At 70.5% G+C, this 461,373-nt stretch carries 388 protein-coding genes, 6 tRNA genes, 1 other RNA gene and 19 pseudogenes (2 of these 414 running past the window's edge); 251 read left to right on the top strand and 163 right to left on the bottom strand.

Annotated elements, in window-relative coordinates; genetic code table 11:
* A protein-coding gene (locus O7610_RS23530; protein WP_289211869.1) for a DUF4910 domain-containing protein crosses the window boundary here: on the top strand, positions 1–573 show its end. It extends 1,395 nt beyond the left edge of the window; only the last 573 of its 1,968 coding nucleotides appear in the window; the start codon falls outside the window, past its left edge; it ends in the stop codon at positions 571–573.
* Positions 551–1,786 carry an MFS transporter gene (locus O7610_RS23535; RefSeq protein WP_281552631.1) on the top strand — a complete coding sequence of 412 codons (1,236 nt, stop codon included), beginning with the start codon at positions 551–553 and terminating at the stop codon, positions 1,784–1,786. Before O7610_RS23530 ends, O7610_RS23535 begins: the two co-directional genes overlap by 23 nt.
* Before the next feature lie 45 nt (positions 1,787–1,831).
* On the opposite strand, the gene O7610_RS23540 is transcribed toward O7610_RS23535, so the two are convergent.
* The 6 genes from O7610_RS23540 to O7610_RS23565 all read right to left on the bottom strand — a co-directional run bounded on the left by O7610_RS23540 (position 1,832) and on the right by O7610_RS23565 (position 5,690).
* A complete protein-coding gene (locus O7610_RS23540) occupies positions 1,832–2,920 on the bottom strand; it encodes an alkaline phosphatase family protein (protein ID WP_289211870.1) in 1,089 nt (362 codons plus the stop codon).
* 139 nt (positions 2,921–3,059) lie between these two features.
* Positions 3,060–4,220: an IS30 family transposase gene (locus O7610_RS23545; protein WP_281552633.1), complete on the bottom strand. Its 1,161-nt coding sequence runs from the start codon at positions 4,218–4,220 to the stop codon at positions 3,060–3,062.
* A 123-nt stretch (positions 4,221–4,343) separates the two neighbouring features.
* Positions 4,344–4,607 (bottom strand): hypothetical protein, encoded by a 264-nt coding sequence (locus O7610_RS23550; protein WP_281552634.1) that lies wholly within the window; start codon positions 4,605–4,607, stop codon positions 4,344–4,346.
* A 13-nt stretch (positions 4,608–4,620) separates the two neighbouring features.
* A complete protein-coding gene (locus O7610_RS23555) occupies positions 4,621–4,893 on the bottom strand; it encodes a hypothetical protein (protein ID WP_289211871.1) in 273 nt (90 codons plus the stop codon).
* 123 nt (positions 4,894–5,016) lie between these two features.
* A complete protein-coding gene (locus O7610_RS23560; protein ID WP_281552636.1) occupies positions 5,017–5,367 on the bottom strand; it encodes a serine integrase family protein in 351 nt (116 codons plus the stop codon).
* Positions 5,364–5,690, bottom strand: a complete 327-nt coding sequence (locus O7610_RS23565) for a recombinase family protein (RefSeq protein WP_281552637.1) — start codon at positions 5,688–5,690, stop codon at positions 5,364–5,366. The genes O7610_RS23560 and O7610_RS23565 overlap by 4 nt, the downstream gene beginning before the upstream one ends.
* A gap of 213 nt (positions 5,691–5,903) precedes the next feature.
* Between O7610_RS23565 and tnpC the strand changes: the two genes are divergently transcribed.
* The 4 genes from tnpC to O7610_RS23585 all read left to right on the top strand — a co-directional run bounded on the left by tnpC (position 5,904) and on the right by O7610_RS23585 (position 9,345).
* Positions 5,904–7,391 carry an IS66 family transposase gene (tnpC, locus tag O7610_RS23570; RefSeq protein WP_281551243.1) on the top strand — a complete coding sequence of 496 codons (1,488 nt, stop codon included), beginning with the start codon at positions 5,904–5,906 and terminating at the stop codon, positions 7,389–7,391.
* A gap of 216 nt (positions 7,392–7,607) precedes the next feature.
* The gene (locus tag O7610_RS23575) at positions 7,608–8,465 is read left to right on the top strand and encodes a helix-turn-helix domain-containing protein (RefSeq protein ID WP_281552638.1); all 858 of its coding nucleotides are present in this window, start codon (positions 7,608–7,610) and stop codon (positions 8,463–8,465) included.
* Positions 8,462–8,659: a DUF397 domain-containing protein gene (locus tag O7610_RS23580; protein ID WP_281552639.1), complete on the top strand. Its 198-nt coding sequence runs from the start codon at positions 8,462–8,464 to the stop codon at positions 8,657–8,659. Before O7610_RS23575 ends, O7610_RS23580 begins: the two co-directional genes overlap by 4 nt.
* 503 nt (positions 8,660–9,162) lie before the next feature.
* Positions 9,163–9,345 carry a DUF397 domain-containing protein gene (locus tag O7610_RS23585; RefSeq protein ID WP_281552640.1) on the top strand — a complete coding sequence of 61 codons (183 nt, stop codon included), beginning with the start codon at positions 9,163–9,165 and terminating at the stop codon, positions 9,343–9,345.
* A gap of 70 nt (positions 9,346–9,415) precedes the next feature.
* Here the strand turns inward: O7610_RS23585 and O7610_RS23590 are convergent, their stop codons facing one another.
* The 4 genes and pseudogenes from O7610_RS23590 to O7610_RS23600 all read right to left on the bottom strand — a co-directional run bounded on the left by O7610_RS23590 (position 9,416) and on the right by O7610_RS23600 (position 12,307).
* Positions 9,416–9,988, bottom strand: a complete 573-nt coding sequence (locus tag O7610_RS23590) for a hypothetical protein (RefSeq protein ID WP_281552641.1) — start codon at positions 9,986–9,988, stop codon at positions 9,416–9,418.
* 348 nt (positions 9,989–10,336) lie between these two features.
* A pseudogene (locus O7610_RS30765) lies at positions 10,337–10,438 on the bottom strand (helix-turn-helix domain-containing protein); the annotation flags it as partial.
* Between the two features lie 325 nt (positions 10,439–10,763).
* Positions 10,764–11,387 carry a hypothetical protein gene (locus O7610_RS23595; RefSeq protein ID WP_289211872.1) on the bottom strand — a complete coding sequence of 208 codons (624 nt, stop codon included), beginning with the start codon at positions 11,385–11,387 and terminating at the stop codon, positions 10,764–10,766.
* Positions 11,384–12,307 carry a type 1 glutamine amidotransferase gene (locus tag O7610_RS23600; protein ID WP_289211873.1) on the bottom strand — a complete coding sequence of 308 codons (924 nt, stop codon included), beginning with the start codon at positions 12,305–12,307 and terminating at the stop codon, positions 11,384–11,386. Before O7610_RS23600 ends, O7610_RS23595 begins: the two co-directional genes overlap by 4 nt.
* A 104-nt stretch (positions 12,308–12,411) precedes the next feature.
* On the opposite strand from O7610_RS23600, the gene O7610_RS23605 reads away from it, so the two are divergent.
* From O7610_RS23605 to O7610_RS23625, 5 genes are all read left to right on the top strand, one after another.
* Positions 12,412–13,806, top strand: a complete 1,395-nt coding sequence (locus O7610_RS23605; protein WP_281552644.1) for a condensation domain-containing protein — start codon at positions 12,412–12,414, stop codon at positions 13,804–13,806.
* Positions 13,807–13,881: 75 nt separating this feature from the next.
* Positions 13,882–15,009, top strand: a complete 1,128-nt coding sequence (locus O7610_RS23610; RefSeq protein ID WP_289211874.1) for an LLM class flavin-dependent oxidoreductase — start codon at positions 13,882–13,884, stop codon at positions 15,007–15,009.
* A 5-nt stretch (positions 15,010–15,014) separates the two neighbouring features.
* Positions 15,015–15,680, top strand: coding sequence for an FMN reductase (locus tag O7610_RS23615; RefSeq protein WP_289211875.1), 666 nt, complete (start codon positions 15,015–15,017; stop codon positions 15,678–15,680).
* Between the two features lie 97 nt (positions 15,681–15,777).
* Positions 15,778–17,424, top strand: a complete 1,647-nt coding sequence (locus O7610_RS23620; RefSeq protein WP_289211876.1) for a peptidase — start codon at positions 15,778–15,780, stop codon at positions 17,422–17,424.
* A gap of 40 nt (positions 17,425–17,464) precedes the next feature.
* Positions 17,465–18,760: a serine hydrolase domain-containing protein gene (locus tag O7610_RS23625; RefSeq protein WP_502959045.1), complete on the top strand. Its 1,296-nt coding sequence runs from the start codon at positions 17,465–17,467 to the stop codon at positions 18,758–18,760.
* Between the two features lie 101 nt (positions 18,761–18,861).
* Here the strand turns inward: O7610_RS23625 and O7610_RS23630 are convergent, their stop codons facing one another.
* From O7610_RS23630 to O7610_RS23660, 7 genes are all read right to left on the bottom strand, one after another.
* Entirely contained in the window at positions 18,862–19,551 is a 690-nt protein-coding gene (locus tag O7610_RS23630) for a class I SAM-dependent methyltransferase (RefSeq protein ID WP_353850393.1), read from the bottom strand.
* A 53-nt stretch (positions 19,552–19,604) separates the two neighbouring features.
* On the bottom strand, positions 19,605–19,808 hold the full coding sequence (locus tag O7610_RS23635) for a cold-shock protein (RefSeq protein ID WP_123604240.1): 204 nt from the start codon (positions 19,806–19,808) through the stop codon (positions 19,605–19,607).
* A 242-nt stretch (positions 19,809–20,050) separates the two neighbouring features.
* Positions 20,051–23,059 carry a DUF5682 family protein gene (locus O7610_RS23640; protein WP_289211878.1) on the bottom strand — a complete coding sequence of 1,003 codons (3,009 nt, stop codon included), beginning with the start codon at positions 23,057–23,059 and terminating at the stop codon, positions 20,051–20,053.
* An 11-nt stretch (positions 23,060–23,070) separates the two neighbouring features.
* Positions 23,071–24,186 (bottom strand): ATP-binding protein, encoded by a 1,116-nt coding sequence (locus tag O7610_RS23645; protein WP_281552650.1) that lies wholly within the window; start codon positions 24,184–24,186, stop codon positions 23,071–23,073.
* A 75-nt stretch (positions 24,187–24,261) separates the two neighbouring features.
* Complete coding sequence (locus tag O7610_RS23650; RefSeq protein ID WP_289211879.1) at positions 24,262–25,617, bottom strand: vWA domain-containing protein; 1,356 nt, start codon at positions 25,615–25,617, stop codon at positions 24,262–24,264.
* Positions 25,614–27,038, bottom strand: coding sequence for a hypothetical protein (locus O7610_RS23655; protein WP_289211880.1), 1,425 nt, complete (start codon positions 27,036–27,038; stop codon positions 25,614–25,616). Before O7610_RS23655 ends, O7610_RS23650 begins: the two co-directional genes overlap by 4 nt.
* Complete coding sequence (locus O7610_RS23660; protein WP_289213673.1) at positions 27,038–27,517, bottom strand: hypothetical protein; 480 nt, start codon at positions 27,515–27,517, stop codon at positions 27,038–27,040. The genes O7610_RS23655 and O7610_RS23660 overlap by 1 nt, the downstream gene beginning before the upstream one ends.
* Before the next feature lie 267 nt (positions 27,518–27,784).
* On the opposite strand from O7610_RS23660, the gene O7610_RS23665 reads away from it, so the two are divergent.
* From O7610_RS23665 to O7610_RS23675, 3 genes are all read left to right on the top strand, one after another.
* Positions 27,785–28,249: a helix-turn-helix domain-containing protein gene (locus O7610_RS23665; protein ID WP_289211881.1), complete on the top strand. Its 465-nt coding sequence runs from the start codon at positions 27,785–27,787 to the stop codon at positions 28,247–28,249.
* On the top strand, positions 28,242–28,601 hold the full coding sequence (locus O7610_RS23670; RefSeq protein ID WP_289211882.1) for a DUF4180 domain-containing protein: 360 nt from the start codon (positions 28,242–28,244) through the stop codon (positions 28,599–28,601). The genes O7610_RS23665 and O7610_RS23670 overlap by 8 nt, the downstream gene beginning before the upstream one ends.
* 737 nt (positions 28,602–29,338) lie before the next feature.
* Positions 29,339–29,704, top strand: coding sequence for a hypothetical protein (locus tag O7610_RS23675; RefSeq protein ID WP_281552655.1), 366 nt, complete (start codon positions 29,339–29,341; stop codon positions 29,702–29,704).
* Between the two features lie 659 nt (positions 29,705–30,363).
* Here O7610_RS23675 and O7610_RS23680 read toward each other — a convergent pair.
* Positions 30,364–31,620 (bottom strand): NsdA family TPR-like regulatory protein, encoded by a 1,257-nt coding sequence (locus O7610_RS23680; RefSeq protein ID WP_289211883.1) that lies wholly within the window; start codon positions 31,618–31,620, stop codon positions 30,364–30,366.
* A 347-nt stretch (positions 31,621–31,967) separates the two neighbouring features.
* On the opposite strand from O7610_RS23680, the gene O7610_RS23685 reads away from it, so the two are divergent.
* The 3 genes from O7610_RS23685 to O7610_RS23695 all read left to right on the top strand — a co-directional run bounded on the left by O7610_RS23685 (position 31,968) and on the right by O7610_RS23695 (position 34,534).
* Entirely contained in the window at positions 31,968–32,225 is a 258-nt protein-coding gene (locus O7610_RS23685) for a hypothetical protein (protein WP_281552657.1), read from the top strand.
* Between the two features lie 90 nt (positions 32,226–32,315).
* Positions 32,316–32,729, top strand: coding sequence for a DivIVA domain-containing protein (locus O7610_RS23690; protein ID WP_475048932.1), 414 nt, complete (start codon positions 32,316–32,318; stop codon positions 32,727–32,729).
* Positions 32,726–34,534: a hypothetical protein gene (locus O7610_RS23695; RefSeq protein ID WP_289211884.1), complete on the top strand. Its 1,809-nt coding sequence runs from the start codon at positions 32,726–32,728 to the stop codon at positions 34,532–34,534. Before O7610_RS23690 ends, O7610_RS23695 begins: the two co-directional genes overlap by 4 nt.
* Positions 34,535–34,574: 40 nt before the next feature.
* On the opposite strand, the gene O7610_RS23700 is transcribed toward O7610_RS23695, so the two are convergent.
* The gene (locus O7610_RS23700; protein WP_289211885.1) at positions 34,575–35,270 is read right to left on the bottom strand and encodes a VIT1/CCC1 transporter family protein; all 696 of its coding nucleotides are present in this window, start codon (positions 35,268–35,270) and stop codon (positions 34,575–34,577) included.
* 228 nt (positions 35,271–35,498) lie between these two features.
* On the opposite strand from O7610_RS23700, the gene O7610_RS23705 reads away from it, so the two are divergent.
* A complete protein-coding gene (locus tag O7610_RS23705; RefSeq protein ID WP_281552660.1) occupies positions 35,499–35,954 on the top strand; it encodes a hypothetical protein in 456 nt (151 codons plus the stop codon).
* Between the two features lie 46 nt (positions 35,955–36,000).
* On the opposite strand, the gene O7610_RS23710 is transcribed toward O7610_RS23705, so the two are convergent.
* Positions 36,001–37,767, bottom strand: coding sequence for a glycoside hydrolase family 3 protein (locus O7610_RS23710; protein ID WP_289211886.1), 1,767 nt, complete (start codon positions 37,765–37,767; stop codon positions 36,001–36,003).
* A gap of 93 nt (positions 37,768–37,860) precedes the next feature.
* Here O7610_RS23710 and O7610_RS23715 point away from each other — a divergent pair, with 93 nt between their 5' ends.
* Positions 37,861–39,168 (top strand): glycosyltransferase, encoded by a 1,308-nt coding sequence (locus O7610_RS23715; RefSeq protein ID WP_281552662.1) that lies wholly within the window; start codon positions 37,861–37,863, stop codon positions 39,166–39,168.
* On the opposite strand, the gene O7610_RS23720 is transcribed toward O7610_RS23715, so the two are convergent.
* The 3 genes from O7610_RS23720 to O7610_RS23730 form a co-directional block, all read right to left on the bottom strand.
* Complete coding sequence (locus O7610_RS23720) at positions 39,101–40,915, bottom strand: glycoside hydrolase family 15 protein (protein ID WP_281552663.1); 1,815 nt, start codon at positions 40,913–40,915, stop codon at positions 39,101–39,103. The genes O7610_RS23715 and O7610_RS23720 overlap by 68 nt on opposite strands.
* A gap of 65 nt (positions 40,916–40,980) precedes the next feature.
* Positions 40,981–42,102, bottom strand: coding sequence for a hypothetical protein (locus O7610_RS23725; RefSeq protein ID WP_289211887.1), 1,122 nt, complete (start codon positions 42,100–42,102; stop codon positions 40,981–40,983).
* 2 nt (positions 42,103–42,104) lie between these two features.
* The gene (locus O7610_RS23730; RefSeq protein WP_289211888.1) at positions 42,105–42,656 is read right to left on the bottom strand and encodes an RNA polymerase sigma factor; all 552 of its coding nucleotides are present in this window, start codon (positions 42,654–42,656) and stop codon (positions 42,105–42,107) included.
* A gap of 384 nt (positions 42,657–43,040) precedes the next feature.
* On the opposite strand from O7610_RS23730, the gene O7610_RS23735 reads away from it, so the two are divergent.
* Entirely contained in the window at positions 43,041–43,586 is a 546-nt protein-coding gene (locus O7610_RS23735) for a peptidase inhibitor family I36 protein (protein WP_289211889.1), read from the top strand.
* A gap of 197 nt (positions 43,587–43,783) precedes the next feature.
* Entirely contained in the window at positions 43,784–44,563 is a 780-nt protein-coding gene (locus O7610_RS23740) for a S1 family peptidase (RefSeq protein WP_289211890.1), read from the top strand.
* A 57-nt stretch (positions 44,564–44,620) separates the two neighbouring features.
* On the opposite strand, the gene O7610_RS23745 is transcribed toward O7610_RS23740, so the two are convergent.
* From O7610_RS23745 to O7610_RS23760, 4 genes and pseudogenes are all read right to left on the bottom strand, one after another.
* Entirely contained in the window at positions 44,621–47,173 is a 2,553-nt protein-coding gene (locus O7610_RS23745) for a SpoIIE family protein phosphatase (protein WP_289211891.1), read from the bottom strand.
* Positions 47,174–47,257: 84 nt separating this feature from the next.
* Positions 47,258–48,568, bottom strand: a complete 1,311-nt coding sequence (locus tag O7610_RS23750) for a low temperature requirement protein A (protein ID WP_289211892.1) — start codon at positions 48,566–48,568, stop codon at positions 47,258–47,260.
* Positions 48,569–48,627: 59 nt separating this feature from the next.
* Positions 48,628–48,819 (bottom strand): phosphatidylethanolamine-binding protein, encoded by a 192-nt coding sequence (locus O7610_RS23755; protein ID WP_289211893.1) that lies wholly within the window; start codon positions 48,817–48,819, stop codon positions 48,628–48,630.
* Positions 48,820–48,940: 121 nt separating this feature from the next.
* Positions 48,941–49,540 (bottom strand): annotated as a pseudogene (locus O7610_RS23760) (pectate lyase-like domain-containing protein); the annotation flags it as partial.
* A gap of 208 nt (positions 49,541–49,748) precedes the next feature.
* On the opposite strand from O7610_RS23760, the gene O7610_RS23765 reads away from it, so the two are divergent.
* Positions 49,749–49,958, top strand: coding sequence for a heavy-metal-associated domain-containing protein (locus tag O7610_RS23765; RefSeq protein ID WP_281552671.1), 210 nt, complete (start codon positions 49,749–49,751; stop codon positions 49,956–49,958).
* On the opposite strand, the gene O7610_RS23770 is transcribed toward O7610_RS23765, so the two are convergent.
* Positions 49,948–52,248 (bottom strand): heavy metal translocating P-type ATPase, encoded by a 2,301-nt coding sequence (locus O7610_RS23770; RefSeq protein WP_289211894.1) that lies wholly within the window; start codon positions 52,246–52,248, stop codon positions 49,948–49,950. The genes O7610_RS23765 and O7610_RS23770 overlap by 11 nt on opposite strands.
* 87 nt (positions 52,249–52,335) lie before the next feature.
* A complete protein-coding gene (locus O7610_RS23775) occupies positions 52,336–52,629 on the bottom strand; it encodes a metal-sensitive transcriptional regulator (RefSeq protein WP_278172303.1) in 294 nt (97 codons plus the stop codon).
* A 122-nt stretch (positions 52,630–52,751) separates the two neighbouring features.
* On the opposite strand from O7610_RS23775, the gene O7610_RS23780 reads away from it, so the two are divergent.
* Entirely contained in the window at positions 52,752–53,342 is a 591-nt protein-coding gene (locus tag O7610_RS23780) for a redoxin domain-containing protein (RefSeq protein WP_281552673.1), read from the top strand.
* 22 nt (positions 53,343–53,364) lie between these two features.
* Positions 53,365–54,225 carry a cytochrome c biogenesis protein CcdA gene (locus O7610_RS23785; RefSeq protein ID WP_281552674.1) on the top strand — a complete coding sequence of 287 codons (861 nt, stop codon included), beginning with the start codon at positions 53,365–53,367 and terminating at the stop codon, positions 54,223–54,225.
* 35 nt (positions 54,226–54,260) lie between these two features.
* On the opposite strand, the gene O7610_RS23790 is transcribed toward O7610_RS23785, so the two are convergent.
* Together O7610_RS23790 and O7610_RS23795 are read right to left on the bottom strand one after the other, a co-directional pair.
* Positions 54,261–54,602 carry an AfsR/SARP family transcriptional regulator gene (locus O7610_RS23790; protein WP_289211895.1) on the bottom strand — a complete coding sequence of 114 codons (342 nt, stop codon included), beginning with the start codon at positions 54,600–54,602 and terminating at the stop codon, positions 54,261–54,263.
* Positions 54,578–55,009: an AfsR/SARP family transcriptional regulator gene (locus tag O7610_RS23795; protein WP_289211896.1), complete on the bottom strand. Its 432-nt coding sequence runs from the start codon at positions 55,007–55,009 to the stop codon at positions 54,578–54,580. Before O7610_RS23795 ends, O7610_RS23790 begins: the two co-directional genes overlap by 25 nt.
* Before the next feature lie 43 nt (positions 55,010–55,052).
* On the opposite strand from O7610_RS23795, the gene O7610_RS23800 reads away from it, so the two are divergent.
* The 3 genes and pseudogenes from O7610_RS23800 to O7610_RS30770 form a co-directional block, all read left to right on the top strand.
* Positions 55,053–55,190, top strand: coding sequence for a hypothetical protein (locus tag O7610_RS23800; protein ID WP_289211897.1), 138 nt, complete (start codon positions 55,053–55,055; stop codon positions 55,188–55,190).
* A 50-nt stretch (positions 55,191–55,240) separates the two neighbouring features.
* Positions 55,241–56,002: pseudogene (locus tag O7610_RS23805) on the top strand (beta-ketoacyl [acyl carrier protein] synthase domain-containing protein); the annotation flags it as partial.
* Positions 56,003–56,049: 47 nt separating this feature from the next.
* Positions 56,050–56,799: pseudogene (locus O7610_RS30770) on the top strand (ketoacyl-synthetase C-terminal extension domain-containing protein); the annotation flags it as partial.
* Here the strand turns inward: O7610_RS30770 and O7610_RS23810 are convergent.
* Complete coding sequence (locus O7610_RS23810) at positions 56,788–57,510, bottom strand: chorismate-binding protein (RefSeq protein ID WP_289211899.1); 723 nt, start codon at positions 57,508–57,510, stop codon at positions 56,788–56,790. The pseudogene O7610_RS30770 and the gene O7610_RS23810 sit on opposite strands and share 12 nt — an antisense overlap.
* Positions 57,511–57,531: 21 nt before the next feature.
* The gene (locus O7610_RS23815; protein WP_289211900.1) at positions 57,532–58,305 is read right to left on the bottom strand and encodes a 2,3-dihydro-2,3-dihydroxybenzoate dehydrogenase; all 774 of its coding nucleotides are present in this window, start codon (positions 58,303–58,305) and stop codon (positions 57,532–57,534) included.
* Positions 58,306–58,747: 442 nt separating this feature from the next.
* Between O7610_RS23815 and O7610_RS23820 the strand changes: the two genes are divergently transcribed.
* From O7610_RS23820 to O7610_RS23835, 4 genes are read left to right on the top strand one after another with little or no spacing between them, the layout of a single operon-like run.
* Positions 58,748–59,569 carry a class I SAM-dependent methyltransferase gene (locus tag O7610_RS23820; RefSeq protein ID WP_289211901.1) on the top strand — a complete coding sequence of 274 codons (822 nt, stop codon included), beginning with the start codon at positions 58,748–58,750 and terminating at the stop codon, positions 59,567–59,569.
* Position 59,570: 1 nt separating this feature from the next.
* On the top strand, positions 59,571–60,782 hold the full coding sequence (locus O7610_RS23825) for a glycosyltransferase (RefSeq protein ID WP_289211902.1): 1,212 nt from the start codon (positions 59,571–59,573) through the stop codon (positions 60,780–60,782).
* 47 nt (positions 60,783–60,829) lie between these two features.
* Positions 60,830–61,777 carry an NAD-dependent epimerase/dehydratase family protein gene (locus O7610_RS23830; protein ID WP_289211903.1) on the top strand — a complete coding sequence of 316 codons (948 nt, stop codon included), beginning with the start codon at positions 60,830–60,832 and terminating at the stop codon, positions 61,775–61,777.
* 36 nt (positions 61,778–61,813) lie between these two features.
* Complete coding sequence (locus O7610_RS23835) at positions 61,814–62,650, top strand: TylF/MycF/NovP-related O-methyltransferase (protein WP_289211904.1); 837 nt, start codon at positions 61,814–61,816, stop codon at positions 62,648–62,650.
* A gap of 85 nt (positions 62,651–62,735) precedes the next feature.
* On the opposite strand, the gene O7610_RS23840 is transcribed toward O7610_RS23835, so the two are convergent.
* Positions 62,736–63,803, bottom strand: coding sequence for a cytochrome P450 (locus tag O7610_RS23840; RefSeq protein WP_289211905.1), 1,068 nt, complete (start codon positions 63,801–63,803; stop codon positions 62,736–62,738).
* Positions 63,804–64,433: 630 nt separating this feature from the next.
* Between O7610_RS23840 and O7610_RS23845 the strand changes: the two genes are divergently transcribed.
* Complete coding sequence (locus O7610_RS23845) at positions 64,434–64,892, top strand: hypothetical protein (RefSeq protein WP_289211906.1); 459 nt, start codon at positions 64,434–64,436, stop codon at positions 64,890–64,892.
* Positions 64,893–64,926: 34 nt separating this feature from the next.
* On the opposite strand, the gene O7610_RS23850 is transcribed toward O7610_RS23845, so the two are convergent.
* From O7610_RS23850 to O7610_RS23860, 3 genes are all read right to left on the bottom strand, one after another.
* Positions 64,927–66,078, bottom strand: a complete 1,152-nt coding sequence (locus O7610_RS23850) for a hypothetical protein (protein ID WP_289211907.1) — start codon at positions 66,076–66,078, stop codon at positions 64,927–64,929.
* A complete protein-coding gene (locus O7610_RS23855) occupies positions 66,075–67,313 on the bottom strand; it encodes a coproporphyrinogen-III oxidase family protein (RefSeq protein ID WP_289211908.1) in 1,239 nt (412 codons plus the stop codon). Before O7610_RS23855 ends, O7610_RS23850 begins: the two co-directional genes overlap by 4 nt.
* A gap of 152 nt (positions 67,314–67,465) precedes the next feature.
* A complete protein-coding gene (locus O7610_RS23860; protein ID WP_089009173.1) occupies positions 67,466–67,615 on the bottom strand; it encodes a thiocillin/thiostrepton family thiazolyl peptide in 150 nt (49 codons plus the stop codon).
* Between the two features lie 450 nt (positions 67,616–68,065).
* Between O7610_RS23860 and nocL the strand changes: the two genes are divergently transcribed.
* From nocL to O7610_RS23920, 12 genes are read left to right on the top strand one after another with little or no spacing between them, the layout of a single operon-like run.
* On the top strand, positions 68,066–69,199 hold the full coding sequence (gene nocL / locus O7610_RS23865; RefSeq protein ID WP_289211909.1) for a 3-methyl-2-indolic acid synthase: 1,134 nt from the start codon (positions 68,066–68,068) through the stop codon (positions 69,197–69,199).
* A 23-nt stretch (positions 69,200–69,222) separates the two neighbouring features.
* Positions 69,223–69,915, top strand: coding sequence for an alpha/beta fold hydrolase (locus tag O7610_RS23870; protein ID WP_289211910.1), 693 nt, complete (start codon positions 69,223–69,225; stop codon positions 69,913–69,915).
* A complete protein-coding gene (locus tag O7610_RS23875) occupies positions 69,905–70,099 on the top strand; it encodes a hypothetical protein (RefSeq protein ID WP_289211911.1) in 195 nt (64 codons plus the stop codon). Before O7610_RS23870 ends, O7610_RS23875 begins: the two co-directional genes overlap by 11 nt.
* Positions 70,069–71,352: an AMP-binding protein gene (locus O7610_RS23880; protein WP_289211912.1), complete on the top strand. Its 1,284-nt coding sequence runs from the start codon at positions 70,069–70,071 to the stop codon at positions 71,350–71,352. The genes O7610_RS23875 and O7610_RS23880 overlap by 31 nt, the downstream gene beginning before the upstream one ends.
* The gene (locus tag O7610_RS23885) at positions 71,349–73,244 is read left to right on the top strand and encodes a hypothetical protein (RefSeq protein WP_289211913.1); all 1,896 of its coding nucleotides are present in this window, start codon (positions 71,349–71,351) and stop codon (positions 73,242–73,244) included. The genes O7610_RS23880 and O7610_RS23885 overlap by 4 nt, the downstream gene beginning before the upstream one ends.
* Positions 73,241–75,139: a TOMM precursor leader peptide-binding protein gene (locus O7610_RS23890; RefSeq protein WP_289211914.1), complete on the top strand. Its 1,899-nt coding sequence runs from the start codon at positions 73,241–73,243 to the stop codon at positions 75,137–75,139. The genes O7610_RS23885 and O7610_RS23890 overlap by 4 nt, the downstream gene beginning before the upstream one ends.
* Positions 75,117–76,613, top strand: a complete 1,497-nt coding sequence (locus O7610_RS23895; protein WP_289211915.1) for a nitroreductase family protein — start codon at positions 75,117–75,119, stop codon at positions 76,611–76,613. The genes O7610_RS23890 and O7610_RS23895 overlap by 23 nt, the downstream gene beginning before the upstream one ends.
* The gene (locus O7610_RS23900; protein ID WP_289211916.1) at positions 76,610–79,222 is read left to right on the top strand and encodes a lantibiotic dehydratase; all 2,613 of its coding nucleotides are present in this window, start codon (positions 76,610–76,612) and stop codon (positions 79,220–79,222) included. The genes O7610_RS23895 and O7610_RS23900 overlap by 4 nt, the downstream gene beginning before the upstream one ends.
* Positions 79,212–80,222 (top strand): lantibiotic dehydratase C-terminal domain-containing protein, encoded by a 1,011-nt coding sequence (locus O7610_RS23905; RefSeq protein ID WP_289211917.1) that lies wholly within the window; start codon positions 79,212–79,214, stop codon positions 80,220–80,222. Before O7610_RS23900 ends, O7610_RS23905 begins: the two co-directional genes overlap by 11 nt.
* Positions 80,223–80,248: 26 nt before the next feature.
* Positions 80,249–81,481 carry a cytochrome P450 family protein gene (locus O7610_RS23910; RefSeq protein WP_289211918.1) on the top strand — a complete coding sequence of 411 codons (1,233 nt, stop codon included), beginning with the start codon at positions 80,249–80,251 and terminating at the stop codon, positions 81,479–81,481.
* Positions 81,478–82,647, top strand: a complete 1,170-nt coding sequence (locus tag O7610_RS23915) for a cytochrome P450 (RefSeq protein WP_289211919.1) — start codon at positions 81,478–81,480, stop codon at positions 82,645–82,647. Before O7610_RS23910 ends, O7610_RS23915 begins: the two co-directional genes overlap by 4 nt.
* Entirely contained in the window at positions 82,637–83,884 is a 1,248-nt protein-coding gene (locus O7610_RS23920) for a cytochrome P450 (protein WP_289211920.1), read from the top strand. Before O7610_RS23915 ends, O7610_RS23920 begins: the two co-directional genes overlap by 11 nt.
* Before the next feature lie 28 nt (positions 83,885–83,912).
* On the opposite strand, the gene O7610_RS23925 is transcribed toward O7610_RS23920, so the two are convergent.
* The 5 genes from O7610_RS23925 to O7610_RS23945 all read right to left on the bottom strand — a co-directional run bounded on the left by O7610_RS23925 (position 83,913) and on the right by O7610_RS23945 (position 90,031).
* On the bottom strand, positions 83,913–84,620 hold the full coding sequence (locus O7610_RS23925) for an AfsR/SARP family transcriptional regulator (protein ID WP_289211921.1): 708 nt from the start codon (positions 84,618–84,620) through the stop codon (positions 83,913–83,915).
* A gap of 734 nt (positions 84,621–85,354) precedes the next feature.
* Positions 85,355–86,608 (bottom strand): cytochrome P450, encoded by a 1,254-nt coding sequence (locus tag O7610_RS23930; protein ID WP_289211922.1) that lies wholly within the window; start codon positions 86,606–86,608, stop codon positions 85,355–85,357.
* A 13-nt stretch (positions 86,609–86,621) separates the two neighbouring features.
* Entirely contained in the window at positions 86,622–87,170 is a 549-nt protein-coding gene (locus O7610_RS23935) for a DUF5825 family protein (protein WP_289211923.1), read from the bottom strand.
* Position 87,171: 1 nt separating this feature from the next.
* Positions 87,172–89,058: a RiPP maturation radical SAM C-methyltransferase gene (locus O7610_RS23940; RefSeq protein ID WP_289211924.1), complete on the bottom strand. Its 1,887-nt coding sequence runs from the start codon at positions 89,056–89,058 to the stop codon at positions 87,172–87,174.
* Between the two features lie 214 nt (positions 89,059–89,272).
* Positions 89,273–90,031 carry a ferritin-like domain-containing protein gene (locus O7610_RS23945; protein WP_281552680.1) on the bottom strand — a complete coding sequence of 253 codons (759 nt, stop codon included), beginning with the start codon at positions 90,029–90,031 and terminating at the stop codon, positions 89,273–89,275.
* A 320-nt stretch (positions 90,032–90,351) separates the two neighbouring features.
* Between O7610_RS23945 and O7610_RS23950 the strand changes: the two genes are divergently transcribed.
* The 9 genes from O7610_RS23950 to O7610_RS23990 all read left to right on the top strand — a co-directional run bounded on the left by O7610_RS23950 (position 90,352) and on the right by O7610_RS23990 (position 104,045).
* Complete coding sequence (locus O7610_RS23950; RefSeq protein ID WP_281552681.1) at positions 90,352–91,587, top strand: MFS transporter; 1,236 nt, start codon at positions 90,352–90,354, stop codon at positions 91,585–91,587.
* Between the two features lie 142 nt (positions 91,588–91,729).
* Positions 91,730–92,776 carry a thiamine pyrophosphate-dependent dehydrogenase E1 component subunit alpha gene (locus O7610_RS23955; RefSeq protein ID WP_289211925.1) on the top strand — a complete coding sequence of 349 codons (1,047 nt, stop codon included), beginning with the start codon at positions 91,730–91,732 and terminating at the stop codon, positions 92,774–92,776.
* Positions 92,773–93,729 carry a transketolase C-terminal domain-containing protein gene (locus O7610_RS23960; protein ID WP_281552683.1) on the top strand — a complete coding sequence of 319 codons (957 nt, stop codon included), beginning with the start codon at positions 92,773–92,775 and terminating at the stop codon, positions 93,727–93,729. The genes O7610_RS23955 and O7610_RS23960 overlap by 4 nt, the downstream gene beginning before the upstream one ends.
* The gene (locus tag O7610_RS23965; RefSeq protein WP_281552684.1) at positions 93,726–95,030 is read left to right on the top strand and encodes an aminotransferase class III-fold pyridoxal phosphate-dependent enzyme; all 1,305 of its coding nucleotides are present in this window, start codon (positions 93,726–93,728) and stop codon (positions 95,028–95,030) included. Before O7610_RS23960 ends, O7610_RS23965 begins: the two co-directional genes overlap by 4 nt.
* Positions 95,031–95,500: 470 nt before the next feature.
* Entirely contained in the window at positions 95,501–96,733 is a 1,233-nt protein-coding gene (locus O7610_RS23970) for an RCC1 domain-containing protein (RefSeq protein WP_289211926.1), read from the top strand.
* A gap of 699 nt (positions 96,734–97,432) precedes the next feature.
* Positions 97,433–99,175 (top strand): RICIN domain-containing protein, encoded by a 1,743-nt coding sequence (locus O7610_RS23975; protein WP_281552686.1) that lies wholly within the window; start codon positions 97,433–97,435, stop codon positions 99,173–99,175.
* Positions 99,172–100,818 (top strand): S8 family serine peptidase, encoded by a 1,647-nt coding sequence (locus O7610_RS23980; protein ID WP_281552687.1) that lies wholly within the window; start codon positions 99,172–99,174, stop codon positions 100,816–100,818. Before O7610_RS23975 ends, O7610_RS23980 begins: the two co-directional genes overlap by 4 nt.
* 34 nt (positions 100,819–100,852) lie before the next feature.
* Complete coding sequence (locus tag O7610_RS23985; RefSeq protein WP_281552688.1) at positions 100,853–103,453, top strand: right-handed parallel beta-helix repeat-containing protein; 2,601 nt, start codon at positions 100,853–100,855, stop codon at positions 103,451–103,453.
* A 31-nt stretch (positions 103,454–103,484) separates the two neighbouring features.
* Complete coding sequence (locus tag O7610_RS23990; protein WP_281552689.1) at positions 103,485–104,045, top strand: sigma-70 family RNA polymerase sigma factor; 561 nt, start codon at positions 103,485–103,487, stop codon at positions 104,043–104,045.
* A gap of 87 nt (positions 104,046–104,132) precedes the next feature.
* On the opposite strand, the gene O7610_RS23995 is transcribed toward O7610_RS23990, so the two are convergent.
* A complete protein-coding gene (locus tag O7610_RS23995; protein ID WP_289211927.1) occupies positions 104,133–120,332 on the bottom strand; it encodes a hypothetical protein in 16,200 nt (5,399 codons plus the stop codon).
* Positions 120,333–120,476: 144 nt separating this feature from the next.
* Between O7610_RS23995 and O7610_RS24000 the strand changes: the two genes are divergently transcribed.
* Genes O7610_RS24000 through O7610_RS24010 form a run of 3 tightly spaced genes read left to right on the top strand, consistent with a single transcriptional unit; the run spans position 120,477 to position 122,150 of the window.
* On the top strand, positions 120,477–121,493 hold the full coding sequence (locus O7610_RS24000) for a hypothetical protein (protein ID WP_289211928.1): 1,017 nt from the start codon (positions 120,477–120,479) through the stop codon (positions 121,491–121,493).
* Positions 121,494–121,517: 24 nt separating this feature from the next.
* Positions 121,518–121,823 carry a hypothetical protein gene (locus O7610_RS24005; protein ID WP_281552692.1) on the top strand — a complete coding sequence of 102 codons (306 nt, stop codon included), beginning with the start codon at positions 121,518–121,520 and terminating at the stop codon, positions 121,821–121,823.
* 21 nt (positions 121,824–121,844) lie between these two features.
* Entirely contained in the window at positions 121,845–122,150 is a 306-nt protein-coding gene (locus O7610_RS24010) for a WXG100 family type VII secretion target (protein ID WP_289211929.1), read from the top strand.
* Positions 122,151–122,277: 127 nt separating this feature from the next.
* On the opposite strand, the gene O7610_RS24015 is transcribed toward O7610_RS24010, so the two are convergent.
* Together O7610_RS24015 and O7610_RS24020 are read right to left on the bottom strand one after the other, a co-directional pair.
* Positions 122,278–126,804 (bottom strand): FtsK/SpoIIIE domain-containing protein, encoded by a 4,527-nt coding sequence (locus tag O7610_RS24015; protein ID WP_289211930.1) that lies wholly within the window; start codon positions 126,802–126,804, stop codon positions 122,278–122,280.
* The gene (locus O7610_RS24020; protein ID WP_281552695.1) at positions 126,805–128,070 is read right to left on the bottom strand and encodes a hypothetical protein; all 1,266 of its coding nucleotides are present in this window, start codon (positions 128,068–128,070) and stop codon (positions 126,805–126,807) included.
* Between the two features lie 552 nt (positions 128,071–128,622).
* Here O7610_RS24020 and O7610_RS24025 point away from each other — a divergent pair.
* The 4 genes and pseudogenes from O7610_RS24025 to O7610_RS24040 form a co-directional block, all read left to right on the top strand.
* Positions 128,623–129,519: pseudogene (locus O7610_RS24025) on the top strand (IS630 family transposase); the annotation flags it as partial.
* A 676-nt stretch (positions 129,520–130,195) separates the two neighbouring features.
* Positions 130,196–131,983: a group II intron reverse transcriptase/maturase gene (gene ltrA, locus O7610_RS24030; RefSeq protein ID WP_289211931.1), complete on the top strand. Its 1,788-nt coding sequence runs from the start codon at positions 130,196–130,198 to the stop codon at positions 131,981–131,983.
* Between the two features lie 74 nt (positions 131,984–132,057).
* Positions 132,058–132,258: pseudogene (locus tag O7610_RS24035) on the top strand (IS630 family transposase); the annotation flags it as partial.
* Between the two features lie 226 nt (positions 132,259–132,484).
* Entirely contained in the window at positions 132,485–133,678 is a 1,194-nt protein-coding gene (locus tag O7610_RS24040; RefSeq protein ID WP_289211932.1) for an ISAs1 family transposase, read from the top strand.
* A gap of 316 nt (positions 133,679–133,994) precedes the next feature.
* Here O7610_RS24040 and O7610_RS24045 read toward each other — a convergent pair whose 3' ends face one another.
* The 5 genes and pseudogenes from O7610_RS24045 to O7610_RS24065 form a co-directional block, all read right to left on the bottom strand.
* Positions 133,995–134,279: an IS66 family transposase gene (locus O7610_RS24045; RefSeq protein ID WP_353850395.1), complete on the bottom strand. Its 285-nt coding sequence runs from the start codon at positions 134,277–134,279 to the stop codon at positions 133,995–133,997.
* A pseudogene (locus O7610_RS24050) lies at positions 134,219–134,689 on the bottom strand (IS66 family transposase); the annotation flags it as partial. The gene O7610_RS24045 and the pseudogene O7610_RS24050, both read right to left, overlap by 61 nt.
* Before the next feature lie 476 nt (positions 134,690–135,165).
* Positions 135,166–136,410 carry an MFS transporter gene (locus O7610_RS24055; RefSeq protein ID WP_289211934.1) on the bottom strand — a complete coding sequence of 415 codons (1,245 nt, stop codon included), beginning with the start codon at positions 136,408–136,410 and terminating at the stop codon, positions 135,166–135,168.
* Entirely contained in the window at positions 136,407–136,997 is a 591-nt protein-coding gene (locus tag O7610_RS24060) for an ArsR/SmtB family transcription factor (protein ID WP_289211935.1), read from the bottom strand. Before O7610_RS24060 ends, O7610_RS24055 begins: the two co-directional genes overlap by 4 nt.
* A 113-nt stretch (positions 136,998–137,110) precedes the next feature.
* Positions 137,111–137,776 carry a transposase gene (locus O7610_RS24065; RefSeq protein ID WP_289211936.1) on the bottom strand — a complete coding sequence of 222 codons (666 nt, stop codon included), beginning with the start codon at positions 137,774–137,776 and terminating at the stop codon, positions 137,111–137,113.
* A gap of 286 nt (positions 137,777–138,062) precedes the next feature.
* Between O7610_RS24065 and O7610_RS24070 the strand changes: the two genes are divergently transcribed.
* The 3 genes and pseudogenes from O7610_RS24070 (at position 138,063) to O7610_RS24080 (ending at position 141,054) form a co-directional block, all read left to right on the top strand.
* Positions 138,063–138,314 carry a hypothetical protein gene (locus tag O7610_RS24070; RefSeq protein ID WP_289211937.1) on the top strand — a complete coding sequence of 84 codons (252 nt, stop codon included), beginning with the start codon at positions 138,063–138,065 and terminating at the stop codon, positions 138,312–138,314.
* 389 nt (positions 138,315–138,703) lie between these two features.
* A pseudogene (locus O7610_RS24075) lies at positions 138,704–139,522 on the top strand (IS256 family transposase); the annotation flags it as partial.
* A gap of 107 nt (positions 139,523–139,629) precedes the next feature.
* Positions 139,630–141,054: a transposase gene (locus O7610_RS24080; RefSeq protein WP_289211938.1), complete on the top strand. Its 1,425-nt coding sequence runs from the start codon at positions 139,630–139,632 to the stop codon at positions 141,052–141,054.
* Positions 141,055–141,209: 155 nt separating this feature from the next.
* On the opposite strand, the gene O7610_RS24085 is transcribed toward O7610_RS24080, so the two are convergent.
* Positions 141,210–142,043, bottom strand: coding sequence for a transposase family protein (locus tag O7610_RS24085; protein WP_281551645.1), 834 nt, complete (start codon positions 142,041–142,043; stop codon positions 141,210–141,212).
* A gap of 304 nt (positions 142,044–142,347) precedes the next feature.
* Between O7610_RS24085 and O7610_RS24090 the strand changes: the two genes are divergently transcribed.
* Together O7610_RS24090 and O7610_RS24095 are read left to right on the top strand one after the other, a co-directional pair.
* Positions 142,348–142,749 carry a hypothetical protein gene (locus O7610_RS24090; RefSeq protein ID WP_281555825.1) on the top strand — a complete coding sequence of 134 codons (402 nt, stop codon included), beginning with the start codon at positions 142,348–142,350 and terminating at the stop codon, positions 142,747–142,749.
* Positions 142,750–142,918: 169 nt separating this feature from the next.
* Complete coding sequence (locus O7610_RS24095; protein ID WP_289211939.1) at positions 142,919–144,082, top strand: histidine phosphatase family protein; 1,164 nt, start codon at positions 142,919–142,921, stop codon at positions 144,080–144,082.
* Between the two features lie 93 nt (positions 144,083–144,175).
* On the opposite strand, the gene O7610_RS24100 is transcribed toward O7610_RS24095, so the two are convergent.
* The 3 genes from O7610_RS24100 to O7610_RS24110 form a co-directional block, all read right to left on the bottom strand.
* Positions 144,176–144,643: a hypothetical protein gene (locus O7610_RS24100; RefSeq protein WP_281552698.1), complete on the bottom strand. Its 468-nt coding sequence runs from the start codon at positions 144,641–144,643 to the stop codon at positions 144,176–144,178.
* Positions 144,644–144,720: 77 nt separating this feature from the next.
* On the bottom strand, positions 144,721–145,002 hold the full coding sequence (locus O7610_RS24105) for a hypothetical protein (RefSeq protein WP_281552699.1): 282 nt from the start codon (positions 145,000–145,002) through the stop codon (positions 144,721–144,723).
* Positions 144,983–145,213, bottom strand: a complete 231-nt coding sequence (locus O7610_RS24110; protein WP_289211940.1) for a hypothetical protein — start codon at positions 145,211–145,213, stop codon at positions 144,983–144,985. Before O7610_RS24110 ends, O7610_RS24105 begins: the two co-directional genes overlap by 20 nt.
* A 282-nt stretch (positions 145,214–145,495) precedes the next feature.
* Here O7610_RS24110 and O7610_RS24115 point away from each other — a divergent pair, with 282 nt between their 5' ends.
* The 6 genes and pseudogenes from O7610_RS24115 (at position 145,496) to O7610_RS24140 (ending at position 151,496) form a co-directional block, all read left to right on the top strand.
* Positions 145,496–146,362 (top strand): IS256 family transposase, encoded by an 867-nt coding sequence (locus tag O7610_RS24115; RefSeq protein WP_502959119.1) that lies wholly within the window; start codon positions 145,496–145,498, stop codon positions 146,360–146,362.
* A gap of 50 nt (positions 146,363–146,412) precedes the next feature.
* A complete protein-coding gene (locus tag O7610_RS24120) occupies positions 146,413–147,618 on the top strand; it encodes a tyrosine-type recombinase/integrase (RefSeq protein ID WP_289211941.1) in 1,206 nt (401 codons plus the stop codon).
* Entirely contained in the window at positions 147,615–148,544 is a 930-nt protein-coding gene (locus O7610_RS24125) for a tyrosine-type recombinase/integrase (protein ID WP_289211942.1), read from the top strand. The genes O7610_RS24120 and O7610_RS24125 overlap by 4 nt, the downstream gene beginning before the upstream one ends.
* Entirely contained in the window at positions 148,541–149,518 is a 978-nt protein-coding gene (locus O7610_RS24130; RefSeq protein ID WP_289211943.1) for a tyrosine-type recombinase/integrase, read from the top strand. Before O7610_RS24125 ends, O7610_RS24130 begins: the two co-directional genes overlap by 4 nt.
* A 110-nt stretch (positions 149,519–149,628) precedes the next feature.
* Positions 149,629–150,150: pseudogene (locus tag O7610_RS24135) on the top strand (transposase); the annotation flags it as partial.
* Between the two features lie 167 nt (positions 150,151–150,317).
* Positions 150,318–151,496, top strand: a complete 1,179-nt coding sequence (locus tag O7610_RS24140; protein ID WP_281552701.1) for a tyrosine-type recombinase/integrase — start codon at positions 150,318–150,320, stop codon at positions 151,494–151,496.
* A gap of 118 nt (positions 151,497–151,614) precedes the next feature.
* Here O7610_RS24140 and O7610_RS24145 read toward each other — a convergent pair.
* The 3 genes from O7610_RS24145 to O7610_RS24155 all read right to left on the bottom strand — a co-directional run bounded on the left by O7610_RS24145 (position 151,615) and on the right by O7610_RS24155 (position 153,198).
* Positions 151,615–151,687, bottom strand: a tRNA-Arg gene (locus O7610_RS24145).
* Between the two features lie 35 nt (positions 151,688–151,722).
* Positions 151,723–151,813, bottom strand: a tRNA-Ser gene (locus tag O7610_RS24150).
* Positions 151,814–151,899: 86 nt separating this feature from the next.
* Positions 151,900–153,198 carry a multidrug effflux MFS transporter gene (locus O7610_RS24155; RefSeq protein WP_281552702.1) on the bottom strand — a complete coding sequence of 433 codons (1,299 nt, stop codon included), beginning with the start codon at positions 153,196–153,198 and terminating at the stop codon, positions 151,900–151,902.
* A gap of 634 nt (positions 153,199–153,832) precedes the next feature.
* Here O7610_RS24155 and O7610_RS24160 point away from each other — a divergent pair.
* Positions 153,833–154,504 carry a S1 family peptidase gene (locus O7610_RS24160; RefSeq protein ID WP_281552703.1) on the top strand — a complete coding sequence of 224 codons (672 nt, stop codon included), beginning with the start codon at positions 153,833–153,835 and terminating at the stop codon, positions 154,502–154,504.
* Positions 154,505–154,657: 153 nt separating this feature from the next.
* On the opposite strand, the pseudogene O7610_RS30780 reads toward O7610_RS24160, so the two are convergent.
* Positions 154,658–155,332 (bottom strand): annotated as a pseudogene (locus tag O7610_RS30780) (adenylate/guanylate cyclase domain-containing protein); the annotation flags it as partial.
* A 167-nt stretch (positions 155,333–155,499) separates the two neighbouring features.
* Here O7610_RS30780 and O7610_RS24165 point away from each other — a divergent pair.
* From O7610_RS24165 to O7610_RS24175, 3 genes are all read left to right on the top strand, one after another.
* Positions 155,500–158,595: a helix-turn-helix transcriptional regulator gene (locus tag O7610_RS24165; RefSeq protein ID WP_281552704.1), complete on the top strand. Its 3,096-nt coding sequence runs from the start codon at positions 155,500–155,502 to the stop codon at positions 158,593–158,595.
* A gap of 236 nt (positions 158,596–158,831) precedes the next feature.
* On the top strand, positions 158,832–159,596 hold the full coding sequence (locus O7610_RS24170) for a DUF5995 family protein (RefSeq protein WP_281552705.1): 765 nt from the start codon (positions 158,832–158,834) through the stop codon (positions 159,594–159,596).
* A 274-nt stretch (positions 159,597–159,870) separates the two neighbouring features.
* On the top strand, positions 159,871–160,767 hold the full coding sequence (locus O7610_RS24175) for an NAD(P)H-binding protein (RefSeq protein ID WP_289211944.1): 897 nt from the start codon (positions 159,871–159,873) through the stop codon (positions 160,765–160,767).
* Here the strand turns inward: O7610_RS24175 and O7610_RS24180 are convergent.
* The 3 genes from O7610_RS24180 to O7610_RS24190 are packed head-to-tail and all read right to left on the bottom strand — an operon-like array spanning position 160,756 to position 163,274.
* Entirely contained in the window at positions 160,756–161,622 is an 867-nt protein-coding gene (locus tag O7610_RS24180) for a DNA adenine methylase (RefSeq protein WP_289211945.1), read from the bottom strand. The genes O7610_RS24175 and O7610_RS24180 overlap by 12 nt on opposite strands.
* Positions 161,570–162,052: an NUDIX domain-containing protein gene (locus O7610_RS24185; RefSeq protein WP_281552708.1), complete on the bottom strand. Its 483-nt coding sequence runs from the start codon at positions 162,050–162,052 to the stop codon at positions 161,570–161,572. The genes O7610_RS24180 and O7610_RS24185 overlap by 53 nt, the downstream gene beginning before the upstream one ends.
* Positions 162,045–163,274, bottom strand: a complete 1,230-nt coding sequence (locus tag O7610_RS24190; protein ID WP_289211946.1) for a nucleotide disphospho-sugar-binding domain-containing protein — start codon at positions 163,272–163,274, stop codon at positions 162,045–162,047. The genes O7610_RS24185 and O7610_RS24190 overlap by 8 nt, the downstream gene beginning before the upstream one ends.
* Positions 163,275–163,356: 82 nt before the next feature.
* Between O7610_RS24190 and O7610_RS24195 the strand changes: the two genes are divergently transcribed.
* The gene (locus tag O7610_RS24195; protein ID WP_289211947.1) at positions 163,357–164,313 is read left to right on the top strand and encodes a 50S ribosomal protein L11 methyltransferase; all 957 of its coding nucleotides are present in this window, start codon (positions 163,357–163,359) and stop codon (positions 164,311–164,313) included.
* Here O7610_RS24195 and O7610_RS24200 read toward each other — a convergent pair.
* The 3 genes from O7610_RS24200 to O7610_RS24210 form a co-directional block, all read right to left on the bottom strand.
* Positions 164,295–165,467 carry a 4-hydroxybenzoate 3-monooxygenase gene (locus tag O7610_RS24200; protein WP_289211948.1) on the bottom strand — a complete coding sequence of 391 codons (1,173 nt, stop codon included), beginning with the start codon at positions 165,465–165,467 and terminating at the stop codon, positions 164,295–164,297. The genes O7610_RS24195 and O7610_RS24200 overlap by 19 nt on opposite strands.
* On the bottom strand, positions 165,467–166,627 hold the full coding sequence (locus O7610_RS24205) for a 3-methyl-L-tyrosine peroxygenase-related protein (RefSeq protein WP_502959046.1): 1,161 nt from the start codon (positions 166,625–166,627) through the stop codon (positions 165,467–165,469). Before O7610_RS24205 ends, O7610_RS24200 begins: the two co-directional genes overlap by 1 nt.
* Before the next feature lie 217 nt (positions 166,628–166,844).
* Positions 166,845–167,105, bottom strand: coding sequence for a hypothetical protein (locus O7610_RS24210; protein ID WP_281552713.1), 261 nt, complete (start codon positions 167,103–167,105; stop codon positions 166,845–166,847).
* Positions 167,106–167,437: 332 nt separating this feature from the next.
* On the opposite strand from O7610_RS24210, the gene O7610_RS24215 reads away from it, so the two are divergent.
* Together O7610_RS24215 and O7610_RS24220 are read left to right on the top strand one after the other, a co-directional pair.
* The gene (locus tag O7610_RS24215; RefSeq protein ID WP_278172180.1) at positions 167,438–167,677 is read left to right on the top strand and encodes a DUF397 domain-containing protein; all 240 of its coding nucleotides are present in this window, start codon (positions 167,438–167,440) and stop codon (positions 167,675–167,677) included.
* 197 nt (positions 167,678–167,874) lie between these two features.
* A complete protein-coding gene (locus O7610_RS24220) occupies positions 167,875–168,753 on the top strand; it encodes a Sco1979 family transcriptional regulator (protein ID WP_502959047.1) in 879 nt (292 codons plus the stop codon).
* 67 nt (positions 168,754–168,820) lie between these two features.
* Here O7610_RS24220 and O7610_RS24225 read toward each other — a convergent pair whose 3' ends face one another.
* Both O7610_RS24225 and O7610_RS24230 read right to left on the bottom strand, forming a co-directional pair.
* Positions 168,821–171,181 carry an esterase-like activity of phytase family protein gene (locus tag O7610_RS24225; RefSeq protein ID WP_289211950.1) on the bottom strand — a complete coding sequence of 787 codons (2,361 nt, stop codon included), beginning with the start codon at positions 171,179–171,181 and terminating at the stop codon, positions 168,821–168,823.
* Positions 171,182–171,318: 137 nt separating this feature from the next.
* Positions 171,319–173,280, bottom strand: a complete 1,962-nt coding sequence (locus O7610_RS24230; protein WP_289211951.1) for a PhoX family protein — start codon at positions 173,278–173,280, stop codon at positions 171,319–171,321.
* A 337-nt stretch (positions 173,281–173,617) separates the two neighbouring features.
* Here O7610_RS24230 and O7610_RS24235 point away from each other — a divergent pair, with 337 nt between their 5' ends.
* Positions 173,618–178,003, top strand: coding sequence for an ExeM/NucH family extracellular endonuclease (locus O7610_RS24235; RefSeq protein WP_289211952.1), 4,386 nt, complete (start codon positions 173,618–173,620; stop codon positions 178,001–178,003).
* A 111-nt stretch (positions 178,004–178,114) separates the two neighbouring features.
* Here the strand turns inward: O7610_RS24235 and O7610_RS24240 are convergent, their stop codons facing one another.
* A complete protein-coding gene (locus tag O7610_RS24240; protein WP_281552717.1) occupies positions 178,115–178,555 on the bottom strand; it encodes a DoxX family protein in 441 nt (146 codons plus the stop codon).
* Positions 178,556–178,816: 261 nt separating this feature from the next.
* On the opposite strand from O7610_RS24240, the gene O7610_RS24245 reads away from it, so the two are divergent.
* The 3 genes from O7610_RS24245 to O7610_RS24255 all read left to right on the top strand — a co-directional run bounded on the left by O7610_RS24245 (position 178,817) and on the right by O7610_RS24255 (position 180,418).
* The gene (locus tag O7610_RS24245) at positions 178,817–179,182 is read left to right on the top strand and encodes an STAS domain-containing protein (RefSeq protein ID WP_281552718.1); all 366 of its coding nucleotides are present in this window, start codon (positions 178,817–178,819) and stop codon (positions 179,180–179,182) included.
* Positions 179,179–179,925: an ATP-binding protein gene (locus O7610_RS24250; protein WP_281552719.1), complete on the top strand. Its 747-nt coding sequence runs from the start codon at positions 179,179–179,181 to the stop codon at positions 179,923–179,925. Before O7610_RS24245 ends, O7610_RS24250 begins: the two co-directional genes overlap by 4 nt.
* An 85-nt stretch (positions 179,926–180,010) precedes the next feature.
* Positions 180,011–180,418 carry a four-helix bundle copper-binding protein gene (locus O7610_RS24255; RefSeq protein ID WP_281552720.1) on the top strand — a complete coding sequence of 136 codons (408 nt, stop codon included), beginning with the start codon at positions 180,011–180,013 and terminating at the stop codon, positions 180,416–180,418.
* 39 nt (positions 180,419–180,457) lie between these two features.
* On the opposite strand, the gene O7610_RS24260 is transcribed toward O7610_RS24255, so the two are convergent.
* Positions 180,458–182,125, bottom strand: a complete 1,668-nt coding sequence (locus O7610_RS24260) for a DUF885 domain-containing protein (RefSeq protein WP_281552721.1) — start codon at positions 182,123–182,125, stop codon at positions 180,458–180,460.
* 59 nt (positions 182,126–182,184) lie between these two features.
* Between O7610_RS24260 and O7610_RS24265 the strand changes: the two are divergent.
* Positions 182,185–183,024, top strand: a pseudogene (locus O7610_RS24265) (DMT family transporter); the annotation flags it as partial.
* Between the two features lie 168 nt (positions 183,025–183,192).
* On the opposite strand, the gene O7610_RS24270 reads toward O7610_RS24265, so the two are convergent.
* Positions 183,193–184,266 (bottom strand): PHP domain-containing protein, encoded by a 1,074-nt coding sequence (locus tag O7610_RS24270; protein ID WP_502959048.1) that lies wholly within the window; start codon positions 184,264–184,266, stop codon positions 183,193–183,195.
* Positions 184,267–184,329: 63 nt separating this feature from the next.
* Here O7610_RS24270 and mtnA point away from each other — a divergent pair, with 63 nt between their 5' ends.
* Positions 184,330–185,319 carry an S-methyl-5-thioribose-1-phosphate isomerase gene (gene mtnA, locus O7610_RS24275; protein ID WP_289211953.1) on the top strand — a complete coding sequence of 330 codons (990 nt, stop codon included), beginning with the start codon at positions 184,330–184,332 and terminating at the stop codon, positions 185,317–185,319.
* 89 nt (positions 185,320–185,408) lie between these two features.
* Here the strand turns inward: mtnA and O7610_RS24280 are convergent, their stop codons facing one another.
* Positions 185,409–186,674: a prephenate dehydrogenase gene (locus O7610_RS24280; protein WP_502959049.1), complete on the bottom strand. Its 1,266-nt coding sequence runs from the start codon at positions 186,672–186,674 to the stop codon at positions 185,409–185,411.
* Between O7610_RS24280 and O7610_RS24285 the strand changes: the two genes are divergently transcribed.
* From O7610_RS24285 to O7610_RS24300, 4 genes are all read left to right on the top strand, one after another.
* Positions 186,661–186,993: a hypothetical protein gene (locus O7610_RS24285; RefSeq protein ID WP_475051962.1), complete on the top strand. Its 333-nt coding sequence runs from the start codon at positions 186,661–186,663 to the stop codon at positions 186,991–186,993. The two genes, O7610_RS24280 and O7610_RS24285, sit on opposite strands and share 14 nt — an antisense overlap.
* Positions 186,994–187,016: 23 nt before the next feature.
* Positions 187,017–187,217 (top strand): hypothetical protein, encoded by a 201-nt coding sequence (locus O7610_RS24290; RefSeq protein WP_281552726.1) that lies wholly within the window; start codon positions 187,017–187,019, stop codon positions 187,215–187,217.
* Between the two features lie 210 nt (positions 187,218–187,427).
* Positions 187,428–188,060, top strand: a complete 633-nt coding sequence (locus O7610_RS24295; protein ID WP_289211955.1) for a tRNA adenosine deaminase-associated protein — start codon at positions 187,428–187,430, stop codon at positions 188,058–188,060.
* Between the two features lie 85 nt (positions 188,061–188,145).
* Entirely contained in the window at positions 188,146–188,640 is a 495-nt protein-coding gene (locus tag O7610_RS24300) for a nucleoside deaminase (RefSeq protein WP_475051976.1), read from the top strand.
* A gap of 41 nt (positions 188,641–188,681) precedes the next feature.
* Here the strand turns inward: O7610_RS24300 and deoD are convergent, their stop codons facing one another.
* Positions 188,682–189,389, bottom strand: a complete 708-nt coding sequence (gene deoD / locus O7610_RS24305; protein WP_289211956.1) for a purine-nucleoside phosphorylase — start codon at positions 189,387–189,389, stop codon at positions 188,682–188,684.
* A gap of 90 nt (positions 189,390–189,479) precedes the next feature.
* Here deoD and O7610_RS24310 point away from each other — a divergent pair.
* A tRNA-Ser gene (locus O7610_RS24310) sits at positions 189,480–189,569 on the top strand.
* Between the two features lie 78 nt (positions 189,570–189,647).
* Here the strand turns inward: O7610_RS24310 and O7610_RS24315 are convergent.
* From O7610_RS24315 to O7610_RS24340, 6 genes are all read right to left on the bottom strand, one after another.
* On the bottom strand, positions 189,648–190,691 hold the full coding sequence (locus tag O7610_RS24315) for a hypothetical protein (RefSeq protein WP_289211957.1): 1,044 nt from the start codon (positions 190,689–190,691) through the stop codon (positions 189,648–189,650).
* A 370-nt stretch (positions 190,692–191,061) separates the two neighbouring features.
* The gene (locus O7610_RS24320) at positions 191,062–191,601 is read right to left on the bottom strand and encodes a helix-turn-helix transcriptional regulator (protein WP_289211958.1); all 540 of its coding nucleotides are present in this window, start codon (positions 191,599–191,601) and stop codon (positions 191,062–191,064) included.
* Entirely contained in the window at positions 191,532–192,386 is an 855-nt protein-coding gene (locus tag O7610_RS24325; RefSeq protein ID WP_289211959.1) for an ATP-binding protein, read from the bottom strand. The genes O7610_RS24320 and O7610_RS24325 overlap by 70 nt, the downstream gene beginning before the upstream one ends.
* 149 nt (positions 192,387–192,535) lie before the next feature.
* Positions 192,536–192,754, bottom strand: a complete 219-nt coding sequence (locus O7610_RS24330) for a hypothetical protein (protein WP_289211960.1) — start codon at positions 192,752–192,754, stop codon at positions 192,536–192,538.
* 210 nt (positions 192,755–192,964) lie between these two features.
* The gene (locus O7610_RS24335; RefSeq protein ID WP_289211961.1) at positions 192,965–193,675 is read right to left on the bottom strand and encodes a vWA domain-containing protein; all 711 of its coding nucleotides are present in this window, start codon (positions 193,673–193,675) and stop codon (positions 192,965–192,967) included.
* A gap of 68 nt (positions 193,676–193,743) precedes the next feature.
* Positions 193,744–194,319, bottom strand: coding sequence for a MarR family winged helix-turn-helix transcriptional regulator (locus O7610_RS24340; RefSeq protein WP_289211962.1), 576 nt, complete (start codon positions 194,317–194,319; stop codon positions 193,744–193,746).
* Positions 194,320–194,452: 133 nt separating this feature from the next.
* On the opposite strand from O7610_RS24340, the gene O7610_RS24345 reads away from it, so the two are divergent.
* From O7610_RS24345 to O7610_RS24355, 3 genes are all read left to right on the top strand, one after another.
* A complete protein-coding gene (locus tag O7610_RS24345) occupies positions 194,453–195,436 on the top strand; it encodes an LLM class flavin-dependent oxidoreductase (RefSeq protein ID WP_289211963.1) in 984 nt (327 codons plus the stop codon).
* Positions 195,437–195,520: 84 nt separating this feature from the next.
* Positions 195,521–195,973, top strand: a complete 453-nt coding sequence (locus tag O7610_RS24350; protein WP_289213678.1) for a hemerythrin domain-containing protein — start codon at positions 195,521–195,523, stop codon at positions 195,971–195,973.
* A gap of 28 nt (positions 195,974–196,001) precedes the next feature.
* On the top strand, positions 196,002–196,466 hold the full coding sequence (locus O7610_RS24355) for a GNAT family N-acetyltransferase (RefSeq protein ID WP_289211964.1): 465 nt from the start codon (positions 196,002–196,004) through the stop codon (positions 196,464–196,466).
* Between the two features lie 529 nt (positions 196,467–196,995).
* Here O7610_RS24355 and O7610_RS24360 read toward each other — a convergent pair.
* Positions 196,996–197,343 carry a hypothetical protein gene (locus O7610_RS24360; protein WP_289211965.1) on the bottom strand — a complete coding sequence of 116 codons (348 nt, stop codon included), beginning with the start codon at positions 197,341–197,343 and terminating at the stop codon, positions 196,996–196,998.
* A 1,034-nt stretch (positions 197,344–198,377) separates the two neighbouring features.
* Here O7610_RS24360 and O7610_RS24365 point away from each other — a divergent pair.
* Positions 198,378–199,430 carry a phosphotransferase gene (locus O7610_RS24365; RefSeq protein ID WP_289211966.1) on the top strand — a complete coding sequence of 351 codons (1,053 nt, stop codon included), beginning with the start codon at positions 198,378–198,380 and terminating at the stop codon, positions 199,428–199,430.
* 80 nt (positions 199,431–199,510) lie between these two features.
* On the opposite strand, the gene O7610_RS24370 is transcribed toward O7610_RS24365, so the two are convergent.
* The gene (locus O7610_RS24370) at positions 199,511–199,684 is read right to left on the bottom strand and encodes a hypothetical protein (RefSeq protein ID WP_289211967.1); all 174 of its coding nucleotides are present in this window, start codon (positions 199,682–199,684) and stop codon (positions 199,511–199,513) included.
* Between the two features lie 528 nt (positions 199,685–200,212).
* On the opposite strand from O7610_RS24370, the gene O7610_RS24375 reads away from it, so the two are divergent.
* Complete coding sequence (locus O7610_RS24375; protein WP_289211968.1) at positions 200,213–200,695, top strand: hypothetical protein; 483 nt, start codon at positions 200,213–200,215, stop codon at positions 200,693–200,695.
* 278 nt (positions 200,696–200,973) lie between these two features.
* Here the strand turns inward: O7610_RS24375 and O7610_RS24380 are convergent, their stop codons facing one another.
* On the bottom strand, positions 200,974–201,165 hold the full coding sequence (locus O7610_RS24380; RefSeq protein WP_278172106.1) for a hypothetical protein: 192 nt from the start codon (positions 201,163–201,165) through the stop codon (positions 200,974–200,976).
* 95 nt (positions 201,166–201,260) lie between these two features.
* Between O7610_RS24380 and O7610_RS24385 the strand changes: the two genes are divergently transcribed.
* The 3 genes from O7610_RS24385 to O7610_RS24395 all read left to right on the top strand — a co-directional run bounded on the left by O7610_RS24385 (position 201,261) and on the right by O7610_RS24395 (position 202,199).
* On the top strand, positions 201,261–201,491 hold the full coding sequence (locus O7610_RS24385; RefSeq protein ID WP_289211969.1) for a hypothetical protein: 231 nt from the start codon (positions 201,261–201,263) through the stop codon (positions 201,489–201,491).
* 143 nt (positions 201,492–201,634) lie between these two features.
* Positions 201,635–201,931, top strand: coding sequence for a hypothetical protein (locus O7610_RS24390; protein WP_289211970.1), 297 nt, complete (start codon positions 201,635–201,637; stop codon positions 201,929–201,931).
* Positions 201,932–201,959: 28 nt separating this feature from the next.
* A complete protein-coding gene (locus tag O7610_RS24395; RefSeq protein ID WP_289211971.1) occupies positions 201,960–202,199 on the top strand; it encodes a hypothetical protein in 240 nt (79 codons plus the stop codon).
* A gap of 111 nt (positions 202,200–202,310) precedes the next feature.
* Here the strand turns inward: O7610_RS24395 and O7610_RS24400 are convergent.
* Positions 202,311–202,395: transfer RNA gene (locus O7610_RS24400), tRNA-Ser, on the bottom strand.
* An 87-nt stretch (positions 202,396–202,482) separates the two neighbouring features.
* Here O7610_RS24400 and ffs point away from each other — a divergent pair.
* From ffs to O7610_RS24445, 9 genes are all read left to right on the top strand, one after another.
* Positions 202,483–202,573, top strand: an RNA gene (gene ffs / locus O7610_RS24405) — signal recognition particle sRNA small type.
* Between the two features lie 110 nt (positions 202,574–202,683).
* Positions 202,684–205,068 (top strand): DNA polymerase III subunit gamma and tau, encoded by a 2,385-nt coding sequence (locus tag O7610_RS24410; protein WP_281555791.1) that lies wholly within the window; start codon positions 202,684–202,686, stop codon positions 205,066–205,068.
* 138 nt (positions 205,069–205,206) lie between these two features.
* Positions 205,207–205,515, top strand: coding sequence for a YbaB/EbfC family nucleoid-associated protein (locus tag O7610_RS24415; protein WP_281555792.1), 309 nt, complete (start codon positions 205,207–205,209; stop codon positions 205,513–205,515).
* Positions 205,516–205,525: 10 nt separating this feature from the next.
* Complete coding sequence (gene recR / locus O7610_RS24420) at positions 205,526–206,119, top strand: recombination mediator RecR (RefSeq protein ID WP_123603876.1); 594 nt, start codon at positions 205,526–205,528, stop codon at positions 206,117–206,119.
* Between the two features lie 238 nt (positions 206,120–206,357).
* Positions 206,358–208,019, top strand: coding sequence for an ABC transporter substrate-binding protein (locus O7610_RS24425; protein ID WP_281567162.1), 1,662 nt, complete (start codon positions 206,358–206,360; stop codon positions 208,017–208,019).
* A gap of 138 nt (positions 208,020–208,157) precedes the next feature.
* Entirely contained in the window at positions 208,158–209,162 is a 1,005-nt protein-coding gene (locus O7610_RS24430; protein ID WP_278172097.1) for an ABC transporter permease, read from the top strand.
* A 73-nt stretch (positions 209,163–209,235) separates the two neighbouring features.
* The gene (locus O7610_RS24435; RefSeq protein WP_475049363.1) at positions 209,236–210,207 is read left to right on the top strand and encodes an ABC transporter permease; all 972 of its coding nucleotides are present in this window, start codon (positions 209,236–209,238) and stop codon (positions 210,205–210,207) included.
* Between the two features lie 3 nt (positions 210,208–210,210).
* Positions 210,211–211,212 (top strand): ABC transporter ATP-binding protein, encoded by a 1,002-nt coding sequence (locus tag O7610_RS24440; RefSeq protein ID WP_281552756.1) that lies wholly within the window; start codon positions 210,211–210,213, stop codon positions 211,210–211,212.
* Positions 211,205–212,296, top strand: coding sequence for an ABC transporter ATP-binding protein (locus tag O7610_RS24445; RefSeq protein ID WP_281567161.1), 1,092 nt, complete (start codon positions 211,205–211,207; stop codon positions 212,294–212,296). The genes O7610_RS24440 and O7610_RS24445 overlap by 8 nt, the downstream gene beginning before the upstream one ends.
* Positions 212,297–212,344: 48 nt before the next feature.
* Here the strand turns inward: O7610_RS24445 and O7610_RS24450 are convergent.
* The 4 genes and pseudogenes from O7610_RS24450 to O7610_RS24465 form a co-directional block, all read right to left on the bottom strand.
* A pseudogene (locus O7610_RS24450) lies at positions 212,345–212,587 on the bottom strand (hypothetical protein); the annotation flags it as partial.
* Between the two features lie 98 nt (positions 212,588–212,685).
* On the bottom strand, positions 212,686–213,396 hold the full coding sequence (locus O7610_RS24455) for an HNH endonuclease family protein (RefSeq protein WP_475049359.1): 711 nt from the start codon (positions 213,394–213,396) through the stop codon (positions 212,686–212,688).
* Positions 213,397–213,509: 113 nt separating this feature from the next.
* Positions 213,510–215,207, bottom strand: coding sequence for a 2-isopropylmalate synthase (gene leuA, locus O7610_RS24460; RefSeq protein ID WP_289213680.1), 1,698 nt, complete (start codon positions 215,205–215,207; stop codon positions 213,510–213,512).
* A gap of 488 nt (positions 215,208–215,695) precedes the next feature.
* On the bottom strand, positions 215,696–216,484 hold the full coding sequence (locus O7610_RS24465) for a hypothetical protein (protein ID WP_281552758.1): 789 nt from the start codon (positions 216,482–216,484) through the stop codon (positions 215,696–215,698).
* Between the two features lie 329 nt (positions 216,485–216,813).
* On the opposite strand from O7610_RS24465, the gene O7610_RS24470 reads away from it, so the two are divergent.
* The 3 genes from O7610_RS24470 (at position 216,814) to O7610_RS24480 (ending at position 220,248) form a co-directional block, all read left to right on the top strand.
* Positions 216,814–218,079 (top strand): aspartate kinase, encoded by a 1,266-nt coding sequence (locus tag O7610_RS24470; RefSeq protein ID WP_281552759.1) that lies wholly within the window; start codon positions 216,814–216,816, stop codon positions 218,077–218,079.
* Between the two features lie 6 nt (positions 218,080–218,085).
* A complete protein-coding gene (locus tag O7610_RS24475; RefSeq protein WP_281552760.1) occupies positions 218,086–219,165 on the top strand; it encodes an aspartate-semialdehyde dehydrogenase in 1,080 nt (359 codons plus the stop codon).
* 189 nt (positions 219,166–219,354) lie between these two features.
* Positions 219,355–220,248, top strand: a complete 894-nt coding sequence (locus O7610_RS24480) for a DUF3800 domain-containing protein (protein WP_281552761.1) — start codon at positions 219,355–219,357, stop codon at positions 220,246–220,248.
* Positions 220,249–220,313: 65 nt separating this feature from the next.
* Here O7610_RS24480 and O7610_RS24485 read toward each other — a convergent pair whose 3' ends face one another.
* From O7610_RS24485 to O7610_RS24495, 3 genes are all read right to left on the bottom strand, one after another.
* Positions 220,314–221,318 carry an NsdA family TPR-like regulatory protein gene (locus O7610_RS24485; protein WP_502959050.1) on the bottom strand — a complete coding sequence of 335 codons (1,005 nt, stop codon included), beginning with the start codon at positions 221,316–221,318 and terminating at the stop codon, positions 220,314–220,316.
* A gap of 16 nt (positions 221,319–221,334) precedes the next feature.
* Complete coding sequence (locus tag O7610_RS24490; RefSeq protein WP_281551456.1) at positions 221,335–222,567, bottom strand: IS110 family RNA-guided transposase; 1,233 nt, start codon at positions 222,565–222,567, stop codon at positions 221,335–221,337.
* Between the two features lie 229 nt (positions 222,568–222,796).
* Positions 222,797–223,222 carry an NsdA family TPR-like regulatory protein gene (locus O7610_RS24495; protein WP_289211973.1) on the bottom strand — a complete coding sequence of 142 codons (426 nt, stop codon included), beginning with the start codon at positions 223,220–223,222 and terminating at the stop codon, positions 222,797–222,799.
* A gap of 266 nt (positions 223,223–223,488) precedes the next feature.
* On the opposite strand from O7610_RS24495, the gene O7610_RS24500 reads away from it, so the two are divergent.
* From O7610_RS24500 to O7610_RS24520, 5 genes are read left to right on the top strand one after another with little or no spacing between them, the layout of a single operon-like run.
* Positions 223,489–223,809 (top strand): DivIVA domain-containing protein, encoded by a 321-nt coding sequence (locus O7610_RS24500; protein WP_281552763.1) that lies wholly within the window; start codon positions 223,489–223,491, stop codon positions 223,807–223,809.
* Positions 223,806–224,048 (top strand): hypothetical protein, encoded by a 243-nt coding sequence (locus tag O7610_RS24505; RefSeq protein WP_281552764.1) that lies wholly within the window; start codon positions 223,806–223,808, stop codon positions 224,046–224,048. The genes O7610_RS24500 and O7610_RS24505 overlap by 4 nt, the downstream gene beginning before the upstream one ends.
* Positions 224,041–224,244 (top strand): hypothetical protein, encoded by a 204-nt coding sequence (locus O7610_RS24510; RefSeq protein ID WP_281552765.1) that lies wholly within the window; start codon positions 224,041–224,043, stop codon positions 224,242–224,244. Before O7610_RS24505 ends, O7610_RS24510 begins: the two co-directional genes overlap by 8 nt.
* Entirely contained in the window at positions 224,241–224,456 is a 216-nt protein-coding gene (locus O7610_RS24515) for a flavin reductase (RefSeq protein WP_281552766.1), read from the top strand. The genes O7610_RS24510 and O7610_RS24515 overlap by 4 nt, the downstream gene beginning before the upstream one ends.
* The gene (locus tag O7610_RS24520; protein ID WP_475049348.1) at positions 224,456–224,653 is read left to right on the top strand and encodes a hypothetical protein; all 198 of its coding nucleotides are present in this window, start codon (positions 224,456–224,458) and stop codon (positions 224,651–224,653) included. Before O7610_RS24515 ends, O7610_RS24520 begins: the two co-directional genes overlap by 1 nt.
* An 87-nt stretch (positions 224,654–224,740) precedes the next feature.
* Here the strand turns inward: O7610_RS24520 and O7610_RS24525 are convergent.
* A tRNA-Pro gene (locus O7610_RS24525) sits at positions 224,741–224,817 on the bottom strand.
* A gap of 143 nt (positions 224,818–224,960) precedes the next feature.
* Positions 224,961–225,854 (bottom strand): metallophosphoesterase, encoded by an 894-nt coding sequence (locus O7610_RS24530; RefSeq protein WP_281552767.1) that lies wholly within the window; start codon positions 225,852–225,854, stop codon positions 224,961–224,963.
* A gap of 25 nt (positions 225,855–225,879) precedes the next feature.
* On the opposite strand from O7610_RS24530, the gene O7610_RS24535 reads away from it, so the two are divergent.
* The 6 genes and pseudogenes from O7610_RS24535 (at position 225,880) to O7610_RS24560 (ending at position 233,349) form a co-directional block, all read left to right on the top strand.
* Positions 225,880–226,335 carry a GatB/YqeY domain-containing protein gene (locus tag O7610_RS24535; protein WP_281552768.1) on the top strand — a complete coding sequence of 152 codons (456 nt, stop codon included), beginning with the start codon at positions 225,880–225,882 and terminating at the stop codon, positions 226,333–226,335.
* 247 nt (positions 226,336–226,582) lie between these two features.
* Positions 226,583–226,856 (top strand): annotated as a pseudogene (locus O7610_RS24540) (transposase family protein); the annotation flags it as partial.
* A gap of 98 nt (positions 226,857–226,954) precedes the next feature.
* Positions 226,955–227,712, top strand: a pseudogene (locus O7610_RS24545) (IS5 family transposase).
* Between the two features lie 555 nt (positions 227,713–228,267).
* Positions 228,268–232,248, top strand: a complete 3,981-nt coding sequence (locus tag O7610_RS24550) for a glycoside hydrolase family 9 protein (RefSeq protein WP_281552770.1) — start codon at positions 228,268–228,270, stop codon at positions 232,246–232,248.
* Positions 232,249–232,679: 431 nt separating this feature from the next.
* On the top strand, positions 232,680–233,159 hold the full coding sequence (locus O7610_RS24555; protein WP_281552771.1) for a zinc ribbon domain-containing protein: 480 nt from the start codon (positions 232,680–232,682) through the stop codon (positions 233,157–233,159).
* Between the two features lie 10 nt (positions 233,160–233,169).
* Positions 233,170–233,349, top strand: a complete 180-nt coding sequence (locus O7610_RS24560) for a hypothetical protein (protein WP_281552772.1) — start codon at positions 233,170–233,172, stop codon at positions 233,347–233,349.
* Between the two features lie 266 nt (positions 233,350–233,615).
* Here O7610_RS24560 and O7610_RS24565 read toward each other — a convergent pair whose 3' ends face one another.
* Together O7610_RS24565 and O7610_RS24570 are read right to left on the bottom strand one after the other, a co-directional pair.
* Positions 233,616–233,951: a hypothetical protein gene (locus O7610_RS24565; RefSeq protein WP_281552773.1), complete on the bottom strand. Its 336-nt coding sequence runs from the start codon at positions 233,949–233,951 to the stop codon at positions 233,616–233,618.
* A gap of 40 nt (positions 233,952–233,991) precedes the next feature.
* Positions 233,992–236,433, bottom strand: a complete 2,442-nt coding sequence (locus tag O7610_RS24570) for a penicillin-binding protein (protein WP_289211974.1) — start codon at positions 236,431–236,433, stop codon at positions 233,992–233,994.
* Positions 236,434–236,828: 395 nt separating this feature from the next.
* Here O7610_RS24570 and O7610_RS24575 point away from each other — a divergent pair, with 395 nt between their 5' ends.
* Complete coding sequence (locus O7610_RS24575; protein WP_281552775.1) at positions 236,829–237,125, top strand: WhiB family transcriptional regulator; 297 nt, start codon at positions 236,829–236,831, stop codon at positions 237,123–237,125.
* A gap of 52 nt (positions 237,126–237,177) precedes the next feature.
* On the opposite strand, the gene bagB is transcribed toward O7610_RS24575, so the two are convergent.
* The 3 genes from bagB to O7610_RS24590 are packed head-to-tail and all read right to left on the bottom strand — an operon-like array spanning position 237,178 to position 239,918.
* Positions 237,178–238,326 carry an ArsA family ATPase gene (bagB, locus tag O7610_RS24580; protein ID WP_281555797.1) on the bottom strand — a complete coding sequence of 383 codons (1,149 nt, stop codon included), beginning with the start codon at positions 238,324–238,326 and terminating at the stop codon, positions 237,178–237,180.
* Positions 238,327–238,360: 34 nt separating this feature from the next.
* Positions 238,361–239,371 carry an ATPase BagA gene (bagA, locus tag O7610_RS24585; RefSeq protein ID WP_281552776.1) on the bottom strand — a complete coding sequence of 337 codons (1,011 nt, stop codon included), beginning with the start codon at positions 239,369–239,371 and terminating at the stop codon, positions 238,361–238,363.
* A 28-nt stretch (positions 239,372–239,399) separates the two neighbouring features.
* On the bottom strand, positions 239,400–239,918 hold the full coding sequence (locus O7610_RS24590; protein ID WP_281552777.1) for an Rv0361 family membrane protein: 519 nt from the start codon (positions 239,916–239,918) through the stop codon (positions 239,400–239,402).
* Positions 239,919–240,376: 458 nt separating this feature from the next.
* On the opposite strand from O7610_RS24590, the gene sp36 reads away from it, so the two are divergent.
* From sp36 to O7610_RS24630, 8 genes and pseudogenes are all read left to right on the top strand, one after another.
* On the top strand, positions 240,377–240,532 hold the full coding sequence (sp36, locus tag O7610_RS24595; protein WP_123603862.1) for a Sp36 family protein: 156 nt from the start codon (positions 240,377–240,379) through the stop codon (positions 240,530–240,532).
* Positions 240,529–240,990 (top strand): RidA family protein, encoded by a 462-nt coding sequence (locus O7610_RS24600; protein ID WP_281552778.1) that lies wholly within the window; start codon positions 240,529–240,531, stop codon positions 240,988–240,990. The genes sp36 and O7610_RS24600 overlap by 4 nt, the downstream gene beginning before the upstream one ends.
* 89 nt (positions 240,991–241,079) lie before the next feature.
* Positions 241,080–241,934, top strand: coding sequence for an MBL fold metallo-hydrolase (locus tag O7610_RS24605; RefSeq protein WP_281552779.1), 855 nt, complete (start codon positions 241,080–241,082; stop codon positions 241,932–241,934).
* Positions 241,931–245,518: pseudogene (locus O7610_RS24610) on the top strand (adenylate/guanylate cyclase domain-containing protein); the annotation flags it as partial. The gene O7610_RS24605 and the pseudogene O7610_RS24610, both read left to right, overlap by 4 nt.
* A gap of 142 nt (positions 245,519–245,660) precedes the next feature.
* Complete coding sequence (locus O7610_RS24615; protein WP_289211975.1) at positions 245,661–246,113, top strand: hypothetical protein; 453 nt, start codon at positions 245,661–245,663, stop codon at positions 246,111–246,113.
* A 54-nt stretch (positions 246,114–246,167) separates the two neighbouring features.
* Positions 246,168–247,862 carry a serine/threonine-protein kinase gene (locus O7610_RS24620; RefSeq protein WP_289211976.1) on the top strand — a complete coding sequence of 565 codons (1,695 nt, stop codon included), beginning with the start codon at positions 246,168–246,170 and terminating at the stop codon, positions 247,860–247,862.
* A gap of 396 nt (positions 247,863–248,258) precedes the next feature.
* Positions 248,259–249,209: a transporter substrate-binding domain-containing protein gene (locus O7610_RS24625; protein ID WP_281552782.1), complete on the top strand. Its 951-nt coding sequence runs from the start codon at positions 248,259–248,261 to the stop codon at positions 249,207–249,209.
* Positions 249,206–250,252 (top strand): hypothetical protein, encoded by a 1,047-nt coding sequence (locus tag O7610_RS24630; protein ID WP_281552783.1) that lies wholly within the window; start codon positions 249,206–249,208, stop codon positions 250,250–250,252. The genes O7610_RS24625 and O7610_RS24630 overlap by 4 nt, the downstream gene beginning before the upstream one ends.
* 62 nt (positions 250,253–250,314) lie before the next feature.
* Here O7610_RS24630 and O7610_RS24635 read toward each other — a convergent pair whose 3' ends face one another.
* The gene (locus O7610_RS24635) at positions 250,315–250,992 is read right to left on the bottom strand and encodes a Crp/Fnr family transcriptional regulator (RefSeq protein ID WP_281552784.1); all 678 of its coding nucleotides are present in this window, start codon (positions 250,990–250,992) and stop codon (positions 250,315–250,317) included.
* A gap of 218 nt (positions 250,993–251,210) precedes the next feature.
* Between O7610_RS24635 and O7610_RS24640 the strand changes: the two genes are divergently transcribed.
* From O7610_RS24640 to O7610_RS24665, 6 genes are all read left to right on the top strand, one after another.
* A complete protein-coding gene (locus tag O7610_RS24640; protein WP_289211977.1) occupies positions 251,211–251,978 on the top strand; it encodes an adenosylcobinamide amidohydrolase in 768 nt (255 codons plus the stop codon).
* A gap of 76 nt (positions 251,979–252,054) precedes the next feature.
* Positions 252,055–253,164: a CapA family protein gene (locus tag O7610_RS24645; RefSeq protein ID WP_475049370.1), complete on the top strand. Its 1,110-nt coding sequence runs from the start codon at positions 252,055–252,057 to the stop codon at positions 253,162–253,164.
* A gap of 107 nt (positions 253,165–253,271) precedes the next feature.
* Positions 253,272–254,042 carry an endonuclease III gene (gene nth, locus O7610_RS24650; protein WP_289213682.1) on the top strand — a complete coding sequence of 257 codons (771 nt, stop codon included), beginning with the start codon at positions 253,272–253,274 and terminating at the stop codon, positions 254,040–254,042.
* A gap of 83 nt (positions 254,043–254,125) precedes the next feature.
* Positions 254,126–254,740 carry a TlpA family protein disulfide reductase gene (locus O7610_RS24655; RefSeq protein WP_475049329.1) on the top strand — a complete coding sequence of 205 codons (615 nt, stop codon included), beginning with the start codon at positions 254,126–254,128 and terminating at the stop codon, positions 254,738–254,740.
* Positions 254,737–255,492, top strand: coding sequence for an NUDIX hydrolase (locus O7610_RS24660; protein WP_475049327.1), 756 nt, complete (start codon positions 254,737–254,739; stop codon positions 255,490–255,492). The genes O7610_RS24655 and O7610_RS24660 overlap by 4 nt, the downstream gene beginning before the upstream one ends.
* A gap of 61 nt (positions 255,493–255,553) precedes the next feature.
* The gene (locus tag O7610_RS24665; protein WP_281552786.1) at positions 255,554–256,732 is read left to right on the top strand and encodes a MarP family serine protease; all 1,179 of its coding nucleotides are present in this window, start codon (positions 255,554–255,556) and stop codon (positions 256,730–256,732) included.
* Here the strand turns inward: O7610_RS24665 and mycP are convergent.
* Positions 256,653–258,047 carry a type VII secretion-associated serine protease mycosin gene (gene mycP, locus O7610_RS24670; protein ID WP_289211978.1) on the bottom strand — a complete coding sequence of 465 codons (1,395 nt, stop codon included), beginning with the start codon at positions 258,045–258,047 and terminating at the stop codon, positions 256,653–256,655. The two genes, O7610_RS24665 and mycP, sit on opposite strands and share 80 nt — an antisense overlap.
* A gap of 42 nt (positions 258,048–258,089) precedes the next feature.
* Positions 258,090–262,100 carry a type VII secretion protein EccCb gene (eccCb, locus tag O7610_RS24675; protein ID WP_281555802.1) on the bottom strand — a complete coding sequence of 1,337 codons (4,011 nt, stop codon included), beginning with the start codon at positions 262,098–262,100 and terminating at the stop codon, positions 258,090–258,092.
* Between the two features lie 103 nt (positions 262,101–262,203).
* On the opposite strand from eccCb, the gene eccD reads away from it, so the two are divergent.
* On the top strand, positions 262,204–263,553 hold the full coding sequence (eccD, locus tag O7610_RS24680; protein ID WP_281552788.1) for a type VII secretion integral membrane protein EccD: 1,350 nt from the start codon (positions 262,204–262,206) through the stop codon (positions 263,551–263,553).
* A gap of 21 nt (positions 263,554–263,574) precedes the next feature.
* On the opposite strand, the gene O7610_RS24685 is transcribed toward eccD, so the two are convergent.
* On the bottom strand, positions 263,575–264,081 hold the full coding sequence (locus O7610_RS24685) for an inorganic diphosphatase (RefSeq protein WP_123603846.1): 507 nt from the start codon (positions 264,079–264,081) through the stop codon (positions 263,575–263,577).
* A 700-nt stretch (positions 264,082–264,781) separates the two neighbouring features.
* On the opposite strand from O7610_RS24685, the gene dacB reads away from it, so the two are divergent.
* The 3 genes and pseudogenes from dacB to tilS all read left to right on the top strand — a co-directional run.
* On the top strand, positions 264,782–266,302 hold the full coding sequence (dacB, locus tag O7610_RS24690) for a D-alanyl-D-alanine carboxypeptidase/D-alanyl-D-alanine endopeptidase (protein ID WP_289213683.1): 1,521 nt from the start codon (positions 264,782–264,784) through the stop codon (positions 266,300–266,302).
* A gap of 51 nt (positions 266,303–266,353) precedes the next feature.
* The gene (locus tag O7610_RS24695) at positions 266,354–267,427 is read left to right on the top strand and encodes an Rv3626c family coenzyme F420 biosynthesis-associated protein (RefSeq protein WP_289211979.1); all 1,074 of its coding nucleotides are present in this window, start codon (positions 266,354–266,356) and stop codon (positions 267,425–267,427) included.
* Between the two features lie 7 nt (positions 267,428–267,434).
* Positions 267,435–268,406: pseudogene (gene tilS / locus O7610_RS24700) on the top strand (tRNA lysidine(34) synthetase TilS); the annotation flags it as partial.
* Between the two features lie 3 nt (positions 268,407–268,409).
* Here tilS and O7610_RS24705 read toward each other — a convergent pair.
* A complete protein-coding gene (locus tag O7610_RS24705) occupies positions 268,410–269,372 on the bottom strand; it encodes a GlxA family transcriptional regulator (protein WP_289211980.1) in 963 nt (320 codons plus the stop codon).
* 198 nt (positions 269,373–269,570) lie between these two features.
* Between O7610_RS24705 and O7610_RS24710 the strand changes: the two genes are divergently transcribed.
* The 4 genes from O7610_RS24710 (at position 269,571) to folE (ending at position 273,361) form a co-directional block, all read left to right on the top strand.
* Positions 269,571–269,699: a hypothetical protein gene (locus O7610_RS24710; RefSeq protein ID WP_278172054.1), complete on the top strand. Its 129-nt coding sequence runs from the start codon at positions 269,571–269,573 to the stop codon at positions 269,697–269,699.
* A 92-nt stretch (positions 269,700–269,791) separates the two neighbouring features.
* Positions 269,792–270,367: a hypoxanthine phosphoribosyltransferase gene (hpt, locus tag O7610_RS24715; RefSeq protein WP_289211981.1), complete on the top strand. Its 576-nt coding sequence runs from the start codon at positions 269,792–269,794 to the stop codon at positions 270,365–270,367.
* A gap of 274 nt (positions 270,368–270,641) precedes the next feature.
* Entirely contained in the window at positions 270,642–272,681 is a 2,040-nt protein-coding gene (gene ftsH / locus O7610_RS24720; protein ID WP_289211982.1) for an ATP-dependent zinc metalloprotease FtsH, read from the top strand.
* Positions 272,682–272,734: 53 nt separating this feature from the next.
* Positions 272,735–273,361, top strand: a complete 627-nt coding sequence (gene folE, locus O7610_RS24725) for a GTP cyclohydrolase I FolE (protein WP_475054416.1) — start codon at positions 272,735–272,737, stop codon at positions 273,359–273,361.
* Between the two features lie 15 nt (positions 273,362–273,376).
* On the opposite strand, the gene O7610_RS24730 is transcribed toward folE, so the two are convergent.
* Both O7610_RS24730 and O7610_RS24735 read right to left on the bottom strand, forming a co-directional pair.
* Positions 273,377–274,069, bottom strand: coding sequence for a hypothetical protein (locus O7610_RS24730; protein ID WP_289211983.1), 693 nt, complete (start codon positions 274,067–274,069; stop codon positions 273,377–273,379).
* Positions 274,066–276,864, bottom strand: coding sequence for an FtsK/SpoIIIE domain-containing protein (locus O7610_RS24735; RefSeq protein ID WP_289211984.1), 2,799 nt, complete (start codon positions 276,862–276,864; stop codon positions 274,066–274,068). Before O7610_RS24735 ends, O7610_RS24730 begins: the two co-directional genes overlap by 4 nt.
* A 214-nt stretch (positions 276,865–277,078) precedes the next feature.
* On the opposite strand from O7610_RS24735, the gene O7610_RS24740 reads away from it, so the two are divergent.
* Positions 277,079–277,633 carry a hypothetical protein gene (locus tag O7610_RS24740; RefSeq protein WP_289211985.1) on the top strand — a complete coding sequence of 185 codons (555 nt, stop codon included), beginning with the start codon at positions 277,079–277,081 and terminating at the stop codon, positions 277,631–277,633.
* Positions 277,634–277,643: 10 nt separating this feature from the next.
* Here the strand turns inward: O7610_RS24740 and O7610_RS24745 are convergent, their stop codons facing one another.
* The 7 genes from O7610_RS24745 to O7610_RS24775 all read right to left on the bottom strand — a co-directional run bounded on the left by O7610_RS24745 (position 277,644) and on the right by O7610_RS24775 (position 286,198).
* The gene (locus tag O7610_RS24745) at positions 277,644–278,231 is read right to left on the bottom strand and encodes a hypothetical protein (protein ID WP_289213684.1); all 588 of its coding nucleotides are present in this window, start codon (positions 278,229–278,231) and stop codon (positions 277,644–277,646) included.
* A gap of 34 nt (positions 278,232–278,265) precedes the next feature.
* Positions 278,266–279,393, bottom strand: a complete 1,128-nt coding sequence (locus tag O7610_RS24750) for a M23 family metallopeptidase (protein ID WP_281552795.1) — start codon at positions 279,391–279,393, stop codon at positions 278,266–278,268.
* Positions 279,390–279,938 (bottom strand): hypothetical protein, encoded by a 549-nt coding sequence (locus tag O7610_RS24755; RefSeq protein ID WP_281552796.1) that lies wholly within the window; start codon positions 279,936–279,938, stop codon positions 279,390–279,392. The genes O7610_RS24750 and O7610_RS24755 overlap by 4 nt, the downstream gene beginning before the upstream one ends.
* A 6-nt stretch (positions 279,939–279,944) precedes the next feature.
* Positions 279,945–281,873, bottom strand: a complete 1,929-nt coding sequence (locus tag O7610_RS24760; protein WP_289211986.1) for an MFS transporter — start codon at positions 281,871–281,873, stop codon at positions 279,945–279,947.
* A gap of 1 nt (position 281,874) precedes the next feature.
* Positions 281,875–285,468, bottom strand: coding sequence for an ATP-binding protein (locus O7610_RS24765; RefSeq protein ID WP_289211987.1), 3,594 nt, complete (start codon positions 285,466–285,468; stop codon positions 281,875–281,877).
* Between the two features lie 64 nt (positions 285,469–285,532).
* Positions 285,533–285,895 (bottom strand): hypothetical protein, encoded by a 363-nt coding sequence (locus tag O7610_RS24770; protein WP_123603834.1) that lies wholly within the window; start codon positions 285,893–285,895, stop codon positions 285,533–285,535.
* 15 nt (positions 285,896–285,910) lie between these two features.
* Positions 285,911–286,198: a hypothetical protein gene (locus O7610_RS24775; protein WP_233606437.1), complete on the bottom strand. Its 288-nt coding sequence runs from the start codon at positions 286,196–286,198 to the stop codon at positions 285,911–285,913.
* 370 nt (positions 286,199–286,568) lie between these two features.
* Here O7610_RS24775 and folP point away from each other — a divergent pair, with 370 nt between their 5' ends.
* The 6 genes from folP to O7610_RS24805 all read left to right on the top strand — a co-directional run bounded on the left by folP (position 286,569) and on the right by O7610_RS24805 (position 291,153).
* On the top strand, positions 286,569–287,441 hold the full coding sequence (gene folP, locus O7610_RS24780; protein WP_281552799.1) for a dihydropteroate synthase: 873 nt from the start codon (positions 286,569–286,571) through the stop codon (positions 287,439–287,441).
* Entirely contained in the window at positions 287,438–287,860 is a 423-nt protein-coding gene (gene folB / locus O7610_RS24785) for a dihydroneopterin aldolase (protein WP_281552800.1), read from the top strand. Before folP ends, folB begins: the two co-directional genes overlap by 4 nt.
* Before the next feature lie 13 nt (positions 287,861–287,873).
* Entirely contained in the window at positions 287,874–288,401 is a 528-nt protein-coding gene (gene folK / locus O7610_RS24790) for a 2-amino-4-hydroxy-6-hydroxymethyldihydropteridine diphosphokinase (protein ID WP_289211988.1), read from the top strand.
* 91 nt (positions 288,402–288,492) lie between these two features.
* Positions 288,493–288,960 carry a DUF3180 domain-containing protein gene (locus O7610_RS24795; RefSeq protein WP_281552802.1) on the top strand — a complete coding sequence of 156 codons (468 nt, stop codon included), beginning with the start codon at positions 288,493–288,495 and terminating at the stop codon, positions 288,958–288,960.
* A 224-nt stretch (positions 288,961–289,184) separates the two neighbouring features.
* Positions 289,185–290,759 carry an ABC transporter permease gene (locus O7610_RS24800; RefSeq protein WP_281552803.1) on the top strand — a complete coding sequence of 525 codons (1,575 nt, stop codon included), beginning with the start codon at positions 289,185–289,187 and terminating at the stop codon, positions 290,757–290,759.
* Between the two features lie 73 nt (positions 290,760–290,832).
* Positions 290,833–291,153: a hypothetical protein gene (locus tag O7610_RS24805; RefSeq protein ID WP_281552804.1), complete on the top strand. Its 321-nt coding sequence runs from the start codon at positions 290,833–290,835 to the stop codon at positions 291,151–291,153.
* A gap of 6 nt (positions 291,154–291,159) precedes the next feature.
* On the opposite strand, the gene O7610_RS24810 is transcribed toward O7610_RS24805, so the two are convergent.
* On the bottom strand, positions 291,160–292,149 hold the full coding sequence (locus O7610_RS24810) for an ABC transporter ATP-binding protein (protein ID WP_281552805.1): 990 nt from the start codon (positions 292,147–292,149) through the stop codon (positions 291,160–291,162).
* 2 nt (positions 292,150–292,151) lie between these two features.
* Here O7610_RS24810 and O7610_RS24815 point away from each other — a divergent pair, with 2 nt between their 5' ends.
* From O7610_RS24815 to O7610_RS24830, 4 genes are all read left to right on the top strand, one after another.
* Positions 292,152–292,844, top strand: coding sequence for an ABC transporter permease (locus tag O7610_RS24815; RefSeq protein WP_281552806.1), 693 nt, complete (start codon positions 292,152–292,154; stop codon positions 292,842–292,844).
* Positions 292,841–293,581 carry an ABC transporter permease gene (locus O7610_RS24820; RefSeq protein WP_281552807.1) on the top strand — a complete coding sequence of 247 codons (741 nt, stop codon included), beginning with the start codon at positions 292,841–292,843 and terminating at the stop codon, positions 293,579–293,581. Before O7610_RS24815 ends, O7610_RS24820 begins: the two co-directional genes overlap by 4 nt.
* Before the next feature lie 238 nt (positions 293,582–293,819).
* Positions 293,820–294,824 (top strand): glycine betaine ABC transporter substrate-binding protein, encoded by a 1,005-nt coding sequence (locus tag O7610_RS24825; RefSeq protein WP_281552808.1) that lies wholly within the window; start codon positions 293,820–293,822, stop codon positions 294,822–294,824.
* Positions 294,825–294,936: 112 nt separating this feature from the next.
* Positions 294,937–296,646, top strand: a complete 1,710-nt coding sequence (locus O7610_RS24830; RefSeq protein WP_289211989.1) for a hypothetical protein — start codon at positions 294,937–294,939, stop codon at positions 296,644–296,646.
* A 7-nt stretch (positions 296,647–296,653) separates the two neighbouring features.
* Here the strand turns inward: O7610_RS24830 and O7610_RS24835 are convergent, their stop codons facing one another.
* Positions 296,654–297,844, bottom strand: coding sequence for an NADH-quinone oxidoreductase subunit D (locus O7610_RS24835; protein ID WP_475052550.1), 1,191 nt, complete (start codon positions 297,842–297,844; stop codon positions 296,654–296,656).
* Positions 297,845–297,938: 94 nt separating this feature from the next.
* A complete protein-coding gene (locus O7610_RS24840; RefSeq protein ID WP_289213685.1) occupies positions 297,939–298,949 on the bottom strand; it encodes an SAM-dependent methyltransferase in 1,011 nt (336 codons plus the stop codon).
* 115 nt (positions 298,950–299,064) lie between these two features.
* Between O7610_RS24840 and O7610_RS24845 the strand changes: the two genes are divergently transcribed.
* From O7610_RS24845 to O7610_RS24890, 10 genes are all read left to right on the top strand, one after another.
* Positions 299,065–300,021, top strand: a complete 957-nt coding sequence (locus tag O7610_RS24845; RefSeq protein WP_289211990.1) for a Rossmann-like and DUF2520 domain-containing protein — start codon at positions 299,065–299,067, stop codon at positions 300,019–300,021.
* Positions 300,022–300,044: 23 nt separating this feature from the next.
* Positions 300,045–300,959 (top strand): pantoate--beta-alanine ligase, encoded by a 915-nt coding sequence (gene panC / locus O7610_RS24850; protein WP_281555807.1) that lies wholly within the window; start codon positions 300,045–300,047, stop codon positions 300,957–300,959.
* A complete protein-coding gene (gene panD, locus O7610_RS24855; protein WP_281552812.1) occupies positions 300,959–301,405 on the top strand; it encodes an aspartate 1-decarboxylase in 447 nt (148 codons plus the stop codon). Before panC ends, panD begins: the two co-directional genes overlap by 1 nt.
* A gap of 106 nt (positions 301,406–301,511) precedes the next feature.
* Complete coding sequence (locus O7610_RS24860; protein WP_281552813.1) at positions 301,512–302,417, top strand: septum formation family protein; 906 nt, start codon at positions 301,512–301,514, stop codon at positions 302,415–302,417.
* A gap of 106 nt (positions 302,418–302,523) precedes the next feature.
* Positions 302,524–304,218, top strand: coding sequence for an L-aspartate oxidase (locus O7610_RS24865; RefSeq protein ID WP_281552814.1), 1,695 nt, complete (start codon positions 302,524–302,526; stop codon positions 304,216–304,218).
* On the top strand, positions 304,203–305,189 hold the full coding sequence (gene nadC, locus O7610_RS24870) for a carboxylating nicotinate-nucleotide diphosphorylase (RefSeq protein WP_281552815.1): 987 nt from the start codon (positions 304,203–304,205) through the stop codon (positions 305,187–305,189). Before O7610_RS24865 ends, nadC begins: the two co-directional genes overlap by 16 nt.
* A 16-nt stretch (positions 305,190–305,205) precedes the next feature.
* Positions 305,206–305,964, top strand: coding sequence for a type III pantothenate kinase (locus O7610_RS24875; RefSeq protein ID WP_281552816.1), 759 nt, complete (start codon positions 305,206–305,208; stop codon positions 305,962–305,964).
* A 107-nt stretch (positions 305,965–306,071) separates the two neighbouring features.
* Positions 306,072–307,589 (top strand): lysine--tRNA ligase, encoded by a 1,518-nt coding sequence (gene lysS, locus O7610_RS24880; protein ID WP_502959051.1) that lies wholly within the window; start codon positions 306,072–306,074, stop codon positions 307,587–307,589.
* Between the two features lie 109 nt (positions 307,590–307,698).
* Entirely contained in the window at positions 307,699–308,049 is a 351-nt protein-coding gene (locus tag O7610_RS24885) for a histone-like nucleoid-structuring protein Lsr2 (protein ID WP_123603817.1), read from the top strand.
* 497 nt (positions 308,050–308,546) lie between these two features.
* Positions 308,547–311,078: an ATP-dependent Clp protease ATP-binding subunit gene (locus tag O7610_RS24890; RefSeq protein WP_281552818.1), complete on the top strand. Its 2,532-nt coding sequence runs from the start codon at positions 308,547–308,549 to the stop codon at positions 311,076–311,078.
* 125 nt (positions 311,079–311,203) lie between these two features.
* Here O7610_RS24890 and O7610_RS24895 read toward each other — a convergent pair whose 3' ends face one another.
* Entirely contained in the window at positions 311,204–312,100 is an 897-nt protein-coding gene (locus O7610_RS24895) for an iron-sulfur binding domain-containing protein (protein WP_281552819.1), read from the bottom strand.
* A gap of 174 nt (positions 312,101–312,274) precedes the next feature.
* Here O7610_RS24895 and O7610_RS24900 point away from each other — a divergent pair, with 174 nt between their 5' ends.
* The 3 genes from O7610_RS24900 (at position 312,275) to O7610_RS24910 (ending at position 314,166) form a co-directional block, all read left to right on the top strand.
* The gene (locus O7610_RS24900; RefSeq protein ID WP_281552820.1) at positions 312,275–312,787 is read left to right on the top strand and encodes a glycine cleavage system transcriptional repressor; all 513 of its coding nucleotides are present in this window, start codon (positions 312,275–312,277) and stop codon (positions 312,785–312,787) included.
* Positions 312,784–313,344, top strand: coding sequence for a peptide deformylase (locus O7610_RS24905; RefSeq protein ID WP_281552821.1), 561 nt, complete (start codon positions 312,784–312,786; stop codon positions 313,342–313,344). The genes O7610_RS24900 and O7610_RS24905 overlap by 4 nt, the downstream gene beginning before the upstream one ends.
* A 66-nt stretch (positions 313,345–313,410) precedes the next feature.
* Positions 313,411–314,166 (top strand): hypothetical protein, encoded by a 756-nt coding sequence (locus tag O7610_RS24910; protein WP_281552822.1) that lies wholly within the window; start codon positions 313,411–313,413, stop codon positions 314,164–314,166.
* Positions 314,167–314,243: 77 nt separating this feature from the next.
* Here O7610_RS24910 and disA read toward each other — a convergent pair whose 3' ends face one another.
* The 4 genes from disA to O7610_RS24930 form a co-directional block, all read right to left on the bottom strand.
* Entirely contained in the window at positions 314,244–315,470 is a 1,227-nt protein-coding gene (disA, locus tag O7610_RS24915; protein WP_502959052.1) for a DNA integrity scanning diadenylate cyclase DisA, read from the bottom strand.
* A 59-nt stretch (positions 315,471–315,529) separates the two neighbouring features.
* Positions 315,530–316,984, bottom strand: coding sequence for a DNA repair protein RadA (gene radA / locus O7610_RS24920; protein WP_281555809.1), 1,455 nt, complete (start codon positions 316,982–316,984; stop codon positions 315,530–315,532).
* An 11-nt stretch (positions 316,985–316,995) separates the two neighbouring features.
* The gene (locus O7610_RS24925; protein WP_289211992.1) at positions 316,996–317,652 is read right to left on the bottom strand and encodes a hypothetical protein; all 657 of its coding nucleotides are present in this window, start codon (positions 317,650–317,652) and stop codon (positions 316,996–316,998) included.
* A 139-nt stretch (positions 317,653–317,791) separates the two neighbouring features.
* A complete protein-coding gene (locus O7610_RS24930; RefSeq protein ID WP_281552824.1) occupies positions 317,792–318,631 on the bottom strand; it encodes a UbiA family prenyltransferase in 840 nt (279 codons plus the stop codon).
* A gap of 47 nt (positions 318,632–318,678) precedes the next feature.
* Here O7610_RS24930 and O7610_RS24935 point away from each other — a divergent pair, with 47 nt between their 5' ends.
* Genes O7610_RS24935 through O7610_RS24945 form a run of 3 tightly spaced genes read left to right on the top strand, consistent with a single transcriptional unit; the run spans position 318,679 to position 321,722 of the window.
* Positions 318,679–319,416 (top strand): class I SAM-dependent methyltransferase, encoded by a 738-nt coding sequence (locus tag O7610_RS24935; protein WP_281552825.1) that lies wholly within the window; start codon positions 318,679–318,681, stop codon positions 319,414–319,416.
* Positions 319,417–319,458: 42 nt separating this feature from the next.
* The gene (locus tag O7610_RS24940; protein ID WP_281552826.1) at positions 319,459–320,628 is read left to right on the top strand and encodes an acyl-CoA dehydrogenase family protein; all 1,170 of its coding nucleotides are present in this window, start codon (positions 319,459–319,461) and stop codon (positions 320,626–320,628) included.
* Positions 320,622–321,722, top strand: a complete 1,101-nt coding sequence (locus O7610_RS24945; RefSeq protein ID WP_281552827.1) for a type III polyketide synthase — start codon at positions 320,622–320,624, stop codon at positions 321,720–321,722. Before O7610_RS24940 ends, O7610_RS24945 begins: the two co-directional genes overlap by 7 nt.
* 26 nt (positions 321,723–321,748) lie before the next feature.
* On the opposite strand, the gene O7610_RS24950 is transcribed toward O7610_RS24945, so the two are convergent.
* Positions 321,749–322,534, bottom strand: a complete 786-nt coding sequence (locus O7610_RS24950; protein WP_281552828.1) for a hypothetical protein — start codon at positions 322,532–322,534, stop codon at positions 321,749–321,751.
* A 328-nt stretch (positions 322,535–322,862) separates the two neighbouring features.
* On the opposite strand from O7610_RS24950, the gene O7610_RS24955 reads away from it, so the two are divergent.
* Genes O7610_RS24955 through O7610_RS24970 form a run of 4 tightly spaced genes read left to right on the top strand, consistent with a single transcriptional unit; the run spans position 322,863 to position 325,873 of the window.
* The gene (locus O7610_RS24955; protein ID WP_123603804.1) at positions 322,863–323,348 is read left to right on the top strand and encodes a CarD family transcriptional regulator; all 486 of its coding nucleotides are present in this window, start codon (positions 322,863–322,865) and stop codon (positions 323,346–323,348) included.
* A gap of 52 nt (positions 323,349–323,400) precedes the next feature.
* Entirely contained in the window at positions 323,401–324,126 is a 726-nt protein-coding gene (gene ispD, locus O7610_RS24960; protein WP_281552829.1) for a 2-C-methyl-D-erythritol 4-phosphate cytidylyltransferase, read from the top strand.
* Between the two features lie 40 nt (positions 324,127–324,166).
* Entirely contained in the window at positions 324,167–324,652 is a 486-nt protein-coding gene (gene ispF, locus O7610_RS24965; protein ID WP_281555810.1) for a 2-C-methyl-D-erythritol 2,4-cyclodiphosphate synthase, read from the top strand.
* Positions 324,653–324,661: 9 nt separating this feature from the next.
* Entirely contained in the window at positions 324,662–325,873 is a 1,212-nt protein-coding gene (locus O7610_RS24970; RefSeq protein ID WP_289211993.1) for a tetratricopeptide repeat protein, read from the top strand.
* Positions 325,874–325,923: 50 nt separating this feature from the next.
* Here O7610_RS24970 and O7610_RS24975 read toward each other — a convergent pair whose 3' ends face one another.
* The gene (locus O7610_RS24975) at positions 325,924–327,093 is read right to left on the bottom strand and encodes a homogentisate 1,2-dioxygenase (protein WP_289211994.1); all 1,170 of its coding nucleotides are present in this window, start codon (positions 327,091–327,093) and stop codon (positions 325,924–325,926) included.
* 94 nt (positions 327,094–327,187) lie between these two features.
* On the opposite strand from O7610_RS24975, the gene O7610_RS24980 reads away from it, so the two are divergent.
* Complete coding sequence (locus tag O7610_RS24980; protein ID WP_289211995.1) at positions 327,188–328,045, top strand: hypothetical protein; 858 nt, start codon at positions 327,188–327,190, stop codon at positions 328,043–328,045.
* Positions 328,042–329,235: pseudogene (gene fahA, locus O7610_RS24985) on the top strand (fumarylacetoacetase); the annotation flags it as partial. The gene O7610_RS24980 and the pseudogene fahA, both read left to right, overlap by 4 nt.
* A 145-nt stretch (positions 329,236–329,380) precedes the next feature.
* Here fahA and O7610_RS24990 read toward each other — a convergent pair.
* Entirely contained in the window at positions 329,381–329,839 is a 459-nt protein-coding gene (locus tag O7610_RS24990; RefSeq protein WP_289211996.1) for a hypothetical protein, read from the bottom strand.
* Between the two features lie 294 nt (positions 329,840–330,133).
* Positions 330,134–330,631, bottom strand: a complete 498-nt coding sequence (locus O7610_RS24995; RefSeq protein ID WP_289211997.1) for a hypothetical protein — start codon at positions 330,629–330,631, stop codon at positions 330,134–330,136.
* A gap of 217 nt (positions 330,632–330,848) precedes the next feature.
* On the opposite strand from O7610_RS24995, the gene O7610_RS25000 reads away from it, so the two are divergent.
* The 4 genes and pseudogenes from O7610_RS25000 (at position 330,849) to O7610_RS25015 (ending at position 332,452) form a co-directional block, all read left to right on the top strand.
* A complete protein-coding gene (locus O7610_RS25000; protein ID WP_289211998.1) occupies positions 330,849–331,007 on the top strand; it encodes a hypothetical protein in 159 nt (52 codons plus the stop codon).
* 255 nt (positions 331,008–331,262) lie between these two features.
* Positions 331,263–332,135: a helix-turn-helix domain-containing protein gene (locus O7610_RS25005; RefSeq protein WP_289211999.1), complete on the top strand. Its 873-nt coding sequence runs from the start codon at positions 331,263–331,265 to the stop codon at positions 332,133–332,135.
* Positions 332,132–332,206, top strand: a pseudogene (locus tag O7610_RS25010) (DUF397 domain-containing protein); the annotation flags it as partial. The gene O7610_RS25005 and the pseudogene O7610_RS25010, both read left to right, overlap by 4 nt.
* Complete coding sequence (locus O7610_RS25015; protein WP_289213686.1) at positions 332,201–332,452, top strand: DUF397 domain-containing protein; 252 nt, start codon at positions 332,201–332,203, stop codon at positions 332,450–332,452. The pseudogene O7610_RS25010 and the gene O7610_RS25015, both read left to right, overlap by 6 nt.
* 178 nt (positions 332,453–332,630) lie before the next feature.
* Here the strand turns inward: O7610_RS25015 and O7610_RS25020 are convergent, their stop codons facing one another.
* The 5 genes from O7610_RS25020 to O7610_RS25040 all read right to left on the bottom strand — a co-directional run bounded on the left by O7610_RS25020 (position 332,631) and on the right by O7610_RS25040 (position 336,054).
* On the bottom strand, positions 332,631–332,918 hold the full coding sequence (locus tag O7610_RS25020; protein ID WP_353850297.1) for a type II toxin-antitoxin system Phd/YefM family antitoxin: 288 nt from the start codon (positions 332,916–332,918) through the stop codon (positions 332,631–332,633).
* A 63-nt stretch (positions 332,919–332,981) separates the two neighbouring features.
* Positions 332,982–333,677, bottom strand: a complete 696-nt coding sequence (locus tag O7610_RS25025) for a hypothetical protein (protein ID WP_289212001.1) — start codon at positions 333,675–333,677, stop codon at positions 332,982–332,984.
* On the bottom strand, positions 333,674–334,894 hold the full coding sequence (locus O7610_RS25030) for a hypothetical protein (RefSeq protein WP_289212002.1): 1,221 nt from the start codon (positions 334,892–334,894) through the stop codon (positions 333,674–333,676). The genes O7610_RS25025 and O7610_RS25030 overlap by 4 nt, the downstream gene beginning before the upstream one ends.
* Positions 334,895–335,069: 175 nt before the next feature.
* Positions 335,070–335,603, bottom strand: a complete 534-nt coding sequence (locus O7610_RS25035; protein ID WP_289212003.1) for a DUF6244 family protein — start codon at positions 335,601–335,603, stop codon at positions 335,070–335,072.
* A 70-nt stretch (positions 335,604–335,673) separates the two neighbouring features.
* Complete coding sequence (locus O7610_RS25040; RefSeq protein ID WP_289212004.1) at positions 335,674–336,054, bottom strand: MerR family transcriptional regulator; 381 nt, start codon at positions 336,052–336,054, stop codon at positions 335,674–335,676.
* 54 nt (positions 336,055–336,108) lie between these two features.
* Between O7610_RS25040 and O7610_RS25045 the strand changes: the two genes are divergently transcribed.
* The gene (locus O7610_RS25045) at positions 336,109–337,071 is read left to right on the top strand and encodes an aldo/keto reductase (protein ID WP_281552844.1); all 963 of its coding nucleotides are present in this window, start codon (positions 336,109–336,111) and stop codon (positions 337,069–337,071) included.
* A 44-nt stretch (positions 337,072–337,115) separates the two neighbouring features.
* Positions 337,116–337,691: a hypothetical protein gene (locus tag O7610_RS25050; protein ID WP_289212005.1), complete on the top strand. Its 576-nt coding sequence runs from the start codon at positions 337,116–337,118 to the stop codon at positions 337,689–337,691.
* Here the strand turns inward: O7610_RS25050 and O7610_RS25055 are convergent.
* Entirely contained in the window at positions 337,678–339,558 is a 1,881-nt protein-coding gene (locus O7610_RS25055; RefSeq protein WP_289212006.1) for a sensor histidine kinase, read from the bottom strand. The genes O7610_RS25050 and O7610_RS25055 overlap by 14 nt on opposite strands.
* The gene (locus O7610_RS25060) at positions 339,551–340,246 is read right to left on the bottom strand and encodes a response regulator transcription factor (protein WP_282232551.1); all 696 of its coding nucleotides are present in this window, start codon (positions 340,244–340,246) and stop codon (positions 339,551–339,553) included. Before O7610_RS25060 ends, O7610_RS25055 begins: the two co-directional genes overlap by 8 nt.
* 99 nt (positions 340,247–340,345) lie before the next feature.
* Here O7610_RS25060 and O7610_RS25065 point away from each other — a divergent pair, with 99 nt between their 5' ends.
* The 5 genes from O7610_RS25065 to O7610_RS25085 all read left to right on the top strand — a co-directional run bounded on the left by O7610_RS25065 (position 340,346) and on the right by O7610_RS25085 (position 346,453).
* The gene (locus tag O7610_RS25065) at positions 340,346–341,626 is read left to right on the top strand and encodes an efflux RND transporter periplasmic adaptor subunit (RefSeq protein WP_289212007.1); all 1,281 of its coding nucleotides are present in this window, start codon (positions 340,346–340,348) and stop codon (positions 341,624–341,626) included.
* Positions 341,627–341,658: 32 nt separating this feature from the next.
* Positions 341,659–342,318, top strand: a complete 660-nt coding sequence (locus O7610_RS25070; protein WP_281555812.1) for an ABC transporter ATP-binding protein — start codon at positions 341,659–341,661, stop codon at positions 342,316–342,318.
* A 38-nt stretch (positions 342,319–342,356) separates the two neighbouring features.
* Positions 342,357–343,559, top strand: a complete 1,203-nt coding sequence (locus O7610_RS25075) for an ABC transporter permease (protein ID WP_289212008.1) — start codon at positions 342,357–342,359, stop codon at positions 343,557–343,559.
* 108 nt (positions 343,560–343,667) lie between these two features.
* Positions 343,668–344,942, top strand: a complete 1,275-nt coding sequence (locus O7610_RS25080) for an ATP-binding protein (protein WP_281552850.1) — start codon at positions 343,668–343,670, stop codon at positions 344,940–344,942.
* A 71-nt stretch (positions 344,943–345,013) separates the two neighbouring features.
* The gene (locus tag O7610_RS25085; protein ID WP_289212009.1) at positions 345,014–346,453 is read left to right on the top strand and encodes an outer membrane protein assembly factor BamB family protein; all 1,440 of its coding nucleotides are present in this window, start codon (positions 345,014–345,016) and stop codon (positions 346,451–346,453) included.
* Between the two features lie 19 nt (positions 346,454–346,472).
* On the opposite strand, the gene hisC is transcribed toward O7610_RS25085, so the two are convergent.
* The 3 genes from hisC to hppD form a co-directional block, all read right to left on the bottom strand.
* On the bottom strand, positions 346,473–347,558 hold the full coding sequence (gene hisC, locus O7610_RS25090; protein WP_289212010.1) for a histidinol-phosphate transaminase: 1,086 nt from the start codon (positions 347,556–347,558) through the stop codon (positions 346,473–346,475).
* 14 nt (positions 347,559–347,572) lie between these two features.
* A complete protein-coding gene (locus tag O7610_RS25095; protein WP_289212011.1) occupies positions 347,573–348,553 on the bottom strand; it encodes an RDD family protein in 981 nt (326 codons plus the stop codon).
* A gap of 123 nt (positions 348,554–348,676) precedes the next feature.
* Positions 348,677–349,843, bottom strand: a complete 1,167-nt coding sequence (gene hppD / locus O7610_RS25100; RefSeq protein ID WP_281552854.1) for a 4-hydroxyphenylpyruvate dioxygenase — start codon at positions 349,841–349,843, stop codon at positions 348,677–348,679.
* A gap of 131 nt (positions 349,844–349,974) precedes the next feature.
* Here hppD and O7610_RS25105 point away from each other — a divergent pair, with 131 nt between their 5' ends.
* A complete protein-coding gene (locus O7610_RS25105) occupies positions 349,975–350,493 on the top strand; it encodes an Lrp/AsnC family transcriptional regulator (RefSeq protein WP_281552855.1) in 519 nt (172 codons plus the stop codon).
* Here O7610_RS25105 and O7610_RS25110 read toward each other — a convergent pair.
* A complete protein-coding gene (locus tag O7610_RS25110) occupies positions 350,477–350,665 on the bottom strand; it encodes a hypothetical protein (RefSeq protein ID WP_289213719.1) in 189 nt (62 codons plus the stop codon). The two genes, O7610_RS25105 and O7610_RS25110, sit on opposite strands and share 17 nt — an antisense overlap.
* An 83-nt stretch (positions 350,666–350,748) precedes the next feature.
* On the opposite strand from O7610_RS25110, the gene O7610_RS25115 reads away from it, so the two are divergent.
* The 3 genes from O7610_RS25115 to O7610_RS25125 are packed head-to-tail and all read left to right on the top strand — an operon-like array spanning position 350,749 to position 355,200.
* Positions 350,749–351,990: an MFS transporter gene (locus O7610_RS25115; protein WP_289212012.1), complete on the top strand. Its 1,242-nt coding sequence runs from the start codon at positions 350,749–350,751 to the stop codon at positions 351,988–351,990.
* 57 nt (positions 351,991–352,047) lie between these two features.
* Complete coding sequence (locus tag O7610_RS25120; protein ID WP_289212013.1) at positions 352,048–353,466, top strand: PQQ-binding-like beta-propeller repeat protein; 1,419 nt, start codon at positions 352,048–352,050, stop codon at positions 353,464–353,466.
* Between the two features lie 51 nt (positions 353,467–353,517).
* On the top strand, positions 353,518–355,200 hold the full coding sequence (locus tag O7610_RS25125) for a fumarate hydratase (RefSeq protein ID WP_289212014.1): 1,683 nt from the start codon (positions 353,518–353,520) through the stop codon (positions 355,198–355,200).
* A gap of 211 nt (positions 355,201–355,411) precedes the next feature.
* Here the strand turns inward: O7610_RS25125 and O7610_RS25130 are convergent, their stop codons facing one another.
* Entirely contained in the window at positions 355,412–356,872 is a 1,461-nt protein-coding gene (locus O7610_RS25130) for an alkaline phosphatase PhoX (RefSeq protein ID WP_289212015.1), read from the bottom strand.
* 441 nt (positions 356,873–357,313) lie between these two features.
* Between O7610_RS25130 and O7610_RS25135 the strand changes: the two genes are divergently transcribed.
* Complete coding sequence (locus O7610_RS25135) at positions 357,314–357,988, top strand: hypothetical protein (RefSeq protein ID WP_281567157.1); 675 nt, start codon at positions 357,314–357,316, stop codon at positions 357,986–357,988.
* A gap of 469 nt (positions 357,989–358,457) precedes the next feature.
* Here the strand turns inward: O7610_RS25135 and O7610_RS25140 are convergent, their stop codons facing one another.
* Complete coding sequence (locus O7610_RS25140) at positions 358,458–358,733, bottom strand: helix-turn-helix domain-containing protein (protein WP_281552861.1); 276 nt, start codon at positions 358,731–358,733, stop codon at positions 358,458–358,460.
* The gene (locus O7610_RS25145; protein WP_289212016.1) at positions 358,733–359,194 is read right to left on the bottom strand and encodes a hypothetical protein; all 462 of its coding nucleotides are present in this window, start codon (positions 359,192–359,194) and stop codon (positions 358,733–358,735) included. The genes O7610_RS25140 and O7610_RS25145 overlap by 1 nt, the downstream gene beginning before the upstream one ends.
* Before the next feature lie 134 nt (positions 359,195–359,328).
* Here O7610_RS25145 and O7610_RS25150 point away from each other — a divergent pair, with 134 nt between their 5' ends.
* Positions 359,329–360,015, top strand: coding sequence for a CPBP family intramembrane glutamic endopeptidase (locus O7610_RS25150; protein ID WP_281552863.1), 687 nt, complete (start codon positions 359,329–359,331; stop codon positions 360,013–360,015).
* Here the strand turns inward: O7610_RS25150 and O7610_RS25155 are convergent, their stop codons facing one another.
* Positions 360,016–360,855: a LysR family transcriptional regulator gene (locus O7610_RS25155; RefSeq protein WP_289213687.1), complete on the bottom strand. Its 840-nt coding sequence runs from the start codon at positions 360,853–360,855 to the stop codon at positions 360,016–360,018.
* A gap of 103 nt (positions 360,856–360,958) precedes the next feature.
* Here O7610_RS25155 and O7610_RS25160 point away from each other — a divergent pair, with 103 nt between their 5' ends.
* From O7610_RS25160 to O7610_RS25190, 7 genes are all read left to right on the top strand, one after another.
* Complete coding sequence (locus tag O7610_RS25160; RefSeq protein ID WP_281552864.1) at positions 360,959–361,711, top strand: SDR family oxidoreductase; 753 nt, start codon at positions 360,959–360,961, stop codon at positions 361,709–361,711.
* Between the two features lie 910 nt (positions 361,712–362,621).
* On the top strand, positions 362,622–364,232 hold the full coding sequence (locus O7610_RS25165; RefSeq protein ID WP_289212017.1) for a TIGR02677 family protein: 1,611 nt from the start codon (positions 362,622–362,624) through the stop codon (positions 364,230–364,232).
* Positions 364,229–365,461: a TIGR02678 family protein gene (locus O7610_RS25170; RefSeq protein WP_289212018.1), complete on the top strand. Its 1,233-nt coding sequence runs from the start codon at positions 364,229–364,231 to the stop codon at positions 365,459–365,461. The genes O7610_RS25165 and O7610_RS25170 overlap by 4 nt, the downstream gene beginning before the upstream one ends.
* An 8-nt stretch (positions 365,462–365,469) precedes the next feature.
* A complete protein-coding gene (locus O7610_RS25175) occupies positions 365,470–369,678 on the top strand; it encodes a TIGR02680 family protein (RefSeq protein ID WP_289212019.1) in 4,209 nt (1,402 codons plus the stop codon).
* Positions 369,675–370,985, top strand: coding sequence for a TIGR02679 family protein (locus O7610_RS25180; protein WP_289212020.1), 1,311 nt, complete (start codon positions 369,675–369,677; stop codon positions 370,983–370,985). The genes O7610_RS25175 and O7610_RS25180 overlap by 4 nt, the downstream gene beginning before the upstream one ends.
* A gap of 97 nt (positions 370,986–371,082) precedes the next feature.
* A complete protein-coding gene (locus tag O7610_RS25185; protein ID WP_281552869.1) occupies positions 371,083–373,410 on the top strand; it encodes a 2OG-Fe(II) oxygenase in 2,328 nt (775 codons plus the stop codon).
* A 53-nt stretch (positions 373,411–373,463) separates the two neighbouring features.
* Positions 373,464–375,767 carry an IS1096 element passenger TnpR family protein gene (locus O7610_RS25190; protein ID WP_289212021.1) on the top strand — a complete coding sequence of 768 codons (2,304 nt, stop codon included), beginning with the start codon at positions 373,464–373,466 and terminating at the stop codon, positions 375,765–375,767.
* A gap of 21 nt (positions 375,768–375,788) precedes the next feature.
* Here the strand turns inward: O7610_RS25190 and O7610_RS25195 are convergent, their stop codons facing one another.
* Positions 375,789–376,697 carry an SDR family oxidoreductase gene (locus O7610_RS25195; protein ID WP_289212022.1) on the bottom strand — a complete coding sequence of 303 codons (909 nt, stop codon included), beginning with the start codon at positions 376,695–376,697 and terminating at the stop codon, positions 375,789–375,791.
* A gap of 120 nt (positions 376,698–376,817) precedes the next feature.
* Here O7610_RS25195 and O7610_RS25200 point away from each other — a divergent pair, with 120 nt between their 5' ends.
* From O7610_RS25200 to O7610_RS25220, 5 genes are all read left to right on the top strand, one after another.
* On the top strand, positions 376,818–377,387 hold the full coding sequence (locus tag O7610_RS25200) for a TetR family transcriptional regulator (protein WP_289212023.1): 570 nt from the start codon (positions 376,818–376,820) through the stop codon (positions 377,385–377,387).
* 158 nt (positions 377,388–377,545) lie between these two features.
* The gene (locus O7610_RS25205; RefSeq protein WP_281552873.1) at positions 377,546–378,367 is read left to right on the top strand and encodes an SAM-dependent methyltransferase; all 822 of its coding nucleotides are present in this window, start codon (positions 377,546–377,548) and stop codon (positions 378,365–378,367) included.
* An 84-nt stretch (positions 378,368–378,451) separates the two neighbouring features.
* Positions 378,452–379,396, top strand: a complete 945-nt coding sequence (locus O7610_RS25210) for an acyltransferase domain-containing protein (protein WP_281552874.1) — start codon at positions 378,452–378,454, stop codon at positions 379,394–379,396.
* Between the two features lie 138 nt (positions 379,397–379,534).
* Positions 379,535–379,813 carry a type II toxin-antitoxin system Phd/YefM family antitoxin gene (locus O7610_RS25215; protein ID WP_281552875.1) on the top strand — a complete coding sequence of 93 codons (279 nt, stop codon included), beginning with the start codon at positions 379,535–379,537 and terminating at the stop codon, positions 379,811–379,813.
* On the top strand, positions 379,810–380,220 hold the full coding sequence (locus tag O7610_RS25220; protein ID WP_281552877.1) for a type II toxin-antitoxin system VapC family toxin: 411 nt from the start codon (positions 379,810–379,812) through the stop codon (positions 380,218–380,220). Before O7610_RS25215 ends, O7610_RS25220 begins: the two co-directional genes overlap by 4 nt.
* 140 nt (positions 380,221–380,360) lie before the next feature.
* On the opposite strand, the gene O7610_RS25225 is transcribed toward O7610_RS25220, so the two are convergent.
* Positions 380,361–381,584, bottom strand: coding sequence for a retropepsin-like aspartic protease (locus O7610_RS25225; protein WP_289208230.1), 1,224 nt, complete (start codon positions 381,582–381,584; stop codon positions 380,361–380,363).
* Positions 381,581–382,159, bottom strand: a complete 579-nt coding sequence (locus O7610_RS25230) for a helix-turn-helix domain-containing protein (RefSeq protein ID WP_281552879.1) — start codon at positions 382,157–382,159, stop codon at positions 381,581–381,583. The genes O7610_RS25225 and O7610_RS25230 overlap by 4 nt, the downstream gene beginning before the upstream one ends.
* Positions 382,160–382,280: 121 nt before the next feature.
* On the opposite strand from O7610_RS25230, the gene O7610_RS25235 reads away from it, so the two are divergent.
* Both O7610_RS25235 and O7610_RS25240 read left to right on the top strand, forming a co-directional pair.
* A complete protein-coding gene (locus tag O7610_RS25235) occupies positions 382,281–382,826 on the top strand; it encodes an RNA polymerase sigma factor (RefSeq protein WP_289212024.1) in 546 nt (181 codons plus the stop codon).
* A gap of 50 nt (positions 382,827–382,876) precedes the next feature.
* Positions 382,877–383,527, top strand: coding sequence for a hypothetical protein (locus tag O7610_RS25240; protein ID WP_289212025.1), 651 nt, complete (start codon positions 382,877–382,879; stop codon positions 383,525–383,527).
* A 103-nt stretch (positions 383,528–383,630) separates the two neighbouring features.
* On the opposite strand, the gene O7610_RS25245 is transcribed toward O7610_RS25240, so the two are convergent.
* Positions 383,631–383,846 carry a DUF4143 domain-containing protein gene (locus tag O7610_RS25245; RefSeq protein ID WP_289212026.1) on the bottom strand — a complete coding sequence of 72 codons (216 nt, stop codon included), beginning with the start codon at positions 383,844–383,846 and terminating at the stop codon, positions 383,631–383,633.
* Between the two features lie 293 nt (positions 383,847–384,139).
* Here O7610_RS25245 and O7610_RS25250 point away from each other — a divergent pair, with 293 nt between their 5' ends.
* On the top strand, positions 384,140–384,598 hold the full coding sequence (locus O7610_RS25250) for a hypothetical protein (RefSeq protein WP_289212027.1): 459 nt from the start codon (positions 384,140–384,142) through the stop codon (positions 384,596–384,598).
* Here the strand turns inward: O7610_RS25250 and O7610_RS25255 are convergent.
* The 4 genes and pseudogenes from O7610_RS25255 to O7610_RS25270 all read right to left on the bottom strand — a co-directional run bounded on the left by O7610_RS25255 (position 384,586) and on the right by O7610_RS25270 (position 387,318).
* Positions 384,586–385,068 (bottom strand): hypothetical protein, encoded by a 483-nt coding sequence (locus tag O7610_RS25255; RefSeq protein WP_289212028.1) that lies wholly within the window; start codon positions 385,066–385,068, stop codon positions 384,586–384,588. The genes O7610_RS25250 and O7610_RS25255 overlap by 13 nt on opposite strands.
* A 54-nt stretch (positions 385,069–385,122) precedes the next feature.
* Positions 385,123–385,308, bottom strand: a pseudogene (locus tag O7610_RS25260) (hypothetical protein); the annotation flags it as partial.
* Between the two features lie 66 nt (positions 385,309–385,374).
* Positions 385,375–386,208 carry a transposase family protein gene (locus tag O7610_RS25265; protein ID WP_289212029.1) on the bottom strand — a complete coding sequence of 278 codons (834 nt, stop codon included), beginning with the start codon at positions 386,206–386,208 and terminating at the stop codon, positions 385,375–385,377.
* Between the two features lie 195 nt (positions 386,209–386,403).
* Positions 386,404–387,318 carry a barstar family protein gene (locus tag O7610_RS25270; RefSeq protein ID WP_289212030.1) on the bottom strand — a complete coding sequence of 305 codons (915 nt, stop codon included), beginning with the start codon at positions 387,316–387,318 and terminating at the stop codon, positions 386,404–386,406.
* A 70-nt stretch (positions 387,319–387,388) separates the two neighbouring features.
* Here O7610_RS25270 and O7610_RS25275 point away from each other — a divergent pair, with 70 nt between their 5' ends.
* Positions 387,389–387,526 (top strand): hypothetical protein, encoded by a 138-nt coding sequence (locus O7610_RS25275; protein WP_289212031.1) that lies wholly within the window; start codon positions 387,389–387,391, stop codon positions 387,524–387,526.
* 18 nt (positions 387,527–387,544) lie between these two features.
* On the opposite strand, the gene O7610_RS25280 is transcribed toward O7610_RS25275, so the two are convergent.
* Complete coding sequence (locus O7610_RS25280) at positions 387,545–388,621, bottom strand: DUF6183 family protein (RefSeq protein WP_289212032.1); 1,077 nt, start codon at positions 388,619–388,621, stop codon at positions 387,545–387,547.
* 80 nt (positions 388,622–388,701) lie between these two features.
* Here O7610_RS25280 and pglW point away from each other — a divergent pair, with 80 nt between their 5' ends.
* From pglW to O7610_RS25315, 7 genes are all read left to right on the top strand, one after another.
* Positions 388,702–392,934 (top strand): BREX system serine/threonine kinase PglW, encoded by a 4,233-nt coding sequence (gene pglW / locus O7610_RS25285; protein ID WP_289212033.1) that lies wholly within the window; start codon positions 388,702–388,704, stop codon positions 392,932–392,934.
* The gene (locus O7610_RS25290; RefSeq protein ID WP_289212034.1) at positions 392,888–394,219 is read left to right on the top strand and encodes an AAA family ATPase; all 1,332 of its coding nucleotides are present in this window, start codon (positions 392,888–392,890) and stop codon (positions 394,217–394,219) included. The genes pglW and O7610_RS25290 overlap by 47 nt, the downstream gene beginning before the upstream one ends.
* Positions 394,209–395,069, top strand: coding sequence for a hypothetical protein (locus tag O7610_RS25295; RefSeq protein WP_289212035.1), 861 nt, complete (start codon positions 394,209–394,211; stop codon positions 395,067–395,069). Before O7610_RS25290 ends, O7610_RS25295 begins: the two co-directional genes overlap by 11 nt.
* Positions 395,070–395,081: 12 nt before the next feature.
* Positions 395,082–396,773, top strand: coding sequence for a DUF262 domain-containing protein (locus O7610_RS25300; protein WP_289212036.1), 1,692 nt, complete (start codon positions 395,082–395,084; stop codon positions 396,771–396,773).
* Between the two features lie 111 nt (positions 396,774–396,884).
* Positions 396,885–397,778: a radical SAM/SPASM domain-containing protein gene (locus O7610_RS25305; protein WP_289212037.1), complete on the top strand. Its 894-nt coding sequence runs from the start codon at positions 396,885–396,887 to the stop codon at positions 397,776–397,778.
* A 109-nt stretch (positions 397,779–397,887) separates the two neighbouring features.
* On the top strand, positions 397,888–398,343 hold the full coding sequence (locus tag O7610_RS25310) for a hypothetical protein (RefSeq protein ID WP_289212038.1): 456 nt from the start codon (positions 397,888–397,890) through the stop codon (positions 398,341–398,343).
* Positions 398,344–398,441: 98 nt separating this feature from the next.
* Complete coding sequence (locus tag O7610_RS25315; protein ID WP_289212039.1) at positions 398,442–398,846, top strand: hypothetical protein; 405 nt, start codon at positions 398,442–398,444, stop codon at positions 398,844–398,846.
* On the opposite strand, the gene O7610_RS25320 is transcribed toward O7610_RS25315, so the two are convergent.
* Positions 398,785–399,540: an AAA family ATPase gene (locus tag O7610_RS25320; protein ID WP_289212040.1), complete on the bottom strand. Its 756-nt coding sequence runs from the start codon at positions 399,538–399,540 to the stop codon at positions 398,785–398,787. The genes O7610_RS25315 and O7610_RS25320 overlap by 62 nt on opposite strands.
* Positions 399,541–399,573: 33 nt before the next feature.
* Between O7610_RS25320 and pglX the strand changes: the two genes are divergently transcribed.
* From pglX to O7610_RS25340, 4 genes are all read left to right on the top strand, one after another.
* Positions 399,574–403,101, top strand: coding sequence for a BREX-2 system adenine-specific DNA-methyltransferase PglX (pglX, locus tag O7610_RS25325; protein WP_289212041.1), 3,528 nt, complete (start codon positions 399,574–399,576; stop codon positions 403,099–403,101).
* 84 nt (positions 403,102–403,185) lie between these two features.
* Positions 403,186–403,443, top strand: a complete 258-nt coding sequence (locus tag O7610_RS25330) for a hypothetical protein (RefSeq protein ID WP_289212042.1) — start codon at positions 403,186–403,188, stop codon at positions 403,441–403,443.
* Positions 403,443–404,069 carry a hypothetical protein gene (locus tag O7610_RS25335; RefSeq protein WP_289212043.1) on the top strand — a complete coding sequence of 209 codons (627 nt, stop codon included), beginning with the start codon at positions 403,443–403,445 and terminating at the stop codon, positions 404,067–404,069. The genes O7610_RS25330 and O7610_RS25335 overlap by 1 nt, the downstream gene beginning before the upstream one ends.
* Positions 404,070–404,072: 3 nt before the next feature.
* A complete protein-coding gene (locus O7610_RS25340; protein WP_289212044.1) occupies positions 404,073–404,501 on the top strand; it encodes a hypothetical protein in 429 nt (142 codons plus the stop codon).
* Between the two features lie 95 nt (positions 404,502–404,596).
* On the opposite strand, the gene O7610_RS25345 is transcribed toward O7610_RS25340, so the two are convergent.
* The 3 genes from O7610_RS25345 to O7610_RS25355 all read right to left on the bottom strand — a co-directional run bounded on the left by O7610_RS25345 (position 404,597) and on the right by O7610_RS25355 (position 406,913).
* A complete protein-coding gene (locus O7610_RS25345) occupies positions 404,597–405,601 on the bottom strand; it encodes an EcsC family protein (RefSeq protein WP_289212045.1) in 1,005 nt (334 codons plus the stop codon).
* Positions 405,602–405,837: 236 nt separating this feature from the next.
* Positions 405,838–406,044: a DUF397 domain-containing protein gene (locus O7610_RS25350; RefSeq protein WP_289212046.1), complete on the bottom strand. Its 207-nt coding sequence runs from the start codon at positions 406,042–406,044 to the stop codon at positions 405,838–405,840.
* Complete coding sequence (locus O7610_RS25355) at positions 406,041–406,913, bottom strand: helix-turn-helix domain-containing protein (protein ID WP_289212047.1); 873 nt, start codon at positions 406,911–406,913, stop codon at positions 406,041–406,043. The genes O7610_RS25350 and O7610_RS25355 overlap by 4 nt, the downstream gene beginning before the upstream one ends.
* A 400-nt stretch (positions 406,914–407,313) precedes the next feature.
* Here O7610_RS25355 and O7610_RS25360 point away from each other — a divergent pair, with 400 nt between their 5' ends.
* The 4 genes from O7610_RS25360 to O7610_RS25375 all read left to right on the top strand — a co-directional run bounded on the left by O7610_RS25360 (position 407,314) and on the right by O7610_RS25375 (position 410,336).
* The gene (locus O7610_RS25360) at positions 407,314–407,574 is read left to right on the top strand and encodes a hypothetical protein (RefSeq protein WP_289212048.1); all 261 of its coding nucleotides are present in this window, start codon (positions 407,314–407,316) and stop codon (positions 407,572–407,574) included.
* 88 nt (positions 407,575–407,662) lie between these two features.
* On the top strand, positions 407,663–408,076 hold the full coding sequence (locus O7610_RS25365; RefSeq protein WP_502959053.1) for a DivIVA domain-containing protein: 414 nt from the start codon (positions 407,663–407,665) through the stop codon (positions 408,074–408,076).
* Positions 408,073–409,875, top strand: a complete 1,803-nt coding sequence (locus tag O7610_RS25370) for a hypothetical protein (RefSeq protein WP_289212049.1) — start codon at positions 408,073–408,075, stop codon at positions 409,873–409,875. The genes O7610_RS25365 and O7610_RS25370 overlap by 4 nt, the downstream gene beginning before the upstream one ends.
* A gap of 53 nt (positions 409,876–409,928) precedes the next feature.
* Positions 409,929–410,336, top strand: a complete 408-nt coding sequence (locus tag O7610_RS25375) for a nucleotide triphosphate diphosphatase NUDT15 (RefSeq protein ID WP_281552899.1) — start codon at positions 409,929–409,931, stop codon at positions 410,334–410,336.
* 3 nt (positions 410,337–410,339) lie between these two features.
* Here O7610_RS25375 and O7610_RS25380 read toward each other — a convergent pair whose 3' ends face one another.
* Both O7610_RS25380 and O7610_RS25385 read right to left on the bottom strand, forming a co-directional pair.
* On the bottom strand, positions 410,340–410,948 hold the full coding sequence (locus O7610_RS25380; protein ID WP_289212050.1) for a hypothetical protein: 609 nt from the start codon (positions 410,946–410,948) through the stop codon (positions 410,340–410,342).
* Positions 410,938–411,423 (bottom strand): hypothetical protein, encoded by a 486-nt coding sequence (locus O7610_RS25385; protein WP_281552901.1) that lies wholly within the window; start codon positions 411,421–411,423, stop codon positions 410,938–410,940. Before O7610_RS25385 ends, O7610_RS25380 begins: the two co-directional genes overlap by 11 nt.
* A gap of 485 nt (positions 411,424–411,908) precedes the next feature.
* On the opposite strand from O7610_RS25385, the gene O7610_RS25390 reads away from it, so the two are divergent.
* The 9 genes from O7610_RS25390 (at position 411,909) to O7610_RS25430 (ending at position 426,402) form a co-directional block, all read left to right on the top strand.
* Positions 411,909–415,745: a DUF6079 family protein gene (locus O7610_RS25390; RefSeq protein WP_281552902.1), complete on the top strand. Its 3,837-nt coding sequence runs from the start codon at positions 411,909–411,911 to the stop codon at positions 415,743–415,745.
* Positions 415,742–418,609, top strand: a complete 2,868-nt coding sequence (gene pglZ, locus O7610_RS25395; RefSeq protein WP_289212051.1) for a BREX-2 system phosphatase PglZ — start codon at positions 415,742–415,744, stop codon at positions 418,607–418,609. The genes O7610_RS25390 and pglZ overlap by 4 nt, the downstream gene beginning before the upstream one ends.
* A complete protein-coding gene (gene brxD, locus O7610_RS25400) occupies positions 418,606–419,934 on the top strand; it encodes a BREX system ATP-binding protein BrxD (RefSeq protein WP_289212052.1) in 1,329 nt (442 codons plus the stop codon). Before pglZ ends, brxD begins: the two co-directional genes overlap by 4 nt.
* A complete protein-coding gene (locus tag O7610_RS25405; protein ID WP_289212053.1) occupies positions 419,931–422,075 on the top strand; it encodes a DEAD/DEAH box helicase in 2,145 nt (714 codons plus the stop codon). The genes brxD and O7610_RS25405 overlap by 4 nt, the downstream gene beginning before the upstream one ends.
* A 10-nt stretch (positions 422,076–422,085) precedes the next feature.
* Positions 422,086–422,799: a hypothetical protein gene (locus O7610_RS25410; protein ID WP_289212054.1), complete on the top strand. Its 714-nt coding sequence runs from the start codon at positions 422,086–422,088 to the stop codon at positions 422,797–422,799.
* Between the two features lie 74 nt (positions 422,800–422,873).
* Entirely contained in the window at positions 422,874–423,491 is a 618-nt protein-coding gene (tmk, locus tag O7610_RS25415) for a dTMP kinase (RefSeq protein ID WP_281552907.1), read from the top strand.
* Entirely contained in the window at positions 423,491–424,801 is a 1,311-nt protein-coding gene (locus O7610_RS25420) for a B12-binding domain-containing radical SAM protein (RefSeq protein ID WP_281552908.1), read from the top strand. The genes tmk and O7610_RS25420 overlap by 1 nt, the downstream gene beginning before the upstream one ends.
* Before the next feature lie 36 nt (positions 424,802–424,837).
* Positions 424,838–426,085, top strand: a complete 1,248-nt coding sequence (locus tag O7610_RS25425) for a DNA glycosylase AlkZ-like family protein (protein WP_289212055.1) — start codon at positions 424,838–424,840, stop codon at positions 426,083–426,085.
* Positions 426,085–426,402, top strand: a complete 318-nt coding sequence (locus O7610_RS25430; RefSeq protein ID WP_281552910.1) for a MazG nucleotide pyrophosphohydrolase domain-containing protein — start codon at positions 426,085–426,087, stop codon at positions 426,400–426,402. The genes O7610_RS25425 and O7610_RS25430 overlap by 1 nt, the downstream gene beginning before the upstream one ends.
* A gap of 68 nt (positions 426,403–426,470) precedes the next feature.
* On the opposite strand, the gene O7610_RS25435 is transcribed toward O7610_RS25430, so the two are convergent.
* Both O7610_RS25435 and O7610_RS25440 read right to left on the bottom strand, forming a co-directional pair.
* Positions 426,471–427,208: a hypothetical protein gene (locus O7610_RS25435; RefSeq protein ID WP_289212056.1), complete on the bottom strand. Its 738-nt coding sequence runs from the start codon at positions 427,206–427,208 to the stop codon at positions 426,471–426,473.
* Between the two features lie 86 nt (positions 427,209–427,294).
* Positions 427,295–428,341, bottom strand: a complete 1,047-nt coding sequence (locus O7610_RS25440) for a helix-turn-helix transcriptional regulator (RefSeq protein ID WP_281552912.1) — start codon at positions 428,339–428,341, stop codon at positions 427,295–427,297.
* A gap of 110 nt (positions 428,342–428,451) precedes the next feature.
* On the opposite strand from O7610_RS25440, the gene O7610_RS25445 reads away from it, so the two are divergent.
* From O7610_RS25445 to O7610_RS25465, 5 genes are all read left to right on the top strand, one after another.
* Complete coding sequence (locus O7610_RS25445) at positions 428,452–428,577, top strand: hypothetical protein (protein WP_281552913.1); 126 nt, start codon at positions 428,452–428,454, stop codon at positions 428,575–428,577.
* Positions 428,578–428,592: 15 nt separating this feature from the next.
* Complete coding sequence (locus O7610_RS25450; RefSeq protein WP_289212057.1) at positions 428,593–429,732, top strand: winged helix DNA-binding domain-containing protein; 1,140 nt, start codon at positions 428,593–428,595, stop codon at positions 429,730–429,732.
* 76 nt (positions 429,733–429,808) lie between these two features.
* Entirely contained in the window at positions 429,809–430,255 is a 447-nt protein-coding gene (locus tag O7610_RS25455) for a hypothetical protein (RefSeq protein ID WP_289212058.1), read from the top strand.
* A gap of 157 nt (positions 430,256–430,412) precedes the next feature.
* Entirely contained in the window at positions 430,413–431,771 is a 1,359-nt protein-coding gene (locus tag O7610_RS25460; RefSeq protein WP_475049559.1) for a class II fumarate hydratase, read from the top strand.
* Between the two features lie 19 nt (positions 431,772–431,790).
* Entirely contained in the window at positions 431,791–432,471 is a 681-nt protein-coding gene (locus tag O7610_RS25465) for an HAD family hydrolase (RefSeq protein ID WP_281552917.1), read from the top strand.
* A 29-nt stretch (positions 432,472–432,500) separates the two neighbouring features.
* Here O7610_RS25465 and O7610_RS25470 read toward each other — a convergent pair whose 3' ends face one another.
* Positions 432,501–433,151 (bottom strand): helix-turn-helix domain-containing protein, encoded by a 651-nt coding sequence (locus O7610_RS25470; protein ID WP_289212059.1) that lies wholly within the window; start codon positions 433,149–433,151, stop codon positions 432,501–432,503.
* A 42-nt stretch (positions 433,152–433,193) separates the two neighbouring features.
* On the opposite strand from O7610_RS25470, the gene cysS reads away from it, so the two are divergent.
* The 3 genes from cysS to O7610_RS25485 all read left to right on the top strand — a co-directional run bounded on the left by cysS (position 433,194) and on the right by O7610_RS25485 (position 438,414).
* The gene (cysS, locus tag O7610_RS25475) at positions 433,194–434,609 is read left to right on the top strand and encodes a cysteine--tRNA ligase (protein WP_289212060.1); all 1,416 of its coding nucleotides are present in this window, start codon (positions 433,194–433,196) and stop codon (positions 434,607–434,609) included.
* Positions 434,609–435,724 (top strand): 23S rRNA (guanosine(2251)-2'-O)-methyltransferase RlmB, encoded by a 1,116-nt coding sequence (gene rlmB / locus O7610_RS25480; protein ID WP_289212061.1) that lies wholly within the window; start codon positions 434,609–434,611, stop codon positions 435,722–435,724. The genes cysS and rlmB overlap by 1 nt, the downstream gene beginning before the upstream one ends.
* Before the next feature lie 89 nt (positions 435,725–435,813).
* Entirely contained in the window at positions 435,814–438,414 is a 2,601-nt protein-coding gene (locus O7610_RS25485) for an Hsp70 family protein (RefSeq protein WP_289212062.1), read from the top strand.
* Here O7610_RS25485 and O7610_RS25490 read toward each other — a convergent pair.
* The 5 genes from O7610_RS25490 to O7610_RS25510 all read right to left on the bottom strand — a co-directional run bounded on the left by O7610_RS25490 (position 438,401) and on the right by O7610_RS25510 (position 443,422).
* Positions 438,401–439,012, bottom strand: a complete 612-nt coding sequence (locus tag O7610_RS25490) for a hypothetical protein (protein ID WP_289212063.1) — start codon at positions 439,010–439,012, stop codon at positions 438,401–438,403. The two genes, O7610_RS25485 and O7610_RS25490, sit on opposite strands and share 14 nt — an antisense overlap.
* A gap of 5 nt (positions 439,013–439,017) precedes the next feature.
* Positions 439,018–439,917 (bottom strand): carbohydrate ABC transporter permease, encoded by a 900-nt coding sequence (locus O7610_RS25495; RefSeq protein WP_281552923.1) that lies wholly within the window; start codon positions 439,915–439,917, stop codon positions 439,018–439,020.
* The gene (locus O7610_RS25500) at positions 439,917–440,909 is read right to left on the bottom strand and encodes a carbohydrate ABC transporter permease (protein ID WP_475055065.1); all 993 of its coding nucleotides are present in this window, start codon (positions 440,907–440,909) and stop codon (positions 439,917–439,919) included. The genes O7610_RS25495 and O7610_RS25500 overlap by 1 nt, the downstream gene beginning before the upstream one ends.
* Positions 440,910–441,019: 110 nt before the next feature.
* Complete coding sequence (locus tag O7610_RS25505; protein ID WP_281552924.1) at positions 441,020–442,369, bottom strand: ABC transporter substrate-binding protein; 1,350 nt, start codon at positions 442,367–442,369, stop codon at positions 441,020–441,022.
* A gap of 18 nt (positions 442,370–442,387) precedes the next feature.
* Entirely contained in the window at positions 442,388–443,422 is a 1,035-nt protein-coding gene (locus O7610_RS25510) for a LacI family DNA-binding transcriptional regulator (RefSeq protein ID WP_281552925.1), read from the bottom strand.
* Positions 443,423–443,691: 269 nt separating this feature from the next.
* On the opposite strand from O7610_RS25510, the gene O7610_RS25515 reads away from it, so the two are divergent.
* From O7610_RS25515 to O7610_RS25545, 7 genes are all read left to right on the top strand, one after another.
* Positions 443,692–445,020: a Gfo/Idh/MocA family protein gene (locus O7610_RS25515; RefSeq protein ID WP_281552926.1), complete on the top strand. Its 1,329-nt coding sequence runs from the start codon at positions 443,692–443,694 to the stop codon at positions 445,018–445,020.
* An 84-nt stretch (positions 445,021–445,104) separates the two neighbouring features.
* Positions 445,105–446,574, top strand: coding sequence for a glucuronate isomerase (gene uxaC, locus O7610_RS25520; protein WP_289212064.1), 1,470 nt, complete (start codon positions 445,105–445,107; stop codon positions 446,572–446,574).
* The gene (locus O7610_RS25525) at positions 446,571–447,881 is read left to right on the top strand and encodes an enolase C-terminal domain-like protein (RefSeq protein ID WP_281552928.1); all 1,311 of its coding nucleotides are present in this window, start codon (positions 446,571–446,573) and stop codon (positions 447,879–447,881) included. The genes uxaC and O7610_RS25525 overlap by 4 nt, the downstream gene beginning before the upstream one ends.
* Entirely contained in the window at positions 447,872–449,368 is a 1,497-nt protein-coding gene (locus tag O7610_RS25530) for a mannitol dehydrogenase family protein (protein ID WP_502959054.1), read from the top strand. Before O7610_RS25525 ends, O7610_RS25530 begins: the two co-directional genes overlap by 10 nt.
* Before the next feature lie 31 nt (positions 449,369–449,399).
* A complete protein-coding gene (locus O7610_RS25535; protein ID WP_289212065.1) occupies positions 449,400–450,584 on the top strand; it encodes a Gfo/Idh/MocA family protein in 1,185 nt (394 codons plus the stop codon).
* 267 nt (positions 450,585–450,851) lie between these two features.
* Positions 450,852–452,204 carry a pectate lyase family protein gene (locus O7610_RS25540; protein ID WP_281555816.1) on the top strand — a complete coding sequence of 451 codons (1,353 nt, stop codon included), beginning with the start codon at positions 450,852–450,854 and terminating at the stop codon, positions 452,202–452,204.
* A 131-nt stretch (positions 452,205–452,335) separates the two neighbouring features.
* Positions 452,336–454,171, top strand: a complete 1,836-nt coding sequence (locus tag O7610_RS25545) for a right-handed parallel beta-helix repeat-containing protein (RefSeq protein WP_289212066.1) — start codon at positions 452,336–452,338, stop codon at positions 454,169–454,171.
* A gap of 123 nt (positions 454,172–454,294) precedes the next feature.
* Here the strand turns inward: O7610_RS25545 and O7610_RS25550 are convergent, their stop codons facing one another.
* Positions 454,295–455,386, bottom strand: coding sequence for an ABC transporter ATP-binding protein (locus O7610_RS25550; protein WP_278171834.1), 1,092 nt, complete (start codon positions 455,384–455,386; stop codon positions 454,295–454,297).
* Positions 455,387–455,750: 364 nt separating this feature from the next.
* Between O7610_RS25550 and O7610_RS25555 the strand changes: the two genes are divergently transcribed.
* Positions 455,751–455,827: transfer RNA gene (locus O7610_RS25555), tRNA-Thr, on the top strand.
* A gap of 321 nt (positions 455,828–456,148) precedes the next feature.
* Here the strand turns inward: O7610_RS25555 and O7610_RS25560 are convergent.
* Positions 456,149–456,622 (bottom strand): hypothetical protein, encoded by a 474-nt coding sequence (locus O7610_RS25560; protein WP_289212067.1) that lies wholly within the window; start codon positions 456,620–456,622, stop codon positions 456,149–456,151.
* Between the two features lie 468 nt (positions 456,623–457,090).
* Between O7610_RS25560 and O7610_RS25565 the strand changes: the two genes are divergently transcribed.
* Positions 457,091–457,795 carry a flagellar basal body-associated FliL family protein gene (locus O7610_RS25565; protein ID WP_289212068.1) on the top strand — a complete coding sequence of 235 codons (705 nt, stop codon included), beginning with the start codon at positions 457,091–457,093 and terminating at the stop codon, positions 457,793–457,795.
* A 36-nt stretch (positions 457,796–457,831) separates the two neighbouring features.
* On the opposite strand, the gene O7610_RS25570 is transcribed toward O7610_RS25565, so the two are convergent.
* Entirely contained in the window at positions 457,832–459,400 is a 1,569-nt protein-coding gene (locus tag O7610_RS25570; RefSeq protein WP_289212069.1) for an FAD-dependent oxidoreductase, read from the bottom strand.
* Between the two features lie 121 nt (positions 459,401–459,521).
* Here O7610_RS25570 and O7610_RS25575 point away from each other — a divergent pair, with 121 nt between their 5' ends.
* Positions 459,522–461,273: a potassium channel protein gene (locus tag O7610_RS25575; protein WP_281552935.1), complete on the top strand. Its 1,752-nt coding sequence runs from the start codon at positions 459,522–459,524 to the stop codon at positions 461,271–461,273.
* A 47-nt stretch (positions 461,274–461,320) separates the two neighbouring features.
* Here the strand turns inward: O7610_RS25575 and O7610_RS25580 are convergent, their stop codons facing one another.
* Positions 461,321–461,373, bottom strand: the final stretch of a protein-coding gene (locus O7610_RS25580; RefSeq protein WP_281552936.1) for a DUF4032 domain-containing protein. 1,168 nt of this gene lie beyond the right edge of the window; 53 of the gene's 1,221 nt are visible here — the last part of the coding sequence; the start codon falls outside the window, past its right edge; the stop codon is at positions 461,321–461,323.

The raw sequence follows: 461,373 nt of genomic DNA on the forward strand, positions 1-461,373 counted from the left end.
CCGGCACCGTACCCGTACCGTGACGACGGCAGCCCGGTGCTGGACCCGGCCGGCGACGCCGCGTCGGTCCGGCGGGTGGCCCACCGCAGCGAGATCGCCGGCAGGTGTGTCAGCACGCTGACGTACGCCGGGGTGCCGGCCGGGGAGATCGTCCGTACGGCGCGCTGGCTGGCCGACGTGTCCGCCACCGCTGCCGACCGCGCGCTGTGCGTCGAGCCGTCGGCCGACGACGAGGCGTCGGGTACGGTGCTGGCCCGCGCCGCGCTCGGCCCGGTCAATCCCCGGACGCTGGCCGCCACCGACGCTGACCGCGCCTGGCTCGCCGAACGCCTGGCTGAGGATCGGGGCGGCAGCCACGCCCGCGTACTCACGCTGTTGCGAGCAGTCGACGGCCGGCGTGGCCGCCGCAGCGCGGCGTGGTGGGCGGCGCTGGCCGGCGAACTCCCTGTCTCGGTGGCGTTCGCCGACCGGGTCTTCGACATGCTGCACCGGGCCGGCTGGGTCGTCCCGGTGCCCGATCCTGAGGATCTCGACGCGGCTGAGGAGATCGATGCGACCCGTCATCCTGCGTGACCGCAACATGCGGCTGCTCCTTGCCGGTCAGGCGTTCAACATGTTCGGCAGCACGATGATGGTCATCGTGTTGGCGATCTGGATGAAGGACCTCACCGGATCCACCAGCGCCGCCGGCCTGGTCTTCCTGCTCATGGCGATCGCCGTGCTGCTGTCGCCGTTGACCGGCCTGCTGGTGGACCGCCTGCCGCGCCGGTGGCTGATGACGGTCAACGACGGGGCGATGGCGGTCCTGATCCTGGCACTGCTGACAGTGGACAGCGCGGCCGACGTCTGGCTGGTGTACGTCGTCACCTTCCTGTACGGCTGCTCCGGGCAGATCTACCGGGCCTCCCGTGGCGGACTGCTGCACTCGATGCTGCCCGACGACAGCCTCGGCAACGCCAACGGCGTACTCAGCAGCCTCAGTCAGGGGATGCGGGTGATCGGGCCGGTCGTCGGCGCCGCGCTCTACACCACCAGCGGTATAGAGGCGGTCATCCTGGTGGACGTCGCGACGTTCGCCCTGTCCGTCGCGTCGCTGGTGCTGCTGCGCCGGCCCCGGGATCTGGTCCGGTCGGCCGCCGCCACGCAGCGGGGCTCGCTGGCGACCGAGGTCGTCGCCGGGGCCCGGCACGTGGCCCGCCATCCGGTCATCCGGCGGATCGTCGTCGCCAGCGCGGTCGCGTTCGGCGGTGCCGGCATGATCAACGTGGCTCTGTTCTCGCTCGTCAGCGATGGGCTGCAGCGTCCGACCGCCATCATCGGGATCCTCGGGGGCGTCCAGGGTGCCGGCAGCGTCGTCGCCGGTCTCCTGGTCGGTCCCGCGATGCGCCGCTACGGCGAGTACACCGTGGCCTGCGCCGGCTTCCTGCTCAACGGGGTCGGCCTGGCGGCGGCCAGCACCGCCACCCTGACCGGAGTCGCAGCCGGGGCGGTCCTGGTCGGGTTGGGGTTGCCGCTGATTCTCGTCGCCGAGGTGACCCTGGTGCAGCGGCGCACCTCCGCCGAGCTGCAGGGCCGCGCGATCGTCGCGTCTGAGGCGATCATCAATACGCCGTACGCCGTATGCATCGGTGTCGGCACCCTGGTCGTCGGCACAGTCGGCTACCGGCCGATCTACTTCGCGGTCGCTGCAGTCTTCATCCTGGTGGGGGCCGCGCTGTTGCCGTTCCGGGCCCAGACGAGCCCGCAGCGGCCGGCTGACGTCTCGCCCGTCGGCATCGCCTCATAGCAGCCCCGTGTCCTAGCCGCCGCGTGTCCTGGCGGCACGGCAGTCTCAGCGGCCCCGCCAGATCGCCAGCGGCACCACCGTCTCGTCAGGAGAGTCGGCGCCGTGCTCCCAGCTCAGGCTGGTGTCCGGCACGGGGAAGCGTTCGTCTGCGGCGATCGCGATCACCGGGCCTACCCGGTCCCGCAGTGCTTCGTCGGTGGCCACGATCCGAGCCGAGGAGCCGAGTGCCGCAGCGAGTCGGCCGCCGACCTCTTCGTCTTCGTCGCCGGGGGCCGGGTACAGCCACCGGACCCGGCCCGCGCCGCCGGCCGGGAGCAGCCGCCGTGCCGGGTCGTCCAGAACGGACCAGGCCCGCACCAGGTCCGGGTCCGGGGTGCACCGGACCTGGCCGTGGTCCGAGTAGCCGATGACCGTCCAGCCGGCCTGCGCCCACCGGGCTGCCCGGCTGCCCAGCTCGGCCATGGCCGCCACGGCTCGTTCGTCGTAGCCGTGCCGGTGCAGATAATCGTCCAGGTTGACGTAGGTCCACAGGAGCATCGGCTGCCGCCGCCGCACACCGCCGGCCTGCCCGCCGATCTGCTCGTCGACTTCTTTCATCGCGGCGTCGACCAGCAACGCCGGGTCGCGGGCCTGCCGGGCGAGCGTCTCCGACGGTGCAGCCGGGACGACGGTCGCGCCCCGGAGCAGCGCCTGCGCCCATGGGCCGGGTAGGTGGGCGATCTCCCGGGCCACCGCGCGGCACTGCACGCCGTCGCCTGCAGCCCGGTCGAAGATGGTCGGGTGCTCGATCACGAGTCTGGGGTCGCCGCCCGGGTCGGCCGGCCCCTGCGCCAACACCCGGCCGGTGACGGCGTACACCAGAGTGCCACGGCCGGGCACGCGATAGACCATCCCCGGTACGCCGTGCTGCGCCGGCCCGACTCCGGTTATGGCGGTCAGCCACGCAGTCGTCGACGTGCTCGGAAACGTGCTGGCCAACTTGGTCAACTCGGCGGTCCGCCAGCCTGCCGCCAGCGCCGCGTCATATGACAACCCGTCAACGGCAAGCATGATCACCCCACGGCGCGCCCGCGACAGTTCGTCGCAGACGACGTCGGGAATGTCCGCCAAGGAGGTGTACGTGGCCGACGGCACAGATCTTCTCCTCCTCCCCGGCATTGTGGATCATCGGCGCCACCGCCGCCGCCAGGCTGGCCGGCACCGACGCCACCATGTGAGGCTGAGATACCTTTCGACCGGGGCGGATTCAACCGGTCGTCGCAACAGTGGGTGTTCATGCTGCTGACGGGGCTGATAGTAGCTCGGCGAGGGCCTCGGCCGGGGTGCGGACACCGAGTGTCTTACGGGGGCGCCCGTTCAACTCGGCGGCGACAGCGGCGAGATGCTCGGCACTGTGGACAGAAAGGTCGGTGCCCTTCGGGAAGTACTGCCGCAGCAACCCGTTGGTGTTCTCGTTGCTACCCCGCTGCCACGGCGAGTGCGGATCGCAGAAGTAGATGTCGATCCCGGCAGCGATCGACACCTCGACGTGGCGGGCCAACTCCCGGCCCTGGTCCCACGTCACCGACCGCCGCAACTGCTCGGGCATTGTCCGGATCGCCGCGATCAACGCATCCCGCACCTGCACCGCGTCGCGCCCGTCGGGCAGGTGCAGCAGCATGCAGAACCGGGTCGACCGCTCCACCAACGTCCCGATCGCCGACGCCTGATTCCGGCCGATGATCAGGTCGCCCTCCCAGTGGCCGGGCACCGCCCGGTCGGCGACCTCCGCCGGCCGGTCCCGGATGTTGACCATGTCCGACAACCGGCCCCGCCGCTCACGCTCACGCCGACGCGGCCGCCGCAACGCCCGCCCCGTGCGCAGACACGCCGCCAGTTCCCGCCGCAACGCGCCCCGGCCCTGCACGTACAACGACTGGTAGATCGTCTCCGGTGAGATCCGCATGCTCTCATCGTCGGGGAACGCGGCCACCAGCCGCAGACTGATCTGCTCCGGTGACCACCGCAACGTCAACCAGTGCTGCACCACCATGTGTAGCCGCTCGTCGGCGGCCAGCTTCGCGACCTTCGGCCGTCTTGCCCGTTGCCTGGTCATCTTCTCGGCAGGTCCGGCCCGGTAGGGGCCCCGCCAACCCTTGTTGCGGGTGACCTCCCGACAGATCGTCGACGGCGAGCGACCCAACCGGGTCGCGATCGACCGCTGCGACTCGCCCCGCGCCAAGGCCAGGGCGATCTCCTCCCGCTCATCGAACGACAGGTAGCGGCCCGACGCCGCTCGAGGTCCGTTGCTCTTCACCCCACCAGCCTGGGCGAACCACCGCAGCTCAGTGGGATGGGTGACCCCGGCGTGTCGTCCCGCCTCCTCGTTCGACATCCCCAGCCGGACGGCGTCCCAGAACGCGACCCGCCGGAACCGGGGCAGTGATCTAGACATCGCAACTCCCTTGATCAACTCAGGTGTTGCGACGACCCCTTGAACCCGAGCCGGTCGAAAGGTATCTCAGCCTCACATGATCTTGATGATCCCGGCTCGGCGGGTGTAGGGGGAGGGGGCCGGTCAGGGTGAGCCGTGCGGGAGGACCCGGTAGCCGAGTTGCTGGCCGTAGGTCATCAACGGGCGCAGGGTGGGGACCAGTTCGGTCGCCTCGGTGGACCAGTGGTGTCCCCGGTTGCCGTCGAGTCGGCGGTGACGGGCCGATGTCGTCTGCCGTTGTTGGTGCAGCTCGCGTCGCAGGTGGTGCAGCCGGTGGGAGGCTGTGGACCGGCCGGAGCGCCAGTCGAGCCAGCGTAGCCACCAGTCACGTAGCATTTCGGTGATCATTTCTCTCCCTTGATCAATTGGTCGATGGTCGGGTTTCTGCGCGCCGGGGCAGTCGGTAGAGTCCGTGGCGCTGGACGAGTATCTCCCGCCGTTCGGCGGCGTTGCCGTACCGGTCGATGACGTATCCGGCCAGCCAGATCCACCCGTCGTAGGTCCATTTGCGGTCGACGGCGATGACCCGGAGTCGGATGGCGCGGTCGTCGGCGAACTGGACGCTGGCTTGCCGGCCGATGATCAGCACGTCGCCGGGTTTCGGCTCCGGCGTGGCGAGCAGCCGGCTACTCACCGGGCCGATCCGCTATCGGGTAGGTCGTACGCCCGCAGTCCGGGCACCACCTGGACTTGACCTTGAATGACCACAGCCCGGCGCAGAAGCCCAGCAGCGCCGCGCCGACGACTGCCCCGATTCCTAGCATGGCCGCATCCTCCTGTCGCAGGTGTCGATGGCTTCGAGATCGAAGATGAGCGCGTCTGCCGCGTGTAGTTCCTCGATCAGGTCGTCGAAGAGGTCGCTGTGGTGTGCAGAGAGGGTTTCGTGGGCGGGGACGATGACGTGGTGGGCGTCCTCGACGAGGAGGTCATGCATCAGGCGGTCGAACGCTGCTCGACTGGTCGCGCGTTCGATGAAGACAGCGGTCAGGTCGTAGCCGTGGCTGTCGGCGAACTGCTGCATGCGTCGCTCGGCTTGGTCCACGATGGCGTTGCTCGTGTTGGCGTGCGGCGGCAGTAGGCGGATGTAGCCGTACAGCGGCAGTCTCATGGGTCTAGTTCCTCCTGCAGGGTATGGACCTGGACGCCGGTGTCTTCCAGCGCGTCGAGAAGGTGGCGCTGGACCACCGGGTGCGTGGAGAGGTGCGCAAGGCTGGGCGTGATCACGCGCCGGGCGTCGGAGCGGCCGATCTCTTCGATCAGTGCGGTGAGGGCGGGGCGGTTCAGCGCGGTGTCGTACTCATGGAAGAGCCCCGCTAAGCAGTAGCCCTCCTGCTCGGCCCAGAACTTGAGGGCGAGTTCCATCTGCCGGATGTCGCCGTCGAGGGCGTCGAGGTCCACCCGCAGGTAGCCGTACATCAGCGGCTTCACCATGGAATGCCCCCTTCGATTCGAGCGGGACCGACGACATGTGCCTGCTCGGGCGACCCCTCGCCGGCTGCTGGGCGGTGCGGCACGCCCAGGTACCGAAGACGAGTAGAGGTAAACATTCACGTCTTGCTGGCGGGTTTGCTGTTGGGTAGCGTGACTCGCCGGGCCGAGCTGGGGGTGGTTGCCGTCTCGGACCGATCGTGATCTTGTGCCCGGGTGGTTGATCCGGAGGCGCTGTCGCGGGACGAGCTGATCGCGGTGGTCCGTGATCAGGCCGCTCAGTTGGCGGATCAGACGGCCGAGGTGGAACGGCTACGTGCGGAGTTGGAGCAGATCAAGCGGTTGATCTCGCGGAACAGCCGAAACTCCTCGATGCCGCCCTCGACCGATGATCTGCCTGGCCGGTCGGGTAGGAGCAAGCCCGCCGGCGGTGGGCGCTCGGGCGGGAAGAAGCCGGGGCGAGGTAGACAGCCCGGTGCGCCGGGATCGTATCTGCCCTGGTTGGACGAGGCCGACGTCCGGGTGGTTGACCAGCGTCCGTGCGGGCCGTGCGAGTGCGGGACGGACCTGGCGGGGGCTGTCGACGAGGGGGTGGTGTCGGCCAGTCAGGTCACCGACGTGCCGCTGGTCACCGCGTCGACGGTGGAGTACCGGCAGTACCGGGTCCGGTGCGGCTGCGGCCGGAAGCACGTCGCCGCCCCGCCGAAGCAGGCGGGGGTGGGTAACACCCGGGTGTACGGGGCGAACCTGCGCGCTCTCGCCGTGTACCTGCTGATCGTGCAGCACGTGCCGGTCGAGCGGTGCGTGCGGCTGATCGCCGATCTGGCCGGCACCCGCGTGTCGGCCGGGTTCGTCCACAAGGTCCTCGCCGCCGTCGCGGCGGCGGTGACCGACATCGTCACGATGATCAAGGCGTTGATCACCCTGGCCGAGGTGGTCCATTTCGACGAGACCACGATCCGGGCGGGTGCCGCGGGCCGCAACGGGTACGTATGGTCCGCGTCGACCGGCCGGTACACCCTGTACGCGCTGGCTGAGCGTCGCAGCGGCGAACAGTTCCGCACCATCGGGATCGGGCCGGCGTTCACCGGGGTCGCCGTGCACGACCGGTACACCGTCTACGACCAGGCCGGCAACTTCGCCGACGGGGTGCGGCACCAACTGTGCTGCGCACATCTGCTCCGCGATCTCGAAGACGCGGCCGAGACCTACCCCGACCACGTCTGGCCGGTCCAGTGCCAGCGGGCGCTACGCGGCCTGATCCACGCCGCGAACCTCGCCCGCGCCGCCGGACAGGCCGAGATCGACCCCGCCGTGCGTGACCCGCTGGTCCGCGAGTTCCGCGACGGCGTGATCGTCGGCCGTAAGGACGTCCCCCGCGTCGGCGGCCCCCGCGACAGGCAGCCGCCCGGCCGCAACCTACTCGAGGATCTCCACCACCGCCACGACGACGTCCTGCGGTTCTGCTACGACACCACCATTCCGCCGACGAACAACCTCGCCGAGCGTGACCTACGGCCGAACAAGACCCAGCAGAAGATCTCCGGCCGGCTCACCAGCGAGAAAGCCACCCGCGACCGGCTGACCATCCGCAGCTACCTATCCACTGCGGTCAAACACGGCGTCAACGCCATGACCGCACTCCGCGACGCCGTCACAGGGAACCCCTGGATGCCGCAGACCGCCCACATCCTCCAGGGCTGACCCCGCGCCCTCACAAGAGGTGAATGTTTACGAGTAGAGCACTGCGTGTATCGATCTACAAGACTTCATTTAGGGCACCCAGAAGTACGTCATAGAGAGCGAAGCATGCATTGCAAAACAGGCGTACGGGTGCTTTCATCTTGAGTGACAGGGTCGCCTCACCGTGAGGCGAGGAGCGGAGGATGAGACGTGGCGGAAGGAGCGACAGGGTCAACGGTGCCGAGACGGCAACTGGGTCGCTGCCTGCGTGATCTCCGGATGCAGGCCCGGTTCACGGTCAGAGCCGCCGCCTCCGCTCTGGAGTGGAGCGAAGCGAAGATCTGGCGGATCGAGACCGGGCAGACGTCCATGCGGTCACTCGACGTCGAGCAGATGTGCCGCGTCTACGGCGCGTTGGCCGAGACGACGACATCGCTCATGGCTCTCGCCAAGGAGACCAAGAGCAAGGGCTGGTGGCTGTCTTACGCAGACATAATCAACGAGGGCTTCGACGTTTACATCGGCCTGGAGGAGTCCTGCAGTCAGTTGCGGTGGTACGAAGCTGAGCTCGTGCCAGGACTACTGCAAACTGCGGACTACGCCCGCACGCTGATCGAGGCCGACAACCCCGGCACGGAGCCGCGCGAGATCGGCCGACGGGTTCAACTCCGAATCGCTCGGCAAACGCTGCTCACCAGACCGGTCGCGGCACCGGAGCTGAGGGTGGTGCTCAACGAGTCGATCCTCCGGCGGCCGGTGGGCGGGCGGGAGGTCATGAGCGCCCAGCTGGAACGGCTGATCGCCGTGAGCGAGATGCCGAACGTGGCACTCAGGGTGCTGCCGTTCGCGGTCGGGATGCACGCCGGCATCATGTCGGGTCCGTTCGTCGTGCTGGAGTTTCCCACCAACGGCAACGGCCAGGCGACGGAACCGCCCACGGTCTACGTCGACGGGTTCACCGGTGCTCTGTTCCTGGACAAGCCGCATGAGATCGACCGGTACGAGGGAGCATTCAGCAACATCTGGGACGCCTCGCTGGATGAGCGGGCGTCGAGGCAGGCAATCAGGGACGCGATGAAGGAGATGGGCAAGTGATCACTGGCGACGTTTCAGCGGCTCGTTGGTTCACGTCGAGCCGGAGCAACGGACAGAACAACTGCGTCGAAGTGGCCGACAACCTTCCGGGACGGGTCCTGGTCCGGGACACCAAGAACCGCGACGGCGGCACCCTGGCCTTCGGCCCGTCCGCGTGGCGCTCGTTCATCGAGGTGGCGAAGCGCCACCACTGACGGCCTGACGGCGATCTCGGCGAGACAGCCGGAGAGCGCCGACCCTGCCTCGGTAGGGTCGGCGCTCCTGCATCGCGCGCCGGACGCGGTGAGTCAGGGCGCCTGATCGCCGGCCGGGTTGGTCGGTTCGCTCTGCGCTGCGAAGGCTCCGTCATGCCGTCCGTGAGCGCGGACCCTTCGCGGAGCTGTTTACGCAGCTCAAGTACTGTTCGAGAGTGGACGTCGGTGGCGTTTGGGCTGTCGTCGTGCTCTCTCCAGGCGGACCCTTCGCGGACCGCTCGCTCCGCCGCAGGTCAGGAGGGGTAAAATCGGTACCCTGTCGCAGCTCTCTCGGGAGCTGCCCTTCATTGAGGCCCGGTCAGCTTGCGGATGTCGACCTGGCGGCGGCGGCCGGGTCGCAGCTCTCTCGGGAGCTGCCCTTCATTGAGACGGTGTGCATCGAGACTCCGTCTCTCTGGCACCTCACTGCCCAGGAGTGGACGTCGATCGGTGGAGATGATCCAGTGAGCAGCGCACCCAGTTGGCGTACCAGCACCTACTCCGAAGCCGGCTCGTGCGTCGAGGTGGCCGACAACCTGCCCGGTCGGGTCCTGGTTCGGGACACCAAGGACCGTAGCGGCCCGATGCTGATCTTCGGCCCGTCCGCCTGGCGCTCCTTCGTCGAGCTCGCCAAGCAGCACCACTGATCCAACATCCCAGCAGCGGGCCGAGCTCCAGAGGCTCGGCTCCCCAAGTTGGCCGGTGCCTCCGCTGGTGTCAGTCCAGTTGGGTCACGACGCGGCCGTCGGCGTCGCGGCCGACGACGGCGGTGATGTCGGAGAGGTTCATCCCGTCGCGCTCATGCTCGCTACGGGGAAGCCAGGCCGCGTACGCGCCGATCTGGCGACTTCGGGTGGCGGGGAGCCGGTGTACGGCGGCCGTGGCGGTCTGGCCGAACATGGTCACGGACACGCTGGTCACGGCACCGCGTACGGACCCGACCAGGATGATCTTCCGCTGCTGCGGGTCAAGCGGGGCGACGTACGGCATCGGCTTGGTGGGCAGCAGCGGCGGACCGACCGTGTCCAAAGCCTCCGGCGCCGGATCGCAGAAGACGAACTCGTTCTCCTTGCCCTCCCTGCGCTTCTCGTCGACGCGGGCAACGCGCACGCAGAACGAGTCTTCAGCGAGCCAGGCGGCGGTCTGCCAACCCGGTACGCGGGCATCCAACACCACGGGCTGTCCGACGGTTGGGGTCGGCGGGGGCGCCTCGGGGGCGAGAGCAGTGACAGCGCAGCCTTGCACGGCGAGTAGCCCGCCTACGACGGCCATGGTGATGGAGGGACGCATGCCGACAGTGTCGCCTGCATGCCACGGCGATGGGCGTCGCCGGGGTGGGTTCCCGGCCAGCCTGTTGTAGCCGGGAGCCGTCGAGGTGAGGCTTACGCACGTTAAAACGCGAACTTAAGGTATCTCAGCCTCACCTCGGCGCGGTGCTGAGTTGCCGGCGACCCCGCCCGAGCTGTGGCCAGGGTCAATCAGGTCGTGAATCTCCCCGCCGCCGTCGCGTAGCTCTTCGACCGCTTCGGCCAACCGCCGAGCATTGGCGAGGCTGGCCATCAGATATACCGTCTCTTCCAGCGACCCGTGCCCATGCCCCGAGTCGGCCACAGCGGCCTCGCGGCCAGGCAGGCCCGCCGTGGCAGGCAGTTCCTGCTTACCGGACTCGACGGCCTGCTCGCCACCGGATCGCTCGATGTGGGCCGCGCGAATGTCGCGCCAGCGTCCGCAACTAGTCATTGCTGCCCTTGGTTGGCTTCAGATCTCCGCCGCCTCGGCGGCCATCCTTACTATGTCTCGGTAGTCCTCTTCGGTGTCAGTGTGAGGGCTGCTGAGAATGCGACCAACCTTTTGCCTACCGACACGCTGCCTCCAGTTGGGCGGGGTGATGCAGAAAATGTGTCGTGAGTTGACTCTAAGTCATCTTGGGGCGTGTTGTTGAGTTCATAGTGAATCAACATTCATGCTCACGATCGTCCTGATCGTTTTCGAGAGAAGAGACCGGCCGCCGACCAGCAGAGCCCGGTGGTTGAGCCGAGCTGCGCCAGCCTTCCACTACTCAGGATCAGCGTCGTTTGACCTGCAGAGGGGCGGTGTAGGTGTCGCGGAGGGCGGTGAGGCGGTCGCGGCGGAACCGGCCCGGTTCGCGTCGTCGCATCCGTCGTCCCGTGTCGCTGGTGATGGTGTCGGCCGGCACCTCGTCGGCGTCGGCCGGGATGAACTTCATCGCCTCGTCGAGCGCGGCGACGGCCCGGGACAGGGCAGCCGCGGCCCGCCGCCGCTGTGCTGGATCGAGCGTGACCGGGTCGGCAGCAGCAGGCCCGGCAGCAGCAGGCCCGGGAGCGGCAGGCCCGGCGGTGGCGAAGTCGGCGGGGACCAGGGCGGCGTACCGGTCGGCGACGGCAATCCACTCGCCGGGGTCGATGAGCTGCGACGGCTCCGGGCCACCGTACGAAAAAGCAGCGCCTGCCGGCGGGTGCACCGGCTCGGCGGGCAGCCGGAACAGGAACTCCCGTGCGGTGCCGCAGCCGGCACAGCTGCCCTGGTAGCGGGTGGCCAGGTCACCGTCGGTGAGCGCGACCACCTCGACCTGCGGCTCGAACCGTGCTTCACCGCAGCCGCACGGATGCAGCTCGACGTAGAGGCGTGCTTCGGCGCTGCTGCGCGCCGCTGGCAGGGCGACGCTCACAACACGCCGCCGACCGCCGCCGGCACCCCGCCATGAGCACCAACACCAGCACCGGCGGCGACACCGACGCCAGCACCAGCGGACGGCGTGCCGGTCGGAGCGGTGTCGGGCCGGACACCCGGGCGGACGTGGTACCGCAGCCAGTTGGCCATCAGCCGCCGAGAGGTCGCGACGATCTGCGCCTCACGGGCGTACAGGGTGGCGGTGAAGGCGTCGAGGTCGGCGTCGTCCGGGCCGATCCAGCCTTCGCGGACCAGCGCGCCGCGTCGGCTGCGGGCCAGCGCCGAAATGATGCTCGCGGTGATCTCGGGGTGGGCCTGGATCGTCCGTACGGTCGGGCCGATGGCCAGCGCCTCGTTGCGGTAGACCCGGCTGTACGCCAATTCGACGACCGCCCCCTCGACGGCCCGTGCCGGCAGTTCCTCGACCACATCGACGTGCGAGGTGAACAGGTCGAACTCGTCGGGCAGGCCGGTGAACAGCGGGTCGACCCGGCCGGCCGGGGTCAGCCGTACCGTGTCGACGCCGAACCGGCGGCCGTGCCCGCCGATCGCCGCCCGGCCGCCGATCGACTCCGCGCGGGCCTGGTGTGACCAGCAGATGTGCAGCTCCGGTACGCCGGCGGCAGCGGCGGCGCGGAAGAACTCCTTGGTCCGGGTGATCCACGGCAGGTGTTCGTACGCGGAGTGCCCGGAGCCGCCGCCGATGACCGCGTCGGCTTCGATGGTGTCGGGCAGCGGCTGCCCGTCGGCGACGTCGACGGTGACGATCTGCGTCGGGTCCAGCCCGGTCGCCTCGGCGATCCACTGCGGATAGCTGGGGAGGCCGAGGGCGGTCAGTGCGGCGCGTTCCTGGGTATTGACGAAGAGCAGTCGGATCCGGTCCCGGATTTGGTGGGGCGCGCGCGTGTGGTGGGGCACCTGCCGGAGACTACCGCCCAGGTGGAGATCATCGGCCGATCGGTCGAGGGAAAGCGCTTACTCGACCCTGTCGGGTGACAGCACATTCACTGATACTGGTCGACGTGGTGACCGAACTGTCGACCCTGGGCCGCCGTACGGTGTCGTTCGTCGCGCCGGATCCGGCGCGCACCGCCCCGATCACCTGGGGCCAGCGGGCATTGTGGATGGCGCTCCGGCGGCACGGCACCAGCCAGACCATGTTCGCCCTCAAACGGCACGTCGCCGTGCCCCGCCGGGCACGCTCCGACCCGGAGCGGGTGTACGCGGCGATCGCCGCCCTGATGGTGCGGCACACCGCGCTGCGCACCCGGCTGGAGCTGGCCGGCGACGAGCCCCGTCAACTGGTCGCCGACCGGGGTGACCTACCGGTGCTGGTGGTGCCGGCCGAATCCGGCGGCAACTCCGGCGACGCGGCGGGCGGCGGGTCGGCGGATCCGGCGGCGGTCGCCCAGCGGGTCGCCGACGAGCTGGCGGCGGAGCCGTTCGCGCACGCCGACGACTGGCCGCAGCGCGTCGCGGTGGTGACCCGCGACGGCGTACCGCATCAGGTGGTGGTGGTGTTCAGCCACACCACGGTCGACTTCCGGGCGGCCGAGCTGGTGCTGCGCGACCTGCGGCTGCTGCTGGCCCGGAGCCGGATCGACGACGCACCCGGTCTGCAGTCGGCGGACGTCGCCGACCTGGAGCAGCGGGAGAGCCACCGGCGGCGGTCGGCGCGGGCGGCGGCGTACTGGGTGGAGGTGACCCGCCGGCTGTCGCGCGACACCCGGATGCCGCAGCGGGAGCCGGCCACCCCGCGTTTCCGGCGGGGTGTCCTGACCTCGGCGGCGGCGGACACCGCGACCAGGATGCTCGCCGTACGGCATCGGACGACCACCTCGACGGTGCTGCTCGCGGCGGCGGCGCTGGTGGTCGGCGAATGCTCCGGCAACGACCTGGTCGGCATGCACACGATGGTCAACAACCGGATGCTGGACGGCTACCCGGAGGCGATCGCCAAGCTGAACCAGTTGGCCCTGGTGCCGGTCGACCTGACCGGCGACCGCCGGATGGCGTCCCTGCTGCCCCGGGTGTGGCGGGCGGCGCTCGACGGGTACCGGCACGCCTACTACGACCCGCAGGCGCTCAGCGACGCGTTCGGCGCGGCCGGCCTGCCGTACGCAACCGGGGTGAACCCGCACTGCTACCTCAACGACATCCGGCTGTCGGCGGACAGCGACCTGTTCGGCCGCGACATCGACGAGGCGGCGGTACGTGGCGCGTCGGCCGGCACCACGTTCCGGCTCGCCCAGCGGATCGAGCGGTTTACCTGGCGTACCCGGATCGAGATCGTCGACCGGCCGGACGGGTTGGGGCTGGCGCTCACCGCCGACACCACCTACTTCTCGACCGACGACATCGAGCGGTTCCTACGGGCGCTGGAGGCCCACCTCATCGACGGCGCGTTCGCGGAATAGTTGACGCAGCAACTATGTTTGGCCGGGTAGTCCGAGGGAATTCCAACCGGCCCTCGCCGCGAGGAGGAGCAGACCATGCAGTTCGGCGTCTTCAGCGTCGGTGACGTCACCGTCGACCCGACCAACGGTCGGGAGCCGACCGAGCGCGAGCGGATCAAGGCCATGGTCGCCATCGCGCTCAAGGCCGAAGAGGTCGGCCTGGACGTCTTCGCCACCGGCGAGCACCACAACCCGCCGTTCGTGCCGTCGTCGCCGACCACCATGCTCGGCTACGTCGCGGCGAAGACCGAGCGGCTGCTGCTGTCCACCGCGACCACGCTGATCACCACCAACGACCCGGTGAAGATCGCCGAGGACTACGCGATGCTGCAGCACCTCGCCGACGGCCGGGTCGACCTGATGATGGGGCGCGGCAACACCGGCCCCGTCTACCCGTGGTTCGGCCAGGACATCCGCAACGGTATCCCGCTGACCATCGAGAACTACGACCTGCTGCGCCGGCTGTGGCGCGAGGACGTCGTCAACTGGCAGGGCAGGTTCCGTACCCCGCTGCAGGATTTCACCTCGACGCCGCGCCCGCTCGACGGCGTACCGCCGTTCGTCTGGCACGGCTCGATCCGCAGCCCGGAGGTCGCCGAGCAGGCCGCCTACTACGGCGACGGCTTCTTCGCCAACCACATCTTCTGGCCGAAGGAGCACACCCAGCGGATGGTCGGGCTCTACCGGGAGCGCTTCGCCCACTACGGCCACGGCTCCGCCGACCAGGCGATCGTCGGCCTCGGCGGGCAGGTGTTCATGCGCCGCAACTCGCAGGACGCGGTGCGCGAGTTCCGGCCGTACTTCGACAACGCCCCGGTCTACGGGCACGGTCCGTCGTTGGAGGACTTCAGCTCGCAGACGCCGCTGACCGTCGGCAGCCCGCAGCAGGTCATCGACCGTACGCTGACCTTCCGCGAGTACGTCGGCGACTACCAGCGGCAGCTGTTCCTGGTCGACCACGCCGGACTGCCGTTGAAGACGGTGCTGGAGCAGTTGGACATGCTCGGCGAGGAGGTCGTGCCGGTGCTGCGGCGCGAGTTCGCGGTGGGCCGGCCGGCACACGTGCCGGACGCACCCACCCACGCCTCCCTGGTCGCCGCCGCGGACGGCAGCACAGCAGACAGTACGGCTGACGCGGACTCGGCCGCGCCGGCTGCGGTGTGACGGCGATGACCACGGGCACCGGCCGCCGTCGGCTGGCGGTCGTCACCGCCGGAGTACGCCAGCCGTCGACCAGCCGGCTGCTCGCCGACCAGCTCGCCGCGGCGGTCCGCGACGAGCTGGCCGGCCTCGGCGGGCAGCTGGAGACGACGGTGATCGAGGTACGCGACCATGCCCACGAGGTGGTCGACAACACGCTGACCGGTTTCCCGGCACCGACGTTGAAGCAGGCGTTGGACGCGGTGGCGGCCGCCGACGGACTGGTCGCGGTCAGTCCGGTGTTCAACGCCGCGTACAGCGGGCTGTTCAAGGCCTTCTTCGACGTACTGCCGGAGGGTGCGCTGCTCGACAAGCCGGTCCTGATCGGTGCCACCGGCGGCACCGCCCGGCATTCGCTCACGTTGGAGCATGCCCTGCGGCCGATGTTCGCCTACCTGCGTGCGGTGGTGCTGCCGACCGCCGTCTTCGCCGGCCCCGAGGACTGGGCCGGGGAGAAGGTCGGCGACCAGGCCGCAGACGGCGGTGGCCAGGTCGGGGCGCTGCGCGGGCGGATCTCCCGGGCCGGTCGGGAGCTGGCCGCCGAGATGCACCGCCGGGAGCCGGTACGGGTGGCCGACCCGTTCGCGTTGACCACCGACTTCGAGCAGCTGCGGAGTAGTTCGAAGCGCGGGTGAAATCTCGGACGCAATCTGGTCCCGGTGGCGGAATCGGGGTGGCAGACCTCGTGGACTGTCGATAGAGTCCGGCTCCTGTCCCGTCCACAGGAGAATCATGATGCTGAACGCAGCCGGCTGGCGCCGGTTCGGAGCCGGCACCCTGCTCGCCGGTGCCCTCGTCGTTGCCGCGGCCGCTCCGGCCGCCGCCCAGAACCCGGGGCCGGACCTGTTCGTCTCGTTCGACCGGGAGCCGGTCGCCGAGGTGGACAACTCCGGCGTCACCCTCGGCATGTACGTCTACAACTACGGCGATGCGCCGGCGAGCGACGTGACCATCGTCGTCGACGCCACCGGCGTCGACGACGCGGTGCAGCTGGCCGCGGGCTACCACCCCGGCTGCGAGATCGCCGACCGGGTCGTCAGCTGCGCGTACGGTGCTCTCGCCGCCGGATTGACCGACCACATCTACCCGGTGCGGCTGGTCAGCCGGGCCGGTGCCACGCCGGGTGACGCCGGCACCATGACCGTCACCATCAGCTCGGCCGAGCAGGACGCCAACCCGGCCAACAACACCGAGACCATCCCGGTGACCGTACTGGCCTCCGGCCCCGACCTGGTCGCCATGGTCGACGACATCAACACCACGGCGGAACCGGTCGGGCCGGGCGACACCGCCCCGCTGTACGCCGCAGTGCTCAACGAGGGTGACAGCACCGCCGACAGCTACACGATCGGGCTGGACCTGCCGACCGGAGTCGGCTTCGTCGACCAGTACACCGACTGTGACTACACCTCCTACTGGCCGGACGACCAGCAGGTGGAGGGGTACGCGTACGGCCCGAGTCGGGTCAGCTGCGCACTGACCATCCCGCTGGCGCCGGGGGAGACCCTGTTCCTCGTCGACGAGCAGGGCGAGTCGCTGTTCGACCTGTACTTCGGCAACAACCTGGCCGGTCCGGGCGAGACGAGCGGGTCGTTCGAGGCGCGGCTGGTCGCTGAGGACCCGGCGCAGGCGCAGGCACGGGCGTCGACGGCCGGCGGGAAGTCGATCAACGAGGCGCTGGCGAAGGCCCAGGCGTCGGCCGGCCGCTCGGCGGCGTCGCTCCTCGAAAAGATCGACACCGAGGACAACGTCGACTACTTCGCCGTACACACCAAGCCGAACACGTTCGACATCGCGGTGACGGCCGAGCCGGTGACCGGCGAGCCGGGCGAGACCGTCGACCTGACCTTCACCGTCGTCAACAACGGGCCGTCCGACGGCGGCGGTCCGGGCGTGACCGTCACCGCGCCGTCGGGCACCGTCCTGCTGCCGTCCGACTGGTGCTACACCGAGGGTGAGCCGGGCACCCGGCTGCCCGAGTCACCGGCGCTGCGGTGCAACTTCGAGAGCCTCTTCCCGGCCACCGCGTCCGGCGGCGGGCAGATCACCCACACCCTCCAACTGAAGATCAAATCAGCGCCGGGTACGGACGGAACGATCGTCGCCGACAGTGGCGGGCCGTCGACCGAATCCGACCCGTCGAACAACACCGTCGCCATCGTCTTCACCGGTGCGGGCGACGACCCCGACGACGAGCCGGGTGGCGGCGGGGCCGGCGACGGCGACTACCTGCCGATCACCGGCGCGCCGGTCGGCACGGCCGCCGGTGTCGGCACGGTCGCGGTGGCGCTCGGCGTCGCACTGCTGCTGCTGACCGTACGGCGGCAGACGGGCTCGAGGCCGGGTCGTCCGCCAGCGGGAGCCGGCTCTCGCACCTGAGCACGATGCGTCACACCGGCTAGGCCGTCAACATGTAAATATGTCTAGCCTTTTTGGGACACTCCGGGTCGCCGCCACCAGCGTGACGTTGGTGGCGGCGATCGCCGTCGTGCCAGCGTCCGCCGCCGCGCGACCCAGCCCGTCAACCGGCCCGTCCGCCGGTGGACACGCGTCGGGCGGCTCGTCCGGCGGCGCTATCGACCGCGCCGAGCTGCAGTCCGTACTCGACGACGTGCCGGAAGCCGGCGTACCCGGCGTCCTGGCCGCCGTCCGCGACGGCCGACACGAGTGGCAGGCCGCCGCCGGCCACGCGTACGCCACCAAACCCCGCCCGATGCAGCCGTGGATGCGGCATCGGATCGGCAGCATCACCAAGACGTTCGTCGCCACCACGGTGCTCCAACTGGTCGACGAAGGCCGGCTCGGGCTCGACGACCCGATCGGGCAGTGGCTGCCCGAGACGGTGCCCGGCGAGGTCGGCGAGCAGGTCACGGTACGGATGCTGCTCAACCACACCAGCGGCATCGGCAACTACACGAATGCGATGCTCACCTCGTACGCCGCGATCGACCAGATGCAGGTCACCACGTACCCGCCGGCGGACCTGGTCGCGACGGGCCTGGCGATGCCGCGCACCAATCCGCCCGGCGCGATGTTCAGCTACTCCAACACCAACTACATCCTCGCCGGCCTGCTGATCGAGGCGGTCACCGGCAACGACCCCACCACCGAGGTGCAGCGGCGGATCCTGCGGCCGCTGCGGCTGACCGGCACCTACTTCCCCGGCGTCGACCCGACGATCCGCGGCCCGCACGGTGGCGCCTACTTCGCGTCGTACGGTGTGCGTGACCTCGGCGAGTTCAACATGAGCTGGGCGTGGACCGCCGGCGAGATGATCGCCACCACCGCCGACCTGAACACGTTCTACCGGGCGCTGCTCGGCGGTGAACTGCTCGACGCGGACACCCTCGACGAGATGCTCACCACGGTCCCGTTCGACCCGTCCGCACCGCAGTTCGGCGGCTACGGGCTCGGCATCTACTCGGCGCCGCTGCCGTGCGGCGAGTTCTGGGGACACGACGGTGCGGTGCTCGGTCACCTGACGATCTCGCTGCACAGCCGGGACGGTGCGCGCCAGCTCTCCACCGGCATCAACCTCAGTCACTACGACATCGGGTTCCCGGACGCGCACCCGGTCGACATCGCCTGGCAGACGCTGCTGCTGACCGCGCTCTGCCCGACCGACGCGTCGGCGAGCCGGTCCACCGGTGCGGCCCAGCTGCCGCCCAGCGTCACCCGGCTGCCCGGCAACGCGGGGCCGGTACCGGTCGGATAGCCGTACGGCGACCGCTGGCCGTGGTCCCGGTTGCGCCGTCCGGCGCGCCGGGACCACGCGGCGGCCCTGCGCCGCTTCCGCGCTCACTTGCTGACTTCAAGTCAGCGATGCGGCAGGAGGGTCAGTACCTGGGTGCGGTCGAGCAACGAGTCCTCGGCGGCGCCCGCGTTGAGCTGGTGGTAGCTGACGACCGGTTCGAGCCGGTCGAAGGCGCAGTGGCCCCTGCCCGGGTCACCCACCAGCACCTGCACGCCCCGGTCGGCGAGCCGGCCGAGGAACGGCAGCACCCGGGTGGCGAGTTCGGCGTTGTACAACGCGTCGCCGGCCAGCACCAGGTCCACCTCGGTCACGGTGCCGTCGAGCAGGTCGTCGACGGTGGTGGTGAGCCGGGCGTCGTTGACGACGGCGTTGAGCGCTATCGCGGTCGCGGCGTACGGATCGATGTCGTTGGCGGTGACCGTCGCCGCACCCGCCATTGCAGCCGCGATGGCGACCAGCCCGGAGCCGGAGGCGACATCGAGCACCCGCCGCCCGGCGACCAGGCCGGGGTTGTCCAGCAGGTAGCGGGCCAGTGCCTGACCGCCGGCCCACGCCGAGGCCCAGTACGGCGGCGGTAGCCGCCGGCCGGCGGCAGCCTCCAACCGGGCCCAGAGCAGCGTCGGATCGTCGGCGAGGAACAGCTGGATCTCCGCCGCGAGCGGCACCCTGGTCAGTCGGAGCTGGTCAGCTCCGCCGCTGTCGGTGCCGGCGGCGTCGTCGAAGAGTTGCCGTTGGAGGGGATCCGGTGCCAGCCCGCCCTGGGACGACGCCGTCAACGGTCGCGTCCCAAGGGACGGGGACAACCTCAGATCACCCGGATGTTGGCCGCCTGCAGGCCCTTCTGGCCCTGCTCGACGTCGAACTCCACCCGCTGGTTTTCTTCGAGGGTACGGAAACCGCTGGACGCGATCGCGGTGAAGTGGGCGAAGACGTCAGCTTCCCCGCTGTCCTGGGTGATGAAGCCGAAACCCTTGTCAGCGTTGAACCACTTCACGGTGCCGATTGCCATGTCTGCTCCTAGCCGGTGACGGGTCCGCGACATGCGGACCTCTGCTGCCGCACTCATCAATCTCCGTCCGGAGAGACCGGCAGAATCTGCCAATGCCCGGCTGCTGCCGGCTGCGATCAGGCAGGCGGCATGAAGAAATCAACTGCAACGCGGCAAACCTAGCATGTCGAGGGGTACGAGTGCCCCGCCCTCGCCGGTGCCGGCGGCGTACCGCCGGCACCGGCGCCCCCCCCGGGTCACTGTCAACCGGCGGCCGGAACCAGTCCGACGTGGGCGGCGACCCCGGCCGCGCTCGCCGGGAACCGCTCCAGCAGGTCGGCCACCGCCAGATCCCCGGCGGCCGGTGGCGCGGCGACTGCGCCGCCGACCGGGTCGGCGGCGCAGTCCAGCAGGTCCGCCACCGCCACGGCGGCCAACGGAAACTCGGCCAGCAGCTCCGGTGCCGGCCCGGACATCGCGTACCGGGCAGCCTCCGCCGCAGGCGCCGTCCCGCCGCCGGGCATCCCGGTCTGCGTGGCGGTTGGGGCGGCCGCGGCCCAGGGCGGGGTCCAGGAATCCAGCGCCGGCAGCGAGGCCGGGAAGGTTCGGCCGGCCTCTCGGACCAGGATCGGCACCAACTCGCCGGCCTGCTCGCGCAGCGTGGTGATCAGCATCGGCAGCCAGGGCAGCAGCACCGGGTCGGGCAGATGACCGAACGCCGCCGACAGCACCTCCACCACGAACGGTGTCAACGTCGGCACCGGCTCCAACGCCTGCACGAACCCGCTCAGGTAGTGCGGGAACGTCCCGACGGTGAGCGGGCTGGCCAGCAGATCGGCGCACCGCTCGCGCAGCTCGGCCAGTGGCAGCTGGCCGAGCTGGGACTGCGCCGCCCAGTGCAACGCGATCTTCGCCGGTACTTCCGGATGCGACTGGCGTACCGCCAGCTCCAGCTGGGTCCGGTCGCAGCCCAACGCCATGGCGACGCTCTCCATGGTCATCAGGAAGCCCAGCATTGCCGCCACCTGCCGCAGCCCGGTCTCGTCGTCGACGAACGCGGTCGGCAGCAGGGTGCAGTAATGGGCGTACCCGGTGCTGACGAAGTCCTGGCACCAGGCCGGCAGCTCCGGCTCACCGCTGGTGCGGTAGTACGCCAGCAGCTGCCGGATCCGCTGCAACACCTCCGGTGCCCCGTCGGCGGTGCGTTCGGCGGCGAGTAACTGCACGGCCCGGGCACCGAGCTCGTCGGTGAGCCGCCGGTTGCTCAGGAACAGCAGTGAGTCCTCGACCGCCGCGAGGGCGTGTGCCGCCGTGGCCTGCGGATCCCAGGCCGCGCGGCGCAGCCGCTGTTCGAGCACCTGCTCGATGGTCACGCCCTCGTAGCCGAGCTCGATGATCGACCGCTGGTGGCGACCGATCGCGACGTCCCAGCTCTCCTGGACCGACTTTTCGCCGAGCCGCCGCTCGCCCATGATCGGCCGGACCACCTCCGGTGGCAGCAGCCGTCGCAGCATCCACAGCAGATCGGAGCAGGGTCGCAGCTCCGGCTGCCCGTGCAGGTCCAGCAGTGCCCGCTGGACGGTACGCCGCTTCGGGTCCAACCCGATGGGTGCCAGCCGGTCGTAGACGTCCCGGGCCAGCGGCGGCATCGCGTCGTAGCCGACCCGACCGATCCGGTCACCGCCGAACATGATCTCGCAGAGCCGGCGGACGTCGCGCCGGCCCGGCACCACGTCCTTCTCGATGCAGGTGACCGCGGCGTCGGCGAAGTCGTACGGGGTGGGCCGGCGCCGGTTGCGCATCCCGGCCAGCAGCACCGCCGTCTCGAAGATGGCGATCGCGTCGGCGGTGCTGGCCAGGTAGCCGTTGCGCCGGGCCAGCCGGACGATGTCGACCGACCAGCCGCGCAACTCGGCCTCGTCGAGCTCGCCGGGCCGGCTCGGGGCGGCCAGGAAGCCGCTGAGCCGGTCGTCACCAGGGACCGCGGCCCCCGCCGTACCGCCGCCGTTGCCGGTCGCTGGCCGCGCCGCCTTCTTCGGCTTACGGGCCGAACTCTTGCGCCCGCCCTGCTGCCCGGCCAGCCGGTACGGGGTGACCCTGCTGCCGGTCAGCGCCTTCTGCCAGGTGCTGGCGGCGATCGACACCGTGCCGCCGGCCAGCCCGAACTGTGCCTCGATCGCCGAGTGGCTGGACGGGATCAGCCCGTACCGCCACTTGGTGCCGGTCGGCGCGGTGATCTCGAACGGCGCGGTCGACCGGACGCCGAACTGCTCGACCCGGCTGGCGGCGTGGAACGCGCCGCAGACGTACAGGCAGTCGGCCGGGTCGGCACCGTAGGCGGCAAGGTGGTCGCGTATCCGGGTCCACATGTAGCGTTCCCGGTCCTCGTCGCGGTCGAGTCGCGCCGCGTCGCTCGGCCGCAGCCGCCGGAACAGGCTGCCGATCATGACCATGACCTGCCGGTACGTGTCGTGGTCGGCGCCGATCAGCGGCTGCTCGACGTACTGGTCCCACCATTCCGACCAGTGCCGCACCTTGCCGTGGTGCAGCAGGTACGCCTCCAACTCGGCGAACCCGGGGCGCAGGTCGCCGATGCCGACACCGACGGCGTCGCCGTGCAGCGCCTTCTCGTCGTCCTCGCCGGTTGCCTGGCCCTGCTGCTGGCCCTGCCCGCTCTGCTGCGCCGGTTCGTCGTCGCCGTCCGCAGCGGCGGCCGGGTCCGTCCGGTCGTCGGACTGCCACTGGAAGACGTGGTCGGTGGAGCGGTCCACCAGCAGCAGCTCCACCCCCGGCGTCTCCAGCGCGTACGCGATCGCCTGGTACTCGGCGGACGCCTCGGTGATCGGCGCGATCACGCTCAACGGACCGGCCCCGGCGGGGAAGCCGTCCAGGTCGCTGGCGAAGGCCTGCAACGCCACCGGCAGCTCGCAGTTGCGCAGCTCGATCAGCAGCGGCTGCAGGTCCTCGCACAGCTCCACATAGATCACCTTGGGCTGTTTGTCGCGCAGCCGGCGGACCATCGCCAGCGCCGACGACGGGGAGTGATGGCAGACCGGAAAGATCTCCAGCTCCTCGCCGAGCGCGTGGTCGACGTCGTCGACCAGGCCGGCGAGGATGTCGGTCAGCGCGTCGGGCGAGTCGGCGAACGCCGTCGCGGCGTCCGCCAACTGCTCCCGCAGTGCCCCGAACCGGCTGTCCGACGGCGCACCCGTGATCGGCGCACCCGTGATCGGCGCACCCGTGATCGGCGCACCCGTGACGGGCTCGCTCATGACGGGCTCGCTCATGACAGGGTCGCGATGCTCTGCCGGCCGCCTTCGAGGAAGGCCGGCCACTCGCCACCGTCGGCCTTGCTGCGCGGCTCGATCACCCCGTGCCAGAACTTGTTCAGGATCGCCAGGTCCTCCGGGCTGCGCCGGGCCAGCGAACCGACCATCGAGCTGGCCAGGGTCTCGGCGCGCAGCGTCCGGTCACCGAAGAACTGACTGTGCAGGATCGCGTCCTCCAGCACACCGATCTGCTCGGCGGTGGACAGCGCAGACTCCAGCTTCTCGTCGTCGCTGGTCGCCGAAGCGGCGGCCTTGCGCAGGTCGGCGAAGCTCTGCAACAGCACGTCCAGCAGGGTGGGTGGCACCTCCAGCTCGATCTGGTGGCGACGCAGCAGCTCGGTGGTGCGGAACCGGACGATCTCCGCTTCGCTGCGCCGGTTGGTGATCACCGGGATCCGGACGAAGTTGAACCGCCGCTTGAGCGCCGACGACAGGTCGTTGACGCCCCGGTCGCGGCTGTTCGCGGTGGCGATGATGGAGAACCCGGGCTGGGCGAAGACGATGTTGTCCGAGTCCAGCTCCGGGATGGAGACGTACTTCTCGGACAGGATCGAGATCAGTGCGTCCTGCACGTCGCTGGTGGAGCGGGTCAGCTCCTCGAACCGGCCGATGACGCCCTGCTCCATCGCGGTCATGATCGGCGACGGGATCATCGACTGCCGGGACTGGCCCTTGGCGATGACCATCGACACGTTCCACGAGTACTTGATGTGGTCCTCGGTGGTGCCGGCGGTGCCCTGCACCACCAGGGTCGAGTTGCGGCAGATCGCGGCCGCGAGCAGTTCGGCCAGCCAGCTCTTGCCCGTGCCCGGGTCGCCGATCAGCAGCAGCCCCCGGTCGGAGGCGAGGGTGACGATGCTGCGTTCGACGAAGCTGCGGTCACCGAACCACTTCTGCGGGACCTCGCGGTCGAGGCCGTCGGCGCGTTCCGAGCCGAGGATGAACAGACGCACCATCTTGGGGCTCAGCCGCCACGAGTACGGCTTCGGGCTGTCGTCGATCGATTCGAGCCAGTCGAGCTCCTCGGCGTACTTGATTTCGGCGGGGGCGCGCAGCATCTCTGCGGTCATGGTGCGGTTTCTCCTAGATTGAGGCTCGGGGGATCGGTACGGCGAGTCGAAAGGGTGAGCGGGCGAAGAGTCAGGTCAGGTGAGGAAGTTCTTGAGCTCGACGACGAGCTTGCGGACGTGCCCGGACAGCACCGGGGTGCCCTGGTCCTTGAGCCGCTTCCGGAACCACGGGTTGACGCTCTGCTGGCCGCCGCTGGAGACCGAGCCGACCGGGATCAGCCTGGCTCCGCTGCGGTGCACCGCCTGCAGCCCGTCGAAGACCTCCTGCGACTTCCACTCGTAGAAGTCGGAGATCCACACCAGCACGGTGTTGCGCGGGTCGGCGATCTTCGGCCGGGCCAGCTCCAACGCGGCCATGCCGTTGGTGCCGCCGCCCAGCTGGGTGCGCAGCAGCACCTCGAACGGGTCGTGCACCCACGGCGTCAGGTCCAGCGCCCGGGTGTCGTACGCGACCAGGTGCACGTCGACCTTGGGCAGTCCGGCGAAGATCGAGGCCAGGATGGTGCAGTTGACCATCGCGTCGACCATCGAGCCGGACTGGTCGACGACGACGATCATGCGGGCCGGGGTGGTCCGCTTCGCGGTCTGCTTGTAGTAGAGCCGGTCGACGTAGAGCCGCTCGTCGGCCGGACTCCAGTTCGGCAGGTTCTTCCAGATGGTGCGGTTCAGGTCGAGGTTGCGGAACACCCGCTTCGGCGGGACCGACCGGTCGATGGTGCCGACGCTGGTCTGCTGCACCTGGGTCTTGAGCACCTCGGCGACCTCGTCGACGAACCGCCGGATCAGCGCCTTGGCGTTGGCCAGCGCCACCCCGGACAGGTTCGACTTGTCCCGTAGCAGCTGCTCGATCAGCGACATGCTCGGGGTGAGCTGGCTGGCCAGCGCCGGATCGGCCAGCACTTCGCGCAGCCGCATCCGCCGTACCAGGTCGGCTTCGATGGTGCCGAGCACCCCGTCGCGGCGCCCCGGTGTGGCCCCGCAGGCCTGCTGGTACCAGCCGGCGTCGGCCTGCCAGCCGGCCAGCTGACCGGCCGACACGTCACCGCTGCCGGTGGCGAAGACGTTGAGTAGCAGCTTCGACGCCAGCGCGGCGCGGCGTACCTCGTCGGCCCCGACCTGCACCGACGACTCGCCGGCGGCCTGGTCGTCCTCCGAGCCGCACGCAGCCGGCTGCTCGCCGATGCTCTCGTCCTCAGCCTGCGGCACGAGCAGGCCGGGCAGCTCGTCGGCCAGCTCGGGGAAACGCTGCACGACGGTGTCGATGGAGACCGACGGGTCGAGCAGCGCGGCCGGCAGCCCCAGCTCGTCGACCACCGCCATGCTGGTGCGTTCCAGCGCGGCCTGCTCCTGCCCGTCGAACAGCCGGGCCAGCAGCCGCCAGTAGAGCACCTGGCGCCGGTTCTCGTGATAGTTGATCATCGAATCGGTCATTTCCGCAGCAACCGTCCCGCCCGCTCCCGGAGCATCGCGATACTGTCGCCGGAGCGGGCCACCGCCTTGGCGATCTTGGCGTCGGTCGGCCCCTGCGCCCAGTCGCCGGTGTGCAGGTCGACCTGCTTGCGCTTCACCGTCGTCTGCATGCCGATCGGCTGCACCGACCAGCCGGGGCCGGCCGCCGCGTCACCGTCCCAGCGCAGCAGCCCGATGCAGGCCGACGACTTGGCCAGCAGCTCGGCGGTGATCGGCCCGCAGCCGGGCAGCCGGTCGACGTCGACAGCGACCCGGGTGCCGTCGACCTCGAAGCCGAGCCCGGCGTCGTCGGTGACCACCGTGTAGCCCTCCAGCAGCACCGGCTCGGCGATGGCGACCGGGTGCCGGTCCAGCGGCGGTACGGCCGGGGCGACCGCCTCGCCGAGCTGCACCCGGGCGACGGCGAACGGGTCGGTCGGCTCGCCGGGGCGGGCCTGGTCGTCGCGCCAGAGCAGGTCGCCGCCGGGCAGCAGCGGCAGGTCGGTGACGTCGAGGCTGAGCCGGCCGGCCAGGGCGGCCAGCAGCACCGGATGCTCCGCGAGCAGCTGCCACACCACCGGACCGACGATCGTGTCGACCTTCGCGGCGGACACGCTGACCCGGACCAGCCGGGACCGGTCGGCGTCGCCACCCCCGCCGCCGGCTTCCAGCACCGCGTGCACCTGCAGCTGTACGGCGGTCGCGTGCTCCTGCACGTCGGCACCGACGATCAGCAGCCGGCCGGAGACCGTCTCCGGGGTCACCGGCCCGCCCTGCGGGCTGGTCAACAGCATCGCGCGGGTCCACAGGTCGGCCCAGCGACGGGCCGGGATCCGCTCCATGGTGGCCACCGGGCTGGAGTAGCGCAGCTCGTCGGCGAGCCCGTCGAGCAGCACCGCGATCCGGCGTCGGGCCGGGTCGGCGAGCAGCGCGGTCAGCGCCTGCTGGCTGGCCGACACCAGATCGTGGTCGACGTTGCGCCAGCCGGCCAGCGCCAGCTCGGCCAGCCAGGAACGGGCCGCCAGCAACCGTCCGTCGGCCGGGGCGGCGGCCGTGTTCGGTGCGGTCCACTGCGCCCGGTCGCGGCCGAGCGTGCCGTCGAGCCGGTCCCGCAGCGCGTCGTGCACCGCGCCCACCACGGCCGTACGGGCGGCGGCCAGCAGCAGCAACTGTTCCTCGCCGACCGAGCCGGCGGTCACCTTGTCGACGGCTTCGACCGCCGCCGCGCCGAGCGGGGTGGCCGAGACCGCGCCGGCCAGGTCGGCCAGGGCCGCCGTACCGTGCGGGTCGAGTCGGCCGAAGCCGCCGGTCATCGCCTGGTCGAACCGGTCGACCACGTCGAGCGCTTCAGCGACCCCGGCCGGTACGCCGTCGCGCAGGTCGTCGAGCTGTGCCCCGCGCATCAGCGGGCCCCCGCCCCGGCCGGGAACCAGCTCAGCTCGGGCAGCGGCTCGACCGCCCCCGGCAGATCCAGGTAGGACAGGTGGTGCAGGAACCGGCTGAACACGGCCGCCGCCGGCGACGCGCCGGCGAGGGTGGTCCGGCCGATCGCCCAGAAGATCTCGTTGCCGCTGGTCACCTCGTCCTGGGTCTCCAGCCGCAGGAAGCGGGCGACCCGGTCGCCGCCGTACTGCACGATGGCCTCGTCGGCGAGCGCGGTCAGGTGGTTGCACGCGTAGTCGCCGCCGCGCAGCCCGCCGCACGGCCGGTTGTTGTTGGTGCTGCAGCTGACCTCGTAGCTGCCGGCGGCGACCGACGACACGTACACCCGCCCGATGTCGGAGCCGCTGGAGACGACGCCCTGCAGGCGTCCGTCCGCCATCTCGACGAAGGGGACCTTCGCCAGCTTGCGGGGTCGTGCGGTGGGCACCACCCGTACCATGCTTCGCCGCTGCCAGGCGGCGTCGTCCGCGTCCACTGGGTTGCCCTCCAGGAGTGTCGACCGCAGCCGTCGTCAGCCGTCATCTCAGACGGCGGGCTGCGGACCGGTGATCCGTACCCGAGAAGTTGTATCGCCCCGGTGCGACAAACCGGGGTGGCGGGCGGTGACCGGCCCGGATCGTGGTCGGCGACCAGCTGATACGCTAAACTTCCCTGCCGTACATCGAATAGATGCTGATGGGGAAGAATGGCGAAGTCGTGGCTCTCGGTGGAAGAAGTCGCAGAGCAGCTTGACCTGCACGTGCGTACGGTGCGTAGTTACATCCGGGACGGACGGCTGCCGGCCGTACGGATCGGCAAGCAGTACCGGATCGCACCGGCCGACCTTGACGCGTTCACCGGCCGTCCGGCCGGGTCCGCAGGCTCCGCCGAGCCGGCCGACCCGGTGGTCGAGGTCTCCGCGGTGGTCGACGTCGACGGGTTGACGTCCACCGACGCCGACCGGTTGAGCACCCTGCTGGTCGCCGGGGCGCAGGGCGGCAGCCGGGCATCGGCCGCGCCTCCGCTGCGGCTGCAGACCGGGTACGACCCGGCGCGAGACCGGCTGAAGATCGTCGTCTTCGGTGGCCCGGACGCGGTCGCGGAGATCCTGTCCACGATCGACGCGGTGACGCGGGCGGGCAGTGGAATGTTCCGAACGGACAGCGGGGAGAGGGCGGGAGACGATGGCTGACGAGATCGTCGAACTGGCCGGCGTGCCGGTGCTGGTCTGCGCCGCCGACGGGCCGACAATCGCCAGCGAGCAGGATGCGCTGGACGTGATCGGCCAGACGTTCGCCGGTGCCGAGATCGTGGCGGTCCCGGTCGCGCGGCTGGACGAACGCTTCTTCGCGCTGCGCAGCGGGCTGGCCGGCGGCATCATGCAGAAGTTCGTCAACTACCGGCTGCGGCTGGTCGTGGTCGGCGACATCACCGGCCACACCGCCGGCAGTACGGCGCTGCGTGACCTGGCCGTCGAGTCGAACCGGGGCAACCAGGTCTGGTTCGTCGACGACCTTGACACCCTCGCCGCCCGCCTCAGCTGAGCCGGGTGCCTCAGCTGAGCCGGGCGATCGGATGCGCCTGGTCTGACACATCCCCAGCGTGTCAGGTCGACCAGCCGCTGTGGATCATCAGCAAGCGAGTGCGGCGACTACATGTACTGAGCGGCGGTCTGCTCGCCTTCCTGGTAGCGCTTCCTCGTATCAGTTACGAAGGAGGCAACCGCCCGGATGAGGTCCCTCAACTCTTGGTCTCGCCGCAACTTCGCTATCTGCCTACTGGCTATCTGGCCTGTTCTGTGGATCGCGATACGCGCTACGAGGCCCGACAAAGACCAGGTTGCCGGTTGTCGATAGACCGGTTCGCCGAGGTGGGTACGGGCAAGCGCACCAGCCGGGTTCGGGCCAGGTCCGGAGTCTGGCCGCCCACCTGCCGGAGGTGCAGGTCGGTGGCGTTGCGTGACGGGTGTTGCCGAGCCAACTGTTGCCTCGGCTTCCCCTCATGCCGATGTGCGGAACCTCTGTCCGTCAAGTCTCGGTATGCCATCGAGTGGAGGGCTCAGGAACGTTATTCGCGCGAATTACGTGCCTGAGCCCTCCACTCGACGCAACGGCAGCAGCGGCCCGGCGTCCGCACGTGCCGATCAACACACCGATCACCCAGAGTCACCAGCCCGCAGTCAGGTTCCGATAGAGCCGTATGCCCATGTCGCGCATGACCTTCTCGCGTACGCCGGCAACTCGCCGCCCGGCCCGACTCCGCGTACCTCCCGTTCGACCTGGTGGTACGCGACGACGCGTCTCCCCGCGATGTGCTGCGAACAGTCACCGGCGCAGGACGATTGTTGTGCGCCATGCTGGCCGCATCCGACCCGTCGGTACGGGGCTGGCACTGGGGACCGACCGACGCAAGCGGCTTCGCGGCACTGGGCGTGAACGAGACGCTGGTGCACACCTACGACATCGCCGAAGGGCTCGGCATCCACTGGCATCCGCCGAGATCACTTTGCAGCGCCGTGCTGACCCGGATCTTTCCTCACGCCCCAGCCGGCGATCCGGTCCAGGTGCTCCTGTGGTCCACCGGGCGCACTGACCTCCCCGGCCGTCCTCGACCCACCTCCTGGGTCTTGGAAGCAGCGATCGAGTAGTCCACTTGTCGCACATCGTCACTCATACCGCATCCTGGAGCCGGGTCACCTACACCGTTACTCATCGTGCGTAGCGGATGTCGCGGGCTTCGACGTGTACCGTCCAGTCACAGGCGGCCTGGCGTGCCCATGTGTCCGCGTCGTTCTTGCAGCGACCGCCCCTGGTCGTCGCCTCCATCAGGGTCCTCGATGAACAGATCAGGCCAGGCTGACGAGACCTCGGACGCCGACCGGCCAGGATGCGATGGGGACCGGTGAGTGGGGTCTGAGAGTATGTTCGCCTCGTGGAAGTCTCTGGGGACTTTGCGAGGCTCGTCGAGGACCAAGCTTCGTCCGCCCGTCCCGCTGCCGCGATGGCGCGGGAGCTCGGACTGCTCGGTGTCTACGGCACTCTGGGGATCTCCTTCCTCATGTCGGAGTCGGGCGAGGTGCTCATCGATGAAGACGACGGTAGCTTGCGCCCCGCCGATGCCAACGAGCACGAGTTCGCCCATGTCCAGGCAGCGCGCCGCTATCCGGAGTTGAGACATCTCATGCCGGACCGGCCGCCCTCCGCTTCGACCTGCCAGCTGTGTGCAGGATCCGGCGAGGCTGTCTTCGGAGATGGGCGAAACCGGATCTGTTGCCCTGACTGCAACACCCGTGGATGGATTTCTGGGCTACCGGGGGCCTGCTGGGCTGCTGAGGACTCGTAGCTCGTCCAGGAAGGCTAGCGCCTCAGGGTGCTTCGGGTACTGCTCCTGCAACAGTTGCCCTAGCTCTCGGGAGCACATGAGGAGTGACGGTAGGGACCTGCGGTCGCCCGACAGCGCTTGTCGGCCGTAGGCCACTGCCTCCTGAATTTCCCCTCTCCGCGCCGCTACCACGCCTAGCGTCAAACGAGCCTCGGCGTTCCTCATGGGCTTCCGTTCGGTGCCGTCTGGGTCGGTGGAAGACCGTATGACTTCATGAGCGTAAATCTCGGCGAGCTGATCTTCTCTGGCCAACCGGTAGCAGTCCATCGCGTAAAAGTCGAACTTCGACGGGTCAACCACAAAATGGTGGTCGGTATCCTCTGGGTAGGGCAGTGACTCTAGGAGTGACCGGCCCCGATCAAGTGCCGTCTCTACTTTTCTGCGGTCTCCGATACGTGCCCATGCCTTGGCCTGCTGCGCTGCTAGTTGCACAGCAACGCTTTGACCGGGGACCTTTGTCACCCCTATATCAGCGGCGGCTATCGTTCCCCGGTAGTCACCCTGTGTTAGCGCGTACCATGCGCGCATCTCGTGCGCCCACCCGACAACTGCAGCGTCGCCCGCCTCCTCGCCGAGGGCCAGCGCCGCCTTACGGGTGCTTTCCGCTTCCCGCCGTAGCCCTAGGTCGTATTCGACACACCCGACGAGCAAGGCAACCAGACCAGCAAGCGATAGAACCTCTTTGTGCTGCGCGAGCGTTAAACGGCGATCCATGAGACTCATGAGGCGTCGAAGCCACGCCTTTCCCTCGACATAGAGCTGATACGGGGGAGCGTAGGGGTACTCACAGCAGAGTCGATCGGCCGCAATGCGAAGTGCGTCAAGCATAGCTGCCGAGACATCCGAGGCGCGAATGCGAGAGAGAATCTCCAGGGTTTCCAGGCCACTGTCTGCCAGCAGGTCCGCTTCGATATTTGCCCCACCCTGGCGAGGGAAGAACGCTGCCGTGACGGTACCGTAGGTCTTGGCAATCAGCGTCTTGTAAAAGACGTCGGGCTCGGAGCTACCAGCTTCCCACCGCTTCCAGTTGCGCAACAGGGCGATGTCGGAGGGCAGTGGTTCGGATGCGTGCGCCCTGAGCGCCCGTACCGCGTCACTCTGGGACCACCCCCGGGCAGTTCGCTCCGAGCGAAGCCGTTGCGCCCACGCCGGCCGGGAGTCTTCCTCAAGCTCATCCCTCATGGCTTCGAGTATCCACCACCCAGGGGTGATATGGCAGGGGACTCTGCCCTGTCACCGCCGTGACACCTGCCGCCTATCAAGATCGAGTGGGATCGTTGCTCTATGGACATCTGATGGTCAACCAGAAGGCGCGGAAGATCTGGCTTGGTGCCAGGTGAGTTGGTGCTAAACACGGCGGCGGCCAATTGGCCGCCCCAGCCAATGGGAAGGGTTGATCATGGTGGCGCTTGGTGCCCTGGTTTCCGGAATCCTGCTCGGGTTCTTCGTGGGGTTGTTCAGTTTCAAGGTCAAGTCGCGGTGGTGTCCCGACTGCGGTCGGACGACGGTGCCGGCGGCTGATCGGTAGCGTGCCGGACGACCGGTCCCCGGCCGATCCCCGCCCCGGTGACGAGTTGATCATCGATGGTCGGGCGAGTGTGCAGTTCGCGGCCGGGCGGGGTTTCCGGTTCCGGGTGACGACAGTAGACAAAAAGCTGACGTACGACGGCTGGGTCTGGCTCACCGGCTACGTGTTGGCAGCCGACGGCGAGGCCCGTGAACGGCGGGAAATCTTCGTCCAGCGTGACGGTCTCCGCTGGGCGCCCCGCCCGCGCCGGCACCGCTGACCAGCGCGGCGGCACCACTGCGACGCGAACCGTGTGCTCTCCATCCGTACCCCTTGAAGGTTTTCGACTGTGTGAAAGGTGGTTCCTGCTGTGCGTAGGTTCTTTGACCTGTTCCGCCGGGTTCCGGTGCGGAGTCGGCGTAACCGGCGGTTGCTCGCCGAGATCGCCCGCCACAATCGGCGGCCGACCGACGTCGCGGCCGGGCCGCGTCCGTCGGTGCGGTCCGCCCCGAACGCTGCCGGTCACTTGTACGGGCGGGCGGTGCGGCCGTCGATCAGCCCCGGCCTGGTCCGCGACCGCGCGTTCGGCGACCGTGTCCGGCGTGGTTGCGACCCGGTCGAGGTGCGGGCGTTTCTGCACCTGGTCGCCGACGAGTTGACCGCGCTGCGCGCCGAACTTGGCTCCACCCGGGAGGAGAACGCCCGGCTCAAGCAGGCGTTGCGGGACTGGCAGTCGGAGCAGTTCGAGCGGTCGCACCGGTTCGGGGCGGGGGTGGCGGCGTGAACGGCGTCAACAAGGTGCCGCCCGGCTCGCTGCACATCGTCGGCGTCGGCGCGGACCGGCGGCGGGCGCAACGCGTGTTCACCGTCGCGAACCTCGACACCGGGCAGGTGGCCTCGACCAGTCTCGTCCCGGGCTCGTTTACCCCGTTGCCGACTCCGGGTGGGACGTGGTGGTTGCCGTACGCGCCGATCGTCGCCGACCTCGCCGCCCGTGCCGGGGTGGCCGCCGCGACGTTGCGTGACCCGGACTTCCCCGACGAACCGGGCCGGCTGCCGTCGTCCGGGTTGACGCTGCCCCGGCAGTGGCAGCCCACCGTTCCGCAGTCCGACCGGCTGCGGTGGGAGGCTGCGGCGCTCACCAACCGGCTGGTGTCGCCGTGGCTGGTGCTGATCGGCCGCAGCGTCGAGCCGCCGCCACCGGGCGACCCGGCCCGGCTGCTCGGCCGGTTGTGTGCGCTCGCCGACCAGTTGCACGTCGACCTGGTCCTCGAAGTCCGGCCCAGCTCCATCGGGCGTGGGCTGAGCTGGGACGTCCGGTTCGAGCATGCCGGCGGTGCGGTGCCCGACTACCAGCACCGGTGGATCGCGGACCTGCCGACCGCGCTCGCCACCATCCCCGCCGAACGGGCGGTGACCGGCTTGACCGTCGCGAACCCGCTGCTGCCCGCCCACTACCTCACCGAGGCTGCCCTCACCGGGCGTGCGGTGCCGGTCGGGTTGGACGGTCACCCCGGCGGCCACGACCTCGACCAGGTCGAACGCCGCATGATCAGTGATGCCGAGCAGCACGGCGGGGCGCAGGCCATCTGGCGTAACCGGCACTGGTGGCACACCAGCCTGCGACCCGCCGACACCGCCGGCAGATTCGTGCGCGGCTGGGAACCGCCGGCACCGAAACACTGGGGCGAGGCGATCCCCGCCCACCCCTGCGGCCGGTGCGCCGACCGGCCCGACCCGCCGTACTGCCTGGACTGCTACGGCACCCGCCAGGTGCGGCGCGGCGCGGTGCTCACCGTCACCGACCTGCGTGGCCGGACCGTGCACCGCAACTGGCGACCCGACAGCGAACCGACCGGCGACCCGGAAGCCGCCGTCGGCCCGCAACCGCCCACGCTGGTGCCCGCCGACCGGCTGTCCGGCTCCACCGTGTGGCAGCTCGACGAGCACTACCAGATCGGGGCGCTCGCCGCCGGCTTCGGCGTTCAGCCGACCGACCTGACCGACATCGACGGCGAACACGTCATCGACCAGCACCTGCGCAACGGTGTCAGCCAGGTCCCCCACGGCGGCGGCGACCCGCTCGGCGCGTACCTCGGTGAAGTCGGCGCCACCTACGACGGCGCCCGGATCATGGTCCTGGCCACCGGTTGGCCCGGCCCCACCCTCGACGAACTCGCCGCCCTGGTTCGCGGCCTCGGCCTCGCCCTGGACATCACCACCGTCGACCACCGCAACACCATCGGCCGACCCGAACTGTCCCAGGGCCACAGCTGGTCGGTCCGGGTCGTCGACCCGGCCACACGCTTGGCCGTCGACCCCGTGCCCACCAGCGCCGCCCTGCCCGAAGCCGTCGCGCTGTGCTACCGCTACCTGCACGGCGCACTGCGCGCCACCATCCCCACCGACCCGGAAACGCCGATCCCCGTGCCGCAACAGACCGCAGCGGCCGGCACCCCCACCGACACCACAACCTGCATCACGCAGATACGCCGCCACGCCGCCACCCGGCCCGGCCAGCCCGTCGCCGTCCGACTCCACCCCGACGGCACCCACACCCGCACCACAGACCACCCGAGGAAAAGTTGATCGCAGCAATAGTTCGTCGGCGGCGTGGTCGAAGGTCGGCTCAGAGCACCGTCGCGCCGACGAACTGCCCGATGGCGAAGGTGACGGCCATGGCCAGGGCACCACCGGCAACGAGTCTGACCACCGCCCGCCCCGCGTTGGCAGAGCCCAGTCTCGCGCTCACCGCACCCGTCACCGCGAGTGTGAGCAGCACGACGGCGAACGTCACGGCCACCCGCGCGTCGGGTGGTGGCAGCAGGATCGCGATCAGCGGCAGCAGTGACCCGAGGGTGAAAGCGACCGCCGAGGCGGCGGCTGCGTGCCAGGGGTTGGCCAGCGAATCCGGGTCGATCCGCAACTCGACGTCAGCGTGCGCGGCGAAGGCGTCCTTCGCCGTCAGTTCCTCCGCTACCATCCGGGCGGTTCCGACGGTCAGACCCTTCGCGACGTAGAGCGCGGTCAGCTCGTCCAACTCCTGCTCGGGGAACCGTTCGAGCTCGGTGCGCTCCTTCGCCAGCAGCGCCCGTTCGCTGTCACGCTGGCTGCTCACCGACACGTACTCACCCAGGGCCATGGAGACGGCGCCCGCCGCCACCCCCGCGACGCCCGCTGTCAGGACGGGGCCGGTGGCGATGGTCGCGCCGGCCACCCCCACGACGAGACCGGCCGTCGACACGATGCCGTCGTTGGCACCGAGCACCCCGGCCCGTAACCAGTTCAACCGGGTGGAGATCCCGTTGCCGTGCGGTTCACCCACGTGAATCGCGCTGGGCCGGCCGGCTCCCGTACCTTCGGCTTTCATTCAGATCACCTGCCTCCGCCACCGTACGGCGGGCGTCCTGGCACGGCAACGAAGCTTAGCCTGTCCTGTCGCAGGTGGACGCGTGGTGCACAGGGTTCCTGTTGTTACCACAGTGGCACGGGCGACCGCCTGCGGACATGGGCACCGAGTTAGCTCGTCCGAGCACCGGGTACGCGGCAGACCATGCGGCGAATCTGGAGTGGGCTGCTGGCCGGTGCCGCCGGCACCAGCGCCCTCAACATGGTCACCTACCTCGACATGGCCGGCCGGGCCCGGCCGGCGAGCAGCACCCCGCAGCGCAGCGTCGGTCGGCTCGCCGAGACACTGCACGTCGACCTCGGCGACGACGAGACCGCCAGCAACCGCCGGGACGGGCTCGGGCCGCTGCTCGGCTACGCGACCGGCCTCGGCGCCGGCGCGCTGTACGCCGTGGCCGGCCCCCGCCGGGCACCGGTCTGGGCGGCAACCGGGCTGCTCGCCATGCTGGCGATGGCCGGCTCGGACGCGCCGATGACCCTGCTCAAGGTCACCGACCCGCGGCAGTGGAGCGCTGCCGACTGGGCGTCGGACATCGTGCCGCACCTGGCGTACGGCCTGGTCGCCGCCGCCGTGCTGCACCGCCTCCGGGCCCGCGACTGACCTGCCCGGCCACCCGGATCCGCCCGGCCACCCCTGAACTTCCCGGTCAGAACGTCAGCCCGTGGCCGTACCGGAACAACGGGTCCGGGTCGTCGAACGGGGCGTCCGGCTGCCCGGCGAGCACGGCCCGTTGACTGGCCGGCAGATCGACGGGTAGCCGGCCGGTCGGTGCCGGCTCCCCGGCGAGTACGTCGACCAGCGCGGTGTCCTCGACGCCGAAGCTGACCAGCAGCGTGCCGACCCGGTCGGCGAGCGGGGTGAGCACCGCCGGCCGGTCCAGGTAGACGTCCACGACGGTCGGCACCGCTGCCGCGACCGCCAGCACCCGGTCCAGCGCACCCGCCGGGAACTCCAACGGTCCGGCGTGGAAGTACGCCTCCACCGGTCCGGGCCGCCGCTCGTACGGTGCGGCCAGCCGCAGCACCGCCACGTCCGCCTGACCCGGCTCCGACACCACCGTCCACCTGCCCCGCAGCGCGGCACGCAGCGGGCCCTCGGCGTACACCCGCAGGCCGGGGGCGAGTGGCAGCCGGGCCGGGCTGTCCGGCGGAGCCTGACGCAGCAGCGTCACGCAGGCCCGTTGGGCGGCCAGCCCGGCGGCACGGGCCGGCGGGCCACCGACCACCTGCGCGGCGTGCTCCGGGTCGACGTAGCGGTGCTCGAACAGGCCGAGCCGCAGCTTGTCGTGCAGGACGCGACGGGCCGACTCGTCGATCCGGTCCTCGGTGACCTGGCCGCTGCGGACCAGGTCGACCACCAGGTCCGGGCGGGCCTCGCCGCCGAACTGGTCCACCCCGGCGTGCAGCGCGGCACGCAGCCGCTGCGCCGGTTCGAGGTGTTCGACGCCCCAGGCCCGGGCCGGCCGGTCCTCGCCCCGGAAGCAGGCGTCGGTCAGCACCCCCCAGTCGGCGCAGATCACCCCGGTGAAACCCAACTGCTGGCGGAGCAGCCCGGTCACCACCTCGTGGTTGAAGGCGAACGCCACCGGCGGCAGCTCGGTGCCGACCGGCAGCCCGTAGCCGAGCATCACCTGCGCGGCGCCGGCCCGGACGGCCGCCACGAACGGCGCCAGGTGGGCGGCGAGGCGGCCACCCGGGTAGGCCTGCTCGGCGCCGTACCGGAAATGGGGGTCCTCGCCGGTGCGCACCGGGCCGCCGCCGGGGAAGTGCTTGACCAGCGCGGCGACGCTGTCCGGTCCGAACGTCGGACCCTGCAACCCGGACAGGTACGCCACCGTCAGCCGGCTGACCAGCTCCGGGTCCTCGCCGAAGGTGCCCAGCACCCGTGGCCAGCGCGGGTCCGTGGCGACGTCCGCCTGCGGGTGCAGCGCGGCCCGGATGCCGACCGCCAGGTACTCCCGCCGTACGGTGTCGGCGTGCCTTCGCACCAGCTCCGGGTCGCCGGTGGCGGCCAGCCCCAGCGGTTCCGGCCAGGTGGAGAAGGCTCCGGCCAGCGCCGCCGTGTTGGGGTTGGCGGACCGGGCGTGCCGGGGATCGGTGGAGACCGTCACCGGTACGCCGAGCCGGGTCGACGCGGCCAGGTCCTGCAGCTGGTTGTGCCAGCGGGCAAGGTCGGCCGGTGCCGCAGTGCCGACCAGGTTGACGTGGCTGATCCGGTGGTGCAGCACGAGGTCCTCGGCGGCGAGCAGGCCGGCGTCCGGGTCGGCCGGCGCGAGGGTGCCGCCCGGACCGATGCCGATCATCGGGTGGAACAGCAGGCCGGCTTTTTCCGCCAGGGTCATCCGGCCCAACAGGTCGTCCGCCTGCTGCTGCGATGGCCGTGATCGGGTGACGGTCGGCTGCTGGGTGGTCACCGGCCGACGGTAACGGGGTGCGCGCCGTCTGGTAGGCGGTTCGGCCCGGTATCCGGGGTGGTTTATCGGGCCGGCCGGCGGGAAAGGTGCGGGATGCCGCGACGACGGGTGCTCGTATTCAGCATCCCCAACGAGGGACACCTCAACATTCTCAAACGGCTGATCCGCCGGCACCGGGCCGAGGACAGCTTCCGCCTGGTGCTCGTCGACCGGCAGACCACCGTGCCCCGGCTGGGTGACCTGGCCGGGTCGACCGTCGCTCTGCCGGGTTGCCGCGAGTTCCGCAACACCCCGGCGGACCGGGTGTTCGACCGGGCGTACCGGTTGTTCGGCGAATGCCTGGCGGTGGCCCGCGCCTACCGTCCCGACCTGGTGCTGTACGACTTCTGCGCGATCGAGGGCGCACTGGTCGCCCGTTGGCTGGGCGTGCCGGCGTGGTGCTCGGTGCCGGGACTGGTCGGGCCGATGACGGACGCCGGATACCTCCGGCACTGTCTGACGGCACCGCCGAACACGGCGGCACTGGACGCTCTGGACCGGCGGTACGGCGTCACGCTCGACCCGGCCACGGTGGAACTCGTCTCGAACTGTCTGCATCTGCCGGCCGAGCAGAACATCCTCTGGTCGTACCGTGCGGTCACGCCGCCCGACTTCCGGGACAACCGCGCGGCGGTCGGCTACCGCTTCGCCGGCTACCTCTCCGACGGCTGGCCGTCCCGGAACCGGCCGGACAGCCAGGACGGCCGGGGCACAGGCCGGCAGCGCCGGGGCACCGGACCGGCCCGGTCGGTCGTCTACCTGTCCTTCGGCACCGAGGTGCTGGACAACCTCTGGTACGCCGAGCCGGAACTGGTCGGCGCGCTGCGTCGGTGCGTCGCGGGTCTGGCCCGGCACTGGTCCTCGCCGGAGGTGACGGTGGTGTTCCCGACCCGGGGCCGCCGTATTCTGGACCGCTACCCGGCGAACTGGGTGATCCGGCACGCCGTCGACCAGCAGCGGGTGCTCAGCCGGGCCGACGTGTTCGTCACCCACGGGGGCAGCAACAGCTTCCACGAGGCGATCCTCACCAGGGTGCCGATGGTCGTCGTGCCGTTCTTCGGCGATCAGCCGCTGGTCGCCCGGCAGGCGGCCCGGCTCGGCATCGGGATCAGCCTCGACGCGGGTGCCTGCACCGGGCGGGACGCCGCGTACCGGTTGTTGGATGTCGGCTGCGCCGACCGAATCGCCGCTGCGGTGTGGCGGATTCTCGACGATCGACGGTACCGGGCGAACCTCGCCGGCCTGAACCTGACGGCGGTGGCCGCACTGGCACCGACGGACGCCAGACGCCCGGTCACCCGACGGGTGGGCCCGGGGGTTGCGACGCCTCCCCGGTCCGGGACAGCGTCCACGCCGCGTTGATCAGGCCGATGTGTGACAGCCCCTGCGGAAAGTTGCCGATCAGGGTGCCGTCGCGGCGGTCCACCTCCTCGGCGAGCAGACCGAGATCGTTCGCGCATCCGGTGGCCGCGTCGAAGACCTGGCGGGCCCGGTCGCGCCGGCCGGCCAACGCGAGGGCCTCGGCCAGCCAGTAGGAGCAGATCAGGAAGGCTCCTTCGTCCTCTCCGCCGGTCCACCGCTGGACCAGGCCGTCGTGGGTCAGGTCCGCCTCGATGGCGTCGATCGTGGCGACCACCCTGTGGTCGGTGCCAGGCAGGAACCCCATGATCGGCATGATCAGGACCCCGGCGTCGAGATGGTCGGAGCCGAACGCGCCGGTGAACGCCTGGCGCCGGTCGCTCCAACCTTCGTCGAGGATCGCCGTGCGGATCTGTTCCCGGGTCCGGTGCCAACGGTCGACGTCGCGCTCGGCGTGCAGCGTCGGTGCCAGCCCGATGGCCCGGTCCAGCGCAACCCAGCACATCAGCTTCGAGGTGAGGTAGTGGCGTTCGCCCTCCCGACCCTCCCAGATCCCGGAGTCCGGCTGGGACCAGGTGCGGCAGGCCCGGTCGGCAAGGCCCCGGAGCAGATGTACGGTGCCCGTCGCCAGGTCGCCGAGCCGGTCGCGCAGGATCCAGGCACCGTGCATCACCTCGCCGAGTACGTCGAGCTGCCGCTGTCGCCAGGCGTCGTTGCCGACCCGTACCGGCGTCGAACCCCGGTAGCCGCGCAGGTGCTCCAGATCGTGCTCGGTCAGATCCCGCTCGCCGCCGACCCCGAACATGATCGGCACCGGCTGGTCGGTGGGCAGCTCACCGACCGAGTCGGCGATCCAGTCGAAGAACCGGTGCGCTTCGTCGGGGCAGGCGGCCACCCACAGCGCCTGCATGGTGAACGCCCCGTCGCGCAGCCAGGCGTACCGGTAGTCCCAGTTCGCGCCGCCGCCGACCTCCTCGGGCAGCGAGCTGGTCGGCGCGGCCACCACCGCACCGGTCGGCTGGTAGGTCAGCGCCTGTAGCACCAGCGCGCTGCGCCGTACCTGTTCCTGGTAGAGCCCCTGGTAGCTGTGGTGCTCGTCGGCCCAGGACCGCCAGCCGGCGACGGTGTCGTCCACGGTGTACCGCTGGTCGTCGGCCGGCGGCGCGGTGTCGTCGGCGCGCAGGTGCCGCAGCGCGAACCGTACGGTCTGTCCGGCGGTGAGGGTGAGCCGGCCGGTGATCCGGTCCACCCCGACGGACAGTTCGGCCGGCAGCGGGTCGCCGGTCAGGATCAGCCGGTCACTGCCGCCGACCAGCTCGATCCGCCCGTCGTCGCCGGTCACCACCGGAACGACCCGGCCGTACTCGGGCCGCACCACCAGGTCGACGTCGACCTGCACGGTGCCGGTCAGGACCTCGACCCGGCGCAGCAGTACGTGCGGCGAGGCGTCGCCGATGCGGTGACCGCGTTCGCCGGGGCCGAGCGCGAGCGCGTCGGTGAGCCGCAGCTCGCCGTCGGCGGTCCGGAAGTCGGTCTGCAGCACCATGGTGTCCGCCAGGTAGCGGCGGGCGGTGCGGTGCCCGTCGACCGGGGAGATGGACCAGTGTCCGGCGTCGGGGTCGAGCAGCCGGGCGAAGACGCTCGGCGCGTCGAACCGGGCCGGGCACCACCAGTCGACGGAGCCGTCCGCGGACAGTAACGCCGCTCCCTGGCAGTCACTCAGGAGCCCGTAGCTGGCAATGTCGGGCATCGTCACCGGGTACCCGCCCGCCGGAGGCTCATGCCGGCCGTTCGGGTCGGATATCCGGTGACGGGTCAGTCGGTCGGTTCGGCGCCGAGTCGACCGACCCGGCCGGAGCGCAGGAACACCAGGTAGTAGGTGACGGTGCCGGCCGCCGCGCGGTCGTCGGCGGGTAGGGCCACCCGCTCGTAGCTGAGTAGCCGGCCGGTGGCGGTGTCGATCACGGCGGTGTCCCGCACCGGGCGGCCGTCCATGTCACCGGTCGCGCTGACCGCGACGCCGGACCGGCCGGCCCGGTCCAGCACCGGACCGTGGGTGACCAGCTCCGCGTCGGCGAGGACGGCCAGGGCGGCGGCCCGCTGGTCCGGGGACAGGTCGTGAAACCGGTAGAGGCCGACGACTGCCCGCAGCGCGGCCTGCGGGCCTTCGTGCATCGGCTGTTCCTCGGCGAGCTGGCCGGCCAGCACCGTCCGGTCGGCGGCGGGATCGGGTACGGCGACACCGAGCGCGCCGGGCGGGTACTCGACCACTTCGGCGGGCCGGTCCGGGTTCGCCGGGTCGATCCGGGTCTCCTGCCCGGACCGGTCGGCGGCCCACCACAGTCGCCGGTCGTACGCTCCGCCGTCCTGCCCGGTGGCGGGATCGTCGCGCCACCAGGCCCGCAGGTGGACGTAGGTGTAGCGGTCGGCGGTGGCCGGCTGGTCCGGCACCGGTTGATCCAGTGCTGGTTGGTCGACTGCTGGTTGGTCGAGTGAGTGGACGTGCCGGGCGATCGCCGCCAACTGGTGGCGGGCCGGGGCGGTGCCCGCGCCTGCGGTCAGCGGCAGGGGCTGTTGCGGGTCGGCGAGGACCGGGTCGGTGGCGTCCGGTCCGGCCGGCCCGGGCTCGCTGTGCGAGCGGACCACTTCGACCCCGACGATTGGCAGCACGACCAGAACGACCGCAGGGACCGCGACCCGCCACAGCCTGGGCCGCCACCGCCTGGACCGCCACAGCTGCGGCCACCACCGCCTGGACCGCCACCGCCAGCGGGTCGATTCCTGCGACGACTGGCGCTGGTGCGCAACGGCTATCAGGTCCGTGACGTCGATCTCGGGTGGCGGCGGAATCCGTCCCTGCCTGGGCAGCAGGGCCCGGACAGCCAGCTGCACCAGCTCGTCGCGGCGGAACTCGTCCTCGACCGGCTCCTGATCCATGGTCAGTCCTTCCCATGTCTGGCCGGGATGCGCCGGGTACGCCGGCCCTGCACCTTGTCCCGTAGCTTGTGCAACGCGCGGCGGGTCCGGTGTAGCGACCGCCGTACCGCTGCCGGGGTCATCCGCAACATGGCGGCGATGTCGGCCGTGCTGACGCCGTAGCTGGTCAGCAGCAGGCACTCCCGGTCCTTGACGCTGAGCCGTCGGCCGAACCGGGCCACGTCCTGACGCAGGACGCTGGCGCCGGGTTCGCCGTCGTTGCTGACCACCAGGGTCAGTGCGGTGGTACGCCGGGCCTGCTGGCTGCGAGGGTCCTTGTCGAGACGTTCCTCGGCCAGTCGTCGGGCCAGCCGGTAGAGCCACGCCCGCGGATGCCGGATCCGGTGACCGTCCCGACGGTGCAGCCAGGCCCGGACGAATGTCTCCTGCAGAAGTGCTTCGGCGACTCTGGTGTCATCGAGGCGCTGAAACAGTACCGTCCACAGCAGCGCATGATGCTGACTCACCTGTTCCCCGAGCCATGCATCGAGTTCTGCCGCATCCTCTGCATCCACAATGCTCCTCGGTGCTCGTTCCGGTGGCGCAGTGGCAATAGGGGGTGCCGGTGCCGGCATCCGCCCTATAAGAGGCGTCAGCGTGCCAGATCGTGCCCGAAGATTTTTGTCGATCATGGTCGATTATTCCAGGATGTGGAACATGAGAAAGCCGCGCTTTGCGTGGTGGTGGTTGCTGGCCGAAAGTTGCAGCTCACTCTGGGCCCAAAAATGTGATTGCTGTTCGTTTATTCACTGACGCGGATATGGCGATCTCGTTGGTTGATTGGCTATCGTCGGCGGTGTCGTGTCGCAAAGTTTCTGACTGAGTACTGCGGGTGACACCGGCACTGCCGGTACACCCAACCCACTACTGGACGCCACCTGGAGCAACTGGAGCCCGCCATGACGCCACCCACCCGGATCCGTCGCCGGACCCCGCGCCTGAGTCGGCGGTTGGCGCCCGCCGTACTGGCCGTCGCCGCACTGGCCACCGGCCTGCAGCCCGGCGTCGCCGCGGCCGGCCCCACCGCCGTCCAGTCCCGGGTGGACGCCTATCTTGCTACCCACCCCGGCGGCAGCCAGATCAGCCAGACCGACATCGCCTACTCCGGCGGGGTGTTCATCGTCAGCGTTGCCCGCCCCGCCGGAATCGCGCCGCTCGCCGGGCCGGACTGCCCGGGTGGCTGGTTCTGCTTCTACGACGGCACCAACTACACCTATCCACGGGGCCGGCTCAGTGACTGCGGATGGCAGGACCTCGGCCACTGGGGGTGGCGCAACCGGACCGAGTCCGTGCACTACAACCTCAACTACGGCAGCACCACGTTCCTCGACGAGACCGGCCCGACCGACACTAAACTCTTCGTGGTCGACACGGCCCGCCGGACCATGCCCGACGTCTCACCGCACCGCAACCGGGCCGACTACGTCTACCGCGCGTGCAGCTGATGCTCCGTGCGGTGACGGGCTGCCGGTGAGCCGGTACCGCCACCCGGGCCGGGCGGGTAGATGTAGGGAAATGTCCATGTCCGATGGCCAGCGGGCCGACCTAGCGTCGAGACGTCCAACGTCCGCTGCCCGCCGGCACCGGTACCGCCCAGCCTTCGACCCGGTCGTCCGGTGCGGCCATCCGACAAGGAACCGCTGTGTCCCGTACCCTCGCCTCCCGCCTGGCCACGGCGGCGCTCACGCTGGCCGTGACGGCCGGCCTCGGCCTGGCCGCCGCCGGGCCGGCCGGCGCCGTCGCCAACGGCAAGGTCGTCCCCGACGGCAGGTACCAGTTCTCGGTGAAGCTGACGATGACCGGGATCCCGACGGCCGACGGCGGCCGCCGCAACAGCGCCTGCTCCGGAGCCCTCATCGATCCGCAGTGGGTGGTCACCGCCGGGCACTGCTTCCGGACCTTCGACGGCGTACGGGTCGACCGCCCGGTCGCCGACCTGACCACCGCGACGGTCGGCCGGGCGGACCTCACCGGCGACGGCGGCCAGGTCGCCACCGTGATCGCGGTACGCCAGTCGCCCACCAACGACCTGGCGCTGGCAAAGCTGGACCAGCCGGTACGCGGCATAAAGCCGATCGCCCTGGCCCACCGGCCGCCGCGGGTCGGTGCTCTCGTCCGGCTAACCGGATACGGCGCCGACACGTCGGTCGACCCGGTGCCGTCGACCGTGCTGCGAACCGGGCTGTTCGCCGTCACCGAGGTCGCCGACTCGACCATCGGCGTGACCGGTCGGTACCCGCACCCGGACACCAGCGCCTGCGCGTACGACTCCGGTGCCCCGTACTTCGTCGAGCGGGGTCGCCGCGGTCCGGCGCTGGTGTCGGTGGAGAGCTTCGGCCCGGACTGCCCGCACTCCGACGTCGAGACGACGTCGCGGGTCGACAACATCACCGACTGGATCCGCCAGGCGATCCGGGGCTGATCCCCGTCCCGGTGGTCGACCACCCGCCCCGGTGGTAGACCACCGGGACGGCACCGGCTACCGGCCGGGCAGGGTGATGGTCACCCGGGTGCCGGCACCGGAGAGGTCGAGCACCAGCCGGCGGGCCATCCTGTTGATCAGATCGAGCCCGCGTCCCCGGTCGGACCCGTCGTGCGAGTGACCCCGCCAATGTCCCCGGTCGGTGACCTCGATCCGGACCTGCTGCCGGTCGAGCAGCATCACCTGCAGTGCGACCGGGCCGCCCGGACGCCCGTGGTAGGCGTGCTCCAACGAGTTGATCAAGGCTTCGTTGCAGGTGGCCAGCAGTGCGTCGGCCTGATCCGGAGTGAGGTCGTTGCCCGCGGACCAGTCCCGCAGTGCCCGGCGCGCGGCGGACAGGTCGGCGGGGGAGGTCAGGGTCAGCCGCAGCACCGGGGAGCCGTCCGTGCCGGTGGGCAGCCCGTCCAGATGTACGCAGGCCACCACCGTGTCGTCGGTGATCACCTGGCCGTCGGTCATCGCGTCCAACAGCCGGTCGCACCAGACCTGTGGCTCGGTGCCGGACAACCCGGCGGCGGCCCGGCCGAGTCGGTCCAACCCGGCGTCGATCACCTGACCACGCCGCTCCACCAGCCCGTCGGAGTACCAGACCAGCATCGCCGAGTCGGGCACCGCGATCTGGGCCTGGGTCCGGGGCTGCGCGGTCAGCCGCAGCGGCAGCGACCGGGCGTCGGTCAGGTAGCGGCTGTCCCCGCCGGCCACCAGCAGCGGCGGCAGATGACCGGCGCAGGCGTAGGTGAGCAGCCGGTCGGTGGGGCTGTACTCGGCGTACCCGACGGTGGCGAAGTCGGCCCCGTCGATCGTCTGGCAGGCGGTGTCCAGCGCCTCCAGCACCTCGACCGGCGACGCACCGGTCTGCGCCACCGAGCGCAGCGACTGCTGCAGCCGGCCCATGGTGATCGCCGACGACAACCCGTGGCCGACGACGTCTCCGACCGCGATACCCACCCGGTTGCCGGGCAGCTCGAACACGTCGTACCAGTCGCCGCCCACGTCGCGGCCGTGCTCCGCCGGCCGGTAGCCCACGGCGGCCGTGACGCCCGGCAGGTCCGGCGAGATCTGCGGCAGCAACGCCCGTTGCAACTGGTGCGCGGCGGCGTGCTCGGACTCGTACATGGCTGCCCGGTCGACGGCCTGGCCAGCGAGTTCGGCGAGGGTACGGGCGATCGAAACCACCTCCGGGGTGATCGCGTCGTCCCGACGAAACGCGAACGCCAGCGCACCGAGGCACCGGTCGCCGACCTTGACCGGCACCGCCAGCAGACTGCGGGTGCCGGTGCGAGCGTGGGCGTCGGCGAGCGCGGGGTAACGAGCGTCCAGCGCCGCCCGGGTCGGCAGTTGGACCGGCCGGCCGGTCCGGACCACGTCGACGACCGGCAACCGGTCCGACCCGTCGAGCGGGAACGTGGCGAAGCCTCCGGCGACCTGGTCCGCGAGGGCCGCCGTCGGCCAGCTTCGGACCGAGCCGCCGGCCAGATCGGTGAGCGCGACCGCGCCGTGGTCGGCGACCAGGCCGACGCCCCGGTCGACCAGCACCCGGATCACCTGGTCGGACGTCGCGGAGGTGGCCAGCCCGGCGGTGACGTCCTGCAGCGCCTGCAACCGGCGGCGGGCAGCCACCTCACGACGCGACTCGGCCTGCGCCCGGTCCCGTTGCGCCACCGCGATCGCCAGCGCCCAGGCGCCGAGCACCACCACCGCCAGGTAGATCTGCAGCGACGCCGCCTCCAGCCGGGGCTGCCCGGCCAGCACCGACCACGGCCCGTGCCCGGCGGCGCTGAGCAGATTCGCGGCGAACGCCATCACGAATCCGGCGGCCCCGACGGTCGCCACCCGGCCCAGGAAGCCGACCGCGAGCAGCACCGGCACCGGCAGGTAGGACAGCGGCACCTCCCGGGGCCAGAAACCGATGACGGTCAACGCCCCGGTGCCGGCCAACGCCGTACCGCCCCGGACCAGCTGCCAGGGTCGGACCCGGCCGCGGATCGCGTCTAGGCCGACCAGGGCGGCGCCGAGGGTGAGCACCGCGAGCCCGTCGCCGGCCCAGAACCGGCCCAACGCCGGCCACCAGGCGCCACCGGTGCCGACCGCGCTGGTCGTGGCCCCGATCACCGCGCCGACCAACGGGCCGATGCCCACCGGGTAGAGCAGGAACGCCGCCGCGTCGCGGTACCGGGTCAGGTCGATCCGGCCCGGCCGCAGCCATCGCAGCCCGGCGGCACCGACCAGCGGTTCGGCGACGTTGGTGAGGGCGAAGCCGAGTGCGACCGGCGGGCCGATCCCCTGCCACAGGTCGATGCCGAACTCGGTGAGACCGACGGCACCGAGGATCCACGGCCAGTGTCGGCGGCGGGCCAGCACCAGCGCGCCGAGGGTCACCCCGGCCGGCGGAAAGAACACCGCGCCGACGGCCGAGGCGTGGAACAGCAGCCAGGCGCAGCCGGAGCCGAGTGCGTACGCGGCAGCGACGCAGAGCGCGATCAGCGCCGACCGGCCCAGCCGCCCGGTCCGGTGTCGCCAGCGTGCCGGCTCGCCGGCGACCTGTGTCAAAGCTGTCATCCTCCCCGGCCACGCACCAGGAGGACTACCTGGTTGCGCATCAGACGATAATGACAGCGTCGGGTGCCGTACGGCTCACAGGTGCCGTCGGCGCCAGTTGGTCTCCTCGCTCTCCAACGCCTGCTGTTGAGCGAGCTGGCTGCCGCGTAGCGACCGGCGATGGCTGCCGCCGCGTAGGTTGTCCACCGCGGCCGCGGCGACGGCGATCAGGCTGAGCAGGGCGAGCGCGGCGAGCGGCGGCATGAACGGGGCCATCGGCAGCAGCGCGGTGATGACCAGGACGGGCAACGCGCCGAGCGGATCCACGGATCGGACCGTCCGCGCCTGGAATGCGAGCAGGGCCAGCAGGTAGAGCACGACGCCGCCGTACAGCACCCACAGGTGGACCGGATCGAGCACCGCCCTTTCCTGGTCGCCGGTGTCACTGGCCAGGTAGGCGAGGACCTGTTTGGCGCCCAGGGACAGCAGAATGATCCCGAGGACCATCGGGAAGTGCAGCAGGGTGTACGCGTCGCGGGCCAGTCGGAGCCGGGCGGTGCCCTGGGTGCGGTGCAGCACATGTTCGGCCGCGATCGAGCGGGAGTCGAAGTACCACCACCAGAGGGCGCAGATCAGCGCGATGCCGAGCACCACGCCTGCGACCAGGGGCAACGTCAACGGTGTTCCTGCCAGAAGTTCGGCGCCGATGCCGATCGAGATGACCGACTCGCCGAGAGCGATCAGCACGATTTGGGCGTGTCGTTCCGCCCAATGCCCGGCCGAGACGACGGCGAGGGCCTTGGTCCGGATCACCACCGCGTAGGCGATGGCGACGGCAAGTCCCCACAACGCGACAAAGGCAGCTATCCGGGCATTGCCGGTGAACTGTCGCGGCAGGAGCGCGGCCACCACCAGCAACCCGCAACTGAGGAGCAGCGCCGGTGCGCTTCGCCACCACATCTCACGCAACGAAGGGTGGTTTCGCGCGGCATGCCGCAGCGCCACCATCTCCAACGCCCAGATGATGAAATAGCAGGCCGGGAACACGAGTTGCCCGGGGATCGAGAGCGGCGCGGACGACGACGGCACCGCGACGTCGTCCTCGGTGCCGGGCAAGGTCGCGACGGAGACGAAGACCGCCGCCATGATCGCGAAACCGATGATCGGCATGATGCCCTGGTCGGCCCGCAGGTTGTTGCCGAGTACGGCGAACCGCGACCAGGCCAGCCAGAGCGCGGCGAGCAGCAGGATGACGCCCAACAGGATCAGGGCGTCGAGGTCCTCGACGGCCAGCGTGTTCAGGTGGATGAAGGCGAAGACGAAGACCAGGTCGAAGAAGAGCTCCAACCGGGTCACCTTGGCACCGGGCGCCGCCGGCTGGACCCGGGACCGCCCTGCGTCACTCACCCCACCATGATGCGGAGCTGACCGAATCTCATGGCATCTTTCGACCTATTTCATGACGATCATCGTTCACCTTTCGGGCCGAGACCCCGTTCGGTGCGCAGCACGCCCTGGCGGTCGGCCTGCTCCTGCAGGATCTCGTTGGCGAGCTCGTCGGCACCCGCGTCGTTGGCCGTACCCGAGTTCTCGAGATCCTTACGCAGCCGGGCGCGCTGGTTGTCGTATCCCTTGCTGCCTGGTCGTTTCCCGGACATCGTGCCTCCTCGTGGTGACCTGTCCGATTCGTGTGACCGGTCGACTCGTGTGACGGTCCGACCGGGCGGGTACCCGGGATCGCCACGGCTATCCGTCGGCCGGCCCCGGGTACCCGACCCGTCACGGCTCCGGGAACTCGACCAGGTAGACCGGCGCGCCGGCCCGGGTCGTGTCGGCCGCCTCACCGACCCCGTTGACCACGTGGTCGATGGCGCCCGCGCTCAGGTTTACGGTCATGATGTGCCGCAGCCGTACGCCCGGACGGTGCGGCACCTCGAAGCCGTTGCGGGTGCGGATCGACGGGTCGTTCTGGTTGAACACGTACACCCCGCCGCCGTACAGCTGGTGGTGCCGCACGTGGTCGGCGACCTTGTAGCCGGCCCAGCCGGGGGTGTCGCCGTTCATCCAGTCGGCCTGGGTGGGCGGGTCGTACGGCAGCTCGTTCTGGTACAGGACCGTGGTGCCGTGGTCGCCGTTCCAGACCGTGTTGTACCGCTGGAAGTGCTCGACGAACAGTCCGGTCGCGGTCACGTGGTCGCCGTTGACCACGACGCCGTACCGTCCGGTGTTGGTGTGCCAGCGGTCGGTGTCGCCGTTGACGCCCTCGGTGAACCCTTCGACTCCGTGATCGGCCCGCCACACCCAGGTGTGGTCGATCAGCACGTGGTCGCTGTTGATCTGCAACGCGGTGTCGGTCCGGCCGATGTGCGGGCCGCCGAGCGTGAGAGCGCTCTCTCGGTGTCGCCCGCCGGCACCTACCGGTGCCGTCGGGGAATCATCTGTTTCTACCCGCTGGATCGGTCTTTGGCTATGGGGTGCTGGCCGGTCGCCGGCCGACGACGGTGCCGGATCCGGCGAAATACGCATTCCCGGTAGGGGTAGGCTCAGCGGTCGAGTCGGATCGCAACGAGTCGCGAGGGAGAGACAGATGGCGGTCAGCACCTACACCGTGCAGGGGATGACCTGCAGCCACTGCGTCGGTTCGGTGTCCACCGAGATCGGCGGGATCGCCGGGGTCACCGAGGTGGACGTCGACCTGGCCACCGGCAGGGTCACCGTCACCAGCGAACAGCCGGTCAGCGACCAGGCGGTGGCCGCCGCCGTCGAGGAGGCCGGCTACGAGCTGGTCACCGGCTGAGCACCACCGGCCGGAACCGGCGCAGCCGCAGACTGTTGGCGACCACGAACGCCGAGGACATCGCCATCGCCGCACCCGCGATCATCGGGTTGAGCAGGCCCGCCGCCGCCAACGGCAGCGCCGCGACGTTGTAGGCGAACGCCCAGAACAGGTTGCCCTGGATCGTCCGCAGGGTGCGGCGGGACAGCCGGACGGCGTCCACGGCGGCGGTCAGGTCGCCCCTTACCAGGGTGAGATCGGCGGCCTCAATGGCGGCGTCGGTGCCGGTCCCCATCGCCAGGCCGAGATCGGCCTGGGCCAGGGCGGCGGCGTCGTTCACCCCGTCACCGACCATCGCGACCACCCGACCATCGGCCTGCAACCGCTTGACCGCGTCCACCTTGTCGGCGGGCAACACCCCGGCGATCACCTCGTCGACCCCGACCTCGGCGGCGACCGCCCGGGCGACGGTGGCGTTGTCCCCGGTGAGCAGGACCGGGGTCAGACCGAGCCGCCGCAGCGCGTCGATCGCCGGCCGGCTGGTCGGCTTGACCCGGTCAGCGACGGCCAGCACGCCCCGGGCCCGACCGTCCCAGCCGACCATGACCGCGGTCCGGCCGGCGGCCTCGGCGGCGGTCAATCTGCCGGCCAGCGCCGCGTCCACGGTCAGGCCCTCGTCAGTCAGCAGCGCCGGCCGACCGACCAGCACGGTACGCCCGCCGACGGTGCCGCGTACACCCAGTCCGTGCCGGCCGGCGAAGTCGGTCACCGCCGGCAGCGGCCCGACCCGCTCGGTGGCGGCCCCGGCGATCGCCCGGCCGATCGGGTGCTCCGACCCGGCCTCGACCGCGCCGGCAAGCCGGAGCAGTTCGTCGGGATCCGGGTCGGCGCCGTCGACCAGCACGTCGACCAGCGTCATGGTGCCGGTGGTGACCGTGCCGGTCTTGTCCAGTAGCACGGTGTCCACCCGACGGGTGGACTCCAGCACCTCCGGGCCTCTGATCAGCACGCCGAGCTGGGCGCCGCGTCCGGTGCCGACCAGCAGCGCCGTCGGGGTGGCCAGGCCGAGCGCGCACGGGCAGGCGATGATCAGTACGGCGACCGCTGCGGTGAACGCCACCGCGACGCCCGTCCCGGTGGCGAGCCAGTAGCCGAGGGTGCCGACGGCGAGCGCGATGACGATCGGCACGAAGACACCGGAGATCCGGTCGGCCAGCCGCTGCGCCGCTGCCTTTCCGGTCTGCGCCTGCTCCACCAGCCGGACCATCTGGGCGAGCTGAGTTTCGGCACCGACCCGGGTGGCCGTCACCATCAGCCGGCCACCGGCATTGACGGTGGCGCCGACCACCGGGTCGCCGGGAGCGACCTCGATCGGCACGGACTCACCGGTGACCATGCTGGCGTCGACCGCCGAGGACCCCTCGGTCACCACGCCGTCGGTGGCGATCTTCTCGCCGGGCCGGACGACGAACCGGTCACCCACCGCGAGCTGATCGACCGGAATCCGGGTCTCCGCGCCGTCGCGCAGCACGGCGACATCCCGCGCGCCCAGCTCGAGCAGGGCCCGCAGCGCCGCACCGGCGCGGCGCTTGGCGCGGCTTTCGAAGTATCGGCCGAGCAGGATGAACACGGTCACCCCGGCGGCGACCTCCAGGTAGATGTTGGCGGCGGCTGTGCCGTGACCGATGGACAGGCTGAACGGGTGGGTCACGCCGAGGGTGCCGGCGGTGCCGAAGAACAGCGCCCACAGCGACCAGCCGAGGGCGGCGAGGGTCCCCATCGAGACCAGGGTGTCCATGGTCGCCGCGCCGTGCCGCAGATTCGTCCACGCGGCGCGGTGCAACGGCAAGCCGCCGTAGAGCACCACCGGGACGGCCAGCACCAGACTGACCCACTGCCAGTAGGTGAACTGCCAGGCGGGCACCATCGCCAGGACGACCACCGGCACGCTGAGCACCAGCGCGACCCGGAGCCGGGTACGCAGCGAGCGGAGGTCGTCGGAGACGGCCGGCCGCTCGTCGCCCGCCGAACCGTCGGAAAGCGCTGCGCCGCGGGCATCCTGCGGCGGAGCGGGCAGCTGGGCGGTGTAGCCGGTACGGCGTACGACGTCGATCAGCTCGTCGGCGGTCACGGCCGGATCCTCGACGGTGACGCTGGCCTTCTCGGTGGCGAAGTTCACCGTCGCGGTCACCCCGTCGATCCGGTTGAGCTTCTTCTCGATCCGAGCCGCGCAGGACGAGCAGGTCATCCCACCGATGCTCAACTCGATCCGGGTCGCCGTCTTGGGCCGGCCCGGTGCGGTGCTGCTCATGCCGTCCTCCTCGCCTGCGGTGATGGCGGGACCCACCATACCCCTAGGGGGTAGATCGTCACGGGTCGGGCAGTGGGTGTGACAAGGTCAGCCGCGCTTCATCAGCCGACCGACCGCCGCCATCATCTCGGCGGCCATCTCGTCCGCGCGGCCCTCGGCGGAACCCTCCTGCATGCAGTGCCGGGCGTGTCCGTCCAACAGGCCGAGAGCGACCTTGTCCAGAGCCGCCTGGATGGCGGAGATCTGGGTCAGCACGTCGATGCAGTACCGGTCGTCGTCGACCATCCGCTCGATCCCGCGGACCTGCCCCTCGATGCGGCGCAGCCGGGCCTGGAGCTGGTCCTTGGACGCGGTGTAGCCGCGGGTGGTCTGGCTGGTCATCCTCGTAGGCTAGCAACCCCCAGGGGGTATATGCGAGGAAACCGCCGTCGGGCAGGTACGGTTGCCGGACATCGTCGGACGTCGGATACCGGGACGGAGCAGACATCATGCGGGTGCGGTCGATGATCATCAGCCTTGTCGTCGCCGGCTCGGTGGCGTTGGCCGGCTGCGGCACTTCGGCTGACGGTGACGGCACGCCACCCCCGTCCGGCGGGGACACAACCGGTGCCGGCACGCCAGCCGGGGACACCGACCCCGAAACCGGTGCAGACACCGACAATGGTGCCGGCACCGACGGTGGCGGTGTCAGCGCCAGCTATGCCTTCACCGCAGACACCCTGGCCGGCGACACTTTCGACGGGCGCAGCCTGGCCGGCAAACCGGCGGTGCTGTGGTTCTGGGCACCGTGGTGTCCCACCTGCCTCGGCCAGGCCGCCCGGGTCAACTCACTGGCCGCCGACTACGCCGACACCGCCGGTGTGGTCGGCGTGGCCGGGCTCGACGGGGTGCCGGCCATGCACGAGTTCGTCGAGCTGGCCGAGCTGTCCGGCTTTCCGCAACTGGCCGACGAGCAGGGCGCGGTGTGGCGGCACTTCGAGATCACCGCGCAGAGCACCTTCGTCGTCCTCGACGTCGATGGCGAAGTCGTCGACAAGGGACATGTCGACGTCGACTCGCTGCCCGGCATGCTCGACCGGCTGATCGCCGGCTAGCCGACCTCCGCCACCCGATCCGATGACCGACGCACCGCTCGCGCTCGCCCTGGCGGCAGGCACCCTCGCCGCCGTCAACCCGTGTGGGTTCGCGCTGCTGCCCGCGTACCTGTCCTTCCTGGTGAGTGGCGACGCCGCGGCCGGCACCGGTCGGAGTGCCGCCGTCGGTCGGGCACTGACCACGACGGCCGCGATGACCGCCGGATTCGTCGTCGTCTTCGGGGTGTTCGGCCTGGTCGTGGCCCCGGCAGCCGGGGCAGTGCAGCGCCACCTGCCGTGGCTGACCATCGGCATCGGGCTGCTGCTCATCGGGCTCGGCGGGGTGCTGCTCGCCGGCCGGCAGCTGCCCGGCATCGGCATGGTGCCGTCCCGCGCCCCGGCCACCAGTCGGTCCGTACTGTCCATGGTGGTTTTCGGGATGGCCTACGCCGCCGCGTCGCTGTCCTGCACGATCGCTCCGTTCCTGGCGATCGTGGCGGCCAGCTTCCGCGCCGGCTCGGTCGCGTCCGGGGTGGCCCTGTTCGTGGCGTACGCCGCCGGGATGGGGCTGACCGTCGCGGTCGCAGCCGTCACCGTCGCGCTGGCCCGCGACGGGCTGCTGCGCCGGGTCCGCCGCGCGGCCCCGCTGCTGTCCCGCGTCGGCGGCGCGTTGCTGGTGGCTGCCGGCGGCTACGTCGCCTGGTACGGCTGGTACGAGATCCGGCTGCTGCGCGGCGGGTCGGGCGGGGACCCGCTGATCGACGGCGCCGGCATGGTCCAGCGGTGGCTGGCCGCCACGCTCGATCAGGCCGGGGCGGCCGTCCTGGCCACGGTCCTGGTCGTGCTACTGGCCGGTGCCGGCCTGCTCAGGCTGGCCCGGTCCCGTCATCGGGGCCGCAGGTAGCCCTCCGTCGGAGTTTCGACACATACGGGTCGGAGTCAGGACGCGTGCAGGTACGACGGGTCGTCGAGCCATTCCCGACGGTCCAGGATCGCCCGGTGCAGCCGCTGCACCAGCAGGTTCGGTTCCAGGCCAAGACCGTCGACGAGGTTGGTCCGCAGCAGGTTGTAGACCATCAGCGACTCGGCGGTCCGGCCACCTCGGTACAGGGCGAGCATGAGCAGGTAATGCAGCCGTTCGGACATCGGGTACTCACCAACTGACCGGTAGAGATCAGCGACGACGTGTCCGTGCCGGCGCAGGACGAGCGCGGTCTCGAAGTAGCGTTCCTGGATGGCGACCCGCCGCTCAGTGATCACGTGCGCGGTCGCGGCAAGCACCGGCAGGTCCCGCAGGTCGGCGATCTGAGGGGTGGGCCCTGCCACAGGGCGAGCGCCTCGCCGAGCAGGGCGGCGCTGCCGGGCAGGTCGCCGATCGACTCCGCCTGCTGGGCGCGGATGGTCAGCTCGTCGAACGTCCGCAGGTCGAAGGCGTACCGGTTCAGGTTGAGCAGGTAGCCGGGTGGGCGGGTGGCGAGATCGTCGGACGCCGACCCGGCCGCCTTGAGACGCTGACGCAACCGGCAGACATAGACGTGCAGCGCGGTGAGCGCGGTGCGTGGTGGGTCGCCGGCCCAGATGGCATCGATCAGATGGTCGGTGGAGACGGTCCGGCCTGAGCGTACCGCCAGGTACGCGCGGCAGCTCAAGTTGCGGACCGAGCGGCTCTTCGCGCCGCTGACCGACATCTGGCAACTGTTCTCGCCAGTGCACCGGCCAGAGGAGGTCGACGTGCCGCTGCTGGTGATGCACGACTCCGCCGACCGGGAGATCGCCGTGCGGCGCGCGCACCGGCTGGCCGCCGCCTACCCAGCGGCCCGGATGGTGATCAATCACCGAAGGGCTCGGCCACCGGCGCATCCTGCGTGACCAGACGGTGATCTCGACCGTGTTGGACTTTCTCACCAGTCGAGCAAACCGTGACACCCCACAATGACCCGCCCGCCGGGCCGCCTGCGCCGATCGCCGTCGTCGGAATGTCCTGCCGGCTGCCCGGCGCCGACGGCATCGCCGAGTTCTGGGCCCTGCTGCGGCGCGGCGGCACCGCGTTCAGCGGGGTACCCGAGGTACGCCGCCGCGACTGGCCGCCGGACGCGCTGCCGCCGGCCGACGTCGGCACCGATCCGCAGGGCGGCTTCCTGAGCTGGGTCGACCAGTTCGACGCGGCCTTCTTTGGCATGTCGCCCCGGGAGGCCGCCGCCCTGGACCCGCAACACCGGCTGACGCTGGAGCTGGCCTGGGAGGCGCTGGAGGACAGCGGCCAGCCACGGCAGCGGTGGGCCGGCAGGCGGGCCGGGGTGTTCGTCGGGGCGATCGCCGACGACTATGCGGCCCTGGTGCACCGGGCCGGGCCGGCGGCGGTCGACCGGCACACCTTCACGGGCCTGCAACGAGGGCTGATCGCCAACCGGGTGTCCCGCCTGCTCGGCCTGACCGGCCCGAGCCTGACCGTCGACGCCGGCCAGTGTTCGTCCCTGCTCGCGGTGCACCTTGCCTGCGAACAGCTGTGGGCCGGCGATGTCGATCTCGCGCTCGCCGGCGGGGTGCATCTCAACCTGGCCCCCGACGGCTGGCTGGCGGCCGCCCGGTTCGGCGTGCTGGCCCGCAGCGGCGCCAGCGTCCCGTTCGACACCGCCGCCGACGGGTTCCGCCGCGGCGAGGGCGGCGGGCTCGTCGTGCTCAAGCCGCTGCGGCTGGCCGAGGCGGACGGCGACGACATCTACTGCTCCTGCTCGGCGGAGCGACCAACAACGACGGCGACGACGCGGATCCGGCGGTACCCGCCGTCTCCGGTCAGGAGGCGGTGCTGCGTCGGGCGTACCGGCGGGCCGGGGTGTCGCCGGCCGACGTGCAGTACGTCGAGCTGCACGGCACCGGCACCCGGCGGGGCGACCGGGTGGAGGCGACCGCCCTCGGCGCGGTGGTCGGCCGGGGCCGGCTCGCTGACCAGCCCGCGCGGGTCGGCTCGGTGAAGGCCAACATCGGGCATCTCGAAGGTGCGGCCGGCCTCGCCGGGCTGGTCAAGACCGCGCTCTGCATCCGCTACCGTGGCCTGCCCGCCCATCCAGGCTTCACCGGCTCCGGCTCCGGGTCGGCGACGGGCACGAGCGCGGGCCGGGCCGATGACGGCGACGACTCGGGGGCCGGCCGGCTGCCGCTGGCCGACCTCGGTCTGCGGGTGCAGCCGGAGTACGGGCCGTGGCCGGTGCCGGAGCGACTGCCGGTGGCCGGCGTCAGCTCCTTCGGTATCGGCGGCACCAACTGCCACCTGGTCCTGGCCGGGGTGTCGCTGCCGGCCGCGCCGCTGCCCCGGCCGACCGTCGGGCCGCCGGTGGTCTGCCCGCTCAGCGCCCGGTCCGACGCGGCACTGCGGGCGCAGGCCGACCGGCTGCACCGCTACCTGCTCGGCCACCCGGAGGTGGATCCACGCGACGTCGCGTACTCGCTGGAGACCACCCGTACGGTGCTACCGGTCCGGGCCGCGGTGGTCGCCGCCGACCGTGGTGAGCTGCTCGCCGGGTTGGTCGCGGTCGCGGCCCGCAGTCCGGCAGCCGGCACCGTGGTTCCCGGCACCGCACCCACCGGCGGGTACGCCGAACCGGTCCGGCTCGCCCATCGCCACGTCTCCGGTGACCCGATCGACTCGCCCGAGGCTCCGGCCGTTGGTCAGGGCCGGCGGATCCGGCTGCCGAGCTACCCGTACCAGCGGGACCGCCACTGGCTGCCGGCAACGAAGCCGCCAGCGGGCAACCGTACGGAACCTGGCCGTGGACTCGGCCAGCTCGGCTGCGGGATCGCTGCCGGCGACGATGCCGGCACCCGCGTACAGGCGGGCTGTGTGGTCCCGGGTGACGGCGCAGCGCAGGGCGACGACCCACTCGCCGTCGCCGGCGGCGTTCTCCCAACCCATCACACCAGTGTAGAAGCCACGGTCGAAGGTCTCGTACTCCGCGATGGCGGCGCGGGCGTCCCTGGTCGGGGTGCCACACATCGCCGGTGTCGGGTGCAACGCCGCGCCGAGCGTCAGCGAACTGATCGCCTGGTCGGGAACCCGGCCAGTGACCAGAGTGGACAAATGCCACATGCCGGATCCGGGCTGCGAGGCGGAGTAGAACGGCATGTCCGGGCGGTACCCGGCGAGCAGAGCGAGGGCGTCGGCGCACGCCGCGTCGGACCGTGCGGTGGTCATCGGCGAGTAGCCTCCCGGATCTCAGGCGCGCAGGGTTGCGCCGCCGTCGACGTACAGGTCGTGCATCGTGATGTGCCGAGCCTGATCGGAGGCGAGGAAGACGACCGCGTTGGCGATGTCGGCGGGTTCGACGAGACGGCCCAGCGGAATGCCGGTCCGGTAGGTCGCCAGGGAGCCCGCGATCACCCCGGTGGCGTCGTCCGGGCCTGTCCACAGCGCACGTTGCATCGCCGTGTCGGTGGAGCCCGGCGCGACCACGTTGCACCGCAAACCACGGTCGGCGAGTTCGAGGCCGAGGCACTTGGTCAGCAACGTCGTGGCGGCCTTGGCCGCAGCGTAGGCGGCCATCCCGAGGCGGGGTATCCCGGCCGCGTTCGAACTGACGGTGACGATGCTGCCCCGGCCGCGGTCGGCCATCCGCCGCCCGGCGCAGCGCAGCACGTGGAAGACCCCGGTGGTGTTGACGTCGAATGTGGCCCGCCAGTCGGTGTCGGTGGTCTCCAGGAGGTAGGCGGGCCGCAGGATCCCGGCGACCGGGACACAGATGTCCACCGGACCGAGGTCCGCCTCGGCGGCCGTGAAGACACGTTCTACGGCGGCGCAGTCGGTGACGTCGAGCCGGTACGCGCGTGAGCCGTCCAGCGTCACAGCAAGTCGGTGCGCCGCTTCACCGTCCGAATCGGTCAGCGCAACGATCGCGCCCCGCGAGGCCAGGGCAGTGGCCACGGCTGCGCCGATGCCCTGCGCCGCTCCGGTGACCAGAGCGGTCCGGCCGGCGATGCCGTCGGGTGTCATGCGTACGGTGCTCCTCACCTGATGACGGGAACCTCGTCGAGCCGTGTCGATCTTATTCGTCCGTCAACAAGATCCACCTACCTGGTGGTCTCGACGCGCCACCAGTCCTGCACATCGGTCGACCTGTCGGGCCGGAACTCCAGGGAGGTCCCGGTGCGAGTCCCGGGGCCCGTCCGATCTCGCCAGGGCGAGGTCGCAGAGAGCCGGACGGCGACCGGGTCGGATCCGCCGCGTGACGCAGTCTCGCTCAAGGAACGCTGGAACTGTGCTTGAATACGAGCAAGGAAATAGATGCTTGTTGACATAGAACTGAGAGTAAATCTAGGCTCGCTCACACACCAGACTGTTCCACTGCCTTTCCGTCGACCGCATCGGGGGGGTGAACGACGTCCGGTGGACTGCCGGAATCCGTCGTGAGAGGAGCCGAGTGGCTGAGATGAGGATGGCCGACTATCTCGACTTTGTTGGCGACCCCGGTCGGGATGACGTGGAGGGATGGCTGTATCCCACGGATGCCCATCTGATGAGCGTCGTCAACGACCTGCAAGTCGACCGCGGGTTCCGTGGCGACGTTCTGGAAATCGGTGCCTACAAAGGAAAGAGCGCGATCCTCCTGGGGTTCTTCCCCGAGGCTGGCGAATCGCTTACAGTCTGCGACATCTTCGACTCCGGAGCCCCGGTGAGTGACGGGAACGCGCGGGAAAACACGGCGTTCTATCCCGGTCTGCTCCAGACAGACTTCGAGAAGAACTACCTGCGGTTCCACGATCGTCTGCCGCGCGTGCACGTTGGGCCGTCCGAAGAGCTCGGCGAGATCGTAGCGCCGGGTTCGTGCCGGCTCGTGCACATCGACGGCGGGCACACCTACGAGGTCGCCCGCGCCGACATGGAGACTGCCCGCCGGGCCCTCGGTCCCGCCGGAATCGTCGTGGTCGACGACTGGTCGAGCGCCCACATCCCAGGCGTGGCAATGGCCTTGTGGGAGCGGTATCTGACCGGTGAGTTGATTCCGTTGGCCTTCACCAAGGGCAAGTTCTACGCCACCTGGGATCCGGCTGGTCTGACCGCCGGGGAGGTGGCGGATGCGGTGGCCACCCGCCCGGGCATCGAGGCCAGCGGCACCGTCCGACTCGGCCGGTACGCCGCTGCCGGCGTCACCATGACACCGGGCGACTGGCAGCGGTACAACGCCGGTCTACGGGCGGTCTACTCCAAGCTCTACGCCGACGGCGGAGCGTCCGCACCCCAGAGGGTGGGGTTCTGAAATGCGCGTGGCCGTCACCACCCACCCGAATCCCAGCCACCTGGTCGGTGCCCTGTCGGTGGCCCGCGTCGCCCGGCGCGCCGGTTACGAGGTGGCCGTCGTGTCGGGCCCCGGGGTCAGCGATCTGATCGAGGCGGCGGGGTTCCACACGCTGACCGTGCCGAGCATGCGGACGATAGACGAACTGCTCAGCGCCCGGGCCGCCGTCGTTGCCGGTGTACAGGCCCCGACACCGGCGGTCCCGCGTCCGGCCGGGGCCGGGATGCCGCTGGCACCCGCCCATCCCTTCGTCACCCCGTACACCGGTCGGCAGGCGACCGAGATCATCGAACTGCTCGGGCAGTGGCGACCCACCTGCGTCCTACGGGAGTGCACCGAACTGGGCGGCTACCTGGCGGCCGAATCCCTGGCATTGCCATATGCCACAGTGGATATAGCGCCGCTTTCGCCGTGCGCCCGGCCCGGCGCCCTCGATGAGCTCAATCGGCTGCGCGCCGAGGTCGATCTGCCGGCGACCGAGGATCCCTGGCACCCGGTACGACCGTTCCGGGTGGGACTGGTCCCGGCCGCCTTCTACCCGGCCGAGTTGCGCTGGCCCGGCGCCTCCTACTACCGCCCGTCCGTGGCGGACGAGCAGGAGGAACAGGTTGCCGCCGTCGACGTCTGCCTGCCCGACGGCGAGGGGCCCGTCGTATTGATGAGCCTGGGGATGAACGCGCCACGCTTCGACCCGCGGGCCGTCGACCTCATCAACGCCGCCGTCGAGGCGCTGGGGCAGCTCCCGGTGCGAGCCGTGGTGGCGATCGGATCGGATCAGGATCCAGCCGGGTGGGACGGAGCACGGGCTGCCAACGTACGGCTGGAGTCGTTCGTCCCGCAGCGCCAACTCCTGCCTCTGTGTGATCTCTTCATCACCCATGGAGGGTTCAATGGTGTCCGGGAGGCCATCGACTCCGGCGTACCGATGGTGACCCTGCCGTTGTTCGGCGACCACCCGGCCAGTGCAGCGCGCCTGGCTCAGCTCGGGCTGGCCCTGGAGGTGGACGCCGACACCGTCACCACGGCGGCGCTACGCGCGGCCGTGGCCACCGTCCTGAGCGACCCCGGCTACCGGACCCGCACCACAGACCTGCGTCGGTGGATGCGGGCCCTGCCGCCGCTGGACCGTCTGGCCGGCGACCTGCTTTCGCATGTCGCGGCTGCGGCCCGGTGACCGGACCCGATCGGCCGTGAGCATCAGTCGGACTCGAAAGGACCGCCATGAAGGTCGGAGTGACCGGAGCCTGTGGGTTCATCGGCACCTACGTCTGCGAGGAGCTGGCACAGCGGGGCCATGAACCCGTGGCCTTCGACCGCCACCGCCGAGTGACGGCTCCGCCCTGGGAGGTGATGCTCGGCGACGTCCGGGACGCAACCGCGATGCTCGAACTGGCGGCCCACTGCGACGCCGTCATCCACCTGGCCGCCGTTCTCGGCACACAGGAGACGATCGGCAACCCGCGCCCCGCGGCTGAGATCAACATATTCGGGGGACTGAACTTTCTCGAGGCGATCACCCAGTACGACCTGCCCGGCATCTACATCTGTGTGGGCAACCACACCATGAACAACTCGTATTCGATCACCAAGACGACCATTGAACGGTTCGTCCGGATGTACGGCGTGGAACGCGCTACCCGGGTCAGCAGCGTACGGGTAGTCAACGCATACGGGCCGCGTCAGCTCACGGCCGCGCCGTTCGGGTCGAGCAAGGTCCGGAAGATCACCCCGGCCGTCGTGTGCCGGGCACTGTCCGGCATGCCTGTCGAGTTGTACGGCGGTGGGCACCAGGTGTCGGACATGGTGTGGGTCGGCGACGTCGCCCGTGCCCTGGTCTCCGCTCTGGAGACGGTGGCGGCCGGACATGTCGTCGACGTGGTCGAAGTGGGTCCGGTCCGGTCGGCCACCATCCGCCAGTTGGCCGAGATCGCGATCGGCCTGGCCGCCGACCGCGGCTTCAGCCGGGTTCCCATCGTCGACCTGCCGATGCGACCGGGCGAGGACCCGCAGGTGCCGGTCAGAGCGGACGCACAGACGCTGCGCAGCATCGGCATCGATCCCGGCTCCCTGCGGGAGTTGTCCGACGGCCTGGCCGAGACGGTCGACTGGTTCATCAAGACCGAGGGCGAGCACTGGACCGCACCGAACGGTCTCCGCCGCGCCGGCTGACCCGGCACACCCACGTCGCCGAGGAAGGAACCATCCGTGACAGACCTCCCGCCAACGGGGGCGCACCACGACGGCCCGGTCCAGCTCTACCTGGATCTACTCAAGCGTTGCGTGACGAACGTGATCTACCAGGACCCGCCGATCTCTCCACCGTGGGTGCCGCAGACACCGTTCGATCTCGAGGCCCGTGTCGACGGGCTCGACTGCCCGAGCCAGGCGCACACGATGGTCGGCTTCGCCCGGCTCGACAATCTGCGCGAGCTCACCGAGCGGGTGCTGCGCGATGGCGTACCCGGGGATTTCCTCGAAGCCGGAGTCGGCCGCGGCGGTGCCATGATCTTCCTGCGCGGTGTGCTCAAGGCGTACGGCGTCGCGGACCGCCGGGTGTGGCTGGCCGACTCCTTCCAGGGCTTCCCGGAACCTCCCGCCGAAGCCCGGTACCAGCTGCGCGACGTGTACCCCGAGCTGGCCGGCGAGGCCGACGAGGGACGCCGGCAGGCCGCCGAGGCGATGAAGGCGCTGTTCCTCCGAGGCGGTTCAGCCGACGACGTACGGGAGAACTTCCGCCGGTACGACCTGCTCGACGAGCAGGTCCGACTGCTACCTGGATGGCTCGCCGACACGCTGCCGACCGCAGCGGTGCAACGACTGGCGATCCTGCGGGTCGACAACGACCTGTACGACTCCACGTACCTGACCCTGGAACACCTGTATCCCCGGGTCTCGCCCGGCGGGTACGTCGTCGTGGACGACTACCACTTCCTGGACGAGTGCCGGCAGGCCGTGCACGACTATCTCAAGGCCACCGGCGAGCCGGAGCCGGAACTGATCACCATCGACCGGTGCGGCGTGTACTGGCGTAGGGAGTCCTGAGCGGCTCTCCGACGCCGTGGGCCCCGGCCCCGGCGTCGCCCCAGGGGGGCGGGGCCGGAGCCGGGGCCCACGGCATCCGTCCAGTTCAGTCGTGAGGCCGTAGCCGCACCTCGAGTCGGGCGGGCCTGCGGTTGAACCGATTGCTGGCGATGGCCACGTCCGCCACCGGAGTGACCAGCGCGAGTGCGGGAAACCGGCCGAATAGCCGGCCGATGGACTCCTGCAGCTCGACCCGGGCCAGCGGCGCGCCCAGGCAGAAGTGGGCACCGGCGCCGAACACGAGGTGGCTGCCGACCGACCCACGGCAGAGGTCGAACGACTCGGGGGCCGTCAGCCGCAGCTCGTCGCGGCCTGCCGAGTCGATCGACACCAGCACCGCCGCGCCCGCCGGGACCACGACGCCGGCGACGGTGACGTCGCAGGTGGCGTACATCATGCCGGCAAAGCCGGTACTGGCTTGGGCGTACCGGAGAATCTCCTCGACGGCATCGTCGAGCGCCACCTCACCCGACCGCAACCGGGCCAGCTCGGCGGGGTGCTGGAACAGCGCCAGCAGCCCGTTGCCGAGCTGGGTCGCCACGGTCTCGTAACCGGCGACCGCCAGCAGAAGCACCGTGGAGACCAGCTCGTCGTCGGTGAGTTCACCCGGCTGTCGGATCAACTGGGACAGTGGACCGTCGCCGGGCCGGGCCCGGCGGACGCCGAGCAGCTCGACGGCGGCGCGGTGCAGGCGGGACATCACAGCACCGAAGGCCGCCATCGACGCACCGCTGTCCAGCAGAGACGCCGCCCACTCCTCGAAGGCGGGACGGATGTCGTCGGGCACCTCGAACAGCGCGTACAACACCCGCAGCGGCAGGCGGAAGGCGAAGCGCTCCATCAGGTCCACCGGCGGCGGGGTCCTGGCCAGCTCGTCGAGCAGTTCCTCGACGAGCTGTGCGACCTGGGGTCGCATGGCTTCGGCCTGCCGGACGTTGAACACCTGGTTGACGTGCCGGCGCCAGCGGGCGTGGTCCGCCGGATCGGCGATCGACAGCCCGAAGTCGAAGGCGGGTGCGGCGGGCCGGGCACGGCCTTCGGGGGACCCACCAGCCTGGCCGTCGACGGCCCGGGCACGCACCGGCCGCCGGCTGAACCGTTCGTCGGTCAGCACCTGCCGAACATGCTGGTAGCTGCTGACCAGGTATGCGGGTGTGCCGGTGGGAAGTCGGACCTGAGCGACTGGGGCTTCGCGGCGCAGCCGACCCAGAGCCGGCGGGAGGCGGAACGGGCATTCGGGTGGGAACGGATACGTCGGCGCAGGCTCGGCCGATGAACCTGAACCGGCGTGTCCCGGAGCGCCGCCGTCCGCTGAGGTGCCTTCCGTTTCGGTGCTCATTTCAAACTCCGCTGACAGGAGGATTGGTCCGCTGGTCATGAATCCCTGTAACGGACGAGAGTACGGGCCGCCCGCCAGTGAATCACAACATAACCCGGCCATCCCTGATCCGCAAGACATCACGGCGATGGTCGATGGCTAAGGTGCCTGCTCGTGTACCCGATAGTTCCCCCCTCACCTGCGGATTCTTGACATTGGCAGGGTGGTGTGGGCCGCCTGGACGGTCTCCTGGTCGGGTCCAAATGAACGCGACTATAGCGAAATATGACCGAGATCTTAGGTGATTTCCAGGGCGATCCGACGTGTGGTCGTGACGGGGGGATTTCCGATCGCCTCACGGCATTGTCTGTTCGCCCTCCTGTCTTCTAGGATCATTGGTGACTGTATTTTGTCGAGGAGGACGCCGTGGCGGCGAAGGGTCTTTACTGCTCCATCATCCTGTGGGATCTCTCCCAATCGGAACAGACGGTCACGTCACTGCGGAAACACCTTCGCGACTACGCTGTCGATGCCTATTCACGGATCCCCGGGCTACGCCAGAAGGTCTGGATCTCCTCGACCGGCCCGGAGGGTGAGCTCTGGGGCGCGGTCTACCTGTGGGACAACGAGGAGTCCGCGTACGGCAGACCGCCGGCCGTGTCCCGGGTAGGGGAGCTGATCGGCTACCGGCCGACCAGGAGGGAGTACTTCTCGGTCGAAGCAGCGGTCGAGGGCGTCAGCGCGGTCGGCGAGCTGATGGCCGGCCTCGGACTGGCGTACCAAGGTCCTGCGGCAGTGCCGCTCGGCCGGCCCAGGGAGTACGCCCCCGGTGCCGACGCGCCGGTCATTCCGATGGCGGAGATTGAGCCGGACACCCGCTCCTGACGGTCGAGTCCGTCCCGCTGCCCGAGCCGCGGCCTCACCGGCCGGTGGACGTCGGATAGGTCGCCGGGGACGCTGACGACAGACTTTCCAGGACCGACAGTGCATCGGTGCCACTCAGCGTCTCGCAGCTGCGGCTGACCAGGTAACACAGGAGGTACCGCTCCGCCATGGTCAGGCCGGCCGTGTGCAGTCCGAGATAGAGCAGGCTGGTACACAGGCGAACCGCTAGGAACGCCGGGTCGCTCTGGACGTACCGTTGGAGTGCCTCGGAGGCTGCCGCCCTGCGGTGAAACCCGCTCCGTGCCAGGTCGTTGTCGTGCGTACGGGGATCGACCGGTGCGGCCACCCGCACCACGCCCGACCGGAAGGCCGCCTCGAACTCCTGCCTCGCCGCCCGGGCGGTCCGGTACCACAACCCCGCCGGACCATCGGTCAGCAGCCCGGCGTCAGCAGCCCGGAGGACGCCCTTGACCGTCGTGTCCACGACGGATCGCGCACGCTGGTAGCGCTCGTCCATCGACGCCCGTGCGGCGGTCGGATCACGGCAGGTGCTGAGGAACGCCTCGGCGTGGGACCGGAAGCTGACGAAGCCTACCGGCACACCGTTGAGTGGCAGCTCCGAGGCGCCGGGCGCGGCCGATGGTCCCTGCGCCGCCAGCTGCGCGGCCATGACGGACAGGGCTTCCTTGACGAGAGCTTGCCGCTGCCGACGGCCGGCTGCGGCCAGCTGGATCAGGACCGGTCCGACCTGTCGCAGGAAGGTGCGGGTGAGGGCGGGCAGGGCCGGTCCGTCGAAGACCGGGCCGGCAAGCGGGACCAGGCTGGCGGGGCGTACCACCGCGGTGTCGGGGGTCGCGACGAGCCGGTGGTCCGTGCGATCGCGCGCCGTCGGGTACGCCGGGTCGACGGTCGCGTCGGCGGCGGCCGGCGACACGTGCTGGAAGCTGCCGCGCACCGCCCGGTAGACCTCCGCCAGGTCATCGCCGGAAGCCGCCCGTGCCTGCAGATACAGCGCGGGCGACCCGTGTGCGGTGACGTCACGGATGAGTACGGGGTCGGCGATCGGTACCGCGCCGTCCGAGGCCGCACGCAGTAGCGGCTCACCCATCTCGACGACGGTCGCGCACCAGTGGTCCGCCGCGACGACGAGCTCCAGCTCCCACCATCGGCAATCGGCGTCGGTCACGCCAACTCCGGCTGGGACATCGCCATCTCGAAGGCGAGCTCGATGAGCGTCACTCCCACGTTGCGTACCGGCAACCGGATGCCACGTTCGTCGCAGATGAGACCCCGTCCCCGCAGGAAGTCGGTCAGCGGCGCGATGGCTGGACGAGTGAGTACCTCGTCGAGGTCCGTGCCGGTGGAGACGAGCCATTCGTCGCGCAGGATGCCGTCGAACATCGCCAGGCCGGCCTGAAGGAACGAGATCAGGACCCGGTCCTGGCTGGCCGGGACCGCGATGTCGAAGCTGGTGGGGGCGTCGACGTAGCTGTGCAGCAGGCCCTTGCGATGCGCCAGGAACCGCTGATCCACCAGGGATATCGCCCCGGAGCCGAAGCCGACCGTATCGGCCCGCAGCTGGAAGTACATCGCCGCGAACGGCGACACCTTCCCGAAGTAGCCGGACGCGTATTCGCTCAGCCCGGCGGCGGTGATGAGCCGGCGGGCCTGGGTGAACAGGTGCTTCTGGTCGCGGAGGTAGCCGCGCTTCTCCTCGGGGTCCATCCGACGTCGCATGAACGTGCCAGGTGTGGGGCGGAACGAGTAGAGGGACAGATGGTTGATCGGCAGTTGCAGCGCCTTGTCGACCGTGTACCGCAGCTCGTCGAGTCGCTGATCCGGAAACCCGGACATGATGTCGATCGACACGTCGTCGAACCCCACCTCGCGGGCGGCGTGGGTGAGCCGGATGGCCTGGTCGGCGCTGTGCCGGCGGCCCAGCCGCCGCAGTCGATCGTCGTCGAACGACTGCACACCGCTGGACACCCGGTTGAAGCCGAGTTTCCGGAAGAAGGCCAGCCTCTCCGCGTCGACGGTGTCGGGACTGCACTCGATCGTGGCCTCGGCGACGGTGCTGAGATCGAACGCGTTCCGTAGGGCTGTCATGACGCGGGTGGCCTCGTCGTTGTCGAGGCTGCTGGCGGTGCCGCCACCCCAGTAGATCACGTACGACAGGGCGTCGGTCTCGGCCAGCTCGGCACCGCGCTCGCCGATCTCCCGGCAGAGCGCGTCGATGTACCTCTCACGGACGGAGTCGCCGGGCTTGCGGAGGAGGTCCTTGTTGGGGATCGCCTGCACCCAGTCGCAGAACGTGCAGCGTGAGTGACAGAACGGTACGTGCACATACAGCAGCAGGACGCGCCTGTCCGCAGTGCTGCTGGGAAGGCCGAGCTGGTTGTCGGCGGCGGTGGCGGTCCTCATCAGCCGGTCCTTTCAAGCGTCTGCGGGTTGGCCGCCGTCCGAGCGTGTCCCGTGGCGGTGGGGCCGTCGACCACGGGACACGCTCAGCCGTGCGAGCGTTCTCTACGCCGAATCTCCGGCCGCTGCCGGCCGACCCAGGCGGTCGAGGGTGATCAGGAGGAGCAGCTGCAGCTGCACTCGCAGGTGGTGCAGGACGCCGACATGACCTTCGCGACGACCTCGCTGTCCTCGAGCCGGCTCTCGTCCAGGAACTCCGAGATCTCCAGGTCGTCGATGTCGAGCGTCGAGAGTTCGTTCTCCATTTCGCCACCTCTTTCTCTGAAAGTGGTTCCGGATGTGGCCCCGAGGCTGAAGTTATGGATCGACGGGCGGCCCTGTCAAGGTTTGCCAAACAATTCTTGGCAAAGTAGATCCTGCCTACAAAGATGCTAAAACCCCGTTATGATCCGGCTCTACAGGCACCATCGGCGACGTCAAGTACGGCCATGGTCCTGGTCTGTCCTCGCAGCTGGAGCCCTTCGGGTCTGGGTAATCGACGAGCTTTTACCGGCGTTTATGCGCATTGTCAAGCGTGGTTGCGTCTCATGGCTCTGCGGAGGTAGCCTCGCTGAGGCCACCCAGTGGGATGCGTAAATTCTCGTACGTCGTTTGTCAACGGGAAATTGCGCCGCCACCGACTGTCGGAAGGGGAAGTCGTGAGGGATCAGAGCGGCACAGCCACATCGGACTACGTAAAACCGGACTTCGGTGCTGTGCAGAAGGAGGCCGAGACGATCGACGCGAGGGCCGCGCTGGCGCTGCCCGTCGGTCAGGTGCCCACCGCCGGCCGGCCCGCCGTCGCACTGGCCCTGTGGCAGGACCGGACGATCTCCACAGAAGAACTCCTCGCCGCAGCCGAGGCCCGGTGCGCGGCCCGCGAGCCGCGGCTGCACACGTTCGTACCGCTCTACACCACCAACCACTGCGACTCCGAATGCAAGATGTGCTCGATGCGTAAGGGCAACACCCGGATGGAACGCAAGTTCTCTGGCCGTAACGAGATCCTCGAACAGCTCGACATCCTCTACACCCATGAAGGCGTTCGTGGCGTGGGCCTGCTGACCGGCGAGTACCAGGACAAGTACACGCGGCTCAGCACGGCGTTCCGCATTGGCTGGGCCATGCGGGCGGCACTGGACATGGGCTTCGAGCGTATCTACTTCAACATCGGCAGCATGGAGCCGGACGAGATCGACGTCCTCGGCGAATGGATCCGTCCCTCCGAACCCGTCACCATGTGCGTCTTCCAGGAATCCTACGACCGGGAGACGTACAAGCGGTTCATGGGCCGGACGCCGCAGGAGGTGCCGAAGGCCGACTTCGATCGCCGAGTCGTCTCCTTCGACCGCTGGCTCGACGCCGGTTTCCGGTACGTCAACCCAGGCGTACTGGTGGGCCTGCACGACGATCTGGCCGCCGAACTCGTCGACCTCGTCGCGCACGGTGCCCACCTGCACGACCGCGGCGCGGTGGTCGATCTGTCGCTACCGCGGATGCGCCCCGCCAACGCCTCCCGCGACACCACCCGGGTAAACGACGACGACTACCTGCGGATGCTCGCGGTCGTCGCGTTCACGTGCCCGGAGCAGCGGCTCGTACTCACCACCCGGGAGCCGCAGGAGTTCCAGGACAAGGCCGTCGGCCTGGCCGGCGTCTTCAGCCCCGGTAGCCCGGACGTGGCACCGTACCGTGCGGGCACCCAGGCGCAGAACGACGCAAACACCTCGCAGTTCCTCGTCGCCGACCTTCGCCGCCCTCGGCACATCCTCAGCCGGTTGCAGGCCAATGGCATGCAGGTCGAGCACTTCGTCGACCCAGCTGGCGTGCCGACCGTCGCGATCGGTTGAACCGGCGGGCCGACCAGCCGCCCGTGTACCTGCTGCATGGGCTGCTGGGCACCGGGTACGGACACTTCAGCGGGCAGATCCGGGCATGGGAGGGGCGGTACCGGGTGGTACCTGTCGACCTTCCCGGGCATGGCCGGTGCCGCCTTGACGCTGGCCCCGACTACCTCGACACCGCGTTGAACTACGTCACGACGATCATCGAGCGGTTCGGTGGCCCCGGACGGCTGGTCGCCGCGTCGTACCTCGGCGGACCGCTGGCCGTGCGGTGCGCTGCCGGTCGTCCGGACCTGGTCGACTCGCTGGTGCTCACCGGCTTCGCGCCCGGCCTGCGGCGGGACGTCTTCGTCACCCTGCTCGCGGGATTCGGCACGTTGGTGGAGGCGGACCTCGCCCTGATCGCCGAGTACGACCGCCTGCACGGCACCCGGTGGCGGGCGACGCTGGCCGCCTTCACCGAACACATCGAGCGGGCGTACGAGGACACCGCGCTGGTCCGTCCGGAGGCCTTGGCCGCGCTGGACACCGACACGCTGCTGATCAACGGGACGCTCAAGTCGGTGGAGCTGGCGGCCGCTCGCGACGCGGATCGGTACGGACCACGGGTGCACGGACATGTCGTCGACGGCGCGGGACACATCGCCAGCCACGACGCGCCGGACGAGTTCAACAGCGCCGTCGAGGCGTTCTGGCGGAAGGAGCACGGCAGTGAGCGATGACGTGCGAGCCCAGCTCTGCGATCTGGTGCAGGAGGAGGACCCCCGACGCACCCTCGATTCGCTGGAGTCGGTGGTCATCCGGACGTACCTGACGAATCAGGGCTACGGTACGCCCTCCGAGGACGGGCCGCTGACCATCGAGGGGTGGGTGGCATGGGTCAAGCAGCATTCCACCGTTTCCTGACCGCACCGTCCGCCACCACCGGGGTGTACTGGGGCGGCGAACACGCAAGCTGGCGGGATCTCGCGGCCCACCGGGTCGCCGGGATCCGGCCGGGCGGGGCCTACCTGGTCGATCCGTCCGTGGGCCTGGCATCCATGGCGGCGCTGCTCGCGGTGGCGTCGATCCCGGACACCACCCTGCTGTGGGCGACCCCCGGCACCGTCGGCGGTACGCGCCGGCAGCTCGCGCCCGGTCTGCACGAGATCGATCCGCCCGTGCCCGGTCCCACCGGCCGCCCGCACTGGGGCGTGGCCACCTCCGGTAGCTCCGGGGCCGCGAGGATCGCGATCGGTCACGCCGACGCCTGGGAACTCGTCGCACTGCACTACGAGCGGGCGATGCTCCAGCCAGCGTTCGACGGGCGCACCCCGGCGGTTCTCGCCACCTGCCTGCCGCTGCAGTTCTCGGCGGCGTTCTTCATGGTCGTCCTGCCCGGCCTGTTCCTGCAGCGGGACATGGTCGTCTTCCCGACACACCACTGGGCGCCGGTGTCGGAGTCGTCGCGCGAAACCTTCGTGCTGAGCGTGCCGGCGGTGACCGCTGCGGCCTGTGTCGGCACGGCAGCACCCGTCGACATGCGGCATGTCCGCCTCTTTCTCGGCGGTGGCCATGTCACCAAGACCCGGGTCGACCTGATCCGGGACCGGTTCCGGGGGGTCTCGCTGGCCAACCTGTACGGGACGGCCGAGACCGGGGCCGTCACCGTGGACCACGATCCCGGCCACAACCAGCACGTCGGTCAGCCCATTCTCGGTAAGACCGTGTGGATCGACGAGCCGGACGAGCGGGGGGTGGGCAGGGTCGCGGTGGCCGGACCGGACTGCTGCCGCTATCTCTGGCGCCCCGGGACACCGCCGCACGCCATGGGCGACCATGTCGAGGGCATGGACTACGGCCGGTTCGACGCCGCCGGGAACCTGTGCCTGGAGGGCCGGGTCGACGCTGGCGAGAAGCTGCACGGGGTGCTCATCTACCCCCGGGCGATCGAACGGCACCTGTTGCGACTGGCCGGTGTGTCGGACGTGCGGGTACTGGTCGAGCGACGCGATTCCGGCCTGGAGCGGCTCGTCGCCCGGATCGTCGGCGACGTCGACCCGGCCGCTGTCCGGGCGCACTGCCTGGAACTCGACGAGCTGGAACGGCCGGTCGGCATCGAGGTCTTCGCCGAGCAGGCGGCCGGTACCGCCTACAACGCTCACGGGAAGTTGCGATGACGGCATCCGACTCGCGGCGGTTCCGCGTCCGGCCGGACGCGTTCTTCGTGCGACGCCCTGACGGAGTACGGCTCAGTAACAACTCCGGTTCGTTCACCATCCGCGGATCTGGCGCGTACCGGCTCGTCGCCGCCGTCTTCGGCAACCTCGACGGCGAACGCACGCTGGACGATTTGGTGTGTGGGCTGCCCGACGCGGCCCGCCGTTCTGTGCTGGAGCTGGTCGCGACCCTGGATGCGAACGGCTTCCTCGCCGACGTCCGGCATCCGGCGGAGCCGGTGGCGGACCAGCTCCGCCGGCTCTACCCGGCCCAGCTGGACTTCCTCGACCTGCACGCGGAGGACCGGCCGGTGGCGCGGTTCCACCGCGCCCGGTCGGCACCACTGCTCGTGGCCGGTAGCGGCGTTGCGCTCACCGCGCTGCTCGGCGCGCTGACCGACTTCGGGCTGGCCCGACTGCACGTCGTGGCGGGCAAGTCGGACGACGAGCGGGTCGCGCAGGTCCTCACTGCGGCCGAACGACGGGACGACCAGGTGCGGTACGACGTCCACCAGGTCGACCAGGTCCAGCCGTTGGAGCTGGTCGACCGGGCGGAGCAGTTGAACGCGCCGATGGTGCTGCTGGCCGACGAGGCGGACGACGATCCGGTGGCGGTCGCCCACCTCGCCGACGTCCAGGCCCGGCTGCGAGACCAGGGCCGGCTCCTGTCGGTTCTCGGCCGATGCGGCGACTTCACGGTGGCCCTGCCCGGCGGCTCCCGCAGTTGCTGGGCTTGCGTGCACCGCTGGACGGCGGCTCGGGCGGTGGCGACCACCGGTCAGCCACTGCCGATGGCAGCGGCGCCCGCCGCGATCGCCGCACTGCACCTGGCGCAGCACGCCTTCACCGTCCTCGCCGGAGTGCCGCAGCCCGTGTTCGAGCGGATCACGACCGTCGAACCGATCGCCCCGGTGGTGCGGTCCCACCAGCCGCGCCGACACCCGCGCTGCGCGTCGCACGGGCCGGACCCGGCGGCACGGCGCACCGCGTACGGCATCCGACCGGAGCCCACCGCAGACGAGCAGGATCTGGTCCGTCCCGATGTTCCGACCCCTGAGGACACTGCCGACGTCCTCGCCGTCGCGGACCGGATCGTCGCTGCCTGCGCCGGGTGGACCGACCCCGTCGTCGGGCCGGTGCTGGCCCTCGGTGAGGAGAACATCGACCAGGTTCCGCTGGCGGGCAGCGTGTGCCGGGTCGTCCGGTTCGACAGCAGTGTCTTGGTGCCCCGCGTCGTCCGGATCGTCTGCCGCGCGGTGTCCCCCAGGGAGGCCCGCAACCAGGTCGTCCTGGCAGCGTGGGAACAGCTGGCCCGAGAGTTGGTCGGCCCCGCCGGGCTGCCCGCCGAGGGCTGGTACGTCGGTGCGGGCTGGTCCCGGGCGGAGGCCCTCTACCGGGCCCGGCTCGCCGTCGCGGAAGCCGCCCCGGCGGAGGTGGTGCCGGCCCGCGCCTTCCCCACCGTGGACGAGGTCACAGGACCGGTGGGTACGTTCCTCGCCGGCGAAGTCGCCACCCGTGGCTCCTGGCGGACGACCGCCGTGACCGACGACGTGACGGGTTTCGTCCGGGTCGTGCTCGATACCGGGACGGGGACCGTCACCGGCCAGGGTCTCAGTGCCGGTCATGCCCGGGACAACGCGCTGCTGCGGGCGGTGGCGGACGGCCTGGTGTCCCCTGCTGACGAGGGGGTGGTCCGGGCCGCCCATCTCGCCCCGCCGGTGCGTACCTGGCCGGAGGCCCTGGCCTGGCTCGACCGGCGGACCCGGTGGGCGGACGGCCTCGACCTCGGTCATCTGCTGGGCTTTCTCGACGGACAGGCTTTCGTGGTGGCCGTTGCGGGGGTGCCGGCATGACGACGACGGTGGTGGCACCGGTGGAGGTGGTCGGCGTCGGTTTCCTGGCCCGCCACCTCGCGGCGCGGCTGACCTGGCCAGCCGGCCAGGGCACAGGGATCCGGCTCCTGGTCGCCGAGCTCAGCGATGTGGACAGCCATCACGACACGATGGTGGAATGCGTCGGGCTCGGCCAGTCTCTGCTGTTCGTAGGCACGTGGCGCGCCCTGGTGTACGTGGGGCCGATGTGGATTCCCAGCCGATCCGGCTGCCCCCGCTGCCTGGTGATCCGGGTGGCGAACTCTCCGTTCGGCCCGGACCTGGACGGCGAGAAGATGCCGGAGTCGTCGGGCCGGGACACCCGGACCTGGTCGTTGCGTCCGGCCGCGCTGGGAATGGTCGAACGCTACGCCCAGGCTGCCCTGGGCGGCGCACTGCTGGCCCCGGGGCGGGTGCTCGTGCTGGACACCGAAGCCGGGACGGCCGAGCCTCAGGTCCTGCTGCCCGATTCGACCTGCGCCGGCTGCGGCCGGCCGGCGTCGTCGACGCTGCCGTCGTTCACCCCGACCGGCACCGCACTGCCGAAGTTGGCGCCGGAGACCCTGCGTACCCGGCAACTGGACGTCGCCACCCTCGGCACGGACTACCTGTTTCAGGGCCTGGGGTTGTTCAAGGAGCTCCGGCAGGACCTGCAGAGCCCGTACGGGGCCTGCTCCGTCGAGTTGACCACCCGCTGGGGACGGCGGGAGCCGGCCATCGGCCGGGCCCGCAGCTACGCGGACAGCCGCACGATCGCCGTGCTGGAGGGTCTGGAGCGTTACGCCGGCCTGCATCGGGGCGGTCGGCGGGCACCGGTGCGCGCGGCCTACGCCGATGTCGCGGACCGGGCCCTCCACCCACCCCGGCTCGGCGTGCACCCCGCGAGTTCGTACGCCCGGGAGGGCTTCCGGTACCGGGCCTTCGATCCGGACATCGTCGTCGACTGGGTGTGGGCGTACTCGTTCCGGACGGGAGGCCCGGTCCTGGTGCCCGAACGGTCCGCCTTCTGGGGGCCGCGGCACGACCAGGAGGTGTCGTTCTGTTACGACACCTCCAACGGATGCGCTCTTGGCAACTCTGTCGAGGAAGCAGTCCTGCACGGCCTGCGAGAGGTAGCCGAACGCGACTCGTTCCTGCTCACCTGGTACCGACGCCTGGCCCTGCCGGAAGTGGAGCTGCCCACCGACGGTGAACTGGGCGCGCTGCTGCGCAAGGCGAAACTGTTCACCGGCTTCGACGTACGCTGCTTCCAGTCTACGATGGAGTACCGACTGCCGACGTTCTGGCTGGTGGCGTGCCGATCGCAGCCAGGCGACGGGCCGGCTCTTCTTGCCGGCTCCGGGGCCCACCCGGATCCACGGCAGGCTGTCGCCGGCGGACTCCACGAACTCATCGGCAGCATCCTGGCCACCCGGCACAGCTATCCGCGTCGGCGGCCGGAGGCGTTACGGATGTTGGCCGATCCGACGCTGGTCCGGCGGATGGAGGACCACTCCCTGGTGGGAGCCCTGCCCGAGGCACGCGACCGTTACTCGTTCCTGCTCGACACCGCCCAGCCGACCGTTGCGCTGGACGAGGTCGCGGCCACCGTCGCGGTGCACGACCCGGACATTCGGGGCGATCTGCATCAGGCTGTCGGTGACCTGCTGGCCGTCGGACTGGACGTGCTGGTCGTCAACCAGACGATGCCCGAGCTGGCCCGCAACGGGCTGCACTGCACCCGGGTGATCGTGCCCGGCCTGGTGCCGATGACCTTCGGCCATCTGAACCGGCGTACCGAAGGGCTGCCGCGCCTCACCGACGGCTCGGACCTGCCCTACCGCAGTCAACTGGCCGGCGGAGAGGAGGTGGGGGATGTACCGCACCCCTTCCCCTGACCGGATCACCGAGCACCTGCGGCGGCTACGTGAGGATCCGCAGTCGGTCAACGCACCCGAGTGGCGGGTGGACTACCCGGACGGGCCGTGGCCGGTGAAAGTGTACCAGGGCGGAAGCCGGGTGCCGCCGGACGGGCCACTGGCCCGGGTGTTAAGTGGATCGGTCGCGGTCACCGCGGTACGGGGTCCGCGGGCCACTCTGCGTCGCGCCGTGCCGTCCGGCGGTGCGATGCACCCCACCGAGGTGTACGTCCTGTGCACCCGCACCGATCGGCTCTGGTACGTCGACCCGTACCGCATGGAACTGCTCGCGCTGCCGGCGGACCGACCGAGCCGTCTGCTGCGTGCGGGTCTGCGGCTCCCGCCCGAGGCCGCCCTGCCGCCCGTCATGCTGATCCTGACCAGCCGCTTCTGGAAGAACTTCTACAAGTACGGAAACTTCTCCTTCAGACTCGGCTCCGTCGACGTCGGCGTCGTGCTCGGTCGGCTGCTCCGGCTGGCCGAGACCGAGTTCGGGGCGGCCCTCGTCCGTACCGACTTCGTCGATGCCATGGTCAACGCCGCCGTCGGCCTGGACGGCCGGACCGAGAGCACGTACGCCGTCGTCGGTTGCGGCCCTGCGGAGGCGGCCGGCGGGGCAGGACGGGCCGGTCCGGCTCCGGGCGAGGCACCCCGCCTGTGGGAACGGTCCCGGCGCGTCAAACGGTCCCCGCTGTTCGACCTCGTCCAGGTGAGCGCCCAAGCGCTGCCGCCGGACCCGGTGCCGGTCCGTGTCTGGTCGGAGGTGCCGGTCCGCGCCGGGTCGGAGGTGCCGGTCCGCGCCGGGTCGGAGGTGCCGGTCCGCGCCGGGTCGGTGGCGCTGCCTGCGGCAACGCCGGTGGACCTCGACGACCCCCGGGTCCTCGTGCGTCGCCGCTCCGGCGGCCGCGCGTTCACCGGCCGGCCCGCCGATCCGGCGCAGCTGTCCACCGTGCTGCGCTGCGCCGAGGCCGCCGGCGTGCTGCTGCGCGGCCGCGCGGACCCGGCTGTGCCGGACGTCCGACTGTTCGTGGCGGCACACCGGGTGCGGGGCGTGCCGACCGGCTGGTACGCATACCGTCCGGATGTGCTCACCCCGGCCGGTCGGTGCCCCGACCCCGAAATCGGTCCCCGCCTGCAGTCCGCCCTGTTCGGCAGCAGCGTGAACGCCGAACTGGCGGCCTTCACCGTGCATGTCGTCGCCTCCCCCCGCCAGGGGTGCCGGTCGGCCCGGCACTACCGCACCCAGCAGCTGGCGGTGGGCGTGGCGTTGGAAGCCACCGTCCTGGCCGCGACGGCCGTGAACCTGGGCAACCATCCGTTTCTCGGGTTCGACGCCGGTGCGGTGGACGCGGCGTACGGCCTGGACGGGCAGGACGGCGGCACGCAAGCACAGATCTGTGTCGGAGCCGTACATGCCGGTGACGAGTGGGAGGTGGCGGTGAGGCCCCGATGACCGGTGATTTCAGCCCGTACATGCTGTTCCGGCGGGGCACGTTGGGACTGCCCGCGCTGCGCGGTCTGGTGCCCGAGCGGTTCTGGGCGCTGCTGGACGAAGCGGAGGAGGCGGCCCGACGGCGGGTGCCGCTGCGCGAGAAGCTCGCCGACGCGTTGTACGCCGCAGTCCCGCTCGGTGCGGCCGAGCACCGGCGGGAACTGCTCGCGATCCGGCGGGCGGTGCACAACGACCGAATGCCACCCCCGCCGTCCCGCCCGGACCTGCTCGCCGACCCGGTCGGGGGCCTGCTCGACGAGTGGCGCGTCGAACGCGGCATCGCCGACGGGCTGGCGGTCCGGGCCGAGGAGGCGCTGGCAGCGGAGCTGACCGCAGGACGGCAGGCGTTGGCCGAGGTCGCCCGGGGTGAGGACTTCCAGCGCGGGGTGCAACTGTCCGGCGAGGACGTCCACCGAGAGGTGATGGCCTACGCCGCGAACCCGTTGGAAGCCAGGCGCAAGGCCAGCCGGACGCGCCGAGCCGAGAGCACGGTGACCAGCTTCGCCTACCGGGTGGCACTGAAACCCTCGCCGTTCGGCGCGTTCACCGAAATCGGCGCCGGTTCGTGGGAGCCGATGCCCGCGGCGGCGGTTCGGCGTACCCAGGTCCGGCTCAGTGTCGGGCTGGTCATGTGGATGCTGCACCAGTTGCACCGGATCGACGGGGCGGACGATCTGCTGCGGGTCCGGTTGAACAACTCGCTGCGGGTCCAGGACGGCCGTGCTGTCTTCGTCCGCCGACCCATCGAGGGCTCTGAGGACGGGTTCGAGCCGGACAAGGTGGTCGTCGCCCGACACACCGACCTGGTGCGGGCACTGACGACGATCCTCGGAACGGGCGATCTGAGCGTCACCGAGCTGTGCGGCCGATTGGTCGCCGTGGGACTGCCGGCAGCGTCCGCCCGGGACACCGTGGAGAAGCTGATCCGGTTGGGGCTGTGCCACCGCGGGCTCGGGCTGCCGGACCAGACCACCGACCTGGCGGGGGAGGCCGCCGTCCGGCTGCGCCGCCTCGGCACCCCGCAGGCGGTGACGTGCGCCGAGATCTTCGAACGTCTGCGAGGGATCGAACGGACGTACGGCGCGACGGGGGCCCGACATCGGACTGAGCTGCTCGCCCAGCTCAGGGCGCTGGTGCGGCGGTTCGCCGAGGTGTGCGGCGGCCCACCTCCGGCACCGGAGGCGATGCGGGCGGCGCTATACGAGGACGTCGGCACCACCAATCGGCCCAGGTCCTGGCGGCCGCAGGTGCTCGCCGCCAACCGGGCCAACCTGGACCTGCTGCAGCGGCTGGTCCCCGTTCTGGACGACGCCACGATCGAGAAGCTGGGCCTGTACGGGTTCTTCGTCCAGCGGTTCGGTGCCACCGCGCAGGTGCCTCTCGTCGAGGTGTACCGGCAGTTCTCCGAGCTGCCGCCGGCAGCGGCCAGCGCGGTGATGTGCGGTGTGGACGATCCCACCAGTGCCACGGTGCTCGGGCTGCGGGAGGACTTCTTCCGCCTGCTGCGGTCCCGGCTGGCCGCCGACCCGACGGCCGAGCGGTTGATCCTGGACCCGGCTGACCTCGCGGCGTTCGTGGACCGGCTGCCGCCCTGGGTGGCACCGTGGCGTTCGGCGGCGTACCGGGTGCAGTTCGACGCCGGGAGCGGCACCGCCGTTGTCAATGGCATGACCACCGGGCGAGGGGTGTTCTTCTCCCGTTTCTGTGAGCTGATGGAGCCCGAGGACCCCGACGGCTGGAGCCTGGCGGCGGTGTTGCGCCGGCACGTCGCCCGCAGCGCTCCCCGGCAGACCGACCTCACGGTGGTGCTGGGCCTGAACTTCAACCTGCATCCCCGGCTGAGTCCGGTGGAGCTGGTGTACCCGGGTTCGGTGGCGGTACCCGGCGGTGCCGCGACGCTGACCCTGGCTGACCTCAGCGTGCGTGCTGACCGGCAGGGGCACCGACTGGTGCTGGTGTCCGACCGTGACGGGCAGCCGATCGACCTGGTGCCGTTGAACTTCCTCTACCCGGCGGCGGCACCCATGCTGTACCGGTTCCTTTGCGTCTTCGCGCCGACGCGGACGTACCGGGGCGGGCTGTGGGACCAGCTGGAGCGTGCCGACGGGCCGTACGTGGGCCCGCGGCCCCGGCTGCTCCTCGGTGATCTCGTGCTGGACCGCCGGTCGTGGCGGTTCGACGTTGACGACCTGCCGGCCCTGGCGCAGCTCGAACGGTACGAGGTCGGCGGGTTGGCGGATTTCGACTCCTGGCGTCGATCCGTTGGCCTGCCGCGACAGATGTTCTTCCGGCTGGTGCCACCGCGGGTGGTGCCGCACGGTGAGCGGGACCTGCTCGCCGAGACGCGGCAGTGGGCGCTGGCGGCCCGCAGCGCCCGCCTCCACAAACCGCACTACCTCGATACGCGCAATCCCTTCCTGGTCCACGTCTTCGCGAAGCAGGCGAGGGCGCTTCGCGGGGGATCCGTGGTGCTCCACGAGTGCCTGCCCCAGACAGCGGACCAGGACGGGGCGACCGGGGCCGAGGAGTTCTTCGTGGAGTTCAACCGGAGGGTGACCGATGTCGGGTGACGTCTGGCGCAGTCTGCACGTGCACCGGCTCGGCGGGCAGGACGCGCTCCTGACCGACGGGCTGGGTCCGGCGCTGACCGCCCTGCGGGCGCAGGGCCGCGTCCGCAGGGCGTTCTTCCTGCGGTACTGGGAGGGCGGGCACCACGTCCGGGTACGCGTCCGGTGCGCCCCGGCGGTCGCCGACTCCGTCGTGGCGGACCTGGCCGGGGCGCTGACCCGGTACCTGCGCACCCACCCGGAGGACCGTTCGTTCGACCTCGACGAGTTCGCGCGGATCGCACAGCCCACGATGGCCGCGCTGGAGGGGGTTCCAACGGGAAGCACGTATCCGCCGGGCACCGTCCGCGAGGCACCGTACGTCCCCGAGTACGACAAGTACGGTGGACCTGCGGGGGTGGCCGTCGCCGAGGAGTTCTTCGACCGCAGCGCCAGCCTGGCGCTGAGCGTACTGCCGCAGGTGGTCGAACGGCCCGGACGTCGGCTTGGTCTGGGCTTCACGATGATGCTGCGGGGTCTCGATGCGGCGGGGTTGTCGCCGGCGGAAGCCGCGACGTTCCTGCGCCACTACTGCCTCATATGGTCGCCCTACGTCTTCGACGAGTTCCTCGATACCTGGCCGCAGCTCCTGGCGCAACGGCGGGACCCGGTGGCCGCCCTGACCGGGCGGCTGCTCGCCGCACGACCGCTGACCGACGGCTACAGCACTGCGGTACGGGCCGCCGTCGCCGCGGTGGCGGTTGATGCGACGGTGCTGCCGGCGGTGACGTTGGCCGGCCCGGACGCCGACCCGGCACGCCGCCGCCGGGTGCTGGTGGTCAGTTTCCTGCATACCCACAACAACCGGCTCGGTCTGACCCCGGAACAGGAGGCGTTCCTGGGCTACCTGGGGCACCACGTGCTCGCCGAGTGGGCCGGCACCGCCCCGGACCAGGAGCTGCTGCAGCAGACCCGCGCCGAACGGGCACAGCGGCTCAGTGCCCTGAGTCATCCCGTTTCCTGACCCCACGCCGGAGGACGATCATGGACGTGACCGCCACCCCCTACCCGTTCGCGCGCACCAGGCCCTTCGTGGAGCCACCACAGTGGGCCTGGATCCGCGAACACGCCCCGGTGACCCGGGTGAAGTTGGCCAGCGGCGACCCGGCCTGGGTGGTCACCCGGTACGAGGATGTCCGGACCGCCCTGGTCGATCCCCGCTTCAGCCGTTCGATCAACCGGGCGGACGCCGCCCGGGTCGACACGGGATACCAGGCCGACCGGTCGAGCCCCGCGTTCACCTTCGGGTCCTCGATCTCCGAACCGCCGGGACACACCCGATGGCGACGGATCGTGGCGAAGGCGTTCACCCAGCGGCAGGCGGATGCGATGCGGCCGCGCATCGCCGAACATGTCGAAGAGATTCTGGATGGGATCGCCGCACGGGGTGACCAGTTCGACCTGATGGCGGACTTCGCCTACGAGCTGCCCATCCGGGTGATGGGCGACCTGCTCGGCGTCGAGGTCGAGAACCGGCCCGAGTTCGTGGAGCTCGCGACCAAGCTCACCCGGCGGGACATGCGGTCGTCGTTCGCCGAGTACGGCGAGGCGATCAGCGGCATCGGCCGGTATGCTGCCCGGCTCATCTCGCGCAAGCGTCGCGATCTCGGCGAGGACCTGCTGAGTCGGCTCATCACGCTTCGGGACGAGGACGAGTCACAGCTGTCCACCGAGGAGCTGATCTCCACGGTGATCCTGCTTCTCATGGCCGGATACGAGAGCACCGCCGTGCAGTTGGGCAACGCGTTCTTCGCACTGTTCCTCAACCCCACCCAGCTGGCCCTGCTCCGGGAACGGCCCGACCTGATTGGCACCGGGGTGGAGGAACTGCTGCGGTGGGCACAGATGGGCACCGGGTTCGCGGTGGCGAAGTACGCCACCGCCGACATCGAGGTGGGTGGAACCACGATCCCGGCCGGCGCAACCGTCTTCGTCTCGCTCGGGTCGGGCAACCGTGACACCTCCGTCTTCGGCGTGAACGCCGACGTGCTGGACCTCGCCAGGCCGTCGGCGACCAACCAGCTCGCCTTCAGCCACGGGCCGCACTTCTGCCTCGGCGCAGCCCTCGCCCGGTGCGAGATGCAGGAGTGCATATCCCGGGTGCTGGCGCGGTTTCCGCACCTCCGCCCCGCCGGCGAACTCTCCGACGTGGTGTTGGCGAGCAACCTGTTCACCTACTACCCGGGGGAACTGCGGCTGACGATTTCCGGGGACGAACGATGAGCGCTACGCCGTTGGCCGCCGGCACGCTCCCGGCCGGTCTGCTCTGGGACGCGGACCGGGGACGGCTGAAGGTCCGTGACCCTCGGCTGGCCGAGATCGTGCTCCGGGATCAGCACATCATCACGGGCGTCGACCACGGCAAGTCGGGCCGGGTGGGTGAGCTTCCCCCGCCCGGAGTCGCGCCGACGATCACGCAGTTCTTCGAGATGTGGTACACGGTCGGCGAGCACTATGCCGTGTTCAACAGTGAGTTGCGCAAGGTGTTCATTCCCCGTGCGGTGCAGGCGTTCGGTGCGGCGTTCCGGGCCGAGGCGGACCGTCTGGTGGCCGGCATGCCGGCCCGGGGCGACCTGGCTCGTGACTATCTGTCGCCGTACCTGACGCACAGCACCTTCCTGATGCTCGGCGTACCGGGGCAGGAATGGGGTCGCCTGGCCAAGGTCTCCCGGCTGGTGATCCACCTGTTCAAACAGCAACTGCTGGGCGTCACCGAGTACGGCGAGCGGGAGCAGACCGCCTTTGCCACCACCATGCTCTATCTCAAGCGGCTGACCGACGAGCTACTCGCCGGACCCGGCACCCAGCCGTTCCTGACGGCGGCCCGCCAGCTCGCCACGGTCGACTCCAGCAACTGGCCCATCGCCGCCCTGATCGGGCAGCTCCTCATGGCCGGGATCGAGCCGATGATCGTTGGGTCGAGTATCGCGTGCCGCGAGATCTGGTCGTCTCCTCACCTGCGGGAGTCGATCCAGCGCGAGCTGGTGGACACCGGCGAGATCGCCGAGGAGATGCTGCGACAGAATCCTCCGTTCGGCAACATCTTCCGGTTCGTCAGCCAGCCGTGTGACTGCCTGGGTGTCCAACTGCCGCCCGGCACGATCGTCGCGGTGGACACGGCTGCGGTCAACCTCAGCCACCACCCTGCGGCCGATCCGGCCCGGGGCTGCCCGGTCCGGCCCAGTGAGCTGCTCACCTTCGGTAAGGGCACGCACTACTGCCTGGGCGCGCACAGCGCACGGCTGCAGATCGCCACCGGGCTGCGCCAGTTGGTCCACGGGGCTCCCGGCCTGGAAGTGGACGTCGCTGCGGTTCGCATCGACACGAGCAACAACCTCAAGGAGGTACGGACGATCCCCTACCGGATCGGGAGCGACGATGTCGGCTGAACCGGACCGGTGCCCGGCGGACACCACCTATCCGGTCGCCGCACCCGGCGATCCCACCGACGGTGCCCCGACCCTGCCTGCCGGGCTGACCCGGCGCGTCGACACGAAGCAGTGGCTGGTCCGAAGCCACGACCTCGCCGACGTCGTGCTGCGGGACCCGCATATCGGCATGGAGCTGGCACCGGACCGGGATTCGGTACCGCTACCCACACCCGGCGAGATTCCGTCCGTGGCCCAGTTCTTCGAGCTGTGGTACCGGCGGGGAGCGAACCATCCGGCCTTCGGCCGGCGCCTGCGTCGCGCGTACGCCCCCGCCGCGGTCGCCGACTTCGCCCCAACCTTCGTGGACCTGGCCATGGCCCGGGCCGGGGCGCTGCCGCCCGCAGGCGACCTGGTCGCAGACTTCGTCGAACCGTTCTGCCTGGACAGCACGTTCCAGCTGATGGGTTTCCCTCCTGCCCGGTGGCCGATGCTGGCCAAGGTCTACCGGATCATCATGCTGGTGATCCAGGCCCGCTCGCGCGGAGTCCTGGACCTGCCGGCCCGGCAGGCGGCGGCGTTCAGCACCGCGTTGCGCTACCTGCGGGCGGCAATGGACGAGCTGACCGCCGGCACGGCGGTGACGCCGGTGGTGGCGGCTTTCCAGGCACACGCCGAGGCGGAGGGACCGGACCCGTGGGCCGACGTGGCGGCGGTGGCGCAGCTGCTGGCAGCCGGCGTGCCCCAGGTGACGACGGGTACCGCCGTGGCCTGCCGTTGCGTGTACGGGGACGCTTCGCTGCTGGCCGCGTTGCGAGAGGGCACCGTCGACGCTGCGGACGTGGCCGAGGAGGCGATGCGGCTGTCGCCGCCCTTCCTCGGTGTCTTCGGCTGGGTGCTGGCGAACTGCGACTGTCTCGGCGTCCGGCTGCGCCCCGGTGAGGCGGTGGTCGTCGACCTGGTGGCCGTCAACCGCGATCCGGGCCGAATGACCGATCCCCTCGCTTTCTGCCCGGGCCGCAGCCGCAACCTCAACGTCACCTTCGGCAAGGGTGCCCACTACTGTCTCGGTGCCGCCAGTGCCCGGTTGCAGGTGGTGGCTGGACTGGTGGGGTTGGTGGGCAACTCACGCGTCCACCCGGACGTGTCGGGTTTCCGGCTGACCGACGACGGGTTCGCCCAGACGGCGCGGGCGTTCCCGTACCGCGTCGCGGACCGGGTGCCGGGCGGCGGGGACGATCGTGGTGGTCGGGCCTGATGCCTGAGTCAGGGCGTGCGGACGTGGCCTAGCCCGGGCCGCCGACCGACCATGGCGCGGTCGCGACGTCGGTCGGGATCCGCTGCTGTGGAACGGGCCGCTGTGGCGTGCCCTGCGGGCCCTGGATCCCCAGCGTGCCGGGTGTCCCCAACGTGCCCTGCCAGGGCTCGATCAGGTTCGTCGTCGCCTGGTCGGCGCTCAGCATCGAGCGGTGCAGGCGCCGCAGGGCCGGCGAGGGCTCCAGCCCGCGCTTGTCGACGAGGTTGGTGCGGAGTCGCTGGTAGGCCTCCAGGGCCTCGCACCGGCGGCCTGACCGGTAGAGGGCGAGCATGAGGTGCGCTACCAGCCCTTCATGGGTTGGATGTTGCGAGGTGACCACGGACAGTTCGCCGATGAGTTCGTGGTGTCGCCCGAGACGTACGTCGGCCTCGATTCGACAGGAGAGGGCGTTGAGCCGGCCCTCGCTCAGGTTCTGCGCGTACAGCCGTAGCCGTCGGCCGGCCTGAACGTCCGCGAGGGCCGGTCCCCGCCACCAGCTGAGTGCCTCGGCGAAGGCCCGAGCGGCGGCTGCGTGCTCCTGCCGCTCCCGCGCCCGGTAACCGATGTTGGCCAGCCGCTCGAAGTGGCCGGCGTCCACCGAGTCGCGGCGTACGCGGAGCAGGTAGCCGGCCGGGGTCGTTACGAGAACCTGCTTGGCGTCGTCGGTCTCTCCTGCGACCGCGGTAGCGTTCTGCATCAGTTTGCGAAGGCCCAGAATGTACGTTTGAATGGTGGTACGGGCATGTCTGGGCGGCGAATCGGGCCAAAGCTCGGAGATCAGAACATCCACCGGGACCACATCATTGGCATGTACCGCCAACACGGCAAGAACTGTTCGTGGTTTGATGGCTGTGGGAACGACGGGCTGGCCGTGGTGAGTCGCAGCGAGTGGGCCAAGGATTGCAATACGCACGTTCACTCCCCAGGTGCAACGAATGCGAACCGGTTCTCAAGCTGCGAGAATTCGTGTCGACGGTATGACTCGGGCCGGAAGGCGCAAAGCGCGCACTCTCTGGGCGAAAGGTGACCTTTCGCTGGGCAGCCAAAATTCCGCGACCAATGCGGTGCCTCATTCAAGGCAAGTGGTGTCAAGTTCCCTGTCCTCGCTTGGCTCTGCGCCTCCAAGCCGGCGGGCTCGAGGTGAGCGTTCACCCGTGTCTCCATATCGGTCGACACAAGATCGGCTTCGATGCGATTCGACGAGCACGAGACAGTCGTTCATCAATGCGCCAAGCTGAACACTCCCGTCGGCATTCTCCAGGCGCCGCCCGTCGGCAACGTTCTTCGACCATAGCACCCGGTCAGCAGGTAAGTAACCCTCTGCGGTGTCCTGACGACGCTTCGATGCAAGCTTTGCGTAGATTTGTAAGATTGCCGACAATCTATTGAGTCGAGGTTATCCGTACCGGTCCCCGGCGGCCACGCGGCTTGTCACCGGGGTGAGCTCGTCGGCCAGTCGACCGGCAGCGCGATCGGGCCGCGCACGATGGTGCCGGCGCGCCACCGTACCCCGTCCGGGTCGGCCAGCCGCAGACCCGGCGCCGCCGCGACCAGCGCGCCGACCACCTCCTGGATCTCCATCGTCGCCAGCCAGGCCCCGAGGCAGCGGTGCGGACCGTAGCCGAAGGTGACATGCCGGGCCGTCGGGCGCCGGTCCGGGTCGAAGGTGTCCGCGTCCGGGAACACCTCGTCGTCACGGTTGGCGGAGATGGTCGAGGCGAACACCGCCTCCCCGGCCCGGACCGTCACCCCACCCAGCTCGACGTCCTCGGTCGCCACCCGGGGCAGCCCGCTGCCGCCGTTGAGCGGCACGAACCGGAGCAGCTCGTCGACCACCGCCGGCACCCGGTCCGGCTCCCGGCCCAGAAACTCCCAGAGGTGCCGGTGGCGCAGCAGCAGGTACGCCGAACTGGCCAGCTGGCTGGCCGTGGTCTCGAACCCGGCGGCGAGCAGGGTCACGCCGAACGACACCAGCTCCTGCTTGGTCATCCGGTCGCCGTCGTCGGTGGCCCGGACCAGCATGCTCAGCAGGTCGTCGGTGGCGGACTCGCGGCGGTGCGCGATCAGCTCCCGCAGGTAGTCCTCCAGCGCGGCGGCGACCGACCGGAACTCGTCGGCCGGCATCGGCCCGGGCATCAACAGCGCGTGCGTCCAGGCGCGGAACCGATCACGGTCGGCCAGCGGTACACCGAGGACGTGGCACAGCACGGTCAGCGGCACCGGCAGGGCGACCGTCGCGTACAAGTCGCCCGGCACCGGGCCGGCCAGCAACGCGTCGATCCGTTCGTCGGCGACCTGCCGGACGTACGGGCGCAGTCGCTCGATGCGCCACTGGGCGAACGCGCTGGCGGCGATGCGTCTGAGTCGGCCGTGCTCCGGCCGGTCCAGGTCGAGGATGGTGGTGGCCACCGGCGGCGACTCGGTCTGCCGGGGCACGTCCGGAGTGCAGGCGGCGGCCCGGCTGAACCTGGGGTCGGCGAGCACCGTCGTCACGTCGGCGTAGCGGGTGGCGAGCCAGGCGTCACCACCGTACGGCAGCCGGATCCGGGACACCGGGCACTCGGCGCGCAGCCGGGCCAACCTCGGGTCCAGCCCCAGCTCGTCGTACTCGCGGAACGGGTACAGCGGCGGGTCGTGCGGCTGCGGCTCGTACGGCGGCGGCTCGTGCGGCGCGGACGCGGTCATGGCCGGGGCTGCCTCAGACCGCCACATGCGGCACCGGCCAGTGCCGCATCCGGTAGGGCAGGATCAGCACCGCGTCGCCGGCGGCGCAGGCCAGCCCGGCTTCGACGGCGGCGGCCGCCGCGTCGACGTCGCCCGGCGCCGGCACGCCGGACGGGTCTTCGGCCAGCCGCAGAAACGCGTCGGCACCGTCGGTGATCACCATCCGGCTGGCCTCGACCCCGGGTCGGACGTCCTTGACCGTCACCATTCCCGGCCCGCGACGGTAGTAGCAGCTGCCGTACCGGTAGGCCAGGCCCCATTCGCCGGCATAGGCCCGGCTGGCCCGGTCGGTGCCGGCCGACGGCGCGACCAGGTGCACGTGGGTGTCCAGCGGGAACGACGGCCGCCCGCGTAAGGTCCAGCGCAGCCGTACCGCGTGGCTGGTCACCGCGCGCAGGAACCGCAACTGGGCCAGGTCCTGCTCGGGGGAGTCGCCGAAGTCCAGCGGCTCCGGCAGAGTCACCGTCCGCAGCGACCAGGCGGCCAGACCGGTACGGTCGGTGAGCAGCATCGCCGTACCCATCTCAAGCCACCTTGACCGGTTCGACGGTGGTCGCCAGGCTGATCCAGCGGCCGTTCTCCTCGAAGACCAACCCGGCGTCGTCGAGTTCGGCCAGCCACCGCGCCAGCCGGTCGGTCTCCACCGGCAGTCCGGCGGCGGCGAGCCGTGCGGCCAGGGCCGTGACGGTACGGCCGTGCTCCAGCTCGGCGTACGCACGGCGCAGCCGGGGATCGGCGATACGGTGTTCACGCTCCGGCCAGCCGACCCGTCGGTCGGCGATCACGATCTCGTCCGCGTTTAGGTCGGTGAGCAGCTGCAGCGCGCTGGCCGGATAGCCGTCGGTCCAGCGTTTGAGCAGCTCGTTCAGCGGCTCGGCGTCCTGCTCGGACAGGCCGGCCGGCTCGGTGTCGAACAGGTAGACCAGGTCGGCCAGCTCGTTCTCGGGCAGGTCGTAGACATGCTGATAGAGCCGGGCGGCCCGGCGGGTCGGGAAGCCGAGCACCGGGTTCTCGAAGTACGGGCTGAACCGTTCGAGCAGGATCCGCGACGAGCCGGCCGGTGGCTGCAGGTGCACCAGCCGGGGAAGCTGACGCAGCACCGGGTCGTAGTCGACCCGGCGTTCGCCGGGGAACCCGTACAGCCAGTTCCACGACACGGTGAGCCCGGCGGACTCGCAGTCGCGCAGCGTCCGTACGTTGTGGACGCCAGAGACGCCCTTGTCCATCAGCTTGAGCACTGGGCTGACCAGCGATTCGATGCCGGGCTGTACGTGGGCCACGCCGGCGGCGCGCAGCGCGTCGATCTCGGTCGGCCGCAGGTTGGACTTGACCTCGTAGTGCAGCCGCAGGTCCCAGCCGAGCGCGGTGACGCGGGGCAGGAAGTCTGCGTAGTAGTGGTTGTCGATGATGTTGTCGACCATGATCACGTCGAGGGTCTGGTGCCGGCCGACCAGCTCGGTCATCTCGGCGATCATGCGTTCGGCGGGCTTGGCCCGGAACGTCATCGCGGTGCCGTTGAGCCCGCAGAAGGTGCAGTGGTGCTTCTCGCCCCACCAGCAGCCCCGGGCGCCCTCCAGGACCAGCTTGGGTTCGATGTACTCGCCGACCGGCGAGGCGGCGAGTTGGCCGAACCAGTCGTCGAAGTCCGGGGTGGGGATGCGTGCCGGCGGCAGCAGCGCGCCCTGCGGGTTGTGCCGCGCGGTGCCGTCGGCCCGGCGCCAGGACAGCCCGGGTATCCGCGCGAGCCGGGCGTCACGCTCGTCGCCAGCGCCGAGGTTGCCGCCAGCGTCGAGGTCGCGAGCGTCGAGGGCGTCCAGCAGCATCGGGAACGCGACCTCGCCCTCGCCGCGTACCACGAAGTCGACGAACGGGAAGTTGCGGTGCAGGGCGATCCCCATCGCGCCGTCGCAGTTGCCGCCCCCGAACGCGATCCGTACGCCCGGGTCGAGCTGGCGGATCCGTCGGGCGACCGCGAGGCTCGGCACGTTCTGCATGAACGTGGTGGTGAAGCCGACCAGCGACGGACGGGTGGCGAGGATCTCGGCGGCGGCCAGCTCGACGAAGTCGGCGGCGTACTGGCGCATCGCGGTCGGGCCGGCGATGCCGGTGCCGTACTCGGCCGCGTAGCGGCGCAGCGTCTCCACGCCGAACTCGGGGTCGTCGTGCAGCACCCCGGCGAAGACCCAGTCGCCGAGGCCGTCGAAGAGGCCCACCTCGGCGACCTCGGTGTAGTCAGCTGGGCTCAGCTCGCCATCGCTGCGTTCCATCAGGAACTCGGCCCAGCGCAGGCTGCCGTGGTAGGCGGTCGGGGCGGGCCGCCCGGTGGCGACGGTCACCGCCTTGAGCAACCCGATCGGCAGTGATGGTGATTCGATGGCCTGCCAGGGCATGGCGACCAGACATACGGACATCGGCCGGGCCTTTCAGCTGGTGAGCGCGTCATACCGAGGTGCGCCGGATGGGGCGGGACCGCCCCATCCGGCCGATCACGTCTTCGGCCCTCCACGCGGACTTACCCGCGCCTCGCCGGCCGCGATCACTTCTCGGCCTTCCGAGTCGGGACCAGGTACTTGCAGGTGCCGTGGGCCGGCGTCTTGATGGTGACCTTCTTGATGGTCAAGATGTTCACCTCCCTCCGTCCATGTCGACTCCACCGGCACTCAGGCGGGCCCGGTGCCGGCGGAGAAACCAGTGCCGCAGCCGGTCGGGCTCACGGCCGGTCAGTTCGGCGAGGGACACCGAAATCTTGTCTAGGTAGGTCAGTCGCATGCCGATCTCATGCCACTGCGGCCCGTACTCGCGCCACAGCTCGCGCCCCTCGTCCGTGGCGGACTCGCGGGCCAGGTAGTTCAGCCCGATCGCGACGTGCTGGATCTCGTCGCGGCGTACGTGGTGGTAGAGCTGGCCGAGCGGGTCGCCGGCGAACACCTCGCGAAGTAGGATGAACTCGTCGGCGGCGAAGCCCTCCAACATGGTGTGCACCAGCGCCCGGCCCATGTACGGCAGCTGGGTCAGCGCCGTGTCCAGCGGTTGCATCAGCTCGGGCGACTCCGGCTCCGGCTCACCGCCGCCGACCAGGCTCGCGTACTGGTAGAACGCGTCCGCGTGCCGGGCCTCGTCGGCGGTGGCCAGGGCGAGACTGAACCGCAGCGGCGCGTCCTCGGTCTGCGCGGCCAGCGTCGCGGCGGCGACCAGCCCGGCCTGCTCGGCGTAGTAGCCGCGGGAGGACATCCGCCAGGCCAGCTCGGCCCGCTCCCAGCTGGGGTCCGCCGGCCCGTCAGCGATGATGTCCGCGGCGCGCCACGGCGTCTTGTCGCGGGTCACGCCGAAGACACGGTACGCCAACTCGTTGCGATCAAGATCATTGGCATCGATGAGTGCCACTGGCAACTCCCCAACAGGCTTGCCGCCCAGCGTCGGCCACGGGATTCCGGCAAGCGGGAGATTCTCGGTTCACTGATTTGGTTCAGTCGATCCGTGTCAGTCGATTGATTGCGTCGGTGAGGATGTGCGCCGGCGGTGGTGCACGATGTGATGAGCATAAATGACCTCGCGTCGGTACGGCAAGCATTATCGTCCGGGGTGGTGGTCGGTTCGCGACCGGTGGAACGGGCAAACGGTATTTACCTTGGTCACCGTAGCTTTCGATGGTGACCGCAGCTGTGGGAAGGTGACTCGACCGACCGAGCCGAGGAGTGGTGCCCATGCCCGGCCGTCTCGCCACGTCGATCGCGGTGGACCGACCGCTGCGCCCGGCCGTCGCCGCCCAGGCCGCCAGCGTCGTCGGCACCCACGTCGCCGCGCTGGCCCTGCCGACCGTCGCGGTGGTGGCGCTGCACGCCTCGCCGGTGGCGGCGGCCACCCTGTTCGCCCTCGAGTACGGCGCCCAGGCGCTCGCCGCACCGCTGCTCGGGGTGGTCGTCGACCGGGTCGTCGACCGGCGTCGGCTGCTCATGGCTGCCAGCGCCGGCACCGCCGCCGTGGTGCTGGCCGTACCGGTAGCCGCGCTGGCCGGAGTGCTCTCCCTGCCGCTGCTGTACGCCGTGGCCGGCCTGTCCGGCGTCCTCGGTGGGCTGGTCACCATCGGCCTGCAGGCCACCGTGCCGCAACTGGTCGAACCGGACCGGCTGGTGCCGGCGAACGCCGCGCTGGCCGGTGCCCAGTCGGCCGGCCAGATCGCCGGGCCGGCGCTGGCCGGCTGGCTGGTGCAGACCCTCGGCGGGGCGCTGGCGATGTCGGCGAACGCTGCGGCGCAGGCGCTGGCCGCCGTCGGCTTCGCCGCGCTGCGGCCCCGGCCGGGCGGGCCGCCGCCGGCACCGGAACATCCACTACGGGCATTGCGCGACGGGGTGGCCGCGCTGCGTGGTCGTCCGGAGCTGGTCCGGATCGCGGTCACCGCCGCCGCATTGAACCTAGGCGGTTCCGCGATCGGTGGCCTCTACGTGCTGTACGCCTACCGGGTCCTCGACCTGTCGCCCTGGGTGCTCGGGTTGACCTTCGCGGTGAACAGCGTCGCCGCCGTCGCTGGTGTGACCACCGCACGACGGGTGATCGCCCGGCTCGGCCATCCCCGGGTGGTCCCGGTGTTCGCCCCGCTCGCCGGGGCCGCCCTGATGTTGATCCCGCTGGCCGCCGTCACGCCGTCGGTGCTGACCCTGATCGTCTACGAGACGATCTTCGGGTACTGCGCCACGGTCTGGCTGATCGCCTCGGTGTCGCTGCAGCAGTCGGTGGTCCCCGGCCCGCTGCTGGGTCGGGTGCTTGCGTTGAGCCGGGCGCTCGCGGTGCTGGCGGTACCGATCGGTTCCCTGCTCGCCGGCGTCGCGGCACAACTCTGGGGGGTGCTGCCCACCCTGATCTGCTTCGCCGCCGTGGCCTTTCTCGGCACCGTCGCCGTCGTTTCCCGGCGGGTGGCCGCCCACAACCTGACCACATCCTGACCGGACTCCGACCAATTCCAGTATTGCGACCGGCGTCGATCGGGTACCTATAATTGGCGGCATTCAGCAGGCGATCATGATAGCTTCCGATGCGGCCGGTGAATGAATCTCCGCCGGCGCAGGGACGGGGAACTCCCAGACGATGGACCTGTCGGACGCGTACCGCGAAATGGTTCGGATCAGGGTCTTCGAGGAGCAGGTTCTGCGGTGCGCCGCCGCCGGCCAGGTGCCCGGATCAGTCCACCCGTACACCGGGCAGGAAGCTGTCGCCGTCGGGGCGCTGGCCGCCCGACAGCCCGACGAGTGGGTGGTGAGCTTCTACCGGTGCCACGGGCATGCGCTGGCCGCTGGGGTGGCAGCCGCCGGGCTGGCCCGGGAGATCCTCGGCCGGACCGGCGGGGTCTGCGGCGGCAAGGCCGGGTCGATGCACATCGCCGACCGGTCCCGCTACCTGCTCGGTGCCAGCTCCATCGTGGCCGCGCAGCTGCCAATCGCGGCCGGAGCCGCGCTGGCCGAGAAGACCGCCGGCAGCGGCCGGGCGGTCGTCGCGTTCTGCGGTGACGGCGCGTTCGGCGCCGGCGCCACCTACGAGACGCTCACCGTCGCCGCCGTGCTCGGGTTGCCGCTGCTGCTGGTCTGCGAGGAGAACGGCTGGCAGGACCACACCCCGAGCGACCTGGTGCGGCACCGTGCACCCGGGGAGATCGCCCGCGGCCTGGGGCTGGACTGCGACGAGGTGGACGGCAACGACGTGACCGCAGTGCACCGGGCCGCGGCGGCGGCCCTGGCCCACTGCCGGACCGGCCGCCCGCAGGTCCTCGTCGCCCACACCTACCTGCGGCACTTCCACGCCCAGCTCGGACCGCAACCGCCGGGTGAGTACCGCCCGGCCGCCGAGCGGGAGCACTGGCTGGTCCGGGATCCGCTGACCCGCGTCGAGGCGACCCTCGCCAGCCCGACCGTCGCCAGCCCGGTCGCCGCCAGCCGCGAGCAGGCCGCCAGCCCGGTCGCCAGCCCGGTCGTCGCGATCCGGGAGCAGATCACCGTGGAGCTGGCCGAGGTCTTCGCCGACGCGCTGGCCGCCGACCAGCCGGACCCGGCGAGCGCGGTCACCACGGTCACCGCCGCGCCCTGGCCGCCCGGCGCAACCTGGCCGGAGGCCGTCACGGTGCGGGAGCCGGTGACATGACCCGCCGGCACCCGTCCGTCGGGGCGGTCCGCGGCGCCTTGGCCGACCAGCCAACAATGAGCATGTTCTGCACCTACCAGCAGCCCGACCTCATCGAACTGTTCGGCGCCGATCGGATGGTCCGGCTGCCGATCGCGGAGAACACCATGCTCGGCATGGCGGTCGGGATGGCACTGCTCGGCCGCCGGGTGCTGGTCAGCATCGCCCGCGCCGCCTTCCTGTTCACCGCCTTCGACCAGCTGGTCAACGAGGCCACCAAGTGGCGGTACATGTCCGACGGGCAGTTCACCGTACCGGTGGTGGTGCGCGGGCTGACCCAGGGCGGTGAGCAGCTCGGCGCCCAGCACGAGCACGCTGCGCACGGCCTGCTCAGCCAGATTCCCGGGCTGGTAGTCGCGGTCCCCGGGTCACCGAACGCCGCCGCCGGGCTGCTGCGCACCGCGCTGGTGCACCCGGATCCGGTGGTGGTGCTGGAATCGCCCCGGCTGTACGCCGCCGACTGGGCGTCGCTGCCCGAGCCGGAGCCGACCGACGCCGCGTTGCCGTTCGGCGTCGCCGGTTGCGCCCGTCCCGGCCGCGACCTCACCCTCGTCGGTATCGGCAACACCGTCGCCACCTGCCTGCGGGCCGCCGCCGTCCTCGACCGGGACGGGCTGCACGCCCAGGTGGTCGACCTGCGTACCGCCGCACCGCTGGACCTCGACGGCGTCACCGCCATGGTCCGTGCCGCTGCCGGCGGCCAGGTGATCCTGGTCGACGAGGCCCCGGCCGGCGTCAGCGTCATGTCCGCACTGGGCCTGCACCTGGTACGCACCGGCGCGGTCGCGCCGCACCGGCTCGACCTGATCGCCGGTGCCCCGGTGCCGGCACCGGTGAGCCCACCGCTGAGCGCCGCCCTGCTGCCGGACGAGGAGCACGTGGTGTCCGCCGCCCGCCGAGGAGCTGCCCGATGATCGACCGGTCCACCTACCACGCCTGGCACGGCATCACCCCGATGGGCGAGTTTCTCGCCGAGTCCGATCCGGACATGTTCCTCGTCGGCGGCGACGGCAGCTACGCCGTCGACCAGGCCGGCCGGCGCTACCTCGACGCCCGCTCGTCGATGTGGAACGTCACCCTCGGCTACTCATGCGAGCCGGTCAAGGCGGCGATGCGCCGCCAGCTCGACGAGCTGCCGTCCGGCACGGTCATGCGCTACGAACATCCGCCCCGGGTCACCGTGCGGTACGCGGCCGCCCTCGCCGCGACGCTGCCACCGACCCTGCGGCACATCCGGTTCGGCAACACCGGCAGCCAGATGACCGAGGCGGCCGGCATGCTGTCCCGTTTCCACCGGAGAATGACCGGCGAGACCGGCCGTGACCGGATCATCGCGGTGCACGGCAGCTACCACGGCACCGGGCCGTTGGCCACCGCGCTCACCGGTGAGCAGATCCTGCACGAATGGTCGGCGCCGCTGGACGACCGCGTGGTGCACGTCGCCGGCGGCGACGAACTGCTCGACGCCGTCGCCGGTGTCGTCGACCGGCTCGGCGCGTCGCAGGTGACCGCCGTCATCGTCGAGCCGGTGATGGGCAACTATCTGCACGCCGCCAGCGTCGACCAGTTGGCGGCGCTGATCGGCTACTGCCGGGCCCGGGACATCCACATCGTCGCCGACGAGGTCACCACCGGTGCCGGCCGGGTCGGGGCCATGACGGTCAGCGAGCGGCTGCCCGAACCACCCGACATGATCGTGCTCGGCAAGGGCGTCAGCGCCGGCTACTTCCCGCTCGCCGTGCTCGCGGTCGCCGACCCGATCTACGACGCGCTCGCCGAGCCGCCGTTCCGACTCGGCTTCCCGAACGGCAGCACCACCGACGGGCACCCGCTCGGTGCCGCCGCAGGCCTCGCCGTCCTGGACATCCTCACCGCCAACGGGTTTCTCGACGGCGTCCGCGACCGTGGCCGGCAGCTGTGCGACATCCTGCGTGACACGCTGGCCGACGATCCGCACGTCGGTGACGTACGCGGTGAGGGGATGTTGCTCGGCCTGGAGCTGCGCTACCGCGACGACGGTACGCCGTGGACGGTGCGCGACGTCTACCGGCTTCGGCTGGCCTGCCGGGACAACGGGCTGCTGACCAGCTACTCCGACGGGGTGATGCCGTTGCTGCCGCCGCTGACCATCAGCACCGACGAGTGCGCCGAACTCGCCGCGATCCTCGGCAAGACGATCACCGCGTACGCCGCCGAGCGCCTCGGTGCGCGCTAGCCGGCACGGCCCACCATCGCCGCCATCGCAGTTACCCGGACGGAGTGGCCAACCTGGCAGGGAACGACCATTCGGCCGATGTCCGGGGATCGTCCGGAGAACCGTAGCGCGGTACCGCCGACAAGGTCGCATTTATTCGGGGTACGACTGGCAGACGGTGCTGTCGTGCAGTCCTCCACCAGCCTGCCACTGTCCACGTAGGTAATGGTGGCGGTGGCAGGTCCGCCAGCACAACGCCGTGATCCTGGTGGTGCGGCTGACCGTACACCTTCAGGAAAGCGCGTTCATATGACGTATTCCTACAGTGCTCTCATGCGGGGCATTCCCGTCATTGGCAACGGTGTCCCATAGTCTCGGTAAGATTTGATCGGCATCGATGTATAGTTCATCGGCAGGTAGTTGCGGGTCGCTGGTGACCTGCCGGGGCAACGCCGCCTCACCGGAACCGACGATGTCTGGGAGAACAGGACATGAACGAACACCAGGAGAGTTGGCTGCGGATGCGATGGCGGCAGGCAGCCCGAACCGCTGTCGCGGTGACGGCCTCCGTCGGGATCACCGTGTTGGCCATCGGGTTCACGGCGGGCGCAGCAACAGCAGGTGTTGGCTCCGCCGACCGGAACGCGCGGGAGGTGGCGATCGCCGCCGCGCCGGTATCCCAGGTCGCCGCCGGCAATCTGCACACCTGTGTGACCCAGACCGATGGAACCCTGTGGTGCTGGGGCAACAACTTCTACGGCCAGCTCGGCGACGGGACCACCACGAACCGGACCGGTCCGGTTCAGATCGGCAGCGCCACCACGTGGGCGGGTATCGACGCCGGTAGCGGCAACACCTGCGGGGTACGCACGGATGGGACGCTCTGGTGCTGGGGCAACAACTCCAGCGGGCAGGTCGGCGACGGCTCGACCACCAGACGGACCAGTCCGGTGCAGGTAGGCACCGCCGCCACCTGGGCGAGCGTCAGCATCGGCAGCAACCACACCTGCGCCGTTCGGGCCGACGGAACGCTGTGGTGCTGGGGCCTGAACCGTCACGCTCAGCTCGGCGTCGGCTTGTCTCCCTACAAGGCGACGACCCCGCGGCAGGTGGGTACGGCGACTACCTGGGCGAGCGTCACGACCGGCTACGCCCACACCTGCGCCGTTCGGACCGACGGGACCCTGTGGTGCTGGGGCAGTAGCTCGGACGGCCAGCTCGGTCTCGGCATCCTGAGCTACCGGGCGACACCGACGCAGGTGGGCACCGCGACGACGTGGGCCGAGGTGACGGCCGGCTACGTACACACCTGCGCGGTCCGCGTCCACGGGACGCTGTGGTGCTGGGGTGAGGACGGGTACGGCCAGGTCGGCGGGGGCGTCGGCTCCCAGACCACCCCGCTGCGGATCGGCACCGCCAGCAACTGGGCAAGTGTGGACGCGAGCCTCGATTCGTCGTGCGCGACCCGTACCGATGGCAGCCTGTGGTGCTGGGGCAAGAATTCGTCCGGGCAGCTCGGTGACGGCACCACCACTCACCGGTCGACCCCGGCACAGGTAGGCACCGCGACCACCTGGACAGTCGGCTTCTCTGTCACCTACCACGCCTGCGCGGCACGCACCGACGGCAGCCTGTGGTGCTGGGGTGACAACACGTTCGGGCAGCTCGGTGACGGCACCACCACCCACCGGTCGACCCCGGCACAGGTGGCAATGCCGGGCTGAGCACCGCCGGTTCCGCGCCGAGCCGCAGTGAGGAACCGCCGTACGGGCCGCGCCGCTCAACCTGAGCAGCGCGGCCCGTACCGGCACTACGGCCTTGCTCAGATTGCCTGATCGTCAACATAGATGGATGGGCGTATCGACTGACTTCACGGTGGCGATCGCCGGCGCCGGGCTCTGCCTCGCCCAGTCGTCTGGCGAGCCATCGGCGTCTGACGACGCTGAAGCCCTCGGCCTGTGGGTCCATGGTGACGATCTCGACGTCGACGCCGGATGCGGCAGTGGGTCGACCGCGGTGGGCGGCTCGCGGACCCCCGAGTGTGGGCCCAAGCCAGCCAGTGGGCGCTATACAGGCACCGTTCAATATCGAAGTGTGACAAGGTGCTACTAGGGACATCCCTCGAAGTACATGATCTACCGAAGTGCCCTCGTAGACTGGCCAGGTACGGCGTCGACGGCAGCCGTCGGAGACAGGTCGTCCGAGCGGAGCCGGGGCGGCACCCTCACCCTCGTTGGAGGAGCAACCCGTACAGCCATCGATTTACGCAGAGTTCATCGATGGTTGGGTATGATCGCTTGTGTTCCACATTGTGTGCATCTAGCTTGCAGCAGGTCCACTCCGACTTACCGGTACCTCCGCCTCGGGCGGGCACGGCGAGTTGGCTTGAGGTAAGGCTGAGAAGGTTGGTGGCCAGAATGGGCATGTCGGCCAGGTTTCGCAACCGGGCGTTCATGGGGGTGGCCCTGGGCATGGTCGCGATGGTCACCCTGACGGCCTCGCTGGCACCTAGCCCGGCCGATGCGCGAGAACCACTACCCGGCACGCCGATCACCGACGCGGATGTCCGGCTGCTGACCGAGGCCGCAGCCTCATGTCCCACCCTGACCCCGGCTCGGCTGGCCGGTCAGGTGATGGCCGCGTCCCGGTTCTCGGCGACCCCGGTCGAGGCTGTGCAGGCCGTCGGCGGGCAGGGCACTGCCGGGCTGGTGCCGACCGTGTGGCAGAAGTGGGCACCGTGGGACGGGGCGCGGCCGGCTGATCGGCCGGCCAGCATCACCGCGCTCGCCCACCACATGTGCCAGTTGGTCGGCCAGTTGCGGGTGCTCGAACTCGACGGCGACAAGTGGCTGTTGGCACTGGCGGCGCACCGGCTCGGTGTCGAGCCCGTTGTCGAGGCCGGCGACGTGCCGGTCGGGGCCGCCGAGTACGTCGACACTGTGGAACGGTACGCCATCTGGTATGCGTCGCAGCCAGCCTTCGGCGGCAGCGGAAGGGCCGCAGCCGAGGCCACCCAACCGGCGGTCGCGCAGCGGATCACCAGGGCCGCGCCGTTGCCGGTGCCCGACGTGTACCTCGAGCTGATCCTGGCCGCGGGCGCAGTCTGCCCACAGATGCCCCCGACTCGGGTCGCCGCGCAGCTCATGGCCACCTCCGAGTTCGACCCACAGCGGCTCGGCCCGACCGGCGAGCAGGGCATCGCGCAGTTCCTACCCGAGATGTGGGTGGCCTACGTACGGCCGTCGGCGGAGGCCTCACCCTGGACCCCGGCCGCGGCGGTGCCGGCCCTCGGCGAGACCATGTGCGCGCTGCTGGAAGCGGTGCCCGGCACTGGCCCCGACGCCTATTCGCTCGCGTTGGCCGTGTTCCTACGGGGCGACCCGACGATCCGGTCGCTGGCTGACGTACCGGGTGTTGAACGGGTCGTTGCCCTGGCCGAGCAGGTGGGCCACTTCGAGACCGAGTACGGCAAAGATCCTCGGCTGGCCCCGTCGGCCGATCCCTCACCGTCGGCCGCTCCAGTGGCGAGCCCGACCACCGAGTCCGAACGATCAGCGGAGGCGAGCACCGCCCCGACGACCGCAGCGCCCCCGCGGCCTTCGCCGCCGGCGACGAAGCCGAGCACCCCGGCACAGACCGACTCTGACCAGCCGCCGGTCAGGGCCAAGGACGCCGATGGGACAAACCGATCGTACGGGCCCTACTTCATCCACAACCTCGGCACCGACAGGTGTATCGACATACCGGGTGTCGGCCCCGGTCCACGCGACGGGCCGGTCCTCCAGGACCTCTGCTACCCGCACACCCCGGACAACCAGGAGTACGCCTTCGTCCCGCGCCGGGTCGACAGCTCTGGGAACCAGCTGTACTGGATTCGTAGCGTCACCTCTCAGTACTGTCTGGACCTGCCAGGCAAGGGCTCGGTTGCGCCGACCACGCCGCTGAACGAGACCGGCTGTTACGACGACGAGAACCAGTACTGGCGGTTGCAGCCCACGGTCAAGTCCGGCGACATCCAGTACTACTGGGTCATCAACACCGCCTCGAACCTCTGCCTCGACGTTCCCGGTTACGCGACCGGAGGAATCGGCCTTCGTCTCGAGGTTTACGAGTGCTGGCCCGACGACGACCACGACTGGGCGCTGATTCGAAAGGCCAACTGGTGAACAGGCACCTGGCCAGGGTGGTCCTGACCGGGCTGGCGACGCTTGTCGCGGTGACGGCGGCGACCACGGAGATGGTCACCGAGCGTCGGCCCGCACGGGCCACGCCGGCCGATTCGCAGGAGCAACCGTACGTCCTCTACTACACGGTGATGGCGTCGTACCAGGGCAAGCCGGAATCCCTCTGGTCAGTCGCCGAGCGGTTCCTCGGCGACGCCGAGCGCGCCGGCGAAATCCTGGCACTCAACGCCGGGCGGCAGCAGCCGGACGGCGGGCGGCTGAGCGATCCCGGGCAACTGAACGAAGGCTGGCACCTCGTGCTGCCCTGGGACGCGATCGGCACCGGACTGCGACACGGTGCACTGCCGACGACAACGGCTGCGGAACCTGGCGCGACGGCATCGCCGGAACCGGCTGGTTCGCCCAAACCGGCTGATTCGCCCAGGCCGTCCGGATCGCTCAACCGCCCGGCCGGCCCGGCCAGCGCTCCGGTGCGGAGCACGGCGCCCCCCGCCGGCGAACCAACGGGTTCCGGCTCCACAGCGTCCGACCACACCGGCTGCCGGCCGGCTGCGGTAGCGGACCCACCGGCCGACTCGAACTGGGGACAGCAGTTGGTCGCGCCGCAGCGGGTGTGGCGGACCGCCACCGGTGCCGGCGTTTCGGTGGCTGTCGTCGATTCGGGTGTCGCAGCGGGTCGGCCGGAACTCGGTGACCGGCTCGGCCGAGGCGTCGACATCGTATCCGGCAGAGGTCAGGGCGACACCGACTGCGTCGGCTCGGGTACGGCGCTCGCGGGTATCGTCGCAGCCGACGACGGGAGAGCCGGCGACCTGGTCGGGGTGGCGCCCAAAGCCGTCGTCATCCCGGTGCGGCTGGTGGACCGGGGCGTCGCGGCGAGCCCACCGGCAGCCGTGACCGCCATCGAGGTCGCGGTGGCCACCGGGGCGAAGGTGATCCTGCTCGGTGTGTCCGTCGATGTCGCTGACCCTTCGGTCCGTTCCGCGATCGACGAAGCGATCGGCTGGGGCGCAGTCGTGGTGGCACCGGCCCCAGCCGCCGAACCGGCGATCACTTCCGGGGACGGCCTGCTCCGCGTTGGCGGCCTCGGCCCCGACCAGCGACCGATCGCCGACTACCCGGCCGGCTCGGTGGACCTGCTCGCGCCGGCGGCCGGCATCCGTAGCATCAGCGCGACCGGCACCGGAGCCCACGTAGGCACCGGTCCGGAGTACGCCGCCGCGTTCGTCGCCGGTGCGGCGGCGCTGGTGCGTTCGGCCCATCCCGGACTGTCCGGGGAACAGACCGGCCGGCAGCTCGTCGTGTCCGCCGACCGGCCGGCCGATGCCGGCCCGGAGAGCGTCGGGCGGCTCGATCCGTACGCGGCGGTCACCGGCCGGCTGGTCGATGAAAGGCTGCCCGCAACTGTCCTCGAGCAGGACGAACGGTCTCAACCGGTTCCCTGGTCGGTGGTGTTGGCGGTCCTCGCCGTGCTCGGGGCGCTGTTTGCCGGCGGTCGGCTCTGGGGCCGCTACCAGGCGGCGCGCAGGCGGCGTTGGCTGGCGCTGGAGCGGGCCGACGACCCGTTCGACAGCCGTGCCGAGGACGCGGATCAACTGGTGCACGCGCACGGTGGAAAGACGTGAGTACTGGCACCGACGGTGTGTGGCTGGGGTGGAGATGGTGCGACTGAAGGGCCGCCGGGCGGGTGCCGATCCGGACGTCGTCCGGGTGGCGCCCGGCGAACGGGGAGCTGCGCAGAACATCGCGGCCGGCCTGCGCGCAGCCTCGGCTGGGCAGACCGTGCTGGTGGCACCCGGCCGGTACCACGAGGATCTGTTCATCGGCACTGCGGCACGGGTCCGTGCCGAGCAGGGGCCGGGCAGCGTGTCGTTGGCGCCGCGTACCCCGGTGCGCATTACCGCTGCGGCGACGTTGACTGATTTGACGGTGGTCGGTGCCGACCCCGGTGATCCGCTGCTGCGGATCGAGGACGGCAGCGTGGAACTCGTCGGCTGCGACCTGCGTGGCGGCAGGATCGAGGTCATCGGGCACGCCCGCTCGGTGCTGCGCGAATGCCGGCTGACCGGTGCCCGGCTGGCCGGGCTGTATGCCACCGGAAACGCCGCAGTCCTACTCGAACGGTGTGTCGTCACGGACGTCGACGGCATAGGTGTGGTGGCCGGCGAATCGGCGCAGACGACTCTGCGTGACATGTGGATCGACTCCGTCACCGGGTCGGGCGTTCGGGCACGTGGCACCGCCCGGATCGAGTTGCTCCGCTGTACGGTCGTCGCGGCTGGACGCAACGGGATCCGGGCCGAAGAGTCGGCGTCGGTCACCGGGTTGGACGTCACCGTGAGTCGCAGCAGTGGAGACTCGGTGTTCACCTTCGGGTCGGCGCGGACGGAGCTGACCGGGTGTCGGCTGATTGACCCCGCCGCCGCAGGCGCAGTCGCCGCCGACCGGTCGCAACTGGTCCTGAACCGCTGCGAGGTGGACCGGGCTGGCGCGACCGGAGTGGTGTGCCGGGACGAGGCCGAGGTCAACATCTCCGCCGGATCGGTGCGCGGCTGCGCCGGCAACGGGGTCTTCGTCACCGATAGCGGTACGGTGACTCTCACCGACACCCTGCTGGGCGACTCGACGTACAGCGTGCTGCACGTCGGCGGCACCGGCCGACTGACCGCCACCGGCGCCCTGGTGGGGCCATCGGCGGAGCATGGGCTGCACGCCATCGGGGCAGGTAGCGTCGAGTTGGCCGGCGGCTGGGTGCGTGGCTGCGGGCTCGCCGGACTGAGCACCGCCGACAGCGCCGGGGTGACGGCCACGGGCACCGTGCTGGCCGGCAACCGCAACGGGGTGGTCGTCGGCTCGGACCGGCCTGTGCGACTGACCGGCTGTGTGGTTGACGCCAGCAGCCGAGCCGGCGTTCAGGTCGGCGTCGGTGCCGCCGTGGAGCTGGACGACTGCCGTATCGACCGGGCCGGCACCGCCGGGATCGTCTTCGAGCAGGACAGCGGGGGCACCGTGGAGCGGTGCGCGGTGCGTGACGCCGAAGGCTCCGGCATCGTGGTGTGGACCGGGGCCAGCCCACAGGTGACAGCCACGTCGTGTACGGCGGGTGCGAAGAACGCGTTGTTCGTCGCCGAGGGCGGCGGCGGCCGGTACGTCGACTGCGTCTTCACTGACAGCGCGTATCCGGCGATCCATATCGGGGCCGGGGCGACACCGACCATCACGCGCGCCCGGATCCGCGACACCGAACTCGACGTCGATGTGGACCCGCAGGCCCAGCCGGTCTTCGAGGAGATCCGGCTGACCGACGTGGCCAGGTCATTGTTGCCGCCGAGCGCACTGGCCGCCAGCGGTGATCCCGGCGTCCCGGCGGTGGCCGGGGCTCCGGCTGCCGGTGCCGTGCTGGCCGAGGCAGCTCCGACTGAGGCGGCCCGACCTACCGAGGCAGACCTGCCGGATCTGCTGGCCGAGCTGGACGCGTTGGTCGGCCTGGACCGGGTCAAGCAGGATGTGCAGGCACAGATCAAACTCATGCAGACGGTACGTCGACGCCGGGAGGCCGGGCTCGCCGCGCCGCCATTGAGCCGGCACCTGGTCTTCGCCGGAAACCCCGGCACCGGCAAGACCACTGTGGCCCGCCTCTACGGCCGGCTGCTCGCCGCGTTGGGCATGCTGGAGCGCGGCCACCTCGTCGAGGCCGACCGGACCACGATGGTCGGCGAGTACGTCGGGCACACCGGCCCCCGTACCCAGGCGGTCTTCCGCCGGGCACTCGGCGGAGTCCTCTTCATCGACGAGGCCTACTCGCTGGTTCCACCCGGTCACACCAACGACTTCGGGCAGGAAGCCATCGCCACGCTGGTCAAGCTCATGGAGGATTACCGCGACGACGTGGTGGTGATCGTGGCCGGCTACCCCCTCGAGATGAGCCGCTTCATCGCCTCGAACCCGGGCCTGGCCTCCCGGTTCTCCCGGACTCTGACGTTCGAGGACTACGGGTCCACCGAGCTGACCGACATCGTCGAGGCACAGTGCCGGCAGCACGAGTACCAGCTCGCCGACGACGCGCGGGCCGCCGTCCACGACCTGTTCGCTGCGATCAACCACGGCCACGGGTTCGGCAACGGCCGCGCCGCGCGCCAGATCTTTCAGCGGATGACCGAACACCAGGCGCAGCGGGTGGCCGATCTCACCGACCCGTCGACCGATGACCTGCTGAGACTCACCGCGTCCGATGTGCCGGCCGCCGGTTCGGTGGCCTGACCGGTTTCCACGGCCAGAGATGAGGTATCCGATGGAGATCATCGAGGGCGAGCGTCGGCCGACCCACGCCGACCTGGTCACCTGGTACGAGCGGGTACTGGTGCCGCAGAGCCGGCCAGCGCTGCAGCGGTACGCCCGGCGGCTGATGCCAGGCGATCCGCACCGGGCCGAGGATCTGGTCCAGGAAACGCTGCTGCGGGCCTGGCGTAATCTGGCCTCGGTGGCCAGCGCCCGGTCGCCGCAGGCCTGGCTGTCGCGGGTCGCCCACAACCTCAGCGTCGACCAGGCCCGGCGGGTGACGGCTCGCCCTGCCGAGGTCAGCGAGGACGTCACCGCCATGGCCTGGCAGCCGGCGGAGAACCTCTTCGACGCAGCTCTGGACCGGGTCGCGCTGGAGCCGGCGCTGCGTAGCCTCTCGGCCGTGCACCGCGAGGCGCTGCTCCTGGTCTACTACCAGGACCGTACGCATCGCGAGGTGGCTGGGGTGCTCGGCGTACCCCCGGGCACGGTGAAGTCACGCACCCACAACGCCACCCGCGAACTGCAACGGGCGTTGAGCCAGCATGGCGTGACCGGCCGCGCCGCTGCCTGACCTGACTCGGCGCGGACGGCACCGGCGACTGGTTCAGGCAGCCGACGCCTCCGGTGCCACCTCGTCGAACTGGACCGGGACCGCACCTCACGCCTCGGCGTCGCCGGGGATCGGCTCGATCGGCCTACCCAGGGTGATCTGATCGACTCGGTGCCGGTGCAGCGCGGACAGACCCTCCGCGAGGTGACCGGCCAGGTCGGGGTCGACCGGTGTGTCCACCACCGGAACGAGGCGGACCCAGGCACCGGGAACGCGGCTCCCACCGATCCTGCCGGCCAGCAGTGTGCCGAGCTCAGCCAGCAGCGCCGGGCTGGTCGGGACCAGGACGTGCGCCGGGGAGCCGGCCGGTGGCAGCGGTAGCAGATCTGCTCCGGCCCGGTATACGACGACCAGTTCGCCGCCGGCGGCGGGCGGGACGAGACCCCCGGCGGCACCGCCCATCGACCAGATACCTGCCGCGCGATCGATCGGCCGGAGATCACGCGGCCAGATCGACAGCCACATGTCGTCCCGTGCGACGAGATCTTCCAGGTCGTCCCTGTCCAACCCATGGTCGAGGTTCAACTCCACCAGTCGCTGCAACCGCGTCGGATCGACGTCGCCGTACCAATCGGAACTGACGGTCTGTAGCAGCCGTTGCAGCCCAGCTTCTCCGGTGAGGAACCGGCCGTCATAGTGGTAGGCCGCCAGCACCCGGTGCGCTGCCTCCAGCCGCTGCGGTGTCAGCTCGAACACTCCGTACGCGCGGGCCGCCAGGTAACCGGCGGCGAGCAGGTTGTGCCGAGCCACTCGCTCGCCGCCTGCCCCGGCCGTGACAGGCGCGGCCGCCGCGAGCCGCGTGGCCTGCCCGTCCAGCGCCGCGACCAGGACCGACGAATTCTGCTCGGCCGCTGCGGCGCCGGCCACGTCCAGCAGCCTGGCAATCAGATCATGGCCGGTGAAGCCGAGGCCGGGGCCGGCCGGATCCGGCGGTGCATAGCTGACCTCGTCCACCACCGCCTCCGAGCCGAAGGCCGCTACGACAATTCGACGCTCGACGTCGCTGACCGGATGCAGTAGGTCGTCGGTGGCCACCGGAAGTGCCTCGGGTCGGGGCTGCGGCCTGTGTACCCGGACGAATCCCGATTCGGTCGTGGCCCCGACGTGGCTGGCCAAGGCTCGGCCGACCCACACCCCGAGAACCCATACCGGCCAAGGGGTCTGCCGGGACGGCAGCCCGATCACCACCGGCGGGTCGTCGTCGCGTACGGCCGGCGACACCTCGGCCGGCCCGATCCACACCCGTTGACCGACCGCCTGCACCTGCCAACCCGATGCCAACTCGTACCGGCCCCAGCCGACGTTGCGCAGCGCGACCACATCGAGATCGAGTACCGGTTGCTGCGGATCGGCGTGCACGGTGTAGTAGCGGGCACCAGGGCCGAGTGAGGCACGGTGGTCTCGGCTGTAGGCCACGAAGTGATGGGCTGCCGCCCCGGTCGGCTCCACCAGGTCGACGTCGAGGGCGAGCACCCGTTCGCCGCCCAACGTACGGGCAAGTTCCACCGCCCGTGGAGCGCTGATCGGTGCGGCCGTCAGCAGCTCCACCATGGTCCCGACGGGTAGGTCGTCGCGCAGCCGGCGCAGCAGGTGACCGGCCTGGTCGACGTCGGTGATCTGAACCGCCAGGAGCATGCCCTCCCGTCGCGGTAGCCGGATCGGCGGCTCCATCGACGAGGACGATGGACGGAGGAAGACCCCTGCGGCTCCAGCCGGCATGTGGGGGTACCTGTCCGGCGCCGTCAGCGGGACGCTGTCGTACCCGTGCATCGGGGCCAGTTGAGCGGCGGCCGCGCCCCAGCGGTGCACCGAGCCCGCCTCCTGAATCCACAGGCCGAGCAAGATCGCCTGAGCCTCGTGCAGCAGGCTCAGATACAGGGCCCGCACTGTGTCCGAGAAGGTCCCGACCTGGCCCACCGCACGTTGCACGCGTTCACCTAGCCGTCCTCCGGCCCCACTGACCCTCGCCGCCGCCACCCACTGGTTACACCGGGTGATCAGATCCTTATCCTGACCGAGAAGCTTGTAGATCGCTTCTCGGTCAGGGTGGGCCAGCCCGTGTCGCGACAGTAGCTCCGCCACGTGTCGCTGCGCCGCGTCGAGCTGGCGCGCCGGCCCGTGCAGCAGCTGGCGGTGCACCTCCGGATCCTTGATCAGCTCAGTCAGCACTCTCGGGTCGCCGGTCTCGGCTACGCGCCACCGGGCGTTGGTTGCCCACTGCACAGAGTGAAACTTCTCGTGCACCAGCGCATCCCGCGAACGGTCGGCATCCATGTCGTACCGCAGCCGCAACCGCCAGCGCGAGTAATCGAAGGAGGCTCGAGCGTGATGCCCGGCGGGCATCTGCTCCGTCCGTTCAAATCCGCGCGGCCCCGGTGTGTGCAGGAGCCAACTCATCTGGCGATCGAAACGCCGCCAGGCATCCAGTACGGTGCCGAAGTCGTCGTGGACAAGCCGCACATGGTCCTGTTCCACCAATGTCGGCACCCTATCGACCAGCGCCGCCGCCCCCAGAGCACGGTTGGTGAAGGCCAGGTGCGTGGTGCCGAGAGAGTCGTTGGCGATTCTGTGGATGTCGTGCAGCGTCGAGTGCACCTCCCCGTCGGTGGGGTCGAGGCGGACCAGCTGGGCATCGGGGTCGACGCTCGTGCCGCGGTCGCCGGCCACCACCGTCCAGTCGGCCTGGACTAGGTCAGCGACATGGCTGTCGAGCGGCATCGGTTGTTGGGCGCGTACCACCCGGACCACCCGACCCGCTGAGTCCTCTTCCACCCTGGCCCGGACCTGGATGGTCTGTCCGTGCACCTGAGCCTGGTAAAGGTGGGTGCCGTCGATCACGATGTCGGGTAGGACGCGCGAGCCGGTAGTGACGAGATGCCAGACGAACTCCCGGGCCTTGTCTTCTGCCGACCGCAGCCCGGTCTGCCGCCCCAGCCTGTGCAGAGCTTGTGCGACGCGGTCGTCTCCTGCTGAGATCCAGCCGATCCGCCTCGCCTCCTCGTAGAAGTGGACGGCGTCCGAGGGGGCGAACATCTCGCTACGCGCCCACGGCGCCCAGGTACCCGGTGCCAGGCTCATCAAAGTGGATATCGCCCCGCCTGAACCACCGCCCCGCAGCCTCGCTGTCGGCTCGGGGTCTGAGCCCCGCTGGCCTTGCCGGCTCACGGCAACACCGTCGCCGGCTGACTGACGTGTCGGGTCTGGTCCATGCGCCAGCTGGGACTCGCCGGGCAGAGCGATCGGCACAACTGGATCCGAGAAGGGCATGAGATTCTGGACGTGCAGGTCGCCGTCCTTCGCCGTGGGCTCGGTAGCGGTGGAGCTGCTGACCTTCCCGGCTGGTTCCGCTGCGGCCGTAGCTGGCTGTTCAAGGGCTGTGGGCGGCGATACCTCATTGCCTGCGGCCGGTGTGTCATCGCGCACTGTCGCCAGATCGGCGAGCATGGTCTGATGGTCGGCAGTCAGTCCGTTGGCGAGGATTCCAGCTACGGCCGGATCGGTGCCCTCGGCCTGGATACGCTGCGCCTGGAATTGCACCCACCGCTCGCGCAGGTCGTCGCGCGGCGTGGCGGTGGTGATGTCCGCTGGGGTGGGGGTTGGTTCTATGGGTGATGGTGGTCGGGTGGTTGGTGTTGGTGTTGGTGTCGGTTGAGTGGTTTGGGCGTTCGATGGTGTGTGGGTGGTGGGGTTGGCGGTGGTCTGCGCAGGGGGCGGTGTTGTGGTGTCGGTGGCTGCTGCTGGTGGCAGTGGTGGTGCGGGCGGCTGTGGTGGGTTGTGGAGCGGGAGGAGTGGTCCCTCGTCCTCAGGCCACGAGCCGGGCATCATGGTGCCGCTCGCGGTTTTTGGCGTCGAACTGGTTTCTCCGGCCGGTTCCGTTAACGGTTTCGGCTCGGCCTTCGGCTCGGGTTTCGGCGGAGGGACGACGGGGACTGTGGGGTCGGGCTTCTTGGCTCGCATCAGGTAGATGTCTTCGTCGACGTCGATGAGGAGGGCTCCGTGCGGCCCCTTGATGACGAGCGTGGCGTCGTAGCGATACTGATGAAAGTTGCGCTTTGCCTCTCTGTTGCGTTCGTTGACCTCGCTCATCTCGGCGGAACTGCCCTGGCCGGACTGACTGTCGCGGGAGAGGACTTCGCCAATGAAGCCGACCTTCTTGACAAGTCCGGTGCGGGCTCCGCCCTGTGGGCCAAAACCGAAGTTGCCGATTTTGGAGTTGTCTTGGCTGCTGGACGTGCTGGACTCATTCTGTTGGTAGCGTCTGCCCTTTTGGAAGTCACTCAGCGGATCGGTGTCAGATCCGTAGTATTCGCCGGCGCGGATGTCAATGCCGAGTGTGATGTTGGTGTCGGGGATCACGTACTCGTGTTTGAGGAGTTGGTTGATCCTGGTGCGCAGCATCGATTCGCTGGTGTAGTGAGTGATCAGGTGGTGCAGGGCGCTGCGGCTGTCGACGCCGGGTACCTTCCAGGCCCCGTCGACCGTCAGGTCGGTGCCGGGGCGGAGGCTGGGTCGTGCCGTGGTCAGGGCGGCCCAACGGGCGAACTCACGAGCGGCCGCCTCCATCCGCCACGGGTGCAGGGCGCGGTCCTCGAGGAGTTCGGTATTCGCTCCGGCGGGTTTAAGGATGGTGTCCTCGGCCCAGCGCGGTGTGGGTCGCGGGGCGGGGGTTGCCGGTTTGGCTGTGGGAGGCGCGGGCTTGGGTCCGCGCCACCCGCTGTTGTCGGTGTTCCTGGGTTGCGTGAAGGATTTGGGGACGATGAGGCGGACCCGGCCACCGGCAATCAGATCATTGCTTTCCCAAGCGAAGGGGGTGTGGTCGTACCAGAATTTCTGGACGGAGTGATTCAGGTCTGGCCACATACTGCTGGTGGCGGCTGTGGTGATGGAGAACAGTGTGGCACGGCCAGTGGCGACGAAGAGTTCGGCGATTTTGGGTAGTTGGGTGGTGGTGGCGAGTTCGATCATGAAGTTGAGTGGGTGTTCGAACTCATGGGACTTCTTGGGCGAGGTGCGGAAGATGTCCTTGGTGGCGGACTGGTTGCTGTGTTCGCTGGAGTAGGACTTTCCGTAGCTGCCATGGCCAAGGCCGCCGAGCTCGCCGCGGTTTGCCTTACTGACCACCCCTCGGCCGTGGAAGTCAAAAGCGGCCGACCAGCCCCAGCCGGAGCTGCTGCTGTTCTGTTCGTTGTCGCTGGTCTGTCCGCGGAGGGTGAGGCTGACCTGGTCGCGGGGTCGGTCGGACGATGGTATGTGGTCGGTGGTGGCGGCGACGCGAATCCACAGGTACCGGGTGGTGGTGTACGGACCGGGGATCGGGAACCATCCGTAAACGCCTTGGCCCGACAGGGGGAAGTACTGCGCAGTGAGGGCTCGGCTGCGGAAGCTGCTGATCACCGCGCGGCGCAGTGGGCTGGTGGCGTTCTCTCCAGCGGGAATGAGGCCCTGCCCCTCCAGCGCTCGGAGGATCGATCTCAGGACGTCGTTGGCCTGTAGCTGTTCGGGGTGACCGACGGCGGGCAGCAGTTTCGGGTCGATCAGTTCAAGGGCTGGCGCGTTGACGGCGGTGCCGCCGACGAGTTCGAGGTCCTCGGCGGCGCGGTCGGTGATCAACAGGTCGAGGGCGTGGTGGGCGTTGACGTAGTGGGGTCCGGCCGAGGTGTTCTGGGCGCCGTTTTTGGATCGGATCGCGGTGATTTCGAAGACCATGCGACCGTTGTAGGAGTGGACGGTGTCGTTGTAGGTGGCGCGGGTGATGTCGGTAGCACCCTTGGTGCTGTTTGTCGATCTCCCGGTGGACATCTCGCCCTCGGCGTCGATCCCGCCGCCGATCCGGCCCTGCTCGAAGGGCTCCTCGGCGTCGACGTTGTAGTTCTGGTAGTGGCCGCCGAAGCCGAACTTGCCCATGGTGGTGATGTCCCTGCTCCGGGCATCGCTGTGGCTGGACGCGAACTGTCGGTAGTGTTCGAGTTCGACGCCGTCCTGGTGGCTCTTCTGGTGGTCCAGGCTGTCCTTGAACAGACGGCCCCGGACGCGAATGAACTGGTCGTATCCGTCGCGGGCGGGTAGTTGTATCTCCCAGCCGTACTCGTCGAGGATGTCAGGACTCTGACTGGCAAGCTCGCTCGGGGCGGAGAGGTCCAAAACCTGGTCGGGCCAGTTCATCGGCTCGCTGAACCACGTATCGGGAAGGCCGTTGACCTGCTGGTAGAGCTTCGCGGCGGTGGCGGACAGTTCCGGGATGTGCCGGAAAGCGGGAAAGAGTCCGGCGCTGCCGATGGTGTCCAACGGGAGATGGGATGCCTTACCGCCGGGCTCCCAGGCGCCCCTGGGATCGTCGCTGGCCTCGGCCCTCCCGTGGTTTCTGAGTTCCTGTTCGCTGTGGGTGGTGCCTTCGGGGGGGAGATGTTCGATCGGGACGGCGGTCTGGGTGGTGACTTCCAGGTTCGGGTCGTCGCCGATCAGCCAGGTCTCGCGTGGGCTCGGCCGGTCGGGGTCGGTGACTTCACGGATCGCGACCTCGTAGACGGTGCGGTAGCGATGGTCGACGATGTCATCGACGGTCTCGGTGCGGGCGTACTCCTGGATGTTGCGGCTCAGTGATTGTTCATTGCTCCACCCCACCTTGGTGGACACCCCGACGCGTGGGAGGCTGATCCCGCCCCGGTGCTGTCCGTCGAGGTCGCCGACGCGGACCGAGGGGCCGCTGCCGAGTTCGCCGGTGCCGGTGGTGTCGCCGGACTGGGCGCCAGAAGTGGCGGCCCCGGTCAGCGCACGTGCGTTGACCGTCATCGGGTACCGGGTGCGATCCAGCAGGTCGAACTGGTGGGCGGTGGCCAGCACCTCGAACGTGCGTCCGTTGCTGGCGACGCTGAACTTGCGGCCGGCCTGGACCCGGCTCGGGTCGGCCTCCAGCACGGCACGACTGACCCGGATCATGACGTCCCGGCGTGCCTTGGCGCCGATGTCGTCGAGGCCGGTCCGTGCCTTGAGCACGTCGATCACGAGGTTGGCGACCTGTTCGGATCCGGGGAGGTTGCCGGTGATGCCCAGGCCCTGCCCGCGGCGCAGTGCCAGGGCCAGGGGTTCCGGGCCGGTTCCGTCCTTCGGCACGAACGCCTGCCGCGCCTGCGGGGCCCCGTTGATCACCGGCCGCAACGTCGCGGCCAGCTGCTCCGCAGACGCTGGCGCCGGTGCGGCGGACCCCCGGATGGGCGAAACCTCGGCTTTGGTGCCGGATTCGGCTGCGGTCTTGGTTTGCGTCTTGACACTGGTTTCGACTTCCGTGGCTGGGGTGAGTACCACTCGGGGGCGTCCTGTGCCGGGGCCTCCGAACCTGGGGGTGAACACATCGCCAAAGATGCTGCGTTCGAACTGTGCCGCTTCAGCGGCGGGCATGGCGATCTCGGCAGTGACCTGGCGGGTGATGGGTGGGATGTTCTTGTTCCCGTGGGTAGCGAGGGTGAAGTCGACGGTGGCCTGGTACCGGGCCTGGTCAGACTTTCGGTTGAGGACGGTGTGGTTCGATGCGGTTTCTCCAACACCCAACGCGGCGCTGTGTTCGGCAGAGAGCCCAGCGCCGAATTGCAGACCGCCGGTAGTCTGCCCGCCCGAGTCGTCGTCGTCCGGATTGGAGCCGCCCTCGCTTAGCCTGAGCAGACTGCCTCCGGCGGATATGCTGACGTCGGTACTCCTGGACGCCTGGTAGTTGGCAGTAGAGACCACGCCGAGATCTTCCCGGGTGGTGATGCCCTCCGTAGTTTCCAGAAACTGGATTTCGCGGATGCTGACTGCGGTGGTGATGTATCCGTTGAAACTGCGGGGGCCGGCGCCTTCGCGAATAGTGTCTGTCTGGTCGCCGTTCGTGAGCAGGTAGCGACTGCGGTTGCGGGTAGTCCGCTCGTTCAGCAGCCGTTCGTGGGCCAGTGCGGCCACCTTCGCGGCGACGTCGGCCGGCAGCGCCGCGCTCAGGGCCTTGTGCCAGTCGGTGATGACCTGGTCAAGGCTGATCGCGTTGAGTGTCTCCCGCGCCTGGGAGACCGGATGCATGGCGGCGGTTCCGGCCGGCGGTTTTGCGTCTGCGGTGGTGGTATCGCCGTCCGGGGGTGTGCGAGCGTAGGCGGTTGGTAGGGAGACTCCGAGGAGGTCCGCCTCGCCGACGACTGGGGATTGTCCCCACTTGACGCCGTTGACGTAGATCTGGAACTCCACGCCGCTGTTGAATTTCGTCGACTCGGAGACGAACATCTTCCGGCCGGAGATGACCGTTGTCTGCTCCGAGGTTTTTCGGGCAATGTCGCTGCCGAAGGCCAGAGATGGCAGCTTCGTCAGCATCCGGGGTGCCTTTTGGGTCGGCAGTGAGAAGGTCAGCTCGGCGGCGCCGTCGTGGTCCAGGCCACTGGATTGGGAGGTCTCCCTGCCGGTCGCGGTCGAGCCGAATGAGACAACGTACTCGCGTTCCTTGCCTCCGTCGGCATTCGGTGCCTCCTGCGGATTGTGTGGCACCGGGCGGATCCAGATCAGTCGATCACCGGCACTGATCGTGATCCCATGGAACAACGCATTTTCCCACCGGGCGCGATTCTTGTCGATACCAGCCAGGTCTTTCGGGGCGGCTTCGAGCAGCTCGCGGATCGTCGCGGCCACCTTTTCGCGGATGCCCTGCTCCTGTCGGGCGTTGCCCAGATCCGGTAGGTCCGTGCTCCTTGCCTTGTTCTGCTCGCCTGGTTCCTGCGGACCCTTACCGGGTTTCAACACTGCCATCTCGGCGTCGGTGATGCGCGTGCGTTGACCCGACGGCAGCGCCGCGGCGAGCGCGTTGAGGGTATCGGCGATCTCGTCGGCCGTTCTGCTTCGGACCTCGGCGATCGCCAGTTCACCAAGTGCCCCGTCAGTGAAGTACCACGGCGTCGCGGTCGGCCGGACCTTCGCCGCCTCCTCGGCCTCCTTAGCCTTCTTCGCCGCCTCCTCGGCTGCCTTCCTCGCGGCATCTTCAGCTTCCTGAAGGGCTGTCCGAGCGTCGTGTAGCTCCTGCTCCTTGCTCTCCCACGCGGTGCGAGCCTGCACAGCCTGCTCAGTGCCCTGACCAAGCGCCGCCTCATGTGTCCGCACAGCCGTGGCAAGCTGGTCGCGTTCCGCCTGACGTTCCACGGCCTGGATACGGTCCTGTTCCTCCTCGCGGCGGTGGGTCTCCTCCAGCTCGCGGGCCCGCGCGGCCTCCTGCCGCTCGGCCTGCTGGCGGCCGGCCTCCGCAACTTTGGCGAGTTGGTCGGCCTGGTCCAGCTCCCGTCTCACGGCCTCGGCATCAACGTCGGCCTGACCGCGTTCCAGCTCAGCCTGCCTCGCCGCCCGGTCGAACTCGGCCCACCGCTGCTGGGCCTGCTGGAGCCGATCGTCGTCACGTTGCTGCTCGGCGGCCTGCCGGGCTTGGTCCTGCTCGGCCTGGCGTGGAGAGACCGGCGGCGTGGCGTCAGTGCGGGCATCGACACGAGTCCCCGAGGCGGGGCCGCTGCCGACCGCTGCCGACTGCTCCTCAGCCCGCGCGGCCTCAGCCCGCGCAGCCTCGGCCCGCGCGGCCTCGGCCCGCGCAGCCTCGGCCCGCGCAGCTGCGCGTTGCGCGGTCCGATCGGCGACTTCGGCGCGTACCGACTCCAACACGGCATCCTCGGCCAACCGCTGCCGCGCTGCCTCCGCGCGCGCTGCCTGTCGCCGCGCCGCCTCCGCGTCCAACACCTGGCGCTGGGCATTTCGCTGTTCGGCCTCCCGCCGCGCGGCCTCCCGCTCGCCGCGGCGACGATCTGCGGCGCTTCGCGCCTCGCGCTCGGCGGCCTCGCGTTGCTCCTGCCGCTGTGCGGCCGATGCCGCAGCTGCGGCATCGGCCGCCGACAGCACCTTGCCACGCTTCTGCTGAACCTGCCGCGCTTCCTCGAGTTTCGCAGAGAGATCGTGGACGTGACTCTCCAGTCTCTGCAGTGCCTCAGCGAAAGACCGCACCTCCGCAGCGAGCTGGTCGTGCCGGGCCTTCGCCTCTGCGACCGCGGGTGGCGGATGTTCCGACTTCAGCTGCTTGCCCGCTGGCGGTACCTGCAACGGCTGCTGCTGAGGTCGAGCCTCGACAGCAGTGGTGGTCTTCCCGGTGGTGGTTCCGACGGTCGCGGTGGTTTCCCCAGTTGCAGGCCAGAGAGGGACGAAGTGCTGGTGCTGATGGTGGAGGTAGAAGACCGGACCCTCGTCGCCGCGCAGCGGGTGTGCGGTGGTGCCGTGCTGGGTGGTTTCAAAGACCTGGACGCGGATACCGAAGTTGTCGATGAGGAGTTGGTTGAGATCGGGGTCGTAGACATCGAGCATCCGGCCGTTCAGCAGGTCGTCGCTGGCGTTGCTGGAGGCCGGCAGGTTGTCCAGTAGATGATCATGCAGCTGGTGGGCATTGGTCTGATGAGGGTTGTGTACGTTGATGAGCTGGGCGAGGGAGTCGAGTAGGCACAGGTTGTGATCGCCGCTGGCGGTGCCGAGTACCAGACCGGGCGGTAGAGCCGGATCGGGAGATCCGGCACCCTGCCACTGATAACTGCCGTCGGCTGTGACGACCCAACCCATCGTGGCGGGGGGCGGCTCGGCGATCCGGTCCACGAGGACGGTCGACAGCGGCGCCGGTGCGCTGCCCGCCGGGCTGGACACCGTCTTGGCCGGGGCTGGCACCGTGGCCTGCTCGGTGACCTGAGGAGGGAGGTCCACGCCGGAGGCCCAGAACTCTTCGGCGGCGTTGCCGGTAAGGGCGTCCGGCGCCGGCCGTGGGGCGGTGGAGCCCGAGAAGTGCGGCGAGAGCACGCCAGCGATCTGACCGAGCGCCCTGGGGGTCAGCACGAAACCGTCGACACCGTGTGGGTGGCTGCCCATCAGGTCGCCGTGTTCGGGCTGGTGGGTGTCGCGCAGCAACGCGTTCGGCGGCGCTTTGCTGTCCTTGACGCCGAGGTTGTGCACGATCTCGTGGGCGTACTTGGCCGGCGACGCGTCTACCGCCCAGGTCTGCTGGGACATCTGCGTGCCGGCCGGAGCGACCGTGATGGAGCCTCGCGCCTTGGCCGGGTCATCGACGAAGTCGACGGTTACCCGCATCGGCACGTCCCAGCCCGGCAGGTGGTGCCGGGGTGCGTTGACGTATCGCTGCAACCCTTCGATCGTGCGCGCCTTCACCTTGGCGATCTCTGCCGCCGTGACGCCGGGCGCGGCGTCGAGGTGCAGCTTGAGCGCGAAGTGCATGTCCTGATCGGTGACGGTGAGTTGATAGCCGACACCGACCCGCTCGCCGCTGGCCGCTGGCCGGGTCACCTTCGGCGGCTGGCCGGACGTGGCGGACGGTTCGAAGCGGAAAGCGTCCTTCAATGGCGTCCATCGCTCGGCGTCCACCTCGATCACCCGGGCCGGGCCGGCGAGTTGGCCGTCGCCGAGCAGATCGCGCGGTGGCATCGTCACCTGCTCGGCGGGCGGCGCGGCAGAGACGTCGTCGGCTGGGCGGCGCGGTGCCGGCAGCTGGAGAACCTCGTCGCCGGCCGCCGGCGTCGGCCGTGCCGGTCCATCCTGCGGCTTGTGCACCGTCGGAGTCTCCGCCGGCTTCGTCGCTGCCGGCCCGTCGACCGGTTTGGCGGCCGTCGACGGCTCCGCAGGTTTGCCGACCGCCGGTACGTCCGCGCCGGGCGGGTCGGTGCGGGTCGGTGCGGGTACGGACGGGTCGGTCCGCCCGGGGGCGGCGCCGGCGGGACCGGTGGGAGGTGCCGGCAGGTCACGGGGCGGGCTCGGCAGCTGGCCGAGTTGGTGGCCGATCGTCGCGTCGTCGGCCCGTGGCCCGGGCATCGGCAGGTCGCCTGTGGTCCCGCCGGGTGCCGGTGGGGCGTCCGCTCCGCGCAGCTGGGCCAACCGGTCACCGAGGGTGGTGTGCCGCGCTGCGGTGTCGTTCCGCAGACTCTGGGACAGACCACCGAGCGCCTCGTCCAGACGGGAGTCGAGTGGTCGGAGGTGGTCGGGGGAAGTGAGCGCGGTGTTGATCTGGGTGGCGCTGTCCAGCCGGTGCTCGTCGAGCCGGGCGGCGTATCGGGACAGCACGTGGTCGATGCCGGCCTGATCGTCGCCGACCCGGGCGAGCGTGTCCTGCCACGACCGGTACTCGTCGGCGGAGAGCGGGCCGCTGCCGCCGCGCAGCTCCGCGACGCGGGCCTCGCGCTCCAGGTTGGCGATGCGCGTTTCGTACCTTGCCAGCACTGCCGCGTCGGCGGCCTCGTCTCCGGCCCGGGCGAACTCGGCATCCCATTCGGCCCGTTCGGCCGGCGGCATGCCGAGCATTTCTTCCCGGTGGGCGCGCAGGTCGGCGATCCGGTCGGTCAGGTCATCGAGAGCACCGGGCGGCAGCGTCGGTACGTCGGGCAGGTCCTCGAGCTTGCCCACCGGGGTGTCCGGGTCGGTACCGCGTAGCGCGGCCAGTCGGTGGCGCAGTTCCAGTCCGGCGAGGTCCAGGTCCGGCGTGCTGTCCCCGCGCAACGCGTCCAGGCGCTTCTGCAGGTCGTCGACGCTGCCGGGTGGCAACGTGGGAGGCTGCGGAAACTGGGGGAGCGGTACGTCGGGGCCGTCGGAGCCGCGCAGATTGGCGAACCGCAGCTCCAGCTCCAGCTCGGTGCTGCGCGCGTCGGGGGTGCGGTCGCCACGCAGCGCGTCGAGGCGGGCCTGCAACTCGTCGACGTCGCCTCTCGACCCGGCCTCGTCGGGGGTACGGCCCGGCGTCGCATCGGGTCCGACCTGGTCGTGCAGCTTCTGTTCGGCCAGTTTGCCGGCGAGGCTGTTCTCGTAGTCGTTGAGCAGCCGGTGCAGTTCGTCGGTGTGTCCGGCGGCGGTCGCCCGCTCGATGTCGATGGCGTGCTGCAACCAGGTCGACTTGTCCATGTCCAGCTGTGCGGCGCGCTGGTGCCCGGCGTCCACATGCGCCCGGTACGAGTCGAGCCGCTGGAACAGGGCCTGCCGGTCGATGCGGTCGTGCAGCGTGTTGAGCGCGCGGGCCCCGTCACCGTGCCGGCCCTGCTCAATCGCGGTACGGACCTCGGTGCTGAGCACCCTCAGCTCTGGCTCGGGCAGGTCGACCCCCCGCGCGTCGGAGATGAGCTCGGTCAACCGTTGGCTGAGCGCCTCCGCGCCGGGGGTGGCCGCCGGATCGGTGCGAGGCACGCTGGGCAGGTCCAGCAGGTTGTCGCCGGTACCCGTACCATCGGGCCCTTCAGCTCGGCCCGGCGTACCCATCTGGTCGAGGGTCTGCGGTCGACCCGCGCTGTCGACCTGCGGTGACGCCGCAGATCCGGCGTCGTCGAGGGATGTCGGACCGATGTTGGTGGGAGTCTCCGCGCGGGCGGCGACCAGCTGGTCTTCCAGGTCGGTGAGGCGTTCGACGGCGGTGGCGCGGGCGGTCGCCTCCACCGGGGAGATCGTGGGGACGTCCGGGAACATCGCCGGATCGACCGGGCGGGTTTCGGCCGCTGCGCCCGGGCGGAGCTGGCTGAGGCGGTGTTCAAGCTCCAACTGGCGGGCTGCGGGGGAGGGCAGCTCGGTGCCGCGTAACGCGGCCAGCCGACTCTCCAGCTCCGCGATACTGGTGCCGGGCTGGTGAGTCGGGACCGCCGGCAGCTCGGCAAGGTCGGCCGAGGCCGCCGGGCGCAGCTGGGCGAACCGGTGCTCCAGTTCCAGCCCGGCGAGGTCGGTGCGCGGGGCGTCGGGGCCACGCAGGTTCTCCAGCCGGGCCTGCAGCGCCTGCACGGATTCATCCGCCGTCCCGGCTGGGTTGGCCGCTGCCCGGTCGGGCGCGGAGGCCGGTTTGGCCGCCGCGAGGTCTGGTGCGACCGCACCGGTCAGGTGGGCCGGTGGGGTATCGACGGTGCGGGGTACCGCAGGAGCTTCGACCTTGAGCCCGTCTGCGGTCCGGCGCACCAGCGCCTCGGTGACCCGGACGTCCTTCTCGGCGCGGGCCAGGGCCAACGCGTCCCCGGAGACGTTGGCCAGCGCGTGCTGTGCCTTCTTGAGCTGCTCCAGCGCCTGCAGGTGGCTGAGCTGCTGCGGTGACGGACCACCGGCCTGATCCAGCCGGGGCGGTGCTGGCGTCGAGAGGTCACGACCGAGGCCGGTGGGTACGGTGACCGTCGGCGGTTCCAGTCGGTGCGGGGTGGTGAGCGCCGCCGCACCGGGCTCGTCGAGCAGGTTCAGCGCCCGGTGGACGGTGGCCAGGTCGGCGGTCCTGCCGAGCTGCACCGGGTTAGGCGTGAGCGCGGAGGTGGGCGTCGAGGTGGACATTGGGGTAGGTGTCGGGGTAGGCGCGGACGCGGGTGTGGGCGGGGCCAGGCTGACATCGCCGAACGCCTTCTCCGGTGCGCCGAGGTTGAACGCCACCCCGGTCTCCGAGACCCGGACCGCGCTGACCTCGCCCATGTGCAGGTTGCGCAGCTCGGCGCGACCGAAGTCCGTCAGGCCCTCGACGCCACCGGCAGCCCGGTTCAGCGTGGCGCTGAGGTTGCCGATCTGCATGTTCGGCAAGGTCACCGCGCTCGGCGTGGCCACCGCCGGCATGGTGACCCCGTTCATCCCCGCTACCGGGTTGACGGTCGGCGCATCCAGCCGGGAGACGGGGCCGAGGTCGACCGCGTGCGCCGCGCCGGGGAGATTGGCTGCGGGGATCGGGGTGACCGTACCGGCCGTTCCCGGCACCGGTACGTCCAGGTTCTGTACGCCGCGAAGCCCCGCGAGGTCGTGCAGGCCGAGCGCCCCACGTGCCGCGGACAGGTCGAGACCACGGGCCGAGAAGCTGAGTTGCTGCGCCGCCGGGGCCCCGATCATCGGCTTTTCGATCAGGTCGGGAAGGTGCAGCCCACTCGGACTGAAGTTGATCCCACCGGCTGGGGGCGGCGCGCCGCCGGGCTTGACGACGTGCACCGTGGTGAGGCCGTTGGCGAGCCGGATGCCGCCGCCGAGCGCGGCAAGTCCGTCGAACCGGGTCATTCCGAGCCCACGACCCAGCACGCCGAGCTTGAACGCCCCGGACACCCCGACAGCGCGGATCTCATGACCGGCCAGGGGCAGGAAGATCCGAAGCCATTGCCAACCGCCGAACTCACGGGCCATCAGGTTGCCGAACCTGACGGCGTTGGCGGCGATGAACCTGCCCGCGTCGGCCGTCACGCCAGCGAACCGGACCAGACCCTGCTGCCCGATGTTGCCCATCCTGGTCACCGCTGCAGGGACGGTGACCAGGGTGAACTTCTCCAGGGCCACGAAGCCTCGGGCGGCCAGGCCGTCGATCGGGCCGACGATCCGGGGAATCATCAGCGCGCCGACCTTCACCGAGTTGGCAAGGGTGACCCCGATGTCGCCGATGCCGCGCATGGCCCCGCTGAGGCTCAGCGTCGACACCGTTCGCCAGAAGTCGCCGATGCCGGCGCGCGCCATGGTGAAGCTGTGCCGGCTGAACTGAGTGATGTTGCGCCAGGCGGAAGTGGCCAGCTTCGTGAGGTCGCCGAGGGCGATCAGCGGTCGGGTGCTGGGACCGAGTAGCCCGAGCAGCCCGAGCGCCAGACCCAGCGCGTTCGTCTTGCCCATGGCAAAATCCAGGGTCGCCTTCACCGCCAACGCGGCGTTCATCGCGAAGGCGATCAGGCCGAGCGGGCCGCCGACGAAGATGGCGACCACGGTGACGATGAGAGTCAACCAGGTGAAGATCTCCCAGAACACCTCACAGGCCGACTTCGGCGTCACGGGTGACTTGATGTGGCCGGTCGCGTCGAGAATGGCCTGCCGAGCCGTACCCGCTGCGGATTTCACATCCGCGGCGGCGTTCTCCGCGGTGGCCTTGAGAGTGTTGATCCGTCCCTCGTCGTCGCCGGCCCCGGCCGCGTCACGCAGCGCCTGGTCCGCCGTGGCCTGAGCCTCGCGCAGCGCCTCGGCGTACGTGCGGATCGCCGGCCCGGCGGCGGAGAAGGCTGTCCGCACCCCGGCGATGAAGCCGCTCATCTCCTTGCTGATCTGCTCGCGCAGCCAGTCTGCGGTCTTGCCGACGAACGCCCCGTCACCGCTCTGTCGCAGTACCGCGGCGAGTCCGTCGTCGGCGGTCCTGGCGTGGTCGGCCATGATGTCCATGTAGCTGGCGACGCTGCGCAGCACATCCGGATCGCCGGGGGTGGGATCACCCGACAGCGTGAGCGGTGACCAGTCACCAGGCCGTACCCCCACCGGACCCTCCTGCTGCCCCGGACGCCGTCGTCCTGTTCGACGTGGCGCACCCGCACGGAGGTTCACAAGTGAACCGCTGGCGGCCCCAGCCGCGTCGAATCACACAGACGGCGTACGCCGACGAGCCGGAGGAAGGGGCGCGGGGTGGCCGACCTGGTGCTCGACTACGCGCTGCTGCACAGTCTCGCGGGCAGCCTGCGTGAGTTGAAAAGCAAGATCGAGTTTGATGTGGAGACCGGGTCGCGTCGGGCGGTGGTCACCTCCGACGGGACCGTCGTCGACTCCAGCCAGGTGGGCGACTCGGCCCTGTACGGCACACTGAGTGCCTTCTTCTCCGCCTGCCATGCCCCGTTCAAGGACTCGATGGAGCTGCTCGACGAACTGGCAAACACCTTCGACAGCATCGCCAAGGCCTACTTCGATCTGGACGCGGACGTCGCTGGCAAGGTGAACCTGGACCGCCTCAAGGCCAGCGTCAACGGCTGGCAGGCCGACACCGCCGCGTACGAGCGGTATCTCGACCTCAAGGACCGGGAGATCACCTTCCAGTACTACGACAAGGACGGGAACCTGGTCGACGGTTCGGTGCCGCTGTGGAGTGGTGACCCGGTGCCGGAGCCGGGGGATCCCCCCACCTCCATCGACGGCACCGCAGAGGTGGGCAGCAACAAGACCTCGGCGGTCCTGGACGACGACGGCAACGTCATCTCCGAGACGACCACGGTCACCTCCGGCGACGGACTGACCTATACCGAGACGACCGAGTTCACCTACCGTGACACCGACGGCGACGGGGAGATTGATGTCGTTGACTACACCTCCACCGTCACCCACTCCGACGGCATGGAGGAGAAGATAGTAAAAAAGACCAACGACGACGGTTCGTTCGTGGTGACCTCCACCACCAGCGAGGGCACCACAACGAGTACCGTCACCCCGAAGCCCGACGGTGGATCGCACCAGGTGACCGTCGACCACGAGGGCGAGACCACCACGACCGACATCGTGGTGACCGGACCGGACTCCGGCACCAAGACGGTCGTGGACTCGGATGGCACCAAGAAGTACACCGGCAATCCGAACACCGGGGAGTGGACGCTCGTCTCCGAGGAGTCATCCGAGGACGACGACTACATCCCCTTCACCACCGTCACCATGTGACCCAGCCACCCTTGGAGCAATGCCATGCCCAACATCACCGTCGACTTCGGCAAGGTGCAGGCGGTCAACGAACAGCTCAACTCCGCCGTGACGCAGACCGTGCCCCGGCTGGAGGATCTACTCACCGCGGTGTCCCAGTTGCTCACCAGCGACGGTGGCCTGTGGTTGCAAAAGTCCAGCCCCACCCTCAGCGGGCAGTACCAGACCTTCAACACCGAGTTGACCGCGGCGATCGAGAACATCCGCTCCTTCGCCCAGCAGTTCCACAACATCACCGTTCAGCTGAGCACGATGGACGAGCAGATCGCGGCCTCGAGCAGCTCGGCCTGACCGACCGATTGGAGGCATCCGATGGCAGAGGTAAACGTCGATTACGCCCTGGTCAACACCATCGCCGGGCGGCTGACCACCGAGGGCGCGGAGATCGCCAGCGTACTGACGAACCTGCAGGCCAGCGTCAGTGAGCTGCTGACCAGCCAGGGCGGCCTCTGGCTGCAGCAGGCCAGCCCGGTGATGGACACGCAGTACACCGAATTCACCACCTCGCTGACCGCGGCGGTCAGCAACCTGGAGACCTTCGCGGGGCACTTCTCGATGATCGCGAAGAACCTCAGCGACATGGATCAGGCGCTGTCCCAGCCGCCACCGGCGAGCTGACCCACGTCGCCTCTTGCGGCCCGCGTCGATCGCGCGGCCCGGTAGCCGTCACCAGCTACCGGGCCGCGCGGCCCGCGTGGGTTGGTACCCGTGCCGAGAGTGGTCCGGTGACCGTGTCCGAGTCGGGTCAGCGCAGCACGGTGTGCGGAATCGTGACCGTACTCAATGCGCCGGTCGCCGGATCCGGAACGTAGCCGCGACCAGGTCGCCCACCGGAGCGCAGCAGCCCCGGCGGCACCCTGGCTCCGACCAGGTCACCCTCGATGGCCGACTGCGGCGCCAACAGCACGCCCTGCCGTGAGCGACGGGCCTCGGCGATCCAGCCACCCAACGACTGGGTGAGGGTCTCTGCCGTTCCCGCGTACGCCAGACCGAGTGCCCGGTCCCGGCCGGTGCCCACCACCTGGCGCAGTACCGCTTCCACTGGATTGGCGAAACCCAACAGGTCGACGTCGTCGACCAGCACCACCAGCGGGCTGCCCAGCTCATCCAGCGCGGCGGTCACCTGCGCCGGGTCCGGTGCAGGCCCCTCGACCGCCCGCACCCGGTCATGCACCGTCAACCGGCGCAACACCGACTCGCGGGGCGTCAGGATGACCAGCGCGGTGCCCCCGGCCAGTAGCGACACCGCGAGCGTGGCCAGCGTGTTGCTGCGGCCCGAGCCGGGCGGACCGGCGACCAGAAATGTGGCCTGCCGGCCAGCGAAGTCCACATAGCAGGGTGCGGCGGCGTCGCCGCCGATCCCGAGCAGCGCCCGCAGCGGATGCCGCTGCTCAGCCGGGACCTGTGCAAACGCCTCGGCGAAGGTGACTGCGGCGGGCAGGCCGGCCACCGGGAACGGCCGTCGCTGCGCCGGCACCGCGCTGTCGCGGGCGGCGGCCCGAGCCGCGATCCGACGCATCGCCTCGACCTGCGCCGGGCCGGACGGATCCAGGTCCAGCAGGGCGACCTGAATCTCCGCCTGGTCCGCCGAGTGCCAGCCCCGTCCGGGCGGCACCACCTCCGGCACCCGACGGTGACTGACACCGATCACCGAGTAGTCGGTGCGGTCGGCCATCCGCAGCATGATCCGGTGGTCGTTGAGATTCGCCACCCGCCCGGTCAACAGCGACCGCTCCGAGGACATCACGAGATGCAGCCCAGCGGCCGGCCCCTCGCGTAGCAGGCCGAGAAACTGGTCCAGCAGCCGTCCGCCGTCGTGGTCGTTGAGGACGGCAGCCAGCGAGTCCCAGCCGTCCACCAGCAGCATCAGGTGTGCCGGACGCTGCGCTGGCGGCAGCGCCGACCGCAGTTCGTCGAGGCCGGCGCAGGAGTGCTGGGCCAGCAACTCGTGTCGGCGGGCAAGCTCGCCCTGCATGCGGCCGAGCAGGCGTTCCAGACGCTCCAGATCGGCCCGGGGCACCACCGCACCGCAGTGCGGAAACTCGGCCAGCGCCATCATCGATCCGCCGGCCGCGTCGACGGCGTACAGATGCAGGTCCGCGCAGGAGAGCGACCTGGCCAGCGACGCGGCCAGCGTGCGCAGCAACTGCGACCGTCCCGAACGGGAGGCACCCAGCACGTACAGGTGTCCGAGTGCGGCGAGGTCACAGGCGAGCACCGGCTGGCTCTGCTGCAACGGCAGGTCGGCCAGCGCGTACGGTACCGGCGGCAGACCGGGCCCGGTGCGCGACTCCGGCAGGGTGAGGTCGTCCAGCAGCACGACCGGCGGCAGCGGCGGTAGCCATGGGCTCGGCTGCTGCTCGCAGCCCACCTCCCGGGCGGCGGCTTCGATCGCGTTGACCAGTACGTCGAGGTCGGTGGCGGCCAACTCGTCAGGTGCGGCACCGCCACGGGGCGTCACCACCGGTGGCGGCAGCGCCCGGCCCAGCCGGGACCAGGGCAACTCCGTGCCGTACACCGGAGCGGCCGGCCCGGACTCAGCGGTGTCCGGGCCGGCACCCTGGTACACCGCGCCGACGTACCCGGTCTGAAAGGGCAGGGTGGACCGGTGGGCGAGTCGGGCGAGCGCCCGGCCCGGGGTCGCCGCCGGAATCATCGCGGCGTCCGGTACGTCGATGACGTCCGAACTCTCCATCGGATCGGTGACCCGCAGCGCGATGCGCAGGTTGGTGTTGGCGCGAATGTCGGTGGTCACCACACCAGCCGGGCGCTGGGTGGCCAGGATCAGATGGATGCCCAGCGAGCGGCCACGCTGCGCGATGCTGACCAGCCCGGGCACGAAGTCCGGAACCTCCCGGACGAGTGTGGCGAACTCGTCGATGACCAGGACGAGTCGGGGCACCGCCGGCAGCGAAGGGTCGCGGCCACGCATCGTCCGGTACTGCACGAGGTCCTTGGCGGCCGCCCGGGCCAGGATCTCCTCGCGGCGACGCAACTCCGCGCCTAGCGACTCCAACGCTCGGACCACCGACGCGCTGTCCAGGTCGGTGACCATGCCGAGGGTGTGCGGCAGCCGTACACAACTGTGGAACGCGCTACCACCCTTGTAGTCGACCAGCACGAAGGTCAACTCGTCCGGGCGGTTCACTGCGGCCAGAGATACCACCATGGACTGCAACAGCTCGGACTTGCCGGCACCGGTGGTGCCGGCGATCAGCGCGTGCGGCCCGTCGCGGACCAGGTCGAGCGCTACCGCTCCGTCGAAACCACTACCGATCACGAAGCTCGTGGAGGCGGGTTGGCGGGACCAACGTTCGGCAAGGTCGGCACCGTCCGGCGGGTCGGCGTCCAGCAGCTCCAGCAGTCGGCTGCGGTCGGGCAGCCCGGCCGTCTCGTCCGGGGTGACATCCCGCAGCGGAGCCATCGCCCGGGCCACCCGCTCGCACCACTGGGCGGTGATCATGTCCGGACGTACACCGGTGGCCTCGGGCACGCCGGTCTGCCGTACCGTCAGCCCGTCCGCGTCTGCGCGTAGCACCGCCGTGCACTCCTCCGGCAGCAACCGTTCCTCGGCGTCGATGCAGATCGCGAAGACCTGCACCGCTGGCCCGTCGGTGAGCACCTGCACCATGCCGGACACGTCGCGCAGCCGGCGGGCGCCGTCGACGACCAGCAGTATGTCCGGCTCGCTGAACAGGACCTGGCCGAGTTGCGAGCCCCGGGCCTTGGTCCGTGCGGCGACCAGCGCCACCAGCTCGGCCACCCGGTTCGCCACGGTCTCCGGGTCGTTGCCGACCAGCGTGTAGGGCTGTCCGGTCTGGATGCCGTCCTCGGCCGGTCGGGTGTGCGGCAGCCAGCGCACCCAGCCCCACCGTTCCTTCCCGGCCTGCTCGGTCAACACGTGAATCCGCAGGTCACGTGGGCTGTGCAGGGCGGCGGCCTGGAGGACGAGCCAGCGTGCCGTCGCGTACGTCGTCTCCGCCGCGCCGGCCAGGCCGATCACCTTCCGGTCAGCCAGATCCACGGTGACCGGCGCGTCCGGAACGGTCCAGCGCAGCTGGCGGTCCGTATCGGGGCGGGCCGGGTCCTCCACCTCGATCAGCGACGGCTGATCCAACGTGCCGACCCGTAGTACGAGATGGTCGGGGTCGCGGCGGCGGCGTTCCCACAGTCGCCGGCCGGGGCCGACGGCCGTGTACAGAACGGTCGCCGGGTCCGGCGACGCCTCGCAGCGGGCCAACCGTTCCTCGGCGACCGCCGCCGTCAACTCCCGCATGATCCGGCTGCGCTTACGAAGGTACTCGGCGAGATCCCTGCGGTACCGCTTACGGCCGCTGCGTCGGTCGGTGTACCAGTTCGACAATGCCAGGATAGGACTGAGCGCCATGATCAGCAGGAAGAAGTACGACCGGAAGAGGAAGACGAACGCCAGGCCCATCACCATCGGGGCGAGGATCATCAGCAGCGGGATCGGGCGGCTGTTCGGCTTGACCGGTGGGCTGGGCAGCCGTCGCCGTGCGAAGAGCAGCGGCGGCACGATCCGTGGCGGCCGGTTGAAGTCCAGCATCGGCACGTCCACGGCCGGCGTCACCGCGGCATCCGGTGCCGGGCGCGACACCAGCCGTAGCAGGCTGCCGCCCACCGCCAGGTCCACACCGGTCGGCCAGCGGCGGGATCCGTCGCGTCCGGGCCCTGAGGCGTCGGGCTCGTCCGCGTGCTCCTGCCCGTGTCCGGCGCGGAGCTTCGACCCGCGCTGCTCGACGTGACCGGGGTGCCCGGGTGCGGGCATCGGATCGGTCTGGGCTGGGGGCCGTGGCATCGCCAGACGCGCCCCGGCACCACGGGTGGCCACCCAGGCGCGACCTTGCTCGTCGATCGTGAGCCGGGCGGCGTGCGCGGGCACTCCGCTGCCGCCCGGATCGATCGCGGACCCGGGCGCCGAACCGATGTCGTGACAGCCCAGGCCGACCGGCCAGACCTGCCCGGCGCTCGGGCCACCGACGCCGTGCACCTCCAGCCAATGGGTCCGAGGGTCGCCCGGCAGGTACCGCACCCCGCCACCGGGTACCGGCGCACCGTCGCCCAGCCGGACCCCGGCGACCAGCCCAGCCCGGCTGACCGTCCAGGCCGGATCCAGCCGCTCTCCGTCGAGATACCAGTCGCTCCGGGAGCCGTCCTGTTCGATGAACGCGCCCACCGGGGTGGCCGCCTCGACGTCCATCGCGATGTCCCGGTCGGCACCGCCGGAGATGACGGTCAGCAGCAGGCGCATCTATCGGTCTCCAGTCCGGCCGGCAGACTCGATGCCGGAGTACGCCGTCGGCTGCTGCCCGTCCTGCGCCTGTTCGATCAGGTCATCGTTGGCGGTGGGCGGAGCCGACGGTCTGGACGGTGGGGTGGCGACCGGCAGCCTCGCCGTCGGGGCGGGTGGCCGAGAGGGCTCGGGTACGGCGGGTTCCGTTGGCGTAGCGGTTGCTGCGCCGGTAGGTCCGGGCAACTCCTCCTCAGCCCAGGCGGGTGCCGGTGGGGTGGGGGGTGCAGTTCGGCGGCGGGGCAACAGGCACCGGACAAGTGGCGTGGAGTCCACGTCGAGCAGTAACTCCGGTGCGGTCACCCGGCCGGCCAGGTCGGCCCGTAGCCGCCAACGCGATCCGGGTAGGTAGCCGGCGACCAGGACCAGCAGCCCAGGATCGTCGGCAACCAGGTCGGCGAGCCGCGCTGCCGCCTGCGGATCGGGCCGCCGGCAGACCAGGACGGTACGTCCGTCCGGTGTCGGACGGGTCGCGATAGCTGTGAGCGCCTCGGACAGCGGCATCCGGTCGATTCCGACCGCCCCGGCGCCGTAGCCGGGTTCCGCCGCGACGATCAGGCGGTGCACGCCGTGCCCGCCGGTCAGCGCGGCCAGCTGGGCGACCAACACGGACACCAGCCGCTCCGCCGGTAGCGGGGCACCGTGTACGGACAGGATCCCGGGGCAGCGCGCGATGTCCAGCAGGACCATCGTCCTGTCCTGCACTCCTACGGCGACCGGCAGCGAGTCGCTGGCGGCCGGTGCGGAGCCTGAGGGCAGCGGACCGCGGGCACGCCAGTGGCGCGGCCCGGTGACCTGCCACGGGGATTCCGCCGCCGGAGACGGCATGTCCGCTCCCGCGCCGGCGAGTCGTACGCTGAGCTGCCCATTGCCCAGCAACACCAGGTACGGCCAGAAATCGTCCCGGTCGGCCAGGGCTGACCGGGCGGATCCGATCCAGGCTCGGGCCAGCGGCACCGGACCCGACCCGGCGAAGCTCCCGGCAACCACTCGTACCCCTCGCCGAAGCCGGACAAAGCCCGCGATCGGCGCCGCCAGATCCCGTGCCGCGCCCCAGACGCCACGCCGGATTCGTTGCCCGGTGCCCCGGATGCCGTACCGGCGGTCGAACCACCGCAGCAGCACTACCAGCAGGATCAACAGCTCCAGCACGGTGAGTACGGTGAGCAGCGTTTGCCGATTGGCGTCCAGAAAGCGGCCGAGGTCGCTGAAGGACGGCGTGTTCAACCGTGCTCCTCCTCCGCCAAGCTGGCTCGGGTACGCCGCAACCGAGCCCTGATGCTACCTGTGGGCGGTGGCCGGTCGTGGTGCAGCAACTCGGCACGAGGCGGGAGAATCCGCAGGTCAAAGCCTGCTGGCAGGGCGTGATCGGCTGATTGATGCAAGCAGATGAAGTTTTGATTAAAACTAGACTGCTGGCATGATCCGGCGGACCTCGGGCGGGATCGCCAGGAACGGTGTGAACCGTTCCGTGCGACACGAGGTCGCACATCTCAAGTGGTTGCGTCGATGGGAGGCTGCGATGACGGTGACGTAGCCCAGGTCCGTGCTCGGTGGCCTGTTCCCGCCCCGGCGTGCGTCATGGGTAACCGTGGGGTGCGAAGCCCGGGGTTCAAGCCGAAGGGCTCTCGTTCCATCCGAGAGCCACGGGCGAGGGAAAGACCGGGCGGGTGAACGCAAGTGAACCCTCGATGTTGCCTCGTCATCGTCGAGGCCCGCAGATGGGACGTGCTAGTATCCTGCGCCGGAAATTCGCCTGATAAGTGGGTAGGGTGGGGGATGCCGAGAACTGGTCGTCCCACCCCGCCGCTGACGCTGACCGACGAAGAGCGGACGACGTTGACCCGCTGGTCACGACGGGCGAAGTCGTCACAGGTTCTGGCGATGCGTTCACGGATCATCCTGGCGTGCGCCGAAGGGGCGTCGAACACTGACGTCGCGTCGAGTCTCGGTGTGCATCTGTCGACTGTGGGTAAGTGGCGGCGGCGTTTCCTGAAACTACGCCTGGATGGCCTGGTGGACGAAGAACGGCCGGGCCGCCCACCATCGATCAGCCTTGACCGGGTCGAGGACGTGGTGGTCGCGACCCTGGAACAGACGCCACGTAACGCCACCCACTGGTCCCGCAGGTCGATGGCGGACAGGTCCGGGTTGTCCAAGTCCACGATCGGGCGGATCTGGCGCGACTTCGGCCTCAAGCCCCACCGTGCCGACACGTTCAAGCTGTCCACCGACCCGCTGTTCATCGAGAAGGTCGTCGACGTGGTCGGGCTGTACCACAACCCACCCGAGCGGGCCGTGGTGCTCTGCGTCGACGAGAAGAGCCAGGTCCAAGCCCTCGACAGATCCCAGCCGGTGCTGCCGATGATGCCCGGCATGCCGGAACGCCGCACCCACGACTACGCCCGCAACGGCGTCACCAGCCTGTTCGCCGCGTTCAACATCGCCGACGGCACCGTGATCAGCGAACTGCACCGCCAGCACCGCGCCGTCGAGTTCAGGAAGTTCCTGATCACGATCGACAAGACGGTACCGGCGGAGCTGGACGTACACCTCGTCTGCGACATCTACGGCACCCACAAGACCCCCACCGTGCGAGCCTGGCTCGCGAAACATCCCCGATTCCACATGCACTTCACTCCGACCGGATCCTCCTGGATCAACCAGGTCGTGCGACACGCAAGTCGCATAAGTACAGCGACACCCATCGAAGGAGGTGCGGCGTGACGTCGCGGATGTAGTGTCCGGTCCCGTGCGCAAGGACCGTCCCCGCCTCGGCGTGCGTCGCGGGTAACCGCGGGGTGCGAAGCCCGGGGAAGGGCCCAAGGACTCCTGTTCCATCCAGGGGTTACCGGCTGGGGAAGACCGGACGGGTGAACGCAAGTGAACCCTCGATGACGCCTCGTCATAGGCACTTCCGCTCGATGGGACGCGCCAGCGGGAGACAGGGGCCAGCCGTTGCAAGGCGGCAGGTGCCGCTCGGAGGAATCTAGCCGGGCGGGAGCGCACCACCGTCCCCGGGGTTCAGAGGGCGCCCTACCCGGCCGTATCTGTCTCATGCGGAACGTGACAACCCCGATGGGGTCCAGCCGGACAGTGATTCGGCTGGTAGGCCGCCTGTGAGGGCGGACGATGTCCCAGCGGGCGCAGGACGACCCGAGAAGCGAATGCCGGTGGCCGAAAGGCAGCGGGAAACCGGCGGCGGTGATGCTGGCTCCTCCGCCAGCGGTCGCCGGATAACCGGCCGGATACGGGCATGTGCCCTGGCCTGAAAGGGCGCTGACGCGGGTCGGGTGAGCCTGCGGAGCTACTGCTGACCACAGCTTCGGAACCGAAGGGCAAGTTAGACACGATGACAGCTCATGCCTTCGCGTTGGCGATGGCGGCTCTCGGCGTGAACGGACCGGAGGACGACCGTGCTGGCTGGGACGCCATCGATTGGCGGACCTGCGAGGACAACGTACGGCGGCTACGGCAGCGGATCTTCGCGGCGTCGCGGGACGGGGACCTGAAGAAGGTCCGGAACTTGCAGAAGTTGATGCTCCGCTCGCGCAGTAACGCCGTGGTGGCGGTGCGGCGGGTGACGGAGCGCAATGCTGGTCGCAGGACGGCCGGGGTGGACCGGCAGGTCGTGGTGACTGGGGAGCAGAAGGCCGAACTGGCCGACTGGATCCAGAACGACGCCAAGCCGTGGACTCCCCTGCCGGTCAAGCGCGTGTATGTGCCCAAGAGCAACGGCCGCCGTCGCGGCCTCGGGATTCCCGTGATCGCTGACCGGGCGCTGCAAGCCCTGACGGTGAGCGCGCTGGAGCCCGAATGGGAGGCCCGGTTCGAGCCGAAATCCTACGGCTTCCGACCGGGTCGTGGCTGCCACGACGCCATCGTGGCCATCCACACGACGTCGAGCCGCACCGACGCCAAACGGCTGTGGGTGCTCGACGCCGACCTGGCGGCGGCGTTCGACCGGCTCGACCACGACCACATCTGCCGGTCGCTGGGCTGGTTCCCCGGACGGGGACTGGTCCGGCAGTGGTTGAAGGCGGGCGTGGTCGAGGACGGCCGGTTCACCCCCACCGAGGAGGGCGCTCCCCAGGGCGGGGTGATCAGTCCGTTGCTCATGAACGTTGCTCTGCACGGCATGGAGGCCGCCGCCGGGGTCCGCTACCACGTCACCGGCACCCGTGCCGGGAAGACGATGGACGGTTGCCCGGTCGTGGTCCGCTACGCCGACGATCTGATCGCCTTGTGTCACTCCCGTGAGCAGGCCGAACAGGTCAAGGCGGCACTGGCCGGATGGCTGGCGCCCAGGGGTCTGGTCTTCAACGAGGACAAGACCCGGATCACGCACCTGACCGAGGGCGTGGACTTCCTGGGGTTCAACATCCGCCGCTACCCCAACGGCAAGCTGCTGACCAAGCCGAGCAACGACGCGGTGCGACGGATCCGCAGACGCCTGTCCGTGGAGGTGCGGGCCCTGCGCGGGTCCAACGCCGACGCGATGATCGGCAAGCTCAACCCGATCATCAACGGATGGTGCGCCTACTACCGGATCGGGGTGTCCAAACGCGTGTTCAACGCGCTGGACGCCCACGCGTGGAAACTGGTCTACAAGTGGGCCAGGTTCACCCACGCGAACAAGCCGAGACGCTGGGTGGTAGCCCGGTACTTCGGCGAGTTCAACTCGTCCCGGCGCGACAGGTGGGTATTCGGGAGCCGGGAAACCGGCTGCTACCTGCGCAAGTTCGCCTGGACTCCGATTGTCCGGCACCGGATGGTCGCAGGGACGGCATCACCCGACGACCCGACCCTGACCGACTACTGGACCCGGCGGCGTCGCCGCAGCAACCTCCCGGTGGACACCACCACACTGCGGCTCCTGCGAGCCCAGCACGGCCGGTGTCCGATCTGCCGAGACCTGCTGCTGCACGCCGACCACGAGCCGAGAAGCCCACGTGAGTGGGAACAATGGCTCACCGCCACCCGCAGAGCGGTCCGCAGACACGCGGTCACCGTCTGGGGAGCGGGAACACCGGACGAACGCGTCGCCAACCGCCTCATACACACCCACTGCCACCGCCGGACCACCAGCAACGGCAGCCCAGCACTTCCGCCCACCCGCGAGCCTCCAGGGCTTGCTTGAGCCGGTTGCTCGGAAAGCGGGCACGGCCGGTTCTGAGGGGGCCCCGGCGCAGCAATGCGCCGGGGCTACCCGACGAACGCTGGTTCGGCCACCTCACCGAAAAGAAGATCCGGCGCGGCGTCCACAAGAGTGTCCAAGCCCTGGAAGCCGACATCCGTTCCTGGATCGCCGACTGGAACACCAACCCGCGACCGTTCATCTGGACCAAGACCGCAGAAGAGATCCTCGAGTCACTCGCCCGATTTTGTAGGCGAGTTTCCGGCGCAGGACACTAGCGGGCCGAGTAGGGCTGGCCGCTGAGAAGCGGCAGGCGCCGGTGGAGAGAGAGCGATCCAGCCGGGAGAGCACCGCCGCCCCGGGGTCGAGAGGCACGGGCACGGCAAAGTCGGAGAGTGTGCGGCTGAGGACTCCGCGTTGAGGTCCGGAGCGGATTTGACGGAACGGGCACGGCTCCGGTGATCTCGAGGTTGTCTACGCCTTCGGATCACCTTGTGGAGTACCGTGCCCGCGCCTGCATCATTGCTGATCAACGCTGTCCAAGGCCAGTCGGACCAGAGGACACGGCCTGTCCTGTTGGGCCGTGACGGGCAGGAAAGCCTGGCGGCGGCGTTGTCGCGGGTTCCCGATCCGCGAGACGCGCGGGGTGTCCGGCATCGGCTTCCGACGGTGGTCGGGTTGGCCCTCGCCGCGGTCCTGGCCGAAAGTGCGTCGGTGTACGCGGTCGGGCAGTGGATCGCCGGATGTTCGCAGAGGACGTTGAAGGCGTTCGGTGCCCGGGTGGACCCGGTGACCGGCCGGTACGTCGGCCCGGACGAGAAGACGGTGCGGGGGTTGTGTGCCCGACTCGACGGTGACGCGTTGGACGCCGCCGTGGGCCGGTGGCTGCAGCGCCGCGCGGACGCGGCGGCGCGGGCGAAAGCCCGGGTCGGGGTGCGGCCGTTGCGGGACCGAAAGGCCCGACGCCGGGCCAAGGCCGCTGGCCAGCGACACCGCCGCGCCAGCGCGCGGGACCGTCACCGGCCACGGTTGCCGCAGGTCGCGGTGGACGGCAAGACCAGCCGGGGCGCGCGGACCCGCGACCGGGCGGCGCCGCATCTGCTGGCCGCGCTCACCTGCGCCGGGGTGGTCCTCGCCCAGTGTCAGGTCCCGGGCAGGAGCAACGAGATCGCCGCGTTCACCGGGCTGTTGACGCCGTTGGACCTCGCTGATCACGTGGTGACCGCCGACGCGATGCAGACGCAGCGCAAGCATGCCCGCTGGCTGCGGGAGGTCAAGGAGATGCCCGCCCCGCCGGATCTGAACTTTCCGCACGTCGCGCAGGTGTTCCTGATCGAGCGCGCCGTCACCGTGAAGGGCCGTACCAGCTACCAGGCGATGCTGTATGTCACCAGCCTCACCGCCGGACAGGCCGACGCCGCTGATCTGCTGGCCTACGTCCGTCAGCACTGGGGAATCGAGGTCCTCCACTGGGTGAGGGATGTGACCTTCCGGGAGGACGCTTCCCAGATCCGTACCGGCAACGCGCCGCGCGTCATGGCGACCCTACGAAACGTGTCGGTCAGCCTCCTGAGAATCCACGACACCACCAACATCGCCGCCGCCCTGCGCTACAACGCCCGCAACAACAGCCGAATCCGGGGGTGTCGATCCGTGCAACCCCCGTGGTGCAGGTCAGCGCCGAGAATGTCGAGCTGAACGGGCTCGGTTGGGCCGTTGGTCGGTAAGTAAGTAGTCCCAAGTCTCGTGGGTGACTGTGGGTGACGCGGATCGTGGGCATGCTGACGGTCGGCGTGGCCGGTTGCGGCGGCGCCGTCGTGATGATGATGGGACTTGGGACTACTTACGTTGGTCGGGTATTCATCTTGAGGTGGGTCGACGGCCGTTAGCGTCAGCCCTTCATTAGGATCGGGTCCACATCGTGGATCTTGAAAAAAATGCCTTCTGGCCTGGCAAGGTAGGACGTGACGGATAGGTCGATGAGACCTTGGAGTGCTGCAGTCACGCAGGTGGATCAGACGGTTGTGGGGATCCAGGGGGTGCCGGTGGCGGCTTGGGTGAGTGCGTCGAGCATGTTGATGCCGTGTCGGGTGGCGGTGTAGCTGCGGATCGCGGCGAAGTGTTCGGCTCCGGTCATGGTGCGCATGCTGCCGGAGACCTTGACGCGGAGTTTCGGCAGGCGGATGGTCCGGTCGGCGGCGTTGTTGTTGAACGGCACGGTCGGGTCGGTGATGAACCTCAGGTAGTCGTCGCGTCGGTCGCGGAGCCGTACGAACAGGGCGTGGTGCTTGCGTTGCAGCTTGCCTGTCCGGTGGCGGTGGCGGTGGCGCCGAGCACGACAGCCGAGCGCAGCAGGTGTGCCTGTTCGGCCAGGTCGGCCGGGTCGGGTTCACCACCGCCGACGCGGGCCGTGACCGTCAGGCGGTTCAGCTGCCGCAGGGCTGCGATGGCCTGGCCGGCGAGGTCGGCGACCTGTCCGGCGACGGTGTCGACCACATAGACCAGTTCCCGCAGCACGTGGGCGTTGCGCAGGGCGTGGACCGCGTCGGTGTAGGTGTTGTACGGGGCCCATGCGTCGTGTACCGCGACGCCGGTGAAGGCGGGCAGCACCAGTCCGTCGACACCGTGTCTGCGGTGGACCGTCAGCAGCACGTCGGTGTGCGTGGAGGTGGAGTGCAGCCAGGCCAGGCGACCGTCGACGCGCATGCCGGTCTTGTCGAAACGAGCCTGTCCGAATTCCTATGTAACGCCCCGTTCTGTATAATTATCGGGCATCGAGGGGATGTGGTTCGGGAGGAACAGGTCCAGCGCGTTGAGGGCCTGTTTCCAGCCGTGTACGCCGGCGCCTTCGACCATCCGCGGCGATCCGCCGCGTCAACGGCGCGACCTCCGCGTCGACATCGACGCCAGGGTCGTACTGCTCCACCGTTGAGACTGTCATCGAAACTGGTCCTATCTGTGTCGACCGGCTACCCGCCGGTCATAACGGACTAATACCGACATCCGCTACATAAAATTACCTACAGGCCCCCATTTCGCAGCGCTCGACGTCAACCACTTTCGCGATTCAGCCGCCCGAATCCTCGCCGGGACCGACCACTCCAAGGCTTGTTGATCAAAAGGCTGTGACCAGGATGGATGAGGTTTCGGCATCCACAAGTCTCGGTGATGACCTCCAATCGGCGTCAACGCGCGACGGGCAGCACGGCGCGACGTAGCGTCTGGTTCGACAGCGCGGTGAGCCCTGCAGCGGCCGCGAGGGCGGTGCCGCCCATAAATGCCGCCGCCGGTCCCCACAGCCCGGCGACCAAACCGGTGAGCGCGTAGCTGACCGGAATGCCACCGTAACCGGCCAGGCTGCTCAGACTCATCACCCTGCCCAGGTACTGCGGCGGTGTGTGCGCCTGCAGCAGGGCCATCCCGAGCGCGCCAGCCAGACCGATGCTGACGCCGAGCAGTACCGACGCGGCGACCGCCCATTGCCTGGCCGGGGCAAAACCGACACCAGCGAGCGCGGCCCCCGTCACGAAGGCGAGAGGGCCAATGAGCAGGCCGGCGCGCGGGAGCCGGCCGAGCACTGCCACGGCCACCGCTGCCAGCGCGGCACCGACACCGAAGCCGCCGACGATCAGGCCGACCCCCGTAGCACCCCAACCGCGCTCCTGGGCCAGCAGCGCGATGCCCACGTTGAACGGGCCGGTGAAGCCCAACTCGGCAACCGCCGAGACGAGCAGGATGGTACGCAGCAACGGCGACCGCGCGGCCACAGCCAGTCCGGCCCGGACCTCTCTACCCATACCCCGGGATCCCCCGGCGGGCTTGGCTGCCGCTCCGGGGCGGACCCTGACCGTGGCGAGCGCGAGCACAGAAACGGCGAAGGTGAGCGCGTTGAGCGCGAACGCCGCCGTGATCCCGTGTGCGGCCACGACCGCCCCGCCGAGCGGCGCACCGGCAACGATCGCCCCCCGCGCCAGCGTCATCCGCATGCCCTGCAGCCGGGCGAGGTGCTCGGACGCCACCAGATACGGCGGCAGCGCCCCGACAGCGGGCAGGAACACCGCGTCGACCGCGCCAAACACCAGCGCCACCACGATCAGCACCGCGAGGGCTGGTTCCGTGGTGGCCGTAGCCACCGCCGCAGCGACCATCACCGCGCAACGCAGCGCGTCGCTGCCAAGCATCAGCCGCCGCACACCCCACCGGTCGACCACCGCCCCACCCACCGGGAGCAGCACCAGCCGGGATACCGAAGCGGTGGCCAGGACCAACCCGGCCCCACCGGCACCAGCAACCTGGACAGCGGTCCAGGCCAACGCCACGAAGTAGACTTGATCACCCACAATCGACACGCCCAGCCCAGCGAGCCAGCGCAGGACGTTCCCGTCCCGGTAAGGAGGCGGTTGCCGGACCGGAACCGTCTGCGGCGTCATGGCCTGAACGGGAAGGCGTGGATGAACATCAGAACCGGCTCCCGGCCGGGCTCGTCGGGCCGATCCTCGGCACCGACTCGCCCGCGCTCGGCCCACTTCTGCACCACCGTCGTCAGCTCGGCACTCAGCTCGGCCAACTCGGGCGCCGTGAGACGGAGCAGGGAGTCGCTGGAGAACGAGGCGTCGATCCACGCCTCGCCCCAGGCGTGATCCTCGTCGATCCACCGTTCGAGCCGGCTAATCTGATGGGCCAGCATCTGACGCCTGGCCGCGACCGCCACGCCACGGGCCTGCGGATCGTCGGCGAACTCCGACCCCGCGAAGCTGAAACCCTCGTGGGTCTTGCGCCACCAGCGCTCCCGCCGGTCACCAGAGCGGCACGGCGCCTCCTCGATGAGGCCGTGCGTGGCCAGCTCCCGCAGGTGGTAGCCGACCAGTGAGAGCGACTCGTCGACCAACTCGGCGAGCCGGGACGCAGTCGCCTCCCGCTCCACGGTCAGCGCGTAGAGCAACCGCAGCCGCAATGGATGGGCGAACATCCGTAGCTCGGCAACGTTCGTGAGTCGCCGGTTCGATCCGGGTGGCATGCATCCACCGTAGAAGGTCAAAGACTTTAGTGCAACTTTTTTGTCTAGTCCGTTGGGAACGGTCACCGGCCCGAGCTCAGCTCCGCAAGCCGGTCCGATGAACGACGGCGCACCTAACATCGTCGACTGCGACGAGGTGACTTGGGACGTCGAGGGATCTCGCACCAGGTGACGACACTGCAGGCTTGAAATGTGTCCCCTTCGCGGCCGAGCGTCACTCCGGAGGCTGCGAGGTGCGGTTTGAGAACCGTGCGCCAAGCCGGAACACACCCGCTCGACCTACCATACATCCGGCTTGTGGCGAGTGCGCCGCCGTCGACCCGCATGATGTAACCGATTTCCAGCCGGTCCAGGGTGCTGCGGAACTGGCTGTTGTCCCCGTAGCCGGCGTCCGCGGGCACGAGCGGCGGACGCAGCCTGTGCTCGGCCAGCTCGTCGAGCATTTCCACCACCAGTGCCCGCTTCGGCCGATGATGCTCACCCTCGAGTATCTGGCACCGGCCCCGACGGGCGGTCACCTCGGCCCGGTTCGCCTCATCGACCGCGTCGCCGTCCCACAGCACCGGCAGAAACAACCGCCAGTCCAGAGGACGCGACGCGGTGTCGACGCCCGCGTGGACGCTCACCCCGATCTGACAGTTCGCGACCTTGCCCAGGGTGCCGGAGTACTGCCTGGCCCCGCCCGGCGAACTTTTGCCGTCCTTCGGGAAGCCGATGTCGTCCACCACCCACGCCACCGGCTTGACCACATCGACAGCGCGGCGGGCCGCCGCATCCACGCCGCGCTAGGTCCCACGTCGAGGTCGTTCTGATCTGCCGCAACCCCATCGGGAGGTGCACCCGACATCGCCAAGGCGGCCGTACACCATCGCCGGACATGCGGGCGTGTAGGGTGCCCAAAACTAGATTCCGGCTGCTGACCTGCGGTTTCGAGGACTCGTTCAGACGGCTCGGTGGTACTCGTTGATGGTTCCTCCCAGCTTGTACGGTGCCAATACCTGTCGCACGCGCTGTGAACTGGTCCCTCGCCAGCTTGAGGCACCTTCATGGTTATGGCGTTTCCAGTTGATCAATCTGTTCGCGATCCGCGTGTTCGACGCTCTTCTCGCCACGGCCCACAGTGACGGTGCCGTGCTCGCGGAGCTGCTGGCGCTGCGCCACGAGGTCGCGGTGCTCCGCCGCCAAGTCCACAGCCGACCAGGGCTGTCCTGGCCAGACCGGGCAATCCTGTCCGCGCTCGCCCGGTTCCTCCCCCGTCCGGTCCGCGCCCGACGACGGCTGGGAGGAACCATCAGCGAGTACCACCGAGCCGTCTGAACGAGATCTAGTTTTTGGCACCCTACACGCCGCATCGGCTCGGCACCCCGGCGCGGACACCAGTTGGCACACGTTCGGCGTTCCCCGGAGTCGGCCTCGACCGCGCGCCGGCGGTGAGGTCGGATCGGACCTGCCGCTGGATGATCGTCTTCGGGCATGCCTGGTACCGCAGCCGTTCCCTGCGTCCCGGACCGTCGACGATGTCCCGTCCGGACATTAGCAAGGCCTGCGAGCCCGACCAGATGTTGCACGACGCATAGTTAATTACCGGAGTATTTCGTCATATTCCTTCAATATTTCCCACATCGGATGTTCGGTGGGTGCCGCGGCGGCATGTGCCGGGTGTGTACAACTAACGGCGGATCTGCTGATCAAGGGAGATGCGCCAGATGACGACCGAGACCATCATCGAGCAGGAGCCGGCAGGCGGGTCGGTGGCTACGGCCACGGACGAGCAGTTGATCGCGTTGCTGGTGGACCGGGCACGTGGTGAAGGGCTGAAGCTGACCGGTGAGGGTGGTCTGCTGCAGCAGCTGACCAAGCGGGTCCTGGAGTCCGCCCTGGAGGGCGAGATCACCGACCACGTCGGCTACGACAAGCACGACCCGGCGGGCAAGGGCACCGGGAACTCCCGTAACGGCACCCGGACGAAGACCGTGCTGACCGACGTCGGCCCGGTCGAGGTACGGGTCCCGCGGGATGTCGCGGGGACGTTCGAGCCGCGGATCGTGCGTAAGCGCCAGCGCAGGTTGTCCGGGGTGGATGAGCTAGTGCTGTCGTTGTCGGCCCGGGGGCTGACGCATGGGGAGATCGCCGCGCACCTGGCCGAGGTGTACGGCGCCGAGGTGTCGAAGCAGACGATCTCGACGATCACGGACAAGGTCATCGACGGGATGACCGAGTGGCGGAACAGGCCACTCGACCCGGTGTACCCGGTCGTGTTCATCGATGCGATCAATGTGAAGATCCGGGACGGGAAGGTCGCGAACCGGCCCATCTACCTGGCGATGGCGGTCACCGTCGACGGCCACCGGGACATCCTCGGTCTGTGGGCCGGTGACGGCGGCGAGGGAGCCAAGCACTGGCTGCACGTGCTCACCGAGCTGAAGAACCGGGGTGTGGCCGACGTGCTGATGCTCGTCTGCGACGGGCTCAAGGGCCTGCCGGAGGCGGTCGAGGCGGTGTGGCCGGCCACCATCGTGCAGACGTAAACATTCAGGTGGTGCGCGAAGAGTGACGGTCAGCGCGGGTTGAGTGACGGGGTTCGACCGGCTCGACGCCGTTCTGTCCGTTGTGGTTTGATCTTGGCGTATCGGTGTCGGAGGATCTGTCTCGTGAAGAGTTGATCTCGCTGGCACGGACGCAGGACGCTCGGATTGCTGAGCAGGACGCGCAGATCGCGGAGTTGACGGCGGCGTACGAGGCGCTCGCGGTGCGGCTGGCGCGGGTCGAGCATCTGTTGTCGCGGAACTCGTCGAACTCGTCGTCTCCGCCGTCGAAGGATGATGATCCGGGGCGTACGCCACCTGCGGCGAGGAAGAAGCGGGACACCCCGGCGGGTACGCGGGGTAGGCAGCGGGGTGCGCCGGGGTCGAACCTGGCCTGGTCGGATGCTCCTGATCAGCGGCGGGACCGGTTCCCCGAGGGTAGTTGCGGGTGCGGCGCGGAGTTGGTGGACGCGCGGGATCTGGGTGTGGTGGACCGGTATCAGCAGGTCGAGGTTCCGTTGATGACCGCGACGCTGACCCAGTACGACCAGCATGCGGTGCGGTGTGGGTGCGGGAAGCTGCACACCGCGGCCCGGCCGGAAGGCGCGGGGGCCGGTCCGGTGGGGTACGGCCCGAACCTGCAGGCGTGGGCGGTCTATCTGATGGTCGTGCATTTCATCCCGGTGCAGCGGTGTGTACAGATGCTTCGGTCGCTGACCGGTGCGACACCGTCGCCGGGGTTCGTGCACGGCGTGCTGACCCGGGTCGCGGCGCTGACCAGCGAGGTCGACAAACGGATCCGCATGTTGATCACCCTGGCGTACGCGGTGTGCTGTGACGAGACGCCGCTGCGGGTCGGGCCAAAGAAACCGAGGCCGGGCCGGAAGAAGGCCGAGAAGTACCTGCTCGTGGCGTGTACCGAGTTGTGGACTCACTACCAGGTCGGTGACCGGGACCTGGCCACGTTCACGGCGTTCGTGGTCAAGGACCTGACCGGCTCGGTGGTCGTGCACGACCGGTACCGGAACTACGACTCGGCCGAGTTGGGCACGCTGGTCCACCAACTGTGTTGGATCCACCTGCTGCGAAGCTCGTTCCGCTACGCGGCACGGCAGGACTGGGAGAAGATCGCCAAGGCGCTCAAGCCGGTCTACACCGCACCCACGGAGGACGCGGCGACCGAGCGGTTCCTGGAGTTCGCCGAGGCCTGGGGGCGGAAGTACCCGGCGATCGTGAAGCTGTGGGAGAACGCCTGGGCCGAGTTCGTGCCGTTCCTCGGCTTCGACGTGGAGATCCGCAAGGTCATCTGCTCGACGAACGCGATCGAGTCCGTCAACGCCCGTATCCGCAAGGCCGTCCGCGCCCGCGGGCACTTCCCCAACGAGCAGGCCGCGCTCAAGTGCGTGTACATGGCGTTGATGAGCCTGGACCCGACCGGCAACGGCCGCCGCAGGTGGACCATGCGCTGGAAGGCGCCTCTCAACGCGTTCCAGATCGCCTTCGAGGGCCGGCTCACCCCGGCCAACCTCTGACCACTTCAACAACCAAGATCAGCCGTTAACTTGACACTCCCCCATTGAACGAGTTTTGGCACGGCACAGGTGCGAGCGGAGTGATGGGAGACTGTCACGCTCCGTTCCGTGGGAGCCCGAAGGTGAGAATCCTCCGGGTGACTCGACCCTGAGGTCTATTCACAGGCAATCCTGTAGAAGTGCAGCCCGATGACACAGGAGATCGTTTCCGTGAAGGTCGCGAGCGGTCTGCGGTAGTCGGTGTGCAGGATTCTCCAGGTCTTCAGGTTTGCGATGACCTGTTCGACGACCCAGCGGATCTTGTTGACCTGCCTGTTGTATTCCTTCTGCCACTCTGTGAGCTCGCCGCCCTTGGGCTTCTTGTACGGAGTGATCATGCCGTTGCCGACGTAGCCCTTGTCGCCGATCCAGTCTCCGGGATTCAGGCTGACGAGAACACCGGTGTCGTTGATCGCGTACGAGTCGTGGTGGTTGCCGGTGACGGGATCGGAGACCCAGGCGAGCGCGCCGTCGAGGGTACAGGCGACCTGGACGCTCATGCCCGTGGTCTTGTGCTTGCCGGAGTACAGACAGCGGTCCGTGCGCCATGACCAGCAGGGGAACAGAGTGCCGTCGACGATGTACTGGGCGGTCGGGTCGAGCTCGTCGGCGGTCGGCACGAACCCCGCCAGCACGCGGTCGAGGACCGGGGTGATGGCGGTGACCGCCCGTGAGATCGTCGACTGGGAGACGCCGTGCGCCTCGGCGATCTCCGCTTGGACACGGTTACGACGCATGTAGGTCAACGCGACCACGAGGGCACGGTAGAGGCCGAGGACCGGGGGCCACGGTTCCATGCCCAGGTTCCGGCATTCGGCGCGGACCAGCACGCAGAGGTCGCGGATCTGATCGGTCGTGAAGCCGGTGGTATGATACATGCTCGGCGGTCCGCTTTCTTTGGTTGTTGTGTGGAAACTCCATCCTATGGGAGGGCGGGCCGTCTCATTCATCGGGGGTCCACTGTGGGTTACTGGGCCCTGCTGAATAAGCCTCCCTGGAGAGACATTCAGAACTTGTAATAGGTATACATTTGACAAAGCCTTGAAGGGCGTGTATATTCGAACCCCGTTCCGGTTGAACGAATTCCAAGTAATGCTGGTTTCTGCCCATAAGGATGGCACCACAGAGAGATTGATCACTGCTGAAGCGGCAAATATACGTCAATTGGTATTGCGGCAGAGGCGGGCATCCAGCGAAGACCTGAAGGATGCCGGAATAATCCTCTAGTAGTCTCCGGAGCAGGTGATCCCAGCATTGGCTGTGTTGCTGCATCTGCGGATGCGTACCCTGGCCGCCCTCCACATGGCCACCGGCGGCTACGGGCAGGCCCAGCAGATCATCGCCGCTCGGACCGGGGTCACAATCGGCTGGGCGCAACTGACCGGCCGGGCCCACGACTTCAACCCACTACGGGCACGCAACGCCGGGGCCGACCTACCCGCCACCGACGTGATCCTGATGCAGGCCGACGGTAAGGGCATCGCGGTCCGCACTCCTATCGGCTGGCCCATCGCCACCGGTCGCATAGAAGGCTCCTGCCGCTACATCATCGAAGACAGATTCGGCATCACCGGCGCCCGATGGTCCCCACGGGAGCAGAAGATATCCTCAAACTCCGCGTCATCGTCTCCAACGAAGACCTCAACGACTACATGACATATTACGACAAGCGTTACCAGGAAGAACACCGCCTAGCCCGCCAGCATCCCCACCCCGGCCTCGCCGAATGTAAACAACGCACCCCTCAAAAAGATGCACCCGAGTGATGTCAGCGGAGTCACGAAGCTTCCCGACTCTCTCATCGAAAACAAGAATAGGTATTGTCATGAGTAGGCAATTCGCATTGCTTCTCCGAGGCCTTCCTGGCACCGGGAAGACCACGACAGCAGCTCTGCTACGGAACGCGTTGAACCCTGCGGTTCGCGTCTCCAACGATTCCGTGCGTTACATGGCCCAACCGCGGGACTTTGCGGCGTTTACATTGGACGCCTCCGAGAGGGCTTGCTTCGACCTTGCATTGTCGTATCACGACAGTGGATTCACGCCGATCGTTGATGGTGTCTTCGAGGACGTCGAAACGCTGATAAGCGAGGAATTGCGGTTCGCGCGCCGCGGCTGCAAGCTTGTCATCGTCTCGTTTACCGCAGAAATGAGCGACCTGATCGAGCGCAACGACTTACGCCATCCGCTTCAGCGGATGGATGAATCTCGCCTGGCGAAGTTGCAAGCGAGCTTTCGCAACGCCGGGTACGCGCTATCAATCGGCGGCAAAATGCCTGAGGAGGTCTGCGAGGACGTTCTCGACGTTATCGAGGAGCGGCGTTCCCAATGGCAGGAGCCGCCTGTAAGGCCGGAAGAGGTCGATGTTCTCTTTCTGCGCCACGGCACTCCGGAGCACCCGGAGGGGATCTACGCGGATCCCTTCGCGATGGGGCTCTCCCCCTGCGGCCGGGCTGAGGCGCGCGCCGCACGTCACGCGGTGCTGCGGTTCGCACCGGATGCCGTATTCAGCTCAGACTTTGCCCGCGCCATCGAGACTGCGGAGCTAGCGATTGCGGGCACCAAACGGGAAATTGAGATTTCCAAAGCACTACGGGAGCGGGTGTTCCTTCAACTGGTCGGTAAAGAGTTCACCGCAATACGGGCTGAGTTGGACGCAGAGGCCGAGGGCATCCTGACCGGTAATAGCGATCTGGCCCAGCTCCCCGGAGAGGAGAGGTATGCGGAAGCGCGTGCACGCGTGCTCGACTTCTTCGGCAGCCTACCTGGGCGTTTCGGCGGCAAGCGCGTCTTGGTGGTAGCACACGACGGCCCGCATCAGTGGCTCGTCGAGCAGGCGCTAGGCGTGGACCTCCAGGGCGTGCGCCGATACCGCTGGGACGCTGGTAGCTTCAGCCGGTTTACCGTCTCGCCCAGTCAGATCCGGTTAGAGGGAATGAATATAGGACCCAGTGCGGTGGTGTCCGGTCTGGAAACCGGGGCTGTGTAGGAGAATTCTCCGGACACAGTTTGCGCAGCTACCTGCGGGTGGCCCTGCTGGAAGTGTAACGTTTTCGTGTGTCGTTCGAGAAGTCGGGTTCGGCTACGCGGCCTGCTCATACTCGGTGATAAACCCGTGGGCGACCTTCCTGCGCTGTACTCGGACGGCATCCAGGTTGGTCACCGGCGCAGGGACGGCGTCCCGGTCAGGTGGGCGTTGCCTGCGGCCCTGATGCGGCCGATGCCCGTTGTGGTGCGTGAGGTACTCGCCGAGCACGGCGAGCAGGTGTTGGGTGTTATAGCGGTAGCGGCCGGCGTGCACCGCCGCCGTCAGTCCGATCGCCAGCCCTCGTCCCAGCACGTGCCGGCCGGTGTCGGCGGCGCACTTCGCACATTCCGGTATCGGCTGATGGACCGGATCGAGCGACATGCCTACATCCGCACCAGCGTCGCCCGCCTCGATCGCGGTGTCCACCATCGTTGCCATGCCGCGCCCCTTCACAGCGCGGTTCGCCCACCCGGCGAGCACTCCAGCCGCGCCGCGCAGCGGCGCCGCGGACAGCGCGGCCATGCGGGTCAGCTCGTCGCCGAGGTGATGCCCGGCCAGGATCGCCGTGTGCCGACGGGCCCGGGTCAGTGCCCGGTCGGTCAGTGCGAGCAGCTCGGGTATCTCGACCAGGTTCTCGATGACGCGGTCCGAAAGCCGATCGACAGGTTCTCCTCACCCACCTCATAGGCGCTGCCGTGGCGGCGGACGCCGAGGTAGACGGTGGCCGCCGCGACTGGCAGCGGCGCCCCGGCGGGCTGGCTCGCCCAGGCCAGGGCAAACGCGGCGAGTATGTCCCTGTGCCGGCCGAACGGACGCTGGTCGGCACCGAAAGGCGTTTCCGGCCACTGCAGGTTCGTGTACTCACGCACGAGCGTGCCCACCTCCTTTGGCCGCCGTGCCGACGTTAGAGACGGTGCGGATGCTGGCACCGAGGTACTTGGCGAAGTGGTTGCGCTTGAACCGGTACCGCGCCCAAATTTCCGACACCGGTTCCTTCAAGAGGTTGCCGAGCGGCTCCAGCAGGTCCGGGGCGTCGTAGACCGTGTGGGTGTCGAAAACCTCATCCATGCTGGCCACAGCCGTCTTGATCACCGAGACAAGGAGGCTGGTGCCGACTCTCGGCCTGGATGGGCCTGTAGGGAGATCTGTGTAACGGATGTCAGTAGAAGTCCGTTATGACCGGTGGGTAGCCGGTCGACACAGTGAGGACCAGTTTCGATGACACTTTCAACGGTGGAGCAGTACGACTCCGGCGTCGATGTCGACGCGGAGGTCGCGGCGTTGACGCGGCGGATCGCCGCTGACGGGCCGCGGCTGCCGCTGGCGGCGGCGGTGCCGGACGAGGCGGCGGCGCGTGAGGCGGCCCGCCGGGCGGTGGCGGATCTGATCGACAAGCAGGCCCTGGACGCGTTGCTGGCCCAGGTCAAGGGTGACGGGCTGCGGCTGACCGGGCCGGGCGGGTTCCTGTCCGAGCTGGTACGCGCCGTTCTGGAACGGGGGCTGCGGGCCGAGTTGACCGAGCATCTGGGCTACGCCCGTCGTGACGCGACGGGTAACGGCTCGGGCAACTCGCGTAACGGGTCGACCGCGAAGACGGTGCAGACCGAGATCGGCCCGGTCGATGTGAAGGTGCCCCGGGACCGGGCGGGCACGTTCACCCCGATGCTGGTGCCGAAGAACGCCCGCCGGCTCGGTGGCCTGTCGGACGTGATCATCAGCCTGTACGCGGGTGGGATGACGGTCCGCGACATCTGTCACCACCTGCAGCGGGTCTACGGCACCGAGGTGTCACCCGACACGGTCTCCACCATCACCGACGAAGTTCTGGAGGAGGTGAAGGCGTGGCAGCACCGGCCGTTGGACGAGGTGTACCCGATCGTCTACGTCGACGCGTTGATGGTGAAGGTCCGCGACGGCGCCCAGGTCCGTAACAAGGCCTGTTACCTCGTCGTGGGGGTCAACACCGACGGGGTCAAGCACGTCCTCGGTATCTGGGTGCAGCAGACCGAGGGGGCGAAGTTCTGGATGCAGGTCTGCACCGAGCTGCGTAACCGTGGCGTGCGTGATGTGCTGATCGCCTGCTGTGACGGGTTGACCGGTCCGCCCGAGGCGATCGAGGCGGTGTGGCCGCACACCACCGTGCAGACGTGTGTGGTGCATTACTCCGAGGTCGCGGTTATGCCGATGCCGCGGCGTATGCCGGTGCGGCTGTTCAGGTCCGTTCTGGTGTTGTCGGCATAATCGCGGCGGGTTGACGCTGGCCTCTCCTTTGATTGGAGGGGTTGGTGGTGATGGATCTTCTGGGAGCCCGGGTGGTCGGGCCTTTGGAGTCGCACGCGGCGGGGTACGCCGCGCATCTTGAGCAGCGCGGCTACACCTTGGCGACGCGGCGTAACTGGATGACGCTGGTGGCGCACCTGAGCCGGTGGCTGGCGGGTGAAGGGCTGGGTGCGGCGGGGTTGACGGGGCAGGTGGCGCGTCGTTACGTCGCGGCTCGTGCGGCGGCCGGCTACCGTGCCTGCCGTTCATCCCGGTCACTGGACCCGTTGCTGTCGTACCTGCGTGACGTGCAGGCGGCGCCGGCCGAGCCGCCTGCCGCTGTGTCGGCTGGCGATGCGCTGGTGGAGCGGTTCCGGGCGTACTTGCTGGCGGAACGCGGGGTGAAGCCTGACGTCGCCGAGTTCTACGTCGTGTCTGTGCGACCGTTCGTGTCCACGGTGATGGTCGGCGACGGCGTTGACGCGGCGAGGCTGTCGGCGCGGACGGTGACGGCGTACCTGTCCGGGTTGACCCGTTCGTTGGCGCCCAAGACCGTTCAGGGTCGCGCGTCGGCGTTGCGGGCGCTGCTGCGGTTCTGGTTCCTCGACGGCGTCGCCGACACCGATCTGTCGGTGTCCGTGCCGAAGGTCGCGCACCGCGCGTCGGGTCTGCCCAAAGGGCTACCCGCAGAGCAGGTCACGGCACTGCTCGCGTCGTGCGACACGCACAGCGTGAACGGGCTGCGGGACCGGGCGATCCTGACCATGTTGGCGCGTATGGGCCTGCGGGCCGGTGAGGTCGCGGGGCTGCAGCTCGACGATCTGGACTGGAGGCAGGGCGAGGTCGTGGTGCGCGGCAAGGGCGGCCATCGTGACCGCCTGCCGCTGCCGGTCGACGTCGGGCAGGCCTTGGTCGACTATCTCGAAGCGGGTCGGCCCGCGGGCGCGCTGGACCGGTGCGTGTTCGTCCGGGTGAAGTCCCCGCGTCGTGGACTGACCAGCATCGGCGTGACGCAGGTGGTCAACGCGGCCGGGCACCGCGCCGGGCTGGGCACTGTTTACGCCCATCGGCTGCGGCACAGCGCGGCGACCGCGATGCTGGCCGCGGGGGCGCCGCTGACCGAGATCGGCCAGGTGCTGCGTCACCGCAGCGTGTTGACCACGGCCATCTACGCCAAGGTCGACATCGCGGCGCTGCGCAGCCTGGCGATGCCTTGGCCGCAGGAGGTGAGGCGATGACCACCGATCCGCGGGCCGCGCTGGCCGACTACCTGAAGCTGCGGCGCGGGCTGGGCTATGGGCTACGCCGCGACGAGAAGCTGATCGTGCAGTTCCTCGACTATCTCGACGACCTCGGCCGCACCGCGTTCACCGTCGATGATGCGTTGGCCTGGGCGAAGCTGCCGGAGCCGGCCAGCCCGGGCTGGCCGGGAATGCGGCTGTCCGTGGTGCGCAGCTTCGCCGCCTACCTGCACGCCCTGGACCCGACGGTGCCGGTCGTCCCGCCCGGACTCCTGCCAAGCCGGGGACGCCGGGCGGTGCCTTACCTCTACTCCGACGCCGACCTGGCCGCCCTGTTACAGCAGACCGAGTCGCTGAAGACACCGCTGCGCACCGCTACTATGCGCACGCTCATCGGGCTGCTCGCGGTCACCGGCATGCGTCTGGGCGAGGCGCTGGCCGCCGATGACAGCGACCTCGACGCCGACGCCGGTGTCCTGGTGGTGCGGCACGCCAAGTTCGGCAAGCAGCGCCTGCTGCCGCTGCACGACAGCACCGTCGCCGCGCTGACCGCCTACCGCGCGATCCGCCACGCGTGGTTCCCCACCCCGGTCAGCCCCGCCCTGCTTGTGTCGCAGGCAGGCACCCGCCTGCTCGTCTTCAACGTCGGCGTGACCTTCGCCCGGCTCGCCCGCCGGGCCGGGCTGGCCCCACGCTCGCCGTCATGCCGTCCCCGGCCGCACGACCTACGCCACACGTTCGCGGTCCGCACCCTGCTGGGCTGGTATCGCGACGGCGCCGACATCGACACCCGGCTACCTCTGCTGTCGACCTACCTGGGGCACGTGTCGCCGAAGAACACGTACTGGTACCTCGACGCCGCGCCCGAGCTGATGGCCGAGGCCGCCCAAAGGCTGCGATCGGCGTCAGGACCACGGCCATGACCGCCGTCGCGACCACGGTGCAGGCATTCTTCACCAACCGACTGATCGCGCAGCGGCAGGCCAGTCCGCACACCGTCGCCGCCTACCGCGACGCCATCCGCATGCTGCTGCAGTTCGCCAGCACCAGGACCGCCAAGCCCTTGTCCAAGCTGGACTTCGCCGACCTGGACGCGACCACAGTCGCCGCGTTCCTGGATCACCTGGAACGACAGCGGGCCAACAGCGTCCGCAGCCGCAACGCCCGCCTCGCCGCGATCCACTCCCTGTTCGCCTTCGCCGCGCTGCACCACCCCGAGCACAGCGACGACATCACCCGAGTGTTGGCCATCCCCGCCAAACGAGGCGATCACCGCATCATCGAGTTCCTCACCGACGAGGAAACCAACGAACTGCTCGACCAGCCCGACCGCGCCACCCGCACCGGCCGCCGCGACCACACCATGCTGCACCTGGCCGTCCAGACAGGGCTTCGCGCCGGCGAACTGACCGCGCTGCGTCGCCGGGACACCCATCTCGGCGCAGGACCCCATGTCAGCTGCCTTGGCAAGGGCCGCAAGCGGCGCGCCACCCCCCTGACCACCGACACCGTCAACCTGCTCCGAACCTGGATGGCCGAACGCGGCGGCGAACCCGACGACGTGTTGTTCCCGACCAACCGCGGCGGCGCACTCAGCCACGACGCACTCGCCCAACGGCTCGCCGTCTACGTCGCGCGATGCCCCCGACTGACCGCAAGAACCATCACCCCACACGTCCTGCGGCACACCGCCGCCATGCGCCTGCTGCACGCCGGCGTCGACATCACCGTCATCGCGCTCTGGCTCGGCCACGAAAGCGTCGCCACGACCCAGATCTACCTACGTGCGGACATGGAACTCAAGCAGCGAGCCCTCGACCGAACAACTCCGACCGGCACACAACCCGGCCGCTACCGCACGCCCGACCGCCTGCTCGCCTTCCTCGAAGCCCTGTGATTATGCCGATCCGACGACCACGAGCACCGCCACTGAACAGCGCCGGAGCACCCGGCATCGGCATAACCGCGACCTCGGAGTAATGGATCTTATGCCGATATCGGCATAACGTGCATCTGATCCGGGCGGCGACGAAGTTCGTGTCCTACAAGGACCGTAGGGTGATGGCCGCCGCGTTGAAGGACATCTACACCGCTCCGACGGTGGAGGCGGCCGAGACCGCGATGCTCGGTTTCGCCGACAGCCCGCTCGGTAGGCGGTACCCGGCCGCGGTCGCGGTCTGGGAACGGGCGTGGGATCGGTTCACTCCGTTCCTGGCGTTCCCGCCCGAGGTCCGCCGGATCATCTACACCACCAACGCGATCGAGAGTTTCAACTACCAGATCCGGAAGATCATCAAGAACCGTGGGCATTTCCCCACCGACGACGCCGTGATCAAGCTGATCTGGCTCGCGATCGCCGACATCGAGGACAAACGCGCCCGGCAACGCGCCGCCGAGGCCGGTAGACCCGCGAACTCCCGCACCGCGCCGCCACGGCTGGTCGAAGGCGCCGGCGTGCACGGCTGGAAACAGGCCCTCAACGCGTTGGACCTGTTCTTCCCGAACCGTATCCCCATCGATGCCCGATAGTTGGACAGGATAGGGCGTTACACAGAAATTCGGACAGGCTCCGCGGTCACGGCAGTTGGTATTTCCACTGCTCCACCACCAACATTCTCGGCCGTCCGCAACGGGTTCGCCGGGGCGGGTTCCCGTCGCAGGCCGCGGCCCGTCGCGCCCGTGACGAACTGCTGGCGATGTCATCGGAGCGCCGTACCGCGCAGAGCTGGACGGTGGCGCGGTGGCTGGAGCACTGGCTCCAGACCCGGACACGGCTGCGCCCGACCACCAAGCTGCTCTACGCCCGCGACATCGAACGGTTCCTCATCCCGCACGTCGGACGGACGCTCCTGTCGGAGCTGACCTCAAGCCAGCTCAACGCGGCGTTCCGTGCCATCGCGCGGCAACGCAACAAGTACGACCGGCCCCACTCGGCATCGACACTGAGGCACGTCCGTGCCACGCTCCGAGCCGCCCTCAACGCGGCGATCCGGGAGGACCTGCTCACCGACAACCCCGCACGTCGGGTCGAACTGCCCCACCCGGGCCAGACCCGAGCGCACATCTGGACCGACGAAAACGTCGCGGCCTGGCAGGAAACCGGCATCCGGCCGGCGGTCTCGGTCTGGACGGCACCCCAACTCGCCGCGTTCCTCGACTTCACCGCCAACGATCCGCTCCACGCCCTCTGGCGCCTGATCGGCCTGCGCGGGCTCCGCAGGGGCGAGGTCGCCGGCCTGCGTTGGTCCGACACCAACCTCGACGCCAACGAGCTGACCATCCACCAGCAGCGAACGTCCGCCGGACACCACGTCTACGAGGGGCCACCCAAGAGCGCGTCGGGACAGCGGGTCGTCGCCCTCGACGAGGCCACCGCCACCGCCCTGGCCCACCACCGCCAGCAACAACAGCAACAGGCCGTCCGACGGATCGAAGCCCGGCAGACCTACCGCGACACCGGATACGTCTTCACCCGACCCGACGGCCAGCCCTACCACCCCGGCTACTTCACCCAACGGTTCCCAACTCTGGTCCAGAAATCCACCCTGCCACCCATCCGGCTACACGACCTGCGGCACGGCGCCGCGTCGCTCGCCCACAACTCCGGCGCGGATCTCAAAACCATCCAAGCCCAGCTCGGCCACTCGCGGATCGACACCACCGCAGACGTGTACACCAGCGTGCTACCAGCAGCCCAACATCAGGCCGCCGCGGCCACCGCTGAACTCGTCCGCAATGCAGCCCGGGAACGCCGCGCCGCTATCAGGCGCGCCGCCCGCAAGGCCGCCAGGACGGCGAAAAAACCAGGAGCCTCAACGGAGCCGGACCAGCCGGAGGACCGTCGAACACCAGGTCAAGGCCATGATGATCACTGAGTAACTACAGAGAGTGATGACGCAGATGTCACACAGGTGTGGCAACGAACGTCCACACTCCATCAACAGTGACGGGATCTGATCTGCGTTTCGGCAGGTCAGACCCCTGATGATCTTGCGCGCCCGAAGGGACTCGAACCCCTAACCTTCTGATCCGTAGTCAGATGCTCTATCCGTTGAGCTACGGGCGCAGGTGCCTGGCAAGCATACACGCCTCGCCGAAGCGCGGAGACTCCGGGATTCGAACCCGGGAGGGGCTTTAAGACCCCAACCGCATTAGCAGTGCGGCGCCATAGACCAGACTAGGCGAAGTCTCCCCGGCGGCCGCTCCAGACCACCGCCGGTCGAGGATACAGGGCACGCCGCGCCCGGGGCAAAGCACCTCCCCGGGCCGGAGCCGACGTCAGTGCGGCGCGACCGGTGCCGGTGCCGTCCGGTCGGGTACGGGCAGGCGGCCGGGCCGCACGACGACCAGGAGCACGATCAGCGCGGCCAGGACGCCTCCCGTGATCACTGTCGCCATGGCGATGCTGCCGGTGCCGAGTAGCCCGACGACCGGCGCGGCGAGCGCGCCGACACCGAACTGCACCGCCCCGAGCATCGCGGACGCGGTCCCGGCAGCTTCCCCGTGGCCGGCCAGGGCCAGCGCGGGAGCGTTCGGCAGCGCGAACCCGGCTGCGGCGAGGACCGCCCACAGCGGGATCAGGACGCCAGGTAGCCCGCCGACGTTCGTGGCCGCGAAGCCGAGCAGGATCAGCCCGCACACCAGCCCGGCGATCAGTGAGGTCCGCAGGATCTGCTGCGGTGAGTAGCGGCGGAGCAGCCGTACGTTGAGCTGGGTGGCGGTGATCATGCCGACCGCTCCGGCCCCGAACGCGATACCGAACTGTTGCTCGTCGAGACCGTACTGGTCCTGCAGGACGAACGACGAGCCCGCGACGTACGCGAACAGCGAGGCCATCGAGAACCCGGCGACGAGCACCAGGCCGACGAAGATCCGGTCCCGGAACAGGCCTCCGTACACCAGGAGGGTGTCCAGCACCCGGGCCGGACGGCGGCGGTGCGGCGGCAGCGTCTCGGGCAGCCCAAGGGCGGTCACCGCGATCAGGGCGAGCCCCAGTACCGCGAGCGCGGCGAACACCCCTCGCCAGTGCGTCCAGCTGAGCAGCGCGCTGCCGAGGGTCGGCGCGAGGACCGGCGCGACGCCCATGACCAGCAGCAGTCGGGACAGTATGCGGGCGAAGGCGATCCCGCTGAACATGTCCCGGACGACCGCCATCGCGATCACCGCCGCAGCGGCGGCTCCAATACCTTGGACGATCCGCAGCGTGCCGAGCACCGCGATGTTCGGTGCCACGGCGCACAGGACCGAGGCGAGCACGTGTAGACCGGTGCCAACCAGCAGCGGTCGGCGTCGACCCCACACGTCCGACAGCGGCCCGATGATCAACTGGCCGATGGCCAGCCCGGCGAGCGTGCCGGTCAGCGTCAATTGGACGCCGGCTGCGGTGGTCTGCAGGTCGTCGCTGATTGCCGGTAGTGCCGGCAGGTACATGTCGATGGTCAACGGGCCGACCGCGATGAGCGTGCCGAGCACCAGGATCAGCCGGATCCGCTGCCATGGGCTGAGCAACTCACCGGGAGCCGGCTCCACGACGGTGACTGGTGCGGACCCGCCGGACCGTTGGGCGAGCGCTGTCATGGTTCCTCTTCCACGAGGGCGCGTCGTCTGCGCGCGGTAGGGCGCGGGTCGACGCGACCCGACTGGTACGCCAGTGCTGCCGCTGTGCAGGCGCGCAGCCAATCTCACAAGCTAGCCGTCGCGCTTGCCATTCCCGTTACGGCGAACGGTGTGGCGTGTCACAGCGGGTGCGAAGAGTGCACTCGTCGGCCCGGATGTCGGCCACTGCACGTGCGGAGGGCCGATGTCGGCGGTGCCCGCGCGGCGGGAGCCGGCCCACCGGCCCATCCAGGCTTGCCCAGGTCTACCCAGGCTCGCCAAGGTCCACCGGCCACTCCAGGCCAACGCCGGGTGGCGAGCATCCACCCGATCATCGTACTTACTGTGACGGACGACAATGCATATTGCGTACGTCATATCTTCGTGGGGCGGGTCGCTCCGTGGGACGCTATCAGAAAAAATCGGTCCGAAGTCTTGTCGTGGAAACCGTCGAAGCCTAATCTCTGGCATCACCGATGCGCGACTCGCGTCGCCGGTGCGGCGCCTGCCCGGCGTCGCCGGACAGCAGGTGTCCACCGACGGAACCCCGTCGTGGGACACCGGCCCGACCGGCCCGGAATCCCCCGGGGCAACCCCTTCGGTTAAGGAGCCAGCCTTGCGTATCCGACTCACCCTGGCCATCGCCGCGACCGCGCTGGTCGGCGCGTTCGTGGCCCCGTCCGCCGCGGCTGCGGCACCGCAACAGATCATCGGCGGCGGCACGGTTTCCTCGGCACCGTGGGCGGCCGCCGTCTTCCAGAACGGCTCGTTCGCCTGTTCCGGCTCGATCATCGCCTCACGGTGGGTGCTGACCGCGCGGCACTGTCTCGGCGGGTCGATGTCGGTGCGAGTGGGCAGTGTCTACCGCTCCTCGGGTGGCGCGACCAGCACGGTCAGCGCCACGTACGGCCGGTACGACCTCGGCCTGCTCTACCTGAGCTCGGCGGTTTCCACCAGCTACGTCACGTTGGCGTCCAGCAACCCACCGGTCGGCTCGACGAACACCATCTACGGCTGGGGCCGGACCTGCAGCAACTGTGACGCCTCGGCGCAGCTGAAGGCCGCTTCGGTGCGGACCACGACGAACGGCGCGTCCGACGCGTACGGCGGCCCGGCGATCCGCAGCACCGGGGTGAACGGCGTGGCCTGGCGGGGCGACTCCGGCGGTCCGCAGTTCTACAACGGGCAGCAGGTGGGTGTCTGCTCGACCGGCAACGGGTCGACGTACCAGAACTACGCCTCGGTGGCGTCCAGCCGGAGCTGGATCCGGTCGGTGGCCGGGGTCTGAGGCTGTGACGACCGGAGCGGCCGACATCGGCCGTTCGGTAGGTGGGTGGTCGGTGGGCCTCCCACGTACCGCCTGATCCGCCGGTTCGGCGGCCGCTGCGAGCAGCGGCCGCCGAACCGGCAGCGGCCGCCACACCTGTACCGGCTGGCTCCGGCCGGTGATCGGCATCGGTGGTTGTTGGTGGAACCTGAGCCTCGTGCCGGCGGCCCGATAGGTCTCCGCGGCCACGGCGACATCGCCCGGGGCGGCATGCGCCTGCAGCCGAGCGGCTACGTTGATCACGTCGCCGGTGAGGAATCCGACTCCGCCGTCGACTGCACCCGCGGTGTCGATGGCCGCCGCTCCGGTGGCCACTCCGACCCGGATCCGTATCCGCGCATTGTCGGGAAAGTCGGTACGGCGGACCGCGTCGGCGAGTTCGAGAGCGGCCCGCACCGCCGGGTACGCGCCGCCATCGCCATGATCGTCGTCGTTGCCGGCGATGCCGAAGACCGCCATCACCGCGTCTCCGATGTACTTCTCCACCACTCCATCCCACCGTCGAATCACCGTCCGCACCGCGTGGAAGTAGCGCAGCTGCACGTCGCGGACCTCCTCCGGAGTAAGCCGACTGGACAGGGCGGTGAAGCCGACCATGTCGACGAAGAGCACGCTGACCGTGCGGCGGCGGGTCCGGGCGGCTGGAACGGACCAGCCGGACGGCGGTTTCCGTCGCGCTCCGCAGTTGGCACAGTAACGGTGGGTCGACCTTACAGATGTACGGCAGATCGGGCCGGCTGCGTGGGTCGGGCCGGTGGGGCGGCGGTAGTTGCGGCGGAGCGTCCTCATGATCGCCTCCTGCGCGGTGGTGGTGGTGCTTCAGTCCGCTCCCGGGGTGGACCTGATCCGGTCCGTGTGGACCGACCTACGGGACGGACGGCTGAAACGGTCGCAGCCCAGCGCAGCCCTAGGATCTGTAGAACGACGTATGTCAGATACTCCCACCCTTTATGTCGGTGATCGGATTGACACAGTCACGCGATGGCAGGTCGCTGGCCCCCAGCTCCGACGAGGTTCCCTTCGTCGGGCGGCAGGCTCAGCTGCAGGTGTTGCACGAGTCGCTACGTAGGGTCGAGCGGGGGAACACGGCTGCTGTCTTCGTCATGGGCGAGAGCGGCATCGGTAAGTCGCGGCTGCTGAGCGCGGCCAGCGACCGGCTCCGTACTGCCGGTGCCCTGGTGCTCTCCGGGGCATGTCTGGACATTGGGGACTCATCGCCGCTGCACCCACTTCGGCAGGCTCTGCGGCGTTATCAGCCGGCGGCCGGCCGGGCTGGCGTTCTGTCCGGCGCCGCGGCCAACGAGTTGATCTCGGTGCTGGACGGCGAGGCCCGGCACCCCGACGGAGCCGGTGACCTGCTGGAACGGCTCACCCGTGGACTCGGCGCGGTCGCCGCCGGACGGACCCTGGTGCTGGTCATGGACGATCTGCAGTGGGCCGACCTGACCACCCGGCATCTGCTGCTGTACCTCCTCGCCGGGCTGGGGGACGTCCGGCTGCTGCTGCTCGGCGCCGCGCGGACCGAGACGCTGCGGGGCGACGATCCGATCCGCCGCATGCTGCTGGAGTTACGCCGGTCCCGGTCGCGTTCCGGGGCGGTCCACGTGTTGGATCTGGAGCCCCTGGACCGGACGGAAACCGCCCAACTCGTCGCGGAGCTGCTCGGCGGCGACCCGGAGCCGGACCTGGCCGAGTCGGTGTGGCGGCGCAGCGGTGGGGTGCCGTTCGTCGCCGAGGAACTGGCCCGGGACGCCCGGGACGGCCGGGACGGCCTGTCGGAGACCCTGAGCGAGATCACCCTGGCCCACGTCGACGCCCTGCCGGCCGACGCCCAGCTCGTGTCACATGCGGTCGCCGCCGGCGTGGAGCCGGTCGCTCACGACCTGCTGGCCCGGGTCGCCCAGCTCGGCGAGGACCGGCTGCTGCAGGCGGTACGCGAGGCGGTCGGCCAGCGGGTGCTGTTGTCCGAGCCGGACGGGTACCGGTTCCGCTACCCGCTGATCCGGGAGGTCCTGGAGCCGCGGCTGCTGCCGGGCGAGCGGGTCCGGTGGCACCGGCGGTACGCCGAGGCGCTCGCCGCCGGCCCCACCGGTGACCTGCAGCACGCCCGGTTGGCGTACCACTGGCGGGAGGCCGGCGAGACCACCCGGGCGTTGCCGGCCGTGGTCGCCGCCGCCGAGGAGGCGGAGCGGCTGTACGGTTTCGCCGAGGCGTTCGAGCACTGGGCCAGCGCGGTCGACCTGGCCAACCAGGTCCCGCCGGCCTGGCTGGTCGAGTTCGACGCGACCACGCTGGGTCGACGCGCGGCGGAGGCGGCGCACCGCAGCGGCGAGCATGAGCGCGCGCTGACCCTGCTGGAGCAGTTGGCCACCAACCTGTTCGGCCCGCCGCCGTCCTGGCTGTACACCCTGCGGGCACGGTATCTGACAGCGGTCGGCCAGCTGGCCGAGGCGGAGCGCGAGTACGACCGGACGCTGGCCGCGGCCGACGCCACCTCCGGCGAGCGGGTCGCCGCCGCCGCGCACTCCGCCGACCTGCTGCTGCAACTCTGCCGGTACGCCGACGCTGGCCGGCGGGCCCAGGAGGCGCTGGACCTGGCAGCCGGGGTGCCCGACTGTGCGTCGGCGATGGTGCTGGCCGGGGTGACCCTCGGCTACAGCCAGGCGTACCTCAACGACCCGGCGGCGGGCAAGGAAGCGGTCCGGCAGGCGCGGCGTACCGCCGAACTGTCCGGCGGCCCGGCGGACGTCGCCGTCGCCGACCTGCAACTCGCCGAGCTGCTTAGTGGCCACCTCAACGAGTTGGAGGAGGGTGTCGCGGTCGCCCGCCACGGTGCGGAACGGGCCGAGCGGGTCGGGCTGGCCCGTACCTACGGCACCCGGTTGCTCTCCGCCGCCGCCAACGGGCTGTTCCGGCTCGGCCGGTGGAGCGAGGCCGAGGAGGCGATCACGGCCGCGCTGCGGCACCGGCCGTCCGGGGCCGACGCGGTAGAGCTGCTGCTGGCCCGCTGCCGGATCCATGTGGGGTTCGGCCACCTCGACGGTGCGGAGTCCGACCTGGAGGCGATCGAGACCCTGCTGGCCGCTGGCGGCGGGATGCGGCACATGCTGCCGTTGCTGACGTTGCGCGCCGGGCTGGCCATGTGGCGTGGCCGGCATGCCGAGGCGCGGGAGGCGGTACAGCAGGGCATCGACCTGGCCGAGCGGCACTCAGGTGACGTCTGGTTGCAGGCGCCGCTGGTCTGGCACGGGCTACGGGCCGAGGCGGAGGCCCGGTCCAGCGGGACACCGATCGATCCACAGGCGGTGCAGCGCCTGGTCAAGGTGGTCGGTCGGATGGAGCGCAGCAGCAACACGGAGACCGCGGCGCCGGTACGCGACGCGGTGATCGGCTACCGGGAGCTCTGCGCCGCGGAGATCAGCCGGATCGACGGCGGGTCGGACCCGGTGCTCTGGTCGCGGGCCGCCGAGGTATGGGAGCGGCGGTGCCATCCGTACCCGGCGGCGTACGCCCGGTTGCGCCAGGCCGAGGCGCTGTACGGGATCCGTACCCGTAACGCGGACGCGACCCGGGCACTGCAGGCGGCGTACCGGACCGCCCGGCGGCTCGGTGCCCGTCCGTTCACCGAGGAGATCCAGGCCCTGGCACGCCGCGCCCGGGTGGCGCTGAGCGCGGGTGAGTCGGAACCGATGCCCGAGGTGGACAGCCAGGAACGGGTCACTCTGCGGACCGGTCTGACCAGCCCGCCGACTGTCGGCGAACGGGTGGCCCGGGCGTTGGTCAACGACCGCGCGAAGCGGACCTCGATGGTCGAGCGGGCCGGCCAGGTGCTCGCTCCGGGCGGGCCGGACGAGCTTGCGGTGCTGACTGACCGGGAGCGTCAGGTGCTCGAACTGGTCGCGGAGGGACGGACCAACCGGGCGACGGCCGAGGTGCTGTTCATCAGCGAACGTACGGTCGGTGTGCACGTGTCGAACATTCTCAACAAGCTGCAGGTCAAGACGCGGGTGGAGGCGACCCGGGTGTTCATGCGTAACCAGCCGCGTGCCTGATACCCGACGGTGAACCTGCCAGTCCGGTGCGTAGCGGCCGCCGACCGGTCGGTCCACCCCGACCGGTTGACGTCGCCGCCGGAAAACCGCACACCGGGGCGGCGGGATCGGCCAGTGAGACACCCGTCGTTGCGCCGATACCTGCGGGTTGGCAGCGGCTGCCACTGTAGGGACCGACCGTTTCGGTGACGACCGCCCGCCCGGGGCGAGGGAGCACTGCAGACTGGAGGCGTTCGATGCCAGAACTCCGCTGGGGTCACGTGCATGACCAGATCATCGATGTCCTCAACCACCGGCCGACCGACGTCGCCGGCGTGGTCGAGGATCTGGCGGCGCTGCAGAAGCTGCTCGAGGCAGCCACGCCGAGTGACAGCGACAATCCGGTGGCCGACTTCAACCATCTCTACTGGGTGATCACCAGCACCATCGACGAGCGGCTGCAGGCCGGTGAGTTTGCCGACCCTGACTTCCTCACCCTGCTGGACATCGAGTTCGCGGAGCGGTACTTCGCTGCGCTGCGCTGCTGGGGCAACCGGGGCGACACCCCGGCGGCCTGGGAGGTGCTGTTCAGCCGGCTGCGCGACGAGAGCGTACGGTCGTTGCCGTCGGCCGCCGCCGGGGTGAACGCGCACATCAACTACGACCTGCCGTTCGCCCTGATGAGCACCTGGGCCAAGCTCGGGTCGGGCCCGGACAACGACGAGCAGCACCGCGACTACCTCTACATCAACGAAATCTTCTTCGACCGGATCCCGCAGCTGCGGCGCAGCTACCTGAGTAGCTGGCAGATCTGCCTCGACCGGCTCAACGGGCAGGTCGACGACTGGTACCAGAACCGGTTGGTGGAGTTCACCCGGGACATCGCCTGGCGGGACGCGGCTCGTATGTGGCCGATGCGGGACGACCCGACGGTGCTGGAGAGTGAGCGGTTGCGGATGGACCGGCACACCGCCTTCCTGGGCTGGGCGTTGCTCTCGCCGGTGGGCAGCCTGCTGCAGTGACGCCCGGCCGGGTGTCTGCCGGCTTCGCTGCTGGTGGCATCCGCTGTGGGCAGCCATCGCCAGCGTGCCCCATTTGCCCGTTATGTGGTCTAGGGTGGCTCGTGATGGGCAGCCGCGGGCGAAGACGTCGGCCACCGGGGCGGCCATCGGATCGTCGGTCGGCGGGTCGTCTGCTGTCGGGTTGTCGGTCGGCGGGCAGGGTTCGCTGTGCGGCGCGGGCGCGGACCGGCGAGGGCGATCGTGGGGCCGCCCCGCAGGGACCTAGGAGCTGACAATGATCACTGTCACCGGTGCCGCCGGCCAGCTGGGCCGGTTGGTCGTCGACGAGCTGCTGGATGGCGGGCTGCCACCGGCGCAGCTCGTCGCCGTCGTACGGAACCCGGACAAGGCCGACGACCTCGCCGCACGCGGCGTACAGGTCCGGCACGGGGACTACGACCAGCCGCAGACTCTCGGGCCGGCCCTGGCCGGGACCCGCAAGCTGCTGCTGATCAGCGGCAGCGAGGTCGGCCGGCGGATCGACCAGCATCGCAACGCGGTGGCGGCGGCGAAGGCGGCCGGAGTCGACCTGATCGCGTACACCAGCATCCTCAAGGCCGACACCAGCAGCGTCCCGTTGGCCGCCGAACACCTCGCCACCGAACAGCTGATCCGGGACAGCGGCCTGCCGTTCGTGCTGCTGCGCAACGGCTGGTACCTGGAGAACTACACCGGATCGGTGCTGCCGCAGGCGCTCGCCACCGGCAGCGTGCTGGGTGCTGCCGGCTCGGGTCGGGTCGCCGCCGCGACCCGGGCCGACTTCGCCGCCGCAGCCGTCGCGGTGTTGACCGCCCCGGCACCCGCCGGCGCCGCTGCCAACGCCGGCACCGCCGGCACCGTGTACGAGCTTGGCGGCGACGAGCCCTTCACCCTGGCGGAGTTGGCCGCCGAGATCAGCCGGCACAGTGGGCGGGAGATCGGCTACCAGGATCTTCCGGCCGACGTCTACGCCAAGGCGCTGACCGACGCCGGGGTACCGGAGGCGTTCGCCAGCGTGCTGGCCGCCTCCGACGTCGGCATCGCCCGGGGCGACCTGACCACCGACAGCGGCGACCTCGCCCGACTGATCGGCCGGCCCACCACGTCGCTCGGCGAAGCTGTCCGGGCCGCCCTGGCCGGCCTACCGGGCTGATCCGCCACTCGGCAGCTGATAGTTGGTGACGAGCAGATCCCAGCTGCCCCGCTTCGCCGACTGCAGGTTAATGTCCCGGCGGGTCGCCATCCGGGTGATCAGGAAATCCGCGCCGAACAGCTCCCGCACGAACGGCGTGTCGCTGTTGGTCAGGGTCAGCCGGACGCCGCGCCGGCTGGCCCGTACCATCGCGTCCCGCAGCCGCACGTGATCGGCCGGCCCGAACTGCGCCGAGGTGTACCGCCGAAAGTCAGCCCAGCCGCCGAGCGGTACGTACGGTGGATCCAGGTAGACCCAGTCGTCGGCGGCGGCCTCGTCGAGCTGCTCGGCGAAGTCGGCCACCCGTAGGTCAACTCCGGCCAGTGCGTGCGCGGCGTCCAGTAATACCCGCCGGTTGTAGTACGGCCGGTCGTAGGCGCCGTATGGCGCGTTGAACTCGCCCCGTCGGTTGACCCGCCACAGCCCACGGAACGCCGTCTTGTTCAGGTAGATCACCCGGACCGCGCGTTCCAGATCGGAACAGTCTGTCGGCGACCGGCGGCGTACCGCCGCGAAGTGCTCCGGCGTGTTCGGTTGCTCGTCCAGCAGCCGCATCACCGCTTCGGGGTCGCGGGCGACCTCCCGGAAACAGACGATCAACTCAGGGTTGGCGTCACTGAGCACCGCCCGCTGCGGCGCCAGCTCGAAGAAGACCGCTCCGCTGCCGAGGAACGGCTCCCGGTAGCTGCCGGTGAACGGCGGCGCCGCGGCGACGAGGGCGGCGGCGTACCGGGTCTTCCCGCCCGCCCACTTGAGGAACGACCTACCGTCCGCCCTGGTGGTGGAGCGCGCGGACCTGGCGCCGGCCCGGATCATGGAGCGGATCATACGGGGCGGTGACCCGCCAGGCGTAGTGCGGCGAGGCGAGGAATTCGGCGAGCAGGCTCGCCGAGCCGGGAGCGAACGGCCGGCCGTCGCTGATCTGGTCCGGCCGCAGGAACTCCATCGCGGCACCCTCGCCGAGCCGGACGTCGCACTGCCGGGCACGGGTGGAGCCGAAGTAGTAGTGCGCCGTCCGCTGCGGGTTCAGCTGCCGGCGGCAGAACAACCGTAACCCGTGCTCGGGGCGCAACCCGGTCTCCTCGGCGAGTTCGCGTAACGCCGCCTGCTCCGGTGTCTCCCCGGGCTCGCAGTGCCCGCCCGGCACGCACCAGGCGTGCGGATGGCTCGGCGCGTTGCCGTCCCGTAGCTGCAGCAGCACGGAACCCGCCGGATCGACCAGTAACACCGCGGCGACGTCACCCATCGGTCCAGTGTGCGGCCGAACCGCCGGTGACGGGGGCGAGCGCCGAAAGCTGGTCGGCGTGGCGGGCGATTCCACCCGGATGTGCGAGCCGGGTGGCGATTTCGGCCGGTGCCGGCAGCCTCGACATCAGCTCGGCCGCGTAGGCCACCCCACTGGCCGGACCGGTCTCGGCCAGCAGCTCGGCGAGCAACTGCGGGGTCACCTCCTCGGGTGCGCAGCCCAGGCCGAGCCGGTGCCGTCGAACCAGGTCGGCGTTGCCGAACTGGTCGCCGCCGTGCGGCAGGACCAGTTGCCGTACCCCGGAACAGATCGCGCCCATCATCGTCCCGGAGCCGCCGTGGTGCACCACGGCGGAGCAGCCGGCGAGCACCTGGTGCAGCGGCAGCCAGCCGGCGGGCCGGACGTTGCCCGGCAGCGGCCCGAGCGCCGTCACGTCGGTGTCGGCGCCGAGGGCCAGCACGAACTCCGCGTCGGTCTGCGCGGCGGCGTCGATGGTGCGGCGCAGTCCGGTCAACCCGGCCAGCGCCGGCACCACGGTACCGAGGGTGATCAGCACCCGGGGGCGCGCGGTGGGCAGCCGGAGCCAGTCCGGCAGCGCACCGCCGGCGTTGTACGGCACGTACCGCATCGACCATCCATCGCCGTCGCCGATCATCAGCTCGGTCGGTGCCAGGTGCAGGACCACCCGGTCGGGCAGCTCCAGTGGTACGCCGTTGCGCTCGTACGCCGCCGCCAGGTACGGCAGGAACCGAGCGGCCAGCGCCTCTTCGCGGAACAGGTTGAACCCGTGCTCGACGGCGGGCACCCGCAGTGCACGGGCGGCCAGCAGGCCGGCCGGATGCAGTCGGGAGTGCACCACCAGGTCCGGCCGCCACCAGCGGGCCAACGTCACCGTCCCGTCCGCCATCAGGTCGGAGACCCGTCCGAAGGTCTCCAGCAGCAACGGGTCGGTACGGCTGCCGGCGGCGGCGATCCGCCGGCCCCGCTCGCGCATCCGGGCGGCAAGTTCATCGGTGGTGCCGGTGCCGGTGCCGAACACGGCGGCGATCGGGGCGCCGGGGGCGACGTCCACCGCCGGCAGACCGGCCTGGGCCGCGCCGGCCAGTCCTTCGGCGGCGGTGCCGACCAGTACGTCGTGGCCGGCGGCCCGCAATGCCCAGGCGAGCGGCACGGTGGGGAAGAGATGCCCGACTCCGGGCGGGCTGGTGAACAGGACGCGCACCGAGAAACCTTCCGGTTGACACTGGGATCGACAATGGATAATTTATCGTGATTCATCCGGTTTCGCGAGAGGGAGTTCATCGATGGCTGGGCCGACGGACATCCCGTTCACTCCGGAGCTGCACCTGCGACTGCTACTGAGCATCGACCGCGGACACAACGTGCAGCGCGCGGTCCGCAGCGCGGTGCGACCCGGTGACCGGGTGCTCGACGCCGGCACCGGCAGCGGACTGCTGGCGCTGGTCGCCGCCGACGCGGGCGCCGCCGAGGTGGTCGCGGTCGACCGGCACCACGTCGGCATGGCCGAGCAGATCGCCCGGCACAACAGGGTCGCCGACCGGATCACCTTCGTCGAGTCCGACCTCGCCGATCTCGACCCGGAGGATCTCGGTGGCCGGTTCGACGTACTCCTGGGCATGATCCACACCAATAACCCGTTGCTGGACGAGGAGCGCTCCCGGCTGGTCGTCGAGCTGCGTCGCCGGTTCGGCACGGCCGACTGTCGGGTGCTGCCCGGCGAGGTACGCTACCTGGCCACCGGCTGCGAGCGGCTGGACTGGGACCTGCCGACCGAGCTGACCGATCTGGCCCAGGCCACCGAGGCGCTGCAGGGGGCGTACGGCTGGGATTTCCAGCCACTGCTGGACGCGGTCCGTGACGGTGTCGCGATGCGTGCCGCCCGTCCGGCCAAGGGGGTTGCCCCGGCCTGGCGGTCGCCAACCCGGTCCGGCGCGCTGCGCTTCCCGCGAAGGGACGTACGGCTGCTCACCGCCGCCGAGGACTGGGTGACGGTGGACTACCAGGCGTCGTCGTTCGACGGGTTCCCCGACCAGGTGCGGCTCACCGCGACCGCCGCCGGGCGACTGACCGGGGTGATCTGGACCCAGCAGCTGCGGTACGCCGGAGTGCCGCTGTGGACCAGCGAGTCGTACAGCCCGCTGGCCGGCCCGTGCCATGTCGGCCCGGGGCAGAAGCTGGTCTTCGGCACCGGTGCGACGTGGCGGGCGACCAACGTCCTCAGTCACCACCACCCGACGTAGTCCTCCAGGAACGCGGCCAGGTAGGCCGGTGAGTCGACCAGCCGGGTCAGCCGCGCCGCCTGCACCCGGTGCAGGAACGCCGCGTCGGCCGTGCCGTACCCGGGGGTGTTGACCAGGTCCATCATCCAGTGCACGAACTCCTGGGCGCGCCAGATGCGGGCCAGCCGGTGCTGCGAGTAGGCGTCCGACCGGCGGTGGTCGCCGGTGGTGAACCGCTCGATCAGCCCCAGTGCCAGCTCCTCCGCGTCGGCCAGGGCCAGGTTGAAGCCCTTGCCACCGACCGGTGGCACGATGTGCGCGGCGTCGCCGGCGAGGAACAGTGACCCGTACCGCATCGGGTCGCAGACCAGGCTGCGCATCCGGACGGTGCCGGTGTCGGTGACCGGCCCGGTGTGCAGCGTCCACGGTTCGTCCAGGGCCAGCCGGATCCGGACCTCCTTCCAGATCCGCTCGTCCGGCCAGTCCGCCCGGGTCTCGTCCCGCCCGCATTGCAGGTAGAACCGGCTCACCGTCGGCGTCCGGCGGACGTGCACGCAAGCCCCGGACTCGTGCAGGGCGTTGATCACGCAGTCGCTGGACGGCGGGGCTTCGGCGAGCACCGACAGCCAGGCGTAGTCGTACTGGTAGTCGGCGCAGCGCAGCGCCCCGGCGGGGACTGCCCGCCGGGCGACGCCGTACTCGCCGTCGCAGCCGGCCACCACGTCGCAGTGCAGCTCGCGGCCGTCGGCGAGCCGGATGCGGGGCTGCCCAGTCAGGTCGTCGATCGCCTCCGCCGCAGTCTCGAACCGCAGGTCACCGCCGTCGGCGAGGTAGGTGTCGACCAGATCGCGGACCAGGAACTGCTGCGGGTAGATGTAGTGGCTGCGGCCGTTGGCCAGCGGCTCGTAGTGGACCGGGTAGCGCCGCCCGCCGAGCCGGAACTCGACCGCGTCCTCGACCGCACCGGTCCGCAGCAGTCCGCCGGCCAGGTCGTGCCGGCGAAGCAGGTCGACCACCCGATCCTCCATGGTGGCGCCCCGGGCGCGGTTGGCGACGTACTCGCGGTCCCGACGCTCCAGCACCACACAGCCCACCCCGGCCCGGCGTAGCAGCACTGCCAGCAGCATCCCGGCCGGTCCGGCGCCGATGACGCCGACCTGGGTACGTTCGTTCATCACCGGTCATCACCGGCCGGCTGGTCGACGTGGCCGTCGGCGTCAGCGCCGGGCGTTTCGTCTCCGTGGCCACCCAGGCCGGTGTCCGGCGTCCCGCCGTCTTCGGGCCCACCGGGTGTCCCGCCTCTGTCGGTTCGGTCCCGGTGGCTGCCGTGCAGCGCGAACAGCCGGGCCCGCATCATCTGCCGTACCACCTGCACCCCCGGAGACGTGCTGCGCCCCGCCGACCGGGCGGCCATCCGGAGGCTGGGCAGCACGTCGCCGCCGAACCGGGCGCAGATCAGTTGGTGCGCCTCGTACGCCTCGACGGTGCCTTCGACGAACTCGTCGAAGGCGCTACCCAACCGGGCCGGGCCGATCTTGGATCGCATCGCGCGGACCTCGGTGAACAGCGCCATGAGGTGGGCGTGGTCGCGGGTCTGCAGTCCACTGAAGCCGGCCCGCACCGCTGGCGGTGCCATCGCCGGACGGATCAGTCGCTCGTAGTCGACCGGCGAGAAGTCCGAGGTGAACCGGAAGGCGGCCGCCGAGCTGCGCATGAACGCCGTGGCGACCCGCAGCGCGGCTCGTGCCTCGGCCTCGTCGCCGTCGGCGCTGGCACCGAGGAAGCAGTTCAGCCCGGTGATCGCCCCCTGCATCAGGGTGAAGAAGAACTGGTGACCGATCAGCCACCGGTCGGCGGCGGCGTCGGAGTCACCCGGGTCCGTCCCGTTCGACTGCGGGTGCGGCGGGCGTTGGACGGGCTTGTCCAGAACGCCGATCGGCTGGTTGCCGACGTCGTGGCCCGCGTACCGGTACAGGCTTTCCAGCCCGAGCCAGAGCTGGGCGACATAGCCGTCGCTGAGCTGCGAAAGCCCATTTTTGTGGACGTTCTCCCGAACCGCCAGATGCGCTATTGCCAAGGCGTGGAGAAACGCTGATTCCGGCCTGTGACGGGTACGGCGGATCTGGAAGTAGCGGTCATGCTCCTGGTAGTCGACGGAGGCCGGGTCGGCCAGGCCGCCCGACATCGCGTTGTCGAGCGGCTCCGGGGCCGAGGTTTGGGGGCCGTCGGCGGTTGCCGCGCGGAGTCGGTGCCGGTTGGTCGGCAGTAACTCCGGATAGGGTAGACACAGTGCGCCATCAGACACAGGGCAGCCCTTCTGGTGGCTTCCGGGCATGGGTACGGTGTCGCAATACCGCGCCGACGGAGTGGCCTATTCACCGCGCCGCCGGTGATCAAGAATTCTTGGAAATTCTCGCGGCTGCTGTGATGGCTGTCAATCCCTGTGTAGTTTTTCGCCTACTGAGTGGTGACTTTGTGCACGTCAGCGGCGCGATATTGAGTCTGGTGACCGGCGGGGTGGTCGTCGGTCCCCTCCGGCTGGCGGGCGACCGTCAACGGTGCACCCGGTCCAGCATCGGGTCGGTCTCGGCCCGTGGCAGCACGTACGGCGCGGTGATGGTGTCCACTCCGGTGCCACGCGAGCCGGTCGGCCGGTAGGTGACGGTCGCCGCGCCGGCCGAGGCGGTCTCGACGATCCCGGCGCACCAGGTGCCGCCGCGGTAGACCCAGACCGGGTCGGACGGCTGGTAGCGGTCGGTCGGGTAGACGTCCCGGGGATCGCGTTGGTTGGGGTTGAGGATGGGAGCCGGCATGCTCATCGCCCTCCTGTCTCGCTGCGCGCGGTGTGTCTCGTGGCTGCTGCCGTCGGATGACTCCGGAGGCAGCTGACCGGCCCGCAAAGTGGTGACTCTGCGTGCATCGTTGTCTACGCCGCCCCTGGTCTTATCGGGGGTGATGTCGCCGAATGTCCGATTATTCATCACGATGGGTAAACCGCCGGATACAAGTTCACGTGCGCTATCATGCTCGCAATACCTTGCAGGCGCAAGAGCAGATGCACGTGCATTTGACCCTTCCGCGACGAGGCGCGGCCGCCCCTGGAGTCCTACGTCTGTTGCGACAATGTCCGATTTGGATTTTATGTATGCATAAGCCGGATAGTGACGTTCCAAGTACCGACCTGCCGACCCTCGCCTGGCGTAAGAGCGGCCGCAGCAACCCCAGCGGGAACTGCGTCGAGCTTGCCCGGCTGCCCGGTGGTAGCGGGATCGCTCTGCGTAACTCCCGCTACCCGGACGGTCCGGCGCTGATCTACACCCGTGCGGAGATCGAGGCGTTCATCCTCGGCGCAAGGGACGGTGACTTCGACGACCTGATTCGCTAGCATCGATCCGGCCGGTGGCCTGCACCGTGGGGCCCGTCTGGACTCTGCTGGTGACGACCGTCCGCACCGCACGGCGGTGTCCACTGGTCGGACCGGTATCGACGGGGCCTTAGGGATCACCCTCAGGTCATGGCATGCTTACTCGCCAAGAGTAGCTGCCATACGACGTGACGGTGTCCGGAGGTCGGTGGGTGACGATGACGGCCCAGCCAGATGGCGGATCGGCGACCGGGCCGACCGTGCTGCGGATGCTGCTCGGCGCGCAGCTGCGGCGGCTCCGGGAGAGCCAGGGAGTGAGCCGGGAGGCGGCCGGCTGGCACATCCGCGCCTCCGAATCGAAGATCAGCCGGATGGAGCTCGGCCGGGTCGGCTTCAAGGAACGCGACGTCATCGACCTGCTCACCCTCTACGGAGTGACCGACTCACGGGAACGCACAGCGCTGCTCGGGCTCGCCCGGCAGGCGAACACGCCCGGCTGGTGGCACCGGTACGGCGACATCCTGCCCAGTTGGTTCCAGTCCTACCTGGGGCTGGAAGCGGCCGCGAAGATGATCCGCAGCTACGAGGTCCAGTTCGTACCCGGCCTGCTGCAGACCCGCGACTACGCCCGCGCGGTGGTCCTACTCGGACACGGACGGGCCCCAGCCGACGAAGTGGAACGCCGGGTCGAGCTGCGGATGGAGCGTCAGGAGCTGCTCCATCGGCCACAGCCACCGAATCTGTGGGCGGTGATCGACGAGGCGGTGCTGCGCCGGCCGATCGGTGGTCCCGCCGTGATGCGCGAGCAGATCAACGCCCTGATCGAGGCGACCAAGCTACCGAACGTACGGCTGCAGGTCGTGCCGTTCGACGCCGGCGGGCACGCCGCCGCCGGCGGAGCCTTCACCATCCTGCGCTTCGCCGACCAGGACCTGCCCGACATCATCTACATCGAGCAACTGACCAGCGCGATCTACCTGGACAAGCGGGAGGACGTCGACCATTACGCCGCCGCGATGGAGCGGCTCTGCGTCGAGGCCGACCCGCCCGCTCGTACCCAGGACCTGCTCCACCAGATCCTGCGCGACCTGGACTGAGCCGACAGACCGACCCGGTGGCGCGGGCGTGACCGCAGCTGGCCACGCCCGCGACCCCGGGGCCGGGCTAGCGTCGACCCCGACCGAACACCCGATCGGCCGAGCCGAGCCGGAGGAACACCGTCTCGCCGGTGGCGTCCTGGGCTCCGTCGTTGTCGGTGATTATGTAGACCTGCCGGTCCCCGCCGACGGTGAGCCCTTCCAGCTTCTCCTGCGTCCACCCGTTGCCGGCCTGCAGATCGGGCAGCACGTCGTACGCGAGCCGCTTCGGCAGCACCGGCAGCAGACCCGGTGCCGGGTCGCCGGTCGGTAGGTCGACCGTGTAGATCCGCTTGATCCGGGCGGCCGGCCCGCTGAGCTTGTCCCGCTCGATCACCGCGAGCCGGCCGTCGCCGACCGAGGCGATCTCGGACAGGCCGATCCAGTCGCCGGCGACATCGGTGCTCTCCAGCCGGTATCCGAACCAGGCCCAGGTGCCGCCGGGTACGTCGTAACGACCGAGCCGGACCACCCCGGCCGGATCGCTGGCCACGCCCCGCTGCAACACCACCCACACCTGCTCCCGGCCTCGCCGGTCGGTGAGCGCGGTCACCCCCTCCAGCCCTTGGCTGCCGAGCCCGGCGGCCACCTCGTCGGGCAGCGACACGACCTGTCGGGTCACCCCCGACCGGTCCAGCCGGACCAGCTGGTTGGCGGCACCGGTCGCTCCCTCCGAGACCAGCCAGAACCCGCCCTGCGGCCGGGCGAACAGGCCTTCGGCGTCGTAGCCGGCCGGCTTCCCGGACGCGTCGCGGACCACCAGATCGTCGACGATGCGCGCCGGGCTGTGCCGGGTGTCGATGGTGTAGATCCGGGTCGGCGAGTAGAGGGCGTCGCTTGCCGCGAACAGTTGGTGTCGCTCGCCGGGGACGGCAGTGAGCGCGCCGAGCCCGCCCCAGCCGATCGGTGCCCGGTCGGGGCCCCGTCCGCTGGTCTGCGACACCAGCGTCGGGAACGACGGGGTGTCCGCACCCAGCCGGTACAGGTTTACCGCAGCGCGTACTCCGGCCTCGGCGTCGTCGACCTCGCTGGAGACCGCGAGCAACCCGCGGGACGGGATCGGCAGTAGCCCCTCCGGACCGTTGGTCGTCGCCAGCACCTGACGCAGCACCGGCCTGGTCGGCCTGGTCAGGTCGTAGACGGCGACGAAGTTGCTCCGTTCGGAGCCGACGAATGCGTACCGGGTGCGGCCGAACGTGGCGACCGCGATGCCCTCCGGCTCGGCGCCCTTGTTGTCGGCTCGGTTGTCGTTGTGCAGCCCGTGGCGAACCGCCAGGTGTTCAAAGGAGTTGCCGGCGTCCCAGACCACCCGGCCGGTCCGGCTGTCGAAGATCGACCAGCCCCGGGTGCCGCCCTTCCAGTCCCCTTCGTTCGCGGTCGCCAGGTAGCGGTCGTCGATCCAGGCCACCGCGTCCGGTTCCCGGGGCAGGTCGGTGATCGTGCCAGTCAGGTCGATCACCCCGTCGTCGGCGGTGTCGATACCGGTCACCGTGGCGGTCCCGGCGCCGAACGCCTTGGTGATCCGCCCGCTGCGCAGGTCGACCAGGACCACGCCGTTGTTCTCCTGCAGGGTCACCGCGACCTGGTCACGACCGTTGATCGACACGTACTCCGGCTCCGGATCGGCCGGGGTGTCCAGCCCGGCGGTGGCCAGACCGGGCAGCGCGCTGCCGTCGGCGGCGGTCAGCGACACCGTACGGGTCGACCAGGTTGCCGGGTGGCGCCCGGTCAGGTCGACGATCTGCAGGAACCCGGCCGGCGGCTGCGGCAGGTCGCCTTCGTCGCCGCCGAGCGGGGTGGCCTCCTCGTCCCGTTCGTTCTCGATCGCGATCGCCGCGTAGCGGCCGTTGTCGCTGACCTCGATGGCGTCGGGCTGCCCGCCGAGTGGGATGCTGCGCACCCTGGTACGGGTGGCCAGGTCGACCACGTCGAGTCGGCCGGAGGGAGTGGTGTAGCTGGCACTGGTGTTGACGACGATCAGCACGTACCGGTCGACCACCGCGACCGAGGTCGGTTCGTCCTCGGCGTTGCCGAGCGTGGCCAGCGAGAGGGTGCCGAGACCGCGGGGGTTCCGTGGGTCGGTGATGTCGAGGAAGCCGACCCGCCGCCCGGCGGCGTCGGTGTAGATCATCGTCCGGCCGTCCGGGCTGACCGTGGAGATCTCCGCGACGGTCTCGGCGGTCGGGTCCTCACCGGCTGGTCGGTTGTGGAACACAGGGTACGTCGCGGTGCGGTCGAAAACGGCGGATCCGGGCCAGCCGGGCCTGTCATCGCGGTGACCGGCCGCCGCGCCGCCGGGGGCCACAACGGTCAGCGCGACGGTGGCGCAGAGGACGGCTGCGGTGGCGGCGGTGGTGACCAGCACCGCCGGACTTCTTCGGGTACGCATGTCTGGGCTCCGATATCGTCGAGAAAAGATGCCTTGGCGGGATACGACGGGAGCCGCGACCGGTCGGCGAGATCGGCCGCGGCTCCCGGAGCCCGTACGTCGGGCTCGGATGATGAGCAGGGGTGGACAGCGGGCGGTCAGGTACCGATGACGCCGCCATCGGCCTTGCGGATGACCACCGTCGCCGACCGGGGTCGGCCGGCCGGGTCGAAGTCGGGCCAGTTGCTCACCGCTCGCGGGTCCTCCGGCGTCGGACTGCCCCAGTACGTCGTGGACTCACCCGGATGCTGCACGTTGATGAACATGGTTCGCTGGTCCGGGGTGGTGACCACCCCGGTGATCTCCGCGCCGCGTGGGCCGACCAGGAACCGCCGGACCTCCCCGGTACGCGGGTCGGCGGCCAGCATCGCGTTGTTGCCGATATTGTCGTGGCCCCGGTCCGCGCGGTTCTGCGTCGAGTTCGACACGTCGGTCTGGATCCACAGCCGCCCGTCGCCGTCGAACCAGATCCCGTCCGGCGAGCCGAAGATGTTTGTCTCGTCGAGCTGCACCTGCGGGTCGTACGCCGGGTCACCGGCCAGCATGAACACGTCCCACTCGAAGCTGGTCGCGGTGTTGTCGCGGCCGCGCTCGCGCCACCGGACGATGTGCCCGTACGGGTTCGGGGTACGCGGGTTGACCGCACCGGGCCAGCCGGTGCCGTTGGTCAGGGTCAGGTAGACGTCGTTGTTCTTCGGATTGACCGCCACCCACTCCGGACGGTCCAGCGGGGTGGCGCCGACCGCGTCGGCCGCCTCCCGGGTACGCAGCAGCACATCGGCCTGGTCGTGCCAACCGTTCGCCCTGGTCAACGGCCCCTTGCCGTGCTTCAGTGGCAGCCAGACGCCCTTGCCGTCGTCGTCGAACCGGGCGACGTAGAGCGTGCCGTGGTCCAGCGGGCTGCGGCCCAACGCCCGCTGCATCCGCCACGGACCGTCGCCGACGAACTTGTAGAGGTAGTCACCGTCCTGGTCGTCGCCGCTGTAGACGACGACCCGACCGCGCGACTCCCAGAAGGTGGCACCTTCGTGCTTGAACCGACCGAGGGCGGTCCGCTTCACCGGGGTCGAGCGGGGGTTCATCGGGTCGATTTCCACCAGCCACCCGAAGCGGTTCAGCTCGTTGGGGTTGCGCGCCACGTCGAAGCGCGGGTCGGCCAGGTGCCAGCGGTAGCCGAACCCGGCGGCGTTGACCCCGTACCGGGCCTGCTCCGGCGTCGGCGACCACTGCGGGTCCTCGGTGCCGAAGTAGCCGTTCCAGTTCTCCTCGCAGGCCACGTAGGTGCCCCACGGGGTGGCCCCGTGCGAGCAGTTGTTCAACGTACCCATCGGTGGGTTGTCCGCCCGTAGCGCCGGGTGCCGGCCGGACACCGGGCCGGAGAAGGCGACCGGCGTGGTGCCGGTGACCCGACGGTTGAACCGCGAGTCGACGTTGCGCCACCGGCCCCGCGACAGCTCCACCTCCACGACGCTGACCCCGTGACCGGCGAGCGCCTTGTCAACCTTGTCCCGGGTCATCTCCGCGTCGCCGTCGGGGTAGAGCAGGGTCCGGTCGACGTACTCGTGGTTGAGCACCAGCAGGCCGCGGCGGCTGCCCAGCGGGCCGCGACCCAGCGGGAAGAAGTGCATGCCGTCGTGGTGGCTGCCCACCTGCTCGGCCTGTTCGGCGGCGGTGTTCGTGGCGTCTTTGCGCCAGGCCGGGCCCCGGCTGTGCAGCGGGGTGCCCCATGGGATGAGCACGTCGGCGGTGTAGCCCGGCGGGACGGTGATGGCGTCGTCGGTGTTGGGCAGGACCGGGTCGAAGCCGAGCAGGCCACGCCGGCCGGGCCTGCCCTTGCCGTGGCCGTGCCCGTGGCCGCCGGCGCTGGCCGGCGCGTCGGTGCCGAGTGCGCCGCCGGCCGCGCCGAGGAAGGCCGCGGCGGCGATCACCGTACCGTTGCGGACGATGTCGCGGCGGCCGGCGCGGGCGGCGAGCACCTCACGGAACGGACGGTTGCCGGAGGTGTTCGAGCTGATGTCGTCCGGGTCGCTGTGGACGTGGCTGTCATGGTCGATTGACATGTCGATCCTCGCTCGGTCGGAAGCGGGCCGCCCGGTCCGGTGCCATGTCGTGCGCGACGTCCGGACCGGATCTGCCAGGGCGGTCCGGGCTGGACGGCATCGCTGGCACCGGGACGGTATGCAGCGGACCGGGACCGTCCGCGAACGCGTGTGCGACCTGCCGGCGACGTCGAGATGAACGATCGATGTCCTGACCTGGGGTGTCGCCGAACCGTCCCTTGTCACGAAGGGGTAACGGGACCCGAATGTTTAACGGGTCACCACCGGCCCGTCTGTGCTTCGAAACCCGCGTCTCCTAGATTTACTTGACTCACCCTCTGACCGGAGGAACGCCTACATGCGCCAGCACAGACGCATAGCCACCTGGAAACTCATCACCGCGGTCGTGGGGGCCGGCGCGCTCAGCGTGCCCGGCAGTGCCGCCGCCATGGCTGCACCGGCTGCCGGTGACCCATTCATCAGCGAGATCCACTACGACAACGCCGGCACCGACACCGGCGAGGCGATCGAGATCGAGGCCCCGGCCGAATTCGACCTGACCGGCTGGCAGATCGTCCTCTACAACGGGAGCAACGGAACCGTATACGACACCAGTACCCTGGCGGGCACCGTCACCGCTGCCGGCGTGGTCGTCGCCGAATACCCCGCCAACGGCATCCAGAACGGGTCCCCGGACGGGGTGGCCCTGGTCGACCCGGCCGGCTCCGTGGTCGAGTTCCTCAGCTACGAAGGCACCCTCACCGCGGCCGGCGGCCCCGCCGACGGCACGACCAGTGTCGACATCGGTGTCGCTGAGGCCTCCGACACCCCGGTCGGGCACTCGTTGCAGAAGGTCGACGGCGACTGGCGGCAGCCGGCGGCGAACAGCTTCGGCGTCCGTAACGGCACCGGTGGTGTCGACCCGGACCCCGACCCCGAGCTGGGCTGCGACGTCACGGTGACGCACGACATCGCCCAGGTGCAGGGCACCGGTGACAGCACGCCGCTGGCCGGCACCGAGGTGACCGTCGAGGGCATCGTCGTCGCCGACCACCGTGTCGGCGGCTACAACGGCCTCCACCTGCAGACCGCCGGCACCGGCGGGTCCCGTACGGTTGCCGCCGGCACCGCCAGCGACGGCGTCTTCGTCTACCTGACCAGCAACCCGGCCAACCACCCGGGGGTCGCGATCGGTGACCGGGTGCGGGTCACCGGCAACGCCGGTGAGTACTTCGGACTGACCCAGGTGAGCATCGGCGCGCGGACCGACGTGCAGATCTGCGACCGGGACAATCCCCTGCCCACCCCGGTCGCGCTGACCCTGCCGCTGGCCGCCGGCGACCGGGAGTCCGTCGAGTCGATGCTGGTGGCCCCGGTCGGTGACTTCGCCGTCGCCGAGGTCTACAACACCAACCGGTACGGCGAGGTCGTGCTGACCGCTGGGGACGCCCCGGCGGTCATCCCGACCGACGTGGCGCAGCCGGGCAGCGCCCAGGCCGAGCAGATCGCCGCCGACAACCGGCTCAACCGGATCCTGGTCGACGACGGCCGCACCACCAACCTGGCCGACGCCGGCATCGCCCCGCCGTACGTCTCGCCGGACCAGCCGCTGCGGGTCGGTGACTCGGTCGAGGCGTTCGGGCCGAGTGTGCTGTCGTACGGCTTCGACGAGTGGCGGCTGCAACCGACCCTGCCGGTCGGTGCGGACACCCCGGCCAGCGAGCGGACCACGTTCAAGGTGACGAACCCGCGTACCGCCGCCCCGGCTCCGGTCGGTGGCGACATCCGGGTGGCCAGCTTCAACGTGCTGAACTATTTCGTCCACTTCGGTGGGGACGCGCGTGGTGCGGCCGACGAGGCCGCGCTGGCCAAGCAGGAGGCGAAGATCGTCGCGGCGATCACCGCGCTGGACGCGCACGTGGTCGGCCTGCAGGAGATCGAGAATTCGGTGCGTTTCGCACCGGCCGAGCCGGAGAAGGCACTCATCCGGCTGGTCGGCGCGCTGAACGCCGCCGACGGTGCCGGGACCTGGGACTACGTCCGCTCCCCGGCGGACCTGCCGGGCGCCGCCCAGCAGGACTTCATCAGCAACGCGATCATCTTCAAGCCGGCCGCGGTGACCCCGGTCGGGCCGTCCCGGTCGGTCGACGACGAGAGCGTCTGGTTCAACGCGCGGGAGCCGATCGCGCAGACGTTCACCGCCGACGAGCTGACCTTCACCGTGGTGGCGAACCACTTCAAGTCCAAGAGCACCTCGACGCCGCCGACCGGCGACAACGTCGACACCGGTGACGGGCAGGGTGCGTACAACGGTGACCGGACCCGGCAGGCCGCCGCGCTGGCCGACTTCGTCGACGATCTGGTGGCCGACAGTGGCAGCGACGACGTACTGCTGCTGGGCGACTTCAACTCGTACACCCAGGAGGACCCGATGCGGGCCCTCTACGACGCTGACTACGTCAACCTGAACGACACCGGACGTAGCACCTACGTGTTCGCCGGTGAGTCGGGTTCGCTGGACCACGCGCTGGCCTCGCCGTCGCTGGCCGCCCGGGTCACCGGGGCCGACGTCTGGCAGATCAACGCGGTCGAGTCGTACGCCTTCCAGTACAACGGCTTCCCGACCTTCTTCGACCCGGACCCGTTCCGGGCCAGCGACCACAACCCGATGGTCATCGGGCTGGACACCGGTGCCGACGGGCCGGTCGAGCTGCAGCTCCTGGGGATCAACGACTTCCACGGCCGGCTCGAATCCGTCGGTACGGTCGACGGTCAGCCGGTCGGCGGTGCGGCCCAGGTGGCCGGGTTGGTCGACCAGTACCGGGCGACCAACCCGAACACGGTGTTCGTCTCGGCCGGTGACAACATCGGCGCGTCCACGTTCGTTTCGGCGATCGACGACGACAACCCGACCCTCGACGTGCTCAACGCCGCCCGTCTCGACGTGACCGCGGTCGGCAACCACGAGTTCGACAAGGGCATGGCGGATCTGACCGACCGGGTGATCCCGCGTTCGGACTTCCCGCAGCTCGGCGCCAACGTGTACCGCGATGACGAGCGGGCGCTGCCGGCGTACCACGTGCAGGAGATCGGCGGGATCCGGGTCGGCTACATCGGGGTGGTCACCGAACAGACCGCGGTGATGGTCAGCCCGGACGGTATCGCCGGGATCACCTTCCGCCCGGCGGCGGCCGAGGCCGACCTGGTCGCCACCCAGCTCAAGGACGGCGACGAGAGCAACGGCGAGGCGGACGTGGTGGTGCTGCTCACCCACGAGGGCGCGGCCACCGAGAACATCGACTCGCCCGAGGCGCTGATGAGCGACCCGGTGTTCGGGCCGTACACCCGGACCGTTCCGGAGATCGACGTCATCTTCAGCGGGCACACCCACCAGCCGTACGCCTTCGAGGTGCCGGTGCCCGGCACCGACGAGACCCGGCCGGTGCTGCAGGCCGAGGACTACGGCAAGAAGCTCGGCCGGATCGTGCTGCAGGTGGACGTCGAGGCGGGGACGGTCGAGACGGACACGGTCGAGATCGTCGACGTGGTCGGCGCGCCGGTCAACCAGGAGGTCGCCGACATCGTGGCGGCGGCGAAGGCCAACGCCGAGGTGCTCGGCCAGCAGCCACTGGGCTCGATCACCGCCGACATCACCCGGGCGTACACCAACGGCAACGAGGACCGGGGCAAGGAGTCGGTGCTCGGCAACTTCATCGCCGACGTGCAGCTCGCCGGAACCCGGGAGCCGGGTCGGGGTGGTGCGCAGATCGCCTTCATGAACCCGGGCGGGCTGCGGGCCGACCTGCTGTACGGCGAGGACGGCGTGATCACCTTCGCGGAGGCGTTCTCGACCCAGCCGTTCGCCAACGACATGGTCACCCGGACCTACACGGGTGCTCAGGTCAAGCAGGTGCTGGAGGAGCAGTGGCAGCCGGCCGGGGCGTCGCGTCCGCTGCTGTGGCTCGGCGTGTCGGAGGGCTTCTTCTACACGTACGACCCGACGTTGCCGCAGGGCGAGCGGATCACCTCGATGACCCTCAACGGTCAGCCGGTGTCGCCGACCGGGACCTACCGGGTCACGGTCAACTCGTTCCTGGCCGCAGGTGGCGACAACTTCACCACCCTGGCCGACGGCACGGACACCTCGACCACCGGTGACAACGACCTGACCATGCTGGTGGCGTACTTCGCCGAGAACTCGCCGATCACTGCGGACACCGAGTCGCGGTCGGCGATCGGCCAGCCCGAGCCGACCTGTGACGTGACGGTCACCGGCACGCACGACGGTGGACTGATCGTCAAGGCGGAGATGACCTACTGCCTGGAGTCGGCGACGGTCAACGGTCCGGTCACGGTCCGTCCCGGTGCGACGCTGATCGCCACCGACGGTGCGATCAACGGTCCGCTCACCGCGAACCGTCCGACGGCGGTCAGCTTCACCGGTACGAGCGTCTCCGGGCCGCTGGCCCTGCTGCGGGCGACCGGGGCGGTGACCCTGACCGGGGTGACCATCCGGGGCCCGCTGGAGGTGACCGGTGGTGACGGCGGTCTGCGGCTGGACGGCGCTGACATCTCCGGTCCGGTCCGGCTGGTCAACAACAAGCACGACGAGTTGCCAGTGGTCGTCGCGGGGAACACGATCCGCGGCCCGCTGCACTGCCAGGGCAACAGCCCGATGCCGGTTGACGAGGACCGGGTGAACACGGTGCAGGGCCCGGTGTCCGGGCAGTGCGCCCGGATGTGAGCCGCCCGGTTCGGCACTGAAGGCAGCACCGAGAAACGGTACGGCCCGGCAGACCTCGACTGGTCCGCCGGGCCGTACCCGTCTTTCCGGGGTCCGGCTACCGCCGCGTGGTCAGACGGTCGCCGGCTCCGGGGCGGGAACGGCGGCCGTACGGCGTCGACTCAACATGGCGTCGAGCGAGTACCGGCCTGGCCCCAGCGCGGCCACCAGCAGAAACGCCCAGCAGAACAGCGCGGCGAGTTCGCCGCCGTTGTTCTGCGGGAGCAGTGCATCCGGCTGATGGACCACGAAGTAGGCGTACGCCATCGATCCGGAGCAGATGACGGCGGCCACCCGGGTGCCGAGTCCGGCGAGGACCAACAGACCGCCGACGAGCTGGATCAGCGCGGCCCACCACCCGGGCCAGACGCCGATCTCCATTGCCTCACCGGTGCCTCGGAAGCCGCCGAAGATCCCGAAGATCGAGGCGGCACCGCGCAGTGTGAACAGCAGACCGACCACCACGCGGAACAGCGTGGGGACGATCTCCGGCAGGCGGGCGAGTACGGGCATGGGGACTCCTCGTGAAACTTGGGAACACTGGTCCCACGGCGCCCGGATCGTATCGACCGATGTCGAATTCAGTCAACGATTTCTCACCTAGTGTGATGATCGACTAGGTTGTGCGCTACCCCGGGTCGGGGGTCTCCCGGTCTGTCCCCAGCAGGCAGGCGGCGTCGCGTAGGCTGGGCGCTTCGAGCAGCCCAACTCCGCCGCGCGGGCCCACGGGCGCCACCGCAGGTCGGAGTCGCGACCCGCCAGACGGAGACCAGCATGCACGAGATCCGGGTGCCCTCACCCGAAGCCGGGCACTGCGTCATCGAAGCCTCCGGTGAGCTGGACATGACCGCCACCGGAGAGCTCAGCGCCGCTGTCCGCGTGGTCGACCGGCAGCAGGCGACCTGGATCGTCGTCGACCTGGACGCCGTCACCCTGATCGATTCGAGTGCGGTCAAGGAGCTGGTCGACGCGCACCACGCGGCCGCCGGTCAGGGCCAGATCCTGATCGTCCGCAACCCGCAGCCGATCGTCGCCCGGGTGCTGCGGGTGACCGGAGTCGCGCCGCTGCTGGGAATCGCGCCGCAGGACCACGCGGGAACCGTCTACGGTGGTAGACCAGACAACGGGAACCACGGGTGAACACCCTCACCTGGCTGGTGGTGCGCGACTTCGCCAGTGGCGTCACCCGGGTCCGGCTGACTGGCGCGTTGACCGACACTGAACTGGTCCGGCTCGCCCCGGTGCTGCGCCGCTGCCTCCTGGAAGAGCCGTTGGCGCTGCTCGTCGAGCTGGACGAGGTGACCGTGGCCAGCCCGATCGGACTGCGGGTCTTCGCCATCGTCCAGGGCGGCGACGCCAGCCACCGTCCGGTGGTGCACCTGTGCGCCCGGCCAGACTCACCCACCGGTCGGCTCGCCAGGCACAGCATCAGCGGTCTGGTGAGCGTGCAGGACAGCGTGATCGACGCCACCAAACTGGTCGAATCAGCACCGAGGTCCCCGTACCGCTGGCACGAGTACCTGCCCCCACACCCGCGCTCACCGGGAGAGGCCCGTCGGCTGATCGGCGGAGCCTGCCGCTCGTGGCAGCTGACCACGCTGGTCGACGAGGCGATGGTGATCGGTTCCGAGCTGGTCAGCAACGCGGTCGAACACGCCGGCACCGAGCTGGACGTCACCACCACCCGGCAGGCCGGAGCGATCCGGATCAGCGTCCGCGACCGCGCTGTCGAGCTGCCCCGACCGGCCACCGGGCCCCGGCCCGGGCCGGCACCCGGCCGTGGTCGAGGGCTGGCCATCATCGAGGCGCTCGCCAGCGACTGGGGGTACGCCGGATTCGCCGACGGCAAGACCGTCTGGGCGGCGCTGCGGCTGCCCGACTGAGTCGGGCCGGTGCGGATCGGGACGGTGTTAGTCGGGCCGGGCAGCGGGTACCCGACCTCAAACGGTCACACCTGTGGAGGTCACGATGACGCAAGCAACCGAGATGCTGGAAACCTATCCGCTCGATCTGGGACACGTCGACCAGCGGGCACTCGCCGACTGCATCGATGCCTGCTTCGACTGCGCTCAGGCCTGCACCGCCTGCGCCGATGCGTGCCTGAGCGAGGACATGGTCGCCGAACTGGTCAAGTGCATCCGCACCAACCTCGACTGCGCCGACATCTGTGCCACCACTGGCCGGGTGCTCTCCCGACACACCGGCTACGACGCGAACACCACCCGGGTGATGCTGCAGGCATGCATCCAGGCGTGCCGTTCGTGCGGCGAGGAGTGCCAGGCACACGCCAGCGAGCACGAGCACTGCCAGGTCTGCGCCGAAGCCTGCCGCCGGTGCGAGCAGGCCTGCCGGGACCTGACGGCCGCACTCGGCTGAGCCCGGCTCCGGGCCCGGCACGGCCCGCCGGGCGGGCGGTCAGATCCGGGCCAGCGCGGACCGCAGCGGGTCGAGCCCGAGTACGCCCAGGTTCAGTGCTGCCTGATGGAACTCCTTGAGGTTGAAGGCGGCACCCTTGCGGGCCTGGGCGTCGGCTCGGGCCTGCAGCCAGATCCGCTCCCCGACCTTGTACGCCGCCGCCTGCCCCGGCCATCCGAGATAACGGTCCAGTTCGAACCGGAGAATCTCGTCCGGCAGTTGGCAGTGCGCCCGCAGGAACTGCCACGCCAGCTCCGGAGTCCACCGCTCGCCGGGATGGAAGTTGAACGAGTTCGGCGGGATGGTCAACTGCAGGTGCAGGCCGATGTCCACGATCACCCGGGCCGCCCGCAGCGCCTGCCCGTCCAGCATGCCGAGCCGGTCACCGGGGTCGGCCAGGTAGCCCAGCTCGTCCATCAGCCGTTCCGCGTACAGCGCCCAGCCTTCGCTGTGCCCGGAACACCAGCAGAGCAGCCGCTGCCAGCGGTTGAGCAGATCGGCACGGACCTGCGTCTGACCGATCTGCAGATGATGTCCGGGCACCCCTTCGTGGTAGACGGTGGTCACCTCCCGCCAGGTCGAGAACTCGGTCAGCCCGTGCGGCACCGCCCACCACATCCGGCCCGGTCGGGAGAAGTCCTCACTCGGCCCGGTGTAGTAGATGCCGCCGTCACTGGTCGGTGCGAGGCAGCACTCGATCCGCCGGATCTGCTGCGGAATGTCGAAATGGGAGCCGTGCAGCTCCTCAATGGCCCTGTCGGCCAACGCCTGCATCCAGTCGCGGAACGCCTCACCACCGGCGATGGTCCGCGCCGGGTCGGCGTCCAGGGCGCGTACCGCGTCGTCGATGCTGGCGCCGCGCCCGGCGATCTCGGCGGCGACCCGGCGCATCTCCTGCTCGATGCGATCCAACTCGAAGAAGCCCCAGGCGTACGTCTCGTCCAGGTCGATCCGCGCGCCCAGAAAGTACTGGGAGGCGAGCTCGTAGCGGTCCCGTCCGGCGGCCTCGGTGTCCCGCCCCAACGGGGCCAGCTCGGTACGCAGGAACCGGCCGAACGCGATGGTCGCCGCGGTGGCCGCCGAGGCCGCGCGGCGCAGGTCCGCGGTGAGGGTGGCCGGAGCGGACAGCCGGCCGACCAGGGCGTGGAAGAAGTCGTCCGCTTCCGGGTCGGTCCAGACGTCACACTGGTCGGCGACCTTGAGCATCTGCGCCCGGGGTGCCACGTGCCCGGCCCGGGCCGCGTCCAGCAGGGTGACCCGTACCTGGTCCAGAGCCTGTGGATAATTGTCCAGCCGGGCGGCGATGTTGGCCATCGCATCGGTGCCCTCGGTCGGCATCAGGTCGAAGACCTGGCGCAGATGGTGCAGACCGCTGGTGATGACGCTCAGCTCGCTGGTCTCCTCGCCCGCCTCGTAGCGGGCCAGCTCCAGGCCGAGCCGCTCCGCCATCGCGTCCCGGGCCACCCGCTCGGCCTCCGACTCCGGATCAGCGACATCGAGCTGCCGCAACGTGTCGCGGGTCAGGGCGGCGCGTTCGGCATACCCGTCCGGCGACAGGTCGTCGAGCTGGTCGTCGTGCCCGTCGACGCCGATGTAGGTGGCTCCGATCGGATTCAGCCGCGCCCACCGCTCGACAAAGCTGTTGCTGATGTCATCCACACGTCCCATGCTGATGACCCTACGCGGCAGGTCGGCGGGGCCGGCGCATCCGAAAGGGGGGAACGGGAATGCAGGAACCCGGTTCGGCCGGCCCACCACCCGGTCCCCGGCTCGCCAGCTGGCTGCCCGGCTTCCTGCTGCTCGCCGGCATCTGGGGCACCAGTTTCCTGCTGATCAAGATCGGGGTCGCCGAGCTGCATCCGATCCACGTGACCCTGGCCCGGGTCGCCGCCGGTGCGCTCACCCTGCTGATCGTGTTGCCACTGGTTGGCGACCGGCTGCCCCGGGATCCGTGGCTGTGGCTGCACCAGTGCGTTGTCGCGGCGGTCGGGGTCGCCCTGCCGTTCACCCTCATCGGGTACGGGGAGCAGCGGATCCCGTCGCTGCTCGCCGGCATCTGGAACGCCACCACCCCGCTGATCGCCCTGCCGTTGGCGGCGCTGGTGTTCCGCACCGAGGCAATGACGGCCCGCCGGCTGGCCGGCACCGGGTTGGGCTTCGTCGGCGTGCTGGTGGTGCTCGGGGTCTGGCAGGGCGTCGGCGGGGGGCAGTTCGCCGGGCAGTTGATGTGTCTCGGCGCGGCCGCCTGCTACGGCGCGACGATCCCGTACCAGAAGCGGTTCGTTGCCGGCCGGTCGGACAGCGGCGTCGCGCTCGCCGCGACCCAGCTGATCCTGGCCACCGGCCAGTTGGCCGTCGTCGCACCGATCGTCGCCGGGGCCCCGCCGACACCGACCCGGCTCTCTCCGGCGGTGATCGTGAGCGTGCTGATTCTTGGGGCGGTCGGCACCGGCCTGGCCTTCGTGATCCACATGCGCAACATCCGGCTGGTCGGGGCCAGTACGGCGGCCACCGTCACCTATGTCGTGCCGGTCGTCGCGGTCGCCGCAGGGGTGTCGGTCCTCGGCGAGCGGCTGGTCTGGCACCAGCCGGTCGGGGCGCTGATCGTGCTGGCCGGGGTGGCCCTTGCACAGGGCACCGGGCTGCCCCGACCGGCCCGCTCCGGTCCGCTGCCCGGCGGCACGGTCCCGGACAGCGGCCCGCTGCTGTCCGGCGGCCCGCTGCCGGACAGCGGTTCAGTGATGGGCGGCGGCCCAGTCGACCAGTCGCCGGGCCGACCAGGTGTTGACCACCCGGTCGGCATCGACACCGCAGAGCGCGGCCCGGGCGCACCCGAACCGCTGCCAGTCGAGCTGACCCGGCGCGTGGGCGTCGGTGTCGATGGCGAACAGGCAGCCGGTCTCGACCGCTAGCCGGATCAGCCGCTTCGGCGGGTCCTGCCGCTCCGGCCGGGAGTTGATCTCGACGGCCTTGCCGTGCTCGGCGCAGGCGGCAAAGACCGCTTCGGCGTCGAAGTCACTCGGCGGCCGGGACCGCCGTCGGTGGCCGCGGTCGCCGGGTCCGGTCACCCCCGGCGGCCGCGACGTCACCATCCGACCGGTGCAGTGACCGAGGATGTCCAGCCGAGGGTTGGTGACCGCGGTCAGCATCCGCCGGGTCATCCGCGCCCGGTCGTCACGCAGATTGGCGTGCACCGAGCCGACCACCACGTCGAGCCGGTCGAGCAGTTCGTCGGACTGGTCGAGGGAGCCGTCCGGCAGGATGTCCACCTCGATGCCGGTCAGGATCCGGAACCCCTCCGGCAGGGCGGCGTTGAGCGCCGCGACGTGGTCGAGTTGGCGCCGCAGACGGGCGGCAGTCAACCCGCGGGCGACCGTGAGCCGGGGCGAATGATCGGTCAGCACCAGGTACTCGTGGCCCAGCTCGACCGCGGCCAACGCCATCTCCTCGATCGGCGAACCGCCGTCGGACCAGTCCGAGTGGGTGTGGCAGTCGCCGCGCAGCGCGGCGCGCAGTGCCGCCGCCGCCTCGTCCAGGTCGGTGCCCTCGGTAGCCAGCAGCCGGCGCAGATAGACCGGCTCCTCGCCGGCCAGCGACTCGGCCACACACCGGGCAGTCACCTCGCCTACCCCGGCGAGCTCGGTCAACGTGCCGGCATCAGCCCGCTGCGACAACTCGGCGGCGGGCAGTCCGGCCAGTGCCGTGGCGGCGGACCGGAACGCGCGTACCCGGTAGGTCGCCTCGTTGGCCCGCTCCAGCAGGAAAGCGATCCGACGAAGGTCGACGATCGGGTCCCGGGCATTGCTCACACCGGTCACCATAGGCCCCTTCGGCGGTACTGTCGCCCGGCCGGAGCCGACTAAGGTCGTCGCATGCGGACCATCGACTGGGTCGACGACGCCATCGAGATCATCGACCAGACCGCGTTGCCCGACCGGACCACCGTACTACGGCTGTCCACCGTCGAGACGGTGGTCGACGCGATCCGGTCCCTGGCGGTTCGCGGCGCGCCGGCGCTCGGCGTGGCCGGTGCCCTCGGGGTGGCGCTGGCCGCGCGGCTGCACCACGACGAGCCGCAACGACTGGCCGACGCCGTCGAACGGCTGCGTACCGCCCGGCCGACCGCGGTCAACCTCGCCCGGGGCGTCGACCGGGCGGCGGCCCGGCTCGCGGAGAGCCCGTCGGCCGTACTCGCCGAAGCGGTGGCCCTGCGCGACGAGGAGGAGGCGGCGTCGGTGGCGATGGCCCGGCTCGGGGCCGACCTGCTCGGGCAGCTCTGTCCGCCCCGGTGCCGGCTGCTGACCCACTGCAACACCGGTGCGCTGGCCACGGTCACCGGAGGAACCGCGCTCGGGGTCGTCGTCGAACTGCACCGGCGCGGCGGGCTGGAGTCGGTGATCGCCAGTGAGACCCGGCCGCTGCTGCAGGGTGCCCGGCTGACCGCCTGGGAACTCGACCGGGCCGGGGTCGACTTCCGGGTCGCCGTCGACGGGGCCGGGCCGTTCCTGATGGCCCGTGGCCTGGTCGACGCGGTCGTCGTGGGCGCCGACCGGATCTGCGCGAACGGCGACACGATCAACAAGATCGGCACGTACGCCCATGCGCTCGGCGCCCGCCGGGCCGGGCTGCCGTTCGTGGTGGTCGCTCCCGAATCGACGGTGGATCCGGCGACCGCCACCGGCGCACAGGTCGAAATCGAGGACCGGGGGTCCGCCGAGGTGGTCAGTTTCGTCGCGACCCGGACCACGCCGGCCGGGGCCGGCGCGGTCAATCCCGCCTTCGACGTGACGCCCGCCGACCTGGTGACCGCCGTCGTCACCGACCGCCGGGTGATCCGGCTGGACCGGGGCGAACAGGTCTGAGCCGCCGGCAGACAGTTCGGCCCACCGTCGGCCGGTCTGCCCGGGTCAGTCGACCAGCCGACCAGCCAGCCCGGGTCAGTTAGCCCGGGTCAGTCGACCGGTGCCGGCCGGACCGCTGTCACGGTACGCCGGTCGTCGGCCACGGCGGTGACCCAACCGCCGGCCCGCCCCAGCCGCAGCAGCGCGTCCGGCCGGGCCGGCAGCTCCAGCGGCCGGCCCGGCTGTGGTGGCCAGCCTCCCCGTGCCGAACTGCCCGGGGTCAGCCACGGCACCAGAGCCTGCACCGGGTCTTCCGCGTCCAGCGCCGCCCGGGCCGCCGTCAGGGTGGACAGCACCTCGTCCAGGCCGGCCCGGACCGCCCCGGCGTTGCCGCCGCACATCGCCGCGACCAGCTCCGGCCGGCTGGCCGCCACCCGGGTGCCGTCCCGGAACGACCCCGCCGCCAACGACCAGGCGAGCGGGTCGGTCACCGCGCTGGCGGCCAGCGCGGTCGCGAGCAGATGCGGTACGTGACTGATCGCCGCGACGGCCCGATCGTGCTCCTCGGCGGTGGCCGGTACCACCCGGGCACCCAGCCCGGTCACCGCTGTCGCGATGGTCAGCCAGTCGTCGACCGAGGTCACCGGCGGTTCCAGGCATAGCACCCAGGCGCAGCCGGTGAACAGCTCCGGGTCGGCGGAGGTGAACCCGGAAGTCTCCCGACCAGCCATCGGATGGCCGCCGACGAACCCGGCGGTCCGGTCGTGCTGGCGGTGCAGACGCCGGTCGACCAGCCGCCGCACCGGTTCCTTGACCGAGGTGACGTCGGTGACCAGCCCGGAGTAGCCGACCGCGGCGATCTCGTCGAGCACCGGACCCACCGCCGGCAGCGGCACCGCCAACAGCACCAGATCGGCGTCGGCCACCGTGTCCCGTACCGTCGGGGCGACCTGCCAGCGCGCGTCGGGTGCGGCCCGCGCGGCGGCGGTACGCGCGGTGGCCCGGGTCGCAGGATCGGCGTCGTACCCGAAAACCCGGTGTCCGGCGGCGGCGAACGCGCGCAGCGCCGAGCCGCCGATCAGCCCCAGCCCGATCACCGCCACTCGCACGCGGTGACTCTGCCACATCGAGCCAGGGCGCGGTCGGGCAGCCGCCGTCGGTACGCTGACTTGGCACGGTGGCGGACCGACGCGAGCCGCCGCCCCGGCCGCAGGAGGGAGGGACGAGATGCCGGACCGGCCGATCGAATGGCCGTCACCCGCACCGACCAGCCCGCCGGGCTGGCCCGGTGCGCCGGCCGGCTGGCACCCGCCGGTGGCCGGCTGGGGTTCACCACGTGGGCAGCACCCGTACCCGCCGGGGATGTTTCCGGCCATGCCCGCACAGCCACCGGCCCCGCCCCGGCCGACCTACCGGGAGCCGCACCCGGTACGCCCGGGAGCCGTCGCACTCGGGGCGCTGGCCACCGCGCTGTGGCTGCTGCTGACCGGCCTGATCGGCCAGGACCTGCGCGGGTACGCCCTGTCGACGCTGCTCTGCGGCGTGCTGGCCTGGACCGTCGCGATCCTGCTCGCCCGGGTCGGCGACCGGGGCGTGGCGACCGGCATCGCGCTCGCCATGTCGGCCGGCTGGAGCATCACAACTGTGGCGCTCGCCACACACTGGGCGGCGACCGGCGACTGGCCACTGTGGTGACCAGCGGGGGGCGAATTCCGGGCTTGACGAACGCGGCGACGGTCGGCACGCTCGGCGGCATGGCCAACACCGGGCACCGGCTCGATCCCGAGCGGAATCGACGCCGACTGCAGATCCTCGCCGAGCTTGCCGGCGCCAAGCTCGGCCGCGAACGGGTCCGGCCCCGCAAGGTCCGTGGGCAGCAGTTGCGCGAGTTGATCGCGGCCCGCCGACTGGTCAACTGACCGAACGCCTCAGCTGACCGAACGCCTCAGCTGACCGGACGTCGACGCGCTGTCGCGCACCCGTCCCTGCCGGTCAGTGACTGTTCGGGGCGTTGTGGGGTCAACGACCCACCTGAGCCGATACCGTCAATCTGACGACAGAATCGGCGGTCACCGACGGCGGCGCGGATGCCGCACCGCCCGGTGACCGCAGGGACCATTGGGGGGACCGTGCCCTATTTTGCTGCCGCTGCCGTACGCGGCCCGGCCGGTTGGTCCGGCGCCGAGCTCGACCTCGGTGGGGTCGCCGACATCGACGAAGTGGTCGACCGGCTCCGTGAGGTCGACCCCGACGCCGAGGTGTCACTGCTGTTCGTCGAATCGGACGACAGTTACCTGGTGATACTGCGCCTCGACGAGGGCGAGGATCTGCGAATCTTCAGTTCGGACGCCGCGTTCGCCGAGGAGTCGCGGCTGGGCGCACTGCTGATCGGCGACATCCGTAACCCGGCCGTCGAGGTCGACCTCGAACCGGTCGTGGTCGGCGCTGGCGGCGGCTCGATGTCCGCCGCCGCTGCCGCGCCGGCCGGTTCCCGTGCCGGTGGGTACCTGGTCGGCGACCCGTTGGACGACTCCGACGACGTCGACGCGTTGGCCGACGAGGAGGACGACGACGATGAGCCGGCCGCCGACCCGGACGCGGAGCCGGTCGGGGACGCCGACCTGCTCGCCGACCTAGGTCTGTCGGCCCGACGCCTGCTGGCGCTGTGCGCCCGCGACGGCATGCTGCCGGCCGACGTGACCGCAGAGATCTGCCAGACGGTCGGCTGCGGCGACGAGATCGAGGAGTTGCGCGAGGCATGAGACCGGGCGGGGCGACGGCGTGACCGGGCGGGGCGACGGCGTGCCGACGGCCCGACGGCACCGCGACCCGCTGCACGAGAGCTGGATGCGGCGGGCGTTGTCGGTGGCGGGCGGGCCGACCGCCGGTGCCGGCCCCGTTGGTGTGCCGCCCGGCACGGCAGGGGTACCCGTCGGTGCGGCTGACGTGCCGGTCGGTATGGCTGACGTGCCGGTCGGTGCGGTCGTCTACGACGCGGCCGGCCGTGAACTCGCGGTCGCCCACAACGAACGTGAACTGACCGGCGACCCGACGGCGCACGCCGAGGTCCTCGCCCTGCGCCGGGCCGCCGCCCGGCTCGGCCGGTGGCGGCTCGACGGGTGCACCCTGGTGGTCACCCTGGAGCCGTGCACCATGTGCGCCGGGGCGTTGGTGCTGGCCCGGATCTCGACCGTGGTCTTCGGCGCGTGGGAGCCGAAGACCGGTGCCGTCGGATCGCTGTGGGACGTCGTGCGCGACCGCCGCCTCAACCACCGGCCGACCGTGTACGCCGGGGTGCTGGCCGACGAGTGCGCCGCCGCGCTGCGGGCGTTCTTCCGCTGAGCCGGGCGGCCCGCCGGTATCGTCGGCCGATCCCGGTGGCGTCAGGCGATCGCGGTGTCCAGTGCGATGCGTACCATCTCGCTGAAGGTCTGCTCCCGGTCGTCCGCGCTCATCTTCTCGCCGGTGCGGATGTGGTCGCTCACGGTGAGGATGGTCAACGCGCGGGCCCGGAACCGGGCGGCGATGGTGTACAGCGCCGCCGACTCCATCTCGACCGCCAGCACCCCGTAGTCGGCGAGCGTGTCGTACAGGTCCGGCCGGTCGGTGTAGAACGCGTCGGCGGCCAGGACCGGGCCGACCCGCAGATCGACACCGTGCCGGTGGGCGGCGTCGACCGCCGTACGCAGCAGACCGAAATCCGCCACCGGGGCGTAGTCGACCAGCCCGGCGAAGCGCACCCGGTTCATGTTCGAGTCGGTCGACGAACCGTTGGCTGCGATCACGTCCCGCAGGTGCAGATCCTCGGCCAACGCGCCGCAGGAGCCGACCCGGATCAGCGTCCGCACCCCGTACTCGTTGATCAGCTCGTGGGCGTAGATCGACGCCGACGGCATGCCCATTCCCGACCCCTGCACCGACACCCGCGTCCCGGCGTACCGGCCGGTGAAGCCGAACATGCCGCGCACGTTCGAGTAGCAGGTGGCGTCCTCGAGGAAGTTCTCGGCGATCCACTTGGCGCGCAGCGGGTCTCCGGGCATGAGGACCCGCTCGGCGATGTCGCCGGGCTTGGCTCCGATGTGCGTGCTCATGGCCATGATCCTGCCAGTGCGGCCGGTGCCGCCTACGCTCGGGCGGTACCGCCGTGACGGTCGGCAGGCGCTTCAGGTAGCCTACTCGGCGGTGGTGTGTCCGAGTGGCCTAAGGAGCACGCCTCGAAAGCGTGTGAGGGTTCACGCCCTCCGCGGGTTCAAATCCCGCCGCCACCGCCACTGAGCAGGCGATCATCCTGCTGGTTGAACGCCCGGCAGGTCCGCGAGGACCGGCCGGGCGTTTCGGCGCACCGGCCGTCACCGGTCGGCGATCAGCTCGACGACGGCGCTGGCGATCCGGTCGATCGCCGCCGAATCGGCCAGCAGGGCGGCGACCCGCTCGTCTGCGGCCGGTCCACCACCGGGCGGCCGGTCCATCTCGTCGGCACCCGTGCCGGTGTCGAACACCGAGCGGAGTACGGCGACCACCGCGCACCGGGGGTCGGCGCCTCGGCGCAGCTGCGCCTCGATCGCCGTCACCGCGACCGACGCCAGCTCGGTCAACCGGGCCTCGTCCGCCTCGTCCGGCGTCCTCGGCTGCAGGTGGTCGCTCTCGCGGGCCGGACCGGTCCCGGCCCGCGCGGCCGGCGGCACCGGGGCGTGCTTGCGGCCGAGCGGCCGTTCGACGAAGTCCGCGTACCACTTCGGACGTCTGCGCATCGCGGCGAGCACCCGGTCGAGGTCGGCCGTCACCTCCCGTTCCCCGCCACCACAGTGGCCGGTGACGGCGGCTCGGCGGTCCGCCCACGCGCCCAGCGGCCACACCCGTACCCCGGCCGTGGCCGGGATCCCCACCCAGACCAGTACCTCGACGGCGAGGGCCAGCAGCCACGGGTCCTGGTCGAGGTGGTGCTTGAGCCATCCGGGCAGCCGGGGCCGCTGCAACGCGCCACGGTCGCCGCGTCGGCGGCGATGCGCGTCGACGGTGGCCGGCCCGATCCGCCGGGCGATCCACCCCTCCAGGTTGACCACTGGGACCTTGGCGCTGGTCAGCAGGTCGTCGAGGACCGCCTCGACGTCGTCGTGGAACTTGTCCAGGCAGTCGGCTTCCAGCCGGTGGACCGACGACGCGCAGGCGGGGTGTCCCCGGGCGAGTTCGATCCGGCGGGTCAGCCGCTGGAACACCACCGGCCAGACCAGGGCGTACCCACCCGCGCGGAGCAGCCCACGCTCCGCGTCGGACGCCGTCCTCGCGCGGTCCGCCAGTATGCCCCGCCGGGCGAGGTCCCGGACGTGATCTTCCGCAGCGGTACGCCCGAACGACGCGCCGGCGGCCCGGACAGCCACGCTCGCACTGGCCATCGGTATCTGTCCTTTCCAGTAAGCCACCAGATCATCAAAAAGGTGTGGGGGAGGTGGTCGGCTATCTGCGTACGAGTCGAAAGTTATCCGCGGTTCCGCTGGCTCAGAAGAGATTGGAGCCCGCTGCCGTAATAGTGCGTAGCCGCGGGGTCGAATTGTCGACCGTCGCAGATCTAAGCGTCACCGCTACCCCCTGAAAGGTTGCTCAGCAGATCCGGTGTGGACTTTACGGCTCGATCACCGGTGGCGTCATCACTCGGTGCCTACGATCTTTTGCGTACGGTCACATTCGGCTCGCCCGGTGGCGACCGGCTCCGACCTGTTAGGACGATCCACCGGTACGTTCGGCGCGACGACGCCGTACGGAGGTCTATCCGGAATCGCGATCGATGCAGATCCGGAGCCGATGGGTCATCGACGCGGCGGCATTACGGTTGCTGGCCGCCATCTTTCTGAGCAGGTTGGACACGTGGACACCCGCCGTGCGTTCGGTGATGAACAGTTCGGTGGCGATCTCCCGATTGGTCCTGCCCAGGCATAGCAGACACAGCACCTCCAACTCGCGGGCGGTGAGACCGAACGGCCGTGCTGCCGGCCCGGCGGTGTCGTCGGCTGGCTCCGGCGGCTCCGGGTCGAGGGGGATGCGGGCCCGGCGGGCCATCGCCTCGATCTCGCTACGCAGCGGCCCGGCCGGCAGCGGATTGGTGGACTGCCAGGCCGACCTGGCGGCCGATCCGGCGCGGGTCAGGTCGCCGGCGGTGAGCGCGGTCTCGGCTTCCCGCCAGTAGGCGTAGCCCGCCGGGTAGGACCGGCCGAGCATCGACCAGCCCCGGACCACCATTACCCAGGCGTCGGGGTCGGCGGTGCCTCGGGCCCGGGCGAGTTCGGCCAGGCAGAGGTCACGCAACACCCGTAGCTGCGAGATCCCGGCCTGTTTCCGTCGGACAGTTCGTAGTACCGGTCCAGCAGCGACCGGTCGACCGGGCCGCCGGCCGACGCGGTCAGGAACCGTTCCAGCTCGGCGCGGGTGAACCGGGCCAGCTCCAGCCGGTGGATCCGGCGGATGAAGTCCGGCTCGGCGAGCAGCGTCCGCAGTGGGTGCCGCCGGTCCAGGTCGTTCGACCGGTAGCTGTGCACCAGCAGGACCCGCTCGTCGGTCTGCGCCCGAGCCGAATAGGAAACCAGGTCCAACGTGGATGGCTCGGCCCAGTGCAGGTCCTCGATGATCAGTACGGTCGGCGTGTGCGCGCCGAAGTGGTCGAGCATCCGCAGGACCGCGCCGAACACCCGTAGCTGTGCGGTCGACTCACCGAGGGGCGCGACTCCGGTGAAGTCCGACACCAGCCGGCTCAGTTCGGCGTACGAGGGTCCGCCAAGCTCGCGTACCCGCTGCTCACCGAGTGCCCGGACGATCCGCCGCAGGGCGTCGATCAACGGGGCGTACGGCACCGCGCCGGTGCCCAGGTTGATGCAGACGCCGCGCAGGACGGTGCGGCCTGCCGAGCGGGCCTCGGCGGCGAACTCCTCGAGCAGCCGGCTCTTGCCGACGCCCGCCTCACCGCCGACGAAGACCGTCGCGGCGGCACTGCCCGCCGCCTCGGTCAACAGCCCGGTCAGCCGGGCGCGTTCCGCGGCGCGGCCGATGAAAGATCCACCCGCTGCCGGGAACTGCGCAGATGCGTACGCCGTCGCCATGTGTCCATGGTGGCGCGAGTAATGGGGACTGTCAGCCGTCGCCGTGTGTCACATCGTATCCGGTGGCCGATGCTGACTCAGTGGTCACCGGAAAATGCCGGTCCGGTCGGCCGGAAGCGATGGTGTGCCGTTGCGCTGCGTTGTCCAGGTTAACGACAATCGTCGCGGTCGTCCGGCTCCGGAATCGATTCCACGGTACGCCGGCGGTCGTCGACGTACTCGGCCAACTCTTCAGGGCCCGCACCGCCGGTCACAGCGGCCTGCCACGCCGCGCCGAACTCGGCGGCGAGTAATTCGATCATCCGTTGTCGGGTTTCGGCTGGTAGCCCGTCATCGGGCACCGGTCCGCCGGATCGATCGTCGATCATCGAGACCTCCGCTGCGATCGTTGGCCCCGTGCTCCGGAATTGATGTGCTCCTCGGACATTGTCAATAGTTTTGATCATATATGAACCTGACGGACAGTCGACCTTGGCCGTTCAGCGGACGGCCTGACGACAATCAAGATCACCGTAACAAGATCACCGTAGCTGGTCCGAGTCGGGCCGGGCTGCCGTCGCCCGCAGTCGGGGCCACCGTCACCCGGGGCCGGTCGGGTCGAGCCGCTGCACCCCGGGCGGCAGATCCGGCCCGTCGGGCAGGACCGGTCCGGCGTCGCTGGTCGGGTGGTAGCCGGACCGGACGACGCTGGCGATGAGCACCTGTGCGATCCCGGTGATCGTCCGGGCCGGATCGGCGCCGGGCACCATCAGGTACGACGCCATCCGTCCCGATCCGGTCGCCGGATGGGCCAGCGACCTGATGATCCGGGGATCCGCCTCGTCCACGCCGCAGGCGACGACGCTCGGGCGGGCGCTGGACGAGGTCAGCTCGGCGAACGCCGCCTGCCAGGCGGACCGCAAGTCGGTTGGCCGGCCATCGCTGATGAACCAGACGGTGGGCCGGTGTGTGGTCTCTCCGCTGGCCGCGAACCGTGCCATGTCCGACTCGATCTCGTCCCGCGTGGCCGTGAACGCCGACTCGTAGCAGGTGCCGCCGCGTACGGTGAGGGCCGGCGAAACCAGCCCGGGAGCAAGCAGGTCACCGAGCGGGAGCCGGACCTCCGCGTGGTCGGAGAAATCGATCAGCCCGAACCGTACCCGGGCCGCGACGACCGGGTGCCGCGCCAGCGCGTCGACGAGCGCCGGCACGATCTCGTTCGCCGCTTCCAGCTTGCCGTCCGCCGCCATCGACACCGAGACGTCGACGACCAGGTAGAACGGCAGCAGGTTGGTGTCTGACTGGCGCATCGATCGGCTCCTCCGTCCGCCATGCCGCAGGTCTGACGGACGGGTGTGGGCCGAGCTGGAGCTGTACCTCAGTGCGGCTGGCCGTCCGCTGGCTCGTGCGGCTGGCTGTCGGCTGGCTCGTGCGGCTGGCTGTCGGCGGCGATGTCGGACACGATCTGGCAGGTGTCGACGACCGGATCGACGGCCTGTGCCTGGTCGGCCAGCTGGAACAGCAGCGACCGCAGTGCCTCGCGATCGGTCGGCCGCAGCGACCCGAGCAGATGCTCCTCGGCCTGCTCCAGCCGCTCCCGGGTCGCCGACCAGACCTGGTGCCCGTGGTCGGTCGCGACGATGGTCTTGTGCCGGCGGTCGTCCGGGTTGGCCCGCCGTTCGAGCAGCCCGGCGCGCTCCAGATCGTCGATCAGGTAGGTCATCACGGTCTTGTCGATGCCCAGCCGACGGGCCAGCGAGATCTGACTCTCCGGCGTGGCCTCGACCGCCGCCGCCAGCACCTGATGGCCGCGCGGCCCGCCGGGCAGGTCGTGCAGCACGGCGCTGCTGCTCTTGACGTACGCCCGGAAGACCACGCCCAGCGCCCAGCCGAGGTCGCCGCCGCCAGCGGCGCGGGCCGGACCCGGATCCGTGCGTTGACCGGGACGAGGCATAGGCCGAGCTTATCGCAGGCTCGTCTGCGCTGACCGACCATCCTCACGTCAGAAGGGTCACAGTGCCGATCGTCTGTTCGGCAGACTATCTTGTGACCCGTACGCATGACTGCTGTCGCGGGGAGCGAACGACATGGCTGACTACGGACACGACCTGCTGTTCGGCACCTTCATCACGCCGGTCGCCGAGCAGGCCGACCGGGCCCTGGCGCTGGCCCAGTTGACCGAGGAGGCCGGGCTCGACCTGGTGACCGTGCAGGACCACCCGTACCAGGCCCGGTTCCTGGACACCTGGACCCTGCTGTCAGTGATCGCCGCCCGCACCACCCGGGTCCGGGTCGCGCCGAACGTCGCCAACCTGCCGCTGCGCCAGCCGGCGATGCTGGCCCGCAGCGCGGCCAGCCTCGACCTGCTCAGCGGCGGCCGGGTCGAGCTGGGCCTCGGGGCCGGTGCCTTCTGGGACGCGATCGCGGCGATGGGCGGCGGCCGGCTCACCCCGGCCGAAAGCGTCGAAGCGCTGGCGGAGGGCATCGAGATCATCCGCTCGGTCTGGGACGCCGGCGGCGGCACCGTCAAGGTCGACGGCCGGCATCACCGGGTATGGGGTGTGCATCCAGGTCCGGCGCCCGCCCACCCCATCGGCATCTGGCTGGGCGCGTACAAGAAGCGGATGCTCGGGGTCACCGGTCGACTCGCCGACGGTTGGCTGCCCAGCAGCCCGTACGCGCCGCCGGAGCAGCTACCGGCGATGAACGCGGCCATCGACGCGGCGGCACGGCAGGCGGGGCGGGACCCGGCCGCGGTCCGCCGGCTCTACAACATCAGCGGTACGTTCGGCAGCGGCGACGGATTCCTCACCGGCAAACCGGGCGACTGGGCCGAGCAGCTCGCCGGACTGACCCTGGAGCAGGGCTTCAGCGGCTACCTACTGGCCAGCGACGACCCGGACATGATCCGCCGGTTCGCCGCCGAGGTGGTGCCGGCGGTCCGCGACCTGGTCGCCGCCGGCCGCAGCGCCGCAGCAGCGGGTTCGGTTCCCGCCGCGTCGGCCCCCGCCGCCGCCGGCATCACCCCCACCCCCGACGACGGGGTACGGCTCAGCGCTGAACGCGTCTGAGACGAGTCGACCCGGCCGACCGCCCCGCCACCCGACCCCACGCTGACCTACAGTCCCGCCCAGCGGACCGCCGGGCAGCACCTGATCGACGTACACGATCATCTGCGCGAGGAGCTGCGGACCGTGCGCGACCTGATCGACCAGGTCGCAGCCGGCACCATGACCGCCGGCGGTGCCCGGGCGCACATCAACACGATGACCATGCGGCAGAACAACTGGACCCTCGGCGCCTACTGCGAGTCGTACTGCCGGGTGGTGACCACCCACCACACCATCGAGGACATCGGCATGCTGCCGCAGCTGCGCCGCGCCGACCCGGGACTCGCCCCGGTGGTCGACCGGCTGTCGGAGGAGCATCACGTCATCCACGACGTGCTGGAACGGGTCGACCGGGCGCTGGTTGCCCTGGTCAGCGAGCCGGACCGGATCGGCGACGTCAAGACCGCCGTCGACCTGCTCACCGATACCCTGCTGTCCCACCTGTCCTACGAGGAACGCGAGCTGGTCGAGCCACTGGCCCGGTTCGGTGTGGGGTGACCAGCACCGGCCGGGCAAGATCTCCGTCATGCGGTTGACTATCGAGCGCGCCGACTTCGCTGACCCGGAGCTCGGCGTCTTCCTGCAGGCACATCTCGACGAACTCGCGCCAACGGCGCCTGCCGAGAGCCGACACGCGCTGGATCTTTCCGGGCTGCGGGCACCGGGCGTCCGTCTGTGGGTCGCCCGGATGAGTGGCGAGCTGGTGGGCACGGGTGCCCTGGCCGAGGTGGAGCCGGCGCACGAGGAGATCAAAAGCATGCGGACGGATCCGCGACGACGCGGCCAGGGCATCGCCGCGCGCGTCCTCGACCACCTCATCGGGGACGCGCGACGACGCGGCGTCCGCCGCATCTCGCTGGAGACCGGAAGCATGGACTTCTTCGTCCCGGCGAGGACGTTGTACGCAAAGGCGGGCTTCGTCCCCTGCCCGCCCTTCGGCGCCTACGTCGATGATCCCAACAGCGCGTTCATGACCCGCGAACTGGCGTGACCTGAGGCGCGTTCCGCCTCGCGCGGGGCATCCAACCGCTCTCAACCCGCGCTGGCCGTACGGGGGCGCGCAGGACTGGTACGCCGCCATCTCGCACGCCACCACGCTACGGCCGGGTCGCAGCCGTCGGCCCCTTCGATGTTGCGGTTTTGGTGCGTCGACGACGATCGCGGCACGGCGTGCAACCTCCCAGCCCGCAACCGTGTGGGAGAAGGGTGGAAAGGGACCGGCAGCCGCCGGTCCGATCGTCAAGGAGGCCATGCGGCAAGCTCCATCTCCACAGCTTGACACCCAGACGGTTCGTGGCGCGAGCCACTGCTGAGCGACGCTCGGCATGAGTACGTGGGGTAGTGGGTCAATCGCCATCCTGAACCGGCTCAGCGAAATCGCGCGACCGCAGTCACTTCGACACGGGTCAACTGCAGGACGGGCCATGGTTCGCCTTCGCGCCTGCTACGTGCCGATGGTTGACCTATCGATCCCGCACCGCATTGAGCCACAGACCAGCCGAGGCCAACATCCTTGAGCGTCACCAATCCCGACTGTGTCGCCCTGGCCTACCGGTTCGGGCTTCAGGCGGTGGGCTGAAGATGTGATCTCGGTATGCGCGCTCCGGGACAAGGTGCCGACCAGACTGAGCCTTCTTGAGCCAGTCGACAAGTTCGAGGATGTCCTCCTCGCGTACGCCTTCTTGGCGTAGCTTCGCCGCGAAGGCTTCAGGTGCCACCCCACGCCACCGGTCACGGGCGTTCATGAGGTCTGCCTTGAACATGGCCTGTTCGTTCCACTTCAAGTGGTTGTCGTAGCCCTTGGCCATCATGGCGAGGTACTCGGCGATGCTGGCAACGCTGGATGGAAGGCCTTCAGGGTGAGTCATGGGCGAGTTGTATCATGTAGGTACGACATCGCTCAGAAAGCTTGACTTCTGGGCAGTGGCGCGGTGGTCCAAACAGTGCCCGTGCCGGAAGAGCTGAATTTAATGGTGAGACACCTGCATATAATAATGGACGAGGCATTTGAATAATAGACGCCTTCGAACAACAAGCCGAAGCGATCAAGGCCAATCCGGCTGCCTATCGCAAGGAGAAACGGATCATCTGTGACCGCTGCCAGCCGCACCGCACGATCGCCGTGGTGTATGTCGGTGTGGACGGACGCCGGTGCCTATGGACGCCGGCTGGTCGCGGCCCGGTAAATCGTCCGGGGCAGAGCAGCGATGGTCCAGTCACTCCGGAACGCATACCTGCGCGAGCTGTTCCACTGCCCCGTGAGCTAGGGGATCTCGTCCAGTCTGCCGTAGCGACATGCCGACGGTGTCGAGCAGGGCTCCTCCTCATGCCCCAGATGGGTCGTATCCTCGCTGTCCCGCTGGGCGCGCCGACGTGGGCGCGGGTGACAGAATAGCCGCCGCCATATGGGATTTTTGGAGCAGAACTTCATTGCCTGACCGGGATCGGCGAATCTGGCTCGCGCGCCTTGGCCGCCGCGAGACTTGGCCCCGAAGGGGGTTACCTCGCCGTGTCCGCGCTCGAATCGTATCTTTCCGCTGGGCCCTGGGTACTGGTCATTGTCGCCTTGACCTTCGTCGTGCCCCGCCTCGTAGTCGCGTTGGTCGCCCTGTTCAGGGTGGACGCGGACAAGCTGCCGGCCGTGCTTCGGGCTCTGGCCGAACTCTTTCGCATCTGGCGCCGAGGGGGTCAGCAACGGCGAGATGAAGACCTGCCCGGGTAGGATCGACTTCGACGTGGGTCTGGTCTTGGGGTGCGGTCCGACCACGGCCACAGGCGGGCGCGCTTCATGGAATCTCATTGAGGGAGTGCTCCTACGAGCACCGCTGGCTGCCCTCGGTACCCCTGAGCTGCGGCTGCGCCTTCCCGGGGCTGTCCGGCGCAGTCGGTAGCGTACGTCCCTGTGACAGCTTCCGTGCTTGCCGAGGTCGCCGCTCTCGACCTGGCTGCCCAGGACCTGCCGTTACTGGCCGACATGTACCGGCTCGGCGAGGTCGAGGAGGTTCGATATCTGCCCGACGGGTTGATGAACCGCAACTGGCAGCTGCGGACAGCCGGTGGCGAGTTTGCGCTGAAGCTGCTGTTGGACGCGCCCGTGTCGACCGTGCGACGCAATCTGAGCGTCGCTGCGGCGCTCGCCGCAGCCGGGGTACCGGCATGTCCGCCGGTGCTGACCCTCGGCGGCGATGTCGTCGCCGAGATGGATGACCGCGCTTACAGTCTGTTCGGCTGGCTGGAGGGCGAGCACATTGCGGGTACCGGATTGTCGGCCGGTCAAGCACATCACCTTGGCGGTGTGGTTGGCAGGCTGCACCGCGAGCTCAACGATCCGGGCCTGCGGAGGTGGCTACCGGCTGCCGGTGCCGTCACCGCCACGGTGGCAGCGCCCGGTGAGGCGGTGGCCGAGGCTGACCGATATCTACGCGCCATCGGCGCGTTCGCTTCGGCGGCACCGTTCGACGTCCAGACGGTCGAGTTGCTGCGGCGGCGCAAGGCGCTCATCGCCGAGTATGGGCATCTGCGCCCGGCCACCGATCAACCGGCTGGCCCTGCCGGATACACCCATGGTGATCTTCAGCATCGCAACATCATCTGGCGTGACGGGGTGGTGGCCGGAGTGATCGACTGGGATCGGATCAGGGTTCGCCCGTTCGGCGAGGAGATCGCCCGGACCGCCACGCTGCAGTTTGGCGGTGAGGCGGGCGAGTTGGATCTGGAGCTGGTGGCCGCGTTCGTCGCCGGGTACCGTGCCGTGGTCGCGATCAGCGATGCCGAACTGGCCGACGCGGTGGACCGCCTATGGTGGAAGCGGGCCTCGGACTTCTGGCAGCTGGTCTTCCACTACGACCGAGGCGACCACTCCTGTGACCACCTGTTCTTCTCCGGTGAGACGTTCCTGCACTGGTGGACGGCAAACCGGGTTCAGGTTCGCGACGCCTTCGCGGCGCGACCCTGAACTCTCGCTACTCGCAGGGCGATGTGCTCGATCATCCGGAGCGGGACTGGAGGGCCGCTCCGGGTCCGCGCTGGACGATGCTAGAAATGGATCATGGATCGGATGCCTTGGCGTGCGTCGGCGTCGGCCATCGCCTCGTTCACGTCGTGCAGTGGCCTGCTGCTGGTGATGATCTCCTCGCTGCGCAGGGTGCCCCGTATCGCCAGATCGGCGTAGCGCGGGATGTCGAAGCGGGTGCGCACCGATCCCATCACGGTGCCGGTGATCCCGCGACCGTGCCGCAACAGGGCCGCTGGCAGGCGAAGGATTCGATCCGTACGGCTCCTCACCACGACCACCCACTTTCGGCCTCGGTCGTGAGCAGCCGCAGCGCGGACAACAACGGCGACGCGTTCCGGACGGTCATCGCGATGCTGCGGTCACCGTCCTGGATGTGGAGATAGGTCTCGCACGGCCATGGCGCGACAGCCTGCGTCAGATACGCCTCACCGGCCTGCGGCGCGAGGGCTATCGCTGTGGTCAGATCGAGACGGACCGGTGCCGACCGGTGCTGCCCTGCGGTAGCGGGACGGTAGCTGTTGCCGGACAGCGCAGCCGCGTCAGCTGTGCATCGGGCGCGGTCACACCAGGCGGGATGCCGCTGGTCAGGACTGGTTTCGGTAGATCCAAAATTCTTCTGGCTTCTTACGCTCACTGACTACCGTGAAGAGTCAATGCGCTCGCGGCTTGCAGCGAATGCGCGAACTTCTGCCCGACGACGTGGCCATAGGGGGGCGAAGCCAGTGAACGAATCTGACCTGACCTCAGCGTTCATCGAGGTCCGAGCGGCCGCCGCGCCGCCGCACCAGCTGACCCCACAAGCCCTGATCGCCGCCGGGCAGCGGGCACGCCGCCGCCGTCGGATCGCCGCGACGGCCGGCAGCGGACTGGCCGTGCTCGTGGTCGTGACGCTCGGCATCGGCACGGTGAACGCGTTGTCGTCCGGTCGGCACGAGGCTCCGATCGAACCGGGCTACTCGTCGCCGACCGCCGTACCGGAGCAGCCGGCGACCGCCCCGCCGGTCCCGCCCTCCACTCCGGCACCGGACCGCCCGCCGACGTCGACCCCGTCTACCCCGCCTCGCTCGCCGGCCTCGGCCCCTCCTGACCCGGCGATCGATGTCTCTTCGTCGGCGGACCCGGCACTGCCGGTGGAAGTGGAGCCGGGTGTCTCGTCAACGGCGGAGGAGCCACTGGCCGACCCGCCGAGCGCGTTGCCTCGCTGACCCTGCGGACAACTCCGCCGACGCTGAGGCCAACAACCGAAACGAAGAGCGCGAAGCCGTGATCCACAGCGTCTCTTCGACTCGACACGCCGGGGCCTGATCAGCTGGAGTGCTGTGGATCATGGTGCGCGCCGCTGGCTGTCGGAGCGTCGTAGGCGGGCTAAGTGGGCGAGGTGCCGCTGCGGCGTGCTCGTGGTTGACCCGCATGGCGCAGGTCCAACTCGGCAGCTATAGCTGGCCGATGTCAGCACATGGCCGACCACGTACGTCGGGAACCGCTAAAGCGCTTCTTCTTGAAACGGCCGGTTCTGTTTGATCCAGGCGACGACCTCTTCGCGTGCCCAGATCCGGCCGACGGTGAGCGTATCGAGCGGCTTCGGGAAGTCTGGCCGGTTGACGATGGTCTGGGTGCGCTGACGGCTGATGCCACCCATGAGCGCCTGAATCTCGCCCAAAGCCACCAGTCTCATGCCGCGAACGCTACGCTGTCAAGCTTAGCAATGGCAGCAACTTGTACCCGTTGCTATCGTTGACATGTTTGATGATCGTGGGCCACTCTTGAGGCATGACGCCGATGGATCAGGATCGCTGGATCGAGTCGGGTCCGAACGCCCAGGACGCCGATGTCACCCGAGAGTGCGAAGTCGATGAAGCGGCCGAGGTGGGTCTCACGCTGCGGTGGAGTTTCGAGGACCTGAAGGCCGAGCACGGTGAGGCCGGCGCCCGACGGATCCTCGCTGAGGTCCTTGCCCGGTGGCAGGCCAACGGCGGAGAGCCGGTGGCGTTCGACGACTGACGACGCGTGACCGATCGGAAACGTCTTCCCTTGTGAGAGGAATCCATCGATGTGGGATGTCGGGGCGCTGTTCAGTGCGGCGTTGCTGGGCTTCTGCGCCGGGCTGTGGTCGTTCAAGGTCAAGTCGCGGTGGTGTCCGGACTGTGGGCGTACGACGTATCCGTTGGCGGATCGGCGTGGCGGGTAGTCGGCTGCTCCGTACGCCCGAGCCGAGGCCGGGTGACGTCCTGGTGGTCGGTGGTGAGGCCAGCGTGCAGTTCGCTGGTGAGCGCAGGCTGAGGTTCCGGGTCATCTCGGTGGACCCCAAGCCGACGTACGAGGGCTGGCTCTGGGTCACGGGTTACGTGATCGACAAATCCGGCGATGCCGCCGAGCGGCGGGAGATATTCGTGCAACGCCAGGGACTTTTTCGACTGCCCCGGCGCGGAGAACAACCTTGAAGTGGAGAGACTTGAAGTGGAGAGAGCAGTGATTGTCGAGATGTTTCGTGAGCTGGTGGTGCGGTGGCGGGAGCGGCGGGACGGGCGGTCGGCTGCGTCGAAGCGGCTGGCCAGGCTGGCCCGGGAGCGTGCGGCGGCCCGGGAGCGGCGGTTGGACGGCAACCGTGGGCATCGGTGGTCGTCGGAGCCGACGATGCTCACGCCGACGCTGCGTCCGCTGATGACCTACGGTCAGCTGCTCGGCTACCGCGTACCGGCAGGGTCGTGACCTGACCCGGCAGCCGAGTCAGATGCTGAACTACAGACGAAGAGTTGCGCGAACGCCGCTGGCCGGTCCCCTCAGAGGGACCGGCCAACGGCGTTGTGGCTGCTCAGTGAGCGGAGGATACGAGATTCGAACTCGTGAGGGTGTGAACCCAACACGCTTTCCAAGCGTGCGCCCTAGGCCTCTAGGCGAATCCTCCGCACGACACGATACAGGCTGCGGACGTGGCGGTCAGCACGGGCCGGGGTCGCCGACGGCCGCCCACCGCCCGGGGTACAGTGGGGCCAACCCCTCGTGCGGCGTGCATCTCGTGAACCTCCCCAGGGCCGGAAGGCAGCAAGGATAAGCGAGCTCTGGCGGGTGCACGGGGGGCCCTTTCGTCTCCGGGGCCGGCCGGGGGACCTGCCCCGGGGTGGCGGTCGCCGGCCCGCCCGCGCAGAATGGCTCCCGGCGTGGAACCCTGCCTGGTCGGAAGGAGGCGGTGAGGGTGGCACTGGCGCTCTACCGCAAGTACCGGCCGAGGACGTTCGCCGAGGTCATCGGCCAGGAGCACGTCACCGAGCCGTTGTCGCAGGCGTTGCGGACCGGGCGACTCAACCACGCGTACCTCTTCTCCGGGCCGCGCGGTTGCGGCAAGACCTCCAGCGCCCGAATCCTGGCCCGCTCGCTCAACTGCGAGCAGGGACCGACGCCGGAGCCGTGCGGCAAGTGCGACTCCTGCCGCGCCCTGGCTGCCGACGGCAGCGGCTCGATCGACGTCATCGAGATCGACGCGGCCAGCCACGGCGGCGTCGACGACGCCCGTGAGCTGCGCGAACGCGCCTTCTTCGCGCCGGCCAGCAGCCGGTTCAAGATCTACGTCATCGACGAGGCGCACATGGTCTCGTCGGCCGGCTTCAACGCGCTGCTCAAGCTGGTCGAGGAGCCGCCGGACTATGTCAAGTTCATCTTCGCCACCACCGAGCCGGAGAAGGTCCTCGGCACGATCAAGTCGCGGACCCACCACTACCCGTTCCGGCTGATCCCGCCGGGGGTGCTGCGGCCGTACCTGGAGCAGCTCTGCTCCGCCGAGGGTGTCAAGGTCGACCCGGCGGTCTTCCCGCTGGTGGTGCGGGCCGGCGGCGGCAGCGCCCGGGACAGCCTGTCGGTGCTCGACCAGTTGATCGCCGGTGCCGGCCCGGAGGGGGTCAGCTACCCACGGGCGGTGGCCCTGCTCGGCGTCACCGACAGCGCCCTGCTGGACGAGATGTGTGACGCCCTCGCCGCCGGTGACGGTGCCGCCGCCTACGCAACCGTCGACCGGGTCGCCGAGGCCGGGCACGACCCCCGCCGGTTCGCCTCCGACCTGTTGGAGCGGTTGCGGGACCTGATCGTGCTGCAGCAGGTGCCGGACGCGGTCAGCAAAGGGCTGATCGACGGGCCACCCGACCAGATCGACCGGATGACCGCCCAGGCCGAGCGGCTCGGCCCGGCGACGCTGTCGCGGTGCGCCGACACGGTGCACAACGGCCTGGTGGAGATGCGCGGCACCACCGCGCCACGGCTGCTGCTGGAGCTGGTCTGCGCTCGGATGCTGCTGCCCGGGGCCGAGGAGTCGACGGGGGCGCTGCTGCAGCGGATGGAGCGGATGGAGCGTCGGCTGGCAGCCGGCGTACCGGTGGCTGCCGCTGCTGCTGCACCGGTGACCGTCGCTCCCGCCGCCGCGCCGACCGCCGGCACCGCCGTGGCACCGGCCGGACCGCCGGCCGCGACGCCCGCCGCTGCCGTGCCGGCTGCGCCGCCGGCGGTTGAGCGGCCACCGGCCGCCGCGCCGGCCGTACCGCCGGAAGCGGTGATGCCCGACCCGGCCGTCGCCGAGCCGCAGCCGGCCCCGGCCGCGCCGGGCGCCCTCGACGCGGCAACCGTCCGGCGGTCCTGGGACCAGATCCTCGCCATGGTCGGCAACCGGAGCAAGCGAGCCGCCGCGGTGGTCCGCGAGGCGACGGTACGCGACGTCGACGGCGACGTGCTGGTGCTGACCTTCCGGCACAGCGTGCACGCCACCATGCTGTCCGCCTCGCCGGACCTGCTGCTCGAAGCCGTCTACGAGACGCTCGGGGTCCGGTGGCAGATCCGCTGCGAGACCGCCGGTGCGGCGTCCGGTCCGGCCCGGGCCAGCGCCGCCCGGTCGGGCCCGGCGTCACCCGCCGCCGGTCCACCTGCCAACGGTCCGGCCACCGCTGGCCCGCCGGCCGCCACCCGGTCGGCGGCGGCCAGCGCCGCCCGCGCGGCGGCTTCGGGCGGCGGGGCTGCCGGCCGGCCGGGTGCGAGTCGCCCGGGTGGTCGCCAGCCGGCCGGCGGCGGTGACGACTCCGACTGGCCCGAACCGGCCCGACCGGGCGGCGGCGACGCCCCGCCGGTGAACGACGGCCCGTCCGGTAGTGGCCCACCGCCGGGTGGCACCCGGCAGGCCGCTGACGGTGCCCGGCCGGGCGGTGGGGGCGCGTCCACCGGCCCTGGGTCGGAACAACGGTCGGCACCGACGCAACAGAACGGCCCGGCGCGGCAGAACGGCCCGGCGTCGCGGTCGGTCGGTCGGCCGGCGAGCGCCGCGGCCGGTCGGGGAGCGTCGTCGGCGGGGGGCGGTGCCTGGGCCGACGGGTCGTCCGCCGAGGAGCCGCCGTACGACCCGGACTACGACGGTCCGGTCCGGCCCGGTGCCGCGTCCGGTCCGCCGCGCGGCCCCGTCTATGAGGGCTTCGACCCGGGCGACGAGCCGCTGGACGAAGTGGTGGACGAGCAGACCGCCCGGCAGAGCAGCGAGGAACAGGCGATGCAGTTGCTGCGCCAGGCGCTCGGTGCGGAGAAGATCGGCGAGATCGATTCGCGGTGACTTGAGGCCGATTCGTGGCGACCAGGTGTGCGGCTTCCGTGCCGGGCGCTGCGGATCCGGCGGGACGGACTAGGCTGGCCACGGTCCGGCCACACTGATCGAAGGAGCGGTGCCGTGCGCCCCGGTGGACAGCCCAACATGCAGCAGATGCTGAAGCAGGCGCAGAAGATGCAGCAGCAGATGGCGACCGCCCAGGCTGAGCTGGCTGAGGCGGAGGTCACCGGTGTGGCCGGCGGAGGGCTGGTCACGGCGACCCTTTCCGGCGTCGGCGAGATCCGGTCAATCAAGATCGACCCCAGTGCGGTGGACCCGGCGGACGTGGAGACGCTGGAGGATCTGGTGCTGGCCGCGGTCCGCAACGGCAACGACGAGGTCCGCAAGCTGACCGAGGAGAAGATGGGCCCGGTCACGGGCGGCCTCGGCGGTCTCGGACTACCCGGGTTCTGAGCCGCCGCAGATGTACGAAGGCGCTATCCAGGACCTGATCGACGAGCTGGGCCGGCTGCCCGGCGTGGGGCCGAAGAGCGCCCAGCGGATCGCGTTCCACATTCTCTCCGCCGACCCGGCGGACGTCACCCGGCTGGCCACCGCGCTGCGCCGGGTCAAGGATCTGGTCAAGTTCTGCACGGTGTGTTTCAACGTGGCCGAGACCGAGCACTGCCGGATCTGCCGCGACCAGCGGCGCAGTGACGACGTGCTGTGTGTGGTCGAGGAGCCGAAGGACGTCGTGGCGATCGAGCGCACCGGTGAGTTCCGGGGGCGCTACCACGTGCTCGGTGGGGCGATCAATCCGTTGGAGGGGGTCGGCCCGGACAACCTGCGGATCCGGGAGCTGATGCTGCGGTTGGGTTCGGGGACGGTCAAGGAGCTGATCCTGGCCACCGACCCGAACACCGAGGGTGAGGCGACCGCGACCTATCTGGCGCTGATGGTGAAGCCGATGGGGATCGCGGTGTCCCGGTTGGCCAGTGGTCTGCCGGTCGGCGGCGACCTGGAGTACGCCGACGAGATCACCCTGGGCCGGGCGTTCGAAGGCCGGCGTTCGGTCTGACACCGGGCCGGCGAAACACACGAAACATGTAACAACTTGGTATAGCTCAATCTCGGACATATCTGGCCTATCATCGGCGCTGTAGGGTTCGATCGTCGTTGACGGGACAGTTAAGACACGATCCGGTACCAACCGCGTTCCGGCTGGTTTCCGGTCGCGCCGAACGCCGGCTAAGGTCTCGCCATCGGTGACCCCCGTCACTACGTTGTCCGTACCCAAAGGACGAGGTGAAGCACCCATGCGTGCACCCAGGCCGAAGGCCGCCATCGCGGCCGTCGCGGTCGCGGCGCTGGCCCTAGCCGGCTGCGCCGAGAGCGAGCGTGACGACTCCGGCGACTCCAGCGATGCCACCCTGGTCTTCGGCGTAGCCGGCGACCCGAAGGTCCTCGACCCCAGCTTCGCCAGCGACGGCGAATCGCTGCGGGTGGCCCGGCAGATGTTCGAGACCCTGGTCCGTCCCGAAGAGGGCGGTACGGCGATCACACCCGGTCTGGCCGAGAGCTGGACCCCGGACGAGTCCGGTACCGTTTGGACGTTCAAGCTGAAGTCCGGCGTCAAGTTCCACGACGGCACCGACTTCAACGCCGAGGCGGTCTGTGTCAACTTCGACCGCTGGTACAACGCGACCGGCCTGATGCAGAGCCCCGACGTCACCGCCTACTGGCAGGACGTGATGGGCGGCTTCGCCAACAACGAGAGCGAAGACCTGCCGGAGAGCCTGTTCGAGTCGTGCACCGTGGTCGACGACACCACCGTCGACCTGGCCTTCACCCGGGTCTCCAGCAAGATCCCGGCGGCCCTGATGCTGCCGTCGTTCTCCATCCACTCGCCGGCCGCGCTGGAGGAGCACAACGCCAGCGACGTGACCGGCAGCGCCGACGACATCTCCTACCCGGCGTACGCGTTGGAGCACCCCACCGGCACCGGGCCGTTCAAGTTCGACAGCTGGGACATCGCCAACAAGACCCTCACCCTGGTCCGCAACGAGGACTACGCCGGTGAGAAGGCGAAGGTCAAGACGCTGATCTTCCGGACCATCTCCGACGAGAACGCCCGCAAGCAGGAGCTGCGCAACGGCGGCATCCAGGGCTACGACCTGGTCGGCCCGGCCGACGTGCAGCCGCTCAAGGACGACGGCTTCAACGTGCTCACCCGCCCGGCGTTCAACGTCCTCTACCTGGCGATGAACCAGCAGGGCAACCCGGCACTGGCCGACATCCGGGTCCGGCAGGCGATCGCCCACGCGCTGAACCGTCAGGCGCTGGTCGACTCGAAGATGCCGCCGGGGGCCGAGGTCGCCACCCAGTTCGTCCCGCCGACCGTCGAGGGCTGGAACTCCGACGTCACCACCTACGACTACGACGTGGCGAAGGCCAAGGAGCTGCTGGCCGAGGCCGGCCACTCGGACCTGGCGCTGCGGTTCCACTACCCGACCGAGGTCACCCGGCCGTACATGCCGAACCCGAAGGACATCTTCGAGCTGCTCGCCGCCGACCTGCGGGAGGCCGGGATCACCGTCGAACCGATCCCGCTGAAGTGGTCGCCGGACTACCTCAACGCCACCACCTCCGGCAACGCGCACGACCTGCACCTGCTCGGCTGGACCGGTGACTACGGCGACGCCTACAACTTCATCGGTACGTTCTTCGACCGGCCGAAGGACGAATGGGGCTACGACAACCCGGACCTGTTCGCCAAGTTCGCCGAGGCCGACGGCACCGCCGACATCGAGGCCCGCTACGAGCTGTACCAGGGCATCAACGCCGACATCATGGAGTTCCTGCCGGGTGTGCCGGTCTCGCACTCCCCGCCGGCGATCGTCTTCGCCGAGGACGTGATCGGGGTGCAGGCCAGCCCGCTCACCGACGAGCGGTTCGCCACCGCCGAGTTCAAGTCCTGAATCCACGAGTGGACCAGCGAGATCCACGAGTGAACTAGCGAACGGAACGAGGGCGGGCGTCAGCCGCCACCCGGGCCACCAGTCCGGGTGGCGGCGGCGCCCGCCCACGCGACCCTCCACACCCCCTGCCGAGGCACCGTGTTCCGCTTCATCGTCCGACGACTGCTCCAACTCGTACCCACGCTGTTCGGTCTCTCCCTGCTGCTGTTCATCTGGCTGCACCGACTGCCCGGCGGCCCGGAGTCCGCGATCCTCGGTGAACGCGGCACCCCGGAGATGCGCGCGGCGATCCGCCGCAACCTCGGGCTCGACGAGCCGATCCTGATCCAGTACGGCCGGTTCATGAAGCGGCTGCTGCAGTTCGACCTCGGCACCTCGATCTCCACCAAACGTGAGGTCACCACCGAGTTCCTGCAACGCTTCCCGGGCACCGTGGAGCTGACCGCCGCCGCCATGCTGATCGCGATCGGCGTCGGCATTCCGCTCGGCTACCTGGCCGCCCGCCGCCGCGGCACCCTGCTCGACCACGGATCGGTGGTCGGCTCGCTGATCGGCATCTGCGTCCCGGTCTTCTTCCTCGCGTACGTGCTGAAGGCGATCTTCGCGGTGAACCTCGGCTGGTTCCCGTCCAGTGGCCGGCAGGACCCCCGCATCGACGCCACCCGGGTGACAAACTTCTTCGTCCTGGACGGACTGCTGACCCGGGAGTGGGACGCCTCGCTCAACGCGCTGTGGCACCTGGTGCTGCCAGGGTTGGCGCTGGCCAGCATTCCGCTGGCGATCATCGTCCGGATCACCCGGGCCAGCGTGCTGGAGGTGCTCGGCGAGGACTTCGTCCGTACCGCCCAGGCCAAGGGCCTGACCGGCCGGGTGATCCGCCGCCGGCACGTGCTGCGCAACGCGATGCTGCCGGTGGCCACCAGCATCGGCCTGCTCACCGGTGGGCTGCTCTCCGGTGCGGTGCTCACCGAGACCGTGTTCGCCTTCGGCGGCATCGGCGCCTTCGTCGCCGACGCCATCAGTCAGCGGGACTACCCCGTACTGCAGGGTTTCATCCTGATCATCGCGTTGGTCTACGTACTGGTGAACCTGCTGGTGGACATCTCCTACACCTTCATCGACCCGAGGGTGCGGGTCCGGTGAGCGGGCGGCTGGCCGGTACGGGTGAACAGGACTGCGGCGAGCGTGGCCCGCAGCCGCGGACGGAGGCGGCCCGATGAGTGACATCCTGAGCCCGGGACGGAAGAAGGCGAAGCTCGACCGGCTCGCCGAGCTGTCCGCCGCGCACGACGACGAACGCGGGGTCAGCCTCTGGCAGGAGGCGTTCCGCCGGCTGCGCCGCAACCCGGCGGCGATCGTCGGCACCGTCATCCTCGGCGTCTTCCTGCTGGTCGCCCTGGTCGGCCCGTTCCTGGTGCCGTACGACCCGGCGGCGCAGCTGTGGAAGGACGAGATCCGCGAGGCGCAGGCCTTCTACCCGGGCCCGCGTGCGGAGAACTGGTTCGGCGTGGACCATCTCGGCCGCGACGAGTTCAGCCGGATGATCGTCGGTGCCCGGCAGACCCTGCTGGTCGGCGTCGTCGCCACCCTGATCGGGCTGACCGTCGGCACGCTGATCGGTGGGCTGGCCGGTGCCGCCGCCGGCCTCGGCGGACGGTGGGGCCGCTGGGTGGACACCGTACTGATGCGGATCGTCGACATGCTGCTGGCGCTGCCCAGCCTGCTGCTGGCGATCAGCATCGCGGCGCTGCTCGGGGCCAGCCTGACCACCGTCATGATCGCGGTCGGGATGGTCTCGGTGCCGATCTTCGCCCGGCTGCTGCGCGGCTCGATGCTCGCCCAGTCGAACAGCGACTACGTCCTCGCCGCCACCTCCCTGGGGGTACGGCGAAGCAAGGTGGCGCTGACGCACATCCTGCCGAACTCGCTCGCCCCGGTGATCGTGCAGTCCACGCTCACCCTGGCCACCGCGATCATCGAGGTGGCCGCGCTGTCGTTCCTGGGGCTGGGCAACCCGGACGCGTCGATCCCGGAATGGGGGGTGATGCTGGCCGACGCGCAGCGCTACCTGGACGCCGCGCCCCGGCTGGCGATCCTGCCCGCGCTGGGCATCATCATCACCGCGTTGGGCTTCACCCTGCTGGGCGAGGCGATGCGCGAAGCCCTCGACCCGAAACTGCGGAAGTGAGCCATGGCGCTGCTCGACGTGGATGAACTGGCGGTCACCTTCGCCCGGCGGGGGCAGCGGACCGTGCACGCCGTCGACGGGGTGTCCTTCTCGGTCGACGCCGGTGAGGTGACCGGGCTGGTCGGCGAGTCCGGCTGCGGCAAGAGCGTCACCTCGCTGGCGATCATGGGGTTGCTGCCGGCCGGCAAGGGCGTGCGGGTCCAGGGCAAGGCCGCGTTCGACGGCACCGACCTGCTGCAGCTCGATCCCCGGGCGATGCGGGACGTACGGGGCCGCGACGTGGCGATGATCTTCCAGGATCCGCTCTCCTCACTGAACCCGGTGGTGCCGATCGGGGTGCAGGTCACCGAGGTGCTGGTCCGGCACCGGGGAATGCGCGGCGAGGCCGCCCGGCTCGAAGCCGAGCACCTGCTGGACCGGGTCGGCATCCCGGACCCCACCCGCCGGTTGAAGGAGTACCCGCACCAGCTCTCCGGCGGGATGCGGCAGCGGGCGCTGATCGCGATGGCGGTCGCCTGCCAACCCCGGTTGCTGATCGCCGACGAGCCGACGACCGCGCTGGACGTGACGATCCAGGCGCAGATCCTGGAACTGCTCAAGGACCTGGTCCGCGAGTCCGGCACCGCACTGGTGATGATCACCCACGATCTGGGGGTGGTGGCCGGCATGTGCGACACGATCAACGTGCTGTACGGCGGCCGGGTGGTCGAGACGGCCCGCCGCCGGCCCCTGTTCGCGGCACCGCGCCACCCGTACACGGTGGGTCTGCTCGGCTCGATTCCCCGGCTCGACGCGGGCCACGGCCGGCGGCTGCGGCCCATCCCCGGCTCGGTCCGGGACCTGCTGCCCTGGCCGGACGGCTGCGCCTTTGCGCCGCGCTGCGCCCGCCAGGTGGACGCCTGCCTCGGCACCGCGCCGCAGCTGCGCCGGGAGCCGGACGGGCACGCGTTCCGCTGTGTCAATCCGCCCGAGACCGACGACACGGGGGAGGCCGCCGGTGAATGAGCCACTGGTCGAGGTCCGCGACCTCAAGGTGCACTTTCCGATCACCCGGGGCGTCCTGCTGGATCGGGTCGTCGGGCACGTCCGGGCGGTCGACGGGGTGGACCTGCGGATCGCCCGGGGCGAGACGTACGGCCTGGTGGGCGAGTCGGGCTGCGGCAAGTCGACGCTCGGCCGGGCCATCCTGCAGCTGACCCCGCCGACCGGCGGCGAAGTGGTCTTCGACGGGGTGACGTTGAACCGGCTGCCGGCGGCCAAACTCCGCACCATGCGCCGCCGCTTCCAGATGATCTTCCAGGACCCGATGTCCAGCCTGGACCCGCGGCAGAACGTCGAGTCGATCCTGGTCGAAGGACTGCAGGCGCACGACATCGGTGCCGACCGCACCGAGCGCCGGCGGATCGTCGGCGAAGCGCTCGACGCGGTCGGCCTGCCCCGCTGGGCGCTGTCCCGCTACCCGCACGAGTTCTCCGGCGGCCAACGGCAACGGATCGGCATCGCCCGGGCGCTGGTCCTCGGCCCGGAGCTGATCGTCGCCGACGAACCGGTCTCCGCCCTGGACGTGTCGATCCAGGCCCAGGTGATCAACCTGCTGGACGAGCTGCAGATCGAACGCGGCCTCACCTACCTGGTGATCGCCCACGACCTGGCGGTGGTCCGCCACATCTCGGACACCATCGGGGTCATGTACCTCGGCGCGCTGGTCGAGGAGGCACCCGGGGACCAGCTCTACCGCGAGCCGCTGCACCCGTACACCCGGGCGTTGCTGTCCGCCGTGCCGGTGCCGGACCCGGAGGTGGAGGACCGCCGGGAGCGGATCCTGCTGGCCGGGGACCTGCCGTCGCCGGCGAACCCGCCGGCCGGCTGCCGGTTCCACACCCGGTGCCCGTGGGCGCAGCCGACCCGCTGCGCCGACGAGCGGCCGGTGCTGCGCGAGATTGGCCCGTCCCGGGTGGCCTGCCACTGGGCCGAGCAGATCGCCGCCGGGTCGCTGCGCCCACACCGGACGAGTCCGGAAGCAGTCGCCCCCGCCGGTGCCGTCTCCGCGCCGGCCACCGTCTCCGCCCCGCACGAACCGCTGCCGTAGCTGTCCGGGCCCTCGCGCGAGCCGCTGCCGTCCGGGTCGACCGCAGGTTCAACCGTCCGGGCGGTGCAGCAGGCCGACCGCGATGGCGTGTACGGCGTCCAGGCCGGCCGGGTCGGCCAGGTCGGCCCGGCCGCCGGTCACCACGTACCACTCCGCGGCATCCTTGTACTGCACGCGGAGGGTGACCTGGCCGGCGGCGAACTCGGTGCGCAGCGTCAACTCGCCGGTGATCACACCGACCTCGTCGGTCATCACCCCGCCCGGCCCGGCGACGATGTCCCGGGTGCGGCTCGACTCCACCGGCTCGCCCATGGTCAGCTCCTGTCGTCTCGTCGTCGGCAGCCCGTACCGCCGTCACCGACCGGTCGTTGTCCGGGGACCGGTCGCGGTCACGGACAGGTCGCCAGCATGTCGGCCAGCGCCGCCTTCTCCGGCTCCGTGACCGACAGCTCCCAGTAGTGCTTGACGGTGATCCAGTCCTGGGCGTACTGGCACCAGTAGTCCCGGTTCGGCGGCTTCCACTGCGACGGGTCCTGGTCACCCTTTGCCCGGTTGGTCGACGCGGAAACCGCGATCAGCTGCGGGCGGTCCAGGTCGTTGGCGAACTCGCGGCGCTGGTCGTCGTCCCACTCGTCGGCACCGGAGCGCCAGGCGTTGGCCAGCGGGACGATGTGGTCGATGTCGAGGTCGCCGGGGTCGGTGAAGGACTCGCCGTCGAACGCGCTGAGCCACTGCCCGCCGACCACGTTGCAGCCGTCCAGTTCGATCGCCGTGCCGTCGCGTTCCAGCACGGTGTCCCGGACATCGCAGTTGCTGCCGGCGGAGCTCCAGTGCGGAAAGTGGTCCCGGCTGTAGCCCCGCATTGAGCCGGCGGACGCCACGGTCAGCTGGTCGAGCAGCGCGGACGCCTGATCAGCGGAGCCGTCGCCGGAGCCGTCCGCCGACCCGTCGGGCGGCGCGGCGGTGGGGGAGCCGAGGGTGATGTCGACGGACTCGCAGCCGGCGGTCGCGACGAGCGCCAGGGCGGCGGCTACCGCGACCGCCGCCCGGCGCGGGTCGAATCGGATGGTCCAGGGACGCTGTCGAAAAGGGGTTCGCACCTGCTTAGCTTGCGGGTGCCCGGCGGTCAGCGCCAGGCACCCGCCGTCCCGGCGTTTCGCCGGAACCATAGTGGATCTTGGCTCGGTGCCGCCGGCTCAGCCGGCGCGCCGGCTCAGCCGGCGCGCCGGCTGCGGTTCACCGCGCTGGTCACCGCCCGCACCGAGGCGATCACGATGTTCGAGTCCAGCCCGACGCCCCAGACCGTACGGTCGCCGACCTCGCACTCCACGTACGCCGCCGCCTGCGCGTCGCCACCGGCGGAGAGCGCGTGCTCGTGGTAGTCCAGCACCCGCACGCCGACGTTCACCGCCTGCAGCGCGTTGACGTACGCGTCGATCGGGCCGTTGCCCGCCGAGTCCAGGGTGTGTCGGACGCCGTCCACCACGACCACCGAGGCCGCCTCCACCTTGCCGTCGACGGTGCTCGTCGCGTACGACTCCAGGGTCACCGCCGGTTCGGTCCGCTGACCTCCGAGGTACTCGTCGGCGAAGATCTCCCACATCCGCTGCGGCTCGATCTCGCCGCCGGAGTCGTCGGTGACCGCCTGCACCACGCCGGAGAACTCGATCTGCAGCCGCCGGGGCAGGTCCAGGTTGTGTTCCTGGCGCATCACGTACGCCACCCCGCCCTTGCCGGACTGCGAGTTGACCCGGATCACCGCCTCGTAGGTGCGCCCCACGTCACGCGGGTCGATCGGCAGGTACGGCACCCCCCACGAGTGGTCGTCGACCTGGACACCGGCCGCGTCGGCGTCGACCGCCAGCGCGTCGAAACCCTTCTTGATGGCATCCTGGTGGGAGCCGGAGAACGCGGTGTAGACCAGGTCCCCGGCGTACGGGTGCCGCTCGTGCACCGGCAGCTGGTTGCAGTACTCGACGGCCCGCTTGATCTCGTCGATCTGGCTGAAGTCGATCTGCGGGTCGACACCCTGGCTGAACAGGTTCAGCCCCAGAGTCACCAGGTCGACGTTGCCGGTGCGTTCCCCGTTGCCGAACAGGCAGCCTTCGATCCGGTCCGCGCCGGCCAGCAGACCCAGCTCGGCGGCGGCCACCGCGGTGCCCCGGTCGTTGTGCGGGTGCAGCGACAGCACGACGCTCTCCCGCCGCGGCAGCCGCCGGTGCATCCACTCGATCGAGTCGGCGTACACGTTGGGGGTGGCCATCTCGACGGTCGCCGGCAGGTTGATGATCAGCGGCCGGTCCGGGGTCGGCGCGATCACGTCGATGACCGCACTGCACACCTCCAGCGCGTAGTCCAGCTCGGTGCCGGTGTACGACTCGGGGGAGTACTCGTAGAAGATGTCGGTGTCCGGGGTGTGGATCTCGGCGTACTTCTGGCACAGCCGCGCCCCGGTGGTGGCGATGTCGGTGATCCCGGCCTTGTCCAGGCCGAAGACCACCCGCCGCTGCAGCACCGACGTCGAGTTGTAGAAGTGCACGATGGCCCGCTTCGCGCCGCGCAGCGACTCGAAGGTCCGGTCGATCAGATGCTCCCGGCACTGGGTCAGCACCTGGATCGTGACGTCGTCGGGGATCAGGTCCTGCTCGATCAGCTGCCGGACGAACTCGAAATCGGTCTGGCTGGCCGCCGGGAAGCCGACCTCGATCTCCTTGTAGCCCATCTGCACCAGCAGCTGGAACATCCGGCGTTTGCGGTCCGGTGACATCGGGTCGATCAGCGCCTGGTTGCCGTCGCGCAGGTCGACGGCGCACCACCGGGGCGGCTGCACGATGCGGCGGGTGGGCCACTGCCGGTCGGGTACGTCGATGGCGAACTGCTGGTGGTAGGGCTGATAGCGCCGGTACGCCATCCGGCTCGGCTGCTGTCGGGCGATCGGATCAGTGGTGACGGGGCCAGCAGCGGGCTGGCCGGTGGGGATCGGGTCGTTGGTGGGCTGGACGTGGACGGACTGGCGTGCTGGGCCGGCGGTTGGCTGTGCCATGGTGCGATCTCCTGGTCTGGGAAGGTCCCGCGCTGTCGCGTCCGCCGACCGTCGCCGGCACCCGGTCCGGGGCGGCCCGCAGGTCCCGGCGACCAGTTGGTCGCGGTCTGCGCGTCGGTACGGGAAGGGCGCCGGCCGGGCCGGTCAGCTGGGCGGCGCGCCCGCACAGGTGCGGCGAGTGGTGCCGGAGCGGCTGGACAGCGTGGGCGCGGATGGGGTCAAGGCGGCGCGAGTCAACTCCGCGACGAGGTGCCGGCCTCGGGGGCCTCGTCGCGGCAGCGAAGGAGAAGCGCCTGCCACATGACAGCTCTCACCCTACGTGATCATCGCGGGTTGGCAAAGCCCAGCTGTGGATGTCAGCCGGTGCCGGCCGTGGATCCGCTGCTCACCGGCGGGGTACCGGCACCGTTCGGCGGCACGCCGGCGGTCACCGGACCCGGCAGCGTGATCGACGGCGGGGCGGTGCCCGGCTGGCCCGCCAGCAGCAGCGTCCCGAGCTCCAAGCGCACGCCGGTGAGGATGCCGTCCGGGCGGTAGCAGTAGATGCCGACGTCCAGCGGCGGCTGCAGCGACGTCGTGGTGGACTCCACGGAGAAACAGGTGCCGTCGACGCCGTCGAGCGGCTCGGTCACCGACACCGCCAGCGGGGCCCGCCGGTCGGCCAGCACCGCACGCCAGCCGGCGAACAGGTGGTGCAGCCGGGGGTCGAGCGCCGGCTCGACCGCGGCGTCCGGGTCGCCCAGCCGGACACAGTACGGCGTCACCGGGTTGGCGGCCGACGGCAGCGCACACCGGAACAGGCCGTCGGCGTTCTGCGCCATCGCGACGTCGCCCGTACCACCCGTGCCGCTCGTACCGCCCGCGCCACCCGGGGCTCCGCCCGGAATGTCCACCCGCCACCCGCCGTCCTCGGCCAGGGTCACCGCCACCGTCCGGTCCGGCCGGCCCGGGGTCTGCAACGTGTAGAACGCCGTCATCCGCAGGTCGCTGGCGGCAGCGGCCGCCGCCGCCAGCTGCGCCCGTGGCTCCGCCGGCGCAGCGCTCCCCGGTGCCGACGGCGACTGCTCGCCGGTCGGCGTGCCCTGCGGCGACGTCACCGGATCGGTCGAATCGCAGCCCAGCAGGGACAACGTGACGAACGCCACGCAGGCCAGCGCGGCAGGCGAGTTTCGTGACGCTACGGGACCCCGGGAATGCATCCGCCCATTCTGCGTACCCGGTCGGGTTTTTCGGCCCGGCGGCCCACGGACACGCTGATTTCCGTCGCCGGCCCGCTGACGAGCTGGGGCCTTTTGGCCCGACGGCGGGGCGTCGGCGTGTCGCGGACCGGGCCGCCCGGACGACCGGCCGCCCCGGACGGACACGGGCGGTGACCGCGCCCGGCCGGATCGTGGGAACGGCTGTCTGCACGGGCTCCGGACGCCGGTACCCTGATGCGGGCAGGTTGGCAGCAGCTGGAGGGGAGTGGACCGCCGTGGCACTGGTGGTGCAGAAGTACGGCGGGTCCTCGGTCGCCGACGCCGAGCGCATCAAACGGGTCGCCGAGCGGATCGTCGCGGCCCGCAAGTCCGGCGACGACGTCGTGGTGGTCGTGTCCGCGATGGGCGACACCACCGACGAACTGCTCGACCTCGCCGGGCAGATCAGCCCGCTGCCGCCCGGCCGGGAGCTGGACATGCTGCTCACCTCCGGCGAGCGGATCTCGATGGCGTTGCTCGCCATGGCCATCCACAACCTGGGCTACGAGGCGCGGTCCTACACCGGCTCGCAGGCCGGTGTGCTGACCACCTCGGTGCACGGCCGGGCCCGGATCATCGACGTCACCCCGGGGCGGCTGCAGGGCGCCCTGGACGAGGGCGCGGTGGCGATCGTGGCTGGTTTCCAGGGCGTGTCCCAGGACACCAAGGACATCACCACGCTGGGCCGCGGCGGTTCGGACACCACGGCGGTGGCGCTCGCCGCCGCGCTGCAGGCCGACGTCTGTGAGATCTACACCGACGTCGACGGGGTGTTCACCGCCGACCCCCGGATCGTGCCGAACGCCCGGCACATCAAGCAGATCACCTACGAGGAGATGCTGGAGCTGGCCGCCTGCGGAGCGAAGGTGCTGCACCTGCGCAGCGTCGAGTACGCCCGCCGGGCCGGTCTGCCGATCCACGTCCGCTCGTCGTACTCGACCAACACCGGCACCATGGTGACCGGATCGATGGAGGATCTTTCCGTGGAGCAAGCACTCATCACCGGAGTCGCCCACGACCGGAGCGAGGCGAAGATCACCATCGTCGGCGTTCCCGACGAGCCGGGTGCCGCCGCCCGCATCTTCGAGACGGTGGCCAACGCGGAGACCAACATCGACATGATCGTGCAGAACGTGTCGACCGAGGGCACCGGCCGCACCGACGTCTCCTTCACCCTGCCGAAGGCCGACGGCCCGACCGCGATGGCGGCGCTGGGCAAGGAACAGGAGCGGATCGCCTTCAAGGGCCTGCTCTACGACGACCACGTTGGCAAGGTGTCGCTGATCGGCGCCGGGATGCGTTCCCACCCGGGCGTGGCCGCCAACTTCTTCGCCGCACTCGCCGAGGCCGGCGTCAACATCGAGATGATCTCCACCTCGGAGATCCGGGTCTCGGTCGTCTGCCGGGACACCGACCTGGATGCGGCGGTACGCGCGGTGCACGCCGCCTTTGACCTCGGCGGTACGGAGGAGGCGGTGGTCTACGCAGGCACCGGCCGGTGAACCCCGGTGCCTGACGCCAGGGCACGCCAGCTGCCCACCCTCGCGGTGCTCGGTGCGACCGGAGCCGTCGGTGCCGTCATGTGCGAACTGCTCACCTCACGGGCCAATGTCTGGGGTGAGATCCGGCTGCTGGCCTCACCCCGCTCCGCCGGGCGGCTGGTGCGTTGCCGGGGCGAGGACCTGCCGGTGCACCAGGTCAGCCCGGAAGCCTTCGACGGGGTCGATGTCGTCATGGTGGACGTGCCGGACGACGTGTCCCGGCAGTGGACACCGGTCGCCACCGGGCGCGGCGCGACCGTGGTCGACAACTCGGGTGCGTTCCGGATGGATCCCGGCGTACCGCTGGTCGTGCCGGAGATCAACGCCGAGCAGGTACGTCGCCGGCCGCGCCGGATCGTCTCCAACGCCAACTGCACCGTCCTGGCCATGATCGTCGCGATCGCCCCGCTGCACCGCGAGTACGGCCTGCGCGAGCTGGTGCTGGCCAGCTACCAGTCGGTCTCCGGCGCCGGGCGGTTCGGTGTGGACCTGCTGCACAGCCAGCTGACCAGGGCGGCCAGCGACCGTACGCTCGGCTCCCGGCCCGGCGACGTACGTCAGGCGGTGGGGGACGACCTCGGCCCGTTCCCGGCCCCGCTGGCGCTCAACGTGGTGCCGTTCACCGGCGAGCTCGCCGACGCCGGCTGGTCCACCGAGGAGCTGAAACTCCGCGACGAGTCCCGCAAGATCCTCGGCCTGCCGGATCTGAAGGTCTCGTCCACCTGTGTGCGGGTGCCGGTGGTGACCGGACATTCGGTCGCCGTACACGCGGTCTTCGGCAGTGAGGTCACCGCGGACGGTGCCCGCGAGGTGCTGCGCAACGCGCCCGGGGTGATCGTGGTCGACGACCCGGCGAACGCCGAGTTCCCGATGCCGATCGACGCGGTCGGCACCGAGCCGTCCTGGGTCGGCCGGATCCGTCGGTCGATGGACGACCCTCGGGCCATCGACTTCTTCGTCACCGGCGACAACCTGCGCAAGGGTTCGGCGCTGAACACCATCCAGATCGCCGAACTGATCGCCCGGGATCTGTCCGCCAGTCGGTGACCGACGCGCTGACGTGCGGCAGACGCTGCCGCGCTGGTCTCAGCTGTGACTGAACGCAGTGTTGAGGTTGCAGCAGCCAGCCGAAGTGTGCTCTACTTGATACAGAACTCTTCTAACGGTGCCTAGGGGAAACCCGAACACCACATCCTAAGGCCGCCTTCGGGCGGCCTTAGCGTTTGAGGGAGAATCTTGCACCTCTGCTACCTCGATGAGTCGGGCGGCTGTGAGCCTCCCAACAGTAGCCCTTCCGCCACGCCTGTAATGGTGCTACTCGGCATGATCCTCGATGCGGCTACCGTCCCGGCTCTGACTCGAGACTTCCTGGATCTCAAGCGACGGCACTTCCCCGGTCGTTTCAGTTCCAGTCGCGCACTTGACCACATTCTGGTCGAGGTGAAGGGTAGTGAGATTCTGCAAATGACCCGCAGTGATTCTCGTAACAAGCGTCGGCAAGCGGATAGATTCCGGACCGAACTTCTGGATCTGGTCGAGGCGCACCATTGCCGGGTTGTTGGTCGCGTCTGGATCAAGGAGCCGACCGCCGGCATGGACGCTGAATCCAGCTACTGTTACGCGGTGCAGGATATTGCCCGTCATTTCGGTCAATACATGCAGCAAGAGGACGAAGTGGGGGTGCTGATCGCTGACGGCCGTAGTCACCAGACCAATCTGCGGGTGGCGCACTCCATCTTTACTCAGAAGTGGCGCACTGGCGGCGACCCGTACGCGAATCTCCGGGAAGTGCCCCTGTTTGCGGCCAGCGACAACCACGCGGGCCTGCAGATCGCGGATCTTCTAGCCTCAACTTTCGTCTTCCCCATGGCTGCGGCAGCCTACTGTACTTCCCGACCCGGATATGTTCATTCTTCTTCCCGGTACAACCAGGTGCGCTCCTCATTCGGGACACGTCTGGGTCAACTCCAGTACCGATACAGAGACGAGACGGGCAAGTGGCGCGGTGGCTTAGTGGTGAGTGATCGAATAGCTCACCAGTCCGGATCACGTCTGTTTCGTCCTGCCTCCCCTGTGCCGTCTACCCGCACTCCTGTGGAGCAGGCTGCGGCTCTGCCCGCCACACCTTGACGGGGGCGCATACGGACGGTGGCGGGTCGGGCGGTACTGCTTGATCCAAAAGATCGTGCATCTGGTCAGGTCCCCGAAGGGATACTCCCATCACGAAGAAGAGCGGCACCGCGCTGATCAAGTTGTTTAGCGAATGAGGGTAGGCGCTGGCCAACGCCACCCAGACGCGCTCGCATGTTCTTCACGGCGGCACGCGCCCGGCCCGACTTGACGCCAGTCATCGCGTCCATGGCCATGTTCCAGTTCGCGGCTGCCTCGCCGAGACGGCCCTGCGCGCACTGCACGTCGCCCAGGTTGGCTAACGTCAGCGTGTGAATACGGCGGTAGACATCTGAGTTTCGAGTCGCAATCGACCGGCGGAGCTGCATCTCGGCGCCCGACATATCTCCCAGATCCCGCAGGGCCTGTCCAGCTTGACTAGCAAGCGAGGTTTCCGTGAAACCGCTGGTCCGAATCCACGGCGGCTCCTCGTCCGGTGCAGATTCCGCAAGGCGCTTCTCGGCAGCAGAGATCGCCGTTGAGGTGCGTGTACGGTCACCTGTTGCCGCGTGACCCCGCGCCACGAGGATTGCGAAAAGAGCAGTGGCGGCCGGGGTGGAGCTTCCCTTCGACCAGCCGAGAGCGGATTCCGCGAGGTTGAGCGCCTGTTGCCCGTGACCGAGATCAACAGCCTGATGAGCCATCGCACGCAGAGTGAACGCTGCAAGTGCGCGGTCGTCGGCTTCATTCGCGAGCCGCAGTGATTGGACGTAGTACCGCTGAGCTAGGCCGTGCAGGGACGAATCAAATGCTTTCCATCCGGCAAGGTAGGTCATCTCCGCAGCCAGGCTGAACATTGCCCTGCGTCCCGAGTCGGACGAGAACCTGCCGCGCAGATAGTCAGCGACATCTGACGAAAGGTATTGAATGACCGCAAGACGGGCGTGGCCGCCGCCGAACCGCTCGTCAGCTCGACTGAACACCGCCAGCATGTCTCGCACGGCGTCAATCTCGCTGCGGCCTACCGCGACCCCACCGCCTTGTGCGCGTCGCCCTCGGTCTGCGACCTCCTGCCAGGACTCGAAAGACATCCCAGGAGCTTGAATGTCAAGCAGCAGCCTTGCTGAGGTGATGCGACCACGCGGTCGCCTCGTCGTAGACGGTGCCGGTCTTCAGGCATCCGTGCAGGATGCCGACGAGCCGGTTGGCGAGTTGGCGCAGCGCGGCGTTGTAGCTGGCGCCGCGGGCACGTTGCCGGTCGTAGTAGGCGCGGGCACCCGGCGAGGCCTTCAACGCGGAGAACGCCTGGGTCATCAGGGCGTCGATGAGCCGGTCGTTGTGGACGAACCGGGCCGCGACGGTCCTCTTCTTCCCGGACGCGCGGGTGATCGGGCTGGTCGCGGCGTAGTTCTTCCGGGCCTTCGCGGTGGCGTAGCGGTCGTGGTCGTCACCGAACTCGGCGAGCACCCGGGCGCCGAGGACGGCACCCAGTCCGGGCTGGGACAGGATGATCTCAGCGTCCGGGTGCCGGCCAAAATGGTCCTCCACCTGCCCTTGCAGGGCCTTGACCTGCTCGTTGAGAGTGACCAGCAGGGCGACCAGGGCGCGCACCGACGCGGCGTAGGCGGTGGTGACCACGGCCGGCTGGCCGAGGTGCTCGGCACGCAGCACCGCCTGGATCGACGCGGCCTTGGCCGCGACGTCACGGCGCCGGGCCCGTTTGAGAGCGGCGCTGATCTGGCTGATACTCAGCCGGGCGGCGCTGGCCGGATCAGGGGCCTTCGCGAGGAGTTGCAGGGTGTCAGCGGCGTCGAGGTCCTCGAACGCCTCCAACGCCGCAGGGAAGTACTCCCGCAGCGCGTGCCGCAGCCGCTGCACAGCACGGGTGCGTTCCCAGATCAGCGTCTTGTGCATCCGGGTGACGACCTTGACCGCCTCGGCGTCCGCCGAGTCTCCGGCCATCGGGCTCAGTTGGTGCGAGTCGGTGCGCACCATGTCGGCCAGCATGTGCGCGTCGGCGGCGTCGCTCTTGGCCCGGGACACCGCCAGACGTTCCCGGTAGCGGGCCGCCTGCAACGGGTTGACCGGGTACACCGTGTACCCGGCGGCGACCAGCGCCTGCACCCACGGGCCCCGATCGGTCTCGATACCGATCTTCACCTGAGCAGCAGCAGCGTCGGCGTCGATGTCGTCGCCGAGCGCCGTGCCGATCATCGCGTGGAGCCTGGTGATGCCGGCGATGCCCTCGGGCAGCCTCGCCTTGGCCAGCCTGCGGCCGGAGGCGTCCATGAGCTCGACGTCGTGGTGGTCCTCCGCCCAGTCATCTCCTATGAACAGCAACGTCTCTCCCGCCTATTGAGTCGATCACCGCTGGTAGCCAGGAGGAGAACCATCAGCGACCTAATGAAGCAGTGCTCACGCCGCGACCGGGCGGGCACGACATCCCATCAGCGATCAACTCTCCACACCGACCAGCCGGGGCACGATCTTTCGTCAGGACTCGACGTCCAGGAACCCGGAGTGCTCACCGGCTGGCGGCTACCTACCCACCAGGAGTTTGCCGGATGGCTCACTCCCAGAACTCATTAGGAACCGCGAGCGCAGCCAGCGAGTACAAGGCTTTGAGCGCGAAAGCTCGTCGCTCCAAGTCGGCCCTCCCGATCGTTACGAGGTTGGTGGCGCAGTCGTCCACCCACCAGTCGAGTCCGCCTAGGTCGGCTTCCAGGCTACCGTCCACGTCGAAGCCAAGGTCGGTCGGTGAGACGAGATGACCGAGTCGACGGCTGACCGCTTCGGCGAGGTAGCGAGGGGTTCGACCACTTGGCCGTACCCCTGCGACCCAGTGGCCGACGTGTGACCGATCGCAGGATCGCAGGTCGTCGTTGTGCTCGCGGGCGATGACTCGAACTGCTGCGGCACAGGCATCGTATGACCACCGGCACGCCTTGATCATCTCCCGCAGTTGCTCGTTGCGTTTCCTCTGCTGCCGTGTCATCCGCAGCCTCCCTGGTCGGACCGGCGTTCAACGCGTTCAACGCGTCCAGTGTCCTCACAGGCTACCGGAGGACGCCGACAATCCGTTTACTACAAACAGGTCCTGCCGCACCGGAGTAGAGCGCGGCGATGATCATTGGATGGCGAACGATTGTGCTTCGCGATTCGAACTACTAATCGGCTCATCCATAGATGCGAGTTGTCGATCAGCGTGGCCTCCCCTGGCTGTTGGCTGAGCGTTTGGTGTCGAGTTCGCGAGGAGAAGTCATGGAGCAGCGGAGCAGGCGGGGGCGGGTGGTGCCTCGGCAGGGCGTACTCGTGGAGCCGTGGCAGGTCAGGGCGGTGCAGTTCGAGACGCGGTGGCGTGGGCTGGACCCGGCGGCGGTGTACGCGTACCTGCGGCAGGTCGCCGATGTGCTGGACCGGCTCACCCGGCAGGCCGCCGTCGACCGGGCCGAGGCCGACCGGCTGCGCGAAGGGCTGCGGCAGTGGCGGCAACGCCACGTCGGCTGCCGCTTCAACGACCCGCCCGCCGGCGTCTACCAGTCGGAGCATCAGCGGCAGACCGGCAACGGAGGCCACTGGTGAGCGACGAACCGCGCTGGACCATCCACCTGCCGACCCGGCTCACTGACATCGAGGCCGCCGCCCGGTTCGCCGCCGCGCTGCGGGACTCGCTGGCCCACCTCGACGTCGTCGACTTCGCCGGCACCACGCTGTCGGCCACCGACCGCCCGTTGCTGCGTACCCGGGTATGGGGTGACGTCGACCCCGACCCGGCCGGCAGCGACCTGGTCAGCGACCGCACCGCGCCGGCCGATGGCTGACCCCGTCCCCCGCCAGGTCGAGATCGATCACCTGACGGAGCTGGTCGACCGGCACGCGCCGCGCGCCGACGGCTGCGCCTGCGGCGACCCGCTCACCGCCGCTGGCCGCTGCTGGCGCACCGAGGTCGCGCTCACCCGGCTGCGCGACCTCGGTGTGCACGTCGCCGCCGTCGACCAGCCGGAGAACGCCGGATGAGCATGCACGTCCCCGTCCGCCCGAGCTGGGTCTGCGCCGGCTGCGGGCATGCCTGGCCGTGCCTCGACAGCCGGCGACAACTCACGATCGAGTACGCCGACGCCCGCGTCTCCCTGTCGGTCTACCTCGCCACCAACATGGTCGAGGCGATGACCGACCTGCCGGCCGGGCACGGCTGCGACCTCTACTGGCGTTTTCTCGGCTGGCTGTGATGTCGATGTCGATTTTGCGCCCCGGCGACGAACCGATGCACTACGACGACGGCTCACACCGCTGGATCCCGCCCGACCCCGACTACGACCAGGAGATCTGGGAGAACCAGGTGCGTGAACACCAACACGAGCATCGCGGGCGTCCGGACCCACCCCCGCCCCGCTACCGCCTCATCCGGCGATCCGCCGCAAGGTGAGAAACTGGACTGCACCAGCCAGGGCGCTCAGACACGCAGTTGGACATGCGAAGGGCCATATCGATGTGATCGACATGGCCCTTGACCTGGTCGGGGTGGCCGGATTTGAACCGACGACCTCTTCGTCCCGAACGAAGCGCGCTACCAAACTGCGCCACACCCCGAGGTCCGCTGGGCAATACTAGCCCACCGGCTCGGCAGGGCAAATCCGGTATCCCCGGTGCGCCGCCGCCGGCCCACGGGCGGCGCGTCACTGGGCCGCCGGCTGACGCAGGCTGACCTGCGTCGACGTTCGGTCAGCGTTGGATCAGCGGGCGATCAACGTCAGCAAGGTGGCCTCCGGCGGGCAGGCGAACCGGACCGGCGCGGTCGGGTGGGTGCCCAGCCCGGCCGAGACGTGCAGCCACGAGTCGGTGCCCGGCCACCGGTGCAGGCCCTTGGCCATCGACCGGGGCAGGTCGCAGTTGGTGACCAGGGCGCCGACGAACGGCATGCAGACCTGCCCGCCGTGGGTGTGCCCGGCGAGCAGCAGGTCGAGCCCGTCGGCGGCCATCTCGTCCAGCACCCTGGGCTCGGGAGAGTGGGTGAGGCCGAGACTCAGGTCGGCCTCCGGCGACGGCGGGCCGGCGACGGCGGCGTAATCGTCGCGTTCGATGTGCGGGTCGTCCACACCGGCCGCGTCGATCAGCCGGCCGCCGGCCTTGAACGACGCCCGGCGGTTGTTCAGATCGTGCCAGCCGGCGCCGACCAGCACCTCGCGCAGCTCCTCGAACGGCAGGTCCGGGCCGGGTCGGTAGTCCCGCTCGGGCAGCAGGTAGCTCAGCGGGTTCTTCCACACCGGGCCGGTGTAGTCGTTCGACCCGAAGACGAACACGCCGGGTAGGTCCAGCAGGGGCTGCAGGGCCCGTAGCGCGCCCGGTACGGCGTCCGGGTGGGCGAGGTTGTCGCCGGTGACCACGACCAGGTCCGGGTCCAGCCCGGCCAGCGCCGCCACCCAGGCCTGTTTGCGCCGCTGGTCGGGCATCATGTGCATGTCCGAAAGGTGCAGGATGCGCAGCGGTTCTGCGTCCGGCGCGAGCACCGGCACGTCGAACCGGCGCAGGGTGAACATGTTGCGCTCGATGAGCGAGGCGTACGCCAGGGTGGCGGCGCCGAGTGCTGCGGTGCCGGCGGCGAGCCGGAATACGGTGCGCTTTCGCATGCCGACCAGGGTAGTTTGGCCACTCATGAGCACCGTGAAGGACCGCCTGACCGCTGACATGCGGGCCGCGTTGAAGGCCCGGGACGAGCTGACCACCTCCACCCTGCGGATGGCGCTGGCCGCGATCGGCAACGCCGAGGTCGCCGGCAAGGCCAAGCGGGAGCTCTCCGACGAGGAGGCGTTGGCCGTGCTGACCAAGGAGGCGAAGAAGCGCCGGGAGGCGGCTGCGGCGTTCGCCGACGCCGGCCGGGTCGATCAGGCCGCCAAGGAGCGGGCCGAGGGCGAGGTGCTGGACCGCTACCTGCCGCGTCAGCTCGACGACGAGGCGTTGGCCGGCATCGTCGCCACCGCACTGGCCGAGGGTGGGTTCACCGGCAAGGCGCAGATGGGCCCGGCCATGAAGGCGGCCCAGGCCGCGGTGGCCGGCCAGGCCGAGGGAGGCCGGGTGGCAGCCGCGGTACGCCGCCAGCTCGGCCTTTGACCGGAAGCTGCGATAGGTGCCGAACTTGAAAGCCTATCGGGACTGCGAGTAGCTCCCGCAGTCCCGATACAGTGAATGCCACTCAATACGTAAGCTCCATCGGAGCAGTTGCTTGCCTGGCCTTCAACGGCTCTTCTGAGTTGAGTGGGGTTCGCGGTTGACGGTGACCCTGGCGTAGAGGGCTCGCAGCCCTTCGGTGATCATCTGAGTGTCTAGATCGGATGTTCACAAGCGGAGAGCTGCGAGCATGGTCAACAATATGACCCGGCTGCTGGGCCTGGATGGTGGACCGGGTCAGGTTGGACCCCGACGGTGTCCCGGTGGTCGCTCTGTCTACCGCCGATGAGCAGGTACGATGCCGCTCGGACTGCGGTGCGCGGGCCCGGCGGGTCAAGGACTGGGTGACGACCCGGCCCCGGGATCTGCCCGTGGCGAGCCGGGCGACGCGGTTACGGTGGCGCAAACGCCGCTGGCATTGCGACCAGGGTGGATGTCGACGCCGGACGTTCACCGAGCAGGTGGGCGGGTGACGAACTTCCGGTGTGTCGCTGCCCGGCAAACAGCGAGGTCTCCGGTGGATGGCTTATCGACCAAGACGAACCATCGACACGGAGACCTCGTGACCAGCGTAGCGGTGACGAGGCGGCACGACCTGACGGACGCTCAGTGGGCAGTCCTGGAGCCTCTCCTGCCCACCGCACGCCGGCCGGGCCGACCGCCCGCATCAACGAAACGGCAGCTCATCGACGCGATCCGGTGGCGGACCCGGGCCGGCGCCCCGTGGCGGGACATCCCCGACCACTACGGCTCCTGGGCGGCGGCGTACGCCCTGTTCCGCCGGTGGCAGCGCGACGGGACCTGGGCCAGGATCCTGACCGCGTTGCAGGCCCTGGCCGACGCGGCGGGACGGATCGTCTGGGACGTGTCCGTGGACTCCACGATCAGCCGCGCGCACCAGCACGCCGCCGGAGCGCGTAAAAGGGGGATCTGCAGGCCGAACCGCCCGGCGGTACCGGGTCGGAACCCGACGACCACGCGTTGGGGCGTTCCCGTGGCGGACGGACCACGAAACTGCACCTGGGCTGTGAACAGGGACAGAAACCGCTGTCAATCGTGCTGACCGGTGGGCAGCGTGGCGACAGCCCGCAGTTCACGACGGTCCTCGACCGAATCCGGGTGCCCCGGTTGATCCCGCACTCGACCCCGAGATCTACCAGCAGCGCCACGCGGTCGAGTGCGGGATCAACCGGCTCAAGCGCAACCGAGGCCGGCATCCCGGTGGTCAACCTGGACCGTGCCGTCGCGACCCGCTACGACAAACTCGCCGTCCGGTACGAGGCGACCGTGCAGGTCGCGGCGATCAACGAGTGGCTGTGACCGACTTTGATACACGCCCTAGGGCTGTATGGTCACCACTCTCTGGGCCACGTCCAGGTGGATCCCTAGTGAATGCTGACTGTTGGTGAACACTCAGGATCCGAGCGGTAGGGGCTGTTGTTCGGGGCCGGATCTCGTGAGTCCAGGCCTCAGTCCATCCATTGCGGTGGCTGGGGCTGGTGCCGGGACCTGCGCTTTCCTGGTTGATCACAGATGCGTAGGATCACCTCCACATCGCCGCCGGCGGCAGTCCGCTGCCCGTCCGGGTCACACCCCCGTCTCCTGTTCAGGTTCGCCACATCGGCGATGAAGAGTTGGGTGCTGCAGTTGATGCAAACCCTAGTTTGGCTGCGAGCCAGACGTCGACCACTATGGACCTATTGCGTTGCGCTCGCGCTGGTGGTCGTGCTGGTGGTGACCGGCCACGCACGACCCGTCGCGGCGCAGAGCGCGTCAGGCTGCGAATTCGGTGAATCGGCTCTCGAAGCTGGAGCGACCGGACCGGGTGAGGTCACGCTACGTATTGGTTGCGCCCGGGACATCGGGAGTTTCGGCGTGTTCGCAGAGCGCGACGACGACATCGTCGCGATCCTGGAGTTCACCCCCGCCCGCGACGAGGCTGAGCTCCGCGAGATCCTGCAACGTCAGGTTGACGACGCCAACCAGGCGCGCGACGCGGGAGCCAGCCTGAGCTCGTACCTCCTCGCAAAGGCGGACGAGTTCGGGATCGGGTACTACGCGGAGCAGGACGAGGATATCGACTTCGACGGCGAGATTCACCGGATGGCCAACCACCTGGTGATAGTGATCCCGCAGGCGGAGGTCGAGGCCGCGTGGAGTTGGATCGGCGTCCTGAAGAAGATCGCGCTGGCGTTGATCTTCTTCGGTGTCTGGGCGCTCGTCGAAGGCACCTGCGTTGCCTTCTTCGCGCCAGAGGCGCCGGTGGCCGCGGTGCTGTGCGGAGCCTTCGCGGGATTCATCGCAGGCGGTGTACGGGAGTTGCTGTCGGCTGTCTTCGCCGGCAAGGAGATCAATAGCGACGTGTGGTCGGACGTACTCGGGACCGCGCTCGGCGGTGCGTTCGTCGGCGCGACCCTGCACGGTGCCATTCAGCTGGTCGAGTCGACTGTCCGGCCCATGTACGCCGCGCTGGGGAAGTTCCTGAGGGAGACCAGCCTCAAGGTGTGGAACTCGCTCAAGAGCCTCGTCAGCCACGCAGCCGACATGTTCACGGCCGAGGCCGCGGACGTCCTGCGCAAGGCAGTGGAGCTCGCAGCCCGGCACGGGATCGGAACGTTCGCGACCGGCAAGTGCCCCGGCTACGACCCCAGCTCCGGCAACGGCACTGGGCTCGGGTGGCAGGAACTCGGCCGGATGCAGGACGGCCTCAAGCGGCGCCTCGATCTGCTCGATAACGACAACAGCTCGGGCGAAACGGTATCGAGGACCAAACTGCAGTACGCGGACGTCGACGGCGACGGCCTGTCGGACCGGATCCTGGTCGCGGCGGCCGGACGCGCCGAACTGTCGCAGAACGTCGGGTGTGGCGAGGACGGCCAGCGGCTCTGGGCGCAGCGTAGTGACGCCGGACCGATCGAGGACATACTGGAGCAGTTCAACGCCGACCAGGTCCACTTCGGCGACCTCGACGGCGATGACCGAGCCGACCTTATCGCGGTCCTCGAGGCCAGCCAGTCACCGACCGGTGTCCCGATGATCCAAGCCTGGCGCAGTGAGTCGTCGATCAGCGACATCCGGTGGGCGGCGGGCAGCCAGGTCGCGGACAACCTCGGGTTCGCCGCTGCCGAGCGGCGCTTCTTCCTCGACATCGACGGTGACGGTGACAGCGACTACCTGACGGTCACTGCGGACAACACCGTGAGCGCCTGGGAGAACACCGCGTGGGGCCTGCCCGGGCCGGCTGATTGGAGCCGGATTGACGGCTTCGGGCATCCGGGCCAGGGACAGGGCGGCGGGAAGGTCTACTTCGCCGACGTCACCGGGGACGGCCGCGCGGATCTGCTCCTGGTCGACTACGTCACTGGCGGGGTCCAGGCATGGGAGAACGTCGGCAGCCCGTGGACCAGCTCGACCGGCTGGCGGTCACTGGGCACCATCCGGATGGGTGCGCCGCTGGCTGGTGGCTCCGGTGCGATCTTCAGCGACCTCGATGGCGACCAGGTCGCGGACCTGCTGCTGCTCGACAGCGTCGAGGGCGGCGTCGACGGTTGGCGGCTGCCGCGCTACGGGTCAGGCGAACAGGGGCCGGGCCAGCCAGGCGTACCGACCTCCCCGGAGCAGCTTCCGCCGGGGACGCTGCCGGCGTACAGCGGTGGTGATCCGCGTCCGCAGGTGACTGGCCGGCTGATTCAGAACAGCAACTTCACCGGCAGCTTCAAACCGTGGTGGGTGAACGCGGGGATGACGCCGAAGGTGGACGGTGGGGTCTTCTGCGTGACCGCCCCGGCATCGGAGAAGCCATGGGATGTGCTTGTCGGGCACAACAGCATCTACCTGCCACGAGGGAACTCCTACACGTTCCGGTTCCGGGTGCGGACCAGCGAGACGGTGCCGTTGGTGGTGCAGATCGCTCCGTTCGACAACCCGAACCACACGACGTACCTGGTCAAGTATCCGACCGTCACCGGCGGGGCGTGGCGGACCTACGAGTACACCTTCAACACCAGCTTCAGCCAGGAGTACGTGCTGTCGCAGGTACAGTTCCGCCTCGGCGGGTCGGACCAGGCGTACGAGTTCTGCATGGACGACGTGACGCTCAACGGTGCCAGCTACGTGTACCAGGCGCAGCGGGGTCCGGCGGTGAAGGTCAACCAGCACGGCTACCTGCCGCAGGGGCCGAAACGGGCGACGCTGGTGACGGACGCGGCGAACCCGCAGTCCTGGACGCTGCGGCGGGTCGGCGGCGGCGACGTGGCGACCGGGCAAACCGTCCCGGCCGGCTTCGACGGCTCGGCCGGCGCTTCGGTCCACCTGGTCGACTTCAGCTCGGTTACGGCGACCGGCCGGTTCGAGCTGGTGGTCGGTGGCCAGGCCAGCTACCCGTTCGACATCCGGACGGACCTGTACGCGTCACTGCGAACGGACTCGATGCGGTTCTTCTACCCGAACCGGAGCGGCATCGCGATCGACGGCGGCATTGCCGGGGCGGAGTACGCCCGCCCGGCCGGGCATGTGGCGTCCTCGCCGGGCGGGGGCGACACTGCGGTGCCGTGCCAGTTCCCGCAGTCGTTCATGGACAACTGGACATGTGACTACACGCTGGACGTCACCGGCGGTTGGTACGACGCGGGTGACCATGGCAAGTACGTGGTCAACGGCGGCATCGCCACCTACCAGCTGCTCTCGGCGTGGGAACGGGCCGTGGCGGTGGGTCGGTCCGGGCCGCTGGGCGACTCCACCCTGGCGATCCCGGAGCGCGGCAACGGCGTGCCCGACATCCTCGACGAGGCCCGCTGGAACCTCGAATTCATGCTGAAGATGCAGGTACCGGACGGGCTGCCACTGGCCGGGATGGTGCACCACAAGGTCCACGACGAGTCGTGGACCGGGCCGCCGATGCTGCCGCACCAGGACACGAAGCAGCGCGAGCTGCACCGGCCGTCGACGGCGGCGACGTTGAACCTGGCCGCGGTCGCCGCCCAGGGGGCGCGGCTCTACGCCCCGTACGACGCGGCCTTCGCCTCCCGGCTGCGGTCGGCGGCGCAGCGGGCCTACGCCGCGGCGCTGGCCAACCCGACGCTCTACGCGCCCAGGGCGGACCGCTCCGGCGGTGGCCCGTACGCCGACAGCGACGTCACCGACGAGTTCTACTGGGCGGCGACGCAGCTGTACCTGACCACCGGCAGCGGGACGTACCTCGACGCGGTGCGGGCCAACCCGTACCACACTGCGGGGGCGGCGTTCAACCAGAACGGCTTCTACTGGGGGCAGGTCGCCGCTCTCGCCCAGCTGGACCTGGCCCGCTTCGGCAGCGGACTGTCCGAGCAGGCGCAGATCCGCCATTGGGTGACGACCGCGGCGAACCGGCTGATCTCGTTCCAGCAGGCCGAACGGTTCGGGCAGACGTACACCCCGGCCAGCGGTCTGTACGACTGGGGATCGAACGCGTCGATCCTGAACAATCAGGTGGTGATCGCCACGGCGTACGACCTGACCGGCAACACGATGTACGTCGACGCGGTGTTCGAGGCGTTCGACTACCTGTTGGGCCGCAACGCCCTCGGTCAGTCCTACGTCACCGGGTACGGCACCAACGACGCGAAGAACCAGCACAGCCGCTGGTACGCGAGGTCGTTCGACTCGACGCTGCCGAATCCGCCGGTCGGCTCGGTGTCCGGCGGGCCGAACTCCAGCCTGCAGGACCCGCTGTCGGCGTCCTGGCTGCACGGCTGCGCCCCCCAGTTGTGCTACGTGGACAACCTGGAGGCCTGGTCGACAAACGAGATCACCATCAACTGGAACTCGGCGCTGGCGTGGGTCAGCGCCTTCGCCGCCGACGAGGCACCGCGCCGGTGAGCCACCGTCACCCATCGGTGATTCGTCGCTGATCTGTCGCTGAAAGCCGGCCGGCCCGCCCGGGAGAGATCCGGGCGGGCCGGCCGTTCAGCCGGGTCCGACGGCCCCTGCTGAGGACCGCGCCCGGCCGGTTGAGCTCGTCCTTGTACAGCCTGGACCTTGACCGTCTTGCCGTCGCGGTCAGGCTCCTCAGCGTTGATTCCCCGGCCGTGAAGCAGCATCCACGAACGCCACTGCGGGGAGGGCCAGACCTCCTGGACTCGGAGCCGGACCGGGCGCTTGCCGTCCACGTGGTCGCACTGCCGCAGCGCCACCAGATCACCGGGGCACACCAGAGCTTCGTCGTCAGGCATCGTCCGACGCTCCGTACGACTCGGCGGACTCGTCCTGGTCGTCGTGCGCGGGTATCCGGCGGTCATCAGCCCGGAGAGATGGAGTACGGCGCGGATCCGCCGGGCACTACTGGGGTCCCACCGGTCCAGGATGGCGATCGCCCGCAGGAACGGCCGGCAGGGGCCGGGTACGCCGCCGCACCGGTGGCACTCGCCGGTGGTCGGGTTCGGGATGTGGGTACGGGCGGTCGAGTTCGCGTCGTGGACCGCCCGGGACAGCTCGGGGGACCGTTCGCCCGGGTGGACCGGTGGCTTCCGTCCACCCGGATGTGCTCGGACTGTGGCCGGATCAACGAGCGGATGGCGTTGGACGTGCGGTCGTGGGTCTGTCCGTGTGGCGGTCACCACGACCGGGACGTCAACGCGGCGATCAACATCAAGGCCGCCGGGCAGGCGGACTTCAACGACCGTGGAGCGCGGGTAGGACCGGGACCCGTCCCGGCACCGCGCGGTGAAACGGTAGCCCACCAGAACACCGCGCGTATCACGCGCGGCGTGGCTGGAATCGCCGCCGTTTAGGGCGGCGAGGATGTCAACCGTCTCACCCGACGCCGCCGAAGGCTTCTACCGCCTCGTTGACGCCGCCTACGAACGCCGCAGCCTCGCCGTCAGCTCGAACCTGCATTACGCCCACGTCGTCGTCATACAGGGCGACAGCTTCCGGCTCAACCAGGCCACCACCGGACAGCGGGTGAAATTACTGAACTGACCAGAAACACCACCCACGGCGGGGAACTAACTGGCCGCCGTTGGGGAGAACCGACGGCCGCCAGCGGGACATCCGCAGGCCGCGTTCGACAACCTGTTCACCGCCGTCCGCCCGGCACCCGGCTGACCACAGCGACACCGACGCGCGACCAGGCGGCCCGACCACACCACGAACCCCCGCCCCAACCCGGAACGACAACACCCGGAGCAAGCCGACCACGTGATCGGCGATTCGCCGCCCCCGAAATCTCCCAGTACCGAAACTATTCAACCGAGCTCAAGACGAGGGAGGAAGGCGAGCGGTACGGGTTCTCGCTGTGCCGCATCGACAGCGCCGGCACGCGCGACCAGACGTACGACCTGCTCGAAGTCATCCGGGTCGCCGTCGACCCACGTCAGCCGGAGAAGCTGGAGGAGAACCTGCGCGGCTGGGCGATCGCGACCCTGGCCGGCGGCCACGGGTTCGGCTGCTACCATGCCGCCTTCAGCACTCTCGACGAGGACGACCAGCCCGAGAGCGACCTCGGCAACCTCGACATCAACTGGTCCGGCTCGGAAGTTCTCGTACCGGGCGAGCAGGGGTTGAAGCGGACGGGCGGGCACCGATGTGGATCGGTGCCCGCCCGCCACTAGATTTCGCCAGTCAGTCGTCCGGGTTGCCCGGGTTACCGGGACGTCCCGGCCCGTTGCCCGGCCCACCGGGACCGTCACCGTCGCCCGGGCTCGGCTGGGCACCCTGGCCGTTGCTGACCCGGATGATCACCACTCCGCCCTTGATGGTGCGGCCGCTCGGGCTGGTGCCGGCGGCGGTGCCGGCCGGGCAGGTGGAGTCGACCGCACCGGACCGGTCCACCTCGACCTCGAATCCGGCACCGGCCAGCCGGGACCGGGCGTTGTCGATCGACTGACACTGCACCCCCGGGATGGAGCGCTGCTCACCGCGGACCAGTTTGCCGCTCGGTGCCTTGAACTGCTGCTTCTCCTTGCCCTTCATCGCGTCCCGCAGCGTCTCGTAGACCGCCGGGTTGACGATGTCGTGCGACATGGTGGCGTTGGTGTCGGCCCAGTCCGGGTCGGCCAGCACCCCGGCGACGGCGAGCTGCTTGGTGGTCACCACCATGGTGGCGGTCTTCTCGGCGTCGGTGGTGCCGGTCTTGCCGGCCACCGGGTGCCCGACGATGCTGCGTACGCCACCGGCGGTGCGGCTCCGGCACTGCGACGTCGACGAGTTGTCACCGACCGGGCAGCGCGCCGCGTCGATCGCGGCCCGGGCCACCTCGGTGGAGACCACCTGCTTGCACTGCGGCTGGGCGATGTCCAGGCTGTTGCCGTCCTGGTCGCGGATCTCCTTGACCGGGATCGGCTTGCAGTACTTGCCGTCGGCGGCGAGGGTGGCGTACGCGTTCGCCATCTCCAGCGGCGTGGTGCTGGAGACGCCGAGGGTGAAGGCGCCCCACTGGTTGGCACCCTCCGGGTCGGCGGCGAACCGGGCGTCGTTGGAGGCCCGGAAGGTGATGCCGAGGCGCTGCGCCACGTCGACGGCGGAGGCCGCGCCGACCCGCTCCTGCAGCGGCACGAAGTACGTGTTGACCGAGGCGCCGAAGGCGCTCCACATGTTGTGTACGCCGTTCATGCTGGAGTTGGCGTTCTTGGGGCAGTACTTGTTGGTGCCCGCGCAGGCGGCCGGGCTGCCCCGTTCGACAATGTACTTCGACTCGTACGGGCTCTTGGCGTTGATTGTGTACTCCAGTGGGTAGCCCTTCTCCAGGGCCGCCACCAGCGGGAAGATCTTGAACGTCGAGCCGAACTGGTAACCGGTGATGTCACCGCCACCGGTCAGCAGCGGGTTCGTGGTGTTCGGGTAGGTGCCCCGGATGCCCTTGTCGGCTTTCTTCGGGTCGCTGGAGAGCTTGTTCTTCGGGTTGTCCGGGTCGTCGAGCTTGTAGTTGCGGTTGACCGCCATACCGCGTACGTACCCGGTGCCCGGCTCGACCGCCGCCACCATCAGCGCGTGCTTGCTGCCGGTCTTCAGCGCGTCCTCGACGGCGTTCTTCGCCGCGTCCTGCGTCTGCAGGTCGAGGCTGGTGACGATGTGGTAGCCGCCGCTCTTGAGCCGCCGCTCCCGGTCGTAGCTGGTGGCACCGAACGTCTCCTGCTCCATCCACCAGCGGTAGAAGAAGTCGCAGAAGAAGCCCCAGTGGTTCTTGTTGGCGGCGACGCAGCCGTTCGGCGCGCGCTTGCCGTTGACGACCAGCTCGACGGCCTTGGCCTCGTCGGCTTCCTCCTGGGTGATCGCCCCGGTCTTGACCATGTTGTCGATGACGTAGTTGCGCCGGTCGACGGCCTGTGGGTAGCCACCCGGCGTGGTCGGGTCGAACGCCGTCGGGGCCTTGACCAGGCCGGCGAGCATGGCGGCCTCGTCGATGGTGAGGTCCGCCGGCTGCTTGCTGAAGTAGACCTGGCTGGCGGCGAAGACGCCGTACGCGCCGTTGCCGAACGGGGCGATGTTGAGGTAGCGCTCCAGCACCTCGTCCTTGGTCATCTCCTTGGTGAGCTGCATCGCGTACTTCATCTCGCGCAGCTTCCGGGCGTTGGTGTCCTCGGTGGCGGCGATCACGTCCTCGGGGTGGGTCGCCGAGTAGGCGATGGCCAGCCGGACGTACTGCATGGTCAGCGTCGAGGCGCCCTGGGTGGTCTCGCCGGCGCCCTGGTTGGCGACGAAGGCCCGGGCGACACCCTTGACGTCGACCCCGTTGTGCTCGTAGAAGTTGTGGTCCTCGGCCGCGATGATCGCCGCCCGCATGATCGGTGCGACGTCCTTGATCGGGACGTCGCGGCGGTTCTCGTCGTACATCGCGGCGAGCGTGGTCTTGCCGTCGGCGGCGTACAGGTAGCTGATCTGCGGCGCTCGCTTGACGGTCAGCTCGCTGGGCAGCTTGTCGAAGGTCTCCGCGCCTGCCTTGGCTGCCAGGCCAGACATCGCCACTGCGGGGAACGCGGCAGCGGCGACCACCACGCCGGCCAGCAGCCCACAGATCAGCAGCGATGCGGCGTTGGTCAGTGGGTTGTGGTCTCGCTTCCGCATCAAGGTCACCCAGTCAGGGTACGTGAGGGACTGAAGAGGTCGCCGTGTGGCGCACCTGTGCATTTCCTGCCGGCTCCGGCCTCGTTGTGCTAAACGCAGAGACCCGTCCGGCGGTTGTGGTCTCCGCCGCCTACTTTCCCCCCGGGAAGGTGTGGGTGGCGGGGTTTCCCCGTTTCCGCCTCGGGTACCCCTGCTCGGCAGAGCGCCCGGGAAGGGTGTTGTGTCCGGATAAGCGGATTTCGCCAATAACGTTGCGTAATCACCCAACTACAGAACATGATGGTCCGGCGAGGATCGCACGGCGGCGTGCTGCGGGGGAAAGCAGCGTCAGCCGCCCGGCTTGCCGACTGACTCCACCGGTTGCAAGCGGAAATTGCTAGGGGGGACGTGGAACGATGGGCATGATCGCTGATTGGCCCAGCCTGGCGGCGTGCCAGAGCGGAGACCCGGACGCGTTGTTCGTGCAGGGCGCTGAGCAGAACGTGGCCAAGCGCATCTGCCGGGGTTGCCCGGTCCGGTACGAGTGCCTGGCCGACGCACTCGACAACCGGATCGAATTCGGGGTCTGGGGCGGCATGACCGAGCGGGAACGGCGGGCTCTGCTGCGCCGGCACCCGCAGGTGGCGAGCTGGCGCAGAATGTTCGAAGCAGCCATGCGGGACCGCGAAAAGGTGCTCGTCGCCACCAAGTGATCCGCTGAACCGGGAGCTGTGCAGGACCAGAGGGAGCTGCGCGGGGCCAGGCTCAGCCGGCGACCGCGTGGCCGATCGTCCGTAGCCCGTCGATGTCATGCACGTCGGCGGGCTGCGCGCGGACGGTCGCCACCGGCACCTGCGGGAACGCGTCAGTGAACATCGCCGCGACTCGGCGCTCCCGCGCCGACTGCTGTGCCACCGCGGCGTGCACCCGCAGCACCCCGGCCGTCGCCGGATGCCCGCCGTCGCGGTCCAGCTCCTGCGCGGCGGACAGGCTCCGCTCGGCGGACAACCCGGGTACGGCCGGCTCGTGCACCCGGTTGAGCACCAGCCCGGCCAGCGGCATCCGCTCCGCGCCGAGCCGACCGGCGAAGTACGCCGCCTCCCGTACCGCATCCGGCTCCGGCGCCGCGACCAGCAGGAACGCCGTCTCGTCGGCCTGCAGGACCCGGTACGTCTGCTCGGCCCGCTGCCGGAAACCGCCGAACATCGAGTCCAGCGCCGCCACGAAACCGGACAGGTCACTGAGCAACTGGGCGCCGAGGATCTTCTGCACCGCCCGGGAGAACACCCCGAACGACGCGGTCACCAGGCTGAACATACTTCGACCGCCGGCCCGGGCCGGTGCCAGCAGCAGTCGGAGCATCCGGCCGTCCAGAAAGCGCGCCAACCGGGCCGGTGCGTCCAGGAAATCCAGCGCGGACCGCGACGGCGGCGTGTCGACCACGATCAGATCCCACTCGCCACCGGCGTGCAGCTGGCCCAGCTTCTCCATCGCCATGTACTCCTGCGTACCGGCGAAGGTCGAGCTCATGGCCTGGTAGAAGGGGTTCGCGAAGATCTCGGCGGCCTTGTCGGTGTCGGTGTGCGCGAGCACCACCTCGTCGAAGGTGCGCTTCATGTCCAGCATCATGGCGTGCAACTCGCCGCCGCTGGCCTCCACCTCGATGCCCTTGACCTGCCGTGGGGTGTTGTCCAGCTCGGTCAGGCCCAGTGACTGCGCCAGCCGGCGGGCCGGGTCGATGGTGAGTACCACGGTGCGCCGGCCGTGCCGCTCAGCGGCGCGCAGCGCCAGGGCCGCCGCGGTCGTCGTCTTGCCCACCCCGCCGGCACCGCAGCAGACCACGATCCGCACGCCCGGATCGGCCAGGATCCGGTCGACGTCCAGCGGTGGCGCTGCGTGATCAGGAGGCACCAGTCGAGCGTATCGGGGTCGGCCCAGGATCCGCCGATCAAGTCGCTGTGAGGTCGCTTCCAGCAGCTGGCCCGGTGCCGGTCAGCAACGCTGCGGCCAGCGTGTCCAGGCCCTCGCGGGTGACCCCGTCCGGCAGCAGCGGCAGCCGGACGATCGGCCGGCCCAACTCGACCAGGTCGGTCAGCAGCGAGTCCTCCAGCGCGCGGCGGGTGAGGTGCTCCTGTGCCTCGGCCCGCAGGCCGGTCACCGTCTCCCGGTCGGTCGGCAGCCCGGCTGCGGCCAGCCCGCGCCGTAGCTGCGTCTGGCCGACCGGTCCGTCAGCGAGCAGCGGCGGCCGGGCCGAGTTGACGATCACATTGCCCACCGGGATGCCCAGCGCGGTCAGGTCGGCGACCGCGTCGAGGGTCTCCTGCACCGGCATCTCCTCCAACAGGGTCACCACGTGCACCGCGGTGATCGGCGAACGCAGCAGTACCGCGACGCCCTCGCTCTGCGTCTTGATCGGGCCGACCTTGGCCAGCCGGGCAGCCTCGGCGGTCACGTTCAGGAACCGGCCGATCCGCCCGGTGGGCGGTGCGTCGAGCACCACCGCGTCGTAGACCCGTCGCCGGTCCACCATCCGAGTGGTGGCCTCCTTCACCTTGCCGGTGAGCAGGACGTCGCGCAGCCCGGGGGCGATGGTGGTGGCGAAGTCGATGGCGCCCAGGCGCCGCAGCGCCCGCCCGGCCGCGCCCAGCTTGTAGAACATGTCGAGGTACTCCAGCAGCGCCTCCTCCGGGTCCACCGCCAGGGCGCGGACCTCGCCGCCGGCGGCCGAGGTGGTGATCCGGCGCTCCTGGTACGGCAGCGGCCCGAGGTCGAACAGCTGTGCGATGCCCTGGCGGCCCTCCACCTCGGCGAGCAGGGTGCGCCGGCCCGAGCCGGCCAGCGCGAGCGCCAGCGCGGCGGCGACACTGGTCTTGCCGGTCCCGCCCTTGCCGGTCACCACGTGCAACCGGGACGGCCAGCCGGGTACGGCGGCGACAGGTGACTGCTCGGTGACCCCCACGTCCAACCAGACTAGTGCGCGACGCCGCTCAGTTGACGTCGCAGACGAACCAGCCGGACTTCTGCACCACCATGAAGCTGAGATCCTGCTCCGCGCTGCGCTCGTCCTCGGTGACCATGCGCACGGTGACCGAGACGACGGCCCGATCTTCGTCCTGCTCGTCGACGGTCGGCACGTTCCACTCGAACTGCGGGTTGCGGTACGTCGACGAGTAGCCCTCGATCTCCTCCACCTTCTCGATCAGCGCGGACTCGTCCCGGGCCTCCCGGCAGACCAGGTCGGCCGCGGCCGTGACGTTCCGGTCGGTGTACACCGCCTGGAGGAACTCGTCCACGGCGGCGACCGGTTCGGCCGCGCCGCTACCCGTCTCCAGGTTGTTGATCACCAGGAACGCCGCGATGCCGCCACCACCGCAGAGCAGCAGCACCACACCGAGCACCACCGAGGTGATCAGCAGGCCACGTCGGCGGCCGGCGGCAGCTGCGGCCGGTGCGCCGGGAGTCGGCGGTACGGGCTGGCCGGGGGGTAACGGCTGTCCCGGTGACACCGGCTGGCCGGGCGGCGGTGGTACAGGCTGCCCGGGCGGCGGTGCGGACTGTCCCGGCGGAGGCGGGAACGGCGGGCCACCCGGTGCCGCCGCGAACGGTGCGCCGGCCGGCGGCGGGGCGTACGGCGACCGGTCCGGCGGCGGAACGAACGGCGGTGCGGTAGGACGCTGCCAAGGCGGCGGCGGGATCGACTGTCCCGGCCCTGCCGACTGCCCAGGCCCTGTCGGCTGTGCCTCGGTCGGCTGTGCGTCCGGCGCCGGTGGCTGTGCGTCCGGTGGCTGTGCCTCGCCACTGGGCGGTTGCGTCATCCTCATCCCCAGGTTTCAGGTCTCGTCGTCGGCGGACGGTAGCCGCCACCAGACGGTCAGGGTATCTGGCCGACGCACCCGGCTCACCCTCCCGGCCGTTGGCCTTAGGCTGTGGCGGTTGCCGAATCAGAGCTAGGAGCCGTAACGCGATGCAGAAGTGGGAGTACGTCACCGTGCCACTGCTGGTGCATGCCACCAAGCAGATCCTCGACAACTGGGGTGAGGACGGCTGGGAACTGGTCACCGTGATCCCCGGTCCCAACCCGGACCAGCTGGTGGCGTACCTGAAGCGGCCCAAGTCGTGACCGCCGGACCACACGCCCGCCTCGCTGAACTGGGGCTGAGCCTGCCGACTGTGGTCCCGCCGGTGGCCGCCTACGTTCCGGCGGTCCGCTCCGGTCAGCACGTCTACGTCTCCGGCCAACTGCCGATGGCCGACGGAGCGCTGCTCGCCGTTGGCAAGGTGGGTGCCGAGGTGACCCCCGAACAGGGCAGGGAGCTGGCCGGCCGGTGTGCGCTGAACGCGCTCGCCGCGATCGACGCCCTGGTCGGCCTCGACGCCGTGACCCGGATCGTCAAGGTCACCGGATTCGTCGCCTCGACCGCCGGCTTCACCGGCCAGCCCGCCGTGATCAACGGGGCCTCGGAGCTGTTCGGCGAGGTCTTCGGTGACGCCGGCCGGCACGCCCGCAGCGCCGTCGGGGTGGCCGAACTTCCGCTCGGTGCGCCGGTCGAGGTGGAGGTCGTCGTCGAGGTCGCCTGATCCGGTGCGCACCGGCCTGGCGCAGGTCGGCACCCGAGCGGGCTGAAGAAGTCTCGGCGAAGTCACCGTACGGCCGTACCATCGCAGCCATGACCGCGCACGTCACCACCCCCGCCGCGGCCCTGGCCAGCGATCTGCCGGGCTGGGCGACCCTGGTGCGGGCACCCAACCCCGGGCCGATGACGCTGGACGGCACCAACACCTGGGTGCTGCGCCGGCCGGGCGAGCGGTACGGCGTCCTCGTCGACCCGGGTCCGGCCGACGCCGGGCATCTCGACCGGCTGGCGCAGCACGGCCCGTACTCGATGATCCTGGTGACCCACGGGCACCCGGACCATGTCGAGGCGGTGCCGGCGGCCGCCGAGCGGTTCCAGGCCCCGGTCCGGGGCCTGACCGCCGACCACCAGGTGCAGCAACCGGACCGGCTCGGCGACGGGACCGTGCTGGACGCCGCCGGCCTGACCGTCACCGTGCTGGCCACCCCCGGCCACACCGCCGACTCGGCCTGCTTCCTGGTCGCCGGGCCGGACGGGCGGCAGGCCGTGCTCACCGGCGACACCATCCTCGGCCGGGGCACCACCGTGGTGGCCTGGCCCGACGGCGACCTCGGCGACTACCTGACCAGCCTGCGGCGACTCGCGGCGTACGACGAGGTGACGGCGCTGCCGGGGCACGGCCCGGCGCTGGCCGACTGCGCCGCCGCCGCCCGGTTCTACCTGGCCCACCGGCAGGCCCGGCTGGACCAGGTCCGCCAGGTGGTGGCCCGGGGCGTGACCGCACCGGCGGCCGTCGTCGCCGAGGTGTACGCCACCGTCGACCGGGCGTTGTGGCCGGCCGCCGAGTGGTCGGTCCGGGCGCAGCTCGCCTACCTGCGCGGGCCGACCGACAGCGCGGCAGGTGACCGGGAATCGACACCGGGGCGGACCGGGTTGGAACGGCAGTGACCTGCCCGGTGTGCGGAACCGTCGCGGTACCCGGCGCGCGGTTCTGCCACAACTGCGGCGGCGCGCTGCCGGCGGCCGCCTTCCTGCCGGCCGCCGAACGCCGGGTGGTCACCGTGCTCTTCGGTGATTTGTCCGACTTCACCTCCTGGTCGGAGGATCTCGACCCGGAACGGGTCGGTGCCGTCACCGACCGGGTGCTCGCCGCCCTGGCCGGGGCGGTCAAGACGTTCGGCGGGCACGTCGACAAGCTGACCGGCGACGGGATCATGGCGGTCTTCGGCGCCCCGGTCGCCCACGAGGACGACGCCGAACGTGCCGTACGGGCCGCGCTCAGCATGCAGCGGGCGGTGCGTCGGGTGCTCGACGACGAGCGTGGCGGCGGTGCTCCGCTCGGCCTGCGGGTCGGCCTGAACACCGGTGACGTGGTCGCCGGCATTCAGGCTGCCATCGAGTACACGGTGATCGGCGACACGGTCAACACCGCCGCGCGGCTCGCCGACGCGGCGGCGGTCGGCGCGGTGTACGCCGGCGCCGGCACCGTCACCGGCACCCGGCACGTCGCCGCCTGGCGGGAGCTGCGCCCGCTGCGGCTGAAGGGCAAACGCGCCCCGGTCGAGGCGTACGAGCTGCTCGGTCTGCACGACGCGCCCGGCACCCGGTCGGGCATCGGCGACCAGGCCCCGTTCGTCGGGCGGGAGGCCGAGATCGGTCGGCTGGCGGGCCGGCTCACCGAGGTGATCGACCACGGCGATCCGCGGGTGCTGGTGCTCACCGCGGAGGCCGGCATCGGCAAGTCCCGGTTCGCCGTCGAGGTCGAGCGGTACGCCGCCGGCTACGACGTCGGCACCGGGCGGTACGCGGCGCCCACCGGCGCGCGGGTGCTGTCGGTACGCTGCGCCGCCTTCGGCGAGCGGCGTCGGCTGGCCCCGCTGGCCGACCTGGTGCGGATCGCGGCCGGGCTGCCCCGGGACAGCTCCACCGCGGTCACCCGCCCGGTGGTCGAGGAGCGGCTGCGTCGCCTCGGGCAGCGGCTGGCCCGGGTCCGTCCGGAACCGCCGCCGCTCTCCGTCGACCTGCTACTGACCCTGCTCGGGTACGCGGAGCCGCCCGCTGCCGCGCACCCGTCGTCCGGTCCGGCGGACCTGACCACGGACGCTCCGGTGCTCGACGCGGAGGCGATCCCGAGCGCGGTGGCCGACCTGCTCAGCGCCCTGGCCCGGGAGGCGCCGCTGCTGATCGTGGTCGACGACCTGCACGACGCCCTCCCGGACACCGTCGAGGTGCTCGGCGAGACGCTGTCCCGGCTCACCGGTCCGGTACTGGTGCTGCTGCTCGGCCGACCCGAGCTGGTGCGTACCGCCGGGGTGCTGACCGGGGTGGCCGACGCCGAGGTGCACCCGTTGCCGCCGCTGCGCGGCGCCGACGCGGCCCGGCTGCTCACCTCGTACCTCGGCGGTGGGCGGCTGCCGCAACCCGACGTGGACCGGCTGCTGGCCACCGCTCAGGGCAACCCGTTCTACCTGGCCGAGCTGGTCACCCTGCTGATCGAGCGGGGCGCGCTGACCCGGACCGGTCCGTCGGCCGACGCCGACGCCGCCGGCGACGGCGCGGACTGGCGGCTGGCACCCGGCTCGTTGAGCAGCCGGCTGCTCTCCCGGGACCTGGCCGCGGTGCTGGCCGCCCGGATCGACGCGTTGCCGGCCGACGCCCGGTCGGTGCTGCGTGACGCCGCCGTGGTCGGCGACGTGGTACCGGACGGCACCCTGGAGTCGTTGCGGGACCGGCGGGACGGCCGGCCGGCGGCGGTGGTGGCGGTCGAGCTCGACCGGGCCGTCGAGGAGTTGCTGCAGCGCCGCATGCTGCACCGGACCCGGGTCGGTTTCGCCTTTCCGACCCCGCTGATGCGGGAGGCGGCCTATGCCGGGATCGGCAAGGCCGACCTGGCGGAACGGCACGCGTGCCTGGCCCGGTGGGCGGCCGGGGCCGACGCGCCGGCGGCGGTCGGCACCGGCCCGGCGAGCGGTGGGCCGGGCGGGATGAGCCCGGCGCTGCGGGACGTGTTCGTCGCCGAGCACGTCGAACGGGCCGTCGGCCTGGCCGAGGCGGTCGGGCTGCGCCCGGACTCGGCGGCCCGCGCCGTCGGGCCGCTGGGGGTCGCGGCGCTGGGCCGGGCGGCCCGCCGGTCGATCGCGGTCGGTGAACCGGAGCTGGCCGTGGAGTACGCCGAGCGGGCGTCCGTGCTCGGCGGGGACGCGGTGCCGAAGGCCGACCGGCTGGTCTACGCCCGGGCGCTGCTGCAGACCGGCCGCCCGGCCGAGGCGCTGGCCACCGCTGAGAAGGTGCTCGCCAACGCCGGTGAGGACGCGGCTGCCCGGGCCGGTGCTCTGCTGGTGTCCGGTCGGGCCCACCGGGCGGTGGGCGACGCCGCCCGTGCGGTGGCGGTGTGGCGTGAGGCGTTGCAGGTGGCCACCGACGTCGGGCTGCCCGCCGAGCGGGCGGAGGCGATGCGCCGACTCGGGATGGCCGACTTCCTGGCCGGCCGGCTCAGCCGGGCGAGCAGCCGATTCGCTGCGGCGTACCAGGTGAACCTGGCAGCTGGCGACCGGCGTGGGCAGGCCTGGTCGTTGCAGAGCCTGGCGTGGGTGACCACGATGCGCGGCGACTTCGCCGGCGCCGACGCGGTGCTGAACCGGGCGGCGCGGCTGTTCGTCGAGCTGGACGACCCGGTGGGGCGGGCCTGGCTGCGGGGCACCACCGCGTTCGCCCGGCTGCTCTCCGGCCGGTTGGCCGACGCCCGCCGGTTGGCCCGGGTTTTCCTGCCGTTCGGCGAGCGGGTGGGGGAGGCGTGGGCGGTCGGCACGCTCCGGGCGGTGGAGGCGTTCGCCGCGGCCGAGTTGGGTGAGTTGGCCGAGGCGGACCAGTCGGCGCGGCGCGCGTACCGGGATTTCGACAGCGCGGCCGACGACTGGGGTCGGGGCTTCGCGTTGCTGGCGCGGGGGGTGGTGGCGCGCGGGCTCGGCCAGTGGGAACACGCCGCCGATCTGCTCTCCGACGCGCTCGCCCAGGGCGAGCGAATCGATCACCCGTTGCTGATCGGGATGGCCGGGACGCTGCGCGGCTTCGTCGCCCTGCAATGCGGTGACGTGGCCGGTGCCGAGCGGTTGGCGCAGTCGGTGCTGACGTCGGTCGAACCGCACAACCCGTTGGCCGCCGTCCAGGTGGCGCCACGGGTGCTGCTCGCGTCGGCGCGGCTCGCAGCGGGTGACCCGCCGACCGCGGTCGGGTTGCTGGCACCGGTCGCGACCGCGATGGACAGCCCGGCGGTGTTGTTCTCCCGGCGTCAGACGTTGGCCCGGTACGCGGCGGCGCTGCTCGCCGACGGGCAGCCGGAGCCGGCGCTGCACTGGGCCCGGCGGGCGTTGGACTCGCCGGCGGAGGACGTCCGCAGTCAGGTCGTCGGGTTCGGTGTGTTGGCCTCCGCGCTCGCCGCCAACGGCGAGCAGGTCGCGGCACGGCAGGCAGCTGACCGGGCGGTCAGTCTCGCGTACGGCACCGAGCAGGTCAGCGAGCGGGCGCCCGCCGAGGCGATCAGGTCCGCTGTGGATGACGGTGGCCTGGTCGGTGGGGTGGATCATGGCGGACCCGGGGATGCCGGCCGGGCGGCGCGCTCGCTAGCCTGACTCCCACTGTGCTCCATCCTGGGCGCACTGTGGCCGGAGGAACCCGATGAAGCTGCCCCGTTCGGTATCCGGATGGACTGTCGCCGTGTTCGGGGCGATGGCCCTGCTGCTGGGCGCGGTCGGCCTGGCTCAGCCCGATGTCCTGCTCGTACTGCTCGGCTTCGACACGCTGCCCACCGGGGAGCGGGCGGCCGGCGACTACACCCGTACCTTCATGACGGCGTCGTCGATGGCCTCGTTCAACATGGGCGTCTACTACCTGTTGGCGTCGGTCACCGACTGGCGACCGTTCTTCCTGTTCTCGGTGATCTTCCGGCTGGTCACCACGGTGGTCTTCACCGTGGTCGTAGTCGCCGAGGTGGCTCCGGTGCGGTTCGTCGGGGTGGCCGCCTGGGAAGGGCTGGGCGCGGTGGTGACCGGGGTGGCGTTGCTGACCGAACGTCGCCGCCGGGTCGGCGTACCGTCGCCCGGCACCGGCCGGTCGGCTGGCGACGGCTGACCCGGGGGCCCGGGGTCGCCCCGGCTGTCCGGGGTCTTGGGTACCGTTTACCGTGTGAACGACAGACTGCCGAGCGCGCTGCCGTTCCCCACAGTGCCTGGACTGTCAGATTTGTCAGTCTTCGCCAGAGGCGGCTACGCCACCGTCTATCGCGCGGTCCAGGAGTCGGTCGGCCGGGAGGTCGCCGTCAAGGTGGAGAACCGGGCTCTGGACAACGAGCGGGACCAGCGCCGGTTCATGCGGGAGGCGCGTGCCGCCGGGCGGATGTCGTCCCATCCGCACGTGGTGGACCTCTTCGACGTCGGCGTCACCGGGGATCTCCATCCGTACCTGATCATGGAGATGTGCGACGGCTCGTACGCCGACCGGATGCGCACCTCCCCGCTGGACGCCTTCGAGGCCCGTGACGTCGGGGTCAAGATCGCGGACGCGCTCGCCGACGCCCACCATCTCGGCGTCCTGCACCGCGACGTCAAACCGGCCAACATCCTCTACTCCCGGTTCAACGAGCCGGCCCTGGCCGACTTCGGCCTGGCCGTGCTGGTCGAGCACCGCGACGCCTCGGTCACCCTGGAGGTGCTGACCCCGGCGTACGCGCCACCCGAGTCGTTCCAGCACCGTCCGCCGTCGGCCGCCGCCGACGTCTACGCGCTCTGCGCCACCCTGTACGCCATCATGCGCGGCAAGCCGCCACGCTGGGACGACGAGCGCAACCCGAGCCTGGTGGCTCTCCTGGAGATGTTCGACCGGCCGCTGCCGGACCTGCCCGGGGTCAACCCGGCGCTGACCGATGTACTACGCCAGGGAATGGCGAACGATCCCGCTGCCCGGCCTCCGGCGGTCGTGCTGCGGGACATGCTGGCGGCGGTACCGCTCGGTCAGCACTGGAGCCCGGCTGCCCCGCACCGGCCGCCGTTTTCAATCGCCCCGGTCTCCGGTGGGCCACCGTCCGGGTCGAGCAGCTGGGCCGACCCGACGACCCCGGTGCCGTCCCGGCCGGAACGCAACCCGTCCTGGAGCGTTCCGGTGCCACCTCCGCCGGAGCCGGGCCAGGTGCCCGGGCAACGACCCGGCCCGCCCGGCCCGCCGCCGTCGGCTGCCGGCCCGTCGTCCGGCCCGTCGTCCGGCCGAACGGGTACCTCGCCCGACAACGCTGTCCGTTCCTGGCTGCGGACCCTCGCCGGCGGGCTCGGCCTGCTGGTGCTGCTCGCGATGACCAGCCTGGGCACCTGGATCGTCGCCAAGGGCTCCGGTCCCACCACGTTTCCCCCGATCACCGGAGCCGACCAGCGGACGACCGGTGCGGTGGCCAGTGAGAGCCCTGCCAGCGACCCCACCAGCGGCGGTCCGGCGGGCGCGGTGCTGCCGAACTGCCACCTGACGCTGCGACCGGAGCTGCGCTGTCCGGACGATCTTGAATGCTTCAACGGCCGGGTATCGAACTCTCCGCGTACCCTGACCGCGACCGCCTGCACCGGCCGGCACACCTGGGAGATGTTCGCGGTCGGTGAGCTGCCGACCCGGTTGCGGGCTGCCGACCATGCCACGATCCGGTCCGACCCGGCCATCGCCGAGGCCTGCGGGGCGGAGAGCTTCCGGCTGTTCACCCTGCGGATGGACGCCCACGACTGGCAGTACGCGGTGCTGCTGCCGGATCCGGCGGACCTCGCCGCCGGCGACCACCGGTACCAGTGCCTGGCGGGCAAGGGGCCCGGCCAACTGTTCGGCCCGACCCTGGCCGCCCGGTAACCGACATCCGGCGCAAGTCCGGGCTGTCCGACTTTCCACCCGGGGCGTCCGTTTCGTTGATTCGCGGGCGGTATCTCGTATTTTCCGGACGGTCCGACCCTGCCGCAGTGGTTCGTGCTCTGCGGCTGGACGCTGGCCGGCTGCCTGCTGGCACTGCTGACCCGCAACCGTCCGTCGGCCCGTACCCGGTCGACGACCCCGCCGAGTACGGAGATCGCCTGATCCGGCCCGTTACGAAGATCCGCTGAAGCCCTCAGTACGAAGATCACCGGATCCGGCGCGGCGCAACTCGGCGGTGCCGGGTATTGCCGGGAACCACTACATTGAGCGGAGCCGGCAATGTGGACGGCTGCCCGACACGCAATCGATCCTGACTGTCGCAGTCGTGAGGTTGCCATGACTGATAGATCCACCAAGTCACGCACGTACGTCGACCACCGTACCCGGCAGACTATGACCACGCTGGCGGTTGCCGCGACCTTGGTGCTGGTCGCCCTCGTCGCCTGTGAGGACAACCAGCCGCCGGACCGGCCGACCGTGCGGGATCTCCGGGAGGCCTCGACCATCAGCGACCAGACCGAGCTGCGCATCGGCGTCAATATCGACATTCCGCTGATGTCGTATCGGCGCAACAACTCCTACCACGGTTTCGACATCGAGATAGCCCGCTACATCGCCGACTCACTCGGCTTCGGCGACCAGAGCATCACGTGGGTGCCGCTGGACACCGAGGACCGGATCGAGAAGCTGCGCAGCGGCGAGGTCGACATCGTGGTGGCCAGCTTCTCCATCACCGAGGAACGGGAGAAGCGGGTCGGGTTCGCCGGCCCGTACCTGATCACCACACCCGAGGTGCTGGTCGCCACCGAGTTCGTCGACGAGATCACCACGATCACCGATCTGAACGACGAGGAGTACACCGTCTGCGTCGCCGGTGGCTCCACCACCGAGGCAATGCTCAGGGAACGGGGGATCCCGCACCAGCAGGCCGACAATCCGGCCGCCTGCCGGGACGGCGTCCTGGCCGGCGACTTCCATGCGATGGTCTCCGACGAGACGATCCTCGCCGGACTCCGTTCGGAGAACCCCGACGAACTCGCCATCGTCGACATGCCGTTCGGCGTCGAGGAGGAGTTGGGCATCGGGGTGCCGGTCGAGGACGAGAACCTTCGCGACCTGGTCAGCTACTTCCTGGACAAGAGCTATCAACGGGACCAACGGGACGAAGCGAACGCCTGGGAGACGGCGTACAACAACCATCTGGGGCGGTGGCTCGGCGAGGCCAGCCAGCCCCGACCGGACGGCGCGCCCGACCTCGTCGACCACGACGACAAGAACCGGCGGTGACCGCCGCCGAGCGCCCGGTCGACGAGGCGGACCGGCGGAACCGGGCGGCGCAGCAGTTCTGGAGCGTGGTGGTCGGCGCTCCGGCGATCATTTCGGTGCTCCGGCTGGTCGTCGAGGCCGGCGGCGAGCTCCAGACCACCCTGCTGCTGGCCGCCAACGTCAACCCGGTGAACCTGGTCGCCGCCTTCGTCAGCACGGCGAGCCGGGTGGTCTCCGGTGCGATGATGGCCCTGTTCGCGATCAGCGCGGTGCTGACCGTCAGCGTCAACAACGACCAGCGGCGGTGGGCGCGACGACGACCGCCGTTGCTGGTCCGCTGGATGCGGGTGGTGCCCGTCTGGTTCCTGATCGTCACCCTGCTGGTCGCCGTCGTGACCTGGAAGATCCTCTATCTGCCGCTGCTGCTGCCGGCGATCGCGGCCACCGCCCAGCTGCGCACCCGTACGGCGGACGAACGCGGCACGGCCGGGGACCCGCCGGACGGTGGCCGGACGAACCGGCTGACCCTGTTCGTCCTGCTGCTGATCGGCTACTACGGCCTGCTGGCGCCGACCCTGGCCGAGGCGGCGGTCACCGGTGAGTGGTTCGTGGCGCTGATCCTGGGCGCTCCACCGCTACTGGCTCTCGTCGTGACCGGCCCGGTGCTGCCCGGCACGGTGCACCTGCTGGTCGCGACCGGCCAGCTCACCGTCATGATCGCGCTGGCTTGGACGTCGTACTCGGTGGCCACCGCACCGGTGCTGCCCAGTACGGTGACCACCGTCGCGGTGTCGGGCGGGGAGACCGAGCACATCCGGGGCAGCGTGATCGCGGTCGACGACGCGAGCGTGGCCATCCTGCAGGAACAGGGCGGTGTCCGGTACGTGCCGACCGACGACGTGGAGGCGCAGGTGCTCTGCCCGAGCGAGGCGGACCTGCCGCGCTACCGCCTCTGGGTGCACGGGTTCCACGTCGAGGACTCGCTGCTGCAGGCGTTGGGGCGGGAGGTCCGACCGGTCACCCCGGTGGACGCGGTCTGCCGGGCGACCGCCTCGGTGAGGTGAGCCAACCGTTGCCCCGTCCGGGGCGGATCTGCCGCAGGTCCCCGGGCAGATCCGCCGCCGGGTCACACCCGGGCGCGCCTGGCGAGCCGCTCGGGGTCGAGGATGATGATGCTCTTGCCGTCGAGCCGCAGCCAGCCCCGGGAGGCGAAGTCGGCCAGCGCCTTGTTGACCGTCTCCCGGGAGGCCCCGACCAGCTGGGCGATCTCCTCCTGGGTGAGATCGTGGGTCACCCGCAGCACCCCGCCGTCGCGGGTGCCGAACCGGCCGGCCATCTGCAGCAGATTCTTGGCTACCCGCCCCGGTACATCGGTGAAGATCAGGTCGGCGAGGGCGTCGTTGGTCCGGCGCAGCCGTCGGGCAAGCACCCGCAGCAGCTGCTCGGCGATCTCCGGCCGATTGTTCAGCCAGGGCCGCAGCGCCTGCTTGCGCAGCCGGGCGAGGCGGGTGTCGGTGACGGCGGTCGCGGTGGCGGTACGCGGCCCGGGGTCGAAGAGCGACAGCTCGCCGACCATGTCCGACGGGCCCATCACGGCGATCAGGTTCTGCCGTCCGTCTGCGGCCCGCCGGCCGACCTTGATCTTGCCGGTGAGCACGATGTACAGGCTGTCACCCGGCTCACCCTCGTTGAAGACGACCTCGCCCTTGCGGGCGTCGATCGTCTCCATCTCCTTGGCGAGTGCCTCCGCGGCCTCCGGGTCCACGCCCTGGAAGATCCCGCTACGAGCCAGCACCTCGTCCATCGCGCACCTCCGCCTGCGCGGCGTCCGTTCCCCGGCACCCCAGCCGTGACCAGCCGCGCGCAGTCAGTCTAGGTGCACTCCGCCCCTGGCCGGATGCGCACCCTCCGAATCTTGATCCAGGAGCGTAACCCAACAGGGTGGATCCGTCGTTAATATGCGGCACCGTGCACGCCGACCGGTCAGCGCCGTGCGACCGGCGGACGCCGTATCGTCGACCGGTGTCTCCCGATGTCGCCCGCCCATGGTTCACCACCCGCACCGAGGACGGCCGGACCCTGCCGTACGCCTGCTGGGCGCTCACCGAGCCGCTGCTGACCATCAGCTCCGCTCCGCTCGGCGGCGGGATCGGACTGCGCTGGTGGGTGATCAACGCGACCGTGCCGATGTCGTACCGCCGCGACGACCCCGACACCCACCTCGTCGGTCTGGCCGAGCAAGCCGACCTGCGCGGACCCGGCGTCGGCCTGCTAACCGGGGTGGACGTGCGTCGGATGGTGACCCGCGACGAGGCCGGCGTGCAGGTGTGGGCGACCGTCGGGCTCGGCACCCCGGTGCTGGCCGCCGCACCCAGGACCGCCGGGCCACCGCCGGAGCAGGTCGGGACGATCAACATCGTCGCAGCGCTTCCGGTACGGCTCGGTGAGGCCGCCCTGGTGAACGCGGTCGCCACCATCACCGAGGCGAAGACCCAGGCGCTGGTCGAGCTCGGACTGCGGGCCACCGGCACAGCGACCGACGCGGTGGTGGTGCTCTGCCCGCCCGACGGGCCGGAGCAGCGGTACGGCGGTCCACGGTCGACCTGGGGCGGGCGGCTCGCCCGGGTAGCGCACGCGGCGGTACGTGGTGGCACCGCCCAGCGTGGTGGCACCGCCCAGGGTGGTGGCACTGCCCAGGGCGGTGGCGCGCCGGACCCGCAAGGACGGCAAATCGGACACGGGGACAAACCAGCCGGACGGTTGTCGTCGCCGGAGACTCCCGGCCGGTAGGGTCACGCCAGTGAGTGACGCCCAGCGTGCCGCCCGGGGGCGCCGGCGGCAGGAGCCCGCCGCAGGCCGACCCGTTCTGTCGATCGTCGTGCTGACCGCCGTTCTGCTCGGTGCCGTGCTGGTCGGCATCGTCGCGCTCGGTGGGATCAACCGGTCCGGATCCGAACCGCAGTGGCAGTCCGCTGCGTCGCCGACCGCCACCGCGTCGCCGGAGCCGCAGGAGATCTCGATGTCGGCTACCGGTGACATCGTGCTCGGCAACGCCCCCGACCGCCTGCCGCCCGACGGCGGTGCCGGCTTCTTCGACTCGGTTTCCGAGGCACTCGCCGCCGACCTGGTGATGGGCAACCTGGAGGAGCCGCTGACGGTCGACACCGGGACTGGCAAGTGCGCCCCGGACGCCACCCAGTGCCACCAGTTCCGGGCCCCACCCGAGTACGCGGCCCACCTGCGTGACGCCGGGTTCATGCTGCTCAACCAGGCCAACAACCACGGGTACGACTACGGCGAGGCCGGATACCGCAACACCCAGCAGACGCTGGAGGAGCACGGTCTGCGGCACACCGGCGCGCTCGATCAGATCACCGTGCTGGACGTCGAGGGGGTCAGCGTCGCGGTGGCCGGCTTCTCCTCGTATTCTCCGCCGAACAACAGCCTGATCAACCTGGACGCCGCGGCGGAGGTGGTCCGGCGCGCCGACGAGCAGGCCGACCTGGTCGTCGTGCAGGTCCACATGGGTGCCGAGGGAGCGGAGATGACCCGGGTCACCCCGGGCACGGAGCTGTTCGCCGGAGAGAACCGCGGTGATCCGATGGCCTTCGGGCGGGCGATGATCGACGCCGGGGCGGACCTGATCGTCGGCCACGGCCCGCACGTGCTGCGCGGCATGGAGTTCTACCAGGGCCGGCTGATCGCGTACAGCCTCGGGAACTTCGCCGGTGGCGGCGGTACGCTGAACAACACCGGCCGGCTGGGCTGGGGCGGGGTGCTGAAGGTGACCCTCGACCCGGACGGCGACTGGGTCGACGGTGAGTTTGTCGCCACGTACATGAACGGCAACGGTCTGCCCGTTGTCGACGAGCAACGCCGAGGGCTCGACCTGGTCCGGGAGTTGAGCGGGTTGGACTTTCCGCAGACCGGCGCCGAGTTCGACGATGACGGCACCATCTCGCCACCGTCGGACTGACCCGCCGACGTAGGCTGGCCGGTGTGACACCGCCAGCCCCCCGAGCCGCGACCGCCCCGGCTGCGGCCACCGCAACTGCGGCCGCCGGGCCTGCGGCAGCCCGGGCCGTGCGTACCGAGACCGACCTGGGGCGTAAACGTCGTGCCCGGCGGATGGCGAGACTGCTGGCGCAGACCCATCCGGACGCGCACTGCGAGCTCGACCACGACGGCCCGCTGCAGTTGGCGGTCGCCACCATCTTGTCCGCGCAGTGCACCGACAAGCGGGTCAACGAGGTCACCCCGAAGCTGTTCGCCCGCTACCCGACGGCCGCCGACTACGCCGCCGCCGACCGGGCCGAGCTGGAGGAGCTGATCCGGCCGACCGGGTTCTTCCGCAACAAGGCCGGCTCGCTGATCCGGCTCGGCCAGGCATTGACCGAGCGGTACGCCGGCGCGGTACCGCGCCGGCTGCCGCAGCTGGTCGAGCTGCCCGGGATCGGCCGCAAGACCGCGAACGTCATCCTCGGCAACGCGTTCGACGTCCCTGGCATCACCGTCGACACGCATTTCCAACGGCTGGTCCGCCGCTGGGCGTGGACCGACGAGTCCGACCCGGTGAAGATCGAACACGCGGTCGGCGCGTTGATTGAGCGCCGGGACTGGACGATGCTGTCCCACCGGGTGATCTTCCACGGCCGACGGGTCTGCCACGCCCGTAAACCGGCCTGCGGCGCATGTGCGCTAGCCCCGCTGTGCCCGGCGTACGGCACCGGTCCGACCGCCGCTGCCGAGGCGGTGAAGCTGCTCAAGGGTCCCCGCGCGAGGGAGCTGGCCGAGCAGGCCGGAATACCCGCCGACCTGGTGCCGGCGGCGGCCGTCACCGCCGAGGTGCCATGAGCGCCGGCCGCCCGTCGGGGCCTGGCCGTCAGCCCGGGCGTCGCCGTCGGCCGGGGCTAGGTCGCCGGCTCAGGCCGGGGCCGTTGTTCGCCGCCGCCCTGATGCCGTTGCTGCTGGCGGCGTCCGGTTGCACCACCGGCCCGGGTGCCGGGACGGGCGACGCTGCCGGAGCGTCCGGACCGGTCCCGTTCGCCGACTGCGCCGGCCTGACCGCACCGCCCGCTGCGGCCGCCGCCGCGCCGCAACCGTCGACCGACGTCGGTACGCCGGGCGGCGGCACCCCGCTGCCCGACATCAGCCTGGCCTGCTTCGCCGACGGGACGGTCGTTGACATCGCGGCGGTACGCGGACCCGCCGTGATCAACTTCTGGGGCTCCTGGTGCCAGCCCTGCCGCAAGGAGTTGCCGGCGCTGCAACGCCTTGCCGACCGTACCGCCGGGCAGTTGCACCTGATCGGCGTCAACACCTACGACGACCGAGATCCCGCCGTCGCCGTCGCCGAGGATCTGGGGCTGCGGTTCCCGAGCCTGGTCGACCGGGAGCGGCAGCTGCTGCTGGCGGTCGAGCGGGTCGGCCTGCCACTGACCCTGTTCGTCGACGGAGACGGGGAGATCCGTCGGACGTACGAGGGTACGCTCGACGACGCCACGCTCGCCGACCTCGTCGAGCGCGAGTTGGGTCTGACGGTGGCCCCGTGACCCACCCACTGCCCTCCGAACCGTTGCCGGCCTGGTGGCAGCCGCTGCTCACCCGGGTGCGCTCCGCCCGTACCGCCGATTTCACCCGGGTGGCGACCCCGGCCCGGGGTGGTCGGCCAAGCGCGGTGCTGGTCCTGCTCGGCGAGCATCGGCCGGGTGAGCCCGACGTGCTGCTGCTGCAGCGGGCCGCGACCATGCGTAACCATGCCGGGCAGCCCGCGTTCCCGGGTGGCGCGGCCGACCCGGGCGACCGGGACGCGCGGGCGACCGCGTTACGGGAGGCCGAAGAAGAGGTCGGGCTGGATCCGGGCAGCGTCACCGTGCTCGCCCAACTGCCGCGGCTGTGGATACCGGTGAGTGGCTTCGTGGTCACCCCGGTGCTCGGCTGGTGGCATCGGCCACATCCGGTGCATCCCCGACAACCGGAAGAAGTGGCACATGTCACTCGATTGCCGGTTGATGAGCTGGTGGACCCGGACAACCGACTCCAGGTACGCCACCCGAGCGGCTGGGTGTCACCTGCGTTCCAGGTGCGCGGCATGCTCGTCTGGGGATTCACCGCCGGGGTGCTGTCCGCACTGCTGGACATGGCCGGTTGGGCCGGTGCCTGGCCGACCGGTCGGATCATTGACCTGCCGCCCGAGCCGTCGCCCGGTGGCGATCCGTCGGCCGCCGGTCTGCCCGACACGCTCGGTGACCGGGCCAGCGGCGATGCGGCAACTGTGGACGGCTCCGCCGGCCTGCCGGGCTGACCGCCGGCCGCCACGTCCGTCTGCGGCCGGGCCGCTCGCCCGGTGCCCGTAGTCTTGACGGGTGTCCGCCGTCGACGTCGTGCTGCTGCTGCTTATGTTGGTCTTCGCGATCAGCGGTTACCGCCAGGGGTTCCTGATCGGGGTGCTGTCCTTCGCCGGGTTCATCGGCGGCGCACTGGTCGGTCTGCAGCTCGGGCCGCTGCTGGCTGAACAGTTCGTCGACACTGTGGCCCGGGTCGTGGTGTCACTGGTCGCAGTGTTCGGCCTCGCCGTCCTCGGCCAGGCACTGGCCGGCTGGGCCGGCTCCCGGCTGCGGCACGCCATCACCAGCCCGGTGGGGCGCCGGGCCGACGACCTCGGCGGGGCGGCGATCTCGCTGGTGGCGGTGCTGCTCGTGGCCTGGCTCGTCGCGGTGCCGCTGGGCTCCTCCGCGATGCCCGGCCTGGCCGGGGCGGTACGCAACAGCGCCCTGCTCAACGGCATCGACCGGGTGATGCCACCGCAGGCGCAGGCGTTGTCCAACGCGCTGCGGGACACCGTCGACACCCGCGGCTTCCCGGACGTCTTCGGCGGGCTCACCCCGACCCGGGTCCGCGAGGTACCGGCCCCGGACCCGGCGCTGGCCGGTTCCGAGGTGGTGGCGAACGCCCAGCGGTCGGTGGTCAAGGTGCTCGGCTCCGCGCCCCGCTGCTCCCGCCGGATCGAAGGCTCCGGGTTCGTCTACGCCGAGGACCGGGTGATGACCAACGCGCACGTGGTCGCCGGTACGCAGACCGTGGCGGTGGAGGTTCTGGGCGAGCGGCACAACGGCCGAGTGGTGGTCTACGACCCGGAGCGGGACCTGGCGGTCATCTACGTGCCGAACCTGCCGGCTCCGGTGATGCCGTTCGCCGACCGTCCGGCCCCGTCCGGTGCCGACGCGATCGTGCTCGGCTTCCCGCTGGACGGGCCGTACGATGCGCAGTCCGCCCGGGTCCGCGACGTCGGACCGATTACCGGCCCGAACATCTACGATGACGGTGAGGTCCTCCGCGAGGTCTACACGATCCGTGCGTTGGTCCGGTCCGGCAATTCCGGTGGCCCGCTGGTCGCGGCCAACGGACTCGTGCTCGGGGTGATCTTCGCGGCGGCGGCGGACGACCCGAACACCGGATTCGCGGTCACCGCCGAGGAGGCGTCGTCGGTGGCGGTTCTGGGAGTACGGAGCACCCGCCGGACCGCCACCGGGGAGTGTGCCTGACGTCGCTGCGGGCAGCCACCGTCGTCATCCGCATCCGCCGGGCCAGCCAGCTGCCGACGACCGCCGTGACCAGCAGCAGACCGCTGCCGAGCAGCCCCTGGCCGCCGCCTTCACTGCGCTGTCCGCTGATCGGCCCGATCGCCCATCCGGCTCCTTGGTCGCCGGTGTCCTGACCGCCCATCCGGGTCGAGCCGCCGGCCAACGTCGGCGCTGCGGACTCCAGACCGGGAGCTGGGCCGAAGCCGACCACACCCGGAGTCCGGTTGTCGTCGAGCGGATTGCGCGGCACCTCGTCGACCCCGTCGGTCAGCGCGGCCACCGGATCGACCAGGCCGAAGCCGTAGCGATCGTCCCGGCCCGGCGCGCCCATGTCGCGGGCGGTCTCGATGAGCCGGGTGACCACCGTGCCTGCCGACATCTCCGGGAACCGGGACCGGATCAGTGCTGCTGTCGCGGCCACCAGCGGAGCGGCGAAGCTGGTGCCCTGCACCTGCCAGTAGCCGTCCGGTCGGGCGCCGACCAGCCCGGTGGCGGGTGCGGCGAGGACCGTCTCCGGCCCGGTGATCGAACCGGCCCACAGTTGCTCGCCACCCCGGTCCATCCCGGCGACGGCGACGACGCCTGGCTCCCGGGCTGGATACCAGACCCGCGACGTGCCGTTGGCCGAGATGTTGCCGGTGCAGGCGACCACCACGACGTCGCTGGCGAACGCGTAGTCCAGCGCGGCGGCCAGCGCCGGGCTGTCGCCGCTGCCGCCCAGCGACAGGTTGATCACCCGGGCCCCGTTGTCGACCGCCCAGCGGACCGCCTTGGCGACGACCAGCGCGTCGTCGTAGCGGTTCTCCTCGTCGAGCACCCGGACCGGCAGAATCCGGGCGTCCGGGGCGAGCCCGAGTACCCCGTCCTCGTCGTCGTCACGGCCGGCGATCAGCGCGGCGACGGTGGTGCCGTGCCCGACCGGGTCGGACCAGCCGTCACCGTCGTCGACGAAGTCGATCCCGGGTAGTACCTGGCCAGCGAGGTCGATGTGGCTGGCGTCCACCCCGGAATCGATCACCGCGACCGTGACCCCGGCGCCAGTGGCGTACTGCCAGGCGGTGGTCGCCGACAATTCCCGCAACTGCCACTGTTCGTCCCGGATCGGGTCGTACCGGGCGGGAAGCGCGGCGCTCGCCGCGGCAGCGGAGCCCGTGCCGGTGCGTACCGGCTCGGGCCCGGGCGGCGCGGCCGGGCCGCTGACTGCGGTCACCAGGACCAGCACCGCCCCGACGAGCCAACGGGCGGCGCTGCGTGGATGGCGCGGCAACGACGTCACAATCTGGCCTTCTCACCCCAGCAGACACTTGCTGCACGGAGGTTACCGCGATTCTGCACTGTCAGAAGCAGTCTTGGGGGAAGCCGATAGCCGGTTCGCGACGCCGGTGGGCCCAGTCGGATCGGCCGCCGGCAGGTACGCCAGTTGCACCAGACGGATGCCGTCCCGGCGGGTGACCAGCCGACCTCGGCCGGGCGGTAGCGGCTCTGCGCGGACCCCGCCGACAAGTTGCCCCTCGTCGGGGTCGCCGGAGAGCACCAGGCCCGCGGCGGACGACTCGCGCAACTGCTGGACGAAGGGCTCGTACAGAGCCCGCCCGGCACCCCCGACGCGGCGGGCGAGCACCAGGTGCAGGCCGACGTCCCGGGCGTGCACCAGGTACCCCAACAGCGGTTGGATCGGGTTCACCGACCCGGCCGCGACCAGATCGTAGTCATCGACCAGGACGAACAGCTCGGGTCCGGTCCACCAGGAGCGGCCGGCCAACTGAGCGGCGGTGAGGTCCGGTCCGGGCAGCCGCCGACGTAGATGATCTGCGGCCGAGTCGATCAGGTCGGCGGTATGCGACGCGTTGCCGCCGTAGCCGATCAGGTGGTCGGAGTCCACCGCGCCGAGCAGGCTGCGGCGGTAGTCGACGATGATCAACCGGGCCTGCTCCGGGGCGAACCGACCGGCGACGGTGGTGGCGAGGGCGCGCAGGAAACTTGACTTGCCGGACTCCGCTTCGCCGAACAGCAGCAGGTGCGGATCAGCGGCGAAGTCGATCGACACCGGTCGCAGGTCCGACTCGGCCAGCCCGACCTGCAGCCGGAGCCCGGCCGTGCCGGTGCGGTCCAACGCGGCGTACGGCACCAGGCCCGGGAGCAGCCGGACCGGCGGTGCCGCCGGCCCTGCCCAGCCGTCGGCGATGGCATCGACCAGTGCGGCGGTGTCGGCCACCGCGGCGAGGAAGTGCAGGCCGTCGCTGGTGATCCCGCGGCCCGGCGACCCCGGTGGCACGTTGGCGGCCGACCGGTGCGACACCAGCGAATCGATCGGGTCACCGAGTCGCAGCTCCAGCCGGGAGCCGAACAGATCCCGCAGCGCCGGCCGGAAGTCAGCCCAGCGGGGTGCCGAGGCGACCAGATGCACCCCGTACGACAGGCCACGGGTGGCCAGGTCGGTGATCGACGGTTCCAGGTCGTCGTACTCGCCGCGCAGGGTGGTCCAGCCGTCGACGACCAGGAAGACGTCACCGTACGGGTCGTCCGGCGTACTGCCGGTGGCGGTCCCGGTCCCGGTCGCGCGGCGGGCGCGGTACGCGGCCATCGACTCCACCCCGTCCCGGGCGAACCGCCGCTCCCGGCTCGCGAGCAGGTCGGTGACCTCGGCGACGGTACGCCGTACCGTTGCCGGCTCGGTGCGGACCGTCACTCCGCCGACGTGTGGCAGGTCCCGCAGCCCGGCCAACGCCCCGCCGCCAAAGTCGAGGCAGTACACCTGCACCTCGGCCGGCGAACGGCTCAGCGCCAGGGCGCAGATCAATGTCCGGATCAGCTGGGACTTTCCGCTCTGCGGTGCGCCGACCACCGCGACGTGCCCGGCCGCCCCGTCCAGGTCCAGCCACAAGGGATCCCGGCGCTGCTCGTACGGCTTGTCGACCGCGGCGACGGCCACCCGCAGCTGTTCCGACCGGTCCGGGTCGGCCACGGCCGGGCCCCGACCGGGCACCAGCCGCACCGGACCGAGCAGGTCATCCAGCTGGGGCGGCTCGCCCAGCGGCGGCAGCCAGACCCGGTGCGCCGGTGGACCGTTCCGGGCCAGCCGGTCGACGCTCACCTCGAGCAGGCTGGCCCCGGTGCCCGACGTGCCGGGCGCGGCCGACGGTTCGGGCCGGGTGGCGGCCGCCGGCACCGGGTGCGTCCGGAAGCCGTACAGCATGGGCGTCGAGCGGGGACCACCGGCCCGGCGCGGGGCCGGTCGGCGGTACGGCCCGGAGACGTAGGCGGCCCGGAACCGGACCGGTGCCCCGGTGCCGTACCGCAGGAAACCGTGACCCGGCTCGCGGGGCAGGTGGTACGCGTCCGGTACCCCGAGGACCGCCCGCGACTCCAGCGCCGAGAAGGTCCGCAGCCCGATCTGGTACGCCAGATGGGTGTCCAGTCCGCGCAACCGGCCCTCGTCCACCCGTTGCGAGGCGAGCACCAGGTGCATCCCCAGGGACCGTCCGACCCGGCCGATCTGCAGGAAGATGTCGATGAAGTCGGGCTTGGCGGTGAGCAGTTCGGTGAACTCGTCGCAGACGATCACCAGTGACGGCAGCGGCGGCAGGGTCTCGTCGGTCGGCTGTACCCGCAGGTAGTCCTGTCGGCTGGCCAGGTTGCCCGCCCGGCGCAGCAGCTGCTGGCGGCGGACCACCTCACCATGCAGCGCGTCGGCCATCCGGTCCACCAGCGGCAGCTCCTGCGCCAGGTTGGTGATCACCGCCGCGGTGTGCGGTAACCGGTCCAGCGCGGCGAACGTTGCTCCACCCTTGAAATCGATCAGGACGAGGTTCAACGACTCCGGCGGGTGGGTGAGAGCCAACCCGAGGACCAGCGTACGGAGCAGCTCCGACTTGCCGGAGCCGGTGGCACCGACCACCAGCCCGTGCGGCCCCATGCCGTGCAGCGCCGACTCCTTGAGATCGAGCTCGACCGGCTGCCCCTCGGCGGTGACCCCGAACGGGACCCGCAGGTGGCGGTCGACTGACGGGCTGCGGTCCGGTCCGGCCGTCGTCCACCAGCGGGCGCCGGCACCACCGCTGCCGAAGCCGAGCAGCTGGACCAGGTCCGCCTGGGCCACTGCGGCGGATCGGGCCGGCCCGCTGTTCGTCGCGAGCCGTAGCGGGGCGAGCTGGCGGGCGAGGGCCTCCGCTTCGACGACACCCAGCCCGTCGGCCGTCCCGGTGTCGATGGGCCCGGTCGACCCACGGATGACCAGCCGACCGGACGGGCCGACCGACAGCTCCACGGTGACCCGGTCGAGTATCCGGGGTGCCGGTACGCCCACCTGGACCACGGTGACGCCGTTTCCGCCGCCGTCGTTCGCTCCGGTCCTGTCGTTCGCTCCGGTCCCGTCGTTCGGCTGAGTGCCGTCGCACACCACCACGACGTGCGCGGGGGACATCGAGTCCAGCAGCCGAGCCAGCTCCGCTGCGCTGCCGGCGACCAACCGCAGCGGGCCGGTGGCGTCGGTGCGCTGCGGATGACCAGCGTGCGGTAGCCACTTGACCCACTCCCACCGGTCGCGGCGGTCGGCCGGCGCGTAGATCGCGATGCGCAGGTCGTCCGGGGCGTGCAGGACGGCCAGCTGGGCCAGCACCGCGCGTACCAGCGCGGCCGGTGCCCCGTCCGGGGCATCGCCGTCCGGCCGTCCGACGACGAAGATCCGGGCGACGTCACGCAGCCCGACCACGATCGGCAGCCCCGGCACCACCGAGTACGAGTCGATGAACCGTCGTAGCGCCGCAGCAGTGAGCGGCTCGATCTCGTCCACAGGCCGGTCGTCGGCCGGTGGCACGAGCGGGGTGGCGAGTGGGCGTGATCCGACCCCGACCCGTACGGTCGCGAAATCCCGGTCGTGCGGTCGGCGCTCCCAGACCCGGCTGCTCGCCGCCGTCGACCACAACCGATCGGGATCCGGGTACCGGTAGTTCAGTGCGGTCCGTTGCCGGTCCACGGTCCCCCGGACCTGGCCGCGTAGGCCGGCCAACTGCCGTAGGTAGCGACGCCGGGCCAGGTCGGTCGCGGACCGCGTGCCGGCACCGGGCGCGGAGTTCCAACTGGTCGCCAGCATGGCCAGCGTCGACACCCCGAACACCGCGGCCATCAGGTACGGGTAGACCCCGCCGTCGCGGCCCGGCAGCACTGCCATCGCCACCGATCCGCCGGCCATCGGCAGCAGGGCCAGCAGGCGTTGCCAGCGGCCGGAGTCCGGATCGGCGACCTGCGGAGGCGGGGGGATGCGGACCTCCCCGGCCGGGATCCCGGGTGCCGGACGACGCTCGGATCTGTTGAGGACGATGCCCGCCATCGCGTCAGCTAACACCTACGTAGAGTGTTCCGCAATGGACCGGCGGTGGATGGCGGTCGCCGGTCCGGCACCGGTCCGGCCGTCGCGGCGTCGAGGAGGGGCGATGAACGTGAGCCTGGCCAGGATCACCGTCTGCGGACCGCACCGCCGACTGGATCTCGCCCTGCCCGGACACGTGCCGGTCGCCGAGCTGCTGCCGGAACTGCTGCGGCACAACGGGGACGGGCTGGCCGACGACGGGGAACGGCACGGAGGCTGGGTGCTGCGTCGGGCGGACGGGGCGCCGGTGTCTGCCGGGCAGGCGCTGCGCCAGCAGGGGATCCGCGACGGCGACGTGCTGCATCTGGTGCCCGGGCGGACCTACTGGCCGGAGCCGGAGTACGACGACGTCGCCGAGGCGATTGCGGCCGCCGCCAGTCAGCAGGGCCGGACCTGGTCGGCCGCGACAACCAGAGGGTACGCGCTCGGCGCGGCCGGGCTGTGGCTCGGCGCGGGATGGCTGGTGCTGGTCGGGGCCGGCACCGGGACGGCCGAGCGGGCAAGGGTGGCGGTCCTCGTCGGGGCTGCGGTGCTCGCCGTCGGGGTACTGGCCGGACGGGTCTGGCGGGACGCGGCGGCCGGCGTCGTGCTCGGGGCCGGCTCGTTGCCGTACGCGTTCGCCGCCGGTCTGCTCGCTGCCGGCGACGGTGATCCGGTCGGGCTGCGTCCCGACGACTGGCCGACCGCCGCGGCCATGGCGACCGGGTTACTCGTGCTGCTGGGCACGGCGGTGACTGCCGGGGCTGCGGTGCCCGCCGGCGGGCCGATCTTCGTCGCCGTGGTGACCGTGGCTGGGCTCGGCTCGATGGCGGCCATCGCCGCGTCGACGGTCACCGGGGCGGCCGGCGCGGCGGCCGGACTGCTGGTGGTGGTCGGTTGCGGGGTCGGGTTGCTGCCCCGACTCGCCGTCCGGCTCGGCCAGGTGCCGACCGTCGTCGGGACGAGCGACCGGGTGCCGGGTGCCGTGGCCCGGGCCGAGCAACTACTCACCGGGATGCTGATCGGGTACGCCGCCGTCGGCGTCGCGGCCAGCGTGGTGCTGGCGCAGGTCGGCGGGGTGGTCGGGGTGGTGCTGGTCGGCGTCGTCGGGCTGGCGATGTCACTGCGCTCGCGGTCGTTCGTCAGTACCCGGCAGCGGCCGCCACTGCTTGTCGCGGGGGCAGCGGCCACGACACTGTCCGTGTTCGGCGCGCTGCCGGCGTACCTGCCGGTGTCGCCGTCGACGTTGGTCGTGGCCGTGGGCATGGTCGCGGTGTCGACCGCTGCGGTCGGTGCCCGGTACGCCGGCCGGTCACCGTCGCCGTACCTGAGCCGGGCGGCCGACCTGCTGGAGATCACCGCGCTGGTCAGCGTCGTTCCGCTGGCCGGTGCCGTCTTCGGGCTCTACCGGTGGGCCGTCGGGCTGCTCGGCTGAGCAGCCCGACGCCTGATCAGGTCAGTGGGCCGACTCGCCGCGCTCCAGGGCGGCCTCCCGGCGGCGGAACGACGCCTGGATCTCGGCCTCTGCCTCGACCCGGCCGACCCAGGTCGCGCCTTCGACCGACTTGCCCGGCTCCAGGTCCTTGTAGACGACGAAGAAGTGCTGGATCTCCAGGCGGTCGAATTCGCCGAGGTGGTGGATGTCGCGCAGGTGCTCCTGCCGGGGATCCTCGTACGGCACGCAGAGCACCTTGTCGTCGGCGCCCTTCTCGTCCTTCATCCGGAACATGCCGATCGCCCGGCACCGGATGAGGCATCCTGGGAAGGTGGGTTCCGGTACGAGCACCAGTGCGTCCAGCGGGTCGTCGTCCTGCCCGAGGGTGCCCTCGATGAAACCGTAGTCGGCTGGATACTGCGTCGAAGTGAACAGGGTGCGGTCCAGCCGGATCCGGCCGGTCGCATGATCGACCTCATACTTGTTCCGGTGACCCTTGGGGATCTCAACCGTAACGTCGAAATCCATACTCACGCTCCCTCGTCGCCCGCGCTGGCTACGGAAATAGAGCGGTACGCCGTCCGGGCGTTGCCCCGCCCGACCGTTTCGGCTCCCGCTCGCTTTGTGAACACAAGTAGTGTCGCCTAGTCCGTTCGTCAGTTGGGAGGTGGGGCCAGTGGGGAGGGAAGACTCACAGTCCGCTGGGGCCGTCGGTGAACCCGACCGGGCCGACGGAGCGCCAAGTCCCACGTCGGAGGGTAGTGGATCGTCCGCGAAAGGTGACCAAGTGGTCCCGCCGGAGGACTCTGCCGCCGCCCCGGCCGGTGCGCGCGATCCAGATCCGACGGCATCGGGCCGGGCCGCTCCGCCGCCGGCCGCCCCGCCGCCGCCCACTGGGAACCCATCTGTTAAGGCAACCCCGCCGGCCACCGGGTCGGCGCCCGTGACCGGCCGGGCCAACGTGCCGGCCGTGTCCGGCGGCGCCGACGCGGCTCCGGCCGACGTCTCGGAGGGCGGCCACCGCGGACGCGCGTCGGTGCCGGCTCGTGGCACCGCCAGACCGGTTCCGCCGCCCGAGCCTGTACCGGCTGAGTCTGCGCCGACTGGCGGTGCACCATCCGGCTCGGCACCAGCTGCACCATCCGGCGCTGCACCGTCCGGGTCGGCGCCGGCTCAGCCGGCGCCACCGGTTAGCCAGTCGTCACCTGACCGGCACCGCCGGGCCCGGCTGCTGACCGCCGCCGTCGCCGTCGTCGTCCTGCTGGCCGGTGGTACCTCGATCGCGGTACTCCGGCCGGGCCCGGTGGCCGGCTGGCTCGGTGCCGCCGAGGTGAGCCCGAGCCCGAGCATGTCCGCCGAGCCGACGCCGGGCCCGGTGCTGGCCGGGTTGGCCGCCGACGCCCCGATTCCCACCACGGCCGGGCTGACCGAGACCCTGGACAAGGCGATCAACCGATCCGGCCTCGGTGACCGGGTGCACGTTTCGGTCCGGGACATGACGACCGGCGCGGTCCTGTACGGTCGCGAACCGGCGGCGCTGACCGTGCCGGCGTCGACCACCAAACTGGTCACCGCGGCGACGGTGCTGGCCGCGGTCGGGCCGACACACCGGATCACGACCCGGGTGGTCGCGGGAGCCGCGCCCGGCGAGGTGGTGCTGATCGGCGGCGGTGACCCGACCTTGTCGATCGATGACACCGGGTTCTATCCGGGGGCCGCCCGGCTCGACGTGCTGGCCGCCGCCACCCGTAGCGCCCTCGGTGACACGACGCCGACCAGGGTGCTGATCGACAGTTCGCTCTTCTCCGGACCGGCGTTCGGGCCCGGGTGGGACGACGACATCCCGACCGGCGGGTACGCGGCCGCGATCACCGCGCTGATGGTGGACGGTGCCCGGACCGATCCCGCCGCAGCCAAGGGCTGGGCGCCGCGCTCGGCCGCACCGGACCTGGCTGCCGGCCGGGCCTTCGCCCGTGCTCTCGGGCTGCCGGCGGACGCGGTGGACACCACACCGGCCGGCTACACCGACCAGCTGCCGGGCTCGCCGACGCAGCCCGTCGGCGGCACCGACGCGGTCGCCAGCGCACCGACCACGTCGGCGACCGGGCAGCCGGCGACCCCCCACCGGTCGTCGGGGGCAAACCCCGACCAGCCGGCGGACGCCGGCCCGGGTGCCGAACTGGCCCGGATCGAATCGCCGCCGATGGCCCGGCTGGTCGAGATGATGCTCGCCGACAGTGACAACGTCCTCGCCGAAGCGCTCGCCCGGCAGGTCGCCATCGCCCGGGGCGAACCCGCGTCGTTCGCCGGGGCGGCGGTCGCGATGGACGCCGTACTGGCTGAACTCGGGTTGCCGGCCGACCAGAGCGACCTGTACGACGGCAGCGGCCTGTCCCGCAGCAACCGGGTGACCCCGGGACTGCTGACCGAGCTGACCGTGCTCGCCGGCAGCGGCGACCGTCCCGCGCTGACCGGGCTGTTCTCCGGTCTGCCGGTCGCCGCCTGGTCCGGCACCCTGCAGGGGCGGTACCAGACGGCGGACGCCCCGCAGCGGGTCGGCGCGGGCGTGGTGCGGGCCAAGACCGGGTCGTTGTCCGGCATCAACGCGTTGGCCGGCACGGTGACCACCGCCGACGGCCGACTGTTGGCGTTCGCGGTGCTGGCCGACGAGGTGCCGTTGCTCATCGACGCTGCCCAGGCCGGCCTGGACCGGATCGCCGCGACCCTGGCCCGGTGCGGTTGCCGTTGACCGGGGCATGATCACCAGGGTCGGCGGGCGTCACCCGGGTACGGTGGGTGCATGGCGCAGTTCGTGGACTGGGATCTGGCCGCCGCAACCGCCGGCGCGCTGAGCAAGTCGGGGCCGAAGGCTTCGCTCGACGAAGCAACCGAGGTGGTCAACGACCTTCGCCGGCTGACCGACGAAGCGGCCGGACACGTCGTGGCGTACACCGGTCTGCAGGCCCAGGTCGCGCACCCGCCGGTGCGGGTGGTCGACCGGCGGGACTGGGCCGTCGCCAACATCGCCGGGCTGCGTGACGTGATCACACCGCTGGTCTCCCGGGCGGCCGGTGACCGCCAGCCGGGCGCGCTCACCGACGCGATCGGTTCCCGGGTCACCGGGGTGCAGGCCGGCACGGTGCTCGGCTACCTCTCCGGCCGGGTGCTCGGCCAGTACGAGGTGTTCTCCGGTGACCCCGGCCAGCTGCTGCTGGTCGCCCCGAACATCGTCGAGGTGGAGCGCAAGCTGCACGCCGACCCGCGCGACTTCCGACTCTGGGTCTGCCTGCACGAGGTCACCCACCGCACCCAGTTCACCGCCGTGCCGTGGATGCGCGGGCACTTCCTGGGCCAGGTTCAGGCGTTCGTCGACGCCTCGCAGGCCGGTGGCGACAACTTCGTCGACCGGGTCCGGCGCGGCGTCGGCACCCTCGCCGAGTCGATCCGCGACCCGCAGAGCCGGGCCAGCGTGCTGGACATCGTGCAGACCCCGGCGCAGCGCGCCGTACTCGACCGGCTGACCGCGCTGATGACCCTGCTCGAAGGGCATGCCGAGTTCGTCATGGACGGGGTCGGGCCGGAGGTCATCCCGACGGTGGAGCAGATCCGGGCCGGCTTCAACCGCCGCCGCGAGGCCGGCAACCCGCTGGAGAAGGCGATCCGCCGGCTGCTCGGCGTGGACGTCAAGATGCGCCAGTACGCCGAAGGCCGCAAATTCGTGCACGGCGTGGTCGACAGGGTCGGCATGGCCGGTTTCAACAAGGTCTTCGACTCCCCGTTGACCCTGCCCCGGCTGGAGGAGTTGGGCGACCCGGACGCCTGGGTGGCCCGGGTGCATGGCCCGGTCTCCGGCTCGCCGCCGACCGTCGTCTGAGCCGCGGGTGCCCAGGCTCGCTCCGGCTGTCGCCGAGCTGCGTGTCGCGGTCCGGCGGATGCTGCGCGAGTACGCCGGCCGGCTGGTGCTGGTGGCCTGCTCCGGCGGCCCGGACTCATTGGCTCTGGCGGCCACGGTCGCGTTCGTCGCCCCCCGCTGCGGGGTCTGCGCCGGGCTGGTGACTGTCGACCACGGCCTGCAGGCGGGGTCCGCCGAGCAGGCCCGGGACGTGGCCGGCTGGGCGGCCGGGGCCGGGTTCGACCCGGTCGAGACCGTCGCCGTCGAGGTCGGTGCCGCCGGCGGCCCGGAGGCGGCGGCGCGGACCGCCCGCTACGCCGCGCTGACCCGGGTGGCCCACCGGCACCGGGCGGCCGCCGTGCTGCTCGGTCACACCCGCGACGACCAGGCCGAGACGGTGCTGCTGGCGCTGGCCCGGGGGGCCGGTCCGGCCGGCCTGTCCGGGATGCCGCCGGCCCGCCAGGTGGACGGCGTCACGGTGCTGCGTCCGCTGCTGGACGTGGGGCGGGAGCAGACCCGGGCGGCCTGCGCGGCGCTCGGCCTCACCCCGTGGGCCGACCCGCACAACACCGACCCGGCGTACGCCCGAGCCCGGGTCCGGGCCGACGCGCTGCCGGCCCTGGTCGAGGCGCTGGGCACTGCGGTGGTGGCGAATCTGGCGCGGACCGCCACGCTGGTCGCCGCCGACAACACGACGCTGGACGGGCTGGCCGACGCCGCGTCGGACCGGGCCGCCACACCCGGTGGTGGGCTGGCGGTCCCGGTCCTGACCGAGCTGCCGGACGCGGTGCGGACCCGGGTGCTGCACCGCTGGGCGTTGCGGCTCGGTGCGCCGGCCGGGGCGTTGGCGTACCGGCACGTCACCGCTCTCGACGCACTGGTCACCCGGTGGCGTGGGCAGCGGGCGGTGCACCTGCCGGGTGGTATCGAGGTGCGTCGGGCCGGGGGTGAACTGTCGGCCGGCTCAGCCGACGGCGGTCCGGTCGCGGAACGTGCCACGGTACGCCTGGGGTGTGGCGCCGACCCGCCGGCTGAAGTGGTGCCGGAGGGTGGCGGCGTCGCCGAAGCCGCACCGCCGGGCCACCGTCTCCACCCCCAGGCTGGTCTCCTCCAGTAGCTGGCGGGCCAGCAGCACCCGCTGGCCGGTGAGCCAGTCGTGCGGCGTGGTGCCGGTCTCGGCCCGGAACCGGCGGGCGAAGGTACGCGGTGCCATGTGTGCCCGGGCAGCCAGTTCCTCCACGCTCATCGTGGTGTCCAGGTGCTGCTGCATCCATACCAGCACCGACTCCAGCGTGGCCGCTGTCGGGCTGGCCGCGATCGGCGTCTCGATGAACTGGGCTTGCCCGCCGGCGCGGTGCGGCGGCACCACCATCCGGCGGGCGAGTCTGGTCGCCAGGGCGGAGCCGTGCTCCTGGCGGACCAGATGCAGGCAGGCGTCGATCCCGGCGGCGGTGCCGGCGCTGGTCAGCACGTTGCCGTCGGCCACGTACAGCGAGTTGCACCGGATCCGGGCGGTCGGGTGGCGGCGGGCCAGCTCGTCGGCGTACCGCCAATGGGTGGTGCATTCGCGGCCGTCGAGCAGGCCGGCGGCGCCGAGCACGAATGCGCCGGAGCAGACGCTGAGCAGGGTGGCGCCGCGGCGGTCGGCGGCGCGTAACGCGTCGACCACCGGTGCGGCGACGGCGTCGTGGAAGCTGGCCGCGGGCACGGCGACCAGGTTGGCGTCGGCGACCGGCCGCAGATCGGCGGTGGGTAGCAGCGAGAAGCCGGAGCTGGTGCGGACCGGGCCGCCGTCGACGGTGCAGACGTCGAAGCGGTATCCGGGGAAGCCGTCCGCGGTGCGGTCGTGACCGAAGACCTCGCAGACCACCCCGAGCTCGAACGGGGCTACGCCGTCGAGCGCGATCACCGCGACGGTACGAAGCATGCGACGAGTCTAGCCCACGGTGGCAGGATTTCGATGAACAGTGGCATCTCTGCCGCTGTTCGCTCAGTGGGCCGGCGCGCAGACTTGGTGTCGACGTCCGGTGCGCACCGGCGGCACACCCATCGGGACCAGGGTGAACACACTCATCGGGACCAGGGTGAACCTCCCGTCAGGACCAACGTGAAGGTGGCTGCCGCCATGGAACTTCTTATCGTCGTGTCGATCATCCTGCTGCTCGCCGCCGCCTCGGCGGCCGGCCTCACCCGGGACAGTCGTGACTCGGCCGACTGGCGGCCGAGTCACGACGGTGTCCGCCGGCCCCGGTGACCGTCGGCTGGACCACCGTCACCCACCGGCGCCACGTGAGTATCCGCCGGCCCCGGTGTCGGCTGGCCGGCCGGATGCGGCAGGCTTGGCGCATGGCTGACGGCTCCTGGTACGACGCCGACATCGACCGTGTGATCATTTCCGAGGAACAGATCCGCGACAAGACCGCGGAACTCGCCAAGCAGATCGCCACTGACTACGCCGACGTGACGGGTGGACTGCTGCTGGTCTGCGTGCTCAAGGGCGCGGTCATGTTCATGGCCGACTTCGCCCGTGAGCTCGGCCGGCAGGGCGCTCCCGTCGAGTTGGAGTTCATGGCCGTCTCCTCCTACGGGCAGGGCACCACCTCCTCCGGCGTGGTCCGCATCCTCAAGGACGTGGAGCGGGACATCGCCGGTCGGCACGTGGTGGTGGTCGAGGACATCATCGACTCCGGCCTCACCCTGTCCTGGCTGCTGAAGTACCTGGCGTCCAGGTCGGCGGCGAGCGTGGAGGTGGTCGCGCTGTTCCGCAAGCCCGAGGCGGTCAAGGTGCAGGTCCCGGTGCGGTATGTCGGCTTCGACATCCCCACCGAGTTCGTGGTTGGCTACGGCCTGGACTTCGCCGAGCGGTACCGCGAGTTGCCCTACGTCGGGGTGCTCAAGCCCGAGGTGTACGGCCGCGGCTGACCGCCGCCGGTGTGTCAGCCGTCGGGAAACTCCTCGGGACGTCCAGGCCACTCCCAGGAAACAGCGCTACGGTATGCGGTGGCGCGGGTCAGCTGACCGCGCCGACGTGGGACCAGCGGACGGAGCGCGGGTCGACCGGGCTCGCGGACGCGCACCTCGTCACCACGGTGTACCTTCGAATGACCGTGGCGCTCGGTTGGCGCCCCGGAGTGGCTAACCAGACGGTCAGAACGTCGATCAGGAGGGTCCGGGCGCTGCGGCGCTCGACATACGTATGGAACGTACGCGTTTCTTCCGCCGGCCGGTGGTCTGGATCATCCTGGTGATCATCGGTGCGATAGCGCTCAGCTCGTTCTTCACCAACGGCCCCAGCTACCACAAGGTGGACACCTCGGTGGCGCTGGAGCGGCTGGAGCAGGGCGGCATCGACAAGGCGATATTCCAGGACCGGGAGCAGACGCTCCGGCTCGACCTCGCCGAGCCGGAAGAGTTCGGCGACACCGAGACCGACCGGATCGAGGCCCAGTTCCCGTACGAGGTCGGCGACGAGATCTGGACCGACGTGCTGGCCGCCAAGGAGGCCGGCCGGGTGACCGGCCCGGCCGAGGCCGAGGTGTCGTCGGACAGCATCTTCATCACCCTGCTGGTCAACCTGCTACCGATCGCCATCCTGGTGATCCTGCTGCTGCTGTTCATGTCGCAGATGCAGGGCGGCGGGTCCCGTGTGCTCAACTTCGGCAAGTCCAAGGCGAAGGTGATCACCAAGGACACCCCGAAGACCACCTTCGCCGATGTGGCCGGCTCCGAGGAGGCCGTCGAGGAGTTGCAGGAGATCAAGGACTTCCTGCAGAACCCGGCGAAGTACCAGGCACTCGGTGCAAAGATCCCCAAGGGCGTACTGCTGTTCGGTCCACCCGGCACCGGGAAGACCCTGCTTGCCCGGGCGGTGGCCGGCGAGGCCGGTGTGCCGTTCTACTCGATCTCCGGGTCCGACTTCGTCGAGATGTTCGTCGGTGTCGGCGCCAGCCGGGTCCGTGACCTGTTCGAGCAGGCCAAGGCGAACGCCCCGGCGATCGTCTTCGTCGACGAGATCGACGCGGTCGGCCGGCACCGTGGTGCCGGCATGGGCGGCGGCCACGACGAGCGGGAACAGACCCTCAACCAGTTGCTGGTCGAGATGGACGGCTTCGACACCAAGGGCGGCGTGATCCTGATCGCCGCCACCAACCGACCCGACATCCTCGACCCGGCGCTGCTGCGCCCCGGCCGGTTCGACCGGCAGATCCCGGTCGACGCCCCGGACATGGAGGGCCGCAAGGCGATCCTGCGGGTGCACGCCCGGGGCAAGCCGTTCGCCCCGGACGTCGATCTGGACGCGGTGGCCCGGCGTACCCCCGGATTCAGCGGCGCCGACCTGGCCAACGTGATCAACGAGGCGGCGCTGCTGACCGCCCGGCAGGACGCCCGGGCGATCACCAACGAGGCCTTGGAGGAGTCGATCGACCGGGTGGTCGCCGGCCCACAGCGGCGGACCCGGGTGATGGGCGACAAGGAAAAGAAGATCACCGCATATCACGAGGGCGGTCACGCCCTGGTGGCCTGGGCCCTGCCACACGCCGCCCCGGTGCACAAGGTGACCATCCTGTCCCGGGGGCGGTCGTTGGGCCACACCCTGGTGCTTCCGACCGAGGACAAGTACACCCAGACCCGTGCCGAGATGATCGACACCCTGGCGTACGCCCTCGGTGGCCGGGCCGCCGAGGAACTGGTCTTCCACGAGCCCACCACCGGTGCCGGCAACGACATCGAGAAGGCCAGCGCGTTGGCCCGGGCCATGGTCACCCAGTACGGCATGAGCGCCAAACTCGGCGCCGTCAAGTACGGCACCAACGGCGACGAGCCGTTTCTCGGCCGGACCATGGGCCACGAGCGGGACTACTCCGATTCGATCGCCGCTGAGATCGACAGCGAGGTCCGCGCCCTCATCGAGCTGGCCCACGATGAGGCCTGGGAAATCCTGGTTGAGTACCGCGACGTGCTCGACACCATGGTGCTGGAGCTGATGGAGAAGGAGACCATTTCCCAGTCCGACATGGCCCGGATCTGCGAGCGGGTGGTCAAGCGGCCGCCGATGGCACCCTTCAACGGCTTCGGCAAGCGGCAGCCGTCCACTGAGCCGCCGGTGCTGACCCCGGCCGAGAAGGAGAACCTCGGCCGGCAGGCGGTCGCCGACGGGGCTCAAGCCGTCTTCGGCGGTGGCATGTCCGCGAACTCGGACGGCACCATGTCCGCGAACTCGGACGGCACCTCCTGAGCAGCCCTGACCTACCGTCCAGCGCGTCGTCGACCGAACCGGACGACGACGCGCTGGACTATCTCGCCGCCCGACTGATCAACGGCAAACTCAACGGCACGCCGGTCGAACGCTCCGTCGACCTGACCCGGATCGAGCGCGCCGTACGGGAGATCCTCATCGCCGTCGGCGAGGACCCGGACCGCGACGGGCTGCGCCAGACGCCGGCCCGGGTCGCTCGGGCGTACGCCGAGCTGCTCGCGGGCCTGCGGGCCGACGCGGCCCAGGTGCTCACCACCACCTTCGAGGCTGACCACGACGAGCTGGTGCTGGTCCGCGACATCGAGGTGATGTCGCTGTGCGAGCACCACATGCTGCCGTTCCGGGGCGTGGCGCACATCGGGTACATTCCCGGAGCGACCGGCCGGATAACCGGCCTGTCGAAGCTGGCCCGCCTGGTCGAGGTCTACGCCCGGCGGCTACAGGTCCAGGAGCGGCTCACCTCGCAGATCGCCGACATGCTGATGAGCCGGCTGGAGCCGCGCGGTGTGGTCACCGTGCTGGAGTGCGAACACATGTGCATGGCGATGCGCGGCATTCAGAAGGCTGGTGCCCGTACCATCACCTCGGCCGTACGCGGTGTGTTCCAACGCGACGCCAAGTCCCGTGCTGAAGCGATGAGCCTGATCATCCACAGCTGACGCCAACTGCCCGATTCACCCGAGCAGCGAGATCAGCGCCGCCAGCACCAACGCCAGCACCAGCGGGACCGCGCAGACCAGCGCCCCCACCAACGGTGTGCGGTCCGGCCGCTGGCGCGGCCCGCCGAATACGAAACCGACCGCCAGCCAGCCAAGGCCGAACGCGACCAGCGGCAGGACCAGCCCGCAGCCGAGCGCGTAGCCCAGCGGTGCCTGGTCTCCGGCGACCACGAACATGGCCAACTGGATCATCAGGACGATCACCGCGAACGGCCCGTACACCAGCAGGTTGCGAAGCCACGGCGGGGGACCGCCAGACGGACCCGCCGCGACGGCCAGGTCGCCGTTGGCGGCGTCGACCTGCGCGTGCGCTCGCGCGATCGCCGCCTGCCGGGCCGGCGACCCGACTGCCAAGGAGGCAGGCATCCGCACTGCGGCACCGACCGAAGCCCCGGCTGAGGCACTGACCGCGGCGTGGACCGCGGCTACCTCCGGCGGCATCGGATTGAGCAGGCCAGGCGGTACGCCGAGCATGACCAGTTGACGCCGCTGGACAGCGAGCCGGTCGCGCAGCACCGTCAGGTCCATTGAGCGCCGGTCGCCAGCTGGACCGTCCGTTGGCCGCCCTTGGCCGTGGCGTAGCCGGGCCAACCGTCGGGCGGCCGCTACGTACTCCGCCCACTCGTCTCCGGTGCCGTTCCCAGTCACGCCGCGCCCTCCGCAGTGTCGGCTACGACGCGCCCCTCCCCGGTGTCGGCTACGACGCGTCCCTCCCCGGTGTCGGCCACGACGCGTCCCTCCCCGGTGTCGGTCCCGGTCCCGGCCGGTTGGAACGGGACGAAGACGGTGCGCCGGTCGGTCTGCGCGTCGTACAACAGACCACGTTGCGGGCGGGGGTGCCAAGCCGGCAGCCGGCCGGCGAACCCGACTGGCCCGGCCGTCGCGGCCTGCTCGGTCACCGGCCGGTCGAGCAGGACGATCCCGGAGATCAGGTCCGGACTGGGACCGAGAAATGCCAGGAACGAGTCCGGCTGCTCCCAGCCGGAGAGCAGATGGATGCCGCGGGCCGGCCCGGAGTCCAACAGGTTGCGCAGGCGGGCGGCGGCCGGCCCGCCGAGCTCGAGAACATCGGCGGTGGCGATGACCAGGTACGCGGGGCCGGCTGCGTCGCCCAGCGTCCGGAGAACCTCCAGATCCACCACCTCGGTCGGCTGACGGACGCCGACCGCTCGGGCGAGGTCGGTCAACTGCCGGCGGTCGTGTTCGCCCATCGACAGCAACAGGATGCGGGCGGTGCCGGGCTGGTGGTGTGCCGCGGCGCTGCGTACCACCGTGGCCAGCAGGCTCGCGGTGCTCTCCCGGGAGCCGAAGATGGCGAGGTGGCGACCGGGGGCACGTTCGAACCGGAACTCCGCTGTCCGCCCCGGCAGCTCGACGGCCCGGCCGAAGAGTCCGGCTGGAGTGTCCGGCGGGTCGGCCAGCACCCGCTGGTAGGTCTCGTCCGATTCGAGCTCCGGCTGGAGGTAGCCGGCGAAGACCTGCGGCGGCCGGGCGTCGGCCGCACGGCGCGACCACAGCTGCCGGCGGAGCCCGGCCAACCCAGGCCGGTCCGTGTACGGATCCGGAAACACGACGGTACGTTCGTGGCCGCGGGTCGCCCCACGCGGGCCGCCCAGCCCGCCGGCGGTGTTCACCACTGCCCGACCCGTCGGCAGCCCGACCGCGGCGTCGTTGCTCGGCTCCAGGAGCCAGTCACCGCCGGCCAGCACCACCCGGACCGGGAACTGGCTCAGCAGCGAATCCCGCCGCCACCAGCCACCGCCGGTCGACCCGCCGGCCGGATCGGGGCCGACCCAACCGCCTGAGCCCACCCAGCCGCCCGACCCGTCAGGCTCATCGGATCCGACGCTCTGCTCCGACCCGGGAGCTGGGCCGGTCCCGGAGTCGGCGATCAGCAGGTGGACTCCGCTGCCGCGCCCGCCCCTGGCGATCCGTTCGAGCAGGTCGAGTGACTCGTCGGCGACCGGTCCGGTCAGGTCCAGCATTGGGGCCGGATCCTTGAGCACGCAGAGAACGCGGGTCGTGCCCGTGGCGGCGGCGAGCTCGGCGAACCGGGTCGTCCCATTGCGGGTCGCCAGGAAGGAGCGCCGGTCGACCTCCGCCGCCACCTGACGCAGCACCGACAGTCCGTACTCCGGGTCGGCGTCCACCCCGGCCGTCGCGATGTGCGGCAGCCCGGACGGGTCGGTGACGCCGGGCAGCACGCTGGTGAACGACTCGCCGGGCGACAGGTCCACCAGATGCAGGGTCACCTCGGCGGGATCGTGCCGTACCGCCAGCCCGTACAGGAGGGCGGTGAGGAACTGGTCCACCTCTGCGCCGGCCTGCCCGGCCACCAACCAGTGTGGGGTGATGTCGTTGAACCGGAGCAGGACCGGCCGGTGTCCGTCGAACCCCGCTGCGGCCACCAGCCCGTCGGCGGCGGATCCGGCGACCGTTCCGTCCGCCGGGTCGGGCAGCAGGTCGGTCAGCGGTGGACGGGCACCGACCTCGGACCGGGCGACGAGTTCCGCGCACACCTGGTCGATCAGCTGCTGGGGTGGCTGCCGGTCCAGGTACACCGGCGCGTCGAGACCGCCGAGGTGGTCGCCGCCCGCTCCGGCCGGCAGGTCGCGGAAGGTGTCCCCGGGCGGGTCACCGACCAGGACGTACGGATTCCGTAGCCGCACCATGGTGCTGCACGGCAGGTCGGCGCGGGTCTGCTCGGTGTCCAGCGGAGGCGGCGGCCAGCCGGCGACGACCAGATGCAGGCCATGCTCGGGGCCCACTTGGGCAAGCCGGGCGATCCGGTCGAGCACGACACCGTCGGTGAGTTCGGGCAGCGAGGCGATTATCAGCAGCATGAACCGCCCCTGCCGGTGGTGCCGGGCGACCGTCGGTCGGGCCGGTCGGATCCACTGCTCCGCCTCGGCCAGGGCGGCCCGCAGCCCGGTGACGTCGGTGGCGGCCGGGCGCAGCACGCCGGCCTCGGTCAACGGCCGGAAAGGGCCGAGCACGTCCTCGCCCGCGGCACCGACGCCGTCCACCGTGCGCACCGACACCCGTTCCGGCGGTACGGCGGCCAGCAGGCGGAGCAGCACGGCCCGCAGCAGCCCGGCGACCCGTCGGTCGCGGATGTCGCCGTCGAGCGTCAGATGCCCGCTGCCGAGGAACGGGACGACCACCGGGAACCGGGCGTCGTCCAGTGGCTGGGCGATGCCGATCCGCAGGTGGCCGACGTGGTCGAGACCGCCCATCGGCATCGTCGGGGTCTGGGCGTCGAGCGGGGCACCCCACCAGCCGGGGGCCAGCCGCGCTGCGAGGCTGCGGAGCTGCTCGGCGACCTCGTGCTGATCGGAGCCGGTGGTACGGCCGCCACCGGCCGCGTCAACCTGGTCCAGCGCGGTGACGACGGCTGCCGCCGAGCGGTGCAGCGCGGCGGCGCGGTCCAGGTCCATGCCCATGTCGACCACCTGCCTACCGCTGTACGGCAGCTCGTCCGCGAGCGCCGGTTGAGTTCAGACCTGAGACGGTATCCCAGCCGGTCCGCAGCCGGATGTGGGGTGACCGAGGTTTCCCGCCTGATCAGTACTCGTCAGGGTGCTTCGCCGGATATGTGACCAATAAGGACTCGAACCGGCTATTCAGTCTCACGTTCGCGACGGATACTGTCGAGGGGTGGAGCAGACCCGGCCGGCGGCGGCCCCTGTACGCCGTGGACGGGTGCCCAGGCAGCGGATCGCTCCCGGCGTCGGAGTGCCGCCCGTGGTGCCACCCGGCCGCCGGCTACGGCTGGCGTTGGTGCTGGCTGCCGGGATCACCGCGCTGCTCTGCCTCGGCGGCGTCAGCGTCGCGTTCGTCCTCTACACCAGCGTCACCACCCCCGACCGGGGCACCCCCGAATCGACGACGCTGGGCTTCCTCGAGGCCTACCTGGTTCAGCGCGACGACACCGTCGCCGCACTCCACCTCTGCGAGGATTCGTCGATCGCACCTCTTGCCGCCTACCGCGACAGCATCGTCGAGTGGGAGCAGCGCCAAGGGACGCTGTCCGCGATGACCATCGGGCAGCTCACTACCGAGAATGCCACGGACAGCGACGCGGTTCTGACGGTGGTGATCGAACGTCGGATGGCCTCCAGCGGCTTGATCAACAGGCTGACGGACCGCTGGCGGATCACTGCAGTGGACGAGGGCGACTGGCGGGTCTGCCGGGTGGACCGGCTGGATTGACCGGTCGACGTCACTCCACCCAGACCAGATGGACCGGCAGTTCGATCGTCTCCGGCGGCTGACCCGTCCAAACCCACCGGTACCAGGCCAGCTCGGTGGCCGCCCGAACACAGATGTCCCCATCGGCGCCGGAGTGCAACTCGGTCACCGCGCGCAGGTCGCGGCGCTCCTGGCCGTCGTCCATGTGCACCAGCCGTCGGCCGACCAGCGGCCCCGCGTCAACCACCGGCACCGGAAAACGGGGTGCCGGGGCATCCAGCGACACGAGCCGGGACAGCACGTCGCCCCGCCCGGGGTCGGTCAGCGTGTCGTCCGGCTGCTCGACCCAGACCCGGTCGGCCGGTACCAGGGGGGCGAACACCTCCACCCCCTCCGATTCGGCCCGGTACCATTCCTGCTCCGGCAGCACCGGCACGTAGGTGCGGCTGCGCTGCACGACCTTCTCGTCGCCGCGCAGGTCGCCGCGCCATCCGGTGCCCGGCAGGCCAACCCAGACCCGCCGGCCGCGTAGCGTGGCTGCGACGGCGGCTGGCACCAGCGCTGTCGGTCGCGGCGGTCGAGGCGCCCAGTTCGGTTGATCCGCGAACGGGTCCGGCATCGGGTCCCGGGTCAACGCAGTTTCCTCCGGTCGGTCAGCCACTCTCACCGAGCGGCGCGCCCCGCTCCCGCATGAACGGCACCGGGTCGACGGCTCCGCGGCTGCTGCGGTCTGCGTTGAGATGGATCTCGTAGTGCAGGTGCGGGCCGGACGAGTTGCCGCTGGAGCCAACCTCGCCGATCACCTGTCCGGCGTCTACCAGGTCGCCTTCGCCGACTTCCGGCCGCTTCACCATGTGACAGTATCTCGTGATCACCTGGTCGGCGTGCAGGATGTCGACGAACCAGCCGCAGCCACCTTTGCTGGGCGAGCCGTCGACGTCGCAGTCGAGGCGGCCGTACTGGTCCGGGTCGCACCGGGAGACGATGACGCGGCCGGCCGAGGCGGCCCGGATCAGGGTGCCTTTCGGCTGGGCGATGTCCACGCCGTTGTGTCCGGGCCGGGAGCTGGTCCGGAAGCCGGACCCGACGTTGCCCGGCACCGGTCGGGTCCATCCTGAGGCGGCGACCTCGCCGTCGGCGGCGCAGCGCAGCAGCCCGTCCGGGCCGGCGACCGCGCGGGCCGCGCCGCCGGTGAGGATGTTGACGATCCGGGTCGCCAACGGTTCGTGCTTGGCGTACGCGTCCGGGAAGGCACTGACCTGCACCCGCTGGGCGGCGTCGGTCAGCGCCATCGTCTCCCAGCCGTCGATGGTCAGCAGCTTCTGGTAGAACTTCTGCGACGAGTACGCCGGATCCTGTAGCTGTACCGGGGTGCCCCAGCCCTGGCTGGGTCGCTGCTGGAACAGGCCGACCGAGTCGTGGTCGTTGCGGTCGCCGAGATGCCCCAGGTTCCGCAGTGCCGACTCCTGCATGGCGGTTGCCACCGCGATCACCCAGCCGCGCGGCGACACCGACAGCTCCGCGCCGGTGTTGATGATCACCGCCGCGTTGGCGACCTGGTCCGGCCCGTACGGCCCGACCCGGGGCGCCTGGTCGGGGTCGACCGGGCCGTCCCGCCCGCAGCCGAAGGCGGCGAACAGCGCCGAATCCGGCTCGTCGTCGCTGAACAGCACCGCACCGATCCCGCCGGTGCAGCAGAGCAGCACCAGCGTCGCGGTCAGCGCCACGGTCAGGGCGACGTGCCGGGCGGCGCGGGTCCGCATGCCGGGGCTGTCGTTCATGCCCGCACCCAGTCGACGCCGTCGACCAGCCACTGTCCGTCGGAGCCGGTCAACCGTAGCCGCAACGTACCGGAATCCACCTCGATCACCACCTCGACCAGATTCGTCGCGTACGAAATGACCGCCGGTTCACCGGTCAACCGCTCGGCCGGCACGGCCACCGGATCGACGCCGACCAGCTTCTCGGCCAGTTCCTCGGTGGCGTACGGCCGCAGCCCGGCGTGCCACTGCTCGGCGTCGAGGCCGCGATCGAGCCAGGCGGTCGCGAACGCGACGGCGACCGTCGGCGGATCTGCGGCACCGGGGCTGGTCACCGGGTCAGGGGCAGGTGCCACCGACCGTATTCCGTCGTCACCGGCGGTCGGGTCGATGGTCAATGCCGGTTGTGGTCCGGGTGCACCCAGCAGTGGCCCGCTGGTCCCGTCATCGCGGCCGACGACCTGACCGACGCCGACCACGCTGACCACGACGACGAGCAGCACGACCGCCAGCCCGACCCGGGACCGGAAGAGGAACCGGGTCAGCAAGGCGATGACGGGACGCATTCCGGGTCACCGAGCTTCGGTACGGATGCGCGGCTTCGGCGCCTCGTCGGGCTTGCGGGTGCTGTCGGGCCGGTAGACGGCGTACTGGTGCTCTTCGGCCGGGACGTCGGGCGCGGTCCACGTCGACGCGCGACGGGGTCGGCTCGATGGTCGGGGCGACCCGGGCTGGGCGGTGGGTTCGGAGCCGTCCTCCCGGCCGTCCGGCCGCTCCCTGGCCGGTCCGGTGCTGCCGGCACCACCGGCGGGTTTGTCGCTGCTCGGGTCCTCCAACCGGGCCTCCGGCCGCACCACGGTCTGCTTGACGACGGTCTGGTCCCGTCCGTCCTTGGACTTGACCACGACCTGTTCGGGCTCGCGGGTCTCCCGGGTTTCCCGGAAGTACCGCAGGTTCCACGAACTGCCGCCGCCGTCCCGGCCGCCAAGATCGGTGATCCGCCGGTACGGACGCAGCAGCAGCCAGCCGACCATGCCGCAGAGCCAGATCAGTACCACCTGCAGCCAGCCCGGCAGGGTGGGGGTGCTCATGATCAGGTCGACTGCGAACAGGTAGACGGCCGCCCCGGTGCCGAAGATCGCGATGTTGAAGACGGCGGCGACGACCGCGTTGCCGAGTCGACGCATCCCCGCGCCGGCCGGCCGGAGCAGACCGATGGTCCCGAGGATCGGCGCGGCGACGACCGCCCAACGGAACAGCAGGAATCCGAGCAGGACCAGCAGCGACGCGGCGAGGTCGAACATGGCGAACATGGCCGCCGCGAAGATGGCGATCAGGCCGGTGCCGACCCGGTCCATCTCCCGGATGCCCTGCAGATGCTCGTACGCCTCCGGATCCTCGGTCCGGATCTGCTCGGCGACCGTCATCCACTGCTGGTTCTTCTGCGAGATGATGGCATCTCGGCGCTGCGGATCGGCTCGCATCACCTCGATTTCCGACCAGGTGAACGCCTGGGCGTCGTAGAGCGCGAAGCCGTACTTCTCGGCTGTCGGGCTGTCCGCCGAGCCAAGTACTCCGCGCAACCAGTTGCGGTACAACATGGCCGAGGTGATGGTGTCGCTGGCCCGGACCGCTGGCGGACGCTGATCGGTGCAGCGTTCGGCGTCAGCTTCCGGGCACTCTTCGGCCGGGATCTCGACGGCCCGCGGGCCGACGGCCTCGTGGACCACGCCCAGTGTGCTGGTCAGCGCCTCGTCCGCCAGGTTCGCCGAGCGGACCGGCCAGGCGGCGATCGCGGTCACCACCACCATGATCAGGACCGCCCAGCCGGCCGTCGTGATCATGTTGCTCATGTCCGACTGACGTGACCGCCAGATCAGGTACAGGCCCACCACACAGAGGGTGATCAGCCCGAAGACCGTGAACACCTCTTCGTAGATCGCCGTGGTCGCCTGCGCCACCAGCGGGTCGGCCCAGGCGTACATGGTCCCCGGATCCCAGGCCCGTTCCCGGATCGCGTTGGACGCGCCGACGATCGCGGTGGCGACCATCATCTCCAGGTTGGCGACCCCGTTGAACACACCTACGTCGGCGTTCACCACCGAGGAGGCACATCCGCCGTTGAGGTCGTACGTCGGGAACCGGTAGCCGGCGTACCCATAGTTCATGTACAGCCCGCTGGCACCTTCGGTCTGCTCGGGCTGGGTGGCGAACCAACCGCCGAAGCCGGAGTCGGGGGCGCTCGGTGCTGGCGGGTCGAGGCACTGCGCGCGGGCCGAGCTGACGTCCTGCAGTCGGTCGAGACAGGCCCGGAAGTCGGCCTGCCAGGCCTCGACCGGACACAGGTCGGCCGGTGCCTGGGCGGGCAGTTGGGCGACCGGCCCGGCCGGGGCGGCCTGGGCCGGAGCGGCCGCGCCGAGTACCGGCCAGGAGATGCTCGCCACGGCGGCTGTCAGGACGGCGAGCAGGAGCGCGGTGCACCGGGTCGCGGTCCTCGCCACGTCACACCTCCAGGTCGCTGAGCGCGGTCGGCAGACCGGCGGGTGCCGCCTGCGGCGTACCGGGTGTGGTGTCGAGGTGGTCGAGCAGTCCGTCCACGTATGAGACGTCCACCCGGACCTTCTGCACCCGACCGTCCACGTCGCGCATGATGAACTCCCGAAAGCCCAGTCGGCTCGCGGAAGAACTGTCTACGCTAGACAACGAGGCGAGCGTCGCCTCGTAACCGTCGTCGACCGGGACACGCAGCAGGCGCAGCGCCTCGGCGGCGATCTCCTCGTCCTCGGCGATCCGGCCGACGAAGACGGTGGAGACCAGGTTCTGCACGTCCAGCCCCAGGATGTCCCGTGGATTCTGCGACGAGACCAGCGCGGCCAGGTTCCACTTGCGGGAGTCGCGGGCCAGCCGGACCAGGAAGGACCGGCCGGAGCGCCAGCCCTCCATGAAGTGCGCCTCGTCGAGGCCGACGAGCTTGCGTGACCCCATCGAGCCGCCGTAGCAGCGGCGTACCGCCAGCCGGTGGGCGGTGTGCAGCATCGGCAGAGCCAACGCCTCCTCGGCCGACCAGTACTCGCGTTCGATCTTCAGGTCGGGCAGCCGCAGCCCGGCCATGGTGATCACGGTCAGCGCGGCGTCGGCACCGAGCAGGCCCGGCTCCGGCGAGCCGAAGAACAGCAGGGCCAGCGGCATCTCGGCGGTGTCCAGCAGCAGGTTGGCCAGCTCACGGCCGTCGTCGTCGAGCCCGCTGAGGCAGGCGACCACGTCGTCCAGCGTGGAGGTTTCTTCGGCGGGCACCTGGCGGACCGCGTGCCGCAGCAGGGTGGCCGTCGACGACTCCCGGGCCACCTGCGGCGGCACCAGCATCATGCAGATGTCCTGGACCAGCATCCGGCGTTCGGCCCGGGCGTTCGACACGGAAATTTCGTACTCGCGGTCGCCGGCGGCTCCGGCGGCGAACTCGCCGCGCACCGGTGTGGGGATGAGAGAGTACGGTGCCAGGGTGCCCTGTTCGGAACCGGTCAGGTTGAGCACCCGCGAGTACGGCCGTAGCTCCGGCATGGCGCAGAGCCGGGCCAGCGGCCCGGACGGGTCGAGCAGGGTGACCTGCACGCCGCGCCGGGCGGCCAGGTAGCCGAGGGCGCCGAGCAGGGTCGACTTGCCGCCGCCCGGCTCGGCGACGAAGACGGCGAGCCCGGAACGTTCCCGGACCTCCATCGGGAAGTGCAGGTCGAGGAAGACCGGCCGGCGGCAGGTGCCGGCGGTCCGCCCGATCAGGTCGCCGCGCCGGTCGCCGACCGTCGACGCGGCCTGCGGCAGCGCGGCGGCCAGCAGGTTGACCGGCATCCGTCGGATGTATCCGGTGTTCGCCACCGGCTCCCCAGGGATGAACTCCCGGGCCAGCCAGTCCTGGTTCTTCGGATGCTGCAGCGAGATGCGCATTTCCCGGGAGTACAGCTGGATCAGCCGGCGGGCCCGTTCAAGACACTCTTCGCGGGTCCGGCCACCGACGGCGATCCGGTGCCAGCCGTGCGCCCGGGCGGACTCGACCGGCAGGCCGGTGGTCATCTCGTCACCGATGTGCAGGGCCCGCTTGGCGAGCCGTTCCAGTTCCGGCGGCGCGTCGATGCCGTGCTCGGCGTAGTCCAGTTGCTGGGAGCGGATCATCCGGAGCCGGTGCTCCAGGTTGCGGAACGAGTCGGCCGGCCCGAGCAGGTCGATCCGGGAGGAGATCTCCATCGGCCACGGCAGCCGTTCGTGGAAGTGCATCCACGGCTCGTGGCGTTCCGGGATCTCCAGCGGCTCCATCCGGCCGACTGCCAGCACCGCGACGTGCCGCTCCTCGCCGGTCATCCGGTTGACCAGCTTGAGCGTCGAGCCGTACGGGGTCCGGTAGCGCTCGACCTGCTCGGTGAGGGCGAGCAGGTCGCCGCGGTCCCAGTTGCCGTTTCGGACCGGCGAGAGCATGGTTGGCGGGTTCATGCAGAGCGCGACCGACCGGTAGAGCAGCCATTCGAGTTCGCCAGCGGTGACCCGTCGACCCCGCATGCCGAAGGCACCCAGCACCTCGTCGAACTGCTCGACCATCCGGCCGAGCCGGCGGCGTTCGCTCTCGGCGACGCCGCGGCCGAACAGCCGCAGCACCCGTTCGGACAGTGAGTCGCCGAGCGACCGGCGGGCGAAGGTGATGCCCAGGTAGGTCTGCCCTTCGGCGTGGTTGACCGCCATCAGGTGCCGTTGCGCGGCGACCAGGTGGTCGGACCAGGAGACCGCGTCGGAGACGTTGGGCAGGGGGTTGCTGGTTAGCGAGTCGATGGTGCGGGCCCACTCGTCGGCCGGGAACGGCCGGGTCGTGCGGCGCAGGTGCACCCGGAATCCGGCCAGGCCGGCGTACTGCTCGGAGATGGCTGACAGCAGCACCTCCCGCTCGGCGTCGGGCCGGAACGCCCAGCGCACCTCGGGCAGCCAGTACCAGGCGGTCACGGTGTTCGGGGTGAAGGTGAGGTGGCCGGCGATCTCGGTGATGGCGAGTTCGGCGGCCGGGTCCCGGTCGGTGAACTTGACCTTCGGGGGGCGGACCGGCACCGGCTTGATCAACTTGTCCGGCCGGTCGACCTCGGCGGCCCGCCGGCGGGCACGCTTGCCCTTGCCGCTGACCGGTGCATCGGCCGGCGCCGGCCGATGCACCGGTGCGGGTGCGGCGCGCTGTTGGGGCGCGGGCGCGGCGTGCTGCTGGGATGCAGCGTGCTGCGGCGTCGCCGGTAGCCGGCGTTGTGTCGGTGCGCCATCTTGCTGCGCTGCCTTGGCCCCGTGTGTCGGCTCGGGCCGGCTCCGAACGTGTTGCGCGGTCGGACCGGGCCGGCGGGTGGCGGCGGGCGGTGGCGGCAGGGCCGGTGCCGGTGGTGACGGTGGCACTGTGGACGCCGAGGTGGCCGGCTGGCCGTCACGAGGTGGGGCCGATTCGGCTGCCGGGGCCGGGTCGGCGGCGGTACGCGGGGTGGGCGTGGCGGCTCGACGCTGGACCGGCGGTTCGGGTGGCGGGGCAGGGGGACCGGACAGCGCCGAGCCGATCGGCCCAGCGGGTGGGGTGTCCCCGGCCGACGCGTCGCCGGGGGTCCCCTGCGGATCGTGCCGGGCGGGCGGTCCGATGGCAGTCTGCTGCGCCGGCGGTGCGATGGCATCGTGCCGGGTGGGCGGTTCGATGGCGTCGGGCCGCGTCGGTGCTGCGATCGCGTCGTGTTGGGCCGAGCGCCGGATCGCCGTGCGTGGTGTGCGGCCCGGCTGATGGCCACCGGCCGGGCCGGCACCCGGGAAAAGGTCCAAGAAGGGCGAGTCGATGTCGGTGCTGTCGCTCATACCGGCTCTGGGATTGGGCACTGGTGGTGCCGGCGGCGGGGTTCGCGTTGGCCGGCTGCCGCGGGATGCCGCGGGTGCCTGAAAGAAGGCGACCGCGCCGTGGCTGGGGCTGGTGACCAGTTCGGTGTCGGTCGACTCGTCCAGCTCGGCGGTGTCGTAGTCGGTCGATCGCTTACCGTTACCGCTGGTGCCGGACGGCTGACCGGCCGGGTGGGAGGAGCCCGGCGGAAATGATCGACTCATGCCATCGCCTCACGCCGCCGGCCGGCCGGGTGGACAGCGGCTGCGGTTCGGTGGTCGGTGCGGGTCATGCCAACTCCTCCCGGATCCGGATGTGGCTGGCGATCAGTCGCGGGTCTCGCTGTTCAGTGGCGGGTTCCCTGGTGCGGCGCCAGTCGGTGAGGGCGGTCCGGACCACCATCCGGGCGGGCCGATCCGGGTCGACGTACCGGAAGATGAAGGAGGTGGTGACGATCGCCAGCGCGATCTCCCAGGCGGGGAAGAGTTCCACGGTGAAGGTGAACGCCCAGTGGATGAACATGTAGAGCGGTACGAGGAGGATGAACACTCCGTACTGTGCATACGGCAGGTGGATCGGCAACGTGTAGCCGGGCGGGCCGAGGTAGACCAGCCGGGCGCGGTAGATGTCGTCGTCGGTACGCAGCCGCATCCTGTGCCCCGCGCTCTATTCGAACATCAGGTTGATGAGGTAGTCGCCGACGAAGAAGAGCGTCGCCGCTCCGGCGATGAACGCCAGACCCACGATCGCGATCGCGGAGCTGGTCAGGACCTTGGAGATCTCGCCCTTGCTGGCCCGGCCGATGAAGATCACGCCCAGCACGGCAAGCAGGATCGGCGCGACCTTGCTGGCGAGGAAGGAGACAACGCCCTCGGTGTTGAAGCCGGTCGGCGCCGGGTCCGGCTCGCCAGCCGGCGCGGCCAGCAACGGAAGCGTGTCGACCACGGACGCCATGGCGGCGTTGACCGTGTCGACGAGCGTTGTTTCGATCATGGGAACCTCCCCGGTGTGCGGCCGGCGAAGCCGGGGCACTGCAGTTGTCCAGCCTCACGGACGTGTCGGGTCGTGCCGCGAGTTTCGACCCTGCGTCCGGCGATCACCGCGTACGGTGATGATTTGTGGGCTTTTTGTCCAACTTCAGCCCTTCTCCTCGACGTTGCCCTCGCTGACCACCAGCAACTGCAAAGCGTACGGGCCACCCCTGTCTGGTACAAGCTGCGTGCAACTCGACCGACAGCGCCGCCGTGCCGCCGTTGTCTGGTTCGAGAGTACCCAGCATGCCCTCTGCCGGCCGACACCGAGCCGCGCCGGTACCGTCCTATCCGTGACCGATCTGCTGCGGCCGGCCCGGCCGGTCGTGATGGGCGTTCTCAACGTCACGCCTGACTCCTTTTCCGACGGTGGGCGGTACGCCGACCTCGACGCCGCCGTCGCCCACGGCGTCCGGCTGCACCGCGACGGCGCCGACCTGATCGACGTCGGCGGTGAGTCGACCCGGCCGGGAGCGGTGCGGATCGACGCCGCGACCGAGGTGGCCCGGGTGCTTCCGGTCGTCCGGGCGCTCGCCGCCGCCGGCGTACCGATGAGCATCGACACCACCCGGGCAGCGGTCGCCGCCGCCGCGCTGGCCGCCGGGGCGGCGGTGGTGAACGACGTCTCCGGCGGTCTGGCGGATCCACGGATGGCCGAGGTGGTCGCCGACGCCGGCTGCCCGTGGATTCTGATGCACTGGCGTGGGCACTCCGACCGGATGCAGGACCTGGCGCACTATCGCGACGTGGTCGGCGAGGTCCGCGCCGAGCTGGCCGCCCGGATCGACGCCGCACTGACCGCCGGGGTGGCCGCCGACCGGCTCGTCGTCGACCCCGGTCTCGGCTTCGCCAAGCGGGCCGAGCACAACTGGCAGCTCACCGTCCGCCTGCCCGAACTGCTCGACCTCGGTTGCCCGTTGCTCTTCGCCGCCAGTCGCAAGTCCTACCTGGGCCAACTGCTCGCCGACCCGGCAGGCCAGCCACGGCCGGTCGACCAACGGGCCGCAGCGACCACCGCCACCAGTCTGCTGGCGGTCGCCGCCGGCGCCTGGGGGGTCCGGGTACACGACGTCCGGGACACCGTCGACGCGCTGGCGGTGTGGCAGGCCAGCGGGCGTCCCCGGATCGTCCCGGACGCCGACGATCCGCCGGGGAGCCGTCGATGACCGACCACCAGCCCGCCGCAGCGCCGTCGCCCGACCCGGGGGCCGCGCGGCCGTCGACGACCGACCGGATCGTGCTGACCGGGCTACGCGCCCACGGCCGGCACGGCGTCTACCCGCAGGAACGCGCCGCCGGGCAGGACTTCGTCGTCGACGTCGAGCTCACCGTCGACCTCACGTCGGCGGCTGCCTCGGACGACGTCACCGACACCGTGCATTACGGCGAGCTGGCCGACCGGCTCGTCGCGATCGTCAGCGGCGAGCCGGTGAACCTGATCGAGACGCTGGCCGACCGGCTGGCCGTCCAGTGCCTGGCCGACCACCGGGTCCACTCGGTCACGGTGACCGTGCACAAGCCGCAGGCGCCGATTGCACACCGGTTCACCGACGTCGCGGTCGTGCTGACCCGGAGCCGACCATGACCCGGAGCCGACCGTGACCCGGGCGGTCCTGGCGCTGGGCAGCAACCTCGGTGACCGGTACGGGTGCTTGCGCGCGGCGGTGCGGTCGCTGGACGACGTACTGCTGGTCGTCTCCGGGGTCTACGAGACCCCGCCGTGGGGCGACCCGGCGCAGCCCGACTACCTCAACGCGGTCGCGCTGGTGGCCGACCCGGGCGCCGCGCCGGCCGATTGGCTCGACCGGTGCCGCAGCCTCGAACGGGCCGCCGGCCGGGTGCGGGATCCGGACCGGCCGTACGGGCCACGCAGCCTGGATGCGGACGTCGTCGCGGTCTGGACCGACGACGACGTCCCGGTGTTCAGCGACGATCCTGAGCTGGTGCTGCCCCATCCCCGGGCGCGGCTGCGGGCGTTCGTGCTGCGACCGTGGATCGACGTCCAGCCGTACGGCCAACTGCCCGGCCACGGCTGGCTGACCGACCTGCTCAACCACGATCCGGTCGCCGGGGACCTGCTCGAACTGCGCCCCCGACCGGATCTGCCGCTAGAGTCGACCCAGTGAACGTGCGTCTGTCGATCACCTTGCCGGGGTTGATGCTGCCGTGACCGGACCGGGAGTCAGCCCGCGTGGACGGGAGCCTGACGAGCCACGGATGGGGCCTACCAGGTTGTCCACCCTGGTGGTGGCGGCGCTGGCCGCCGCGGCGGTCGGCTGGCTGGTCATCAGCAGCTGGTACGTACGGATGCCGGTCCTACCCTGGCTACCCTCCGTGACGCTGGCGGCATTGGCCGTGTTCGAAGGGTACGCGGCGCTGAACACTCGGGCCCGGGTCGACCGCCAGCCCGGGCACGACCCGGTCAACCCGCTGCTCGCCGCCCGTTTCGTGGTGCTGGCCAAGGCGTCCTCCCTCGCCGGTGCGATCTTCGCCGGCTTCTATGCCGGTCTGGTGCTGTGGCTGTTCATCCAGCCGACCCGGGCGGCAAGCAACGACCTGCCGGCCGCTGGCAGCGGTTTGGTCGCTGCGGTCGCGCTGGTCGCGGCGGCGCTCTGGCTGGAGCGGGCCTGCCGGGTCCCGGACCGCCCGGAGGACTCCGACACCCCGGACCAGCCGGCCGACTGACCGGACTGCCCACCGACCGGCTGTCGACTGACTGACCGGTCTGCCGGGCCGGTCCGCTGGGCAAGTGCCGACCCGGCATCGACCCGGTTCCGGGCAGCTCGGCCGGATACGGGGGGTGACGGCCGGACCTGGTCGCGGGTACGGTGCCTGCGACCGGTACGGCTGCCCGGGCCACCGCGCGGACGCCACACACTGGTCGACTGAGCGACCAGAGGAGACGCGGTATGGCGTACGACGATTCGCCTTATCGCCGGCGGAACGCGAGCACCTCGGATCCGACCGGCCACCATCCGCCCGGCGACACCCGCTACGGCGACACCCGCTACGGCGACACCCGCTACGGCGACACCCGCTACGGCGACACGCGGTATCCGGCGGCCGAGCCTGGTCGTCGCGGCCCGGCCGGCTACTCGACAAGTTCCTTCTCCACCGTTGCGGACTTCTCCACGGCCGGAGGCTCCATCACCGCGGACTCCGCCGCGACCGGGAACTCGTCCGCTGCTGCGGACCAGGCGACACGCAACTCCGCCACCACCCGGCACAGCCGTCGCCGACGGGCGTCCACGGCGCTCGACGACGTCTTCGACGACCCCTACCACGGCGAACGCGGCCGGGACCGGCTCGGCGTGCACTTCATCTGGGAACTGATCCTGCTGCTGGTGGTCGGCGGGATCGGCTACCTGCTCTACCGGGTCGACCCGGGTCTCACCACCGCCGGCACCCGCGATCCGCTGCTGGTCTACGCAACCGGGCTCGGCCTGTTCGCGCTCGCCGCCGGGGTCACGCTGCGCGCCGGGGCGCCGAACCTGGCCATCGGGCCGGTGGCGGTGGCCGCCGCGCTGCACTTCGCCGAGAACGGCGACAACGGCGTGGTGCCGGTGCTGGTCACCGGCATCATCTGGGCGGTGGTGCTCGGTGCGGGGACGGCGCTGCTGGTCGCTGGCCTGCAGGTGCCCGGTTGGGCAGGCAGCCTGGTTGCCGCCTGTGTGGCGGTCGTCTTCATCCAGCAGCGGTCCGGCCCGGTCGACCTGCAGGGTGCCTTCGACCCGACCGGCCAGGCGTTCGTGCTCTTCGGTGGCTTCGTCGTGCTGGCGCTGCTCGGTGGATCCCTCGGCACGATCAAGTCGATCCGGCGGGGGGTCGGGCGGTTCCGACCGGTCGCCGACCCGGCCGACCGGCGGGGCGGCGTCGCCGCACTGGTCACCAGCGGTGCGCTGATCCTGTCGATGGTCTTCGCGGTCGTCGGCGGGGTGCTGCTGGCCGCCGTCGGCAACGGCCCGGTCAGCCCGTCGGTGGGGCTGGAGTGGACAGCGGTGGCGATCGGCGCGGCGCTGCTCGGCGGGACCAGCGTCTTCGGCCGCCGGGGCGGTGTCTTCGGGACCGTGTTGGCGGTGATCGGCCTGACCCTCTTCATCAGGTACGCCGAGCTGCGTGACCTCGACATCGCGCTGTACGCCACCGGCGCCGTCGCGGTGGTGGTCGGGCTGACGGTGACCCGTCTGGTGGAGACGTTCGGCCGGCCACGGTCGACCTCGGTCGACGACGCCGGCGAAGCCCAGGAAGCCGAGCAGACCGCAGGCGAGTCGGCTGGTGAATCCGAGCCGGTCCACTACGACGGTCGGCCGGCGGACTGGCCGGAGCATGCCCAGGCCGGCTCCGGCTGGCCGTCCGACCCGCCCACCGGCGGCCAGCAGTCCTGGTCTGCCTCCCTGCCCGCCCAGCCGGCGCCGGCCCGGGACCGCTGGGATACCAGCGACAGCTGGGGCGCCGACGACCAATGGGGCACCGACAGTCGCTGACCCGCCGGCAGGCTAGCCGCCGAGCAGGCCAGCTGCCAAGCCAGCGACGGACCGGCGGGTTAGGCTCGCTGATATGACCGAATCGCCGGCCGCAGACCGCGCCACGCCGACCTTCGAGGAACTCGATCGGCTCTCCACCGAACAGTTGCGGGAGCAGGCGTTCGAGCTGGCCCGGCAGCGCAAGGACCTGGGATTCTTCTGGTCGATAACCCAGCGGCTGTCCCGGGCCGACGACGCCAGTGAGCTGGATGGCGCGCCGAACTCGATCGGCCCGACCGTCGAGGACGCGGTGGCGCTGTGGCGGGAGTTCACCGGCCACGAGTACGGCGAGTCGGAACCGTTGCTACGGGCAGCGTTCATCGACTACCTGCTGCGGCCCGGGCAGCGGAGCTGATGCAGGTCAGCCGGCGTCGAGGATCCGGCGTCGGCTCACCACGCCGACCGGCTGGTCGGCGTCGTCGACCACCCGGGCGTGCTCCGCGCCGCTGACCAGCAACCGGGCCAGCGCGTCGTAGAGCGAGGTACCCAGGGCGAGGGTGGGCAGCCCGGCCGGATCCGGAGCCCTCGGGTCGTCGTCGAGCAGTTCGCGGCTCACCGGGGTGACCGCGAGCCGGCGGATCGCCCGGTCGGCGCCGACGAACTCGGTCACGAACGGGGACGCCGGCCCGCCGAGCAGTTCGGCCGGTGCCGCATACTGCTCAAGCCGGCCGCCTTCGGACAGTACGGCGATCCGGTCGCCCAGCCGTACCGCCTCGTCCAGATCGTGGGTGACCAGCACGATCGTCTTGCGTACCTCGGCCTGCAGGCGGAGGAACTCCTCCTGCAGCCGGCCGCGGGCGATCGGGTCGACCGCGGAGAACGGCTCATCCATCAGCAGGACGACCGGGTCGGCGGCCAGTGCCCGGGCGACGCCGACCCGCTGGCGTTGCCCGCCGGACAGTTCGTGCGGGTAGCGCTTGCCGTACCGGCCCGGTTCCAGCCCGACCAGGTCGAGAAGTTCGTCGGCGCGGCGCCGGATCCGGTCCCGCTGCCAGCCGAGCAGCCGGGGGACCGTGCCGACGTTGGCCCGGATCGTCTGGTGCGGGAAGAGCCCCACGTGCTGGATCACGTATCCGATCCGGCGGCGCAGCCGCACCGGGTCGACCTGGGTGACGTCCTCGTCGCCGAGCATGATCCGCCCGGTCGTCGGCTCGATCAGCCTGTTGATCATCCGGAGCACGGTGGACTTGCCGCAGCCGGACGGGCCGATCAACACCACCAACTGGCCGGCGGGGATCTCCAGGGAAAGGCTCTGTACGGCGCGTGTCCCGTCCGGGAACTGCTTGCCGATGTCGGTCAAGGTGATCGCCGCCGCTCCGTCGGCGTCGGTGTCCCGCACGGTACCGTCCACCTGTGTCCTTCCACCTGCTCGCCGACCGGGCTGATCCGGGTAACCCGTGGTTCTCCGGTCAGTACGTACGGGACAACTGGTCGACGATCGTCGCCGCGTTGACCGAACACGTCACCCTGACGGTACAGGCGGTGCTGATCGCCGCGCTGCTGGCGGTGCCGCTGGCGGTGGTCGCGTACTGGTTCCGGTCGCTGACCGGGCCGATCCTCGCCCTCACCGGCGTGCTCTACACCATCCCGTCGCTGGCGTTGCTGGCCTTCATCGCGCCCTACGTCGGCGCGACCAATCCCGCGTCGGTGCTGATCGCCCTGGTGCTGTACGCGCTGCTGCTGGTCGTGCGCAACTCGCTGGCCGGGCTGAGCCAGGTGCCGGCGGCGACCATCGAGGCCGCCGACGGGATGGGGTACGGCCGGTTCGGTCGACTGCTGCGCATCGAACTGCCGTTGGCGCTGCCCGGCATCATGACCGGCTTGCGGCTGGCCACGGTCTCCACAGTCGCGCTGGTCACCATCGGCTCGCTGATCGGCTATGGCGGCCTCGGCGACCTGATCTTCAGCGGCTTCCGGAACAACTTCTACAAAGCCCAGATCCTCACCGGTACGCTGCTGAGCGTGGCGCTGGCCCTGCTGCTCGACCTGCTCTTGGCGGGTGCCGGACGGCTGCTGACGCCCTGGGCCCGGCGGGTCGCCCCGTGAGCCGGCAGAGTGTGGCGGCGAACCCGGTCGAGCAGGCGGTGACCTGGCTCAACGACCCACTCAACTGGACCAACCCCGGTGGTGTGCTGGACCGCCTCGGTGAGCACCTGACCATCTCGGCCGCCGCGGTCGCGGTCGGCTGCCTGGTGGCCTGGCCGGTCGGACTGTGGCTCGGGCACACCGGCCGGGGCGGCGGCCTGGTGGTGCTGGTGTCGAACCTGACGCTGGCGGTGCCGACCATCGCCCTGCTGTCCATTCTGCCGCTGACCTTCCTGGGCTTCGGCAAGCCGCCGGTGATCCTGGCGTTGGCGGTGTTCGCCGTACCACCGCTGCTGGCCAACGCGTTCACCGGGATCCGGCAGGTCGATCCGCAGGTGCGGGAGGCGGCTCGGGGGATGGGACTGTCCGGCTGGCAGGTGCTGCGCCGGGTCGAGTTGCCGCTCGCGGTGCCGTACCTGGCGGCCGGGTTCCGGACCGCGGCGGTGCAGGTGGTGGCGACGGCGGCGCTGGCGGCGTTCGTCAACGGCGGAGGTCTCGGGCAGATCATCAGTGCGGGCTTCGGACTGGGCATCTCGATCGGCGGCGGCCAGATCCTCGCCGGCGGTCTGTTGGTGGCGACCTTGGCGCTGGTCACTGAAGGGTTGCTGGCGGTGCTCGAACGGGCGTTCACTCCGCGGCCGCTGCGCCGGACCGGCCGGCGGGCGAACGAGCAGACCAGCGCGGTCGGCTCGGGTTGAGTACGTCGCTTTCCGTTCGGGCCGGATGACGATCCGGTGACAACCGATCTTCATCTGTTGTCGGACCCAACGGTGAGGATGTTCGGTAGAGGGAACGGGTGACGGCATGCCGGCACGGGCCGGGGCCCCGTCGCGGCTGCCGTGCTGCCCGCAGCACGCTCGCGCGGGCATGTGCCGCGCCCGTCGGACACGCGGCCGGCCCGATGGGGGCGCGCCGGGACACAGGAGGCGGGCAATCATGCATGCACGGACACGTATCGCCCTGAGCGCGGTCGGCGCGCTCACCGCGGCGGGTTTCCTCGCCGCATGTGGCGAGGCGGGGTCATCCGGCACCGAGGCGCCGGATGCCGGCGCGTCCGGTGCCGGCTGCGCACCGGTAGCCGGCGACCAGCTGGTGGTGCTGACTGACGACAAGAAGCTGCAGAACACCGACAACATCGTGCCGGCGGTCAACGCCGACGCGGCATCGCCGCAGGTCATCGCCGCCCTGAACAGGGTGTCGGCAGCGTTGGACACCGAGAAGCTGATCGGGCTCAACCGGGCGGTCGACGTCGACCGTCAGACGCCGCAGGCCGCGGCCGAGGAGTTCGCCGCCGCCGAGGGCCTGACCGACGGTATCGAGACCGGACCGGGCGGTGAGTTGATCGTCGGCGCGGCCAACTTCAGTGAAAGCGAGACCTTGGGCGAGTTGTACCGGATCGTGCTGACGGCGGCGGGCTACGACGTCACCGTGCAGCAGATCGGCAACCGTGAGCTGTACGAGCCGGCGCTGGAGACCGGGGAGATCCAGGTGGTGCCGGAGTACGCGGCCACCATGGCGGACTTCATCAACAACAAGGTCGCGGGGGAGAACGCGCCGGCGATCTCGTCGCCGGACCTGGACGAGACGATGACCGGGCTCCGCGAGGTCGGCGAGCAGGTCGGCATCGTCTTCGGCGAGGCGTCTGCGGCACAGGACCAGAACGCGTTCGCGGTGACCAGTGCCTTCGCCGACGAGTACGGCGTCAGTACGCTTTCCGACCTGGCGGAGAAATGCTCCGGTACGGCGACCGTCCTGGGCGGTCCGCCGGAGTGCCCGCAGCGTCCCAAGTGCCAGGAAGGGCTGGTCGAGGTGTACGACTTCCGGGCCGGGGAGTTCAGCTCGCTTGACGCCGGTGGGCCGCAGACCAAGACCGCGTTGACCACCGGCGAGATCAGTGTCGGTCTGGTGTTCTCGTCGGACGGAGCGTTGGCGACCGGCTGATTTCGTGGCTGGCGCGGACTGTCGCCGGCCACCCGGGCTGTGGAGCCTACCTTCTCGGACAGCAGGCGGTACCCGTTCCGTTGATCTGTAGATGTCGGTAGGCTCCACAGCCATGTCCGCTCCCGAGGCCGAAGAGGAGCCGCGCCGCACGGTTCCGCTCAAGTGGCTTACCTGGGGTGGCCTGGGCTTGGCGCCGCTGGCTGCGCTTTTGCTGCTGCTTGGCGACGGCGACGGCTCGTTGCGACTGGCGATGGTGATCGCTATCGCGTCCGTGGTGTTGATCGGATTGTCAATCACATTGCGTGGCGGCGTGGAAACTATGCGCGCCGACATGGAGGATGCGCTCGTCGAGGAGATGGACGTGCTCCGCGAGGACGTGCGCAACGACATTTCCACCGCCGTCCGGGCGACGCACCGCGCCTTCGGCGAGAAGATGCAGGCGGTTCAGGACGACGTCGAGGCGCTTCGTGGTCAACTGGACGGGACTCGCGCCGAGATCGCCCGCAGTGATCCGGCCCGGGCACAGCCGGGCGGTGACCGCGCCGGCTACGACCGGTTCGATCAGGCCGCTCCGGCGTCCGCCGTACCGGCGGCGGTGCCGGCCTCCGGCCCGACCGGGGCTGCCGGCTACGGAGGCGAGTACAACGGCGGCCAGTACGGCTCCGCAGGTCAGTACGGCTCGGGCGGCCAGGCCGGCCGGGCCTCGGTCCCGGCGGTCAGCGGCACCGTGCTGCCCCGCCAGCAGGGGCCGAACGGCGCCGTCCGGCAGCCGGAGACCGTCCAGGTGAGCACCCGGCAGGTCGTCGACCCGCGGGCCGACGACGAGCCCGCCGGCACGGTGTACGGCGGGACCCGTTCCGGCGGCCGGGGTGGCGAGTCCATCGACGGTGAGTGGTCCGCTCCGGCGGCCCGTGGGCGGCGTTCCGCCGAGCCGGACGAGGAGTCGTGGACCGAACGCCGGCTGCGCGACCAGCCGGAGGAGCGCTGGTCGTGGAGTGGCGACCGGGACGACAGCGCCGAGCAACGGTACGGCGACCGACCCGTCGACCGGTGGGACGTCGGGCGGGCCGACGGCTTCAGCACCGGGTCGCCGGCCGAGCGGTGGCCACCGGCCCGTGAGGACGACTACCCACCGGCCCGGTCCGGGGCCGGCACCCGTAACGGCCGGTACCCGCAGGACCGGGGCGACCTGCTGGGGTCGGGCGGTGATCGGGTCGCGGACGAGCCGGCGTGGCGGGACGCCCGGTGGGACCAGCGGATGGCCGACCCGCCGTCGGACGGACCAGGGGTCAGCGGGACCGGCCGGCGTGCGGCGCTGCCGGCGTTGCCGGCCGGCAGTGGCGGCGAGTCGCCCCCGGCATGGTCGTCGCCGGCCCACGATCCCCTCGACGACGAGCCGGTCCGGCGCAGCCGTCGGTACCGGGACGAGGAGGACGACGTCGGTCGCCGGTTCCGCGACGACGACCCGCCGCGCCGGTTCCGCGACGACGACCCGCCGCGCCGGTTCCGCGACGACGACCCGCCCCGCCGGTACCGGGACGAAGAACCCGCGGAACCGGGCCGGCGCTACCGCGACGACACGTCCGGCCGGCGCTACCGCGACGACGAGCCGCCCCGCCGGTACGCGGAGGAGGGCACCGCCGGCCGCCGGTACCGTGACTACGACGATGAGCCGGCTCGGCGCTACCGCGACTACGACGACGGCGCCCCGGGCCGGCGCTACCGGGACCCGGACGACGGTGGCCGGCGGTACCGCGACGACGACGGCCGTGGCCGCTTCCGTGACGACGCCGACTACCCCGACGACCGCCGCTGGCGGTAGACCGGCGTCACTTGTCGATGTCGCCGACCACGAAGAACATCGAGCCGAGGATCGCCACCAGATCCGGCACCAGGCTGCCGGGGATCAGCGTCGCCAACGCCTGCACATTGGCGTAGGAGGCGGTCCGCAGCTTGAGCCGCCACGGGGTCTTCTCCCCGCGGGAGACCAGGTAGTAGCCGTTGACTCCGAGCGGGTTCTCGGTCCACGCGTAGGTGTGGCCCTCGGGTGCCTTGACCACCTTCGGCAGCCGTACGTTGACCGGCCCGCTCAACTGGTCGACCCGGTCCAGACAGCGGCGGGCCAGGTCGAGCGAGGCGTACACCTGGTCGAGCAGCACCTCGAACCGGGCGTGGCAGTCGCCGGCCCGGCGGGTGACCACCGGCACGTCCAGTTCACCGTAGGCGAGGTACGGCTCGTCGCGGCGCAGGTCCAGGTCCAGCCCGCTGGCCCGGGCGACCGGCCCGGAGGCACCGAACGCGGCGGCCGTCGCCGCGTCGAGCACCCCGACCCCGACCGTACGGGCGAGGAAGATCTCGTTGCGCCGGATCAGCCGGTCCAGGTCGGGCATCCTGGCCTCGACCTGGCCGATCGCTTCCCGGGCCCGGCTGGTCCAGCCGGCCGGCACCTCCTCCTTGAGGCCGCCCACCCGGTTGAACATGTAGTGCATCCGGCCGCCGGAGACCTCCTCCAGCACGGCCTGCAGCGTCTCCCGCTCCCGGAACGAGTAGAACACCGGGGTGAGCGCGCCGATCTCCAGTGGATACGAGCCGAGGAACATCAGGTGGTTGAGCACCCGGTTCAGTTCGGCCAGCGCGGTCCGCAGCCAGGTGGCCCGCTGTGGCACCTCGATGCCCATCATCCGTTCGACGGCGAGCGCCACCCCCAGCTCGTTGGCGAACGCGGACAGCCAGTCGTGCCGGTTGGCCAGCATGATGATCTGCCGGTAGTCGCGGACCTCGAACAGCTTCTCGGCGCCGCGGTGCATGTAGCCGATCACCGGCTCGCAGGAGACCACCCGCTCGCCGTCGAGGACCAGCTTGAGCCGGAGTACGCCGTGCGTGGACGGGTGCTGTGGGCCGATGTTGAGCACCATGTCGGCGGTGTCCAGCCCGGCGCCGGTGCCGACGGTCAGCTGGCGGAGTCCGTCGGCCGACCCGGCCGGGGGCGGCGAACCGGTGTCGGTGTCCATGCCGGCCATCGTCGCACGCCGGCTCCCCGCCACACGGTCGGCGGGGATCCCGGTTTCGGACCAGCAGGGGATCCCGGTTTCGGACCAGCAGGGGATCCGGGTTTCAGACCAGCAGGGATTCGGCGTCGACGGCCAGCCCGACGGGTTGGACCAGCCACCAGTGCCCGCCGAGGCCGTCCGGGTCGGTGAGTTCGGCGGCGGTGCTGGCGGCGGCCAGCGCGGCCAGATAGCCACGCGGGTCGGTGCCGGCCAGCGCCAGCGGCGGTCGGCGGCCGTGCACCCCGAGTCGGTGCAGCGCGTCCCGCTGCCGGCACAGCAGGTGGCCGGCCCCGCCAACGGCCGCCGATCCGGCGGCGGCGACCGCGTCGATCGCCACGTGCGCGGTGAGGTCGCAGGAGCCGTCGGGGACCGGGGCCACCGTACGGCCGGCCCGGAAACCGGTCAGGGTGCCGGTGACCGGGCGGTCGGCGTACCGGTGGCCGTAGTCGACTGTCACGGCGACGCCCCGGCGCAGGGTACGTACCGCCGCGGCCCAGGCCTCGTCGCGGGGGCGACCGATCTCAGCCTGCGCCCCGTCCGGCAGCGGCGGCCACCAGCGGGCCAGCCAGGCGGAGTCGGCGGCGCCGAGTTCCCGGCCGGGGTGCTGCCGGCCGGTTGCCGGGTCGACCAGCAGACAGCGGAGCCGGTCACCGTCGCGGACGGCCAGATCGAGCGGTACGTTGTCCAGCCACTCGGTGGCGACGAGCAGCCCGGTGGTTCCCGTCGGCGGCGCGGTCCGCCAGGCGACCGGTTCGGGCAGGCCGGCCGGTCGGGGCGCCGGGTCGACGCCGGTCAACCGGATCCGGTCGGCAAGCGTCCCGGGCGGGTCGGCAAGCAGCCGGTGTACGGCGTCGAGCAGTTCACCGCCGCCGGCTCCGACGTCGACCAGGTCGACCGGGTCCGGGTGGTCGAGGAGGCGGTCGACCCGGCGCAGCAGCCGCAGCACCGCCCGGGCGAACGGCGTACCGGTCTGGGCGCTGGTCGAAAAGTGCGCGGCGGGCACCGGGGTGCCGCCGGTCACATAGAAGCCCTCCGGTCCGTACAGCGCGGTGGAGATGGCGTCCCGCCAGGTCAGCACCCGGCCACCCTAGATCAGCGGGTGAAGGTTTTCACACACCGTTGTTTCCGGTCCGTTGCCTCGGCGCATACTGGCATCGACCGGTACCCCCGTTCGAGGACTGGATCACATCATGAGCGCATCGGCGCGCCCGGCGGCGGCGGACGTTTCCGCTGCCCGGGTTACCGACCCTGCTGTCGGGGTCGTGGGCGCCGGCCGGGTAGGCGCGGTGCTCGCCGCTGCCCTGACCGCCGCCGGCCATCGAATCACCGCGGTCTCCGGTGCCGGCCCGGCCAGCCGGGACCGGATCCGCCGGCTGTTGCCCGGCGTCCAGCCCTGGCCGGTGGCCGAGGTCGCCGACGCCGCCGAGCTGCTGATCCTCGCGGTGCCCGACGACGTGCTGCCGACCGTGGTGGCCGACCTGGTGGCGGCCGGCGTACTGCGGCCCGGCCAGGTCGTGGCACACACCTCGGGAGCGCACGGTCTCGCCGTGCTGGCCCCGGCCGCGGTGGTCGGCGCCGCCCCGCTGGCGCTGCACCCGGCGATGACCTTCACCGGCGAGCGCGGCGACCTGGACAGGCTGCCCGGGATCAGCTACGGAGTTACCGCCGACCGGCCGCTGCGGCCGCTGGCCACCCGCTTGGTGGCGGCGCTGGGCGGCACCGTCGAGTGGGTCGCCGAGATGGACCGGCCGCTCTACCACGCCGCCCTGGCGCACGGCGCGAACCACCTGGTCACCCTGGTCAACGAGGCCAGCGACCGGCTGCGCGACGCCGGGGTCGCCGACCCCGGCCGGGTGCTCGCACCGCTGCTGCGCGCCGCCTTGGACAACGCCCTGGCGCACGGCGACGCCGCGCTGACCGGGCCGGTGTCGCGCGGCGACGCCGGCACCGTCGCCCGGCACCTGGACCGGCTGGCTGACACCGCCGCGGAGAGCCTGCCCGGCTATCTGGCGTTGGCCCGGCGTACTGCGGACCGGGCGATCGCCGCCGGCCGGCTGCCGGCGGCCGCTGCGGTGCCGCTGCTCGACGTGCTGGCCGGCCGGGAGCCGGTCGCCACGTCGGGCCGGCGTCGGGAGCCGGTCCGATGAGCGCGGCCGGTCCGATGAGTGCGATGAGCCCGGCCTCGACCGCGCCGACCACCTCGACCGCGCCGACCGCACCGGCCGGGCTGCAAGTGGCGTGGACCCGCGCCGAGCTCGCCGCGCTGCGGGCCGGCTGGTCCGGCTCGGTGGCGGTGGTGATGACGATGGGTGCCCTGCACGACGGGCACGACGCCCTGCTGCGCGCGGCGGCGGCCCGCGCCGACCACGTGATCGCCACGATCTTCGTCAACCCGCTGCAGTTCGGGCCGACCGAGGACTTCGACCGGTACCCGCGCACCATCGACGACGACCTGGCGGTCTGCCGGCGGGCCGGGGTCCGGGCGGTCTTTGCGCCGGCCCGGGCCGAGGTCTACCCGGACGGCGAGCCGCAGGTCAGAGTCGACCCGGGGCCGATCGGGGAGATCCTGGAGGGGGCGAGCCGGCCGGGCTTCTTCCACGGGGTGCTGACCGTGGTGCTGAAGTTGCTCCAGATCACCCGGCCCGACCTGGCCTTCTTCGGGGAGAAGGACTACCAGCAGCTGACCCTGGTCCGGCGGTTGGTGCGCGACTTTGACCTGCCAGTGGCCATCGTCGGAGTGCCGACCGTCCGGGAGTCGGACGGGCTGGCCCGGTCCAGCCGTAACCGCTACCTGTCGCCCCAGCAGCGGCAGGTGGCGCTGGGGCTGGCCGGGGCACTGCGGGCCGGCGTGGACGCGGCGACGGCGGGCGTCTCCGCCGACGAGGTGCTGGCCGCCGGCCGGGCTGCCTTCGACCAGCACACCGGTGGCGCCGCCGAGCTCGACTACCTGGCGCTGACCGATCCCGAGCTGGGGCCGGCGGTGCCCGGTCCGGCCCGGCTGCTGATCGCCGCCCGGGTCGGTGACACCCGATTGATCGACAACACCCCGGTGGAGCTGGCCGGCTCCCGATCGGAAGGATCCTGATGCTGCGCACCATGCTCAAATCCAAGATCCACCGGGCCACGGTGACCCAGGCCGATCTGCACTACGTCGGCTCGGTCACCATCGACGCCGACCTGCTGGACGCGGCCGACCTGCTGCCCGGCGAGCAGGTGGCGATCGTCGACGTGACCAACGGCGCCCGGCTGGAGACGTACGTCATCGAGGGGGCCCGGGGCAGTGGGGTGATCGGCATCAACGGGGCCGCCGCTCACCTGGTGCACCCCGGTGACCTGGTGATCCTGATCGCGTACGGGCAGTTCACCGACGCCGAGGCCCGCGCCTGTCAGCCCCGGGTGGTGCACGTTGACGCCGCCAACCGGGTGATCCAGCTCGATGCCGACCCGGCCGGGGCACCCGCCGGTGTGGTGGGCGACCCGGTCCGTGGCGACACCGCCGCCGGCTGGCCGGTGGTTGCCGGCAGGCCTTAGCGTGGTGACGGTTGTCGACCGCAAGCCGGGCGGTGACCGTACGGTCACTCAAAGGTGTCGTATGCTCGGCGGTCCGGACCGCCAGCCAGCCCGTGGGAGGGACTCGATGCGCCGATGGACCGCCGCTTTCGCGGTCGGTGGAGCGCTTGTGCTCGGCCTGACCGGGTGCGGCCTGCCCGCCGGGGTGGACGGCGAGCTCACCAACAGTTGGCAGCCGATCCCCGAGCCGAGCCCGTTCGTGCCGCCGGCCGAGGTCTGCCATCCGGGGGACTTCGCGGAGACCGCCTACCTGTCGTCGTACAGCCCGGTCGACTGCTCGGCCCCGCACCGGGTGGAGACGGTGCATGTCGGCACGTTCGGCGCTGAGGCTGCGGAGGCGACCGCGCCGCCGGCGCAGGGCTCGCCCGAAATCCGTGTCGCGTACGCCGAGTGCGACTCCGCGACCAGCGAGTACGTCGGTGCCGACTGGCGGCTCGGCCGGCTCTGGGTGGGGGTGGCGGTGCCGTCCCCGGCCGCCTGGGAAGGTGGTGCCCGCTGGTTCCGCTGCGACGTCACCGAGGTGACCAACGTGGAGGACAACGGTGGGACGGCGTCGCGCACCGCGAGCCTGCGCGACGAGCTGGCCGAGCCATCGCCGCTGCATCTGACCTGCTACGCGGTCCGTAACGACGACAACGGCGCGATCGACACCATGCCGGCCGAGGAGTGCGACGAGCCGCACAACGCGGAGTTCGCCGGGGTCTGGCAGGCACCGGACATCGAGTATCCGACCCGGGACCGGGACTGGAACCAGTTCCACACCGAGTGCCGCAAGGTGATCGGCCGGTACGCGGATGTGCCACTCGACGGCAACCTGCAGTTCCGTACCGGGGTGATCTCGCTGCCGGGCGGTGCCGCCGAGTGGGCGGCCGGCAACCGGGGCGTCCGCTGCTACCTGTGGCTCGACGAACGCAACGTCGAGCGGTCGCTCAAGGACGTCGGCACCGAGGGCCTGCCCATCCAGTACGAGTAGTGGCCGGCCTCGTGACGGCCGCCGCCGGGTGCCCGGACGGGTGTACCGGCCCACATCCGCCGGCCCCGGCGGCCCGCTGCCAGGGCCGGCGCGGTTGACTCTGCCCATGCGACTGCGTATCCCGGCCCTGCCCGAGCTGCCCGGTCAGCTCGCCGCGCCGGATCCCGGCTGGGCGGAGACCACCGACGTGGTGGTCGTCGGCTCCGGCATCGCCGGCCTGACCGCCGCGCTCTACCTGCGGGAAGCCGGGCTGCACGTCACCGTCGTGACGAAGGTCAACATCGACGACGGGTCGACCCGGTGGGCACAGGGTGGGATCGCCGCCGTGCTGGACCCGCTGGACACCCCGGCCGCGCACGCGCAGGACACCGAGACCGCCGGGGTCGGGCTGTGCGATCCGGACGCGGTCCGGGTGCTCGTCGAGGAGGGGCCGGCCAGGATCCGGGAGCTGATCCGGGTCGGTGCCGAGTTCGACCGGGACGCCGACGGTGTGCTGCTGCTCACCCGGGAAGGTGGTCACCGGGCCAACCGGATCGTGCATGCCGGCGGCGACGCCACCGGCGCCGAGGTGCAGCGGGCGTTGCACGCCGCGGTCCGTCGGGACCCCTGGATCCGGCTGGTCGAGCACGCTCTGGTCGTCGACCTGCTGCGTGCCGCACCGGACGCCGACGGGGAGCCGGCCCGGGCCTGCGGAGTCACTCTGCACGTGCTCGGCGAGGGCTCGCCGGACGGGGTGGGCGCGATCCTGGCCCGCGCCGTGGTGCTGGCCACCGGCGGGATGGGGCAGATCTTCGCAACCACTACCAATCCGGCGGTCTCCACCGGCGACGGTGTGGCGCTGGCGCTGCGAGCCGGCGCGGCAGTGGCGGACCTGGAGTTCGTCCAGTTCCATCCGACGGCCCTGGTGGTGCCGGGTGTCACTGGCGGCAGCGGCCAGCAGCCGCTGGTGTCCGAGGCGCTGCGCGGCGAGGGCGCGCTGCTGCTCGACCCCGACGGCAAGCGGTTCATGCTCGGCCAGCACGAGCTCGCCGAGTTGGCCCCACGCGACGTGGTCGCCAAGGGCATCCACCGGGTGATGTCGGCGGTCGACGTCGACCACGTACAGCTCGACGCCCGGCATCTGGGCGGTGAGTTCCTGGCCCGGCGTTTCCCGACGATTGTGGCGTCCTGCCGGGCCATCGGGATCGACCCCGCCGAGGAGCTGATCCCGGTGGCACCGGCCGCCCACTACGCGTCCGGCGGCGTCCGCACCGATCTGCACGGCCGCACCACCATCCCCGGCCTGTACGCCTGCGGCGAGGTGGCCTGCACCGGTGTGCACGGTGCCAACCGGCTGGCCAGCAACTCGCTGCTGGAGGGCCTGGTCTTCGCCCGGCGGATCGCCCGGGACGTCACCCGCGACCTGCCGCCGCAGCTGGAGCCGGCCGGTACCGGCCGGGCGACCGATCGGGCCGACGGCTGGTTGTTGCCGGCCGAGGCCCGGCAGCCGCTGCAGCGGGCGATGAGCCGGGGCGCCGGAGTGCTGCGTTCCGCCACGACGCTGGACGGCGCCGCCGTCGAGCTGCGCCGGCTCGCCGGTGGCCGGGGCACGCCGGGCACCGCCGGATGGGAGGCGACTAACCTGGTCACCGTCGCCACCGCGCTGGTGGCGGCGGCGTACGCCCGGCAGGAGACCCGGGGTTGTCACTGGCGCGACGATTTCCCGTCGGCGGCCGAGGGCTGGCTGGGGCATCTGGTCAGCGCGCTCGGCCCGGTCGGGCAGCCCACTCTCACCTGGGAGCCGTCATGCGTAGCGAGGTGACCGTCGCCGCGTCGCTGGCCTGCGGTCTGGACCCGGAGGTGGTCCACCGGGTGGTGGCGACCGCGCTGGCCGAGGATCTCGGCCCGGACCGGCTGGACGTCACGTCGGCGGCCACCATCGATCCGGGGCAGCTCGGCACCGCCGAACTGGTGGCCCGCTCCGCCGGGGTGGTGGCCGGGTTGCCGCTGGTCGCCGCTGTCTTCGCGGCGGTCCCGTCGCCGACCGCCGACCCTGCCGGCTCGGTCGGCGGTGCCGGCTCTGCCGATGGTGCCGGCTCTGCCGGCCCGGTCGAGGTGCGGCTGCACCGCGCCGACGGTGACCGGGTGCCGGCCGGTACGGTGCTGGCCACGCTGACCGGCCCGGTCCGGACCCTGCTCACCGGCGAGCGGACCGCGCTCAACCTGATCAGCCGGCTCTCCGGGGTGGCCACCCATACCCGGGCCTGGACGGACGCCCTCGCCGGGTCGAAGGCGACCGTGCTGGACACCCGCAAGACCACCCCCGGGCTGCGGCTGCTGGAGAAGTACGCGGTGCGGGTCGGCGGCGGCGGCAACAAGCGGATGGGTCTGTACGACGTGGCGATGGTCAAGGACAACCACAAGCTGGCCGCCGGCGGGGTGGGTGCCGCGTACCGCCGGGTGCGCGAGGCCTTCCCCGGCGTACCGGTGGAGGTCGAGGTGACCACGTTGGCCGAGGCGGTCGAGGCGGTCGAGGCCGGGGCGACGTTCCTGCTCTGCGACAACATGCCGGCGGAGCTGCTGAGCGCGGTCGTCGCCGAGGTGGGTGACCGGGTCGAGGTGGAGGCCACCGGCGGACTGACCCTGGCCAACGCGGCCCGGTACGCGCGGACCGGGGTGGACTACCTGTCGGTCGGGGCGTTGACCCACTCCTCGCCGATCATGGACATCGCGCTGGATCTGCGACCGGCCGGTGTCAGCGCGTCGGCTGGTGCCGACCGGCCCGCCGGTTGACCGTCGAGGGGACGACATGCTGCTCTGCATCGACATCGGTAACACCAACACGGTGCTGGCCACGTTCAACGGGGACAAGCTGGTGCACTCGTGGCGGATCAAGACCGACGCCCGGTCAACCGCCGACGAGCTCGGCCTGATGTTCCGCGGGCTGCTCGCCGGGGATGCTGTGGAACTCACCGGGGTGGCCGCCTGCTCGACCGTACCGGCGGCGCTGCGCTCGCTGCGGACCATGCTCGGCCGCTACTACGGCGACATTCCCAGCGTGATCGTGGAGCCCGGGGTGCGGACCGGGGTGCAGCTGGCGATCGACAACCCCAAGGAGGTCGGATCGGACCGGGTGGTCAACACCCTCGCCGCGCACACCTTGTACGGTGGCCCGTCGATCGTCGTCGACTTCGGCACCACCACCAACTTCGACGTGATCAGCGCCCGGGGTGAGTTCCTCGGCGGGGCGTTCGCTCCCGGCATCGAGATATCCTTCGACGCGTTGTCGGCCCGCGCCGCCCAGCTGCGCAAGGTCGAGCCGACCCGGCCCCGGTCGGTGATTGGCAAGAACACCGTAGAGTGCCTGCAGTCCGGCATGTACTTCGGTTTCGCCGGCCAGGTGGACCGCATCGTGGAGCGGATGGCGGCGGAGTTGGGGCAGCTCAGCGCAGTTATCGCGACGGGCGGACTGGCCCCGGTGGTGATCGGTGAGTGCCGCACCATCACCCACCACGAACCGATGATCACCCTTATCGGCCTGCGGATGGTGTACGAGCGGAACACCTGATCCCCACTGCGGCCTTGTCAGCTGCGTCACGGAACCCTGGTTGAGTACGCTCGTGGCCGGACCGTGACCACGAGGTCGCACCGTTGTCCGTACCCCCTGTGTTGAGGATGCCCGCCGTGACCGAGCACGTGACCGTACCCGACGATTCCGCAGCGGATCTGCCCGAGCAGATGCGGGTGCGCCGGGAGAAGCGGGACCGGCTGCTGGCCCAGGGCGCGGAGCCCTATCCGGTCGGTTTCCCCCGGACCACGTCTCTGGCGCAGTTGCGGCAGCGCTTCGGCGACCTGCCGATCGACACCGCCACCGGCGAACAGGCGGCGGTCACCGGCCGGGTGATTTTTGTGCGGAACACCGGCAAGCTCTGTTTCGCGACGCTGCGTGAGGGTGATGGCACCGAGTTGCAGGTGATGCTGTCCCGGGATCGGGTCGGTGCCGAGCGGCTGGAGGACTGGAAGCGGCTGGTCGACATCGGCGACCACGTGGGGGTGGCCGGCGAGGTGATCACCAGCCGTCGGGGTGAGCTCTCGGTGCTCGCCGACTCGTGGCAGATGACCGCCAAGGCGCTGCGTCCGCTGCCGGTGGCGCACAGGCCGTTGAGTGAGGAGGCCCGGGTCCGGCAGCGGTACGTCGACCTGATCGTCCGTCCGGAGGCGCGTCGGACCGTGCGAACCCGGGCGACGGTGCTGCGTACCCTGCGCGACTCCTTCCACCAGCGGGGGTTCACCGAGGTGGAGACGCCGATGCTGCAGGTGCTGCACGGGGGCGCAGCGGCCCGGCCGTTCGTCACGCACAGCAACGCTCTTGATGTCGATCTGTATCTGCGAATCGCTCCCGAGCTATTCCTCAAGCGCTGCGTGGTCGGCGGCATCGACCGGGTGTTCGAGATCAACCGGAACTTCCGCAATGAGGGGGTTGACTCTTCGCACTCGCCTGAGTTCGCCATGTTGGAGACCTACGAGGCGTACGGGGACTACGACACCATGGCGCGGCTGACCCGGGATCTGGTACAGGAGTGCGCCAGCGCGATCAGTGGGTCACATGTGGTGATCCACGCCGACGGGTCGGAGTTCGACCTTGGTGGCCAGTGGCGTACGGTGACTCTGTACGGAGTGTTGTCAGAAGCTCTCGGTGAGGAAGTCACTGTACGGACCGACCGAGCGCAGTTGCTACGTTACGCCGAGAAGTTCGATGTCGCCGTGGACCCGAAGTGGGGTCCGGGCAAGCTGGCGGAGGAACTCTTCGAGGAATTGGTCGTGCCGACTCTGCTCCAGCCGACCTTCGTGCGGGACTACCCGGTGGAGACCAGCCCGCTGACCCGGGCGCACCGCGTCGAGCAGGGGTTGGCCGAGAAGTGGGACCTCTATGTGCGCGGCGTCGAGCTGGCCACCGCGTACAGCGAGCTGGTCGACCCTGTGGTGCAGCGGGAGCGACTGGTGGCCCAGGCGCGGCTGGCCGCCGGTGGTGACCCGGAGGCGATGCGCCTCGACGAGGACTTCCTCCGGGCCATGGAGTACGGAATGCCGCCGGCCGGGGGCATGGGAATGGGAATCGACCGGTTGCTCATGGCCCTGACCGGCCTGGGTATTCGCGAAACCATCCTCTTCCCTCTGGTCCGTCCGGAGTAGTCGGCCAGATTTTTTTCGGGGAGTTTGCGCGTCCTATTGACGGCTGGCGCATCTTTCGGGCTATTGTGCTCCTGATTGCGGGAGAACGTGCTCGGAAGGACAACGGCCTGTGGCCAAGCAGATCATTCACAAGCTGGTCGACGATCTGGACGGCGGCGACGCCGACGAGACCGTCAAGTTCGCCCTCGACGGCGTCCAGTACGAGATCGACCTCTCGGAGAAGAACGCGGACAAATTGCGGCAGGTTTTCGCTCCGTACGTGGCTGCCGGTACCAAGATCGGCCGCGGTGGCGTGGTCGTGGGTGGTCGGGCCGCGCGGGGTCGGGGCGGTGCCGCCGCCGACCGTGAGCAGAACCGGGCGATCCGGGCCTGGGCGAAGAAGGAAGGCAAGGAGATCTCCGACCGCGGGCGCATCCCGCAGGAGATCGTGGACGAGTACCACGCCAAAGCCGGGCGCTGATCGTCCCAGGCGTGCCGGTCCCGGCCAGCCCTCGTCGGCCAGTCGGAGCCAGTGACACGAGGTACGGATGTCTCATCCGTACCTCGTGTCCGTTTCTGGGGTCTGGCGGTTGCAGCGCGATCCTGCCGGGGGCCGGCCGGTCTACTGCTCCGGCCAGAGCGTGGCGGGTTGTCCACAGCCTGTGCACCGGTTGTCCACAGGCCTGTGGACGACCGGTGGGGCGGTGGCGGTACGGACGGCGCGTTCCGGTTGGCCGATGCCGCGCCCGGTCACCGGACCGAGCGGATTTCGCTCACCGCGTAGCGCCGGAGCCTCGGGGAACAGCCAACGACCCGGCACAGTTGGGGTAAACGTTGCGGATCGCCCCTGCTCCGGCCCGACACGGCAGGAGCGGAGTCGGCCCACGGCGATAGAGTGATGGCACGAGCTTCCGCCTGGAGGCTCGTGCGCTGGCCCGCCAAGACCACTGGCGCACGGCACGTGAGGAGCACGAGGGCATGTTCGAGCGGTTCACCGACCGAGCGCGACGGGTTGTCGTCCTGGCTCAGGAAGAAGCCCGGATGCTCAACCACAACTACATCGGCACGGAGCACATCCTGCTCGGCCTCATCCACGAGGGTGAGGGCGTGGCGGCGAAGGCCCTGGAGAGCCTGGGCATCTCGCTGGAAGGTGTGCGTCAACAGGTCGAGGAGATCATCGGCCAGGGCCAGCAGGCGCCGAGCGGGCACATCCCGTTCACGCCGCGGGCCAAGAAGGTGTTGGAGCTGTCGCTGCGGGAGGCGCTGCAGCTCGGCCACAACTACATCGGCACGGAGCACATCCTGCTCGGCCTGATCCGTGAGGGCGAGGGCGTCGCGGCCCAGGTGCTGGTCAAGCTCGGCGCCGACCTCAACCGGGTGCGCCAGCAGGTGATCCAGCTGCTGTCGGGCTACCAGGGCAAGGAGCCGGCGGCCGCCGGCGCCGCAGCGGGCGAAGCCGCCCCGTCGACCAGTCTGGTGCTGGACCAGTTCGGCCGTAACCTGACCCAGGCGGCCCGGGAGGGCAAGCTCGACCCGGTCATCGGCCGGGAGAAGGAGATCGAGCGGGTCATGCAGGTGCTGTCCCGCCGGACCAAGAACAACCCGGTGCTGATCGGCGAGCCCGGCGTCGGCAAGACGGCCGTGGTGGAGGGCCTGTCCCAGAAGATCATCAAGGGCGAGGTGCCCGAGACGCTGAAGGACAAGCAGCTCTACACTCTCGACCTCGGTGCGCTGGTCGCCGGCTCCCGCTACCGCGGTGACTTCGAGGAGCGCCTGAAGAAGGTGCTCAAGGAGATCCGCACCCGGGGCGACATCATCCTGTTCATCGACGAGATCCACACCCTGGTCGGCGCGGGTGCGGCCGAGGGTGCGATCGACGCGGCGAGCATCCTCAAGCCGATGCTGGCCCGAGGCGAGCTGCAGACCATCGGGGCGACCACCCTCGACGAGTACCGCAAGCACCTGGAGAAGGACGCCGCGCTGGAGCGTCGGTTCCAGCCGATCCAGGTCGGCGAGCCGTCGCTGGCCCACACCATCGAGATCCTCAAGGGCCTGCGCGACCGCTACGAGGCGCACCACCGGGTGAGCATCACCGACGCCGCCCTGGTGGCCGCCGCGACGCTGGCCGACCGGTACATCTCCGACCGGTTCCTGCCGGACAAGGCGATCGACCTGATCGACGAGGCCGGCGCCCGGATGCGGATCCGTCGGATGACCGCGCCGCCGGACCTGCGTGACTTCGACGAGCGGATCGCCCAGGTGCGTCGCGACAAGGAGTCCGCGATCGACGCGCAGGACTTCGAGCGGGCCGCGCAGCTGCGGGACAAGGAGAAGCAGCTGCTCGGGCAGAAGGCGCAGCGGGAGAAGGAGTGGAAGGCCGGCGACCTCGACGTGGTCAGCGAGGTCGACGACGAGCAGATCGCCGAGGTGCTCGGCAACTGGACCGGCATCCCGGTCTACAAGCTGACCGAGGAGGAGACCTCCCGACTGCTGCGCATGGAGGACGAGCTGCACAAGCGGGTCGTCGGCCAGTCCGACGCGGTCAAGGCGGTCTCGAAGGCGATCCGGCGGACCCGGGCCGGCCTGAAGGACCCGAAGCGGCCGTCCGGCTCGTTCATCTTCGCCGGCCCGTCCGGTGTCGGTAAGACTGAGCTGTCGAAGGCGCTCGCCGAGTTCCTGTTCGGCAGCGAGGACGCGCTGATCCAGCTGGACATGTCCGAGTTCCACGACCGGTACACGGTGTCCCGGCTGGTCGGTGCCCCGCCCGGGTACGTCGGCTACGACGAGGGCGGGCAGCTGACCGAGAAGGTGCGGCGTCGGCCGTTCTCGGTGGTGCTGTTCGACGAGATCGAGAAGGCCCACCCGGACGTGTTCAACACGCTGCTGCAGATCCTGGAGGACGGGCGGCTCACCGATGGTCAGGGGCGGATCGTCGACTTCAAGAACACGGTGATCATCCTGACCACGAACCTGGGCACCCGGGACGTGGCGAAGGCGGTGTCGCTGGGCTTCCAGGCGTCGGAGGACTCCGACTCGAACTACGACCGGATGAAGCAGAAGGTCAACGACGAGCTGAAGCAGCACTTCCGGCCGGAGTTCCTCAACCGGATCGACGACACCATCGTGTTCCACCAGCTGAACCCGACCGAGATCCTGTCGATCGTGGACATCATGATCTCCCGGATCGAGACCCAGCTGCGGAACAAGGACATGAGCATGGAGCTCACCGACAACGCCAAGAAGTACCTGGCGAACAAGGGCTTCGACCCGGTGCTGGGGGCTCGGCCGCTGCGTCGCACCATCCAGCGCGACATCGAGGACAACCTGTCGGAGCGGATCCTGTTCAACGAGCTCAAGCCGGGTCAGATCGTGGTCATCGACTGCGAGGGCGACCCGGACGACATCGACAAGTCCAAGCTCGTTTTCCAAGGCGCTGACCGTCCGGTCGCCGTACCGGATGCGGTTCCCGCCGACCTCGGCGGTGCCACGGCGGCCGGCGCGGACGAGTAGGACCGGTAGCCGACTGTCAGTGCGGCGCCGACGGTGAAAGCCGTCGGCGCCGCACTGCGTCTACGGCCTCGGCCGTCAGCCCGGAAGCCCGGAGAGCCGACAGCCCGGCGTCAGCTCGGAGGCCGTCAGCCCTGACCGGCCAGCGTGTACCCGATCGGCGGCGCGCCGTCGTCGGCCACCGGCTCCACCAGGCCGTCCTCGATCAGACTGGCCAGTGCCCGACGGCGCTGCAGATCGTCGCCCCACACCACGTCCAGCCGCTGCTGCGGCACCGGCCCGGTCGCCTCCCGCAGCACCGCCAGCAGCAGGCCACGGACCTGCCGGTCGGTGCCGGCGTACCGCTGCGATCGGCGGCTCGGCCCGCTCGCCGCCGGCCGGCCGGCGGCCCGCCAGGCGCAGCGGCCGGCCACCGGACACACCCCGCAGCGTGGTGTCCGGGCCACGCAGACCACCGCTCCCAACTCCATGAACGCGGCGCTGGCGCGGGCTGCCCGGGCCGGCTCGGCCGGCAGCAACGCGGCGGTGGCAACGAGATCGGCCGGGCGGGTCGCCGGCCCGGCGTCGGCCGCCCCGTCGACCGCCCGTGCCACGAACCGCCGGACGTTGGTGTCCACCACCGGATGCCGCTGACCGTAGGCGAACGCGGCGACCGCTCGGGCGGTGTAGGTGCCGACTCCCGGCAGCGCCAGCAACTCGTCCAGACCGGTCGGCACCTTGCCGTCGTACCGCTCGGTCAGCACCGTGGCGCACTCATGCAGCCGCAACGCGCGACGCGGGTAGCCGAGCCGGTTCCACATCCGGATCGCTTCGGCCGGTGAGTCGGCGGCCAGCGCCGCCGGGTCCGGCCACCGGTCCAACCAGGCGTGCCACGCCGGCAGTACCCGGACCACCGGGGTCTGCTGCAGCATCACCTCGCTTACCAGGATTGCCCAGGCACCGACCCCCGGCTCCCGCCAGGGCAGGTCACGGGCGTTGCGGTCGAACCATTCGATCGCCGTGTCGGCGAAACTCACGTCACGCATGGCGCCGCCGATCCTGCCATGCCGTGGCTGCCGTCCTGCCCCAGGCCGTCCTGCCCCAGGCCGTCCTGCCCCAGGCCGTCCTGCCCCAGGCCGTCCTGCCCCAGGCCGTCACCGGACGGGAGACGGTGCCGGGCCGACCGGTCGGCCCGGCACCCGGTCGGGCAGACTGCTGGCATGAACGAACTCGCGATCACCGTGATCGGGCGCGACCGGCCCGGCATCGTCGCGGACGTCGCAGAGGTGCTGGCCGGTCTCGGCGCCAATCTGACCGACTCGACGATGACCCGGCTGCGCGGCCACTTCGCGATGACCCTGGTCTGCGCCGGTCCGGCCGATGCCGCGGTGCAACAGGCACTGCGGCCGCTCACCGCCGACGGCCAGCTGCTGGCCACCGTACGGCCGGTCCCGGCGGAGGGTCAGCAGCCGGCGGGCGGCGAACCGCACCTGCTCAGTGTGCACGGCGCCGACCGGCTCGGCATCGTCGCGGCGGTGACCCGGGTGGTCGCCGAGGCGGGCGGCAACGTCACTGACCTGACCACCCGGCTGACCGGCCCGCTCTACGTGCTGGTCGCCGAGGTCGAGCTGCCAGCCGGGACGGCAGCCGAGGTCGGCCGTCGACTGTCCGAGACGGCCCGGGCGCTCGACGTCGAGGTGACCCTCCGGTCGGTCGATTCGGACGTGCTGTGAGCACGGTCAGCCGTACCCTGGCCGACTGGACCGAGACGGCGCTCGGCGTACCGGGGCGGGTGGTCCCGGTGGTCGCCGCGCCCGACCAGGTGCTCAGCCGGGCCGGTGAGCCGGTGGATCCGTGCGCCGCCGATACGGTCCAGGTTGCCGCCGACCTGGTCGCCACGATGCGGGTCGCACCCGGCTGTGTCGGCCTGGCCGCGCCGCAGATCGGGATCAGCGCGCAGGTCTTCGCGGTCGACGTGACCGGGCACCCGAAGACGGTCACCGGGCATGGCACGTTCGTCCTGTGCAATGCCCGGCTGCTCGAGGCGACTCGGTGGCGGCCGGGCCGGGAGGGCTGCATGTCGGTGCCGGATCTCACCGGTGACGTGAAACGGGCCACCCGGGTCGTGGTGGAGGCGCAACTACCCGGCACCGGTGAGCCGGTACGCCTGGTCACTGACGGGTTCGAGGCGCGGGCCGCCCAGCACGAGATCGACCACTGTGCCGGTCTGCTGTTTTTGGACCGGGTGGCCGGGGCGCACGCGGTCTTCCCGCGCAAGACATATCTCTGAGCGGGTGCCCCGGGCCTCGGCGCGTCGCGGCCGATCGGTCCGGTCTTGCCGATACGGTGTGCCATCATGCGACTGACGGTTGGCCCGCTGCCACCCGCCATCTACTGGCGGCGGCGTGCCGTCGTGCTCGGGGCACTGCTGCTCCTGCTGTTCATCGTGGCGTACTCCTGCATCGGCTCCGACCAGACCGGGCGGTCGCAGGCCGATCCCACCCCGACCCCGTCCGGTGAGGTGCTCACCCCGACCACCTCGTCCCCGGGGCCGGAGGACGACTCAGACTCCGTTGACGGCGACGACCCCGACACCCTCGGTAACGGCGACGCTGGCGACGCCGGCGGTGGCAGCACCGGCGGCGGTACCGGCGACGACGGTACGACCGGCGGCGGTGACCAGAACGCCCCTGGCGGCCCGGTCGGTCCGGCCGCCGGCACCTGTACCGACGACGAGATCCTGCTGACCGCGGCAGCCTCGCAGGCCACCGCCCAGAAGGGCGTTACCCTGGCAATGCAGCTGCGGGTGCAGAACGTCTCCAGCCGTACCTGCGACCGGGATGTGGGCGCCGACCCGCAGGAGCTGTACCTCAAGCGGGGTGCGGAGCTTATCTGGTCGTCGGACACCTGCGGAGCCGCCCGGGGCACTGATGTGCGCACCTTCGGGCCTGGCAGCGCCCGCGACTACCAGGTGGCCTGGAACGGTCGGGCGGCGAGCGAGTGCGCCAACAACGTCGCGGCAGGTGACCATCCGGCGGCCGGCGAGTACCAGCTCTTCGCCCGACTCGGCTCGAAGGTCAGCGAGCCGTTCGTCATCACCATCACCGGCTGACGACCGGTACATCCGTCCCTTCGTCGAGCTACGCCGTTTGCGGCACGCTTGCGACCTAGCGCGTCAGACGTAGCGCGTCAGACGTAGCGCTCCAGAATCGACGCCTCGGCCAGCCGGGACAGCCCCTCCCGTACGCTGCGCGCCCGGGCGTCGCCGACACCGTCGACAGCCTGCAGATCCTCCACCGTCGCCCCGAGCAGCCGTTGCAGACTGCCGAAGTGGTTGACCAGCCGGTCCACCACCGACACCGGCAGCCGGGGCACCTTCGCCAGCAGCCGGAAACCGCGTGGGCTCACCGCCGCGTCGAGCGCCTCGGTGGAGGCGGCGTAGCCGATCGCCTTGGCCACGGCGACCAGATCGATCAGCTCGGTGGCGGTCAGCAGGTCCAACTCGACCAGGGCCTCGTCCAGGGTCCGCGCCTTGCGTACAGTGGGCAGGTAGTCGCGGATCACCAGGGTCCGATCGGCGTCCACGCCGGCCATCAGCTCGTCGAGCTGCAGTGCCAGCAGCCGTCCGTCGGTGCCCAGCTCGACGACGTAGCCGGCGATCTCGTCGGCGATCCGCCGGACCATCTCCAGCCGCTGCACCACCGCGACCGCGTCGCGGACGGTGACCAGATCCTCGATTTCCAGGGCGGAGAGCGTGCCGGACACCTCGTCCAGCCGCAGCTTGTACCGCTCCAGGGTGGCCAACGCCTGGTTGGCCCGGGACAGGATGGCGGCCGAGTCGTCCAGTACGTGCCGCTGACCGTTGACGTAGAGGCTGATGATCCGCATCGACTGGCTGACCGAGATCACCGGGTACCCGGTCTGTCGGGCGACCCGTTCGGCGGTGCGGTGCCGAGTACCGGACTCCTCGGTCGGAATGGACGGGTCCGGCATCAGATGCACAGCGGCCCGCACGATCCGGGTGCCGTCGCTGGACAGCACCACCGCACCATCCATCTTGCACAACTCGCGGACCCGGGTGGAGGAGAACTCGACGTCGAGCGGGAAGCCCCCGGTGCACAGCGACTCGACCTGCTTGTCGTAGCCGAGGACGATCAGCGCGCCGGTCCGGCCACGCAGAATCCGCTCCAGCCCGTCGCGCAGCGCGGTGCCGGGTGCCATCAGCGCCAGGTTGGCCCGCAGCGGATCCCCGGTGGCCGCCGGGCTGGTCAGCGCCGAGGTGCCGGCGCTGATGGTGCGTGCCGGGGTGCCGACGGCACCGGTGCGCGCCGGCGTACCGACGGCACCGACCCGGCCGGCCGAGCCGGCACTGGTGCCGGCGCTGGCAGTCTTGTTCGCATCGCGGTCGATCGCCACGGGCAACAGTCTACGGACCGCCATGCGGTGGGTGCTCTCGCGGTTACTGCCGTACCAGATCAGCCGGCCGAGGCGCGCGCGGCGGCCTGCAACGCGGCCCGTACGTCGTTGACCTCGGTGATCTGCATGTTCGGCGGCATCGGGTCGGTGCCGGAACCGGCCGTACCGGGCGGTACCAGCGCGTACCGGAAGCCGAGCCGGGCGGCTTCGGCGAGCCGCCGGGCGACCGCGCCGACCCGGCGCACCTCACCGGTGAGCCCGACCTCGCCGATCGCCACCAGTTGCGGGGAGACGGCCAGGTTGAGCCCGCCGGAGGCGACCGCCAGCGCCACCGCGAGGTCGGCGGCCGGCTCCACCACCCGGATGCCGCCGACCGTCGCCGCGAACACTTCCCGGTCGTGCAGGGTGAGCCGTTCGGTACGCCGTTGCAGCACCGCCAGCACCATCGCCAGCCGGGCACCGTCGAGCCCGGACACGGTGCGCCGGGGCGAACCGGCGACGGTCGCCCCGATCAGCGCCTGGACCTCGGTGACCAGGGCCCGCCGGCCCTCCATCGCCACCGTGGCGCAGGTGCCGGGCACCGGCTCGGTGTAGCGGGTGAGGAACAGCCCGGACGGGTCGGGCAGGCTGCTGATGCCGCCTTCGTGCATCTCGAAGCAGCCGACCTCGTCGGCCGCGCCGAACCGGTTCTTCATGCCGCGGACCATCCGCAGCGACGAGTGCTTGTCGCCCTCGAAGTGCAGCACCACGTCGACCAGATGCTCCAGTACCCGGGGGCCGGCGACCTGGCCGTCCTTGGTGACGTGGCCGACCAGCACGGTGGCGATGTTGCGTTCCTTCGCCGCCGCGACCAGCGCGGCGGTGACCGCCCGGACCTGGGTGACGCCACCGGGGATACCGTCCGAACCGGGCATCGAGATGGTCTGCACCGAGTCGAGCACCAGCAGACCGGGCCGGACCGCGTCGAGGTGGCCGAGGACCACCCCGAGGTCGCTCTCCGCCGCCAGGTAGAGCCGTTCGTGCAGCGCGCCGATCCGCTCGGCGCGCAGCCGTACCTGGCTGGTCGACTCCTCGCCGCTGACCACCAGCGACGGACTACCGGCACCGGCGGCCCACTGCTGGGCGACGTCGAGCAGCAGGGTCGACTTGCCGACGCCGGGCTCGCCGGCCAGCAGCACCACCGCGCCGGGTACCAGACCGCCGCCGAGCACCCGGTCGAGTTCGCCGACGCCGGTCGGCCGGGCCTTGGCGGGTGCGGCGCTGATGGTGGCGATCGGCCGGGCCGGTTCGGTCGGCATCCGGGTGCTGACGACTCGGCCGGAGACCACCGGGCCGCTGACCACCGACTCGATCACCGAGCCCCATTCGCCGCATTCCGGGCACCGGCCCACCCACTTGGGTGGTTGGTGCCCGCACGCGTCGCACTCGTACGCGGGCCGGGGCTCACGCGACGCGGCCCGGCTGCGCGGCGCGGCGCTGCCGCGTCCCGTCCCGCCGCCGGCACCCCGGGGGATCGACCGCGAGCTCAGTGCTCTTCCTCGTCGTGCTCGGCGGGCGCCCGGGGAGCCGGGGTGAGCGGCATGTCCACCGGCGCGGCCACGACCAGCGGCGCGCCGCCGGTGCTGAACTCGAAGGCCAGGTTCACCGAGTACCCGGCGGCGAGCGGGCCGGCCAGGCCGGTGACCCGCAGCGGTTCGGTGTCGTCGGTGCTGAACAGCGCCCACCCGTTGGCCGGCAGCTGGACGATCGCGTCCCGGCCCGGGTCCGGCTGCGGCACCTCGGCGGTGCCCGGCTCCGGCGACGGGGTCGGCCCGCTGGCCTGCTCGGAGCCGCCGATCACCACCGTCTCGGCCCCGACCACCGTCGCCCAGTCCTCGTCGGTGACCGGGACGGCGCTGACCCGTACCGTCACCGGGTCGTTGGTGTTGTTGAACAGCCCGACCTCGACCGGCGCGCTGCCGCCGGCCGGGTAGCCCTCCACTCCGGGGTAGGGCACCGAGAGGTCGCGTACCGACACCGCGCCGTCCGGCGACTCGAGGTTGACTCCGTTGATCGCCGTCGCCTTGGTCGCGGTCTCCGCGAGCTGGCCGGCACCGCAGCCGCTGAGCAGCAGGCCGCTGGCCACGGCAGCGCCGGCGAACAGCACCGCGACTCGGCGGTGTCCCCTGGTCGAGGGCGTCACGTCGGTCCTCCTTGTCACGGCGCGGCGACGAGCCCCGCGCAGGCCGGCTCCAGGGTAGTTGGCGGTGATCCGCGCCCCGCCACGGACCCGATAATCCGTGACCGACGGCGCTCACCCGACCGGGCCGGCCCGACGGCGCTCACCCGACCGGGCCGCTGGCCACCAGCAGCACCACGTCGATCACCGCGACCACCAGCACCGCCCGGAACACGCCGTCCGACCGGCCGGCCCGCCGGGCGGCCCGCCGGGCCGCGTACCAGCCGGTCGGCAGGATGATCGCAGTGCCGGCGACCGCGACGAGTCCGGCCCACGACGGCGGCCCGGGTGGGCCGACGACCAGCGTCACGGTGGCGGCGAAGAGCAACCCGGCCGCCGCGACCCCCGAGCCGGTGGCCCCGAGCCGGTGCGGCAGACCCCGCACGCCGGTGCGGGCGTCGTCGGCCAGATCCGGCAGTACGTTGGCGAAGTGCGCCCCGGCGCCGAGCAGCCCGGCGGCGGTGACCAGCCAGGCCGGTGGCACGGGCGCACCCGGCAGGGCCAGCACGATGAAGGCGGGCAACGCTCCGAAGGAGAACGCGTACGGCAGCACCGACACGGCGGTGGACTTCAACGGCCAGTTGTAGGCCAGCGCGCTGATCAGCGCGGCGGTGATGCACAGCGCCGCCGCCGGCCCGGTCGGCCCGGCCAGCAGCGGGGTGGCCAGCGCGGCGGCCAGACCGGCGACGCCCACCGTGCGCCGGCTGACCACGCCGGTTGCGACCGGCTTGTCGGCCCGTCCGGCCTGCCGGTCGCGACCGGCGTCCAGCCAGTCATTGGTCCAGCCGACGGCAAGCTGAGTGGCCGCGACGGTGGCGGCGACCAGCACGATCCCACCCGGACGGTGACCGACGCCCCAGGCCAGCAGGGCGGTCACCGTGGTGACCGCAACCGCCGGCTCGGGGTGGCTGGCCTTGATCAATGCGGACACGCGGCGCGACATATCCGCCAAGTGTGGCCGTTACCGGCTGGTCATGCCACGCTCAGTCAATGCCGGACCTGCCGCCGAACGATCCCCGCCAGTACGACGTGCTGGTCGACGAGTGGTGGCGGCCGGCCGGCGCGTTCGAGATGCTGCGCTGGATCGCCGAGGCGCGGGCCCGGCTGATCCCACCGGCGACCCGGCCCGGGGCGGTGCTGGTCGACATTGGCTGCGGGGCCGGCCTGCTCGCCCCTCACCTGCGTGGCAAGGGCTACCGGCACGTCGGGGTCGACCTGGTCGGTTCGGCGCTGCGGCTGGCGGCCCGGCACGGTGTCGACCCGGTACGTGGTGACGCGACCAGGCTGCCGCTGGCCGACCGGATGGCCGACGTGGTCTCCGCCGGGGAACTACTGGAGCACGTACCGGACCTGTCGGCGGCGGTCGCCGAGGCGTGCCGGGTGCTGCGGCCCGGTGGGCTGCTGGTGCTGGACACCCTGAACGCCACGTTGGCCAGCCGGCTGATCGCGGTCGAGCTGGGCGAACGCCTGCCGGTCGCGCCGCGAGGCATTCACGACCCCGCGCTGTTCGTCCGTCCGCAGCGGCTGGTCGCCGAGTGCGCCCGGCACGGCGTACGGCTGGCGGTGCGCGGCCTCCGGCCGAGCGTCTTCAGCCTGATCGATTGGCTGGTGCGCGCGCCGCTCCGCCGATCGGCTCCCGAACAGGCACTCTGGAAACCCCGGCGGCGGATGGTGCCGACTTGGTCCACCTCGGTGCTCTACCAAGGCAGGGGGGTCAAGGTGGGCTGAGCGGACGAGCAGGTGGGCAGGTCGACGGCGGAAGGGGCGGCAATGGTTGCGGATGCACTGGCGGCGGCGCGGCGGGTGGTGCCACGATTGGCGGCGCGGGCGGGTGATCACGACCGGGCCGGCACCTTTCCGGTGGCGGACTTCGCCGACCTGCGGCAGGAACAGCTGTTCGGGTTGATGGTCCCGCAGCGGCTGGGCGGGCGGGGCGCCGACTTCGCCGACTACGCCGAAGTGGCGTACGAGCTGGCCCGGGGCAACGGTGCCACCGCGCTGGTGTTCAACATGCACGCCTCGGTGACCGGCGCACTGGGCGCGGTCGACGACAACCTCGCCGAGGCGATGGGGCTGCCGGACGAGGCGTTGGCGGCCCGGGACCAGCTGCTCGCCGACGCGGCCGCCGGCGCCTGGTACGCGGTGGCGATGAGCGAACGGGGGGCCGGCTCCCGGCTCTCCCAGCTGTCCACCGTCTACCACCGGGTGGACGGTGGATACCAGATCAAGGGGGCCAAGGCGTTCTGTTCCGGGGCCGGCCACGCCTCGGGGTACCTGGTCGCCGCCCGGCACGCCGACGACCAGTCGGTGGTTTCGCAGTTCCTCGTCCCGGCGGACACGCCCGGCCTGCGGGTGGAGCAGAGCTGGGATTCGCTCGGGATGCGGGCCACCTGCTCGCATGACCTGCACCTGGACGTGACCGTCGGCCCGCAGACCCTGCTCGGCGGGGTGGAAGGGCTGGCCCTGGTGGTGGCCCAGCTGATGCCGCACTGGATGGTGGCCAGCTACGCGGCGGTATACGCCGGGGTGGCCCGGGCGGCGGTGGACGCGGCGGTGGAGCATCTCGCCGAGCGGGGGTTGACCCACCTTCCGGCGGTCCGGGCCCGGATCGGTCGGGCGGACGCGGCGGCCGCCGCGGCGTTGCTGACAGTGCGGGAGGCGGCCCGCCGGGTGGACGCCGAACCGGGCGACCCGACGACCAACCAGTGGGTGTGGCGGGCCAAGCTGGTCGCCGGCGGCACAGCGGCCGAGGTGGCGTCGTCGATGCTGGAGGCGGCCGGGACCTCGGCGACCCGCCGCGGGCATCCGCTGGAACGGCTCTACCGGGACGCCCGCTGCGGTGCGCTGCACCCGCCGACGTCGGACGTCTGTGCCGACTGGCTCGGCGTGGCGACGATCGGCGGGGACCCGGACCGCGACGGATCGGCACCCCGGTGGTGAGCCGGTCGCCGGAGCCGGTGGCGGGCCGGTCGTCGGCCGCGGTGGTCGGGCTCGGGCTGGCGTTGCCGCCGTCGGCCACCCAGGACGAGCTGTGGCGGGACTTCTTCGCGGCGCGGTACGACGGCGGCACCCGAGCGCTCGCGGAGCGGATCTTCGCCAATTCCGGGGTACGCACCCGGCAGGCGGCGGTGAGCCCATTGCTGGAGGACGTCGCGGACTGGCCGACCGAGCGCCGGATGCGCCGCTACCAGATCGAGGCGTTGCCGCTGGGCAAGGAGGCGGTGCACCGGGCGCTGACCCAGGCCGGGCTGACCGCCGGGGAGATCGGTCTGTTCGTGGTCTGCTCGTGCACCGGGTACGCCACGCCCGGCCTGGACATCATTCTGGCCCGGGACGTCGGCATGGCCGCCGACACCCAGCGGTTGTTCGTCGGGCACATGGGCTGCTACGCGGCGCTGCCCGGGTTGGGCGCGGCGGCCGACTTCGTCACCGCCCGGGGCCGGCCGGCGCTGCTGCTCTGTGCCGAGCTGACCAGCCTGCACATCCAGCCGCCGGCCCGCCGGGTGGACACTCAGCAGATCGTGGCGCACGCGTTGTTCTCCGACGCGGCGGCGGCGGTGGTGCTGGTGCCGACCGGCAGGGCCGGCGGCCCGCCGCCGCCCGGCGGTTACGCCGTACGGGAGGTCGTGTCGGCCACCGACGCCTCCACCGCCGACCACATGACCTGGGAGGTGACCGATCTCGGGTTCCGGATGGGTCTGTCGCCCCGGGTGCCGCAGGTGCTGTCGGTGCACGTACGGGCGCTGGTCGGTGATCTGCTGGCCCGGCACGGACTGACCGTGTCGCAGGTGGACGGTTGGGCGGTGCATCCGGGCGGGCCGCGCATCCTCAACGTGGTGCAGCGGGAGCTGGGCCTGTCCGACGCGGCGATGTCGGCGTCCCGGGAGACGTTGGCGGCGTACGGCAACTGCTCGTCGCCGACCGTACTGCTGATCCTGGACCGGTTACGCCGGGCGGGACCGCCGCCGCGTCACGTGGTGATGCTGGCGTTCGGTCCGGGCCTGACGCTCTACGCGGCGCTGCTCGGCCGTTGACCCGCCGCGCGCGGCGGCGGGCGGGGTCAGGGGCCGACCAGCAGGGCCAGGTCGGCGCGGTACGTCTCGACCGAGTCGGCCTGCGGCACCAGCCGGATGACCTCGCCGGTCTCGGTGACGAGTAGCGCGGTGGCGGTGCCGGCGGTCGCCGGGACGTCGACGAAGTTGCGGATTCCAGCGGCCGGGTCGGCCAGCAGATGGGTGTCGAGACGGTCGGCGAGCACCGGCGGCAGGGTGCCGGGGCTGGTGGCGCCGCTGGTGACCGCGACGACCGAGACTCCGGCCGGGGCGGCGGCCGCCGCCGCGGTGATCTGGTCGGCGCACTCACAGCCCTCGACGAGCAGGAACGCCGCCGGCAGCAGCGACCGGACCGGGACCGAGGTGCCGGAGCCGTCGATCAGGTCGAGTGCGGGCAGCGGGCGGTCGGGCAGCGTGGCGGGGGCCGACGGTGCCGGGCTGGCGGTGGACTGGGGCCGGTCGGACCAGGCGACGGTGAACATGCTGATCATCGCGGCGAGGACCGCCAGCAGCATGATGATCAACGGCAGCCGGAGAGCGGCGATCTCGTGCGGGCGGTGCCCGCTGCCGCCGGCCCGGCCGGTGTCGCCGGGGTGGATGCCGAACCGCCGGTGCCAGTGGTCCCGCCGACGGGTGCGGTGCAGCTCCCGGCGGACCTGTGCCGCTTCCTCGGCGAGCGCCCCGGGATCGTCGGGAATGACGATCGGGCCCCACTCGGGCGGGATCTCGGGCAGGTCGTCGGGCGCTCCGGCGCCGTCCGACCACCCATCACCGTTGTTGCCTGTCCTGCCCACAGCACCCCCAGCCGCTCGCCCACCGGGTCGATCGGGGTCTAGGTATCAGGGTCTCGCAACGAACCTGGTTCCGCCAGTGCTGGGGCACGGGAACCGGCCGGACGATATGCTGGAAGTGCCGAAACGCGTCCCATCTGGCACGTCCGACCAGTTAGCTGACTGCTGATCTGGTTGTTACTTAGCGTGTTCAAAACCTACTGGCGGTTGCGTGTCAAGCTCGAGAAAGACCTCTCACAGCCCCTCTGACCTGCGCTTACGGCTCGGACTGTGACGGGACATCGGTGCCTGAGCGTGTTACCCTAGACACAGCGAAAGGGGCTTCGAACCTATGGTTTTCAGTGTCGGCGAGACCGTTGTTTACCCCCACCACGGGGCCGCACTCATCGAGGCAATCGAGACTCGTGTCATCAAGGGCGAGGAGAAGCAGTACCTCGTCCTCAGGGTTGCGCAGGGTGACCTGACGGTGCGAGTTCCCGCCGAGAACGCCGAGATCGTCGGCGTGCGCGAAGTGGTTGGCGAAGAAGGCCTCGGTAAGGTCTTCGATGTCCTCCGCGCCCCGCACACCGAGGAGCCGACCAACTGGTCGCGGCGATACAAGGCCAACCTCGAAAAGCTGGCATCCGGAAACCCGCTCAAGGTCGCCGAGGTCGTTCGTGACCTGTGGCGTCGGGAGCGGGAGCGGGGGCTGTCCGCAGGCGAGAAGCGCATGCTCGCCAAGGCCAGGGACATCCTGGTCGGCGAGGTCGCGCTTGCGGAGAAGAGCACCAAGGACGAGGCAGAGACCTTGCTCGACAAGGTGCTCACCGACGCGTAGGCAACTCTCCACCCATAGATAGTCTGTTGCCACCTGCACCGAGGACCGCGACGTGACCGCGCACTTCCAGCAACGCGGTGACGTCGCGGTCCTCGTTCCTGCGGCGGGTTCCGGGGTACGGCTCGGACCCGGCGCACCCAAAGCACTCCGGCCACTCGGCGGCGTACCGCTGCTGGTACATGCGGTGCGTCGACTGGCCGCCGCCTCCTCGGTCGCGGTGATCGTGGTCGCCGCCCCACCCGCCGACATCGACGCCGTCCGCGACCTGCTCGCCCCCGCCACGGCCGGGCTGCCGCTGATCGTGGTCCCGGGCGGCGCGCACCGGCAGGCCTCGGTGGCCGCCGCGCTCGCTGCCGTCCCCGCCGGCCCGCAGATCGTCCTGGTGCACGACGCGGCCCGCGCCCTCACCCCACCCGACCTTGTCGACTCGGTCGCCGCCGCGGTCCGGGCCGGCGCCGACGCCGTCATCCCGGTGCTCCCGGTCGTCGACACCATCAAGTCGGTGGACGCCGACGAGACCGTTCTGACCACCGTCGACCGGTCGACGCTGCGGGCCGTGCAGACCCCGCAGGGGTTCCGGCGTGACGTGCTGGCCGCCGCGCACGCCGACGCCGTCGATCCGCACACCGACGACGCCGGTCTGGTGGAGAAGCTCGGCGTACCGGTGCTCTGCGTGCCCGGCTCGGAACGGGCGCTCAAGATCACCCGCCCGTTCGATCTGGTGATCGCCGAGCACCTGCTCGCCACCGAACCGGCGACCCGTACCCTGCCTTCATGACCGCCCTTGCCTTGATGGTCGTCCCGTGCGGCACGCCGGCATGATCGTTCCCCGGGTGGGTGTCGGCACCGACGTGCACGCCTTCGCCGCCGACCGGCCCTGCTGGGTCGCCGGCCTGCACTGGCCCGGCGAGACAGGGCTGGCCGGGCACTCCGACGGCGACGTCGCCGCGCACGCCGCCTGCGACGCGCTGTTCTCCGCCGCCGGCCTCGGCGACCTCGGCGCCAACTTCGGTGTCGCCGAACCACGCTGGGCCGGAGCCGCCGGGGTGGACCTGCTCGCCGAGGCGGCCCGTCGGGTGGTCGCCGCCGGCTTCGTGATCGGCAACGTCTCGATTCAGGTGATCGGTGTACGGCCGAAGATCGGTCCCCGGCGGACCGAGGCACAGCAGGTGCTCGGTGCTGCCGCCGGTGCCCCGGTGACCGTTTCCGGCACCACCACAGACGGGCTCGGGCTGACCGGCCGGGGCGAAGGCCTCGCCGGCCTGGCGGTCGCGCTCGTCTATCCGTCCGGGCTGCCCGGATAGGCTCGACAGGTGTCGAGCGAGTCATCCCCCGAGCCGCCCACCGACGTCGACGGCTACCTGCAGCGCGCCGGGCTGCTGGCTGACCTGGGCCGCTACGACGAGGCCGCCGGTGAGATCGGCTTCGCGGTGGCCCTCGAACCGGACAGCGTCGCCGCCCGGATCATGCTGGCCCGGGTGCATCTCGCCGCCGACCGTCCGGAGCAGGCCCTCGCCGCAATCGACGCGTGGGCGGACGAGCCGCCGAACCCGTGGTCGGCCGAGGCCACGGCGACGGCCGCACCGGCAGAGACCGCGACGGCCATGCCAGCCGATGCCGGGACCGGCGCGCGGTCCGGTCCGCCGGACCGGGTCGCCCTGCTGGTGGTACGCGGGCTGGCGCTGATCGATCTGCGGCGGTACGCCGACGCCGCCCGGCTCGCCACCGACCTGCTGGCGACGTATCCGGACGACGCGTACGCCCAGCGCAGCGGGGCGGCGATCCTGGCCGGCTCGCGCAACGGCCAGCCGGCGCTCAACGCGGCCTGGCGCGGGGTGGAGCTGGCCCCGCAGGACGCCCAGGCACATCTGGTGCTGGGGCTGGTCGGGGCCCGGCTGGAGCTGTTCGACCTGGCGCACCGGGCCTACGGGGAGGCGCTGCGGCTGGACCCGCTGATCGGTGAGGCGCAGCATGACGTCGGGGTGATCCACCTGGAACAGCGGCGGTACGCCGCCGAGCTGGCGGTGCTCGCCGAACGGGCCACCGCGATGGCACCGCCCCCGCCGCCGCAGCCCTCGCCGGCCCGGTCCCCTCGATGGGCACCGCAGTCGCCCGGGTCGGCACCGACGGATCCCCGGCTGGAGCGGCCGCCGACACCCGAGGAGGAGCTGCGCCGGCTGGTGCTGATCGGGGCCGGCTACAGCATGATCGCGGCGGTGACGGTGGCCTGCCTGGCCGGCAGCGCGGCGTCGCGCGGCTGGGCGGTGGTCGCCGCGCTCGGTGGATTCGTGCTGGTCTGGGTGCTGGCCCGGCGGGTGCCGGGTCGGATCACCGAGGTGGTGTCGCAGCTGGCGGACCGCCGGCTGGCGACGGCGGTGTACGCGGTGGGTGCCGCCCCGGTGCTGATCTTCTGCTACGCGGCGATCGCCACCCCGTGGCTGCTGGTGTCGGCGATCGTCGCGGCCGCCGTTGCCCAGTTCATGGTGCTGCGTTCGGCCACCGCCCGACCACCGGACCAGCGGTAGCGCGCCGGATCAGCGGCTGGACAGGCCGTGTCGGGTCGGCGGTATGCCGGTCAGCGGGCGTTGCCGGCCCAGGTCCAGGCGTACCCGGTGTCCTCAACGGACAGTGCCGCGTCGCAGAGGTCCAGCGGCCGGAAGGTGTCGACCATGACGGCGAGTTCGTCGAAGTGCTCGGCACCGAGCGCCCGTTCGACCGCGCCCGGCTGCGGCCCGTGGGTGAACCCGGCGGGGTGCAGCGAGATCGAGCCCTGCTCGATGCCGGAGCCGCGCCGCGCCTCGTAGTTGCCGCCGGTGTAGAACAGCATCTCGTCGGAGTCGACGTTGTGGTGGTTGTACGGCACCGGGATCGCCTGCGGGTGGTAGTCGACCTTGCGCGGCACGAACGAGCAGATCACGAAGTTGGGGCCGGTGAACGTCTGGTGCACCGGCGGCGGCTGGTGCAGCCGGCCGGTGATCGGCTCGAAGTCGTGGATGCTGAACGCCCACGGGTAGAGGTGTCCGTCCCAGCCGACCACGTCGAACGGGTGGTGGGCGTACACGTGCCGGGTCCAGCCCTGCCGGTGCCGCACGTAGACCTCGACGTCGGTGCCGTCGACCAGCAGTGGTTTGCCCGGCCCGCGGATGTCGCGTTCGCAGTACGGCGCGTGTTCCAGGAACTGGCCGCGTGCCGACAGGTAGCGCTTAGGTGGTCCGATGTGGCCGGTGGCTTCGACGGTGAGCAGCCGCAGCGGCACGTCGTCGACCGGCACGATCCGGTGCACCACCGACGTCGGGATGATCACGTAGTCGCCGGAGGTGACGCCGAGCACCCCGAAGCTGGACTCGACGCGGGCGGCACCGGACTCGACGTACAGGCACTCGTCGCCGGTGGCGTTGCGGTACAGCGGGGACGGCCGGTCGGCGACGACGTACGAGATGCGCACGTCGTCGTTGGCGAGCAGCGGTTGCCGGCCGAGGACGGCGTCGGTGTGCCCGGTGTCCAGTTTGTGGGTACGCAGGTGGCGTGGGGTGAGCGGGTGGTTCGGCAGCCGGCTCGTCGGCGGCGGGTCGTACGACTCGGCGGCGACGATGGCGGTCGGCAGGTGCCGGTGGTAGAGCAGGGACGAGTCGGCGGAGAAGCCCTCCTGGCCCATCAGCTCCTCGGCGTACAGGATGCCGTCGGGTTGGCGGAACTGGGTGTGGCGCTTGCGGGGGATCTCGCCAACGCTGCGGTAGTAGGGCATGATTACCCTCCGTATCTCCCCGTTGACCGGCCGGTAGCGTCCGATAATCGGACGCTGTTGTCCGTTAATCGTAGAATCCACTAGGTTCGAAGGCGTGTCAATGCAGGTACCCAGGATCTTCACCGGCCTCGTCGACGACGCCGCGGTCTTCCCGCCGGGCAACGCCGACCTGCCCGACGCGATCACCGCGCACCGCGGCCACCGCACCGCCTGGTACACCGACCTGGTCGGCCCGTTCCTGCTGCCCGCGTCCGAGATCGGCGCGGCGCGGCGGCTGGTCGGGCCGGGCGACGAGCTGGAGATCGGCCTGATCGGCGACACCGGCGTGGCCGCGCTGCCGGCCGCCGTCGAGGCGCTGCCGACCGACCGGATCCGGCCCCGGCAGGTCGAGGTCGCCGTCGCCAAACGCGGCGAGGACCCGCAACCCGGCCTGCGCGCGCTGCTCACCGCCCTCGCCGGCTGGCCCAAGATCAGCGGGTACGCGGAGGTGCCGCTCACCTGGGGGCTGCTCGCCGCCCTGGACGGCCTCGCCGAGGCGCGGGCCGGCGGCGTCGACGTCGCCGCCAAGTTCCGCACCGGCGGGCTGGCCGCCGAACTGTTCCCCACCCCGGTCGAGCTGGCCGCCGTCATCTGCGCCTGCCGCGACCGGGCGCTGCCGTTCAAACTGACCGCCGGCCTGCACCACGCCATCCGCGACACCGACCCGGAGACCGGCTTCACCCACCACGGCTTCCTCAACGTGCTCGCCGCCACGATCACCGCCGCCGAGGGCGCGGAGGTCGCCGAGGTCGCCGAACTGCTCGCCACCACCGACGCCGCCCGGCTGATCGAGCCGGCCCGTACGCGCGGCGGTGCCGACCGGCCGCTCTGGGTAGGTTTCGGGTCGTGCAGCATCACCGACCCGCTGACCGACCTGGTCCGGCTGGGGCTGATCAACGGAGGATTCGCGTGACGACCTGCTGGGTGCCCGGTGCCGACGGCTCACCGTACGGGGTGCAGACCCTGCCGTACGGTGCCTTCCGCCGCGGTGGTGGTGAGCGGCGGCTCGGCGTACGGATCGCCGATTTCGTGCTCGACCTGCGCGGCGCGGAGGACGCCGACCTGATCCTCGCCGGCGGTGCGCTGTGCGAGCCGACCCTCAACGCCTTCCTGGCCCTCGGCCGGGCACAGTGGACGACCGTGCGGCGGCGGATCGTCGAACTGCTCACCGAGCCCGAGCACCGGGCAGCCGTCGAGCCGCTGCTGATCCCGCTGTCCGAGGTGGACCTGGTGCTGCCGTTCGCGGTCGGCGACTACGTCGACTTCTACTCGTCCGAGCAGCACGCCAGCAACGTCGGGCAGATCTTCCGCCCCGGGCAGCCGCTGCTCACCCCCAACTGGCGGCACCTGCCGATCGGCTACCACGGCCGGGCCGGCACCGTCGTCGTCTCCGGTACGCCGATCGTGCGCCCCAGCGGGCAGCGGCGCAGCACCGACGGTCCGGTCTTCGGCCCGTCCCGCCGGCTCGACATCGAAGCCGAGGTCGGCTTCGTCGTCGGGGTGCCGACCGCGCTCGGTGACCCGGTGCCGACCGACCGGTTCGCTGACCACGTGTTCGGCGTGACCCTGGTCAACGACTGGTCGGCCCGCGACATCCAGGCCTGGGAGTACCAGCCGCTCGGCCCGTTCCTGGGCAAGTCGTTCGCCACCTCGGTCGGCCCGTGGGTGGTGCCGCTGGAAGCCCTCGACCACGCCTGGGTGCCGGCCCCGGCGCAGGACCCACCGGTGTTGCCGTACCTCGCTGAGGCGTCACGGCGCGGCCTGGACCTGTCGATCGTCGTCGAGTGGAACGGCACCCGGGTCAGCGAGCCGCCGTTCGCCGGCATGTACTGGACCCCGGCGCAGCAGTTGGCGCACCTGACCGTCAACGGCGCGTCGCTGCGCACCGGCGACCTCTACGCCTCCGGCACCGTCTCCGGGGCCCGGCGTGACCAGGTCGGCTCGTTCCTGGAGCTGACCTGGGGCGGCACCGAGCCGGTCAAGCTGGACGACGGGTCCGAGCGCACCTTCCTCGAAGACGGCGACACCGTCGCCATCTCGGCCACCGCCCCCGGCCCGGCCGGCACGACGATCGGCTTCGGCGAGGTCACCGGCACCGTGGTGCCTGCGCTCATAGCTACGATGCGGGCCGACGTTGAGCATGCTCGCGGTAACGGCGAAGATTCGGCCGATGTGCGCGGGGTCTAGGCCGAGACGGACGAGACCAGCAGGTGGCGAAGGGTTCCAGGGTCCCCGCTGCGCCTACGGGTCACGGGTTGTCCCAGACGATGATCTGGACGATGAACCGGTCTGCCTGGACATGCTCAACTTTTCCGAAGGCATACCGGCTAGTGGTCCCGCTACCTCCGGTGGTCTCGACACAGAACCTGTCCTCGATGCTGGGGTCGAGCAGGATCGTCGTCTTCGCCGGATCCATGCCGTTCAGCAGTTCGCGGCAACTATCCCTGGTGGCCAGATCGGGCGAGGTCCACCTGCCGATCTTGGCGTTCTTACCAGCGCTGAGCCCGTTGCGACTGAAGTAGATGTCGTTCCCACGGAAGCGGTCCTGCGGTGGGATCTCGTCGAGATTGCGGCCGTAGTACTGGATGACGGGGATCGTGTCGCAGTAGAAGTACTGGGTTTCGTCGACGCAGGGAAACTGCGGATCGTCCATCGGTGCCTCGGTGGCCGAGGCGCTGGTCGGTGCGGCAGCCGGAGGCGTCGTCACCGCCGGAGTAGCCTGGGACAACGTCCCGCCGCCCGGGGCACCAGTGGGCTCACCGGCAGTCTGGCTCGGACTGGCGTTCCGGCCCGTCGCCACCACGAGCCATAGCGACAATGTGCCCAGCGCGACAATCACCGCTGCTGAGGCTGCGACGATCGCCCACAACCAAGCCTGACTCGATCGCGGTCTTTCTGGCTGTCCCAATCCGCTCACCCTTTCAACTTGTGCCGGTGTGCACTCCTGCTCACTTCCTGACGGACCGGCGGGCCGCACGTCGTCTTCGGCGGAATCGGCGCGTTACCGCCACTGTGGCGGGGGTGGGGCTGGTGGGGTGAGGCCGGCGTACTGCAGGACGGCGCGGATCCGTCGGGCGGCGGCCGGGTCGCGCCGGTCCAGCACCGCGAGCGCCTCCAGGAACAGTTCGCAGTACGTGCCTCCACAGTGCCGGCAGCCGCCGGTCCGGTCCGGCATGTGCCGCTCGGCCATCCGCTTGGCGATCTTCGCGACCAGCGCCAGGTCGCCGTCGGGCGGCTGACCGCCGTCGTCAGCGGCGTGACCGGGTCCGTCGTTGACCTGGTCGGGCCCGCTGTCGATCCGGTCGTGTCCGCCGTCGCGGGGTGCCGGGGCGACGCCGCCCGCCCCGACCAGGTTGAAGCGCGGGTCGGAGTCGATGTCGGTCTCGCCGGGCACCCGGCTCGGCAGCGGCGGGCGTCCCGCTGTGGGCCGTCGGTTGATCTGTTCCGACGGTTGCGGCCGGCGGGTGAACCGGTCGGGCTTGTCATTTCGGTACGCCATGATTCTCCTCGCGTCAGTATCGCCGTCTGAGAAAGTCGTCTGGGGATTAAACCTCTGCGGTCACTGGCTGCCGTGGAAATTGCACACAGGTCGGCGGTGCTGCGGCGTTGGGGTTTACGTCGGCGGGGGTGGCGGCTGCGGGTAGGTCATCGCTCCACAGTCCGGACACCAGCGACTCTTCACCTTGAAGCTCAGCAGACCGGCGAGAAATCCGATCATGGCGGAGCTCGTCATGGCGATCCCGAAGCCGATCGACGACATCGCTTCACCCTCTCGCGTAAGCGTGGTGAGCTGGTGTTTCTCCGGCGGCGTGGCGGCCGGACGGCTCGGGGGTGCCGTGCCGGCCGCCACGCCTGATTGGGGAGAACGGCGCTGACCGTTCGGATGGTTTGCCGGCCCACCGATCGGTCATGCCGTATTCGTCGACGAAAGGTCAGCGCCGATTTGCGGCGCTTCGATCTCGTTCCCGAACGAAGAAGAGTCTGTCGGTCAATCTGCACCAACGCAACAGTGTCGGGGCCATGTGGTAGAGATATGGCCAGTCAGTCGAATAGGCCTCGGTCGACCGAGAGTTGACCTGCCAGACGTGCATGATCAATCTGCAGATGATCAATTCCAGGAGGTGGCACCAATGTCCTCGGCCCTGTTGAACTCGTCGGTCCCGCGACGCCAGCTCGGTCGGGAGCTGCGTCGGCTGCGTGAGCGGCTGGCCCGGGTCCCGCAGACCACGGCGGCCCGGGAGTTGGACTGGTCGGCGACCAAGCTGCTGCGGATGGAGCGCGGTGAGGTGCCGATCCGCGCCGAGGACGTGGTGCTGCTCTGCGAGCTGTACGGCGCTGACCTGAAGACCATCGAGGCGCTGGCCGCGCTGGCCCCGAAGACCAAGGAGAAGGGCTGGTGGCACGACTACGCCAGCATCCCGTCCTGGTTCGAGCTGTTCATCGGTCTGGAGGAGGCCGCCGCCCACCTCCGCGCATTTCACACCGAGCTCGTCCCCGGCGTGCTGCAGACCCGCGAGTACGCCACAGCGGTCTTCGCCCGCAGCCCGCTGCGCCTGTCGCCGGAGGTGATCGAGCAGCGGGTGGCGGTGCGGTTGCAGCGGGCGCAGTTGCTCACCCGGATGGAGCCGATCCTGCCTCGGTTCGACATCGTGCTGGACGAGGCGCTAGTTCGTCGCCCGGCCGGCTCCGGGGCGATCATGGCTGCCCAGCTGCGCCGGCTGGCCGAGGCGAGTGAGCTGCCGAACGTGTCGATCCGGCTGATCCCGTTCAGCGCCGGCATCCACGGTGGAACCTTGTCGCGCGCCTTCACTATGCTCGACTTCCCGGCCGAGCTGGAGCCGACCACCGTCTACGTCGAGGGCCTCACCGGTGCCCTCTTTCTGGACCGCCCGGATGAGGCCGAGCGCTATACGATTGCCTTCGATGACCTGACGGCCGCCGCGCTCGGTCAGGCCGCGACACGTGACCTCCTCGCCCGGACCGCAAAGGAGTACGAGTCATGATCGACCTGTCCACCGCCACCTGGCGTAAGAGCAGCCGCTCCAACGATCAGGGCGACTGCGTCGAGGTGGCTGACGCCACCTGGCGTAAGAGCAGCCGCTCCAACGATCAGGGTCACTGCGTCGAGGTGGCCGACACGACGTGGCGCAAGAGCACCCGTTCCAACGATCAGGGCCAGTGCGTCGAGGTGGCCGACGAGTTGGGCGGGGTGGTCGGCGTGCGGGACTCCAAGGACCCGGTAGGACCGGTGCTGGTGATTTCCCCGGCGAGCTGGTCCGCCTTCATCACCGCCACTAGGACCAGCACCTTCACCGCCTGACTGCTCGCTACCGGCGACGGCTCTCACGATGTGAGGCTGAGATACCTATCGGCAAACGGGATAGGTATCTCAGCCTCACATCGCGTACATGGTCCGCCAGGATTGGGGCCGTGACGACGGTTGCCGGTCAGGAGCGGTAGGCGTCGCGTCGGTGGCGGATCGGCTGGATCTCGACGACCTACTTGGCTTCGGTGTTCCGACGTCGTTTCAGCTCGCCGAGCACCTCGTCCATCGAGAACGTGTCGCCCGAGGCGAAGTCCTGCCTGGACTGGCGGAGATCTGCGAGGGCTTCGGCGTCGGAGAGCAGTTCCAGCGTTTCCCGCATCGACTCGTACTCGGCCACCGAGATCAGCATGACGTCCGCGTGGCTGTTGTGGGTGATCGTGTAGCGGTCGTGCTGCCGGGAGACCCGATCGGCGAGTTCAGCGATACGAGCCTTGGCCTCAGTGATCGAGATGGTCTCCACGGCAGCCATTCTGGTGGCCGGTCAGAGTTTTGACTATCAGCTACAACCCGCCACGGGTCCGTACTACGAGCGCAGCGCGTTTTTGATCTTCCCGGCGGCTTTGTCCATGCCATGCATCACCTTCTGGGCCGTACCGCTGCTGACCTGCAGGAGCATGCTGGCGCTCAACGCCTTTTCGACCTCGGACAGGCCCTCCTGCGCCGACCCGCCGAGCCGGGTGGCCGCCGCCTGCATCACCTGTTTGGCCTGGCCGTCGTCGGCCTTCTCCGCGCAGTTGGTCAGCGACTGCGCGTTGAGCACGCCGAGTGACAGGGTGGCGAACGCGGCGTTGAGCCCGGCCGTCTCGAAGGTCAGCTCGTCACCGGAGCCGTTCATCAGGAACGACGCGATGATCTTCTCGTCCATGCCGCCGGTCATCCGGGCGGTCGGGCTGACGTACTTGGGCATGCCGCCCAGCTCGCCGATCAGCGCCTCCCAGGTCTGCACCCGCTCGCTGGCCGATGTCCTGAGCCGGCCGTACAGTCCGGCCAGGATCGGGTTGGGGGTGCGCCGGGTCAGCATGGCGAACAGGTGGACCCCCATCGGGTCGTGGGTCTTCCACGCGGAGAGCTGGTCGGCCAGGAACGGGCCGTTCAGACCACTGCCAGTGGCGAAGGCGGCGAGTCGGTCGTCGTCCACCGCCCGCTCCGGCGTGACCGTCACCATCGGGCCGGGCTTGATCATCGCGCCGGTCTCGGTGCGTACGGCACTGGGCGTCATCGCGCGACCTCCTCTCGGACCTTCTCGTGGGCGTACTGCTCGGCCGGGTACGGGCCGTCGGTGATATTGCGGTACTCCCGGCCGTTGCGCTGCGCGTTCTCGTCGATCACCTGCTCGCTCGGCGCGCCACCGGCGTTGACCGTCGCCATGTGCTTGATGTAGCGCTCCGGCCACTCGGCGACGAAACCGGTGCCGAACATGGTGATGTCCACCTGTTCGGCGATCACCTCGCGGATGAAGTCCTTGTTCGGCTGGAACTTCGTCGGCTGCGGCATCTCGGCGGGGAGGATCTGCTCCGGCTCCCGGCCGTCGTACCGGCGCAGCAGATCGGCCGCCGCCTTGAGCTGCTCGATCTCCATCGCCAGGTTCAGCTCCCAGACCTGCTTGATCCGGCGGTCATCCTCGTCCTGGGCGAACGACCAGTACATGTAGCACTCGTTGTACTCGTGGTGGACGAGCTGCTCCAGCCAGCTCTCCGCCGGGTCGAGCATCGACTCGTACTGCGTGACGTGTTCCTCTTCCACCATCGCGATCTCCAGGTAGAGACCCCGGGCGATCGGCTCGACGAACTCCGGCCCCACGTTCATGTAGTAGTTCATCGTCTGCTGCTCGGCGGCCGTGATGGTGATGGCGTGCATCCGAGACAGCGGATCGACGGTGTGCTTGTCGTAGTGCTTGCGGACGTTGTCCTCGGGGTGGCGGTGGTGGTGCGACGTCGGCCGCCCCGGCATGACCTCGGTCAGGTAGTCGACGATCGCCTGCGCCTTCTTGCCCTGGGTCAGCTCGTACAGGTTGGAGTAGCGGTAGAGGTGGTCGAAGTCCTCCAGCAGGCCGAACTTGTAGTTCTGCCGCAGGTACGGGTCGGGCTCGTTGCGGGCGACCCAGGCGGTGATGTCGGTCGCCACCTGCTCGTACCCGAGCACGACCTCCAGCACCGACTCCTGGCCGGGGATCATCCAGTTGATCGCCTTCTGCTGCTGTTGCTCGATGTAGCGCAGGTAGGCGAGCTTCTGCCGTAACTCGATGTCGTCGACGTGCCGGTTCATCTGGTGGCTGAACGTGATCGCCTCCACCTCGATCCCGTTCATCACGATCACCCGGCACCGGGTGTACGGATCGACCCCGTGCGGCTCGTACGGCTCGACGTTCAGTTCGGACCAGCTCCGTAGCTGTTTTTCCAGCGGGATGCCGGTTTCTTCGAGCGGGTTGAAACGCATCGCCTCTCCTTCTCGGGGCCGTCCGGCACATCGCCGGCTGCCTGCCGCGCCGGCAACCAACGAAGGCTGTCGACCCGCACAAATCACACCATTTCCCGCGAGCTGTGTGCAGCGGAACGGCCGGATGGCGGCGGTCGAACGTCAACGGTGGCCGAACATCGACGGCGGTCGACCGTCAGCTGCCCGGTTTCGCGCCGACCTGGCGGGCGGTGGCGGCGGCAGCGGTCAGCGACTCGTCGACGACGCCGGCCCGTTGCCGTACCGCCGCCAGCGTCTCCTTGACGGTGCCGAGCGCACCGAGCAGCTGGGCCGGGTCGCCACCCTGCAGCACCCGCGCCACCAGCCCTGCCGCCTCGTCGGCCTTCGCGGCGGCCGCGCCGATGCCGTCGCGGACGGCGCGCAGCTTGTCGCCGGCCCGACCCAGCGTGGCCAGCACCTCCGCCGGCGAGGCCTCCCTCGGCACCGGCACCACGGTCGCTGTCGTCTCGTCGAGGGTGCCGGTTACCCCAACAAGACCGGCCTGCAGCTCCTTCAGCGAGTTGCGTACCTGGATCATGCCGGCCACGATGCCGCTGAAGCCGCCGGCCGCCGCCTGACCGGCGACCCGCTCGGCTTCGTGCTGGGCCGCCGCTGCGGCAGTCCGGGCCCGTTCGGCGCCCGCCCGCATCGCCTGCAGATCCTTGCCGACGCTGTCCACCGGTGCTGCCACGATCGCTCTCCTCACCCCGTTTGACCTGCTGTTCCCATGGTGCGGGGTGGTCGGCGGAAAAGCCGGCAGACTAGCCCTCGGCTGCGGTCGTGTCCGCTGCCTGGCCGTGGTACCAGGCGAGCTTCTCACCGAGGCGGGCCCGCCAGCGGTGCAGCTGTTCGATCTGCTGCTCGACCGCGTCCGCGTGCTCGCGCAGCAGCGCGATCCGCTCCGGGATGGTCTGCGGGTCACGGCACAACTCGCCGTAGCGGCGGAGCCGTTCGATCGGCATCCCGGTGTCCCGCAGGCAGCGCAGGAAGTCGAGCATGCCCAGGTCGTCATCGCTGTAGACGCGGCGCCCGCTGGAGTTGCGGGCGACCGGCGACAGGATGCCCTCCCGTTCGTAGTAGCGCAGCGTGTCGATCGAGAAGCCGGACCGGGCCGCCGCCTCGGCGGGTGAGTAGGCCGTCATGCCGCCGACAGTACCGCTTGACCTGGAGCGCGCTCCAGGTCGCAGGGTGGACCCATGACGTACGAAAACAGCACGCCGGCACCGGCCTCGCCGCTGGTCCTGGGCGCGATGATGTTCGGTACCCGGATCGACGAGGAGACCTCCTTCGCCCTGCTCGACCGGTTCGTCGAGCGGGGCGGCGAGTGGATCGACACCGCCGACTGTTACGCATTCTGGGCAAGCAAGGACGGCCGGGGCGGCGACAGCGAACGGGTCATCGGGCGGTGGCTCGCCGCCCGCCCCGGCGTACGGCAGCGGGTGCGCATCGCGACCAAGGTCGGTGCCGAGCCGCTGTGGGCCGGATCGTGGCCGCGGGTGCGGGCCGGGCTGAGCCGCCGCGCCGTCGAGGACGCCTTCGCCGGCAGCCTGGACCGGCTGGGCGTGGACAGCGTCGACCTGCTCTGGCTGCACCAGGAGGACCGGGCCACCCCGATCGAGGAGACCGTCGACACGGTCGCCGGGCTGGTCGCGTCCGGTGCCGTACGTCGGGTCGGCGCGTCCAACCACCCGGCCTGGCGCATCGAGCGGGCCCGCGCCCACGCCGCCGCCACCGGCACCCGGCCGATCGACGCCCTGCAACTCAACGCCACCTACCTACGGGCCCGCCCCGGCACGCTGCCCGAGGGGGTGGAGCATCCGTTCGGCCTGCTCAGCGACGAGCAGCGGGACATCGCGCAGGCGTACCGGATGGAGGTGTGGGCGTACACGCCGCTGCTGACCGGTGCCTACGACGACCCGGCCAAGCCGATCCCGCCGGTGTACGACCATCCCGGTAGTACGCGGCGGCTCGCGGCGCTCGACGACGTCGCCCGGGACACCGGCGCGACCCGCGGCCAGGTGGTGCTGGCCTGGCTGGTGGCGCAGGGCATCCGCCCGATCCTCGGCGGCAGCAAGCTGTACCAGTTGGAAGCGGCGCTCGACGGCGTCACTCTCGCCCTCACCGACGAGCACCTCGCCCGCCTGGCCGTCGCCGGCTGACAATGCTGACAGGTTCCTGACGGTTGGCCGGAATTCTGGCTCGCATGAGCAGATATCGACAGATGCGTCCGGCGAGCCGGCTGGCCGAACCGTTGCTGGCCGCGCTCGCCGTGACGGCGATCGGGCTGTCGGCCGGGTGCGGCGGCGGTGACGGGAACACGAGCGCTACCGGTGCCCGAGGGTCGGCTGGTGACGCCGGCGACAGCGGTGTCGCCTCGATCGTGGGCAGCGCTGGGCCGGACGTCTCGCCGTCGCCGCAGGTCGAGCGTCCGTTGATCCGCCCCGACACGTCCGCTGAGGAACACGAGCGGCTCATGAACCTCTGGCTGCAGTGCTTCGAGGACAACGGGGTGTCGGAGATGGACCGGAAGACCAAAGAAGACACTCCGCAGGTGCGGCAGGTCGCCGAGGACTGCGCACCGCTGGAACCCGAACGCCTGTGGCAGCGTTCCCTGCGCCTCGACCCCGAGTATCCGGACAAGCTGCTGGCCTGGGCGGAATGTCTGCAGGACCGCGGGGTCGACGCGTTCGTCGACGGAGACTTCCTGTCACTCGCTGATGGACTGCCGGCCGGTACCGAGGTCGAGGACTGCGAAGCGGAGGCGTTCAGCGGGAGCTGACCGGGTCGCAGCGCCGGGCCGGGAGGCGTACGGTGACGTGCGTGCCCCGGCCCGGCTCGCTGGCCACGGTGATGTCACCGCCGTGTGCGTGGGCCAGCTGCCGGGCGATCGGCAGACCCAGCCCGCTACCGCCGGTGCGCCGGCTGCGCGAGGCGTCGGCCCGCCAGAACCGGTCGAACAACTTCGGCAGGTCGGTGGCGGCGATCCCGATCCCGGTGTCGACAACCTCGATGGTCAGCCAGTCGTCGCGTACGGCGCAGTCGACGGTGACCGAACCCCCGGCCGGGGTGTGCCGCACGGCGTTGCCCACCAGGTTGCCGACGAGCTGTCGCAGCCGTACCGCGTCGAGGACGACCTCCGGATCGCCGTGCACCGCCCCGGTCAGGGTGACCCCGGCGGTGGCAGCGGCCCCGCGGTTGGCCTCGACGACCTGGCTGAGTACGTCGCCGACGAAGGTCGGCTCCGGATGCACCGCGAAGGTGCCGTCGTCAGCTGCGGCCAGGTCCCGCAGGTCGTCGATGACATGCTGCAACAGGGTCGCCTCCTCGGTGAGCAGTTCGAGGGTGTGGGTGTCGGCCGGTGCCAGCCCGTCCTGGGCGGCCTCCAGCCAGGCCCGGATGTTGGTCAGCGGCGACCGCAGCTCGTGGGCTACGTCGCTGACCATCGCCCGGCGTTGCCGCTCCAGCTGGTCCCGCCGGCGTGCCAGGTCGTTGAAGGCGGTGGCGAGACTGCCGATCTCGTCCCGGGTGGTGACCGGCACCGGGCGTTGCCTGTCCACCGGCGCACGGGCCGCCGCGGCCAGTGCCCGCAACGGCCGGACCAGCCGCATTCCGACTCCGACGGTGACCGCCACGGTGAGCAGCAGGACCAGTCCGGCGACACCGGCGATCCGCAGCAGGTTCCCGGTGGACAGGTTGACGGTCGGCGACCCGGCGTCGGTGGCCGTCGCGTCGGTGACGTACAGCAGCACCGGCGGTGCGACGTACGCCCGGAGCTGGCTGCGGAGGCCTGTCTCGGCGCAGGCGCGGGCGTCGGCCTCGGACGGCGCACCTGGGGAGGCCCGCAGGACCCGGAGGTCCAGCGTAGGAGTGACGGCCAGGTCGATGTTCGCCGCCTCGGGCCCGAGACATGCCTCGGTGAGGTCGAGCAGCTCGGCCAGGGGTGCGACCTCGCTGCGGGCCGGCTCGCGCAGCAGCGCCGGTTCCGGGCAGGCCAGCGGCCGGCCACGGTCGATACCGGCGTCGAGGATCGTCACCGTCGCCCGGCCGCCCGGCAGCTCGACGACTTCGGCGGCGAGCCCTGCCCCGTCGACCAGGCAGCTCCGGTGGTCCTCGGCCGCCTTGTGGATGCCGGCGCGTTCGTCGTCGCTCAGCCGGTACGGCCCGACGACCCGGGTGTCGATGCTGGACCCGTGACGGCTGGCGGTGAGCGCCGGGTCGAGGTCGAGCGGGTCGACGATCGCCGACGGGCGGGCGTCGCGCAGCGTCGGCCCGGGCGCCGACTCGGCGACCGGGTCGCGGGTCACCGGGTCGAGCAGCACGATCCGCCGGCCGGTACGCGATGCGAGGTCGTCGACGACCGGCGTGACCGCCGACCAGTCGCGGTGGTCGACCGCGTACGTGATCATCTCGTCGTAGACGCTGACGTCGTCGGCGAGGGACCGACCCTGCTCCTGCTCGATCGCCCGGGTGGTCGACGCCACGGTAAGCCAGGCGGTGGCGACGACCGCGCAGACCGTCACCAGCACCGACGCGCCGAGCAGCCGCAGCATCAGGCTGTGCCGCAGCGGTACCCGCGCGACCGAAGCCGGGCCTGGGGCCGGACCGCCGGTGGCCGGGGCCGGACCGCCGGTGGCCGGCTCACCCACCGGCGGGGTCGCGCAGCTTGTAGCCGACGCCGTACACCGTCACCAGGTACGCCGGCCGGCGTACGTCCGGTTCGATCTTGCGGCGCAGGTTGACCAGGTGGGTGTCGATGGCCCGCTCGGTCGAGTCCCGGTCCACGCCCCGGGTGTGCTCCAGCAGCTGGGCCCGGGTGAAGGCGCGTTCCGGCTGCTCGACCATGGCGGCGAGGATCGCGAACTCGCCCGGCGTGCAGTTGACCGGTCGTCCGTCGACGGTGACCTCCCGGCGGACCGGGTCGACGGCGAGTGCACCGACCCGTCGTATCCCGTCGATGGTGCGCGGCACCCGGTCGACCCGGCGCAGCAGCGTCCGGACCCGGGCCATCAGCTCCCGCGGCGAGTACGGCTTCGTCAGGTAGTCGTCCGCACCCAGATCGAGCCCGCGCAGCAGGTCGTCCTCGTCGGCGCGGGCGGTGAGCATCAGCACCAGCAGGTCCGATTCGCGACGCAGGATCCGGCACACGTTCAGCCCGTCCAGGCCGGGCATCATCACGTCGAGCACCAGCAGCTGCGGCCGGTGCCGGCGGGCCTGGTCGAGCGCGTCGCGCCCGTCGTGGACCACTGTGGTCCGGTGTCCGTCGGACTCGACGTAGCGGCGCAGCACCTCGGCCTGCCGCCGGTCGTCCTCGGCGATCAGCACATGGGCAACCACGGGGCGAACCATACTGCGTGTCAGCGTCGGCGCGGCGGTGGGAAATGGCACCATACCGGCCTGACAGGTTCCTCACAATTGCCGGCGACGCTGGCCGGCATGGTGTTCTTCCTGCGAACGTTCGCCGGTCGTCGGTGGCGTCGGACGCTGGCGTACGGCCTGCCGGTCGCGGTCGTGGTGGCCGGGCTGGTGGTGACCGGAACCGTAGCCGGCTGGGGCTGGCCGGGCCGGGGCGCGACGGCCGAGGCGGACGCCGCGACGGCGGATCCGCTCTGGGTGGCGACCACCGAGGTCGTGCGAATGGACATCTCCGACGCCCGGGAGCTGGTCGGCACCCTCGGCTACGGTGCCGCCCGACCGGTGCGGGGCTCCGGCGACGGGGTGCTGACCTGGTTGCCGGAGCAGGGATCCGTCATCGAACGCGGCGAGCAACTGTACCGTGTGGATGATCAGCCGGTACTGCTGTTCTACGGCGGTACGCCGCTGTTCCGGACCCTCGACCGGCCGAACCTGGTCGGCCGCGACGTGCGGGTGGTCGCCGACAACCTGAAGGCGTTGGGCTACCGGATCGGTTGGCAGCCGCCGGTCGGCGCCGCCGTCGCGGTGCCGGCGGCGGCACCGGCGCCGGACCCCGACGACGCGGCGGGGCCGACGGGGGAGAGCGACGCGGCTGGGTCGACAGTGGAGGGCGACGCGGCGGAGTCGTCGGAGCGGGAGGTGGCACCGACCCCGACCGGCGGTACGGTCACCGTCCGGTCCGGCGACGCCGTTCTCACCCCGGAGCTGATCTCGGCCATCGAACGCTGGCAGCGGGACCGCGACGCGCCGGCCACCGGGGTCGTCCGGGCCGGGGAGGTCGCCGTACTGCGGGGCAAGGTCCGGGTCGGCTCGGTCGCCGCGCTGCCCGGCGACAGTGCCGCGACGGACATCATGTCGGTCACCCCCACCGACAAGGTCATCACGGTACGGGTGGAAGCCGGCGAGGCGACCGGGATGGTGCCCGACGTGTCGGTGACGATCACTCTGCCCGACGGCGTGACCGCCCCCGGCACGGTGACCGCGGTCGGCACCGTCGCCGAGGAGTCAGAAGGTCCGCCGGGGCAGGGTCCGACGGTGGACGTCACCGTCGTGCCCGACGACCCGGCGGTGCTCGGCGGGCTGGAGTCCGCGCCGGTCCGGGTGCAGTTCCGTACCGAGCTGCGGGAGCAGGTCCTCGCGGTGCCGGTCGGTGCGCTGCTCGCGCTCGCCGAGGGCGGGTACGCGGTGCAGCTGACCGACGGTGCTCTGGTCGCCGTCGAAATCGGGCTGTTCACCAGGGGAATGGTCGAGGTCACCGGGGCCGGTCTCGACGCGGGCATGACGGTGGTGACCACGTCGTGAGCGCACCGGTGCTGTCGGTCGTGCGGGCCGGGATGCGCTACCCCGGCGGCGTCGCCGCGCTGACCGACGTCGACCTCGACATCCACGCCGGGGAGCTGGTCGCCATCGTCGGACCGTCCGGCTCCGGCAAGTCGACCCTGCTCAACATCATGGGCACCCTGGACCGTCCGACCAGCGGTACGGTCCGGCTCGGCGGGCACGACGTGACCACCCTGTCCGACCGGCAGCTGTCGGCGCTGCGTGGGCGCTGGCTCGGCTTCGTGTTCCAGCAGTTCCACCTCACCGACGGGTTGACCGCGGCGGAGAACGTCGCCACCGGGCTGCTGTACGCGGGCGTACCGCGTCGTCGCCGCCGACCGTTGGCCGCCGAGGCGCTGGCCCGGGTCGGTCTCGCGCACCGGGTCGGTCACCTGCCCCGGCAGCTGTCCGGCGGGGAACGGCAGCGGGTCGCGATCGCCCGTGCCTTGGTCAACGGGCCGGCGCTGGTGCTGGCCGACGAGCCGACCGGTGCGTTGGACACCGCCACCGGTCGTGCCGTGCTCGACCTGCTCACCACGCTCAACGCCGACGGCACCACCATCGCGGTGATCACCCATGACCGGGACGTCGCGGCGCGGCTGCCGCGCCGGGTGGAGATCCGCGACGGTCGGCTGGTCGGCGACGTCCGCCAGCAGCCGGTGGCCGTGCCGTGAGCCGGGTGGAATCTCCCCAACTGGTCGGAGCTGCCCCGGTGCAGCTGCCGCGCCCGGTGCGGCTGGCCCCGCTGGATCTGCTCCGACTCGGGCTGGTCGGGATCCGGACCCGCCGGTTGCGGGCGGCGCTGTCGGCGCTGGGCATCTCGATCGGTATCGCCACGATGATCGTGGTCACCGGCATCCCGGCGGCCAGTGAGCGGGCGTTGCTGGCCGAGCTGTCCGCCCTCGGGGTGAATCTGCTGCAGGCGACGGCCCAGCCTGACGAGGACGGCGTCACCCGGCTGCCGGTGGAGGCCCCGGCGATGGTGGCCCGGATCGGGCCGGTGACCGCGACCAGCGCGGTAGCCAACACCAACACGGTGATCCGCCGTTCCGACTTGATCGACCCACGCGACGGCTCCGGGTTGACCGTGCTGGCCAGCGACGCGAGGTTGCCGGTGACGCTCGACGCGCGGCTGCGGACCGGGCGTTACCTCGACGCCGCCACCGAACGGCTGCCGACGGTGGTGCTCGGCGCGGTCGCCGCGACCCGGCTGGGTGTGGTCGACCTGGGCCCGGTGGACTCGCCGACGCAGGTACGCATCGGCGACGTCTGGTTCACTGTGATCGGCATCCTGGAGCCGCTGCCGTTGGCCCCGGAGATCGACCGGTCGGCCCTGGTGGGGTGGCCGGCGGCCGAGTCCGAGCTGGGTTTCGGCGGGCACCCGACGGTGATCTACCTGCGGGCGCACGAGCCGGCGATCGAGGCGGTGCGGGCGGTGCTGCCGGCGACGATCGACCCGCAGCGGCCCAGCAAGGTGCAGGTGACCAGGCCGTCGGACGCGCTGGCGGCCAAACGTGCCACCGAGAGCAGCTTTGCCTCGCTGTTCCTGGCGCTGGCCGGGGTGGCGCTGCTGGTCGGCGGGATCGGGGTGGCGAACACGATGGTGATCTCGGTGCTGGAACGTCGGTCGGAGATCGGGTTGCGCCGGGCGCTCGGCGCGAGCCGGGGTCAGATCCGGGCGCAGTTTCTCACCGAGTCGGTGGCGTTGTCGCTGCTCGGCGGCCTCGCCGGTACGGCGCTCGGCCTGGCCGCCACCGCCGGTTACGCGGTCGCCAACGGCTGGCCGGTGGTGGTGCCGCCCGGGGCGACCCTCGCCGGGCTGGGTGGGGCGCTGCTGGTCGGTGTCGTCGCCGGCGGCTATCCGGCGTTGCAGGCCGCCCGGCTACCGCCGACCCGGGCCCTGGCCACCACCTGACCGACCACGTGTCGACCGGCGTAAGGGTAGCCTACAAGATGTGTGTGAGGTAGTGTGAAATGCGTGTGAAAAGTAGCTTGTAACGCGTGTGGAAGGTAGTTTTGGCTGGTGAGTGACTATCAGACTAGGATCGTCGATCAGGAGCTGGATGAACTCCTCCCTGGCCTGCCTGCCATCAGCGTTGAGGGACCGAAGGGGGTGGGCAAGACGGCGACGGGGCAACGTCGGGCAGCCACCCTCATCGCATTGGACGATCCCGTGCAGCGCGAGTTGTTGCGGGCCGATCCGCAGCGCCTCGACCGTCTCCCGGGCCCGGTACTCATCGACGAGTGGCAGCGGGAACCGACGGTCTGGGATCTGGTGCGACGCAGCGTCGATCGGGACTCGTCGCCGAGCAGGTATTTGCTGACCGGCAGCGCTACCCCCACCTCGGCACCCACCCACTCCGGAGCGGGTCGGATCGTGCAACTGCGGATGCGGCCGATGACTCTCGTCGAGCGGGCCATCGCCGAACCCACGGTCAGTTTGCGTGACCTGCTTTCCGGCCAACGACCGGAGGTCGTCGGCGAATCACCGGTGGGCCTTGCCGACTACGCCGAGGAGATCGTCCGGTCAGGTTTTCCCGCCATCCGACAATTGCCGTCGAGAGCGCGTCGCGCGCAACTCGACGGCTACCTTGCCCGGATCGTGGAGCGTGACTTCCCAGAGCAGGGGCATCTGGTACGCCGACCCGAGACGCTCCGGGGATGGTTGGCGGCGTACGCGAGCGCCACCGCGACCACCAGTTCCTACACGGCGATCCTCGACGCGGCGACGCCGGGCGAGAGCAACAAGCCCGCCAAAACCACCACCGTCGCCTATCGTGACGTGCTTTCCCAACTCTGGCTGTTGGATCCCGTGCCGGGCTGGTCGCCGAGCCGTAGCACCTTCACCCGGCTCGGCAGCGCCGTCAAACACCACCTGGCCGATCCCGCGCTTGCCGCTCGGCTGCTCGGAGCCAGTCGGGAAGCGCTGCTCAACGAATCAACCCCGGCTGGGGCCACCCCCCGGATGGGACCGTTGCTGGGTGCACTCTTCGAGTCTCTGGTGACACTGTGCATCCGGGTCTACGCACAGGCCGCTGAATCCTCGATTCACCATTTGCGGACCTGGGACGGCCGTCACGAAGTTGACCTGATCGTGCAGCGTGCCGATCAGCGGGTTGTCGCGCTGGAAGTCAAACTTGCCCCGACCGTCGGTGACGACGACGTCGCGCACCTGCGGTGGCTTCGGGACCGGTTGGGTGAAGACCTGCTGGACGCGGCGGTGGTCACCACCGGTCCGGCGGCGTACCGGCGCGCGGACGGAATCGCTGTCGTTCCACTGGCCCTGCTCGGTCCGTGACCGGTGGTCCAACGTCTGCGGCTGACCCGACGCGGTTGTCCGGTTCGGTAGGGTGCGGGGGGAGGTGCCCGATGGCCGAGCCGGCGAGCAACACCCAGCACCCAGCGGACGCAGCGGACCCTTCGGCGCATCCCGCCGACGGGCCGGCGAACCCCGACGGGCAGCCGTACTCCGACGAGACGCAGCCCGGCGGGCGACGCCCCTGGTGGCGGTCCCGCCCACGCTGGCAGCTGATCACCGCCGGGGTGCTGGCCGGGGTGGTCGTCCTCGCCGCCGTGACGGTCGTCGCCTGGCGGGTGCTGGCCCCGACCGAGGTGGTCACCCCGGCCGGCTACCAGCCGTCCCCGCCGACCGCCGAACCCGGCCCGGTGGCCGAGCTCTCCGCCGCGCCGCTGCTGGTCGACGGACGGTTCCGGGTGTACGCCACCACCCGTCAGGTGCGCGCCGACGGCCCGATCGACATGCGTACCCAGGTCACCCCGGCCTGGTCGTTCCGGCGCTGGCCGGAGCAGCTGACCGGCGTCGTCGCCACCGGCACCACCGTGGTGAGCCGCTGGACGGACGGCGAACTCGTGGCGATCGACGCGGGCAGCGGCAAGGTGGCCTGGCGGTCCGCCGGCCCACAGCCGGCCGACACCGGGTACGCCGGTCGGCGCACCGGGGCGCAGACCGTCTACGCGCCGTCCGGTCTGCACACCGCGGTCAGCGGCACCGACGGCCGGTCGGTGGTGGTGGCGCACGGCGAGTCCCAGCTGGCCGGGTTCGACACGGCGACCGGTCGGGAACTGTGGCGGACCATGCTGCCCGGCCAGGGCGACGCCTGCCGGGACGCCGGCTTCAGCACCACCGGCGGCCGGTTCGCCCTGGTCAACAGTTGCGCGGCACCGCCGACCGTGGAGTTCTACGACGTCGCGACCGGGCAGTTGACCGCGACCTGGCAGCCGGAGGGGGCCGGTCCGGGGCTGGCCGTGGAGCCGATCGGCTGTGCCGCCGCCCGCTCGACCTGCGGGGCGCTGCGCACCACCGGGGCGGGACAGTCCCGGGGCTGGCTGGTCGACGGCCCGGAGCCGGTGCCGGCACCGCCGCTCGACCCGGTCGACGCGATGCTGGTCGACGGGATGGCGATCCGGTTGGACACCGCCGGGGACGCTCCGGCGGTGGTGGCCGAGGTGGCGCGGACCGGCGAGCAGGCGTGGCGGTGGCCGCTGCCGTCAGCGGCGGCACCCGGTCCGGGCGGTACGGGTGACCGGTTGCTCGCGGTGCAGCCAGGCCGGGCGCACCTGCTGACCGCCACCCGGGAGCTGATCACCCTGGACGCGGCGACCGGTGCCGAGCTGTCCCGCTTCGTGCTGATCCTGCTGAGTGAGCTGTCGACCGACTGGGCCCCTGGCTACGTCTACGCACAGGACGGCTTCGTGGCCGTCGAACGGCTACGGCTGCCGGTCGACCCGGACGCCGACGACGACCGCTACTACCGGTTGCAGGAGGCGGTGATCGTCGCCCGCACCTAGGTCGCCGACACCCGCAGCCTCAGAGCGCCGCTTCGGCGGCGGCCAGGAACGCGTCGTTCTCGGCCGGCGTACCGATGGTGACCCGGACCCCGTCGCCCGCGAATGGCCGCACGATCACCCCGCGTGACTCGCAGGCCGCGCCGAACGGCACCGCCCGCTCACCCAGTGGCAGCCAGACGAAGTTTGCCTGACTGTCCGGCACGTCCGGCACCAGTTCGCGTACCGCGTCGGTGACCCGGGTCCGCTCGGCGATCACCAGATCGCACCGGCGGCGGACCTCGTCGGCCTGGTCGAGCGCGGCCAGCGCTGCCGCCTGCGCCAGCGCGTTGGTGCCGAACGGGGTGGCCACCTTGCGTACCGCCGACGCCACCTCGGGATGTGCGACCAGGTAGCCGACCCGCAGCCCGGCCAGCCCCCACGCCTTGGACAACGTGCGCAGCACCACCACGTTCGGCCGGTCGCCGTAGGCGGTCAGGCCGTCGGGTACCTCGGCGTCGGTGACGAACTCCCGGTACGCCTCGTCCAGCACCACCAGTACGTCGTCGGGCACCGCGTCGAGGAACCGGTCCAGCTCGGCCCGGCGAACGCTGGTGCCGGTCGGGTTGTTCGGGTTGCAGACCAGCACCAGCCGGGTCTGCCCGGTGACCGCCGCGGCCATCGCCGGCAGGTCGTGGCCGTGGGTCGCGGTGTTCGGCACCCGCCGGCTGCTCGCCGCCGTGGTAGCCGCGATGATCGGGTACGCCTCGAACGACCGCCACGAGTAGACGACCTCGTCTCCGGGCAGGCAGGTGGCCCGTACCAGATGCTCGCAGAGCGCCACCGACCCGCAGCCGGTGACCACCCGCTCCGCGGCCACCCCGAGTCGTTCGGCGAGCGCTGCCCGCAGCGCCAGTACTCCCATGTCCGGGTAGCGGTGCGTCGACGTCGCAGCCTGCGTCACCGCCTCGACGACGCCGGGCAGTGGCCCGTACGGCACCTCGTTGCTGGCCAGCTTGATCGCCTCCGGCAGGCCGAGCTCCCGGGCCAGGTCGACCGGGCTGCGCCCCGGCACGTAGCTGGGCAGCGCGTCGAGGTCGGCGCGGGTCAGACCGAGCGAGGGGGGCATCGGGGGGCCTCCTGTCATGCGGAGCTTCCGGGGGTGTCGCGGTCCGCGCCCGGACCGCCGGTCCGACCACCGCCGGGGCCGGCGGCGGTCGCCGGTACGCCGGGCGGCAGCTGCACCACGACGGTCTGCGCCGACTTGTCGTGCAGCGCCTGCCGCAGCGGGCGGTCGAACAGCAGGTAGACGCAGTCGATCAGCTGAAGGATGAAGCCGACGCAGCAGATCCACAACAGAGTGGGCAGGCCGAGGGTGTTCCACCGGCGGAACGACCGGGCGAAGCCGAGCTGCCCGCCCGGCTCGACCGGCACCACCTTGAGCCGGGCCAGCCGCTTGCCGAGGGTCTGACCGGTGTTCGCGACCGCCGGCACCTCGTACGCCCACCAGATCGCCGCCGCCAGCAGGATGATCACCATCTGCAGTCCGGAGGCCCGTTCGGTGACCTGCGGGAGTCCCTCGGTGGACCGGTCGTCGGCCAGTGACCGCCGCCAGATCTCATTGAACGTCGGCCAGGTCTCCACCAGGTACTGCCAGACGAACCAGCCGTTGATGAAGATGTTGAGCAGCAGCACCGCGCCGATGTCGATCAGTCGGGCGGCCAGCCGCGCGCCGAACGACGCCAACGCCATTCCCTGCGGCCGGGGCTCCGGCGGCGGCAACCGGTAGCCCGCCCAGCCGGGCGGCGGCGCTGCCGGGTAGCCCGGCGGCGGCGGCGGGTAGCTCTGCGCCGGGTAGCTCTGCGCCGGGTAGCTCTGCGCCGGGTGGCCCGGCGGTGGTGGGTGGCCCGGCGGCTGCGACTCCGGCTCGGCCGGTGCCGCCGCCGACGTGCCAGCCGGTGACGTCGGCTCGTTGGCGGTGGGCGGTTGCTCCGCCGGTGGCGGCCCGTCCGGCGGGGTGGCGTCGGCCGGCAACGGCGCACCGATCCACCCGCCGCCGTCCCAGTAACGCTGGGTGGTCGGATCTGCGGGGTCCTTGTACCAGCCGGGCGAGATCGACGTCACCGGGCGGACCCCGCGATGCGGCCGGCCGGCCGGGGCGGACTGTGCATGCTCACCCTGGCACCTTAACGACCGGCGCGACCGGCACCGCAGCCTGTCGACGGTTCACCGGCCGCCGACCCGGGTTCAGAGGTTGCCCCGGCTCTCCTGCTCCCGTTCGATCGCCTCGAACAGCGCCTTGAAGTTGCCCTTGCCGAAGCCGAGCGACCCGTGCCGTTCGATCAGTTCGAAGAAGACCGTCGGGCGGTCCTGCACCGGCTTGGTGAAAATCTGCAGCAGGTAGCCGTCCTCGTCCCGGTCGACCAGAATCCGGCGCGTCTTCAACTGCTCGATCGGGGCGCGGACCTCACCGATGCGGGCCCGCAGCGCCGGGTCGTCGTAGTACGAGTCCGGGGTGTCGAGGAACTCCACCCCGGCGGCCCGCATCGCGTCCACCGACGCCAGGATGTCGTTGGTGGCCAACGCGATGTGCTGCACTCCCGGCCCGCCGTAGAACTCCAGGTACTCGTCGATCTGCGAGCGGCGGCGGGCCACCGCCGGCTCGTTGAGCGGGAACTTCACCTTGCGGCTGCCGTTGGCGACGACCTTGCTCATCAACGCCGAGTAGTCGGTGGCGATGTCGTCACCGATGAACTCGGCCATGTTGGTGAAGCCCATCACCCGGTGGTAGAACGCCACCCACTCGTCCATCCGGCCCAGTTCGACGTTGCCGACCACATGGTCGACCGCCTGGAAGAACCGCTTCGGCTGCAGGCCGGCGTCGACCAACGGCGTACGGTCGACGATCGGTGGTCGGGCCACGAAGCCGGGCAGGAACGGGCCGTCGTAGCCGGACCTGTCGACCAGGGTGTGCCGGGTCTCGCCGTACGCGGCGATGCTGGCCATCCGTACGGTGCCGGCGCCGTCGGTGAGGTCGGCCGGGGCGGCCAGCCCGGTCGCGCCCTGCGCCAGGGCGTGCGCGTACGCGGCGTCCACGTCCGGTACGGCGAGCGCGATGTCGGCCACCCCGTCGCTGTGCCGGGCGACGTGCGCGGCGGCGGACGCGTCGGCGTGCACCGCTCCGCGCAGCACGAACCGGGCGGCGCCGCTGGTCAGCACGTACTCGGCGTGGTCGCGGAAACCCTGCTCCGGGCCCCGGTAGGCGACGCAGGTCATACCGAACGCGGTGGAGTAGAAGTGTGCCGCCTGCTTGGCGTTGCCGACCAGGAAGGTCAGGTGGTCGACGCCGTGCACCGGAAACGGGTCGCGGGTCGCGGTGGCGTCGGCGTCGCGGGAATCAGTCAGGTAGGTCACGATCGTCCTCCCTCGGAGCCGGCCGATCGGGATCGCCATGGCCGGTAACGGCAGGATGGGCGGTTCATCCCCACTGGGCAACCGCCGCGACGACGGCTGGTCAGCCTGCTCACTCGTTAGGGTCGGGGGCCATGGACGCTGTACAGAATGTCCAGCTCGATCAGCTGGACGCTGAGCTGATCGCGCTGCTGACCAGGGAGCCGCGGATCGGCGTACTCGAATGTTCCCGGCGGCTGCGGGTGGCCCGCGGCACGGTCCAGGCCCGGCTCGACAAGCTGGTCGCCCGGGGGGTGATCGGCGGGTTCGGGCCGCAGGTGTCACCGGCGGCGCTCGGCTTCGGGGTGACGTCGTTCGTCACCCTGGAGATCGGCCAGCGGCACGGGCACGAGCCGGTCGCCACCCACCTGCGCGGCATCCCGGAGGTGCTGGAGGCGCACACCATCACCGGCTCGGGGGACCTGATGTGCCGCATCGTCGCGCGGTCCAACGCCGACCTGCAGCGGGTGCTGGACCAGATTCTGGCGTACGACGGGATCCGACGTGCCTCGACGATCATCGCGCTGGCCGAGCAGATTCCGTACCGGGTGCTGCCGCTGGTGCTGTCGGCCGCGTCCGGTGGCCCGGCGTCCGGCGTCACGGATCGGCGCTGAGCGCGTCGCCGAGCAGCGCCGCGTACCGGTCGCGGTGCCGGTGCACCCAGGGCAGCAGCGGCCCGGCCGGATGGGCACCGGCGAACAGCCGCAGCGCGGCCATCGTCTCGCTCAGCGGGGAGATCGCGAACCGGCTGGCAGCGACGTCGCCCGGACTCACCTCGATCCGCATCCGGCCGCTGTCCACCTCCCGCGACTTTTCGCCCTGCGCCGAAAGGTTACCGCCCGTCGGCGTACCGGCGGCATGCTTCGACGGTGACCACCCCCACCACTGGCAGCAGCGCGCCGCCGGCCGACCGGGCCACCTTCCGGGACCTGTTCGCGGTCGGCGAGTTCCGGGCGCTCTTCGCCAGCTTCGGCATCTTCATGATCGGCGAGACGGTGAAGATGCTCGCCCTGTCCGTGCTGGTCTACCAGCGGACGAACTCGCCGCTGCTGGCCGCGCTGGCCTACGTCGCCGGCTTCCTGCCCAGCGTGGTCGGTGGGATGTTCCTGCTGGCGTACGCCGACCGCTGGCGGCCCCGGACGGTGATGGTCGGCTACGACCTGATCCGGGTGGTCACGGTGGCGGTGCTGGCGCTCGGGGTGGTGCCGCCGGTCGGTGCGCTGGCGCTGGTGTTCACCGTCGGGCTGGTGTCGCCGGTGGCGGCGGCGGCCCGTACCGCGCTGCTGCCGGACCTGCTGGCCGGCGACCGGTACGTGCTGGGCCGGGCGTTGTTCACCATCACCGCCGGGGCCACCCAGGTCCTCGGGTTCGCTGTCGGCGGTGCGCTGATCGGCCTGCTCGGGCCGTACGGCGCGTTGTGGGCCACCGCGGTGACCTGCCTGACGTCGGCGGTGCTGATCCGGTTCGGGTTGTCCGACCGGCCGGCCCGGGTGTTCGGGGCCGCCGCGACCGGTGGCGCGGTACGCGAGACGTGGCGGGTGAACCGGCGGTTGCTCGCCGACCCGCCGGTACGCGGTCTGCTGCTGGCCACCTGGCTGCCCAGCTCGCTGCTGGTCGGCGCGGAGGGGGTGGTGGTGCCGTACGCCGGTGGTGAGGGTGCCGCCGGGGTGCTGTTCATGGCCGCGGCCGGCGGGATGCTGCTCGGGGACCTGGTGGTGGGCCGTGGGGTGGCGCCGGCCCGGCGGGAGGCGTTGACCCCGTGGCTGGCGTTGCTGCTCGGGGTGCCGATGCTGGCCTTCGTGGCCGAGCTCGGCCTGGTGACGGCGGCGGTGCTGTTCGGGGCGGCGACGTTCGGGTTCTCGTACCATCTGGGGTTGGCCCGGCGGTTCCTGGACGCGGTGCCGGCGGACCGGCGCGGCCAGGCGTTCGGGTTGTCCCACATGGGGATGATGACCGGGCAGGGGCTGGCCGCCGGGGCGGCCGGGCTGGTCGCCGAGTGGGTCGCGCCGGGGCTGGTGATGGCCGGTTTCGGGGCGCTGTCGCTGGTCGCCACGCTGCTGCTGTGGCGGCAGCTCCGGGTACCGCGCATGAATGTCCCCCGACACGCCTAAAAGCCGCATTTCGGTCGGCCGACTGTTCTGTTGGTCAGGCCCGGCTACGGTGGCCCGATGGCGAAGGGGAGCGCGCCGTGCGTGAAGTGCTACCTGGCCTTCGCGCTCGTCGTGGTCATCGTGCTCGCCGCCACCGGCGTCTGGAACCCGTTCCCCGGCCTGTGGGACTGGGTCAACCGCAGCCAGCCACTGGCCGACCCGGACGTCACCTGGCAACAGCGGGTCGGCGGAACGCCGCGCGGCGTCACCATCACCGAACGCGCCGTCATCGTCGAGCACCGGCTCAAGGTCGAAGGACGCAGCATCACCTCCGGCAACCAGGTCTGGGAGCACAAGGCCGACTGGGCGGCGGTCGCCGGTGACGGCTCCGACCAGGTGGTAGCCACCGGTGAACTGCTCACCGACGGCTACCAGGTGCTCAACCCGGCCACCGGTGCCGTGCTGCGTGCCGACGACGCCGCCATTGCCGTCTGGACCTACCGCGACGCGCTGCTCGACGTACGCTGCGCCGGCCCACGCGACTGCACGCTGACCGCCTGGGACCCGCGCGGCAAGACTCCACGGTGGACCTCCCAGCTGCCCGGAATGGGCTTCGTGCTGTTCGCCGACAACCCGAAACTGGTCACCAGCCGACCGCTGACCGCCGACGACGTCGCCGACGACGCCGGCGGCCCGAAGACCATGCCGACCGTTCTCGGCTTCCCGATCGACGGCAGGATCCACGTCGTCGAGACCCGCACCGGGCAGGTCCTGCAGGAGCTGGAAGAGGACCGGCACGAACGGATCGTGGTCTTCGCCGGCCGGGTGTTCAGCCTGGTCGCCACCCCACGCGACGGTGCCTGCTACTACACCGCGCGGGGCATCGACCCGGTGACCGACCTGCCCGTGTGGCAGCGGACCGGGATCAACCTGCGCACCGCCGACCGGATCGGCTGCGCCCAGCGGGACAACCCGACCGGCGGCGCCAACGTCCTCGCCGGCATCGCCCCCGATATGCGGGAAACCGTCATCGACGCCTACGACGGGCGGGTGCTGTGGACCGGCTCCGCCGGGCAGGAGCTACGCGCCGTCGACGACCGGTACGCGCTGACCCGCTCCGCCGACGGCGAGACCCTCCAGGCGTACGTGCTGCCCACCCCGACACCCCGGTGGACCCGCCCGATGCACCCGGACGCCCAGCTGGCCCTCACCCGGCACGCGGCCCTGGTCGTCGACCGCAAACCGGACCGGGTCGTCGCCCTCGACCCGGCCACCGGCACCGAGCTGGTCAACCTGCGTACCTCGGCGGAGGTGCTGGCCGTCGGACCGCGCGGCATGGTCATCGGCGACGGCCGGGAGATCGGCTACGTCCGGTTCGCCGGTGCCGCCACCACCCCGCCGGTCGGCGGCCCGGACGACCCCGCTGATCCCGGCGGCCCCGACCCCGGCCCCACCTGCGGCGGCGCCAAGCAGGAGCAGTGCCCGGCCAAGGGCTGACCCACCCGGGGGTTGGGAGCTGCGGCCACCTCTGGCCTAGGCTTGCCGGTCATGAGCAGTGCCGCCCCGTTCTCCCACACCCCGCTGCTACCGACCGGCGACGACCTGACGGAATACCGCCTGATCAGCGACGAAGGCGTCGACGTCGTGCACGGGCCGGGCGGGCGACGGTTCCTCACCATCGAGCCGGCGGTGCTGACCGCGCTGACCGCCGAGGCGATGCATGACATCGCTCACTACCTGCGCCCGGCGCACCTGGCCCAGCTGCGGGCGATCCTCGACGACCCGGCCGCGTCACCCAACGACCGGTTCGTCGCCCTCGACCTGCTGCGCAACGCCAACATCGCGGCCGGCGGAGTGCTGCCGATGTGCCAGGACACCGGCACCGCGATCGTGATGGGCAAACGCGGCCGGCACGTGCTCACCGACGGCACCGACGAGCGGGCCATCGCCCAGGGCGTGTACGAGGCGTACACCAAGCTGAACCTGCGCTACTCGCAGCTCGCGCCGATCACCATGTGGGAGGAGCGCAACACCGGGACCAACCTGCCGGCCCAGATCGAGCTGTACGCCGAGGACCCGGGCGGTCAGCCGGACGCGTACAAGTTCCTGTTCATGGCCAAGGGCGGCGGCTCGGCCAACAAGTCGTACCTCTACCAGGAAACCAAGGCGCTGCTGAACCCGACCCGGATGATGCAGTTCCTGGAGGAGAAGCTGCGGCTGATCGGCACGTCAGCCTGCCCGCCGTACCACCTGGCGATCGTCGTCGGTGGCACGTCGGCTGAGTTCGCGCTCAAGACCGCCAAGTACGCCAGCGCCAAGTACCTGGACAACCTGCCGACCAGCGGCAGCATCGGCGCCCACGGCTTCCGCGACGTCGAGCTGGAGGCGCAGGTGCTCGAACTGACCCGCCAGTTCGGCATCGGCGCGCAGTTCGGCGGGCGGTACTTCTGCCACGACGTACGGGTGGTGCGGCTGCCCCGGCACGGTGCCTCCTGCCCGGTGGCGATCGCCGTCTCCTGCTCCGCCGACCGGCAGGCCGTCGCCAAGATCACCCCGTCCGGGGTGTGGCTGGAGAAGCTGGAGACCGACCCGGCCCGCTTCCTGCCCGACGTCACCGACGAGACCCTCGCCGCCGATCAGTCCGCCGACGCCGACGTGGTCCGCGTCGACCTGAACCGGCCGATGGCCGAGATCCGCGCCGAGTTGTCGAAGTATCCGGTGAAGACCCGGCTGTCGCTGACCGGCCCGCTGGTCGTCGCCCGGGACATCGCCCACGCGAAGATCGCCGAGCGGCTGGACGCCGGTGAGCCGATGCCGCAGTACCTGCGGGACCACGCCGTCTACTACGCCGGCCCGGCGAAGACTCCCGAGGGGTACGCGTCCGGCTCGTTCGGCCCGACCACCGCCGGGCGGATGGACGCGTACGTGGAGAAGTTCCAGGCCGCCGGTGGCTCGCACATCATGCTCGCCAAGGGCAACCGGTCCGCGCAGGTCACCCGCTCCTGCGGTACGCACGGCGGCTTCTACCTCGGCTCGATCGGCGGCCCGGCGGCCCGGCTGGCCCAGGACTGCATCCGGCACGTCGAGGTCCTCGAATACCCGGAGCTGGGCATGGAGGCCATCTGGAAGATCGAGGTGGAGGACTTCCCGGCGTTCATCGTCGTCGACGACAAGGGCAATGACTTCTACGCCGAGGTCACCAAGCCTGTCCTCACCGTCGGCCGCCGCTGACCCCATGGGCTCCGCACAACGACGGAACTGGCATCGCTTCTCGAACCTGCCGATTACTTCACGTCATTGTTCTTGAGTGCACGGTGATCCTTCTGGGTGGGGGTGCCGGTTGGGCTTGATGCCACAGGTGCATCAAGATGCGCCTGTGGCATCAAGCCTGCGGAGGCATCTTGGGTTCCCGCCCCAACCCGAGAGAGCGGTGCGATCGGGGTCAGCCCAGGTACTTCTCCCACGGGCCGGTGATGGCCAGGGTGAGGCCGGGGTCCTGCATGTTGACGAAGAGCACCTTGCCGTCGTCGGTGAAGACCGGCCCGCAGAACTCCGAGTCGTTGAGCTGGTTGCGGGCGATCGCGTAGGTGGGCCCGCCCGGGACCGAGCTGAGCACGTGGGACGCGCCCGAGCCGTCCTCGGCCAGCACCAGGCTGCCCCACGGGGTGACGGTCACGTTGTCCGGCCCGTCGAAGGTCAGATCGCTGTACTTCGGCGGCGTACCCTCCTCCGACGAGGTCTGGTGCGGAAAGTACGTGACCAGCTGGATGGTCTCGGCCCGGTAGTCGTAGAACCAGACCATGCCGTCGTGCGGGGCGGCGTCCGCCGGCAGGTCACCGTCCTCCCAGGCGTACGAGTTGACCACGTACACGCCTCGGTCGGTGCCCCACACACCTTCGAACTTGCGGCCCCGGGTGACCTGACCGTCGGCGAACTGCTCGCGCAGGGGAGTGGTCCGGGCGTCGCGTTCCGGCACCTCGATCCACCGTACGGGGAACGGCCGGCCCAGCTGCGCGGAGGTCAGGTAGGCGACGTCCGGCAGCACCGAGCCGTCGTCCATGATGATCTGCATCGCGGCGAGGGTGCCGGCGTCCGGGGCGAGCCGGGTCAGCACGCCGGGGCCGAGCTTGACGCGGCGCGGCGCGGTCCACCGGTAGAACAGGCCGTTCGGCTCGTCGGCGTCCTCGGACAGGTAGATCTTCGTACGGTCCTTGTCGACCGCCAGCGCCTCGTGGGCGTACCGGCCCAGGCATTTGATCGGTGTCGGGTCGGCGCGGCCGTCGGCCCAGACCTCGAAGACGTAGCCGTGGTCCTTCTGGTACGTGCCGGTGCGGCCGTCCTCGTCCCACTCGTCGCCGGCCCGGTCGTCGGTCTCCTCGCAGGTCAGCCAGGTTCCCCACGGGGTCGGCCCGCCCGCGCAGTTGTCGACGGTGCCGGAGATGGCGACGAACTCGCCGAGGTTGCGCCCCGCCCGGTCGGTCCTGATCACCGTGCAGCCGCCGGCGTCGACCGCGCCCGGGTCGTAGACGGTGCCCGGGACATGCGGTACGCCGAACTCGGCCCCTGGGCCGAGCTCGTGGTTCTGGATCAAGGTGTACCGGCCGCGTCCGGCGTCGAAAACGGCCATGCCGTCGTGCTCGGCCGGGGTCAGGCCCTGGCCGCGGTCGAGCCGGGTGACGCCCGTCCGGGTGACCACGGTGTAGCGGAACCCCTCGGGCAGGGCGAGGATGCCGGCGGGGTCGTCCACCAGCGGCGGGAACGGTACGTGGCCGCCGCCTCTCGGCGGGTGGCTTCGGCCGGGGTGGGCCTGGGCCAGCGACGGAAGGCCACCGGCGACGGCGAGGCCGACGCCAGCGGCGCCGGCGGCACCACCGGCGAGCAAGGTACGACGGGAGGAAGGCACGTCGATCGGGCTCCTGTTCAGCTCGAGGGTGTTGACGTGACGCAACCCCCGCGGACCGACGGCCACCCGTCCGTACGGTGATGAACCGGCGACATCGATGTAAAGAATCGAGGTTGCCGCTGTCGGTGAACCAGGTGCGGGCTCGGCTAGGGTCGGCACCGACGGCGGACTTCGTGCATGTCACCGCGCAGCGGTCGGCCCGGCGGATCCTGGGAAGGCGGCCAAGCTGCGCCGTCGCTGGCGTGCCGCACGGCTACTTGCTTCAAAGTCTCCGAAGACTCTAGAAACTTCGCAAGGCCGTGCCGGGCTCTTGGCTGATTGAGTGAGGCCGGAATACCCGCACTTCGGTACATGGCTGTGCCCCGGGCCGCATGCAGAGCAGAGGCGGACACCGGGGCTTACGTCGTCAAGTGTAGCGGTGCCGGGCGTAAAGGAGTAGTCGTGTCGGAGTCCTGGCAAGATGAGGTGCTCTGGCGATGCCTGTCGAAGGCTCGGTCGGCGCCGTACCTAGCTGCGGCTAGTGGCGACAGCGCCCGCGCTCTTCGTCTCTACGCGTGGAACATGGAGGTCTCAAGCGCCTTCCTTGGGCCACTCCACGTGCTGGAGGTGTGTCTACGCAACGGCGTCGACGACCGCCTGACCGTACTGGCTGGTCGGCCTGACTGGTGGCGTTCAGACATCAAGTTCACATTCGTCGCAGAGCGGATGGTCCAGGATTCGATCAAGAAATGCCGGATCCGGAAGGATGTGACACCGGGGAGCGTGATCGCTGAGTTGCCACTCGGTTTCTGGGTTGGGTTATTTGGCAGCGGTGGCTCCTGCCAGTACGAGACGACGTTATGGCGGCCTGCTCTGCGGAAGGTTTTCCCAGGATATCGAGGATCCCGAAGGGATCTCCACTCTGATCTCGATCACGTCCGCGCGTTCCGCAACCGCGTCGCCCATCACGAGCCGATCCATCGCCGGCACCTGGCTGCCGACCGCGAGACGATCGTCCGGCTGCTCAGACTCATGTCGCCTACGGCTGCCAGCTGGGTCGTCACACACGACCGAGTGCCTGAGGTGCTCGCCCGGCGGTCTGCTGTCATCGGTGGGGCCGCGTCACCCAGTTTCTGATCGCGAGGAGTGTGGTGTGCCGCATATTGAGGTAGACGAGGAGACCTATCGGAATTTGGCGTTCGCCGCGAGGGTTGCGGGCATAGAGATTGGTGAGGTTGTCACCCGCCTGGTGGCACTGCCTCGGGAGCCGAGCACGCTTGAGCTGGTGGGGGATGAGCCCACTTCGATCCCTGTCTACGCTGACTACGACGGCCACCGGACTCGGGCATGTTTCACTCCGGGACCAGGGCGGGTCGAAATTCTGAGCGGCCCGCTCGCTGGTTCGGTGTACCGCACGCCGAGCGAGGCTGCTCGGGCCGTGGTGAGCGAACGGCGCCCCGGGGTCAACCCACAGCGGAACGGCTGGACCTTCTGGATCGAGACAGCTACCGGGGCACCTATCCAACGGTTGCGCCACGTCAGAAGTTGACGTCCGCTACCCGCCCTCCGGCGCCGTCCTGCTGGTGGCCGCAGTGGCCGGTGTGCGTCACGGGGGCGGAGCCTGGGGACCCGGTACGGGCGGCTCGGTGGGGCGCACGCTGAACAGGTCACCGGGCTGGCAGTGCAGCACGTCGCAGATGGCGGTCAGAGTGGAGAACCGGACCGCTCTGGCCCGGTCATTCTTTAACACCGACAGGTTGACCACGGTGACTCCGGCCCGGTCGGCGAGTTCGGTGAGGGTCATCCGGCGGTCGGCGAGCAGCCGGTCGAGGTGGCAGACCACCCGGTGATTGGCGGACTGTTCGTCGTCGGTCGGGGCCATCAGACCAGTCCGTCGAGGTCGGCGCGCATCGCCGTGCCCCGGCGCAGGAACTCGGCCGCCGCGCCGACCCGGCGGGCGTTGCGCGGGTGGAAGGGGTCCGCTGAGCGCAGCGACCGCACCACCCGCCACAGCAGTCCGCCGGCCGTCGCGACGACGGCGGCGAGCAGCAGCGCCGGCCCGAAGATCCAGAGCCGGTCGCCGACGGTCGGCTCGGCCACGGTCAGCAGGGCGGCGTCCTGGGGCGTGAGCGTGAAGCGGCCGGCGGTGGCCTGCGGTCCGAGGTCGGTGGTGGGGTTCACCGTGACGGGCGCGACCAGGTTGTCGGCGATCAGTACGCCGATTGCCGAGGCGGCGGCCAGCAGGGTGCCGAGCGCCACGGCACCTGCCGTGACCGTCTCGAAGGCCCACTGACCGGCCGGAGCGGTACGGGGACGACGCCCCTGCTCGATGTCGTGCCGCACGGCGGCCCTCCCTATCGAAATTCGATATGAAACTGGGTCTAGTATATCGAATCTCGATATGCCGACGGCGGGTCGCCCCGCCACCAGCACGTCGGAGCGACCGCATCCGCCCACCGGAAGGCTGGACCAGCACAATGACCATCCCCGTTCCCGTCCGCTCCGCCGGGGTGTTCCTGGCCGGCGCGCTCATCTGCTTCGTCGGCCCACCGCTGGCCATGGGACTCTTCGCGGCCGACGGGGTGCCGGCGGTGCTGGTCGCGGTCGCCGTCGCCGAACTGGTGTCGGCCGCCGCCCTCATCGCCTGGTGGTTACGCCGCCACGGGCTGCCCCGCCGAAGTCTCGGCCTGACCTCGCGGCACTGGCGGCGGGACATGCTGATCGCGGTGGCCACCGTTCCACCCCGCCTGCTACTGGAGTTCGGGGTGCTGATGCCGGCGGCCGGCGGCGAAGCCAACCCGGAGGTCCAGGAGATCCTGCGCATGTCCGCCGCCGGGCCGGCCGCGTTGGCCGCCACCATCTTCCTGGGGATCGTCGGCGGCGGCATCGCCGAGGAGCTGTACTTCCGCGGGTTCCTGCTCGGGGCGATCCCGCAGCGGTCCGCCCGCCCCCGGGTGGCGCTGTGGGTGGCGGCGGTCGTCTCGGTGGTCCTGTTCGGCGTGCTGCACCTGCCGGCCAGCGCGCTGGACGGGCTGTCCATCACCGTCGCCGGTCTGGTCTACACCGGGCTGTTCCTGGCCACCCGCCGGCTGACCGCGCCCATGGTGGCCCACGCGCTGTGGAACGCCGCCGCGCTCGGCACGGTCCTGCTCAGCTACGGCTGATCACAGCTGGGTGGCGGTCCGGACGAGCCCGGCGACGGCACGGGAGCGGTTGTCCGGCAGCCAGGCGAGCACGGTGGTGACGTGCGGCGCGTCGGTCAGCGGCACTGCCGTGTGCGCGCTCCACAGCCACGACCGGGACGAGGCGCACAGCACGGCCATGGTGTGCCCGAGGGCGATCAGCTGGGCCAGCTGCGACTGGTCGTGGATCTCCGGCCCGGGTCCGGGTTCGTACGTACCGTCCGGGCGCGGCCAGCGGGCGACCGGCAGCCCCGGCACGTCGCCGATGCCGGCCATGGTCAACGACGTACGGGTGGCGAGCGGATGCCCGGCCGGGAGGATCGCGACCTGCTGCTCGGTCAGCAGATCCTCAGTGTCGAAGCCGGTGAGCGAGTCGAACGGCCGCTGCATCAGGGCGGCGTCGGCGCGGCCGTCGCGCAGCATCCGCGCCTGGTCGCCCATGCCGCACAGCAGCACGTCGATCTCGGCCGCGTCCGGCTCGACGGCGTGCGCGTCGAGCAGCCTCTGCAGCAGTTCGTGGCCCGCGCCGGCCTTGGTGACCAGGGTCAGCCGGTTCGCGCCGCCGGCGGCGCGGCGGGTACGCCGCGCCGCCGCCGCGGTGGCGGCCAGGATGACGCGGGCCTCGTCGAGCAGCACCTGACCGGCGTCGGTGAGTGCCACCCTTCGGCGGTCTCGGTCGAGCAGGGTGACGCCGAGGCGGCGTTCGAGCTGGGCGATCGCCCGGGACAGCGGCGGCTGGGCGATGCCGAGCCGTTCGGCCGCCCGGCTGAAGTGCAGCTCCTCGGCGACCGTGACGAAGTACCGCAGCTCACGGGTCTCCAGCGTCTCCACGCCGACAACGATACGTCGGTGATACCCGCCGGGTATGACAGCGGAACTCAACTGGTGTAACGACGGCGGCTACCGCCGCGCCACCATCGGCGTCATGACCGAAACGAAGGCCACGACCGGAACGAAGACCGCGCTGGTCACCGGCGCGAACAAGGGACTCGGCTACGAGATCGCCGCCGGGCTCGGCGTGAAGGGCTACCGGGTGGCGGTGGGAGCGCGCGACGCCGCCCGCGGCGAAGCGGCCGTCAAGACGCTGTACGCCGCCGGCGTCGACGCGTTCGCCGTACCGCTGGACGTCACCGACGACCGCAGCGTCACCGAGGCCGCGCAGCTGATCGAACGCACCGCTGGAGGACTTGACGTCCTGGTCAACAACGCCGGCATCGCCGGCGAGACCGGGCCGGGGTGGGAGCAGGACCCGACCACGCTCGACCTCGACGCGGTCCGCCAGGTCGTCGACACCAACGTGTACGGCGTGATCCGCGTGACCAACGCGATGCTGCCGCTGCTGCGCCGGTCGCCGTCGCCGCGCATCGTCAACATCTCCAGCAGCGTCGGCTCACTGACCTGGCAGTCGGACCCGGAGATCAACGTCGGCCCGATCATGGCGGCCTACTCGCCGACGAAGACGTACCTCAACGCGGTCACCGTGCACTACGTGCGGCAACTCGCCGGCACCGACATCCTGATCAACACGGCCTGTCCGGGGCTGGTCGCCACCGACTTCACCGGCGGTGTCGGGCGTCCGGTCCAGGAGGCCGCTGCCACCCCGATCCGGCTGGCCACCCTGCCCGACGGCGGCCCGACCGGCACGTTCGTCAACGACGACGGCAGCATCCCCTGGTGATCTCCCGGCCCTGTCGGTGACTCCGCCTTGCTGGTGACCGGGCTGGACCAGCCCGGTCACCAGAGGGGGACCGGCGCGGCGGGCGGCGGGGACGGGCAGCGCCGACAGTTCAGCGTCCGGGCCGTCGGCTCCGTCGCCGGCCCACCGTTGGTCGCCCCCATCAGTGCCGTTGTCACCGGATCCGCTGTTGTCGCCGCTGCCCGGCCCGAGCAAGGTGCAGGACGCCAGCCGGGTCAGCCCGGTCGGCCGCGCCGCGTGCCGGCCAATCGCGATCTCGATCCGTTCGAGGGCGGCCCGCCGCTTGTCCCGCAGCGGCCCCACGATCGCGTTCTGGGCGAAGTTCGGGCCGCCCTCGCCGGCTGTGGTCAACAACCGTTCGTTGGCCTCGGCGATCTGCCGGTCGAGCAGGCTCAGATTCTGGTCGACCTCGGCCGCTGCCTGCGCCGGTACGGCCGGCAGCCGGTCCCGTACGGTCGGGCACTCGACCATCGGGTTGGCCTGCGTCCGACCGTCCGTGCTGTGCCCGGCATGGAGGGCGTCGTAGCTGACCGCACAGTCGACCAGCGACATCAGACCGGTCGGTCGGGTCGCCCGGTCACAGGCCCGCGATGTTCAGGGTGACCTTCGACATCGGCCGGTCCACGCAGGTGAGCAGGTAGCCGTCGGCCCGCTGCCGTGGGGTGAGGCAGTTCGGTTCGTGCTGCTTGACCTGGTGCCGCAGGTGTCTCGGTAGCCGAAGGCCGCGATCGGGCAGCGCCAGGATGCTCCGGCAGCCCTCGTCAAGGGCTGGTCACCTGGTTCACCTCCACCACCGGGCCGGCGAGCGCGTCCCGCGCTGCAGCATCCGGCGCGGCAACCACGAGCCCGCTGTGTGCGTCGTGGTCCGATCCGGGTCTGCGATGATGGCGGGATGTCCCCCGGTACCTCACCGGCCGTCCAGCCGTTCGCGCACCTGCAGGCGCAGAACGTCACCCTGTACCGGGACGTGCTGGACGCCTTCATCCGCGCGAAACGTCGGTTCACCGTGCATCTGCGGCCGGAGGACGTCCTGGCCGAGATCGGCCCCGGGGTGTCGCTGGAGGCCGTCGCGGCGGCGCTGGCCCAGCTCGCCGAGTGGGGCAACCTGCGGGCCGACCCGGACACCGGACGGGTCACCACCGTGGAAGACTTCCACCGCGCCCGCTACCTCTACCAGTTGAGCGCGCACGGCCACGCCGCCGAGCAGGCCATCGCCACGTACGAGGAGGCGATCGGCCGACGCGGCGCCCTGCAGTCGGTGGCGCTGTCCGACATCGCCGACCAGCTGCGCGCCCTGCTGGGCATCGCCACCGAGGCCGCCGCCGGGTCCGCGCCCGACCCGGCGAAGACCCACCTGCTGATGCTGAGCCTGGTCGACCGGTTCACCGGGCTGGCCGACAACGCGCAGGCGTTCATGGCGTCGCTGCGGCGGGCCGTCGACTTCGCCGACGCCGACGTGGCGGCCTTCCTCGCGTACAAGGAACAGCTGATCGCGTACCTCGAACGGTTCATCGCCGATCTCGCCAACCGGGGCGCGGAGATCGCCAACCTGGCCCACCGGATCGAGGCGACCGGGGTACGCCCGCTGCTGGAGATAGTGGCCCGCCGGGAGGCCGTCGACGCCGCACCCGGCGAGGACGCCGACGACCGGGCACTGCACCAGGCGCGGGTGGTCTGGCAGCAACGCTGGGACGGGCTGCGGGACTGGTTCGTCAGCGGCGACGCCAGCCGGCAGTCCCAGGCACGGCTGCTGCGTACCGCCGCCATCGGCGCGATCCGGCAGCTGCTCGGCGCGGTGGCGTCGATCAACGAACGTCGGGCCGGCCGGTCGGACCGGTCGGCCGACTTCCGGTCGCTCGCATTGTGGTTCGCGCAGGCCTCCGACGACGAGGCCGCGCACCGGCTGTGGCACACCGCGTTCGGCCTGTCGCCGGTGCGGCACCTGACCGTGACGACCGAGACCCTGGCCGCGGTCGAGCAGCGACCGGTGCCGGCATCGACGTCGTGGGCCCAGGCACCCCGGCTGGAGATCAGCCCTCGACTGCGCAAAACCGGATCGTACGAGCGGCGTGGCTCGCCGAGCCGGGTGCTGGACCGATCCGCGCAGCGGCGGCAGTTGGCCGAACGTGCCGAGCGGGAGACGACCCAGACGGCCCGCGCCCGAGCGGCGTTGGCCACTGACGGGCCCGTCCCACTGTCGCGCCTCGGTGAACTGGACACCGCCGAGTTCCGGCTCTTTCTCCATCTGCTGGGCGACGCGCTGGCGGCCCGGCGGCCGGACGCCACGGAGGTGACCACCACCACCTCCGACGGCACGCTACGGGTACGTCTGGTCCGCGTCGACGGGGCGCCGCCGGTGCGGATCGTCACCGCCGACGGGGTGCTCACCGGGCCGGAGCATCTGGTCGACATAACCGACCTGGCTCCGACCGGAGCCGACCTGGTCTCTGCCGGCCCGCTCTCTGCCGGAGCCGACCTCGCGGCGGTCGGGGCGGCCGGGTGAGGGCGCGCGGCCCGGCCGAGGGCGACTCCTCGGGCCGGCTGCAGCGGGCCGCCCGGCTGCTGCTCGCCCGCCCGCTGCTGGTCGCCGGGCTGACCTCGGACGCCGAGTTCCGGCTGGTCCGCACGTACGCCGTAGAGCTGCGCGAGTGGTTCGACCGGGAGACCGGGTGGCGGCTGGTCGCCGACGCCCAGACGATCCGGCTGATGAAGCTGACCGCCGACCCACAGGACCAGACCCACCCGGCCCGGGATCCGAAGGCCAGGACCCCGTTCTCCCGGCAACGGTACGTGTTGACCTGCCTCGCCCTGGCCGCGCTGGAACGCGCCGACGGGCAGATCACCCTGGGCCGGCTGGCCGAGGACGTGGTGCTTGCCGCCGCCGATCCGGCGCTGGCCGCCACGGGGTTCACGTTCGCCCTGGACCGGCGGGAGCGGCGGGCCGACATGGTGGCGGTGGTCCGGCTGCTGCTGCACTGGGGGGTGCTGCGCCGGGTGGCCGGCCACGAGGACGCGTACCTCGGCACCAGTGGTGACGTGCTCTACGACGTTGACCGGCGGGTGATCGCCGGCCTGCTGGCCAGCAGCCGCGGCCCGTCGATGATCGGTGACGTGGCACCGGACGGCCGGCTGGCGGCGCTGACCGTCGAGGTGGTGCCCGATGTCGAGGATGCCCGCAACCGGGCGCTGCGGCACCGGCTCACCCGGCTGCTGCTCGAACAGCCGGTCGTCTACTACGACGAGCTGACCGAGGCCGAGCTGGCCTATCTGACCAGCCAGCGGTACGCCATCCTGAACCGGATCACCCAACTGACCGGATTGGTTGGCGAGGTACGGGCCGAAGGGGTCGCGATGGTGGACCCGGCCGACGAGCTGACCGACGTCCGGATGCCGGCCGAGGGGATGCAGAGCCACCTGACGCTGCTGCTGGCGGAGCGGATCGCGGCGGCCGGTGCCGGCGCGGCGGGCACAGGCGGCCTGCGGGTCAGCGAGCTGCACCGGCACACCCGCGAGCTGGCCCGGGCGCACCGGTCGTACTGGCGCAAACACGCCACCGAACCGGGCGCCGAGGTCGAACTGGTCGCCACCGCGTTGGACGCGCTGCGTGCCCTGAAACTGATCACGGTCGAACCGGCCGAGGACCCGCTGGTCGTCGCCCGCCCGGCGATCGCCCGTTACGCCCTGGCGGAGCCGACGATCCGCCAGAGCCGTCCCGCCGCCCTGAGGAGGTAACCGTCACCGTGACCGCCGCAGCCACCACCGCCGCACCGACGTCCATGCTGGACCGGGAGCTGCCGGTGCCGGACCGGGAACGGTGGCAGCCACTGCGGGCCGGGCTGGTGGACATCTTCTACTACGACCAGGAGGAGTTCCACTTCCACGGCGGCAGTCTGCTGCTGCGGGGCAACAACGGCACCGGCAAGTCGAAGGTCCTCGCGTTGACCGTACCGTTCCTGCTGGACGGTGAGCTGACACCGTACCGAGTGGAGCCCGACGGGGATCCGCACAAGCGGATGGAGTGGAACCTGTTGCTCGGTGGACGGCACCCGCACCCGGAGCGGACCGGCTACACCTGGCTGGAGTTCGGCCGCCGCGACGCCGACGGCACCGCCCGGTACCTGACCATCGGCTGCGGACTGAAGGCGGTGGCCGGGCGCGGAATCGCCCGGCACTGGTACTTCGTCACCAGCCAACGGGTCGGCGCCGATCTGCAGCTGCTCACCCCCACCGGTACGGCGGCGACCCGGGACCGGCTGCGGGACGCGATCGGCCCGGTGGGGATGCTCTACGACCGGGCCGTCGACTACCGGAGGGCGGTCGACGAGGCACTGTTCGGCCTGGGCGACCGGTACGACGCGCTGGTGTCCCTGCTGATCAAGCTGCGGCAGCCGCAGCTGTCCAAGCGTCCGGACGAGAAGACCCTGTCCCGGGCGCTCGGCGACGCGCTACCGCCGCTGGACGAGAACCTGATCGCCCAGGTCGCCGAGGCGTTCCGGGGTCTCGACGACGAGCGGGAGACGCTGACCGAGCTGCGCGAGACGAAGAAGGCCGCCGACGACTTCCTCACCCGCTATCGGCAGTACGCGCGGATCGCGACGAAACGCAAGGCCGCGGTGCTGCGGCAGCAGCACAGCCGGTACGAGCAACTGGGCCGCGAGCTGGGCGACGCGCAGCGGGCGCACGAGCAGGCCGACCGGGCGGTACGTCAGGCCGAGGTCAGACTGGCCGAGCTGGACGCGCGCGCCACCGAGCTGCAGGCGCGCCGACGGGCGCTGGCGGAAAGCCCCGAGGCGCGTACCGCCGAGCATCTGCGTCGGCTGCGGGAGGCGGCCGATCAGCGGGCGACGTTCGCCGACCAGCAGGCCAAACGCCTGCGTGACGTCGAGGCGGAGGCGGCCCGGACCCGGCGAACCGCCGAGCAGACGGCGCAGGAGCTTCAGTCGGCCCAGCGGGACGAGGCTGCGGCCCGTACCCGGGTGGCCGGCGGTGCGGCGGCGGCGCGGATCGCCGACCGGCACCGTGACCGGGTCCTCGCCGCCCTGCCGGACGACTCCGCCCATGGGCTCGACGAGGCGCGCCGGGCCGCCGGCCAGCTGGTCCAGGATCGGCGGGCCGCGCTGCGTACCCTCGATCGGCTCCGCGCGGCCGCCGAGTCGGCCCGAACCCTCGCAGACCGCGCCCGGGAGGAGGTCGACCGGCTGGACGCCGAGGTGGCGGCGGCCGACGAGGCGGTCACCGACGCCGAGACCGCCGCCGCCGAACAGGGCGAAACCCTGGTACGGCGCACCGGCGAGTACCTGACCGGGCTGGTCGAGCTGTCTATCGCCGACCCGGAGGCGGTGCTCGGCCGGCTCGACTCCTGGGTGAGCACCCTCGACGGGGACAACCCGGCCGCCCGGGAGGTGACCGCCGCCAGCCGGGCAGCCGCCGAGGCGATCGCCCGCGCCGACGCGGCGGTGGAGGCCGAGCAACGGCGGGTCGCCGACCGGGTCGGGGAGATCGACGCCGAGCTGCGTCGGCTGACCGACGGGGCGCACCAGCCGCCACCGGCACCGCACACCCGGTCCCCGCAGCTGCGCCTCGACCGGCCCGGCGCACCACTGTGGCGGGTCGTCGACTTCGTTGAAGGCGTGCCGCCGCAGGTGCGTGCCGGCATCGAGGCGGCGCTGGAAGCCGCCGGGGTGCTCGACGCGTGGATCGACCCGGACGGCACGGTCCGCGACCCGGACAGCGGCGACGCGCTGCTGCGACCAACCGACGAGGTGGCGACGAACCTCGGGACGCTGCTGCGTCCGGCCATCGACGACGCCGACCCGCACGCCGCCGCGCTGACCGGGCCGACCGTCGCCGCCGTCCTCGCCGCGATCGGCCTCGGCGCGGAGTCCGGTGCGGCGACCTGGGCCGACACCGACGGCGGCTTCGGCATCGGCGTCGTCACCGGGCGGTGGACCAAACCGGACGCGGAGCACATCGGCGACGGCGCCCGGGAAGCGGCCCGCCGGGCCCGGATCGCTGCGCTGCGCGCCGAGTCCGACGAACTCGCTGCCGTGTCGGCCGACCTCGCCGAGCAACGCACCAGACTGGACGAACGTCGGCGGGCGGTCGGCCACGAGACCGAGAGTCTCCCCTCCGACCAGCCACTACGCGAGGCGCACACCCTGGTCCGTGGCGCCCACCAGTTGCGCCGGGACACCGCTGGCCGACGTGACGAGGCGGCGGCGAGGCACCGTACGGCGGTCTCGGCGGCGCAGACGGCGCTGGCCGAGGCGACCGAGTTCGCCGACGACGTGGGTCTGCCACACGACGCCGACGGGCTGGCGGAGGTTCGCGACGGGCTGCAGGACTACCAGGTGACGTTGGCCGCCTGGTGGCCCACCCTGACCGGGGTACGCGATGCGACGCGCCGCCGCGCTGAGGCGTCCCGCACCTACGAGGAGAAGCAGGAGAAGCTCGAACCGGCCGCGATCGAGGCGGCCGAGGCGGCCGAGGCGGCCCGGCTGGCCCGGGTGGAGTTCGAGACGTTGGACGCGACCGCCGGCGCGACCGTCGCCGACCTGGAACGCCAGCTCCGCGAGGTGGCCGACGCCGAGCAGGAGTGCCAGCGGGAAAGCCGGGAGACCCGGCAGCGCGAACGCGACGCCTGGGGTGCCCGGGGCGACGCCGACGGGCGACGGGACCGGCTGACCGAGGAACTCGACGGGGCCACCGCCACCCGGGACGCCGCCGTCGAAGTGCTGCGGGCCTTCGCCGACACCGGCCTGATCGCCCTGGCCTGCCCCGAGCAGGAACTACCGGACACCCGACAGCCGTGGGCGACGACCCCGGCGGTGGCCGTGGCGCGCGGCGTCGACCGGCTGCTCGCCGACGTCGACGACGGTGACCGCCCCTGGGAACGGATCCAGCACCAGGTCAGCCTGGACATGAAGGTGCTCACCGACAGCCTGTCCCGGCACGGACACCAGGTGCTGCCCGCCGTCCGCGAGGACACCATGATCGTGGAGGTGGTGTTCCAGGGGCACGGCCGCTCCGTCGCGGACCTGTCCGCCGCCCTGGTCACCGAGATCGACGAACGGCAGCGGGTGCTCTCCGCCCACGAGCGGGAGGTGCTGGAGACCCACCTGGTCAACGAGGTCGCCGGAGCGTTGCAGGAGCTGGTCGCCGGCGCCGAGCAGCAGGTTGCGACGATGAACGGCGAGCTGGAGGAGCGGCCCACCTCCACCGGCATGCGGCTGCGGCTGCTGTGGCGGCCCACCCGCGACGCCCCGCCCGGCCTGGCCGAGCTGCGCGCCCGGCAGCTGCGGCAGAGCACCGACGTCTGGAACGACGCCGACCGTCGAGCGATCGGCGCGTTCCTGCAGGAACAGATCAGCCGGGAACGGCTGCGCGACGAGGCGGCGACCTGGCACGAGCAGCTCACCCGGGCGTTGGACTACCGGGCCTGGCACGAGTTCGCAATCCAACGCCACCAGGACGGGCAGTGGCGGCCGGCCACCGGCCCGGCCTCCGGTGGTGAACGGGTGCTGGCCGCCAGCATCCCACTGTTCGCCGCCGCGTCCTCGTACTACGGGTCGGCGGGCAATGCGCACGCGCCGCGGCTGATCGCCCTCGACGAGGCGTTCGCCGGGGTCGACGACGACTCCCGGGCCAAGTGCCTCGGGCTGCTCGCCACCTTCGACCTGGACGTGGTGATGACCAGCGAACGGGAGTGGGGCTGCTATCCGCAGGTGCCCGGACTGGGCATCGCGCAGCTGGCCCGGCACGACGGCATCGACGCCGTCCTGGTCACCCCGTGGCGGTGGGACGGGCGGGAACGGCACCGGATGCCTCGGGTCGAGCTGGCGGTACCGCAGCAGCGACCGACCCGCCCGGACGGCGAACCCGACCCGACCCGACCAGACCCGACCGGACCTGACGGCTCGGAGCAGCCCGCTCTGTGGTCCGCCGAGTGACCGGACCGGACGGCGATGTGGTCGGGCCGGATCTCGATGTGGTTGGGCCGGATCTCGATCGGCTGCGCCGGCAGCTCGGCGGGGCCGACACCGAACGGGTCGTGCAGCGGGTCCGCCAGCGGATGGCCCACGGCCGGCCGCTGACCGGCACGATCTCGCTGAGCCAGCCGACACCGGCCGAGCGGCTGGCGGTGCAACGGCTGCTTGGGCGGCCACCCGCCCGGGGCACCTCGCTGACGGTCAACCTCGACGACCTCGACCAGGTGGTCCGCCGCAGCGGCCTGCACCCGGACGGGCTGGCCGCCGCCGTCGAGACCCTCCTCGGGCCGGTGCCGGTGACCGCCGAGGTCCGCGCCGCCGCCGACGCCGCATGGCGTACCGTGCTGGAGCCGTTGAACCGGCTCGGCCGCCGCGCGCCGCACCTGGCCGACTGGTGCGGCGACCGCACCACGGTCGCGCTGGCCCGCCGACTGTCCGGTACGCCGGACGCGGCGGCCCGGCTCGTCGAACACCTGGTCGCGGTGCTGGCGGCGTTGCCTGCCGACGGTGCTCCGTTGGCCCGGCTCGCCGCGCAGACCACCGGCGACGCGCACGCCCTCGACGCCGACCGTCCACTGGCCACCCTCGTACTGTCGGCGGTGCGGGCCGTCTGGTGGCCCGGGGACGACGAACCGACGTCCCCGGCGCAGCGGCGGCGGGCGCTGTGGGACAGCGCCGGTGTCCTTGTCGACGAACTATCGTCGACCGTACTGACGCTCAACGTCGTGGCGAGTCCGGGCAGCCGGCTGTCCGCCCTGACGGCGCCCGCCGCGACGGCCGGTGAGCCGCTAGTGCTGACCCTGCGCCAACTCGGCCGGGAGCGGTCGACTTTCCCGGCCGGCACCGTCCACGTCTGCGAGAACCCGACGGTGCTGGCCGCGGCGGCCGACCTGCTCGGTCCGGAGTGTCCGCCGCTGGTCTGCGTCAACGGCCAGCCGAGCACGGCGGCGCTGCGGCTGCTGACCGGCCTGACGGCCGGTGGCGCGCGGTTGCGCTACCACGGCGACTTTGACTGGGGCGGGGTACGGATCGCCAACCTGTTGCGCTCCCGGGTGCCGTGGCAGCCGTGGCGCTACGACGCCGCCGCGTACCGGGCGGCGGTGGCGGGCGCGGCCGTGGTGGGCGCCGTGTCGGGGACGCTGACCGGCCGGCCGGTCGACGCCGGCTGGGACGCGGAGCTGACCGCTGCGATGAGCCGGCACGGTACGCGGGTCGAGGAGGAGCTGGTCCTCGACACCCTCCTCGCCGACCTGTCCGGTGCCCAGTAGCGCGTGATCATCCTGCCCATAGTCGACTGTCGCACCGGTTGTCCGCTGAACGGACGTGCGAGTGGCCCTACCGGATTGTCTGGCCTAGAGTCTGCGCGTGCCAGCATCCCCCGTTACCCCGCCTGACCGACTGGCCGCGCTACTGGGCACCGTTGGCCCGGCTGGCGCGTTCAGCGCACGTCGTACCGCGTCACCCCATGGTCTGAGGCTCGCGGTGCGCGGTGTCGGGCCGATCGCCTTGCCGGCGGCCGCCGAGCAGGCGAAGCAGCTGTGCTCAGTTGGCCGGCCGGCCAGGTTCGGCAAGGGTGAGCAGACGCTGACGGACGCCGGGGTGCGCGACACGTGGGAAGTCCCGACGAGCCTCGTCGACATCGACGAACAGCGGTGGCACGAGACGCTCCACCCGATGCTGGACCAGCTCCGGGCCGACCTCGGCCTGCCGCAGGGGTGCGAGCTGGTCGCCGAGCTGCACTCGATGCTGGTGTACGCGCCCGGCCAGTTCTTCGCGCCACATCAGGATTCGGAGAAGGCTGATGCGATGATCGGCACCCTGGTGGTGACGTTGCCGTCGGAGTCGGCCGGCGGCGTGCTGTCGATCGAGCACGCCGGCCGGACCGGGAGCTACGAATCGTCACCGGACGAGCTGACCTTCGTCGCGTTCTACGCCGACTGTCGGCACCAGGTGTCGCCGGTGACGACGGGCCACCGGATCGTGTTGACCTACAACCTGTTGCTCGCCGGTGACCCGGTCACCCTGGCCGCCGGCTCGCTGGGCCAGGACCTGGTCACCGAGTTGACCGGCTGCCTGGACGATCACTTCGCGGAATCGGCCGACGGGCCCGCCCGGCTGGTCTACCTGCTGGACCACGAGTACACCCAGCGGGCGTTGGGCTGGGACCGGCTCAAGGGCGACGACGTCGGACGTGCCGCAGCGGTGCGGGCGGCCGCGCAGGCCGCCGGTTGTGAGGTCACCCTGGCGTTGGCGGAGCTGCAGGAGACCTGGAGCGCCCTCGACCCCGAGGAATCATGGGGCCGCTGGGGTCGGGGCCGGAGTCGGTACGGCCGGTATCGCAACGACGAGGAACCCAGCGGCGGGAGCGGGTCGGGCAAGTACGAGCTCGAAGAGCTCATCGACTCGTCGATGACCCTCGACTGCTGGCTGGACGAGTCCGGCGAGGTGGTGCCGACGTCGCTGCGGGTTTCCGACGACGAGGTGTGTGCCACGACGCCCACCGCGAACCTGTCGCCCCAATCGTCGGAGTACGAGGGGTACATGGGCAACTACGGCAACACGTTGGACCGGTGGTACCGCCGGGCGGCGATCGTCGTGTGGCCACGTCGGTGGACCTTCGCGATCCGTGCGCAGGCGTCGCCAGGCTGGGCCCTCGACCGGCTCGCCGGTCTGCTGCGGGCCGGGGACGTCGCCGGTGCCCGGAGCAGCGCCGCCACGCTCGCCTCGTTCTGGCGGGTCACCCCGGCGGCCGGTGAGCTTGTTGCCGGGCGGGCACTGGCGGTCGCCTGGGAGCTCGACGAGCCGGACCTGGCTGCCATGCTGCTCGCGCCGCTGCGGGTGGAGGCGCTGGCGCCGGCCGACGCCCCGGTGCTCGCCCGCCTCGCCACCCGCTACGGCGAGTCCTGGGCCCGGGATCGGGTCAACGGCTGGTTCGGCCGGAACTGGCTGTCCCGTTCGTCGCTGTTCGACAAGCAGACCCCGGACTGGCTGGCATCGCTGCCCGCGATGTGCGCGGCGCTGCGGGCCACCTCCGACGCCGGGGGTGTGCTGGTCGGCCGGCTGCTGGTGGCCGGTGTCTGGTCCGAGCTGCACGGCCGGGCCCGAGGACTGCTCAGCTACCCGGCGGCCCGCGACCGGCGCAGGTACCTCGCGGACCTGGGGCCGCAGATCGCCGTCGTCCTGGCTGGTGCCGCCAGCCTCGGTACGGCTGACCTGGCTGACGGGCCGGTCGAGTTCCTCTGTCAAGACGAGGACGACGTGCTTGGCTGCGCGATGTCGACGCTGCGGGCCACCCGCGCGACCGCAGCGGACCAGGCGGGGCAGCAGGTGACCGGCCTCGACACCCTCACCGCGCACGCCGCCCGGCGGCTCGAGCAGCGGCTCGCCAGGCCAGTTCGGGCCGCCGACGACTGGTCGGTGGAACTGCCCAAGGGATGCGACTGCGAGCTGTGCACCACCTTGGTGGCGTTCCTCGGCGATCCGGCGCGCCGCACCTTCGAGTGGCCGCTGGCCGAGCAGCGCCGCCGCCACGTCCACTCCCGCATCGACCAGGCCGACCTGCCGGTCGACCATCAGACCCGGCGCAGCGGGCGACCGTACACTCTGGTGCTGCGCAAGACCGACGCGCTCTTCGATCGCGAACGCGAGGCCCGCCGCCGCGCCCAGGAAGACCTGGCCTGGCTCACCCACTGACCGAGCCGGCCGGTCCGACCCCGACCACTCCGAACAGCTACGAGGACCCGAGCATGCCGATCACGGCCGTCCGACAGATGGCGTACTTTCCACCCTCGGCCTACGAGCAGGCGTGGGAGCGCGGCCTGCTGGACGCCACCAACTACCGGGACCACGCGGACTACCGCCGCGAGATTCAACAGCAGCTGCAGGCCCTGTCCACCGACGGCCGAGGCCCGATCCGGATCGTCGCGCTGGACGTGCCCGGCCTGCTGGCGTACGCGGAACAGACCGGCCAGGACCCGACCAGCCGGCAGACCCGGCTGGGTTTCGTGGGCTGGCTCGGTGAGCAGGGCGCCGACACCGTCGCCTGGCCGCCGGAGCGCAACGCCGGGTGCTGGTGCGGCTCCGGCCGCAAGTACAAGAGGTGCTGCGCGGCACCGTCGTTCCTGGCGGTCGAACCGGCCGACCCGGCGTCGCTGGTGCTCACCGTCGAGCTCGACGGGGTGGCGCAGCGGGTGTGGCGGCGGGTTGCCATCCCGTCGAACACCCCGCTGGATCGGGCCCACCGGATGCTTCAGGAGGCCTTCGAGCTGCCCGGTGAGGGGTCGTACGCCTTCCGCACCGACGAGTACACGATCGTCGCGCCCGGGTCTGGCCAGCGTGGTGTCCCGGCGGACGGGGAACGGCTGGTGTCGATCGCCACCGAACTCGGCGACCAGTTCCACTACTTTCACGGCCACGGCCGGAGGTGGCGCCACACGGCCACTCTCGACGAGATCCGGCCCGGCGGACCCGGCAACACGTTCACCGTGCTGGCGGGTGACGGCAGCTGGCCGGCCGAGCCGGTCGCCGACCAGGTCAGGCAGGCGATCGATGGGCTGATGGAACTTGCCGAGTCCAGCGCCGACGTGGTCGCCGCCGAGGCTGAGTCGTTCCGTGAGTTCGGCGACCGGGCCGACCCCATGGACGTGGAAATCCACACCGCGCAGCTGCTGGCCAGGTTCGACCAGACCCAACCGTCGGGGTCGATCGGGCTGGCGATGGGGGCGCTCTCCATCGCGAACCGGCGGCCGAGACCGCACGTGGCGGCGTTCGTCGCCGCCGTGAACCACCTGATGCCCGGCCTGGTCACGGGGAAGGCGCTGACCGACCTGGCCCGGCATGGAGTGCCGTTTCCGGCATGGGCCGAGCGGCTCGGCAAGGTGGACCCACGGCGGGCGTGGCGCTACCGGGACGCCTTCGGTGATCAGGAGGCCGTGCTGGTGACCTTCGGCTACCTCGGCGACGCCGCCGAACACGGCATCCTCGTCGAGATCGCCACCTGCCCCACCCCCACGGTCAGCGTGGTCCACCTGTCTCGAAGCGTCGACGCGCTGCGGAAGGTGCTGCAAAAGTCCGCCGCCACCGCCGCCGGCCCGGTGATCCTGGAAGAGACCACCCTGGCGTGGGCGTCCGGGGCGTTGGCCGGCGTGCTCCGGCGAGTCAGTTCTGACCTGCCGGCCGAGAGCCGGGCCTGGCTGCCGATCGTGGCGCAGCGGGTCGACCTGCTCCCACAGCCCGAACCGGTCGAGCCGGCCCGCCACACCCGGGCGGACCGGGCTGCGGCGGTCGACGGGTTCCTGGCCGCCACCGCACCCCTGCCGGGCGTCGACGGCGACGTCCTGCGGTTCTGGGCGCAGGTCCTGGCCGGGTCCACCGGGACGGACGGTTCGGCGCCGACCCGGATCGGGCCGGTCTGGCTCGGACACGTCCTCGGCGAACACGTCCCACGTACCTTCGAACTGACCCTTGCCCAGCGGGCCGGGCTCAGTGCCGCCGTCACCGCCTGGGCCGGGTGGGCGGCCGAGCAGCAGGGCCTGCCCGCCGCCGCTGTCGAGGTGCTGGCGGCCCGGATCGCCGAGATCGACGAGGCGTTCGACCGCGCCTACGCCGACCCCGAGCGGGCGGCCGCCCGCAGCTATCTCAGCGACATCACGCCGACCACCACCGACGGGGAAGACCTGCGGCGGGCGTTCGCGCTGCGAACCGCCGCCGTCCCGGTGGCGCGACCCGGGCAACTGACCGAGCAGCCGCTGTGGGTGTCCGATTTGGCCGACCGGCACCGGATTCTCGCCGCCGAACTCGAGTCGTGGGAACTGGCGCCGAGTCAGTCTGTTGCGGCCTGGTCCGCCGCGCTCACCGCGATCAGCGACCAGCTCTGGAACCTGGAGTCCGACCTGGCCCGCGAAACCATGGACTACCTGGACCAGGTCGGCCCGGACGATGAACTGCTCGGCGACCTCACCGAGCTCGCCGTCGAGCACGGCCTCGGTACGACCAGGTTCAACGCGGCAGCCCGCGACCGGCTCACCCCGGATCCCGAGGACCTCGGCTGAGCGTTGGTCGCGTCGGGGACGTCACGCCTGGAAGTAGTGCCCGTCGTGCAGGTCGGCGATCAGGCCGGGGCGGCTGGGGGACCAGCCCAGGAGTTCCCGGGTGATCGCGGCCGACGTCGGATTGTCCAGTTGGGCGAACGGCCCGAGGAAGCCGAAGTAGTCGTCGGCTTCCTCGGGGCTGATGCTGCGGACCGGCACGTCGAGGTTGCGGGCGATGGCGGCGGCGATCTGTCGGAAGGGGACTCCTTCGTCGGCGGCGGCGTGCAGGCGGGAGCCGGCCGGGGCCTTTTCGAGGGCGAGCCGGTAGAGGTCGGCCGCGTCGAGCGTGTGCACGGCCGGCCACCGGTTGGTGCCTTCGCCGACGTACGACGCGTACCCGTGCTGCCGGGCGGCGGCGACGAGGACGGTGACGAAGCCGTTGCGGTCGAGCGGGCTGTGCACCGTCGGAGCGAGCCGGACGACGCAGGAGCGCACGTCGTGGGAGGCGAGGCCGATCACGAAGTTCTCCGCGTCGACCCGGTAGCCGCTCGGGAGAGCGTCGTGTTCAGTGCCGGGGCGGCCGACGAGTCCGCCCATCGCGAGCATGGCTGTGCCGCCCGTGCCGACCAGCGGTTTGCCGGAGCCGCTCAGACCGTCGGCGAGTGCGTGGAGGGCGGCCAGGTCGGCACCGGCGGCGCCGGTCAGGTCGCCGGTGAGCAGTAGGTCGTGACGGAACGCCAGGTGGATGACGCCGTCGGCGGCGTTCGCTTCGGTGCGCAGAACGTCGAGGTCGGACAGGTCGGCGCGACGCGTCCCGGCACCCAGTTTCTCGATCGCGGTAGCGGATGCTTCGGAGCGGGCCAGGCCGACGACGTCGTGTCCGGCGGAGATCAGGGCCGGCACGACCGCCGAGCCGAGGTGGCCGGAGGCGCCTGTGACGAATACGCGCATGTTGGTGTTCCTTCGTGAGTGCCGATGTCGCCTTGTGACATCACCCTACCTTGTGATGTCACTAGGCGACATGGCTGGATCAAGAAGATGTCGTAGTGTGACATCGGATACCATCGCGGCATGGCCCGCTGGCAACCGGACGCACGCGGCCGCCTGGAGGCGGCCGCCTTCGAGCTGTTCCGTGAACGCGGCTTCGAACAGACCACGGTCACCGACATCGCCACCCGTGCCGGCCTCGACAAACGCACCTTCTACCGGCTCTTCGGCGACAAACGCGAGGCGCTGTTCGGCGGCAGCGAGCAACTGGAGGACCTGCTCGTCAAGGCGGTGACCGAGGCGGACGCCGCCCCCTTCGAAGCGGTCGTCGCCGCGTTCCGTCAAGTGGCGGAGGAGATCTTCGCCGACCGGCTCGAGCTGGTCCGGGTGCGCCAGACCATCATCGAGAGCAGTCCCGAGCTGCAGGAACGTGAGCTGCGCAAGATGGGCTCGCTGGCGGCCGCGGTCGTTGCCGCGCTGTGCGCCAAGGGCCTTGACCAGACCGCGGCGACCCTGGCGACCGAGTCGGGTGTCACCGTGTTCCGGGTCGCGTACACCCGCTGGGTCGAGCCCGGCAACCGCGACTCGCTCACCGACCTGATCGCCGAGGTCGCCAGCGAACTACAGGCCATCACCTCGCCTGCTCGACGGTAGTTGCCGTGCGGTACGTTGCCGGCATGACGGCTGTCGCTGGACGACGGTGCGCCCGCCGGGCCAGCACACAGTAAACCGTCCAGTATGATCGGTCGCCCGTTGGCCGTCGGCGCGACAGCCGACGGCCCGGCGTACTCAACTGGGTTCCGGAGGTTCTCATGGCCGACCACGACGCAACGCTGTTCGACCGGCTCGACACCTCGGTGCCGCATCCGGCCCGCCGATACAACTACTGGCTCGGTGGGAAGGACAACTTCGCCGTCGATCGGGCCTCGGCGGACCAGATCGCGGCGGCCTGGCCGAGCGCGCCGATCGCGGCGCGAGAAAACCGCCGCTTCCTCGGCCGGGCGACCCGGTTCCTGGCCGCCGAGGCCGGGATCAGGCAGTTCCTCGACATCGGCACCGGCCTGCCCACCGCAGACAACACGCACGAGATCGCCCAGGCGATCGCGCCGGAGTCGCGGGTGGTGTACGTCGACAACGATCCGATGGTGATGGTGCACGCCAGGGCCCTGCTGACCAGCACCACCCAGGGCAGAACGTCCTACATCGAGGCCGATCTGCGCGAGCCCGGCAAGATCCTCAACCATCCCGACCTGCTCGCCACCCTGGACCTGTCCAAGCCGGTCGGGCTGATGCTCGTCGCGGTACTGCACTTCCTGCCGGGTCGAGGGGCGGCCGCGCCGGTCGTCGCCGAGCTTGTCGACGCGCTGCCGCCGGGCAGCTACCTGGTCGTCAGCAACGCGACCAAGGACTTCCTCCCGGCACCGATCGCAGCGGTCTACGACCGGATGCTGGCTGCCGGGCAGACCGACATCTGGCCCCGGGAACGCGCCGAGTTCGCCGCGCTGGTGGAGGGCCTGGACCTCGTACCACCCGGGATCGGGGTGGTGAGTGACTGGCGCGCCGACGAGCAGGACCAGCCACGTCCGGCGGCAGCCGACGTGTCGGTGTACGGTGCGGTCGCCCGAATTCCCTGACCGCCGCACCGGGCAGTGCCGTTGCCGGAGGCGAGTCGCCCGCAGCACGCCGGTAACTGCGGCCTGGGCGGTAGCGTCGTCCGGGTGAACCTGGACGAGACCGCCGCCCGGCTCGGGGTGCCCGTCGCCGACGTCGAGCGGGTGCACCGGCTCGCCGGTGACCGGCCGTCGGCTCCGCTGCCGGCCAGGGCCGACGCGCCCGCGATCCTGGACCGGCTCGCGGTGCGGCCGGACGACGCCGCCGAGATCATGGCCGGCTGGCCGGATCCCGACTCGCCGTTGTGGACTCCGGAGCTGCGCTGGCTGCTCGACCGGACGATCGCCCTGGTCCGGGCCGACCTCGGCGGCTACGGCTGGCTGGCACCCGGCCCGGAGCTGCCCCGCGACCGGGGACCCGCCTGGCGGCACCTCTACGTGTACGCGTACCTGGCCCTGGTCGACGTCGTCCGGGCGTACCACCGCGCCCACGGCATCGCCGACGCCGTGTCCTGGGCGACCCTCGCGGACCTGGGCCGCAACCTCGCCATCGACCGGCGGATGCGTGGCGAGGGCTGGCCGGTGATGCAGGCCTGGCTGACCCTGCACGTGCGCGGCGGCCTCTACGAGCTGGGCCGGCTGCAGCACCACCGCAGCGACACCGCCATCGAACTGCACATCCCCGACGCGGGGCCGCTGACCCCGGAGGCGGTCAGCGCGTCACTCGACGCGGCCCGCGCGTTCTTCCCCCGGCACTTCCCCGACGGGCGGTACGCGGCGTTCGCCTGCGGGTCGTGGCTGCTCGACCCGCAACTGCGGGAGTACCTGCCGGCGGACTCGAACATCGTCCGGTTCCAGCGCCGGTTCGAGCTGGAGCCGTACCAGGAGCAGGACGGGCCGGACGCCGACGTCGAGGTGCTGCGGTTCGTGTTCCGCACCCTGAGCACGCCGCTCGACGCGCTACCACGCCGTACCGTTCTGCAACGCGCCGTCGTCGACCACCTGTCCGCCGGCCGCCACTGGCAGTGGCGCCGCGGTCGCTTCCCGAGCTGACCACGCCTGCTCTGCACCCGGCTCGGTAACCGCGACGGCCGAGGCGGAAACGAGGCGGGTGACGGCCGACCGGCTGTCTGCTGTCGCCGGATCACCAGGAGCTGGAAACGTAGAACATCTAGTTCTACACTCGTGTCCATGGAGCGTATCGGTGTCCGAGAGCTGAATCAGAACACGAGTCAGGTGTTGGCTCGGGTGAGTGGTGGCGAGACTGTCGAGATCACCGACCGCGGACACCCGATTGCCCGACTCGTTCCGGTAGGCGACGACCGGTCGGTGTTGGCGAAGCTGGTAGCGGCGGGGCGAGCCGTCGCCCCCACCGGCGGCGGCTCTGTGCCGCTTCCCCCGAAGCTCGGTGACGAGGATGTGGACGTGGCCGCCTCGCTTGTCGCGATGCGTGACGAGGAGCGCTGGTGATCTATCTCGATTCAGCTGCCGTCGTCAAGCTGGTTCGGCAGGAGGTGTGCAGCGCCGACCTTGTCTCCTGGCTCAACAAGCACGACGATGTGCCGCTGGTCTCCTCCGCTCTCGTCGAGGTGGAAGTGCCCAGAGCGCTGCGCCGAGCAGCTCCGCAAGCGTTGATCGGCGTGCCGGCTGCCGTCGGACGGCTGTTCCGACTCGAGATCGACAGCACGATTCGGGCGACCGCAGCCGCGTTCGCCGAGCCGACGCTCCGCAGCCTCGACGCCATCCACCTGGCCACCGCCCAGGTGCTGACCAACGAGTCCGGCACGGCACTCACTGCCTTCGTAACCTACGACCGGCGGCTGCTCGACCATGCCAAGGAAGCAGGACTACCCGTAGCAAGCCCCGGCCAGAACTGACCCACGAAGACGAGGTACCGCCACCACTGTTACCCAGGGTGTGCCGACTTTGCCTGGCCCGCTTTCGCCGCCGCATGGTGGCGTTGCCAGACGCAGGCGATTCAGCCGAGATCTAGCCGGGCTTGCTTTGCCGCCCTGCCTCACGAGAGCTGGGCCGGCTGGCGGAAGGCGTACTCGTGCCGGTCGAAGTCGATGGTCCAGGCGTACCTGCTCAGGAAGGCGTGCGACAGCAGACCGTCGATCCGTACGCCGCCGAACGACGCCCACGGTGCACGTCTACCCGGTGCGGTGGCTACGAACTGCCGCTGCTGCCGCAGCGGGCCGAGTGAGATCGGTGCGTCGGTGTCGAAGTGCGGGCCGGCGGCGCGGGCACGGGGGACTCCCCAGGAGCGGTACCGCCGGGCTGTCGCGTACAGGCAGGCCTGCCGGGGCGGCGATCCGTCGTCGCCCCGGACGACGTACGCGAGCCCGGAGTCGATGAAGTAGTTGAGATCCTGGCGGTCGCCGAAACCGCCACGGGCGAACATGTAATGGTCACTCCACAGGTGGAACGGAATGCGTGCGGCCTCGGGCCAAGTGCCGAGCAACGCCTGATGCGTGGCTGACCCGTCGGGGTCGCGACGGGGCGACAGGAGCAGCCGTTCGCCGGGGTAGTCGACGGTGGTGAGGAACCGTTGCAGGACGTTGGTGCCGATGACCACTACATCCTGGCCGCCTTTCAACGTGGGCATCGCCTCGACGGGCACGTTGGTCAGCGTGGCGTCGCCGAGGGTCAGCTCGTGGGCGAGGCCGGTGTAGCTGTCGGTGCGGGTGGTGCCGTGGTGCTGCCGGCCGGTGGCGACGAGCCGGATGCCGAGCGCGTCGGCGCGCGGGGTGCCCATGACGATGAAAGGTCCGCCGGTGTCGATGACGGCGTTCACCTGGTGGCCGTCGATGGTCGCGGCCACCGCCGGCAGGTACGGCGCCAACGCGTGGTCGGCGAACGGCAGTGTCGTGGTGCGGCCGAGGCTGCTTGTCAGCGGGTGGTCCACTCGCAGCTGAAGGTCCGGCGGTGTCGGTCGTCGCGGCCGTCGCCGGCGCAGGTACGCCGCCGCTTCGGCTGGTCTGTCCAGATGCAGCAGTGCCTGCGCGACGAGCCCGTCCAACCGCCTGAAGCCCAGCGGCCCTGGTCGCAGCGTCGCGTGGTGTGCCAGCGCCTGTTCGTAGCGTCCGCACACGTAGTCGGTGAGGAACAGCAGGTGCGCGCGTTGCCGAGGGCTCACCTGCGCCGCCAGCCGTTCGACCTCGCTGACGTCTCCCCGGGTCCACGCCCGCCACGCGGCGCGGGCGGACCCACTCGGCAGCAGCCCCTGGTGCCGGCTCACCGCTCCTCCTGCGCTGGCGGCGGTTGGCCGCCGGTGTCGAGGTCGGAAGTTGCGGCGATGATGGTCAGCAGAGGGATGACTGCTCGCGGGGTCAGCTCGTACTCGCCACGGCGGGGCTGGGCGAGCAGGCCGGCCGTCTGTAGGACGCGCAGATGGTGGTAGAGATGTCCGGTCGAACTTTCGCCGAGCACCTCCTGCAGCTGCGTACGGGTGCGTGGCGCGCCGAGCAGTGCGGCGAGCAGGGCCAGGCGTGCCGGGCTGCCGAGGGATTCGAGCGTGCCGGCGGCGGCTGCCCAGTCGGCGGCGGCGAGATCCTGGACGCGATGCTCCATGACCCACTGGTATTCGCGGCGGCCGAACCCGGCTGCCCCCGCATAGGTGATCGAGCCGGTCTCCGTCGGCTCTCCGGAGGCCTCGGCACGCTGCTCACGTAGCCGGTCGAGCAGCCCCAACGCTTCGCTTCCGGCTGCTCGACCGGTGCCTGACCCACCGCTGCCCCGGCCTGCCGCCGTTTCCAACTGCTCGACGCGCCGCTCCAGCGCGGCGATCCGCAGCTCCGTTGAATCCGATGCCACCCGGTCACCCCTGATCGTTGTTCCGGAATTTCGTACTAGCGTACAAAGTTGGCTGCAACGCTGTCAACGACGCCCCCGCGCGGGCGGTAACCCCGACGGCGGAGGCGGAAACAGACCAGGCATGGACGACGATCGGAGACGATTCGCGGAGCTGTTCCGACGGCACTACGGCGCGGTGATGCGGTACGCGGCCCGCCGGGTCGGCCGGGAACGCGCGCCGGACCTCGTCAGCGAGGCGTTCCTCGTCGCCTGGCGACGCCTGCCGGACGTGCCGGACACCGACCCCCTGCCCTGGCTGTACGCCACCACCCGGCACCTGATCGGCAACGAGATCCGGGGCCGGGACCGGCAGGCGAGGCTGACGACCCGGCTGGGCGCGGTCGTCGAGACGGTCACGGCCGACCACGCCGATGCCGTGATCGACCAGGTACGGGTACACCGAGCGTTGGCGCAACTGTCCGAAGCAGACCAGGAGGCGCTGCGGTTGGCCGCCTGGGAAGGACTCGACGCCACCGCCGCCGCCACCGCCATGGGGTGCAGTCGTACCGCGTACAAGGTGCGGTTGTTCCGGGCCCGGCGGCGGCTGGCGGCCGCGTTGGAGCCGGCTCCGACCAGGAGGCCGGCGGACGCCGCGCTCTCCCCGCTGGCAAACGAAGGAGGATCATGATGGAAACCGATCGACTGATCCGCGACGCGGATCCAGTCGCTGACTGGCCGGTGGACGCCGAGTCGCCGCAGGCCACGGCGATGCTGGCCGGCATCCTCGCGCAACCCCGGTCCGACGTCGCGCAACCGTCCGGCACGCCGGCGGTACGGCGACAGCCCGCCGCTGTTCGTCGGGTGCGGCACCGGCGGCTCGCGTTCGGCGGGGTCGCCGCCGCCGCGGTGGCGGTGGCCCTCGCGGCGTCGACGGTCTGGCTTGCCGGCCCCGGCGGGGCCACCCCCGCCTACGCGGTAACCGCCAACCCGGACGGCTCGGTAGGACTGATGGTCGACTGGGACCGGCTCAACGACCCGGCCGGTCTTGCCGCCGACCTGCGCCAGGCCGGCGTACCAACCGAGCTGCGTTACGCCAGAGACGCTCAGCCGGTAGCCGTCTGCCTCGATTCGGCAGGGCAACAACGAGCAGACGCAGCTCTCACCAGCAGGAGCCGCAGCGAAAGGACAGCCCTCGCCGATGGGTATCGCATACGGCCAGAACTGTTCCCCGATGGGAGCGTCATGGTCGTCTCCACATTCTCCGATTCCGCTACGCAAGTGACCTACACGATGCTCTATCTCGCGCCCGCCGATGACACCTCCTGTACATATCTCGGCTCGCGCGTGAGCACCCTGTACAACAAACCCGGGATGCGCCCAGAGGAGTGAGCGAGGGCTGTGCGTCGAAGTGAGGCTGACGCACCTCAAACGAGATTTTGAGGTGCGTCAGCCTCACCTCGATGGCTAGTCTCGGGCGTGCGGGCAACGCCCGTCACGGGCCGAGGAGAGCCAGCGGCACGACCGCGATGTCGTCGCGGCGGCGGAAGGCGCGTTCGCCCGCGTACACGACAACTCCATCGATCAGTTCCTTGCCGATGCGGTCACGGAGCCAGTGCAGATGCTTGGTGCCGGTGTCCTCGACGCGATAGGCCAGCTTGCCTTCGACACCCAGCACCCGGCCGTCCGCGTGTCGAGCGAGCAGGTCCACCTCTGCTCTACCAACGCAGGTCGCTTACTCTGCCGAACGCAGGCGATCTGGTCTGCCAAACGCAGGCTCCGCTACCTTCGAGGAGCACGGGAGCTGACAGCGTCGGGTCCGCCGTCAGCGCAATCGTTGCCGGCGACCGTCGAGCTGGGGAAGAGCGGGAGCTGTCGCCGCTGACAGGCGGTGTCCCGGCTGATCACCAACTCGGCAGTACGGCGGCAACGAGCGATCTGTGTCTGCCCATGAGGTCTCCCCATCGCTCAATCAGCGTCGCTGGACGGCGGTACGGTGACCTCATGCGGGCTGTCCGGATTGGGCTACCCATCGCCGTGCTGTTCGTGGTCGCCAGCGCGGCTGCGGTCGCCGTACCGCTGGTGCGGGCCAGCATGTCGGCAAGCGAGCCGGATGATCGGCCTGCTGCGGCTGTCGAGCAGTTCGTGTGTGCCCAGGTGGCGTCCAGCGTCGATGACTACTGCGATCGTATCGCCGAGGATCTCGGCCGGCGTACGCCGGTGATCGACGACGAGCGGGTAGCGGCGCAGCCGCGCCGGCAGGCGTTGCTGGACGGCCTCGTCCGCGAGTTCGGCGCGGATTGTCCCGGGCCGTTGAAGCACTGTCGGCTCCCGGCCACCACACCGGAGGCGGTCCGGCAGGCGCTGATCGCTGCCGGCTTCAACGACCCGGCGGTACGGCCGGCGGTGCCGCCGGACAGGGAGAACGGTGGTGTCGAGAGTCGGCCGCCTCAGGTTTCATGAGGGTCCCGTAGGTCACCGTCCTCGGCGCTGTCTGCATCGGCACGGAACCGCGCCGCGTCCATCACCGGTGCGTGCCCTGACCCGTCCGTCAACTGCTCGCGGGTCACCACCCGGTGCCGACGGAGCGAAATCATCTCGCCCATGGGGGTGCCGTTACCGGGGACAACGAACGACTCGTCCTCGCCTCGCGCGTCAGCGCTGGTGATGTCTCCGCTGCGCACCAACTCCCGGATCGCCGCAGTCATCGCTGGTACGCCCGGTTCAGGCACGATGAGCTGGTCGACTGCCCAGAAGTAGCTGCCGTTCGCGACCTCCCCTGTTTTCCTCCACCGCGCCAACAGGCGGCCGACTTCATCGACAGTCACGATCGTCAACGACCAGGTGGAGCCGTCGGGAAGGTCGACGAACGTGTCGACGGAGGCCACAGTGTGAACGGTGTCTGTGCCTGGGTCGATCAGGAACCGTGCCACGAACATCGGCTCGGTGACGGTGGTGTACGGATCGCCGGTGCCCATGGACGCCAATCATGGCCTACCGCCGGGGTCGCCAGCGCGTCTCGTGAAGTGCCTGGTCGATGGTTTGCCGAGGCTGTATCGCCTCGTCGTCGTGGTCACAGAGGAGCAGCACGGTGGATGGGACGGCCGCCCCCTCTGGTCTGCCGCCCGCGCCGGACCAGTGCGCAGGTCTCTCAGACAGTCGGATAGCGCGTCCCAGTTCCAGCCGAAGTAGCGGGGGAAGAAACAGGGTGTCCGAAAAGTCGTGAAAGACCTGGAGGTCTATTCACAGGCGATCCTGTAGAAGTGCAGCCCGATGACACAGGAGATCGTTTCCGTGAAGGTCGCGAGCGGTCTGCGGTAGTCGGTGTGCAGGATTCTCCAGGTCTTCAGGTTTGCGATGACCTGTTCGACGACCCAGCGGATCTTGTTGACCTGCCTGTTGTATTCCTTCTGCCACTCTGCGAGCTCGCCGCCCTTGGGCTTCTTGTACGGAGTGATCATGCCGTTGCCGACGTAGCCCTTGTCGCCGATCCAGTCTCCGGGATTCAGGCTGACGAGAACACCGGTGTCGTTGATCGCGTACGAGTCGTGGTGGTTGCCGGTGACGGGATCGGAGACCCAGGCGAGCGCGCCGTCGAGGGTACAGGCGACCTGGACGCTCATGCCCGTGGTCTTGTGCTTGCCGGAGTACAGACAGCGGTCCGTGCGCCATGACCAGCAGGGGAACAGAGTGCCGTCGACGATGTACTGGGCGGTCGGGTCGAGCTCGTCGGCGGTCGGCACGAACCCCGCCAGCACGCGGTCGAGGACCGGGGTGATGGCGGTGACCGCCCGTGAGATCGTCGACTGGGAGACGCCGTGCGCCTCGGCGATCTCCGCTTGGACACGGTTACGACGCATGTAGGTCAACGCGACCACGAGGGCACGGTAGAGGCCGAGGACCGGGGGCCACGGTTCCATGCCCAGGTTCCGGCATTCGGCGCGGACCAGCACGCAGAGGTCGCGAATCTGATCGGTCGTGAAGCCGGTGGTATGATACATGTTCGGCGGTCCGCTTTCTTTGGTTGTTGTGTGGAAACTCCATCCTATGGGAGGGCGGGCCGTCTCATTCATCGGGGGGTCCACTGTGGGTTACTGGACCCTGCTGAATAAGCCTCCTGGTTGGCATCGGTGAGTCTCATACCGTCAAGGCGGGCCACCACGAATTTGCCGGACGCCGGAAGCGCTGCGGCCAACTCCACTAGGGATTCACGCTAGCGGACCACGAGCGAATCGCCGAGGCGGAGCCGCATTCTGCCGCTGTGCAATTCAGCGCACATGGACGTCGATCCCATCCTCGGTGAGCCAGTGCAGGAGCTGCCCGAAATCCGGGTCGCCGGCTGGGGTGGGCGGGCCCAGGCACTCCTGAGCCACAGCCGAATGCCGCCAGACCAGCTTGAACGGCGCTGCGGCTCCCCAGCCACCTCGCGCGCAGTCGTGGAGTGCGTCGGCGTTCGAGCCGAAGTAGCCGCCCGGCCCGTTGATTGCCTCACCGAGAGCGCAGTAGAACCCTTCGACGTCGGTGACGTTCCGCCCGTCGAGTTCGTAGGTGGTGCCGGCTGGCTTGTCAGTGGCGTCGTAGCGGTGGTGGGCAAGCGTCGTCACGGTCCACTGGTGACGGATAGGGCGGTCGTAGTGTACCCAGTGACCGTGTTCGGTCGGCCGGCCGGAGCGCCAAATATCCCAGATCTGGCGTGCCCTGCCGGGCACTGGGTCGGTGATGGGGGTGTCGAGGGTTACGTCGATCAGTCCGTTGCCCAGCGCAGACGGACGGACTGCCGCCACCGACCCATGGACGTAGGCTCCCGGCACGTGGGTCGCGCTGCCGTCGTCTGCCACGCTGGCGATGGAGGCACGGATTCGGCGACGCCACGCCGCCCCACCAGGGTTGCCGATCCCGCGAGCCAGCGCGTCCAGCGCACGCTCCAGCGGTGGCATGGGCTGGCATCCGATGAGCACTGCCGGCCGGGCCGTCGCCAGTGAGGCTGGCCCGCTGTCGTCGAACAGCCCGTCGATGTCGACGCAGGCGGCGATGGTCTTGCCCGGATCGTCTGCGTCGTCGTCGACCAGCAGCCAACGAAGCGGGAGCGTATCGTGCCAGAGCCGCAGCAGTTCACCAGGCTTTCCGCCGCCACGAGACATGGAGTGAGCCCTTCCGTGTAACGTTGCGAACACGTAGCGCATCGCCGCCGAACTTCCTACCGATGGGCTCGACCGCTTCGCCGACGACCCCGTTGCTACGGTGCGGCAGGCGATGGCGAGCAGCCCTCGCCTGCCAGCAGCGCGGATCGCCGGGCTTCTCGACGACCCCAAACCGGTTGATGCCTCCGCAGCCAACCCGGCCCTGACTATCGACCAGCACCACATCCTGGACCGGCTCAACGTGGGCTGATTGGCGCTCGTCGGTGAATCAGTCGGTGTCGCTGGCAGCCAGTACCGCCAGCCGTCGCCGGTCCGGTGAGACCACCGCCAGACCGATATCCCAGGCGATACGGTCGAACCACGCGGTGGAGCCGGCGAACGAATACCACGAGCAGCGATGCGCCAGCGCTTCGACATCACCGGCCGGTGCGTTGGGCGCAGCGCCGACCAGCGCCGCGACCGACCGCCACGCCAGCAGCCTTCCGTACGCTCCGAACTCGCCACGGTTGTACGCGCCGCCGGTCGACGCCGCTGCGAACAACTGCCGCCACGCCTGCGGCGGCGAGCATGTGCCGAGCCCTGTCGTCAGGCCCAGGGTGCACTCCAGGTCGACGCTCACCAGCGCATCGCCGACGGCGTCCGGCGGGAGGTCGTCGTCGAACGCGAACGTCTGTGCCTCGATACGGCCGTTGGATCCCTCGGCCCAGTTGTCGACCGCCGCGCTGAGCGCCGCAGCCTCGCCAGACGTGGTCGTCTCCTGCCACCGGGGAACAGGACCGTGCCCCTGCGCGAGCTCCGCCGCCATGGCCGGCAGGTCATGGCGGCCCCCGCCGTGGTGGTACCTGGCACGGCTGGGGTGCCCTTCGATCGGCGTCAACGACAACGGCAGCCAGCCGAGCGGATGTTGGCGCCAGTGCGGCGAGACAACCCACCGGTGATGCACCTCGGCACCGCGCAACACCAGCTCCTGCAGCAGACAGGCCCGCAGTTCCTCCGACCCGTCCGTGTCGAACACGACGGCCAGGTCTGCGGCAGTATGTGCCGAAGCGAGCAGCGACGCGGCGTACCGGATCTGGCGGCGGTCCTGCACGACGGACATCAACCGGACGGCCTGGTCGATCGCCCCTGGCGTCAGAGTCAGCAGCCGCATGATCCGGTCGAGAACGCTGCTGTACTGCCGCGGTGCTGTCGTATCGTCCCCGCAGCTGCGCCACACCGCGATGCCGAGGTCCGCGACGAAGCTCGCGTCGCCGGCCCGGAGACGCTTCTCGGCGAGCGCCAGGACTGCCGTCACGTCGCCCAACTCGGCGAGGCCGGCCGCGATGCGTTTGAGGTCGTCATCCACGCCGAGCACTCTAGCCAGCGTTCACCCGTTGCACCGGACGGGCGATCGGCGTACGGGCGGCTCGTTGCTACCGTCGGTCGGTGCGCCAGGACTCGCCGAGGTGGGAGCAGATCAACCCCAGTGGGTACGAGTGGGAGCGGGAGGGCCTGCAGGAGCTGGCCTCGTACCTGCCGGATGTCGACCCGTACCACGTCTGGGCCAACATCGAGTTCGTCGCGTCCGACGGCTCGATCAACGAGGTCGACGCGCTGGTGCTCACCCCGAGCGGGCTGTACGTCGTGGAGCTCAAGCACTGGCAGGGTGAGCTGCACGGCGACGGCGGTCAGTGGGTGCACCGGGCGACGAAGACGTCGCGGCTGATCCCGCGGGACAATCCGACGATCCTGGCCAACCGTAAGGCGAAGCGGCTGGCGAGCCTGATCGACCACTACGCCCGCCAGCAGCGCAAACATGCCCGTACGCCGTTCATCGGGGCGGCGGTGTTCCTGCATGCCCGGTCGGTGCGGTCGCAGCTGGATGCGATCGGCCGTCAGCACGTGTACGGCCTGCACGATGCGCCCGAGTCGGGTCTGCCGAGTCTGCGTGAGATGTTGACGGGCGCGCCGCGTAACCCGGCGCATCTGGTCGACGAGGCCCGGGGGCGGGAGATCGTCGCCCTGGTCAAGGGGGCGAAGATCCGCCCGTCGGTGGCGGACCGCAGGGTGGGGCAGCTGCTGCTGCATCCGCGTCCGTTCGCCGAGGGCGTCGGCTGGCAGGATTTCATCGCCGGGCATGTGATGGACACCGCGTTGCTGCGTCGGGTGCGGTTCTATCTGACCAGCCGGGCCCCGGAGGAGGAGATCCCGGCGATCCGGGCGGCGGCCGAGCGGGAGTTCCGGCTGCTGCAGGGCATCCATCACCCGGGGATCGCCCAGGCGCACGACCTGGTCGATCATCCGCTGGGCCCGGCGCTGATCTTCGACCATCAGCAGCAGTGGGTACGCCTGGACCAGTATCTGGTGGAGCGGGGTGACCGGCTGACGTTGGCGCAGCGGCTGCACCTGCTGGGCGACCTGGCGGAGATCGTCGACTACGCGCATTCGCGCCGGCTGGCGCACCGGGCGCTGCATCCGGGGGCGGTGTACGTCTGCGATCCGGAGTCGTCGCGTCCGCAGCTGGTGGTGACGAACTGGCAGACCGGTGGCCGGCTGGCGGACACCCGGTTGACCCGTACCGGTGGTTCGTCGACGGACCCGGGCAGTCTGACGTTGCTGCACGACGACGAGGTGCGGCGTTACCAGGCGCCGGAGGCGGCGATGCCGGGCCGTCCGCCGGGCCACCAGTTGGACGTTTTCGCACTGGGCGCGGTCGGCTACCGGATTTTCGCCGGTCAGCCGCCGGCGGGCAGCGCCGAGGAGCTGGCGACGGCCGTACGCGACAGCGGGGTGAACCTGGCGGCGGCGGTCGACGGGATGCCGGCGGCGTTGGTCGACGCCGTCTACGACGCGACCCGGGGGGATCCGACGCGCCGGTCGGCGAGTGTCGCCGCGTTCCGGTCCCGCCTGGAGCGGGTGTGGGATGAGCTGACCGCACCGGAGCCGGAGCCGGTGGTCGATCCGCTCGTCGCCCGCAAGGGCGACGTGCTCGACATCGGTTACACCGTGCTGAGCCGCCTGGGTGCCGGTTCGACGGCGCTGGCTCTGCTGGTCAGCGAGCCGGCGGTCGACGGCAAGGACGGCCGGCGGCTGGTGTTGAAGGTGGCCCGCGACGAGCAGCACGCCGCCCGGCTGGCGGTGGAGGCGGAGACGCTGGGCAAGCTGCGGGACCGGCGGGTGGCCGCGCTGGTGCGGGGGCCGATCACGGTCGGTGGCCGGACGGCGCTGCTGATGGAGAGCGCGGGGGAGCGGACCCTCGCCGAGGAGCTGCAGGGCGGCCGACTCACCCTGGACCTGCTGGAGCGGTACGGCCGGGACCTGCTGGAGATCGTCCTATACCTCGACGAGGTGGGGATCTGGCACCGGGATCTGAAGCCGGCGAACCTGGCGGCCCGGCCGCTGAATGCCAAGGACCGGCAGCCGCACCTGTGTGTTTTCGACTTTTCGCTGGCCGCGACCCCGGTGGACCAGTTGACCGCCGGCACCGCCGGCTATCTGGATCCGTTCCTCGGCCCGCCGAAGCGGTTGCGTTACGACCGGGCGGCGGAGCGGTTCGCCGCCGCGGTGACGTTGTTCGAGATGGCGACGGGGTCGCTGCCGGAGTGGGGTGGGGCGAATCCGGCGGCGGTCAGCGACGAGGTGACGCTGGATCCGGCGGTGTTCGAGCCGGTGGTCGCGGACCGGCTGGTCGACTTCTTCGGCCGGGCGTTGGCCCGGGAGACCGCCGACCGGTTCGACACGGCCGAGGAGATGCTCGACGCCTGGCGGGACATTTTCCGGAAGGTGCCGGCGGCCGGCAAGGGGCTGGCGTCGCCGGCGGCGGTGTCGGTGGCGAGCCTGGACACCGTGTTGGAGCAGTCGCCGTTGACGGTGCGGGCCCGTTCGGCGGTGCGCCGGCTCGGGTTGGTCACCGTGCGGGACCTGCTCCAGGCCAAACCATCCACGTTGGTCACCGCGAAGGGTGTGCCGGACGCGACCCGCAAGGAGATCCTGGCGTACGCCCGGTCGTTGCGCCCGCTGCTGGCGGCCGACCCGGCCGACGGCGTCGGCGATGTCGACGGTGCGGAAAAGGGCGGCGACGGTCGGCCGGCTGCCGGGGCGGCGACGCGCGGCATGGAGACGCTCTGCGCCGCGCTGCTTCCGGCGGAGACGGGCCGCACGAGCAAGCGCCGGACGACGTTGGCGGTGCTGCTGGGCCAGCAGCCGGCACCGGGCGACGACACGTGGTTGCACTGGCCGACGCAGGGTGAGGTGGCGCGCCGGACCGGCCAGACCCAGCCGCAGATTTCGGTGCTGCTGCGTAAGCAGATCGACGCCTGGCGGGCCGACGACGCCGTGTCGGCGGTTCGGGACGAGATCGTCGCCCTGGTGGAGAGCCGGGGGGCGGTGATGTCGGCCGCCGAGCTGGCGGATGCGCTGATCGCCACGCACGGCTCGTTCACGTCGGAGCCGAAACGCACGGCGCAGGCGATCGGCCTGGTCCGGGCAGCGGTGGAGACGGAGTTGTCCACCGGCGGCGACGCCCGGCTGGCGATCCAGCGGTTCCGGGCCTCGTCGACGGTGCTGGTGGGCCGGGAGCCGGTGGATCCGGCGGCGACGACCACCGCCGCCGACCTGTTGTCGTACGTGGTGGCGCTCGGCAGCCGTGCGGCGGAGTTGGTGCAGGCCGATCCGCTGCCGACCCGGCAGCGGGCGGTGGCGGAGCTGGCCGCGGTCACGCCGCCGCCGACGATGCCGGTGGTGCCGGAGCTGCGGCTGCTGCAGTTGGCGGCCGCCGGCAGCAACGGCCGGGCCGACGTCAACGGGCAGGGCCAGCTCTACCCGGTGGACATGCCGGCCGAGCGGGCGTTGCGGTTGGCTGCCGGCAGCATCGCCGGGCAGCGGCTACGCGAGGACGAGATCATCGGACGGGTACGGGCCCGTTTCCCACGCGCGCAGCAGCTGCCGGGCCGGCCGCAGCTCGACACGCTGGTCTTGAACACCGCCGGGCTTGACTGGGATTCCGAGCAGCGGGTGTACGCGCCGCCGGCGCTGCCGTCGGTGCTCAGCGGCACCCGGGGCGCCACGGTCACCGGCGGGTTCGCCGCGCCGCTGTGGCAGGCCGATGAGGTGGCGGCGAAGCTGGCCGGGGCGATCGACCGGCGGGCGTTCCTGGCGGTGCTGACCCCGTTGCGGGAGCTGGCCGCCGCCCGGCGGGAGCTGCTGGCCCGGCTCGGGCTGACCGAGGTGGACGTGACCGGGATCCTGCTGGATCGGCTGCGGGCGCTCGGCTACCCGTGGCAGGCGCTGGTGGCGGCGGACTCCGGTTCGGCCACTGACGCGAACTTCCGCAGCTTGGTGGATCTGGTCCGGCACGAGGTGGTGCCGGCGATTCGGGTGGCGCTGGCCACGGACGCGCCGGTGCTGTTGACCGAGGCGGCGTCGCTGGCCCGGTACGGCCAGGTGGAGCTGTTGGCGGAGTTGGCGGATCTGACCCGACCCCGGCCGGCGGCGCGGCTGCTGCTGGTGCCGGCCCGCAAACCGGATCCGGCGATGTTGGACGGTTACCAGTTGCCGTTGACGTCACCGGCGAGTCAGTCGCTGTGGATTTCGGGGCAATGGCTGAACGCCAGATCTGGTAGGACTATCCACCATGCCCATCCGACGGCTGCTTCTGGAGAACTACCGAGGGTTCCGTAACCGGCAGGAGATCGAGCTGGCACCGATCACCGTGGTGCTCGGCAAGAACAACTCCGGCAAGAGTGCCCTGACCCGTGCGCCGCTGGTGATCGCCACCGGCTTCGACACCACCTCACCGTCCCCACTGGACCTGGAACGCCTCGGCCCGGACGCGGTCGACGACCTGCGTGAGCTCTACTTCGATCAGCTCGATGTGCGACCGCTGACGTTGGGCGTGACCGTCGACGGTCCGCTGCCGTTCACACTGCGGGTGGATCTGGAGTATTCAGCCAGACTACGGAACGCGGTAGTGGCGGCGCTTCGGGTCGACACAGATGACAGCGCCGACCCGGTCGGCACCGTTGAGTTGGTGTCGAGCCGATTCACCGCCCCGATGCCGGATACCTCGGACATCGACGGCGTCGAGCTGTCGACGCTTCCTGAGCCTTCGGTCGACGGGCTCGACGAGTACGACATCCGCATCAGTGGCGGGCCGACCCGGACGAGGCAGGTGCGTTTCGCGGGCCTGCTGCCTGCCGCCGGGCAACTGCCGGACCTGGACGACCTGTTCCGCCAGGTGCGCCCAGGTCTGATCCGATACCTGGGGCCGTACCGGGAGCGGGTGGCCCGTCAGCATCGGATGCCGATCGGCACGCCTGCCGTGCTCGGCACGAAGGGCGAAGGGCTGGCCGGCCTGCTGGCCGACAGCCAGCGGAAGTCGGACGGACGGCTGCTGGCACAGATCAATGCGCACTTTCGCGAGATCGTGCCGGGGTGGCGGCTGGAGGAGGTCCCTGCCGGCCCGCTCTGGTCGACGGTGCTGGTCAGGGACGGCTCCAGGGCAAGGATCAACCTCGCCGACGCCGGTAGCGGGCTGGCCCAGGTGCTGCCGATCCTGGCGCAGTGTGCGATGGACGAACTGGCGGGGATCACCACAGCGCCGCCGTTGCAGATTATCGAGGAGCCGGAGGCGCACCTGCACCCACGTGTCCACGCTGACCTGGCCGACCTCTACCTGAGGACCGCGCAGCGGACCGGGACCCGGTTTCTGATCGAGACACACAGCGAAACGCTGCTGCTGCGGCTGCGTCGCCGGATCGCCGAGGTCGACAACGACTACGGCCCGGAGACGGTTGCCATCTACGTCGTGGAGCAGCACGACGGCGTCTCGTCGGCACGTCGCATCCCGCTGGACAGTCTCGGCAACCTCGACGACAGCTGGCCGCCGGGCTACTTCTCCCAGGACTACCACGAGGTCCGAGCCCTCGCGGCTGCCCAGTCGGAACGGAACGCCCGTGCTTCTTGACATCGACGAGACGATTCTGGACGGCGCGGACCACCGGCCGGTGATCACGCTGCTCTGCATGGTGGCGGAGAAGCGCCACGACTGGCATCCGACGTTGTCGCAGGCAGCGAGGATGATCGACCTTGTCGAGCGGCTGGCCCGAGCGGGTGTCCGGATGCCGGTGCTCAGCCAGTGGGCAGAGGAGGCGACGGAGGAGGCCGCGTACCCCAGCCCACCGGACGCTCGGCGGACGGTGCGTGTCGGCCTGGCTGACCTGGAGCATCTGGTCGCTGACCTGGACAAGCCGGCGGTGCTGGTGCTGGAGAATCAGCTCGCCGATGGCAGCTTCGTGCAGGACATGGCGGCGGCCCTGGACGACAAGCGGATCGTCGAGGCGCTGCGTCGGATGTGGCTTCGGCTGCACAACGGCGGCGGTAAGGGCCAGATGGCCGAACTCGCCGCCGATGAGGGAAAGAAGTTCGCGATCGTGTCGCCAAGGGTGGCGATCCTGTTCGACGGCGACCGCGACGGCCCTGGCCAGCCGAGCGACAACGAGCCCAGGAAGGCGCAGGCGCACGCGGCCGGCATCCAGAACGTGCACATCCTCGCCTACCGGGCGGCGGAGAACTACGTCCCGCTCGTGGTGTGGGAGTCGCTCTACCCCCGGCATCGGCGCAGGATCAGCCAGCTGCGGGCGATGCCGGCGAATCAGCGTGGCTACCTGAAGAAGGACTCCTACCCCGGTAACGGGCTGCCCAGGCAGCTCACCGTGGCGGGCCGGAAGCTGACCGAGGCGGACTTCGACGAGCTCGGCCCGGACGTCGTCGCCGAACTGCGGCAGATCCTCACGATGATCCACACGATCCTGTAGGACACTAGCGGTATGTCCAGCAGCCGGGGAGACGTCCAGGTCGAACCTATTGCGATGATGCTGGTCGACATGCTGGAGGAGATCGCCGCAGGCCGGATCCGGGTGCCCAGGTTTCAGCGGCCGTTCGTGTGGCGACCCGAGCAGATGCTGGACCTGTTCGACAGCATCGAGCGAGGATGGCCGATCGGCGGCATCACCGTGTGGGAGACCACCGACGAGGTGCCCTCGCTCGACCACCTCGGCGAGGTGCCGGTGCGGATGCCGCCGGCAGGCACTCCGGTGTCGTACGTGCTCGACGGGCATCAACGGCTCTCCACCCTGTTCGGGGTGCTGCGTAGGCAGGGCCGGCCGCCGCGCGGCGACGATCAGCGGGAGTGGAAGTGGCGGATCTATCGCGATCTGGAGCCGCAGGAGGACAACGAACGCTACCGGCATCATCGGGCGTTCGGCTCCCCGCCGCCCCTTCCTCCTGATTCGTACCTCCCGATGCGCTCCGTCAACAGCACCGTCGACTTTCTCCGCTTCCTGCGGAACCTGGAGGCGCGGGTCAACGACGCCACCCGGATGGAGAGGCTGGTCAACGAAGCCGACTGGGTGGCGCAGCGGGTTCGTGCGTACAAGATTCCGTTGGTGCGGGTCCGCGACAGCGACCTGGGGTCGGCCATCGAGGTGTTCGCCCGGATCAACAACCGTGGAGTACGCCTGGAGACACACGAGATCGCCTCCCGGCTGACCGGCCCGGTCCAGAAATCCACAATGGGCGAACAGGTCGACAGCATCGTCGAGTCCGTCGCGAGCACGGGCTTCGGTGAGCTGCCGAGGATGGCGGTGTTCCGGTCGATGCTAGCGATCGCCGGCGAGCCGGACGTCATGAAGCCGCACTGGGAACAGGTGGCGCAGCGGATCCGGACCAGCCAGGTCGACGTGCTGGCGGCCGGGCAGAAGGCGGTGCACAAGGCGGTGGAGCTGCTGCGGGCGGCGGGGCTGCCGCTGGCGGCCCTGTTGCCGTACTCGCATCAGTTGGTGTTGTTGACCTACTTCTTCCACTGTCGGCCGGACCCGACCGGCAACCAGCGGTTGGAGCTGGAGCGCTGGTTCTGGGTGACGTCGTGGGCGGGGTCGTTCGCGGGTGCCAACTCGACCCGGATCCGGGAGGGCCTGGCGGAGATGAAGGCGTTCGCCTCCGGCGCGACCCCGACCCTGAAGCTGGACGTCGGCGCGGTGCAGCCGATGCCGGAGCCGTTCAACCTGAACAGTGCCCGGACGCTGGCGTACGTGGCGTGGGAGGCGCACGAGTTCCCGACCCGGCGGGACGCGCTCGGCCAGGAGTTCGAGGTGGTGAAACGGCTGGCCGGCGGGGTGCCGCAGGCGTACCGGCAGATCGTGCCAGGTCATTCGACGGCGGCCAACCGGATCATCCTGCCGACCGGCCCGGGGGACAACCCGCTGGGGGTGTTCAAGGAGCTACGCAAGGGCCAGCTGGAGCGCACGATCAGCCCGGAGCACGTGACGAGGCTGCTGGCCAGTCACTGCATCAACGAGCGGGCTTTCCTCAAGCTGCTGGCTGGCGACCACGAGGGGTTCCTGGAGCTGCGGGGCGAGGTGTTGCAGGAGCGGCTGCGGGCGTTCGCGAAAGGGCTGGGCGTCATGCTCGGGCCGGACATGACCGGCGTGGCCGACAACGACACCGAGCACGACGAGTGACCCCGCAGCCGAACTTTCGACTGGGGCATCTCTCGGTGGAAATTGATGAACATCTTGGGTGGTTGTTGCGATACTCCGGGTTGACGTTCCTTCGAGAGGGGCGGGCCTGGGATGGCGGATCTGTCGTTCGTGTGGCTGGAGATCACCGGTAGGTGCCAGTTGGAGTGCCGGCATTGTTACGCCGCCAGCGGTCCGTCCGGCGGGCACGGTTCAATGACTGCAGTGGACTGGCGGCGGGTGATCGACCAGGCGGTGGAGCTGGGCGTCGAGATGGTGCAGTTCATCGGTGGGGAACCGACTCTGCATCCAGATCTTCCGGATCTACTCAGGCATGCCCTGGCCGCCGGCTTGGAGGTGGAGGTGTTCTCCAACCTCGTGTATGTCACGCCGGCCATGTGGGAGCTGTTCGCCCAGCAGGGGGTGCGGTTGGCCTGCTCGTACTACTCCGATCCGGCCGGGCAGCACGCTGCGGTCACCGGTCGGGCCGGCTCGCACGCTCGTACTCGGGCCAACATCGGCGAGGCGGTGCGCCGGTCGATTCCACTGCGGGTAGGTGTGGTCGACCTGGGCGGTGGCCAGCGCGTGGAGGCTGCGGTTGCCGAGTTGCGCGGTCTGGGTGCGACAGAGGTGGGTGTGGACTGGCTCCGGCAGGTGGGCCGTGGGGTAGGCGGCGATGCCTTGGGTGTAGAGCAGTTGTGCGGCAACTGTGCGTCGGGTGTGTTGGCGGTCGGCGCTGACGGTGCGGTCTGGCCGTGCGTGTTCTCGCGCTGGCTGCCGGTCGGCAACGTCCGTGAGGCGAATCTCGCCTCGATCCTGACCAACCAGGGTACGGCGCAGGTGCGGGCCGAGCTGAGGTCGGCCTTCGGGAAGCGGCCGAAGCCGTGCGGGCCGCAGTGCGCGCCGCAGTGCGCACCAGCGCGGTGCCAGCCGACCTGTTCACCGTCGTGTAGTCCGTCGTGCAACCCCTGTGCGCCGTCGAAGCGGTGCTGGCCGTACTACCGCTGACCGATCGGACCTAACCCTTCCAGGCGGCCGCGTCTCCGGCAGGTCACTGACTCTCCGGATATCCGTGGTGGGCTCGCGGTGACCGAGGTGGCTGGGTGATGCTGACAGTGTGAAGCACACACGGTGGCTACCGAATGAGGACCATTGGCCAGAGGACGACGCTGAGGACCACCGGCGGCGGCTGGCGTCGATGCTGCGTCGGGCCGCTGCCGCCCTGCGGGTTGAGCTGGTGGGTGAGTTCCGGTACGGATGGCGTAACCGATCGACCGGTGCACGGGTGGACGACGACGGCCACGACGGGTGGCTGCGGCTGGTCGGGGAACCTGTCAACGGAGAAGTCGGGGTGTTCTGGGACGGCAACGCCACCGCCTCGCAGCAGTTGGGCGGGCTGCGGCTGCCCCGGGTGTGGCGCAGTTGGGAGCACGCGGAGAGCGATCTACGGTTCCGCGCCGACCTGATGAGTCACGTCGACGAGCCGACGTGCAGCCGGACTGCGGCGCTGACTGCGGTGCCGGCGCTGAGCGAGATGTGGTGGATGCGTCTTGGCGGCACCTCTCCTTCCTGACTGAGGTCGAGACGGATCGGGTCGCGGTGGATAATGAGCGGCTCGCGTCCCGGATCCAGATCTGGGGTGAGGCCTTGCCGGTCGATGTACATCAGTGGGTGCCCGCGCACGCGGACCTGCACTGGGCGCAGCTGACCAGTCCGGGCTGCTGGGTGCTGGACTGGGAAGGCTGGGGGTTGGCTCCGGCCGGGTTCGACGCGGCCAGCCTGTACCTGCACAGCCTGGCCGCACCACCTGTCGCGCGGCTGGTGCGCGCCCGGTATCTCGCTGAGCTGGACAGCCGTGACGGCATGCTCAGCCAGCTGTACATCGCCGGGCGAATGCTCGACCGAGGTGACCTCGACGGCCATCCGGCTGAGAGCGCCGTCTATGCGCACGTTGGCACAGTGCTGCGGGCGCTGGGCGCTGAGCCCGGCTCCTACCGGCATCTGCTGCGCTTGGTCAACGATCGGCGAGCAGGTGGTGCAGGAACCGGCCCGGGTCGGCCAGGAACGCTCGGGTGAGGGCGACCGGTTCGGCCTGGTCGTAGTCAACCGGGGCGATGGTGCCGGCGGCGTCGATTTGCAGGATCGTCGCGCCAGGGCTGGCCAGCAGGATCGGCGAGTGGGTGGCGATGATGAACTGACTACCCTGGTCGACCAGGTCGGCGATGCGCAGCAGCAGGGCCAGGCAGCCGTGTACCGACAGCGCTGCCTCCGGTTCGTCGAGCAGGTAGAGCCCTTGCGGGCCGAAGCGATGATTGACCAGGTCGAGAAACGACTCCCCGTGCGAGCGCTCATGTGGGGAGACTCCGCCGTAGGCACCGAGCAGAGGTGGGGAGTTGGGGTCGGCGTCGAGGCGCTCGATCTGGGTGGCAACGTTGTAGTACGACTCGGCGCGCAGAAAGAACCCGGTGCGGGGCTTGCGGCCGGGGGCACGTTGCAGCACCAGGTGCTCGCCGAGCGGGGATTCGGTGGCGCGGGTGGTGAACCGGAAGGACGTGCCGCCGCCCTCAGGGTTAAACCCGGCGGCGACCGCGATTGCCTCGACCAGGGTGGATTTGCCGGTGCCGTTGTCACCGGCGAGCAGAGTCACCGGCGTGGGGAAATTGACGCCCTGATCAGCCAGCCTGGCCACAGCAGGGATGGTGTACGGCCATCGAGCCTGATCGGCCGGGGTCAGCGGCCGGGTCGGCAGGTAGGCGCGACGCACGAACATTTGTGATCACCTCCTGCCCGTAGGATCGCAGCCGTGCTCGATGAACTCGACGAAGACGCGCGGCGGCGACTCCAGCAGGCGATGCAGGCACAGGTGAAACACCTGGTCGAGGACCTGCGTAAGCGGCTCGCGGAGCCGGAGTCGCTGTCGCTGCGGGCCGAGCTGCTGCAGGAGTACGAGAAGGCGAAGAAGGCCGAGCGGCTGGCCGGCGCGTTCGAGGTGTGGCTGGAGGACGTGCTCGACCAGGCGGCGGTGGCCTGGGTGCTGGGTTGTGTCTTCGTCCGCTTCTGCGAGGACAACGAGCTGATCGACGGGCTGCGGATCGGCGGTGACGATCCGGCGGCCCCGGCCGAGGCGGGGATGCAGCGGCGGCAGGCGTACCTGATCGAGGCCGACCATTCGTTGCACAACGACCGGCACTGGCTGCGGGAAGCGTTCCGCTACCTGGGCAGGCTGCGCCCGACGGCGCAGATCTTCGACAAGCACAACCCGGTGTGGCGGTTCGACATCTCCGGCGCGGCCGCGGAGGAGCTGAGCAACTTCTTCCGTACGGGGGAGGGCCGGGTGTCGCTGCGCAGCGCGACCCTGGACACCCGCTTCCTCGGTGACCTCTACCAGGAGCTGTCGACGCACGCGAAGAAGACGTACGCGCTGTTGCAGACTCCGGTGTTCGTCGAGAAGTTCATCCTGGACCGAACGTTCGAGCCGGCGCTGAGCGAGTTCGGCCTGCCCGAGATGAAGGTGATCGACCCGACGTGCGGCTCCGGCCACTTCCTGCTCGGCGCGTTCGACCGGCTGGTGCGCGAGTGGCGCAAACGGGAGCCGACCACCGACATCCGGGCCATCGTCGACCGGGCGCTCGGCCAGGTCACCGGCGTCGACATCAACGCCTTCGCGGTCGCCATCGCCCGCTTCCGGCTGCTGGTCGCCGCGATCAAGCTCGGCAAGTGGCACAAGCTCGAACGCTGCCCCGCCTTCCCCGTCCGCGTCGCCACCGGCGACTCCCTGCTGGAGTGGGGCCGCGCCTCCCGCGCACAGGGCGACCTGCTGGCAGTCCTTGAGGGGGAACCGGTTTTCGCCTACGAGAGCGAAGACGCAGATCTGCTGGCTGAGTATCTGGAGGTTGGCCAGTACACGGTGGTGGTTGGCAACCCGCCCTACATCACCGTCGCCGACCCGGCCCGCAACAGGCTCTACCGCAGCATCTACCCGGACGTCTGTCATCGGCAGTACGCGCTGACCGTGCCGTTCGCGAAGCGCTTCTTTGACCTGGCGAAGAAATCCGACGAGTACGGCGAGGGTGCTGGCTTCGTCGGCCAGATCACCGGCAACGCCTTCATGAAGCGCGAGTTCGGCAAGAAGCTGATCGAGGACTACTTCGCCCACGAGGTTGAGCTTAGCGAGGTCATCGACACGTCCGGTGCATACATCCCCGGCCACGGCACGCCGACCGTGATCCTGATCGGCCGCACCAACGCCCGCCGCCGCCTCCCGGTCGTCCGCGCTGTCCTTAGTAATCGAGGGGAATCGGCAGTCCCAGCTGACCCAGCTTCCGGGCCGGTGTGGGCTGCGATCGTTAGACAAGTTGATAATCCAGGAAGTGAATCTGTCTATGTGAGTTCGATCGACATTCCTCGCGATCATGTTTTATCGCATCCGTGGAGCCTGTCTGGTGGCGGCTCAATCGACCTGGTCCGGGCGATTTCTTCGACTGATAGACGGCTTGGTGTCGTTGCCGACGTCGGTTTCTCGGCAATAACCGGCGAAGATGAGGCGTTTATCTTAGAGGACTCGCAGGCTCAAAGGTTGCGCGTCGGTCCTGTTCGTAGGTCGGTGTCAGGCGAGCACGTTCGGGACTATTTGATTGGCTCGAATTCTGTTTGTATCTTTCCGTATCGGCCAGACCTTGTTCGTTTGGGTAAGTCGAAGATCTCAAACGCCCTCCGCCATCTCTGGCCATACAGATCCTCGTTGCAATCGCGCAAGAAGTTTGGGATTCCTGTCCATAGAATTCCCGAAATGCAATGGTATGATATTCGCGAATTGTACCGAGGCAAGTTGCAAGGTGGGCCCGTTATCTCCTGGGGAGAAGTTGCTACGCATAACCACTTTGTTCTAGACCGAAGTGGTGCGGTATTCGGTCAGACCGCGCCGGTTATCAAGGTTCTAGGCTCGGATGATGAGCTCGGTTACATGGGATTTCTTGGTCTTCTTAATAGCTCTACTGCCTGCTTCTGGATGAAGCAAGTTAGCCATAACAAAGGCGGCCAGGGTATTAACGAGGGATTCAAAAGTCAAGAATGGGAAAGATTTTACCAGTTTGCCGTTACTAAAATTCAGAAGTTTCCGTTGCCGGCGGAGTTTCCGTTGGGGCGGGCGCGTGAGCTGGATACGTTGGCGCAGCGGCTAGGTGAGCTGACTCCGGCGGCAGTGGCCGGGTCGGGGGTGCCGACTGTGGAGCGGCTGGCGCTGGCGCGAGCCGAGTACGACCTGGTCCGCGCGCGGATGATCGCGCTTCAGGAGGAGCTGGACTGGGAGGTCTACCGGCTCTACGGGCTGATGGATGAGGATCTGACCCATCCGGACCCGCCAGGGCTGAGCCTTGGTGAGCGGGCGTTCGAGATCACGATGGTGCAGCAGAAGGTGGAGACGGCCTGGTTCATGCGGCACGACTCCGTACCGGTGGACAAGCCCAACCCCGACTGGCCGGCGGATTACCGCGACCTGGTGGAACGACGGATTGCTGCCACGGCCGGCAACCGGCACCTTCAACTGATCGAGCGTCCGGAGTGCAAGCGGCGCTGGGCCACCGACGGCTGGGCCAAGATGCAGGCGGCGGCGTTGCGGGACTGGCTGCTGGATCGGCTGGAGGCCCCCGAACTGTGGGGTGGCATGCCGGAGCCGCTGTCGGTGGCGCAACTCGCCGACCGGGTGGCCGGCGACGCCGACTTCCAGCAGGTGTTGGCGCTGCTACCGGAGTACGAGGGCATGAGCCTGGTCGTCGCGCTCGACAAGCTGGTCGCCACCGAGCATGTGCCGTTCCTGCCGAAGCAGCGCTACAAGCCGTCCGGGCTGCGTAAGCGGGTGTTGTGGGAGCAGACCTGGGAGAAGCAGCGGCGTGAGGACGCCGGGGAGACGGTCGAGATCGACGTGCCGCCGAAGTACACCTCGGCGGACTTTGTCCGGCCGTCGTACGCGAAGGCGCGGGGCAAGCTCGACGTGCCGAAGGAGCGGTTCATCTCGTACCCGGAAATGGGCCGCGACACCGACTCCAGTCTGCTGCTCGGCTGGGCCGGCTGGGACCACCTGGCGCAGGCGCAGGCGCTGGCCACGGTGTACGTGAACCGGCGCAGTCAGGAGGCGTGGGAGGCGCACCGGCTGCTGCCGCTGCTCGCCGGGCTGCTGGAGCTGGAGCCGTGGCTACACCAGTGGTACGCCGCCGAACGCCCCGGCTATCCCGGCTCGCCGGCACAGTTCTACACCGACTTCATCGACACCGAGCTGTCCACCCTCAGCTCCGACCGCACAGCTCTGTCCCTGCTCCGCGGCCTCCCCGAGTAGGACCCGACACCGTCTGACCCTGTTGGACGGTGGTGGGGTTCGGTAGGTTCGGATGGTGCCGGGAGGGCGACGGAGCGGTGGTCGATGAGCGTTGACGATGTGAAGCGCACTGTCGAGCGGGGCAACGAAGCAGTCCGGCAAGGGTGTCAGATCCTTGAACAGGCGCTCACCGAGGCTGCAGAAGCGGGTGCCCTGGCGCGGGCCACGATGCATGACAGCACCCATGACGAGGTCGAGAAGGCGAAGGCGAAGCTGGACTCGTTGGAACGTGAGGTTGAGCTGGCGATCCGGCGGTTCGGCGCTGCTGTCCAGAACGCGAACGACTACGTAGCCAAGCTCTGATGTCCGGGACCCTCGGCGACGTCGTAGCGCGGCTCTACGCTGCGCGGGAGCGGCTGCTTGCCGCAGCCGTGACCGCCAACCGTGCACAGGCCGACGCCGAGCAGGCGGCAGCGCACTACTCGGAAGCTGCTCGCGGAAGCACCGATCAGTCGATCAAGACGGCTATCGCCGAGGCGCAGATCGCTGGGGCGAAGGCCGATCGGGTCGCCGGCATCCTGAACGATATCTGCGATCATATTGTCAACTACGTCAACCACATTGCTCCAGGCGTGGCGCCTCCGTCTGACCCCAAAATCAATGTCTCAGGTGAACGTCTTGTGGCAGAGGCTGAGGGGGCAGGCAGCAGGGCAGACCGGTTCGCGCGTCGCTTCGTGCAGAAGGCCGACTCCACTGAGGAACACCTGCAAGATGCGGAAAAGACGATGCAGACGGGAAAAGAAATTCTCGACCTGTTCAAGATCCAGCCGGGGTCGGAGAGTGCTACGACGGTAGCGCCGGAGCCGATCCCTGCTGATCGCCCGAGTGTGGACAATCCGGTGACTGCTGTGATCATGGCTGCGGGTGCCACTGCAGTAGTGGGTCGCGAAATGTGGAAAAAATACAAGAAACGCCATGAAGGGAAGTAAATTATGAAGATTGAGCCTGACTTGGTCGAATATTTTCGCACGATGCTGAAGGGTGACTACGCCGAGAACGATCGCCTGGAAGTCCAGCTGAACATAAAAGGTTGGGGCGACTTTTCCACTCTGATGGGCATCGTCTTCTACTACGCCGTCAACCACCGGTTGCCCGTGGATGCCAGCGAAGCCGACATCGTGCAGTTCGTTGCTGAGCTGCGCGCGGCTGCTCCAGTGGATCCGCGCGAGATCGACGCCAACGCTGCGGAACGCCTGGTGAAGGCGGCACTCGACCCCGATGTCGAGTCCGACTTCGATCCTGAGATGGCAGGCAAGATTCAGAGCCTTACCATCATGCACGTGCTCGGTGAAGGTCGGGCGAGCGGGGACGAGATTGATGCCATTCTCGCCAGCGCTGTCGAAACGGCTAGTCGACTCTGATGCCGGTGCTGAGCTGCTGATCGGACCGGGTCGCGTAGTTCTGCAGACGTGCTTAGATTCCTGTTATCTCGCCGATTTCGAGGGCTATCTACGGTTTACATGGCGTCGGGCTCGGTCTGATAGGTGGCCAGTGCGGCCGGCATCGGCAGTCCATACTTGTCGCACAGGAACCGGGTCTGGCAGTATCGCTGGGCATCGGCGGCCACGTTGCCGAGGACTGTGGAATTCACCCCTGCACCGATGAGGACGCCCACGATGGGCACGGCTTTGGCGACGTTTTGAACTGGAACCCTGGCACCAGCCGGACCCAAGTGCTGCAGCAACTTCTCAAGGGCGACCACGAGGCGATGGTCCGCACGGAGCTTGGCGGAGAATCTTACGCGTCCCTTCAGAGCGCTGGCCGCTCGTGCGGTGTCGCGCAGCGGCCCAACCTTGGCTGCCTGTGCCATGAAGGACCGGTGCACCAGACGTTCGATGAAAGCTTGCTCCGAGGGGTCTTTGGCGTCGTAGCCGTAGGAGTACGCGATGCGCGACGCGATCGAGGTGCTCAGGACCTGGATGACGAGGATGTCGGCAGTAATTGCGGCGGGGATCCCTGCCACGGGGACCAGGGCCAGCAAGCCCATCGCACCACCTTCGACCGCGCCGGCGGAACGCCACCTCAGTGTGTTGCGGGTCAGCAGCCGGTCACACACCTTGAGGTCCTGCTGCCGCAGCTCAGTGAAACTGTCGAGTTCGATGCCACGCTTGCGGGCGATCTTCTCGACACCCTTCGGGTCGTTTAGCTCCAAGGCCCAGGCGTTGACCAACTCCAGCAGCGCTGCCGCAGCCTCGGCCGCCGGTCGCAGGGCCATGCTGGCGACCGCGTCGCCTCCGCGGCGCACTGGTTCCTTGATCGTCTCTGGCACAGCCCTGGTGGCCCGGCTCGCGGCGTTTCGCGCGACCTCGCCGGAGCGATCGAGTGCAGTGCTCGCCCAGTTCGGTAAACCACGGCGGTTGTTGCGGCGCTGCCAGTGCTCGTTGAGCCTGTCCCACACCTGCTCTTCGTATGCACTCATCGGGGTTGCGCCGTCGGCGAGCGAGTCAGCGACAGTGCTCATCGATGGCCTCCGTTCGACTGGAATGACTGGGTCATGATGGCACTGCCGGGCGACAGGCGGCGGTGAGCTTCGGCCGACGACCAGGCCGGGCATTCAGTCCACAGACGATCGAGGGTACGCCGCTTGCGCGCCGGGCAGACATCACCTAAACGGTGGAGGGCCGGAACATCCACTCGCTGAATGCCGTCACCCTCGTCGTCTGCCCTCGGCATGGAGAGACAGCTATCTGCCTCGGGTCAGTGAGGAGCGTCGGGGGTGAGGGTGGAGAGGAAGGACGTCCAGCCGGCGGGGGAAAAGGCGAGTGCCGGGCCGGCGGGGTCTTTGCTGTCGCGTACGAGGACTGTGGCGGGGACGTTGGTGGCGACCTCGACGCACATGCCTTGCGCATTGCTGCGGGTGCTCTTGCGCCAGATCGCCAGATCCAGGCCACGGGGGGTGATCATTCTGGGCTCTCCCTTGCTCCCTGCGCCAGCATCGCCTCCGCCCTCATCCGCAGGAAGGCCAGCGTGTCGGCGGGTGAGAGCGCGGTCGCACGGAGGTGGTCGAACGCCAGCCCGTGCGTCTCCACATGGTAGTCCTTGTCCAGGTAGAGAGCGCCACTCAGATTTTCCTGGTAGACGACCGTGGGATGGTTGCTGAAGTCGAGCATCGTGAAGGACACGCCCATGCCCATGTGTGCGCCCTGGCGAAACGGCAGCACCTGGATGGTGATCGACGGCCGCTGCGCCATCGTGATCAGGTGTTCCAGCTGGGCGGCCGTCACCTCTGGGCCGCCGACGGGGCGATGTAGCGCGCCCTCGTCCAGGACGGACCACAGCCTGGGTGGCTTCGGCCGGTCCAAGATCCGCTGACGGGCGCGGCGGATCTCGATGCGCTCCTCGATCTTCTCTGGTGAGCCCTCCGGGAACTCGGCTTCCAACAGCGCCTGGGTGTACTCGGTTGTCTGCAGCAGGCCGTTGATGAGCTGGACGTCGTAGGTGCGAAGCTGGGTTGCTTCGTCTTCAAAGGCCACGTAGCCGGCCATGTCGTCCGACATGACGCCCGAGTAGTCGTTCCACCAGCTGTACTGCTTGGCGTCGCGAGCGAGCTGGATGAGTGCTGCCGCATCCTTGTCGGGCACTCCGTAGAGCCGCAGCAGCTTGGTGACGTTTCGCGTCGTCACCGAGACCTGTGCGTTCTCGACGCGCGACAGCGTCGACTTTCCGATCTTCACGTGCTGAATGACCTGGTCGATTGTGAGATCTGCGGCTTCGCGGAGTGCGCGAAGTTCTGCTGCGAGCCGTCGTCGCTGGACGGTTGGGATTCCTGCCACAGCGGACAGTCTGCGGCATGAGTACCCCTCTTGGCGAGTGCCCTGGTGCAGAATTCACAAAAAGAATGGGAGTTGCAAGATCACTATTCTGCTGTCAATGTGGGCGGTGCATCGAAGGTGGACGGTTGATCAACTTGCCGGCTGCTGGGTAGCGGGGAACGGCGAGTCCATGATCGTTTCCCCGCTGCGTATCACTGAAATCCCAGGTGACCGGGCAGGCTGCGGTAACGGCCCGCCCGGTCGTCCCCAGCCCAATCAGAAGGGTTGATCATGGTGGCGGTTGGTGCCCTGGTTTCCGGAATCCTGCTCGGGTTCTTCGTCGGGTTGTTCAGTTTCAAGGTCAAGTCGCGGTGGTGTCCCGACTGCGGTCGGACGACGGTGCCGGCGGCTGATCGGTAGCGTGCCGGACGACCGGTCCCCGGCCGATCCCCGCCCCGGTGACGAGTTGATCATCGATGGTCGGGCGAGTGTGCAGTTCGCGGCTGGGCGGGGTTTCCGGTTCCGGGTGACGACAGTAGACAAGCGCTGGACGTACGACGGCTGGGTCTGGCTCACCGGCTATGTGTTGGCAGCCGACGGTGAAGCCCGTGAGCGTCGGGAGATCTTCGTCGAGCGTGACGGTCTCCGCTGGGCGCCCCGCCCGCGCCGGCCCCACCGCTGACCAGGGCAGCGGCAGCGCTACGTGAGCCGCGCGCCCTTTACCCGTACCCCTTGAAGGTTTTTCGATTGTGTGAAAGGTGGTTCCTGCTGTGCGTAGGTTCCTTGACCTGTTCCGCCGGGCTCCGGTGCGGAGCCGGCGTAACCGGCGGTTGCTCGCCGAGATCGCCCGCCACGACCGGCGGCCGACCGAGACTGCGGCCGGGCCGCGTCCGTCGGTGCGGCCCGCCCCGAACGCTGCCGGTCACTTGTACGGGCGGCCGGTGCGGCCGTCGATCAGCCCCGGACTGGTCCGCGACCGTTCGTTCGGCGACCGGGTGCGGCGTGGTTGCGACCCGGTCGAGGTGCGGGCGTTTCTGCACGTGGTCGCCGACGAGTTGACCGCGCTGCGCGCCGAACTTGGCTCCACCCGCGAGGAGAACGCCCGGCTCAAGCAGGCGTTGCGGGACTGGCAGTCGGAGCAGTTCGAGCGGTCGCACCGGTTCGGGGCGGGGGTGGCGGCGTGAACGGCGTCAACGCGGTGCCGGCCGGCTCGCTGCACGTGGTCGGGGTCGGCGTGGACCGGCGGCGGGCGCAACGGGTGTTCACCGTGGCGAACCTCGACACCGGGCAGGTCGCCTCGACCAGCCTCGTTCCGGGCTCGTTCACGCCGATCCCGACTCCGGGTGGGACGTGGTGGTTGCCGTACGCGCCGATCGTCACCGACCTCCTCGCCCGCGCGGGCGTTGTCGAGGCGACGTTGCGTGACCCGGACTTCCCCGACGAACCCGGTCGGCTGCCGTCGTCCGGGTTGACGCTGCCCCGGCAGTGGCAGCCCACCGTTCCGCAGTCCGACCGGCTGCGGTGGGAGGCTGCGGCGCTCACCAACCGGCTGGTGTCGCCGTGGCTGGTGCTGATCGGCCGCAGTAGCGAGCCGCCGCCACCCGGCGACCCGGCCCGGCTGCTCGGCCGGCTGTGCGCGCTCGCCGACCAGTTGCACGTCGACCTGGTCCTCGAAGTGCGGCCCAGCTCGATCGGGCGTGGGCTGAGCTGGGACGTCCGGTTCGAGCATGCCGGCGGTACGGTGCCCGACTACCAGCACCGGTGGATCGCGGACCTGCCGACCGCGCTCGCCACCATCCCCGCCGAACGGGCGGTGACCGGCTTGACCGTCGCCAATCCGCTGCTGCCCGCCCACTACCTCACCGAGGCTGCCCTCACCGGGCGTGCGGTGCCGGTCGGGTTGGACGGTCACCCCGGCGGCCACGACCTCGACCAGGTCGAACGCCGCATGATCAGTGATGCCGAACAGCACGGCGGGGCGCAGGCCATCTGGCGCAACCGGCACTGGTGGCACACCAGCCTGCGACCCGCCGACACCGCCGGCAGATTCGTGCGCGGCTGGGAACCGCCGGCACCGAAACACTGGGGCGAGCCGATCCCCACCCACCCCTGCGGCCGGTGCGCCGACCGGCCCGACCCGCCGTACTGCCTGGACTGCTACGGCACCCGCCAGGTGCGGCGCGGCGCGGTGCTCACCGTCACCGACCTGCGTGGCCGGACCGTGCACCGCAACTGGCGACCCGACAGCGAACCGACCGGCGACCCGGAAGCCGCCGTCGGCCCGCAACCGCCCACCCTGGTGCTCACCGACCGGCCGTCCGGCACCACCGTGTGGCAGCTCGACGAGCACTACCAGATCGGCTCGCTCGCCGCGCAGTTCGGCGTGCAGCCGACCGACCTGACCGACATCGACGGCGAACACGTCACCGACCAGCACCTGCGCAACGGTGTCAGCCAGGTCCCCCACACCGGCGGCGACCCGCTCCACGCGTACCTCGGTGAAGTCGGCGCCACCTACGACGGCGCCCGCGTCATGGTCCTGGCCACCGGCTGGCCCGGCCCCACCCTCGACGAACTCGCCGCCCTGATCCGCGGCCTCGGCCTCGCCCTGGACATCACCGTCATCGACCACCGCAACACCATCGGCCGACCCGAACTGTCCCAGGGCCACAGCTGGTCGGTCCGGGTCGTCGACCCGGCCACCCCGCTGGCCGTCGACCCGGTCCCCACCAGCGCCGCCCTGCCCGAAGCGGCCGCGCTCTGCTACCGCTACCTGCACGGCGCACTGCGCGCCACCATCCCCACCGACCCGGAAACGCCGATCTCCGTGCCGCAACAGCCCGCAGCGGCCGGCACCCTCCCCGACACCACAACCCACACCACCCAGGTACGCCGCCACGCCGCCACCCGGCCCGGCGAACCTGTCACTGTCCGCCTCCACCCCGACGGCACCCACACCCTCACTACAGACCACCCGAGGTAGCCTCTGCCTGACGATGTTGACGGCTCGGGTTGCTGGGCGTTTAGGTGGTGGGCGTGCAGCAACCGCGGGTCGGGGTGGCGGCATTCGTGCTCAGCGAAGGTCGCTTCCTGATGGGCTTCCGCAAAGGTGCCCACGGGGCCGGCACCTGGTCGCTGCCCGGCGGCCACCTCGAACACGGGGAGAGCTTCGAGCAGACCGCGCGGCGGGAGGTCGAGGAGGAAACCGGCGTCGAGATCACCAACGTACGCTTCGGAGCGGTAACCAACGACGTGTTCGACGCCGCCCGGCACTACGTGACGATCTGGATGATCAGTGACCGCCTACGGGGCAGTCCACAGGTCCGCGAGCCGGATAAGTTCGTCGACCTCCGCTGGATCGCCCCGCCCACGATGCCTGATCCACTCTTCCTCCCCATGCGTAACCTGCTCGACCAGCACGACCTGGCGCAGCTGCTGCCGTGACAATCAGCCGACGAGGGTCGGCATCTCCGACCGGTTTCTTCTGCTTTTCCGGGCGCTCCGTGATGGCATCAGCCGTGGCATGAGCTGTACCTCGACGTGATCCAGATCCTCGCGGATCGTCTGCATGCTGTGCTTCTCGGCCCGTTCCCGTTTGCCGGAGGTGCGCGCGGCCCGGCGGAGCGCTTTGAAGGACACCGCCATCAGCCAACTGGCCGCAGAAGCGCGGCTGATGTGTCTCAGGCTCGCGTCCTGCAGCCGCCGTAGATACTCGGCTAGTATCGGATGGTCGCGTGGTGGCACGTCGCCTAGGATCTGGTCCGCAATCGGGGTGCTGTTGGAAGGTTTGAAGATGGCGAGTGCGATCAGCGCATCGGTCAAAGTGTGTCGCCCGGCGACGCTGATATGGGTCTTCACTAGTTTGAGAAGGCGCTCTGCGGCGGGGCTGCGTTGAATCCTCCCGGTTCGTAGGTCGTCGACTAGTCCGTCTCGAATTAGCCACAGCTCGTTGCGAAATTGGCTGTGCGCTAGGCGGGTAAGCTGATAAATTAGCAGGAATGGTGACAGGGCTGCAGAGATCAGCATTATGAAGAATGCCAGCGAGTCAATGTGCATTTTCTTCCTCTTTCTGTCGGCTATTCGCGCTCTCCAGCTCCTTCTCTAGTTTGTCAAGGCGCTCTCTCTGTTGCTTGATTTTCTTCTTCCTCAGGCGACTCTGATTTGCTGTCACGCCAAGGATGGTGGTGGATGCAACGGAGTAGGCAACTGCTATGCTTACTCTTATGTCGGCATTCACGGCTGTTGTCTCGCCGGCAAAGGCGGCGGCGATAGGCTGCACCGCTTGAAGTGGAATCCATGCTACGGCGATGACCGCGATCCACCGCGTGCCGTCGACAATCCCTTGAATAATCTGGAACTTGTGGCCCTTTCTGCTATCTTCCCTCAGCTGCTTGAGTGCCTGCTCGGTCCGTTCAGTTCGCAGGTTTGCTCGATCGATTTGCAGCCGTAGTTTCTCTTTTTCGAGGTCGTCTATCTGCTTCTGTGGGTGTTCGCTGACCTCATCATGATCGTCTTTGTTGCTCTCCCGCATGACTGAGGATCATAAGAGCTTTCGTGTTGTTGAGTTTGACGTGCAAAAACAGCTAATCGGGCAAGCTGGGCTGTTGGGCTCTTCTTCGCATCTCTCCGTTATCTGGCTGATGATCATGGGTAACTGTTGGTGGTGATTGGTGTGCGGATAGTGTTGATCTTTGCTCGCGAGGTCACATCTGTCAGCTATCTGACTTTCTTGATCAACCCTTGGTTGTCGGGGGTGTGCGTACGGTGATGATACCGCAACGTCGATATCGTGTTCAATCTTAGCGGCGTTGATGAACGTGGATGTAGTGGGAGTTTGCCTACATCGAACTGATTGCACGATCTTCGCCGCGCTACCAGGTATGGCGCGTGCGCTTCATTACGGGACGAGGCGAACTGTGGGCGACGTGTCTGGGCTTGCCGGCGCTTGCCGCCTAGGATCGACGGGCTGAGGCGGTCACGGCTTCACACGTGCTCAACCGGGTGGAGGGGAGCGGGATGACACTGCTGCGGGATCTGATCAACATCCCGACCTCGGTGGGTGACTCCGACTTCGTCGTACGCGCCGCCGCCGGTGCCGATCTGGCCAACTACGTCGTCACCGACCAGCTCCGGGACAGCTTTACCAAGGCACTCGCCAAGGTCGAGCACGCCGTCACCACCGGCCGGTCCCAGGCCACCTTCCTGCACGGCTCCTTCGGCTCCGGCAAGTCACACTTCATGGCCGTACTGCGGGAGATCCTGCACGGCAACCCCGAGGCCCGCGCGCTGCGCAACCTCGGCGAGCAGGTGACCGCCGCCGACAAGTGGCTCACCGGGCGGCGGCTGCTCACCCTCACCTTCCACATGCTCGACGCCCGCTCGGTCGAACAGGCCGTGCTGGAGGGCTACCTCAACCAGATCACCGCCCTGCACCCCGACGCGCCGACGCCCGCCGTACACCGGTCCGACGCGCTGCTGACCGACGCGGCCCGGCTGCGCGCCCGGATGGGCGACGAGGCGTTCTTCGCCGCGCTCAGTGACGCCGACCCCGGCGTCGCCGCCGGGTCGGCCAGCAGCGGCGCAGGCAGCGCCGTCGGATCCGCCTCCGCCGTCAGCTCGGACGACGGAACCCCCGGCCTGGCCGTGCTGCACAGCCAGCGACAGGGTTGGACCGCAGACCGGTACGCGGCGGCCGCCGCCGAGCCGCCGGGCACCGCCGACCGCGACCGGCTCGTCACGGCCCTGACCACCGCGTTCTTCACCAACGCGGTACGCAGCGGCGAATACCTCGACCTCGACACCGGACTCGCCGTCATCACCCGGCACGCCAGCGACCTCGGCTACGACGGGATCGTCCTCTTCCTCGACGAGATGATCCTGTGGCTGTCCACCAAGATGAGCGACCACGTCTTCGTCAACACCGAAGGCGCCAAGCTCAACAAGCTGGTCGAATCGGCCGACGCCGACCGACCGATCCCGCTGATCTCCTTCGTCGCCCGGCAACGCAACCTGGAGGACTTCCTCGGCCCGCAGGTCGGCGGCACCGAACGCGAAGCCCTCGCGTTGGTCCTGCGCAGCGTCCAGGGCCGGCTCGGCGAGATCCCGCTCGCCGACACCAACCTGCCGGAGATCACCGAGAAACGGCTGCTCAAGCCGCTCACCGACGAAGCGAAGGCCGAAATCGACCGGGCCTTCGCCGTCGTCCGCGGCAACCGGCAGGTCTGGGACATCCTGCTGCTCGGCGCGCAGTACGGCGACGCCGGCATCGGCTCCGACGCCACCGCCTTCCGCAAGCTCTACCCGTTCTCCCCGGCCCTGGTCGCCACCCTCGTCGCCCTTTCCCAAGCCTTGCAGCGGGAACGGACCGCGATCAAGGTGATGACCGAGCTGCTCGTCGAACGCCGCGACACCCTGCGGATCAACGACCTGATCGGCGTCGCCGCGCTGTTCGAGCCGCTGGTGCTGCGCGGCGAACTGCCCGACCGGGTCGAACTCAAACAGCGCTTCCAGGCCGCCCGCGAGCTGTACGGCAAGAAGCTGCGCCCGCTGCTGCTGCGCCTCAACGGCATCACCGAAGCTGACGCCGTCGGCAACACCCAGTTCGAGCTCGACGACAAGCTGATCAAGACGGTGCTGCTCGGAGCACTCGTACCCGAGGTGCCCGCCCTGCACAACCTCACCGCCGGCAAACTGCACGCGCTCAACTTCGGCACCATCACCTCGCCGATCCCCGGCTACGAACACCAGATCGTGCTCAACCGGCTCAACAAGGTCGCCAACGAAGCCGGCGAGCTGCACCTCACCGACGGCGCCGACCCGGTCGTCACCATCGAGCTGCACACCGTCGACTACGACAAACTGCTCGACCTGGTCCGGCCCGAAGAGGCGACCACCGGCGGCGCGTTGCAGCAGTTGCTGCGCGAGCTGGTCAGCACCGAGATCGGGCTGACCGGCGCCACCGGGCAGCTCGGCGAGCTGCAACACCCCCGCGAGTGGCGCGGCCGGCGACACACCGTCCAGGTCAAGTTCGGCAACGTACGCGACGCCGACAGCATGCCCGTCGCCGCGCTGCTGCCCACCGGCGACGCCTGGCGGATCGTCATCGACTACCCGTTCGACCCGCAGGGCCGCCCGCGCAGCGACGACCGGGCCCGGATCGAAGCCCTGCGGCGCGGCGAACGCAGCGTCTTCTGGCTGCCGCTCTACCTCAGCGACCAGATGATGGGTCACCTCGCCCAACTGTCGAAAATCAACTACCTGCTGGGCGGCACCGGCGAACGGTACAACGACGCCGTCCGCGACTGGTCGGTGAGCGAACGCCAGCAGGGCCGCGTCTACCTCCAGCAGCGGCAGACCCAGCTGCGCGGCACCGTCACCAACGCCCTCAAACAGGCGTACGGCGTCGCCGCCCCGCAGCCCGGCGACGTCGTCGAGGACAGCGTCGGGGTGCTGCACACCCTCGACGACGCCGTCGCCGGCGAACTCGGCGACCCGCGCGGCGGCACCCTGGCCCAGGCGTTCCACAACCTCACCGGCCAGCTGCTGACCCTGACCTACCCGGGCCGGCCGGCGCTGCCCGAGGACGAGAAACCGCCGACCAGCGCCGAGCTGGCCAAGGTCCTCCTCTACGCCCGGCAGGCCGTCGCCGACCCCACCCGGGGCGCCACCGTCCCGGCCACCGACCAGCGGACCCTGCGGCGGATCTGCAACAACCTGCAACTCGGTGAGCTGGCCGACCACCGCTACGTGCTCACCACCAGCACCAGCTACTGGACCCGGCACCTGCTGCAGCGGGCCGCCGCCGACGGCCACCGGGACAGCTTCCCGGTGCACCGACTGCGCGGCTACCTCGACCAGCCGGAGCCCCGAGGCTTCGACCGCAGCCTGCAGAACCTGATCCTCTGCGTCTTCGCCCTCGACCACCAGCTCGCCTGGTACCTCAACGAAGGCCAAGTCACCGTCGACCGGGTCGACGCCGTCACCGACGCCCACGAACTGAAGTTCCCGCCGATGCCGAGCGACACCGACTGGCAACAGGCAATCGAACGCGCCCAGCACCTGTTCGGCCAGGTGCTGCCGGCCTGGCTCATCCCAGCAAACCTCGCCAAGGCGGCGGCCCAGGTCCGGAAAGCCGCCACCGAACATGGACCGGCCGTCAGCGACCTGCTCGACCAGCTCACCGCGCACGCCGGCACCCTCGGCCTCGACCCCGCCGCCGACACCGGTCGGATCGGCGTCACCCGCCGCCTCGCCCGGCTGCTCACCGACCTGCGCCACGAACGCGACGACGTCGTCCTGATCGCCCAACTCGCCGGCGCCGACCTCGGCGACATCGACGACGCGACCGCCGGAACGGCGATCGCCAGCGCGCCGACGCTGGTCCGCGCCCTGCGGGACCTCCAATGGTCGGTGCTGACCGCCATCGCCTCGATGGCCGCCGACGACCAGCGGGCCCGCGCCCTGGTCGACCGGCTGCACACCGCCGCCGGCCACCACCAGCACGCCCTCGACCTGGTCGGCGAGCTGCACGCCGTGTTCGGCGCGGCAGCCGCACTGCTCGCCGAACGCCGCCCCACCCCGACACCGCCGACACCGGACCCGGCTCCGAATCTGGATCCAAGGCCGAACCCGCAGCTGCCCGGCGGGGGTGCCACGGTCACCGTCGCCGACCCCAGCGGTACGCGGGCCATGGGCTACGACCACACCGGCGGCGGCTCGCCTGCCGTGCCCGGTGTGAAGCCGCCGCGCCAGCGGACCATCGTCGACGAGGCCGGCCTCAAGGAACTCACCGACGAGATCGGCGGCGAGCTCGCCCAGGGCAGACGGGTCCGGATCACCTGGGAGACCGAGTGACCGCAGTACCTACCCAGCCGACCACGACTCCACCGGGCCGGCCGGACATCGTCCGGCCCGACGCCGTACGCCGCAAAGTCGATGCCTGGCTGAAGGAGGGCGACGGCGCCGACGCCATCGCGCTGCGCGCCGCACCGGTCTGGGGCAGCGACCCGGTGATCATCCTTGGCGGCGTCCGGCTGCGGGTCGTCGCCTGCCCGACGCCGCTCGCCGCCCGAGCCGCCCTGCACGACCGGGCCGCCGACGAGAAGCTGGTGCTGCTCACCGACCTGCCCGACGCCGTCCTCGGTGACGGGCTGCTCGCCCACCTCAGCCGGCAGTCCGTCCGCAGCGTCAACGCCTGGGAACTCGTCCGGCAGATGTTCGGCGGCGTGCGACTCGACCCGAGCCTGCCGACCGACCGCCGCTGGCTGCCCGCCGCGCTCGCTGACCACGCCCCCGTCGACGGCTGGCCCACCCCGCCCGGCACGATCCTCACCCGCGACCACGCGCTGCGCTGCCTCACCGCCGAACTGCTCGGCATCGACCGTGACCAGCTCGACGCCTCCGGGCTGCTGCAGTGGACCACCGACGCGCAGGCGCAGCAGCGGTTCACCGACAGGGTCGCCGCCGATGTCGCCGACGGCATCACCGCCTATCTCCGTGACGTCGCCGGGCCGATCGCCGAGCCGGTGATGGCGGCGGTCCGCGCCGGCCACGGCGTCGACGTCATCCCCATCGGACTGCTCGCCGAGGTGCTCTGGCCCACGCCAGCCGGCGGGCCAGCCGGCGGGCCAGCCGGCGCGGCGGCCAGCCGACCGGCCGGCGTCGAGGTCGCCGTCGCCCGGACCCGGCTCGAACCCCGCTTCGGCACCCTGCGGATGACCTCCGTGCAGGCCGCGGCGCTGCACGATGCCGCCGACGCCTGGGTGGCCCGAGCCCTCGACTCCGACGACGAGCTGGCCCGCCAGCAGGGGCTGCGACTGGTCCGCCGGGCCGAGGCCATCGCCGCCGACATCGAGCTGACCAGCCAGTTGGCGGCGTCCAGCCTGCTGCCCGCTGGCGTCACCTGGCGGCTGCGTGCCTTCGCGGCAGCCGTCCACGCCGCCCTGCCGCCACCCGGCGCACCCGCCGCCGGCACCGTCACCACGGCCGGGCTCAGTCGAGCAGAAGCCGCGTTCAAACGGCTCACCGAACACCGGGCCGCCGACCAGGGCAGGCGGACCACCGCCCACATGGCCCTGCGTCTGCTGCGCTGGCTCAGCCGACCGGCCGGCCAGCCACCCCGGACCCTGTACGCAGCCCTGCAACGGCAGGTCACCGTCGACGGCTGGGTGGACCGGGCCCGGCTCGACGTCTTCGCCGGCGACGTCGACCCCGAGGTCGCCGAGGCGTACCAGGCGCTGCACCGGGCCGTCGACGCCCGCCGCGCCCGCCACGACGAACAGTTCGCCGGCCTGCTCGCCGAAGCCACCCGCGCCGACGCCGAACCCGGCCGGATGCTGCGCGTCGAAGACGTCCTGGACCGGGTCGTCGCCCCGATCCTCGACGCCGGACGTCAGGCGCTGCTGCTGGTCATGGACGGCATGGGTGTCGCCGCCGCCACCGAACTCGCCGAATCGCTCAGCCGCGACGGCAGCTGGATCGAGCTGACCCAGGCCGGCGGCCCCCGGGCCGGTGTCCTCGCCGCGCTGCCCACGGTGACCGAGGCCAGCCGGTGCAGCCTGCTCAGCGGCCGACTCGCCGTCGGCGACCGGCAGACCGAGCAGACCGCGTTCGAAGGGCGGTTCACCGGCGGTCGGCTGCTGCACAAGAGGTCCCTGCGGGCCGGGGCGGGTGCCGCCATCGACCCCGAGGTGCGGGCCGCAATCGACGACCCGACCGTGCCGGTGCTGGCCGCCGTCGTCAACACCATCGACGACTCCCTCGGCTACGGCGAGCCCGGCAGCACCGTCTGGGGCCAGGACACCGTCCCGGCCGTACGGGACCTGCTCGCCGTCGCCCGGCACCGGGTAGTGGTGATCGTCTCCGACCACGGGCACGTCGTCGACCGGGGGCCCGAGGCGGTCACCCTGCCCGGCGGCGACGGGCAGCACAACCGGTGGCGACCGGTCACCAGCAGCACCACCGACAGCAGCGGCGACAGCGCCAGTGACCGGCTCGGTGACGGCGAGTTCCTGGTCACCGGGCGGCGGGTGCTGCTCGGCGGCGGCACCATCGTGCTGCCGTGGCGGGAGGAGTTGCGCTACGGCCCCCGCAAGGCCGGCTACCACGGCGGCGCCGCCCCGGCCGAAGCCGTCATCCCGCTGCTGATGTTCACCGCCGGCAACGAAGAGTCGGTGCCCGACTGGCAGCCCGCTCCGGTCGCCAGCCCTGACTGGTGGCGGGAACCGGTGTCGTCGACAGCACAGCCCGGCACCGGCGGCGGCCGATCCGGTACGGGCGGCAGGCGGGCCGGCAAGGGCGGCCAGTCGGCGAAGCCGGTCCAGACCGAGCAGCTGTTCGACGTACCCGCCGATCCGCAGCAGCCGACGACGGCCGCGCCGCCGGCAGCCACCCCGGCCGACGCGGACCGGGCGCTGATCGACCGGCTCCTCACCAGCGAGCGGTACGCCCAGCGCCGCAACCCGCGTACCCCGCTCGACGACGACCGGGTCGCCGCCCTGCTCCGGGTGCTGCTGGCCGGCAGCGGCCGGGCCGGGCTGGAAACCCTCGCCGCGCAGGCCGGGGTGCCCGCGCACCGGATCCAGGGCACGGTGACCGCGTTGCGTCGGCTGCTGCAGGTCGAGGGATACCCGGTGCTGACCATCGACGCCGACGGGCAGACCGTCGTGCTCGACAGGCCGCTGCTGGTCGAGCAGTTCGACCTCGGCGAGTCGTCGTGACCGTGCCGACCCCGCCGGGCAGCCCACCGGAGATCTCCCCGCGTCGCCGCCGCGACATCATCGACGCGCTGCGGCGCGGTGCCGTGCCCGCCAACGGCCTCGATGCGCTCGCGGTCGGGCTGGACCGGTTCGCCGCCGCCATCGACGACGACCTCGACCGGGTCGCCGGTGGCGGCAGCGTCTTCAAAGCCGTCCGTGGCGAGTACGGTGCCGGCAAGACGTTCTTCGCCCGCTGGCTGGCCGAACGGGCCAAACGGCGCAGTTTCGCCGCCGCCGAAGTGCAGATCTCCGAGCTGGAAACCCCGCTGCACCGGATGGAGACCGTCTACCGCCGGCTCGTCGAGCACCTCAACACCGAACAGTTCGCCGCCAGCGCGCTACGTCCCGTCCTCGACGGCTGGATCTTCGCGCTGGAGGAGGACGTACTCGCGTCGGGCACCGTCAGTGAATCGGACCGCGACGGGCTCGACCGGGCCGTCAGCGACCTGCTGGAACGCCGCCTCGCCGAAATCTCCCGCAGCACCCCCGGGTTCGCCGCCGCGCTGCGCGGCTACCGCACCGCCACCGCCGTCGGCGACCAGCCCACCGCCGACGGGCTCGCCGCCTGGCTCGCCGGGCAGCCGCACGTCGCCGCCGCCGCGCGCCGGGCCGCCGGAGTCAAAGGCGACCTGGACCACTTCGCCGCGCTGAGCTTCCTGCGTGGCCTGCTCACCGTGCTGCGCGACAGCGGCCACCCCGGTCTGCTGCTCGTCCTCGACGAGGTCGAAACCCTGCAACGGGTCCGCTCCGACTCCCGGGACAAGGCCCTCAACGCGCTGCGCCAACTCGTCGACGACGTCCACGCCGGACGGTTTCCCGGCCTGTTCCTGGTGATCACCGGTACCCCCGCCTTCTACGACGGGCCGCAGGGGGTGCAGCGGCTCGCCCCGCTGGCCCAACGCCTCGCCACCGACTTCGGCGGCGACCCCCGCTGGGACAACCCGCGCGCGGTGCAGCTGCGGCTGCCCGGTTTCACCGTGCCGGCGCTCGTCGAGCTCGGCGTACGGGTCCGCCACATCTACGGCAGCGACCGGCTCGCCGACCGGGTCGACGACGCGTACCTGACCGAGCTGGCCGACGCGGTCACCGGCAGACTCGGCGGCACCGTCGGGGTGGCCCCCCGGATCTACCTGAAGAAGCTGGTCGCCGACGTGCTCGACCGGGCCGACCAGTTCACCGACTGGGACCCGCGCCAGCACTACCAGCTGACGGTGCGCTCCGACGAGCTGACCCCGGTCGAACGCAACGCCGCCAGCGCCGGCGAGGTCCCGTTGGACCTGCCGTGACCGACACCGGCGAGCTGCACCCGGTCCTGACGTACCACCTGGTCAACAGCCTCGGTTGGCGGGACCTGCGACCACTGCAGCGGGCCGCGGTCGGCCCTATCCTGGCCGGTGCGGACGCCCTGCTGCTGGCCCCCACCGCCGGCGGCAAGACCGAAGCCGCCATGTTTCCGCTGCTGTCGAAGATGACCGACGCCGGCTGGCCCGGCACCTCGGTGCTCTACCTGTGCCCGTTGAAGGCACTGCTGAACAACCTGCTGCCCCGGCTGGAACGCTACGCCGACTGGCTCGGCCGCCGGGCCGCCCTCTGGCACGGCGACGTCACCCCCGCCCGCCGCCGGGCGATCCTCGCCGGCCGGCCCGACATCCTGCTGACCACCCCGGAATCGCTGGAAGCGATGCTGGTCAGCGCCAACGTCGACCACCGGTCGTTCTTCGCCGGCCTGCGGGCCGTCGTCGTCGACGAGGTACACGCCTTCGCCGACGACGACCGTGGCTGGCACCTGCTGGCCGTCCTGGAACGGCTCACCCACCTGATCGGCCGACCGCTGCAACGGATCGGGCTGTCGGCCACCGTCGGCAACCCGGACGCCCTGCTGACCTGGCTGCAGGGCTCCGGCGCGGCCAGCCGCCCGAGCCGGGTCGTCGCCCCCGACACCGCTTCCGCCCCGGCTGCCGCTTCCGCCCCGGTCGCGGGGGCAGCCGTCGCGGACCGGGCACCGCCCGGCGACGTCGAGCTTGACTTCGTCGGCTCGCTGTCCAACGCCGCAACCGTCATCGCCGCCCTGCACGCGGGCGAGAAACGGCTCGTCTTCTGCGAATCCCGGCAGACCGTCGAAGAACTCGGCCAACTGCTGCGCCAACGCGACATCACCACATTCCTGTCACACGCATCGCTCTCCGTCGACGAACGGCGCCGCTCCGAACAGGCGTTCGCCGAGGCCCGGGACTGTGTCATCGTCTCCACCAGCACCCTGGAGCTCGGTATCGACGTCGGAGACCTGGACCGGGTGGTCCAGATCGACGCCCCGGCGACCGTCGCCTCGTTTCTGCAGCGACTCGGCCGGACCGGACGCCGCCCCGGCGCCAGCCGCAACTGCCTGTTCCTCGCCCGCGACGGCGACGCCCTGGTCGAAGCAGCCGCCCTGCTGACCCTGTGGGGTAGCGGCTGGGTGGAGCCGGTCGTCCCGCCACCTGAGCCCCGGCACATCGTCGCCCAGCAGATCCTCGCCCTGAGCCTGCAGCAGAGCCAGGTCGGCGACCAGGAGTGCGTCGCCTGGTGGAACGGGCTGACACCGTTCGACGAAAGCGCCCGGCCGATCCTGCGGCACCTGGTGGACAGCGGATACCTCGACACCGACAGCGGCATGCTGTTCATCGGCCCCGAAGCCGAAAAGCGGTTCGGGCACCGGCACTTCATGTCGATGACCGCGGTCTTCACCGGTCCACCCGAGTTCACCGTCCGCTACGGACAATCCGAGCTCGGCCGGATCGACCCGAGCCTGCTCACCGAGGAGGTCCGGGGTGACCGCCGGCTATTGCTCACCGGGCAGAGTTGGCGGGTCACGTACATCGACTGGCGGCGACGGCGCTGCTTCGTCGAACCGGCCGACGGCGGAGGGAAGGCCCGTTGGACGGCTGGCGGCCTCGCCGGGCTGGGCTACGAACTGACCCGGGCCATGCGTAACGTCCTGCTCGGCACCGATCCACCGGTACGGCTCACCCGCCGCGCGGTCGACCGGCTGCACCGCGTACGCGACGAGCGCTCCTCGCTGGTGCACCCCGGCGGCAACGTCATCCTGCGTGACCGCTCCGGCGACCTGCGCTGGTGGACCTGGGCCGGATACCGGGCCAACGCCACCCTCGCCGCCACCCTCAGCGAAGTGGTCGACCCGGTGCAGCGCTTCGACGACTGCCAGATCCGGCTGCGCGCCGACCTGACCCCCGCCGACTGGCGTTCCCTCACCGCCGACGCCACCGACCGGATCTGCCTGCCCGACGTCGACGAGAAGGCCCTGGAAGGGCTCAAGTTCAGCGCTGCCCTGCCGGCGCGGCTCGCAATGGCTACCCTCGCCGCCCGACTGGCCGACCCGGTTGCCGCCTTGGCCGTGCTCCGGCAGGGAACCCGGTTCGTGTCAGTTTAGGATTGCCCGGGTGACCGATCAGGAGCTTTTCGCCCGTGTCCGGGAGCTGCGGGAACGGGGCAGCTCACCCAAGCAGATCGCCAGGGCCCTCGGGATGGCGCCGTCGGCCGTCGCGCCGCTGGTCCGCCAGATCGCGGCGGCCCAGCAGGCACACACCGACCCGGCCGACCGGGCGCTGCTCGGCTGCTGGATCAACCCCGGCTGGAGCGTCGGCCTCGGTCTGGCCGAAGCATCCGACGAGTGGGCGGCCACCGACCCGCAGGCCGGTGTCGAAGTCGGCCCCAGCGGCCTGGTGCACGTGCTCGTCGCCCGTCAGGAGCGCGCCAGCCGGGCTACCGTTTGCGGCTTTCTGATCGACGTCTACTGCCTCGGCGTCAAGAACGCCATCGGCCCGCTGCCGATGAGCATCGGCTCCATCGACGACTTCCGACGCGAGTTCTTCAGCACACTGGACGTGTCGCCGCTGGTCGCGCCGCTGGAGCTGGCCCAGCACCTGGTACACGGGTCGGTCGCGTACGCCCGGGGTCTGGGTTTCGAACCGCACCCGGACTTCGGCCCGACGGCCCCCTACCTCGGCGCCCCGGCCACCCCCACCCCGATCCAGTTCGGCCGCGACGGCAAACCGCTCTACATCTCCGGCCCGTACGACGACCCGCACGCGATCATTCGGACCCTGGAGTCGACGGTCGGTGCCGGCAACTTCGACGTCGTCACCCACGTGTGACGCTGCTGAAAGACGACAGCGAGCTTGACCCGATACATCTTCACAACTAGTTCTGTCTACATCACCCTGGGTTTGTGGGTGGATCGGGTTTGCTCGTCACCATCGACGGGCAGAGCGGAGTCGGCAAGACCACCGCCGCGCGGTTGCTCCACGAACAGTTGCGCGCTCAAGGCAGGCGGGTGCTGCTTACCCGCACCCCGTCCGATTCGGAGATCGGCTCCCTCGCCCGCGCCGGCACCTTCACCTACCGGGCATGGGAACTCGCGCTACTGGTAGCGGCCGACCGATACCACCACGAGCGTTCCGTGCTGCGACCGGCGGTCGCCGACGGTGCGATCGTGATCTGCGACCGCTATCTCGCGTCATCGCTCGTGCTGGATCCGCTCGACGGTGTCGCGCCCGACCTGGTGCGGGCGATCTACCGCCACCTGCCAGCTCCCGACATCGCCGTCATCCTGAGTGGAGACCCCGAGGTCTGTGCTCGTCGGGCAGCGGCCCGGGGACACTACAGCCGCTTCCACACCCCCGACCCCGCAGCCAACCGCCGCGAACGGGCTGGCTTCGTTGCCGCCGCGGAAGCGTTGCGCCGGGCTGGACATCCTGTCCTGACCTACGACATCGGTACCGACACCGCAGACGCCGTCACCCGGCAACTCGCCGGCCTGATTGTCGACCGGACCGGAGACCGGTGATGCAGGTCGCGCTGCTCTACCCCGAGGTCTACGACATGGCGCGGTTCCGGGAGCGTCGCAAGGAGTTCCCGCCGTTCGGGGTGCTCTACCTCGCGGCCGTGATCGAACAGGCCGGGCACGCCGTACGCATCATCAAGGTCACCCCCGAGCAGACCGCGCCGGACCTGACCGGCTGCGATGCGATCGGCTTCTCACTGGCCTCGTCCGCGACGTACGGGATGATGCTGGCCGCCCGGCACAGCGCTCGCTTCGACGGTGACCCGCTCGTGATGGTCGGCGGCGTGCACTGCAACTTCTACCCCGAGAGCAGCATGACCGACTTTCAAGCACACGTCGCCGCCGTCGGCGAATCAGAAGAGACCATACTCGAACTGCTCAACCGGGCCGGTGACCGCCGATTCGACGGCATTCCGGGCGTGCTCTGGCACGACGGCAGCCAGCTCCGACGGGAACCGAACCGGCCGCTGCTGCGCGACATCGACCAACTGCCCCTGCCTGCGCGGCATCTTCTCGCCCGCGACGACCTGGTCCTCGCCGACCGGCTCGCCGGCACCGACCTGCGGATGGCGCACGTCATGTTCAGCCGTGGCTGCCCGTTCCCGTGTTCGTTCTGCGCCGCCGGGCAGACCCGCATCCAGTACCGCAGTGGGGTCAGCGCCCGCCGCGAGTTGACCCAGTTGATCGAGGCGTACGGTATCCAGGGCTTCGCGATAGTCGATGACAACTTCATCGTTAACAAGCACAAGGTCGGCGAGATCTGCGACCACATCGCCGACCTGGGACTGCGCTGGTCGGCGCTATCGAGGGTGGACACCATCGATTCGCCGTTGCTGGCCCGGATGGCCGCGTCCGGCTGCATCGAAATCAAGTACGGTATGGAGTCGGGCAGCGAGACACTGCTGAAAGCCATGCGGAAGAACACCACCCGCGACCAGATCCGTCGAGCTGTCGCCGCGACTGTAGATGCCGGAATCGCGGCCAAGGTCTTCGTCATCCACGGCTACCCCGGTGAGGACTGGAGGACCACCGAGGAGACGATCTCCCTGCTCGCAGAACTGCGTCCATTGTTGGCGCGGGTATCGCTGTTCCGGTTCGTGCCGCTGCCCGGCACTCAGGTCTACGACCAAGCGGCGGCCTACGGCCTGCGGGGAACCCACCTGCAAGCGGACTGGGACGGCGACTGGGCAAAGTTTCACATTCATCACAACAACCGGCACTGGTGGGGCACGGCGCAGCAGTGGGCACAGACGCAGCAGTCGTATGACCTGCTGAGAAACTTCGTGGAAGAGAACTGGGGCCGGCAAGGCTGACCCCCGGGACGCACGACATCGTGCTAGCGTCCCCGCGTGCCTGCGGCTGAACCGGACATCGCCGCCCGCCACTGCCTCACTGGGGCGGAGGCCGACCGACTCTGGCGATGGTTGTTGGACCGACAAGGGCTCGGCACGAGTCGACGCTATACAGACGTCCCGCAGATCGCCGAAGCCGCACTAGGGCTGCACGCAGCCCGGCTGCCGTCACCGTACGCCACCGTGCTGGCCCGCGCACACAGCCCGGACGTGGCGATGCGGCTGTGGCACCCGCGCACCCACCGGGCCGTCACCACCATTCGCTGCATGCGCAAGACCCTGCACACCTTGCCGCTCGACCTCGCCGCTGCGGCCCACGCCGCCACGTTGCACTACCGGGAACGTGACGCCCTGCGTCAGGTGATCAACGCTGGGCTCACCGACCGAATGATCCACCGGACCACCGGAGCGATCGAAGCGCTGCTCAGCGAGGCGGGGCACCTTCCGCACCGAACGATCGAGGAACGCATCTGTGGTGGGGGCACCCCGGTTGTCGCCGTCCGCCTGGCGTTGAAGCTGGCCTGGGAGCGTGGGCTGGTCACGTACCGCAACCGCAGTGCCGGCTGGAACCGCGAACAGCGCACCTTCGCGCTCACCTCCACCGCCCACCCCGACCTCGACCTGAGCCTTGACCGGCAGACCGGCACCGCGCGCCTCGTCGAGGCGTACCTGGACCGGTACGGGCCGGCGTCGCTGCGCGACGTCGCCTGGTGGGCCGGGCTGTCCCGTAGCGCGATTCTGGCAGCGCTGAACGGCGGTGGGAGATCCCTCGTAGCTATACATGCGCCGTGGACCACCGCGACCCTGTACATCTACCGTGATCGTCTCGAGCAGTTCAGCCGGGACGATCACGCGGAACCGTCAGACGAGGCGCATTTTCTGGCTCACGAGGACGTCGCCCTGAAAGCGTACGCTGAGACCCGGTCACGCTATCTCGGCACACTGGCCGAACGTGCGGCGTTCAACCAGATCGGCGAAGCGCTGCCGACGATCGTCGTCGCCGGCAAGGTCGTCGGTATCTGGCAATGGAGCTCACCCGAACGTGCAGTGTCCTGCACCATGTTTCGCGGCCGGGCCACGCCGGCGATTCGGGCCGGTGTTCGACGGACGGCTCGACGCGTGGCCGCCGGCCTGCGGATGGGATACGACGGCAGAGATCGTATGACCAGCACCAAGTCCTCCACCCGGCGCCTACCAGGGCCGCTAGCGTCCCCTGCGCCCCGACACCTGAACGAGGTTGTCTAATGCTCCCGCTGCCCAGCGCCGCAACGCTTCAGGACCTGCAACGGTATGTCTCCGAGATGGAGAAGGAACGGGGATTCGCTGACCGCAGCGCCGTCGACCAGTGCCTGCTGTTGGGGGAGGAGGTCGGAGAGCTGTTCAAGGCGGTACGCAAACACGAGCGGCTCTCGGTCGAAGCCACATCGATCGTCGGCACCGTCGATGAAGAACTCGCCGACATCCTGATTTTCGTCTGCGCGGTCGCCAACCGGTACGGCATCGACCTCGACGACGCGCTGCGCCGCAAGGAGGCCCACAACGAGCAGCGCGTCTGGGCGTGACGGCGGCTGCGGCCAAGGACCGACGATCAACGTCAGGTCCAGGTACGACGCTTGGTCAACCGATTGCGTCAGCCGTCGGTGCCGCAGTCGGCGACCGGTTGCGTGGACTGGGTCGTGGCGACGATGGTCAGGTCGTGTTCGGCGAGTGCGTCCGGTAGCCGTACCAGGCCGGAGCGTTGGCGCTCCCACAGCGCGATGCCGTCGTGGAAGCGGACCGCGTAGGTCAGCACCGCCCCGTCGCCCGGCGGACGGTGCCCGCCGGTGTACGGCGCGAAGGTGTCGGCGTCGCGCAGTGCCTGGTCGAGTAACGCCTGGTCGATCCGCGCCGCCATCGCCGGCTCGGTCAGGTCCACCTCGGTCATCGTGCACGGCGGCAGATCCGAGATCTGTACGCCGATCCGCCGCTGGTACGAGCCGCTGAACTCGCGCTCCTCCACGTCGATGACCTGCACCATCCGCAGGGTCACGTCCAGGGCGGGCACCGGGGAGCGGTTCTGGACGACGACGGTGCCCCGGTCACGCCGGGTGGCCCACCACGACACCCGCTCGGCGTACCGCCGCTCGAACCGGTCCAGCGCGAGACCGTTGACCTGCTGCTGGTCGCGAAGCGCGCTGACCGCGATGATCAGCGCCACCGTGGAGACGACGGTGGCGGTGATCGCGGCGACCGCCTGGACCCAGCTGGCGACGGTGCCGGACCGCCCCGGCTGATCGTTGCCGTCGCCGCCCGGTGCGGCGGCCCCGGACCGGCCCACCGGGACGTACAGGCCGCTGCCGGACCGGTGCCAACCTGACAAATCCGCCACCCCGCCCTCGGCCTGCCCGTGGCGACCACAGTGACCGCTACCTCACCTATCATGTCGGCCGGCGGCAACCTGGCGTCATGGCGCGGCTACTGCGCGGTGGTCGGAATGTGGTCGTCATTCGGAGGCTGCTGCCCGGCGGTGGCGTACCGGCGGGCCAGGGTCGTGAATGCGGCGGCCAGCTCCGGCGGGCCGACGACCTCGACGCCGGCGTCGAACATGCCAACGGCGCTCGCCAGACCCACCCACGACCAGGAGCCCAGAGTCAGCCGGCAGCGGCGTGGACCGATCTCCTCGACGACGCCGCCGTAGGCGTACGGAGCCACCTCAACGGCCGGGAGATCCAGGATCACCTGGCCCCGGCACGGCCAGTCACCTGAGCCGGTCGTACTGGTTGTGCCGTCCGCGCCCCGGAACCTGGCCGTGACGAACGCGGCGACGCTGTCCGCCGGCAGCTCGCGCGGGGTGAAGCGCGGCCCGGTCGGGGTGCGCGGGCTGATCCGGTCGGCCCGGAAGATCCGCCAGTCGTCGCGGTCGAGATCCCAGCCGACCAGGTACCAGCGCCCCCGCCAGGTGACCAGGTGGTGCGGCTCGACCCGGCGGGGGACGGGCGCCGACCGGTAGTCGAAGCGCAGCACCTCGCGGGCCCGTACGGCATCGCTCACGGCCAGCAGCGTCGCGCTGTCGACCGGATGCGCGGCGGCCGGCCCGACGGCCGGCGCGGTCGTGACGGCCCCGGTCGTGACGGCCCCGATCGCCTCGATGGCCGATACGGCGTCGATCCGGTGGCGCAGCCGCTGCGGCATGACCTGCCGGACGGTGTGCAGCGCCCGCGTCGCTGCCTCCCCGATGCCGGCACCGCTGGCAGTGGCCGTCCGCAGCGCGATGGCGAGCGCGACCGCCTGCTCGTCGTCGAACAGCAGCGGCGGCAGCCGGGCACCGGCGTCCAGCCGGTAGCCGCCGGCCGGTCCCTTGACCGCCGTGATCGGGTAGCCGAGATCGCGCAGCCGGTCGACGTCGCGCCGGACGGTACGCGGGCTGACCGCCAACCGCTCGGCCAGCAGCCCGCCCGGCCACTCGCGGCGGGCCTGCAGCAGCGACAGCAGCATCAGCAGCCGCTCCGAGGTTTTCGGCACTTTCCTATTCTGACCGCAGTAGCGGACACAAACTGGCCGCTTCCGCTGTGAGTGTTGCCCCCGCGCCCGACACCCGTCGGGCCTGAATCGCACAGCCAGAGAGGCCGACCTTGTCGATCACCACCACCACCCACCTCAACTTCCGCGGCGAGGCGCGCGTACGCGGCGAAACGGTCGAGGAGGTCACCGGCTACTGGGACAAGGTCGTTGACGTCGCTGCCCCGTACAACGGCTAGTCGGGAGCGCGACCGATGACGGTGCTCGACACCCGGGCGCTCAACCGCGCGACACTGGCCCGGCAGTTGCTGCTCGACCGCGCCGACCTGCCGGTGCACGACGCCGTCGCCCATCTGGGCGGCCTGCAGGCGCAGGAGCCGCAGGAGCCGTTCGTCGGGCTGTGGAGCCGGCTGCGCGGCTTCGACCCGGCGGACCTGTCGGACCTGCTGCTGCGCCGCGCGGTGGTCCGGACCCATCTGATGCGCCGCACCGTCCATCTGCTGACCGCCGCCGACGCCGTGGCCTGGCGTCCCCGCCACGACGCCATGCTGCGGCAACGGGTCCTCGCCGTCTACCGCCACGAACTCGCCGGGGTCGACCTCGACGCGCTCGCGGTGGCCGGTCGGGCGGTGCTGGCCGACGGCGAGCCCCGGACGATGACCGGGCTGGCCCGCGCCCTGCCCGACGCGTGGCGGCAACGGGAACCGAGAGCACTGGGGGCGGTGCTGGCCACGGCGCTGATCCCGATGGTGCAGCTGCCGCCGCGCGGGCTGTGGCGTACCGCCGGCGGGGCACGCTACCGGCCGCTGGCGGAGTGGGCGGGCCAGCAGCCGGACCAGCTGACCGACGCAGCCGGCACCGACTTGGCCGAAGCTAGCACCGACCCGGCCGTAGCCGGCACCGATCCGGTCGGCCAGGCACTGGTACGGCGTTACCTGGCCGCGTACGGGCCGGCCACCAGCTCCGACCTGCGCGCCTGGTGCGGCCTGGCCGGGCTGCCGGCCGCCGTGGCGGCGGTCCGCGACGAACTGGTCGTCTTCCGCAACCAGCGCGGCCGGCAACTGCTCGACCTGCCGGCCGCGCCGCGACCCGACCCGGAAACCCCGGCACCGGTGCGGTTCCTGCCGGCGTTCGACAACGCGGTCCTCGGCTACGACGACCGCAGCCGGATCATCGACGACGCCCACCGAGGGCTGTCCGTCGCCGGGGCACGGGTGGTGCTGGTCGACGGTCGGGTGGCCGCCACCTGGACCGTCGACTCCGGCACCGTCATGGTCGCCGCGCTGCGCGGCCTCACCCGCGCCGAGCGTGCCGCCGTGGCCGAGGAAGGGGAGCGCGTGGTGGCGTTCCTTACTGACGGCGACAGCCACCGGGTACGACTCACCAACGGCTGAGGGCAGGCCGGTCAGCTCAGGTTTCGCCGCCGCCGATCCGGGCACACCCGGCACCAGGGACGGGAGGGGTGACGACATGGGGCGACGAGACAGCAGCGCCGACCAGGGCCGGGACCAGTTCTCCGAGCACGATCGCGGGCAGGCGTTCGTCGACGACCTGGAGCAGCGGTCGGCGTACCGCCAGGAGATCCTGGACGACGTCGTCGCGCCGCCGACCGACCCGGTGCGCGAGGCGAAGGAACGAGACCTCGACGATCCGGCCGACGTACCGATCCCGGCCGAGACGCTGCGCGACGGCGGCCCGACCCGCTCCGGTGGCGGCCTGACCACCACCGGTGGTACCGCCGGCCCGGCCAGCACCCGCCGCGCCACCGGCCCCGGTCGGGCCAAGGAGCCCGGCCGGGGGAAGAAGAGCCGCGGTCGGGGCAAGGTGGCGCCGACCACGACCGGTGACGCCACCAGCGGCGGCATGGGTACGCCGGCCGGCGGCACGACCAGCGACGCCACCACCCGCGAGGGGTAGCCCGCCGCCACCCGTGAGTAACCGCCCTGCGGGGTGCCGCCGGTCGGGGCAGGATGGAAGGGTGACTGACGAGGGCATCAGCGACGGCGGGATCGGCGACGGTGGGATCGGCGAGGACGGCGTCCGGGACGAGGGCTACCGGATCGAACGCGACACGATGGGCGAGGTGCGGGTCCCCGCCGACGCGCTGTGGCGGGCGCAGACCCAACGCGCGGTGCACAACTTCCCGGTCTCCGGCCGTACGCTCGAATCCGCCCAGATCCGCGCGCTCGCCCAGATCAAGGGTGCGGCCGCGCAGGTCAACGCCGACCTCGGGGTGATCCCGGCCGGCATCGCCGAGGCGATCGTCACCGCAGCCGCGCACGTCGCCTCCGGCGGCTACGACGACCAGTTCCCGGTCGACGTGTTCCAGACCGGTTCGGGCACCTCGTCGAACATGAACACCAACGAGGTGCTGGCCACCCTTGCCGCCCGTGAACTCGACCGGCCGGTGCACCCCAACGACCATGTCAACGCCTCGCAGTCGAGCAACGACGTCTTCCCGACCTCGATCCACCTGGCCGCCTCGCATCAGGTGGTGCACGAGTTGATCCCGGCCCTCGACGAGCTGGCGACCGCGCTGGAAGGCAAGGTCGACGAGTTCGCCACCGTGGTCAAGGCCGGCCGTACCCACCTGATGGACGCCACCCCGGTCACCCTCGGCCAGGAGTTCTCCGGCTACGCCGCGCAGGTCCGCTACGGCCAGGAACGGTTGCGGTCGATCCTGCCCCGGCTGGCCGAACTGCCGCTCGGCGGCACCGCCGTCGGCACCGGGGTGAACACCCCGCCCGGCTTCGCCGCCGCCGTCATCGCCAGGCTGGCCGACGCGACCGGGCTGCCGTTGACCGAGGCCCGCAACCACTTCGAGGCCCAGGGTGCCCGCGACGCCCTGGTGGAGACGTCCGGGCAGCTGCGCACCATCGCCGTCGGCCTCTACAAGATCGCCAACGACATCCGGTGGATGGGTTCCGGCCCCCGCGCCGGCCTCGGCGAACTGCGCATCCCCGACCTGCAACCAGGGTCGTCGATCATGCCGGGCAAGGTCAACCCGGTGGTCTGCGAATCGGTACGCCAGGTCTGCGCCCAGGTGATCGGCAACGACGCGACGATCGCGTTCGCCGGCAGTCAGGGCGACTTCGAGCTGAACGTGATGCTGCCGGTGATGGGCAGCAACCTGCTCGAAGCGGTCCGGCTGCTGGCCGCCGCCAGCCGGCTGCTGGCCCAGCGCTGCGTCGCCGACCTCGCCGCCGACCCGGAGACCTGTCTGGCGTACGCCGAAGGGTCGCCGTCGATCGTCACCCCGCTCAACCGGCACCTCGGCTACGACGAGGCCGCCTCGATCGCCAAGCAGGCGCTCGCCGAGAACAAGTCGATCCGCGCGGTGGTGCTGGAACGCGGCCACGTCGACGCCGGCACGCTGACCGCCGCCGAGCTGGACGCGGCGCTGGACGTTCTGCGGATGACCCGGCCCAGCTGAGTCGGCATACCCTGGTGGGGTGATTACCACCGTGGTGTTCGACGTCGACGAGACCCTCGTCGACCTGCGGCCCGCGGTCACCGGCGCGCTGCAGACCGTCCTCACCGAGCTGCGCCGGCTGACCCCGCGCGCCGCCGAGCTGACCCTCGGCGACATGGCCGACGACTGGGCGGCCGCGTTCGCCGCCGACCCGTCCGCGCCGGTGATGCAGATCCGCCGGGGCGCCCTGGCCCGCTCGCTGGACCGGGTCGGCCTGCCCGAGCAGCTGGACCGGATCACCGGGATCTTCTTCGAGCGCCGGTTCGCGCTCAGCCGGCCGTACGCCGACACGCTGCCCGCCCTGGACCGGCTGCGCCGCCGGTACGCGGTCGGCCTGGCCACCAACGGCAACAGCCGCGCCGACCGGTGCGGGCTGCGCGGCCAGTTCGCCTTCGAGGTGTACGCCCACGTCGACGGCCTGCCGAAAAAGCCGGACCAGCGGTTCTACGACGCCGTACTGGCCGCCGCCGGGGTCACCGCCGCCGACCGGGTGGTCTACGTCGGCGACTCGATCCCGCACGACGTGGTCGGCCCCCAGGCGGCCGGGCTGCGGGCCGTCTGGCTGAACCGGCGCGGCGAGCCCTGCCCGCCCGAGGTGTGCCCGGACGCCCAGATCACCAGTTTGGCGCAGCTGCCCGACGCCCTCGCCGACCTGTTCTGAACGTCTCGCGGTCCTGCACGGAGGAGCTGTCACAGCTCGCTGGCGAGCAGCCGGGACACCGCCTCGGCGGTCGCCTGCACCTGCGCGCCGATCGCCGGCACGTCCAGGGTGCCCATCGTCACCACCCCGACGCTGGCCTCCAGGCCGGGCACGCCGAGCACCGGGGCGGCGACCCCGTACGCGCCGGGCTGCAACTCGCCGCTGCTGGTCACCGGTCCGGGCGTACCGTCACGGCCGGCCAGGATCGCCCGGCCGGCGGCCCCGCGACCGACCGGGTGCCGCGACCCGGCCCGGTACGCCACGTGGAACGCCGTCCAGCTCGGCTCGACGACGGTCAGCGCCACCGCCTCGGCACCGTCGGCGACGGTCAGGTGGGCGGTGGCGCCGGAGGACTCGGCGAGCCGGCGCAGCGCCGGCAGCGCGGCATCGGCCAGCAGCGGCTGTGCCCGCCGGGCCAGCTGCAGCAGCCCGGCACCGAGCCGCAACCGACCGGCGGTGTCGCGGCGCAGCATGCCGTGCGCGGCCAGGGTGGTGGCCAGCCGGTAGACGGCGGCCCGACCGATACCGAGCCGGCCGGCGGCCTCGGTGACGGTGATCCCGCCGGTCGCCTCGGCGACCAGGCCCAGCAGGCGCAGCCCCCGGTCCAGGGTCTGCGCCGTCTCCGCCCCTCGCGCGTGCACACCGACAGAGTACGGACGGGTGCCAGTCGGTACCCTCGTAGCGTGACGCTCCGCTTGTACGACACCGCGACCCGGTCCGTGCGGGACTTCGTGCCCCGCCAGCCCGGCGAGGTCAGCGTCTACCTGTGTGGCGTCACCGTCCAGTCCGCCCCGCACATCGGTCACCTTCGCTCCGGCGTCAACTACGACGTGCTCCGCCGCTGGCTGGCCCACCAGGGGCTGCGGGTCACCTTCATCCGCAACATCACCGACGTCGACGACAAGGTGCTGGACAAGGCGGCCGCCGCGGGTCAGCCGTTCTGGTCGATCGCGTACGCCAACGAACTGTTGCTGGCCGCCGCGTACCGCAGCCTGAACGTGCTGCCGCCGACGTACGAGCCGCGCGCCACCGGGCACATCCCGGAGATGCACCAGCTGATCGAGCGGCTGATCGACCGCGGCCACGCCTACCCGGCCGGTGACGGCAGCGGCGACGTCTACTTCGACGTCGCCTCGTACGCCGACTACGGCGCGCTGTCCGGGCAGCGCCCCGACGCGATGCAGCCGGCCGGCGACGGCGTCGACCGGGCCAAACGCGACCCGCGCGACTTCGCACTCTGGAAGGGCGTCAAGCCGGACGAGCCCGCCGACGCGGCCTGGCGCTCGCCGTGGGGTCCGGGCCGGCCCGGCTGGCACATCGAGTGCTCGGCGATGTGCTGGCGTTACCTCGGCCCCGAGTTCGACATCCACGGCGGCGGGCTGGATCTGACCTTCCCGCACCACGAGAACGAGGTCGCCCAGTCCAAGGCGGCCGGGCTGCCGTTCGCCCGTTACTGGGTGCACCACGGGCTGCTCAACCTGGGCGCGGCGAAGATGAGCAAGTCACTGGGCAACGTCATCGACCTCGGCCACGTCGCCCGGCTCGGGGTGCGTCCGGTCGAGCTGCGCTACTACCTGACTGCGGCGCACTACCGGTCCCGCATCGACTACTCCGACGACGCCCTACTGGAGAGTGCCACCGCGTACCGGCGGATCGAGGGTTTCGTCCGGCGGGCGGCGGAGCAGGTCGGCGCGGTCGCCGCCACCGACATGCCGGCGGGGTTCGCCGCCGCGATGGATGACGACCTGAACACGTCGGCCGCGTTCGCCGTGCTGCACGACGAGATCCGCGACGGCAACAACCTGCTGGCCGGCGGTGATGATGACGCGGTCCGGGCCAGCCTGGGCCGGGTCCGCGCCATGCTGGGCGTGCTCGGCCTCGACCCGCTCGACCCGTCGTGGGGCGACGCCGCCCCGCGCGACGAGCTGCGTGGCGCGGTCGACGCGCTGATCGCCCTCGCCCTCGACCAGCGGGCGCAGGCCCGCGCCCGGCGCGACTGGGCCGCCGCCGACGCGGTGCGTGACCAGCTCAAGCAGGCCGGCGTCACGGTCGAGGACACCCCGCACGGCCCCCGTTGGACCATTGGAGAGCAGACCTGATGCCCGGCAACTCGCAACGACGTGGCCGGCGGGTCACCCCCAAGAAGGGCACCACCCAGGGCTCCGGCGGCAAGAACCGGTCCGGCCTGACCGGCAAGGGGCGCACCCTGCCGGCCGACGAACGGCCGTGGCACAAGGGCTACTCCGGCACCGAGAAGCTGCCGAACAAGACCGCCTGGAAGCAGGAGAAGGAACGCCGGGCGGCGGCCGCCGAGGGGCGCGCGCCGAAGATCGGCGTACCTGGGACGAAGGACACCACCTGGGGTGGCGGTGGCCGCAGCCGGGGCGGTCCGGCGACCGGCCGGTTGGCCCGGGGCGGTGCCCGGTCCGGGCCGCGGGTCTCCCCGGGCCGTAAGGCGCACCCGCCGAAGGACGCCCCGGAGCTGCTGGTCGGCCGCAACCCGGTGGTCGAGGCGCTGCGGGCCAATGTGCCGGCGACCGCGCTCTACGTCGCCCAGGGCATCGACGTCGACGACCGGGTCACCGAGCTGGTACGGACCGCCGGTGACCGGGGCATCGCGATCCTGGAGATCACCCGGGCCGAGCTGGACCGGATGACCGGCGGCGTGCTGCACCAGGGCGTCGGGCTGCAGGTGCCGGCGTACGCGTACGAGCCGTTCGAGGACCTGCTGGCCGCCGCCGCCGAGCAGCCGGAGCCGCTGCTGGTCGCCCTGGACGGGGTGACCGATCCGCGTAACCTCGGGGCGGTGGTGCGCTCGGCGGCCGCGTTCGGCGCGCACGGCGTGTTCGTGCCGGAGCGGCGGGCCGCCGGGATGACCGCCACCGCGTGGCGGACCAGCGCCGGTGCGGCCGCCCGGACCCCGGTCAGCCAGGTGGTCAACATGACCCGGGCGGTGAAGAAGTGCCAGGCCGAGGGGTTCGTCGTGGTCGGCCTGGACGCCGACGGCGAGACCGACCTGTATGACCTGGAGGCTGCGGTGGGTCCGCTGGTCGTGGTGGTCGGTTCCGAGGGTCGCGGGCTGTCCCGGCTCGTCGGCGAGACCTGTGACCTGCGGGTACGCATCCCGATGCACTCCGACGTCGAGTCGCTCAACGCCAGTGTGGCCGCCGCGGTCACCCTCGCCGAGGTCGCCCGCCGCCGCCTGGTCGGCTGACCGGCCGATCGCTGATCAGCGGGTCAGTCACCCGTAGCATGCCCGGGGTCGGTGTCGGGCGGGTTCGGGGTGCGGCGGAGGAACAGCTGATGACAGGGCAGGACGAGGGCTTCGCCCTCGGGGTCGACCTGGGCACCTCCAACACGGTCGCGGTGCTGCGCTGGCCGGACGGGCGGACCCGACCGCTGCTCTTCGACGGCGTGCCGGTCCTGCCGTCCGGGGTGTTCCTCGGCGACCGGCTGCACGTCGGTCGGGACGCGCAGCGGCTCGCCCAGGCCGACCCGGCCCGGTTCGAGCCGAACCCGAAACGCCGGGTCGACGAGCCGACGGTGCTGCTCGGCGCGCATGACGTGCCCACCGCTGACCTACTGGCCGCGGTGCTCGCGGCGGTGGCCCGGTCGGCGGTGGAGGCGGTCGGCTTCCTGCCGCCGGCGGCGCTGACCTACCCGGCCGGCTGGGGTGCCCGCCGCCGGGAGGTGCTGGCGCACGCGGTGGCCCGCGCCGGTTGGCCGCCGGTCATCCCCGGCGGGCCGGCCACCTCCGGCCCGCCGCCCGTCGGGTCCGGCACGCCCGGGACCCGACTGGTGCCGGAGCCGGTCGCCGCGGCCCGCTACTTCGCCGACGTGCTACGCCGACCGGTGCCGGTCGGGCAGGCCCTCGCCGTGTTCGACTTCGGCGGCGGCACCCTCGACATCGCCGTGGTTCGCAACGACGGAGTCGACCCGCACGGGCGGGCCCGGTTCGCGGTGATCGGCTCCGGCGGCCTCACCGAACTCGGCGGTCTCGACCTGGACGCGGCGCTGGTCGAACAGCTCGGCGCGGTGCTCGATCCGCAGGTACGGCAGCAGTTGGCCGCTCCGGCCACCCCGGCGCAGTGGCGCAACCGCCGGCAGTTCTGGGACGACGTACGCGGGGCGAAGGAGATGCTGTCCCGGGCGTCGTCGGCGCCGGTCGCCGTGCCCGGCGTGGACCGGGCGGTGCACCTGACCCGTGACGAGTTGGAGCGGGTCGCCACCCCGCTGATCGGCCGTGGCGTACGGGAGACGGCCCGGTTGGTCGCGGCCTGCGGGCTCGGGGTCGACCAGCTTGCCGGACTGTTCCTGGTCGGCGGCTCGTCGCGGGTGCCGCTGGTGGCCCGGATGCTGCACAGCGAGCTGGGGATCGCACCGACCGTGCTGGAGCAGCCGGAACTGCCGGTCGCCGAAGGCGCGCTGGCCGACCTGCCTGCGCCGGCGTCCGTTCCGGCCGCGCCGTCCGCCGTCGCGTCACCCGTACCGCCGGTTGCAGCCGCACCATCCCCGGTCTCACCCGCGCCGTCCGGCCCGGCGCGGCGGCGTCGGCTGCCGTGGCTGGTCGGCGGCGCGGCCCTGGCCGTGGTCGCGGTGACCGTCGCCAGCGTCGTCTACCTGCTGCGGGATCCGGCCCGGCCGATCGAGTTCCGGGCGTTCAGCCAGGTCGGCAAGGCGATCACGGTGCCCGAGGACGCGGACGCCGACTTCACCCAACTGGTCGACGGCCAGGCGTACGGCGGCTACGTCCGCGACGACGGCCGGCTCGGCGTCGTCGCCGTCGACCCGGCGACCGGCGACCAGCGGTGGGACGAGGCGACGACCGTGCGCGCCGACCGGTGGTTCGGCCTGCGGGCCACCCCGGACGCGGTGATCGCCGTCGCCGACGCCTACAGCAGCGCCACCCGGCCAGTCGCGGTGCTCGACCCGACCGACGGCCGGCAGCTGTGGCACTTCGAGATTCTCGGCAAGGACCAGTTGTTCGTCTTCGACGACGTCCTCGTCTGGTCCGACGTGGATGGTGCCCGGCTGGTCGGGCTGGACCTGCGGGACGGCACCGAACGCTGGGAGCACGAAAACCCGGCCGACCAGTACGACGACACCGACACCGCGGTGTACCCGGCGGTGAGCGCCGCCGACCTGACCGGCCCGGCCGGCTTCGACGGCGCCCCCACCACGCCCGACCTGGCCGACGACCGACGGATCGTGCAGCTCACCTCGACTCGGCACGCCCGGGTGTTCGACGCGGGCTCCGGCGAACTGCTCGGCGACCGGTCGAACGTGGCCGCGCCGACCGACCCGGTCGTTGTCTACGCGGGCCGGCTGGTGATCGCGCCGTCGGACAGCAGCGGATACCGGCTGGCGTCGTACGACCTGTCGACGACCGGCGAGTCGGTCAACCTCTACACCCCGGCCGACGACCAGCGGCGGCTGCAGAGCCTCACCCCGTGCGGCGGCACCCGGATTTGCCTGCTGGAATCGACCGGCTTCGGTTCCGACACCAACGAACTCGTGGTGATCGACCCGGCCGAGGACGGCGTGCAGTGGCGGGTGCCGGCCGCCGACTTCGAGGTGGTCGTGCCGGTCGGCGACCAGATCCTGCTACGCCGTACGACGACTCCCTACCTGTCGCTGCTGCTCGACGCCGACGGCGAGGAACTGCTGCGTCGTGACGGGGTGGCGGTAAGGATCGACCGGGCGAACCTGCTGTGGTTCCTGGACGACCCGGGCAGCTACCCGGAGGACGCCAGCGTCGCCGGCGTACCGGCTGCCGCACCGGCCGACCGGCTCGAACTCGGCGTACTGCAGGGCGTACGTACCGTCGCCTGCTCGTGGGACCGTGCGGTGGTCTTCTGCCCGACGGCCGACGGTTTCGTCACGCACCGGTTCATCGCCGGTTGAACCGGCGTAGCACGGCGTGCAGGGCGAACAGGGTGTAGCCGAGCAGGATCGGCGCGAGGATCGGCATGACCAGCACGGTCAGTACGGCGGCGAGACCGACCACCCCGGCGGCGGCCGGCACCGCCAGCGGTCGCCGTTCGGCGATCCGCCAGCTGGCCCGCACCGCCGCCCGCCAGCCACCGGCGCCCCGGCCGATCTCGACCACGACGAGGCCGGCGAAGCCGGCCACCAGCGCGGCAAGCAGCACGGTGCCGACCAGCATCGCCGTGCCGCCGGGCACCACCTCGGCCGAGATCAGCACGGCGTTGCCGGCGAGCAGGAGCGCGCCGACCACGGCGACCACGGTGGCGACGGCTCCGGGCAGCAGCCCGCGCCAGAATCGCCCGGCCAGGTCCCGCAGGTCCGGCCAGTGGCCGTCGACCGTCCACCGGTGGATCGCGGCGCTGGCGGTGGCCAGCGCCGCGCCGGCGGTCAGTACGGCCGCCGACGCGAGCGCGGTGACGATGCCGAGCAGCGCCAGATCGGTGGCGGCCCGCAGAGTGTCGCGCCAGTCGGCGCGGGCCGGTGCCGGGTTGTCCGGCCACTCTGCGGGAGCCATCGACGTCACCCCTTGAGGCCGCTGGTGTTGATGCCCTGTACCAGCATCTTCTGGAACGCCAGGAAGAAGAGGAAGACCGGCAGCAGCGACAGCACCGACATGGCGAACATCGGGCCGAGCGAGGTCTGCCCGGTGGAGTCGATGAACAGCCGCAGCCCGATCGGCACCGTGTAGCTCTCCACACTCGGCAGGTAGATCAGCTGGGTCAGGAAGTCGTTCCAGGTCCAGATGAACGAGAAGATCGCCGTGGTGACCAGCGCCGGCCGGGCCAGCGGCACGATGACGTACCGGAACACCCCGAACGGCGAACATCCGTCGATCTTGGCCGCGTCGTCCAGCTCCCTGGGGATGCCCCGCATGAACTGCACCATCAGGAAGACGAAGAACGCCTCGGTGGCCAGCAGCTTCGGCACGATCAACGGCAGCGGGGTGTCGATCCAGCCGAACGAGTTGAACATGATGTACTGCGGCACGATCAGCACGTGGCTGGGCAGCAGCAGCGTACCGATCATGATGGCGAACCAGAACCTGCGGGCCCGGAACTGCAGCCGGGCGAAGGCGTACGCCGCCAGCAGGCAGGAGACCGCGTTGGCGACCACGGTCGCCATCGAGATCACCGTGCTGTTCCAGAAGAACCGGCCGAACGAGATGTTGCTCAGGTAGTTCCAGCCGTCCGGGTAGTTCGCCCAGGTCGGGTCCTGCGGGATGACCGACAGGTTGCTGGCCACCTCGGTCGGTGACTTGAGTGACGAGCCCAGCACCCAGATCAGCGGGTAGAGGACCACGACCAGGATGGCGACCAGCACCGCCACCCGGGCGACGCCTCGGGCGGTGCCGCCGGCGGCCCGGCGGCGTGCGGCGCTGCCGCCGTCCGCCGTCGACATCGGAGCAGCTTCGGTAGCCATCAGTCGTTGTCTCCGTCCGAGTAGTGCACCCAGAACCGGCCGGTGCTGAAGAACAGCACCGTGATCAGGCCGATCGCGATCAGGAAGACCCAGGCCAGCGCGGACGCGTATCCCATCTGGAACTCGGTGAAGCCCTTGGTGTAGAGGTACAGCGTGTAGAGCATGGTCGAGTCGACCGGCCCGCCGGTGCCGTTGCTGATCACGAACGCGGCGGTGAAGCCCTGGAATCCGTTGATCGTCTCCAGCACCAGGTTGAAGAAGATCACCGGGGAGAGCATCGGCAGGGTGACGTTGAAGAACTGCCGGATCTTGCCGGCGCCGTCGACCGAGGCCGCCTCGTACAGCTCGGTCGGCACCTGCTTCAGCCCGGCCAGGAAGATCACCATCGGAGCGCCGAACTGCCAGATGGCCAGCACCATCAGGGTCTCCAACGCCCAGTCCGGGTCGTTGACCCACGGCTGTCCGGTGATGCCGAACAGCCCGAGGAAGTCGTTGAACGCGCCGTCGCCGCTGAACATCGCCCGCCAGATCAGCGCCAGCGCGACGCTGCCGCCGAGCAGCGACGGCAGGTAGAACAGGCTGCGGAACAGCCCGACCCCGCGGGTCTCCCGGTTGAGCAGCAGCGCGACGCCGAGAGCGGCGGCCAACTTCAGCGGTACGGCGACGAACGCGAAGATCAGCGTGACCTGCACCGAGTGGCGGAAGGTCTGGTCGTTGACGAACAGGTCCCAGTAGTTCTCGAAGCCGACCCACTCGACGAACTCCCAGGAGGACAGGATGTCGTAGTTGGTGAAGCTGAGGTAGAGCGAGAACAGCATGGGGAAGGCAGTGATCGCCATCAGCCCCAGCAGCCACGGGGACAGGAAGACGTATCCGGCCAACCCTTCGCCGTGCCGCCGGCTGCCGCCCTTGGCGCTGCCCCGCCTCCTGTTCGTGTCCGCCGGGGCAGTGTCGGTACTCGTGGCCGGGACGGGTTTCGTGGTCAGGGCCACGATCTGGCTCCTTTCTCGGATCACGGGTCGTGGTGCCCACGGCCCGGATTCCGGTCGTGGTGCCCACGGCGGACGCCGTGGGCACCACGACCGCGCAAGTCCGGCCCGGACTACTCGAGGGTGGCTTCGGCCTGTCGGAAGAACTCCGCGGCGGCGTCGGCCGGGCTGGCCTGGCCGTAGGTGACGCTCTCGGCGACCGTGGTCAGGGTCGACCGCAGCGGTCCGTGGCCCTGTGGCGGCGGTGCCGGTGCCGGGCCCATCTGCGGGATCAGCGCGTTCTCGAACTCGACCGTCGCGGTCATGTACGGGTCGTCGAGACCCGCCTGGACCGTCTCCCGGTTGTCGATGTTGGACGGCAGGCCCCGGTCGACGCCGAGGATCTGCGCCGCCTCCGGGTCGTTGGCCAGGAAGTTGATGACGTCGGCGACGACCTCCGGGTGCTCGGTGGAGCGCGACCCGGCCCAGTACAGCGACGCCCGCGCCCACTGGCCCTTCGGGTCACCGGGGTAGGCCACCATGCCGAGTTCGCTCTCGGTCGACTTGCCCAGCTCGGAGAGCTGGTTGGACCACATGAACGAGGTGGCCCCCTTGCCCGTCACCACCAGCTGGTCGGAGACGCCGCCGCCGACCGCCTCGTGCACCACGTCGGCCGGCGGGGTTGCCCCGGCCTCCCGGGCGTCCAGCCAGAACTGGAACCACTCGGTGAGGTCGGCCTCGGTGAAGGCGAGCTGCGGCCCGTCGTAGAACTCCTTGCCCTGTGAGCGCAGCCACAGCCAGAGCGCCTTGTAGTCGGAGCTGGGGTCCATCGCGCCCCAGTATCCGTCGCCGGCCGCCTCGGTCACCTGGGTGCCCCAGGCGATGAACTCGTCGTAGGTCCAGCCGGTCTCCGGCTCCGGCAGGCCGAGCTCGGTGATCTTCGTCTTGTCGTACACCAGGGCCGGGGTGTTCTCGCCGGCGGCCACGGCGACCTGCTTGCCGTCGATCTGCCCGTACTGGGTCAGGCTCTCCGGGTGGTTGCTCAGGTCGATGTCGCCGGAGGAGACGAACGGCGTCAGGTCCAGGGTGACGTTGCGGCCGGCGTACTCGGCCAGGCCGTTGTCGTCGATCTGGAAGATGTCCGGCGCGTTACCGCCGGCCGAAATGGTGGCCAGCTTGTCGTAGTAGCCGGTGAACGCCTGCCAGGTCGGGTTGATGGTGACGTTAGGGTTCTTCTCCTCGTACAGGTCGAGGGCCTGCTCGGTGAGTTCGGCACGGGACTCGCCGCCCCACCAGAAGAACTCGATGGTGACCGGCGCGTCCGGGTCGCTCGACGCGTCGTCGTCGCCGCAGGCGGCGGCGCCGAGGACCAGCGGCACGACGGCGGTGGCGGCGATGCCGCGCAGCAGGCGGCGCCGGCCGAAGGGGGTACGGTGAGCACGCGTGGCAGGCGTGTTCGCCGTCGGTGATGTTGCGGGGTGCATTGCGCTCACTCCTTGGGGTTAGGAGGCGACATCGGCCGGCGCGGCGGCAGCCGCGTCGCCCGGGTCCGCATGGCTGTGCGGCCCCGGGCCCGTCGAGTCGCGGATGACCAACTCGGTCTGGAGCGTTACCTGGGCGGTGGTGCGACGGTCGTCGCCATGCTGGAGCAGCATGTCGACGGCCGCCCGACCGGCGGCCGCGTTCGGTGTGGCCACCGTCGTCAATTTGGGTCGGGTGAGCCGGCTCAGCGCGATGTCGTCGATGCCGACCACGCTGATGTCCCGGGGCACCGCGACCCCGTGTGCGTCGAGCCCTTCGATCAGGCCGATCGCCATCAGGTCGTTGTAGGCGAGCACGGCGGTCACCTCTGCCCGGCGGACCTGTTCCGCCGCGGCGATGCCGCCGCCCTCGGTGGGCGGGTTGGGGCCGATCACGGTCAACGTGACGTCCGCCGAGCGGGCCGCCGAGGTGGCGGTCCGCCGGATCTCCCGGTTGGTCCACGACCCGCGCGGGCCGCCGAGCAGCGCGATCCGCCGGTGGCCGAGGCCGATCAGGTGCTCGACGGCGAGCCGGGCACCCTGGCCGACGTCGATCACCACGTTCGGCAGGCCGGTCACCTGCCGGTTGATCACCACCAGCGGTACGTCCCGGCTGAGCTGCTCGATCAGGCTGTTGCTCATCCGGGGGCTGCACAGCAGCACCCCGTCGACCTGCTTGGCGAGGGCGTGGACCAACTCCTCCTCGACCGCCGGGTCCTCGTTCGTGTCGGTGACGAAGATGTGGTAGTCGCGGTGCCGGGCCTGGCTTTCCGCCGCCTTGATCAGGGGCGGGAAGAACGGGTTGGCGATGTCGGCAACGATCAGCCCGATGTTGTGGGTCCGGCCGGTGATCAGCGCGCGGGCCGCCCGGTTGGGGCGGTAGCCGAGATGCTCCGCGCAGGCCAGCACCCGGCTGCGGGTCTCCGGGTTGACCAGATGCGGTGCCGAGAACGTGCGGGACACGGTGGAGATGTGCACTCCGCAGGCCCGTGCGACGTCTCGAATGGTGGCTGGCACGCGTCGTCCTTCATCGATGTGGTCGCCGTCCGGTGCGGGCGGCGACCGGTGTGGCTGGGGTCACGTTGGTTCGCCAATTAATGCAAACGGTTGCTCAGGTGTCAACGGTCTTCGATTGCGGATTTGTTGCGGCCGTGGTCATGCCAGGTGTTCGAATCCTCGTGTAACCCCTTAAATCGGGCAGGATGGTTTCCGGGCATTGACGAAGGTGTCCGTCTCATGGCAGCTTCTGCTGCAAACCTTTGCAGCCAACCCGGAGGCGGAGCAGGATGTCCCCAGAACCCGATCGGCGGCTGCGCTACGCGCTCGTCGGCACCGGCGCCCGCGCCGAGATGTTCGTCCGGTCCCTGGTCCTCGACTACCGGGACAGCGCCGAACTCGTCGCCTTCGCCGACAGCAACCAGGCCCGGATGGACGCGCACAACGCCTGGCTGGAGGAGCTCGGTCGCGACGCAGTGCCCACCTACCCGGCCAGCGAGTTCGTGACCATGCTGAGCAAGGAACGGGTGGACGTCGTCCTGGTCACCACCGTCGACCGGGTGCACGACGAGTACATCGTCGCCGCCCTGGACGCCGGCTGCGACGTGATAACCGAGAAGCCGATGACCGTGGATGTGCCGCGCTGCCGACGCATCCTCGACGCGGTGGCACGGACCGGGCGCACCGTACGGGTCGCCTTCAACTACCGGTACAACCCGCTGCACGAACGGGTCCGCCAGGTGCTCGCCGACGGCGAGATCGGCGAGATCGGCTCGGTGCACTTCGAGTGGCTGCTCGACGTGCGCCACGGTGCCGACTACTTCCGCCGCTGGCACCGCGACAAGGCCAACTCCGGCGGCCTGATGGTGCACAAGGCCAGCCACCACTTCGACCTGGTCAACTGGTGGCTGGACGCGACCCCGGTGCAGGTCTACGCGGCCGGCCGGCTGTTCTTCTACGGCGAGCCCGGCCGCCGGCACGGCTACGCCCGCGACTACGACCGGGCACACGGCGAGGTCGCCGCCGCCGGCGACCCGTTCGCCCTGCAGATGGCCGCCCACCCCCGGCTGCGCGCGCTCTACCTGGAGGCCGAGGCCGAGGACGGCTACCACCGTGACCAGAACGTCTTCGCCCCCGGTGTGACCATCGAGGACGACATGTCAGTGCTGGCCAGCTACTCCACCGGGGCCACGATGACGTACCACCTCACCGCGTACGCCCCCTGGGAGGGCTACCGGGTGATGTTCAACGGCAGCAGGGGTCGGCTCGAGCTGGAGGTGGTGGAGAGCGACTTCGTCAGCCCGTACGCCGCTGGCGAACTCAAGGGCGCCGCCCTGCACGGCGTCCAGGCGGCGGTGGAGGAGGGCTGGGCCAAGATCACCGTCCGGCCGTTCTGGGAGCAGCCCCGTCAGGTGCCGGTCGCCGGCTACACCCGGGCCGGGCACGGCGGTGCGGACGCCAAGATGACCGCGGTGCTGTTCGGCGGCGAGACCGACCCGATGGGCCGGGCCGCCACCGCCCGTGACGGTGCGCTCGCGCTGCTCACCGGGCTGGCCGCCAACCGGTCCTTCGAGACCGGCCAGCCGGTCCGGGTGTCAGACCTGCTCACCGTCGACTGACCGGCGGTCTGGCCACGGCGTACCGGCCGGCACCACCCACCACAGCGACGACCCCGATCCCGTACCCACGAGGAGCCTGCTTCCGTGTCCCCGCAACCCGACCGGTCGGACCAGCTGTTCCCGGCCGAACCCACCCAGCGGGCCATCGCCCGCGAGCTGTACGCGCACGCCCGGGACCTGCCGGTCATCTCGCCGCACGGCCACGTCGACCCGGTGCTGCTCGCCGACGACGAGCCGTTCCCCGACCCGGCGCGGCTGCTCGTCGTGCCGGACCACTACGTCACCCGGATGCTGCTCAGCCAGGGCGTCCCACCCGGCGAGCTCGGCGTACCCGTGCGTGCCGGGGTCCGGCCACGGCCACCGGCCGGTGACGGCGACTACGCCACCGAGACCGACGGCCGGGCGATCTGGCGCAAGCTGGCCGCCAACTGGCACCTGTTCCGGGGCACCCCGTCGCGGCTGTGGCTGGAGAAGACGTTCGCCGAGGTGTTCGGGGTGGACGCCGTCCTCGGCCCGGACACCGCCGACGAGGTCTACGACACCATCGCGGCACGGCTGGCCGAACCGGCGTACCGGCCCCGGGCGCTGTTCGAGCGCTTCAACATCGAGGTGCTGGCCACCACCGAGTCACCCCTGGACGACCTCGGCCGGCACGCCAAGCTGGCCGCGGACGGCTGGGGCGGCCCCGGCGGGCGGGTGATCACCACGTTCCGGCCGGACAACGTCGTCGACTTCGAGTTTGACGGCTGGTCCGACAACGTCGCCGCCCTCGGGGCGATCACCGGCGCCGACACCGGCACGTACGCCGGCTTCCTCGACGCGCTGCGGTCCCGGCGGCGGGCCTTCATCGCCGCCGGCGCGACCAGCTCCGACCACGGTCACCTGACCGCGCTCACCCTGCGGCTGGACCGGCGCGAGGCCGCCGAACTGTACGACCGGGGGCTGCGCGGCGTCGCCACTGCCGCCGACGCCGAGGCGTTCCGGGCCCACATGCTGGTCGAGTTCGCCCGCATGTCCATCGAGGACGGCCTGGTGATGCAGTTGCATCCAGGTTCGGTGCGCAACCACAACAAGTGGCTGTACGCCACCCACGGCCGAGACGTCGGCGGCGACATCCCGCAGGCCACCGAGTACCTGCACGCGCTGACCGCGCTGCTCGACGCGTACGGCAACGACCCGCGGCTGCGGATCGTCGTCTACACCCTCGACGAGTACACCTTCACCCGCGAGCTGGCCCCGCTCGCCGGCGGGTACGCCGCCCTCTACCTCGGCGCGCCCTGGTGGTTCCTGGACTCCCCGGAGGTGCTGCGCCGGTTCCGGGAAGCGGTCACCGAGACCGCCGGCTTCTACAACACCGCCGGCTTCGTCGACGACACCCGGGCGTTCTGCTCCATCCCGGCGCGCCACGACGTGGCCCGCCGGATCGACGCCGGCTTCCTCGCCCGGCTCGTCGCCGAGCACCGGCTCGGCCTCGACGAGGCCGCCGAGACCATCGTCGACCTGGCGTACCGGCTGCCCAAGCGGGTCTTCAAGATCGGGGAGAAGCTGCCATGACCGTCACCATCACCGGCGTCGACGTGCACGACGTACGGTTCCCGACCGCCGCGGCCGGCGACGGCTCCGACGCGATCAACCGGGGCGACTACTCGGCCACCTACGTCGAGCTGCGCACCGACTCGCCGGACGGGGTCTTCGGCGCCGGCTTCACCTTCACCAACGGCCGCGGCAACGAGATCACCTGCGCGGCGGTACGCGCATTGGCCCACCACGTCACCGGCCGGACCGTCGCCGAGATCGTCGCCGAACCGGTCGCCTTCTGGCGGTCGCTCACCGCCGACGTGCAGCTGCGCTGGCTCGGCCCGGAGAAGGGCGTCATCCACATGGCGTCCGGCGCGCTGGTCAATGCCGTCTGGGACCTGCGGGCCAAACTGGACGGCAAGCCGCTGTGGCGGCTGCTCGCCGAGATGCCGACCGACGAACTCGTCGCCAACATCGACTTCCACCACATCCGCGACGCGATCACGCCGGACGAGGCCGCCGCCATCCTGGACAAGGGGCTGACCGGCCAGTCCGACCGGCTCGCCGAGCTGCAGCGCGACGGCTTCCCGTCGTACACCACCTCGGTCGGCTGGCTCGGCTACCCCGACGACAAGGTCCGGGCGTTGACCCGGGCGGCGTACGCCGACGGCTGGCGGGCGATGAAGATGAAGGTCGGCGGCCCGATCGACGACGACGTACGCCGCGCCCGGATCATCCGCGCCGAGATCGGCCCGGACGCGCTGCTGATGATGGACGCCAACCAGGTGTGGGACGTCGACGAGGCGATCGCCAACATGGCCCGGCTCGTCGAGGTCGACCCGTACTGGATCGAGGAGCCGACGCACGCCGACGACGTGCTCGGCCACGCCCGGATCGCCGCCGCCGTCACCGAACTGTCCGACGGGCGCTGCCGGGTCGCCACCGGCGAGGTCGCCGCCAACCGGGTGATCTTCAAACAGCTGATGCAGGCTGAGGCGATCCGGGTGTGCCAGATCGACTCCTGCCGGATCGCCGGGGTCAACGAGGTGCTGTCGGTGATTCTGATGGCCGCCAAGTTCGGTGTGCCGATCTGCCCGCACGCCGGCGGCGTCGGCCTCTGCGAGTACGTGCAGCACCTGGCGATCTTCGACTACCTGCGGGCCGGCACCTCGCTGGACGGGCGGATGGTCGAGTACGTCGACCACCTGCACGAGCACTTCGTCGACCCGGTCCGCACCCGGGGCGGCCGCTACCTGGTGCCCGAACAGCCCGGTTACAGCGCCACGATGAAGCCGGCGTCGATCGCCGAGTTCTCCTTCCCGGACGGGCCGGTGTGGCGGTGAACGACGACATCCCGCTGCTCGGCCTGGACACCCTGGGCCGGGTGCCGGCCGACGCCCGACCGGTGGTCCGCCCCGGCGACGTCGGCGCCGGCATCGTCCACCTCGGACTAGGTGCCTTCCACCGGGCCCACCAGGCGGTCTACACCGAGCAGGCAGTCGCCACCGCCGGCGGTGACTGGGGCATCATCGGCGTCGCACCGCGCAACATCGACGTGGTGCGGCGGCTCACCGACCAGGACTGCCTGTTCAGCGTCACCACGCTGTCCGCCGCAGCGGCCAGGACCCGGGTCGTCGGTGCGCTCACCGGGGTCCGGCACGCCGCCAGCGACCCGGCGGCGGTGGTGGCCCTGCTGGCCGACCCGGCGATCCGGGTGGTCACGCTGACCGTCACCGAGAAGGCGTACCAGCTGGACCCGGTCACCGGGCGGCTGCGGCCGGACGAAGCGGTCGCCGCTGACCTGACCACCGACCGGGCGCCGACGACCGTGCCGGGCCTGCTGCTACGCGGGCTGGCCGCCCGCGCCGCCGCCGACGCCGGCCCGCTCGCCCTGGTCAGCTGCGACAACCTGCCGTCGAACGGACGCCGGCTTCACGGGCTGGTCACCGAGTCCCTGGCGTACGCGAAGGTGCCCGACGAGACCGCCGACTGGGTGCAGGCCAACGTCACCTTCCCCGGCACCATGGTCGACCGGATCGTGCCGGCCGCCACCGCGCAGACCCTGGCCGCCGCCCGGTCCGCGCTCGGCGTCAGCGACCTGGCGGCGATCGCCGGGGAGCCGTACACGCAGTGGGTGATCGAGGACGACTTCCCCGGCGGCCGGCCGGCCTGGCAGACCGCAGGGGCGGTGCTGACCAGCGACGCCGGCCCGTGGGAGCGGCTCAAGCTGCGCGGGCTCAACGGGGTGCACTCGGCCATCGCCTACCTCGGGGCGCTGGCCGGGCACGACACCATCGCCGAGGCGCTGGCCGGTATCCCCGGCCTGCCCGAGGTGCTGCGCCGGCTGATCGCCGAGGACGTCGCGACCAGCTTCACCCCGCCGGACGGGGTGTCGGTCGTCGGGTACGGCGAGTCGGTGCTGGAGCGGTTCGCCAACCCGGCGATCCGACACCGCACCATCCAGGTGGCGATGGACGGCTCGCAGAAGTTGCCGCAGCGGGTCCTGCACACCATCGCCGACCGGCGGGCGGCCGGCGACCGGCCGTACTGGTCGGCGCTGGTGGTCGCCGCCTGGATGCGGTTCGCCCAGGGGCGGGCCGACGACGGGGCCGAGTTGCCGCTGGACGACCCACTCGCCGCGCGGATCCGGGCGGCGCTGGCCGGGTCCGGGGGCACCCCGGCGGGCGTGGTGGCCGCGCTGCTCGGGCTCACCGAGGTGTTCCCACCCGAGCTGGCGGCCGACCCGGAGGTCCACGAGATGATCACGACCTGGCTGACCGCGCTGGACCGGCACGGGGTGGTCGGCGCGCTGACCGGCGCGGCCGGCTGACCGCGGTCGTCGACAGGTGGAGGTTCCCGACGTGAGGAGCACCCCGCCCCGGGTGGCCCTGATCGGTGCCAACGGGCACGGATTGTGGCACCGGCGGCAGATCGCCCCGCTGCACGACGCCGGCGAACTGCGCCTGGTCGGCCTGGTCGACGTACGGCCGGTCGAGCCGGCCCCCGACGCTCCGGTCCCGGACGGGGTGCAGGTCGACACCGACCACCGGCGGATGCTGGCGCAGACCCGGCCGGACGTGGTGGTGATCTGCACGCCGCCGTACACCCATCTGCCGATCGCGCTTGACGCGCTGGCCGCCGGCGCGGACCTGCTGCTGGAGAAGCCGCCGGTGCTGTCGCTGGACGAGCACCGGCGGCTGACCGCGGCGCTGGCCGAGCACGGCCGGGTCTGCCAGGTCGGTTTCCAGGCGCTCGGATCGGCGGCGTTGGCCGAGTTGACCGCGGCGGCCACCGGCGGTCGGCTCGGCTCGGTCACCGGCATCTCGACGGTCGCCTCCTGGCAGCGCGACGACGCGTACTACCGGCGGTCGCCGTGGGCCGGGCGGCGTACGGTCGACGGCCGGCCGTCGCTGGACGGGGCGCTGGCCAACCCGTTGGCGCACGCCACCATGCAGTGTCTGGCGGTAGCGGCGGCGGTGGATCCCAGCCCGCCGGTGCTGGTCGAGTTGGAGCGCTACCGGGTGCGGCCGATCGAGGTGGACGACACCGCGTCGATGCGGATCACCCTGGACTCGGGGCTGGCGATCGTGGCCGCGGTGACCCTGGCCGGTGAGGAGTTCATCCCCGGTGAGGTGCTGGTGCACGGCACGGCCGGCGCCGCGGTGCTGGAGTATCCGACGGACCGGCTGCGGCTGCCCGGCGAGCGATCGATGCGGCCGGTGCCGGGGCGGGCCGGGCTGCTGGAGAACCTGCTGGCGCACCGCAGGGATCCGTCCGGTGTACCGCTGATCGCCCCGCTGGCCCGGACCGAGGCGTTCACCGCGCTCTTGGAGGTGGTGCAGGACGCCCCGGAGCCGTGTCTGCTCGGTCCGGACCGGACGGTCGCGACCGGGGTGGCCGGAGCGGACCGGGTGCTGACGATCGAAGGGGTGAACGCGGTCGTCCGACGCGGTGCGGCCGAGCTGGCGCTGTTCTCCGAGCAGGAGGTGCCGTGGGCGGTCAGACCGTACCGGACCCGGCTGGCGCAGGGGGTGGTGGGCCGCTGACCTGGTCGGCGGAGAACGTACTGCAAATCGACGGCCGCCGCCGGTGCGCGAAGTCGGACAGATCAGTCGTCCCCTCGGCAAACTGATGCCGGGTAAATAGGTCTCGCCCGAATGTAATGCAAACAATCTGCAAACAATCTGCAAACAATCTGCAAACAGATTGCATTGACACATTTCGTGATGAAACTTATCGTTTGGGTTCAGGAAGATTGTGTCAGTGTTGTGTGATCGAGTCCAGACAATAGTTTGCGGAGTGTGGTAATGCGACTGAGGAGATTGACTGCCGCTGTTGCCGGAATCGCGATCGTGGCGGTGCTGCCGGCCCCGGCCGCCGCCGGCCGGGACACCGGTTCCGACCGGCTGTCCTGGACGGCCCGGTCGCTGGGCCGCCAGGCGTTGCCACCGAACGACGGCTGGGCGGCCGCCGGTGCCGGCACCACCGGAGGATCGGCGGCCAGCCAGGACAACGTTCACGTGGTCGACAGCCGAGCCGAGTTGATCGACGCCCTCGGCGGCGACAACGCCACCAACCGGAACAACGACACCCCGAAGATCATCTACATCAAGGGCACGGTCAACGGCTTCGAAGGCCCGGACGGCAACCTGCTGACCTGCGCCGACCTCGCCGACCCCGAGTACGACTTCGACGAGTTCCTGGTCACCTACGACCCGGCCGTCTGGGGATACGAGAACGACCCGAGTGGCCCGCTCGAGGACGCCCGTCGACGGTCGGTCACCAACCAGACCCGGTACACCCAGATCAACGTCGGAGCCAACACCACCATCATCGGGCTGCGCGGAGCCCGGCTGGAGAACCTGACCCTGATGGTGGACAGCGTCCGGAACGTCATCGTCCGCAACGTCGTCTTCGACGACGCGTACGACTGCTTTCCCGCCTGGTCGCCGGATGACGGCGACGCCGGCAACTGGAACTCCCAGTTCGACCTGATGTCGGTGCGTCGCTCGGAGAATGTCTGGGTCGACCACAACACCTTCACCGACGGCGACAACCCGGACAGCGCCCAACCGATCTACTTCGGCCGGCCGCTGCAGGTGCACGACGGAGCGCTCGACATCACCCACACAGCCAGCCTGGTGACCGTGTCCTACAACCGGTTCGACGGCCGGGACAAGGTCATGCTGATCGGCTCGTCGAACACTGTCGGCCCCGACGTCGGCCGGCTCAACGTCACCCTGCACCACAACGTCTTCGACGGCAGCCTGCAACGGCTGCCCCGGATCCGGTTCGGTCAGATCGACGTCTACAACAACCACTACGAACTGTCCGGCGACGATTTCGAGTACGCCGTCGGAGTAGGCGTACAGGGCGCACCGTACCTGGAGAACAACTCGTTCCGGCTGGGCTCCGGGATCGACACCGCCGACCTGCTGCACGACTGGGGCGGCACCGTGCTGACCGAGAAGGGCAGCTGGGTCGGGCAGGGTCACCGGCCGCTGCGCCCGGCCAGCCTGCTCGACGCGTACAACGCGGCGAACGAGCCGGACCTGGGCGACGACGCTGGCTGGACCCCGACCCTGCGGCACGGGGCGGTGCTGCCCACCGCGGTCGTCCCGATCTACACCCGGCTCACCGCGGGCGCCGGCAAGCTCCCGGTCTGACCCGTCGGCAGGCTGCCGGTCTGACTGACCAGCCCGGCCGGGTCACAAGCGGGGTGGGCCGGCGAGACGCCCGCCGGCCCACCCCTTTTCTCCGCACCGCCACCGGCGCGGTGCCAACCGAAGGAGTGCACGTGCAGAGCAGCACGGGTAGACGCCGTCGTGGACTGCTGGCCACGCTCGGCGCGAGCGCGGTCACCGCGACGCTGGTCCTCGCGGCGACCAGCGGCAACGCCCACGCCGCGACGTTGTTCCAGGCCGACTTCGAAAGCGGCGGCACCAGCGGCTGGTCCAAGTCCGGCGGCAGTTGGGAGGTCGTCTCCGACGGCAGCCAGGTGCTGCGGCAGGACAACACCGGCAGCAACCTGGCCCGGTTCTTCGCCGGCAGCACCAGTTGGACCGACTACCAACTGCAGGCCCGGGTCAAGCCGTTGTCGTTGCACGGATCCGACCGGTTCGTCGGCATCGCCTCCCGGGTCACCAGCAACACCAGGATGTACCGGTTGGCGCTGACCAGCAACAACCGCGCCGAGCTGCAGCTGGTCAACGGCAGCCAGATCACTGTGCTCGGCTCGGCGGCGCTGAGCGTGGCCACCGGCACCTGGTACACCCTGCGGATCGAGTCGAGCGGTAGCACCGTCCGCGGCTACGTCGACGGCAGCCAGATCGGCTCCGGCAGCGACGACTCATGGGACTCCGGCCGGATAGCCCTGGTCACCGGCTACGCCGGGGCCAGCTACGACGACGTCAGGGTGGACACTCTCGGTTCCGTACCGGAACCGACGACCCCCGCGCCGACCACCGCACCCCCGACCAGCCCGCCGCCGACCACCGCACCCCCGACGAGCCCGCCGCCGACCACCGCGCCACCGACCAGCCCGCCGCCGTCCGGTGACACCCTGTACGTTGCACCGAACGGTAGCGACAGTGCGTCCGGGACGGTGTCCAACCCGACGACGCTCACCTCGGCGATCACCCGGATCGCACCCGGCGGCACGATCTACCTGCGTGGCGGCACCTACCGATACTCGCAGACCATCACCATCGCTCAGGGCAACAGCGGTACGTCCAGTGCCCGTAAGAACCTGTACGCCTACCCGGGCGAGACGCCGATCCTGAACTTCTCGGCACAGAGCGAGGACTCGGCCAACCGCGGGCTGGCGATCGGCGGGTCCTACTGGCACGTCTACGGCATCATCGTCGAACGGGCCGGCGACAACGGGATCCTGCTCGCTGGCAACCACAACATCATCGAACGGGTGGTCACCCGGCACAACCGGGACACCGGCCTGCAGCTGTCCCGGCTCATCGCCGGAGCACCGCGCGACCAGTGGCCGTCCAACAACCTGGTGTTGAGCTCGGTGTCGCACGACAATGTCGACTCCGACGGTGAGGACGCCGACGGATTCGCCCCGAAGCTCACCGTCGGTTCCGGCAATGTCTTCCGCTACACCGTGGCGCACAACAATATCGACGACGGCTACGACCTGTACACCAAGAGCGACACCGGGCCGATCGGCGCGGTGACGATCGAGCACTCCCTGGCGTACGACAACGGCACGCTCAGCAACGGTGGTCAGGCCGGCAACGGCGACCGCAACGGCTACAAACTCGGCGGCGAGGACATCGGCGTCAACCACACCATCCGGAGCAACATCGCGTACCGCAACGGCAAGCACGGGTTCACGTACAACCGCAACCTCGGCACGATGACGGTGTCGAACAACGTCAGCATCGGCAACGAGGAACGCAACTTCAACTTCGACGGCGGCAGCTCGGTGTTCCGCGGCAACACGTCGTGTGACAGCGGCTCGAACGACCGGATCATCGGCAACTCAGACAGCTCGAACCAGTTCTGGTCCGGCTCGAACGGCTCCCGGTGCTCGACGTACTCGGGCTCGTTGGGCTGGTCGTTCGCCTCGGACGGTCGTCTCGTGGTCACCTTCGGGGGACGGGTCGTTACACCGTGACCGGCTTCGTCCACTGACCAGGACCGTCCACCAGAAAGCGGTGCGGCCGGTCTTCCCGGTAGGGAAGACCGGCCGCACGCGACGAGCCAAATGTCGTGACTCGCCAGCCGGGGCGGCGGTCGGTCAGAGCCGTTGGCCGTTGGCGGCGTGGAACGCGTGGTGCTGGCCCGGACGGGGGCGGACGAACACGGTGTCGTTCATCCGCGGCATGTGCCGGCGGTCGGTCCGCACCACGAACCGCTCCGAACTGCCGTCGAGCGTCGCATAGCCGTAGACGTTGGCGTCCGAGCCGAGGTCCTCGACCAGCTCGACCGACATCGGCATGCCGCCCTCGGAGGCGCCGACCAGGTCGCAGTCCTCGGGACGGAACCCGACGGTGACCTTGTTGCCGCCGCCGTTGGCCTTGGCCGCCTCGACCTGCTCGCGGCTCAGCTCGACGACCAGGTCGGCGAAGACGGCACCCTGCTCGGTCAGCGGGACGGTCTTGATGTTCATGGCGGGGGAGCCCATGAAGCCGGCGACGAAGACGTTCGCCGGTACGTCGTACAGGTTCCGCGGGGTGTCGACCTGCTGCAGCACGCCGTCGAGCAGCACCGCCACCCGGTGGCCCATCGTCATCGCCTCGACCTGGTCGTGGGTGACGTAGACGGTGGTGACCCCCAGCTTGGCCTGCAGCGAGGCGATCTGGGTACGGGTCTGCACCCGCAGCTTCGCGTCGAGGTTCGACAGCGGCTCGTCCATCAGGAAGACCTGCGGCTCCCGGACGATCGCCCGACCCATCGCGACCCGCTGGCGCTGACCACCGGAGAGCGCCTTCGGCTTGCGGTTGAGGTACTCCTCCAGCTGCAGCAGAGCGGCGGCTTCCTTGACCCGGCGGTCGATCTCCGACTTCGAGGTCCGGCGCAGCTTCAGCGCGAAGGCCATGTTCTCGTACACCGTCATGTGCGGGTATAGCGCGTAGTTCTGGAAGACCATCGCGATGTCGCGGGCCTTGGGCGGCAGGTGGGTGACGTCGCGGTCGTCGATGAGGATGCGGCCCTCGTCGACGTCCTCCAAACCGGCGAGCATCCGCAGGCTGGTGGACTTACCGCAACCGGAGGGGCCGACCAGCACGAGGAATTCGCCGTCGCCGATCTCGAGGTCGAGCTTGTTGACAGCGGGTCGCTCGGTGCCCGCGTAGATGCGGGACGCCTGGTCGTAGGTGACCGTAGCCATGGTCAGTGCTTCCTTTCACCGGCAGGAACGTGCCGGACGATCCGAGTGAAGGAGCGACCGGCGCTCTGAGCGCCGGCCCACGCGTACTCGCAGCCGCCAGGGCGACGTGTCGCACGTGTCACGCCACGGTAAACGGGATTTGCCTGGCTGCCAAGACCGGGACGGCCCGCAACTACCTCGGATAACCGACCAAAACGGACACAGGGGTGGGGTATGCCACTGTTTGTCACCCTCGGCCGGAGGTCGACGGCGACCGCCGGAGCGGCGGACACCCGTACGCAGAACGGGAAAGATCGATTGGACAGAGCGGCCGATGCAGCGGTATCGCCACGTCAGTGGCTATGCTGACGCTGAACGAAGCGCTGCCCCTGTAGCTCAGTTGGCCAGAGCACTCGCCTTGTAAGCGAGATGTCGCCGGTTCGAGCCCGGCCGGGGGCTCCAGCACCGCCCCGCAGGTCCCGCCGTGTGACGCACGGCGGGACGCGGCGAGAGCAAACGCTGGTGACGACGGCAGTCCGCTGAGCTTGCCGGTGGCTTGGCGCATCACACGGCTGTCTGCTGGTGGTGCTGCAGGCAGAGGCCCTGCCTGCGACGTCCGGGCAGTACCAGATTCTCCCGCCGCTCGTTACCTCGTACTGCCATTGCTCCAGACCGTCGCCCTGGACCATGCGGCTTCCTGGCTCACCCTTTAGCCGATGCTGTCGGTGTGGCTTGTCCGGATCTGTTGGGCCGTAGGTCAGAGCCTCCCACGCCTGCCACAAGTTACCCGGCGTCCTCGGACACCATCGGCGCAGGTACAGGACCGAGGTCGGAGTCTACCGCGCGGGACAGTTCTTGGGCGAGCGCCGGGTCAGCGTGAATCGCCGCAGTCTGCTGCCATTCGTGAATCATCCTCCCGAATGGAGTCCATGCATCAAGATCGCTGCATGCTTCAAGGGTCCACATGAACTCCTTGACGAAGGTAATGCGATCTTTTTCGGGAAGGAAGTTGGTCCATGGGAAGGCGTCTACCAAGGCCTCCGTGATCAGCTCCTCGCCGCCAAGCTGGAAGAGATTGCGGAGTAACCGCGTGCTCGTCTCGATCCCCTGACGTGCCTGCTGGGCGCGATCTTCCCGCATGATCACGAAGGGAACGCCGTCCCCTCGGCGCTCCAGCCGAACTTCGCCTGACGACTCGACCGCAGATGCAACATCACGCGGTGCGCGTGCCGCGTCACTCCACTGCATGGTCTGCATAGAGTCAATGCTGAACTAATTCAGCCCTGGCGTGCAATGCATTGCAAGTGATCTAGTTCACATCGAGCAGTGCCAGACTTGATCTGTCGCGACTGGTGCTGTAATGGCAGCGGCGGCAGCGTCGCTGCTGACTGTAAGGTGCTTCCGCAGACCTGATGCCACAGGTGCATCTTGATTCGTGTCCGGCATCAAGCTGCACGAGTGCCCCGACCCCATATGGTGGCACCGCATACAGACCCGAGTTCGTCCGGCGACTGCGCGCCGGCCCCGGCTCCGGCCGTCCTGGGGTGGCTCCTGCCCCGGGTAACGGTTCGGTGGTGATTCCATCCCGTCGGTTCCTGTCGGGGGACTCAGTTGTCGCCGCCCACCGTTACGATCGGCCGGCCCCGCGTACAGCGGGTTGCCAGGAAAGCTCCGAGCCGCCTGCCGGTCAGGAGTCACGGGGCCCTCATCAGAAGTAGGTAGAACATGTCTGACCCCTCTCAGCCGCAGTACCCGGGCGCGCCCGCCGGGCAGCCGGTGCCGCCGGCTGGAGCCGCTCCCGGGCCGGCCTACGCCGGCCAGCCCGGCGTTCCGATGGCCCCGCCGCCCAAGAAGTCCAAGGCCGGCCGGATCATCCTGATCGTGATCGCCGCCGTGCTGGTGCTCTGCCTCGGCGGGGCGGCTGTCACCTTCTTCCTCGTCCGGGACACCGTCGGTGAGGTCATCGAAGCGACCCAGACCCGGCTGGTCACCCCGGACACCCTCGCCGGCCGCGAGCTGAACACCGACCCGACCTTCCAGGGCCTCGCCGAGGAGGTCGCCACCGGGCTGGCCGCCGACGTGCCCGAGTCGACCAGCAGCATCGGTGCCTTCTACGGCGACATCGAGCAGGAGAACCTGGTCATGATCGCCGGTGTATCCGGAGTGATGGCCGACCCGGACCAGGAGCTGGCCGACGCCACCGAAGGCGACGCCACCGGGCTCGGGATGACCGACGTCACCGACGTCGACGCCGGTCCGAAGGGCGGGTCGGCGCGGTGCGGCGACGCCGACCTGGAAGGCATCCCCGGCGGGGTCTGCGTCTGGGCCAGCCGCGGCGCGCTGGTGATGTACGTGTTCTACTTCAGCACCGGCGAGGAAGCCGCCGGCTCGCTCGTCGAGATCCGCGACGCGGTCGAGCAGACCAGCTGACGGACAACTGACCGACGTCGGTCCGCCGCACTACCACTACTGCGGCGGGCCGACGTCGGCCGACGTTGACGGGTGTCGCTCCCGCGCCAACAGCCCGTAGCGCCGAATTGTCCGCAGCGGCTCGGTGGCCGCGCCCTCCCGAAGCAGGATGTGGTTCGCGGCCAGGATCCCGGTCACCGCAGCCCGTTCCATCAGAGCGCTCGGCAGATCAGTGTCGATCCCGTCGCCGGCCAGGAACAACCCGTCCGCGTCGGTGACCACGCCGGGCCGCCCCGCCGCCGCCCCGGGCGGAAACGCCGGGGCCTGCGCCTCGACCCGCGCCCGTGACTCCAGTACCGGCAGGTCGGCCACCTCCGGCCACAGCGCCGCCAGCTCGGCACGCATCCGGTCGGCCAGCGACTCGGCCGGCACCTGCTCCGGGCAGGCGTACGCGTGGAGTTCGAGCACCGCGCCCCGGCTGCGCTGCGCCCACTGCCGCGCCTGACGCTCCAGCCGGTGGTAGAGGGTGACCGAGTCCAGGGTCGGCTGGCGGGAGACGCCGCTGAACACCGGCCGGTCTGGGGCGACATCGCCGCTCAACCAGAGCCGGGCCACCGCGTACGGAGGAGCGTCGACCAGCGAGCCGACCCGCTCGGCCAACGTCGGCGCGGCCTCGGCCAGCCGGGGCGAGTCAGCCAGCAGCGTGCGCAACGCCGGCGGGTCGACGGCCAGCACCACGTACCGGGCGGTGTGCGCGGCTCCGGAGGCGGACCGCACCTGCCACCCGTTGGCCCGCCGGGGGATGACGGTGTGCACCACGTCGCCGGTGACCACCCGGCCACCGTGCCGGCGCAGATGTTCGTGCAGCGGTTGCCAGATCGCGGCGTCGTAGTCCTGCTCCGGTGCGTCGAAGCCGAGCCCTTCCGGGTTGCCCAGGAAGTAGAAGTGAAAGTTGGCCACCAGCTCGGCGGCGGACATCTCCCGCTCGTGGTTGAAGAACGAGTGGGAGAAGACCTCGAACAGCATGGCGCGGGCCCGGTCCGGCAGCCGCAGCGAGTCCAGCAGCTCGGCGGCGGACCGGTGGTCGAGCTCGGCGTACGTCCGGTCCGGATGGTAGGCCAGCAGCGGCATCGCCGCCCGACGGTCCATCTCGCGTAGTTCGCGCAGCCGCAGACTCGGGCTGCGCAGCAGCAGCGCGAGCAGGTTCAGCGGCGGTGTGGTCGGCAACCGGCCGAACTCCTCCGGCGGCCACTGCGCCGACCACACCGGATAGCCGTCGACCGGGCGCAGCATGCCGAGTGTCGGGTCGGCCCGGCGCAGGATCGCCCGCCAGTTGTAGTACTGGCGGAAGAACGCGTGGAAACCGTGGTCGACCGGCTGAACCGTACCGTCGGTCAGCGTCTCCGGCCAGGCGGCCAGCCGTCCGCCGAGCTGGGCGGCGCCTTCCAGCACGGTGACCCGTACGCCGCGTTCGGCGAGGACGATCGCCGCGCACATGCCGGCGATGCCGCCGCCGACGACCAGCGCGTCGGTGCCTGCGGCCACCCGGTCGGTGCCGGCCGGATCCGCTCGGACCAGCTCGGACCGTACGCCGAAGAGCCGGCCGACCGTTCGGGACAGTCCCAAGAGTTCGTCCTCCCCTTTGCGGTGATGGGCCGGATGCCGGGTCCAGTGTGCCGGTCCGGTCCCGCCGGGAGGCGACTTTGCGGTCACCCCGCGCGTGCCGTCGGTGGCTACCATCCGGACCATGGCTGTCGACCCGTGGCGTGACCGCGCCCGCCGCGCCGTCGGCGGTCGGCTGCGCAGCAACGGCGACAACCAGCCGCACTACGTCGTCTGCGGACACGACCCGCTGGCCTATCGGCTGGTCGGCGAGCTGGTAGCGGCGGCCGCCACAGTGACGGTCATCGTGCCGACCCGGCCCCGACCGGACGGTCCGGACATGCGGTCGATCAAAGGCATCCGGCTGCTGCGGGCCGACCGGCTGACCGAGCAGACGTTCCGCAGCGCCGGGCTGGCCGGCGCGCGCGGCCTGGCGCTGCTCAACCAGGACGACGTCGGCAACATCAACGCCGCGCTGTGCGCCCAGGAGGTCGAGCCAGACCTGCGGGTGGTGATGCGGATGTTCAACACCCGGCTGGGCAGCCGGGTGAAGCGGCTGTTCGTCGACTGCGAGGTGTTGTCCGACGCGTCGATGGCGGCACCCGCCTTTGTCGCGGCCGCCCTCGGGGTGGTTTCGCCGACCCACTTCCGCCACGGCGGCCGGACGCTGCACGTGGCGCAGCGCGACGAGGTCCGCCCCGAGCACGTCATCTGCGGGCTGGCCGACCTGAGCGACGCCGGCCGCCCCCGGGTGCTGCCGGCCGACCAGCACACCGCCGATCTGGTGCTGGCCGAGGCTGCCGGCAGCCAGCTGGCGCCGGTCCGGGCGGCCCGGCGGATCATCCGCGCCCGCCAGCGCGCCCGGCTGTGGCGGGATCCGGTGCGGGCGTTGCGGTCCTTCGCCACCCGCAAGATCGGGATGGCCACGCTCGGCGTACTGGCGGTGGTGGTGGTCTTCGGCATGCTGCTGTCACGTGCCGAGGGGGTGAGCGTCGCCGAGGCGGTCTACCTGACCGTGGTGATGACGCTCAGCGGAGCCGATCCGGACCTGGGCAAGTCGGCAGCCGTACAGGTGATGCAGGTGGTGCTCAGCCTGGCCGGGCTGGCGTTGATCCCGCTGCTCACCGCCGCCGTGGTGGACGGTCTGGTGAACGCCCGGCTGGCGATAGCCGACCGGCAGACCCGGCCGGAGCGGGCTGGGCACGTGGTGGTCGTCGGGCTCGGCAACGTCGGCACCCGGGTGATGTGGCAGCTGCACGACCTCGGCGTCGAGGTGGTCGGGGTCGACAAGGACCCGGACGCGCGGGGCGTGCCGGTCGCGCGGGAGCTGGACATACCGTTGATCATCGGCGACGGCTCCCAGGAGGAGACGCTGCGCGCCGCCTCGGTGGCGACCTGCCGGGCGCTGGTGATCGTCTCCACCGACGACGTGACGAACCTGCAGGCGGCGCTGTACGCCCGGGAGATCCACAGCGACGTGCACGTCGTGCTGCGGCTGTTCGACGGCGATTTCGCCAGCCGGATCCAGCGCACCTTCAACATTGGTATCTCGCGCAGCGTGTCGTACCTGGCGGCGCCGGCGTTCGCCGCCGCGCTGATGGACCGGGAGGTGATCGCCACCATTCCGGTGGCCCGGCACGTGCTGCTGGTCGCCGAGGTGATCGTCGCCGCCGGGTCGGCGCTGGACGGCGGGTCGCTCGCCGCCGCCGGCGACAATCCGGGCGTACGGGTGATTGCGTTCGCGCAGTTCGGCGAGCCTGGTCCGGTGTGGCTGCCGGCGTCGGGTTTCCGGCTGCGGGCCCGGGACCGGATCACCGTGGTGGCCCGCCGGTCCGGGCTGAGTTGGCTGCTCAAGCAGGCCTCGGAGCCGGTCGACGAGGCCGAGCCGGCGACCTGAACCGGGTCGGCGATCCGGGCCTACCCGCTGGATCCCGGCCGGGCCGGTCAGGCGACCGGCACCTCGGCGCCGAGTACCGCCTGCTCGTCGGGGTAGTGCA

This window comes from Solwaraspora sp. WMMA2065 (assembly GCF_030345075.1).
GTDB lineage: Bacteria > Actinomycetota > Actinomycetes > Mycobacteriales > Micromonosporaceae > Micromonospora_E.

Coding starts and splice junctions, on each gene's coding strand:
- O7610_RS23535 (WP_281552631.1), top strand. CDS start 551: ATGCGACCCGTCATCCTGCGTGACCGCAACATGCGGCTGCTCCTTGCC.
- O7610_RS23545 (WP_281552633.1), bottom strand. CDS start 4,220: ATGTCTAGATCACTGCCCCGGTTCCGGCGGGTCGCGTTCTGGGACGCC.
- O7610_RS23550 (WP_281552634.1), bottom strand. CDS start 4,607: ATGATCACCGAAATGCTACGTGACTGGTGGCTACGCTGGCTCGACTGG.
- O7610_RS23560 (WP_281552636.1), bottom strand. CDS start 5,367: ATGAGACTGCCGCTGTACGGCTACATCCGCCTACTGCCGCCGCACGCC.
- O7610_RS23565 (WP_281552637.1), bottom strand. CDS start 5,690: ATGGTGAAGCCGCTGATGTACGGCTACCTGCGGGTGGACCTCGACGCC.
- O7610_RS23590 (WP_281552641.1), bottom strand. CDS start 9,988: ATGCGTCCCTCCATCACCATGGCCGTCGTAGGCGGGCTACTCGCCGTG.
- O7610_RS23610 (WP_289211874.1), top strand. CDS start 13,882: ATGCAGTTCGGCGTCTTCAGCGTCGGTGACGTCACCGTCGACCCGACC.
- O7610_RS23615 (WP_289211875.1), top strand. CDS start 15,015: ATGACCACGGGCACCGGCCGCCGTCGGCTGGCGGTCGTCACCGCCGGA.
- O7610_RS23620 (WP_289211876.1), top strand. CDS start 15,778: ATGATGCTGAACGCAGCCGGCTGGCGCCGGTTCGGAGCCGGCACCCTG.
- O7610_RS23625 (WP_502959045.1), top strand. CDS start 17,465: ATGTCTAGCCTTTTTGGGACACTCCGGGTCGCCGCCACCAGCGTGACG.
- O7610_RS23635 (WP_123604240.1), bottom strand. CDS start 19,808: ATGGCAATCGGCACCGTGAAGTGGTTCAACGCTGACAAGGGTTTCGGC.
- O7610_RS23640 (WP_289211878.1), bottom strand. CDS start 23,059: ATGAGCGAGCCCGTCACGGGTGCGCCGATCACGGGTGCGCCGATCACG.
- O7610_RS23645 (WP_281552650.1), bottom strand. CDS start 24,186: ATGACCGCAGAGATGCTGCGCGCCCCCGCCGAAATCAAGTACGCCGAG.
- O7610_RS23650 (WP_289211879.1), bottom strand. CDS start 25,617: ATGACCGATTCGATGATCAACTATCACGAGAACCGGCGCCAGGTGCTC.
- O7610_RS23655 (WP_289211880.1), bottom strand. CDS start 27,038: ATGCGCGGGGCACAGCTCGACGACCTGCGCGACGGCGTACCGGCCGGG.
- O7610_RS23660 (WP_289213673.1), bottom strand. CDS start 27,517: ATGGTACGGGTGGTGCCCACCGCACGACCCCGCAAGCTGGCGAAGGTC.
- O7610_RS23670 (WP_289211882.1), top strand. CDS start 28,242: ATGGCTGACGAGATCGTCGAACTGGCCGGCGTGCCGGTGCTGGTCTGC.
- O7610_RS23680 (WP_289211883.1), bottom strand. CDS start 31,620: ATGAGGGATGAGCTTGAGGAAGACTCCCGGCCGGCGTGGGCGCAACGG.
- O7610_RS23705 (WP_281552660.1), top strand. CDS start 35,499: ATGCGGCGAATCTGGAGTGGGCTGCTGGCCGGTGCCGCCGGCACCAGC.
- O7610_RS23715 (WP_281552662.1), top strand. CDS start 37,861: ATGCCGCGACGACGGGTGCTCGTATTCAGCATCCCCAACGAGGGACAC.
- O7610_RS23720 (WP_281552663.1), bottom strand. CDS start 40,915: ATGCCCGACATTGCCAGCTACGGGCTCCTGAGTGACTGCCAGGGAGCG.
- O7610_RS23725 (WP_289211887.1), bottom strand. CDS start 42,102: ATGGATCAGGAGCCGGTCGAGGACGAGTTCCGCCGCGACGAGCTGGTG.
- O7610_RS23735 (WP_289211889.1), top strand. CDS start 43,041: ATGACGCCACCCACCCGGATCCGTCGCCGGACCCCGCGCCTGAGTCGG.
- O7610_RS23755 (WP_289211893.1), bottom strand. CDS start 48,819: ATGTCCGGGAAACGACCAGGCAGCAAGGGATACGACAACCAGCGCGCC.
- O7610_RS23765 (WP_281552671.1), top strand. CDS start 49,749: ATGGCGGTCAGCACCTACACCGTGCAGGGGATGACCTGCAGCCACTGC.
- O7610_RS23770 (WP_289211894.1), bottom strand. CDS start 52,248: ATGAGCAGCACCGCACCGGGCCGGCCCAAGACGGCGACCCGGATCGAG.
- O7610_RS23775 (WP_278172303.1), bottom strand. CDS start 52,629: ATGACCAGCCAGACCACCCGCGGCTACACCGCGTCCAAGGACCAGCTC.
- O7610_RS23780 (WP_281552673.1), top strand. CDS start 52,752: ATGATCATCAGCCTTGTCGTCGCCGGCTCGGTGGCGTTGGCCGGCTGC.
- O7610_RS23785 (WP_281552674.1), top strand. CDS start 53,365: ATGACCGACGCACCGCTCGCGCTCGCCCTGGCGGCAGGCACCCTCGCC.
- O7610_RS23795 (WP_289211896.1), bottom strand. CDS start 55,009: ATGTCGGTCAGCGGCGCGAAGAGCCGCTCGGTCCGCAACTTGAGCTGC.
- O7610_RS23810 (WP_289211899.1), bottom strand. CDS start 57,510: ATGACCACCGCACGGTCCGACGCGGCGTGCGCCGACGCCCTCGCTCTG.
- O7610_RS23815 (WP_289211900.1), bottom strand. CDS start 58,305: ATGACACCCGACGGCATCGCCGGCCGGACCGCTCTGGTCACCGGAGCG.
- O7610_RS23820 (WP_289211901.1), top strand. CDS start 58,748: ATGGCCGACTATCTCGACTTTGTTGGCGACCCCGGTCGGGATGACGTG.
- O7610_RS23825 (WP_289211902.1), top strand. CDS start 59,571: ATGCGCGTGGCCGTCACCACCCACCCGAATCCCAGCCACCTGGTCGGT.
- O7610_RS23830 (WP_289211903.1), top strand. CDS start 60,830: ATGAAGGTCGGAGTGACCGGAGCCTGTGGGTTCATCGGCACCTACGTC.
- O7610_RS23855 (WP_289211908.1), bottom strand. CDS start 67,313: ATGAGGACCGCCACCGCCGCCGACAACCAGCTCGGCCTTCCCAGCAGC.
- O7610_RS23860 (WP_089009173.1), bottom strand. CDS start 67,615: ATGGAGAACGAACTCTCGACGCTCGACATCGACGACCTGGAGATCTCG.
- O7610_RS23880 (WP_289211912.1), top strand. CDS start 70,069: ATGGGTCAAGCAGCATTCCACCGTTTCCTGACCGCACCGTCCGCCACC.
- O7610_RS23885 (WP_289211913.1), top strand. CDS start 71,349: ATGACGGCATCCGACTCGCGGCGGTTCCGCGTCCGGCCGGACGCGTTC.
- O7610_RS23890 (WP_289211914.1), top strand. CDS start 73,241: ATGACGACGACGGTGGTGGCACCGGTGGAGGTGGTCGGCGTCGGTTTC.
- O7610_RS23895 (WP_289211915.1), top strand. CDS start 75,117: ATGTACCGCACCCCTTCCCCTGACCGGATCACCGAGCACCTGCGGCGG.
- O7610_RS23900 (WP_289211916.1), top strand. CDS start 76,610: ATGACCGGTGATTTCAGCCCGTACATGCTGTTCCGGCGGGGCACGTTG.
- O7610_RS23905 (WP_289211917.1), top strand. CDS start 79,212: ATGTCGGGTGACGTCTGGCGCAGTCTGCACGTGCACCGGCTCGGCGGG.
- O7610_RS23915 (WP_289211919.1), top strand. CDS start 81,478: ATGAGCGCTACGCCGTTGGCCGCCGGCACGCTCCCGGCCGGTCTGCTC.
- O7610_RS23920 (WP_289211920.1), top strand. CDS start 82,637: ATGTCGGCTGAACCGGACCGGTGCCCGGCGGACACCACCTATCCGGTC.
- O7610_RS23925 (WP_289211921.1), bottom strand. CDS start 84,620: ATGCAGAACGCTACCGCGGTCGCAGGAGAGACCGACGACGCCAAGCAG.
- O7610_RS23930 (WP_289211922.1), bottom strand. CDS start 86,608: ATGACCGCGTCCGCGCCGCACGAGCCGCCGCCGTACGAGCCGCAGCCG.
- O7610_RS23935 (WP_289211923.1), bottom strand. CDS start 87,170: ATGGGTACGGCGATGCTGCTCACCGACCGTACCGGTCTGGCCGCCTGG.
- O7610_RS23940 (WP_289211924.1), bottom strand. CDS start 89,058: ATGTCCGTATGTCTGGTCGCCATGCCCTGGCAGGCCATCGAATCACCA.
- O7610_RS23950 (WP_281552681.1), top strand. CDS start 90,352: ATGCCCGGCCGTCTCGCCACGTCGATCGCGGTGGACCGACCGCTGCGC.
- O7610_RS23955 (WP_289211925.1), top strand. CDS start 91,730: ATGGACCTGTCGGACGCGTACCGCGAAATGGTTCGGATCAGGGTCTTC.
- O7610_RS23960 (WP_281552683.1), top strand. CDS start 92,773: ATGACCCGCCGGCACCCGTCCGTCGGGGCGGTCCGCGGCGCCTTGGCC.
- O7610_RS23965 (WP_281552684.1), top strand. CDS start 93,726: ATGATCGACCGGTCCACCTACCACGCCTGGCACGGCATCACCCCGATG.
- O7610_RS23970 (WP_289211926.1), top strand. CDS start 95,501: ATGAACGAACACCAGGAGAGTTGGCTGCGGATGCGATGGCGGCAGGCA.
- O7610_RS23975 (WP_281552686.1), top strand. CDS start 97,433: ATGTCGGCCAGGTTTCGCAACCGGGCGTTCATGGGGGTGGCCCTGGGC.
- O7610_RS23985 (WP_281552688.1), top strand. CDS start 100,853: ATGGTGCGACTGAAGGGCCGCCGGGCGGGTGCCGATCCGGACGTCGTC.
- O7610_RS23990 (WP_281552689.1), top strand. CDS start 103,485: ATGGAGATCATCGAGGGCGAGCGTCGGCCGACCCACGCCGACCTGGTC.
- O7610_RS24005 (WP_281552692.1), top strand. CDS start 121,518: ATGCCCAACATCACCGTCGACTTCGGCAAGGTGCAGGCGGTCAACGAA.
- O7610_RS24010 (WP_289211929.1), top strand. CDS start 121,845: ATGGCAGAGGTAAACGTCGATTACGCCCTGGTCAACACCATCGCCGGG.
- O7610_RS24015 (WP_289211930.1), bottom strand. CDS start 126,804: ATGCGCCTGCTGCTGACCGTCATCTCCGGCGGTGCCGACCGGGACATC.
- ltrA (WP_289211931.1), top strand. CDS start 130,196: ATGACAGCTCATGCCTTCGCGTTGGCGATGGCGGCTCTCGGCGTGAAC.
- O7610_RS24055 (WP_289211934.1), bottom strand. CDS start 136,410: ATGACGCCGCAGACGGTTCCGGTCCGGCAACCGCCTCCTTACCGGGAC.
- O7610_RS24060 (WP_289211935.1), bottom strand. CDS start 136,997: ATGCCACCCGGATCGAACCGGCGACTCACGAACGTTGCCGAGCTACGG.
- O7610_RS24085 (WP_281551645.1), bottom strand. CDS start 142,043: ATGAATGAGACGGCCCGCCCTCCCATAGGATGGAGTTTCCACACAACA.
- O7610_RS24095 (WP_289211939.1), top strand. CDS start 142,919: ATGAGTAGGCAATTCGCATTGCTTCTCCGAGGCCTTCCTGGCACCGGG.
- O7610_RS24100 (WP_281552698.1), bottom strand. CDS start 144,643: ATGGCCGCGCTGTCCGCGGCGCCGCTGCGCGGCGCGGCTGGAGTGCTC.
- O7610_RS24120 (WP_289211941.1), top strand. CDS start 146,413: ATGGATCTTCTGGGAGCCCGGGTGGTCGGGCCTTTGGAGTCGCACGCG.
- O7610_RS24125 (WP_289211942.1), top strand. CDS start 147,615: ATGACCACCGATCCGCGGGCCGCGCTGGCCGACTACCTGAAGCTGCGG.
- O7610_RS24130 (WP_289211943.1), top strand. CDS start 148,541: ATGACCGCCGTCGCGACCACGGTGCAGGCATTCTTCACCAACCGACTG.
- O7610_RS24140 (WP_281552701.1), top strand. CDS start 150,318: ATGTCATCGGAGCGCCGTACCGCGCAGAGCTGGACGGTGGCGCGGTGG.
- O7610_RS24155 (WP_281552702.1), bottom strand. CDS start 153,198: ATGACAGCGCTCGCCCAACGGTCCGGCGGGTCCGCACCAGTCACCGTC.
- O7610_RS24170 (WP_281552705.1), top strand. CDS start 158,832: ATGCCAGAACTCCGCTGGGGTCACGTGCATGACCAGATCATCGATGTC.
- O7610_RS24175 (WP_289211944.1), top strand. CDS start 159,871: ATGATCACTGTCACCGGTGCCGCCGGCCAGCTGGGCCGGTTGGTCGTC.
- O7610_RS24180 (WP_289211945.1), bottom strand. CDS start 161,622: ATGATCCGGGCCGGCGCCAGGTCCGCGCGCTCCACCACCAGGGCGGAC.
- O7610_RS24185 (WP_281552708.1), bottom strand. CDS start 162,052: ATGGGTGACGTCGCCGCGGTGTTACTGGTCGATCCGGCGGGTTCCGTG.
- O7610_RS24195 (WP_289211947.1), top strand. CDS start 163,357: ATGGCTGGGCCGACGGACATCCCGTTCACTCCGGAGCTGCACCTGCGA.
- O7610_RS24200 (WP_289211948.1), bottom strand. CDS start 165,467: ATGAACGAACGTACCCAGGTCGGCGTCATCGGCGCCGGACCGGCCGGG.
- O7610_RS24205 (WP_502959046.1), bottom strand. CDS start 166,627: ATGCCCGGAAGCCACCAGAAGGGCTGCCCTGTGTCTGATGGCGCACTG.
- O7610_RS24210 (WP_281552713.1), bottom strand. CDS start 167,105: ATGCCGGCTCCCATCCTCAACCCCAACCAACGCGATCCCCGGGACGTC.
- O7610_RS24215 (WP_278172180.1), top strand. CDS start 167,438: ATGCATAAGCCGGATAGTGACGTTCCAAGTACCGACCTGCCGACCCTC.
- O7610_RS24220 (WP_502959047.1), top strand. CDS start 167,875: ATGACGGCCCAGCCAGATGGCGGATCGGCGACCGGGCCGACCGTGCTG.
- O7610_RS24225 (WP_289211950.1), bottom strand. CDS start 171,181: ATGCGTACCCGAAGAAGTCCGGCGGTGCTGGTCACCACCGCCGCCACC.
- O7610_RS24230 (WP_289211951.1), bottom strand. CDS start 173,280: ATGTCAATCGACCATGACAGCCACGTCCACAGCGACCCGGACGACATC.
- O7610_RS24235 (WP_289211952.1), top strand. CDS start 173,618: ATGCGCCAGCACAGACGCATAGCCACCTGGAAACTCATCACCGCGGTC.
- O7610_RS24240 (WP_281552717.1), bottom strand. CDS start 178,555: ATGCCCGTACTCGCCCGCCTGCCGGAGATCGTCCCCACGCTGTTCCGC.
- O7610_RS24245 (WP_281552718.1), top strand. CDS start 178,817: ATGCACGAGATCCGGGTGCCCTCACCCGAAGCCGGGCACTGCGTCATC.
- O7610_RS24255 (WP_281552720.1), top strand. CDS start 180,011: ATGACGCAAGCAACCGAGATGCTGGAAACCTATCCGCTCGATCTGGGA.
- O7610_RS24260 (WP_281552721.1), bottom strand. CDS start 182,125: ATGGGACGTGTGGATGACATCAGCAACAGCTTTGTCGAGCGGTGGGCG.
- mtnA (WP_289211953.1), top strand. CDS start 184,330: ATGCGGACCATCGACTGGGTCGACGACGCCATCGAGATCATCGACCAG.
- O7610_RS24285 (WP_475051962.1), top strand. CDS start 186,661: ATGTTTCCGGCCATGCCCGCACAGCCACCGGCCCCGCCCCGGCCGACC.
- O7610_RS24280 (WP_502959049.1), bottom strand. CDS start 186,674: ATGGCCGGAAACATCCCCGGCGGGTACGGGTGCTGCCCACGTGGTGAA.
- O7610_RS24300 (WP_475051976.1), top strand. CDS start 188,146: ATGCGGCGGGCGTTGTCGGTGGCGGGCGGGCCGACCGCCGGTGCCGGC.
- deoD (WP_289211956.1), bottom strand. CDS start 189,389: ATGAGCACGCACATCGGAGCCAAGCCCGGCGACATCGCCGAGCGGGTC.
- O7610_RS24315 (WP_289211957.1), bottom strand. CDS start 190,691: ATGGCCAGTGCGAGCGTGGCTGTCCGGGCCGCCGGCGCGTCGTTCGGG.
- O7610_RS24325 (WP_289211959.1), bottom strand. CDS start 192,386: ATGGCGACGGCGTACGCATCTGCGCAGTTCCCGGCAGCGGGTGGATCT.
- O7610_RS24330 (WP_289211960.1), bottom strand. CDS start 192,754: ATGATCGACGATCGATCCGGCGGACCGGTGCCCGATGACGGGCTACCA.
- O7610_RS24335 (WP_289211961.1), bottom strand. CDS start 193,675: ATGCGCCAGTCAGACACCAACCTGCTGCCGTTCTACCTGGTCGTCGAC.
- O7610_RS24340 (WP_289211962.1), bottom strand. CDS start 194,319: ATGCCTCGTCCCGGTCAACGCACGGATCCGGGTCCGGCCCGCGCCGCT.
- O7610_RS24345 (WP_289211963.1), top strand. CDS start 194,453: ATGGCTGACTACGGACACGACCTGCTGTTCGGCACCTTCATCACGCCG.
- O7610_RS24355 (WP_289211964.1), top strand. CDS start 196,002: ATGCGGTTGACTATCGAGCGCGCCGACTTCGCTGACCCGGAGCTCGGC.
- O7610_RS24360 (WP_289211965.1), bottom strand. CDS start 197,343: ATGACTCACCCTGAAGGCCTTCCATCCAGCGTTGCCAGCATCGCCGAG.
- O7610_RS24380 (WP_278172106.1), bottom strand. CDS start 201,165: ATGAGACTGGTGGCTTTGGGCGAGATTCAGGCGCTCATGGGTGGCATC.
- O7610_RS24385 (WP_289211969.1), top strand. CDS start 201,261: ATGACGCCGATGGATCAGGATCGCTGGATCGAGTCGGGTCCGAACGCC.
- O7610_RS24415 (WP_281555792.1), top strand. CDS start 205,207: ATGCAGCAGATGCTGAAGCAGGCGCAGAAGATGCAGCAGCAGATGGCG.
- recR (WP_123603876.1), top strand. CDS start 205,526: ATGTACGAAGGCGCTATCCAGGACCTGATCGACGAGCTGGGCCGGCTG.
- O7610_RS24425 (WP_281567162.1), top strand. CDS start 206,358: ATGCGTGCACCCAGGCCGAAGGCCGCCATCGCGGCCGTCGCGGTCGCG.
- O7610_RS24435 (WP_475049363.1), top strand. CDS start 209,236: ATGAGTGACATCCTGAGCCCGGGACGGAAGAAGGCGAAGCTCGACCGG.
- O7610_RS24440 (WP_281552756.1), top strand. CDS start 210,211: ATGGCGCTGCTCGACGTGGATGAACTGGCGGTCACCTTCGCCCGGCGG.
- leuA (WP_289213680.1), bottom strand. CDS start 215,207: ATGGCGTACCGGCGCTATCAGCCCTACCACCAGCAGTTCGCCATCGAC.
- O7610_RS24485 (WP_502959050.1), bottom strand. CDS start 221,318: ATGTCTTTCGAGTCCTGGCAGGAGGTCGCAGACCGAGGGCGACGCGCA.
- O7610_RS24495 (WP_289211973.1), bottom strand. CDS start 223,222: ATGACACGGCAGCAGAGGAAACGCAACGAGCAACTGCGGGAGATGATC.
- O7610_RS24500 (WP_281552763.1), top strand. CDS start 223,489: ATGGAGCAGCGGAGCAGGCGGGGGCGGGTGGTGCCTCGGCAGGGCGTA.
- O7610_RS24510 (WP_281552765.1), top strand. CDS start 224,041: ATGGCTGACCCCGTCCCCCGCCAGGTCGAGATCGATCACCTGACGGAG.
- O7610_RS24515 (WP_281552766.1), top strand. CDS start 224,241: ATGAGCATGCACGTCCCCGTCCGCCCGAGCTGGGTCTGCGCCGGCTGC.
- O7610_RS24520 (WP_475049348.1), top strand. CDS start 224,456: ATGTCGATGTCGATTTTGCGCCCCGGCGACGAACCGATGCACTACGAC.
- O7610_RS24530 (WP_281552767.1), bottom strand. CDS start 225,854: ATGCGAAAGCGCACCGTATTCCGGCTCGCCGCCGGCACCGCAGCACTC.
- O7610_RS24535 (WP_281552768.1), top strand. CDS start 225,880: ATGAGCACCGTGAAGGACCGCCTGACCGCTGACATGCGGGCCGCGTTG.
- O7610_RS24555 (WP_281552771.1), top strand. CDS start 232,680: ATGGAGTACGGCGCGGATCCGCCGGGCACTACTGGGGTCCCACCGGTC.
- O7610_RS24560 (WP_281552772.1), top strand. CDS start 233,170: ATGTCAACCGTCTCACCCGACGCCGCCGAAGGCTTCTACCGCCTCGTT.
- O7610_RS24570 (WP_289211974.1), bottom strand. CDS start 236,433: ATGCGGAAGCGAGACCACAACCCACTGACCAACGCCGCATCGCTGCTG.
- O7610_RS24575 (WP_281552775.1), top strand. CDS start 236,829: ATGGGCATGATCGCTGATTGGCCCAGCCTGGCGGCGTGCCAGAGCGGA.
- sp36 (WP_123603862.1), top strand. CDS start 240,377: ATGCAGAAGTGGGAGTACGTCACCGTGCCACTGCTGGTGCATGCCACC.
- O7610_RS24605 (WP_281552779.1), top strand. CDS start 241,080: ATGACCGCGCACGTCACCACCCCCGCCGCGGCCCTGGCCAGCGATCTG.
- O7610_RS24615 (WP_289211975.1), top strand. CDS start 245,661: ATGAAGCTGCCCCGTTCGGTATCCGGATGGACTGTCGCCGTGTTCGGG.
- O7610_RS24625 (WP_281552782.1), top strand. CDS start 248,259: ATGACTGATAGATCCACCAAGTCACGCACGTACGTCGACCACCGTACC.
- O7610_RS24635 (WP_281552784.1), bottom strand. CDS start 250,992: ATGGACGAGGTGCTGGCTCGTAGCGGGATCTTCCAGGGCGTGGACCCG.
- eccCb (WP_281555802.1), bottom strand. CDS start 262,100: ATGGCGGGCATCGTCCTCAACAGATCCGAGCGTCGTCCGGCACCCGGG.
- eccD (WP_281552788.1), top strand. CDS start 262,204: ATGAACGTGAGCCTGGCCAGGATCACCGTCTGCGGACCGCACCGCCGA.
- O7610_RS24685 (WP_123603846.1), bottom strand. CDS start 264,081: ATGGATTTCGACGTTACGGTTGAGATCCCCAAGGGTCACCGGAACAAG.
- O7610_RS24695 (WP_289211979.1), top strand. CDS start 266,354: ATGGCGCAGTTCGTGGACTGGGATCTGGCCGCCGCAACCGCCGGCGCG.
- O7610_RS24705 (WP_289211980.1), bottom strand. CDS start 269,372: ATGCTTCGTACCGTCGCGGTGATCGCGCTCGACGGCGTAGCCCCGTTC.
- O7610_RS24710 (WP_278172054.1), top strand. CDS start 269,571: ATGGAACTTCTTATCGTCGTGTCGATCATCCTGCTGCTCGCCGCCGCC.
- hpt (WP_289211981.1), top strand. CDS start 269,792: ATGGCTGACGGCTCCTGGTACGACGCCGACATCGACCGTGTGATCATT.
- ftsH (WP_289211982.1), top strand. CDS start 270,642: ATGGAACGTACGCGTTTCTTCCGCCGGCCGGTGGTCTGGATCATCCTG.
- O7610_RS24735 (WP_289211984.1), bottom strand. CDS start 276,864: ATGGGCATGGACCTGGACCGCGCCGCCGCGCTGCACCGCTCGGCGGCA.
- O7610_RS24745 (WP_289213684.1), bottom strand. CDS start 278,231: ATGCCGGACCCGTTCGCGGATCAACCGAACTGGGCGCCTCGACCGCCG.
- O7610_RS24750 (WP_281552795.1), bottom strand. CDS start 279,393: ATGAACGACAGCCCCGGCATGCGGACCCGCGCCGCCCGGCACGTCGCC.
- O7610_RS24755 (WP_281552796.1), bottom strand. CDS start 279,938: ATGCGTCCCGTCATCGCCTTGCTGACCCGGTTCCTCTTCCGGTCCCGG.
- O7610_RS24765 (WP_289211987.1), bottom strand. CDS start 285,468: ATGAGTCGATCATTTCCGCCGGGCTCCTCCCACCCGGCCGGTCAGCCG.
- O7610_RS24770 (WP_123603834.1), bottom strand. CDS start 285,895: ATGCGGCTGCGTACCGACGACGACATCTACCGCGCCCGGCTGGTCTAC.
- O7610_RS24775 (WP_233606437.1), bottom strand. CDS start 286,198: ATGGCGTCCGTGGTCGACACGCTTCCGTTGCTGGCCGCGCCGGCTGGC.
- folB (WP_281552800.1), top strand. CDS start 287,438: ATGACCGACCACCAGCCCGCCGCAGCGCCGTCGCCCGACCCGGGGGCC.
- O7610_RS24795 (WP_281552802.1), top strand. CDS start 288,493: ATGGGGCCTACCAGGTTGTCCACCCTGGTGGTGGCGGCGCTGGCCGCC.
- O7610_RS24800 (WP_281552803.1), top strand. CDS start 289,185: ATGGCGTACGACGATTCGCCTTATCGCCGGCGGAACGCGAGCACCTCG.
- O7610_RS24805 (WP_281552804.1), top strand. CDS start 290,833: ATGACCGAATCGCCGGCCGCAGACCGCGCCACGCCGACCTTCGAGGAA.
- O7610_RS24825 (WP_281552808.1), top strand. CDS start 293,820: ATGCATGCACGGACACGTATCGCCCTGAGCGCGGTCGGCGCGCTCACC.
- O7610_RS24830 (WP_289211989.1), top strand. CDS start 294,937: ATGTCCGCTCCCGAGGCCGAAGAGGAGCCGCGCCGCACGGTTCCGCTC.
- O7610_RS24835 (WP_475052550.1), bottom strand. CDS start 297,844: ATGGCCGGCATGGACACCGACACCGGTTCGCCGCCCCCGGCCGGGTCG.
- O7610_RS24845 (WP_289211990.1), top strand. CDS start 299,065: ATGAGCGCATCGGCGCGCCCGGCGGCGGCGGACGTTTCCGCTGCCCGG.
- panC (WP_281555807.1), top strand. CDS start 300,045: ATGAGCCCGGCCTCGACCGCGCCGACCACCTCGACCGCGCCGACCGCA.
- panD (WP_281552812.1), top strand. CDS start 300,959: ATGCTGCGCACCATGCTCAAATCCAAGATCCACCGGGCCACGGTGACC.
- O7610_RS24860 (WP_281552813.1), top strand. CDS start 301,512: ATGCGCCGATGGACCGCCGCTTTCGCGGTCGGTGGAGCGCTTGTGCTC.
- O7610_RS24865 (WP_281552814.1), top strand. CDS start 302,524: ATGCGACTGCGTATCCCGGCCCTGCCCGAGCTGCCCGGTCAGCTCGCC.
- nadC (WP_281552815.1), top strand. CDS start 304,203: ATGCGTAGCGAGGTGACCGTCGCCGCGTCGCTGGCCTGCGGTCTGGAC.
- O7610_RS24875 (WP_281552816.1), top strand. CDS start 305,206: ATGCTGCTCTGCATCGACATCGGTAACACCAACACGGTGCTGGCCACG.
- lysS (WP_502959051.1), top strand. CDS start 306,072: ATGCCCGCCGTGACCGAGCACGTGACCGTACCCGACGATTCCGCAGCG.
- O7610_RS24890 (WP_281552818.1), top strand. CDS start 308,547: ATGTTCGAGCGGTTCACCGACCGAGCGCGACGGGTTGTCGTCCTGGCT.
- O7610_RS24895 (WP_281552819.1), bottom strand. CDS start 312,100: ATGCGTGACGTGAGTTTCGCCGACACGGCGATCGAATGGTTCGACCGC.
- O7610_RS24900 (WP_281552820.1), top strand. CDS start 312,275: ATGAACGAACTCGCGATCACCGTGATCGGGCGCGACCGGCCCGGCATC.
- O7610_RS24910 (WP_281552822.1), top strand. CDS start 313,411: ATGCGACTGACGGTTGGCCCGCTGCCACCCGCCATCTACTGGCGGCGG.
- O7610_RS24930 (WP_281552824.1), bottom strand. CDS start 318,631: ATGTCGCGCCGCGTGTCCGCATTGATCAAGGCCAGCCACCCCGAGCCG.
- O7610_RS24935 (WP_281552825.1), top strand. CDS start 318,679: ATGCCGGACCTGCCGCCGAACGATCCCCGCCAGTACGACGTGCTGGTC.
- O7610_RS24940 (WP_281552826.1), top strand. CDS start 319,459: ATGGTTGCGGATGCACTGGCGGCGGCGCGGCGGGTGGTGCCACGATTG.
- O7610_RS24955 (WP_123603804.1), top strand. CDS start 322,863: ATGGTTTTCAGTGTCGGCGAGACCGTTGTTTACCCCCACCACGGGGCC.
- ispF (WP_281555810.1), top strand. CDS start 324,167: ATGATCGTTCCCCGGGTGGGTGTCGGCACCGACGTGCACGCCTTCGCC.
- O7610_RS24975 (WP_289211994.1), bottom strand. CDS start 327,093: ATGCCCTACTACCGCAGCGTTGGCGAGATCCCCCGCAAGCGCCACACC.
- O7610_RS24995 (WP_289211997.1), bottom strand. CDS start 330,631: ATGGCGTACCGAAATGACAAGCCCGACCGGTTCACCCGCCGGCCGCAA.
- O7610_RS25000 (WP_289211998.1), top strand. CDS start 330,849: ATGGCGGAGCTCGTCATGGCGATCCCGAAGCCGATCGACGACATCGCT.
- O7610_RS25005 (WP_289211999.1), top strand. CDS start 331,263: ATGTCCTCGGCCCTGTTGAACTCGTCGGTCCCGCGACGCCAGCTCGGT.
- O7610_RS25025 (WP_289212001.1), bottom strand. CDS start 333,677: ATGACGCCCAGTGCCGTACGCACCGAGACCGGCGCGATGATCAAGCCC.
- O7610_RS25030 (WP_289212002.1), bottom strand. CDS start 334,894: ATGCGTTTCAACCCGCTCGAAGAAACCGGCATCCCGCTGGAAAAACAG.
- O7610_RS25040 (WP_289212004.1), bottom strand. CDS start 336,054: ATGACGGCCTACTCACCCGCCGAGGCGGCGGCCCGGTCCGGCTTCTCG.
- O7610_RS25045 (WP_281552844.1), top strand. CDS start 336,109: ATGACGTACGAAAACAGCACGCCGGCACCGGCCTCGCCGCTGGTCCTG.
- O7610_RS25050 (WP_289212005.1), top strand. CDS start 337,116: ATGAGCAGATATCGACAGATGCGTCCGGCGAGCCGGCTGGCCGAACCG.
- O7610_RS25065 (WP_289212007.1), top strand. CDS start 340,346: ATGGTGTTCTTCCTGCGAACGTTCGCCGGTCGTCGGTGGCGTCGGACG.
- O7610_RS25070 (WP_281555812.1), top strand. CDS start 341,659: ATGCGCTACCCCGGCGGCGTCGCCGCGCTGACCGACGTCGACCTCGAC.
- O7610_RS25085 (WP_289212009.1), top strand. CDS start 345,014: ATGGCCGAGCCGGCGAGCAACACCCAGCACCCAGCGGACGCAGCGGAC.
- hisC (WP_289212010.1), bottom strand. CDS start 347,558: ATGCCCCCCTCGCTCGGTCTGACCCGCGCCGACCTCGACGCGCTGCCC.
- O7610_RS25105 (WP_281552855.1), top strand. CDS start 349,975: ATGGACGCTGTACAGAATGTCCAGCTCGATCAGCTGGACGCTGAGCTG.
- O7610_RS25110 (WP_289213719.1), bottom strand. CDS start 350,665: ATGCGGATCGAGGTGAGTCCGGGCGACGTCGCTGCCAGCCGGTTCGCG.
- O7610_RS25120 (WP_289212013.1), top strand. CDS start 352,048: ATGGCGAAGGGGAGCGCGCCGTGCGTGAAGTGCTACCTGGCCTTCGCG.
- O7610_RS25125 (WP_289212014.1), top strand. CDS start 353,518: ATGAGCAGTGCCGCCCCGTTCTCCCACACCCCGCTGCTACCGACCGGC.
- O7610_RS25140 (WP_281552861.1), bottom strand. CDS start 358,733: ATGGCCCCGACCGACGACGAACAGTCCGCCAATCACCGGGTGGTCTGC.
- O7610_RS25150 (WP_281552863.1), top strand. CDS start 359,329: ATGACCATCCCCGTTCCCGTCCGCTCCGCCGGGGTGTTCCTGGCCGGC.
- O7610_RS25160 (WP_281552864.1), top strand. CDS start 360,959: ATGACCGAAACGAAGGCCACGACCGGAACGAAGACCGCGCTGGTCACC.
- O7610_RS25165 (WP_289212017.1), top strand. CDS start 362,622: ATGTCCCCCGGTACCTCACCGGCCGTCCAGCCGTTCGCGCACCTGCAG.
- O7610_RS25190 (WP_289212021.1), top strand. CDS start 373,464: ATGCCGATCACGGCCGTCCGACAGATGGCGTACTTTCCACCCTCGGCC.
- O7610_RS25195 (WP_289212022.1), bottom strand. CDS start 376,697: ATGCGCGTATTCGTCACAGGCGCCTCCGGCCACCTCGGCTCGGCGGTC.
- O7610_RS25200 (WP_289212023.1), top strand. CDS start 376,818: ATGGCCCGCTGGCAACCGGACGCACGCGGCCGCCTGGAGGCGGCCGCC.
- O7610_RS25205 (WP_281552873.1), top strand. CDS start 377,546: ATGGCCGACCACGACGCAACGCTGTTCGACCGGCTCGACACCTCGGTG.
- O7610_RS25215 (WP_281552875.1), top strand. CDS start 379,535: ATGGAGCGTATCGGTGTCCGAGAGCTGAATCAGAACACGAGTCAGGTG.
- O7610_RS25235 (WP_289212024.1), top strand. CDS start 382,281: ATGGACGACGATCGGAGACGATTCGCGGAGCTGTTCCGACGGCACTAC.
- O7610_RS25250 (WP_289212027.1), top strand. CDS start 384,140: ATGCGGGCTGTCCGGATTGGGCTACCCATCGCCGTGCTGTTCGTGGTC.
- O7610_RS25265 (WP_289212029.1), bottom strand. CDS start 386,208: ATGAATGAGACGGCCCGCCCTCCCATAGGATGGAGTTTCCACACAACA.
- O7610_RS25270 (WP_289212030.1), bottom strand. CDS start 387,318: ATGCGCTACGTGTTCGCAACGTTACACGGAAGGGCTCACTCCATGTCT.
- O7610_RS25275 (WP_289212031.1), top strand. CDS start 387,389: ATGGCGAGCAGCCCTCGCCTGCCAGCAGCGCGGATCGCCGGGCTTCTC.
- O7610_RS25290 (WP_289212034.1), top strand. CDS start 392,888: ATGCCCATCCGACGGCTGCTTCTGGAGAACTACCGAGGGTTCCGTAAC.
- O7610_RS25300 (WP_289212036.1), top strand. CDS start 395,082: ATGTCCAGCAGCCGGGGAGACGTCCAGGTCGAACCTATTGCGATGATG.
- O7610_RS25305 (WP_289212037.1), top strand. CDS start 396,885: ATGGCGGATCTGTCGTTCGTGTGGCTGGAGATCACCGGTAGGTGCCAG.
- O7610_RS25320 (WP_289212040.1), bottom strand. CDS start 399,540: ATGTTCGTGCGTCGCGCCTACCTGCCGACCCGGCCGCTGACCCCGGCC.
- O7610_RS25330 (WP_289212042.1), top strand. CDS start 403,186: ATGAGCGTTGACGATGTGAAGCGCACTGTCGAGCGGGGCAACGAAGCA.
- O7610_RS25335 (WP_289212043.1), top strand. CDS start 403,443: ATGTCCGGGACCCTCGGCGACGTCGTAGCGCGGCTCTACGCTGCGCGG.
- O7610_RS25340 (WP_289212044.1), top strand. CDS start 404,073: ATGAAGATTGAGCCTGACTTGGTCGAATATTTTCGCACGATGCTGAAG.
- O7610_RS25345 (WP_289212045.1), bottom strand. CDS start 405,601: ATGAGCACTGTCGCTGACTCGCTCGCCGACGGCGCAACCCCGATGAGT.
- O7610_RS25350 (WP_289212046.1), bottom strand. CDS start 406,044: ATGATCACCCCCCGTGGCCTGGATCTGGCGATCTGGCGCAAGAGCACC.
- O7610_RS25380 (WP_289212050.1), bottom strand. CDS start 410,948: ATGCACATTGACTCGCTGGCATTCTTCATAATGCTGATCTCTGCAGCC.
- O7610_RS25385 (WP_281552901.1), bottom strand. CDS start 411,423: ATGCGGGAGAGCAACAAAGACGATCATGATGAGGTCAGCGAACACCCA.
- O7610_RS25390 (WP_281552902.1), top strand. CDS start 411,909: ATGACACTGCTGCGGGATCTGATCAACATCCCGACCTCGGTGGGTGAC.
- O7610_RS25420 (WP_281552908.1), top strand. CDS start 423,491: ATGCAGGTCGCGCTGCTCTACCCCGAGGTCTACGACATGGCGCGGTTC.
- O7610_RS25430 (WP_281552910.1), top strand. CDS start 426,085: ATGCTCCCGCTGCCCAGCGCCGCAACGCTTCAGGACCTGCAACGGTAT.
- O7610_RS25450 (WP_289212057.1), top strand. CDS start 428,593: ATGACGGTGCTCGACACCCGGGCGCTCAACCGCGCGACACTGGCCCGG.
- O7610_RS25455 (WP_289212058.1), top strand. CDS start 429,809: ATGGGGCGACGAGACAGCAGCGCCGACCAGGGCCGGGACCAGTTCTCC.
- O7610_RS25460 (WP_475049559.1), top strand. CDS start 430,413: ATGGGCGAGGTGCGGGTCCCCGCCGACGCGCTGTGGCGGGCGCAGACC.
- rlmB (WP_289212061.1), top strand. CDS start 434,609: ATGCCCGGCAACTCGCAACGACGTGGCCGGCGGGTCACCCCCAAGAAG.
- O7610_RS25485 (WP_289212062.1), top strand. CDS start 435,814: ATGACAGGGCAGGACGAGGGCTTCGCCCTCGGGGTCGACCTGGGCACC.
- O7610_RS25490 (WP_289212063.1), bottom strand. CDS start 439,012: ATGGCTCCCGCAGAGTGGCCGGACAACCCGGCACCGGCCCGCGCCGAC.
- O7610_RS25495 (WP_281552923.1), bottom strand. CDS start 439,917: ATGGCTACCGAAGCTGCTCCGATGTCGACGGCGGACGGCGGCAGCGCC.
- O7610_RS25505 (WP_281552924.1), bottom strand. CDS start 442,369: ATGCACCCCGCAACATCACCGACGGCGAACACGCCTGCCACGCGTGCT.
- O7610_RS25515 (WP_281552926.1), top strand. CDS start 443,692: ATGTCCCCAGAACCCGATCGGCGGCTGCGCTACGCGCTCGTCGGCACC.
- O7610_RS25525 (WP_281552928.1), top strand. CDS start 446,571: ATGACCGTCACCATCACCGGCGTCGACGTGCACGACGTACGGTTCCCG.
- O7610_RS25550 (WP_278171834.1), bottom strand. CDS start 455,386: ATGGCTACGGTCACCTACGACCAGGCGTCCCGCATCTACGCGGGCACC.
- O7610_RS25560 (WP_289212067.1), bottom strand. CDS start 456,622: ATGCAGACCATGCAGTGGAGTGACGCGGCACGCGCACCGCGTGATGTT.
- O7610_RS25565 (WP_289212068.1), top strand. CDS start 457,091: ATGTCTGACCCCTCTCAGCCGCAGTACCCGGGCGCGCCCGCCGGGCAG.
- O7610_RS25575 (WP_281552935.1), top strand. CDS start 459,522: ATGGCTGTCGACCCGTGGCGTGACCGCGCCCGCCGCGCCGTCGGCGGT.